Source organism: Arenimonas composti TR7-09 = DSM 18010 (genome assembly GCF_000426365.1).
GTDB classification, from domain to species: Bacteria; Pseudomonadota; Gammaproteobacteria; order Xanthomonadales; family Xanthomonadaceae; genus Arenimonas; species Arenimonas composti.
Genome location: NZ_AUFF01000001.1, coordinates 53,871 through 515,243 on the forward strand (window position 1 = coordinate 53,871; position 461,373 = coordinate 515,243).

392 protein-coding genes, 6 tRNA genes and 4 pseudogenes (2 of these 402 running past the window's edge) are annotated in these 461,373 nt (G+C 70.8%); 193 read left to right on the forward strand and 209 right to left on the reverse strand.

The annotated features are described in order from the left end of the window. Positions 1-581, forward strand: partial view of a DUF3667 domain-containing protein gene (locus K311_RS0100315; RefSeq protein WP_081683207.1) — the 3' portion only. 241 nt of this gene lie to the left of the window's left edge; 581 of the gene's 822 nt are visible here — the last part of the coding sequence; its start codon lies beyond the left edge, outside the window; its stop codon occupies positions 579-581. A gap of 7 nt (positions 582-588) precedes the next feature. Here the strand turns inward: K311_RS0100315 and trxA are convergent, their stop codons facing one another. Further along, positions 589-1,455, reverse strand: a complete 867-nt coding sequence (trxA, locus tag K311_RS0100320; RefSeq protein ID WP_026815650.1) for a thioredoxin — start codon at positions 1,453-1,455, stop codon at positions 589-591. Positions 1,456-1,694: 239 nt separating this feature from the next. Further along, positions 1,695-3,023, reverse strand: coding sequence for a metal-dependent hydrolase family protein (locus K311_RS0100325; RefSeq protein WP_026815651.1), 1,329 nt, complete (start codon positions 3,021-3,023; stop codon positions 1,695-1,697). A gap of 116 nt (positions 3,024-3,139) precedes the next feature. Here K311_RS0100325 and leuS point away from each other — a divergent pair, with 116 nt between their 5' ends. The 13 genes from leuS (at position 3,140) to tldD (ending at position 20,151) form a co-directional block, all read left to right on the forward strand. Next, on the forward strand, positions 3,140-5,755 hold the full coding sequence (leuS, locus tag K311_RS0100330) for a leucine--tRNA ligase (protein WP_026815652.1): 2,616 nt from the start codon (positions 3,140-3,142) through the stop codon (positions 5,753-5,755). A gap of 5 nt (positions 5,756-5,760) precedes the next feature. Beyond that, on the forward strand, positions 5,761-6,252 hold the full coding sequence (locus K311_RS14585; protein WP_043797674.1) for an LPS-assembly lipoprotein LptE: 492 nt from the start codon (positions 5,761-5,763) through the stop codon (positions 6,250-6,252). Positions 6,253-6,254: 2 nt separating this feature from the next. Beyond that, entirely contained in the window at positions 6,255-7,286 is a 1,032-nt protein-coding gene (gene holA / locus K311_RS0100340; RefSeq protein ID WP_026815653.1) for a DNA polymerase III subunit delta, read from the forward strand. After that, entirely contained in the window at positions 7,169-7,969 is an 801-nt protein-coding gene (gene nadD / locus K311_RS0100345) for a nicotinate-nucleotide adenylyltransferase (protein WP_425476559.1), read from the forward strand. The genes holA and nadD overlap by 118 nt, the downstream gene beginning before the upstream one ends. A 33-nt stretch (positions 7,970-8,002) precedes the next feature. Next, complete coding sequence (gene rsfS / locus K311_RS0100350) at positions 8,003-8,401, forward strand: ribosome silencing factor (RefSeq protein WP_026815655.1); 399 nt, start codon at positions 8,003-8,005, stop codon at positions 8,399-8,401. 16 nt (positions 8,402-8,417) lie between these two features. Further along, positions 8,418-8,888, forward strand: a complete 471-nt coding sequence (gene rlmH / locus K311_RS0100355) for a 23S rRNA (pseudouridine(1915)-N(3))-methyltransferase RlmH (RefSeq protein WP_026815656.1) — start codon at positions 8,418-8,420, stop codon at positions 8,886-8,888. Positions 8,889-8,937: 49 nt separating this feature from the next. Beyond that, positions 8,938-11,016 carry an RHS repeat-associated core domain-containing protein gene (locus tag K311_RS14590; RefSeq protein WP_051239336.1) on the forward strand — a complete coding sequence of 693 codons (2,079 nt, stop codon included), beginning with the start codon at positions 8,938-8,940 and terminating at the stop codon, positions 11,014-11,016. A gap of 23 nt (positions 11,017-11,039) precedes the next feature. Further along, a complete protein-coding gene (locus K311_RS18240; protein WP_154659398.1) occupies positions 11,040-11,516 on the forward strand; it encodes a hypothetical protein in 477 nt (158 codons plus the stop codon). An 84-nt stretch (positions 11,517-11,600) separates the two neighbouring features. After that, on the forward strand, positions 11,601-12,314 hold the full coding sequence (locus tag K311_RS0100365) for a hypothetical protein (RefSeq protein ID WP_154659399.1): 714 nt from the start codon (positions 11,601-11,603) through the stop codon (positions 12,312-12,314). 288 nt (positions 12,315-12,602) lie between these two features. Beyond that, positions 12,603-13,172: a Maf family protein gene (locus K311_RS0100370; RefSeq protein ID WP_026815658.1), complete on the forward strand. Its 570-nt coding sequence runs from the start codon at positions 12,603-12,605 to the stop codon at positions 13,170-13,172. A 10-nt stretch (positions 13,173-13,182) separates the two neighbouring features. Then, positions 13,183-14,670 (forward strand): ribonuclease G, encoded by a 1,488-nt coding sequence (gene rng, locus K311_RS0100375; RefSeq protein ID WP_026815659.1) that lies wholly within the window; start codon positions 13,183-13,185, stop codon positions 14,668-14,670. Between the two features lie 8 nt (positions 14,671-14,678). Then, on the forward strand, positions 14,679-18,623 hold the full coding sequence (locus K311_RS0100380; protein WP_026815660.1) for a YhdP family protein: 3,945 nt from the start codon (positions 14,679-14,681) through the stop codon (positions 18,621-18,623). 82 nt (positions 18,624-18,705) lie between these two features. Further along, a complete protein-coding gene (gene tldD, locus K311_RS0100385; protein WP_026815661.1) occupies positions 18,706-20,151 on the forward strand; it encodes a metalloprotease TldD in 1,446 nt (481 codons plus the stop codon). A gap of 182 nt (positions 20,152-20,333) precedes the next feature. Here tldD and yjgA read toward each other — a convergent pair whose 3' ends face one another. Continuing rightward, positions 20,334-20,873, reverse strand: a complete 540-nt coding sequence (yjgA, locus tag K311_RS14595; protein ID WP_245570608.1) for a ribosome biogenesis factor YjgA — start codon at positions 20,871-20,873, stop codon at positions 20,334-20,336. A gap of 38 nt (positions 20,874-20,911) precedes the next feature. Here yjgA and pmbA point away from each other — a divergent pair, with 38 nt between their 5' ends. Together pmbA and K311_RS0100400 are read left to right on the forward strand one after the other, a co-directional pair. Further along, positions 20,912-22,270, forward strand: a complete 1,359-nt coding sequence (pmbA, locus tag K311_RS0100395) for a metalloprotease PmbA (protein ID WP_026815662.1) — start codon at positions 20,912-20,914, stop codon at positions 22,268-22,270. Positions 22,271-22,369: 99 nt separating this feature from the next. Then, positions 22,370-22,711 carry a DUF4870 domain-containing protein gene (locus tag K311_RS0100400; protein ID WP_051239338.1) on the forward strand — a complete coding sequence of 114 codons (342 nt, stop codon included), beginning with the start codon at positions 22,370-22,372 and terminating at the stop codon, positions 22,709-22,711. Between the two features lie 72 nt (positions 22,712-22,783). Here K311_RS0100400 and K311_RS0100405 read toward each other — a convergent pair whose 3' ends face one another. The 20 genes from K311_RS0100405 to pyrH form a co-directional block, all read right to left on the reverse strand. Beyond that, positions 22,784-23,665 (reverse strand): polyprenyl synthetase family protein, encoded by an 882-nt coding sequence (locus K311_RS0100405; protein WP_026815664.1) that lies wholly within the window; start codon positions 23,663-23,665, stop codon positions 22,784-22,786. After that, positions 23,655-23,921, reverse strand: coding sequence for an exodeoxyribonuclease VII small subunit (locus K311_RS0100410; RefSeq protein WP_026815665.1), 267 nt, complete (start codon positions 23,919-23,921; stop codon positions 23,655-23,657). The genes K311_RS0100405 and K311_RS0100410 overlap by 11 nt, the downstream gene beginning before the upstream one ends. 44 nt (positions 23,922-23,965) lie before the next feature. Further along, on the reverse strand, positions 23,966-25,342 hold the full coding sequence (gene tilS, locus K311_RS14600) for a tRNA lysidine(34) synthetase TilS (RefSeq protein ID WP_051239339.1): 1,377 nt from the start codon (positions 25,340-25,342) through the stop codon (positions 23,966-23,968). A gap of 27 nt (positions 25,343-25,369) precedes the next feature. Then, the gene (locus K311_RS0100420; protein WP_026815666.1) at positions 25,370-25,675 is read right to left on the reverse strand and encodes a hypothetical protein; all 306 of its coding nucleotides are present in this window, start codon (positions 25,673-25,675) and stop codon (positions 25,370-25,372) included. 66 nt (positions 25,676-25,741) lie between these two features. After that, on the reverse strand, positions 25,742-26,701 hold the full coding sequence (locus K311_RS0100425) for an acetyl-CoA carboxylase carboxyltransferase subunit alpha (protein WP_026815667.1): 960 nt from the start codon (positions 26,699-26,701) through the stop codon (positions 25,742-25,744). 200 nt (positions 26,702-26,901) lie between these two features. Beyond that, on the reverse strand, positions 26,902-30,432 hold the full coding sequence (gene dnaE, locus K311_RS0100430) for a DNA polymerase III subunit alpha (RefSeq protein ID WP_026815668.1): 3,531 nt from the start codon (positions 30,430-30,432) through the stop codon (positions 26,902-26,904). Further along, positions 30,429-31,667, reverse strand: a complete 1,239-nt coding sequence (locus K311_RS14605) for a 2OG-Fe(II) oxygenase (protein WP_051239340.1) — start codon at positions 31,665-31,667, stop codon at positions 30,429-30,431. Before K311_RS14605 ends, dnaE begins: the two co-directional genes overlap by 4 nt. Positions 31,668-31,766: 99 nt before the next feature. Further along, positions 31,767-32,408 (reverse strand): hypothetical protein, encoded by a 642-nt coding sequence (locus K311_RS0100440; RefSeq protein WP_026815669.1) that lies wholly within the window; start codon positions 32,406-32,408, stop codon positions 31,767-31,769. Positions 32,409-32,720: 312 nt separating this feature from the next. Then, positions 32,721-33,314, reverse strand: coding sequence for a ribonuclease HII (locus K311_RS14610; RefSeq protein ID WP_043797671.1), 594 nt, complete (start codon positions 33,312-33,314; stop codon positions 32,721-32,723). Continuing rightward, complete coding sequence (gene lpxB / locus K311_RS14615; RefSeq protein WP_051239341.1) at positions 33,311-34,531, reverse strand: lipid-A-disaccharide synthase; 1,221 nt, start codon at positions 34,529-34,531, stop codon at positions 33,311-33,313. Before lpxB ends, K311_RS14610 begins: the two co-directional genes overlap by 4 nt. A gap of 8 nt (positions 34,532-34,539) precedes the next feature. Next, positions 34,540-35,310, reverse strand: coding sequence for an acyl-ACP--UDP-N-acetylglucosamine O-acyltransferase (gene lpxA, locus K311_RS0100455; protein WP_026815670.1), 771 nt, complete (start codon positions 35,308-35,310; stop codon positions 34,540-34,542). Further along, the gene (gene fabZ, locus K311_RS0100460) at positions 35,307-35,774 is read right to left on the reverse strand and encodes a 3-hydroxyacyl-ACP dehydratase FabZ (RefSeq protein ID WP_026815671.1); all 468 of its coding nucleotides are present in this window, start codon (positions 35,772-35,774) and stop codon (positions 35,307-35,309) included. The genes lpxA and fabZ overlap by 4 nt, the downstream gene beginning before the upstream one ends. A gap of 15 nt (positions 35,775-35,789) precedes the next feature. Continuing rightward, entirely contained in the window at positions 35,790-36,806 is a 1,017-nt protein-coding gene (gene lpxD, locus K311_RS0100465; protein WP_026815672.1) for a UDP-3-O-(3-hydroxymyristoyl)glucosamine N-acyltransferase, read from the reverse strand. 16 nt (positions 36,807-36,822) lie between these two features. After that, positions 36,823-39,321, reverse strand: coding sequence for an outer membrane protein assembly factor BamA (bamA, locus tag K311_RS0100470; RefSeq protein ID WP_026815673.1), 2,499 nt, complete (start codon positions 39,319-39,321; stop codon positions 36,823-36,825). Between the two features lie 55 nt (positions 39,322-39,376). Beyond that, positions 39,377-40,726 (reverse strand): RIP metalloprotease RseP, encoded by a 1,350-nt coding sequence (gene rseP / locus K311_RS0100475; protein ID WP_026815674.1) that lies wholly within the window; start codon positions 40,724-40,726, stop codon positions 39,377-39,379. Next, on the reverse strand, positions 40,723-41,907 hold the full coding sequence (locus K311_RS0100480) for a 1-deoxy-D-xylulose-5-phosphate reductoisomerase (RefSeq protein WP_026815675.1): 1,185 nt from the start codon (positions 41,905-41,907) through the stop codon (positions 40,723-40,725). The genes rseP and K311_RS0100480 overlap by 4 nt, the downstream gene beginning before the upstream one ends. Before the next feature lie 7 nt (positions 41,908-41,914). Further along, the gene (locus K311_RS0100485; protein WP_043797670.1) at positions 41,915-42,763 is read right to left on the reverse strand and encodes a phosphatidate cytidylyltransferase; all 849 of its coding nucleotides are present in this window, start codon (positions 42,761-42,763) and stop codon (positions 41,915-41,917) included. Continuing rightward, positions 42,760-43,506: a polyprenyl diphosphate synthase gene (gene uppS, locus K311_RS0100490; protein ID WP_026815677.1), complete on the reverse strand. Its 747-nt coding sequence runs from the start codon at positions 43,504-43,506 to the stop codon at positions 42,760-42,762. Before uppS ends, K311_RS0100485 begins: the two co-directional genes overlap by 4 nt. 11 nt (positions 43,507-43,517) lie before the next feature. Further along, on the reverse strand, positions 43,518-44,075 hold the full coding sequence (gene frr, locus K311_RS0100495) for a ribosome recycling factor (RefSeq protein WP_026815678.1): 558 nt from the start codon (positions 44,073-44,075) through the stop codon (positions 43,518-43,520). Positions 44,076-44,145: 70 nt separating this feature from the next. Beyond that, complete coding sequence (gene pyrH, locus K311_RS0100500; RefSeq protein WP_026815679.1) at positions 44,146-44,868, reverse strand: UMP kinase; 723 nt, start codon at positions 44,866-44,868, stop codon at positions 44,146-44,148. Between the two features lie 237 nt (positions 44,869-45,105). Here pyrH and K311_RS0100505 point away from each other — a divergent pair, with 237 nt between their 5' ends. Continuing rightward, positions 45,106-48,690 (forward strand): autotransporter family protein, encoded by a 3,585-nt coding sequence (locus K311_RS0100505; protein ID WP_154659400.1) that lies wholly within the window; start codon positions 45,106-45,108, stop codon positions 48,688-48,690. Between the two features lie 409 nt (positions 48,691-49,099). Here K311_RS0100505 and tsf read toward each other — a convergent pair whose 3' ends face one another. Both tsf and rpsB read right to left on the reverse strand, forming a co-directional pair. Continuing rightward, the gene (gene tsf, locus K311_RS0100510; RefSeq protein ID WP_026815681.1) at positions 49,100-49,981 is read right to left on the reverse strand and encodes a translation elongation factor Ts; all 882 of its coding nucleotides are present in this window, start codon (positions 49,979-49,981) and stop codon (positions 49,100-49,102) included. Positions 49,982-50,187: 206 nt separating this feature from the next. Beyond that, entirely contained in the window at positions 50,188-51,021 is an 834-nt protein-coding gene (rpsB, locus tag K311_RS0100515; RefSeq protein WP_026815682.1) for a 30S ribosomal protein S2, read from the reverse strand. 256 nt (positions 51,022-51,277) lie between these two features. Between rpsB and map the strand changes: the two genes are divergently transcribed. The 6 genes and pseudogenes from map to dapE all read left to right on the forward strand — a co-directional run bounded on the left by map (position 51,278) and on the right by dapE (position 59,037). Then, positions 51,278-52,051 carry a type I methionyl aminopeptidase gene (gene map / locus K311_RS0100520; RefSeq protein ID WP_026815683.1) on the forward strand — a complete coding sequence of 258 codons (774 nt, stop codon included), beginning with the start codon at positions 51,278-51,280 and terminating at the stop codon, positions 52,049-52,051. Next, positions 52,048-54,657 carry a [protein-PII] uridylyltransferase gene (gene glnD, locus K311_RS0100525; RefSeq protein ID WP_026815684.1) on the forward strand — a complete coding sequence of 870 codons (2,610 nt, stop codon included), beginning with the start codon at positions 52,048-52,050 and terminating at the stop codon, positions 54,655-54,657. The genes map and glnD overlap by 4 nt, the downstream gene beginning before the upstream one ends. After that, positions 54,605-55,486 (forward strand): annotated as a pseudogene (gene dapD, locus K311_RS0100530) (2,3,4,5-tetrahydropyridine-2,6-dicarboxylate N-succinyltransferase); the annotation flags it as partial. The gene glnD and the pseudogene dapD, both read left to right, overlap by 53 nt. Positions 55,487-55,558: 72 nt before the next feature. Then, positions 55,559-57,532 (forward strand): alpha/beta hydrolase family protein, encoded by a 1,974-nt coding sequence (locus tag K311_RS0100535; RefSeq protein ID WP_026815686.1) that lies wholly within the window; start codon positions 55,559-55,561, stop codon positions 57,530-57,532. Positions 57,533-57,541: 9 nt separating this feature from the next. Continuing rightward, positions 57,542-57,901 carry a Spx/MgsR family RNA polymerase-binding regulatory protein gene (locus K311_RS0100540; protein ID WP_026815687.1) on the forward strand — a complete coding sequence of 120 codons (360 nt, stop codon included), beginning with the start codon at positions 57,542-57,544 and terminating at the stop codon, positions 57,899-57,901. Continuing rightward, positions 57,898-59,037, forward strand: coding sequence for a succinyl-diaminopimelate desuccinylase (gene dapE, locus K311_RS0100545; RefSeq protein ID WP_026815688.1), 1,140 nt, complete (start codon positions 57,898-57,900; stop codon positions 59,035-59,037). The genes K311_RS0100540 and dapE overlap by 4 nt, the downstream gene beginning before the upstream one ends. A 22-nt stretch (positions 59,038-59,059) precedes the next feature. On the opposite strand, the gene K311_RS14620 is transcribed toward dapE, so the two are convergent. The 4 genes from K311_RS14620 to K311_RS0100565 form a co-directional block, all read right to left on the reverse strand. Continuing rightward, on the reverse strand, positions 59,060-59,491 hold the full coding sequence (locus K311_RS14620) for a hypothetical protein (protein WP_043797621.1): 432 nt from the start codon (positions 59,489-59,491) through the stop codon (positions 59,060-59,062). A gap of 160 nt (positions 59,492-59,651) precedes the next feature. After that, positions 59,652-62,033 (reverse strand): penicillin acylase family protein, encoded by a 2,382-nt coding sequence (locus K311_RS0100555; RefSeq protein ID WP_043797623.1) that lies wholly within the window; start codon positions 62,031-62,033, stop codon positions 59,652-59,654. A 359-nt stretch (positions 62,034-62,392) separates the two neighbouring features. Then, positions 62,393-62,713, reverse strand: coding sequence for a hypothetical protein (locus tag K311_RS0100560; RefSeq protein ID WP_026815690.1), 321 nt, complete (start codon positions 62,711-62,713; stop codon positions 62,393-62,395). 9 nt (positions 62,714-62,722) lie between these two features. Continuing rightward, positions 62,723-62,932, reverse strand: a complete 210-nt coding sequence (locus tag K311_RS0100565; protein WP_026815691.1) for a twin transmembrane helix small protein — start codon at positions 62,930-62,932, stop codon at positions 62,723-62,725. A 150-nt stretch (positions 62,933-63,082) separates the two neighbouring features. On the opposite strand from K311_RS0100565, the gene K311_RS0100570 reads away from it, so the two are divergent. Continuing rightward, positions 63,083-64,528 (forward strand): aminotransferase-like domain-containing protein, encoded by a 1,446-nt coding sequence (locus K311_RS0100570; RefSeq protein ID WP_245570609.1) that lies wholly within the window; start codon positions 63,083-63,085, stop codon positions 64,526-64,528. A gap of 26 nt (positions 64,529-64,554) precedes the next feature. On the opposite strand, the gene K311_RS0100575 is transcribed toward K311_RS0100570, so the two are convergent. From K311_RS0100575 to K311_RS17305, 4 genes are all read right to left on the reverse strand, one after another. Further along, positions 64,555-65,628 carry a c-type cytochrome gene (locus K311_RS0100575; protein ID WP_026815693.1) on the reverse strand — a complete coding sequence of 358 codons (1,074 nt, stop codon included), beginning with the start codon at positions 65,626-65,628 and terminating at the stop codon, positions 64,555-64,557. Between the two features lie 72 nt (positions 65,629-65,700). Then, entirely contained in the window at positions 65,701-66,198 is a 498-nt protein-coding gene (locus K311_RS0100580) for a DUF4262 domain-containing protein (protein WP_051239342.1), read from the reverse strand. After that, the gene (gene parC, locus K311_RS0100585; protein WP_026815695.1) at positions 66,198-68,447 is read right to left on the reverse strand and encodes a DNA topoisomerase IV subunit A; all 2,250 of its coding nucleotides are present in this window, start codon (positions 68,445-68,447) and stop codon (positions 66,198-66,200) included. Before parC ends, K311_RS0100580 begins: the two co-directional genes overlap by 1 nt. A gap of 68 nt (positions 68,448-68,515) precedes the next feature. Next, on the reverse strand, positions 68,516-69,916 hold the full coding sequence (locus K311_RS17305) for a GGDEF domain-containing protein (RefSeq protein ID WP_051239343.1): 1,401 nt from the start codon (positions 69,914-69,916) through the stop codon (positions 68,516-68,518). A 150-nt stretch (positions 69,917-70,066) separates the two neighbouring features. Between K311_RS17305 and K311_RS0100595 the strand changes: the two genes are divergently transcribed. From K311_RS0100595 to K311_RS14630, 3 genes are all read left to right on the forward strand, one after another. After that, positions 70,067-70,696, forward strand: coding sequence for a glutathione S-transferase family protein (locus tag K311_RS0100595; RefSeq protein WP_043797625.1), 630 nt, complete (start codon positions 70,067-70,069; stop codon positions 70,694-70,696). A 35-nt stretch (positions 70,697-70,731) separates the two neighbouring features. Then, the gene (locus K311_RS0100600) at positions 70,732-71,994 is read left to right on the forward strand and encodes a multidrug effflux MFS transporter (RefSeq protein ID WP_026815697.1); all 1,263 of its coding nucleotides are present in this window, start codon (positions 70,732-70,734) and stop codon (positions 71,992-71,994) included. A 96-nt stretch (positions 71,995-72,090) separates the two neighbouring features. Then, positions 72,091-72,336, forward strand: a complete 246-nt coding sequence (locus tag K311_RS14630; RefSeq protein WP_051239344.1) for a four helix bundle protein — start codon at positions 72,091-72,093, stop codon at positions 72,334-72,336. A gap of 39 nt (positions 72,337-72,375) precedes the next feature. Here the strand turns inward: K311_RS14630 and K311_RS0100610 are convergent, their stop codons facing one another. The 7 genes from K311_RS0100610 to K311_RS0100640 form a co-directional block, all read right to left on the reverse strand. Further along, positions 72,376-73,452 (reverse strand): aromatic ring-hydroxylating oxygenase subunit alpha, encoded by a 1,077-nt coding sequence (locus K311_RS0100610; RefSeq protein WP_051239345.1) that lies wholly within the window; start codon positions 73,450-73,452, stop codon positions 72,376-72,378. Positions 73,453-73,595: 143 nt separating this feature from the next. Beyond that, positions 73,596-75,659 carry a M2 family metallopeptidase gene (locus tag K311_RS14635; protein ID WP_245570610.1) on the reverse strand — a complete coding sequence of 688 codons (2,064 nt, stop codon included), beginning with the start codon at positions 75,657-75,659 and terminating at the stop codon, positions 73,596-73,598. Positions 75,660-75,744: 85 nt separating this feature from the next. Next, positions 75,745-76,218 carry a hypothetical protein gene (locus tag K311_RS0100620; protein ID WP_026815699.1) on the reverse strand — a complete coding sequence of 158 codons (474 nt, stop codon included), beginning with the start codon at positions 76,216-76,218 and terminating at the stop codon, positions 75,745-75,747. Between the two features lie 177 nt (positions 76,219-76,395). Continuing rightward, positions 76,396-76,665, reverse strand: a complete 270-nt coding sequence (minE, locus tag K311_RS0100625) for a cell division topological specificity factor MinE (RefSeq protein ID WP_026815700.1) — start codon at positions 76,663-76,665, stop codon at positions 76,396-76,398. A 2-nt stretch (positions 76,666-76,667) separates the two neighbouring features. After that, positions 76,668-77,477 (reverse strand): septum site-determining protein MinD, encoded by an 810-nt coding sequence (gene minD / locus K311_RS0100630; RefSeq protein WP_026815701.1) that lies wholly within the window; start codon positions 77,475-77,477, stop codon positions 76,668-76,670. Positions 77,478-77,527: 50 nt separating this feature from the next. After that, entirely contained in the window at positions 77,528-78,301 is a 774-nt protein-coding gene (gene minC, locus K311_RS0100635; RefSeq protein ID WP_026815702.1) for a septum site-determining protein MinC, read from the reverse strand. A 3-nt stretch (positions 78,302-78,304) separates the two neighbouring features. Continuing rightward, entirely contained in the window at positions 78,305-78,901 is a 597-nt protein-coding gene (locus tag K311_RS0100640) for a GNAT family N-acetyltransferase (RefSeq protein WP_026815703.1), read from the reverse strand. Positions 78,902-79,050: 149 nt separating this feature from the next. Here K311_RS0100640 and K311_RS0100645 point away from each other — a divergent pair, with 149 nt between their 5' ends. The 9 genes from K311_RS0100645 to K311_RS0100685 all read left to right on the forward strand — a co-directional run bounded on the left by K311_RS0100645 (position 79,051) and on the right by K311_RS0100685 (position 88,253). Continuing rightward, positions 79,051-80,229: a sensor histidine kinase gene (locus K311_RS0100645; protein ID WP_026815704.1), complete on the forward strand. Its 1,179-nt coding sequence runs from the start codon at positions 79,051-79,053 to the stop codon at positions 80,227-80,229. After that, a complete protein-coding gene (locus K311_RS0100650) occupies positions 80,226-80,867 on the forward strand; it encodes a response regulator (protein WP_026815705.1) in 642 nt (213 codons plus the stop codon). The genes K311_RS0100645 and K311_RS0100650 overlap by 4 nt, the downstream gene beginning before the upstream one ends. A 240-nt stretch (positions 80,868-81,107) precedes the next feature. Continuing rightward, positions 81,108-82,457: an SRPBCC family protein gene (locus tag K311_RS14640; RefSeq protein WP_051239346.1), complete on the forward strand. Its 1,350-nt coding sequence runs from the start codon at positions 81,108-81,110 to the stop codon at positions 82,455-82,457. A gap of 134 nt (positions 82,458-82,591) precedes the next feature. Next, a complete protein-coding gene (locus tag K311_RS0100660) occupies positions 82,592-83,521 on the forward strand; it encodes an ABC transporter ATP-binding protein (protein ID WP_026815706.1) in 930 nt (309 codons plus the stop codon). After that, on the forward strand, positions 83,518-84,252 hold the full coding sequence (locus tag K311_RS0100665) for an ABC transporter permease subunit (protein WP_026815707.1): 735 nt from the start codon (positions 83,518-83,520) through the stop codon (positions 84,250-84,252). Before K311_RS0100660 ends, K311_RS0100665 begins: the two co-directional genes overlap by 4 nt. 4 nt (positions 84,253-84,256) lie before the next feature. Next, positions 84,257-86,119: a GldG family protein gene (locus K311_RS0100670; protein ID WP_043797626.1), complete on the forward strand. Its 1,863-nt coding sequence runs from the start codon at positions 84,257-84,259 to the stop codon at positions 86,117-86,119. Continuing rightward, complete coding sequence (locus K311_RS0100675) at positions 86,119-87,162, forward strand: DUF4340 domain-containing protein (RefSeq protein ID WP_161627280.1); 1,044 nt, start codon at positions 86,119-86,121, stop codon at positions 87,160-87,162. Before K311_RS0100670 ends, K311_RS0100675 begins: the two co-directional genes overlap by 1 nt. A 10-nt stretch (positions 87,163-87,172) precedes the next feature. Beyond that, positions 87,173-87,577, forward strand: a complete 405-nt coding sequence (locus K311_RS0100680; protein ID WP_154659403.1) for a DUF423 domain-containing protein — start codon at positions 87,173-87,175, stop codon at positions 87,575-87,577. Between the two features lie 7 nt (positions 87,578-87,584). Further along, the gene (locus K311_RS0100685; protein WP_026815711.1) at positions 87,585-88,253 is read left to right on the forward strand and encodes a DNA-3-methyladenine glycosylase family protein; all 669 of its coding nucleotides are present in this window, start codon (positions 87,585-87,587) and stop codon (positions 88,251-88,253) included. A 121-nt stretch (positions 88,254-88,374) separates the two neighbouring features. On the opposite strand, the gene K311_RS0100690 is transcribed toward K311_RS0100685, so the two are convergent. The 6 genes and pseudogenes from K311_RS0100690 to K311_RS0100715 form a co-directional block, all read right to left on the reverse strand. After that, positions 88,375-89,169 (reverse strand): M15 family metallopeptidase, encoded by a 795-nt coding sequence (locus K311_RS0100690; RefSeq protein ID WP_026815712.1) that lies wholly within the window; start codon positions 89,167-89,169, stop codon positions 88,375-88,377. Between the two features lie 15 nt (positions 89,170-89,184). Then, positions 89,185-89,376 (reverse strand): hypothetical protein, encoded by a 192-nt coding sequence (locus tag K311_RS0100695; RefSeq protein WP_026815713.1) that lies wholly within the window; start codon positions 89,374-89,376, stop codon positions 89,185-89,187. Positions 89,377-89,403: 27 nt separating this feature from the next. Then, positions 89,404-89,937, reverse strand: a complete 534-nt coding sequence (locus tag K311_RS17310; protein WP_051239347.1) for a PH domain-containing protein — start codon at positions 89,935-89,937, stop codon at positions 89,404-89,406. A 1-nt stretch (position 89,938) separates the two neighbouring features. Further along, positions 89,939-90,133: a type II toxin-antitoxin system antitoxin gene (locus tag K311_RS0100705; RefSeq protein ID WP_026815714.1), complete on the reverse strand. Its 195-nt coding sequence runs from the start codon at positions 90,131-90,133 to the stop codon at positions 89,939-89,941. A 1-nt stretch (position 90,134) separates the two neighbouring features. Next, a pseudogene (locus K311_RS0100710) lies at positions 90,135-90,824 on the reverse strand (SPFH domain-containing protein); the annotation flags it as partial. A 233-nt stretch (positions 90,825-91,057) separates the two neighbouring features. Beyond that, positions 91,058-91,957, reverse strand: a complete 900-nt coding sequence (locus tag K311_RS0100715) for an esterase-like activity of phytase family protein (RefSeq protein ID WP_026815716.1) — start codon at positions 91,955-91,957, stop codon at positions 91,058-91,060. A gap of 131 nt (positions 91,958-92,088) precedes the next feature. Here K311_RS0100715 and purT point away from each other — a divergent pair, with 131 nt between their 5' ends. Further along, positions 92,089-93,294, forward strand: a complete 1,206-nt coding sequence (gene purT, locus K311_RS0100720; RefSeq protein ID WP_043797628.1) for a formate-dependent phosphoribosylglycinamide formyltransferase — start codon at positions 92,089-92,091, stop codon at positions 93,292-93,294. Between the two features lie 109 nt (positions 93,295-93,403). On the opposite strand, the gene K311_RS0100725 is transcribed toward purT, so the two are convergent. Genes K311_RS0100725 through K311_RS0100740 form a run of 4 tightly spaced genes read right to left on the reverse strand, consistent with a single transcriptional unit; the run spans position 93,404 to position 97,006 of the window. Further along, the gene (locus K311_RS0100725) at positions 93,404-94,672 is read right to left on the reverse strand and encodes an endonuclease/exonuclease/phosphatase family protein (protein WP_081683210.1); all 1,269 of its coding nucleotides are present in this window, start codon (positions 94,670-94,672) and stop codon (positions 93,404-93,406) included. Between the two features lie 47 nt (positions 94,673-94,719). Continuing rightward, on the reverse strand, positions 94,720-95,436 hold the full coding sequence (locus tag K311_RS0100730; RefSeq protein ID WP_026815719.1) for an arginyltransferase: 717 nt from the start codon (positions 95,434-95,436) through the stop codon (positions 94,720-94,722). An 11-nt stretch (positions 95,437-95,447) separates the two neighbouring features. Further along, positions 95,448-96,320, reverse strand: coding sequence for an archaetidylserine decarboxylase (gene asd / locus K311_RS0100735; protein ID WP_026815720.1), 873 nt, complete (start codon positions 96,318-96,320; stop codon positions 95,448-95,450). Further along, positions 96,317-97,006 (reverse strand): SCO family protein, encoded by a 690-nt coding sequence (locus K311_RS0100740; protein WP_026815721.1) that lies wholly within the window; start codon positions 97,004-97,006, stop codon positions 96,317-96,319. The genes asd and K311_RS0100740 overlap by 4 nt, the downstream gene beginning before the upstream one ends. A gap of 79 nt (positions 97,007-97,085) precedes the next feature. Here K311_RS0100740 and prmB point away from each other — a divergent pair, with 79 nt between their 5' ends. From prmB to K311_RS0100795, 11 genes are all read left to right on the forward strand, one after another. Then, a complete protein-coding gene (prmB, locus tag K311_RS0100745) occupies positions 97,086-98,006 on the forward strand; it encodes a 50S ribosomal protein L3 N(5)-glutamine methyltransferase (RefSeq protein WP_026815722.1) in 921 nt (306 codons plus the stop codon). Between the two features lie 9 nt (positions 98,007-98,015). Next, entirely contained in the window at positions 98,016-99,113 is a 1,098-nt protein-coding gene (gene aroC, locus K311_RS0100750; protein WP_026815723.1) for a chorismate synthase, read from the forward strand. A 154-nt stretch (positions 99,114-99,267) separates the two neighbouring features. Beyond that, a complete protein-coding gene (locus K311_RS0100755; RefSeq protein WP_425476560.1) occupies positions 99,268-100,287 on the forward strand; it encodes an aspartate-semialdehyde dehydrogenase in 1,020 nt (339 codons plus the stop codon). 80 nt (positions 100,288-100,367) lie between these two features. Continuing rightward, positions 100,368-102,776: a motility hub landmark protein FimV gene (locus K311_RS0100760; protein WP_026815725.1), complete on the forward strand. Its 2,409-nt coding sequence runs from the start codon at positions 100,368-100,370 to the stop codon at positions 102,774-102,776. Positions 102,777-102,832: 56 nt separating this feature from the next. After that, complete coding sequence (gene truA, locus K311_RS0100765) at positions 102,833-103,606, forward strand: tRNA pseudouridine(38-40) synthase TruA (RefSeq protein WP_026815726.1); 774 nt, start codon at positions 102,833-102,835, stop codon at positions 103,604-103,606. Positions 103,607-103,615: 9 nt separating this feature from the next. Beyond that, positions 103,616-104,245: a phosphoribosylanthranilate isomerase gene (locus K311_RS0100770; protein WP_026815727.1), complete on the forward strand. Its 630-nt coding sequence runs from the start codon at positions 103,616-103,618 to the stop codon at positions 104,243-104,245. After that, positions 104,226-105,467 carry a tryptophan synthase subunit beta gene (trpB, locus tag K311_RS0100775; RefSeq protein WP_026815728.1) on the forward strand — a complete coding sequence of 414 codons (1,242 nt, stop codon included), beginning with the start codon at positions 104,226-104,228 and terminating at the stop codon, positions 105,465-105,467. The genes K311_RS0100770 and trpB overlap by 20 nt, the downstream gene beginning before the upstream one ends. Before the next feature lie 141 nt (positions 105,468-105,608). After that, positions 105,609-106,418 (forward strand): tryptophan synthase subunit alpha, encoded by an 810-nt coding sequence (trpA, locus tag K311_RS0100780; protein ID WP_026815729.1) that lies wholly within the window; start codon positions 105,609-105,611, stop codon positions 106,416-106,418. A 32-nt stretch (positions 106,419-106,450) separates the two neighbouring features. Beyond that, positions 106,451-107,344, forward strand: coding sequence for an acetyl-CoA carboxylase, carboxyltransferase subunit beta (gene accD / locus K311_RS0100785; RefSeq protein WP_026815730.1), 894 nt, complete (start codon positions 106,451-106,453; stop codon positions 107,342-107,344). Further along, a complete protein-coding gene (glmM, locus tag K311_RS0100790) occupies positions 107,344-108,684 on the forward strand; it encodes a phosphoglucosamine mutase (RefSeq protein WP_026815731.1) in 1,341 nt (446 codons plus the stop codon). Before accD ends, glmM begins: the two co-directional genes overlap by 1 nt. Before the next feature lie 97 nt (positions 108,685-108,781). Beyond that, positions 108,782-109,735: an isopenicillin N synthase family dioxygenase gene (locus K311_RS0100795; protein WP_026815732.1), complete on the forward strand. Its 954-nt coding sequence runs from the start codon at positions 108,782-108,784 to the stop codon at positions 109,733-109,735. Between the two features lie 102 nt (positions 109,736-109,837). Here the strand turns inward: K311_RS0100795 and K311_RS0100800 are convergent, their stop codons facing one another. Next, complete coding sequence (locus tag K311_RS0100800; protein WP_051239348.1) at positions 109,838-110,659, reverse strand: SDR family NAD(P)-dependent oxidoreductase; 822 nt, start codon at positions 110,657-110,659, stop codon at positions 109,838-109,840. Positions 110,660-110,801: 142 nt separating this feature from the next. Between K311_RS0100800 and tpiA the strand changes: the two genes are divergently transcribed. The 31 genes from tpiA to pssA all read left to right on the forward strand — a co-directional run bounded on the left by tpiA (position 110,802) and on the right by pssA (position 142,317). Beyond that, on the forward strand, positions 110,802-111,554 hold the full coding sequence (gene tpiA / locus K311_RS0100805) for a triose-phosphate isomerase (protein WP_026815734.1): 753 nt from the start codon (positions 110,802-110,804) through the stop codon (positions 111,552-111,554). 9 nt (positions 111,555-111,563) lie between these two features. After that, the gene (gene secG, locus K311_RS0100810) at positions 111,564-112,052 is read left to right on the forward strand and encodes a preprotein translocase subunit SecG (RefSeq protein WP_026815735.1); all 489 of its coding nucleotides are present in this window, start codon (positions 111,564-111,566) and stop codon (positions 112,050-112,052) included. 51 nt (positions 112,053-112,103) lie between these two features. After that, positions 112,104-112,188, forward strand: a tRNA-Leu gene (locus tag K311_RS0100815). A 76-nt stretch (positions 112,189-112,264) separates the two neighbouring features. Beyond that, positions 112,265-112,621 carry an NADH-quinone oxidoreductase subunit A gene (locus tag K311_RS0100820; RefSeq protein ID WP_026815736.1) on the forward strand — a complete coding sequence of 119 codons (357 nt, stop codon included), beginning with the start codon at positions 112,265-112,267 and terminating at the stop codon, positions 112,619-112,621. Next, positions 112,612-113,166 (forward strand): NuoB/complex I 20 kDa subunit family protein, encoded by a 555-nt coding sequence (locus K311_RS0100825; protein WP_043797629.1) that lies wholly within the window; start codon positions 112,612-112,614, stop codon positions 113,164-113,166. Before K311_RS0100820 ends, K311_RS0100825 begins: the two co-directional genes overlap by 10 nt. A gap of 17 nt (positions 113,167-113,183) precedes the next feature. Then, positions 113,184-113,921: an NADH-quinone oxidoreductase subunit C gene (locus K311_RS14650; RefSeq protein ID WP_043797630.1), complete on the forward strand. Its 738-nt coding sequence runs from the start codon at positions 113,184-113,186 to the stop codon at positions 113,919-113,921. Then, a complete protein-coding gene (locus tag K311_RS0100835) occupies positions 113,870-115,174 on the forward strand; it encodes an NADH-quinone oxidoreductase subunit D (RefSeq protein ID WP_211223622.1) in 1,305 nt (434 codons plus the stop codon). Before K311_RS14650 ends, K311_RS0100835 begins: the two co-directional genes overlap by 52 nt. A 13-nt stretch (positions 115,175-115,187) precedes the next feature. Then, positions 115,188-115,715: an NADH-quinone oxidoreductase subunit NuoE gene (nuoE, locus tag K311_RS0100840; RefSeq protein WP_026815738.1), complete on the forward strand. Its 528-nt coding sequence runs from the start codon at positions 115,188-115,190 to the stop codon at positions 115,713-115,715. A 10-nt stretch (positions 115,716-115,725) separates the two neighbouring features. After that, positions 115,726-117,093, forward strand: coding sequence for an NADH-quinone oxidoreductase subunit NuoF (gene nuoF / locus K311_RS0100845; RefSeq protein WP_026815739.1), 1,368 nt, complete (start codon positions 115,726-115,728; stop codon positions 117,091-117,093). Next, a complete protein-coding gene (gene nuoG, locus K311_RS0100850; RefSeq protein WP_026815740.1) occupies positions 117,090-119,402 on the forward strand; it encodes an NADH-quinone oxidoreductase subunit NuoG in 2,313 nt (770 codons plus the stop codon). The genes nuoF and nuoG overlap by 4 nt, the downstream gene beginning before the upstream one ends. Position 119,403: 1 nt before the next feature. Next, positions 119,404-120,462: an NADH-quinone oxidoreductase subunit NuoH gene (nuoH, locus tag K311_RS14655; RefSeq protein WP_051239349.1), complete on the forward strand. Its 1,059-nt coding sequence runs from the start codon at positions 119,404-119,406 to the stop codon at positions 120,460-120,462. A 7-nt stretch (positions 120,463-120,469) separates the two neighbouring features. After that, a complete protein-coding gene (gene nuoI, locus K311_RS0100860; protein WP_026815741.1) occupies positions 120,470-120,958 on the forward strand; it encodes an NADH-quinone oxidoreductase subunit NuoI in 489 nt (162 codons plus the stop codon). 10 nt (positions 120,959-120,968) lie between these two features. Further along, complete coding sequence (locus tag K311_RS0100865; RefSeq protein WP_026815742.1) at positions 120,969-121,586, forward strand: NADH-quinone oxidoreductase subunit J; 618 nt, start codon at positions 120,969-120,971, stop codon at positions 121,584-121,586. Next, complete coding sequence (gene nuoK / locus K311_RS0100870) at positions 121,583-121,888, forward strand: NADH-quinone oxidoreductase subunit NuoK (protein WP_026815743.1); 306 nt, start codon at positions 121,583-121,585, stop codon at positions 121,886-121,888. Before K311_RS0100865 ends, nuoK begins: the two co-directional genes overlap by 4 nt. A 6-nt stretch (positions 121,889-121,894) precedes the next feature. Beyond that, complete coding sequence (gene nuoL / locus K311_RS0100875) at positions 121,895-124,006, forward strand: NADH-quinone oxidoreductase subunit L (protein ID WP_026815744.1); 2,112 nt, start codon at positions 121,895-121,897, stop codon at positions 124,004-124,006. Between the two features lie 16 nt (positions 124,007-124,022). Continuing rightward, the gene (locus tag K311_RS0100880) at positions 124,023-125,552 is read left to right on the forward strand and encodes an NADH-quinone oxidoreductase subunit M (protein ID WP_043797632.1); all 1,530 of its coding nucleotides are present in this window, start codon (positions 124,023-124,025) and stop codon (positions 125,550-125,552) included. A 15-nt stretch (positions 125,553-125,567) separates the two neighbouring features. Further along, the gene (gene nuoN / locus K311_RS0100885) at positions 125,568-127,010 is read left to right on the forward strand and encodes an NADH-quinone oxidoreductase subunit NuoN (RefSeq protein WP_026815746.1); all 1,443 of its coding nucleotides are present in this window, start codon (positions 125,568-125,570) and stop codon (positions 127,008-127,010) included. Between the two features lie 64 nt (positions 127,011-127,074). Continuing rightward, a tRNA-Met gene (locus K311_RS0100890) sits at positions 127,075-127,151 on the forward strand. A 163-nt stretch (positions 127,152-127,314) separates the two neighbouring features. Then, positions 127,315-127,851 carry a ribosome maturation factor RimP gene (rimP, locus tag K311_RS0100895; RefSeq protein WP_026815747.1) on the forward strand — a complete coding sequence of 179 codons (537 nt, stop codon included), beginning with the start codon at positions 127,315-127,317 and terminating at the stop codon, positions 127,849-127,851. Positions 127,852-127,896: 45 nt separating this feature from the next. Beyond that, complete coding sequence (nusA, locus tag K311_RS0100900) at positions 127,897-129,384, forward strand: transcription termination factor NusA (RefSeq protein WP_026815748.1); 1,488 nt, start codon at positions 127,897-127,899, stop codon at positions 129,382-129,384. A gap of 69 nt (positions 129,385-129,453) precedes the next feature. Then, a complete protein-coding gene (infB, locus tag K311_RS0100905) occupies positions 129,454-132,171 on the forward strand; it encodes a translation initiation factor IF-2 (protein WP_026815749.1) in 2,718 nt (905 codons plus the stop codon). Between the two features lie 14 nt (positions 132,172-132,185). Next, a complete protein-coding gene (gene rbfA / locus K311_RS0100910) occupies positions 132,186-132,581 on the forward strand; it encodes a 30S ribosome-binding factor RbfA (protein ID WP_026815750.1) in 396 nt (131 codons plus the stop codon). A 12-nt stretch (positions 132,582-132,593) separates the two neighbouring features. Next, on the forward strand, positions 132,594-133,508 hold the full coding sequence (gene truB / locus K311_RS0100915; RefSeq protein WP_026815751.1) for a tRNA pseudouridine(55) synthase TruB: 915 nt from the start codon (positions 132,594-132,596) through the stop codon (positions 133,506-133,508). A 156-nt stretch (positions 133,509-133,664) separates the two neighbouring features. After that, entirely contained in the window at positions 133,665-133,925 is a 261-nt protein-coding gene (gene rpsO / locus K311_RS0100920) for a 30S ribosomal protein S15 (RefSeq protein ID WP_026815752.1), read from the forward strand. A gap of 122 nt (positions 133,926-134,047) precedes the next feature. Further along, positions 134,048-136,147 (forward strand): polyribonucleotide nucleotidyltransferase, encoded by a 2,100-nt coding sequence (gene pnp / locus K311_RS0100925; protein ID WP_026815753.1) that lies wholly within the window; start codon positions 134,048-134,050, stop codon positions 136,145-136,147. An 83-nt stretch (positions 136,148-136,230) separates the two neighbouring features. Further along, a complete protein-coding gene (locus K311_RS0100930; RefSeq protein WP_026815754.1) occupies positions 136,231-138,777 on the forward strand; it encodes an Ig-like domain-containing protein in 2,547 nt (848 codons plus the stop codon). A gap of 113 nt (positions 138,778-138,890) precedes the next feature. After that, positions 138,891-139,535 (forward strand): DUF5671 domain-containing protein, encoded by a 645-nt coding sequence (locus K311_RS0100935; protein WP_026815755.1) that lies wholly within the window; start codon positions 138,891-138,893, stop codon positions 139,533-139,535. Beyond that, the gene (locus tag K311_RS17315) at positions 139,532-139,969 is read left to right on the forward strand and encodes a hypothetical protein (protein ID WP_154659404.1); all 438 of its coding nucleotides are present in this window, start codon (positions 139,532-139,534) and stop codon (positions 139,967-139,969) included. The genes K311_RS0100935 and K311_RS17315 overlap by 4 nt, the downstream gene beginning before the upstream one ends. Positions 139,970-140,068: 99 nt before the next feature. Then, a complete protein-coding gene (locus K311_RS0100945) occupies positions 140,069-140,980 on the forward strand; it encodes a L,D-transpeptidase family protein (RefSeq protein WP_425476565.1) in 912 nt (303 codons plus the stop codon). Between the two features lie 12 nt (positions 140,981-140,992). Continuing rightward, positions 140,993-141,709, forward strand: a complete 717-nt coding sequence (locus K311_RS17320; protein WP_051239351.1) for a M23 family metallopeptidase — start codon at positions 140,993-140,995, stop codon at positions 141,707-141,709. Beyond that, positions 141,706-142,317, forward strand: a complete 612-nt coding sequence (gene pssA, locus K311_RS0100955) for a CDP-diacylglycerol--serine O-phosphatidyltransferase (protein ID WP_026815757.1) — start codon at positions 141,706-141,708, stop codon at positions 142,315-142,317. The genes K311_RS17320 and pssA overlap by 4 nt, the downstream gene beginning before the upstream one ends. 30 nt (positions 142,318-142,347) lie before the next feature. On the opposite strand, the gene K311_RS0100960 is transcribed toward pssA, so the two are convergent. From K311_RS0100960 to K311_RS14685, 13 genes are all read right to left on the reverse strand, one after another. Continuing rightward, positions 142,348-142,797 carry a hypothetical protein gene (locus K311_RS0100960; protein WP_026815758.1) on the reverse strand — a complete coding sequence of 150 codons (450 nt, stop codon included), beginning with the start codon at positions 142,795-142,797 and terminating at the stop codon, positions 142,348-142,350. After that, entirely contained in the window at positions 142,794-143,876 is a 1,083-nt protein-coding gene (locus tag K311_RS0100965; protein ID WP_051239352.1) for a DUF1176 domain-containing protein, read from the reverse strand. The genes K311_RS0100960 and K311_RS0100965 overlap by 4 nt, the downstream gene beginning before the upstream one ends. Positions 143,877-143,940: 64 nt before the next feature. After that, positions 143,941-144,366, reverse strand: coding sequence for a hypothetical protein (locus K311_RS0100970; RefSeq protein ID WP_026815760.1), 426 nt, complete (start codon positions 144,364-144,366; stop codon positions 143,941-143,943). 181 nt (positions 144,367-144,547) lie between these two features. Then, on the reverse strand, positions 144,548-144,949 hold the full coding sequence (locus tag K311_RS0100975) for a VOC family protein (RefSeq protein WP_026815761.1): 402 nt from the start codon (positions 144,947-144,949) through the stop codon (positions 144,548-144,550). A 34-nt stretch (positions 144,950-144,983) separates the two neighbouring features. Then, positions 144,984-145,691, reverse strand: coding sequence for a DNA alkylation repair protein (locus tag K311_RS0100980; protein ID WP_026815762.1), 708 nt, complete (start codon positions 145,689-145,691; stop codon positions 144,984-144,986). Then, positions 145,688-146,206 (reverse strand): DUF1993 domain-containing protein, encoded by a 519-nt coding sequence (locus tag K311_RS0100985; RefSeq protein ID WP_026815763.1) that lies wholly within the window; start codon positions 146,204-146,206, stop codon positions 145,688-145,690. The genes K311_RS0100980 and K311_RS0100985 overlap by 4 nt, the downstream gene beginning before the upstream one ends. 119 nt (positions 146,207-146,325) lie before the next feature. Continuing rightward, positions 146,326-146,805, reverse strand: a complete 480-nt coding sequence (locus tag K311_RS0100990) for a hypothetical protein (protein WP_026815764.1) — start codon at positions 146,803-146,805, stop codon at positions 146,326-146,328. A 3-nt stretch (positions 146,806-146,808) separates the two neighbouring features. After that, the gene (locus tag K311_RS0100995; RefSeq protein WP_211223614.1) at positions 146,809-147,276 is read right to left on the reverse strand and encodes a PaaI family thioesterase; all 468 of its coding nucleotides are present in this window, start codon (positions 147,274-147,276) and stop codon (positions 146,809-146,811) included. Between the two features lie 107 nt (positions 147,277-147,383). Further along, on the reverse strand, positions 147,384-148,082 hold the full coding sequence (locus K311_RS14670) for an alpha/beta fold hydrolase (protein WP_043797638.1): 699 nt from the start codon (positions 148,080-148,082) through the stop codon (positions 147,384-147,386). Positions 148,083-148,128: 46 nt separating this feature from the next. Beyond that, the gene (locus K311_RS17325; RefSeq protein ID WP_051239353.1) at positions 148,129-148,653 is read right to left on the reverse strand and encodes an HIT family protein; all 525 of its coding nucleotides are present in this window, start codon (positions 148,651-148,653) and stop codon (positions 148,129-148,131) included. Beyond that, positions 148,650-149,111 carry a DUF1801 domain-containing protein gene (locus tag K311_RS17330; RefSeq protein WP_051239354.1) on the reverse strand — a complete coding sequence of 154 codons (462 nt, stop codon included), beginning with the start codon at positions 149,109-149,111 and terminating at the stop codon, positions 148,650-148,652. Before K311_RS17330 ends, K311_RS17325 begins: the two co-directional genes overlap by 4 nt. Positions 149,112-149,130: 19 nt before the next feature. After that, positions 149,131-149,439: a hypothetical protein gene (locus K311_RS0101015; RefSeq protein ID WP_026815767.1), complete on the reverse strand. Its 309-nt coding sequence runs from the start codon at positions 149,437-149,439 to the stop codon at positions 149,131-149,133. A 27-nt stretch (positions 149,440-149,466) separates the two neighbouring features. Then, complete coding sequence (locus tag K311_RS14685) at positions 149,467-149,904, reverse strand: ACT domain-containing protein (protein WP_051239355.1); 438 nt, start codon at positions 149,902-149,904, stop codon at positions 149,467-149,469. 122 nt (positions 149,905-150,026) lie between these two features. Between K311_RS14685 and K311_RS0101025 the strand changes: the two genes are divergently transcribed. After that, positions 150,027-150,740 (forward strand): glutathione binding-like protein, encoded by a 714-nt coding sequence (locus tag K311_RS0101025; protein ID WP_026815768.1) that lies wholly within the window; start codon positions 150,027-150,029, stop codon positions 150,738-150,740. Between the two features lie 46 nt (positions 150,741-150,786). On the opposite strand, the gene K311_RS0101030 is transcribed toward K311_RS0101025, so the two are convergent. The 3 genes from K311_RS0101030 to K311_RS0101040 all read right to left on the reverse strand — a co-directional run bounded on the left by K311_RS0101030 (position 150,787) and on the right by K311_RS0101040 (position 153,618). Next, a complete protein-coding gene (locus K311_RS0101030; RefSeq protein WP_043797639.1) occupies positions 150,787-151,347 on the reverse strand; it encodes a hypothetical protein in 561 nt (186 codons plus the stop codon). 180 nt (positions 151,348-151,527) lie between these two features. Beyond that, the gene (locus tag K311_RS0101035) at positions 151,528-152,175 is read right to left on the reverse strand and encodes a hypothetical protein (protein ID WP_154659405.1); all 648 of its coding nucleotides are present in this window, start codon (positions 152,173-152,175) and stop codon (positions 151,528-151,530) included. 39 nt (positions 152,176-152,214) lie between these two features. Next, the gene (locus tag K311_RS0101040) at positions 152,215-153,618 is read right to left on the reverse strand and encodes a GntP family permease (RefSeq protein WP_026815771.1); all 1,404 of its coding nucleotides are present in this window, start codon (positions 153,616-153,618) and stop codon (positions 152,215-152,217) included. Positions 153,619-153,783: 165 nt separating this feature from the next. Here K311_RS0101040 and K311_RS0101045 point away from each other — a divergent pair, with 165 nt between their 5' ends. From K311_RS0101045 to K311_RS0101055, 3 genes are all read left to right on the forward strand, one after another. Continuing rightward, complete coding sequence (locus K311_RS0101045) at positions 153,784-156,024, forward strand: TonB-dependent receptor (RefSeq protein ID WP_026815772.1); 2,241 nt, start codon at positions 153,784-153,786, stop codon at positions 156,022-156,024. A 21-nt stretch (positions 156,025-156,045) separates the two neighbouring features. Next, complete coding sequence (locus K311_RS0101050) at positions 156,046-157,077, forward strand: extracellular catalytic domain type 2 short-chain-length polyhydroxyalkanoate depolymerase (protein WP_026815773.1); 1,032 nt, start codon at positions 156,046-156,048, stop codon at positions 157,075-157,077. A gap of 214 nt (positions 157,078-157,291) precedes the next feature. Then, positions 157,292-160,609, forward strand: coding sequence for a hybrid sensor histidine kinase/response regulator (locus tag K311_RS0101055; RefSeq protein ID WP_026815774.1), 3,318 nt, complete (start codon positions 157,292-157,294; stop codon positions 160,607-160,609). 63 nt (positions 160,610-160,672) lie between these two features. Here the strand turns inward: K311_RS0101055 and K311_RS14690 are convergent, their stop codons facing one another. Together K311_RS14690 and K311_RS0101065 are read right to left on the reverse strand one after the other, a co-directional pair. Next, complete coding sequence (locus tag K311_RS14690; RefSeq protein ID WP_051239469.1) at positions 160,673-161,131, reverse strand: hypothetical protein; 459 nt, start codon at positions 161,129-161,131, stop codon at positions 160,673-160,675. Positions 161,132-161,227: 96 nt separating this feature from the next. Continuing rightward, the gene (locus tag K311_RS0101065) at positions 161,228-163,045 is read right to left on the reverse strand and encodes a 3-hydroxybutyrate oligomer hydrolase family protein (protein ID WP_081683211.1); all 1,818 of its coding nucleotides are present in this window, start codon (positions 163,043-163,045) and stop codon (positions 161,228-161,230) included. Positions 163,046-163,152: 107 nt separating this feature from the next. Here K311_RS0101065 and K311_RS0101070 point away from each other — a divergent pair, with 107 nt between their 5' ends. Beyond that, positions 163,153-163,962, forward strand: a complete 810-nt coding sequence (locus tag K311_RS0101070; protein WP_026815776.1) for a 3-hydroxybutyrate dehydrogenase — start codon at positions 163,153-163,155, stop codon at positions 163,960-163,962. A gap of 157 nt (positions 163,963-164,119) precedes the next feature. Next, complete coding sequence (locus tag K311_RS0101075) at positions 164,120-164,761, forward strand: response regulator transcription factor (protein WP_026815777.1); 642 nt, start codon at positions 164,120-164,122, stop codon at positions 164,759-164,761. Positions 164,762-164,855: 94 nt separating this feature from the next. On the opposite strand, the gene K311_RS0101080 is transcribed toward K311_RS0101075, so the two are convergent. Beyond that, positions 164,856-166,256 (reverse strand): M48 family metalloprotease, encoded by a 1,401-nt coding sequence (locus K311_RS0101080; protein WP_026815778.1) that lies wholly within the window; start codon positions 166,254-166,256, stop codon positions 164,856-164,858. Positions 166,257-166,330: 74 nt separating this feature from the next. Between K311_RS0101080 and K311_RS0101085 the strand changes: the two genes are divergently transcribed. From K311_RS0101085 to K311_RS0101095, 3 genes are all read left to right on the forward strand, one after another. After that, a complete protein-coding gene (locus K311_RS0101085; protein WP_026815779.1) occupies positions 166,331-166,780 on the forward strand; it encodes a hypothetical protein in 450 nt (149 codons plus the stop codon). A 65-nt stretch (positions 166,781-166,845) separates the two neighbouring features. Then, a complete protein-coding gene (locus K311_RS0101090) occupies positions 166,846-167,427 on the forward strand; it encodes a cysteine dioxygenase family protein (RefSeq protein WP_026815780.1) in 582 nt (193 codons plus the stop codon). A gap of 219 nt (positions 167,428-167,646) precedes the next feature. After that, a tRNA-Leu gene (locus K311_RS0101095) sits at positions 167,647-167,733 on the forward strand. A gap of 327 nt (positions 167,734-168,060) precedes the next feature. Here K311_RS0101095 and metX read toward each other — a convergent pair. Genes metX through ccmA form a run of 10 tightly spaced genes read right to left on the reverse strand, consistent with a single transcriptional unit; the run spans position 168,061 to position 175,875 of the window. Further along, positions 168,061-169,194 carry a homoserine O-acetyltransferase MetX gene (gene metX, locus K311_RS0101100; protein WP_026815781.1) on the reverse strand — a complete coding sequence of 378 codons (1,134 nt, stop codon included), beginning with the start codon at positions 169,192-169,194 and terminating at the stop codon, positions 168,061-168,063. Next, a complete protein-coding gene (locus K311_RS14695; protein WP_051239356.1) occupies positions 169,191-170,225 on the reverse strand; it encodes a tetratricopeptide repeat protein in 1,035 nt (344 codons plus the stop codon). Before K311_RS14695 ends, metX begins: the two co-directional genes overlap by 4 nt. Then, positions 170,225-170,665 carry a cytochrome c-type biogenesis protein gene (locus K311_RS0101110; protein WP_026815782.1) on the reverse strand — a complete coding sequence of 147 codons (441 nt, stop codon included), beginning with the start codon at positions 170,663-170,665 and terminating at the stop codon, positions 170,225-170,227. The genes K311_RS14695 and K311_RS0101110 overlap by 1 nt, the downstream gene beginning before the upstream one ends. Beyond that, complete coding sequence (locus tag K311_RS0101115; protein WP_026815783.1) at positions 170,662-171,192, reverse strand: DsbE family thiol:disulfide interchange protein; 531 nt, start codon at positions 171,190-171,192, stop codon at positions 170,662-170,664. Before K311_RS0101115 ends, K311_RS0101110 begins: the two co-directional genes overlap by 4 nt. After that, entirely contained in the window at positions 171,192-173,129 is a 1,938-nt protein-coding gene (locus tag K311_RS0101120) for a heme lyase CcmF/NrfE family subunit (RefSeq protein WP_026815784.1), read from the reverse strand. The genes K311_RS0101115 and K311_RS0101120 overlap by 1 nt, the downstream gene beginning before the upstream one ends. Then, positions 173,130-173,609, reverse strand: coding sequence for a cytochrome c maturation protein CcmE (gene ccmE / locus K311_RS18245; RefSeq protein ID WP_026815785.1), 480 nt, complete (start codon positions 173,607-173,609; stop codon positions 173,130-173,132). Continuing rightward, positions 173,606-173,767, reverse strand: coding sequence for a heme exporter protein CcmD (gene ccmD, locus K311_RS18250; RefSeq protein WP_154659406.1), 162 nt, complete (start codon positions 173,765-173,767; stop codon positions 173,606-173,608). Before ccmD ends, ccmE begins: the two co-directional genes overlap by 4 nt. Continuing rightward, entirely contained in the window at positions 173,764-174,513 is a 750-nt protein-coding gene (locus K311_RS0101135; RefSeq protein WP_026815786.1) for a heme ABC transporter permease, read from the reverse strand. The genes ccmD and K311_RS0101135 overlap by 4 nt, the downstream gene beginning before the upstream one ends. A 37-nt stretch (positions 174,514-174,550) precedes the next feature. Next, complete coding sequence (ccmB, locus tag K311_RS0101140) at positions 174,551-175,198, reverse strand: heme exporter protein CcmB (protein ID WP_051239470.1); 648 nt, start codon at positions 175,196-175,198, stop codon at positions 174,551-174,553. Positions 175,199-175,230: 32 nt separating this feature from the next. After that, positions 175,231-175,875: a heme ABC exporter ATP-binding protein CcmA gene (gene ccmA, locus K311_RS0101145; protein WP_026815788.1), complete on the reverse strand. Its 645-nt coding sequence runs from the start codon at positions 175,873-175,875 to the stop codon at positions 175,231-175,233. A gap of 160 nt (positions 175,876-176,035) precedes the next feature. Here ccmA and K311_RS0101150 point away from each other — a divergent pair, with 160 nt between their 5' ends. Next, positions 176,036-179,701 (forward strand): S8 family serine peptidase, encoded by a 3,666-nt coding sequence (locus tag K311_RS0101150; RefSeq protein ID WP_026815789.1) that lies wholly within the window; start codon positions 176,036-176,038, stop codon positions 179,699-179,701. A gap of 61 nt (positions 179,702-179,762) precedes the next feature. Here K311_RS0101150 and K311_RS0101155 read toward each other — a convergent pair whose 3' ends face one another. From K311_RS0101155 to K311_RS0101205, 11 genes are all read right to left on the reverse strand, one after another. Next, positions 179,763-180,605, reverse strand: a complete 843-nt coding sequence (locus tag K311_RS0101155) for an amidohydrolase (protein ID WP_245570611.1) — start codon at positions 180,603-180,605, stop codon at positions 179,763-179,765. Then, positions 180,602-181,747: a pyridoxal phosphate-dependent aminotransferase gene (locus tag K311_RS0101160; RefSeq protein WP_026815791.1), complete on the reverse strand. Its 1,146-nt coding sequence runs from the start codon at positions 181,745-181,747 to the stop codon at positions 180,602-180,604. The genes K311_RS0101155 and K311_RS0101160 overlap by 4 nt, the downstream gene beginning before the upstream one ends. A 54-nt stretch (positions 181,748-181,801) precedes the next feature. Further along, on the reverse strand, positions 181,802-182,572 hold the full coding sequence (locus K311_RS17335; protein WP_026815792.1) for a class I SAM-dependent methyltransferase: 771 nt from the start codon (positions 182,570-182,572) through the stop codon (positions 181,802-181,804). A gap of 9 nt (positions 182,573-182,581) precedes the next feature. After that, complete coding sequence (rluB, locus tag K311_RS0101170; protein ID WP_026815793.1) at positions 182,582-184,123, reverse strand: 23S rRNA pseudouridine(2605) synthase RluB; 1,542 nt, start codon at positions 184,121-184,123, stop codon at positions 182,582-182,584. Beyond that, on the reverse strand, positions 184,120-184,971 hold the full coding sequence (scpB, locus tag K311_RS18725) for an SMC-Scp complex subunit ScpB (RefSeq protein ID WP_081683213.1): 852 nt from the start codon (positions 184,969-184,971) through the stop codon (positions 184,120-184,122). The genes rluB and scpB overlap by 4 nt, the downstream gene beginning before the upstream one ends. Positions 184,972-184,989: 18 nt before the next feature. Continuing rightward, entirely contained in the window at positions 184,990-185,889 is a 900-nt protein-coding gene (locus tag K311_RS0101180) for a segregation and condensation protein A (RefSeq protein ID WP_026815794.1), read from the reverse strand. 23 nt (positions 185,890-185,912) lie between these two features. Beyond that, entirely contained in the window at positions 185,913-186,539 is a 627-nt protein-coding gene (locus K311_RS0101185) for an L-threonylcarbamoyladenylate synthase (RefSeq protein WP_026815795.1), read from the reverse strand. Between the two features lie 64 nt (positions 186,540-186,603). Continuing rightward, complete coding sequence (locus K311_RS18260; RefSeq protein WP_026815796.1) at positions 186,604-188,289, reverse strand: phosphate ABC transporter substrate-binding/OmpA family protein; 1,686 nt, start codon at positions 188,287-188,289, stop codon at positions 186,604-186,606. A 2-nt stretch (positions 188,290-188,291) separates the two neighbouring features. Next, entirely contained in the window at positions 188,292-189,143 is an 852-nt protein-coding gene (locus tag K311_RS0101195; RefSeq protein ID WP_026815797.1) for a hypothetical protein, read from the reverse strand. Beyond that, complete coding sequence (locus tag K311_RS0101200; RefSeq protein WP_026815798.1) at positions 189,140-190,798, reverse strand: AAA family ATPase; 1,659 nt, start codon at positions 190,796-190,798, stop codon at positions 189,140-189,142. The genes K311_RS0101195 and K311_RS0101200 overlap by 4 nt, the downstream gene beginning before the upstream one ends. 6 nt (positions 190,799-190,804) lie before the next feature. After that, positions 190,805-191,560, reverse strand: a complete 756-nt coding sequence (locus tag K311_RS0101205) for a PspA/IM30 family protein (RefSeq protein WP_026815799.1) — start codon at positions 191,558-191,560, stop codon at positions 190,805-190,807. A 149-nt stretch (positions 191,561-191,709) separates the two neighbouring features. On the opposite strand from K311_RS0101205, the gene K311_RS14710 reads away from it, so the two are divergent. Together K311_RS14710 and K311_RS0101220 are read left to right on the forward strand one after the other, a co-directional pair. Then, a complete protein-coding gene (locus tag K311_RS14710; RefSeq protein ID WP_051239357.1) occupies positions 191,710-192,429 on the forward strand; it encodes a 2OG-Fe(II) oxygenase in 720 nt (239 codons plus the stop codon). Beyond that, positions 192,426-193,244, forward strand: coding sequence for a polysaccharide deacetylase family protein (locus K311_RS0101220; protein ID WP_026815800.1), 819 nt, complete (start codon positions 192,426-192,428; stop codon positions 193,242-193,244). The genes K311_RS14710 and K311_RS0101220 overlap by 4 nt, the downstream gene beginning before the upstream one ends. Before the next feature lie 157 nt (positions 193,245-193,401). On the opposite strand, the gene K311_RS0101225 is transcribed toward K311_RS0101220, so the two are convergent. Then, on the reverse strand, positions 193,402-193,896 hold the full coding sequence (locus K311_RS0101225) for a hypothetical protein (RefSeq protein ID WP_026815801.1): 495 nt from the start codon (positions 193,894-193,896) through the stop codon (positions 193,402-193,404). Between the two features lie 52 nt (positions 193,897-193,948). On the opposite strand from K311_RS0101225, the gene K311_RS0101230 reads away from it, so the two are divergent. Continuing rightward, positions 193,949-194,248, forward strand: coding sequence for a YciI family protein (locus K311_RS0101230; protein ID WP_026815802.1), 300 nt, complete (start codon positions 193,949-193,951; stop codon positions 194,246-194,248). Next, positions 194,245-195,267 (forward strand): LacI family DNA-binding transcriptional regulator, encoded by a 1,023-nt coding sequence (locus K311_RS0101235; protein ID WP_026815803.1) that lies wholly within the window; start codon positions 194,245-194,247, stop codon positions 195,265-195,267. Before K311_RS0101230 ends, K311_RS0101235 begins: the two co-directional genes overlap by 4 nt. 60 nt (positions 195,268-195,327) lie before the next feature. Here the strand turns inward: K311_RS0101235 and edd are convergent. The 4 genes and pseudogenes from edd to zwf all read right to left on the reverse strand — a co-directional run. Continuing rightward, positions 195,328-197,145, reverse strand: a pseudogene (gene edd, locus K311_RS14715) (phosphogluconate dehydratase); the annotation flags it as partial. A 19-nt stretch (positions 197,146-197,164) separates the two neighbouring features. After that, entirely contained in the window at positions 197,165-197,872 is a 708-nt protein-coding gene (pgl, locus tag K311_RS0101245; protein WP_026815804.1) for a 6-phosphogluconolactonase, read from the reverse strand. Then, entirely contained in the window at positions 197,869-198,873 is a 1,005-nt protein-coding gene (gene glk, locus K311_RS0101250; RefSeq protein WP_026815805.1) for a glucokinase, read from the reverse strand. The genes pgl and glk overlap by 4 nt, the downstream gene beginning before the upstream one ends. Then, positions 198,873-200,297 carry a glucose-6-phosphate dehydrogenase gene (gene zwf / locus K311_RS0101255; RefSeq protein WP_026815806.1) on the reverse strand — a complete coding sequence of 475 codons (1,425 nt, stop codon included), beginning with the start codon at positions 200,295-200,297 and terminating at the stop codon, positions 198,873-198,875. The genes glk and zwf overlap by 1 nt, the downstream gene beginning before the upstream one ends. 275 nt (positions 200,298-200,572) lie before the next feature. Between zwf and smc the strand changes: the two genes are divergently transcribed. Further along, on the forward strand, positions 200,573-204,070 hold the full coding sequence (gene smc / locus K311_RS0101260; RefSeq protein ID WP_026815807.1) for a chromosome segregation protein SMC: 3,498 nt from the start codon (positions 200,573-200,575) through the stop codon (positions 204,068-204,070). Between the two features lie 284 nt (positions 204,071-204,354). Here the strand turns inward: smc and K311_RS18265 are convergent, their stop codons facing one another. After that, the gene (locus K311_RS18265; protein WP_154659407.1) at positions 204,355-204,873 is read right to left on the reverse strand and encodes a hypothetical protein; all 519 of its coding nucleotides are present in this window, start codon (positions 204,871-204,873) and stop codon (positions 204,355-204,357) included. A 201-nt stretch (positions 204,874-205,074) separates the two neighbouring features. Between K311_RS18265 and K311_RS18270 the strand changes: the two genes are divergently transcribed. Both K311_RS18270 and K311_RS18805 read left to right on the forward strand, forming a co-directional pair. Further along, complete coding sequence (locus K311_RS18270; RefSeq protein WP_161627281.1) at positions 205,075-205,770, forward strand: hypothetical protein; 696 nt, start codon at positions 205,075-205,077, stop codon at positions 205,768-205,770. Positions 205,771-205,834: 64 nt separating this feature from the next. Continuing rightward, a pseudogene (locus tag K311_RS18805) lies at positions 205,835-206,271 on the forward strand (transposase); the annotation flags it as partial. A gap of 122 nt (positions 206,272-206,393) precedes the next feature. On the opposite strand, the gene ligA reads toward K311_RS18805, so the two are convergent. Then, the gene (gene ligA, locus K311_RS14725) at positions 206,394-208,667 is read right to left on the reverse strand and encodes an NAD-dependent DNA ligase LigA (protein ID WP_043797186.1); all 2,274 of its coding nucleotides are present in this window, start codon (positions 208,665-208,667) and stop codon (positions 206,394-206,396) included. Between the two features lie 19 nt (positions 208,668-208,686). Then, positions 208,687-209,451 carry a cell division protein ZipA gene (gene zipA, locus K311_RS0101280; protein ID WP_026815810.1) on the reverse strand — a complete coding sequence of 255 codons (765 nt, stop codon included), beginning with the start codon at positions 209,449-209,451 and terminating at the stop codon, positions 208,687-208,689. A 195-nt stretch (positions 209,452-209,646) separates the two neighbouring features. Here zipA and epmA point away from each other — a divergent pair, with 195 nt between their 5' ends. Next, a complete protein-coding gene (gene epmA / locus K311_RS0101285) occupies positions 209,647-210,615 on the forward strand; it encodes an EF-P lysine aminoacylase EpmA (RefSeq protein ID WP_026815811.1) in 969 nt (322 codons plus the stop codon). A 109-nt stretch (positions 210,616-210,724) separates the two neighbouring features. Continuing rightward, on the forward strand, positions 210,725-211,252 hold the full coding sequence (locus K311_RS14730) for a DUF3011 domain-containing protein (protein ID WP_051239358.1): 528 nt from the start codon (positions 210,725-210,727) through the stop codon (positions 211,250-211,252). Here K311_RS14730 and K311_RS0101295 read toward each other — a convergent pair. Then, positions 211,246-212,178 (reverse strand): hypothetical protein, encoded by a 933-nt coding sequence (locus tag K311_RS0101295; protein ID WP_026815812.1) that lies wholly within the window; start codon positions 212,176-212,178, stop codon positions 211,246-211,248. The genes K311_RS14730 and K311_RS0101295 overlap by 7 nt on opposite strands. A 232-nt stretch (positions 212,179-212,410) precedes the next feature. On the opposite strand from K311_RS0101295, the gene mtnA reads away from it, so the two are divergent. Both mtnA and K311_RS14735 read left to right on the forward strand, forming a co-directional pair. Further along, positions 212,411-213,466, forward strand: a complete 1,056-nt coding sequence (mtnA, locus tag K311_RS0101300) for an S-methyl-5-thioribose-1-phosphate isomerase (protein ID WP_026815813.1) — start codon at positions 212,411-212,413, stop codon at positions 213,464-213,466. Continuing rightward, on the forward strand, positions 213,463-214,452 hold the full coding sequence (locus K311_RS14735) for a glycosyltransferase family 2 protein (protein ID WP_051239359.1): 990 nt from the start codon (positions 213,463-213,465) through the stop codon (positions 214,450-214,452). Before mtnA ends, K311_RS14735 begins: the two co-directional genes overlap by 4 nt. Here the strand turns inward: K311_RS14735 and K311_RS0101310 are convergent. Beyond that, on the reverse strand, positions 214,353-215,738 hold the full coding sequence (locus K311_RS0101310) for a hypothetical protein (RefSeq protein ID WP_026815814.1): 1,386 nt from the start codon (positions 215,736-215,738) through the stop codon (positions 214,353-214,355). The two genes, K311_RS14735 and K311_RS0101310, sit on opposite strands and share 100 nt — an antisense overlap. Positions 215,739-215,868: 130 nt before the next feature. Between K311_RS0101310 and gyrA the strand changes: the two genes are divergently transcribed. The 5 genes from gyrA to pbpC all read left to right on the forward strand — a co-directional run bounded on the left by gyrA (position 215,869) and on the right by pbpC (position 229,017). Beyond that, positions 215,869-218,472 (forward strand): DNA gyrase subunit A, encoded by a 2,604-nt coding sequence (gene gyrA, locus K311_RS0101315; RefSeq protein ID WP_026815815.1) that lies wholly within the window; start codon positions 215,869-215,871, stop codon positions 218,470-218,472. Positions 218,473-218,601: 129 nt separating this feature from the next. Further along, positions 218,602-220,719 (forward strand): PDZ domain-containing protein, encoded by a 2,118-nt coding sequence (locus K311_RS0101320; protein ID WP_026815816.1) that lies wholly within the window; start codon positions 218,602-218,604, stop codon positions 220,717-220,719. Continuing rightward, positions 220,719-221,588: a serine protease gene (locus K311_RS0101325; RefSeq protein WP_026815817.1), complete on the forward strand. Its 870-nt coding sequence runs from the start codon at positions 220,719-220,721 to the stop codon at positions 221,586-221,588. The genes K311_RS0101320 and K311_RS0101325 overlap by 1 nt, the downstream gene beginning before the upstream one ends. 146 nt (positions 221,589-221,734) lie before the next feature. Further along, entirely contained in the window at positions 221,735-226,648 is a 4,914-nt protein-coding gene (locus K311_RS0101330; protein WP_043797188.1) for an alpha-2-macroglobulin family protein, read from the forward strand. Between the two features lie 17 nt (positions 226,649-226,665). Continuing rightward, a complete protein-coding gene (gene pbpC, locus K311_RS14740) occupies positions 226,666-229,017 on the forward strand; it encodes a penicillin-binding protein 1C (protein ID WP_425476561.1) in 2,352 nt (783 codons plus the stop codon). Between the two features lie 30 nt (positions 229,018-229,047). Here the strand turns inward: pbpC and K311_RS0101340 are convergent, their stop codons facing one another. Beyond that, the gene (locus K311_RS0101340; RefSeq protein WP_026815819.1) at positions 229,048-229,530 is read right to left on the reverse strand and encodes a peroxiredoxin; all 483 of its coding nucleotides are present in this window, start codon (positions 229,528-229,530) and stop codon (positions 229,048-229,050) included. A gap of 149 nt (positions 229,531-229,679) precedes the next feature. On the opposite strand from K311_RS0101340, the gene K311_RS0101345 reads away from it, so the two are divergent. After that, on the forward strand, positions 229,680-230,114 hold the full coding sequence (locus K311_RS0101345) for an Hsp20/alpha crystallin family protein (RefSeq protein WP_026815820.1): 435 nt from the start codon (positions 229,680-229,682) through the stop codon (positions 230,112-230,114). Positions 230,115-230,190: 76 nt separating this feature from the next. Beyond that, entirely contained in the window at positions 230,191-231,093 is a 903-nt protein-coding gene (locus tag K311_RS0101350) for a DnaJ C-terminal domain-containing protein (protein ID WP_026815821.1), read from the forward strand. A 298-nt stretch (positions 231,094-231,391) separates the two neighbouring features. Here K311_RS0101350 and K311_RS0101355 read toward each other — a convergent pair whose 3' ends face one another. From K311_RS0101355 to purB, 8 genes are all read right to left on the reverse strand, one after another. Beyond that, entirely contained in the window at positions 231,392-231,760 is a 369-nt protein-coding gene (locus K311_RS0101355) for a response regulator (protein ID WP_026815822.1), read from the reverse strand. Positions 231,761-231,822: 62 nt separating this feature from the next. Then, the gene (locus K311_RS0101360; protein ID WP_026815823.1) at positions 231,823-232,815 is read right to left on the reverse strand and encodes a YhdH/YhfP family quinone oxidoreductase; all 993 of its coding nucleotides are present in this window, start codon (positions 232,813-232,815) and stop codon (positions 231,823-231,825) included. 74 nt (positions 232,816-232,889) lie between these two features. Next, complete coding sequence (gene lpdA, locus K311_RS0101365; protein WP_026815824.1) at positions 232,890-234,314, reverse strand: dihydrolipoyl dehydrogenase; 1,425 nt, start codon at positions 234,312-234,314, stop codon at positions 232,890-232,892. 143 nt (positions 234,315-234,457) lie between these two features. Next, entirely contained in the window at positions 234,458-235,672 is a 1,215-nt protein-coding gene (gene sucB / locus K311_RS0101370; protein WP_026815825.1) for a dihydrolipoyllysine-residue succinyltransferase, read from the reverse strand. 21 nt (positions 235,673-235,693) lie between these two features. Further along, entirely contained in the window at positions 235,694-238,510 is a 2,817-nt protein-coding gene (locus tag K311_RS0101375; protein ID WP_026815826.1) for a 2-oxoglutarate dehydrogenase E1 component, read from the reverse strand. A gap of 108 nt (positions 238,511-238,618) precedes the next feature. Next, positions 238,619-239,575 (reverse strand): GNAT family N-acetyltransferase, encoded by a 957-nt coding sequence (locus tag K311_RS0101380; RefSeq protein ID WP_026815827.1) that lies wholly within the window; start codon positions 239,573-239,575, stop codon positions 238,619-238,621. 4 nt (positions 239,576-239,579) lie between these two features. After that, positions 239,580-240,767 (reverse strand): cupin domain-containing protein, encoded by a 1,188-nt coding sequence (locus K311_RS0101385; protein ID WP_026815828.1) that lies wholly within the window; start codon positions 240,765-240,767, stop codon positions 239,580-239,582. Positions 240,768-240,849: 82 nt separating this feature from the next. Beyond that, the gene (gene purB, locus K311_RS0101390) at positions 240,850-242,217 is read right to left on the reverse strand and encodes an adenylosuccinate lyase (protein WP_026815829.1); all 1,368 of its coding nucleotides are present in this window, start codon (positions 242,215-242,217) and stop codon (positions 240,850-240,852) included. A gap of 68 nt (positions 242,218-242,285) precedes the next feature. Between purB and K311_RS0101395 the strand changes: the two genes are divergently transcribed. Next, a complete protein-coding gene (locus K311_RS0101395) occupies positions 242,286-243,686 on the forward strand; it encodes a class II fumarate hydratase (RefSeq protein WP_026815830.1) in 1,401 nt (466 codons plus the stop codon). A 3-nt stretch (positions 243,687-243,689) separates the two neighbouring features. Here K311_RS0101395 and K311_RS0101400 read toward each other — a convergent pair whose 3' ends face one another. The 6 genes from K311_RS0101400 to K311_RS0101425 form a co-directional block, all read right to left on the reverse strand. After that, positions 243,690-244,442 (reverse strand): DUF4097 family beta strand repeat-containing protein, encoded by a 753-nt coding sequence (locus K311_RS0101400; RefSeq protein ID WP_026815831.1) that lies wholly within the window; start codon positions 244,440-244,442, stop codon positions 243,690-243,692. Positions 244,443-244,459: 17 nt separating this feature from the next. Beyond that, positions 244,460-245,029, reverse strand: a complete 570-nt coding sequence (locus tag K311_RS14745) for a hypothetical protein (protein ID WP_154659409.1) — start codon at positions 245,027-245,029, stop codon at positions 244,460-244,462. Positions 245,030-245,092: 63 nt separating this feature from the next. Beyond that, positions 245,093-246,031 (reverse strand): ABC transporter permease, encoded by a 939-nt coding sequence (locus K311_RS0101410; protein ID WP_026815832.1) that lies wholly within the window; start codon positions 246,029-246,031, stop codon positions 245,093-245,095. Further along, positions 246,028-246,888: an ABC transporter ATP-binding protein gene (locus K311_RS0101415; protein WP_026815833.1), complete on the reverse strand. Its 861-nt coding sequence runs from the start codon at positions 246,886-246,888 to the stop codon at positions 246,028-246,030. Before K311_RS0101415 ends, K311_RS0101410 begins: the two co-directional genes overlap by 4 nt. Further along, entirely contained in the window at positions 246,885-247,253 is a 369-nt protein-coding gene (locus K311_RS0101420) for a GntR family transcriptional regulator (protein ID WP_026815834.1), read from the reverse strand. The genes K311_RS0101415 and K311_RS0101420 overlap by 4 nt, the downstream gene beginning before the upstream one ends. Position 247,254: 1 nt before the next feature. Further along, on the reverse strand, positions 247,255-247,497 hold the full coding sequence (locus K311_RS0101425) for a hypothetical protein (RefSeq protein ID WP_026815835.1): 243 nt from the start codon (positions 247,495-247,497) through the stop codon (positions 247,255-247,257). A gap of 149 nt (positions 247,498-247,646) precedes the next feature. Here K311_RS0101425 and K311_RS0101430 point away from each other — a divergent pair, with 149 nt between their 5' ends. The 5 genes from K311_RS0101430 to K311_RS0101450 all read left to right on the forward strand — a co-directional run bounded on the left by K311_RS0101430 (position 247,647) and on the right by K311_RS0101450 (position 251,487). After that, complete coding sequence (locus K311_RS0101430) at positions 247,647-248,204, forward strand: glutathione peroxidase (RefSeq protein WP_026815836.1); 558 nt, start codon at positions 247,647-247,649, stop codon at positions 248,202-248,204. Between the two features lie 144 nt (positions 248,205-248,348). Further along, positions 248,349-249,134: an FKBP-type peptidyl-prolyl cis-trans isomerase N-terminal domain-containing protein gene (locus K311_RS14750; protein WP_043797190.1), complete on the forward strand. Its 786-nt coding sequence runs from the start codon at positions 248,349-248,351 to the stop codon at positions 249,132-249,134. 80 nt (positions 249,135-249,214) lie between these two features. Next, positions 249,215-250,555: a UDP-glucose dehydrogenase family protein gene (locus K311_RS0101440; RefSeq protein ID WP_026815837.1), complete on the forward strand. Its 1,341-nt coding sequence runs from the start codon at positions 249,215-249,217 to the stop codon at positions 250,553-250,555. 2 nt (positions 250,556-250,557) lie between these two features. After that, positions 250,558-250,785, forward strand: a complete 228-nt coding sequence (locus K311_RS0101445; protein ID WP_026815838.1) for a SlyX family protein — start codon at positions 250,558-250,560, stop codon at positions 250,783-250,785. A 6-nt stretch (positions 250,786-250,791) separates the two neighbouring features. Next, a complete protein-coding gene (locus tag K311_RS0101450) occupies positions 250,792-251,487 on the forward strand; it encodes a DUF2058 domain-containing protein (RefSeq protein ID WP_026815839.1) in 696 nt (231 codons plus the stop codon). 47 nt (positions 251,488-251,534) lie between these two features. On the opposite strand, the gene metH is transcribed toward K311_RS0101450, so the two are convergent. Next, positions 251,535-255,302, reverse strand: coding sequence for a methionine synthase (gene metH, locus K311_RS0101455; protein WP_211223615.1), 3,768 nt, complete (start codon positions 255,300-255,302; stop codon positions 251,535-251,537). Then, positions 255,299-256,228: an ArsR/SmtB family transcription factor gene (locus K311_RS0101460; protein ID WP_026815841.1), complete on the reverse strand. Its 930-nt coding sequence runs from the start codon at positions 256,226-256,228 to the stop codon at positions 255,299-255,301. Before K311_RS0101460 ends, metH begins: the two co-directional genes overlap by 4 nt. Positions 256,229-256,374: 146 nt before the next feature. Between K311_RS0101460 and K311_RS0101465 the strand changes: the two genes are divergently transcribed. The 4 genes from K311_RS0101465 to K311_RS0101480 all read left to right on the forward strand — a co-directional run bounded on the left by K311_RS0101465 (position 256,375) and on the right by K311_RS0101480 (position 264,555). Next, complete coding sequence (locus K311_RS0101465; protein ID WP_026815842.1) at positions 256,375-257,523, forward strand: acyl-CoA dehydrogenase family protein; 1,149 nt, start codon at positions 256,375-256,377, stop codon at positions 257,521-257,523. Positions 257,524-257,678: 155 nt separating this feature from the next. Next, positions 257,679-262,586, forward strand: coding sequence for an NAD-glutamate dehydrogenase (locus K311_RS0101470; RefSeq protein WP_026815843.1), 4,908 nt, complete (start codon positions 257,679-257,681; stop codon positions 262,584-262,586). Between the two features lie 260 nt (positions 262,587-262,846). Next, positions 262,847-263,617, forward strand: coding sequence for an NAD kinase (locus K311_RS0101475; protein WP_026815844.1), 771 nt, complete (start codon positions 262,847-262,849; stop codon positions 263,615-263,617). An 8-nt stretch (positions 263,618-263,625) separates the two neighbouring features. Continuing rightward, positions 263,626-264,555 carry a 5'-nucleotidase gene (locus tag K311_RS0101480; protein ID WP_026815845.1) on the forward strand — a complete coding sequence of 310 codons (930 nt, stop codon included), beginning with the start codon at positions 263,626-263,628 and terminating at the stop codon, positions 264,553-264,555. Positions 264,556-264,638: 83 nt separating this feature from the next. Here K311_RS0101480 and K311_RS0101485 read toward each other — a convergent pair whose 3' ends face one another. The 7 genes from K311_RS0101485 to K311_RS0101515 form a co-directional block, all read right to left on the reverse strand. Beyond that, positions 264,639-265,775 carry an MFS transporter gene (locus K311_RS0101485; RefSeq protein ID WP_026815846.1) on the reverse strand — a complete coding sequence of 379 codons (1,137 nt, stop codon included), beginning with the start codon at positions 265,773-265,775 and terminating at the stop codon, positions 264,639-264,641. A gap of 18 nt (positions 265,776-265,793) precedes the next feature. Then, positions 265,794-266,885: an alpha/beta hydrolase family protein gene (locus K311_RS0101490; RefSeq protein WP_043797191.1), complete on the reverse strand. Its 1,092-nt coding sequence runs from the start codon at positions 266,883-266,885 to the stop codon at positions 265,794-265,796. Between the two features lie 145 nt (positions 266,886-267,030). Continuing rightward, complete coding sequence (locus K311_RS14755) at positions 267,031-268,251, reverse strand: DUF4785 domain-containing protein (RefSeq protein WP_051239362.1); 1,221 nt, start codon at positions 268,249-268,251, stop codon at positions 267,031-267,033. Positions 268,252-268,254: 3 nt separating this feature from the next. Next, a complete protein-coding gene (locus K311_RS0101500; RefSeq protein ID WP_051239471.1) occupies positions 268,255-269,094 on the reverse strand; it encodes a hypothetical protein in 840 nt (279 codons plus the stop codon). A 391-nt stretch (positions 269,095-269,485) separates the two neighbouring features. Next, entirely contained in the window at positions 269,486-270,169 is a 684-nt protein-coding gene (locus tag K311_RS0101505; RefSeq protein ID WP_026815849.1) for a DUF2461 domain-containing protein, read from the reverse strand. After that, the gene (gene sbcB, locus K311_RS0101510) at positions 270,166-271,605 is read right to left on the reverse strand and encodes an exodeoxyribonuclease I (RefSeq protein WP_026815850.1); all 1,440 of its coding nucleotides are present in this window, start codon (positions 271,603-271,605) and stop codon (positions 270,166-270,168) included. Before sbcB ends, K311_RS0101505 begins: the two co-directional genes overlap by 4 nt. A 79-nt stretch (positions 271,606-271,684) precedes the next feature. Continuing rightward, positions 271,685-273,079, reverse strand: a complete 1,395-nt coding sequence (locus tag K311_RS0101515) for an FAD-dependent oxidoreductase (protein ID WP_051239363.1) — start codon at positions 273,077-273,079, stop codon at positions 271,685-271,687. Positions 273,080-273,178: 99 nt separating this feature from the next. Here K311_RS0101515 and K311_RS0101520 point away from each other — a divergent pair, with 99 nt between their 5' ends. Then, on the forward strand, positions 273,179-275,320 hold the full coding sequence (locus tag K311_RS0101520) for an Ig-like domain-containing protein (protein ID WP_026815852.1): 2,142 nt from the start codon (positions 273,179-273,181) through the stop codon (positions 275,318-275,320). A gap of 38 nt (positions 275,321-275,358) precedes the next feature. On the opposite strand, the gene K311_RS17350 is transcribed toward K311_RS0101520, so the two are convergent. The 8 genes from K311_RS17350 to K311_RS0101560 all read right to left on the reverse strand — a co-directional run bounded on the left by K311_RS17350 (position 275,359) and on the right by K311_RS0101560 (position 282,538). Then, entirely contained in the window at positions 275,359-276,378 is a 1,020-nt protein-coding gene (locus K311_RS17350; RefSeq protein ID WP_051239364.1) for a GGDEF domain-containing protein, read from the reverse strand. Continuing rightward, the gene (gene kynU / locus K311_RS0101530) at positions 276,375-277,691 is read right to left on the reverse strand and encodes a kynureninase (RefSeq protein WP_026815853.1); all 1,317 of its coding nucleotides are present in this window, start codon (positions 277,689-277,691) and stop codon (positions 276,375-276,377) included. The genes K311_RS17350 and kynU overlap by 4 nt, the downstream gene beginning before the upstream one ends. After that, positions 277,688-278,698, reverse strand: coding sequence for an amidohydrolase family protein (locus K311_RS0101535; protein ID WP_026815854.1), 1,011 nt, complete (start codon positions 278,696-278,698; stop codon positions 277,688-277,690). The genes kynU and K311_RS0101535 overlap by 4 nt, the downstream gene beginning before the upstream one ends. Before the next feature lie 71 nt (positions 278,699-278,769). Then, on the reverse strand, positions 278,770-279,312 hold the full coding sequence (locus K311_RS0101540) for a 3-hydroxyanthranilate 3,4-dioxygenase (RefSeq protein ID WP_026815855.1): 543 nt from the start codon (positions 279,310-279,312) through the stop codon (positions 278,770-278,772). Positions 279,313-279,354: 42 nt separating this feature from the next. Next, complete coding sequence (locus K311_RS0101545; RefSeq protein ID WP_026815856.1) at positions 279,355-279,912, reverse strand: hypothetical protein; 558 nt, start codon at positions 279,910-279,912, stop codon at positions 279,355-279,357. A 5-nt stretch (positions 279,913-279,917) separates the two neighbouring features. Then, a complete protein-coding gene (locus K311_RS0101550) occupies positions 279,918-280,355 on the reverse strand; it encodes a RidA family protein (protein ID WP_026815857.1) in 438 nt (145 codons plus the stop codon). Further along, the gene (can, locus tag K311_RS0101555) at positions 280,352-281,014 is read right to left on the reverse strand and encodes a carbonate dehydratase (protein WP_026815858.1); all 663 of its coding nucleotides are present in this window, start codon (positions 281,012-281,014) and stop codon (positions 280,352-280,354) included. The genes K311_RS0101550 and can overlap by 4 nt, the downstream gene beginning before the upstream one ends. Before the next feature lie 90 nt (positions 281,015-281,104). Next, entirely contained in the window at positions 281,105-282,538 is a 1,434-nt protein-coding gene (locus K311_RS0101560) for an aldehyde dehydrogenase (RefSeq protein ID WP_051239365.1), read from the reverse strand. Between the two features lie 61 nt (positions 282,539-282,599). Here K311_RS0101560 and K311_RS0101565 point away from each other — a divergent pair, with 61 nt between their 5' ends. The 5 genes from K311_RS0101565 to K311_RS0101585 all read left to right on the forward strand — a co-directional run bounded on the left by K311_RS0101565 (position 282,600) and on the right by K311_RS0101585 (position 285,878). Further along, entirely contained in the window at positions 282,600-283,103 is a 504-nt protein-coding gene (locus K311_RS0101565; protein ID WP_026815860.1) for a CYTH domain-containing protein, read from the forward strand. Further along, complete coding sequence (gene nagZ, locus K311_RS0101570) at positions 283,103-284,110, forward strand: beta-N-acetylhexosaminidase (RefSeq protein WP_026815861.1); 1,008 nt, start codon at positions 283,103-283,105, stop codon at positions 284,108-284,110. The genes K311_RS0101565 and nagZ overlap by 1 nt, the downstream gene beginning before the upstream one ends. After that, the gene (locus tag K311_RS0101575; protein ID WP_425476566.1) at positions 284,107-284,658 is read left to right on the forward strand and encodes a hypoxanthine-guanine phosphoribosyltransferase; all 552 of its coding nucleotides are present in this window, start codon (positions 284,107-284,109) and stop codon (positions 284,656-284,658) included. The genes nagZ and K311_RS0101575 overlap by 4 nt, the downstream gene beginning before the upstream one ends. Positions 284,659-284,787: 129 nt before the next feature. Further along, positions 284,788-285,552, forward strand: coding sequence for an S-methyl-5'-thioinosine phosphorylase (locus K311_RS0101580; protein WP_026815863.1), 765 nt, complete (start codon positions 284,788-284,790; stop codon positions 285,550-285,552). A gap of 122 nt (positions 285,553-285,674) precedes the next feature. Further along, positions 285,675-285,878, forward strand: coding sequence for a cold-shock protein (locus K311_RS0101585; RefSeq protein WP_026815864.1), 204 nt, complete (start codon positions 285,675-285,677; stop codon positions 285,876-285,878). A gap of 402 nt (positions 285,879-286,280) precedes the next feature. Here K311_RS0101585 and K311_RS0101590 read toward each other — a convergent pair whose 3' ends face one another. The 5 genes from K311_RS0101590 to K311_RS0101610 all read right to left on the reverse strand — a co-directional run bounded on the left by K311_RS0101590 (position 286,281) and on the right by K311_RS0101610 (position 292,250). Then, positions 286,281-288,041: an ABC transporter transmembrane domain-containing protein gene (locus tag K311_RS0101590; protein ID WP_026815865.1), complete on the reverse strand. Its 1,761-nt coding sequence runs from the start codon at positions 288,039-288,041 to the stop codon at positions 286,281-286,283. After that, complete coding sequence (locus K311_RS0101595) at positions 288,038-288,640, reverse strand: IMPACT family protein (protein ID WP_026815866.1); 603 nt, start codon at positions 288,638-288,640, stop codon at positions 288,038-288,040. Before K311_RS0101595 ends, K311_RS0101590 begins: the two co-directional genes overlap by 4 nt. After that, the gene (locus tag K311_RS0101600) at positions 288,640-289,632 is read right to left on the reverse strand and encodes a hypothetical protein (RefSeq protein WP_026815867.1); all 993 of its coding nucleotides are present in this window, start codon (positions 289,630-289,632) and stop codon (positions 288,640-288,642) included. Before K311_RS0101600 ends, K311_RS0101595 begins: the two co-directional genes overlap by 1 nt. 10 nt (positions 289,633-289,642) lie before the next feature. Further along, positions 289,643-291,415, reverse strand: coding sequence for a vWA domain-containing protein (locus K311_RS0101605; protein WP_026815868.1), 1,773 nt, complete (start codon positions 291,413-291,415; stop codon positions 289,643-289,645). Between the two features lie 286 nt (positions 291,416-291,701). Next, a complete protein-coding gene (locus tag K311_RS0101610; protein ID WP_026815869.1) occupies positions 291,702-292,250 on the reverse strand; it encodes an RNA polymerase sigma factor in 549 nt (182 codons plus the stop codon). A 91-nt stretch (positions 292,251-292,341) separates the two neighbouring features. Between K311_RS0101610 and K311_RS0101615 the strand changes: the two genes are divergently transcribed. Then, positions 292,342-293,802 carry a diguanylate cyclase domain-containing protein gene (locus K311_RS0101615; protein ID WP_026815870.1) on the forward strand — a complete coding sequence of 487 codons (1,461 nt, stop codon included), beginning with the start codon at positions 292,342-292,344 and terminating at the stop codon, positions 293,800-293,802. A gap of 15 nt (positions 293,803-293,817) precedes the next feature. Here K311_RS0101615 and xseA read toward each other — a convergent pair whose 3' ends face one another. Beyond that, positions 293,818-295,158 carry an exodeoxyribonuclease VII large subunit gene (gene xseA / locus K311_RS0101620; RefSeq protein ID WP_026815871.1) on the reverse strand — a complete coding sequence of 447 codons (1,341 nt, stop codon included), beginning with the start codon at positions 295,156-295,158 and terminating at the stop codon, positions 293,818-293,820. A 99-nt stretch (positions 295,159-295,257) separates the two neighbouring features. Here xseA and K311_RS14765 point away from each other — a divergent pair, with 99 nt between their 5' ends. The 3 genes from K311_RS14765 to K311_RS14770 are packed head-to-tail and all read left to right on the forward strand — an operon-like array spanning position 295,258 to position 298,893. After that, positions 295,258-296,895: a hypothetical protein gene (locus K311_RS14765; protein WP_043797502.1), complete on the forward strand. Its 1,638-nt coding sequence runs from the start codon at positions 295,258-295,260 to the stop codon at positions 296,893-296,895. Positions 296,896-296,929: 34 nt separating this feature from the next. Then, complete coding sequence (gene ispG / locus K311_RS0101630; protein WP_026815872.1) at positions 296,930-298,165, forward strand: flavodoxin-dependent (E)-4-hydroxy-3-methylbut-2-enyl-diphosphate synthase; 1,236 nt, start codon at positions 296,930-296,932, stop codon at positions 298,163-298,165. A gap of 20 nt (positions 298,166-298,185) precedes the next feature. Beyond that, entirely contained in the window at positions 298,186-298,893 is a 708-nt protein-coding gene (locus K311_RS14770) for a phosphatase PAP2 family protein (RefSeq protein WP_051239473.1), read from the forward strand. Here the strand turns inward: K311_RS14770 and K311_RS0101640 are convergent. Next, the gene (locus K311_RS0101640) at positions 298,848-299,741 is read right to left on the reverse strand and encodes a GGDEF domain-containing protein (protein ID WP_026815873.1); all 894 of its coding nucleotides are present in this window, start codon (positions 299,739-299,741) and stop codon (positions 298,848-298,850) included. The genes K311_RS14770 and K311_RS0101640 overlap by 46 nt on opposite strands. Before the next feature lie 90 nt (positions 299,742-299,831). Between K311_RS0101640 and K311_RS0101645 the strand changes: the two genes are divergently transcribed. Beyond that, entirely contained in the window at positions 299,832-302,369 is a 2,538-nt protein-coding gene (locus K311_RS0101645; RefSeq protein WP_026815874.1) for a serine/threonine-protein kinase, read from the forward strand. 46 nt (positions 302,370-302,415) lie between these two features. Then, positions 302,416-305,199: a serine/threonine-protein kinase gene (locus tag K311_RS0101650; RefSeq protein ID WP_026815875.1), complete on the forward strand. Its 2,784-nt coding sequence runs from the start codon at positions 302,416-302,418 to the stop codon at positions 305,197-305,199. Between the two features lie 4 nt (positions 305,200-305,203). On the opposite strand, the gene K311_RS14775 is transcribed toward K311_RS0101650, so the two are convergent. From K311_RS14775 to rnd, 13 genes are all read right to left on the reverse strand, one after another. Then, entirely contained in the window at positions 305,204-306,127 is a 924-nt protein-coding gene (locus K311_RS14775) for a DMT family transporter (RefSeq protein ID WP_051239366.1), read from the reverse strand. 9 nt (positions 306,128-306,136) lie between these two features. Next, positions 306,137-307,189: a UDP-N-acetylmuramate dehydrogenase gene (murB, locus tag K311_RS0101660; RefSeq protein ID WP_026815876.1), complete on the reverse strand. Its 1,053-nt coding sequence runs from the start codon at positions 307,187-307,189 to the stop codon at positions 306,137-306,139. Then, complete coding sequence (locus tag K311_RS0101665; RefSeq protein WP_026815877.1) at positions 307,186-308,223, reverse strand: quinone-dependent dihydroorotate dehydrogenase; 1,038 nt, start codon at positions 308,221-308,223, stop codon at positions 307,186-307,188. Before K311_RS0101665 ends, murB begins: the two co-directional genes overlap by 4 nt. Positions 308,224-308,232: 9 nt before the next feature. Next, on the reverse strand, positions 308,233-308,613 hold the full coding sequence (locus K311_RS0101670; RefSeq protein WP_081683219.1) for a DUF4190 domain-containing protein: 381 nt from the start codon (positions 308,611-308,613) through the stop codon (positions 308,233-308,235). Between the two features lie 9 nt (positions 308,614-308,622). Then, a complete protein-coding gene (gene amaB / locus K311_RS0101675) occupies positions 308,623-310,155 on the reverse strand; it encodes an L-piperidine-6-carboxylate dehydrogenase (protein ID WP_026815879.1) in 1,533 nt (510 codons plus the stop codon). A 38-nt stretch (positions 310,156-310,193) separates the two neighbouring features. Continuing rightward, positions 310,194-310,270: transfer RNA gene (locus K311_RS0101680), tRNA-Arg, on the reverse strand. Between the two features lie 144 nt (positions 310,271-310,414). Further along, complete coding sequence (locus tag K311_RS0101685; RefSeq protein WP_043797505.1) at positions 310,415-312,043, reverse strand: M4 family metallopeptidase; 1,629 nt, start codon at positions 312,041-312,043, stop codon at positions 310,415-310,417. Positions 312,044-312,161: 118 nt separating this feature from the next. Then, positions 312,162-312,698, reverse strand: coding sequence for a hypothetical protein (locus K311_RS0101690; RefSeq protein ID WP_026815881.1), 537 nt, complete (start codon positions 312,696-312,698; stop codon positions 312,162-312,164). Positions 312,699-312,709: 11 nt separating this feature from the next. Next, positions 312,710-313,153: an EF-hand domain-containing protein gene (locus K311_RS17355; RefSeq protein ID WP_051239367.1), complete on the reverse strand. Its 444-nt coding sequence runs from the start codon at positions 313,151-313,153 to the stop codon at positions 312,710-312,712. Then, positions 313,150-314,400: a TIGR03032 family protein gene (locus K311_RS14785; RefSeq protein ID WP_245570613.1), complete on the reverse strand. Its 1,251-nt coding sequence runs from the start codon at positions 314,398-314,400 to the stop codon at positions 313,150-313,152. Before K311_RS14785 ends, K311_RS17355 begins: the two co-directional genes overlap by 4 nt. Positions 314,401-314,492: 92 nt before the next feature. After that, complete coding sequence (locus K311_RS0101705; RefSeq protein ID WP_026815882.1) at positions 314,493-321,758, reverse strand: hypothetical protein; 7,266 nt, start codon at positions 321,756-321,758, stop codon at positions 314,493-314,495. Between the two features lie 383 nt (positions 321,759-322,141). Further along, positions 322,142-322,217: transfer RNA gene (locus tag K311_RS0101710), tRNA-Ala, on the reverse strand. Between the two features lie 41 nt (positions 322,218-322,258). Further along, positions 322,259-323,347: a ribonuclease D gene (gene rnd / locus K311_RS0101715; RefSeq protein ID WP_026815883.1), complete on the reverse strand. Its 1,089-nt coding sequence runs from the start codon at positions 323,345-323,347 to the stop codon at positions 322,259-322,261. 90 nt (positions 323,348-323,437) lie between these two features. On the opposite strand from rnd, the gene K311_RS0101720 reads away from it, so the two are divergent. Then, complete coding sequence (locus K311_RS0101720; RefSeq protein ID WP_051239368.1) at positions 323,438-325,462, forward strand: formylglycine-generating enzyme family protein; 2,025 nt, start codon at positions 323,438-323,440, stop codon at positions 325,460-325,462. On the opposite strand, the gene phaR is transcribed toward K311_RS0101720, so the two are convergent. Both phaR and gluQRS read right to left on the reverse strand, forming a co-directional pair. Then, entirely contained in the window at positions 325,459-325,965 is a 507-nt protein-coding gene (gene phaR / locus K311_RS14790) for a polyhydroxyalkanoate synthesis repressor PhaR (protein ID WP_051239369.1), read from the reverse strand. The two genes, K311_RS0101720 and phaR, sit on opposite strands and share 4 nt — an antisense overlap. 81 nt (positions 325,966-326,046) lie before the next feature. Then, positions 326,047-326,952: a tRNA glutamyl-Q(34) synthetase GluQRS gene (gluQRS, locus tag K311_RS0101730; RefSeq protein WP_026815885.1), complete on the reverse strand. Its 906-nt coding sequence runs from the start codon at positions 326,950-326,952 to the stop codon at positions 326,047-326,049. Positions 326,953-327,029: 77 nt separating this feature from the next. Here gluQRS and htpX point away from each other — a divergent pair, with 77 nt between their 5' ends. Then, complete coding sequence (gene htpX / locus K311_RS0101735; protein WP_043797506.1) at positions 327,030-327,911, forward strand: protease HtpX; 882 nt, start codon at positions 327,030-327,032, stop codon at positions 327,909-327,911. Positions 327,912-327,964: 53 nt separating this feature from the next. Here htpX and K311_RS0101740 read toward each other — a convergent pair whose 3' ends face one another. After that, the gene (locus K311_RS0101740; protein ID WP_026815887.1) at positions 327,965-330,040 is read right to left on the reverse strand and encodes an EAL domain-containing response regulator; all 2,076 of its coding nucleotides are present in this window, start codon (positions 330,038-330,040) and stop codon (positions 327,965-327,967) included. Between the two features lie 91 nt (positions 330,041-330,131). Next, positions 330,132-331,148: an EF-P beta-lysylation protein EpmB gene (gene epmB, locus K311_RS0101745; protein WP_026815888.1), complete on the reverse strand. Its 1,017-nt coding sequence runs from the start codon at positions 331,146-331,148 to the stop codon at positions 330,132-330,134. 92 nt (positions 331,149-331,240) lie between these two features. Between epmB and efp the strand changes: the two genes are divergently transcribed. From efp to folE2, 6 genes are all read left to right on the forward strand, one after another. Then, complete coding sequence (efp, locus tag K311_RS0101750) at positions 331,241-331,807, forward strand: elongation factor P (protein ID WP_026815889.1); 567 nt, start codon at positions 331,241-331,243, stop codon at positions 331,805-331,807. Between the two features lie 4 nt (positions 331,808-331,811). Further along, complete coding sequence (locus K311_RS0101755; protein ID WP_026815890.1) at positions 331,812-333,173, forward strand: TRZ/ATZ family hydrolase; 1,362 nt, start codon at positions 331,812-331,814, stop codon at positions 333,171-333,173. After that, entirely contained in the window at positions 333,170-333,889 is a 720-nt protein-coding gene (gene ubiG / locus K311_RS0101760; protein WP_026815891.1) for a bifunctional 2-polyprenyl-6-hydroxyphenol methylase/3-demethylubiquinol 3-O-methyltransferase UbiG, read from the forward strand. Before K311_RS0101755 ends, ubiG begins: the two co-directional genes overlap by 4 nt. Then, on the forward strand, positions 333,889-334,545 hold the full coding sequence (gene gph / locus K311_RS0101765; RefSeq protein WP_026815892.1) for a phosphoglycolate phosphatase: 657 nt from the start codon (positions 333,889-333,891) through the stop codon (positions 334,543-334,545). The genes ubiG and gph overlap by 1 nt, the downstream gene beginning before the upstream one ends. Next, positions 334,542-335,324 carry an isoprenoid biosynthesis enzyme family protein gene (locus K311_RS0101770; RefSeq protein ID WP_026815893.1) on the forward strand — a complete coding sequence of 261 codons (783 nt, stop codon included), beginning with the start codon at positions 334,542-334,544 and terminating at the stop codon, positions 335,322-335,324. Before gph ends, K311_RS0101770 begins: the two co-directional genes overlap by 4 nt. 103 nt (positions 335,325-335,427) lie before the next feature. Continuing rightward, positions 335,428-336,399, forward strand: coding sequence for a GTP cyclohydrolase FolE2 (gene folE2, locus K311_RS0101775; RefSeq protein ID WP_043797508.1), 972 nt, complete (start codon positions 335,428-335,430; stop codon positions 336,397-336,399). Between the two features lie 21 nt (positions 336,400-336,420). Here the strand turns inward: folE2 and K311_RS0101780 are convergent, their stop codons facing one another. From K311_RS0101780 to yidD, 4 genes are all read right to left on the reverse strand, one after another. Beyond that, complete coding sequence (locus K311_RS0101780; RefSeq protein ID WP_026815895.1) at positions 336,421-337,995, reverse strand: peptidoglycan DD-metalloendopeptidase family protein; 1,575 nt, start codon at positions 337,993-337,995, stop codon at positions 336,421-336,423. Between the two features lie 64 nt (positions 337,996-338,059). Then, positions 338,060-338,878 carry a M23 family metallopeptidase gene (locus K311_RS0101785; protein WP_026815896.1) on the reverse strand — a complete coding sequence of 273 codons (819 nt, stop codon included), beginning with the start codon at positions 338,876-338,878 and terminating at the stop codon, positions 338,060-338,062. After that, positions 338,875-340,209: a dihydroorotase gene (locus tag K311_RS0101790; RefSeq protein ID WP_026815897.1), complete on the reverse strand. Its 1,335-nt coding sequence runs from the start codon at positions 340,207-340,209 to the stop codon at positions 338,875-338,877. The genes K311_RS0101785 and K311_RS0101790 overlap by 4 nt, the downstream gene beginning before the upstream one ends. Further along, a complete protein-coding gene (gene yidD, locus K311_RS0101795; protein WP_211223624.1) occupies positions 340,206-340,442 on the reverse strand; it encodes a membrane protein insertion efficiency factor YidD in 237 nt (78 codons plus the stop codon). The genes K311_RS0101790 and yidD overlap by 4 nt, the downstream gene beginning before the upstream one ends. Before the next feature lie 97 nt (positions 340,443-340,539). On the opposite strand from yidD, the gene dksA reads away from it, so the two are divergent. Further along, entirely contained in the window at positions 340,540-341,499 is a 960-nt protein-coding gene (dksA, locus tag K311_RS17935) for an RNA polymerase-binding protein DksA (protein WP_081683220.1), read from the forward strand. Between the two features lie 67 nt (positions 341,500-341,566). Here dksA and K311_RS0101810 read toward each other — a convergent pair whose 3' ends face one another. The 5 genes from K311_RS0101810 to cysS are packed head-to-tail and all read right to left on the reverse strand — an operon-like array spanning position 341,567 to position 346,291. Then, a complete protein-coding gene (locus K311_RS0101810; RefSeq protein ID WP_026815901.1) occupies positions 341,567-341,950 on the reverse strand; it encodes a DUF3037 domain-containing protein in 384 nt (127 codons plus the stop codon). Then, the gene (locus K311_RS0101815) at positions 341,937-342,698 is read right to left on the reverse strand and encodes a HipA family kinase (RefSeq protein WP_026815902.1); all 762 of its coding nucleotides are present in this window, start codon (positions 342,696-342,698) and stop codon (positions 341,937-341,939) included. Before K311_RS0101815 ends, K311_RS0101810 begins: the two co-directional genes overlap by 14 nt. Positions 342,699-342,708: 10 nt before the next feature. Beyond that, entirely contained in the window at positions 342,709-344,475 is a 1,767-nt protein-coding gene (locus K311_RS14800) for a DUF885 family protein (RefSeq protein WP_161627283.1), read from the reverse strand. Next, complete coding sequence (locus tag K311_RS0101825; RefSeq protein WP_026815903.1) at positions 344,475-344,918, reverse strand: SufE family protein; 444 nt, start codon at positions 344,916-344,918, stop codon at positions 344,475-344,477. The genes K311_RS14800 and K311_RS0101825 overlap by 1 nt, the downstream gene beginning before the upstream one ends. Next, positions 344,918-346,291 carry a cysteine--tRNA ligase gene (cysS, locus tag K311_RS0101830; protein WP_026815904.1) on the reverse strand — a complete coding sequence of 458 codons (1,374 nt, stop codon included), beginning with the start codon at positions 346,289-346,291 and terminating at the stop codon, positions 344,918-344,920. Before cysS ends, K311_RS0101825 begins: the two co-directional genes overlap by 1 nt. 171 nt (positions 346,292-346,462) lie before the next feature. Between cysS and K311_RS0101835 the strand changes: the two genes are divergently transcribed. From K311_RS0101835 to K311_RS0101870, 8 genes are all read left to right on the forward strand, one after another. Beyond that, a complete protein-coding gene (locus tag K311_RS0101835) occupies positions 346,463-347,017 on the forward strand; it encodes a glycine zipper 2TM domain-containing protein (RefSeq protein ID WP_026815905.1) in 555 nt (184 codons plus the stop codon). A 246-nt stretch (positions 347,018-347,263) separates the two neighbouring features. Further along, positions 347,264-348,268: an N-acetylornithine carbamoyltransferase gene (locus K311_RS0101840; protein WP_026815906.1), complete on the forward strand. Its 1,005-nt coding sequence runs from the start codon at positions 347,264-347,266 to the stop codon at positions 348,266-348,268. A 166-nt stretch (positions 348,269-348,434) separates the two neighbouring features. After that, complete coding sequence (locus K311_RS0101845) at positions 348,435-349,652, forward strand: argininosuccinate synthase (RefSeq protein ID WP_026815907.1); 1,218 nt, start codon at positions 348,435-348,437, stop codon at positions 349,650-349,652. Continuing rightward, complete coding sequence (locus tag K311_RS0101850; protein WP_211223617.1) at positions 349,645-350,736, forward strand: acetylornithine deacetylase; 1,092 nt, start codon at positions 349,645-349,647, stop codon at positions 350,734-350,736. The genes K311_RS0101845 and K311_RS0101850 overlap by 8 nt, the downstream gene beginning before the upstream one ends. Next, entirely contained in the window at positions 350,733-352,040 is a 1,308-nt protein-coding gene (locus K311_RS0101855; protein WP_026815909.1) for an acetylglutamate kinase, read from the forward strand. The genes K311_RS0101850 and K311_RS0101855 overlap by 4 nt, the downstream gene beginning before the upstream one ends. A 1-nt stretch (position 352,041) precedes the next feature. Further along, on the forward strand, positions 352,042-352,650 hold the full coding sequence (locus K311_RS0101860) for a GNAT family N-acetyltransferase (protein ID WP_051239371.1): 609 nt from the start codon (positions 352,042-352,044) through the stop codon (positions 352,648-352,650). Further along, positions 352,647-353,612, forward strand: coding sequence for an N-acetyl-gamma-glutamyl-phosphate reductase (gene argC, locus K311_RS0101865; RefSeq protein ID WP_026815911.1), 966 nt, complete (start codon positions 352,647-352,649; stop codon positions 353,610-353,612). Before K311_RS0101860 ends, argC begins: the two co-directional genes overlap by 4 nt. Beyond that, positions 353,609-354,901: an argininosuccinate lyase gene (locus K311_RS0101870; protein ID WP_026815912.1), complete on the forward strand. Its 1,293-nt coding sequence runs from the start codon at positions 353,609-353,611 to the stop codon at positions 354,899-354,901. Before argC ends, K311_RS0101870 begins: the two co-directional genes overlap by 4 nt. Positions 354,902-354,922: 21 nt before the next feature. On the opposite strand, the gene K311_RS0101875 is transcribed toward K311_RS0101870, so the two are convergent. The 3 genes from K311_RS0101875 to K311_RS0101885 all read right to left on the reverse strand — a co-directional run bounded on the left by K311_RS0101875 (position 354,923) and on the right by K311_RS0101885 (position 359,310). Further along, positions 354,923-356,278 carry a DUF3999 family protein gene (locus tag K311_RS0101875; RefSeq protein WP_026815913.1) on the reverse strand — a complete coding sequence of 452 codons (1,356 nt, stop codon included), beginning with the start codon at positions 356,276-356,278 and terminating at the stop codon, positions 354,923-354,925. A 5-nt stretch (positions 356,279-356,283) separates the two neighbouring features. Beyond that, positions 356,284-359,055, reverse strand: a complete 2,772-nt coding sequence (locus tag K311_RS0101880; protein ID WP_026815914.1) for a DUF2339 domain-containing protein — start codon at positions 359,053-359,055, stop codon at positions 356,284-356,286. Between the two features lie 178 nt (positions 359,056-359,233). Then, a tRNA-Pro gene (locus K311_RS0101885) sits at positions 359,234-359,310 on the reverse strand. A gap of 226 nt (positions 359,311-359,536) precedes the next feature. On the opposite strand from K311_RS0101885, the gene hisS reads away from it, so the two are divergent. Together hisS and K311_RS0101895 are read left to right on the forward strand one after the other, a co-directional pair. Continuing rightward, positions 359,537-360,913, forward strand: coding sequence for a histidine--tRNA ligase (gene hisS / locus K311_RS0101890; protein ID WP_026815915.1), 1,377 nt, complete (start codon positions 359,537-359,539; stop codon positions 360,911-360,913). After that, positions 360,910-362,808 carry an HAL/PAL/TAL family ammonia-lyase gene (locus K311_RS0101895; RefSeq protein ID WP_026815916.1) on the forward strand — a complete coding sequence of 633 codons (1,899 nt, stop codon included), beginning with the start codon at positions 360,910-360,912 and terminating at the stop codon, positions 362,806-362,808. The genes hisS and K311_RS0101895 overlap by 4 nt, the downstream gene beginning before the upstream one ends. A 138-nt stretch (positions 362,809-362,946) precedes the next feature. Here the strand turns inward: K311_RS0101895 and K311_RS0101900 are convergent, their stop codons facing one another. Continuing rightward, on the reverse strand, positions 362,947-364,686 hold the full coding sequence (locus K311_RS0101900; RefSeq protein ID WP_026815917.1) for a sensor domain-containing diguanylate cyclase: 1,740 nt from the start codon (positions 364,684-364,686) through the stop codon (positions 362,947-362,949). A 183-nt stretch (positions 364,687-364,869) separates the two neighbouring features. Between K311_RS0101900 and K311_RS14805 the strand changes: the two genes are divergently transcribed. The 10 genes from K311_RS14805 (at position 364,870) to K311_RS0101950 (ending at position 373,990) form a co-directional block, all read left to right on the forward strand. Further along, complete coding sequence (locus K311_RS14805; RefSeq protein ID WP_051239372.1) at positions 364,870-365,217, forward strand: YerC/YecD family TrpR-related protein; 348 nt, start codon at positions 364,870-364,872, stop codon at positions 365,215-365,217. Beyond that, complete coding sequence (gene hisG / locus K311_RS0101910) at positions 365,214-366,107, forward strand: ATP phosphoribosyltransferase (protein ID WP_026815918.1); 894 nt, start codon at positions 365,214-365,216, stop codon at positions 366,105-366,107. Before K311_RS14805 ends, hisG begins: the two co-directional genes overlap by 4 nt. Next, on the forward strand, positions 366,104-367,405 hold the full coding sequence (gene hisD, locus K311_RS0101915) for a histidinol dehydrogenase (RefSeq protein ID WP_026815919.1): 1,302 nt from the start codon (positions 366,104-366,106) through the stop codon (positions 367,403-367,405). The genes hisG and hisD overlap by 4 nt, the downstream gene beginning before the upstream one ends. Beyond that, on the forward strand, positions 367,402-368,505 hold the full coding sequence (hisC, locus tag K311_RS0101920) for a histidinol-phosphate transaminase (RefSeq protein ID WP_245570614.1): 1,104 nt from the start codon (positions 367,402-367,404) through the stop codon (positions 368,503-368,505). The genes hisD and hisC overlap by 4 nt, the downstream gene beginning before the upstream one ends. Beyond that, positions 368,502-369,590 carry a bifunctional histidinol-phosphatase/imidazoleglycerol-phosphate dehydratase HisB gene (hisB, locus tag K311_RS0101925; protein WP_026815921.1) on the forward strand — a complete coding sequence of 363 codons (1,089 nt, stop codon included), beginning with the start codon at positions 368,502-368,504 and terminating at the stop codon, positions 369,588-369,590. The genes hisC and hisB overlap by 4 nt, the downstream gene beginning before the upstream one ends. Continuing rightward, the gene (gene hisH, locus K311_RS0101930) at positions 369,587-370,186 is read left to right on the forward strand and encodes an imidazole glycerol phosphate synthase subunit HisH (protein WP_026815922.1); all 600 of its coding nucleotides are present in this window, start codon (positions 369,587-369,589) and stop codon (positions 370,184-370,186) included. Before hisB ends, hisH begins: the two co-directional genes overlap by 4 nt. Further along, positions 370,183-370,926: a 1-(5-phosphoribosyl)-5-[(5-phosphoribosylamino)methylideneamino]imidazole-4-carboxamide isomerase gene (locus tag K311_RS0101935; protein ID WP_026815923.1), complete on the forward strand. Its 744-nt coding sequence runs from the start codon at positions 370,183-370,185 to the stop codon at positions 370,924-370,926. Before hisH ends, K311_RS0101935 begins: the two co-directional genes overlap by 4 nt. Continuing rightward, positions 370,926-371,702 (forward strand): imidazole glycerol phosphate synthase subunit HisF, encoded by a 777-nt coding sequence (hisF, locus tag K311_RS0101940; RefSeq protein WP_026815924.1) that lies wholly within the window; start codon positions 370,926-370,928, stop codon positions 371,700-371,702. Before K311_RS0101935 ends, hisF begins: the two co-directional genes overlap by 1 nt. Further along, complete coding sequence (hisIE, locus tag K311_RS0101945; RefSeq protein WP_026815925.1) at positions 371,692-372,321, forward strand: bifunctional phosphoribosyl-AMP cyclohydrolase/phosphoribosyl-ATP diphosphatase HisIE; 630 nt, start codon at positions 371,692-371,694, stop codon at positions 372,319-372,321. The genes hisF and hisIE overlap by 11 nt, the downstream gene beginning before the upstream one ends. Before the next feature lie 91 nt (positions 372,322-372,412). Continuing rightward, positions 372,413-373,990 (forward strand): calcineurin-like phosphoesterase C-terminal domain-containing protein, encoded by a 1,578-nt coding sequence (locus K311_RS0101950; protein ID WP_154659412.1) that lies wholly within the window; start codon positions 372,413-372,415, stop codon positions 373,988-373,990. A 12-nt stretch (positions 373,991-374,002) separates the two neighbouring features. Here K311_RS0101950 and K311_RS14810 read toward each other — a convergent pair whose 3' ends face one another. The 4 genes from K311_RS14810 to K311_RS0101970 all read right to left on the reverse strand — a co-directional run bounded on the left by K311_RS14810 (position 374,003) and on the right by K311_RS0101970 (position 377,072). Further along, a complete protein-coding gene (locus tag K311_RS14810; RefSeq protein ID WP_161627284.1) occupies positions 374,003-375,001 on the reverse strand; it encodes a C13 family peptidase in 999 nt (332 codons plus the stop codon). A gap of 11 nt (positions 375,002-375,012) precedes the next feature. Next, the gene (gene mtnC / locus K311_RS0101960; RefSeq protein WP_043798029.1) at positions 375,013-375,711 is read right to left on the reverse strand and encodes an acireductone synthase; all 699 of its coding nucleotides are present in this window, start codon (positions 375,709-375,711) and stop codon (positions 375,013-375,015) included. Positions 375,712-375,873: 162 nt separating this feature from the next. After that, positions 375,874-376,419 carry a 1,2-dihydroxy-3-keto-5-methylthiopentene dioxygenase gene (locus tag K311_RS0101965; protein WP_026815928.1) on the reverse strand — a complete coding sequence of 182 codons (546 nt, stop codon included), beginning with the start codon at positions 376,417-376,419 and terminating at the stop codon, positions 375,874-375,876. Continuing rightward, positions 376,416-377,072 (reverse strand): methylthioribulose 1-phosphate dehydratase, encoded by a 657-nt coding sequence (locus tag K311_RS0101970; RefSeq protein WP_026815929.1) that lies wholly within the window; start codon positions 377,070-377,072, stop codon positions 376,416-376,418. The genes K311_RS0101965 and K311_RS0101970 overlap by 4 nt, the downstream gene beginning before the upstream one ends. Positions 377,073-377,188: 116 nt before the next feature. Between K311_RS0101970 and K311_RS0101975 the strand changes: the two genes are divergently transcribed. Beyond that, positions 377,189-377,500: a high-potential iron-sulfur protein gene (locus K311_RS0101975; protein ID WP_026815930.1), complete on the forward strand. Its 312-nt coding sequence runs from the start codon at positions 377,189-377,191 to the stop codon at positions 377,498-377,500. Between the two features lie 37 nt (positions 377,501-377,537). Here the strand turns inward: K311_RS0101975 and K311_RS14815 are convergent, their stop codons facing one another. Next, positions 377,538-379,100: a DNA recombination protein RmuC gene (locus tag K311_RS14815; protein WP_051239375.1), complete on the reverse strand. Its 1,563-nt coding sequence runs from the start codon at positions 379,098-379,100 to the stop codon at positions 377,538-377,540. A gap of 163 nt (positions 379,101-379,263) precedes the next feature. Between K311_RS14815 and K311_RS0101985 the strand changes: the two genes are divergently transcribed. Further along, entirely contained in the window at positions 379,264-380,751 is a 1,488-nt protein-coding gene (locus tag K311_RS0101985) for an alanine/glycine:cation symporter family protein (RefSeq protein ID WP_026815931.1), read from the forward strand. 75 nt (positions 380,752-380,826) lie between these two features. Here K311_RS0101985 and K311_RS14820 read toward each other — a convergent pair whose 3' ends face one another. Together K311_RS14820 and K311_RS0101995 are read right to left on the reverse strand one after the other, a co-directional pair. Then, on the reverse strand, positions 380,827-382,119 hold the full coding sequence (locus K311_RS14820) for an amino acid permease (protein WP_052049150.1): 1,293 nt from the start codon (positions 382,117-382,119) through the stop codon (positions 380,827-380,829). A gap of 64 nt (positions 382,120-382,183) precedes the next feature. Further along, positions 382,184-383,746: an amino acid permease gene (locus K311_RS0101995; RefSeq protein WP_026815932.1), complete on the reverse strand. Its 1,563-nt coding sequence runs from the start codon at positions 383,744-383,746 to the stop codon at positions 382,184-382,186. Between the two features lie 206 nt (positions 383,747-383,952). Between K311_RS0101995 and K311_RS14825 the strand changes: the two genes are divergently transcribed. Beyond that, positions 383,953-384,549, forward strand: coding sequence for an NUDIX hydrolase (locus K311_RS14825; protein ID WP_051239377.1), 597 nt, complete (start codon positions 383,953-383,955; stop codon positions 384,547-384,549). 59 nt (positions 384,550-384,608) lie between these two features. Here K311_RS14825 and efpL read toward each other — a convergent pair whose 3' ends face one another. From efpL to K311_RS0102080, 16 genes are all read right to left on the reverse strand, one after another. Continuing rightward, positions 384,609-385,172 carry an elongation factor P-like protein EfpL gene (efpL, locus tag K311_RS0102005; RefSeq protein ID WP_026815933.1) on the reverse strand — a complete coding sequence of 188 codons (564 nt, stop codon included), beginning with the start codon at positions 385,170-385,172 and terminating at the stop codon, positions 384,609-384,611. Further along, a complete protein-coding gene (locus K311_RS0102010) occupies positions 385,169-385,471 on the reverse strand; it encodes a hypothetical protein (RefSeq protein WP_026815934.1) in 303 nt (100 codons plus the stop codon). Before K311_RS0102010 ends, efpL begins: the two co-directional genes overlap by 4 nt. Next, positions 385,468-386,235 carry an SDR family NAD(P)-dependent oxidoreductase gene (locus tag K311_RS0102015; RefSeq protein WP_026815935.1) on the reverse strand — a complete coding sequence of 256 codons (768 nt, stop codon included), beginning with the start codon at positions 386,233-386,235 and terminating at the stop codon, positions 385,468-385,470. The genes K311_RS0102010 and K311_RS0102015 overlap by 4 nt, the downstream gene beginning before the upstream one ends. A gap of 52 nt (positions 386,236-386,287) precedes the next feature. Continuing rightward, positions 386,288-388,744, reverse strand: coding sequence for a sensor domain-containing protein (locus tag K311_RS17365; RefSeq protein ID WP_051239378.1), 2,457 nt, complete (start codon positions 388,742-388,744; stop codon positions 386,288-386,290). Between the two features lie 99 nt (positions 388,745-388,843). Continuing rightward, the gene (locus K311_RS0102025; RefSeq protein WP_043798052.1) at positions 388,844-389,731 is read right to left on the reverse strand and encodes a hydroxymethylglutaryl-CoA lyase; all 888 of its coding nucleotides are present in this window, start codon (positions 389,729-389,731) and stop codon (positions 388,844-388,846) included. A gap of 2 nt (positions 389,732-389,733) precedes the next feature. Further along, positions 389,734-390,324, reverse strand: a complete 591-nt coding sequence (locus K311_RS0102030) for a hypothetical protein (protein ID WP_026815937.1) — start codon at positions 390,322-390,324, stop codon at positions 389,734-389,736. After that, the gene (locus K311_RS0102035) at positions 390,321-392,333 is read right to left on the reverse strand and encodes an acetyl/propionyl/methylcrotonyl-CoA carboxylase subunit alpha (protein WP_043798032.1); all 2,013 of its coding nucleotides are present in this window, start codon (positions 392,331-392,333) and stop codon (positions 390,321-390,323) included. Before K311_RS0102035 ends, K311_RS0102030 begins: the two co-directional genes overlap by 4 nt. After that, positions 392,320-392,733: a GxxExxY protein gene (locus K311_RS14835; protein WP_051239379.1), complete on the reverse strand. Its 414-nt coding sequence runs from the start codon at positions 392,731-392,733 to the stop codon at positions 392,320-392,322. Before K311_RS14835 ends, K311_RS0102035 begins: the two co-directional genes overlap by 14 nt. Beyond that, on the reverse strand, positions 392,730-393,548 hold the full coding sequence (locus K311_RS0102045; protein WP_026815939.1) for an enoyl-CoA hydratase-related protein: 819 nt from the start codon (positions 393,546-393,548) through the stop codon (positions 392,730-392,732). Before K311_RS0102045 ends, K311_RS14835 begins: the two co-directional genes overlap by 4 nt. A gap of 24 nt (positions 393,549-393,572) precedes the next feature. Next, on the reverse strand, positions 393,573-395,180 hold the full coding sequence (locus K311_RS0102050) for a hypothetical protein (RefSeq protein WP_026815940.1): 1,608 nt from the start codon (positions 395,178-395,180) through the stop codon (positions 393,573-393,575). Continuing rightward, on the reverse strand, positions 395,180-396,874 hold the full coding sequence (locus tag K311_RS0102055) for a molecular chaperone HscC (protein ID WP_026815941.1): 1,695 nt from the start codon (positions 396,872-396,874) through the stop codon (positions 395,180-395,182). The genes K311_RS0102050 and K311_RS0102055 overlap by 1 nt, the downstream gene beginning before the upstream one ends. 57 nt (positions 396,875-396,931) lie before the next feature. Continuing rightward, positions 396,932-397,450: a hypothetical protein gene (locus K311_RS0102060; RefSeq protein WP_026815942.1), complete on the reverse strand. Its 519-nt coding sequence runs from the start codon at positions 397,448-397,450 to the stop codon at positions 396,932-396,934. 146 nt (positions 397,451-397,596) lie between these two features. Beyond that, on the reverse strand, positions 397,597-399,201 hold the full coding sequence (locus tag K311_RS0102065; RefSeq protein ID WP_026815943.1) for a carboxyl transferase domain-containing protein: 1,605 nt from the start codon (positions 399,199-399,201) through the stop codon (positions 397,597-397,599). A 711-nt stretch (positions 399,202-399,912) separates the two neighbouring features. Continuing rightward, positions 399,913-400,284: a hypothetical protein gene (locus tag K311_RS17370; protein ID WP_051239380.1), complete on the reverse strand. Its 372-nt coding sequence runs from the start codon at positions 400,282-400,284 to the stop codon at positions 399,913-399,915. Between the two features lie 142 nt (positions 400,285-400,426). Next, positions 400,427-400,759: a hypothetical protein gene (locus tag K311_RS0102075; protein WP_026815944.1), complete on the reverse strand. Its 333-nt coding sequence runs from the start codon at positions 400,757-400,759 to the stop codon at positions 400,427-400,429. A gap of 104 nt (positions 400,760-400,863) precedes the next feature. Then, positions 400,864-402,039: a thiolase family protein gene (locus tag K311_RS0102080; RefSeq protein ID WP_026815945.1), complete on the reverse strand. Its 1,176-nt coding sequence runs from the start codon at positions 402,037-402,039 to the stop codon at positions 400,864-400,866. 177 nt (positions 402,040-402,216) lie between these two features. Here K311_RS0102080 and K311_RS14845 point away from each other — a divergent pair, with 177 nt between their 5' ends. Beyond that, entirely contained in the window at positions 402,217-404,223 is a 2,007-nt protein-coding gene (locus K311_RS14845) for a serine hydrolase domain-containing protein (protein WP_051239381.1), read from the forward strand. A 111-nt stretch (positions 404,224-404,334) separates the two neighbouring features. On the opposite strand, the gene K311_RS0102090 is transcribed toward K311_RS14845, so the two are convergent. Both K311_RS0102090 and K311_RS0102095 read right to left on the reverse strand, forming a co-directional pair. After that, the gene (locus tag K311_RS0102090; protein WP_026815946.1) at positions 404,335-405,495 is read right to left on the reverse strand and encodes an isovaleryl-CoA dehydrogenase; all 1,161 of its coding nucleotides are present in this window, start codon (positions 405,493-405,495) and stop codon (positions 404,335-404,337) included. 174 nt (positions 405,496-405,669) lie between these two features. After that, a complete protein-coding gene (locus K311_RS0102095) occupies positions 405,670-406,770 on the reverse strand; it encodes a Glu/Leu/Phe/Val dehydrogenase dimerization domain-containing protein (protein WP_026815947.1) in 1,101 nt (366 codons plus the stop codon). Positions 406,771-407,097: 327 nt separating this feature from the next. On the opposite strand from K311_RS0102095, the gene K311_RS0102100 reads away from it, so the two are divergent. Next, complete coding sequence (locus tag K311_RS0102100) at positions 407,098-407,745, forward strand: hypothetical protein (RefSeq protein WP_026815948.1); 648 nt, start codon at positions 407,098-407,100, stop codon at positions 407,743-407,745. 16 nt (positions 407,746-407,761) lie between these two features. Continuing rightward, entirely contained in the window at positions 407,762-409,333 is a 1,572-nt protein-coding gene (locus K311_RS0102105; protein WP_026815949.1) for a tetratricopeptide repeat-containing sulfotransferase family protein, read from the forward strand. A 169-nt stretch (positions 409,334-409,502) separates the two neighbouring features. Here K311_RS0102105 and K311_RS0102110 read toward each other — a convergent pair whose 3' ends face one another. Beyond that, positions 409,503-412,628, reverse strand: coding sequence for a diguanylate cyclase domain-containing protein (locus K311_RS0102110; protein ID WP_154659415.1), 3,126 nt, complete (start codon positions 412,626-412,628; stop codon positions 409,503-409,505). A gap of 174 nt (positions 412,629-412,802) precedes the next feature. On the opposite strand from K311_RS0102110, the gene K311_RS0102115 reads away from it, so the two are divergent. Together K311_RS0102115 and K311_RS18275 are read left to right on the forward strand one after the other, a co-directional pair. Then, on the forward strand, positions 412,803-416,627 hold the full coding sequence (locus K311_RS0102115) for a methylmalonyl-CoA mutase family protein (protein ID WP_026815951.1): 3,825 nt from the start codon (positions 412,803-412,805) through the stop codon (positions 416,625-416,627). A 463-nt stretch (positions 416,628-417,090) separates the two neighbouring features. Next, on the forward strand, positions 417,091-420,306 hold the full coding sequence (locus tag K311_RS18275) for a hypothetical protein (protein ID WP_154659416.1): 3,216 nt from the start codon (positions 417,091-417,093) through the stop codon (positions 420,304-420,306). A 442-nt stretch (positions 420,307-420,748) separates the two neighbouring features. Here K311_RS18275 and K311_RS14850 read toward each other — a convergent pair whose 3' ends face one another. Genes K311_RS14850 through K311_RS0102135 form a run of 4 tightly spaced genes read right to left on the reverse strand, consistent with a single transcriptional unit; the run spans position 420,749 to position 422,707 of the window. Then, positions 420,749-421,438: an aquaporin gene (locus K311_RS14850; protein WP_081683224.1), complete on the reverse strand. Its 690-nt coding sequence runs from the start codon at positions 421,436-421,438 to the stop codon at positions 420,749-420,751. Further along, complete coding sequence (locus K311_RS0102125) at positions 421,435-421,962, reverse strand: arsenate reductase ArsC (protein WP_245570615.1); 528 nt, start codon at positions 421,960-421,962, stop codon at positions 421,435-421,437. Before K311_RS0102125 ends, K311_RS14850 begins: the two co-directional genes overlap by 4 nt. Further along, positions 421,878-422,369: an ArsI/CadI family heavy metal resistance metalloenzyme gene (locus tag K311_RS0102130; RefSeq protein WP_026815953.1), complete on the reverse strand. Its 492-nt coding sequence runs from the start codon at positions 422,367-422,369 to the stop codon at positions 421,878-421,880. Before K311_RS0102130 ends, K311_RS0102125 begins: the two co-directional genes overlap by 85 nt. Further along, positions 422,366-422,707, reverse strand: a complete 342-nt coding sequence (locus K311_RS0102135) for an ArsR/SmtB family transcription factor (protein WP_026815954.1) — start codon at positions 422,705-422,707, stop codon at positions 422,366-422,368. Before K311_RS0102135 ends, K311_RS0102130 begins: the two co-directional genes overlap by 4 nt. 731 nt (positions 422,708-423,438) lie before the next feature. On the opposite strand from K311_RS0102135, the gene K311_RS18280 reads away from it, so the two are divergent. From K311_RS18280 to K311_RS18955, 5 genes are read left to right on the forward strand one after another with little or no spacing between them, the layout of a single operon-like run. Next, a complete protein-coding gene (locus K311_RS18280; protein WP_154659417.1) occupies positions 423,439-425,310 on the forward strand; it encodes a hypothetical protein in 1,872 nt (623 codons plus the stop codon). Further along, complete coding sequence (locus K311_RS18285) at positions 425,303-426,283, forward strand: hypothetical protein (RefSeq protein ID WP_154659418.1); 981 nt, start codon at positions 425,303-425,305, stop codon at positions 426,281-426,283. Before K311_RS18280 ends, K311_RS18285 begins: the two co-directional genes overlap by 8 nt. Then, entirely contained in the window at positions 426,280-427,077 is a 798-nt protein-coding gene (locus K311_RS18995) for a DUF6339 family protein (RefSeq protein ID WP_026815956.1), read from the forward strand. The genes K311_RS18285 and K311_RS18995 overlap by 4 nt, the downstream gene beginning before the upstream one ends. After that, on the forward strand, positions 427,058-428,383 hold the full coding sequence (locus K311_RS17940; RefSeq protein WP_161627285.1) for a DNA cytosine methyltransferase: 1,326 nt from the start codon (positions 427,058-427,060) through the stop codon (positions 428,381-428,383). Before K311_RS18995 ends, K311_RS17940 begins: the two co-directional genes overlap by 20 nt. Before the next feature lie 7 nt (positions 428,384-428,390). Next, positions 428,391-428,792, forward strand: coding sequence for a very short patch repair endonuclease (locus K311_RS18955; RefSeq protein WP_425476567.1), 402 nt, complete (start codon positions 428,391-428,393; stop codon positions 428,790-428,792). 47 nt (positions 428,793-428,839) lie between these two features. Here the strand turns inward: K311_RS18955 and K311_RS0102150 are convergent, their stop codons facing one another. Both K311_RS0102150 and K311_RS0102155 read right to left on the reverse strand, forming a co-directional pair. Further along, a complete protein-coding gene (locus tag K311_RS0102150; protein WP_026815957.1) occupies positions 428,840-429,754 on the reverse strand; it encodes an HNH endonuclease in 915 nt (304 codons plus the stop codon). Between the two features lie 46 nt (positions 429,755-429,800). Next, entirely contained in the window at positions 429,801-430,247 is a 447-nt protein-coding gene (locus tag K311_RS0102155) for a hypothetical protein (protein WP_154659419.1), read from the reverse strand. A 255-nt stretch (positions 430,248-430,502) separates the two neighbouring features. Here K311_RS0102155 and K311_RS17375 point away from each other — a divergent pair, with 255 nt between their 5' ends. The 5 genes from K311_RS17375 (at position 430,503) to K311_RS0102180 (ending at position 436,594) form a co-directional block, all read left to right on the forward strand. Beyond that, positions 430,503-432,605: a lipase family protein gene (locus K311_RS17375; RefSeq protein WP_051239382.1), complete on the forward strand. Its 2,103-nt coding sequence runs from the start codon at positions 430,503-430,505 to the stop codon at positions 432,603-432,605. Continuing rightward, complete coding sequence (locus K311_RS0102165; protein ID WP_026815959.1) at positions 432,602-433,954, forward strand: hypothetical protein; 1,353 nt, start codon at positions 432,602-432,604, stop codon at positions 433,952-433,954. The genes K311_RS17375 and K311_RS0102165 overlap by 4 nt, the downstream gene beginning before the upstream one ends. Next, the gene (locus K311_RS0102170) at positions 433,951-434,937 is read left to right on the forward strand and encodes a hypothetical protein (protein ID WP_026815960.1); all 987 of its coding nucleotides are present in this window, start codon (positions 433,951-433,953) and stop codon (positions 434,935-434,937) included. Before K311_RS0102165 ends, K311_RS0102170 begins: the two co-directional genes overlap by 4 nt. Positions 434,938-434,947: 10 nt before the next feature. Further along, a complete protein-coding gene (locus tag K311_RS0102175) occupies positions 434,948-435,703 on the forward strand; it encodes a CHAP domain-containing protein (RefSeq protein ID WP_051239383.1) in 756 nt (251 codons plus the stop codon). Positions 435,704-435,787: 84 nt separating this feature from the next. Next, on the forward strand, positions 435,788-436,594 hold the full coding sequence (locus K311_RS0102180; RefSeq protein WP_026815962.1) for an alpha/beta fold hydrolase: 807 nt from the start codon (positions 435,788-435,790) through the stop codon (positions 436,592-436,594). Between the two features lie 136 nt (positions 436,595-436,730). Here the strand turns inward: K311_RS0102180 and K311_RS17380 are convergent, their stop codons facing one another. Next, complete coding sequence (locus tag K311_RS17380; protein WP_051239384.1) at positions 436,731-438,032, reverse strand: S41 family peptidase; 1,302 nt, start codon at positions 438,030-438,032, stop codon at positions 436,731-436,733. A 124-nt stretch (positions 438,033-438,156) separates the two neighbouring features. Between K311_RS17380 and K311_RS0102190 the strand changes: the two genes are divergently transcribed. From K311_RS0102190 to K311_RS0102220, 6 genes are all read left to right on the forward strand, one after another. Then, on the forward strand, positions 438,157-438,534 hold the full coding sequence (locus K311_RS0102190) for a hypothetical protein (RefSeq protein ID WP_026815963.1): 378 nt from the start codon (positions 438,157-438,159) through the stop codon (positions 438,532-438,534). A 95-nt stretch (positions 438,535-438,629) separates the two neighbouring features. After that, positions 438,630-439,391 (forward strand): hypothetical protein, encoded by a 762-nt coding sequence (locus tag K311_RS0102195; protein ID WP_026815964.1) that lies wholly within the window; start codon positions 438,630-438,632, stop codon positions 439,389-439,391. Between the two features lie 31 nt (positions 439,392-439,422). Further along, positions 439,423-440,040, forward strand: coding sequence for a hypothetical protein (locus tag K311_RS18670; RefSeq protein WP_026815965.1), 618 nt, complete (start codon positions 439,423-439,425; stop codon positions 440,038-440,040). Further along, the gene (locus K311_RS0102205) at positions 440,037-441,341 is read left to right on the forward strand and encodes an FAD-dependent oxidoreductase (RefSeq protein WP_026815966.1); all 1,305 of its coding nucleotides are present in this window, start codon (positions 440,037-440,039) and stop codon (positions 441,339-441,341) included. The genes K311_RS18670 and K311_RS0102205 overlap by 4 nt, the downstream gene beginning before the upstream one ends. Positions 441,342-441,406: 65 nt before the next feature. Continuing rightward, entirely contained in the window at positions 441,407-442,207 is an 801-nt protein-coding gene (locus K311_RS0102215; protein WP_154659421.1) for a CPBP family intramembrane glutamic endopeptidase, read from the forward strand. 70 nt (positions 442,208-442,277) lie between these two features. Then, positions 442,278-442,970, forward strand: coding sequence for a histidine phosphatase family protein (locus K311_RS0102220; RefSeq protein WP_026815968.1), 693 nt, complete (start codon positions 442,278-442,280; stop codon positions 442,968-442,970). A 38-nt stretch (positions 442,971-443,008) separates the two neighbouring features. Here K311_RS0102220 and K311_RS0102225 read toward each other — a convergent pair whose 3' ends face one another. After that, positions 443,009-443,443, reverse strand: coding sequence for a helix-turn-helix domain-containing protein (locus tag K311_RS0102225; RefSeq protein ID WP_026815969.1), 435 nt, complete (start codon positions 443,441-443,443; stop codon positions 443,009-443,011). Between the two features lie 154 nt (positions 443,444-443,597). Between K311_RS0102225 and K311_RS0102230 the strand changes: the two genes are divergently transcribed. The 8 genes from K311_RS0102230 to K311_RS0102265 all read left to right on the forward strand — a co-directional run bounded on the left by K311_RS0102230 (position 443,598) and on the right by K311_RS0102265 (position 453,049). Further along, positions 443,598-444,305 (forward strand): DUF4142 domain-containing protein, encoded by a 708-nt coding sequence (locus K311_RS0102230; protein WP_026815970.1) that lies wholly within the window; start codon positions 443,598-443,600, stop codon positions 444,303-444,305. A 181-nt stretch (positions 444,306-444,486) separates the two neighbouring features. Then, on the forward strand, positions 444,487-444,792 hold the full coding sequence (locus K311_RS0102235) for a hypothetical protein (RefSeq protein WP_043798287.1): 306 nt from the start codon (positions 444,487-444,489) through the stop codon (positions 444,790-444,792). A 150-nt stretch (positions 444,793-444,942) separates the two neighbouring features. Then, positions 444,943-445,863, forward strand: a complete 921-nt coding sequence (locus tag K311_RS0102240) for a M14 family metallopeptidase (RefSeq protein WP_026815972.1) — start codon at positions 444,943-444,945, stop codon at positions 445,861-445,863. Between the two features lie 69 nt (positions 445,864-445,932). Beyond that, on the forward strand, positions 445,933-446,988 hold the full coding sequence (locus tag K311_RS0102245; RefSeq protein ID WP_026815973.1) for a DUF7832 domain-containing protein: 1,056 nt from the start codon (positions 445,933-445,935) through the stop codon (positions 446,986-446,988). An 89-nt stretch (positions 446,989-447,077) separates the two neighbouring features. Beyond that, positions 447,078-448,160: a DUF1615 domain-containing protein gene (locus K311_RS0102250; RefSeq protein ID WP_026815974.1), complete on the forward strand. Its 1,083-nt coding sequence runs from the start codon at positions 447,078-447,080 to the stop codon at positions 448,158-448,160. A 158-nt stretch (positions 448,161-448,318) separates the two neighbouring features. Beyond that, entirely contained in the window at positions 448,319-449,605 is a 1,287-nt protein-coding gene (locus K311_RS0102255; protein ID WP_026815975.1) for a PA2928 family protein, read from the forward strand. Between the two features lie 308 nt (positions 449,606-449,913). Then, positions 449,914-451,056, forward strand: a complete 1,143-nt coding sequence (locus tag K311_RS0102260; RefSeq protein ID WP_026815976.1) for an NAD-dependent epimerase/dehydratase family protein — start codon at positions 449,914-449,916, stop codon at positions 451,054-451,056. Between the two features lie 154 nt (positions 451,057-451,210). Then, positions 451,211-453,049: a GGDEF domain-containing protein gene (locus tag K311_RS0102265; RefSeq protein WP_026815977.1), complete on the forward strand. Its 1,839-nt coding sequence runs from the start codon at positions 451,211-451,213 to the stop codon at positions 453,047-453,049. A 125-nt stretch (positions 453,050-453,174) separates the two neighbouring features. On the opposite strand, the gene K311_RS14865 is transcribed toward K311_RS0102265, so the two are convergent. Beyond that, positions 453,175-454,062: a YihY/virulence factor BrkB family protein gene (locus K311_RS14865; protein WP_051239385.1), complete on the reverse strand. Its 888-nt coding sequence runs from the start codon at positions 454,060-454,062 to the stop codon at positions 453,175-453,177. Between the two features lie 3 nt (positions 454,063-454,065). Then, entirely contained in the window at positions 454,066-454,377 is a 312-nt protein-coding gene (locus tag K311_RS0102275; RefSeq protein WP_026815978.1) for a VOC family protein, read from the reverse strand. 180 nt (positions 454,378-454,557) lie between these two features. Here K311_RS0102275 and K311_RS14870 point away from each other — a divergent pair, with 180 nt between their 5' ends. Further along, positions 454,558-455,301, forward strand: coding sequence for an esterase/lipase family protein (locus K311_RS14870; protein ID WP_051239386.1), 744 nt, complete (start codon positions 454,558-454,560; stop codon positions 455,299-455,301). Here the strand turns inward: K311_RS14870 and K311_RS17385 are convergent. Then, positions 455,298-457,772, reverse strand: a complete 2,475-nt coding sequence (locus K311_RS17385) for a hybrid sensor histidine kinase/response regulator (RefSeq protein WP_051239387.1) — start codon at positions 457,770-457,772, stop codon at positions 455,298-455,300. The genes K311_RS14870 and K311_RS17385 overlap by 4 nt on opposite strands. Before the next feature lie 139 nt (positions 457,773-457,911). Here K311_RS17385 and K311_RS0102290 point away from each other — a divergent pair, with 139 nt between their 5' ends. Continuing rightward, positions 457,912-458,178, forward strand: a complete 267-nt coding sequence (locus K311_RS0102290) for a DksA/TraR family C4-type zinc finger protein (protein ID WP_026815979.1) — start codon at positions 457,912-457,914, stop codon at positions 458,176-458,178. A gap of 179 nt (positions 458,179-458,357) precedes the next feature. Then, positions 458,358-458,981: a DUF6445 family protein gene (locus K311_RS0102295; protein ID WP_026815980.1), complete on the forward strand. Its 624-nt coding sequence runs from the start codon at positions 458,358-458,360 to the stop codon at positions 458,979-458,981. A 141-nt stretch (positions 458,982-459,122) separates the two neighbouring features. Here K311_RS0102295 and K311_RS0102300 read toward each other — a convergent pair whose 3' ends face one another. Together K311_RS0102300 and K311_RS14880 are read right to left on the reverse strand one after the other, a co-directional pair. Next, positions 459,123-460,802 carry a dipeptidyl-peptidase 3 family protein gene (locus tag K311_RS0102300; protein WP_081683227.1) on the reverse strand — a complete coding sequence of 560 codons (1,680 nt, stop codon included), beginning with the start codon at positions 460,800-460,802 and terminating at the stop codon, positions 459,123-459,125. Between the two features lie 74 nt (positions 460,803-460,876). Further along, on the reverse strand, positions 460,877-461,373 hold the end of the coding sequence (locus tag K311_RS14880) for a diguanylate cyclase (RefSeq protein ID WP_081683228.1). It continues 661 nt past the right edge of the window; 497 of the gene's 1,158 nt are visible here — the last part of the coding sequence; the start codon falls outside the window, past its right edge — the gene reads right to left on this strand; its stop codon occupies positions 460,877-460,879.

The window sequence follows — 461,373 nt, forward strand, 5'->3', positions numbered from 1 at the left end:
CTCTGTTCCTGCTCGCGAACGTGCTCTATTTCCTGGCGCCCGGGCTGACCGACTTCGCGCTGCCGCTGCACAACCAGGAAGGGCAGATGTACGGCGCGCTGGCGCGGGAGATGATCGAGGCGCGCATCGCCGCGCGCGCGCAGGACGGGCCCTACACCCGCGCCGACTACGCGCCGGTCTACGACGCCGAGACCAGCAACGTCGGCAAGGCGCTGATCTTCGTGCACGTGCCGGTGCTGGCGCTGGGCATGATGCTGGCGTTCCGGCGTTCGCGGCTGTATTTCGCCGAACACCTGGTGGTGGCGGTGCACCAGTTCGCCTTCGTGCTGTTCTACATCCAGCTGGTGATCCACCCGGCCGGCTGGCTGCTGTACTGGCTCGGCATCCCGCGCAGCGGCTGGCTGAAGATCGTGCTGGTGCTGCCGATGGCCGTCTGGATCACGTTGTCGCTGCGGCGTGTCCACGCCTGCTCGTGGGCGGCGGCGATCCTGTGGCCGTTCGCACTGAACGCCGCGGTGGTCGCCGCCAACCTGCTGATCTACCGGCCGCTGCTGTTCCTGATCACCTTCGCGCTGACCTGAGCGCCGTTCAGAACAGCAGCGATGCCATCTTCCGCCGGTAGGTGCCGACCAGGTCCTCGTCCTCGACGATGCGGAAGGCCTCGACCAGCGCCTTGCGCGGCAGCCCGTCGGCGTAGCCGCGGTCGCGGCGCAGCATCTCCAGCAGGTGTTCGAGGCCGGCCGCGGCCTGGCCCTCGAGGATCCGCCGCACCGCCAGCAGGTGGCGGGCGCGCAGGTCGCCGGGGTCGGTGGCGAGCGCGGCTTCCAGCGTTTCCGCCGGCGGCGCATCGCGCAGGATCGCCATGAACTCCAGGCGCGCATGCGCGCGCAGGGCGCGGTCGTCCTGGGCGAGGTTGGCCGGCAGGGCGTCGAGCAGGCGGCGCGCTTCGGCGTCGCCGCCGGTCTTCAGCAGCGCCAGCGCCAGGTCGAGCTTCAGGCCGTCGTCGTCGGGCTTGTCCTGCAGTTCATGGCGCAGCCGCACGACCTCGGCATGCGGATCGACCGGCGCCGCCTCGACGTCGACCGGGGGCGCCTGTTCGGCCGGCTTCGGCTCGATGCCGTGGTGGGCCAGGAACTGGCGCATCTGGCCTTCGCTCAGCGCGCCGGGGATGTGGTCGGCCATCTGGCCGTCCTTGAACAGCACCATCGTCGGCACCGAGCGGATCTGGAAATAGCCGCCGAGCTCGCGCTCCTGGTCGACGTCGACCTTGGCCACGAGGAAGGCGCCGCCGTACTCGCCGGCGAGCTTCTCGAGGATCGGCCCGAGCGTCTGGCAGGGACCGCACCAGGTGGCCCAGAAATCGACCAGCACCGGCACTTCCTTCGACTTCAGCAGCACGTCCTGCTCGAAGCGCGCAAGGCCGGCATCGAACACGTGGGGATGGGCGGTGGTCATCGTGGGGCTTCCGGTGAGGGGGACTGGGGACGAAAATGGTGCCAGCGAGGCCGCTAGGCAAGCCATCGTCGAGGAAGCCGACGTACCTCCGCTCACGGCGAAGGCACTTTCCCAGGCGCCGGCAGCGAACCGGGCCGCCGGCCTGTGGGGCCGAAAGTTTTTCCGAGCCACGAGGAGGAAAAAGCTTTCGGTCACGCGGGCACAGGCGGGCCAGCGTCACCGCCAGCGCCTGGGAAAATCTACGGGGCAGCGACGATGCGGCCGTCTTTCATGACGAAGTCGACCCGGCGCACGACGTGGATGTCGGTGAGCGGATCGCCGGGCATCGCGATGATGTCGGCGAGCAGGCCCGGGGCGATGCGCCCGCGGTCGTCGACGCCGAGCACTTCGGCGGCGTTGATGGTCGCCGTCTGCAGGGCCATCGCCGCCGGCATGCCGGCCTCGACCATGTATTCGAACTCGGCGGCGTTGTCGCCGTGGCGGCCGACGCCGGAATCGGTGCCGAAGCCGATCTTCACCCCGGCCTGCCAGGCGCGGCCGAAGGTTTCCTGGATCAGGGCGCCGATGCGCGCGGCCTTCGGGCGCACGATCTCGGGGAAGTAGCCGTCGATCTTCGCCTTGTCGGCGACGAAGCGGCCGGCGCTGATCGTCGGCACGTACCAGGTGCCGTGCTTGCGCATCAGCGCGAAGATCTCGGCGTCCATGTAGGTGCCGTGCTCGATCGAGTCGACGCCGCCGACGATCGCCCGGCGAATGCCCTCCTTGCCGTGCGCATGCGCGGCGACCCGGTAGCCGTAGTCGCGCGCGGTCTGCACGATCGCCACGACCTCGTCGACGGTGAACTGCGGGGCGTCGCCGCTGGCGGCCCAGCTCAGCACGCCGCCGGTGGCGGTGATCTTGATGACGTCCGAGCCTTCCTTGTAGCGCTGGCGCACCGCCGCGCGCGCCTCGTCCGGGCTGTCGATCACGCCTTCGACCGGGCCGGGTTCGCCGAGGGCGTCGGCGATGAGGTGGTTCATGCCATTGGTCGGGTCGGCGTGGCCGCCGGTGGTCGCGATCGACTTGCCGGCGGCGGTGATGCGTGGACCCTCGACGAAACCCTGGTCGATCGCATCGCGCAGGGCCAACGTGGTCTGGCCGCCGAGGTCGCGCACGCTGGTGAAGCCGGCGAGCAGGGTGCGGCGGGCGTAGACGGTCGAGCGCAGCGCGATGAACTCCGGCTCGAGGCGGAAGCCCTCGGTATAGCTCTGTGGGCCGGACTCGCCGTCCAGGTGCACGTGCAGGTCGATCCAGCCGGGGCTGCAGGTGTGGCCGCTCAGGTCGACGACGGTGGCGCCGGGCACGTCGGCATAGCCGTCGCTGACGCTGCGGATGCGGCCCTCGGCGACCACGATCGTCGTGCGCCCGCGGTTCCGGCCGTCGACGGCGTCGAACATCCGCTCGCAGTGCAGGACGGTGACGGCCGGGGCCGGTGCGTCTTCCTGGGCCCCGGCTGGGGCGGCGGCCGCGGCGGCGGCGAGGAGGGCGGCGGCGAGCAGGGTCGGCAGCGGGCTTCCGGCGTGGCGCATCGGGGCTTCCTGGTCAAGGGCGGTGCCGCCGATCCTAACCGCGAAGGCGCCCGCGTTCGGCATCGGAAGCGGCGAGTTTGCTAGGCTGTACGCCTGTATTTCTCCGCTCCGACCCCATGTCCGACACCCCCGATCACGCCGCCTGGAACCCGAAGGCGGCGGAAGCCGCCGCGCAGGCCCACTGGCAGTCCACCCGCGCCTTCGTCGTCCGCGAGGACGACCCGCGCCCGAAGTACTACTGCCTGTCGATGCTGCCCTACCCGTCGGGGGCGCTGCACATGGGCCATGTGCGCAATTACACGATCGGCGACGTGATCAGCCGGCACAAGCGCATGACCGGCCACAACGTGCTGCAGCCGATGGGCTTCGACGCCTTCGGCCTGCCGGCCGAGAACGCCGCGATCAAGCACCGCACCGCACCGGCGAAGTGGACGCGCGCCAACATCGAACACATGCGCGCCCAGCTCGAGCGGCTCGGCTTCGCCTACGACTGGACCCGCACCTTCGCGACCTGCGACCCGGACTACTACCGCTGGGAACAGCTGATGTTCACCCGGCTGATGAAGAAGGGCCTGGCCTACCGCCGCAACGCGGTCGTGAACTGGGACCCGGTCGACCAGACGGTGCTCGCGAACGAGCAGGTAATCGACGGCCGCGGCTGGCGCTCCGGCGCCCTGGTCGAGAAGCGCGAGATCCCGCAGTGGTTCCTGAAGATCACCGACTACGCGCAGGAACTGCTCGATGGTCTCGACACGCTGCCGGGCTGGCCGGACGCGGTGAAGACGATGCAGCGCAACTGGATCGGCCGCAGCGAGGGCCTGGAGATCCGCTTCGACGTCGCCGGCCATGAGCCGCTGACGGTGTTCACGACGCGCCCGGACACCCTGATGGGCGTGACCTACGTCGCCGTCGCCGCCGAACACCCGCTGGCGCTCGCCGCCGGTGCGAAGGATCCGGCGGTGATGGCCTTCATCGACGACTGCCGAAAGGGTGGCGTCTCCGAGGCCGAGCTCGAGACGCAGGAGAAGCGCGGCATCTTCACCGGCCTGTACGCGATCCATCCGCTCACCGGCGACCGCGTGCCGGTGTGGATCGCCAACTTCGTGCTGATGGGCTACGGCACCGGCGCGGTGATGGCGGTGCCCGGCCACGACGAGCGCGACTTCGAGTTCGCGAACAAGTACGGCCTGCCGCTGAAGCAGGTCATCGCGATCGACGGCGAGCGCTGGGACGCCGGGCAGTGGCAGGCCTGGTATGCCGACAAGACCGACGAGCGCCTGCGCATCGTCAATTCCGGCGAACTCGACGGGCTCGGCCACAAGGCCGCCTTCGAGGCGCTGGCGGCGAAGTTCGAGGCCAGCGGGCAGGGCCGGCGCCGCGTCAACTTCCGCCTGCGCGACTGGGGCGTCAGCCGCCAGCGCTACTGGGGCTGCCCGATCCCGGTGATCTACTGCGCCGGCTGCGGCGCGGTGCCGGTGCCCGAGGACCAGCTGCCCGTCGTGCTGCCGGAGGACGTCGAGTTCACCGGCACCGGCTCGCCGATCAAGTCCGATCCGCAGTGGCGCAAGACGACCTGCCCGCAATGCGGCGGCGCCGCCGAACGCGAGACCGACACCTTCGACACCTTCATGGAGTCGAGCTGGTACTACGCGCGCTACACCTCGCCCGGCGCCGACGGCCTCGTCGATGCACGCGCGGACCACTGGCTGCCGGTCGACCAGTACATCGGCGGCATCGAGCACGCGATCCTGCACCTGCTGTACTTCCGCTTCTTCCACAAGCTGATGCGCGACGAAGGCCTGGTGCACAGCGACGAGCCGGCGACGAACCTGCTGTGCCAGGGCATGGTGGTCGCCGACACCTTCTATCGCGAAGTCCCGGGCCAGCCGCACGAGTGGTTCAACCCGGCCGACGTCGACGTGGTGCGCGACGCCAAGGGCCATGCGACCGGCGCGGTACTGCGCGCCGACGGCCAGCCGGTGCTGATCGGCGGCGTCGAGAAGATGGCGAAGTCGAAGAACAACGGCGTCGACCCGCAGCTGATGATCGACCGCTACGGCGTCGACACCGTGCGCCTGTTCTCGATGTTCGCGGCGCCGCCGGAACTCGGCCTGGAATGGCACGAGGGTGGCGTCGAGGGCATGGCGCGCTTCCTGCGCCGGCTGTGGACCCAGGTGCATCGCCATGCCGCCGACGGGCCGGCGCCGGAGCTCGATGTCGCCGCGCTGGACGCGAACCAGAAGGCGCTGCGCCGCCAGCTGCACGAGACCATCCAGAAGGTCGGCGACGACTACGGCCGCCGGCACACCTTCAACACCGCGATCGCCGCGGTGATGGAGCTGCTGAACGCGATCGCGAAGACCGACGACGCCTCGCCGCAGGGCCGCGCGCTGCGCCAGGAATGCTGGGAAGCGGTGGTGCTGCTGCTCAATCCGATCACCCCGCACACCTCGCATGCGCTGTGGCAGGTGCTGGGCCACGCCGAGACCACGATCGAGGACGTGCCCTTCCCGCAGGCCGACCCGGCCGCGCTGGTGCGCGACTCGGTGACCCTGGCCGTGCAGGTCAACGGCAAGCTGCGCGCGACCCTCGAGGTCGCCGCCGACGCCGCCCGCGAGGCGATCGAGGCGCAGGCGCTGGCCGAGCCGAACGTCGGCAAGTTCCTCGAGGGCCTGACGGTGCGCAAGGTGATCGTGGTGCCGGGCAAGATCGTCAACATCGTCGCGGGGTGAGGCCGATGATCCGCAAGCTCCTGCCGTTCGCCCTGCTGGTGCTGCTCGCCGGCTGCGGCTTCCACCCGCGCGGCACCCTGGCGGTCGCCGACGGCCTCGGCCCGGTGCGCGTCGCCGCCGCCGATCCCTACAGCCCGCTGGCCTACGAACTGGCGACCGCGCTTCGCCGTGCCGGCGCGACCCCCGCGGCCGACGGCCAGCCCGGTGCGACCGTGCAGGTGCTCGAGGAGAAGATGCACACCCGGCCACTGACCGTCGACGCGGTGGTGCGGGTGCGCGAGTACGAGACCCGTTACACGGTGCGCTTCGAAGTGCGCGGCGCCGACGGCCAGGTGCGGGTGCCGGCGCAGGAGGTCGAGCTGAGCCGCGACTACACCTACGACGCCCTGCAGCCCGCCGGCAGCCCCGCCGAGCAGGAACTGCTGCAGGAAGAGCTGCGCCGCGACATGGTGGCGGCGATCCTGCGCCGCATCGACGCGGTGCTGCGCGCCGACTGACGATGGAGCTGCGCCCGGACCGCCTCGAACGCCAGCTCGCCGGCGAGCCGCTGCGCCCGGTCTACCTGGTCGCCGGCACCGAGCCGCTGCGGGTGCAGGAAGCCGCCGACGCGATCCGTGCGAAGGCACGCGCCGAGGGCTATGGCGAGCGCGAGATCTACGACATCGAGAAGGGCTTCGACTGGAACCAGCTGACCCAGGGCCTGGCGACGATGAGCCTGTTCGCCAGCCGCCGCCTGTTCGAGCTGCGGATGCCGAGCGGCAAGCCCGACAAGGACGGCAGCGAGGCGATCCGCGAGTACTGCGAGAAGACGCCGCCCGACACCGTGCTGCTGGTGGTCGCCAACGACTGGAGCAGCAAGCACGGCGGCAAGTGGAGCGAGGCGATCCAGCGCGCCGGTCACAGCGTGATCGTCTGGCCGCTGAAGACGCATGAACTCGGCGACTGGCTGCTGCAGCGCCTGCGCAGCCGCGGCCTGGTGGCGACCCCGGACGCGGTGCAGCTGCTCGCCGACCGCGTCGAGGGCAACCTGCTCGCGGCCGCGCAGGAAATCGACAAGCTGGTGCTCGCCGCCGGCGGCGACGCCGGCCCGATCGACGCGGCGCGGATGCAGGAACTGGTCGCCGACTCCTCGCGTTTCGACGTGTTCAAGCTGGTCGACGCGGCGCTGTCCGGCGAGAGCGCGCGCGCCGTGCGCATGCTGCATGCGCTGCGCGGCGAGGGCGAGCAGGTCGCCGGGCTGATGCCGATGATCGCGAAGGAAGTGCTGACGCTCTGCGGGCTCGCGCGCGCCGCCGCCGAACGCCGGCTGCAGGCGGCGATGCGCGAGGCGCGCATCTGGGACAGCAAGATGGCCGCCTACAAGCGCGCCGCCGAGCGCCACCCGCCGGAACGCTGGGAACGCTTCGCCGCCGAGTGCGGGCGCATCGACCGCACGGCCAAGGGCCGCGGCGACGGCGATCCGTGGCTGCAGCTCGAGCGCCTGCTGGTGGCGATCGCCGACGCCCGCGGGCGCCGCCTGCTCGCCAGCTGAGCCGGCCGCCGGTGCGCCTGCGGGTCTACTACGGCGGCACCTTCGACCCGGTCCACGTCGGTCACCTCGCGGTCGCGGAGGCGGCGCGCGCGGCGCTCGCGGACCTGCCCGGTGGCGTCGAGCTGGCCTTCGTGCCCGCCGCCGATCCGCCGCACCGCGCCGCACCCGGGGCGAGCGCGGAACAGCGCGCGACGATGCTGGAGCTGGCGGTCGCCAGCCACGCGAGCCTGACGGTCGATCGCCGCGAGCTGCGGCGCGATACCCCGTCCTACACCGTCGATACCCTGCGCGAACTGCGCGCCGAACTCGGCCTGGACGCGCCGCTGGCCTGGCTGCTCGGCGCCGACGCCTTCGCCGGCCTGCCGTCCTGGCACCACTGGCAGGAACTGTTCGCGCTGGCGCACCTGATCGTCGCGGTGCGCCCCGGGCACGACCTGGCGGTGTTGCCGCCCGCGCTCGAAGCCGCCTGCGCCGGGCGCTGGCTGCTGGCTCCCGATGGTCTGGCCATGGCCCCCGCCGGCGGTGTCTGGCGGCTGCCGATGCCGCCGCATCCGGCCTCGGCGACGGCGGTCCGGGCCGACCTCGCGGCCGGCCGCACCAGCCCCTGGCTGCCACCGGCGGTCAGTACCTATGCCGCCGGACAGGGGCTTTATCGCGGCCGTCACCCGGACCCGGGCGTATAATCCGCGGCCATTCCCACCCGCGAGCACGCCCGTTTGTCCACCCAGGCCCACGTCATCAAGACCCGCATGCCCGACCCGGCGCCGACGCCGGAAGCCCTCCTGAAGCAGGTGCACGCGGGCCTGGAGGAGATGAAAGCGAAGGACGCGGTGGAAATCGACGTGCGCGGCAAGACCAGCATCGCCGACTTCCTCGTCGTCGTCTCCGGCACCTCGACCCGCCACGTGAAGTCGATCGCCGACGAGGTGATCAAGTTCGCGAAGAAGTGCGGCGTGATGCCGCTCGGCGTCGAGGGCGAGCGGGAGGCCGAGTGGGTACTCGTCGACCTCGGCGACGTGATCGTGCACGTGATGCTGCCGCGCGTCCGCGAGTTCTACGCGCTCGAGCGCCTGTGGACCGTCGGCGACCAGCCGCCGGAAGACCTCCCGGCCTGAATTCCCGGCCGCGCCGATGAAGGCGAAGCTGATCGCCGTCGGCGAGAAGGCACCCGGCTGGGTCGCCGAAGGTTTCGCCGAATACCAGAAGCGGCTGTCGCACTGGCTGCCGCTGGAACTGGTCGAAGTGACGCCCGGCCAGCGCGGCAAGGGCCGCGACGCGGCCAGAGCGACCGCAGACGAGGGGGCGCGCGTGCTCTCCGCGCTGCCGAAGCACGCGCTGGTCGTCGCGCTCGACGGCCGCGGCGCGGCATGGAGTTCCGAGAAGCTGGCGACGCGCCTCGAACACTGGCGGCAGCAGGGCCGCGACCTCGCGTTCCTGATCGGCGGTCCCGAGGGCCATGCCGCCGACGTGCTGTCCGCGGCCGACGAATCCTGGTCACTCGGCCCGCTCACGCTGCCGCATATGCTCGTGCGGCTGGTCGTCGCCGAGCAGCTCTACCGCGCGGCCTCGCTGCTCGCCAACCATCCCTATCACCGCGCCTGAGGTTCGCGCGGAGGGAAATCACGACCCCTACGGCCGACTCTGCAAGACGGTGGAGCCGGAAACCGGCGCCACGGTGCTGCAATACGATGCCGCAGGAAACCTCCTGTGGAGCGCGGCGGGTCTGGCACTGCCCTCGACCTCGTCCTCACTCTGCGAATCCGACCGTGCCGTCGCCTACACCTCCGGCCGCCGCGTCGACCGCGCCTACGACACGCGCAACCGGCTCGTGCAGCTGACGTTCCCCGACGGCAACGGCGACCAGGTCCTGACCTACACCGCGGATGGCCTCCCCGCGACCGTCGAGACGAAGAATGACGCCGGCGGCACGACGCTGATGAATACCTACAGCTACAACCGGCTTCGCCTGTTGAAGGCCGAGACCACTGGCTATGCCGGCTGGTTCACCTGGACGCTCGACTACAGCTACACACCGTCCGGGCACCTCGCGTCGCACACGTATCCGAACGGGCTCGTCGTCGCCTACGCGCCGAACGCGCTCGGCCAGCCGACCCAGGCCGGCACGTGGGCCACGGGTGTGCAGTACCACCCCAGCGGCGCGGTGAAGTCCTTCACCTACGGCAACGGTCGTACGCATTCGCTCACCCTGAACGCGCGCGGGCTGCCGCTGCGCATCAACGACAACGGCGGCACGCTGCGGCAGGACCATGTCTATGATGCGAACGGAAATGTCACGCAGATCATCGACGGGCTCGCGGCCACGCGCACGCGCACGATGACCTACGACCCGCTGGACCGCTTGCTGACCGCGACGTCACCGTCGTTCGGCGGCGATCACTGGCATCGCTTCTCGTATGACGCATTCGACAATCTGCGGTCGTGGACGCTCGCCGGCGTCAAGGACTATGCGAGCTACGAGTACGACGCGAACAACCGCCTCCAGCGGATCCGCGCAACAGGTGGTGCGGTGCTGCGCAATTTCGCGCACGACGTGCAGGGCAATCTGCGGTGGACGGACGGCCAGGAGTACGAGTTCGACTTCGGCAACCGCCTCCGCAGCGTCACCGGCGTGGAGTACTACCGCTACGACGCCCTCGGGCGCCGCGCGCTGGTCTACCGGCCCCCGACCGTCGAATATCCGACCGGCCACACGACGCTGTGGATGTACAGCCGGGCGGGGCAGCCGATCCTGTCGCATCGCGGCGACCACGTGCCGACGACGCACGCGAACATCTATCTCGGCTCGCGGATCGTGGCGACTGTCGAGGCGGTGGCGTCGACAGGAACCGTCATCAAAAGCCTGTACCAGCACACCGACGCGCTAGGGAGTCCGGTGGCGGTGACCAATACCGCGGGCGCAGTCGTCGATCGGACGGTGTACGACCCATACGGGGGCGCGGTGGGCGATGTGGTGGACGGACTCGGATATACCGGTCATGTAGAGGATGGGCGGACCAGCTTGGTCTATATGCAGCAGCGCTATTACGACGCTGGCATCGCTGGATTCCTCTCAGTTGACCCTTATGGCGTCGCGCAAGAGTCCGGCAGGAACTTCGGCCGATTCAAGTACGCGGCAAATAATCCGTTCACTTTCACAGACCCGGATGGGCGACGCGAGGCTGCAGACAGGTTCGGAGACCAGTTCAAGGCAGATGCGGAGGCGGGAAACATTTCGGATTACGATAGTTTTCGCGTTCCAGCTCTCGTTGTCACTGCTGCAATGTTGGTTGGGCCTCCAGCACTGTTCTTGATGCCTGAGGCAGGAGGTCTCGCGACCGCTGACTCATGGGTTGCGATAAACGCGGCGCGTAGTGCGGCCAGCGCCGCGGAGGCGGCTGGCGCCACCAGTGGGGCCACCAGTGGTCTCGCGTTGCCCACAGGGCAGGTATTCACGGGAGCCAGCACAAACGCAGGAGGGGCCGGCTTTGCGACGAATCCGATAGTCCAGCGTGCGCTCGACTCAATAGCTCCCGCCCTGAGGTCTTGCTATCACGGCCAATGTGGTGAGGTAGGCGCCCTCAGTAATGCACTAAATGCTGGTGCGCGGGTTGAGGGTGGCGTCATGGCAACTGTTCGGACAGTAGGAAAAGACATTCTTGATGGTTGTCCCACCTGCCAACGGCTAGCGGATAGGCTTGGCGTGCGACTTGTAGAGACTCCTCCACCATAGGAGGTCAACGGCGGGAGTGCATCATGTCAACAGAACAGCCTCTTGAAAGAGCACTAGCGATGTCCGCGATTGCCTTAGCTGATACCGAGCTGTCAGAACACGAGCGTCGATGTCAGCTCGCGGCGTACGCTAAGGACAGGACGCAAGAGGCGCGGATAAGGGAGTGGCTTCCTGAGGCTTTCGGATGGGTGCTTCTCCGGGCCGTGGAAGGATTGCGCCTTCCCGGAACCTTTCACGTTCGGGACCGTGATGGAGTTTGGCACGAGCTTGACATGGCGGCGGAACCTATGTTCGACGATATGGTTCTCTTGGCAACAAACATGCTGAATTCGGAGATGCGCGGCGTCTTCGAAACGTTAGCGCTCAGAAGTTCGATGGTTCGTGCATTGAACGTCGCGCTCAACTCAGGTGCAAACGTCCGAACGGTGACTATTTCAGGGCCTGCATTCATCGGGCTTAGAACAGAATATTACGAGGGGAAGAATGCCGGGAAGATCTGAAGGAGATCAAGGATGCGTTGGATTTCCTCGTTGGTACTGGTACTCGCGACCAGCCCCGCGTTTGCCTCAAGGCAGATCCCGTGATTGCTGTCCGAAAGGGTGGCCGAATCGGACTTCATCGGCATCGTGGTCACCGAGTCGCGTGAAGAATTCATCGTCGACGGCTTCGCGATCGGCGGTTGGTCGATCCGGGTGGAGCGCGTGCTGAAGGGGCGCGCGGCGACGATGCTGGCCGTCGACGGCGGTGGCTGGGGCTCGTCGCCCGGCTGTTGCGAACAAGGCGCGCGCTATCTGCTGTTCTCGAAGCGGGGTTATCACGTTTTCGACCCCGGGGCCGGTTCGGATCCGCCTCCCGTTGGAACGGACGTCTTCGTTTCGCCGGTCGACGGCAAATTCGGCACATTGAGGGTCGTCGAAGATCGTGTCGAATGGCCGGCGACGCCAGGCCTGACTGCGGATCCGGATGGTCGGGTCGCGCTTGCGCTGGCCACCCGCCTCGTGCGTCGTGAGTTGGACACGCCGATGCCTTCCGAAGAAGTGCTCGATCGTCTGGAAGCGTCGATCGAACTGCCTGCCGGCGCGCATCGACTCGAGGAATATTCGCGAATCTACGCGTCGGACTCGGCGGCGGGAACGATCGTCGGGTTCCTCATGCGCGACGTCGGCGGGCGATCAAGCCGTCGGATTTGGGAGATGCCGCGGGTATTCGATGGCGGCTGCGATGTCGTTCGCCTCGAGTATGTGGTGGCGGACGATCGCTTTCATTGGGTGGCGTGCAACGAGGCGTCACCTGATTGATCCGGTTTTCCCGAAGGCTCCAGGGCCTGGGGCTCATGACTGTGTCGGAGGGTGCGGATGAAAGGAACACCTGTTCTGGCTTTCCTCGCTCTTGCGGTCGTTTCAATGCCGCGATGCGTGCCGGCAGGCCGTGCGCCTGGATCGGCCCTCGCGCGTGGTCGCCGGGGCGGCCGTTCTCGGCCCGACGAACTGCCGGGCTACCTCCGGTCCTGAACCGCGCCCGCCGGCAGCTGCCGGGATACGGCCCGATCCATGCGGCCGCGACACCGCAGCCGCTATGCTTCACGGATGCTCCATCTCGCCTCGCAGTCCCCCCGCCGCCGTGAACTGCTGACCCTGCTCGGGGTCGAGTTCGGTCTCCTCGATGTCGACGTGCCGGAGGAACGCCTGCCAGGCGAGCCGCCCGCCGGCTACGTCAGCCGCGTCGCCCGTGAGAAGGCCGGCGCCGGCCTGCTGAAAGTCGTCGGTTCCCCGGGCGCGGTCGTGCTCGGCGCCGACACCGAGGTGGTGCTCGGCGACCGCGTCTACGGCAAGCCGGCCGACGAAGCCGATGCCCTGGCGATGCTGCGCAGCCTGTCCGGCCGGCCGCACACGGTGATCTCGACGGTCTGGCTGGTGTCGGCGGATCGCGAGCAGCACCTGAGCAGCGAATCGCAGGTCACGTTCGCCGACCTCGACGACGCCCAGCTCGCCGCCTACCTGGCCTGCGGCGAATGGCGCGGCAAGGCCGGCGCCTACGGCATCCAGGGCCGCGCCGCCGCCTTCGTTTCACATCTCGCCGGCAGCCATTCCGGCGTGATGGGCCTGCCGATGCACGAGACCGCGCGACTGCTGCGCGCCTTCGCCCTGATCCCCTGACGAGGCCGCGATGTCCGAAGAGATCCTGATCAACGTCACCCCGCGCGAGACCCGCGTGGCCGTCGTCGAGAACGGCATGCTGCAGGAGCTGCACATCGAGCGCGCCTCCCGCCGCGGTGTCGTCGGCAACATCTACAAGGGCCGGGTGCAGCGGGTGATGCCGGGCATGCAGGCCGCCTTCGTCGAGATCGGCCTGGAGCGCGCCGCCTTCCTGCACGCCTCCGACATCCTGCGCCCGCAGGTGCAGGGCACCGACGCCGCCGATGCGCCGGTGCTGGAGAAGAGCCAGCCGACCCCGGCGATCAGCTCGCTGGTGCACGAGGGCCAGGAGATCGTCGTCCAGGTGGTCAAGGACCCGATCGGCAGCAAGGGCGCGCGGCTGACGACCCAGCTCAGCATCCCGTCGCGCTACCTGGTGTTCCTGCCGCAGTCGCGGGTGCTCGGCGTGTCCGCGCGCATCGAGGACGAGGCCGAGCGCACACGCCTGAAGACGCTGATTGCGGAACTGGCGAACGGCAGCGGCCAGGGCTACATCGTGCGCACCAATGCCGAGGCGCAGCCGGCCGAAGCCCTGGCGGAGGACGTCGCCTACCTGCGCCGCGCCTGGGACGTGATCAAGCAGGCGATGGCGACCACCAGGGTCGGCCAGCGCGTCTACGAGGACCTGGCGCTGCCGCTGCGCGCGGTGCGCGACCTGATGCGCAAGGAAGTCACGGCGGTGCAGGTGGATTCTCGCGAGGCCTACGAGCGCCTCTGCGGCTTCGCCCGCCAGTTCATGCCCGAACTCGCGCAGCGCATCGAGCACTACACCGGCGAGCGGCCGATCTTCGACCTCTACGGGGTCGAGGACGAGATCCAGCGCGCGCTGCAGAAGGAAGTGCCGCTGAAGTCCGGCGGCTACCTGGTGATCGACCAGACCGAGGCGATGGCGACGATCGACGTCAACACCGGCAGCTTCCTCGGCCAGCGCAACCTCGAGGAGACCGTGTACCGCACGAACCTCGAGGCGGCGCAGGCGGTGGCGCGGCAGCTGCGGCTGCGCAACCTCGGCGGCATCATCATCATCGACTTCATCGACATGACCGACGACGAGCACAAGCGGCAGGTGCTGCGCACGCTCGAGAAGGGCCTGGCGCACGACCACGCGCGCACGTCGGTACACGATTTCTCGCCGCTGGGCCTGGTCGAGATGACTCGCAAGCGGACCACCGAATCGCTCGAGCGCCAGCTCTGCGAGCCCTGCCACGAATGCAATGGCCGCGGCACGCTGAAGACGCCGGAGACGCTGACCTACGAGATCTTCCGTGAGATCACCCGCGCGGTGCGCCAGTTCGAGGCGCAGCAGCTGCTGGTGATCGCTTCGCCGAAGGTCGTCGGCAAGATCACCGACGAGGAGTCGGCGGCGGTGGCCGAGCTCGAGGAGTTCCTCGGCAAATCGATCCGCTTCCAGCCCGACGAGCAGTACGCGCAGGAACAATACGACGTGGTGCTGCTGTAACCGGCGCCATGCCGAACCCGCTGCGCCGCCGGATCCGCCACGCCCGTCGCCTGCTGGGCTACGGCGTGCTGGTCGTGCTGATCCTGCTGGCGACCGTCGTCGGCGTCCTCGGCCAGCTGCTGCCGCTGGTCGAACGCCACCCGGAGAAGATCGCCGGCTGGCTCAGCGAACGCGCCGGCCAGCCGGTGCGCTTCGACCGCGCCACCGGCGAATGGACCGGCCGCGGCCCGCGTTTCCGCTTCGACGGCCTGCGCATCGGCGACGGCGAGCGCGTGCTCGACGTCGGCAGTGCCGAGCTGCTTGTCGCCGTGTATTCCGGGCTGCTGCCGGGCGAGCCGCTGACCGAGCTGAAGATCCACGACCTGGCGCTGAGCCTGGAAGAGGGCGAGGACCGCCGCTGGCGCCTGTCCGGCCTGCCCTTCGAACCCGACCCGGCCGTCGATCCGCTCGACACCCTCGAGCGCCTCGGCGAACTGCAGGTCGAACGCGCGCGCCTGACCATCGTCTCGCCGCTGCTGACGGCGCCGCGCGAGCTGCCGCGGGTCGACCTGCGCCTGCGCGTCGACGGCGAGCTGCTGCGCGCCGGCGTGCGCGTCTGGGCCGACGCCGGCGGCCCGCCGCTGACCGTGGTCGCCGACCTGCGCCGCAGCGACTGGTCCGGCAGCCTGTGGGCCGGTGGCCAAGACCTGCAGCTGCGCCAGTGGGGACCGCTGCTGCACCGCACCGGCGTCGCGATCGCCGGCGAGGCCGACCTCGACCTGTGGGCGACGATCGACGGCCAGCGTGTCGTCGACGTGCGCTGCCGCGCCGACCTGCAGCCGCTGGCGCTCGTCGCGTTGACGCCGTGGCTGCCGCAGCCGGCGGACGACGCCGCGACGCCCGGCGCGGGCACCCCGGGCGGTGAATCCGTCGCGGCCGCAGAACCGCTGCCACTCCGCTCGCCGCCGGTGGCCTGGGAACGCGCGCGCCTGCTCGGCCGCTGGCAGGTCGCCGGCGAAGGCTGGCAGCTGCACATCCCCGAACTGGAGATCGACGAAGCCGGCGACGGCGCCACCCGCCGCTTCGACGGCCTGTGGATCGCCCGCGAGGGCGAGCGCTTCGCCGCCGCCGCGCCGCGGCTGGACCTCGGCCCGGCGCGGGCGCTGGCGACCCTCGTCGACGCGCTGCCGCCGGGGCTGCGGCAATGGCTGTTCCGCGCCGCGCCCGATGGCCGCATCGAGGATGTCGAACTCGCCGGCACCGGTGGCGAGTGGCAGGGCCGCGCCCGCCTCGTCGACGCCGGCTGGGCACCGTACGGACGCCGGCCGGGTCTCGGCGGCCTGTCCGGCGAAGCCGTGTTCGACCAGAGCGGCGGCGCCTTCGAACTCGCGGAGGCCGGTCGCAGCCATTTCGACTGGCGCGGTTTCCGCCAGCCGCTCGACATCGGCCTGCGCGGCACCCTGGGCTGGTGGCGCGACGAGGCCGGCGAATGGCACGCCGGCGCCGCCGGCCTGCGCATCGACGGCGACGGCTACGGCGCCGACGTGCGCGCCGAACTGCACTTCCTGCCCGGCGACGTCGCGCCGCGGCTCGACCTGGCGGCGCTCGTGGACGACACGGACGTGCCGGTCGCCGGCTTGTTCTGGGTGCCCGGCAGCATGTCGGCCGCGGCGATCGACTGGCTCGACCGCGGCCTGCTCGCCGGCCGGGTGACCCGGGGGCGGGCGGTGCTCGCCGGCGAGCTCGGGCACTGGCCGTTTCGCGACGGCGGTGGCCGTTTCGACGCGCGCACCCGCGTCGTCGGTGCCCGCGTCGACTTCCACCGCGAATGGCCGCAGGCCGAGGCCCTCGATGTCGACGTCGGCTTCGATGGTCCCGGCATGTCCTTCGAGGCCGGCGCCGGCAGCGTGCTCGGCAACCGCGTCGAGCACTTCACCGGCACGATCAGCGACTTCCGCGATCCGATCCTCGTGCTCGACATCACCACGCCGGTCGAGGGCGAGCCATTGCGCCAGCTGCTCCTGGCCAGCCCGCTGCGGCAGAACTGGGACGAACACCTGCAGAACGTGCGGCTGGAGGGACCGGCGGCGCTGGCGCTGAAGCTGCAGCTGCCGCTGTCCGCGCGGCTCGGCGAGAACCGCATCGACGGCGTGCTCGAACTCGACGGTGCGCACCTCGTGGATCCTCGCTGGGGCGTCGACTTCACCGCCGCGACCGGCGCGACCCGCTTCAGCGAGCGCGGCTTCGCGGTCGAGGCGCTGGCGGTCGAGGTCGACGCGGCGCCCGCCGTCTTCGACCTGCGCGTCGGTACCGACCACACCGGCGACCCGGCGCTGGCGGCGGTCGCGGTGCTGCGTGGCGAGCTGCCGGCCTCGGCCCTGCTGCGCCGGCACGAACCGCTGGCCTGGCTGCAGTCCTGGCTGCAGGGCAGGGCCGAATGGAACCTGCGCGTCGACGTGCCGGTGCAGCCCGAGACCGGCCCGGCGCCGCCGGCGCGGCTGCAGGTGTCGTCCGACCTCGCCGGCATCGCGGTGGCGCTGCCGGCACCGCTGGCCAAGCCGGCGGAGGTGTCGCGCCTGCTGCGTCTGGAGGCGCCACTGCCGCTGCACGCCGGCGAGACCCGGCTGGCCTGGGGCGAGGACCTGCTGAGCCTGCGCGCACGCAGCGACACCGAGGGCCGCCTGCGCGGCCTGCTGCGCTTCGGCGCCGAGGCCGACCGCATTCCCGACGCGACCGGGCTGCAGGTCGACGGCGTCGTCGACGTGCTCGATGCCGCCGGCTGGATCGCCTTCGCCGCGAACGACGGCCAGCATGCCGATGCCGGCGTCGAGGCCCCGCCCGGCAGCGCGCCGCCGGCGGGTGCCGGCGCCGGCAACCTGCGCAGCGTCGACCTGCAGGTCGGCCGGCTGGAGTTGCTCGGCAGCGCCTTTCCCGATGCCGCCCTGCGCATGCGGCGCCCGGCCGGCGGCGGTACCCGGGTCGAGGTCGAAGCGGCGGCGATCGCTGGCGGTGTCGACATCCCGCAGCGGCTCGAAGCCGGCGTCCATGCGCGTTTCGCCCGGCTGCACTGGCCGGAGGCGCCCGAGCCGGACCCGGCGGCACGTGCCGCGGCGGACGCCGGCGAGAGCGACGACCCCGGCAAGGTGCCGCCGCTGGACATCGTCGTCGAGGACCTGCGGCACGGCAGTCTGGTGCTCGGCCACACCGAGCTGAAGGCGAGCCAGATCCCGGGCGGCCTGCACATCGAGCGCTTCACCACGCGCTCGCCGAGCCTGCAGTTGCTGGCGACCGGCGACTGGCGCGCTGCCGGCGCCGGGCACAGCCGTTCGCAGTTCGAACTCGAGTTCGCCGCCGACCGCCTCGGCGAGTTGCTGACGGCGTTCGGTCTGGCCGGCATGGTCCAGGACGGCCCGACCCGTGGGCGTCTCGATGGCCGCTGGCCGGGTTCGCCGGGCAACTTCAGCCTCGCGCGCTTCGACGGCAAGCTGAACGTCGAGGTCGGCGAGGGCTCGCTGCTGGAACTCGAACCCGGCGGTGGCGGCCGCGTGCTCGGCCTGCTGAGCCTGGCCGAGATTCCGCGCCGGCTGAGCCTGGACTTCAGCGATTTCTTCGAGAAGGGCTTCGGCTTCAACACGATGAGCGGCGAATTCGTCTTCGCCGACGGCCGCGCCAGCACCGACCTGCTGCGCATCGATGGCCCCGCCGCCGAGATCCGCATCAGCGGCGCCACCGATCTGCGCGCCCGCGAATACGACCAGCGCATCGAGGTGCTGCCCAAGACCGGCGGCGTGCTGCCGGCGATCGGCGCGCTCGCCGGCGGCCCGGTCGGCGCGGCCGTCGGTGCGGTCGCGCAGGCCGTGCTCAACAAGCCGCTGAAGCAGGCCGGCCGCACCGTCTACCGCGTCACCGGGCCCTGGGAGGAGCCGGTGGTCGAAGTGGTCGAGCGCGGCGACGCCGGCAGGCGCGGCGAATAGCCGTCCTCGCGGCTCGCTTCCGACGCCGTCCGTTTTCCCGGATTTCCTTGCATTTCACGCCCCAGGGGCCCATTTCGTGCCGATGACTGCAACGACCCTCGCGCAAGCCACCCACCGCCTGCTCACGCCGACCGGCCTCGATCTGGCCGGGCTCGACCGCGCGTTCTCGCGCCTGCTCGGGCCCGGCATCGATTTCGGCGACCTGTATTTCCAGCACAGCCGGCGCGAGAGCTGGACGATCGAGGACGGCATCGTCAAGGACGGCGCGCATTCGATCGAGCAGGGCGTCGGCGTGCGCGCGGTCAGCGGCGAGAAATCCGGTTTCGCCTATTCCGACGACATCCGCGCCGAGGCGCTGCTGGAATCGGCGGCGGCGGCGCGCGCGATCAGCCGCGACGGCGCCACCCGCGAAGGCGGCCAGCGCATCGTCGTCGCCGGCCGCGATCTGTATCCACCGCACGACCCGGTCGACGCGATGCCGGCGGACGCCAAGATCGCCGTGCTGCGCGAGCTCGAGGCCGCGCTGCGCGCCGCCGATCCGCGCGTGAAGCAGGTCACCGTCAGCCTGTCGGGCGGGGTCGACACGGTGCTGGTCGCGCGCAGCGACGGTGCGGTGGCCGCCGACGTGCGGCCGCTGGTGCGCATCAACGTGCAGGTGATCGTCGAGCAGGGCGGCCGCCGCGAGCAGGGCTATGCCGGCGCCGGCGGCCGCTATGGCTATGCCGAGCTGTTCGCCGACGGCCGCCCGGACGCGGTCGCGCAGGAAGCGCTGCGCCAGGCGCTGGTGAACCTCGATGCGGTCGACGCGCCGGCGGGCTCGATGCCGGTCGTGCTCGGTCCCGGCTGGCCGGGCGTGCTGCTGCACGAGGCGGTCGGCCACGGCCTCGAGGGCGACTTCAACCGCAAGGGCACCTCGGTCTACGCCGGCCGCATCGGCGAACGCGTCGCCGCGCCCGGCGTCACGATCGTCGACGACGGCACGCTCGCCGGCCGCCGCGGCTCGCTGAACATCGACGACGAGGGCAATCCGACGCAGTGCACGACGCTGATCGAGGACGGCATCCTGCGCGGCTACCTGCAGGACAGCCTCAACGCGCGGCTGATGGGCGTGGCGCCGACCGGCAACGGCCGCCGCGAATCCTTCGCGCACCGGCCGATGCCGCGCATGACCAATACCTACATGCTCGCTGGGTCCTACGCGCCGGAGGAGATCATCGGCTCGGTGAAGAAGGGCCTGTACGCGCCGAACTTCGGCGGCGGCCAGGTCGACATCACCAGCGGCAAGTTCGTGTTCTCGGCGACCGAGGCCTGGCTGATCGAGGACGGCAGACTCACGCGCCCGGTCAAGGGCGCGACCCTGATCGGCAACGGTCCCGAGGCGATGACCCGCGTCTCGATGGTCGGCAACGACCTGCAACTCGACGCAGGCGTCGGCGTATGCGGCAAGGACGGCCAGTCCGTGCCGGTAGGTGTCGGCCAGCCCACGCTGAAGATCGACGCCATGACCGTCGGCGGTACCCGCGCGTGACGCTTCAAATGGCCTTTGCCACGGACGAGCGCGGACGAGCACGGATGAACACGGACAGAGCCTTGTTCATTGGTTCGCTATCGAGGCCGGTTGCTCCGATCACCCGGGACACAACAGATCAGCGCTTTATCCGTGTTCGTCCGTGCTCGTCCGCGCTCGTCCGCGGCAAGGAACCGGATCTTTCAGCCCTCGACGTCGTCAGAGGTCGAGAGGAGGGTGCGGAGGTCGCGGAAGAGGTCGCGGTAGGCGTGCGGCGGCCGGTTCTGCAGGCGTTCCTGGCGGGCGTTGCGGGCGAGCTGACGCAGGTGCTGGCGGTCGGCCTGCGGAAACGCCGCGAGCAGCTCGGCCAGGGCCTCGTCGCCCTCGTCGACCAGACGGTCGCGCCAGTACTCCACCTCGTGCAGCGCCTGCGCGGCGCGGCGGCCGTCGGCCTTGTCGTGCTCGAGCGCGGCGCGGATCGCGTCCAGCGCCTCGTCCTCGCGCCGGCGCATGTGCTTGGCCAGGTACTGGATCTGCCGCTTGCGGGCGATCTGCGCGGTGATCTTCCGCGAGGCCAGCACCAGCTCGCGCAGGTCGTCGTCCATCGGGATGCGCGCCAGCGCCGGTTCGCTGAGCGTCACCAGCTGCTGCGCCAGCGCCAGCACCGCCAGCGCCTGCCGGCGCTGCTCGCCGCGGCTCGGGCCGCGGTCGAACTCTTCGTCGTCGATGTCTTCGTCGTGCATCCGCGGCATCCGCAAACCATTCCGGCAAGGATACGCCCATGACCGTGACCACCCCAGCCCGCGACGATTCGCACGCGCGCCTGGACCGGCTTTCCGAGCTCGCCCGCGACGTGCTGCGCGACTGCGCCGCCCGCGGCGCCGGCCAGGCCGAGGTGAGCCTGTCCGAGGACCGCGGCCTGAACGTCGACGTCCGCCTCGGCGAGGTCGAGACGGTCGAGCGCACCCACGACCGCAGCGTCGCGGTCACCGTCTACATCGACGGCCGCAAGGGCAGCGCCAGCACCGCCGACCTGCAGCCGGAGAGCCTGGCCGCGACGGTGGCGATGGCCTGCGCGATCGCCCGCCACACCGAGGTCGATCCCGCCGCCGGCCTCGCCGACCCCGAGCGCATGGCGAAAGCGCCGCGCGAGTTCGACGGCTGGCACCCGTGGGCGCTCGATGCCGACGCGGCGATCGCGCTGGCCTTGCGCACCGAGAACGCGGGCCGCGAAGCCGATCCGCGCATCAGCAATTCCGAGGGTGCCTCGACCAGCACCGCCGAAAGCATCTCCGTCTACGCCAACAGCCACGGCTTCCTCGGGCGCGAGCGCGGCACCAGCCATTCGCTCAGCGCCTCGTTCATCGCCGGCAGCGGCGACGGCATGGAGCGCGACTACTGGTACACCAGCGCGCTGGCGGCGTCGGATCTCGAAGCACCGGAAGCCGTCGGCCGCCGCGCCGCCGAGCGTACCGTCGCGCGCCTGGATCCGCGGCCACTGGCGACCGGTGACTACCCGGTGCTGTTCGCGCCGGAAATGGCGCGCTCGCTGATCGGCCATCTGCTCAATGCGGCGTCCGGCGGTGCGCTGTACCGCGGCGCCAGTTTCCTCGTCGACCGCTGCGGCGAGCGCCTGTTCCCCGGCTGGTTCCAGATCGACGAACGCCCGCACCTGATGCGCGGCCTGCGCTCATCCGACTTCGATGCCGAAGGTGTGGCGACGCTCGACCAGCCGCTGGTGCGCGACGGTGTGCTGGTGCGCTATCTGCTCGGCAGCTATTCGGCGCGCAAGCTCGGCCTGCAGAGCACCGGCAACGCCGGCGGGGTGCACAACCTCGAGGTGCGCGCGAACGCCGGCGACCTGCGCGCGATCGCGAAGGCGATGGGCCGCGGCCTGCTGGTCACCGAACTGATGGGGCAGGGCGCCAATACCGTCACCGGCGACTATTCGCGCGGCGCCGGCGGCTTCTGGATCGAGAACGGGGAGATCGCGTATCCGGTCGCCGAGGTCACGATCGCCGGAAAACTGCAGGACATGTTCCTGGCGATCGAGGCGGTCGGCAGCGACGTCGACCCGCGTTCGCACATCGGCATCGGCGCGCTGCTGGTCGGCCGCATGACGGTCGCCGGCGAGTCCTGAGACTCACGTCGCCTTGACACGTCCCCGGGGTGGCCGGACAGTAGCCGGGTCGCGCGCCGCCCGGCGCCGCGTCATCCGATCGAAGCCCCGGGGGACCCCATGAACGACACCGCTGTTCCGCAGGAAGACAAGACCCTTGCCCTCATCACCCATCTGTCCGGCATCGTCGCCGGCTTCATCGTTCCGCTGATCATCTGGCTGATCAACAAGGACAAGCCGGAGAAGGGCTTCCTGACGGACCAGTCGAAGGAAGCGCTGAACTTCCAGATCACCCTGATCATCGCCTACGTGGTCTGCGTGATCCTGACCTTCGTTCTCATCGGCGCGTTCCTGATGCCGCTGGTCTGGCTGGCCTCGCTGGTGTTCATGATCCTCGCGGCGGTGAAGGCCAACGGTGGCGAGTACTACCGCTACCCGGTGGCGATCCGCCTGATCAAGTAAGGCGTATCGCGCGTACGAAGAAGGCGGCCCGCGGGCCGCCTTCTTCGTGTCCGGAATTCGCGCCGCGGGCGATCAGCTGCGGCGTTCGACCGCGAGCACCGCCAGCGCCTCGAGCGCGCCGACGTCGCCGGGCCAGCCGGTCAGCGCATCGCGCATCCGCGCGACCTGTTCGGCCAGCGCCGCCCCGGCGCCGTCGCGGCCGAGCAGGGCGGGATAGGTGGCCTTGTCCTGGGCCTGATCCTTGCCCGCGGTCTTGCCGAGCGAGGCGCTGTCGCCGTCGATGTCGAGCAGGTCGTCGCGGATCTGGAAGGCGAGGCCGAGCGCCGCGGCGTAGTCGTCGAGGCGCGCACTGACGCCGGGACCGGCGCCGCCGGCGAGTGCGCCCATGCGCACCGCGCTGCGGATCAGCGCGCCGGTCTTCAGCGCATGCAACTGCTGCAGTTCGGCGACTTCGATGCGGCGGCCACCGGCTTCCATGTCGAGGGCCTGGCCGCCGCACATGCCGGCGGCGCCGGTGGCCCGCGCCAGCGACTGCAGCCAGGCCACGCGCAGTGCGGCGTCGACCGGGGCCTCGGCGAGCACCTCGAAGGCGAGCGCCTGCAGGGCGTCACCGGCGAGGATCGCGGTGGCCTCGTCGAAGGCGACGTGGACGGTCGGGCGGCCGCGGCGCAGGTCGTCGTCGTCCATCGCCGGCAGGTCGTCGTGCACCAGCGAGAATGCGTGCACGAGTTCGACCGCGACGGCCGGCGCGGTGAGCAGGGTCTCGTCGGCGCCGGTCGCCGCGCCGGCGGCGTAGACCAGCAGCGGGCGCAGGCGCTTGCCGCCGGAGAGCACCGCGTGGCGCATGGCCGCGTGCAGGCGGGCGGAACCGGTGTCGGCCGAGGCCGCGAGGGCGGTCTCGAGGGCGGCTTCGACACGCTGGCGCCACGGCGCCAGGCGCGCGTCAGCCGCCATCGTTCGGCGCGGCCTGGAAAGGCGTGCCGGCGTCCGGATCGGCCGGATCGCTGAGCAGGCGCACGCGCAGTTCGGCCTGGTCGAGCGCCGCGCGGCACTGCCGGTAGAGGCCGACGCCGCGCTCGTAGGCGGCGAGGGAGTCGTCGAGAGACAGGTCGCCCTTCTCCATCTTCAGGACGAGCTGCTCGAGCTCGTCCAGCGACGCTTCGAACGGGGCGACCGGGGAAGGCGGCGAATCGGGGGTCTTGGCGGCCATGCGGCAAGTGTAGCCGTCCCCGCGCGACCGGTGTGATAACGGTGTCAGAGACCGTTTTCCGCGGAACTGTCTCCGACACCGTTAATGATTACGAGGGCGAGGCCGTTGCGGCCGAGCCAGGCCTGCAGGCGGGCGGAGACGAGGCGGTCGCCGGCGGCCAGCAGTTCGCCGTCGGCGGCGAACAGCAGCGGTAGCGCCGCGCGTTCCCAGGGCGGTACGCCGGCGTCCTGCAGCAGGTGCTTCAACGCGTGCGAGTGGCTCCGTCCCGGCAGGCGCAGGCGTTCGCCGCCTCGACGGGCGCGCACGCACAGCGGTTCCGGAAAGCAGGCGGGTGGCGCCGTGCCGGGTCCCACCAGCGCCAGCGTGACGCCGGTCGGCAGCGGCAGCGGCGCGCGTCCGTCCCACCTGGTTTCGAAGTCCGCGGGAAGCGTCACCGGCGGCGGTCCGGCCCAGAGTCGACCCCGCCAGCGGCGCACCTGTGCCCCCGGCCATTCGACCAGGCCGCCGTCGCCGCTGTCGCCCGCGTCGCCGCCATCGGCGCCATCCGCCGCCGCGTTTCCGTCCGCGGCCTGGGCAGCGACCAGATCGTGTCCGATCGTCGCCAGTCGCGCGGCCGGGGCCGGCGGCAGGCCGAGCGCGGCGAGCCAGGCCCGCAGCACCCGCGCACGCCATTCCGGCACCAGTGCGCGCAGCCCGGCGAGGTCGAGCCAGGCCGGATCCCCACCACGCAGCGCCGCCAGCCGCTGCGCATCCTCGCCGCCGAGCAGGTCCGCCTGCGTGGCCAGCAGGGCCGCGCTGCGCGCCAGCGCGGCCGACGCCTGCGGCCAGCGCGTCGCCAGCCGCGGCAGGATTTCGTGGCGCAGGAAGTTGCGGTCATGCCGCAGCGCGTCGTTCGCCGGATCGTCCAGCCACGCCAGATCGCGCGCGCGCGCCCAGGCTTCGATGTCGGAACGCGCAACCGCCAGCAGCGGCCGCCACAGCGCCCCGCTGCCGAAAGGGCGCAGCACGCGCATGCCGGCGAGACCGTCGCCGGCGCCGCGCAGCAGCCGCAGCAGCACCGTCTCGGCCTGGTCGTCGCGGTGGTGGGCGAGGGCGATGACCTCGCCCGGCCGCTGCATCGCGACCAAGGCCCCGTGCCGGGCCCGCCGCGCCGCCGCCTCCAGGCCCTCGCCGGTCGCGACGACGCCGACCCGGCGGCTGGCGAAGTCCACACCCAGCGCCGCGCAGATGCCGGCGCAGTGTTCGGCCCAGGCCGCCGAATCCGCATGCAGGCCATGGTCGACATGCAGCGCCCGCAGGCCGCGCGCGCGCGCCGCCGGATCGCCGGCGAGCAGGTGCAACAGGACCGTGGAATCGAGGCCGCCGCTGAAGGCGACGGCGATCCCGTGCTCGCCGGGCGCCGGCGGCAGCATCACGGTCATCGCGATTCGCGCGCGGCCGGAGGCCGCTTACGCGACCTCGATCTCGATGCCACCGGCGAATCCGGCCGCCAGGTTGTACAGCCAGGCGGTCAGCAGCCCGGCGAGGAATCCCATCAGGCCGTAAACGATCGGCGCGATCACCACCATCGCCACGCCGATGCCCATCATCACGCCGCCGCCGAAGGCTGCTTCGGAGGCCCCGCTGGCCATCATCGCGCCGCCGCCGACCAGCGCGAACAGCGCGTACAGCAGGCCGATCAGCAGGCCGATACCGGCATACAGCACGCCCATGACCTTGGCGCAGGAAATGACGCCGATCCGCTTGATCACCATCGCGTTGACTCCCCTGGTCCGTGCCGGCGCCGGGACGGAGCCGGCTGTTTCACAATCGGTCGAGGCTCAGGCCGCCTCGTAGGCGCCGTAGCTGCGCAGGCGGCGGTAGCGCTGCTCGAGGCGGGTGCCGGCGTCGATCGCATCGAGCGTCGTCAGCTCGCCGAGGATCGCCTGCTTCAGCGTCGCCGCCATCGCCGCCGGGTCGCGGTGGGCGCCGCCGAGCGGCTCCGGCACGACCACGTCGATCAGGCCGTGTTCCTTCAGCCGCTTCGCGGTCAGGCCGAGGGCTTCGGCGGCGTCGCGCGCCTTGTCGGCGGACTTCCAAAGGATCGAGGCGCAGCCTTCCGGCGAGATCACCGAATAGGTGCTGTATTCGAGCATCAGCGTGCGGTCGCCGACGCCGATCGCCAGCGCGCCGCCGGAGCCGCCCTCGCCGATCACCGTGCAGACGATCGGGATCTTCAGCTCCGCCATCTCCAGCAGGTTGCGGGCGATCGCCTCGGACTGGCCGCGCTCTTCGGCGCCGACGCCGGGGTAGGCGCCCGGGGTGTCGATGAAGGTCAGCAGCGGCAGCTGGAAGCGTTCGGCCATCTTCATCAGGCGCAGCGCCTTGCGGTAACCCTCGGGGCGCGGCATGCCGAAGTTGCGGCGGATCTTGGCGCGGGTGTCGCGGCCCTTCTGCTGGCCGATCACCATCACCGCGCGGCCGTCGAGCCGGGCCAGGCCGCCGACGATCGCGGCGTCGTCGGCGAAGGCGCGGTCGCCGGCGAGCTCGTGGAACTCGTCGAACATCAGGCCGATGTAGTCGTTGGTGTACGGCCGCTGCGGATGCCGGGCCAGCTGCGAGATCTGCCAGGGCGTCAGCGCCTTGAAGATCTCGGCGGTGCGCACCTTCAGCTTCTCCTGCAAGCCGTTGACCTCGGTCTCGACATCGACCGCCGGGCCGGTGCTGGCACGACGCAGTTCCTGGATCTTCGCTTCCAGTTCGGCGATGGGCTGTTCGAAATCGAGGAAGTTCGGGTTCATCGGGTCGGGCTGCCGGTTCCGGCAGGGGCCGGAGATTGAGCAATGGCTCTAGGAAGGCGCGAGTCTACCAGCGGAAGCGAGTAACGAGTGGAGAGGAACGAGCAACGAGTGACCGCCCGCGCGCATGGCGCGCGAAGGGCGGATCGCGGCTGAAGCCGCTCCTGCACTCGTTGCTCGTTCCTCTCCACTCGTTACTCGCCTTAACCGCCCTGCGCCCAGGGCCGGTGCAGGCTCAGCTGGACCTTGTCGACGCCGGGCAGGGCGCGCAGCTGGCCGACCAGTTCGGGTTCGGTACGCACGCCGAGCGGGCCGTCGAGGTCGACGGTGCCGCGGGCGCGGCCGGGGGTCAGCAGGTCCAGGCGCAGCGGGGTCGGGCCGGGGCGGTAGGGGGCCAGCAGCTGCTGCACGGCGTCCCAGACGCCCGGGCGGCGCAGGTCGATGGTCATCGCCAGGCGGCGCGCGTGCTGGGCGCAGAGCTGGCGGAAGTCCCAGCACTGGCGCGCGCGCAGCACCAGGCCGCCGGAGAACTGGTCCTCGCCGAGGCCGCCCTCGATCAGCAGCAGGCGGTCGCGCGACAGCATCGGCGCCGCTTCGGCGAAGGCGTCGCGGAAGAAGGCGACCTCGAGCTGGCCGCGGCCGTCCTCGATGCGCACGAAGGCCATCGTGTCGCCGCGCCGGCGCACCGCGGTGACGAGGCCGGCGAGCACCACGGCCGCCTCGCCGCGGCGGTCCTTCTTCTGGCTCCACAGGGTGTCGAGGTCGCGCAGGTCGACGCCCACCAGGCCCTGCAACTCGTCGCGCCAGGGGTCGACCGGGTGGCCGCTGAGGTAGTGGCCGAGGGTGTCGCGTTCGCCGAGCAGCTTGGTCTCGAGCGGCCAGTCCGGCACCTCCGGCAGGTCCAGCCGCAGCGGCGGCGCGGCGTCGCCGCCCCCGCCGAACAGCGAGGCCTGGCCGGCCGCCCGCTCGCGCGCCATCTGCTCGGTGGCGCGCATCACTTCCGGGACCTGCAGCAGCAGCGACGGCCGGTTGGCGCCGAGGCCGTCGAGGGCGCCGGCGTGCACCAGCGCCTCGAGCACGCGCCGGTTGAGCTTCGTCGAATCGACCCGCGTGCAGAAGTCGAGCAGGTCGCGGTATTCGCCGCCGGCGAGGCGCGCCCTGACGATCGCGTCGCAGGCGCCGAAGCCGACGCCCTTCACCGCGCCGAGGCCGTAGCGGATCGTCTTCGCGTCCAGCGCCACGAACGCATGGTCGGAGGCGTTCACGTCCGGCGGCAGCACCGTCAGGCCGATCTCGCGCGCTTCCTCGAGGAAGGTCACCACCTTGTCGGTGTTGTCCATGTCCGAGGTCAGCGTCGCGGCCATGAACTCGGCCGGGTAATGCGCCTTCAGCCACGCGGTCTGGTAGGCGACCAGCGCATAGGCCGCCGAGTGCGACTTGTTGAAGCCGTAGTCGGCGAACTTCTCCATCAGGTCGAAGATGCGCGTCGCGGTGTCCGCGTCGATGCCGCGTTCGGCGGCGCCGGCCTCGAACTTCACGCGTTCCTTGGCCATCTCCTCGGGCTTCTTCTTGCCCATCGCGCGGCGCAGCAGGTCGGCGCCGCCGAGCGAGTAGCCGGCCAGTACCTGGGCGATCTGCATCACCTGTTCCTGGTACACGATCACGCCGTAGGTCGGCTTCAGGATCGGCTCGAGCAGGTCGTGCGGGTAGGAGACCTCGGCGCGGCCGTGGCGGCGGTCGATGAAGTCGTCGACCATGCCGGCGCCGAGCGGACCGGGGCGGTACAACGCCGCGAGCGCGATCAGGTCCTCGAAGGTCGAGGGCTGCAGCTTGCGGATGTACTCCTTCATGCCGCGCGATTCGAACTGGAACACCGCCGTGGTCTGCCCCTTCGAGAGCAGCGCATAGGTGGCCGGGTCGTCGAGCGGCAGCGCCAGGACGTCGACCGGCGGCAGGCCGGCGCGGGCGTGGCGGGCGTCGATCGCCTGCACCGCCCAGTGGATGATCGTCAGCGTGCGCAGTCCGAGGAAGTCGAACTTCACCAGGCCGACGCCCTCGACGTCGTCCTTGTCGAACTGGGTGACGATCGAGCGCGCCTGGTCCTTCGCCGGCGGGTCGGCGAACAGCGGGCTGAAGTCGGTCAGCGGCGTCGGCGCGATCACGACGCCGCCGGCGTGCTTGCCGGCATTGCGGGTCAGGTCCTCGAGGCTGCGCGCGAGGTCGATCAGGTCGCGCACGTCCTCCTCGTCGCGGTAGCGCTGGATCAGCTCGGCCGAGGCCAGTTCGCTGTCCTTGCGCGCCGCGTCGCTGAGGCCGAGGGCGTCGTCGAGGCTGATGCCGAGCGTGTTCGGGATCAGCTTGGCGACGCCGTCGACGAAGCCGTAGGGATGTCCGAGCACGCGGCCGCAGTCGCGGATCGCCGCCTTCGCGGCCATCGTGCCGTAGGTGATGATCTGGCTGACCTTGTCGCGGCCGTACTTGCCGGCGACGTAGTCGATCACCTCGTCGCGGCCGTCCATGCAGAAGTCGATGTCGAAGTCGGGCATCGACACGCGTTCGGGATTCAGGAAGCGCTCGAACAGCAGGTCGTAGCGCAGCGGGTCGAGGTCGGTGATGCCGAGCGCGTAGGCGACCAGCGAGCCGGCGCCGGATCCGCGGCCCGGGCCGACCGGAATGCCATGCGACTTCGACCACACGATGAAGTCGGCGACGATCAGGAAGTAGCCGGGGAAGCCCATCGTCACGATCACGTCGAGCTCGGTGTCGAGGCGCGCGACGTAATCGGCGGGCGTGCGCCCCGGTGCCGGCTCGATCCTCTCCAGACGGCGCTGCAGGCCATCGTGCGCCTGCGCGCGGATCCAGCTCTCGAGCGTGTGGCCTTCGGGCACCGGGAAGTCGGGCAGGTAGTACTTGCCCAGGCTCAGCTCGAGATTGCAGCGCATCGCCAGCTGCACGGTGTTCTCGAGCGCCTCGGGCAGGTCGGCGAACAGCTCGGCCATCTCCTCCGGCGACTTCAGGTACTGCTCGCGGCTGAATTCGCGCGGGCGCTTCGGATCGTCGAGCACGCGGCCGGTGGCGATGCAGACGCGCGCCTCGTGCGCCTCGAAATCGTCGGGCGCGAGGAAGCGCACGTCGTTGCTCGCCAGTACCGGCAGGTCGTGCTTCGCGGCCAGCGCCAGCGCGGCGGTGTTGAAGGCTTCCTCGCCGTCGCGGCCGGTGCGGGTCAGTTCCAGGTACAGGCGGTCGGGGAAGGTCGCGATCCATTCGCGCAACACCCGCGCGGCCTGCTCGTCGCGGCCGCCGGCGAGGGCCTGGCCGAGCGCGCTCTCGCGGCCGGCGATCGCGACGAGGCCGGCGCTGTCGGCATGCAGCCACTCGGGCTGCACCTCGACATGGTCGCCGCAGTGGCCGTCGAGGAACGCGCGGCTGATCAGGCGCGACAGCGACAGGTAGCCGCTGCGGTCCAGGCAGAGCAGGGTCAGGCGCGACGGTGGACCGCCGTCGCCGGCGATCCAGAGGTCGGCGCCGGCGATCGGCTTCACCCCGGCGCCTTCCGCGGCCTTCTGGAACTTCACCAGCGCGAACAGGTTGCTGACGTCGGTCACCGCCACCGCCGGCAGGCCGAGCGCGGCGCAGCGCGACACCAGTTCCGGGATGCGGATCGTGGAGTCGGTCAGCGAATATTCGCTGTGCAGGTGCAGGTGGACGAAGCGCGGCGTCATCGGTGCACTCATGCGTGGTGCAGCCGCAATTCGCGCAGCAGCACCGCGAGGCGACGGGCGTCGCCGTCCGGCTGCCAGTCGCTGTCGGTGCGCAGGATGATGGGCAGCGGCGCGTCGGCCCCGGCGCACAGCGCCAGCGACAGCGTCGGCGTGGTGTCGGCTTGCAGCACGAGTTCCGCCGCCACCTCGCCGGCGCGCACGGAGAGGCGCGCGCCGTGCAGCGCCGGCGGCACCCACAGTACGACCTCGAGGCCGGTGACGGGTTGCGCCGGCACCAGCGTCAGGGCCGCCTCGCGCTCGCACCAGCCGTCCGGCCAGAGCCCCTGCGGCGGCTGCGGCGCGCGGGCATGGCCGAGCAGCGGCGGCCGCCATGCGGCGCGTGCCTCCATGAGTTCGCGCTGCAGGTTGGCGAGGCGCTGCGCGTCCTCCTTCTCGCGGCCGTACAGGAACTGCAGCTGGCCGCGGGCGGCGGCGAAGCGGCGGTCCAGTTCGGCGACGTCGGCCGCGGCGAGGACATGCCCGGCCACCAGGTGTTCCGGCCGCGCCTCGGGCACGTAGACGGTGGCATGCGGCGGCGCGGTCTCTTCCGCGGGCCGCTCGTCGGTGTACAGGTAGATCGCGAAAGAGCGCCGGCTCAGGCCGCGCCGCTCCACCGGCAGGGTGATGCGCGGGAAGCCGTGCCAGGACTGCTCACTGGTCTCGAACAGCACCGCGCGGTTGAAGCGCGGCACGATCCGCTTCTTCGCGGGGTTCGCCGACCACGGGTCTTCCGACAGTTCCAGCACCCCGCCCCAGGCCTCGTCCCATTCCGGGTTCAGGTAGACGATCAGGTTCAGCCGCCGGTGCTGGCCGGTGCGCGGGTGGTAATTGAAGTCGACATGCGCCTCGAGCGCCTGGCCGTCGACGTTCTCGTGGGTGCCGCCGCCGACGTAATCGGGATCGTGCCGCAGGTCCGGAATCCCGGTGATCACCGAGATCGCGTCGAGGAAGTCGGCGCTCGCCAGCCACGCATCGAGCTGCGGATAGGGCTCCGGCAGCTCGCGCACGTGTTCGCGCACCGCCTTGCCGCCGACGCGGCCGTGTTCGTCTTTCGCGTACCGCGGATCGAAGCCGGGAAAGGCCTGCAGCATCGCCCGCGCGACGTCGTCGCGCAGGAAGCCGTCGATGACGACGTGGCGGAACGGCGTCGCGGTGCGGAAAGTTTCGGCGTGTGCGGCCAGCGCGGCGCGCACGGCGGAATCGAACATGGCGGGCCCTGCAGAGGTCCCGCCGATTATCGCCCGAAAAGCACGGACGACGGCGCCGGCGAGTCCCTGACGCCGGCCGTCGTCGCCCGTGCCGGGGAACTAGCGGACGCGGATCCGTTCGGGCAGGTCGCCGCCGGTCGCGTAACGGTGCGCGCGCACGTCGCGGCGCTGCTGCAGCAGCGCCAGTTCGGCGACGCAGGCGGCCTCCCAGGCGGCGACGCGGGCACGGCCGTCGCCGCGCGGGCGTTCGAGCGCGCGGAAGCGGCAGAAGTCGCCGAAGTCGGTGGCCTCGGCGGCGAATTGGCGCCAGCTCAGCTCGACCAGCAGCGCGTCGTCGAGGTGGCCGACCTGCGGCTGGTCGTCCGGGATCAGGTCGTCGACGCGCTGCAGGTAGTCGACCAGCAGGCGCGCGCGTTCGCGCAGGTTGCCGTCGAGGATCCAGTCGGTGTCGGCGAGCATGTCGCGGACACGCGCCGCGCGGCGCAGGCGCTCGCCGACGATCGCCGCGGCGCGCTCGGCGGGCAGCGACTGCAGCCAGCGGGCCAGGGTGACGATCTGGTCGGCGCTCACCGGGGCGGTGCCGGGGGCCAGGCGCGCGAGCAGCGCATTGAAGTCGTCGACCGCGGCGTCGGACAGCTCGACGTCGCCGATGCGGCGCCGGCGCGCGAAGGCCTCGTGGCGCAGGTCGAGTGGCAAGGGGGAGGGGAAGAGCGGGGTCTCGGCGTGCAGGGGGAGGTTCATGGCCGTTCCGTGTGCGGCGTCCACGGAACCATTCCGCGGATCGGCATCCCTCTGGATGCGCGGACAGGGTCGCGCGTTGCAGCGGACGCGCGCGACTACGGAAAGGCCCACTGACCTCTGTCACAGGGAGGCGGGCGGGGGCTCGGCAGCTGCTCGCTTTTCCCACGCCCGCGCTTCCCGCGAAAGCTGTAGGAGCGGCTTCAGCCGCGACGGCGTCTGCAGTTCCGAGCGCGCCGCACCCTCACGCGCACGGCGCGCCCAACTCGTTTCTCGTTCCTCGTTTCTCGCTGCGGGCTTCGCCCCGCGGCGCTGTCAAATGCCTTCGAGTTCCGGCTGCAGCAGCGCCCGCACCGGCGCGAAGCTGCGCCGGTGCAACGGGCAGGGACCGAGGCGGCGCAGGGCGTCGACGTGTTCGGGGGTGCCGTAGCCCTTGTGCATCGCGAAGCCGTAGCCGGGGTGCTGGCGGTCGAGTTCGCGCATCAGCCGGTCGCGCGCGACCTTGGCGAGGATCGACGCCGCCATGATCGCCGGCTCGAGCGCGTCGCCGCCGACGATCGCGCGTGCCTTGCACGGCAGCCCGGGCGGCAGCCGGTTGCCGTCGACGAGCACGCGTTCGGCGCAGGGCAGCAGCGCGTGCACAGCGCGGCTCATGCCGGCCATCGTCGCGTGCAGGATGTTCAGGCGGTCGATCTCGGCGACGTCGACGAACTCGACGTGCCAGGCGATCGCGGCGGCGCGGATCTGCGGCTCGAGTTCCTCGCGGCGGGATTCCGCGAGTGCCTTCGAATCGTCGAGGCCCTCGGGCACCCGGCGTGGGTGCAGGATCACCGCGGCGACCGCCACCGGCCCGGCCAGCGGGCCGCGCCCGGCTTCGTCGACGCCGGCGGTGCGCAGCGGCCGCGTCATCGCCCGGCCTCCCCGCCGGCGCCGGCGGCGACCGGCGCCAGCAGCTCGGCGACCGCGTCGGCGGCACTGGCCGAGGCGTTACGGCGAAGACGCGTGTGGATCGCCTGGAAACGCGGCTGCAGGGTCGCGACCGCGTCCGCATCCTCGAACCAGTGCAGCAGCGCGGCGGCCAGGTTGTCCGGCGTGCACTGGTCCTGCATCAGCTCCGGCACCACCGGTTCGTTCGCGAGCACGTTCGGCAGGCTGTAGCGGTTCACCTTGAGCATGCCGAGCGCCATCACGATCCGGTAGGTGAGGGCGGAGATGCGATAGCCGACGACCATCGGCCGCTTCGCCAGCATCGCTTCCAGCGCCGCGGTGCCGGAGGCCAGCAGCACGACGTCGGCGGCGATCATCGCGGTGTGCGCGTCGCCGTCGAGCACGCGCACTGCCGGCAGCGGCGCCTGCGCGAGCGTGGCCTCGATCGCGGCGCGGCAGCCGGGTGTCGCCGCGGGCACCAGCAGCTGCAGGCCCGGGCGACGCTGCGCGACCAGGCGCGCGGCCTCGAGGAACTCGGGCCACAGCCGGCGGATCTCGCCGAGGCGGCTGCCCGGCAGCACGGCCAGCACCTCGCCCCCGGCGGCGATGCCGAGACGCGCGCGCGCGGCCGCGCGGTCGGGCTGCAGCGGCAGGGCGTCGGCCAGCGGATGGCCGACGAAGCGCGCTTCGATGCCGTGCGCGGCGTAGATCGGCGGTTCCATCGGGAACAGGCACAGCACGCGGTCGGCGCTGCGGCCGATCTTCGCGGCGCGCCCCTGGCGCCAGGCCCACACCGAGGGACTGACGTAGTGCACCGTGCGGATGCCGGTGGCCTTCAGCCGGCGCTCCAGGCCGAGGTTGAAGTCGGGGGCGTCGATGCCGATGAAGACGTCGGGCCGCCAGTCGCGAAAGCGGCGGAACAGCGCACCGCGCAGGCGCAGCAGGCGTGGCAGGTGGCGCAGCACTTCGACCAGGCCCATCACCGCGAGCTCGCTGCTGTCGTGCCAGGCGTCGACGCCGGCCGCGCGCATCGCCGGGCCGGCCACCCCGGCGAATTCGCCATCGGGGAAGCGGCTGCGAAGTTCGTCGACGAGGGCGGCGCCGAGCAGGTCGCCGGAAGCCTCACCGGCGACGAGGGCGATGCGCAGCGGCCGCGCCGGCGCGGCGTTCGCGGCGGCGGGCGGGACCGGGTCGGCCACGGCCGCCGTCAGCGCAGCAGGCCGCGCTCGCTGTGCTCGATGAAGTCGAGCATCAGCTGCACGTCCGCGGAATCGCCGGCGGCATCGGCCAGCTGTTCGCGCACTTCCGCCAGCGGCTTGCCGGACATGTACAGCGCGCGGTAGGCGCGCTTGATCGCGGCGATGCGTTCGGGTTCGAAGCCGCGGCGCTTCAGGCCTTCGCTGTTGATGCCGCGCGGCGAGGCGTAACGGTCGGCGACCATCACGAATGGCGGCACGTCGGCATTCACCAGGCTGCCCATGCCGATGAACGCGTGCGCGCCGATCTTGCAGAACTGGTGGATGCCGGCGAAACCGCCGAGGATCGCCCAGTCGCCGAGCACCGCGTGGCCGGCGAGGGTGGCGTTGTTGGCGAGGATGCAGTGGTCGCCGATCCGCACGTCGTGGGCGATGTGCACGTAGGCCATGATCCAGTTGTCGTCGCCGATGCGGGTGGTGCCGCCACCGTCGGCGGTGCCGCGGCTGACCGTCGTGAACTCGAAGAAGGTGTTGCCGTCGCCGATCACCAGCTCGGTGCGCTCGCCGCGGAACTTCTTGTCCTGCGGGTCGTTGCCGATCGTCGCGTGCGAATGGATCACGTTGCCACGGCCCATCCGCGTCGGCCCGGTGATCACCGCATGCGCACCGATGCGGCAGCCGTCGCCGATCTCGACCTCGGGGCCGATCACCGCATAGGCGCCCACCTGGACGCCTTCACCGACCCGCGCGCCCGGATCGATCTGCGCGCTCGGGTGGATCATGCTTCCTTGCCCTCGGCGCACAGGATCTCGGCGCTGGCGACGGTCTTGCCGTCGACGCGGGCGCAGCATTCGTACAGGGCCATGTTGCGGATCAGGCGCTTGAGCTTCACTTCCATGTCGAGCTGGTCGCCGGGGCCGACCATGCGGCTGAAACGACAGTTGTCGACCTTCACCAGGTAGAACAGCTGGCCTTCCTTGTGCTCGTCCTTCGGCGTCGACAGCTGGGTCAGCAGGCCGCCGGCCTGCGCCATCGCCTCGATCACCAGCACGCCCGGCATCACCGGCCGGCCGGGGAAGTGGCCCTGGAAGAAGGGCTCGTTGTAGGTGACGTTCTTGATGACGCGGATGCGCGCGTGCGGCTCGAGCTCGATCACGCGGTCGACCAGCAGGAACGGGTAGCGGTGCGGAAGCAGGTGCAGGATGCAGGAGACATCCACGGGCATCTTGATGGCGTCGTCGCTCATCCTGGGGTCCTCGGCTCAGTCGTCGGCGGGGCCCGACATTCTACGCGCCAGCTCGTCCAGGCGCCGGAAGCGGGCGGCATTGCGGCGCCAGGTCCGGGTCGGCAGCACGCCGAGGGCGCCGGAGTACTCGCCAGGCTGGTCGATCGAGCCGGTGACCAGGCTCATCGCGGTGACGGTGACGCCGTCGGCGATCCGCAGGTGGCCGGCGATGCCGACGCCGCCGCCGATCAGGCAGCGGGCGCCGATGCGCGCCGAACCGGCGATCGCGGTGGCGCCGGCGATCGCGGTGTGGTCGCCGATGCGCACGCCGTGGCCGACCTGGATCTGGTTGTCGAGGCGGACGTCGACGCCGAGTTCGGTGTCCTCGAGGGCGCCGCGGTCGATCGTGGTGTTGGCGCCGATCTCGCTGTCGTCGCCGACACGCACGCCACCGAGCTGCGGCACCTTCAGCCAGTGGCCGGCGTCCATCGCCAGTCCGAAACCATCGGCCCCGAGCACCGCGCCGGGATGGATGCGCACGCGCGCGCCGAGGTGCACCCGCGTCACCAGGGTGACGCGCGCAACCAGCACGCAGCCGGGGCCGATCTCGTTGTCGTCGCCGATGATGCAGCCCGGGCCGAGCAGGGCGCCGGCGCCGATGCGACTGCCGCTGCCGATGCTGCACAGCGGACCGACCGAGGCGGTAGGGTCCACCACTGCGTCGGCGGCGACCACGGCGCTGGGATGGATGCCGGGCACGACGGCCGGCACGGTTTCGAAGCGGGCGGCGATCTTCGCGAAGGCCGCGTAGGGCGAACGCGCGACCAGGCAGGGTACCGGGCAGGCGTCGGCGTCGCCGGCGGCGAGCACCACCGCGCCGGCCGCGGTCGCGGCCAACTCGCGCCGGTAGGCGGGATTGGCGAGGAAGCTCAGCTGGCCCGGGCCGGCACTGGCGAGGGTGCCGACGCCGTCGATCAGGACGTCGGCGTTTCCGCGCAGCTCCAGACCGAAGTCGGCGGCGAGCTCGGCCAGCCGGTAGGCATTCGCCGGCACGGGCGCCGCCCCGGCCTCAGAACGAGCCGCCGAAGGTGAACTGCAGGCGCTCGATCTGGTCGTGGCGCTCGTACTGCAGCGGCGCCGCGTAGCTGATCGCGATCGGGCCCATCGGCGACTGCCACGTCAGCGAGATGCCGGCCGACAGGCGCAGCGTCTTCGCTTCCCAGACGTCCGGGCCGCGGTAGACGTTGCCCCAGTCGAAGAAGGCCGACAGGCGCGTGCCGCGGTTGTCGAACAGGGTCGGGAAGTACAGCTCGAACGAGCCGGCGGTCTTGAACGAGCCGCCGAGCGCCTGCTGGTAGCTGTCGCCGAAGGTGTAGATCGGGCCGATCGAGTTCGCCTCGAAGCCGCGCACCGAGTTCGGACCGCCGACGTAGTAGTTGCGGAAGAACGGCAGGCCGCAGTTCTCGAACTCGGTGGTCAGCTCGCCGAGCTCGTCGTACACGCGGCACTGCTGCTTGCGGGTATCGCCGTAGCTGTCGCCGTAGCCGATCTCGGCCGCCGTGCGCAGGCCGAGCCAGGAGCGGATCAGCCAGTAGTGCTCGAAGTTGTAGTTGATGCGGTAGTACTCGAGGTCGCTGCCCGGGAGCACGATCTCGGCGCCGATGCGGTGGTACAGGCCGCGGGTAGGCATCAGGAAGTCGTTGCGCGAGTCGCGCTGCCAGCCGAGCTGCAGGCGCCACGCATTGATGTTCCACTTGCGGTACGGGCCGAGCGTCAGCGGGTCGGTGGTGCTCGGATCGTCGTCGTCGTTCGACGGATCCGTCTGCGGATTGCCGTCGTTGTCGACGTGGTACTGCGGGTAGCGTGCGCGGTCGCCGAGCGAATCGACCAGGTAGTCGATCAGCATCGGCGGCGTGTTGAAGTCGTCGGTGGTGATCTGGTTGCGGTCGATGCCCAGCGAGACGCTGATCGCGTCGGTCTCGGTCAGCGGAATCAGCGAGAAGAACTCGGCCGACGACACCGCGTTGTTGAAGTTCGCTAGGTTGGCGTCGCGATCCGAGTAGTCGAAGTCGCTGTGGGCGATGCTGAAGCCGAGGCTGATGCCGTCGTCGGTGAAGTAGGGGTCGGTGAAGCTCAGCGCGAACTGCTCCGAGTAGCTGTTGTGCTGCAGGCTCAGCGCGAAGCGGTTGCCGGTGCCGACGAAGTTGTTCTGCACCAGCTGCAGGGTCGTGATCAGGCCGTAGCTCTGCTGGTAACCCAGGCCGAACGTGAACTGGCCGGAGTTGCGCTCCTTGACGGTGATCTTCACGTCGACCATGTCCGGCTGGCCCGGCACCGGCGGCGTTTCCACGTCGACGGTGTCGAAGAAGCCCAGGCGCTGCAGGCGGATCTTCGAGCGGTCGATCGCCGCCTGCGAGAACCACGAGCCCTCGAACTGGCGCATCTCGCGGCGCAGCACCTCGTCGGCGGTCGTGGTGTTGCCGGAGAACTCGATGCGGCGCACCTGCACGCGCGGGCCCGGATCGACGAAGAAGTTCAGGCCGATCGTGCGGTTGTCGCGGTCGATCTCCGGAACCGGGTTCACCTGCGCGAACGCGTAGCCGACGTTGCCCAGGGTGGCGATGATCGCGTCGGAGGTCAGTTCGACCAGGCCGCGCGAGAAGGTGTCGCCTTCCTTGAGGATGATCAGCCGCTCGAGCTCTTCCTGCGGCAGGATCGTCTCGCCGCTGACCTTCACCGACGACACCGTGTAGACCGGGCCCTCGGCGACGTTGGCGGTGACGAAGATGTCGCGCTTGTCGGGGCTGATCGCGACCTGGGTCGACTCGACGTTGAAGTCGACGTAGCCGCGGTCGAGGTAGAAGTTGGTCAGCTTCTCGAGGTCGCCCGACAACTTCTCGCGCGAGTACTGGTCGTCGCGGCGGTACCACGACAGCCAGTTGCTGGTGCCGGATTCCCAGTTGCGGCGCAGCACGTCCTCGCCGAAGGTCTCGTTGCCGACGATGTTGATGTCGCGGATGCGCGAGGCCTTGCCCTCGGCGATCACGATGCTGATGTCGACGCGGTTGCGGTCGAGGTTGCTGACCGTCGGCACGATCGAGACGTTGTACTTGCCGCGGTTGTTGTACTGGCGCAGCAGTTCCTGGGTGACGCGGTCCAGGTTCAGCGGGTTGAAGGTCTCGCCCTCGGACAGGCCGATGCCGCGCAGGCCGTTGAGCAGGTCCTCGGTCTGGATGTCCTTGTTGCCGGTGAGGGTGATCGTGTTGATCGCCGGGCGCTCGGTGACGACGACGACGAGGATGTCGCCCTGGCGCTCGAGGCGGACGTCGCTGAAGAAGCCGGTGCGGAACAGCGCCCGGATCGCCTCGGCGGTCTTGCGACGGTCGATCTGGTCGCCGCGCTCGACCGGCAGGTAGGTGAAGACCGTGCCGGGCGCGATGCGCTGCAGGCCCTCGACACGGATGTCGGCGACCTGAAAGGCATCGAAGTTCTGGGCCTGGGCCGGGCCCGCGAGGGCGGCGGCGAGCGCGAGGCTCAGGAGGCAGCGGCGGACAATGGGTCGCGTCATCTTCGATCCGTACTGGGGCGGGCGCCGGTGGCGCCGCGTGGGGTTGTTCGGGGGGTCAGAAACTGGGTCGGAACAGGTCGTTGTAGAAGGCCAGCCCGATCAGGCCGGCGAGCAGGGCCAGACCGACGAACTGGCCGGCCACGCGGACGGATTCGCCCACCGGACTGCCTTTGACAAGCTCGATAAGGTAATACAGCAGGTGCCCCCCATCCAACACCGGGATCGGGAGCAGGTTCATGATGCAAAGGCTCAGCGACAGGATCGCGAGGAAGTACAGGAAGTCGGGAACGCCGCGTTCGGCGCTGTGGCTGGCGACCTTCGCGATCGTCACCGGTCCGGACAGGTTGCGCAGCGAGGCATGCCCGGTGAGCATCCGCCGCAGCACGCCGAGCGTATTGCGGGTCACCGACCAGGTTTCGGCGAACGCCGCCGGCACCGCGGCCAGCGGGCCGTAACGCAGCAGCGCATCCGGCGCCGGTTCCTGCCAGCCCTGGCCGATGCCGAGCTGCCAGTAACGGCTGCCGTCTTCACGTTCGGCAGGGCGCGGGTCGACCGCCAGGTCGAGCTCGCCGTCGCCGCGGCGCACGCGCAGCACGAGCGCCTCGCCGGGACGGGCGAGTTCCTGCACCGCCGTGCCGATCTGTTCCCAGCGCTCGACCGGCCGGTCGCCGACCGCCAGCACCACGTCGCCCGGCTGCAGGCCGGCGGCGGCCGCCGCGCCGAGCACGGTGCCGACCAGGGTGTCCGGCGACCACTGCGCCGGGCGCAGGCCGAGGTCCTGCAGTACACGTTCCTCGCGCAGCACGGCCTGCGGGCGGTCGAGCGGCAGCGTCAGCACGGCCTCGCTGCCGTCGGCGCGGCGCACCCGCACCGGCGCCGGTTCGCGGTCCATCGCCGCGGTGGCGAGGGCGATGCCGGCCCCGGTCCAGGTCTCGACCGCCTCGCCGCGAATCTCCAGCAGGCGGTCGCCGGCGGCCAGGCCGGCTTCCGCGGCCAGGCCTTCGCTGCGGCCGATCTCGGGCAGGAAGTCCGGGCGGCCGATCACGAAGACCAGCCACATCGCCGCCAGGCACAGCAGCAGGTTGGCCAGTGGCCCGGCGGCGACGATCGCGATGCGCTGGCCGACCGGCTTGCCGTCGAAGGCCTGGTGGCGTGCGTGCGCCGGCACCTCGCCCTCGCCACTGTCGAGCATCTTCACGTAGCCGCCGAGCGGCAGCGCCGCGACCACGTACTCGGTGCCGTCGCGGCCGGTGCGCCGCCACAGCGGCTTGCCGAAGCCGACCGAGAAGCGCAGCACGCGCACGCCGCAGCGGCGCGCGACCCAGAAGTGACCGAATTCGTGGAAGGTGACCAGCACCCCGAGGGTCACCAGCATCCAGAACACGTAGCCGACGATGTCCGTCACGGCGTCTCCATCCTCGCGACCAGGCTTGCGGCGACGCGGCGGGCGGCGGCGTCGATGGCCAGCAGCTGGTCGAGGCTGCCGGCCGGGCCGCCGGGCAGGGCGTCCAGGCTGGCCTGGATCAGCGCCGGGATGTCGAGGAAAGCGATCCGGCGCTGAAGAAAGGCTGAAACCGCCACTTCGTTGGCGGCATTGAGCACCGCCGGCGCGGCGCCGCCGGCATCGAGCACCCGCCAAGCCAGGCGCAGGCAGGGGAAGGCGGCGTGGTCGGGGGCGGTGAAGTCGAAGCGGGCCAGCGCCGGCAGGTCGAGCGGCGCGACCCCGGCGTCGATGCGTTCGGGCCAGGACAGGCCGCAGGCGATCGCGGTGCGCATGTCGGGATTGCCGAGCTGGGCCAGCACCGAGCCGTCGACGTAGTCCACCAGCGAGTGGACGATGCTCTGCGGGTGCACGACCACCTCGATGGCTCCCGGCGCGACCGCGAACAGGTGGTGCGCCTCGATCACCTCGAGGCCCTTGTTCATCAGCGTCGCCGAGTCGACCGAGATCTTCGGGCCCATCGACCAGTTCGGATGCGCGCAGGCCTGTTCCGGCGTCACCCCGGCGAGGCTGTCGCGGCTGCGGCCGCGAAACGGGCCGCCGGAGGCGGTCAGCAGCAGCCGGCGCACGCCGGCGCGGCCGCCGTCGGCGGGCAGGCACTGGAAGATCGCGTTGTGCTCGCTGTCGACCGGCAGGATCGCGGCGCCGCCTTCGCGCGCCGCCTGCATCAGCAGGTCGCCGGCGAGCACGATCGATTCCTTGTTCGCCAGCAGCAGGCGCTTGCCGGCGCGGGCCGCGGCGATCGTCGACGGCACGCCGGCGGCGCCGACCAGCGCTGCCACGACGGTGTCGAAGGCCGGATCGGCGGCGACGTCCACCAGCGCGTCCGCGCCGGCGAGCGCGCACGTGGCCAGGCCACGCTCACGCAGGCCGTCGCGCAGGGCGGGATAGCGCGCCGGATCGGCGATCACGGCGACGTCCGGGCGGAAGCGCGCGCACAGCTCGAGCATTTCGTCGACGCGGGTATGCGCGCTCAGCGCGCCGACGCGGAAGCGGTCCGGGTGGCGGGCGACGACGTCGAGGGTCGAACCGCCGATCGAACCGGTCGCGCCGAACAGGGCGATCGTCTTCAGGGCGCTGGCCATCGCCGGATCACAGGCCCGCCAGCGCCTTGCCGACCGCGAACACCGGCAGTGCCGCCAGCAGGCTGTCGAGGCGGTCCATCGCGCCGCCGTGGCCGGGGATCAGGTTGCCCGAATCCTTCATGCCGGCATGCCGCTTCATCAGGCTCTCGAACAGGTCACCGACGATCGAGGCCGCGGCGACCACCATCACCACGGCCACCAGCTTCGGCAACTGTTCCCAGGTCAGGCCGAGCACCGGCACCGCCGCGGCGGCGTAGAGCGCGCAGGCGGCCAGGCCGCCGGCGACGCCTTCCCAGGACTTTCCGGGGCTGATCGCCGGCGCCAGCTTGTGCCTGCCGAACTTCGAACCGGCGAAATAGGCGCCGCTGTCGGCGACCCAGACCAGGGCCACCGCGAACAGCGTCCAGCGCGGCCCGAACGGGTCTACCGGGTCGCCGTGGTGCAGCCAGCCGACCGCGCACCAGGCCGGGATCACCGCCAGGCTGCCGGCGAGCAGCTTCAGCACCCGGCCGGCGTGGTTGTCGGCACGCGCGAACTGCGGACGCGCCAGCCACAGCGGCACCAGCAGCCAGAACAGCACGCCGACGAGGGTGACCATCTGCAGCGGCACCAGGGGACGTACCGGGCTGGTGCCGGCCAGCCAGGCAATGGCCGCCAGCACCAGCGCGTTCGCGGTGACGATGCCGGTCCGCGGCAGCGACTCCTCCAGGCCGGCGAAGCGGGTCCATTCCCACATGCCGTACAGCAGCGCGACCGCGACGAACGCAGCCAGCCACGGTGTCGGCAGGAACAGGATCGCGAGGATCGGCAGCGGCGCCAGGAACAGCGCCGTGACCACGCGCTGGCGCCGGCTCACGTCGCGCCCCCGGCGACCTGGGCGCTGGTCAGCCCGAAGCGGCGCTCGCGCTCGGCGAAATCGGCGACCGCCGCGCGCAGCAGCGCCGCGTCGACGTCCGGCCACAGTGTCTCGGTGAACCACAGCTCGGTATAGGCCAGTTGCCAGAGCAGGAAATTGCTGATCCGCAGGTCGCCGCCGGTGCGGATGAACAGGTCCGGTGGCGGCAGCCCGGCCAGGCTCAGATGGCTGCCGAGCAGCGTCTCGTCGATCGTGGCCGGGTCGAGCCGGCCGGCGGCGGCCTCGATGGCGAGCTTGCGAGCCGCCTGGGCGATGTCCCAGCGGCCGCCATAGCCGGCGGCGATCGTCAGCGTCAGCGCGCGATTGCCGGCGGTGCGAATCTCGGCTTCCGCCATCCGGTCGCGGATCGCTTCCGGAAAGCCGCGGCGCTCGCCGATGAAGGCCAGCCGCACGCCGCGCCGGTGCAGTTCGTCGACCTCGAGCGAAAGCATGCGCAAGAACAGCTTCATCAGCGCGCCCACTTCCTCGGGCGGCCGGTTCCAGTTCTCCGACGAGAACGCGAACAGGGTCAGCGCCTCGATGCCCTCGGCCAGACAGAAATCGACGCAGACCTGCACCGCGCGGGCGCCGGCGCGGTGGCCGAGGGTGCGCGGGCGCTGGCGACGCTGCGCCCAGCGCCCGTTGCCGTCCATGATGACGGCGATGTGGCGCGGTTTGCGCGAGGGGGCGATGGCGGCAGTCATGAGCGAGGCCGTCAGACGGCCATCAGCTCCTGCTCCTTCGCCTTCACCACGTCGTCGACGTCCTTCACCGCCTTGTCGGTCAGCTTCTGGATCTCGTCCTCGGTGCGGCGGGCATCGTCCTCGGTGATCTGCTTGTCCTTCAGGAGTTCCTTCACCTGCTGGATCGCGTCGCGGCGCACGTTGCGGACCGCCACCTTGGCGTTCTCGCCTTCGTGGTGCACGTGCTTCGTCAGGTCCTTGCGGCGCTCCTCGGTGAGCGGCGGCAGGTTGATGCGGATCACCTGCCCGGCGGTGTTCGGGGTCAGGCCGAGGTCGGAGGCGAGGATGGCCTTCTCGACCGCGCCGACGATCTGCTTCTCCCACGGCGTGATCGTCAGCGAGCGCGCATCGGCGACGGCCACCGTGGCCACCTGCGACAGCGGCACGTCGGAGCCGTAGTAGTTCACCTTCAGGTGGTCGACCAGCGCGGTGCTGGCGCGACCGGTGCGCACCTTGGTCAGGTCGTGGCGCAGGGCCTCGACCGACTTGTTCATGCGGGTCAGGGCGTCTTTCTTGATTTCGTTGAGCATCGGTGGCTCCGGGATCCTGGTCGGCCGGACGGATCCGGCGAGGGCGGGATTATAGGCGCAGCGGCGCCGGTCACGGCCCGACGAGGGTGCCCAGCGAGTCGCCGCGCAGGATCCGCATCAGCGCCCCGGCCTGCATCATGTCGTAGATGCGCAGCGGCACGCCGTTGTCGCGGCACAGCGCGAACGCGGCGGTGTCCATCACCTGCAGGTTGCGGGCGATCACGTCGTCGTAGCTCAGGTATTCGAAGCGCTTCGCGTCGGGATTCTTCTTCGGGTCGGCGTCGTAGATGCCGTCGACCTTGGTCGCCTTCAGCAGCAGGTCGGCGCCGATCTCGCTCGCGCGCAGCGCCGCCGCCGAATCGGTGGTGAAGAACGGATTGCCGGTGCCGGCGGCGAACAGGGCGATGCGGCCCTTCTCCATGTGCCGGATCGCGCGGCGGCGGATGTAGTCCTCGCAGACTTCGTTGATCTTGATCGCGCTCATCACGCGGGCGACGCCGCCGGCCTTCTCGATCGCGTCGGCCATCGCCAGCGCGTTGATCACCGTCGCCAGCATGCCCATGTGGTCGCCGGTGACGCGGTCCATGCCGGTGGCGGCGAGGCCGGCGCCGCGGAAGATGTTGCCGCCACCGATCACGAGGCCGATCTGGGCGCCGGCGCGTTCGGCATCGACGATCTCGCGGGCGATCGCGGCGATCACCCGGGGGTCGATGCCGTAGTCCTCGTCCCCCATCAGCGCTTCGCCGGAAAGTTTGAGCAGCACGCGGCGGTACTTCAGCGGGGTATCGGTCATCGGGATCTCCGGGCGGGCAAACGGCGGAATTCTACCCGACCCGGCACCTTCACCGCGCGTTGGCGCGAGGGCTGCAATCGACCGCGATTGGCGCGATGCTTGCGCCACGGCCGGCGGCGGCCCGGGGAAAACTGGCCGCCGCAGGGAAGCGCACTCGTTAGCGTCCCGCAGGACGGCCCGCACTTCGCCGACTGATTTCACCGCCTGACGGCGGTTCACGGACACGGGGAGAAGACGATGACGGTTGCACGACACGGATTGCGGTGGTGGCTTCAGCGGCTCGCGTGCTCCGGCCTGCTGGCGGCGACGGCCGCGGCCGGGCAGGGACTCGGTGAGGTCGCGCTGGAGGTGCCGGCCGGCGAACTCGACGCGGTGACGGGCCAGGGCATCGAGCTGCAGGTCGTGAAGACCCGCGGCGGCAGTGCCGCCGTCGGCGAGCAGGTGCACTGGCAGCTCGAGGATCCGGCCTCGGGGCGGATCGATCCGATAGACGACGTGACCCGCGCCGGCGGCGACGGGGTGACCGCCGGCTCCGCCCGTGCACGCTTCACCGCTGCCCGCAGCGGCCGTCACGGCATCACCGTCGCGACCCCGGTCGACCCCGGCTGCACCGGTGCCGACTGCCGCATGTTCACCCGCCGCATCGTCGTGCTCGCGGCTGCGCCCGCGGCCGGTAGCGGTCCCGGCGCCCGCGACCTGCTGCTGATCGGTGGCAGCGCGGTCGCCGCGATGGCGCTGATCGGCAGTGGCGACGATGGTGACCGCCCGCAGGACGGGCTGGTGATCGTCTCCGGCAACAACCAGTCGGCGCTCGCCAACAACCCGCTGCCCGAACCGCTCGTGGTCGACGCCGGTTCCGGCGGCGGCCCGGCGGCCGGCAAGTCGGTGGTCTGGACCGCCACCGGGGGCGCGCAGCTGTCGGCGAACCGCACCACGGTCGCCGCCAATGGCCGCACCAGTGTCGACGTGCTCAGCGTCGGCCCCGGCCCGGGCAACGTCACGATCACCGCCTGCCTCGACACCGAGGCGCAGCCCTGCGTGCAGTTCACCGCGACCGCGAACGTCGCCGGCCTGCAGAAGGTGTCCGGCGACAACCAGATCATTCCGGTCGACAGCACCACACCGGTCCCACTGCGGGTGCGCACCACCCTGAACGGCAATCCCCAGGCCGGCGTCGCGGTCAACTGGCAGGTATCGGGCGCCGGCAGTCTTTCCGGCATCACCGCGGTCAGCGACGCCTCCGGCTTCGCCCAGGCCTTCGTCGATGCCGGGCCGTTCCCGGGCAACATCTCGGTGGTGGTCAGCCGCGTCGACGCCCCCAGCGCGACCCAGACCTTCTCCATCGAGTCGATCGAGACCCGCGACCTCGTGAAAGTGTCCGGCGACGGCCAGTCGGCCGCCCAGGGCCAGCCCGCGCCGGCGCCGCTGGTCGTGCGCGCGCTGGACAACGGCGGCCCGGACCCCGGCGTGACGATCCTCTGGAGCGCGACCGGCGGCGCCGTGCTCAGCGCCACCAGCAGCGTCAGCGACGGCGCGGGCAATGCCCAGGTCACGGTCACCGACGTCGGCATGGGCACCGGCCCGGTCACCGTCTTCGCCAGCCGCGCCGACGTGCCTTCGCTGTCGGTCAGCTTCACGATCGCCATCGATCCGCCAGTGCTGGACGTCGTCTCCGGCGACGCCCAGTCCGGCCTCGCCGGCACCCCCGCGGCCGCGCCGCTCGTCGTCCAGCTGCGCGACGCGCTCGGCAACGGCATCGCCGGGCAGCCGGTGCAGTGGACGGTGATGTCGGGCTCGGCGACGCTGTCGTCGACGGTGGCGATCACCGACACCGGCGGCTTCGCGCAGGTGGATTTCACCTTCGGGCCGAGCCCGGGACCGGTCAGCATCCGCGCCTCGGCGTTCTCGGGGGCGGCGACGGCGATGTTCTCGGCGACCAGTCTCGCCCCCGGCGCGCTCGCGCCGGCCGGCGGCGACAACCAGACCGGCGATCCCGGCGACACCCTGCCGCAGCCGCTGGTCGTCGACATCGGCAGCCCCACCGCCGGCGTGCCGATCACCTTCGCGGTGATCCAGGGCCAGGCGACGCTGTCGACCTACAGCACGGTCACCGACACGGGCGGCCAGGCCAGCACCATCGTCACCCTCGGCACCCGCCCGGGTACGGTGATCGTGCGCGCCACCGGCCCGGGCGGCATCAGCCACGATTTCACCCTGACGATCACCGGCACGGTGGTGGTGTCCGGCAGCACGATCGTCGGCGGCGACGGCCAGGAACTGGCGATCGGGGTGCCCTCGGCGCCGATGATCGTCGAGCTGATCGACACCGGCACCAGCGCGCCGCTGGCCGGCGTCACCGTGCACTGGTCGACGACCAACGGCACGCTCGCGAACGCTACCACGGTGACCGACACCAGTGGCCGGACGAGCAATACGGTCACGATCAGCTCGGCCGGTCCGGCGACCGTCACCGCGAGCTTCCCGACGGTCGACCAGTACGACGGCACCAGCGTCGTCTTCCATCACAACGGCCCGCTGGCCGCGGTGCCGAACCTGCCGGTCAACGAAGCTTCGGTCGCCGAGGCCCTCGACGCCGCCTGCGGCGCGATCGGCGGCGGCGGCAGCACGCCGGGCGAACAGGACCTGGTGGCGCAGTGCACCGCGCTCGCCGCGGCTTCCGGCAGCGATCCGGTCGCGGTCGGCGAGGCGCTGTCGGCGATGCTACCCGACGTCGCCCAGACCCAGGCCGACGCGGGCCAGGCGGCCGTCGGCGCGCAGTTCGAGAACCTGCAGGGCCGCATCGTCCAGCTGCGCAGCGGCATGCCGCTGGCGAAGGTGTCCTTCAACGGGCTCAACCTGGCGATGGCCGGCGGCCAGGTGCCGCTGGCCACGCTCGGCGCGCTGTTGATGGACGCCGATCCGGCGGCGTCGGCGACCGACGAGACCGGCTTCGCGAAGTGGGGCTTCTTCGTGTCCGGCAACATCGGCCGCGGCGAAGCCGACCCGACCAGCCTGACGCCGGCGTACGACTTCGACGTCAACGGCCTCACCGCCGGCTTCGACTACCGGGTCAACGACAACCTCGTGCTCGGCATCGCCCTGGGTTACACGAGCCAGGACACCGACCTGGCGAACGCCCAGGGCTCGGTCGACACCCGCGGCTTCAGCCTGTCGGGTTACGGCACCTGGTACGTGCACGACGCCTGGTACCTCGACGGCGTGCTGACCTTCGCCCGCAACGACTACGACCACGAGCGGCGGATCGCCTACGTGCTGCCGGGCGTCATCGTCGACCAGGTGGCGGTGGCCAGTTCCGACGGCCAGGACCTCAGCGCGACGCTGACCTTCGGCCGCGACTGGCAGAACGGTCCGTGGCAGCTCGGCCTGTACGGGCGGGCGCAGTACAACCGGATGTCCTTCGACGCGTTCGAGGAAAGCGTCGACCCGACCAAGCCCGGCGCCGGCCTGGCGCTGCGGGTGGAGTCGCGCGACGTCACCGGCACTTCGGCGATCCTCGGCGGCAAGATCGGCTACGTGCACAGCGCGAGCTGGGGCGTGCTGATCCCGCAGCTCGAGGTCGAGTGGCAGAACGACTTCGAGAGCGACGCCGAGGCCTTCCGCGGCTACTTCATCGACGATCCGACCGGCACGCCGATCCTGGTGCTCGGTGACGACATGGACAGCAAGTACTTCCGCGTTGGTCTCGGCATGTCGATGGTGCTCACCGGCGGCCGCTCCGGCTTCATCACCTACGAACGGATCGTCGGCCGTTCCGGCATCGAGCAGGACATGCTGACGCTGGGGTTCCGATGGGAATTCTGAGGCGAGTGGAGAGTGGAGAGTAACGAGTAACGAGTGGGGCGCTGCGCGGGAGTGCAGCGCCCCTCTTCTTCAGTTCGTAGTTCGTACGAGGTAGTTCGTAGTCCTCACTCCCACTTTCCACCTCCACCAGAAACGACGACCCGTCTGGAGTAAAGCCCCCCTTGGTAAGGGGGGCGCGCCGAAGGCGCGGGGGATTGGGAGTGATGAGCCCGGGGCCCGCGATTTCGCCGCAGGCGGAATCGTGGGGGTGTTCCGCGAATGCGGAACAACGCCCCCACCCGCCGAAGGCGCGGGGGATTGGGAGTGATGAGCCTGGGGCCCGCGATTTCGCGGAAACGAGAGGGCCCCGCATCGCGGGGCCCTCACTTTTCCGCGAAATCGCGGGGGTGTAACCAGCGCTGTGCGCTGGTTACACCTGCATGGCCTTCGCAACTTCGGCGGCGTAGTCCTCGACCACCTTCTCGATGCCTTCGCCGACCGCGAGGCGGACGAAGCGGACGACGTCGGCGCCGGCGGCCTTCACCGCCTGCTCGACCGTCTGGTCGGTGTTGAGCACGTACGGCTGGCCGTACAGGGTGACCTCGTTGACGATCTTGTTGATCTTGCCGCTGATGATCTTCTCGAGGATCTCGGCCGGCTTGGCCTTGTCCTTCTCGGACATCTTGGCCAACTCGATCTCCTTCTCCTTCGCGATGAACTCGGCCGGGACGTCCGCGGCCTTGTTGTGCGGCGGGTTCATCGCCGCGACGTGCATCGCGATGCCGCGGGCCAGGTCGGCGTCGCCGCCCTTGACCTCGACCAGCACGCCGATACGGCCGCCGTGGATGTAGGCGGCGACGTTGTCGCTGCTGTCGATGCGGGCCATGCGGCGGACCTGCACGTTCTCGCCGACCTTGGCGACGACGGCGGCGCGGGCTTCCTCGACGGTCTCGCCGGTGGCGACCTTCGCGGCCTTCAGCGCGTCGATGTCGGCGGCGCCGGAGACCAGCGCGGCCTGGGCGACGGCGTCGGCGAAGGCCAGGAAGTTCTCGTCCTTGGCGACGAAGTCGGTCTCCGAGTTGATCTCGACCAGCACGGCCTTGCCGCCGTCCTGGGCGGTGACGATGCGGCCTTCGGCGGCGACGCGGTCGGCCTTCTTGTCGGCCTTGGCCAGGCCCGACTTGCGCAGCCACTCGGCGGCGGCGTCGATGTCGCCGCCGTTCTCGGCCAGCGCCTTCTTGCACTCCATCATGCCGGCGCCAGTGCGCTCGCGGAGTTCCTTGACGAGGCCCGCGGAGATGTTCGTGGTCATCGTGTTTCCTTTATGCGTGAGGTGTCGTCGGCTGCTGGAGGACGCTGGGGGCCTCGTCACGGAACTCCGCGACTTCGTCAGGCCTCCATATCCCCTGGCCGATGACGGTGAGGCCGTCATCGGCCGCCCCCCTTAACTGAAGGGGGGCTCCAACAGCGAAAAGCAAAGCAGTAGCCAACGTCCCGGCGCGGGGCGCCGGAACGGGGTCAGCGCTTGTCGCCGCGCGGGGCGCGCGGGCCGCGCTTGTCGTCGTTGCGCGGGGCGCGGCGCGGGGCGGCCTTGCGGTCTTCCTTCGCGACCGGGTTGCCTTCGGCGTCCAGCTCGACGAAGTCGTCGGCGGCGACCGCGGCCTGCGGGGCGGCGGCCTTGCCTTCCAGCACGGCGTCGGCGGCGGCGCGGACGTACAGCTGCACGGCGCGAATGGCGTCGTCGTTGCCCGGGATCGCGTAGTCGACCAGGGCCGGGTCGTAGTTGGTGTCGACGACCGCGATCACCGGGATGCCCAGCTTGCGGGCTTCCTGCACGGCGATGTTCTCGTGGCCGATGTCGATCACGAACAGCGCGTCCGGCAGGCGGTTCATGTCCTTGATGCCGCCCAGCGAGGCTTCCAGCTTCTCGCGCTCGCGGCGCAGGCCCAGCACCTCGTGCTTGACCAGCTTCTCGAAGGTGCCGTCGGTCTCGGCGGCCTCGAGTTCCTTCAGGCGGGCGACCGACTTCTTCACGGTGGCGAAGTTGGTCAGCGTGCCGCCGAGCCAGCGCATGCTCATGTAGGGCATGTTGCAGCGGGTGGCTTCTTCCTTCACCGCCTCGCGCGCCGAGCGCTTGGTGCCGACGAACAGCACGGTGCCGCGCTTCTGCGCGATCGCCGAGATGAAGTTCATCGCGTCGACGAACAGCGGCAGGGTCTTCTCGAGGTTGATGATGTGGATCTTGCCGCGGGCGCCGAAGATGTACGGCGCCATCTTCGGGTTCCAGTAGCGCGTCTGGTGGCCGAAGTGCACGCCGGCCTCCAGCATCTGGCGCATCGTGATCTGGCTCATGGTGTTTCCTTCACGAAAGGGAGCCGGCCGCGCGTCGGCGGCTTCGGAGCTCCGGGGTTGGGCCTCCACCGGGCCGCCGTCTCGAACCCCGGCTGCCGGAGGGCAGGGCGGGGCACCCCGGGACGGGGGAATGCCTGGTGTGTGTATTCGCCGGTGACGCCCGGCGTGGGCGGTTCGGTCCGCCTGGGCGGAGTTCGAGCCGCGGGAGTATACGCGGCTGGCCGGAACAGGGGCAAGCGGGTGATAATCCCGCCCCATGATCACCATCAAGTCCCCGGCCGAGATCGAGGCCATGCGAGTCGCCGGCCGCCTGGCCGCCGAAGTCCTGCAGGTCGTGGCCCCGCACGTGAAGCCGGGGGTCAGCACCGCCGAACTCGACCGCATCTGCCACGACCACATCTTGAACGTGCAGCAGGCGATCCCGGCGAACGTGGGCTACAAGGGCTTCCCGGCGACCATCTGCACGTCGGTGAACAACGTGATCTGCCACGGCATCCCGAGCGATTCCAAGATCCTGAAGGACGGCGACATCGTCAACATCGACGTCACCGTGATCAAGGACGGCTGGCACGGCGACACCAGCCGCATGTACTGCGTCGGCACCCCGTCGGTGAAGGCGAAGCGCCTGGTCGACGTGACCCGCGAGGCGATGTTCCGCGGCATCCGCGAGGTGCGCCCGGGCGCCACCCTCGGCGACATCGGCCACGCCATCCAGAAGTACGCCGAGGGCCAGCGCTTCAGCGTCGTGCGCGAGTACTGCGGCCACGGCATCGGCCGGGTCTACCACGAGGATCCGCAGGTGCTGCACTACGGCCACCCGCAGACCGGCGTGGTGCTGCAGCCGGGGATGACCTTCACGATCGAGCCGATGATCAACGAGGGCAGCCGGCATTCGAAGCTGCTCAACGACGGCTGGACCGTGGTCACCCGTGACAAGTCGCTGTCGGCGCAGTGGGAGCACACCGTCGCGGTGACTGCCGACGGGGTCGAGATCCTCACCCGCGTGCCCGGCGACGACAACGACCTGTGACGCCGCCGGCCGCCGCCGACGCGGCCGCCTGGCGCGACGCCGCCCGCGCCGATCTCGTCGCCCTGCGCGCCCGTCTCGCGGAGCGCTTCGCCGCCGGTGATCCGGCCGAGCGCCTGGTCGCCGCCTGCTGTGCCGGTACCGATGCCCTGGTGCGCGCCGGCTGGGCGGGCAGCATCCCTGCGGACGCGCCGCTGCACCTGCTGGCCACCGGCGGCTACGGCCGCGGGGAGCTCTACCCGCATTCGGACATCGACCTGCTGGTGCTGGCCGAGCCGGAAGCCCAGCAGGCGCATGCCGCCGAGATCGGCGAATTCTTCGCGCGGCTCTGGGATGCCGGCCTGGCGCCGGGGCAGGCGGTGCGCTCGCTGGCCGAATGCCGTTACGCCGCCCGCGACGACCTCACCGTCTTCACCGCCCTGCTCGAATGCCGCGTGCTCGCCGGTGATCCGGCGATGCTGCCGGCGCTGGCCGACGCCCTCGCGCCGCCGGCGGTCTGGCCACCGGCGGACTTCTTCGCCGCCAAGCGCGAGGAACAGCGCGCCCGCCACGCCCGCTACGACGACACCGCGCACAATCTCGAGCCGAACCTGAAGGAAGGTCCCGGTGGCCTGCGCGACCTGCAGACCGCGACCTGGATGGGCATGCGCCTGTACGGCGTTCCCGGGCTGCGCGCGCTGGTGCCGCTCGGCCTGCTCGGCGAGGACGAGAGCACGGCGCTGGAACGCGACTGGCAGGTGCTGGCGCGGCTGCGCTTCGGCCTGCACCTGCTCGCCGGCCGGCGCGAAGACCGGCTCGGCTTCGACCACCAGAAGGCGCTGGCGGGCCGGCTCGGCCTGGCCGACGAGCACCGCGACAACCTCGCGGTCGAGCAGATGATGCAGGGCTTCTTCCGCGCCGCCGCGACGGTGATGCGGATCTGCGACCGCCTGCTGCAGCGCTTCGAGGAACAGCTCAGCGGCGACGAGGCACCGGTGCCGGCCGGCGAAGGCTATGCGCTGCGCCACGGTTACCTGGCGATGGCCGAGCCGCAGCGGCTGCGCAGCGGGCTCGCGGCGGTGCTCGAGCTCTTCGCGGCCTGGGCGGCGCAGCCGGAGGCGCGTGGCCTGCATTCGGAGACCGCGCGCGCGCTCGGTGAGTCGCTCGGCGCGATCGCGCCGTGGTCGCGGCAGCCGCCGGAACTGCGCCAGCGCTTCATGGCCCTGCTCGAGGGCCCGGCGGCGGTGACGACGCTGGCGCGCATGGCCCGGCTCGGCGTGCTCGGGCGCTACCTGCCGGCCTTCGGACGCGTATCCGGGCGCATGCAGTACGACCTGTTCCATGTCTACACGGTCGACCAGCACACGCTGGCGGTGCTGGCGAACATGGAAGGCTTCGCGCGCGGCGCCGATCCGCGCTTCAGCGTCGCGCACGAGGTCTGGCCGCGCCTGCGCAAGCCGCATCTGCTGCTGCTCGCCGGCCTGTTCCACGACATCGCCAAGGGCCGCGGCGGCGACCATTCCGAGCTCGGCGCGATCGACGCGCGCGAGTTCTGCGCCGGGCACGGCTTGCCGGAAACCGATACCGACCTCGTCGCCTGGCTGGTCCGCGAACACCTGCTGATGTCGGTGACCGCGCAGCGCCAGGACATCTCCGATCCGGATGTCGTGTCCCGCTTCGCGACCCGCGTCGCCGACCGCGAGCATCTGGACTACCTGTACCTGCTGACCTGCGCGGATATCGCCGGCACCAGCCCGAAGCTGTGGAATGCGTGGAAGGACCGCCTGCTCGCCGACCTGCACGCGGCGACGCGTTCGGCGTTGCGCCGCGGACTCGAGAACCGCGTGCACGCCGACGAGATCATCGCCGAGACGCGGGCCGCGGCGACGGCGCTGCTCGATGCCGAGGGGGTGGATCCCGCCGCGGTGGCCGAAGCGTGGGCGGCGTGGCCGCCGGTCGCCTTCCTGCGCTACCGGCCGGAGCAGGTCGCCTGGCAGACCCGCGGCATCCTCGCCGCCGGCGGCGCCGATACCGTGACGCTGGTGCGCCGGCATCTGGTCGACGAGGGCATGGAGGTCTTCGTGCGCACGCCGGACCGCGACGGCCTGTTCGCGGCCCTGGTCGCCACCCTCGACCGGCTCGGCCTGAACGTGCTCGAGGCGCGCGTGCTCGGCTCCGCCGACGGCTTCGCGCTCGACAGTTTCCAGGTGCTGGCACGGCAGGCGCCGGTGCCGGAACCGGAGGCGGTCGCGGCGGCGCTCGCCGCTGCCTGCCGCGATCCGCTGAAGGTGCGTCCGGTCCGCCGTGCGGCGCCGCGGCTGCTGCGCCATTTCCGTTTTCCGGCGCGGGTCGAGTTCGACCCGGTGCAGGACGGCCGCGGCACCCGCATCGCCCTGGTCTGCACCGACCGCCCGGGCCTGCTCGCCGGCGTCGCCGACGTGCTGCGCCGGCACCGTCTGCGCGTGCACGACGCCCGCATCGCGACCTTCGGCGAGAAGGTCGAGGACTTTTTCCTGGTCACCGACGCGCAGGACCGCGCGCTCGCCGACCCGGCCCTGATCGAGGAACTGACCCGGGCGATCCGCGCCTGCGTCGACGGAGAGGAAGCCAATGGCCCGCAAGAAGCCTGACACCGAACAGCTGCGCACGATCATCGAGGACGCCTTCGAGCGCCGCGCGACCTTGAGCCTGGCCGAGATCGAAGGCTCGACGCGGCCGGCGGTGGAGGAGGCGATCGAACTGCTCGAGTCCGGCAAGGCGCGCGTGGCGGTGCCGGCCGGCAAGGGCTGGGAAGTGCAGGAATGGCTGAAGAAGGCCGTGCTGCTGTATTTCCGCATCAACGACATGGCGCTCGCCGAAAGCTACCCGGCGCCGTACTGGGACAAGGTGCCGCTGCAGTTCGAGGGCTGGGACGAAGGCGATTTCCGCGATCTCGGCGCCCGCGTCGTGCCGGGCGCGATCGTCCGTGCCGGCGCCCACATCGGCAAGGACGTGGTCCTGATGCCGAGCTTCGTCAACATCGGTGCGTATGTGGGTGCCGGGACGATGGTCGACACCTGGGCCACCGTCGGTTCCTGCGCCCAGATCGGCAAGCGCTGCCACATCAGCGGCGGCGCCGGTATCGGCGGCGTGCTCGAGCCGCTGCAGGCCAGCCCGACGATCATCGAGGACGACTGCTTCATCGGCGCCCGCGCCGAGGTCGTCGAGGGTGTGATCGTCGGCAAGGGCAGCGTGATCGGCATGGGCGTCTTCCTCGGCCAGTCGACCCGCATCTACGACCGTGCCAGCGGCAAGATCGGCTACGGCCGGGTGCCGCCCGGCAGCGTCGTCGTCTCCGGTTCGCTGCCGGCCGCCGACGGCAGCCATTCGCTGTACTGCGCGGTGATCGTCAAGCAGGTCGACGCGAAGACGCGGGCGAAGACGTCGGTCAACGAACTGCTGCGCGGCGCGGTCGAGTAAGGTCCCCGATATCGGGTAGCCTTGCCCGCCGCCGGCGCCCGCGTCGCTGCGCCGAACCTCACCGGAGTCGCCATGCCGAATCTTCGCTTCCTGCTCGCAGCCCTGCTGCTCATTCCCGTCACCGTCGCGGCGCAGGCGCCACCGGCGGTCGACGTCGGTCCCTACATCCGCCGCCACAGCTTCGAGGACATGGTCGTTTCGCCGACCGGCCAGTACCTCGCCGCGACGGTGCCGCTCGAGGACCGCACCGGCCTGGTCGTGCTCCGCCGCGACACCCTGGAAGTCACCGCCCGCTTCACCCTCGGCAAGGACACCCACTTCCTCGACCTGACCTGGGTCAGCCCGGAGCGCCTGCTCGCGTCGATCGCCGAAGCGCACGGCAGCCGCGACCAGCCGTCGCTGACCGGCGAGCTGTTCGGCGTCGACGCCGACGGCCGCAACCAGCGGATGCTGGTCGGCTACCGCGCCGAGATCAATCCGCAGGCCTCGCGCCTGACCACCGCCAACGCCGACGCGGTCATCGCCTTCCTGGTCGACGACCTGCCGAAGGAGGACAACTACGTGCTGATCGGCGTGCGGCCGTTCGTGCCCGACGCCTACACCCGGCTCGAGCGCATGGACGTGCGCAACGGCCGGCGCACGCCGGTGACCCGGGTGTCGGCGAAGTACGCCAGCTTCTTCACCGACAACGCCAGCCGGGTGCGCGTCGCCGTGGGTGTCGACGGCGGCAATGCCAGCCAGCTCTTCCACCGCGCGAACGACGATGCGGAGTGGGTGCTGATCAACGACGAGAACAAGACCGGCCGCATCGAGTCGCCCATCGGCTTCTCGGCCGACGACCGCGTGCTCTACCTGCTGAGCCAGATGCCGGAAGGTCCGGATGCGCTGATCGCCTGGGACAGCGTCACCGGCGAGCGCAGCCCGGTGCTGCGGCACGCGTGGGCCGATCCCTACGACGTGCTGTACGCGATGGGCAACAACAACATTCCGGTCGGCCTCGGCTGGGCGGTCGGCAACCAGCCGGAGCTGGGCTTCGTCGCCCCCGAACATCCCGACGCGATGGTCTACCGGATGCTCGAGAAGGCCTTCCCGGGCCACCGGGTGGCGGTCACGTCGACGACCGACGACGGCAGGATCGCGCTGCTGCACCTGTCGAACGGCACCACCCCGGGCGAGTTCTTCCTGTTCGACATCGCCAACCGCAAGGCCGACCACCTCGCCAGCGCCGCCGAATGGATCGATCCGTCGGCGATGGGCGAAGTGCGGGCGATCGAACTGAAGGCGCGCGACGGCCTGACCCTGCGCGGCAAGCTCACGCTGCCGCCCGGCAGCGATGGCCGCGGGCTGCCGATGGTCGTGCTGCCGCACGGCGGCCCGTTCGGCGTGTTCGACGACTTCTCCTACGATTTCGAGAGCCAGCTGCTGGCGCGCGCCGGTTATGCGGTGCTGCAGGTGAACTTCCGCGGCTCCGGCGGCTACGGCCGCGCCTTCCAGCACGCCGGCGCCCGCCAGTGGGGCCGGACGATGCAGGACGACCTGACCGACGCGACGAAGTGGGCGGTCTCGGAGGGCATCGCCGACGGCGGCCGCATCTGCATCTACGGCGCCAGCTATGGCGCCTATGCCTCGCTGATGGGCGTCGCCCGCGAGCCGGAGCTGTACCGCTGCGCGGTGGGCTACGTCGGTGTCTACGACCTGCCGCAGATGGTGCGCGACGATTCCGGCGACAGCGCCTCGATGGCGACCTTCGCGCGCCAGTGGGTGGGCCGCCCCGAGGATCTCGACGCGGTGTCGCCGAATCGCCTCGCCGGCAACATCCGCGTGCCGGTGTTCCTGGCCTGGGGTGGCGAGGACGAGATCGCCAAGCCGGCGCATTCGCGCGCGATGGAACGCGCGCTCGCCGGTGCCGGCGTGCCGGTGGAGACGCTCTACTACCGCAACGAATCGCACGGCTTCTACACCGCCGAGCACAAGCGCGAGTACTACGCGAAGCTGCTCGACTTCCTCGCCCGCCACATCGGCGGTGCTCGCGCGGCGGGCAACTGAGGCGGCGCGATGACGATCGAGCTCTACGGCCTCGACACCTGCGACAGCTGCCGCAAGGCGCGCAACTGGCTGACGCGTTTCGGCATCGACTTCCGCTTCGTCGACCTGCGCGCGCAGCGGCAGGCGCCGGAGACGCTGAAGGCCTGGGCGGCCGCGCTCGGCGGCTGGCCGGCGCTGGTCAACCGGCAGTCGACGACATGGCGGCAGTTGCCGGAGACGCGCAAGTCGCCCGGCAGCGACGCGGAATGGCTGTTGCTGCTGAAGGAATACCCGGCGCTGATCAAGCGCCCGGTGCTGGTCGACGATCAGGGCGTCGGCGTCGGCTTCAGCGACGCCGCCTGGAAGCGTCGCTTCGGGGTCGGCAAGTGAATGCCGCCGGCGACGTCGTCGCGCTGACGCAGGCGCTGATCGCGCGGCCGTCGGTGACGCCGGACGACGCCGGCTGCCAGGACCTGATCGCGGACCGGCTGGCCGCGGCCGGCTTCCGCATCGAACGCCTGGACCAGGGCGAGGTCCGCAACGTCTGGGCCGAACACGGCGACGGCGGCGACGTGCTGGTCTTCCTCGGCCATACCGACGTCGTGCCGCCGGGGCCGCGGGCCGACTGGCGCAGCGATCCGTTCGAGCCCACGCTGCGCGACGGCGTGCTCTACGGCCGCGGTGCCGCCGACATGAAGGGCAGCGTCGCCGCGTTCGTGGTCGCGCTCGAACAGTTCGTCGCGGCCCATCCGCAGCATCCGGGCACGATCGCGCTGCTGCTGACCTCGGACGAGGAGGGCGATGCGATCGACGGCGTGCGCTACGTTGCCGAGCGTTTCCGCCGCGAGGGCCGGCGCATCGATTTCTGCATCACCGGCGAACCCTCTTCGAAGCAGCGCCTCGGCGACCTGCTGCGGGTCGGCCGCCGCGGCACCCTGACCGGCAGCCTGGTCGTGCACGGCATCCAGGGCCACGTCGCCTACCCGGAAAAGGCGCGCAACCCGATCCACGCGCTGGCGCCGGCACTGGCCGAGCTGTGCGCGCGGCAATGGGACGACGGCTACCCGGAGTTCCCGCCGACCAGCTTCCAGGTCTCGAACCTGACGGCCGGCACCGGCGCCGGCAACGTGATTCCCGGCCGCTGCGAGCTGGTCTGCAACTTCCGCTACAACCCGGGCTGGACGGCGCCGGCGCTGGAAGCCGAGGTCGTGGCGGTGCTCGCACGCCACGGCCTGCAGTACGACCTGCGCTGGCATCGCGGCGGGGAGCCGTTCCTGACCGGCGAAGGCCGCCTGCGCGTGGCGGCACGTGCGGCACTCACGGAACTGTGCGGCGGGTCGCCGGAGGAAAACACCGGCGGCGGCACCTCGGATGCCCGCTTCATCGCGCCTCTCGGCGCCGAGGTGGTGGAGCTGGGGCCCATCAACGCCAGCATCCACAAGGTCGACGAACACATCGCACTGGCCGAACTCGAGCGCCTCCCCGCGCTTTACCGAGCCGTCGCCGAGCGTCTGCTGCTCGCCTGAAACCTTCCGCGCTCCCGGTGTCTCAGGCGGCGGCGTCGAACCAGGCCGAATCGGCCCGGGCGCCGGCGCGCGTTTCCTTCAGCGTGCGCAGGATCCCGAGCACGTCGCGGTGCACGGCCTGCAGGCCCTCGTCCTGGGCGGTGCGCGTCTCGTGGTACACGACCGCCAGCCAGGTGCCGACGCTGCGCTGGCGCAGCTGGATGGCGCGGTCGTCGACGCGGCTGGCGCAGATCTCGGCGACCGGCGACCACGGCCGGTACATCGACGGGGACGTGTCGCCGTACAGATGCGGCAGCGGCAGCGCGGCCGCGGCGCGGATCTCGTTGAGCGTGTGGTCGGCGGTCTGGCGCCGCTGTTCCGGTGTCATCGCCTCGACGGCGCGGCGTACCGCGGCGGCCTGGCGGGTGAGCATCATCCGACGCCATTGCGTCAGCAGCTTGAGCAGGAAATCCATTCGTTCTTTCACCTTCAGCAGTTGATCATGCTGCGGTGAATCGCTCCCCCTGACGGCGACCCACCCGTCTCCGCCCCGGCGGAGCGAGCCGGGGCGTGAGCCGTTTATGCACCCGAATTGTGCCGTGTGTCACCGCACTTTTTCCGTTTTGTGCACAAGTTCACAGTTCCGCTGACAGCCGCAAGCGGTATTGCGCAGGCCCGGGCAGGAACGGCGACGGATCGCCGCGCACCCAGTCGGCATGGCCGGCGCCCCAGAACGGCGACAGCGGATGACCACTCTGGCCGCCGGGCATGTGCACGATGCCCTCGGCCTCGTGGCCCGGCGCGACGACCATGCGTTCGCTGGCGCCGAAGGCCGGGGACTGCACCCGCGGCATGTGGCCGTCGCCGGCGAGCCGATCGGCGGGCATGCACAGCAGGCCGCGCGTGAAGGCCGGCAACGCCGCGGCGAGCGGATGGCAGATCGCGGCGGTATTGCGCTCGCCCCAGCGCCGCTGCGCCAGCGGCCCGGTCGCCTCGAGCTGCGAGCGCACTTCGCCGGCGGCATCGGCGAGCAGCGCGTCCCAGCTCGCGTAGGCGCGTGGCAGCAGGTGCGCGGGGCGCTGTTCGAGCAGTGGCCAGGCGACGGCTTCGAACTGCGGCAGGTCGGGCATCACGAAGTCGTCGCCGAGCGCCGCCATCGCCGGCGCCAGCAGGCCCTGCTGCAGCCGCCCGAGCACCGCCAGGCGCCAGCCGCGGACGATGCGGTAGCCGGCCGACGCGGGGTCGGCGCGACCGTTCCAGTCGGCGGCAGCGGCCGCCAGCGCCTGCAGCGCCGGATCGCCGCGCTGCGCCTCGGCGGCGAGCAGCTCGTGCCAGCGCTGCAGGAACAGCGCGCGGTCGTCGAGCTGGATCGCCAGCAGGTCGGTTTCGGTGAAGGACTCACGCGCGAACAGGCCGTCGCGGATCTGCCGCGCGCGGGCGCCGTGGGCGTAGCCGGCGTCGCCGACGAGGGCCAGCGCCTCGCCGTCGACGAGACGGTTGTTCGCCGACCACAGCCGCCCCGATGGCGGATCGACGATCTGCGGGTTGTGGATCGGATCCAGCCAGCCGACCCAGCGGCAGGGCGCATCGACGCTCATCGGCAGCGTCGGCGTGCAGTCGCCGCGGCGGTCGGGCAGGCGGCCGGTCAGGCGCCAGGCGATGCGGCCACCGGCGTCGGCGACCAGCAGGTTCTGCGCCGGGATGCCGGCGCCGTCGGCGACCAGCAGGGCGTGGTCGACGTCCGGTGCGAACACCATGTCGGCCAGGCCCAGGTTCAGCGCCCCCGGCAGCTGTGCGCTCCAGCGCAGCGCCAGCGCATTGCCGTCGGGCAGGTCGGCGACGATCGGGCCCCAGCGGGTGTCGCGGACGACGAACGGTACCCGCTCGCGGCCGCGCACCTCGATCCATTCGGTGGTCTGCAGCACCAGCGCCTGGCCGTCATGCGTGTAGTACAGGCCGTCGCCCTGGCCGCTCCATTCGACCTTGTAGAAATCCAGCCAGTCGCCGTAGCTGTTGGTGAACCCCCAGGCGACCCGGGTGTTGCTGCCGGCGATCACCGACGGCAGGCCGGGCAGGGTGAAGCCGGCGACGTCGACCCGGCCGTCGGGCGCGCGCGTGTCCGGCCAGCGCAGACGGGCGCGGAACCACAGATTCGGTGCGCGCAGGCCGAGGTGCATGTCGTTGGCGAGGATCGCGCGGCCGTCGGCGGTCAGCGTGCCGGCCACCGCGAAGTTGTTGCTGCCCGGCGCGGCGGCTTCCGAATGTTCGCCGTCGCTCGTCGCCGCGGGTACCGGCAGCGTGCGCAGGTCGAGTTCGTCGGCCCCCGGCAGCGGCGCGTCGCCGCGCGGGTCGCCGAGCAGCGGCGCGTCCCAGGCGCTGCCGTCGCGGGCGACGAGGGCATACAGCGCAGGCGGCACGACTTCGCGGATGCGCCACAGTGCCAGCTCGCGCGAGTTCGCCTCGTCCTGCAGGTCGAAGAACATCGCATAGCCGACCAGGGCGCTGTCCTCGACCGTCCACGGCTGCGGTTCGGCCTGCAGCAGCTCGTAGGCCCAGGGCTTGCGCGCCAGCGCCTGCAGACCGGCGTTGACGCCGTCGCGGTAGGCCTCGAGCTGGGCCAGGCGGCCGCCGGCGAAAGCCTCGAAATCCTGGGCCAGGCGGGCGCGCAGGCGATGCACCCGCGCCGCCTTGTCGCGCTCGAGGGCGCGTTCGCCGAACAGCGCCGACAGCTCGCCGGCGGCGGAGCGGCGCAGCAGGTCCATTTCGAAGAAGCGTTCCTGCGCGTGCACGAAGCCGATCGCGCGGTAGGCGTCGAGTTCGTTCGCGGCGTCGATCGTCACCACCCCGAGGGCGTCGCGTTCGACCGTCACCGGCGCCGACAGGCCCGGCAGTGCCGCCTCACCCTCCAGCTGCGGCAGGCTGCCGCGCCACAGCCACCACAGCACGCCGATCGCCACGAGCCCGAGCACCACCAGCACCGCCAGCCCGCGGGCGGCGAATCGAAGCAACCTGCGCATGCCTTCCCCTGTCATTCCCGCTTCCCCCGAAGGATCGCGTATCGCCCCGGGCCGCGCCACCGCTTCGAATGCCGCTGTCGGGTTCGGCGGGCGCGCGGTGATCGCAGGGGTCGTTTTCCGGACACGCCGTGAATACGTCCCTGTAGGCTCCTCGGCGACATCCATGTCGCCGAAGGTCCGGAAAACGACCCCTGCGGTCACCGCCACCGGAGAATCGATGGCGGCATTCGAAGAGTGGCGGTGCGACCGGAATGAGCTTCGGACTTCGGGCGAAGGGGCGCTGGCGACGACACCGAAAGCGGTCGCCGCCGCCGACGAACCCACACCCGGCCGCACGAGCTCCCGGCCAGGAACGCGGCTCAGCGCGCGAGTGCGCCGCGGCGGAGGAGCTGGCGGCGGAGGAGGATGGCGACGAGGACGACGCCGAGGAAGGCCGCGTAGGAGAGCGTGCTGGCGAGGATCTGCGGCCAGAGCTTGCCGTAGGAAGTGTCGGCGATGTCGAGGCTGAGCCACGTGCTCCAGACCCCCGCGCCCGTCGCCAGCGCCAGCGCGCCGGCGTCGTACAGCCGGCGCGTGCGGCCGCGCGGTTGCCGCGGCCAGTACCAGTAGGCCCAGCCGAGGATCGCGAACCACGGCAGGAACAGGATCATCGCGAGGTTGAGTTCGACCAGCGGATTCATCGCCGCGACTCAGCCCCGGTGCACGTCATGCGGCTGCAGCACGCCGGTGGCGATGCCGGCGATCACCAGCAGGATCAGCGCGACCGACAACGCGATGCGCTTGGTCAGGGCGTTGACGGTGCGGTTGGTCGTGCCCTTGTCGACGACCATGTAGTACAGGCCGGCGCCCAGGTTCCAGACGATCAGCGCCAGGACCGCGACGATGAACAGGGTCTTCATGCGAACCTCCGGTTCGTTCGACCCGGCACCCACGGCGAAGCCGGGGAGGAGCGGGGATGGCGTATGGTAGGGCGACCGGATCAGTTCCGGGAGAAGCAATTCCGTGACCGGAAACCATATCAGTCGCCCTCGTTCAGGCTGGCGCCGGGAATGTCTGCCCCGCCGCACGTGCAGGGGCTCGCGGTGAAGCGGTACGAGACCCTCGCGGCCGAGGTCGCGGCGGCGATCGCCGCCGGCCTGTTCGCGCCGGGGCAGCGGCTGCCGTCGATCCGCCAGGCCAGCCGCGACCGCGGCGTCAGTCCGTCGACGGTGTTCGAAGCCTATTCGCGGCTCGAGGCCCAGGGCCTGGTCGAGGTGCGTCCGCGCTCCGGCTGGTACGTCACCGCGGTGGCGCCACCGCGGCCACCGGAGCCGGAGCGGCGCTCGGCACCGGACGGCGAGGCGCGGCCGGTGACCACCGGAGAACTGGTGTTCTCGCTGCTGGCGTCGACGATGCGCCGCGACGTCGTGCCGCTCGGCAGCGCCTTCCCGGACCCGGCGCTGTTCCCGCATGCGCGCCTGGCCGGCGAACTGGCGCGCGCCGGCCGTCGCCTCGGCGCGGACCCGCGCGCCGCCGGCGACGACCTGACGCCGGGCAGCCTCGCCCTGCGCCGGCAGATCGCCCTGCGCTACGCCGCGGCCGGCGCCCGCGTCGATCCGGAAGCGATCGTGGTCACCAACGGCGCCCTCGAGGCGCTGAACCTGTGCATCGCCGCGATTTGCCGTCCCGGCGACACCGTGATCGTCGAATCGCCGTGTTTCTACGCCTGCCTGCAGGTGCTGGCCCGGCACGGCCTGCACGCGCTCGAGGTCGCCACCGATCCGCGCACCGGCGTCGACCTCGAGGCGCTGGAGGTGGCGATCCTGCGGCATCGTCCGGCGGCGGCGTGGGTGATGACCGACTTCCAGAATCCGCTCGGCGCCTCGATGGACGCGGCGAAGAAGCAGGCGCTGGTCGCGCTCGCCAGCCGCCACCGCCTGCCGCTGATCGAGGATGCCGTTTACGCCGACCTGCACGACGGCCCCCGGCCGGTGTCGACGAAGGCCTTCGACGGCGAGGGCTGGGTGCTGCACTGCGGCTCGTTCTCGAAAACGCTGGCGCCGGGCTGGCGGGTCGGCTGGTGTGCGCCGGGGCGTTTCGCGCGCGAGGTCGCGCAGCAGAAGCTGGCGGCGTCGCTGGCGACCAACGTGCCCGCCCAGCTCGGCATCGCCGCGTGGCTCGAACACGGCAGCTTCGAGCGTCACCTGCGACGCCTGCGCGCGACGCTGGCGGAGTGGCGCGAACGTTACCGCCAGCGCGTGCAGGCGCATTTCCCCGCCGGCACCCGCATCGGCCGGCCCGGCGGCGGTTATTTCCTGTGGATCGAACTGCCCGAACAGGTCGACGTGATGGCGCTGCAGCGCGCGGCGATGGCGCGCGGCATCAGTCTGTCGCCGGGGCCGATGTTCTCGGCGTCGGCCGGCTTCACGCACCACCTGCGCATGAACTGCGGCTACCGGCCGGATGCGCGCGTCGCCGAAGCGATCGCCGTGCTGGGCGACCTCGCGGCCCTGTAGGAGCGGCTTCAGCCGCGATGTGCGGTTCAGTCGGTGGCGACGACGATCGGATGGCCCAGGCCCACCCAGCCCTGGATGCCTTCGTACAGCACGGCGGTGTTGACGAAGCCGGCGCTGCGCAGCCGGCGCACCACCGACTCGGCGGCGGCGCGCGGGCATTCGCAGTAGGCGACGATCCAGGTGCCGTCGCTCGGCAGCGCCGCGAACACCTCGTCGGCGCTGTAGAAGGGCAGCGGCGCCGCGCCGGCGATGTGGCCGAGCCGCCAGACCGAGGGCACACGGGTGTCGAGCAGCACCATCCGGCGGCGTTCCTGCAGCGCCTTCGCGAGTTCGGCCGCCGAGACGTAGAGGCCGTCGCGCAGCGCGAACTGCGGCGGCGGCGCCTCGGGGTTCAGCACGATTTCGCTCAGCGCCGGCGGCCCGGCGACCGCGACGGGCTTCGTCCAGTCGCTGCCGCGGCTGCGCAGGAAGGCGACGACGTCGTCGATCGCGGCATCGTCGAGCTCGCCGCGGAACGAGGGCATCGGCGTGTCCTGGCGGCCCTCGACGATCGCGTGGCGCAGGAAGGCGTCGGGCGTCAGCGCCAGCATCGCCGCGTTCGCGAGCTGGGTGCCGGTGCCGCCTTCGCCGCGCTCGCCGTGGCAGCTCGCGCAGTTCTCCGCATAGACCGCGGCGCCACGTCCGGCATCGCCCGCCGCCGGCCGCTGCAGCAGCACCGTGTCGACGTCGGCAACGGTCACCAGCCACTGGTTCAGGCGCTCGATCTCGGCGAACGTCATCGGCCCGCCGATCTCGTCGACGAAACCGGCCATCGCCGTGCCGGGACGACCGTAGGCGATCGCCTCGCGCAGCAGCCAGGGCTGCGCGGATTCCAGCAGCGAACGCGAGCGCAGCGACGGCGCATGGTCGTTGGCGTGGCCGGCGCGGTCGGGGCCGTGGCAGAGCGCGCAGTAGCGCTGGTAGTCGGCCGCAGCGGCGGCGTGCTGTTCCGGCGCGAGGCGCGGTGTCGCGCGCGCTTCCGAGGTGTGCTGCGCGAACACCGGCGCCGCGAGCACGGCGAGCAGCGGCAGGAGGGTCAGGGCGCGTCGGCGGGCCGGCATGAGGCTTCCTCGGGGATCGGTCGGCGAAGTCTAGCCCCAAGCCAGCCGCCCCCCGGGGCGTGAGAACCCGCCTCAGCCGGCCGCAGACGGCGGCGCGCGGTCGAGCATCGGCTGCCAGCGGCGGAGGAAGGCGCTGGCCTGTGGCTCCCACGGCCAGCTGCCGTCGGACCCGGGATACAGCAGCTGCAGCATCGGGAACCAGTCGCGGCGGTAGAGCGCGGTGTTCCAGCCGAACCAGGTGGGCAGATGCCCCGGGTGGATCGTGCGGAATTCGACCGCCGTGCCGTCGATATAGCCCTCGGCGCGGTCGCCGTTGCGGTAGCGGCGGCCGAGCACGAGCTGGTTGCGGTACCCGTTGAGCAGCGCGTGCGCGGTGTCCTTCTTCAGCCCGATCACCGCGGCGTCGGGGGCGCTGCGCGTGCGGTTGAGGCCGATCGTGTACGAGTAGGGCGGCTGCCCGTCCTCCTCGACGACGTGCAGGATGTGGCAGCCGTATTTGCGGATGTCGTCGACGACGACCTTCAGCTGCGGGTCCATCGGTGGCGGATTCGCCGGGCCGGACGCTTCCATCAGTTCGCCTCCACCCGGTCGACCTTGGTGAAGCCGCGCGGCAGCAGGTTGCCGCGGCTCGCGCGGCTGCCCTCGTAGGCCTGCAGGTCGCGCCAGGCCAGCACCAGCTTCTGCCGCCCCGAATAGACGGTGAGTTCGCCACCGTTGCGCACGCTGGCGACCGCGACCACCTTCTCCTCGCCGGACTTCAGCTTCGCCGGCGGGATCTGCACGAGCTTGTTGCCCTTGCCCTTGTCGAGCTCGGGCAGTTCGGTGATCGGGAAGGCGAGCAGGTGGCCGGCGCTGGTGACCGCGACGATCCAGTCGGTCTTCGGATCGACCACCGGCGCCGGCGGCAGCAGCGCCGCGTCGGCATCGGCGTTGATCAGCTGCCTGCCGGCCTTCTTCTGGCCGACGAAGTTGGCGAAGCGGGTGACGAAGCCGTAGCCGAAGCTCGACGCGAGCAGGAAGCGCGCCTCGTCGTCGCCGATCGCGGCGCCGACGAAGGCCGCGCCTGCCGGCGGCGCGAAGCGGCCGCTCAGCGGTTCGCCGTTGCCGCGCGCGCTCGGCAGCGTGTGCGCCAGTGCCGAATAGGCGCGCCCACTCGAGTCCAGGAAGCCGACCTGCTGGGTGCTGCGTCCGCGCACCGCCATCAGCAGGCCGTCGCCGTCGCGGTAGGACAGCGCCGCGGCGTCGACCTCGTGGCCCTTGGCCTGGCGCGCCCAGCCCTTCTTCGACAGGACCACGGTGACCGGCTCGCTCGGCACCAGCTCGGTCTCGCTGATCGCCACCGCGGCGCCGCGCTCGACCAGCGGCGAGCGGCGGGCGTCGCCGAACTTCTTCGCGTCGGCGAGCAGCTCGTCCTTCACCAGCTTCTTCAGCTTCGCGCGGCTGCCGAGGGTGGCGACGATCTGCTCGCGCTCTTTCGCCAGCGCGTCCTGCTCGCCGCGGATCTTCATTTCCTCGAGCCGCGCGAGCTGCTTGAGCTTCGTCTCGAGGATGTATTCGGCCTGGTCGTCGCTCAGCCCGAAGCGCGCCGTCAGCACCGGCTTCGGCTCGTCCTCGCTGCGGATGATGCGGATCACCTCGTCGAGGTTCAGGAACGCGACCAGCAGGCCCTCGAGCAGGTGCAGGCGGCGTTCGACGCGCTCGAGCCGGTGGCGCAGGCGGCGGGCGACGGTGTCGGTGCGGAACTCCAGCCATTCGGCGAGGAAGGACTTCAGGTCGCGCACGCGCGGGCGACCGTCGAGGCCGATCACGTTGAAGTTGACCCGGAAGCTCTTCTCCAGGTCCGTCGTCGCGAACAGATGGCCCATCAGGCCCTCCACGTCGACCCGGTTGCTGCGCGGCACCAGCACCAGCCGCACCGGGTTCTCGTGGTCGGACTCGTCGCGCAGGTCCTCGAGCCAGGGCAGCTTCTTCGCGCGCATCTGCTGCGCGACCTGTTCCATCACCTTCGACGGCGACACCTGGTAGGGCAGCGCGGTGACGACCAGGTTGCCCTGCTCGCGGGTCCAGGTGGCGCGGGCACGCACGCTGCCGCTGCCGGTCTCGTAGATCGTGCGCAGGTCGGTGGCCGGCGAGATGATCTCGGCAGCGGTCGGGTAATCCGGGCCGCGGATGTGTTCGCACAGGTCGGCGACGGTCGCGTCGGGATCGTCGAGCAGGCGCACGCAGGCGCTGACGACCTCGTTGAGGTTGTGCGGCGGGATGTCGGTGGCCATGCCGACCGCGATGCCGGTGGTGCCGTTGAGCAGCAGGTGCGGCAGCCGCGCCGGCAGCCAGGCGGGTTCCTCGAGGGTGCCGTCGAAGTTCGGCACCCAGTCGACGGTGCCGTGCGCGAGCTCGCCGAGCAGCACTTCCGCGATCGGCGTCAGCTTCGACTCGGTATAGCGCATCGCCGCGAACGATTTCGGGTCGTCGGTCGAACCGAAATTGCCCTGGCCCTCGATCAGCGGATAGCGGTACGAGAACGGCTGCGCCATCAGCACCAGCGCCTCGTAGCAGGCGCTGTCGCCGTGCGGGTGGAACTTGCCGATGACGTCGCCGACGGTGCGCGCGGACTTCTTGGGCTTCGCGGTCGCGCCCAGGCCCAGTTCGCTCATCGCGTAGACGATGCGCCGCTGCACCGGCTTCAGGCCGTCGCCGAGGAAGGGCAGGGCGCGGTCGAGCACCACGTACATCGAATAGTCGAGGTAGGCGCGCTCGGCGTACTCGCGCAGCGGGATCTGCTCGAAGCCGTGGAAGGCGGGACGTGCGGGTTCGTTCATGCGGCGGGGGACTTCCGGAAAACCGCCATTCTAGCGGCCGCGGTCGCGGCGGCTGAGACCGCGGTCGCTCAGGCGGTCAGGCTGCGCGGCAGGTGCGCCTCGCCCGGCGGTTCGGGCGTCGAGGCGTCGGCGACGACGCTGCGGTCGCGACCGGCCCGCTTGGCGGCGTAGAGCGCGGCATTGGCGTCGTGGAAGAGGCCTTCGGCGCCCCAGCCGCGGCCGGCATCGGCGAACGCGATACCGAGGCTCAGGCTGAGGCCGGCGAACGCCGGGTTTTCGCTGGCGGCGCGCGCCACGACCGCGCGGCGGATGGCTTCGGCGAGCGCCAGCGCGGCGTCGGCGTCGTGGTCGGCGCAGGCGATCAGGAACTCGTCGCCGCCGAAGCGGCCGAACAGATCGTCGCTGCCGAGATGCTCGCGCACCACGCCGGCGACGAAGCGCAGCGCGGCGTCGCCGGTGAGGTGGCCGTGGCCGTCGTTGATCGCCTTGAAGTGGTCGCAGTCGAAGACCATCAGCGCCACCGGCTTGCGGTAATGCGCGGCGTGCGCCAGTACTTCGTCGAGCCGGCGGGCGAAGGCGGTCCGGGTCATCGCGCCGGTGAGGGCATCGGTGACCGCCGCCTGGCGCAGGCGCTCGGCCTGTTCCGCGAGGCTGCTGTTGGCCTGACGCAACTGGCGGCGGTGGCGTTCGAGCCGGGCCGCCTCGCTTTCCAGCGCCTCGGCACGGCGCAGACCGCGCAGCCAGGCCCACACCGCCGCCAGCGCCAGCGGCAGCAACAGCCAGAGCCAGCGGGAGCCGGAAGCGGCCGGTGGTGGCGGGGGAACCACCGGCAGCGGGGCCACGGCAGGAGACGGCGCCGGGGCAGCCTGGTCGGCGGCCGCTGCGGCTGCGGCTGCGGCTGCGGCGGTCGCTGGTGCCGGCGGCGCCATCGCCGCCGCCATGCGGGCGAGATACTGGTCCGCCTGATCGCGCCAGGTGCGCTCCATGCCGCGGTCGCCGCGCGCGGCCCAGAGTTCGGCGGCCGCCATCGCGGCTTCGCGGCCGAGGCGGTCGTCGCCCCGCGCGTTCGCGATCCGGGTCGCTTCATCGAAGAGCGACAGCGCGTCGTCGCCACGGCCGGCGTCGGCCAGCTCGCGTCCGCGCAGCAGCAGCGCAGCGCCGGTGGCCGCCGGGTCGCCGCTGGCCCGGGCGCGATCGAGCGCGTCCTCGCCGGCGCTGCGCGGGAGCGCCGGCGGCGTGGCCTCGGGACGGGCAGCGGCCGGCGGGGTGGCCGCCATCGCTTGCGTGGGGCTGCCGGTGGCCTGCGGACGCGCAGCTTCCCTCGGCGGCGGTGCCTGGCGCGGCGGCGGCGGACGCGCTCCCGGCGGCGGCCGGCTGCCGGGCGGCGGGCCCGGCGGACGATGCTGGGCGGCGACCGGAAGGGTCGCGGCGAGCAGCAGGCAGGCGACGGCGGCGCGGATTCGGAGCATGGGCGGCAACAGCGGACTGGCGCGCACGTTACCTGAAATCGGGGGTATCGGAAGGTCCGGACTGCCGCCGGCGAGGGTTCAGGGGCACCCGGACCGGCGGCGGTATCATGCCCGCCCGTCCCGCATCGCCGCGGGCCGCAGGAGTGATCCGTGATCCAGATCGTCGGCCGGCAGAGCTCGCACTACACGCGGCTGGTGCGGCTGTTCGCGCACGAACTCGGGCTGGCGTACGAACTCGTGCCGATCCACGCGCTGCTCAGCGACGATCCGGCGGTGTTCGCCGGCAACCCGGCGCTGAAGCTGCCGGCGCTGCGCGACGGCGATGCGGTGGTCTGGGGCAGCGGCAATGCCTGTCGCTGGCTGGCGCGCCGTGCCGGCGCCGAAGCCGGGGTCGCCTGGCCGGAGGACGCGCGCTCGCCGCTGGCGATGAACGCGCACGAGCTGGTCGCGCACGCGATGGCGGTACAGGTCGAGGTGGTCTTCCACGAGTTCGTCGCGAAACGGCCGCCCGATGCCGCCTCGCACAAGCGCCGCGCCAGCCTGATGAACACGCTCGCCTGGCTCGACGCGCAGCTCGCGACCGTGCGGGCGGAACTGCCGGCCGCGCGATTGCGCTGGCTGGAAGCGGCGCTGTTCTGCCTGCTCGAGCACCTGCCGTTCCGCAATCCGGTCGACATGAGGCCGTGGCCGCGCCTGCGCGCCTTCGTCGCCGAATGGGGCGCGCGGCCATCGGCGCTGGCGACCCCGTACGTTTTCGACCCGCCGCCTGCGGCGGCCTGACCCCCGTTTCACCCCGTTCCGGAAAGGATGCCGGCATGAGCGCCGTGACCCCGCCGATTTCCCGCCGCCGGCTGGCGCTGGTCCTCGCCGCGCTGGCGATGTTCGGGCCGTTCTCGATCGACACCGTGTTCCCCGCCTTCGCGGTGATGGCGCGCGACCTCGGCGTCGGCAAGGTGGCGATGCAGCAGACGATCAGCGTCTACCTGCTGGGCTATGCGGCGATGTCGCTTTTCCACGGGCCGATCTCCGATGCGATCGGGCGGCGTCGGGTGCTGATCGCCGGTGTCGTGGTGTTCACCGCCGCCTCGGTCGGCGCGGCGCTGGCGCCGGACATGCCGACGATGCTGGTGTTCCGCGCGCTGCAGGGCCTGAGCGCCGGCGTCGGCCTGATCGTCGGCCGCGCGGTGATCCGCGACGTGCTGCAGGGCGACGATGCGCAGCGGCTGATGAGCCAGGTGTCGATGATCTTCTCGATCGCGCCGGCGATCGCGCCGGTCATCGGCGGCTGGATCCTCGGCGCCGGCAACTGGCACCTGATCTTCTGGTTCCTCGCGGCCTTCGGCGTGCTGCTGTTCTTCGCGACCTGGCTGTGGCTGCCGGAGACGCATCCGGCGAATGCGCGGATGCCGTTCGCGCCGGTCGAGCTGGCGCGTGGTTACGGGACGATGCTCGGCAACCGCACCTTCCGCCTGCTCGCGCTGGCCGGCACCCTGAACTTCGGTGCGCTGTTCCTGTACATCGCCTCGGCGCCGGCGTTCGTGCTCGACATCCTGAAGCTCGGCGAGCAGGACTTCGGCTGGTTCTTCGCGCCGACCATCGGCGGCATGATGCTCGGCGCCTGGCTCAGCGGCCGCGCCGCCGGGCGGGTCAGCGGCCGCCGCCTGGTCGAGAGCGGTTTCGCCTGCTGCGCGGTCGCCGCGGCCTACAACATCACTTACAACGCACTGACCGATGCGCAGTCGCTGCCCTGGGCGGTGTTGCCGACGGCGATGTGCGCGTTCGGCATCGCCCTCGTGTTCCCGATCGTGACGCTTGCCCTGCTCGACATGTACCCGCGCCAGCGCGGCGGCGCCTCGTCGATGCAGGCCTTCATCGGCCTGCTGTCGAACGCCGCGATCGCCGGCCTGCTGTCACCACTGGTCAGCGGCGACCCACTGCGGCTGGCGATCACCTCGGCCTGCTTCACCGCCGCCGCCTGGGGCCTGTGGCGCTGGTACGTCGTGCACAGCGCCCGGCACCCGCATGTGCCGGATCCGGACCCGAACATCGCGCGGCACGAGCCGACGCAGGAACTGTAGTTCGTGGTTCGTACGAGGTACGAGGTAGGAAAGGCGGACGCGGGCGTTGGGCGGATTCGCAGCTCGTCCCGGCCCGCCGCGTGCCAGGCTTCGGCCATGGAACGCTCGCTGGTCTACGCGAAATCGGTAGGTTGGGTTCGCGAATCCAGGCGCGAGAAGATCCAGTTCCTTTCGATCGCGCACGTTTCCCTCGCGGAACTGCACACCCAGCTTCTGCTCTGCTGCCGCATCGAATGGCTCGACGCGCGGGAAGCGGAGCCGGCCTTCGCCCTCGCTGACGAGGTCGGGCGAATGCTCACCGTGCTCCGCCGGAAGTGGAGCGCCCCGGATCCCGCCGGGTGAGTCACCCGCGAGCGCCGCCTGCCTCGTACCTCGTACGAACTACGAACTGCCTTCCCGGTAGGCACCGCGAAGCAGCTCCTGGAAGTGGAACAGCGCGTTCTCGCGCAGCGGATTCAGCCGCCCGGGCACGTACGAGCCGGATGCCAGGCCGCGCTGCACGTGTTCGCAGATCTCGATGTCCTCGTCCTGCACCTGGTGGGCGAAGTCGTGGTCGGCCTGCTTGCGGGCTTCCCATTCCTCGCCTTCGCCGGCGGCGTAGTAGTAGTCGAACTCGACGACGCAGCGCTCCGGCCCGAGCGGCAGCACGCGATTGGTCTGCAGCCTTCCCGGCAGCAGGTTGAGCATCGTGTTCGGGTAGATGAAGTAGTAGAGCGCGTCGCCGTCGCCGTAGAGGGCGTCGTCGCTCTCCAGCGGGCTGTACTGGTACGAGAACCAGTCGCCGCACTCGGTGACGTACTGGCGGTAGTCGAGCAGGCTGTTGAGCCCCGGGTGGATGTGCGGGACGTGGTAGCCCTCGAGATAGTTGTCGCAGTACACCTTCCAGTTGCAGGCGACCTCGTAGCGGTGGCGCCGGTGGAAGCCGAAGTCCTTCGGCGACAGCGTGCGCAGCGGATCGTCGAAGCCCCTGGTGAAGGCCGCGAAGTCCGGCGCGCCGTCGCCGGCGACGAAGATCAGCCCATGCCAGACGCCGACCCGCAGCTCCGGCAGGCGCACCTGGGCCATGTCGAAATCCTTCGTGTCCTTCATTTCCGGAGCGCTGCGCAACACGCCCTCGAGGGTGTAGGTCCAGCCGTGGTACTTGCAGCGCAGCGCCTTCGCGCCCTTGCCGTCGCAAAGCGCCAGCGGGCCGGCGCGGTGGCGGCAGACGTTGTGGTAGGCGCGCAGCGTGCCGGCGGTATCGCGGATCACCACCACCGGCAGCCCGGCGAGGTCGGTGACGACGTGGTCGCCGACCCCGGCGAGTGCCGATTCGTGGCCGACCAGCTGCCAGCTGCGCGCGAACACCGCGCGGCGGTCGCGCTCGAGCATCGCCTCGCCGGTGTAGAACGCCGCCGGCAGCGCGAGGGCGTGGTCGAGCGTCTGCGGTGCGAGCGGATCGGGCAGGCGGGGATTCATCGCGGCGGCTCCTGGGTGACCAGGCGAGTATCGCGCCGCGCGTCAGGGTCGGGGAAGCACGTCGCGCTGCCGCTTCGGCGGATTCCGGAATCGAGGACGGCCGGCGCATCGCTGCGCCGGCCGTCAGGGAGCACGCGCTGTGATCAGGCGTCGGCTTCGTCGTCCGCCGGAGCCGCGTCCGCCGGAGCGGCGTCGGCGTCGGCGTCGGCCGCATCGGCATCGACGGCGTCGGCCGGCGCGGCCGCGGCGGGCGCTTCGGCCGCCGCCCAGCCGCAGGTGCGGCCCTGGTTCTGCTGCACCAGCCACTCCTGCAGCGGCGCGAAGTATTCCAGCACCGCCGAGGCGTCCATCTGCTCGCCGCCGGTCAGTTCCTTCAGCGTCTGCTGCCACGGCTGCGAGGCGCCGCGCTGCATCATCGCCCAGTAACGGCGACCCGCTTCCGCGTTGTCGGCGAAGTTGCAGGTGTACAGCGGGCCCTGGTGGCCGGCGGCGTCGCACAGCGCCTTGTAGAACTGGAACTGCAGCACGTGCGAGAGGAAGTAGCGCGTGTACGGGGTGTTGCCCGGCACGTGGTACTTCGCGCCCGCGTCGAAGAAGTCCTCGCCGCGCGCCTCGACCGGCGCCACGCCCTGGTACTTCGCCTTCAGCTCCCACCACGCGGCGTTGTAGCGGTCCGGGCTGATCGAGCCGTCGAACACGCCCCAGCGCCAGCGGTCGATCATCAGGCCGAAGGGCAGGAAGGCGACCTTCGACAGCGCCATGCGCATCTGCGAGTTGATCACCGCCTCCTGGCTGACGGCCGGCTTGTCGACCAGGCCGATCGAGGCCAGGTATTCCGGGGTCATCGACAGCACGATGGTGTCGCCGATCGCCTCGTGGAAGCCGTCGTGCGCGCCGTTCTGGAACAGCGGCGTCTGGCCATGGTAGGCGAGGTAGTAATAGATGTGGCCGAGTTCGTGATAGATCGTGGTGAGCTCTTCCTCGTTCGGCTTGATGCACATCTTGATGCGCACGTCCTCGCCGACGGTGTCCATCGGCCAGGCGCTGGCGTGGCAGACGACGTCGCGGTCGCGCGGCTGCACCAGCATCGACTTCTCCCAGAACGACTCGGGCAGCTGCGGCATGCCCAGGCCGGTGTAGAAGCTCTCGGCGAGGCGGGTCATGCGCGTCGCCATCTCGATGTCGGCCTTGCGCTCGAGCTCGACCTGCTGCGCCGGCGTCAGCCGCATGAAGCCGCCCGCACGCGCGGCGAGCTCGTTGAGGATGCCGTCGCGCTGGCGCTGCAGGGCGCCGGTGATGTCGAGGCTGCCGACGCCCTCGTAGGGCTGCAGCAGCGGCCACAGGTTCGACCAGTCCTGCTGCCACAGGTTGCCGGTGAGGTGGGCCGGGATCATGCCGTCGACCGAGCCGCGCTCGCCGTATTTCTCCTCGAGCTTGCCGCGGGTGTAGCACTGCAGCTGCTCGTACAGCGGCTGCACCTGGCCCCACAGGCGGTCGGCCTCGGCCTGGAAGTCCTCGGCCGGCATGTCGTAGCCGGCGCGCCAGACCTCGCCGGTGTTGGCGAAGCCCATCTCGCGGGCACCTTCGTTGGTCAGCTCGACGAAGCGCTGGTACTTCTCGCGCATCGGGATCGAGATCGTGTGCCAGCCTTCCCAGGCCGCGCGCATCTCGTCGTAGCTGCTGCTCTCGGTCGCCGCGAGCACTTCGCTGATCTCGCCGATGTCCATGCAGTCGTCGCCCGACTTGCCCGGCGGGCACCACTTGCCGGCGCCGTACATGCCGCCGAGTTCGCTGGCGAGGTTGGAGAGTTCGTTGAGCCTGGCCGGATCGCGCGGTGCCGGCATCGAGGCGCCGGTCTTGATCAGCAGCAGCGAGCGCGCGGTCTCCGGCGACAGGCCGTTGCCGTCGTAGCGCTTGGCCTGTTCGATGAAGGCGTTGAGCTGGGTCAGCCAGCGCTCGTTGGCGGCCGCCTCGACGCGCTGGCTGTCGTCGTTGATGTAGGTCGCGCCGAGCCAGGCCGCCGAGCTGAACTCCGGCGTCATCTTCTTCAGGGTCTCGTTGGCGCGGGCGACGAAGGCGTCGGCCGACTCGTTTTCGGTGCCGCCGCCGGTGGTTCCGTCGCCGGTCCGGTTGGCCGGGCCGCAGGCGGCGAGGGACAGCAGACCGGTGGAAATCGCGAGCGCGAGCAGGGCGCGGTGGGCTTTCACGGGAGGCACTCCAGGACGGGAAACGCAGGGAGCGGGCAGGCTAGACCCGTCGCAGGCCGGCCGCAAGGGCGCGCCACCCCCGCGCTCAGGGCATCCCGATCGCGGCCAGGAAGGCGCGCGCGTCCTCGGCATCCCGCTCGAACCAGGCCTGCGTCGAACCGAGGCGGAAGGTGTAGCCCCAGGCGTCCATGTCGGCCATCAGGCGCGCGCTGCCGACGCCGGGAAGACGCGCGGCGAGGAGGATCTGCAGGCAGCAGGCGGCGTCCTCCTCGGGCACCGAGTCGGTGGCATCGGTATGCACCGCGGCACGCCGCTCGGGCGGCATCACCAGCAGGTGGCAGGCCTCGTGCAGCAGCGAATGCACCGGCGTGTCGGCACGGGCGTGGACCGTCGTGCCGATCAGCCCGGCCTCGTCCTCGCCCCAGTAGCTGCCCGGAATCACCTCGCCATCGGCCACCTGCACGAGCTGCAGTCCATAGGCCTCGAGCAGCGCCCGCGGCGCCTCGAAGCCGATGTCGCGCAGTCGCAGCACGTCGGCACCCGGGGCGGCGGCGCTCATCGGGCAACGAAAATGCAGGAAGGAGAAGCCGCGGACGAGCGCGGACGAACACGGATCAAGCCGAAGCAGGATTGAATTGCTCTTGCCGTATCCGTGTTCATCCGCGCTCGTCCGCCTTCATCCGTGTCGGACGCTCTCTGCCGGCAGCACCCACGCCACCCGGTTTCCCGGCGAGGATCAGCCGGCCGCCGGCGCCGGCTTGTCGGGCAGGGTGACCGAGATGTCGAGCAGCTCGCTGTCGCCGTCCTTGTGCAGGTCGACCTTGACCGCCTCGGCGTCGATGTTGATGTACTTGCGGATGACCTCGAGCAGCTCGCGCTGCAGCACCGGCAGGTAGTCGGGGGCGTTGCGGGCGCGCCGTTCCTGCTGGATCAGGATCTGCAGCCGGTCCTTCGCCACGCTGGCGGTGTTCTGGTTGCGCCGGGTCAGGAAGTCGAAGATGCCCATGCCTAGCCTCCGAACATCTTGGCGAAGAAGCCCTTCTTCTCCACCGTGGTGAAGCGCATCGGCCGGTCCTCGCCGAGGATGCGCGCGACCGCGTCGGTATAGGCCTGGCCGGCCGCCGACGCGTCGTCGAGGATCACCGGCACGCCGGCGTTCGAGCTCTGCAGGACTTCCGGCGATTCCGGGATCACGCCGACCACGTCGAGGCCGAGGATCTCCTGCACGTCCTTGATCGACAGCATCTCGCCCTTCTCGACGCGGGCCGGGTTGTAGCGGGTCAGCAGCAGGTGTTCCTTGACCCGTTCGCCGGCCTCGGCCTTCTTCGTCTTGCTGGCGAGCAGGCCGAGGATGCGGTCGGAGTCGCGCACCGAGCTCACCTCCGGGTTCACCACGACCACCGCGCGGTCTGCGAAGTACATCGCCAGGAACGCGCCTTTCTCGATGCCGGCCGGGCTGTCGCAGACGATGAAGTCGAAGCCCTCGTCGGCGAGGTCCTTCAGCACCTTCTCCACGCCTTCCTTCGTCAGCGCGTCCTTGTCGCGGGTCTGCGAGGCGGCGAGCACGTACAGGTTCTCGAAGCGCTTGTCCTTGATCAGCGCCTGGCGCAGGTTGGCCTCGCCGTTGACGACGTTGACGAAGTCGTAAACGACGCGCCGCTCGCAGCCCATGATCAGGTCGAGGTTGCGCAGGCCGACGTCGAAGTCGATCACCGCCGTCTTCTTTCCGGCCCGTGCCAGGCCACAGGCGAGGGAAGCACTGGTCGTGGTCTTGCCGACGCCGCCCTTGCCCGAGGTCACCACGATGATTTCAGCCAATGTCGTTCTCCGTGACGCTTTGTCGCGCCGGTCCGGCGCGGTTGTGGGTTTCAGTCGAGCTGCTCGATCAGCAGCTTGTCATTCTCGAGGCGGATCTGCACCGGTTTGCCGACCAGTTCCGGCGGGATCTCCTCGAGCACCTTGTAGTGGCCCGCGACGGCGACCAGCTCGGCATGGAACTCGCGGCAGAAGATCCGCGCACTGGTGAGCCCGGAGGCACCGGCGAGGGCGCGGCCGCGCAGGGCGCCGTAGACGTGGATGCTGCCGTCGGCGATGACCTCGGCACCGGCGCCGACCGTCGCCAGGATCGTCAGGTCGCGGTCCTGGGCGTAGACCTGCTGGCCGGAGCGCACCGGCTGCAGCTGGATCGGCCCGGGTTCGGCGCGCGCGGCAGCCGGCGGCGCTGCCGCGGGTGCCGGGGCCGGGGCCTCGACCGCGCGCGGCGGCGGCGCGGCTTCGGCGGCGGCCTCGCCCTCGCGTTCGTAAGCGGCGCGGAACTTCGCCAGCAGCGGCAGGCCGAGCTGCTCGGCGAGCGCCTCGACCTCGCGGGTGCCGTAGGCCAGCGCGACCGGGATCACGCCGGCCCCGTGCAGCGCGTCGAGCAGCCGCTTCGCCTCGGCGGCGCCGGGACAGCGGCTGAGGCCGCCGAAATCGACGATCACCGCCGCGCGCGCGAAGAGCTTCGGGGCCCGCCGCACGCGCTCGGCCATTTCTTCGGCCAGCCGGTCCGGGTCGAGCTCGCGGATCCGCAGGTTGGCGATGCCGACCTGGCCGAACTTGAGGTCGCCGGCCTGTTCGTAGTTGACGCCCGTGTTCGCCGCCATGCCTCAGGTACCGGTCGCCAGGGCCTGGGCGCGTCCCGGCAGGGCGCGGGCGCGCAGCCAGGGCACGTCGGGCAGGCGGCTGCCGTAGGTCTGCGCGACCCAGGGATAGCTGGCCAGTTCCTTCTGCAGCATCGAGGCGCGGATGTCGGTCCCCGGCATCGTCTGCTGGCCGACCTCGCGGAAGCCGAAACTGCCGTGGAAGAGCAGAGCGGGGTCGTTGCCGGACTGCAGGAAGACCTCGCAGCACAGCAGCGGCCAGCGCACCTCGGCGAAGCTCTGCACGTCGGCGTAGAAGGCCCGGCCGCGGCCACCGCCGCGGCGCTGCCGCGCGATCACGATGCGGTCGATGTACAGGAACCGCCCGTCGCGCTCCCGGAACCAGCGGAAATTCGGACTGTCGTGCGGCGCGTCCTGGCTCAGCGCGATCAGGAAGCCGGTGATCAGACCGTCCTGCTCGGCGACACGGAAGTATTCCGCGTGTTCCCAGAAGAACCGGAGCCGAGCCGCATCCATCGGCAGGATGGAGGCACCGGCGGCGTTGTTCAGCGCGAGCACGGAATCGAGCTCGTGCTCGCGAACGTCGCGGAGGGTGAATGGCATTGCGTTCGAACTCCGAAGGCGGGAAGGCCGCAGGTCCGCAACCGGCGGGCGATCGGGCCGGGATTATCGCACGCCCGGCGCGGGCGGCCATCCCGCCGCATGACTTCCGGGGCGCCAGACCCGGCGCGGCCCGGCCTATGATGCGCGGCATGATCAACCGCCTCTCGCACACGCAGTTGCTGCGCTATGCCGGCCTCTTCACGTGGGCCGTGGTCGGCGTGCCGGTCGTCGTGCTGACCTGGTTCGTGCCGCCGCTGGCGAATGCCGACGGGGTCGAGATCGTCGGCCGCCCGGGCGTGGTGCTGATCATCCTGGCCTACATCGCCTTCGGGCTGATCTACTGGCTGTTGACCCGCGGCATGGGCGTGACCCGCAGCTCCCGGCCGACCGACCTGCTGCTGCTGGCGGCACTGACGGTGTCGGCGATCCTGATCAGTGTCGAGACCGGCAGCGGCGTCGGCGCGGTGCTGATGATGGTCATCGCCGGGGTCACCCCCTGGCTGGTGCCGGTGCGGGTCGCGGTGATCTGGCTGGTGCTGCAGCACGCGGCGCTGGTGCCGGTGTTCCGCAACTTCGAGGGCTTCACGACCGGCCTGGCGGTCCTGCAGGCGATGACCTACATCGGCTATTCGAGCTTCGCGATGGTGATCGGCCTGGTGGCCCGCCAGCAGGCGCAGGCGCGCGAGGAGCAGCGCCGGCTCAACGCCGAACTGAGGGCGACCCGGGCGCTGCTCGCCGAGAGCTCGCGGATGAGCGAGCGGGTGCGCATCTCGCGCGAGCTGCACGATCTGCTGGGCCACCACCTGACCGCGCTGAGCCTGAACCTCGAGGTCGCCGGCCACCTGACCGAGGGCCGCGCCCAGGAACACGTGCGCCAGAGCCACACCCTCGCCAAGCTGCTGCTCACCGACGTGCGCGAGGCGGTCAGCGAGATGCGCGAGGACGGCCACGTCGATCTCGGCGGCGCCGTGCGCACGCTGATCGAGGGGGTGCCGGCGCTCGACATCCGCCTCGAGATCACCGAGCCGCTGAACATCGAGGACCCCGAGCGCGCGCACGTGCTGCTGCGCTGCACCCAGGAGGTCATCACCAATGCCGTGCGCCACGCCGGCGCGTCGACGCTGTGGCTGTCGATCGCCCGCGACGCCGGTGAGGCCCGCATCTTCGCCCGCGACGACGGCCAGGGCGCCGAGGAACCGACCCCCGGCAACGGCCTGCGTGGCATGCGCGAACGCCTCGCCGCCCACGGCGGCCGGGTCGATATCATCACCCGGCGCGGGCAGGGCTTCGCGCTGGACATCCGCCTTCCACTGGAGAACCCCGCATGATCCGTGTCTGCCTGGTCGACGATCAGACCCTGGTGCGCCAGGGCGTGAAGTCGCTGCTGGAACTGGCGGAGAACATCGAAGTGATCGCCGAGGCCGGCGACGGCCGCCAGGCCGTCGAGCTGATCCCGCAGGTCAAGCCCGACGTGGTGCTGATGGACATGCGCATGCCGGTGATGTCCGGCCTCGAGGCGCTGCAGGCGCTGAGCGCCCGCGGCCAGCTGCCGCCGACCATCATCCTGACGACCTTCGACGACGACCAGCTGGTGCTGGCCGGCATCAAGGCAGGCGCCAAGGGCTACCTGCTCAAGGACGTGACCCTGGACCAGCTGGTGAACGCGATCCAGACCGTCGCCGAGGGCGGCTCGCTGGTGCAGCCGGCGGTCACCCAGCGGCTGCTGTCCGGGCTCGAGGGCCTGCAGAACGAGTTCGTGAGCCTCGACCAGCCCGATCCGCTGACCGAGCGCGAGACCGAGATCCTGCGGCTGATGGCCGGCGGTTTCTCCAACAAGGAGATCGCCAACTCGCTCGGCGTCGCCGAGGGAACGGTGAAGAACCACGTCTCCAACATCCTGTCCAAGCTCGGTGTGCGCGACCGGACGCGGGCGGTGCTGAAGGCCTTCGAGCTCAAGCTCGTCTGAGAGCGTTAGTTCGTAGTTCGTACGAGTCACGAGGCAGGACGGCCCGCGCTGCGCGCGGGGCGGCAGGCCGTCCGGCCGCCGCGGACCCCGCCCTGGCCCGGGCGCCTCACACCCCGACGACTACGAACTACCTGGTACGAACTACGAACTGCTTTTGGCCCCGGTCCGCCCCTGCTATCCTCCCCCGTTCCTGCGGCCGGGCTGAAGCTCCTGCCGGGGCCGTTCCTGGAGAGCTTGCGAATGACCCGAGTTATCGAGTGGCTTATTTCCCTGGCGATCGTCGCCGTCCTGTTCGTGCTGATCGGCGTTTTCCTGCCGTCGAAGCGCTCGGTGTCGCATGAGATCGAGACGAACCGGCCGATGTCGACCGTCACCGACCTGGTCGGCAGCTTCACCCGCTTCCGCGACTGGAATGCGCTGATCAACCACGACCCGCAGATGAAGATCGACATCTCGGGCCCGGAGCACGGCGTCGGCGCCCGCCTCGATTACCAGTCGCGCCACGCCCGCGTCGGCGGCGGCAGCTGGGAGCTGGTCGAGGAGATTCCCGGCGAGCGCATGGTCTACGCGGTGACGAACAACCGCCGCGGCGACAACAAGCGCATGACCTTCACCTTCGAGCGCACCGGCCAGCGCAACCAGAACGTCAAGATCACCCAGCGCTACACCGTCGACTACGGCTGGGACCTGCTGGGCCGCTACGCCGGCATGTACGCCACCGACGTCGTCGGCGACGACATCAAGCTCGGCCTCGGCAAGCTCGCGAACCTGCTGGCGACGATCCCGCGCTTCGACTACTCGGTGCACCCGAACGAGTTCCAGGTCGTCGATTTCCCGGCGCAGAACGTGCTGCTCGCCAATGCCGACGCGCAGCGCACCAACGACGACATCGCGCTGGCGATGACGAACCAGCTCAAGTGGATCGAGCGCGTGATGGAGGAGAACAACCTCGAGCGCGCCGGCCCGATGCGGATCGTCACCAACGAGTTCAACACCGAGCGCTACAACTTCGACGTCGTCGTGCCGATCCGCCGCAAGGGCACCGGCCCGGCCGACGCGTCGGCGCCGGCCGCCGCCGCGGATGCGGATGCGGAGACCGACGCCGCGGGCGAGGGCGATGCCGCCGCGAACGCCGACGAGCCGGCCTTCGGCACCGGCAACGCGCCGCTGCCGGCCACCGACGGCGCCCCGCTCGAGCGCTTCGAACTCAAGCTCGAGGGCGACCGCAATCCGGTCATCTACGCGCAGACGCCGGCCTTCCGTGCGGCCACGACGACCTACGTCGGTCCGTCGCCGGGCCTGGCGCGCGTGCGTGACCTGGTGCGTGCCTGGGCGATCGTCCGCGGCTACGAGGTCTACGACCGCGCGATCGAGGACTACCAGATCGAGATCCGCAACATGCTCAACGACGACGCGCTGTTCCGGGTCTACTACCCGGTGCGTCGCCCGGGCGAGACGACCGGCGTGATCGAACAGATCAACCCGCCGCCGCAGGCCGACGAGGACGAAGCGCCGGCCGCCGTGGAGGAAGGCTCCGGCGAGGAGGCCGCAGCCCCGGCCGGCGACGGCGAGGCCGCCACCGCCGAGTGATTCACCAGCAGGGCGGGCCGAGTGCCCGCCCTGCCGTTTCCGGGCCCGGCGTCGCGCCGGGAACCTGCGGCCCGGACGATGGTCTTACCGGGCCGACGTCGCCGCCGCCCCGCGCCCGCAAGACGAGAACCGCAATGATCGAGGCACACGCCCTGCACAAGCGCTACGGCCGCCTGCTGGCCGTGGACGGGATCAGCTTCAAGGTCGAGCCCGGTGAGGTCCTCGGCTTCCTCGGCCCGAACGGCGCCGGCAAGTCGACGACGATGAAGATGATCGCCGGCTTCCTCGCCCCGACGTCCGGTTCGGCGAAGGTCTGCGGCCACGACGTGCAGACGCAGCCGATGGGCGCCCGCCGCTCGCTCGGCTACCTGCCGGAAGGCGCGCCGGGTTACGGCGAGATGTCCCCCGACGGCTTCCTGCGCTTCATCGCCGACGTCCGTGGCCTCGCCGGCGACCGCCGGCACGGGCGCATCGCCGCGGTGCGTTCGCGGCTGCAGCTCGACGGCGTGTGGGAACAGCCGATCGACACCCTCAGCAAGGGCTACAAGCGCCGCGTCGGCCTGGCGGCGGCGATCCTGCACGACCCGCCGGCGCTGGTGCTCGACGAGCCCACCGACGGCCTCGACCCGAACCAGAAGCACGAGGTGCGCACGCTGATCCGCGAGCTCGCGCGCGAGCGCACGGTGCTGCTGTCGACGCACATCCTCGAGGAGGTCGAGGCGGTCTGCAGCCGCGCGATCATCGTCGCCCGCGGCCGCGTGCTCGCCGACGCGACCCCGGCGGAACTGCTGGCGCGCTCGCGCTACCAGGGCGCGGTGTCGCTGCTGGCCGAGGACAGCATCGCCGCCCGCGCCGCCCTCGACGGCATGCCCGGGGTCAGCGGCTTCCACCAGGAAGGTCCGGACGGCCGCCTGTACGTGTTCCCGCAGGGGCGGCCGGTGCCGCTGGACGCGGTCGGCGAGCGCCTGCGCCAGCGCGGCGTGGCCTTCCGTGGCCTGCAGCCGGAACGCGGCCGGCTCGACGAGGTGTTCCGGGCGATCACCGCCGGGGAGGAAGCGGCATGACGGCGGTGCGTGCGGTCTTCAGGCGCGAATTCCTGAGCTATTTCGCCACCCCGCTGGCGGCGGTGTTCCTGGTGATCTTCCTGGTGCTCGCGGGGGTCTGCACCTTCCAGCTCGGCGGTTTCTACGAAGCCGGGCAGGCCGACCTGCAGGCCTTCTTCCGCTACCACCCGTGGCTCTACCTGCTGCTGGCGCCGGCGATCGCGATGCGCCTGTGGGCCGAAGAACGCAAGAGCGGCACCCTCGAGCTGCTGCTGACACTGCCGCTGGCGCCCTGGCAGGCGGTGCTCGGCAAGTTCCTCGCGGCCTGGGCCTTCCTGGGCCTGGCGCTGGCGCTCACCTTCCCGATGTGGATCACCGTGGCCTGGCTGGGCGACCCCGACCACGGCGTGATCCTCGCCGGTTACCTCGGCAGCTGGCTGATGGCCGGCGCCTTCCTCGCGGTCGGCAGCGCGCTGTCGGCGGCGACGCGCAGCCAGGTCGTCGCCTTCGTGCTGACCGTGGTGACCTGCCTGGTGCTGCTGCTCGCCGGCTTCCCCGTCGCGCTGGACTGGGTGCGCGGCTGGGCCGCGCAGCCGGTGGTCGACGCGGTCGCCGCGCTGAGCTTCCTCACGCATTTCCAGGCGATCAGCCGCGGCGTGCTCGACCTGCGCGACGTGGTGTTCTTCCTGCTGTGCATCGCCGCCTGGCTGGCCGCGACGGTGATCGTGATCGACATGAAGAAGGCGGACTGAAGCGATGAACGTCACCCGACGTCTCTATCCGCTGCTGGCGCTGCTGCTGCTGGCGCTGGCCTTCGTCGCGCTGGTGGCGCTGAACTCGGTGGCGCTGCGCGGCGTGCGGCTGGACCTGACCCGCAACGGCCTGCACACGCTGTCGCCGGGCACGGTGGCGATCCTCTCGGAACTCGAGGAGCCGGTGCGCCTGCGTCTGTACTACTCCGAGCAGCAGACCCGCGACCGCGGCGAACTGCAGACCTTCCGCGTCTACGCGACGCGGGTGCGCGAGATGCTCGAGGAGATCGCCGCGCGTTCCGGCGGCAGGCTGACGTTCGAGGTCGTCGATCCGGAGCCGTTCTCCGAGGCCGAGGACCAGGCCGCGGCCTACGGGTTGTCGTCGCTGCAACTCAACACCGCCGGCGACCGGCTCTATTTCGGCCTGGTCGGCAGCAACAGCGTCGACCGCGAGGAGATCATCCCGTTCATCCAGCCGGGCCGCGAGACCCTGCTCGAATACGACATCGCCCGGCTGATCGCCGGCCTCGGCCGCGACGAGCGGCCGGTGGTGGCGATGCTGAGCGGCCTGCCGACCGGGCCGCAGGCGGAACCGGGTGGCCCGGCGACCGCCGGCTGGGTGTTCGACCGCCATCTGCGCGAGATGTTCGAGCTGCGCCGGCTGCAGGGCCAGCCGACCTCGATCGCCGACGACGTCGACCTCCTGCTGCTCGTGCATCCGAAGGGCCTGAACGAGGACACCCAGTACGCGATCGACCAGTACGTGCTGCGGGGCGGCAAGCTGCTGGCGTTCGTCGATCCGGATGCCGAATCCGACCCGGCGGCCTTCGATCCGCTGATGCAGGTCGCGGTGACGATCCCGCGCGCCTCCGACCTGCCGCAGCTGTTCGCCGGCTGGGGCATCCGCTTCGATCCGGGGCAGATCGTGCTCGACGACCGTTACGCGCTGCAGGTCGAGGACAGCGAGCGGCGGCCGGTCCGCCACCTCGCGGTGATCGGCCTCGACGAGGCCGGCATGAATCCCGACGACGTCGTCACCGCCGACATCGGTTCGCTGAACTTCTCCAGCGCCGGTGCGCTCGAGCTGGCGCCCGACTCGCCGCTGCAGATGGAACCGCTGGTGCAGAGTTCGACCGCCGCGGCGCTGGCACCGGTGGCGAAGGTGCGCGAGAGCGCCGCCAATCCGGGCGCGCTGCGCACCGGCTTCCACGCCAGCGGCAATCCCTACGTGCTGGCGGCGCGCTTCAGCGGGCCGGCGCGCAGTGCCTTCCCGCAGCGCGCCGGCGCCGGCCACCTCGCCGAGGCGACGGCGCCGGTCAATATCGTCGTCGTCGCCGACACCGACGTGCTGACCAACCGGCTGTGGGTCACCGTCAGCCAGTTCCTCGGCCAGGAAGTGGTGAACACGCCGTTCGCCGACAACGGCGCCTTCATCTACAACGCGGTCGACAACCTGGTCGGCGACGCGCACCTGATCTCGGTGCGCGCGCGGCAGCCGGCGACCCGCCGTTTCGAAGTCGTCGAATCGCTGCGCCGCAACGCCGAGGAGCGCTACCGCAGCACCGAGGAGCAGCTGCAGCGGCAGCTCGGCGAGATCGAGCAGCAGCTGATCGCGCTGCAGCAGCCCGGCGAGCAGGCGCAGGCGATGACCCCGGCCCAGGCCGAGCAGCTGGTGCGCTTCCAGGAAGAAAGGCTGCGCATGCGCCGCGAGCTGCGCGAGGTGCAGCGCCGGCTCAACGCCGACATCGACGGCCTCGGCACCCGCCTGACCCGCATCAACGTGCTCGGCATGCCGGCGCTGGTCGTGCTGGTTTCGCTGTTCGTCGCCTGGCGGCGCTGGTGGCGGCGACGCGGAGCGGCGGCATGATGAACCCACGTGGACTCGCGATCGCCGCGCTGGCGGTGCTGCTGCTGGTGATGGTCGCCTGGTGGTCGCTGGAGCGGCGCGACGCGGTCACCGCGCCGTCGGCGGGGCTGATGCTGCCGGAACTCGCGGCGCGCACCGACGCGCTCGAGCGCATCGAACTGCGGGTGGCCGGCGGCCGCACCGCGGTCGACCTCGTGCGCGTCGACGGCGAATGGCGGATGCCGGCACGCACCGGCTGGCCGGCGAACCAGCGCCGGATCGGCGACGCCCTGCGCCTGCTCGCCGAAGCGCGCCGCATCGAGGCCAAGACCGCCGATCCCGCGCGCTGGTCGCGGCTGGGACTCGAGGACGTCGCCGCCGAAGACGCCAAGGGCGCCGAGCTGGTGCTCTCGGGCGGCGGCGACCCGCTGCGCGTCGTCATCGGCGGCAACCATCCCTCGCTCGGCGGCAGTTATGTCCGCGTCGGCGCCGACCCGCAGGCCTGGCTGCTCGACGCCGACATCGAACCCGCGCGCGAGCCGGCGCTCTGGCTCGATCGCCGCCTGGTCGACATTCCGGTCGCGCGTGTCGCGCGCGTGCGCATCGCCGCGACCGGCGCACGCCCGTTCGAACTGGTGCGCGCCGACGACGGCTTCGGGCTCGACGGATTGCCGCCGCAGGCGCTCGGCAATCCCGATGCCGCGATGGCGACCGCCGGCTTCGCCGAGCCGCTGCAACTGGAAGACGTCGCCGCCGACGACGGCGAGCCGGCGCCGACGCTGATCGCCGACATCGCCACCGTCGACGGCATCGACCTGACGGTGACCGCGTGGCGGCAGGACGACATCACCTGGGCGCGGCTGTCCGCGAACTTCGACGCGGCGCGCGCGCAGGCCTGGCTCGCGCAGGGCGGGGCTGCCGACGCCGACTCACGGCTCGCGACGCTGCGCCTGCAGGTCGAAGGCTGGCAGGAACGCTGGCAGGGGCGGCGCTTCCGCCTGCCGGCGCAAAAGGCGGAACTGTTGTGGCGGACGCGCGAGGAATACCTCGCCGACCGGCGCTGAGCCGGGCGCGATGACGTCGCCGGTCGTGCCGCCCGGAACCGCGTCGTCCGGAACCGCGCCGCGCCTGCCTGCAAGCGCCGCGCGCCGGCTCGCCGCCCTCGGCGCGGTCGCCTGTGCGTTCGCGGTCGGGCTCGCGGCCTACGCCAGCCACGGCCTCGACGGCGCGGCGGCGCAGCGGGGCGGCATCGCCGCGGCCTTCTTCTTCGCGCATGGTCTCGCGCTGCTGCTCCTGGCGCCCGGCGCGGGCCGGCTGCGACTCGCGGCGCTGGCGCTGCTCGCGTTCGGCATGCTGCTGTTCGCCGGCAGCCTGGCCGCTGCCGCGCTCGCCGGGTGGCCGACGCGGCTGGCGCCGGCGGGCGGCTTGTCGCTGATGGCGGCCTGGCTGATCATCGCCGGCGACGCCCTGCGTCGCTGAGGACTCCATGGCCCGATATCCGCGCGGCTTCGATCTCGATGCCGGCATCGCCCACCTGCGCCGCCGCGACCGCCGTTTCGGGCGCTGGATCGACCGTATCGGCCCGCTCGACGTCGCCGCCGGCTGGCGGCGGCCCTTCGATCCCACCGATGCGCTGGCGCGCGCGATCCTCTACCAGCAGCTGTCGGGCAAGGCCGCGGCGACGATCGTCGGCCGCGTCGAGGCGGCGATCGCCGCGAAGAAGCTGCATGCCGACACCCTGGGCCGGGTCGACGACGCGACCCTGCGCGCCTGCGGGGTTTCCGGCAACAAGACCGCCGCGCTGCGCGACCTCGCCGCGCGTGCCGCCGCCGGCGGGATCCCGAGCGTACGCGAGATGGCGACGCTGGCCGATGCCGCGATGATCGAGCGCCTGACCGCGGTGCGTGGCATCGGCCGCTGGACCGTCGAGATGATGCTGATGTTCCGCCTCGGCCGCCCCGACGTGCTGCCGGTCGACGACCTCGGCGTGCGCAAGGGCGCGATGATCCTCGATCGCCGCGACGACCTGCCGAAACCGCGCGAACTCGCCGAACGCGGCGAAGCCTGGGGCCCGTACCGCACGCTCGCCGGCCTCTACCTGTGGCGGATCGCCGACGGCGAGGGTGCGGCGGTGCCGCGGTCGCAGGGCGATTAGCGAGTGGAGAGTGGAGAGCAACGAGTAGGAGCGGCTTCAGCCGCGATCACTGGCGCGCAGCGCGCCCGCACCAACGGCGCGCGCCTTCACTCGTTACTCGTTACTCGTTACTCGTTACTCGTTACTCGCGGCTCCACCGCCAATGCCACGGCTCATACACGATCCCGTGCGGATTGCCGCGCGGGTAGCTCATCGTGAAGCCGAAACCAGCCGCGCGGCGCTGCAGCCAGGCGAAGGCCGGCGTGGTCTCGAAGCTTTCCTCCGCCGGCGGCTCGCCCGGCGTACCGAGGTCGAGGGCCTCGCCGCCGTGATGTTCGCTGTAGCCGGGGGCGGCATTGACCGCGAGGATCTGCGCGACCGTCTGCCCGCGCGCGAGCTTCCGTTCGAAGATGCCGAGCTGGTAGTCGTGGCTGCGCCAGCCGGAGATCGCGTGGATCGTGATCCCTTCGACCGCGGCGGCGGCGCGCATGCGTTGCCAGGCGGCCGCGGCGGAAGCGCGCAGCCAGAGCGGCCGGCGCCAGCGGTCGCGGCCGGCGTACTCCAGCCGGTCGGGCTCGGCGACGAGGGCGAGCCCGGTGTCGGCGGCGTAGGCCACTTCATCGAGGCCGAGCGCGCCCAGGCGCGCCTGCAGGCCGGCGAGCGGCACCGCGCCGGCGTCGGCCTGCTTGCGCGCGTCGAACACCGCGAGCCGCTCGAGCATCGCGCCGAGGCCGGGCTCGCGCGCGAGCCGCGACATCAGCGCATGCAGGCCCTGTGGGCCGAAAGCCGCGAGGAAGCGCCCGTCGGCCTTCCGCCGCAGGCACCAGTCGGCATGGGCGAGGGCGCGGGCATCGGCATTGCCGCGCGCGCGCAGCAGCCACGCCGGCCAGGCTTCGATCGTTTCGCTGTTCAGCAGGGAGGTCGGCGCGCGGCGCACGGCGTCGGGCTTCCGTCAGTCGGCGTCGCGGTCGCCGGTGTCGCGGCGTTCCGGCTCGCGGTCGCTGGCGCGGCGCGGGCTGCCGTCCCAGGGCATCGGGTCGACCGTGCTGACCCGGCCGGGTCCGGCGTCGTCCATCAGCCGCCGGCGCAGCAGCACCAGCGCCACCACCAGCACGATTCCGCCGCCCACGACCAGCCAGTGCATTCGCCCGCCCTTCCGGCTCCGGCCGGTTCAGCCCGCGACGCTGCGGAGGACGTCGAGCACCGCCTGCGGGTTGCGGAAGCTTAGCAGCCACACCGTTCCGTCCGCGTGCGACAGCACCAGCACCTTCGCCGGATCGGTGACCAGGCAGAAGACCTTGCGGCGATCGCGGCTGCGGTAATGGCCGGCGCGCAGGCCGGGCAGGGAGAAGCCCAGCGTCTTCAGCCACGGCCGCAATTCGGTGCGCTCGCGCAGGTCGACGATGCGTGCCTTGTCGAGGTCGAAGTCCGCCACCGCCGCGGTCCGCGAGAACCAGGCCGCCGACACGCGGATCGACCGTCCGTCGAAAGCGACCCGGCGGCGCAGCAGCGGCAGCAGGATCGCGCAGACGATCAGCATCGACATCGCCAGTCCCGCGAGCGCGCCGAGCGGCGTCAGCGCGTCTTCCTGCGCCCGCACCGCCATCAGCACCGCGACCCCGAGCGGAACGCCACCGCCGACCGCCAGTACCGTCGCCACGGTGGCCTTGCCGAGCGGCGGCAGGGCGAAATTGCGCCAGGCCATGTCAGGTCTCCTCGTCGCCCGGGGACGCGTCCCCGGACTGGTCGGGTTTCGGCAGGCGGCCGGCCCGCCGCAGCGCATCGCGCAGCACGTACTCGATCTGCGCGTTCAGCGAACGCAGCTCGTCGTCCGCCCACAGCTGCAGCGCCTCGAGCACCGGTGCGCTGATGCGCAGCGGATAGGCTTTCTTCGCGCTCACCTCAGTAGATGGAGCCGGCGTTGACGACCGGCTGCGTACCGCGCTCGCCGCAGAGCACGACCAGCAGGTTGCTGACCATCACCGCGCGCCGCTCCGGGTCGAGCTCGACGACGTTGCGCGCCGACAGCTGTTCCAGCGCCATCTCGACCATGCTGACCGCGCCTTCGACGATGCGGGTGCGGGCGGCGATGATCGCGGAGGCCTGCTGGCGCTGCAGCATCGCCTGGGCGATCTCCGGGGCGTAGGCGAGGTGGCTGATGCGCGCCTCGATCACGTGCACGCCGGCCTGGGCCAGGCGCTCCTGGATCTCGTCGGTCAGGTGCTTCGAGATCTCGGTCGCGTGCGAGCGCAGGGCGATGCGGCCGTCGTCGTGCAGGTCGTAGGGATAGCTGGTGGCCATCGCGCGCAGCGCGGCTTCCGACTGGATGTGCACGAAGCTCTCGTAGTCGTCGACGTTGTAGACCGCCTCCGCGGAATCGACGACCTGCCAGACGATCACCGCGCCGATCTCGATCGGGCTGCCGTCGGAGTCGTTCACCTTCAGCTTGCCGCTCTCGAAGTTGCGCACGCGCAGGCTGACCTTCTGCGCCGAGTAGAAGGGGTTGTTCCAGCGCAGGCCCTGTTCCTTGACGGTGCCGACGTACTTGCCGAACAGGCTCAGCACCGCCGCCTGGTTGGGTTCGACCATGTAGAAGCCGCCCAGCGAGACCATCGCGACCACGGCGAGCAGGATGCCCGCGATCACCACGACCGGCTGCGGCTGCTGCACGCCGGCGATGAAGACGACGATGGCCAGCACGATCAGCAGGATCAGGCCGAGCAGCGCCGGGATGCCGGGCAGCGAACGGACGGTGAGCTCTTTCATGACATTTCCTCCCGAGTGTGAGAGGAAGATATCACGGTGATATCAGATTGCAAGAGCGGTCAGTCGACGATCCGGAACCACCAGAGCGGCGAGGGCAGCTGCTCGCTGCCTACCAGCAGGGCGCGGCCGTCGAGGCTGAAGGCGACCGCCTCGGCCTGTGGGGTGAAGGGCAGCGGCAGCGAGGGCAGTGGCCGGGCGAGGGCATCGGCCCAGTCGCCGTCCTCGGGACGGACGACGAAATACAGCGCGCGATAGTTCAGCACCGCCAGCAGGCGGCCGTTGGGACTCAGCGCGGCGCCGGTGATCTGGGCACGGTAGCGGCCCCAGGTCGGGCTGCGGCGCAGGTCCTCGGCAGTCGGCTGCTGGATCCCCTGCAGCCGGCCCAGGCGTTCTGCGACCAGCACGTCCGGGCTGCCGGCCGGCGGGCGCAGCGGCAGGCGGTAGAGCTCGGCCGGCACGCGTTTCTTGGTGATCAGCAGCACCTCGCCACGCTCGGGATCGACCGTCACCGCCTCGCAGTCGCGCGGGCCGTCCGGCCAGCGGAAGCGCAGCGTCCACGCCACCGGCGCGGTTTCGCCGGCGTCCGGTTCCTCGAGCACGTGCAGGCGCACCTCGGCGCGCAGGCCGCCGTTGTCGCCGGTATCGGCGATCAGCAGGTAGTCACGGCCGTCGAGCCGGAACGAGGCGAGGTCTTCCCAGTCGATGTTGCGCGTGTCGGCGAGCTCGGCGCTGCCGCGATGGCTGCCGTCCGGATCCAGCAGGTGCAGCGTCGCGCTGGCGCCGCTGTCGTTGAGCGCCCAGAACCGGCCCGGATGCCGGCGCGACGCGGCCAGGCCGCTGAGCTCGCCGATCCGCGGATCGGTGAGCAGGCCCGCGGGCTCGGCGCCACGCCAGTGCATGGCTTCGGCGGGTGCGGCGACGAGCAGGGACGCGAGCAGGAAGAGGGTCGACGGACGCATGCAACGGCGGATGCGAAAGGGGCCCCGAGGATGCCAGAAGCGCAAGCGCGGCTGCACCCGGCAGTGCGGCTGTCCGCCGGCGCGGGACGGAGAAACTACAATCGCGGCTCCTTCCGCTGCCGCTGCCGCCCATGACCGCTCCTGCTTCCGCGACCCTCGGTACCCCGCTGTCCCCGCACGCGACCCGCGTGCTGCTGCTCGGCGCCGGCGAACTCGGCAAGGAGGTCGCGATCGAGCTGCAGCGCTTCGGTGTCGAGGTGATCGCCGCCGACCGCTACGGCGACGCACCGGCGATGCAGGTCGCGCACCGCTGCCACACCCTGAACATGCTCGACCCGGCGGCATTGCGCGACCTGATCGCACACGAGAAGCCCGACATCGTCGTGCCCGAGATCGAGGCGATCCACACGCCGACCCTGGTCGAACTCGAGGCCGAGCGTGGCCAGCGGGTTATCCCGACCGCTCGCGCCGCGCGCCTGACGATGGATCGTGAGGGCATCCGCCGGCTCGCTGCCGAGACGCTCGGGCTGCCGACCTCGCCCTACCGCTTCGTCGACAGCCGCGAGGAATACCTCGAGGCCGTGCGCGCGATCGGCCTGCCCTGCGTGGTCAAGCCGGTGATGTCCTCGAGCGGCAAGGGCCAGAGCACGGTGCGCAGCGAGGCCGACATCGACACCGCCTGGGACCATGCGCAGACCGGCGGCCGCGCCGGCCAGGGGCGCTGCATCGTCGAGGGCTTCGTCGACTTCGAGTACGAGATCACCCTGCTGACCGTTCGCCACCGCGACGGCGTCGCCTTCTGCGACCCGATCGGCCACCTGCAGGTCGCCGGTGACTACCGCGAAAGCTGGATGCCGCAGCCGATGTCGGCGAAGGCACTGGAACGCGCGCGCGGGATCGCCGCGACGATCACCGGCGAACTCGGCGGCTGGGGCGTGTTCGGCGTCGAGCTGTTCGTGCGCGGTGACGAGGTCTGGTTCAGCGAGGTTTCGCCGCGCCCGCACGACACCGGCATGGTCACGATGATCGGCCAGGAACTGAGCCAGTTCGCGCTGCATGCCCGCGCGATCCTCGGGCTGCCGATCCCGAACATCGCCACCCTCGGCCCGGCCGCCTCCTGCGCGGTGCTCGCCGAAGGCCACGGCGTGCCGGTCTTTTCGAACGTCGATGCCGCGCTCGCCGAACCCGACACCGCGCTGCGCCTGTTCGGCAAGCCGCGGGTCGAAGGCCAGCGCCGCGTCGCCGTGACGCTCGCCCGCGCCGCCGACGTCGACGGCGCCCGCGGGAAGGCGCGGCGGGGGGCGGCGGCGCTGGGGGTGGCGCTCAGCAGCGAGTGACGAGTGGAGAGCAACGAGTAACGAGTGAGGGCCCGCGCCTTTGGCGCGAGCTTCTACTCGTTACTCGTTACTCGTTGCTCTTCGCTCTTCGCTCGTTACTCGTCGTTGGTCAGTCGCCTTCGACATCGACCCACACCAGATGATGGTCGCTGGCCGCGGCCCAGTCGGCGCCGGGCTGGCCGGGCGCGGGCCAGAACACGCCGCTGGCCGGTGCGCGCAGGCCGGTCGACGGCAGCACGTAGTCGACGCGGTAGCGGCCGCGGCCGAAGTCGGCGGTGTCGTGGCCGGCGAAGCCCTGGTGGCCGTCGCCGCCGGATGCCGCCGACGCGGCGATCGCGCCGGGGCTGCGCGGCGACGCCATCCGCAGCACCCGCGGGTGTTCGAGCAGCTGCTGGATCGCGCCGGGCAGGCTGCCGCCGTCGGCGGGATCGGCGTTGTAGTCGCCGGCGATCACGAAACGCTCGCTTCCGGCGAGGCCGCCGCAGCGGCCGGCGTCGTCGCACAGCCAGGCGGCGTCGGACGGCGCGTCGTCGAGGTAGTCGGCCCACAGCCGGATCTCGTCGTGGTTGCGGGCGGCGTTGCGCTTCTCGGGGCCGTCGAAGGCCGGCGGGGTCGGGTGCGCGACCAGGAAGTGCACGCGCCCGAACGGCGTTTCGACCGGCAGGTCCCAGTGCGACTTCGAGCTCAGGCGCAGCGCCGTCCAGACCTCGGTCGGGTAGAACGGCAGGCCGGTGTCGGGGAACACCGGCGCCTTCGCGCCGGGCAGGCTGCTCCACTTCAGCAGACGGAAGCTGCGCACCGCGTCGGCGTCGAGCGGGAAGCGCGACAGCACCAGCATCCCGTACTGGCCCGGGTGCAGGCCGTAGCCCCAGGCATCGTTGCCGCGCACGCGGCCGTCGCCGCCGACGACGCCGTTGCCGTCGAGGTCGAGGCCGCTCGGCACGCCGGTATTCACCTCGGCGGCGTAGCGGTAGGGATAGGCGATCGCCTGCTGCCCGTGCTGGCCGACACCGAGGTAGTCGCGAACGAATGCTTCGGCCGCGGCGCCGTCCGGGTCGTAGTCGAACTCGTTGAGCAGCAGCACGTCCGGACGCACGTGCTGGATCACCGCGGCGATCTTCGCGGCGTCGGCATCGCCGGCCTGCAGGCGGCGCAACAGGCCGCCGTCCTCGTCGGAATACAGCGACGTGTTGTAGGTCGCGAAGCGCACGTGGCCGGGCGCCGGTGCCGGCAGCGGCGGGACGGCGATGTCGGCCTTCGCGGGTGCCGTCGCCTCGCCGGTCGCGGCCGGCAGTGCGTCGGTGGCGGGGTCACCGCTGGACCGGCAGCCGCTCATGGCGAGCGCCGACAGCAGCGCGGCGGTAAGCAGGAGTCGCATCGGGGTCGTGCTCCAGGCATTCGATTCGGGGGCGTGGCGGCGCGCCGTCACGTTTCGGGCAACGGCCGCCACTCGGCGCCGTCGAGGTATTCCAGCGGGCGGTACTGGCGCTTGTAGGCCATCTTCGGGTGGTCGGCGAGCCAGAAGCCGAGATAGACGTGGCGGCGGCCTTCGTCGCGCGCGCGCTGGATCTGCCGCAGCAGCGCATAGGCGCCGAGGCTGCGCCCGGCGAGTTCGGGATCGTAGAAGGTGTAGACCGCCGACAGCGCGTCCGGCACGACGTCGGTGACCGCGAGCGCGACCAGGCGCCCGTCGAGGCGGAATTCCATGAACTCGGTCGGGCTCCAGGCGCAGGACAGGAAACCGTCGAAGTTCTCCGGCAGCGGATCGTCCATGCCGCCACCGCGGTGGCGGGCATCGAGATAGCGGCGATACAGCGCGAAGTTCTCGGCCGTGCGCCGCGGCGCGGCGATGCGCACGCCCAGGTCGGCATTGCGCGCCAGGCAGCGCCGCTGCGTGCGGTTCGGCGCGAAGCGCGCGACCGGCACCCGCACCGAGATGCAGGCTCGGCAGCCGCTGCAGTAGGGCCGGTAGACGTGGCCGCCGGAACGGCGGAAGCCCATCGCCAGCGCCTGCGCGAACAGGCTCGGCAGCTGCGGGTCGGCGGGGTCGACGATCAGGTCGCGGCTGAGCCGGTCGGGCCAATAGCCGCAGGCGTGCTCGAGGGTCTGGAAAAGGCGGATCGCGTGCTGGTTGGTGCCCATCGCGCGCCTCCTCAGGCCTGCCCGTTCTCCGCCTGCGGCCGCCGCCGCAACACCGTGCCGAGGCGACCGCCGAGCCGGGTCACCGTCTCGGTCGGCAGGGCCTCCAGGGCCACCGCCTCGCGCGGGAACAGCATGATCACCGTCGAGCCGTAGTTGAAGCGGGCCATCTCGGCGAAGCGCTGCAGGCTCACGCCATGGCCGCGCCAGTCGCGGCGGACCGGCCGGCTCGCGTAGGCCGGGATCTCGACCCCGTTCCACACCGTCTCGACACCGGACACCAGCAGCGCGCCGACCATCACCACGCACATCGGCCCGAAGTCGGTGTCGAAGTGGCAGACCAGGCGCTCGTTGCGTGCGAACAGGCGCGGGATCGCCTGCACGCCCCAGGGCGCCACCGTGAACAACCGCCCGGGCACGTGCAGCGTCTCGACCAGGGTGCCGGTCCACGGCATGTGCACGCGGTGGTAGTCGCGCGGCGACAGGTAGATGTTGGCGAACCAGCCGTCGGCATAGGCGGCGGCGAAGTGGGCGTCGCCGAGCAGCTCGGTGGCGGTGAAGGCGTGGCCCTTGGCCTGGAAGATGCGGCCTTCCTCGATGCGGCCGATCTGGCTGACCTTGCCGTCGGCCGGCATCACCAGCGCGTCCGGATCGGCCTCGCAGCGGCGCGCATCGGGGCGCAGCTCGCGGGTGAAGAAGGCATTGAAGTGCAGGTAGCTGCGCGGATCGGGATCCGCGGCCTCGCTCATGTCGACGCCGAAGCGGCGGATCACCAGCCCGATCAGCCAGTCCTTGAACCACGGCGTGCGCGTACGCGCCGCCGAGTACGCCAGCTTCGACAGCAGGCGGTGCGGCAGCGCGTGCTGCAGCCAGACCTTCAGGCTCATGGCGCCTCCGTGGCGAGCAGGGCGAGGTCGGCGGCGATCGCTTCCGGATCCAGCGGCGGTTGCGGCGCGTGCTGCGGCTGGATCACGCCGGTGCGGCGGCCCTGCGGATCGAGCACGACGAGGGTCGCGCTGTGGTCCATCGTGTAGTCGCCGGCCGCCGTGGCGACCTTCATGTAGACGAGGCCGAGGCCGGCGGCGAACTGCTGCAGCGCCGGCTCCGGCGCGGTCGCGGCGAGGGTTTCCGGGTGGAAGAACGCGGCGTACTGGCCCGTCTTCTCCGGCGTGTCGCGCTCCGGATCGACGGACACGAACAGCACCTGCGGCCGGATCGCTTCCGGCAGCGCTTCCCACTGCCGCTGCGCCTTCGCCAGGTCCTGCAGCGTGGTCGGGCAGACGTCCGGGCAATGGGTGAAACCGAGGAATACGATCGTCCAGCGCCCGCGCAGGTCGGCCGGCTCGAGCGGGCTGCCGTCGGATTGCTGCAGCACGAACGGGTCCAAAGGACGCGGCGCGTGCAGGCGCACGCTGCGCAGGCGTTCCTGGGCGACGGCCGGCGTCTCCGCCGTGGCCGGCGGCCCGACCCCGGCACGCGCGGCCGATGCGTCGAAATACAGGCGTCCCGCCCACAGCCCCAGGCCGGCGCACAGCGCCACCAGGACGATCAGCAGGTTCGTGCGGTTGAACACGGCGTCTCCGGACGTTCGGCGGCCGGGAAGTATAGCCCCCGTGCCGCTATACTCGCGGCCTTGCGAAGGACGGGTACACATGACGACGGAACTCGCCACGATCGTCGATTTCATCCGCTACGGCGCCAGCCGTTTCAATGCCGCCGGCCTGAGCTTCGGGCACAGCATGGACAACGCCCTCGACGAGGCGACCCAGCTGGTGCTGCATGCGCTGCACCTGCCGCACGACCTCGGCCCGGCCTACGGCCAGGCGAAACTCACGGCCGAGGAGAAGCAGGACGTGCTGGCGCTGTTCACGCGCCGCATCAACGAGCGCATCCCGGCCTGCTACCTCACCGGTGAGGCCTGGTTCGCCGGCCTGAGCTTCAAGTCCGACCCGCGCGCGCTGGTGCCGCGTTCGCCGATCGCCGAACTGATCGAGGCCGGCTTCGAGCCCTGGCTCGGCGGCCGCGAGGTGCAGCGCGCGCTCGACCTGTGCACCGGCTCCGGCTGCATCGGCATCGCCACCGCGCACTACCACCCGCACTGGCAGGTGGACTGCGTCGACATCGACGAGGCCGCGCTGTCGCTGGCGCGCGAGAACGTCGAGCGGCTGGAGACGCGCAACGTGCGGCTGCTGAAGTCGGACCTGTTCCGCCAGCTCGAGGGCGAGGTCTACGACCTGATCGTCACCAACCCGCCCTATGTCACCCACGCCGAAACCGATGCGCTGCCGGCGGAATACGGGCACGAGCCCGAACTCGGCCTGCGCGCCGGCGACGACGGCCTCGACCTCGCGCTGGAGATCCTGCGCGACGCGCCCGCCCACCTCAGCGAACACGGCCTGCTGATCTGCGAGGTCGGCGAGAGCGAGCGCGCGCTGGTCGATCTGCTGCCGCAGCTGCCCTTCGCCTGGGTCGAATTCCGGGTCGGGCAGATGGGCATTTTCGTGATCGAGCGCGACGACCTCGTCGAACACCATGCGCGCATCCGCGAGCTGGCCGATGCGCGCCGGCGCTGAGGCGCGCCCGTGAGCGACAACAGCTTCGGCCGCCTGCTGCGGCTGACCACGTTCGGCGAAAGCCACGGACCGGCGATCGGCTGCGTGCTCGACGGCCTGCCGCCGGGCATCGCGATTTCGCCGGAAGACTTCCGCGCCGATCTCGAACGGCGCGCCACCGGCCGCTCGCGCCATACCTCGCAGCGGCGCGAGGCCGACGAGGTCGAGATCCTCTCGGGCGTGTACGAAGGCGTCACCACCGGCACCCCGGTCGCGCTGCTGATCCGCAACACCGACGCGCGCAGCAAGGACTACGCGGCGATCGCCGAACGGTTCCGCCCCGGCCACGCCGATTACACCTACCAGCAGAAATACGGCCATCGCGATCCGCGTGGCGGCGGCCGCAGCTCGGCGCGGGAGACGACGATGCGCGTCGCCGCCGGCGTGATCGCGAAGAAATGGCTGGCCGAGCGCCACGGCGTGCGCGTGCGCGCCTGCGTCGTGCAGATCGGCGACATCGTCCCGCGCGCGTTCGGCTGGAACGGGGTCGACGACAACCCGTTCTGCTGGCCGGATCCCGGCCAGATCGGCGAACTCGAGGCCTTCCTGGACAGCCTGCGCAAGTCCGGCGATTCGGTCGGCGCGAAGGTGCGCTGCAGCGCCACCGGGGTGCCGCCGGGCTGGGGTGCACCGGTCTACGGCAAGCTCGACGCCGAGATCGCCGCGGCGATGATGTCGATCAACGCGGTGAAGGGCGTCGAGATCGGCGCAGGGTTCGCCGCGGTCGGCCAGTTCGGCACGCGCCACCGGGATGCGATCACTCCGGAAGGCTTCCTGAGCAATCACGCCGGCGGCATCCTCGGCGGCATCAGCAGTGGCCAGGACATCGAGGTCGGCATCGCCTTCAAGCCGACGTCGAGCCTGCGCCTGCCGGTGGCCAGCGTCGACGTGCGCGGCGAACCGGTCGAGGTCGTGACCACCGGCCGCCACGACCCCTGCGTCGGCCTGCGCGCGCCGCCGATCTGCGAGGCGATGCTGGCGCTGGTGCTGATGGACCACGCCCTGCGCCACCGCGCCCAGTGCGCCGACGTCTTCCAGCCCACCCCGCGCGTCCCGTCGTCGCCATGATTCCGCCACATCGGCGCCACCGTGGGACGGCAACCTCCGCGGCAAGCGAAAAAACCAGCACAACGGAAAGAGCCGATAAGCCCGATGCGGCTGCGGAACCGGTTCGATCGGCCTTGATCGGCTCTGATCCGTTGTCCATTCCAGGATCCAGTCGATGAGCAGCAGGTACAACGTGGCGGTGGTGGGGGCGACCGGGGCGGTCGGCGAGGCGATGCTGGCGATCCTCGCCGAGCGCGGGTTCCCGGTCGGCGAGCTGCACCTGCTGGCCAGCGAGCGCTCGGCCGGCGAGACCGTCGAGTGGAACGGCCGCGCGATCGTCGTGCGCGACCTCGCGGACTTCGACCCGGCGGGGATCGACATCGCGCTGTTCTCCGCGGGCGCTGGCGTGTCGAAGAAGTACGCGCCGAAGTTCGCCGCCGCGGGCGCCGTCGTGATCGACAACAGTTCGGCCTTCCGCTACGACGACGACGTGCCGCTGGTGGTCGCCGAGGTCAATCCGGAGCAGTGCGCGAACCGCCCGCGCGGCATCATCGCCAATCCGAACTGCTCGACGATGCAGATGCTGGTGGCGCTCGCGCCGCTGCACCGCGCCGCCGGCATCGAGCGCATCAACGTCTGCACCTATCAGTCGGTGTCCGGCGCCGGCCGCAGCGGCATGGAGGAGCTCGGCCGGCAGACCGCGGCGATGCTCAACTTCCAGCCGCACGAACCGGCGAAGTTCCCGGTGCAGATCGCCTTCAACCTGATCCCGCACATCGACGAGTTCCTCGAGAACGGGTTCACGAAGGAGGAAATGAAGATGGTCTGGGAGACCCGCAAGATCCTCGGCGACGAGGCGATCGGCGTGAACCCGACCGCGGTGCGGGTGCCGGTGTTCTTCGGCCATTCCGAGGCCGTGCACATCGAGACGAAGCGCAGGCTCGGCGTCGACGAGGCGCGCGAACTGCTGGCGGCCGCGCCGGGCGTCGAGGTGATCGACGAGCGCGAGCCCGGCGGCTATCCGACGCCGGTGACGCACGCCGCCGGCACCGATGCCGTTTACGTCGGCCGCCTGCGCGAGGATCCGTCGCATCCGCGCGGGCTCGACCTGTGGATCGTCTCCGACAACATCCGCAAGGGCGCGGCGCTGAATGCGGTGCAGCTCGCGGAAATCGTGGTCAACGAGCGCGCGTGACCGGTATATTCCGGCCGTTGCCCCAGCACGCGCACGTCCGGGAAACGGCGGCGCAGGGGCACCACGGGGAGAGTCGCGTCGTGAAGATCAGGCACCTTCAGCTTCCGCTGGCACTGGCGCTGGCGCTGGGAGCCGGCAGCGCCCACGCGCTCGGCCTCGGCGCGATCCAGGTCCGCTCGGGCCTGAACGAGCCGCTGGTCGCCGAGATTCCGATCCTGTCGGCATCGTCCGGCGAACTGGACCAGCTGAAGGTGCGGCTGGCGTCGCCGGAGGCCTTCGCGCGCGTCGGCCTCGAACGCCCCGCCGGGCTCACCGCCAACCTGATGATGGAAGTCACCCGCAACGCCGCCGGGCAGCCGGTGGTGCGGGTGACGACGCCGGGCCGCTTCAACGAGCCCTACCTGACGTTCCTGATCGAGGCCGAGTGGGGCAATGGCCGCGTCGTGCGCGAATTCAATGCGCTGATCGACCCGCCCTACATCGCGCCGGCGGTGGTGCGGCCGCTGGCCACGCCGCCGTCGCCGGCGGTCGCTGCACCGGCGCCGGTACCGGCGCTGCCGGTCGCGACCGAGCCGGAAACCAGCGCCGTTCCGGACGCACAGGCCGCCGAGCCGGCGCCACTGGCCGAGCCCGAACCGCTGCCGCCGCCCGAGCCGGCGCCGCGGCCCGAACCGGCACCGGTCGCGGCCGCACCGCAGCCGCAACCGCAGGCACTGCCGCCGCAACCGCAAGCCCTGCCGCCGCCGTCGCAGCCCGCGCCGCAGCCGCAGTCGCAGCCACAGCCACAGCCACAGCCACAGCCGGTCGCGTCGCCACCGGCGCCGGAACCGGTGGCGGGAGACATCACCGTCGCCGACGGCCAGACGCTGTGGGCGATCGCCGAACGCGCCCGCGAAGGCCGCGGCATCAGCATCAACCGGATGATGGTGGCGCTGCAGCGCACGAATCCGGAAGCCTTCATCGACGACAACATCAACCTGCTCAAGAGCGGCGCGGTGCTGCGGATTCCCGGCAGCGAGGCGATCGCCGCGCTGAGCGATCAGGAAGCCGCGCTGCTGGTGCGCCAGCAGAACGACGCCTGGCAGAGCCGGCGCCGGCCGGTACCGCAGCCGGCGGTGGAGACCGTCGACGCTGCCGCGGCACGTGCGCCCACACCGGCCACGCGCACGCCGGCACCGGCGGGCCGCCTGGAGATCGCGCCGCCCGGTGGCGATCCGTCGGCCAGCCCGGCGGCGCAGTCCGGTGCCAGCGACTCCGGCACTGGCAGCGAGCTGCGAGCCGAACTGACCCAGGCGCGCGAGGACCTTGCCGCGCGCAGTGCCGAGGTCGCCGAGCTCACCTCGCAACTCGACGAACTCGAGAGCGAACGCAGCGACACCGAACGCCTGATCGCGATGCAGAGCAGCCGCCTGCAGGCGCTGCAGGACCAGCTCGCCGCGCGCGAAGCGGCCGCGGCAGCGGAGGCGCCGGCGCCCGACGCGGCGCCGGCCACCGCCGATGCGCCGGCACCGGCCGAGGCCGCGGCGACGCCCTGGTACCTGAACCCGTTCGTGCTCGCCGGTGGCCTGCTGATCCTGCTCGGCGGCCTGGTGATGGCATTGCGCGGCCGCCGCTCACCGGCGCCGACCGTCGTCGGCCGCCGCATTTCCGACGACGACGCGTTCCGCGCGACCGTCGCCGCGCGCTCGCCGGAGGACGCGGGCGATGCGGTGGGCGGGGAAACGGCGATCACCGAGGACGCCGGAGCCGCCGTCGAGGACGAGGAGACGATCGGCGGCGATCCGGTGCAGGCGCGGCTCGAACAGGCCGTGCGCGACCGCCCGGACGACCTCGAGGCGCACATCAGCCTGCTGCGCCATCTGTACTCCTACCACCGCGTCGGCGAGTTCGAGGCGGCGGCGCAGGCGATGCGCAGCCACGTGCGCAGCACCCTCGATCCGCGCTGGCGCGAGGCGGTGGTGATGGGCGTCGCGCTGTCGCCGGGCAATCCGCTGTTCAGCCAGGCCGGCTGGAACACGCCGAAATTCGCCGGCGACCGCGTCCAGGGTCCGATCACCGCGCCGGCGCCTGCCGTCGCGCCGGCCCCCTCGCCGGAGCCGCAACCCGAGCTGGAACCGCAACCCGAACCCGAACCCGAAGCGCCCGTCGCGGTCGCGCCGGCGATGCCCGCGGACGTCGCCGCCCCGGTCGCCGCCCCGCCGGTCACCGCCGCGACGCTGGAAGAGGAACTGCGCGCGCTCGAAGCCGACCTGACGCCGGCGTCGATGCCGCCGGCGGACACCAGCGCGCTCGACGACGACATCGAACTCGACCTGCGTCGCGGCGCCACGGCCGAGGACGACGGCAGCGAGACCAAGATCGAACTCGCGCGCGCCTACCTCGACATCGGCGATGTCGACGGCGCCCGCGGCATGCTCGAGGAAGTCATCGCCGAAGCCGGGCCGGCGGGGCGCGAGAAGGCGCGGCAACTGCTGCAGGAGATCGGCTGAGCACCGCTCACCGTCCCGGCGCCTGAAGGGCCGGGCGGCCTGGTCCGGCCACGCGCATGCGGCACGCCCTCGGCATCGAATACGACGGCAGCGGGTTCTCCGGCTGGCAGCGGCTCAAGCATGGGCCGTCGGTGCAGGCGGAGGTCGAAGCCGCCCTCGGTTTCGTGCTCGACCACCCGGTCGACGTCACCTGCGCCGGCCGCACCGATGCCGGCGTGCACGCGGCCTGCCAGGTCGTGCATTTCGACAGCGAGGCGCCGCGCACGCCCTACGCGCTGCGCCAGGGCATGAACAGCCGGCTGGCGCGCTCGGTGTCCGTGCTCTGGGCGATGCCGGTTCCCGACGACTTCCACGCCCGCTATTCGGCGCGTGCGCGCCGTTACCGCTACCGCATCCTCAACCGCGCCGTGCGGCCGGCGCTGCTGCGCGAGCACCTCACCTGGGAGCGGCTGCCGCTGGACGCCGCGGCGATGCATGCCGCCGCGCAGGCGCTGGTCGGCGAACACGACTTCAGCGCCTTCCGCACGGTGCACTGCCAGGCGCCGCATCCGGTGCGCGAACTGCAGCAGATCAGTGTCGTGCGCGAAGGCGAGCAGGTGATCGTGGAAGTGCAGGCGAATGCCTTCCTGCATCACATGGTGCGCAACATCGTCGGCAGCCTGCTGCCGGTCGGCCGCGGCGAGCGGCCGGCGGAATGGGTCGGCGAACTGCTCGCCGGCCGCGACCGCAGCGTCGCCGGTCCGACCGCGCCGGCCGCCGGACTGCTGTTCCTCGGCCCGCGCTACCCGGCCGCCTGGGGACTGCCGGCGGGCGTGAGCCTGCCGGGCTAGGATCCACGCATGCGCATCCGTATCAAGTTCTGCGGCCTGACCCGTCCCGGTGACGTCCGCCTGGCCGCCGAACTCGGCGTCGATGCGGTCGGCTTCGTGTTCGCGGCGCGCAGCCCGCGCCGGATCGAAGCGGCCGACGCCGCCGGCCTGCGCGCCGCGGTGCCGCCGCTGGTCGACGTCGTCGCGCTGTTCATGGACAACCCGGGCAGCGAGGTCGACACGGCGATCCGCGCGCTGCGGCCGACGCTGCTGCAGTTCCACGGTCGCGAGGACGATGCCTTCTGCCGCGGTTTCGGCCTGCCGTTCGTCAAGACGCTGGCGATGGGCGGCGGCGCCGACGATGCGGCGATGGCGCGGAAACGCTACCCTTCGGCCAGTGCCTTCCTGCTCGACGGCCATCGCCCCGGCGAACCCGGCGGCGCCGGCGCGCGCTTCGACTGGTCGACCATCCCGCCGCTGCCCAGGCCGGTCTTCCTCGCCGGTGGCCTGAACGCGGGCAATGTCGGCGAGGCGATCCGCATCGCGCGGCCCTACGCGGTCGACGTCAGCAGCGGCATCGAGAGCGCGCCGGGCATCAAGGACGGCGCGAAGATGCAGCAGTTCGTCGAAGAGACCCGCCGTGCAGACCGCAACGAATGAGCTCCCCGCCGCCGCCGACATCGCCGATTTCGCGGCGTGGCCCGATGCCGACGGCCACTACGGCCGCTGGGGCGGCACCTTCGTCGCCGAAACCCTGATCGAGCCGCTGCGCGAGCTCGCCGCCGCCTACGAACGCTGGCACCGGGACCCGGACTTCCTCGCCGAGCTGCAGGACGATTACCGCCACTACGTCGGCCGGCCGTCACCGGTCTACGAGGCCAGGCGGCTGTCGGCCCAGGTCGGCGGCGCCCGCATCCTGCTCAAGCGCGAGGACCTGAACCACACCGGCGCGCACAAGATCAACAACACCATCGGCCAGGCGATGCTGGCGCAGCGCATGGGCAAGCGCCGCATCATCGCCGAGACCGGCGCCGGCCAGCACGGCGTCGCCAGCGCCACCGTCGCGGCGCGCCTGGGCCTGGAATGCGTCGTCTACATGGGCGCCACCGATGTCGAGCGGCAGGCGCCGAACGTGTTCCGCATGAAGCTGCTCGGCGCCACCGTGGTGCCGGTGCACAGCGGTTCGAAGACGCTGAAGGACGCGCTGAACGAGGCGATGCGCGACTGGGTCACGAACGTGCACGAGACCTTCTACATCATCGGCACCGTCGCCGGCCCGCACCCGTATCCGAAGATGGTGCGCGACTTCAACGCCGTGGTCGGGCGCGAGGCGAGGGCGCAGTTGCTGGAGGAATACGGCCGGCTGCCGGACGCGGTCACCGCCTGCGTCGGCGGCGGCAGCAATGCGATCGGCATCTTCCACGCCTTCCTCAACGACCGCGACGTGCGCCTGGTCGGTGCCGAGGCCGCCGGCGACGGCATCGCCACCGGCCGCCACGCCGCCTCGCTCGTCGCCGGCCGGCCCGGCGTGCTGCACGGCAACCGCACCTACGTGATCTGCGACGACGACGGCCAGATCACCGAGACGCACTCGATCTCCGCCGGCCTCGACTATCCCGGCGTCGGCCCCGAACACGCCTTCCTCAAGGACACCGGCCGCGCCGACTACCAGGGCGTGACCGACGACGAGGCGATGCAGGCCTTCCACCTGCTCGCGCGCAGCGAGGGCATCCTCGCCGCGCTCGAGTCCAGCCACGCCGTCGCGATGGCCATCCGCCTCGCCCGCGAACTGCCCCGCGACGCCCTCGTGCTGTGCAACCTGAGCGGCCGGGGCGACAAGGACATCTTCACGATCGCGAGGCGTGAAGGCATCGAACTCTGAGTAACGAGTGGAGAGGAACGAGCAACGAGTAGACGCGCGCGCTGCGCGCGAACTGCATCGCTCCGGCACTCGCCCCTCGCGCCGAAGGCGCGCGCCCTCACTCGTTGCTCGTTACTCTCCACTCGTTACTCGGGTCTTCCGATGAACCGCATCGACCAGAAGCTGCAGTCCCTCAAGAAGTCGCGCCGCCCGGCCCTCGTGCCCTTCGTGACCGCCGGCGATCCCTCGCTCGCGGCGACGGTGCCGGTGCTGCATGCGCTGGTCGCGGCGGGGGCGGACGTGCTCGAGCTCGGGGTGCCGTTCTCGGATCCGATGGCGGACGGCCCGGTGATCCAGCGCAGCTCCGAGCGCGCGATCGCGCGCGGCGCCGGCCTGCGCCGCGTGCTGGCGATGGTCGCCGAATTCCGCCGCGACGACGCCGACACACCGGTGGTGCTGATGGGCTATCTGAACCCGGTCGAGATCATCGGTGTCGAGGCCTTCGCGCGCGCGGCCGCCGACGCCGGTGTCGACGGCGTGCTGCTGGTCGACCTGCCGGCCGAGGAGGCCGGTCCGACTCGTGTCGCGCTGAATGCCGCCGGCCTGCAGCTGGTGCCGCTGGTCGCGCCGACCACCTCGGATGCACGCCTGGCGCAGGTCGCCCGTGATGCCCAAGGCTATGTCTACTACGTGTCCTTCGCCGGCGTGACCGGCGCCGCCGGCCTCGACGTCGCCGCGGTCGGCGCGCGCGTCGCCAGCGTGCGCGCGCAGGTGCGGGTGCCGGTGCTGGTCGGTTTCGGCATCCGCGACGCGGCCAGCGCGGCCGCACTGGCACCGCAGGCCGACGGCGTCGTCGTCGGCAGTGCCCTGGTCGCGGCGATCGCCGAGGCGGCCGGGGCGGAGGAGGCGGCGCAGCGTGCAGCCGCCTTCCTGCGGCCGCTGCGTGAGGCGCTCGACGCGACCCGGCGCTAAACTGCCGCCTTTCATCACCCGCCGGAGCCCCGATGAGCTGGCTGACCAATCTGATGCCCTCGCGCATCCGCACCCAGGGGGGCGGCAAGCGCGGCGTACCCGAAGGCCTGTGGGAGAAATGCGACAAGTGCGGCGCCGCGCTGTACGGGCCGGAGCTCGAGAAGAACCTGCGGGTGTGCCCGAAGTGTTCGCACCACATGGCGATCGGCGCCCGCGAGCGCCTGGCCAGCTTCCTGGACGAGGAGGGCGGCGAGGAGATCGGCGCCGCGCTCGGCCCGGTCGACGCGCTGCATTTCCGTGACCAGAAGAAGTACGCCGACCGCATCAAGGCCTCGCAGAAGGCGACCGGCGAGCGCGATGCGCTGATCGCCGTGCAGGGCCTGCTGAAGGGGCGGCCGGTCTGCGCGGCGGCCTTCGAGTTCCGCTTCATGGGCGGTTCGATGGGCTCGGTGGTCGGCGAGCGCTTCGCGCTGGCGGCCGAGCGCGCCCGCGAGATCGGCTGCCCGATGGTCTGCTTCTCGGCGACCGGCGGTGCGCGCATGCAGGAAGGCCTGTTCTCGCTGATGCAGATGGCCAAGACCTCGGCGGCGCTGGGCCGGCTGCGCGCGGCCGGGCTGCCCTTCGTGTCGGTGCTGACGCATCCGACCACCGGCGGCGTGTCGGCCTCGTTCGCGATGCTCGGCGACATCAACATCGGCGAGCCGCAGGCGCTGATCGGCTTCGCCGGTCCGCGCGTGATCGAGCAGACGGTGCGCGAGACGCTGCCGGAAGGCTTCCAGCGCTCGGAATTCCTGGTCGAGCACGGTGCCCTCGACCTGATCGTCGACCGCCGCGAGATGCGCGACAAGGTCGCCTCCCTGCTCGCGCTGCTGATGCGGCAGCCGGCGCATGCCGCGGCCGTGCCCTCCGCACCGGTGGCCGCCTGATGAGCGACCGCAAGTATTTCGGCACCGACGGCATCCGTGGCCGCGTCGGTACCTACCCGATCTCCGCCGATTTCATGCTGCGCCTCGGCGCCGCCGCCGGTCGCGTGCTGGCCGGCAGCGACGGCGGCCACGCGACCGTCGTCATCGGCAAGGACACCCGCATCTCCGGCTACATGTTCGAGGCGGCGCTGGAAGCCGGCCTCGTCGCCGCGGGCGCCGACGTGCGCCTGCTCGGGCCGATGCCGACGCCGGCGGTCGCCTACCTGACGCGCACGCTGCGTGCCGACGCCGGCATCGTCATCAGCGCCTCGCACAACCCGCACCACGACAACGGCATCAAGTTCTTCTCGGCGCAGGGCGAGAAGCTCGCCGACGCGGTCGAGGCGGCGATCGAGGCGGAACTCGAACAGCCCTTCCGCACCCAGCCCTCGGAACAGCTCGGCAAGGCCAACCGCGTCGGCGACGCGATCACCCGCTACGCCGAATTCTGCAAGTCGACGGTCGCCGAGGGCTTCTCGCTGGAAGGCCGCCGCATCGTGCTCGACTGCGCCCACGGCGCGACCTACCAGGTGGCGCCGCGGGTGTTCGCCGAACTCGGCGCCAGCGTCGACGTGATCGGCGGTGACCCGGATGGCCTGAACATCAACCGCGGTGTCGGCTCGACGCATCCGGAAGCGCTGATCGCGCAGGTGAAGTCCACCGGCGCCGACCTCGGCATCGCCTTCGACGGCGACGGCGACCGCGTGCTGATGGTCGACCAGCACGGCCACCTCGTCGACGGCGACGGCCTGTTGTGGATCCTTGCCCGCGCCTGGCAGGGCAACCGCCTTCGCGGCCCGGTGGTCGGCACGCTGATGACCAACTACGCGCTCGAGTCCGGTTTCGCCGGGCTCGGCATCGGCTTCGTGCGCGCGAAGGTCGGGGACCGCTACGTGCACCAGCAGCTGGTCGAACGCGGCGGCGTGCTCGGCGGCGAAGCTTCCGGCCACATCCTCTGCCTCGACCGCGCCAGCACCGGCGATGCGATCGTCAGCGCCCTGCAGGTGCTGGAGGCGCTGGAGACGTCCGGCCAGTCGCTGGCCGAGGCGATGGCCGCCTACCGGCCGCTGCCGCAGCAGACGGTCAACGTGGCGATCGCCGCCGGCGCGAAGCCGCTCGAGCGCGCCGAGGTCCAGGCCGCGCGTGCCGAGGCCGAGGCGGCGCTGTCCGGCCGCGGTCGCCTGGTGCTGCGTCCCTCCGGCACCGAGCCGGTGGTGCGCGTGACCGTCGAGGCCGACGACGGCGCGCTGATGCAGCAGGTGCTCGACCGCCTCGCCGAAGTGGTGCGCGCGGCCACCTGAGAACGCCGTGACGGCGCCCGTTCACCTGCGGGGCGGTCGTCCCCGCGGGGCGGGGAGTAGAATCGCGCGTCGACCCTCGTGATTCCGAGACACCGCCGTGACCGCCACCATTCCGACCCTCGACGTCCAGCGTTTCACCCACCCGCGCAGCGCCGCGGATCGCGCCGCCTTCGTCGCCGAACTCGGCGCCTGCTATCGCGAGTGGGGTTTCGCCGGCATCCGCAACCACGGCATTCCGCAGGCGCAGATCGACCGCGCCTACGACGTGTTCCAGCGCTTCTTCGCGCTGCCGGAAGCGGTCAAGCGCAAGTACCACGTGCCCGGTGGCGGCGGCGCCCGCGGCTACACTCCGTTCGGCATCGAGACCGCGAAGGGCGCGCAGTACTTCGACCTGAAGGAGTTCTGGCACGTCGGCCGCGAGATCCCGCGTGATTCGCGTTATGCCGAGGTGATGCCGGCGAACATCTGGCCGGAGGAGATCCCGGAATTCCGCGAGGTCGCCTACGGCCTGTACCAGGCGCTCGACGAGCTCGGCTCGCAGGTGCTCGGCGCGCTCGCGCTGCACATCGGCCTGCCCGAGGACTGGTTCCGCGACAAGACCGACCACGGCAATTCGATCCTGCGGCCGATCCACTATCCGCCGATCACCACCCCGGACGTGCCGAACGTGCGCGCCGGCGCGCACGAGGACATCAACTTCATCACCCTGCTGGTCGGTGCCAGCGCCGAGGGTCTGGAAGTGCTGTCGCACCAGGGCGAGTGGGTGCCGTTCACCGCCGCCGAGGACACCATCGTCGTCAACATCGGCGACATGCTGCAGCGGCTGAGCAACCACGTGTATCCGTCGACGACCCACCGCGTCGTCAACCCGCCGGGCGACAAGGCGCGGCAGCCGCGCTACTCGACGCCGTTCTTCCTGCACCCGAATCCGGACTTCCTGATCAGGACGCTGCCGCAGTGCGTGAGCGCCGACAATCCGGACCGCTATCCGACCCCGATCACCGGGCACGAATACCTGCTTGAGCGCCTGCGCGAAATCAAGCTGGTCTAAGCCCACCGCCTCGCAAGATGTAGGAGCGGCTTCAGCCGCGATGCCCGCGCGCGCATCGCGCGCGCTCCCGCTTGCTACTTCCTGTTTGCTATTCACTACTTCCTAGTCGGAATCGCGAAAGTCCTTCGACTTCGCCCCGATCAGCGCCGCCGCCAGCGGCTGCGGCAGATACTTCGACAGGCCCGCGATCATCCGGTTCGCCCGGCCGGTGACGACGACGCGGCGGCCGGATTCCACCGCGTCGACGCCGAGGCGGGCGACTTCGGCGCTCGACAGCCAGATCGACTTCGGCAGCTTCGCGACCTTGGCGCGCATGCCGTTGACGTCGTGGAATTCGGTGTAGGTCATGCCGGGGCAGAGCGCGGTCACGTGGATGCCGCGGCCCTTCTCCTCCTCGGCGAGGGTTTCCGAGAAGCGGATCAGCCAGGCCTTGGTGGCGCCGTAGAGCGTGTGGCCCGCGGTCGGCGGGACGAGGCCGGCGAGCGAGGCGACGTTGAGGATGCGGCCGTGGCCCGCCGCTTCCATCGCCGGCAGGAAGCGCCAGGTCAGCTCGGCGACCGAGGTCAGCAGCACCTGCAGGAAGTCGGCGTGGGTCTTCCAGTCGGCGGACAGGAAGCGCCCGGGCACACCGTAGCCGGCGTTGTTGACCAGCGTATCGACGAAAATGCCGCGTTCCGAGGTGGCCGCGAACAGCGCCGCCGGCGCCGCCGGATCGGCGAGGTCGCTGGCGATCACGGTGCAGGGCACCTGGCCACCGAGTTCGTCGGCGAGCGCGCGCAGGCGTTCCTCGCGGCGGGCAACCAGCACCAGCGGCTTGCCGCGACGGGCGTACTCGCGGGCGATGTCGGCACCGATGCCGCTGGAAGCGCCGGTGATCAGGGCGTGGCCGCTGCGGGCGCGGTCGGGCGGGGCGGTCGTCGGCATCGAATTTCCAGGCTGTTTCGGGGCTCGCCGCATTATCACCACGGACGCGCGCGCCGACGGCATCCCCGATTTCCCGCACCGGGCGGCGTCGTCAATCCGTGACGGGCGCGCTATCCTTGCGCGCCTGATCGCGGAGGGTGCCATGCGCACACGAATCGTCGCCGGAAACTGGAAGCTCAATGGCGATCGCGCGTTCGCGCGCAGCCTGCTCGACGCCGTCGCCGCCGGCGAGCGCGCGGCCGGGGTCGATGTCGTGATCCTGCCGCCGGTGCCCTACATCGGCGAGCTGGCCGACCACTACGGCGCGCACGGCCTGCATTTCGGCGCCCAGGACCTGGACCTCAACGACCACGGCGCCTACACCGGCGAAGTCTCCGGGCGCATGCTCCGCGACGTCGGCTGCCGCTACGTGCTGGTCGGCCATTCCGAGCGCCGCGAGTACCACGAGGAGGACAGCCAGCTGGTCGCGGAGAAGTTCGTCGCCGCGCGCAAGGCCGGGCTGGTGCCGATCCTCTGCGTCGGCGAGACCCTGAACCAGCGCGAGGCCGGGCAGACCGAATGGTGCCTGAGCAAGCAGCTGGCGCCGGTCTTCGAACTGGCCGGGGCCGCCGGCCTCGACGGCGCCGTGCTGGCCTACGAGCCGGTCTGGGCGATCGGCACCGGCCGCACGGCCACGCCGGCACAGGCCCAGGAGGTCCATGCGTTCCTGCGTGGCGAAGTCCGGGCACTCGATGCTAGAATCGCCGGCTCGCTGCCGATCCTTTACGGCGGCAGCGTGAAACCCGCCAACGCCGCCGAGCTGTTCGCCCAGCCCGATGTCGACGGTGGACTCATCGGGGGCGCGTCCCTCGTGGCCCAGGACTTCCTGGCAATCGTCGCCGCGGCGGCGAGGTAAATACAGAACATGCTGCTCACCATCGTCAGTGTCATCTACGTGCTGGTCGCGGTCGCGATGATCGTGCTCATCCTCATGCAGCGTGGCTCCGGTGCCGCCGCGGGTTCCGGCTTCGGTGCCGGTGCCTCGGCGACCGTGTTCGGCGCGCGTGGTTCGGCCAACTTCCTGTCGACTTCGACGAAGTGGCTGGCGGTGGTGTTCTTCGCGATGACCCTCGGCATCGCCTACTACCACAAGGACGAGCGCGCGGGCGTTCCGGCGCCGGTCACCCAGGACGACGATCTGGGCGCGATGGGCAGCGCCGATGCGATCCCGGGCGCGCCGGCCGACGGCGTGCCGTCGGCGCCGGCCGATGCCGCGCCCGTCGATGCCGCCGCTCCGGCGGCCGGCGACAACGAATCCGTCCCTGCGATCGAGCAGGGCGATGTGCCGGAAGCCGCTCCGGCGAACTCCGCGGAAGACGAGAATGCTGCCGGAAACGGCAGCGAAAACGGCTGATACGGAGTACAATCGCGGCCGCTTCGCGCCGGCTCGGCGTGAGGCACACCTGCCCAGGTGGCGGAATTGGTAGACGCACTACCTTGAGGTGGTAGCGACGCAAGTCGTGGGGGTTCGAGTCCCCCCTTGGGCACCATATCGTTGAACGGGCCGCCGCCCGTGCTGCGGGTCGGCGGCTTCGAACGCGCCTCCGGGCGCAAGAGGATGCACGCGTGCTTGGCGAATATCTGCCGGTCCTGCTGTTCCTGTTCGTGTCCACCGGCCTGGGCATCGTCCTGCTGGTGCTGGGCTGGGCCCTCGGCCCGAAGAACCCCGACGCGGAAAAGGCATCGCCGTACGAATGCGGCTTCGAGGCGTTCGAGGACGCGCGCATGCAGTTCGACGTGCGTTATTACCTGATCGCGATCCAGTTCATCATTTTCGATCTGGAAATCGCCTTCGTGTTCCCGTGGGCGGTGAACTTCCGCAACCTCGGCATCGTCGGCCTCACCGAGATGGGCATCTTCATCGGCCTGCTGGTGCTCGGCTTCGTCTACGTCTGGAAGAAGGGAGCGCTCGAATGGGAGTGAAGTCCTCCATTGCGCGCGTGATGAACAACCCCGAGCCGATCGGCCGGGTCGACGACATCCTGCGGCCGGAAGGCGACAACCCGCTGCTCGAGCGCGGTTTCGTCACGACCTCGGTCGACGCGCTGGTGAACTGGGCCCGTACCGGCTCGATGTGGCCGGTCACCTTCGGCCTGGCCTGCTGCGCGGTCGAGATGATGCATGCCGGTGCCTCGCGCCTGGACCTCGACCGTTACGGCGTGATCTTCCGCCCGTCGCCGCGCCAGTCCGACGTGATGATCGTCGCCGGCACCCTGGTCAACAAGATGGCGCCGGCGCTGCGCAAGGTCTACGACCAGATGCCCGACCCGAAGTGGGTCATCTCGATGGGCAGCTGCGCCAACGGCGGCGGCTACTACCACTATTCCTATGCGGTCGTGCGCGGTTGTGATCGCGTCGTGCCGGTCGACATCTACGTGCCGGGCTGCCCGCCGACGGCCGAGGCGCTGATCCACGGCATCCTGCAGCTGCAGAAGAAGATCCGCCGCACGAACACGATCGCCCGCTGAAGGACCCCGCAGCCGCCATGGTCGAACCGACGACGAGCTTCATCGATCGCCTCAAGGCATGCCTGCAGGACCGGCTGGTGTCGGTGGTGCAGGCGCCGCACGGCGAAGTCACCGCCGAGATCCGCGCCGATGCGTGGGAGGCCGCCACGCGCGCGCTGCGCGACGATCCCGAGCTGCACTTCGAGCAGCTGATCGACCTGTGCGGCGTCGACTACCTCGGCTGGGGCAGCGACGAGTGGGAGACCGACGACGTCACCGACGAGGGCTTCTCGCGCGGCGTCGAGGGCGAACACGGCCCGGGCCGCTTCCGCTGGGAGAACCGCCCGCTCGGCAACGGTCCGGATCGCCGCTACGCCGTCGTCGTGCACCTGCTGAGCGTGCGCCACAACCGCCGCCTGCGCATCCGCTGCTTCGCGCCGGACAACGCGCTGCCGGTGGTGGCTTCGCTGGTGCCGGTGTACCCGGTCGCGAACTGGTTCGAGCGCGAGGCGTTCGACCTGTTCGGCATCGTCTTCGAGGGTCACCCGGACCTGCGCCGCATCCTCACCGACTACGGTTTCGTCGGGCATCCGTTCCGCAAGGACTTCCCGCTGATCGGCAACGTCGAGGTGCGCTACGACGCCGAGCGCGGCCGTGTGGTCTACGAACCGGTGTCGATCGATCCGCGCGTCGGCGTGCCGCGCGTCATCCGCGAGGATTCGCGCTGGCAGCAGGCCGCCGCCGAACAGCCGAGCAAGGGCGAGGGCACCCCGTGACGCAGGAAATCCGCAACTACACCCTCAACTTCGGCCCGCAGCATCCGGCCGCGCACGGCGTGCTGCGCCTGGTGCTGGAGATGGACGGCGAGGTCGTGCAGCGCGCCGACCCGCACGTCGGCCTGCTGCATCGCGGCACCGAGAAGCTGGCCGAGTCCAAGCCCTACAACCAGTCGATCGGTTACATGGATCGCCTGGACTACGTGTCGATGATGTGCAACGAGCACGCCTACGTGCGCGCGATCGAGACCCTGGTGGGGATCGAGGCGCCGGTGCGCGCGCAGTACATCCGCACGATGTTCGACGAGATCACCCGCATCCTGAACCACCTGATGTGGATCGGCTCGAACGGCCTCGACCTCGGCGCGATGGCGGTGTTCCTGTACGCCTTCCGCGAGCGCGAGGAACTGATGGACTGCTACGAGGCGGTCAGTGGCGCCCGCATGCATGCGGCCTACTACCGTCCGGGCGGCGTCAAGGCCGATCTCCCCGACCGCATGCCGGCCTACCGCGAGTCGCCGTGGCGCAAGGGCGGCGAGCTCAAGCGCGCCAACGCCTGGCGCGAGGGTTCGCTGCTCGACTTCCTCGATGCCTTCACCGACGACTTCCCGAAGCGCGTCGACGAATACGAGACGCTGCTCACCGACAACCGCATCTGGAAGCAGCGCACCGTCGGCATCGGCGTCGTGCCGCCGGAGATGGCGCTGGCCTGGGGCATGACCGGGCCGATGCTGCGTGGCTCCGGCCTGGCCTGGGACCTGCGCAAGAAGCAGCCGTACGCCGCCTACGCCGACGTCGACTTCGACATCCCGGTGGGCGTCAACGGCGACTGCTACGACCGCTATCTCGTGCGCGTCGAGGAGATGCGCCAGTCGAACCGGATCATCAAGCAGTGCGTGCAGTGGCTGCGGGCCAATCCCGGTCCGGTGATGGTGCGCAACTACAAGGTCGCGCCGCCGTCCCGTGCCGAGATGAAGGACGACATGGAAGCCCTGATCCACCACTTCAAGCTCTTCACCGAGGGCTACAGCGTGCCGGCCGGCGAGGCGTATGCCGCGGTCGAGGCGCCGAAGGGCGAGTTCGGCGCCTATGTGATCTCCGACGGCGCCAACAAGCCGTTCCGCCTGAAGCTGCGCGCGCCGGGCTTCGCCCACCTGTCGTCGATGGACACGATCGTGCGCGGGCACATGCTGCCCGACGTGGTCGCGATGATCGGTACCTACGACATCGTGTTCGGCGAAATCGACCGCTGAGGACCCGCGAAAGATGAAAGCCACCGGAAATTTCGCCGCGGCGCAGAACGTCGACCCGATGGTCGCGCTCAGCGACGCCACCCGCGCGCACATCGACCACTGGTGCGGCAAGTTCCCGCCGGACCGCCGCCGCTCGGCGGTGATCCAGGGCCTGATGGCAGCGCAGGAGCAGAACGGCGGCTGGCTCAGCGACGAGATCATCGCCGCGGTCGCCAAATATCTCGGCATCCCGCCGGTGTGGGCCTACGAGGTCGCGACGTTCTACTCGATGTTCGACCTGCAGCCGGTCGGCCGGCACAAGGTCGCGATCTGCACGAACATCAGCTGCTGGCTCAACGGCGCCGAGGACCTCGTGCGCCACTGCGAACGCAAGCTCGGCATCCGCCACGGCGAGTCCACGCCCGACGGCCGCATCTACCTGAAGATGGAAGAGGAATGCGTGGCCGCCTGTGCCGCCGCGCCGGTCGTGCTGATCGACGGCCACTACCACGAGAAGCTGACGCCGGCGCAGGTCGACGCGCTGCTGGACGCACTGGAGTAAGGGCAGGGACATGGCGCATCACTCTCACTACGCCGAACCCACCGGCCCGGTCGGCCCGGCGCCGCAGGAGCACAACGTCGTCTACACGACGCTGCACTTCGACAAGCCGTGGTCGTACGAGAACTACCTCAAGACCGGCGGCTATGCCGCGTGGCGCAAGATCCTCGCCGAGAAGCCCGATCCGGCCACCGTCGTCGACATGGTCAAGCAGTCCGGCCTGCGCGGCCGCGGCGGCGCCGGCTTCCCGACCGGCCTGAAGTGGAGCTTCATGCCGCGCAGCGCGCCGGGGCAGAAGTACATCCTCTGCAACTCCGACGAGTCCGAGCCGGGCACCTGCAAGGACCGCGACATCCTGCGCTACAACCCGCACGCGGTGATCGAGGGCATGGCGATCGCCTGCTACGCGACCGGCTGCACCGTCGGCTACAACTACCTGCGCGGCGAGTTCCATCACGAGCCCTTCGAGCACTTCGAGGAGGCGCTGAAGGAGGCCTACGCGAACGGCTGGCTCGGCAAGGACATCCAGGGCTCGGGCGTCGACGTCGACATCCACGCCGCGCTCGGCGCCGGCGCCTACATCTGCGGCGAAGAGACCGCGATGATGGAGTCGCTCGAGGGCAAGAAGGGCCAGCCGCGCTACAAGCCGCCGTTCCCGGCGAACTACGGCCTGTTCGGCCGCCCGACCACGATCAACAACACCGAGACCTATGCCTCGGTGCCGGCGATCATGCGCAACGGCCCGGAGTGGTTCCTGGGCCTCGGCAAGCCGAACAACGGCGGCCCGAAGATCTTCTCGGTCTCCGGCCACGTCGAGAACCCGGGCAACTTCGAGATCCGCCTCGGCACCCCGTTCGCCGACCTGCTGGCGATGGCCGGCGGCGTCAAGGGCGGCAGGAAGCTCAAGGGCGTGATCCCCGGCGGTTCGTCGATGCCGGTGCTGCCGGCCGAGACGATGCTGGCCTGCACGATGGACTACGACTCGATCCAGAAGGCCGGTTCGGGCCTGGGTTCGGGCGCGGTCGTGGTGATGGCGGAAGGCACCTGCATGGTGCGCGCCTGCCTGCGCATCTCCCGCTTCTACTACAAGGAAAGCTGCGGCCAGTGCACGCCGTGCCGCGAGGGCACCGGCTGGATGCACCGCATGCTGACCCGCATCGCCAATTTCGAGGCGTCGCTGGACGACCTGCAGATGCTGCGCCAGGCCGCCGGCCAGATCGAGGGACACACGATCTGCGCGTTCGGCGAGGCCGCCGCGTGGCCGGTGCAGGGCTTCCTGCGCCACTACTGGCACGAGTTCGAATACGCGATCGTGAACAAGCGTTTCTACGTCGACGACGAGGCCGCCGGCACGCTCGTCCGCACGGAGCAGGCCGCATGAGCGCCGTCCCCACCAATACCGCCCCCGATGTCGTCACCATCGAGATCGACGGCGTGCCGATGACGGCGCCGAAAGGCTCGATGATCATCCAGGCCGCCGACAAGGCCGGCATCCCGATTCCGCGCTTCTGCTACCACGAGAAGCTGCCGATCGCGGCCAACTGCCGCATGTGCCTGGTCGACGTCGAGAAGATGCCCAAGCCCGCGCCCGCCTGCGCCACGCCGGTGATGGAAGGCATGAAGGTCACCACCCGGACCAAGCGCGCGCTCGATGCGCAGCGCAACGTCATGGAGTTCCTGCTGATCAACCATCCGCTCGACTGCCCGATCTGCGACCAGGGCGGCGAGTGCGAACTGCAGGACCTGTCGGTGGGTTACGGCCGCAGCGTGTCCCGCTACGTCGACCGCAAGCGCGTGGTGCCGGACGAGGACCTCGGTCCGCTGGTCGCCACCGAGATGACCCGCTGCATCCAGTGCACGCGCTGCGTCCGCTTCACCGCGGAAGTCGCCGGCACCTACGAACTCGGCGGCATGAGCCGTGGCGAGAACCTGCAGATCGGCACCTACGACGGCAAGCCGCTGATGACCGAGCTGTCCGGCAACGTCATCGACGTCTGCCCGGTCGGCGCGCTGACCAACAAGGTGTTCCGTTTCCGCGCCCGCGCCTGGGAGCTGATCGCCCGCGAGTCGATCGGTTACCACGACGCGCTCGGTTCCAACCTCTACCTGCACGCCCGCCGCGGCGAGATCCTGCGCACCGTTCCGCGCGACAACGAGGCGGTGAACGAGTGCTGGCTGTCGGACCGCGACCGCTATTCGCACGAAGGCCTGTACGCCGCCGACCGCGCGACGCGTCCGCTGGTCCGCGAGGGTGAGGCCTGGCGCGAGGCGAGCTGGGACGAAGCGCTGGCCGCCGCAGCGAAGCTGCTGAAGGACGCCGGCCAGTCCGTCGGCGTGCTCGCGCACCCGGCCACCTCGAACGAGGAGGGTGCCCTGCTGGCCCGTCTCGCCACGGGCATCGGCACCGGCAACATCGACCATCGCCTGAAGGCCACCGACTTCGCCGACGCCGCGTTCGCCGAGCCGTTCGCGGCGCCGTCGGCGCAGCTCGAGCGCGCCGACGTGGTGGTGCTCGTCGGCTGCAACCTGCGCCACGAAGTGCCGCTGCTGCACCACCGCGTGCACGAGGCGGCGAAGCGCGGCGCGAAGGTGTACACGATCAACCCGGTCGATTTCGCGACGACTTTCGCCGTCGCCGGCAAGCGCATCGTCGCGCCGTCGAAGCTGCCGGCGGCCTTCGCGGCGCTGGCGCACGCGGCCGGTGCGGCGCTGCCGTCCGGCGTGTCGGCGGAATCCGGCGACGACGTCGCCGCTGCCGTGCACCGCAATGCCTCCGAGGCGCTGAAGGCGGCCGATAACGCGTATGTCGTGCTCGGCGAAGTCGCCGAGAACCATCCGCAGGCCTCCTGGCTGCGCGCCACCGCGCGCGCGCTCGCCGCCGCCACCGGGGCGAAGCTCGCGCGCCTGCCGCAGGGCGCCAACGCGATCGGCCTGGCCCGGCACGGCGTGCGGCCGGCGGCCGGCGGCCTCGACGCCGCGGCGATGCTGGCACAGGCGCAGTCGGCCTACGTGCTCTACGGCGTCGAGCCGCGCTACGACTTCGCGCACGGTGCCGCCGCGTTGAAGGCGATGGCCGGCGCGAAGGTCGTCGCCTTCGCCGCGTACGCGTCGGAGGACCTGAAGCAGGTCGCGCAGGTGATCCTGCCGATCGGCCTGTTGCCGGAGATCGAAGCGACGCTGACCAACCTCGACGGCACCGACCAGGCCACCCGCGCCGGCGGCAAGCTGCCGGGCGAGGCGCGTGCCGGCTGGAAGGTACTGCGTGCGCTGGGCGGCGCGCTGGCGCTGCCGGGCTTCGCCTTCACCGACATCGACGGCCTGCGCGCCGGCCTGGCCGCCGAAGCGCCGGCGAACGGCAGCGGCCTCGCGGCGGCGCCGGCGGCGGGCGAGGGCTTCGAGCGCGTCGTGACGACGCCGATCTACCGCGGCGACGCCGTGCTGCGCCGCGCCGCGGCACTGAACGCGCACCCGCTGTCGACCGGCGCGCGCATCGTGCTGCACCCCGAAGACGCGCAGGCGCGCGGTCTGGTCGACGGTGCGATCGCCAAGGTCGGCGACGGCATCGGCAGCGCCGCGCTACCGGTGGCGCTGGATGCCCGTGTCGCCCGTGGCGCCGCGTGGATCGAGAACGGCTGGGATGCCACGGCGCCGATGTCGCCGACGGCAGGCCTGGCGGTGGTGGGGGCCTGAGATGATCGATCCGATCCGCGAATTCTTCACGTCCTTCGGCACCTGGGGTGTCGTCGCCTGGACGCTGGTGAAGATCATCACGATCACCCTGCCGGTGGTGGTGGGCGTGGCGATGTACGTGCTGGCCGAGCGCAAGGTGATCGGTTGGATGCATGCGCGCCTGGGGCCGCAGTACATCGGCGGCTTCTTCGGCATCGGCTGGATCCAGGCCTTCGCCGACGTCTTCAAGATGCTGTTCAAGGAAATCCTGGTGCCGGCGACCGCCAGCCGGTTCCTGTTCCGGCTCGCGCCGCTGCTGGCGCTGGCGCCGGCGCTGGCGGCCTGGGCGGTGATCCCGTTCGACGACGGCGTGGTGCTGGCGAACATGGACGCCGGCCTGCTCGTGCTGCTGGCCCTGACCTCGATGGGCGTGTACGGCATCATCATCGGCGGCTGGGCCTCGAACTCGAAGTACGCGGTGCTCGGCGCGCTGCGCTCGGCGGCGCAGGTGATCAGCTACGAGATCGCGATGGGCTTCTCGCTGGTCGGCGTGCTGGTCGCCGCGGGTTCGATGAACCTGTCGAAAATCGTCTACGCGCAGGCGGGCGATGCCGGCCTGTTCGAGTGGTTCTGGCTGCCGCTGTTCCCGCTGTTCGTCATCTACTTCATCAGCGGCGTCGCCGAGACCAACCGCGCGCCGTTCGACGTCGCCGAAGGCGAATCGGAAATCGTCGCCGGCTTCCACGTCGAGTACTCGGGCTCCGCGTTCGCGATCTTCTTCCTGGCCGAGTACGCGAACATGATGCTGGTCAGCCTGCTGACCTCGCTGCTGTTCCTCGGTGGCTGGCTGTCGCCGTTCCCGGCTTCGTGGGGCTTCATCGGCGAGCCGGGCTGGTGGTGGCTGGCGGCGAAGTTCGCGTTCTTCGCGTTCTCGTTCCTGTGGTTCCGCGCCACGTTCCCGCGCTACCGCTACGACCAGATCATGCGTCTGGGCTGGAAGGTGTTCATCCCCATCACGATCTTCTGGATCTTCGTGACGGCGATCGCCGCCTACAACGAATGGTTCACGCTGGGCGCCTGAGGAAGCCATGAATCGCATCACCAACTACCTCAAGAGCCTGCTGCTGCTCGAACTGCTGGCCGGCATGAAGCTGACGATGGGCTACATGTTCAAGCCCAAGTACACGCTCAACTATCCGTTCGAGAAGACGCCGCAGTCGCCGCGCTTCCGCGGCCTGCACGCGCTGCGCCGCTACCCGAACGGCGAGGAGCGCTGCATCGCCTGCAAGCTCTGCGAGGCGGTGTGCCCGGCGCTGGCGATCACGATCGACTCGGAACCGCGCGACGACGGCTCGCGCCGCACCACGCGCTACGACATCGACCTGTTCAAGTGCATCTACTGCGGCTTCTGCGAGGAGAGCTGCCCGGTCGACTCGATCGTCGAGACGCACATCCACGAGTACCACTTCGAGAAGCGCGGCGAGAACGTCGTCACCAAGCCGCAGCTGCTGGCGATCGGCGATCGCCTCGAAGCCGAGATCGCCGAGCGGCGCGCCGCCGACGCGCCCTACCGCTGAGGCCCGGACCATGACCTACGAACTCGCCGCCTTCCTGGCCTTCGCCATCGTCACCGTGCTGGCCGCGCTGGGCGTGATCCTGGTGAAGAACCCGGTGCACGCCGTGCTCAGCCTGGTGCTGACCTTCTTCTCCGCCGCGCTGCTGTGGCTGCTGCTGCAGGCCGAATTCCTCGGCGTCGTGCTGGTGCTGGTCTACATCGGCGCGGTGATGGTGCTGTTCCTCTTCGTCGTGATGATGCTCGACATCAACACCACGCCGCTGCGCGAGGGCTTCGTGAAGCACCTGCCGCTGACCGGCGCCGTGGTCGTGGTGATGGCGGCCGAGCTGATGATGCTGATCGGCAAGCAGCGTTTCGACGTCGTGCTGGCGGACACCGATCCGGCCGCCGCGCTCGGCAAGACCAACCTGCAGTGGATCGGCGAGACCCTGTTCAGCAAGTACATCCTGCCGTTCGAAATCGCCGCGGTGATCCTGACCGTCGCGCTGATCGTCGCCGTGATGCTGACCCTGCGCCGCCGTCCGGGCACCAAGCACCAGGATCCCGCGCGCCAGGTCGCCGTGCGCCGCGACGACCGCGTGCGCCTCGTCAAGATGCCGGCCGAAGGCCGCCGGGAGGACACCCCGTGATCACCCTGGGCCACTACCTCGCGCTCGCCGCGATCCTGTTCTGCATCGCGGTCGCGGGCATCTTCATCAACCGCAAGAACGTGATCGTGCTGCTGATGTCCATCGAGCTGATGCTGCTTTCGGTGAACATCAACTTCGTCGCCTTCTCGCGCTTCCTCGGCGACGTCTCCGGCCAGATCTTCGTCTTCTTCATCCTGACCGTGGCGGCGGCCGAGGCGGCGATCGGCCTGGCCATCCTGGTCACGCTGTTCCGCAACCGGCGGACGATCAACGTCGCCGAACTCGACTCGCTGAAGGGCTGACGCGCGATGATCTCGATGAACACGCTCCTGGTGATCGCGCTCGCACCGCTGTTCGGCAGCGCCATCGCCGGCCTCTTCGGTCGCCAGGTCGGCCGCGCCGGCGCGCACTGGGTCACCATCCTCGGCGTCGCCGTCAGCTGTGCGCTGTCGGTGCAGGTGCTCTGGCAACTGGTGGGGCAGCACGCCGACCCGTTCAACCAGAACGTCTACACGTTCTTCCAGGTCGGCGGCTACGCGGCCCACGTCGGCTTCATGGTCGACACCCTGACCGCGATGATGATGGTGGTGGTGACCTTCGTGTCGCTGCTGGTCCACGTCTACACGATCGGCTACATGGCCGAAGACCCCGGTTACCAGCGCTTCTTCAGCTACATCTCGCTCTTCACCTTCTCGATGCTGATGCTGGTGATGAGCAACAACTTCCTGCAGCTGTTCTTCGGCTGGGAAGCGGTGGGCCTGGTGTCCTACCTGCTGATCGGCTTCTGGTACAAGCGGCCGACGGCGATCTTCGCGAACCTCAAGGCCTTCCTGGTCAATCGCGTCGGCGACTTCGGCTTCCTGTTGGGCATCGCCGGCGTGCTGATGTGGATCGGCACCCTCGACTACGCCACGGCCTTCGCGCACGCCTCGACGCCGGGGCTGCACGACGCGATCACCCTGTGGTCCGGCAAGGTGTTCACCGGCGACTGGACGATGGTCCTGAAGTCGACCCCGTGGATGGTCGAGCCGGTCACGCTGATCTGCATCTGCCTGTTCATCGGCGCGATGGGCAAGTCGGCGCAGGTGCCGCTGCACGTCTGGCTGCCGGACTCGATGGAGGGCCCGACCCCGATCTCGGCGCTGATCCACGCGGCGACGATGGTGACCGCCGGCATCTTCATGGTGGCGCGCATGTCGCCGCTGTTCGAGCAGAGCGAGGCGGCGCTGCAGATGGTGCTGTTCGTCGGCGCCACCACGGCCTTCTTCACCGGCCTGATCGGCATCGTGCAGAACGACATCAAGCGCGTCGTGGCGTATTCGACGCTGTCGCAGCTCGGCTACATGACCGTCGCGCTCGGCGTGTCGGCGTACTCGGCGGCGGTGTTCCACCTGATGACCCACGCCTTCTTCAAGGCGCTGCTGTTCCTCGCGGCCGGCTCGGTGATCATCGGCATGCACCACGAGCAGGACATGCGCAAGATGGGCGGCCTGCGCAGGTACATGCCGGTCACCTACTGGACCAGCCTGATCGGCACGCTGGCCCTGGTCGGCACGCCGTTCTTCTCCGGCTACTACTCGAAGGACACCATCATCGAGGCCGCGAAGATGGCGACCCTGCGCGACGGCTGGGTCTGGCAGTACGGCTACTGGGCGGTGCTGCTGGGCGTGTTCGTCACCGCCTTCTACAGCTTCCGCCTGCTGTACCTGACCTTCCACGGCCGGGAGCGCTTCCGCGACGCCGCGCATCACGACGCGCACGACGACCATGGCCACGACGACCATGGCCACCACGGCCACGGCGCGCACGAGCCGCACGAGTCGCCGTGGGTGGTGACGGTGCCGCTGGTGCTGCTGGCGATCCCGTCGATCCTGATCGGCTTCTTCACCGTCGGCCCGATGCTGTTCGGCGATTTCTTCCGCGGCGCGATCGAGGTCATGGACCGCCACGACACCGTCGGCGCGGCCGCGCACAACCTCTGGCACGCCGACCACGGCTGGGTGTCGGCGGCGGTGGGCTTCGGCCTGCACTTCTGGAAGTCGCCGGTGTTCTGGCTGGCCTTCGCCGGCTTCGCCACCGCCACCGTGCTGTACCTGTGGAAGACCGAGTGGCCGGCGCGCATCGCCGCGACCGCGCCGGGCCGCCTGCTGACCCGCGTGCTCGAGAACAAGTACGGCTTCGACGACCTGTGGATCAAGGGCTTCGCCGGCGGCGGCATCCGCCTCGGCCGCTTCTCCTGGAAGAAGGGTGACGCGGGCCTGATCGACGGCGTCGTCGTCAATGGTTCGGCGCTGCTGGTCGACCGCATCGCCGGCGTGCTGCGGCAGGTGCAGAACGGCCGTCTCTACAACTACGCGTTCGCCATGATCCTGGGCCTCATCGTGCTGCTGGCGGTGCTGGTGCGCACGGTCGCCGGTTGAGAACAAGGAAGACTCCATGCAAGTGACCTGGCCCCTGCTGAGCGTGCTGATCTGGCTGCCGATCCTCGGCGGCGTGATCACGCTGGCGTTCGGCGACTCGCGCGCGAACCTGGGCAAGAGCTTCGCGGTGCTGATCGCCGCGCTGACCTTCGCCGTCAGCCTGCTGCTCTTCCCCGGCCACGACTACGCCTCGGCGCAGATGCGCTTCGTCGAGAACGTGCCGTGGATCCCGGCGTTCGACATCCGCTACGCGCTCGGCGTCGACGGCATCTCGATCGCGCTGATCGCGCTGACCACGCTCTGCAGCCTGCTGGTGCTGATCGGCGCCTGGACCTCGGTCGAGCGGCGCGCGCACCAGTACTTCGCCGCGTTCCTGATCCTCGAAGGCCTGATGGTCGGCGTGTTCTGCGCGCTCGACGCGGCGCTGTTCTACGTGTTCTTCGAGGGCATGCTGATCCCGATGTTCATCATCATCGGCGTCTGGGGCGGCCCGCGGCGCGTGTACGCGTCGATCAAGTTCTTCCTGTACACCTTCCTCGGCTCGGTGTTCATGCTTATCGGGCTGGTCTACCTGTACCTGCGCACGGTGGAGCAGGGCGGCGGCAGCTTCATGATCTCCGACCTCGCGGCGCTGCCGCTGTCGGCGACCGAGCAGATGTGGCTGTTCTTCGCCTTTCTCGCCGCGTTCGCGGTGAAGGTGCCGATGTTCCCGGTGCACACCTGGTTGCCGGATGCGCACGTAGAGGCGCCGACCGGCGGCTCGGTGATCCTGGCGGCGATCATGCTGAAGATCGGCGGCTACGGCTTCCTGCGCTTCACCCTGCCGATCGTGCCGGACGCCGGGCAGGAGTGGGCCTGGCTGGTGATCGCGCTGTCGCTGGCCGCCGTGATCTACGTCGGCCTGGTGGCGCTGGTCCAGGAGGACATGAAGAAGCTGATCGCGTACTCCTCGGTCGCGCACATGGGCTTCGTCACCCTCGGCACCTTCATCGCCTTCGCGCTGGTGCGCGAGCTGCAGGCCGGCGACGCCGCCCAGCTCGGCCTGCAGGGCGCGATGGTGCAGATGATCTCGCACGGCTTCATCTCCGGCGCGATGTTCTCCTGCGTCGGCGTGCTCTACGACCGCCTGCACAGCCGCATGATCAGGGACTACGGCGGCATCGTGAACACGATGCCCTGGTTTGCGACCTTCTTCGTTTTCTTCGCGATGGCCAACTCCGGCCTGCCGGGCACGTCCGGTTTCGTCGGCGAGTTCATGGTCGTGCTGGCCTCGTTCCAGCACAACGTGTGGGTCGCCTTCGCGGCGGCGACGACGCTGATCCTGAGCGCCGCGTACACGCTGTGGATGGTCAAGCGCGTGGTGTTCGGCGACATCGCCAACCCCAACGTCGCCGCGCTGCAGGACATGAACCGCCGCGAGGCGCTGGTGCTCGGCACCTTCGCGCTGTTCACGATCGCGCTCGGCGTCTATCCGAAGCCGCTGACCGACCTGATGGAAGCCCCGATCGCGCAGCTGCTCGCGCAGATCGCCACCACCAAGCTGTAAGGGAAAACGATGGCCCTGCCGATGCCCACCCTCGCCGACCTGACGCCGCTGGTGCCGGAGATCTTCGTCTGCGGCGCCGCGTTCGCGCTGCTGATGGTCGACCTGTTCCTGTCGGACCAGCGCCGCGGGCTGACCCACTTCCTCGCGCTGTTCATCCTCGCCGGCGCGGCGGTGCTGACCGCGCGCGACTTCGCGATGCAGCCGGTGTACGGCTTCGCCGACCTGTTCGTGCGCGACGCCGCCGGCGACGTGCTGAAGATGGCGGTGTACGCGGTGTCGGCGATGGCGCTGGTCTACGCCAAGCCCTCGCTGGTCGACCGCGGCCTGTTCAAGGGCGAGTTCCACGTTCTGGTGCTGTTCTCGGCGCTCGGCATGATGCTGATGATCTCGTCGGGCAGCATGCTGACCGCCTACCTGGGCCTCGAGCTGCAGGCGCTGGCGGCCTACGGCCTGGTGGCGATCGACCGCGACAACGCCCGCTCCTCGGAAGCGGCGATGAAGTACTTCGTGCTCGGCTCGCTGGCCTCGGGCCTGCTGCTGTACGGCATGTCGATGGTCTACGGCGCCACCGGCAGCCTGCAGCTGCACGAGATCAGCGCCGCGGTCTCGGCCAGCGGCGACAAGACCCTGCTTCTGGTCGGCGTGGTGTTCATGCTGGTCGGCATCGCGTTCAAGTTCGGCGCCGCGCCGTTCCACATGTGGGTGCCGGACGTCTACCACGGCGCCCCGACCGCGGTGACGCTGTTCATCGGCTCGGCGCCGAAACTGGCCGCGTTCGGCTTCGCCTACCGCCTGCTGGAAACCGGCGTCGGCCCGATCGACGCCGACTGGCAGCTGATGGTCGCCTGGCTCGCGGCGCTGTCGATGATCATCGGCAACCTGGTCGCGCTGGTGCAGACCAACCTCAAGCGCATGCTCGCGTATTCGACCGTCTCGCACGTCGGCTTCCTGTTCATGGGCCTGGCGCACGGCGGTGCCGCGGGGTATTCGGCGGCGATGTTCTACGCGATCGTCTACGCGGTCACCGCCGCCGCCGCGTTCGGCGCGATCGTGCTGCTGTCGCGCCGCGGCTTCGAGGCCGATGAGATCGCCGACTTCCGCGGCCTGTGGGCGCGGCATCCGCTGCACGCGATGCTGGTGATGTTCGTGATGGCCTCGCTGGCCGGCGTGCCGCCCTTCATCGGCTTCTGGGCGAAGCTCGAGGTGCTGCGCGCCGCGCTCGACGCGGGCCTGGTCTGGCTGGCCATCGTCGGCGTCGTGTTCGCGGTGATCGGCGCCTTCTACTACCTGCGTGTCATCAAGGTGATGTTCTTCGACGAGCCGGAAGGCGAGGGCGCGTCGCCGCATCCGGACGGGCAGGTGCGGGCGCTGTTCGTGGTCAACGCCTCGGCGCTGCTGCTGCTGGGCGTGTTCGCGAACTGGATCCTCGCCTGGTGCCGCTACGCGTTCCCGGTCTGAACGTTTTCGCGCGCGGCAGGCTTGCGCCTGCGATGACCCGGCCCCTATAATGCGCGTCTGCTGATGCGGGGTGGAGCAGTCTGGCAGCTCGTCGGGCTCATAACCCGAAGGTCGCAGGTTCAAATCCTGCCCCCGCTACCACAGCAGAAGGCGTCGACCGCGAGGAAGCGGCGCCCGGCTTCTTCCCAGGGTCGCCTGCTCCGCGACCCGGGGATACCGGAACCAGGAAGTACCGGAAAAGGGCCTCACGGCCCTTTTTTGTTTTCCGCGGTTGCGGATTCGCATTCCTTTCACAGGTGCCCCGATGTCCGCGAAGGCGTCCGAAATCAGCGAAATGCTCGCCCCGACCGTCGCCGCCCTCGGCCTGGAGCTGCTGGGCGTGGAGCTGGCGTCGTCGGGCAACGACGCGGTGCTGCGTCTGTACATCGACGCGCCCGGTCGCCCGGTCGACATCGACGACTGCGAGCGCGTGAGCCGCGAGGTCTCGGCGCAGCTCGACGTCGAAGACCCGATTTCCACGCAGTACACGCTCGAGGTCTCGTCGCCCGGCATCGACCGGCCGCTGTTCACGCCGGAGCAGTTCGGGCGCTGGATCGGCGAGGAAGTGAAGCTGACCCTGCGCCTGGCGCAGGACGGCCGCCGCCGCTTCACCGCGCGGATCACCGCCGTCGAGGGCGACGACATCCTGCTGGCGCACACCGCCGGCGACATGCGTGTCGCCCACGCGAACATCGAGAAGGCGCGCCTGGTCCCCGACCTCGTCGCGCTCGGCCTGGCGCCGCAGCCCAAGCCCGGCAAGGCGCCGGCGGCGGGCAAGGGCGCCGCGAAGAAGAAATCCTGATCAACCCCCGGGGCGGCCTGCCGCCTTCAACGGAGCTGCAAGACGATGAGCAAGGAACTGTTGCTGGTGATGGAAGCGGTGGCCAATGAAAAGGGCGTGCCGCGGGGCGTGATCATCGAGGCGATGGAGGCCGCGCTGGCTTCCGCCGCGAAGAAGCGCTATCACGACCAGGACGTCGCCGTGCGGGTGTCGATCAACCCGAAGGACGGCAGCTACGAGACCTTCCGTCGCTGGGAAGTTGTCGCCGACGACGTCGTCATGGAGTCGCCGGACCGGCAGATCCGCATGATGGACGCCGTCGACGAGGTCGCCGACATCCAGATCGGCGAGTTCATCGAGGAGCAGGTCGAGAACGCCGAGTTCGGCCGCATCGCCGCCCAGGCCGCCAAGCAGGTGATCGTGCAGCGCGTCCGCGAGGCCGAGCGCGCGCAGGTCGTCGACGCCTGGAAGGATCGCGTCGGTGAGCTGGTCAACGGCATCGTCAAGCGCGTCGAGCGCGGCAACGTCTACGTCGACCTCGGCGGCAATGCCGAAGCCTTCATCCCGAAGGACAAGGCGATCCCGCGCGACGTGCTGCGCCCCGGCGACCGCGTCCGCGGCTACCTGCTGGACGTGCGCGCCGAGCAGCGCGGCCCGCAGCTGTTCATCAGCCGCACCGCCCCGGAATTCATGATCGAGCTGTTCAAGCTCGAGGTGCCGGAAGTCGGCCAGGGCCTGGTCGAGATCAAGGCCGCCGCGCGTGACCCGGGCGACCGCGCCAAGATCGCCGTGCTCGCGCACGACCACCGCACCGATCCGATCGGCGCCTGCATCGGCATGCGCGGCTCGCGCGTGCAGGCCGTGAGCAACGAGCTCAACGGCGAGCGCATCGACATCGTGCTGTGGTCCGACAACCCGGCCCAGTTCGTCATCAACGCGATGGCGCCGGCCGAGGTGCAGTCGATCATCGTCGACGAGGAGAAGCACTCGATGGACCTCGCGGTCGCCGAGGACAAGCTCGCGCAGGCGATCGGCAAGGGCGGCCAGAACGTGCGCCTGGCCTCGCGCCTGACCGGCTGGCAGCTCAACGTGATGACCCAGGACCAGGTCACCGCCAAGTCCGAGGCCGAGCAGGCCGCGGCGCGCGCGCTGTTCATGGAGAAGCTGGAAGTCGACGAAGAGATCGCCGGCATCCTGGTCGCCGAGGGTTTCAGCACGGTCGAGGAAATCGCCTACGTGCCGGCCGCCGAGCTGCTGGCGATCGAGGGCTTCGACGAGGACATCGTCGAGGAACTGCGTGCCCGCGCCCGCGACGCCCTGCTGACCGAGGCGCTGATGGTCGAAGAGGACATCGAGGAGCACAAGCCGGCCGAGGACCTGCTGTCGCTCGACGGCATGGACGAGGCGACCGCCTATGCCCTGGCCGCCCGCGGCATCGTCACCCGCGACGACCTGGCCGAGCTGGCGACCGACGAACTCACCGACATCGAGGGCGTCGACGAGGAACGCGCGGCGAAGCTGATCATGGCCGCCCGCCAGCACTGGTTCGAGTAACGAGCAACGCCGCAACCCGCCGTACGTACACCACGCGCGCCCGCCGCGCAGTCAAGGAAGCACCGACACATGTCTGAAGTCACCGTAGGTTCGCTGGCCAAAGTGCTGGGAATGCCCGTCGAGAAGCTGCTCGAGCAGCTGGCCGGCGCCGGCATGTCCTTCAGCGGGCCGGAGCAGGTGGTCAGCAGCACGGAAAAGATGAAGCTGCTCGGCTTCCTGCGCCGTACGCACGGCAAGGACGACAAGCCGGCGGATGCCGCGGCGCCGAAGAAGATCACGCTGCAGCGGCGCAAGCAGGAAGAGCTGACCGTCAGCGCCGGCAAGACCAAGGCCACGGTCACCGTCGAGGTCCGGCAGAAGCGCACCTACGTCAAGCGTGACGAGGTCGAGGCGCCCGCCAGCGACGAGCGCAGCGATGCGCTGCGCAAGCTCGAGGAATCGAAGGCCCGGCAGCAGGCCGAACTGGCCGCGCTGAGCGAGGCCGACCGCCGCCGCCGCGAGGAAGCCGACGCGAAGAAGCACGCCGAGGAAGCCGCCGTCGCGGCCGCCGAGGCCGCCGAGGCCGAGGCGGAAGCCGAAAACGCGCGCGAGGACGTCGCCGCGCCGGCCGAACCGGTCGCCGCGCCGGCGAAGCCCGCCCGTCCGGCCGACAACACGCCGGTGGCGCAGATCATCGTGCACGAGCCGCGTCGCCGCGCCGCGCCGAAGGTCGCGCCGGCCGCGCCGCCGCCGCCGTCGGCCAAGCCGGCCAGCCGCGCCGGTGCGCCGGGCAACGCGCCCGCCCGCCCCGGTGCCACCAAGCAGACGCCGCCGAAGCACAAGGCCGTGCGCGGTTCGCACGCGATGGTCGACAACGAGGGCGACGAGGGCCAGGCCAGCCGGTTCGCCGCCGGCCAGCTGCACCTCACCGATTCCGAGCGCGCCCGCCGCGGCGCCGCCGGCAACCGCAAGAAGACCAGGATGCGCGGCCCGGAGCCGTCGCGTTCGGGCACCGGCGCGCACGGCTTCTCGCGCCCGACCGCACCGATCGTCCGCGACGTCTTCATCGGCGACAGCATCACCGTCTCCGACCTCGCCCAGAAGCTGGCGATGAAGGGCGGCGAGGTGGTGCGCGCGCTGTTCAAGATGGGCGTGATGGCGACCATCAACCAGGTGATCGACCACGACACCGCGGTGCTGGTCGTCGAGGAACTCGGCCACCGCGCCAGCAAGACGGTCGAGGACGACGCCGAGGTCGCGCTGGTCGCGCACGTCGAGACGGAGCAGGGCGAGCGTCGCCCGCGCCCGCCGGTCGTCACGATCATGGGCCACGTCGACCACGGCAAGACCTCGCTGCTGGACTACATCCGCCGCACCAAGGTCGCCTCGGGCGAAGCCGGCGGCATCACCCAGCACATCGGTGCCTACCACGTCGAAACCGACCGTGGCGTCATCAGCTTCCTCGACACCCCGGGCCACAGCGCGTTCACCGCGATGCGTGCCCGCGGTGCGAAGCTCACCGACATCGTCGTGCTGGTGGTCGCCGCCGACGACGGCGTGATGCCGCAGACGATCGAGGCGGTCGAACATGCGCGCGCCGCCAAGGTGCCGCTGATCGTCGCGGTCAACAAGATCGACAAGCCGGAAGCCAATCCGGACAACGTCAAGCAGGGCCTGGTCAAGCTCGAGGTGGTGCCGGAAGAGTGGGGCGGTGACGTCCAGTTCGTGCCGGTGTCGGCCAAGACCGGTGACGGCGTCGACGCGCTGCTCGAGGCGATCTCGCTGCAGGCCGAGCTGATGGAACTGCAGGCCGTGTACGACGGCCGCGCCACCGGCACCGTGATCGAATCCGCGCTCGATAAGGGCCGCGGTCCGGTCGCCACCGTGCTGGTCCAGCAGGGCACCCTGAAGAAGGGCGACTTCCTGGTCTGCGGCACCCATTACGGCCGCGTGCGTGCGCTGTTCGACGAGAACGGCAAGCAGGTCGATTCGGCGGAGCCGTCGATCCCGGTGCAGGTGCTCGGCCTGTCGGGCGTGCCGGACGCCGGCGACGATTTCGTCGTCGTCGCCGACGAGCGTCTCGCCAAGGACGTCGCGCAGCAGCGTGACGCCAAGAAGCGCGAGTCGCGCCTGGTCGCCACGGCCGGTTCGCGCATGGAAGACATCATGGCCCAGATGGGGCAGGGTGCCGGCCAGGCGACGCTGAACCTGCTGGTCAAGGCCGACGTGCAGGGCTCGGTCGAAGCGCTGCGGCATTCGCTGGTGGCGCTGTCGAACGAGCTGATCAAGATCAACGTGATCAGCTCGGGCGTCGGCGCGATCACCGAGTCCGACGCCACGCTGGCGGCGACCTCGAAGGCCGTGATCATCGGCTTCAACGTGCGCGCCGACGCCACCGCCCGCCGCATCATCGAGAGCAACGGCCTGGACCTGCGCTACTTCTCGATCATCTACGACGTCATCGACCAGGTGAAGCAGGTCGCGTCCGGTCTGCTGGGCAAGGAAGTGCGCGAGGAGATCATCGGCATCGCCGAGGTCCGCGACGTCTTCCGCAGCTCGAAGTTCGGCGCGGTCGCCGGCTCGCTGGTGGTCGAGGGCACGGTCAGGAAGAACAAGCCCATCCGCGTGCTGCGCAACGGCGTGGTGGTCTTCGAAGGCGAGCTGGAGTCGCTGCGCCGCTTCAAGGACAACGTCGAGGAAGTGAAGTCCGGCACCGAGTGCGGCATCGCGGTGAAGGCCTACAACGACGTGAAGCCGGGCGACCAGATCGAGTGCTTCGAGCGCATCGAGGTGCAGCGCACGCTGTAAGGCGGAGCCCGACCATGGCCACGAAGAGCTTCCACCGCACCGACCGGGTCGCCGCGCAGCTGCGCCGCGACATCGGCACGATCGTCCACCAGGCGGTGCGCGAGCACGGGCTGCCCTCGGTCAGCGTGTCCGACGTCGAGGTCACCCGCGACCTGGCGCACGCGAAGGTGTTCGTCACCGCCCTGCTCGGCGAGCAGGGCCCGGCGGCGGTCAAGGCGCTGAAGGAACTGGCGCCGGAACTGCGTTTCCAGCTCGGACGGGCGGTGCGCATGCGGCACGTCCCGGAGCTGCATTTCCACTACGACGATTCGGTGGACAAGGGCGAGCGCATCGAGCGCCTGTTGCGCGACAACCCGGCGCCGCCGGCCGACGCCGACGACGCCGAAGGCAGCGGTCGCGGCGACGACTGAGCCGCGCCGCGTATGGCGCGCACGCGCACCGTCTTCCGCCGCGTCGACGGCATCCTGCTGCTGGACAAGCCCGGCGGCCTGAGCTCGAACCAGGCCCTGCAGCGGGCCCGGCACCTTTTCCGCGCCGAGAAGGGCGGCCATACGGGGGCCCTCGACCCGCTGGCGACCGGCCTGCTGCCGCTGTGCTTCGGCGAGGCCACCAAGATCGCCGGCCTGCTCCTCGGTGCCCGCAAGGCCTACGCGGCCGAGGTCGTGCTCGGCGCCACCACCGACACCGACGACGCCGATGGCGTGGTGCTGCGCGAGCGGCCGGTGCCGGCGCTGGACGTGGCTGCGGTCGCGGCCGCCTGCCGGCCCTTCCTGGGCCGCATCCGCCAGCGCCCGCCGATCTATTCGGCGCTCAAGCAGGGCGGCGAGCCGCTCTACGCCAAGGCCCGCCGCGGCGAGACCATCGAGGTCCCCGAGCGCGAGGTCGAAATCGCGGACATCGAGGTGCTGGCCGTCGACGGGCCACGGCTCCGGCTGTCCGTGACCTGCGGTTCCGGCACCTATATCCGCAGCCTCGCCCGCGACCTCGGCGAGGCCCTCGGCTGCGGCGGCCACATCGCCGCGCTGCGCCGGACCTGGGTCGAGCCCTTCACGGCGCCGCGGATGTCGACCCTGGACGGGCTCCAGGCCCTGGCCGCCGCCGGCGACGAGGCGGCGCTCGACGCGCTGCTGCTGCCGATCGAGGCCGGCCTGGCCGGCTTTCCGGCGCGGGTGCTGGACCCGGCCGACGCCCGCCGCTTCGCCCAGGGTCAGGTGATCGCCACCGGCGACGGCGAGACCGAGGTCGTGAACGTAACCGGCGAGGACGGGCTTTCGCTGGGCCTGGGACGGATCGACGCCGGCGGCCGGCTGCAGCCGAAGCGCCTGTTCGTGCGCTGATTCACGTCCCGGACGGGGGCTTTCCTTGTCCCGGGGGCGGCCCTCGGCTACAATTCGCGCGCTTTTTTCCGCTTCAATCCCCAACCGGCGGGCCCCGTGGTGCGACGTGCGATCCGGCGTCGTTCCTGCAGGCTGCGCATCACAAGAGAAAACAACATGTCCATCGATTCCGCGAAGATCATCGAAGAATTCAAGCGCGTCCCGAACGACACCGGTTCGCCGGAAGTCCAGGTCGCCCTGCTCTCGGCCCGCATCGAACAGCTGACCGAGCACTTCAAGGCGCACAAGCAGGACCACCACTCCCGCCGCGGCCTGCTGAAGATGGTGAACCAGCGCCGCAGCCTGCTGGCTTACCTCAAGAAGAAGGACGCCGCGCGTTACCAGTCGCTGATCGAGCGCCTGGGCCTGCGCCGCTGACGACAGACCCCGACGCGGCGCCGAGTGCGCCGCGTCGCATTTCGGGGGTTCCCGAATGCACAACCGCCGCGGGAAGGCCCGCGGCGGAACCAGATCCGACAGATACCCAGGAAGAATACGACGTGGCGAAAGTAACCAAGACGTTCCAGTACGGCCAGCACCAGGTGACGCTCGAGACGGGCGAAATCGCCCGCCAGGCCAGCGGTGCGGTCATCGTGAAGATGGCGGATACCGTCGTGCTGGTGACGGCGGTAGGCAACAAGAACGCGAAGGAGGGCATGGACTTCTTCCCGCTCACCGTCGACTACCTCGAGAAGTTCTACGCCGGCGGTCGCATCCCGGGTGGTTTCTTCAAGCGTGAAGGCCGCCAGACCGAGCGCGAGACGCTGGTCTCCCGCCTGATCGACCGGCCGATCAGGCCGCTGTTCCCGGAAGGCTTCCGCAACGAGGTCCAGGTCATCGCCCAGGTGATGTCGCTGAACCCGGAAGTTCCCGGCGACATCCCGGCGATGATCGGCGCGTCCGCCGCGCTCGCGCTGTCGGGCATTCCGTTCGCCGGTCCGATCGGCGCCGCCAAGGTCGGTTACGCCAACGGCCAGTACCAGCTGAACCCGTCGGTCACCGACCTCAAGACCTCCGACCTGGAGCTGGTCGTCGCCGGTACCGCCAACGCCGTGCTGATGGTCGAGTCCGAAGCCCGCGAGCTGTCGGAAGAGGTGATGCTCGGCGCCGTGATGTTCGGCCACCGCGAGATGCAGGCCGTCATCAACGCCATCAACGAGCTGGTAGCAGAAGTCGGCGTCACCCGCTGGGACTGGAAGCCGGCCGACAAGGCCCAGGCCGCGATCGACGCGCTGAAGGCCGCGATCGGCGACCGCCTGGCCGCCGCGTTCCAGATCCGCAACAAGCTCGAGCGCCGCGACGCGATCCAGCAGGTCAAGAAGGCCGTGCTGGCCGAACTCGCGCCGCAGTGCGAGGCCAACGGCTGGAACCCGGCCGAGCTGGCGAAGGAATTCGGCGAGTTCGAATACAGCACGATGCGCGACAGCGTGCTGAAGACCAAGACCCGCATCGACGGCCGTGACCTCGTCACCGTGCGTCCGATCTCGGTCAAGACCAGCGTGCTGCCGCGTACCCACGGCTCGGCGCTGTTCACCCGCGGCGAGACCCAGGCCATCGTCACCACGACCCTCGGCACCGCCCGCGACAGCCAGATCATCGACGCCGTCGAAGGCGAGTCGAAGGACTACTTCCTGTTCCACTACAACTTCCCGCCGTTCTCGGTCGGTGAAGCCGGCCGCATGATGGGTCCGAAGCGCCGCGAGATCGGCCACGGCCGTCTCGCCCGCCGCGGCGTGCAGGCGGTGATGCCGACGATCGAGGAATTCCCGTACACGATCCGCGTCGTCTCGGAAATCACCGAGTCGAACGGTTCGTCGTCGATGGCCTCGGTCTGCGGTTCCTCGCTGGCGCTGATGGACGCCGGCGTGCCGATCAAGGCGCCGGTCGCCGGCATCGCGATGGGCCTGATCAAGGAAGGCGAGGACTTCGCCGTGCTGTCCGACATCCTCGGTGACGAGGATCACCTCGGCGACATGGACTTCAAGGTCGCCGGCACCGCCAACGGCATCTCGGCGCTGCAGATGGACATCAAGATCGACGGCATCACCGAGGAGATCATGAAGGTCGCGCTCGCCCAGGCGAAGCAGGGCCGTCTGCACATCCTCGGCGAGATGGCGAAGGCGCTCAGCACGCCGCGTTCGGAAATGTCCGAGTACGCGCCGCGCCTGCTGACGATGAAGATCCACCCGGACAAGATCCGCGAGGTCATCGGCAAGGGCGGTTCGGTGATCCAGGCGATCACCAAGGAAACCGGCACCCAGATCGACATCCAGGACGACGGCACGATCGTCATCGCCTCGGTCAACGCCGCCGCCGCCCAGGCCGCGAAGGCGCGCATCGAGTCGATCACGTCCGACGTCGAGCCGGGCCGGATCTACGAGGGCAAGGTCGCCAAGCTGATGGACTTCGGTGCGTTCGTGACGATCGCCCCGGGCAAGGACGGCCTGGTGCACGTGTCGCAGATCTCCAACGAGCGCGTCGAGAAGGTCAGCGACAAGCTCAAGGAAGGCGACGTGGTGAAGGTGAAGGTGCTCGAGGTCGACAAGCAGGGCCGCATCCGCCTGTCGATGAAGGCCGTCGCGGAGGGCGAGGGCGTCTGAGCCTCGACGTATCGCGGCAAACTCTCGGGGGCGGGCGATGGTCCGCCCCTTTTTCTTGTGCAGTCGATTTCCGGAGGCGGGTCATGGGCGAGCTGATGCGGGCGGCGATCGCGCTGCTGGCGGCGGCACTGGTGGTCACACCGGCGAAGGCGCAGGATCAGGCCCCGCCGACGTTCTCGTTCAAGGAGTTCGTGCGCGTCGACGAGGGCGACAGTGGCCTGACTGAAGTCGTCGTCGAGTGGCGCCTGCTGTGGGCGCCGCCGGGCTACTCGACGGGATTCACGATCCACACCGAGGATCTCGACCCGCCGCAGGCGCGCGCTGGCGTCGATTACGTCCCCTTGCCGCCGACCCGGATCGACGTCGCCGCAGGGCAGACCAGCGGGACCCTGACGCTGCAGCTCATCGGCGACACCGAGGTCGAGAGCAACGAGATCTTCTGGTTGCACTATCGCGACTTCGCCAACGGCGCGCGCGGCCCGGGCGGCGGCAGCCAGTACACCACCGGCATCCACATCGCCAACGACGACCAGGTGCCGCTGCCACCCCTGACCGGCAACGACGACCACGTCTGGTTCGACGTCAATTCGCCCGGCGTGTTGATCGAGGCGCACCTCAACGACATCGAGATCCCCGCCGGCGCCACCCTGCGCGACACCGTGATGACGCTGCTGTCGCAGCCCCGCCACGGCACCGTCGAGAAGACGGCGGCGCAGTACCCGCGCGGTACCGAGCGCTTCATCTACCGGCCGGGCGCCGACTTCGCCGGCAACGACGGCTTCGACTATCGCTTGTGCAAGGCCGACGGGCAGTGCGTCGAAGCCCGTGTCCACGTGCAGGGACGGGTGACCGCGCCGCGTACCGGCGTCGGCCGGATCTCCGGTATCGACGTCGAGGTCGACAACCTGCGTGCGCTCGACGACGCCCGCTACCTCGTGAGCACGCTGGCGCCCGGCCGGATCGTCGAGTTGCCGACAACGGTGGACGCCACGCCGCACACCACCTGGGACGGCTTCGCCGGCATGGCGTGGAAGGTCTACACGATCCCGGCGCGCACCGACGGCAACGTCGCCGAGTACCGGGTCCACGTCGTCTCGGAGAACCCGCACGAGGCGCGGATCGACATGCTGGTCGGCATCGACAGCGACGGCGACGGGCGTCCGTCGGCCGCCGAACAGCGTTGCTTCGCCGGCTACGCTTACGCAACCGGGGTGTCTCCACTGACCTGCGAAATGACGATCGAGGTGGGCGGCGCGCCGGTGACCTACTGGATCGCCGGGCACTCGCGCGAGGCGACGGCGACGACGGCGCGGATGCGGGTGCACGAGGCGCGCATGGATGCCCAGGACGGCGGCATGGTGGTGACCGGCCCGACCCTCAGCGACGACCTGGACACGCTGCCCCTGCAGATCGCCTGGCGCGACACCACGAACATCGAGGGCAGCCGCCGGGTCGCCTTCGTCCGCGTGGTTGACGCGGCCGGTGTCGCAGGCGATTTCCGCGTCGACCTGTGGGGCGGCACGTTCTTGCATTTCCTGCTGCTGCCGCTGGACGGGAGCCCGCTCGTCGTCGATATGGCACCGACCTTCTTCCTCGAGCGCGCGATCTTCTTCGACGTGCCGTCCGGGGCGGAACGGCTGACGATCACCGCACGCAGCGACCGCCCCGTCGACATCGCCCCGACCTGGTACGGCGGCATCAGCCAGACCGAGCCGCGCATTCCCGAAGGGTCCGTGCCGTCCGGAGAATCGGCGTGGATCCGCATCGGCGAGCAGCCGCGCACGATCACCGTGGAAAAACCGCGATGGCAGCGCTGGCACCTGCTGATCCGCAACGGCGGCGACACCGCCGCGCGGATCGAGCTGACGGCGACACTGGCCGCGGTTCCGCCGACGGTGCGACCGGGGAGCTACTACAACCCGCGGCAGTCCGGCAGCGGGCTCATCCTGTATCCGTCCGGCGAGCAATGGGCCGGACTCTGGTACACCTACCTGCGCGACGGCCGGCCGACCTGGTACTACCTGCAGGCGCCGCAGCCGGGCGCGAACGGGCTGTGGCGCAGCCAGGTCTACCGTGCGGCCTGGAACGGAAGCGTGGCGCGACACGCCCCGGTCGGCGAAGCGGTGCTTACGCCGCTGGACCCGGACAGGTTCGCGCTGAGCTTCGTGATCGACGGCTTCGCTGGATCGCAGGTGATGGAGGCGCTCGGCCGCGGTTGTCCTGCGGTGGGCGGGCAGGTGGTCGACATCAGCGCACACTGGTTCGATCCGGCGCGCGCGGGTACCGGATACAGCGTGCAGATGTGGGAGGACTACGAGTTCTTCGCCGCATTCAACTACGATCGCCAGGGTTTTCCGGTGTTCCTGGCCGCCGAGTCGCCGGACTTCGCCGGTGCCGGCGTCGCCGATCTCGACCTCCAGATCCTCCGGGGTGCTGCGCCGTACTACGACTACTTCGCCCCGTCGCGGGCGCCGGCCGGCATCCTGCAGCGCCGGATCGACGGCGGCCGCCTCACGGAAGTGCAGATGCTGGTCGATTACGAGGAACTGCCGCCGTTCACCGGGCGCCGCACCTGGAGCATCGCCGACCGCGTACAGCCGCTCGGTGCGAGCCAGGGCTGCGAACCGTGATCAGCATCATCGCCTGACCGGCAGCGGTGCGCGCGGCGATGCCCGCGCGCACTGCCCTCGACCGTGAACGCGGGACTGCGACAATCGGCGCGCGACCCGATGGGAGACCGGTGATGGCCTCGAGTACCGACGAACTGAACCGCTTCGTGCGCGACGCGCTCGCGCGGGGGCACTCGCGCGAGGACACCGCCGCCGCGCTGGCCGCGGCCGGCTGGTTGCCGGACCAGGTCCGCACCGCGTTGGCGGCGTACGCGAAGGTCGACTTCCCGCTGCCGGTGCCGCGACCGCGGCCCTACCTGTCGGCGCGCGAGGCCTTCCTGCACCTGCTGCTGTTCTCGACGCTGTACGTCAGCGCCTGGCACCTCGGCGACCTGCTGTTCGCGCTGGTGACGCTCGCGCTGCCGGACGCCGCCGATCCGGAGTGGCTCCTCGCCGGGCTGGCGCGATCGATGCGCGGCAATGTCGCGGCGCTGCTGGTGGCCTTTCCGGTGTTCCTGTTCGTCGCCCGCCTGATCGCCCGCGAGCTGGCGGCGAATGCGGCGAAGCGGCTGTCGCCGATCCGGCGCTGGCTGACCTGGATGACGCTGTTCCTCGCCGCCGGCGTGCTGATCGGCGACAGCATCGTCCTCGTCGACCGCCTGCTCGGCGGCGAACTGACGCTGCGCTTCCTGTTGAAGGCGGGCATCGTCGCGGCGATCGCCGGCAGCGTGTTCGGCTGGTACCTGCACGAGCTGCGCGGCGAGGAGAGCGAAGAATGAGCACGATGAAGCCGGGACAGGTGTTCGCCGCGATCGCGACGCTGGTCGTCGGCGCCGCGGTCGTCGCCGGCCTGTGGTCGATCGGCTCGCCGTCGGCGCAGCGCCAGCAGCGTCTGGATGCGCGCCGGGTCGCCGATCTGATCGAGATCGACGTGCAGGTGCGGGCCTGGCAGAAACGCCACGATGCGCTGCCGCCCGACCTGGCGACGCTGGCCGCGCAGCCGGGCCTGCGCCTGACGCTGACCGATCCGGTCGACGGCAGCGCCTACGACTACGTCGCCGATGCCGGCGGGCGCTACCGCCTGTGCGCGATGTTCGCGACCGACACCGCCGAAACCGGCGGCGCCGCCAGCGGCTGGACGCATGGCCGCGGCCGCACCTGCTTCGAGCGGCGGATCGAAGCCGCCGACGCGCAGGGGAACGCCATCGACTGAGCCGCAAGCCACGTCGACTTCACGCCCCCGGCCGGACACTCGCCGCATCCCGAATGGAGCGCGACGATGCCCGGTTTCCGCACGATCTCCCTGATGTTGCTGCTGCTGCTCGCCGGCGCGCTGCTGACGCCGCTGGCGGTGGCGGAAGACAGCGAAGCCGCCGGTGCGGCCGAGACGCGCAGCGACCTGCGCGCACAGGTGTTGCTCGACCGCGCGCGCTTCTCGCCGGGCGAGATCGACGGCGTCGCCGGCTCCAACCAGGCCGGCGCGCTCGCCGCGTTCCAGCGCGCGCGCGGCCTCACGGCCAGCGGCGAACTCGACGAGGCGACCTGGGCGGAACTGGAGAAGGAACCGGCGCCGACCCTGGTCGAACACGTGCTGACCGCGGCCGACGTCGCCGGGCCCTTCGTCGAAATCCCCGAATCGATGCAGGACAAGGCGAAGCTCGACGCGCTCGCCTACGGCGACGTGCTCGAAGCGCTCGGCGAGCGCTTCCATGCCGCGCCGGCGCTGCTGCGCGAGCTCAATTCCGGTGTCGACTTCGCGGCCGGCGCGACGATCCGGGTGCCGAACGTGCGCGGCGACGAGCAACTGCCGAAGGCCGCGAAGGTGGTCGTCGACGAATCCGACGGCGCGCTGATGCTCTACGCCGAAGACGACAGCCTGATCGCCTGGTTCCCGGCGACCACCGGCAGCGAACACGACCCGCTGCCGATCGGCGACTGGAAGATCCGTGGCGTCGCCCACGATCCGGTCTTCCACTACGACCCGTCGCTGTTCCACGGTGCCGGCCCCGACGAGGAGAAGGCGCGGATCGCGCCCGGGCCGAACAACCCGGTCGGCAGCGTCTGGATCGACCTGTCGAAGGAGCACTACGGCATCCACGGCACGCCGGAACCGTCGGCGATCAGCAAGAGCGAGTCCAACGGCTGCATCCGCCTGACGAACTGGGACGTGCGCCGCGTCGCCACGGCGGTCGCCGCCGGCACCGCGGTCGTGCTCCAGGACTGACGGCGGCCGCTGATGCGCTGGCTGCTGGCCTTCATGTTCGGCTGCCTGATCGGCGCGGCGGTGGTGATCGCGGTGCTGTGGAAGCCGGCCGACCACGGCGAAGGCGTCGCCGTGCCGCCGCCGTCGCTCCCCGAACCCGTGCCAGGCGACGGTGCCGTCACCGGCGCCCCGCCGGCGTCCGTGCCGGCGCCGGTGGAGACGCCGGACCCGTCGCCTCCCCGCGCGGATCCGCATACGCGCGCGCCGCGTCCGGCAGGCCCGCCCCGGGGCGAACTCGACGCCACGCCGCTGATCCCGCCGCTGCGCATTCCCGTCGATGGCGTCGGTGCCGAAGACCTCGCCGACACCTGGGGCGATGCGCGCGGCGAAGGCCGCGAACACGATGCGATCGACATCATGGCGGCGCGCGGCACGCCGGTGCGCGCGGTCGCCGACGGCCACGTCGAGAAACTGTTCGACAGCGTCCCCGGCGGCCTGACGATCTACCAGTTCGACGCTGCGGGCGCGGTCGCGTTCTACTACGCGCATCTGGACCGCTATGCCGAAGGCCTCGTCGAAGGCGCGACGCTGCGCCAGGGCGACGTGATCGGCTACGTCGGCAGCACCGGCAACGCCGCCGACGACGCGCCGCACCTGCATTTCTCGGTGTTCGTGCTGGGTCCGGAGCGCCACTGGTGGGAAGGCGAGGCGATCAATCCGTATCCGTTGTTGCGCGGGGGCAGCGAATGAAGCGGCACTTCTCGATGTTGCGCGAGTTCCACCTCGCCGACTGGTTCACCCTCGGCAACGCCTTCTGCGGCACCGGCGCGATCTTCGCGGCGATGCGCTTCCTGCAGGACGGCATCACCGGCTGGCTGCTGGCGGGCATGGCGCTGATCCCGCTCGCGTTCGTCTTCGACGCCCTCGACGGGCGCATCGCGCGGATGCGGCACAGCGCCTCGACGCTCGGCCGCGAACTCGACTCGCTGTCGGACGTGATCTCGTTCGGCGTCGCCCCCGCGGCGCTGGCCTATGCCTGCGGCATGCAGGGCGGTTGGGACTGGGTGGTGCTGTCGTACTTCGTCTGCTGCGGCGTCAGCCGGCTGGCGCGCTACAACGTCACCGCCGAGGCGATGAGCGCCGACGCCGGCAAGGTCACGTACTTCGAAGGCACGCCGATCCCGACCAGCCTGCTGCTGGTGATCGTGCTCGCGGTCGCCGCCTGGCAGGGGCGGATCGGCGACGCGCTGTGGTTCGGCGTCGTCGACCTCGGCTGGCAGCTGCATCCGCTGGTGCTGCTGTTCGCGCTGTCGGGCTCGCTGATGATCAGCAAGACGCTGCGGATACCGAAGCCCTGAGGCCTGGCCCCAGGGCTTCGTCAGCCGGGCTCAGGGGAGCTGCAGGGCGCCCTGCAGGCGATCGGTGTCGACGAACTTCTCGAAGCCGGAAAAGCGCGCGCCGACCGAGGGATTCGCCATCAGCTCGGCCATCGCCAGCTGGCCGAGGTACTCGAACGCGGTCTTGAACGATTCCGGCCCCTGGCTGGCGAGCATGCGCTTCATCTGCGCATTGCAGTCCTCGGCCACCAGGCGCATGAACAGCGCCGCCATCTCGCGGTCGGCGGCTTCATTCTCCGCGCTGCCGGCGTTCGCGAGGGCCTGGATCTCGGGATGCGCCGCCATCGCCAGGAAGACCCAGCGCGCCAGCGCCTTGCGGTCGCGGCCGGAGGTGTTGTCGGCGAAGCAGGCCTGGGTGGCCTCGATGTCGGCATTGGCGACGGCCGGTGCCGGCGCGAGCACCGGCAGGGCGAGCAGGGCGGCGAGGGCGAGCTTCTTCATCGTTGGTGTTCCTGGTTGGCGTTGATCACGTCGACGACATGGACCGGCAGGTCCCAGGCACCGCCCGGGGAGACCAGCCGGCACATGCCGGTGTAGGTATTCGAAGTCTGCACGAAAGCGCGACCGTCCCAGCTCCAGGCCTGGCTGCTCCAGCAATCGCCGAGGCCGCGGCCCTTGTGCGCGGCGACGATGCTGCCGTCGGCGTAGTCGTTGCCGGCGGTCGTCACCAGCACCGGATTCCACGGTGGCGCGTCGTCGACCACCCAGTAGCCGTAACCCATGTTGTAGGCGGCCATCCAGCAGCGGTTCGAGACCAGCAGCTTGTCGGCGGACAGGCGAACGACCTCGAAGGGCTCGTGTTCGGCATCCGGATCGAACAGGTCGGCGCAGTCGTCCGCCGCGTCGAGACTGGCCAGCAGCGCGTCACCGATGCCTTCCGACCAGTTCACCGTCTGCACGTCGTCGGGCGAGGTCGCGGGCAGCTTCGGCACCCGCACCACCGGTTTCGGCCGCGGTCCAGGCACCGCCGACTCGTCACGCGTACCCGGGCGCACCAGCGCGCCGCGGGTGCCGACGCGGCCCTGCAGGTCGTCCATCTTCAGCAGGGTGGCGGTGGAGCCTCGGGTCGAGAGCTGCCAGCGGCGGCCGTCGTCGGCGATGAAGGCGACGAAGCCGTCGCCGGTCAGCACCGTCAGCAGCGCCGCGGTCTGTTCCGCCGACAGCGCGCCGCCGGCGTCGTCGATCGCGATCTCGCCGCGCGGATTGCCGTCGATCCACAGCGTGACGCGCCGGTTTTCGGCGTCCGCGAGCGGGTCGCCGTCGTAGTCACCGAGCTTCAGACGCGCGGTCACCGGCGCGCCGGCGCCGGCGGCGCGCTCGAGCAGCACCGACACCGGCATCTCACTGCCGTCCTCGCTGTAGCCGGCGACGCGGCAGGTGCCGGTGTTGTCGCAGGCCAGCTCCCAGTCGTGGTGACTGAAGGTGTCGCCGGCGCCGGGCGTGTCGGCGAATGCCGGCGCGGCCGCGAGCAGGGTCGCGACGGCGGCGGCCAGATGGCGGTGGCGGGGGACTGCGCGCATGGAAACTCCTCCGGAAGGGCACGGCATCGTTTTCGCAACCGCCGCCGCGGTCAAGGGCCTGGAATCAGGCGCTGCGACGGCGACGGTCGACAGCGCGCAACTGCGACTCGATCGCCGCGGCATTTCCAGAGTTCGCGAAGCTCGTGAAGGCTGGATATCGGATCGCCCAGGGATCCGTGCGATCCGGATCCCACATCCCGATCTCGGTGCCTTGGCCGGTCAGAAGGCGAATGCGGCCGCTGCCGGGCACGGTCGCGTAGCGGTACTCCTTGTCGCCGGCACGCAGCACACGACGGGGCGCTTCCGGGTCCTGCGATTGAAGTGCCAGAAAATCCTGAGTCAGGAGGCTTACAGCGCTGAGCCCACGCGAAATCTCGCGCAGTGCGTCCTGGAGTTGCTGCTGGATCTCGGCAGCCCGGCCCAGGTAGTAGTCCCGCTGCGCGGGTTTCAGACTGGCGACGAACTCGGCGTCGGAATGGAATAGCGTCATGGCGTCTCTCCTCGGTGGTTGCCCGCACCAGCACAGCCATCCGAAGGGATGCCGCTTTAGCTGCACTTGTATCCCGCCCGCAAGCTGGTGGCTCAAATCGGCGGCTGGGCGCGTGGCCCGGGGGGACTTATAGCGCGGCGGCAGCGGCGACGCCACGGGGGCGCATCCACTTCCTGCCGGATCAACCTTCCTTGTTCTTTTCGTCCCAGGCCATCGGCTGCCAGAGCTCGACCTTGTTGCCGTCGGGATCCATGATCCAGGCGAACCTGCCGTTCTCGTGCGATTCCGGACCCTTCAGCGTCGCGATGCCTTCGGCCGCGAGCTGGGCGAGCAGGGCGTCGAGGTCGTCGACGCGGTAGTTGATCATGAAGGCCGAGTCGCTCGGCGCGAACCAGGTGCTGTCGGCGGCGGTGAGGCTCCACACGGTCATGCCGCCGTCGGGGCGGGCGTCGTCCTCCCAGCGCAGCACCGCGCCCCAGGGCTCCAGCGGAATGCCGAGGTGCTTCTGGTACCACGCCGCGAGCGCGTCGCGGTCGCCGCGACACCGCAGGAACACACCGCCGATACCGGTGACCTTCGCCATGGGATTCTCCTTGTGGCCGCGGCCTGGCCGCGGATCAGATGCCGAGTTTCTCGCGCAGCCGCGGCGAGTCCAGGTGCTTGACGACGTCGAAGGGCTCGCAGTCGCCGCTGACCGAGGTGAACTCGATCGGGCCGGCCGCCTTCGCGATCTCCAGCGCCGCTGCGTTCAGCGCCTTGCTGCGCTTGCCGATGCCCATCAGCGCGGTGGCCATCGCCAGGCGCACGCCTTCGGGTTCGCCGCCGATCGCGGCGCCGATGCGGGCGACGTGGTCGAGGAACCAGGCCTCGTCCGGCGCCTTCTTCGCCGGCAGCTTGGAGATCTCGTAGAGCAGGCCGTGGCCGCACTCGCGGCGCACCGGATCGTCGCTGCGCACCCAGCGGTCGGCGAGTTCGACCACGAACGGGGTCTTCGCCAGGGTCGCGTCGCAGCTGGCGAACACGTGCGCGAGCTGGCCGCCGGCGAGTTCGTCCACCTGGCGTTCGGCCTGTTCGATCGTCACCTGCTTCGGGTCGTCGACCAGCAGCGCGATCACCCGCGCCTCGTGCAGGTCGCTCTGCCACAGCGCCTGCGCCAGTGCGCGGTCACGGCCGATCTCCTTCGCGATCGCGCGCAGCCGGGTCAGGCCGATGCCGTGGCTGCGCAGGCCGCCGGTCCGTTCGCCGAGGCGCTGCCAGTAGGCGACGCCGCGCTCGTCGCGCTCGGCTTCGAGCCGGGCGAGCAGGGCGGCGGCGTCGCTGCTCACGCGCCCGGCTCGCTGCGCACGTGCGGGGCGAGGAAGCGCATGTAGTCGGACTTGCCGACCGGCGCGCCGAGCATGCGCAGGATCGCGTAGGTCGTGGTGATGTGGAAATACAGGTTCGGCAGCAGGTAATCGCTGACGTACTGCCGTGCCGGCAGTTCGCAGTAGCGGCCCGGGCCGAGGCCGATGCGCTTGACCTCGTCCAGCTTGTCGTCGCCGGCGCTGATCGCCTGCACCCGCGCCTTCGTGTCGGCGATGTGCGCGCGTGCCTGCGCCACCGACGTCACCTCCGGCAACAGGTTCTCGATCGGCTGGCCGGCGCACCACTGCGAGAAGCCGCGCGGCTGGTTGCAGGCGAAGGCGATCTGGGCGCCGAGCGGCAGCATGTCCGGCGCCAGCCGCGCCTGCATCGCCTGCCCGAGGTCGAGGCTGTTCGCGCCGACATCGAGGATGTGCGACAGGGTGTCGAGGCGGCTGAGGAAGATGCGCTGGATTTCTTCGATTTCGGGGCGGGACATCGGCGGCTCCGGTACCTGGACTGGGCGCAGCCTAAACCCGCGGCCTCCGGCCGGGAAGCGTCAGGGATCGTCCTGCAGCAGGGGTAAGGCCGCGCGCTGCCGGGCCTACCGTAGCCCGATCAGCCGGGGAACGGCCGCCCGAAGCGGACGCCGTCGAGGGTATGCGTGCAGCAGGCACAGTCCGGTTCGAGATCGGCGGCGTTCAGCTCCGGGGCGACGAGCTGCAGCAGGCCGGCGTCGTCGACGAAGAGCCCGCGCCACCAGCTCGATTCGCCGATCAGCACACGCGGCTTGCCGGCGTCCCGCCCGGGCGCGATCAGCCAGGCGATCGGCGCCGGGTCGTCGAGCCGCGCCACCGCTTCCGAATGCACCTCTGCCCAGGGGCGCCCGACCCGCGACTGCAGGAAGCGGAACAGCGGCGTGTAGTCACGGCCGCGGCGCACGCGGCCGTGCATCGAAGCCCGCACCGGCGCGTCCTCGCCGCGTTCCTTCTTCGCCGCCGCGCGGCCGTCGCGGGCGTCGCTGCCGAAGCGATGGCGGACGCCGTGGGCGGTGGTGTTCACCTTGCGGTACAGCGGTTGCCTGCGGTCGCCGCGCATCGCTCAGGCCTCCGTGGCCGGGCCGAACGCGACGATCGTTCCGAGGGCGACCGCGCAGGCGTGCTCGCCCGCGTCGTCCTGTACGAACAGCTCGCAGCGGCACACCGCCTGGCGACGGCCGGCGTGCACGACCGCCGCGCGGGCGACCAGCACCTCGCCTTTCACCGGGCGCAGGAAGTTGATCTTGAACTCGGCGGTCAATACCGAGGGCCCGAGCGCCGCGCCGCCGGCGAAGGTCAGTGCATTGTCGGCGGCATAGGCGATCAGGCCGCCATGGGCGAATCCGAACTGCTGCAGCAGCTCGGGCCGCAGCGGAATCCGGAGTTCCACCGCGTCGGCGGCGAAGGCCGTGAGTTCGGCGCCGAGCAGACGGCTGAAGGGCTGGGAATCGAGGATGCGGCGGGCGTCGTCGAGGGCGATCGGCATGTCAGGTCCCGGGTTGTGGCCATTGGGTGCCGCGGGTCTGCTCATGCTTTGCGCCGGCGTCCACCGGGTCAAGGGCCAGACTTCCGTCGTCGTTCTGATCGACGACGGATCAGGGCCGATCAAGGCGGATTCGCTTGGCAAGCCTGGCCGCATCAGCTGGCATCGTGTAGCGGCCGAATGAATTCCGAGACAGCGGCCGCGGCCTCGATCGGCGCCGCTTGAAGCAGGAAGTGAGGGGCGTTGACGGACACCACCTGGGTCGCAGGGAGAACGCGCTCGATCTGCTTCAGCGCGCTGACCGGAACAACGCGATCGTGCGTGGCCATCAGGTAAAGCAGAGGCACGCTGACGGCCTCGAGCTTTTCCGAAGCGTCGATGGCCAGCACAGCGCGCAATCTGGCTCGCAGCGCCTCGCCTGAAACCTGAGACAGGGCGGCGGCGAGCGCTGAGCGCAACTGCGGCGTGGCGAAACGGCCAAGAAGTGCTGCGCTGAGGACCGCGAGCGGCGCGCGCTTCGCCGGCAGCACGCCAGCAAGAAAGCGCAACGGACCAAAGAAAGGCCGTGGATTGCGGATGAATGTGGCGCAGAGGATGAGGCCGACAAGCCCCGCTGGACGAGATGCTGCGATGGATACAGCTATGGGGCCGGAGAATGACTCACCAAGGACGACGAAGCGACCACTGGTGGGAAGCGCCTTGCGAGCGTGCTCCTCCAGTGCTTCGTAGCCAAGCGCACCAGTGGCCGGATAGCGAACGACCTGAATCTCGCACTCGTGGCCAAGCGCCGAGGTGAAAGGCTCGAACAGCGTTCCGGTTCCATCCATCCCAGGAAGTAGAACGATGGTCAGCATCGCGCTCCGACGCCCGGGTCAAGCCCAACTGCGACGAAGCGCGGCATCAGCGCGGGGCCGCCGGAAGATGCGCGCGCAGGCGCGCGACGGTTTCGGCCATGCGCGCCGCGCCCACGCGCACGCGCTGACGGCGTTCCGCGTCGCCGCTCGGGTCGTGCACGATCCCGGGCGCGCGGCCGGCGCCGTCGAACGTCGCCAGCTGCGGCGGGCCGATGCCCCAGTCGCTGCCCGGCTGCCGCGGCACCACGTGGAAATGGAAATGCGGCGTTTCCTGGCCGCTGTACACGCCGTTGTTCTGGAATGTCAGGATGCCGAGCGGCTGGTAGGCGGCGTCGAGCGCCAACGCGATGCGACGAGCGGCGAGCATCACCGCGGTGCATTCGTCGTCGGTGAGGTCGAGCAGCGTCGCCACGTGCCGGCGCGTGATCACGCAGCACTGGCCGGTCTCGAACTGCCACGGGTTGACGACGGTCAGCGTGAGCGGCGTTTCCTCGACCGGGCCCCAAACCGGCTCGCGGCCCGCCATGCCCTCGCAGAAGTCGCACGGGTCGCGGACGGGGAGCTGGATCATGGTTTCGCCGTCGCGTCGTGGCGCTGGAACGCGGCCCAGCGCGCGACGAGCGTCGTGAACCACGCCTCCATCGCGCGGAACTCGGACTCGCCGCGCACGGTCAGGACCGCGCGGTCCGGCGACGGCCACGCAAGCCGGCGGTTCGGGTCGGCGATCGTGCCGGCGAGGTCGTTCTCGCCGCGCGACTTCGCGCCGCAGTGCATCACCAGGTCGATCTGCGTCGGGCGGCGGCAGTTGAGCGTCGCGAACCAGCCATTGCAGTGGAAGCTCGGCGAGTTCCACTTCACGCCTTCGGTGATTCCGGGGACGGCGGCGAGGATCGCGCGGCGCAGCGCCTGGATCGTCGATTCGAGCGGGTGCGCGAGCGTGGCGATCAGCGCATCGACGGATGCGGGGTCGTCGTGCTCCGGAGCTTTCGCGGGGCGCGGGGTCTTCGCGGGGCGCGGGATCTTCGTCATCCTCGTCTCCAGATCGGGTTCAGGGGTCGTCCTGCAGCAGGCGCAGCCCGCAGGTCGGGCATTGCCCGCCCCACTTGTGCCGCCGGTAGCCGGTGCCGCATTCGGGACAGCGCACGGCGTACGCGTCTCGGCCCATCCGGACCAGCACGACCGCCAGGCCGAGAAACGCCGCGCCCAGCAGCCACGGAAAGGCCGCGCCCAGGATTTCGTGCAGCAACGACAGCACGATGACCAGCACGATCGCCGCGCCGATCGCCGCGAAGATGCGCAGGCTGCCGCGCACCTGCGCCTTCGTGTACGCCTGCCAGTACGCCGTGTGCTTGCCCAAGCGCGCCCCCGCGATGGCTGCCGGCGCCTACGATAGCGCGCCCGGCCGCGGCCCGTCCGCGACGACGGACGACGAACGCTGCAGTTCGCGCAGCGCCACGAGCGCCTCGTCGCCACGCCCGGCGGGCACGAACAGATGGTCGTGGTGGACGCCGGCGATGACGTTGCAGGCGATGCCGGCGTCTGCGAGGGCGGTCGCGAACGCGGCGGTCAGGCCGACGGCGGCGAGGTCGGAATCCACCGCGAGGGTAATCCATTCGGCGCTGAAGCTGAGCGGCCAGCCGCGGGCGCGCGCGACGTCTGCCGCGACGACGACGGTCAGGCCCTCGGCTTCGCGCATCGTCGCGACCGCGTCGGCGAGGTCGAGCGTGGCGCCGGCGGGCAGGGCGACGAAGGCGTAGCGGCCGGGGCGCAGTTCCGGCCGCAGGCTGGCCAGCAGGGTCGCGAGATCGCTGATCGGGGGCATCCACGGCTCCGGTGAAGGCGACCGAGCATACGGGGCGAGCGTGCGCACGGACGACACGATGCTTTCCAGCTTCCGTCACCGGGTCAAGGGCTAGACTTCGCTCCCCACGCCGGAGACGCCGCATGATCGACCTCCACTACTGGCCGACCCCGAACGGCCACAAGATCACCCTGCTGCTCGAGGAACTCGCCGACGCCGGCGCGAAGCTCGACTACCGCATCGTGCCGGTGAACATCGGCAAGGGCGACCAGTTCCGGCCGGAGTTCCTGGCGATCGCGCCGAACAACCGCATGCCGGCGATCGTCGACCACGCCCCCGCCGACGGCGGCGCGCCGCTGAGCGTGTTCGAATCCGGCGCGATCCTGCTCTACCTGGCCGAGAAAACCGGCCAATTCCTGCCGACCGACCTGCGCGCCCGCAACACCGTGCTCGAGTGGCTGTTCTGGCAGATGGGCGGGCTCGGGCCGATGACCGGGCAGTACGGCCACTTCCACGTCTACGCGCCGGAGGCGATCCCGTACGCGCGCGAGCGCTACGCGAAGGAAGTGCATCGCCTGCTCGGCGTGCTCGACCGCCGCCTCGCCGGCCGCGCCTTCATTGCGGGGGATCACTACACGATCGCCGACATGGCCTGCTACCCGTGGATCGATGTCTACACGAAGGCGCCGGTCGACCTGAGCGCGTTCCCCGAAGTGCGCCGCTGGCGCGCGGCGATCGCCGGACGGCCGGCGACCGCGCGCGCCTATGCGTGGGCGAAGCAGGTCAACCCGGACGCGGGCCGGCCGATGAGCGACGAGGAGAAGAAGCTGCTGTTCGGGATCGAGCGGAAAGCCTGATCGACAGCGGATCGGAGCCGATTTGATCGGATCGGCTCCAGTCCGTTCAGACCTGCGGAACTCCGTCCAGCGCCATCAGCGCGCGCTCCACGGCCTCGCCGTTCTCCGTGATCCACGACTGCAGCCGCGGCGCCGCCTCGTCGCCGTACTCGCGATGCCCGCGCACGATCACCGTGCCGACGCCATCGATGATCACGAACCGCGCGAAAGCCGCCTCGGCGAAATCCGGGCGGTAGAACGCGGCCGCGACGAAGTGCTGCGCGGGCGCCTCCGGCGTCGCCGGTACCGAACTCGTGCGCAGGATCGCCGCGCCGGCGGCCTGGTAATTGCCGAGCACCGTGTTCGCGACCGCGGCCAGGCCTTCGCCGTCGCGTGCCTGCGGGTGGCGGATGACGGTGACCATGTCGCGCCACGCCTCCAGGTCGTCCTGGCCGGCCGGCGTGAACTCGTGCTGGTTCTGCGCGCCCGACCAGCGGTGCGCGTAGTCGACGCCGTCGAGGTGGAGGGTCGGCGGGGCGGTGGTCGCCGTGGAGGCCGGGGCAGCGAGGGCGGCGCCGGTGGCGGCGACGAGGATCGCGAACAGCAGCGGGATCAGGTGACGGCGCATGCGGAACCTCCAGTCGTGCGTGTAGGGAATCGCTGCCGTATCCGCACCAGGCCAAAGTGATGCACGCCTGATCGGCCGCCGCCCCCGAAAACCGATCGTCCCCCCAAGTAACTCAAGTTACTCACTGGGACCACCCTATAACGATTCGTCGGCCGGCGCCTGCCAGCGCACGAAGGGCACCTACTTGATCGTCGCCGAAACGTTCGCGTGGATATTCGCGGGCGGCAGACCCGAGGATGCCTCGGGGCCATCGGCGATGAAGACCTCATAGCCCCCGGTCAGCCCACTCGCCCATTCGATCGAGACGTGGTTCTCGTGGACATTCAGGTCCACCGGGAAATCGCCGATATCAAGAATCCGATGCCTGGGGCGCAGGGATCGGAGGACGCGTTCGCGGGTGCCGCCGTCGAGGTGTCCGAGGCGACCGGTGTGACTCGTCGTTGCCAGTTCTGCGCGGAGGTCGCGGGCCAGCGTCTGGAACTGTTCCTCGGAGAAGGTGCTCATCCGCCAGGTGAATGCGTCGAACGCGCTGGGCATCAGCGGCGAGGGTGCGGCGATGGCTGCGCCCACCAGGGCCAGCACGATCGCGGACGCCTTCGCGCGTGGGGTCACCCGGAAGGGTTTGATCAGGCATATCGAAACGACCATGACCGGCCCCAGCACGAGTCCATGGAAGAGCATCGGAAGGACCACGAGGGGCTGGAGCAACCCGAACGGCCAGGTCGGATCGGCCTTCCAGCCCGACGCCAGCGTCAACAGCCGGCTGGCGAACGCGGCGACGACCTGCGACGCCGCGACCGCTTTCAATATCGTGGGGGCTTCCAACACGCGCACCTCCGGCCTGGACGCCCGGCGGCGCCGGGCCAGTCAGACGAGGCCGGTAGCGTAGAACACCCCGATGATCACGAACACCGCCAACGTCTTGATCACGGTGATCGCGAAGATGTCCTTGTAGGCCTGGCGGTGGGTGAGGCCGGTGACCGCGAGCAGGGTGATCACGGCGCCGTTGTGGGGCAGGGTGTCCATGCCGCCGCTGGCCATCGAGGCGACGCGGTGCAGCACTTCCATCGGGATGCCGGCGGCGTTGGCGTTGGCGATGAACACGTCGGCCATCGCCGCGAGCGCGATGCTCATGCCGCCGCTGGCGCTGCCGGTGATGCCGGCGAGGGCGGTGACGGTGACGGCTTCGTTCACCAGCGGATCGGGGATCGCGCCGAGCACGTTGGCGACCACCAGGAAGCCGGGTAGCGCCGCGATCACCGCGCCGAAGCCGTATTCGCTGGCGGTGTTCATCGCCGCGAGCAGGGCGCCGGCGATCGCCGGCTTGGTCTGTTCGGCGAAGTGCGTGGTCACCGGCTTCCAGGCCAGCAGCAGCACCGCGACGATGCCGGTCAGCAGCGCCGCCTCGACCGCCCAGATCGCGGCGATCTTCGGGATCTCCTGCACCACCGGCGCCGGCGAACCGATCACCGCCGGCACGAAGGAATGGCTGTCGCCGTACCAGCGCGGGATCAGCAGGGTGTAGACCTTGTTCGAGACGCCGACCAGCAGCAGCGGCAGCAGGGCGATGAAGGGATTGGCCAGCTTCTCGCCGGCGATCGCCGCCGGTTCGTTCAGCAGCTCGACGCCGGAGGCATAACCCTCGCCGGCGCGGGCCGCGGCCCGCCGCCGCCATTCCAGATAGGTCATGCCGAGCGCGAGGATGAAGACGCCGCCGAGCGTACCCAGCACCGGCGCCGCCCAGGCATCGGTGCCGAAGAAGCCGGCCGGGATGATGTTCTGGATCTGCGGCGTGCCCGGCAGCGCGTCCATCGTGAAGGTGAAGGCGCCGAGGGCGATGGTGCCGGGGATCAGCCGCTTCGGGATATCGGCCTGGCGGAACAGCTCGGCGGCGAACGGGTAGACCGCGAACACCACCACGAACAGCGACACGCCGCCGTAGGTCAGCAGGGCGCAGACGACGACGATGGCCAGCATCGCGCGGCCGGCGCCGAACAGGCGGATGGTGGCGGCGACGATCGCCTTCGAGAAACCGGAAACCTCGATCAGCTTGCCGAAGATCGCGCCCAGCAGGAACACCGGGAAATACAGCTTCAGGAAGCCGACCATCTTGTCCATGAACAGGCCGGTGAACATCGGCGCGACCAGGGACGGATCGGTCAGCAGCACCGCGCCCAACGCAGCCACGGGGGCAAAAAGGATCACGCTGTAGCCGCGGTAGGCGACCACCATCAGGAACACCAGCGCGGCGAGCACGATCAGGAAGGACATTCGATGAACCCCGGTTCCGCCGGCACTTCCGACGGGTGGGGCGAGTGTCGGCGCGGCGGCGGCCGCGGCCACTTGTACCAAGGTACAGGTGCCCGCCCGCGCGGCCCCAGCATAGATTGCGCCGCAACACGGCCGTCCGGCCGCGCGTCCGCATGAGGGGAAAACATGAAGCGCAACCACCTGAGCCGGGCGATCGCCCTGTCCCTTTCGCTGGCCTCGCTGGGCGTGGCCGCGCAGGAGGCGCCGCGCCCGGCCGACGAGGCGACGATGCTCGACGAGGTCGAGGTCACCGCCCGCCGCCGCACCGAGTCGCTGCAGGACGTGCCGGTGGCGGTGAGCGCCTTCGGCGAGAACGCGCTGCGCGACCTGCAGGCGACCAGCGTCGAGGGCCTGCAGGGCGCGGTGCCCAACATGAACATCGTGCAGGGCCGCGGCAGTTCGAACTCGGTCAACGTCTTCATCCGCGGCATCGGCCAGCCGGACGCGCTGCAGACCTTCGATCCCGGCGTCGGCATGTACGTCGACGACGTCTACTACTCGCGCATCAACGGCGCCCTGTTCACCCTGTTCGACGTCGCCCAGGTCGAAGTGCTGCGCGGCCCGCAGGGCACGCTCTACGGCCGCAACTCGACCGGCGGCGCGATCAAGCTGACCACGAAGAACCCGTTCGACGACGCCGGCGGCGCCGTCGAGGCCACCGTCGGCGAATTCGGCCGCCGCGACGGCCGCGCCTACTTCGGCCAGGCCTTCAGCGACACCGTCGCCTTCAGCCTCGCCGCGGCCTCGACCCACATGGACGGCTACGTCGAGGACCCGGTCACCGGCATCGACTACAACGGCGAGGACACCAACGCGATCCGCGCCAAGCTGATGTTCCGCCCGTCCGACGACCTCAGCGTGACCTTCAGCGTCGACTGGACCGACCAGGACAACGCGCTGACCCTCGGCCGCCCGACCGCGCCGCTGTACGCCACCGACTTCCTGTTCGGCCAGGTGCTGCTGATGCCGGCGCCGACCGGCGTCTACGACTTCCGGAGCCGCACCTCGTTCGCGCCCGACCAGGGCCAGGAGATGACCCACAAGGGCTTCTCGGCGCACGTCGACTGGACGCTGTCGGACACCTGGCGCTTCAAGTCGATCAGCGCCTGGCGCTCGCTCGAGACCGCGTCGTTCATCGACATCGACGGCTCGCAGTTCCAGCTCGGCGACGTGCTGGTGGCGATCGACCAGGACCAGTTCAGCCAGGAATTCCAGTTCCAGTACGACAACGGCGACGACCTGCAGGCGGTGTTCGGCCTGTACTACCTGCGCGAGAACGTGCCCTCGCACCAGGAAGCCTATGCCGACGACTTCCTGCGCTGGGGCGGGGTGCCGCTGACCTTCCTGCGCACGATCGACGACGATCTCGAGAACACCTCGCTGGCGGCCTTCGCGCACATGAGCTGGGAGTTCGCCCCGAGCTGGAACCTGTCGGCCGGCCTGCGCTGGAGCCGCGACCAGAAGGACTACTGGCGCACCACCTCGACGTTCTCGAACCTGGCCCTGCTCGCGGCCGACCCGCAGCTCGAGTTCGAGATCGACGATTCCTGGAGCGCGTGGACGCCGTCGCTGAGCCTCGAGAAGCACTTCAGCGACGAGGTGATGGCCTACTTCTCGGCCAACCGCGGCTACAAGGCCGGCGGCTTCAACGGCCGCGCCAATTCCGCGACCGAGATCAGCACCTTCGACCCCGAATACGTCTGGACCTACGAGCTCGGCCTGAAGATGCAGTCGGCCGACGGCCGCCTGCGCGGCAACATCGCCGCCTTCCACAGCGCCTACCGCGACTTCCAGGCGCGCGTGTCCGAGGTGCAGAACCCGGGTGCGCCGATCCCGACCTTCGCGTTCCCGGTGCTCAACGCCGCCGAGCTGACGATCAACGGCATCGAGTTCGAGGGCAGCGCGCTGCTCGGCGAGTCCACCCTGCTGAGCACCCAGCTCGGCTGGATGAGCGCCGGCTACGACCGCTTCGACGACCCGCGCGTCGCGGTCGATCCGACCCTGGCCAGCCTGCACGACCACGTGCCGTTCTCGCCGGACTTCACCGCCCGCATCGCCCTGCAGCACGGCTTCGACTTCGCCAACGGCAGCCGCCTGACCGTCGGCGGCGACGTCTCGCATCGCAGCGCGGTGTCGCTGACCGTCGACAACCGCCCGAACCTGCGCCAGTCGGCCTACACGCTGTTCGGCCTGTGGGGTGCGTGGTCGTCGCCGGAGCAGCGCTGGGAAGTGCGCGGCGGCGTGCGCAACCTCAGCGACGAGGTCTACATGACCGAGGGCCAGGAGTTCTCGAGCATCGGCAACATCCAGACCGCGTACTACGGCATGCCGCGCAACTGGTACCTGTCGGTCCGCTACAACTTCTGATCCATGCGATTTCCCCGGGGAATGTCCCAACGGGCCGCAGCAGCGGCCCGTCTTTTCTTCCCGCTCCTGCTGCTGGCCGGCTGCGGCCGCGAACCGGCGCCGGCGCTGCCGGCGCTGGTGATCGATCCGGACCGCGTCGCCGTCGCCGGACTGTCGTCGGGCGCGTACATGGCCACCCAGGTGCACCTGGCGTTCTCCGACCGCCTGCGCGGTGCCGCGCTGGTCGCCGGCGGGCCCTACGGCTGCGCGGTCGGCACGCTGCAGATCGCCCTCGGGTCCTGCATGCAGGGCGCGCCGGCGCCGGATCTCGCGGCGCTGGCACAGCGCGTGCGCGAACGCGCCGACCGCGGTGCGCTCGCGCCGCTCGACGGATTGCGCGGCGACCACGTCTTCGTGCTGCACGGCCGCGACGACACCACGGTCGCGCCGGCGCTCGGCGCCGCGGCGGCCGATCTCTATGCCGAACTCGGCGGCGACGGGCTGGCCCTGCAGCGCGATTTCGAACGCGGCTTCGCCCACGTCTGGCCGACCGTCGACCGCGGCGGCGACTGCGGCGAGCCGGCGGCGCCCTGGCTCGGTGCCTGTGGCTTCGACGCGGCCGGCGCCGCGCTCGCCTGGCTGTACGGTCCGCCTTCGCGCGACGCCGCGGCGGGCACCGGCGGCGAACTGCGCGAGTTCGACCAGACCGTGTTCGCCGCCGACGGGTCCGGCTCGCCGCAGCTCGCCGACCGCGGCTTCGCCTACGTACCGAAGGCCTGCGCGGCCGGCGAAGCCTGCGGCCTGCTGGTGGTCTTCCACGGCTGCGAGCAGAGCGCGGTGCAGGTCGGCAACGTGTTCGCCCGCGACGCCGGCTTCAACCGCTGGGCCGACGTCTACGGACTGGTGGTCCTGTATCCTCAGGTGCAGCCGTCGTGGCTGCCGCTGAATCCGAAAGCATGCTGGGACTGGTGGGGCTATACGGGCGCCGACTACGACACCCGTGCCGGAGCGCAGGTGGGGTGGGTGGGGCGGGTGATCGACACGCTCGCCGCGGCGGGTGGGGGCGCGCGCTGAACCTTCGGTGCGAGAAACGAGAAACGAGGAACGAGGAACGGGAGAGGGCTCGCGCTGCGCGCGGATGGCGGCGGTCGCAGGGCCTCACTCTTCACTCGTGCGCAGTACGTCCGCGCCGAAGGCGCGGGCTGTCACTCGTTTCTCGTTCCTCGTTTCTCGTTTCTCGAAGCATCGCGCCTGAAGGCGCTCCTGCAGAGGTGAGGGGGGCGGCGGCGTGTTGACGGGCTCCGTCGTCGTGCTCGCCGGGCTGGCGTGGCTCGGGCTGCTGTTCGGGACCGCGTTGTGGGCGGAGCGGCGGCCGGCGCTGATGCAGCGGCACTGGCCGGTCGTGTACAGCCTGTCGCTGGCGGTCTACTGCACGTCATGGACCTTCTTCGGCACCGTGACGCAGGCGCAGCGCTCGGGCTGGCCGATTCCACCGACCTTCGTCGGCACGATCCTGCTGTACGTGCTCGGTTTCGGTTTCCTGCGCGAGCTGCTGCGGCTGGCGCGCGAGCACCATTCGACCTCGCTCGCCGACCTCATCGCCACCCGGCTCGGGCGCAGTTCCTGGCTCGCGGCGGCGGTGACCTTCGTCGCGGTGATCGGCATCGTTCCCTACATCGCGCTGCAGCTGAAGGCGGTGGCGATGAGCTTCGGCCTGCTGACCCGCGCCAGCGACCTGACGCCGCCGCCGTGGCAGGACAGCGCGCTCTACATCGCGCTGGCGATGGCGCTGTTCGCGATGCTGTTCGGCACGCGTCGGGCCTCGGCCGCCGAGCACAACCGCGGCCTGGTGCTGGCGATGGCCGCCGAGTCGCTGCTCAAGCTCGGGGCGATGCTGGCGCTGGGGGTGTTCGTCTGGTTCGGGCTGGAACTGCCGGCTTCGCCACCGCCGTTGCCGGCGCCGGAAGGGGCGGGTGGTTTCCCGGCGCTGGTACTGCTCGGTGCGCTGGCGATGTTCACGCTGCCGCACCAGTTCCACGTCGGCGTCGTCGAATGCCGCAGCGAACGGCAACTGCGCACGGCGCGCTGGCTGTTCCCGCTGTACATGCTGGCGATCGCGCTGCCGGTACTGCCGCTGGCGCGCGCCGGCGACGCGCTGCTGGCGCCGCTGGGCGTGCCGTCCGACCTCTACGTGCTGGCGTTGCCGCTGTCGCAGGGCCACGACGCGCTGGCCCTGCTGGCCTTCCTCGGCGGCCTCAGCGCCGCCACCGGCATGGTGATCATCTCGACGCTGGCGCTGAGCGTGATGATCGGCAACCACTGGCTGGCGCCGCTGCTGGTGCGCGGGCGCTGGGCCGCCGCCGGGGCCGACCTGCGCCCGGCGCTGCTGATCCAGCGCCGCATCGGCATCATCGCGGTGGTGCTGCTGGCCTGGGTCTACAGCCGCGCGATCGCCGGCAACGACGCGCTCGCCGACATCGGCGCGCTGTCGTTCTCCGGACTGGCGACGCTGGCGCCGGCGGTGGCGTTCGCGGTGTGGCGGCCGGCGACGCCGGCGCGGGCGGTGCTCGCCGGCCTCGTGGTCGCGGTGGCGCTGTGGTTCTGGGTGCTGATGCTGCCGCCGTTCGCGGAAGCCGCCGGCGTTTCGTCGCCGTGGCTGCGCGAAGGCCCGTTCGGGATCGCGTGGCTGGCGCCCGACGGCATGTTCGGCCTCGAGGGCTGGAGCCGGATCGCGCGCGCGAGCGTGCTCAGCCTGGTCGCCGCGACCCTGGTGACCTCGCTGCTCGCCGCCCGCCTCGGCGATGCCCCGGGCCGGGTCGGCGATGCGCTGTCGCCGGAGGTGCTGCGCGAGGTCGCCGGGCGCTTCCTGCCGGCGGTGAAGGTGGAGTCGCTGCTCGCCGGCGCGGACGATCCGGAGCGCGCGAAAGCCGCCGGCGAACGCGTCGAACGCGAACTCGGCGCGGTGCTCGGCGCCGCCTCGGCGCGGCTGCTGCTCGACGCCGCCCGCCGCGAGCCGGGCCGCGACCTCGACACCGTCGCGACGATCGTCGGCGAAGCCTCGCAGGCGCTGCGCTTCAACCAGCGCGTGCTCGAGGCGGCGCTGGAGAACATGGACCAGGGCATCAGCGTCGTCGACGCCGAGCTGCGCCTGGTCGCCTGGAACCGACCCTACGCGGAACTGTTCGACTACCCGCCGGAACTGCTGCGGGTCGGGGTGCCGGTCGCCGATCTGGTGGCCTGCAACGTCCGCCGCGGCCTGGCCGGCGCCGGTGACGCCGAACGCGAGGTCGGCAAGCGCATCGACCACATGCGCGCCGGCACGCCCTACGTCGCCGAGCGGCGCTTCCCGCCGGACCGCGTCATCGAAATCCGCGGCAACCCGATGCCCGGCGGCGGCTTCGTCGCGACCTTCACCGACGTCACCGCATTCCGTGCCAACGAGGCGGCGCTCAAGTCCGTCGCCGAGACGCTGGAGCAGCGCGTCGCCGAACGCACCGCCGAACTCGCCGGCGCCAAGGCCGAGGCCGAGCGCGCCAACCGCGCGAAGACCCGCTTCCTCGCCGCGGTCAGCCACGACCTCGCGCAACCGCTGAACGCCGCGCACCTGTTCGTGCATGCGCTGGCGCCGAAGCTGGTCGAGGAGGAGCACCGCGCCGCGCTCGCCAACATCGACGGCGCACTGGGTTCGGCGGAGACCCTGCTCGCCGGCCTGCTCGACATCTCGCGGCTCGATGCCGGCGGCCTGGAGCCGGCGCTGCAGACCTTCCGCATCGACGAACTGCTGGCCGGCCTGCTCGGCGAGTTCGGCGTGCTCGCCGACGACCGCGGCCTGCGCCTCGACGGCGTGCGCTGCACCGCCTGGGTGCGCAGCGATCCGCAGCTGCTGCGGCGGGTGCTGCAGAACTTCCTCGGCAATGCGCTGCGGCACACGCGCCGGGGCCGCGTGCTGGTCGGCTGCCGGCGCCGCGGCGAGCGGCTGGCGATCGAGGTCTGGGATACCGGCCCCGGCATCGCCGAGGCGGACCGCGCCGCGATCTTCGAGGAGTTCCGTCGCCTCGACCGCGGCGGCCAGGGCCTCGGCCTCGGGCTGGCGATCGCCGACCGCATCGCCCGCCTGCTGCAGCACCCGCTGCGGCTGCGCTCGTGGCCCGGCGCCGGCAGCGTGTTCGCGATCGAGGTGCCGCTGGCGGCGCCGGTCGCGGCCGCGCCGGCACCGGCGCCGATCCCGGTACCGGCGACGCCGCGCTGCCGCGTGCTCGTCGTCGACAACGACGCCGACGTGCTGCGCGGCATGCAGGCACTGCTGCAGGGCTGGGGCAACGACGTGATCGCCGCCGGCGATGCCGACGAGGCGCTGCGCCGCGCCGCCGAGGGCGCATCACCGGATCTGCTGCTGCTCGACTACCACCTCGGCGGCGGCGCCACCGGCCTGCAGCTGCGCGAACGGCTCGTCGCCGCCGGCGTCACCGCGCCCTGCGTGATCATCACCGCCGACCACGCCGCCGATGTCCGGGGCGCGGTCGCGGAAGCCGGCTGCGTCCTGCTGCACAAGCCGCTGCGCCCACTGGCCCTGCGCTCCGCCATGGCGCGCCTGGTCCAAATGTAGGAGCGGCTTCAGCCGCGATGCCTTTCTTGCAGGCCAGCGACCGCGCGGACCCCCTCCCGCCACCTATTGCAGGTCGCGCGCCTCTCCGACCCAGATCGCGACCCCATGCACCCGCTCCTGCGTCGTCGGAATGCCGACCCCGACACCGACGCCGCCGTGGCGGCCGTAGTTGCCGCCGCCGACCGACAGGCCGACGGGGGAGGCGTCGCGGCCGCGACCGAGCAGCAGTACGCCGTTGGCGCCGAGTTTCGCGGCCTCGCTGCGCAGGCGGGCGAGGGCGGCCTCGCGCTGGCCGGCGGTGCCGAAGCCGGCGCCGCTGCGGGCCTCGATCTCGGCGATGTCGATCGCGCCGGGCGGGCGTTCGGTATAGATCCGCACCGTCGCCGGTTCGACCGGCGGACGCGCGGCGCCGAGCATGTGCGTCGACACCCCGGCGCAGGCGGTGAGCGCGAGCAGCACCAACGGCAGCAGCCGCCGCGCGGCGAAGGCGCGGGTGGGCGGGAACAGGGAAGCGGTAGACATGGTCATCGCGCACCTCCAGCAGGTGCCGGCAGTCTCACCCCGGCCGCGTGAACGACGAAGAACGGGAAAAACGGTGCCCGGCACCGTTAAGCCGACTTAACCGTGCCCGGCACCGTCTTTACCGTGCCCGGCACCGTTTTGGGCGGCGGGTGGCAGCGCTTCGCCGTCGGCGATGCGCGCCCACATCGCATCGAGCGCGCGGTAGGCCACCGGCAGCAGCGGCTGGTAGCGGCCGGTCCAGAAGGGCAGCGCGACGAAGGCGTCGAAGTGCTGCGCGCCGGCGACCGGCCAGTACACGACCTCGCGGCCGGCGCCACCGGCCCAGTTCGCATAGGCGCCGCCGCTGAAGGCCGCCGGGATCAGGCCGTCGTCGAGGCCGTGCACGACCAGCACCGGGCGACCGGCGGCGGGCAGCGCCGCGCGGGTCCCGTCGATGCCGGCGATCAGCGCGGCATCGCCGGCGTCCCAGAGCTGGCGCAGGCAGCGCAGGCCGGGCAGCAGCGGATCCTCGCCGCCGGCGAGGCCGTCGACGATGCCGACGCCGGCGCCGGGCGGGATGCCCGAGGCGTCGCTCCACCAGGCCGCGCGCATCGCCGCGGTCGCCGCGGTCGGCTTGCCGGCGGCATCGACGGTGGTGAAGCCGTAGCCGCAGGGCATCGGCTCGTCGCCGCTGCGCGAATACGCGGCGGCGTAGGTGACGTTCACCGAGCGCCACAGGTCGAAGGCGGTGCTGAGGTCGGCGGCGGCGATCGCGGCGTCGGTCCAGCCGCGCTCGCGCAGGTGCCGGCGCGCCGCTTCGGCCTGCGCCGCCGGCTCGCTTTCGCTGATCTCGCCGGAAGCCGCCAGCGCGGCGCAGCGCAGCGCGCCCGCCGGTGCCGGCGCGCCGCCGGGGCGCACCAGGGCCAGCCCGTCGTAGGCGCTGGCATTGAGCGCGCAGGGCAGCCAGATCGCCGCCTCGGTCGAGTAGTCGTAGAGCGCGCGGCCACCGTTGCCGGCGAGCACGTTCGGCGAGATCGCGACGACGCCGTCGAGCCAGTCGCCGTCGAGCTCCGCCGCGCGCAGCACCGCACCGCCGCCGTTGGAGACACCCACCGCGATCACCGTGGCGTCGGCGGCCAGTGCATCGCCATAGCGCTCGCGGAGCACCCGCTGCGCGAAGGCCGCGGCCTGGCGCACATGCCGGCCCCAGTCGGCTTCCGGGTTGTCGCCGGAATGCGCGTGCTTGACGCGGATGCCGTCGCCGCCGGTCGGTGCGAACTCGACCGGCTCGCCGGTCGCGGCGCGGCGGCCGTCGAGACCGGTGCCGATCCCGTCCGCGGCATCGACGTAGCCGGTGCCGGTGCCCTTGTCGGTGTGCGCGACCGCACAGCCGCGCGGCAGGCCCCAGGCGCCGGCGAGGGCGATCGCGCCGTAGATGCCGCGCGAGCCGGAGGAGGCGGTGACGACGACGCAGGGCTTCGCCGGATCGAAGGCGTCCGGCAGCTGCACGAGCACGCGGTGCGGCTGCGCGCGGCCGGGCAGTTCGACGAAGGCCTGGAACTCCTCGCCGGGCACCGCGGCGAAGCTGCCGTAGTCGCGGCCGTAGGCGCTGCCGGGCGACAGGTCGGCGATGCCGCGCCAGTTGCTCCAGATCGCGCGCCGGCGCAGTTCCTGCGCGGTCGGCGCTTGCGCATCCGCGAAGGCCGGCGGGGTCGCCGCGCGCAGGCCGGCTTCGCCGAGGCCGGCGCTCAACAGGTCGTCGCCGTCGCGGTGGACCGTGTGCCGGATCGTCGCCGCGGCGACGGCGGGATCGCCGGCAGGCGCCGGCGTTGCGGCGGCGACGAGGTCGGCCGGCGCGGCGGAATTCAGCGAGGCGCAGCCGGCGAGCAGGGCGGCGGCGATGGCGGCGGGCAGGAGGCGGCTGATCGGGTTCATCGCCCGAAGATACCGCCCGCGCGCGGGGCCGGCATCGTACCTTCGTACGTCGCGGGCGCCGCGCTGCCGCTGCTAGCGTGCCGGCATCGAATCTTCAGGAGGCGGCGATGGCCGACACCTTCCTCGCGGGCCGCAGTGCCCTGGTCACCGGCGGCACTTCGGGCATCGGCCTGGCGATCGCGCGTGCGCTCGGCGGTGCCGGCGCCGCGCTGGCGATCAACGGCCTCGGCTCGCGCGAGCAGATCGAGGCCGCGCTCGCCGCGGTGCGCGAGGCCGGGGCGCCGTCGGCCCGCCACTTCGGCGCCGACCTCACGTCGGCGACCGCGATCGAGGCGATGTGCGGCGAACTGGCGGCGACCGCCGCGCCCGACATCGTCGTCAACTGCGCCGGCGTGCAGCACACCGCGGCGCTCGCCGACATGCCGGCGGCGACCTGGGACACGATCATCGCGGTCAACCTCAGCGCCGCGTTCCACACGATGCGGCTGGCGATGCCGGCGATGGCCGCGAACGGCTACGGCCGGGTGATCAACATCGCCTCGGTGCACGGCCTGGTCGCGTCGGTGCAGAAGGCGCCGTACGTGGCGAGCAAACACGGCCTGATCGGGATGACCAAGGTCGCGGCGCTGGAATACGCCCAGGCCGGTTCGCGCGACTCCGGCGGCGTCACCGCCAACTGCATCTGCCCGGGCTGGGTCGAGACGCCGCTGATCGAGCCGCAGATCGCCGCCCGCGCCGCCGCCGTCGGTGGCGACCGCGACGCCGGCGTGCGCGAACTGCTGCGCGAGAAGCAGCCCAGCGGCCGCATGTGCCTGCCCGACGAGATCGCGGCCGTGGTGCTCTGGCTCTGCCGGCGCGAGGCGCACAACCTGACCGGCGCGGCGATTCCGGTCGACGGGGCCTGGACCGCGCAATAGCGGAGTTCGTAGTTCGTACGAGGTACGAGGTAGTTAAGTCCGGCGGCTGGAAGGGGGCGTTCCTGCCTGCGATTTCGCGAGCAGGGAGTCGACGATTCCTGCAAGATCGCGCTGGAAACGACCACTACCTCGTACCTCGTACGAACTACGAACTGGAATGAAGCTAGTCATCGCCGACGACCACCCGCTTTACCGGCTCGCGCTGACGCAGGCCGTACGCGGCGTGCTGCCGGAGGCGGAGCTCACCGAGGTGGAGGACATGCCGGCGGTGTTCACCGCGCTCGCCGCGGCGCCGGACACCGACCTCGTGCTGCTCGACCTGCACATGCCCGGCAGCCACGGCCTGATGGGCCTGGCGTCGCTGCGCGCCGAACATCCCGGCGTCGCGGTGGCGATGATCTCCGCGCACGAGGAACCGGCGACGATCCGCCGCGCGCTCGCCTACGGCGCCGCCGGTTATCTCACCAAGCGCGCCGATCTCGCCGAACTGCAGGCCGGCCTGCGCGCGGTACTCGCCTGCGAGGTGTGGCTGCCGCCGTCGCTGCGCGACGCGGTGGCGGCGGCGCCGGCCGATCCCGGCGACAGCGACACCGCCGCCCGCCTCGCCAGCCTCAGCCCGCAGCAGTTCAAGGTGCTCACCCGCGTCGCCGAAGGCCGCCTCAACAAGCAGATCGCCGACGAGCTCGGCATCCAGGAACGCACCGTCAAGGCGCACATGAGCGCCATCTTCGAGAAGCTCGGCGTCCGCAATCGCACCCAGGCCGGGGTGCTGCTCGGCCAGCTCAGCCTGGACCGCTGAGCACCGCACTGTAGGAGCGGCTTCAGCCGCGATGCTTTTCACGAAGAGCATCGCGGCTGAAGCCGCTCCTACAGGGAAATGGGGAAGTGAGGGGTTACTCGCTCTTCCAGAACAGGATCCGCCACGGATCCGGCGGGTCCTCGCCATGATTGCGCGGCAGGCGGCCGACGGTCAGTTCGTGGCGGCCGCGCGGCAGATCGGCGATCGGCAGCATCGCGACCAGGCCGCGCTGTCCGGTGCGCGGATCCTCGCCGGCATCGAAGGGCACCGCGACCGGTTCGCCGTCGATCGCCAGCAGGTGCAGGCGCGCCAGGCAGTCCAGGCGCTCGCGCCAGTACTTCGCGCGTTCCTGCCGGCGCGCTTCGCGTTCCTGCCGACGCCGCTCGCGCCCGGCTTCGGCAGGTTCGCCGGCATCGGCCGTCGCGTCGGGTTCCGATGAGGTCGGCTCGGCAATCGCGCAGTCCCTGGCGACGAACTCGTCGTGGCGGGTCGGGATGTAGGGAATGAACAGCGGCAGCCAATCCCCCGCGATGATTCGCGACGGGATGTGTGGCGGCGGCACCAGCTGGATGACGTCGCCACGCTGGTCGTCGTAATGGTCGGCCTTCACCAGCGACGCGACGCCGAAACCATCCGGCGGAAGCCCCGCGCCGATGCGCAGTCCCAGTCCCATCCGGCTGCCGACCGTCTGCCCCAGCACGATCGTGAAGACGACGACCGCGACCACGGTGATCAACACGGCGGTGCGCCGGCTGCCCGCGTGGCTGGAGAACAGGGTGAGCAGCGGATTGCCGGAGCCGGAGAAGCCGATCTTCGCGTAAAGGTCGAACAGCCGCTGCATGCGCCGTTCCTGCGGGCTGCCGGGAACCAGACCCGCACCCGCACGCCGGTCCCACTGCACGAGCACCGCGAACAGGATCGCCACGATGCCGAACGCTCCGAGCACCACGAACAGCAGCGTCTGGCCGCCGCCTTCGCCACCCGACAGCGCCCAGCGTGCCCAGATCGCCACCATCATCAGGCTGACGATCAGCATCGGCACGAACATCACCGTGGCCAGGCCGACACCGACGCCGAACACCAGGCTCGCGCGGTTGTCGGCGCGTTCGATCAGCGTGGACATGTCGGACAGGTCCGCGTGGACCCGCCGGAAGTACTGCGGCCCGAGCCGTTCGCGCATCCGGTCCCAGCGCACACCCTCGGGATAGACCGAATGCAGGCCGACGAGGGCCACCCAGTAGCCGCGCGTCACCAGATGCAGCAGGAAGGTCGCGATCAGCGTCAGCAGCGCGAACTTGACGTAGATCCACAGCGGCAGCGACAGCGCCGCGAGGTCGGGCAGCGTGTTGTTGTAGAAACCGAACAGCAGCCGGTCGACCTGGTCCGGCAGCTGCAGCAGGCTGAACACCGTCGCGCCGGAGATCAGCAGTTCCATCTCCCAGGTGGGCGTGGTCCGCTTCGGCAGCTGCCGCGGGTCGTCGCTCGCTTCGGTCATGACGGCTCCTGGTGAGGCGGGCAGGGTCGCAGAGGGCAGGCGCCGCCGGCAAGGCGGCTGCTAGATTCGACGGCATGAACAAGGCATTCGTGACCGCCGCGAAACTGCTCGGCGGCCTGTGGACCTCGCCGCTGACGCTGGCCGGCGTGCTCGCCGGGCTGGTGGGCATGGCTTTCGGCGCGCGCGTGCGGGTCTCCGACCTGGCGCTCGTGTTCCACCGCTATCCGTGGGGGCCGGGCGGGGCGCTGACGCTCGGCAACGTGATCCTGCACAGCGGCGACAGCCTCGACGAGGTGGTGACCAGCTACCGTTGCCGTGCCGACGGGACTTACAGCGACCGCCTGCGCCTCGGCGACCACGAGCGCGCGCACGTGCTGCAGTACCTGGTGCTCGGACCGCTGTTCCTGCCGCTGTATTTCCTCTGCGGCGGCATCAGCCACCGCAACCGTTTCGAGCAGGCCGCCGACCGCTACGCGCTGACCGGACGGGGCTGGTGGCCGTGGCCGGCCGCGGGCCGGGATTGACCTGCGGCAAACCGTGGCCCGGCGCTGTGGCTAGAATGGGCCGGGACAAATCCGACGGTATCGCCATGCTCGCGCTCGAATTCCCCGGTTGTGACCGCCTGTTCGCGATGATCGACGACGCCCTCGCCGCCGGCGACGAGCACGCGGTCACCGCCGCCATCCGCGAAGGCATGTGCCGGGCCATGCGCGAGCAGAGCGTCGCCTTGCCCGAGTGCTGCCACGAGCCGGTCGCCGATCATTACGCCCGCCGCGAGCTCTACCGCTGCGAGAAGAACGGCTACAGCGTGGTCGCGATGACCTGGGGCCCGGGGCAGGGCACGCCGATCCACGACCACGCCGGCTGCTGGTGCGTCGAAGGCGTCTGGCGCGGCGAACTCGAGATCACCCAGTACGAACTGCGCGAGCGCGACGGCGACCGTTTCCGCTTCGAAACCGTCGCCACCGAGCGCGCCGGTGTCGGCTCCGCCGGCTGCCTGATCCCGCCGCACGAGTACCACGCGATCCGCAATCCGTCGGACACCGAGATCGCGATCTCGCTGCACATCTATCGGGCGCCGCTGCTCACCTGCGCACATTTCCAGGCCGACGGGCAGCCCGGCTGGTACCGCAAGCTCGACCGCACGCTCTCACTCGACGCCGCCGCCTGATCCTGTGGAATCCGCCGGGGTCGGATCCGCCTGCGGCCGCCACGCGAGCCGCGAGCGCGGACACGCCGTGAACCCGTCCATGGGGGCTCTTCGGCGACGTCCATGTCGCCGAAGGTCCGCGCTCGCGGCTCGCGCGGCGGCCTCGTCGATTCATCGGCCGGCGGTTTCCACAGGAACAGCCGGCGGCGCTGCGGACGCAGGGCTATAATCCGCGGGCGGGCCGGTGTGGCGGAATGGTAGACGCAGCTGACTCAAAATCAGCCGGGGCAACCCCTCGTGGAGGTTCGAGTCCTCTCACCGGTACCAAGACTAGTTCGTAGTTCGTACGAGGTAGTTCGTAGTCGGCGTGTTCGGGGTGGGCGTCGACTCTCGTGTCGGGTTCGCCGTAGCCGGCGGTTCAGCGCCTACTTCGCATATCGGGTGTTTGCGCTCCGTGGGTTCGAGCCCGCTGGGCTGCGCCGCGCGCTGTTCTTTCGTGCTGACGCCGGCCAATCGACTTTCTGGCTGCGAGCCGGTGGGCGTTTTCCGGACCTTCGGCGACAGGGACGTCGCCGAAGAGCCCCCATGGACGGGTTCACGGCTTGTCCGGAAAACGCCCACCGGCTCGCGGCGCCCGCGAAGCCGCGACCGGCGTCAGTGCGAAAGCGCGTCGAGGAAGCCGCGGATCGCCGGCCCAAAGCGGGCGATGTCGACGAGGAAGGCGTCGTGGCCCTGCGGTGAGGGCAGGGCGAGGAATTCCGCGTCGCAGCCGCCGGCGCGCAGGCCGTCGGCGACCTGCTGTTGCTGCTGCAGCGGGAACAGGATGTCGGTCTCGACGCCGATCGCCAGCGCGCGTTCGACGCGGATCGAGGCGAGGCCGCGCATGACGTCGCCGCCGCCGTATTCGGCGAGGTCGAACCAGTCCATCGCGCGGCCGAGATAGAGGTAGCAGTTGGGGTCGAAGCTGCGCACGAAGCGCTTCGCGTGCCCTTCCAGATAGCTTTCGACCTGGAATTCCATGCCGAAGCGCTCGTCCTCGCCGGTGTCGTCGTCGAGGCGGACGCGGCCGAAGCGGCCGTCCCATTCCATCGCCGAGCGGTAGGTGACGACGCCGAGCTTGCGGGCTATGCGCATGCCGTTTTCGGGATAGCGCGCATCGTCGTAGTCGCCGCCGTTCCAGTGCGGGTCGAGACGGATGGCCTCGCGCTGCAGCGAGCGGATCGCGATCGAGAACGGCAGGGCCTGGGCGCTGCCGCTGACGTTGATGTGCGCGCGCGCCGCGCCCGGATGCAGGTGCAGGTAGGCGAGCGCGGTCATGCCGCCCATCGAATTGCCGATCACGCAGGCCAGCTGTTCGATGCCGAGCGCGCGCACCACCGCATGCGCGGCGCGGGCGCAGTCCTCGATCGAGAGATCGGGAAAGGCGAGCCGGTAGGGGGCGCCGGTGGCGGGATCGATCGAGGCGGCGCCGGTGGAACCCTTGCAGCTGCCGAGCGTGTTCACGCAGATCACGAACCAGCGGTCGCTGTCGATCGGCTTGCCGGGGCCGAGCATCGCCTCCCACCAGCCGGGCTCGGGGTCGCCGTCGTGCGAAGCGGCATGTGCGTTCGGCGACAGGCCGGTGAGGATCAGCACCGCGTTGCCGCCGGCGGCATCGAGCTCGCCCCAGGTCTCGTAGGCGACGCGGGCACCGTGCAGGGCGCCGCCGCGCTTGAACTCGAACGGCGAGGGCAGGTCGACGAAGCGGCTGCCCGGCGGGATGCGCTCGAACGGGCCGGCGGCGTTCATTCCTGCACCCCGTCGATGCGCAGCGTCGCCGCCACCGCCTCGCCGGCGACGAGCTCGACGGTCTGCGCGGCCGCGACGAGATCGCCGGCGGCGGCCGCGGCGTCGCCGGACTTCGAGATGCGTGCGGCGAGCTGCACCGCGGTCTGCTGCGACAGCGTGCCGGTCGGCATCAATGCGTCGGCGTCGGAGAGTTCGAGCTGGACCGGAAAACCGCGCGCCGGCATGCGCCGGGCGGCGACCGGCGGGCCGGCGCCATCGGCGGCACGCGCGAAGACATAGAGCACGTCGTCGTCGCCGAGGCGGGCGGCGAGTTCCGGCGCGAGTTCGATCGTCACCGCGAGGCGGGTGCCGGTGGCGGCAGCGTCGCCGCCGCGACCGGCAGCCAGCTCGGCGGCATAGTCCCGCGCCGGCATCCCGGCCTCGGTGCGCGCGATCGCCAGCTGCGGCAGCAGGGCCTGGGCGGTCGCCTCGTCGAGCAGCGGCAGCAGGCGTTCCCACAGCGCCACCGCTTCCGCCGGCTGCCCGGCCTGGTAGCGCTGGGCACCGAGGTAGAACAGCGCGCGCTGGTGCGTCGGCACCGCGGCGACGACCTGCTCGAGCATCGCGGTCGCCTCGGCCGGGAAACGGCCGTCGGGAGCCGCGCGCATCATCAGGTCGGCATGTTCGACCATCAGGTCGCGGTCGTCGGGCAGCACGGCGCGGGCATTGGCCATCGCGTCGCGGGCCGCGACCCAGTCGCCGGTCTGGGCACGGAAACGCGCCAGCAGCACCCAGCCCTCGACGTTCGCGGGTTCGGCCTTCAGCCGCGCTTCCAGCTGGGCCACCGCCTCCGCGGCGGTGGTCGGGGCGCGCACCAGCGCCGGATCGAGCGCCATCGGCGTGCCGAGCAGGGCATACAGGCCGGCGCCGCCGCCGGCCAGCAGCAGCACCAGGGCGAGACCGGCGGTGCGGCCACCGCGCCACAGCGAAGGCAGCACGATCACCAGTACGAGGGCGAGCAGCGCGGCGGCGGCGAGCACGAAGGCGGTCATCACCACTCCTGGTCGTCTTCGGGGGCGCTGGTCGCCGGCAGCGCGGCGGTACGCCGGCGCACGATCGCCACCACCACGCCGGCGCCGGCGAGCAGGATCAGCGCCGGGCCGAACCACAGCAGCCAGGTCGCCGGCTTCACCGGCGGTTCGTACAGCACGAAATCGCCATAGCGTTCGACCAGCCAGGCCTTGATCTCGGCATCGCTCATGCCGCGGCGCATCAGCTCCAGCACCTGGGCGCGCAGGTCGCGGGCGATCTGCGCGTCGGAATCGGCCAGCGACTGGTTCTGGCACATCACGCAGCGCAGCTGCACCGTCAGCGCGCGGAAGCGCGCCTCCTCGGCGGCGTCGCGGAACTCGATCGGCGCCTGCGCGGCGACGCCGGTGGCCAGCCCCAGCAGCAGTGCGAGCAGCAGTGTGCGCAGAGCCGCGGCGCTCATTGCAGCGACTCCAGCAGCGGCATCAGTTCCTCGTGCACGATCGCCTCGTCCATCGGTCCGACGTGCTTCCAGCGGATGATGCCTTCGGCGTCGACCAGGAAGGTCTCGGGCGCGCCGTAGATGCCCCAGTCGAGCGCGGCGCGGCCGTCCTCGTCGGTGATCACCACGTCGTAGGGATCGCCGAACTGCGCCAGCCAGCGCTGCGCGTCTTCAGGTGCGTCCTTGTAGTCGTAGCCGATCACCCGCACGGCGCCGGAACGGGCGATCGCGGTGACCACCGGATGTTCGTCGCGGCAGGCGGGACACCAGCTGCCCCAGACATTCAGCAGGTAGGGCGCGCCACGCAGCTCGTCGCCGCTGACGATGCGCTCCGGCGTGCCGAGCACCGGCAGCGCGAAGGCCGGCGCCGGCTTGCCGATCAGCGGCGAGACGATGGCGCTGTTGTCGCGCCCGGAATTGCGCAGCACGCCGAGGCCGAGCAGCACCGCCAGCGCGGCGAAGGCGAGCAGCGGCAGCAGCCGGCGCATCATGCCGGCGCTCCGGCGGCGTCGCGGCGGCGGAAGCGGCCGTCGAAGGCGACCACGAAGCCGCCGAGGCCCATCAGGATCGCGCCCAGCCAGATCAGGCGGATGAAGGGCTTCACGTACAGGCGCAGCGCCCAGCTGCCTTCGCGGTCGAGCGCCTCGCCGAGCGCGACATAGAGGTCGCGGCCGAGGCTGCCGTCGAAGTCGGCCTCGGTCATCACCTGGCCGCCGCTGGCATAGGCGCGCTTCTCCGGATGCAGGACCACGACTTCGGCGCCGTCGCGCAGCACGGTGACGGTGCCGCGGTCGGCGCGGTAATTCGGGCCGGTCACCTGTTCGGCGCCGTCGAAACGGAATTCGTAGCCGCGCAGCTCGAAGCTCTGGCCCGGGCGCGCGGCGACGTCGCGTTCGACGCTGGTGCTTTCGGTCAGGAACACGCCGGCGACGAATACGCCGATGCCGGCGTGCGCCAGGATCATGCCGACCATCTCCGGGGTGAAGCGGCGGCTGCCCGCCGGCGCCTGCAGCCGCGACCACACGAAGCGGCCGGTGCCCAGCAGCAGCCAGCTCGCCGCGAGCACGCCGACCGCGGTCTTGCCGGTGCCGTTCGGCCACGCGAAGAATGCGAGCACCGCGAGCACGCCCGCCAGCGCCGCCCACGGCGCCAGCCAGCGCAGCGGCCGCGCGGCTTCCTCGCGCTGCCAGCGGGTCAGCGGCCCGAAGGGCAGCAGCAGCACCAGCGGCGCCATCAGCAGGGTGAACAGCAGCGCGAAATAGGGCGGGCCGACCGAGATCTGGCCGAGGTCCAGCGCCTCCGCCAGCAGCGGGTAGAGCGTGCCGAGCAGGACCATCGCCGCCGCCGCGGTCAGCAGCAGGTTGTTGGCCAGCAGCAGGGTCTCGCGCGAGACCGGCGCGAAGGGCTTGCCGCCCTCGTCCTTCGGCGCCCGCAGCGCGTACAGCAGCAGCGAGCCGCCGATCACCAGCCCCAGCAGCACGAGGATGAACATGCCGCGCGCCGGATCGGAGGCGAAGGCGTGCACGCTGGTGATCACCCCGGAGCGGGTCAGGAAGGTGCCGAGCAGGGACAGCGAGAACGCCGCGATCGCCAGCAGCAGGGTCCAGCCGCGGAAGCCGCCGCGTTTTTCGGTGACGGCCTGCGAATGCAGCAGCGCGGCGCCGACCAGCCACGGCATGAAGCTGGCGTTCTCGACCGGATCCCAGAACCACCAGCCGCCCCAGCCGAGCTCGTAATAGGCCCAGAAGCTGCCGAGGCAGATGCCGAGGGTCAGGAAGCCCCAGGCGACGTTCGTCCACGGCCGCGACCAGCGCATCCATTGCGCGTCGACCCGGCCGCCGATCAGCGCCGCGATCGCGAACGCGAACGCGACCGCGAAACCGACGTAGCCGGTGTACAGCAGCGGCGGGTGGAAGATCATGCCCGCGTCCTGCAGCAGCGGGTTCATGTCGCGGCCCTCACCGGCGGCCGGCAGCAGGCGCTCGAACGGGTTCGAGGTGAACAGGGTGAAGGCGATGAAGCCGAAGGCCACCATGCCCAGCACCGCCAGCACCCGCGCGATCACTTCCGCCGGCAATGCCCGCGAGAAGCGCGCCACCAGCGCCGTCCACAGACACAGGAACAGCACCCACAGCAGCAGCGAGCCCTCGTGCGCGCTCCACACCGCGGTGAAGCGATAGGCCAGCGGTAGCAGCGAATTCGAGTTGCGGGCGACGTAGGACAGCGAGAAGTCGTGCTGCACGAAGGCCCAGGTCAGCACCGCGTAACTGGCGGCGACCAGCAGCAACAGCGCCCAGGCCAGCGGCCGCGCACTGGCGGTCAGCGCCGGGTGGCCGCGCTGGGCGCCGATCAGCGGCAGCACCGCCAGCGCCAGCGCCACCAGCAGCGCCAGCACGAGCGCGAACAGGCCGAGTTCGGGCAGCACTCAGTCCGCTCCGTCGCCGGCGGGTGCGGTGTCGGCATCCGCCGGCACGCCGTGCTTCTGGTGCTGGCGCGCCATCGCCTCGGCGACCTCGCGCGGCATGTAGGTCTCGTCGTGCTTGGCCAGCACCTGGGTGGCGACGAATACATCGCCCTCTCGGCGGCCGGTGGCGATCACCGCCTGGTTCTCGCGGAACAGGTCGGGAAGGATGCCCTCGTATTCGACCGGCATCACCGCGTCGCCGTCGTTGACCGCGAAGCGCACCTTCAGCGTGCCTTCCTCGCGCTGCAGGCTGCCTTCGGCGACCATGCCGCCGAGGCGGAACACCGCCTGGTCGGCGGCCTCGCCGGCATACACCTGGCTCGGCGTGTACAGGTAGGTGATGTTCTCGCGCAGCGCGAGCGTCACCAGGGTGACGGCGACCGCGGCGGCGGCGGCGAAGCCGAGCACCAGCAGCAGGCGCCGGCGGCGGGTGGGGTTCATCGCTTGTCTCCGTTGCCGGCGCGCGCGGCCTCGCGGCGGGCGCGCTGGCCGATCTCGCGGCGGGTGCGGGCCAGCCGCCAGCGCGGGCCGGCGTAGTCCCAGGCCAGCACCGCGGCGAACACCGCGTAGGCGCCGATCAGGTATTCGATATAGCTCACGGCTTCACCCCGGCGGCGGCGCGCGCCCAATCCTTGCCGGCCTCGCGGGCCAGGTTGTCGGCGCGCGCACGCTGCAGCAGCGAACCGGCGAACCAGAACTTGGTCGCGATCACCATGACCCATAGCGGCCAGGTCATCGAGGCGTCGAGGGTCGATTCGCCGAACATTCGGATCGTCGCGCCCTGGTGCAGCGAGTTCCACCAGGTCACCGAGTAGCGGATCACCGGCAGCAGGGCGATGCCGATGATCGCCAGGTAGCCGGCGGCGCGGGCGGCATTGCGGCGGTCGTCGATCGCCGCGTACAGGCCGAGCACGCCGAGGTACATGAACAGCAGCACCAGTTCGCTGGTCAGGCGCGGATCCCAGTCCCACCAGGTGCCCCACATCGGCTTGCCCCAGATCGAGCCGGTGGCGAGGGTGATCACCGTGAACCAGGCGCCGATCGGGGCGCAGGACATCGCAAGGATCTCGCACAGCTTGATGCGCCAGATCAGCGCGATCGCCGCGTAGACCGCCATCAGCCCGTAGACGAACAGGCTCATCCAGGCGCTGGGCACGTGGATGTAGAGGATGCGCGCGCTGTCGCCCTGCTGGTAATCGGCTGGCACCACGAAAAGGGCGCCGTAGAGGCCGATCGCCAGCGTCACCAGCGCCAGCAGGAAGCACACTGGCGCCCAGCGCGCGGCGAAGCGGTCGAAGGTGGGGGGCGAACCGAGTTGGTGGAACCAGAGCAGGACGGGGTTCACGGCGTTGTTCGGCTCGGGCGGCGCGGCGGCCGCGACGTCAGGTCAGCGCGATCCGGATCGCCGCGGCGGCGGCGAGCGGGGCGAGGATCAGGGCGAGGGCCAGTCCGGCCCCCAGCATCAGCAGCGCGCCGGACCAGGGCAGGCCCTGGGCGGCGGCCATCACGGCACCGGCCCCGAACACCAGGACCGGCAGCAGCAAGGGCAGCGCCAGCAGGGCGAGAATCATACCAGAGCGGCGGATGCCGACCGTCAGTGCGGCGACCACCGCACCCAGCAGCGACAGCAGCGGCGTGCCCAGCGCCAGCGAGCCGAGCAGCAGCGGCAACAGGTGCGTGGGCAGGTGCAGCATCTCGGCCAGCAGTGGCGTCGCCAGGATCAGCGGCAGGGCGCTGGTCGCCCAGTGCACGCCGACCCGTACCAGCAACAGCCAGGCCAGCGGCACCGGCGCCAGCAGCAGCTGTTCGAGACTGCCGTCCTCGACGTCGCTGCGATACAGGGTGTCGAGGGTCAGCAGGCTGGCCAGCAGCACCGCGACCCAGAGCACGCCGGGCGCGATCTTCGCCAGCTGTGCCGGTTCGCTGCCCAGCGACAGCGGGAACAGCGCGACCACCATCAGCGCGAACAGCAGCGGCTGCGCGGCGTCGCCGCGGCGGCGCCAGACCAGGCGCAGGTCGCGCGCGGCCATCGCCCGCGCGGCGGCGAGCAGCGAAGGCGCGCTCACGCCGCCGCTCCGGCGCCGCGCCCCAGGGGCAGGGTGCGTACCGGTACCGGCGGCGCCGCGTAGGCGCCGTGGGTCGTCAGCAGCACGGCGCCGCCGCCGGCGAGGTGGTCGCGCACCAGCGCATCCACGAGGGCGATGCCGTCGAGGTCGAGGTTCGCGTAGGGCTCGTCGAGCAGCCACAGCTTCGCCGGCGACAGCCGCAGGCGCGCCAGGCCGAGGCGCTTGTTCTGCCCGGCCGAGAGGCGCCGCGCCTGGCTGTCCTCGTAACCGGCGAGGCCGACCGCCGCCAGGGCCGCCTCGAGATCGCCGGTGACGCCGTGCATCGCCATCGCGAAGGCCAGGTTCTCCAGCGCGCTGAGGTCGGCCTTGTGGCCGGGCAGGTGGCCGAGATAGGCGCTGCCGCGCGCGAGGTGGTCGCGGTCGACGCGGCGGCCGTCCATCTCGACGATGCCTTCCTCGGCCTCCAGCAGCCCGGCGAGCACGCGCAGCAGGGTGGTCTTGCCGGCACCGTTGCCGCCGCGCACGAGCAGGGCTTCGCCGGCATCGAGCCGGAAATCCAGCGGCCCGAACACCGGCTCGCCATTGCGGGCGAAAGCCAGGCCGCGGGCCTGCAGCAGCGGAATGGGGGCGGGCGACGGCATCGGGCCGCGATGCTACCGCACGCGGCCCACGTGGCCCACGCCGTCCCTGCGGCGGATCCGGAAGCGATGCACACGTGATCGCGATCCGGCGTCGCGGCCATTTGTGCGGCCGGCCCGGGTGTTCCACAATCGGTGTTCATTCAGCCGCGGGACAGCAAAGATGCACGTCAAACCCCTCCTGATCGCGATCGCCCTCGGCCTCGGCACCGTCGCCGGCGGCGTCGACGCCGTCGTCCCGGACCGCAGTGCGCCGATCGTGCGCGAAGGCGAACTCCCGCTCTGGCTGATCCAGTTCGAGGAACCGGCCGCCGCCTCGTTCCGCGGCTTTCCGGCCGGCAGCGGCCGCCCGGCGCTGGCGCCGACCAGCCGCGAGGTGACCGGCGAGCGCAAGTACGACGCCAGCAGCCAGGCGGCGCGCGCCTATGTCGGCTACCTCGAGGATCTGCGCCGGGTGCGCCTGGCCGAGTTCTCCGAACGCCTCGGCCGCCAGCTGCGCCCGGTTTACACCTACGAGCACGCGATCAACGGCGTCGCCCTCCACCTGAGCGCCGAAGAGGCCGAGCGTGTGCGCCACCTGCCGGGCGTGCGCAACATCAGCCCGAACTTCGTCCGCTATCCGCAGACCGACCGCGGCCCGCAGTGGATCAACGCCGACGACATCTGGAACGGCACCATCACCGGCGTCGGCTCGCATCGCGGCGCGGGCCAGATCATCGGCGTCATCGACACCGGCATCAATCGCACGCACGTCGCCTTCGGCGCCGGCGGCATCACCAATCCGCGCGGCGCCGGCAATTACCTCGGCTACTGCATCAATACGCCGTCGGCCTGCAACAACAAGGTGATCGGCCTGTACGACTTCGTCGCCAACACCACGAACGGCCGCGCCGATCCGGTCGACAGCGACGGTCACGGCACCCATACCGCGGCGACCTCGGGCGGACGCTCGTTCCAGCCGTCGACGGTCACCTACAGCGGCGTCGCGCCGTTCGCCAACCTGGTCATCTACAAGGCCTGCCCGGGCCGCTCCTGCGACGGTGCCGCGCTGGTCGCGTCGATCGACCAGGCGGTCGCCGACGGCGTCGACGTCATCAACTACTCGATCGGCGGCGGCCCGATCGATCCGTGGTTCGCCGTGGGCAACCCGGCGGTCGACGACACCGAAGCCTTCCTCGCCGCGCGCGAGGCCGGCATCGTCGTCGCCGCCGCGGCCGGCAACGACGGCCCGGATCCGGGCACGCACGGCAACCCGGCGAACTCGCCGTGGGTGCTCGGCGTCGCTGCCGCCACCCACGACCGCAACGGCGTCGCCCAGGCCGACCGCCTCGCCAGCTTCAGCGGCCGCGGTCCGGTGATTCCGCTCGGCGTCATCAAGCCCGACGTCACCGCGCCGGGCGTGAGCATCATCTCCGCCGGTCTCGGCAGCACCAATGCGATCGCGACGATGAGCGGCACCTCGATGGCGACCCCGCACGTCGCCGGCGCCGCCGCGCTGCTGAAGTCGGCCAAGCCCACCTGGACCGACGACCAGATCATGTCGGCGCTGGTGCTGACCGCGCGCAGTTCGATCAAGGTGATCGGGCCGATCCTCGGCACCCCGCACGAACAGGGCGCCGGCATGATCGACGTCGCCCTCGCGGCGCAGGCCGGCCTGTACCTCGAGGTCGAGGACGGTGCCTTCCGTGCCGCCGCCGCCAACCCGTTCACCGGCGGCGCCGAGCAGCTGAACCTGCCGAGCCTGGGCCACGGCGCCTGCTTCCGCACCTGCGTGCTGACGCGCAAGTTCTACCGGATGCCCGGCGCGGCCGCGTCGAGCTACTCGATCTCGGTATCGGGCCTGCCGGCCGGCGCCAGCGTCACCCCGAACATCACCAGCTTCAACGCCTCCAACGCCGGCACGACGGTGAACTTCACCGTCAACGTGAACGATCCGCGGGTGTTCAACACCTGGGTCTACGGCACGGTCACGCTGACCAACACCTCCGGCGACGGCCGTCCGGACCTGCACCTGCCGATCGCGGTGTTCGCGACCCCGTTCATGAATGCCGCCGCCGAGGCGGCGATGACCTCGCAGGAGCGGACGATCACCGCCGAGCGCGGTTTCTTCGACATCGACGTTCCGGGCATGACCGCGCTCGGCGACGCCCGTTTCGACGTCACCCCGCTGTTCGAGCCGGTGATCACCACCCAGAACATCGCCGTCGACCCGACCAACGACACCCCCTACGACAGCGCGACCGGGACCTACGTGCGGCTGGTGACGGTGCCGGCGGCGCCGGGCAAGCGGATCATCCTGAGCGCCACGACCTCGGCGCCCAATCCGGACATCGACCTGTACGTCGGCCGCGACACCGACAATGACGGCAAGCCGGACGAGAACGAGGAGCTGTGCGTTTCCGGCAACGCGTCCTCGAACGAGTCCTGCGAGATCAACCTGCTCGGCGAAGCGTCCCCGATCACCTTCTGGGTGATGGCGCAGAACTGGTCCGGTCCCGGCACCAGCGTCCGCGTCGAGACGCTGGCGGTGGTGCTCGACGACAGCGCCGACACCACCCAGCTGACCGCCACCGGTCCGGGCAACATCCCGCATTCGACGCCGTTCAAGCTGCGCGTCGCCTGGGACGACCCGACCATCGTGCCGGGCAGCGTGCGCGTCGGTTACGTGACGACCCGGCCGAGCGCGAGCGCGGCACCGGTGTACACCCGCGTGCGCCTGGTCGCGTCCGGTGCCACCGAACCGGGCGCCTTCGGCCTGAGCCCGGGGGTGGCACGCCCGGTCACCCTGCCGGCGGGCGCCGCGCACGAGCGCCTGTACTTCGACGTGCCGCCGGGCGTGACGAAGATGACGCTGCGCACCAGCAACGGCAGCGGCTCGGTGTCGCTGTACGCGGCGCGGATCGACCAGCCGGCGGGTCCGGCCGTCGCCGCGGCGCCGCCGCGGGGTTCGGCCTCGCATTCGGCGACCGGCGCCGGTGCGAACCAGACGATCGTCATCAACAACCCGGCCGCCGGCCGCTGGTACGTGACGCCGGTGAACACCGGCGGCGGCGTCGCCAAGGTCGACGTCAGCGCCACGATCGACACGGTGTCCGCGGTGCCGGCGCTCAAGCGCGGCTCGTACTTCAACCCGAGCCGCGGCGGCCACGGCTTCTTCGTCTACCCGTCCGGCACCGACCTGGCCCTGCTCTGGTACACCTACCTGCAGGACGGCACGCCGACCTGGTACTACGCGCAGGCGGCGGCGCCGGGCAGCCACCAGGTGTGGAGCGCGCCGGTCTACCGCGCGGCCTGGAACGGCACCTCGCGCACGCTGACGCCGATCGGCAACATCGTGCTGACCCCGCGGGCGACCGGCCAGCTGGCGGTGTCCTACAACATCGACGGCTTCACCGGCGCGGAAACGCTCGACACCTTCCTGACCGGCTGCCCGGTGGTGAACGGAACGCCGCTGAACGTCAGCGCGCACTGGTTCGACGAGGCCTCGCCGGGTTACGGCTACAGCGTGCAGGTGGCCGGCAACTACGAGTTCCTCGCGACCTTCGTCTACGACGCGCGCGGCGTGCCGCGCTTCCTGTCGGCGGAGCGGGGCGGCACCTTCAACGCGGCGGACACGAACGTGCAGCTGTTCCAGCTGCAGGGCTTCGCGCCGCTGGGGACGCACGTGACGCCGACCTACAACCTGGTCGGCACGCTGACGCGCACCTATGGCCCGTCGACGATCCAGACCATCGGCACGAATGCGACCTTCACGGGTGGCGTGCCGGGCAGCTGGTCGCGCAGCGCCAACGTCACGATGCTCAGCTCGCAGCCGCAGGGCTGCGACTGAGGAAGGGCGACAACACGATGACCCGACGGCCCCGTTCGCGGGGCCGTCGTTTTCCCGTTCCTCAGAGTTCGAGCGCGAAGTGGTCGGCGTCGAGATGCGCAGGGAAGCGCGTGCGGTGTTCCGCCAGCGCCGATGCCGACGCGGTCGCCACGACGACGCCGGGCCGGTCGTCGAGTTCGACGAGCGGCATGCCGAGGAAGTCGGCGAGCAGGCTGTCGCCGGCATAGGCGTGGCCGTTGCCGTCGGTGCCGACGCGGTTGACGCCGGCGACGTAGCACAGGTTCTCGATCGCGCGGGCGCGCAGCAGGGTGCGCCACGCGTGCCGACGCGGGGCCGGCCAGTTGGCGACGAACAGCAGCAGGTCGTAGTCGAAGCGCGCGGCCGCGGCGTCGTGGCGGTTGCGGATGAACACCGGGAAGCGCAGGTCGTAGCAGACCAGCGGACGGATCCGCCAGCCGTGCAGCGCGACGGTGATCGGTTCGCGGCCGGCGGCGTAGCGTTCGTGCTCGCGCGCCATCCGGAACAGATGACGCTTGTCGTAGTGGCGCAGGCCGCCGTCCGGGCTCGCCCAGAGCAGGCGGTTGAACACGCCTTCCGGCGTGCGGATCTGCACGCTGCCGCTGACCACGGCGCCGAGCTTCGCGGCCTGTTCGCGGATCCAGGCCACGGTCGGGCCGTCCATCGTCTCCGCGTCGGCCAGGGCCTCGTTGCTGAAGCCGGAGGTGAAGGTTTCCGGCAGCAGCACGAGATCGGCGTCTCCTGCCAGCGGCGCGATCATGTCCCCGTACATGCGGCGATTGCCTGCCGGGTCGTGCCAGATCGTGTCGCCCTGCACGAGGGCGATGCGCAGGTCGCGCTGCGGGCCGGTCTCGACCGGCAATGGATCGTGGGTCGGCGCGCTCACAGCCGCTGCAGCCTGTCGATCGCGGCATCGAGCGTCGCCTCGACCTTCGCGAAGCACAGCCGCGCCAGCCGCTGCCCCGCCGGCGCCTCGGCGTAGAACGGCGACAGCGGGATCGCCGCGACGCCTTTCTCGATCGTCAGCCAGCGGCAGAAGTCGACGTCGCCGAGGTCGCTGACGCCGGAGTAGTCGACCAGCTGGAAATAGCCGCCCGGCACCGGCAGCGGCCGCAGCTTCGTCGTCAGCAGCTGCTCGCGGAAGCGGTCGCGCTTGGCCTGGTAGAAGGCGCCGAGCTGTTCGTGGTGTTCCGGCTCGGTCGTGATCATCTCGGCGAACGCGTGCTGCGCCGGAGCGAAGGTGCAGAAGGTGTTGTACTGGTGCACCTTGCGGAACTCGGCGCTCAACGCCGGCGGCGCCACGCAGTAGCCGACCTTCCAGCCGGTGCAGTGGTAGGTCTTGCCGAAGCTCGACACCACGAAGGCGCGCGCGGCCAGTTCCGGCCAGCGCAGCACGCTCTCGTGCACCCGGCCGTCGAAGACGATGTGCTCGTAGACCTCGTCCGACAGCAGCACGATGCCGGTGTCGCGCAGGATGTCGGCGAGCGCGTGCATGTCGTCGGCGGTGAGCATCGCCCCGGACGGGTTGTGCGGGCTGTTGACCATCAGCATGCGCGTGCGCGGGGTGACCGCATCGCGCACGCGCTGCCAATCTACCGAGAAGTCGGCCGGATCGAGCGGCACGTGCACGGCGACGCCGCCGGCCAGCTCGATCGCCGGCTCGTAGCAGTCGTAGCAGGGGTCGAGCACGATCACTTCCTCGCCCGGGCGCACCACCGCCAGCACCGCGTCGAAGATCGCCTCGCTGGCGCCACTGGTGACGGTGATTTCGCCGTCGACGTCGAGGTCGATGCCGTAGCAGGCCTTCGACTTCGCGGCGATCGATGCGCGCAGCGCCGGCAGGCCGCTCATCGGCGCGTACTGGTTGTGGCCCTCGCGCATCGCCCGCGCCAGCGCGTCGACGAGGCGCGCCGGCACCGCGAAGTCGGGAAAGCCCTGGCCCAGGTTGACCGCCCCGTGCTGGGCGGCGAGCTGGGACATCACGGTGAAGATCGTCGTGCCGACCTTCGGCAGCTTGGTCTGGATCATCGGGGCACTCGCAGGAGGTCGGTCGATTATGCCGCCGCGGCGGCGGCCGGGGACTCAGGCGGTCGCCGCGACCATCACCCGCTTGCCGTAGCGCAGCTGCTCGTAGGCATCGGCCGGCGGCGGCAGCACATGGGCCTCGGCGAAGCCGACCTTGCGCAGGATCCACAGCAGGGCCGCGAGGCTCGGCACCAGGCAGATGCCGGTGGTCGAGGTTTCCGGGCCGTGCGTCTCGTCGGTCTCGTCGACGATCGCGAAGCTGCCCATCATCGGCTTCACGAACGTGTGGTGGCCGTAGTCGAGCGGGCCGGCGAGGTTCGGCGCGACCTGGGTCTCGATCACGCACAGGCCGCCGGGCGCCGTCAGCGCGTGCGCGGTGCGCAGCGCGCCGACCGGATTCTCGAGGTGGTAGAGCAGGCCGAGGCAGAGCACGAGCTCGAAGCGGCCCGCGGCGTCCGCCGACAGGGCGTGCACGTCGGCCTGGCGGAACGTCAGGCCGCGCGCGCCGCAGGCTTCGGCGACCAGGCGGGCATCGTCCACATGCTCGGCGCGCGCATCGACGCCGAGCGTCGCGAAGCCCAGCGCCGCGACCTGCTGCGCGAACCAGCCTTCGTGGCAGGCGAGGTCGATCGCCCGGCGCTCGCGCCCCGGGGCGTCGCCGGCACCGAAATGGGCCAGCACCGCCTCGTGCAGCATCTGCCGCCGCGTCGCGTGGATGCCGGCGACCTCGTCGGCCAGGTAGCAGCGCGTCACCGCGCCCGACGCCAGTCGGAACGGATAGAACCAGGAACGGGCGAGGCAGCGCGCCTCGAGCGCGTCGTCGCTCACCGTGCGGACTCAGTCGTCGGCCGGCAGGCCTTCCGGCCGGCGCCGGCGGTGCGGGGTGCCGCCACCGCGCGGCCCCGGCGCATTGCCGCCCGGGCCACGCGGCTTGCCGCCGCCCCCCGGACCGCGCGCACCGGCGTTGCCACCGGCCCCGCGGGCGCCGCCGCCCGGGCCACGGCCGGCCGCCGCCGCGCCACCGCCACCGGGGCCGCGGCCACCGGCACGCGGGCCGCGCTGGCCCCAGGGGCTGTCGCCACCGGGACGCGGACCACGATCATTGAAGGGCTTGGGCTTGCCGGCGCGCGCGCCACGCGGCGGCGCGACCTTGGAGCCGGTCTCGACGCCTTCCGGCACGTACCAGCTGCGGAAGGCCGCGGGGTTGTTCGGATCGACACCGCCGTGGTGCTGCGGCTGCGCGTCGCCACGCGGGCGTTTCGGCCGCGGGCCACCGGGCTTGCCCTGGAAGCCGCCACGCGCCGGACGCGGCGCGTCGGCGCCCATCGGACCGGCGAAAGGCTTGCCGCCGCCGCGCTTGCCCTTGCCGGCGCCGGGCTTGCCACCGGGGCGGCCACGGCCGCGGCCCGGACCCTTGTCTTCGCGGAAGTTGTCGAAGCGGCGCAGCTCGCGCGCCTCGTCGTCGATCGAACCGTTGACGTACGAGGCCTGCTTGCGGTCCTTGCCGACGCGGATCTCGGTCGGCCGGGAGCGCCGTTGGCCGATCACCGGCTGCAGGGTCAGCACCGGCGGGTTGTCCTCGAGGCGGAACTGCGCGCGCAGCTTCTCGACCTCGGCCGCCGCCAGTTCCTCGCAATGGCCGCGCTTGAGCAGGCGGGGCAGGGCGACCGAACCGTAGCGCACGCGCTTCAGGCGGCTGACCTGGTAGCCCTGCGATTCCCACAGGCGGCGCACCTCGCGGTTGCGGCCTTCGCCGATCACCACGCGGAACCAGGCATGCGAGTCCGAGCTGCCGATGCGCTCGATCTCGTCGAACTTCGCCGGGCCGTCGTCCAGCGCGACGCCGCGCGCGAGGCGGTCGACGACGGCATCCGGCACCTCGCCGTGGATGCGGCAGACGTATTCGCGCTGGATGTTGCTCGACGGGTGCATCAGCGCATTCGCGAGCTCGCCGTCGGTGGTCAGCAGCAGCAGGCCGGTGGTGTTGATGTCGAGGCGGCCGACGGCGATCCAGCGCGCGCCCTTCAGTCGCGGTAGCGCCTCGAACACGGTCGGGCGGCCCTCGGGATCCTCGCGCGTGGTCACTTCGCCTTCCGGCTTGTTGTACAGCAGCACGCTCGCCGGCTCGGTCAGCGCGGTGGCGACGAAGGTCTTGCCGTCGATGTCGATGCGGTCACCGCCCTTCACCGACTGCCCGACCTGGGCGACCTCGCCATTGACCTTCACCAGGCCCTGGGCGATGCGCTCCTCGAGCGCACGGCGCGAGCCGAGGCCGGCCTGGGCGAGCACCTTGTGCAGGCGCTCCTCGACCTTGGTATTGCCGGCGTCGCCGGCCTTGCGGCTGCCCAGGGACAGCGTTTTCCTGCGGGTGTCGCTCATTCGTCTCGCTCCGGACCGGCGGCATCGCCGGTCGCATCGTCGGGGGTGGCCGTGTTGGCGGCGTGGTGATGGGGTTCGTGATCGCACTCTTCGGCGCCGTGGCCGAAGTCGTCGGCATCCGGGTCCGCGCCCGGGGGATCGAGGCGGTCGTCGTCGCCGTCGCCGCCTTCGTAGTCGTAGCCGGCGTCGGGGTCCTCGTCGTCGAGGCCGTCGGCGGTATCGTCGTACAGCGGCTCGCGGGTGGCGTCGTCGGCACCGGCATCCGCCATCGCGGCGCTGGCGACCGCCGGTGCCTCCAGCGGCAGCTGCGGCTCGAGCTCGGCGATGTCGCGCAGTTCGGCCAGCGGCGGCAGCTCGTCGAGCGACTTCAGGCCGAAGTAGTCGAGAAAGGCCTTGGTGGTGCCGAACAGTTCCGGGCGGCCCGGCACGTCGCGGTGGCCGACCGAGCGGATCCACTCGCGCTCTTCCAGCATCTTGATCGTGTTCGCGTTGACGCTGACGCCGCGGATCTGCTCGATCTCGCCGCGGGTGATCGGTTGCCGGTAGGCGATCAGCGCCAGCGTTTCCAGGGTCGCGCGGGTGTATTTGGTCTGCCGCTCCGACCACAGGCGGGCGACCCAGGGATGCACGTTCGCCTTCACCTGGAAGCGGTAGCCGGAGGCGACCTCGACCAGCTCGACGCCGCGGTCGGCTTCCATTTCGCGCAGCTCGGCGATCGCCTTCTCGAGGCTGCCGGGCGGCGGCGGTGCGTCTTCGGGGAACAGGGCGGCCAGCTGCGCCAGCGTCTGCGGCTGCGGCGCTGCCAGCAGCGCGGCTTCGACGATCTGTCGGATCAATACCGGGTCCATGTGACTCGCTTCGGTGGATCAGGCCGCCGGCGGCGCGCCGTCGGCGGTGGGTTCGGGAAGTTCGGCGGTGTCGGCGCTGCCCTTGGCCTTCAGCCAGATCGGCGCCAGCGGTGCTTCCTGCACGATCTCGACCAGCTGTTCCTTGGCCAGTTCGAGGATCGAGAGGAAGGTGACGATCACGCCCAGCCGGCCTTCCTCGGCATTGAACAGGCTCTCGAAAGCGTGGAAGGCGCCTCCCTCCAGCTTCGTCAGCACGTCGCCCATGCGCTGGCGCACGCTCAGCGCCTCGCGGCGGATCGCGTGGTGGGCGAACATCTCGGCCCGGCGCAGCACGTCGCGCAGGGCCAGCAGCATCTCCCGCAGCTCCACCGGCGGCGGCGTGCGCACGACCTGCCGGTCCGGCACGTGTGCATGCGCGACGGCGGTGTCGCGGTCCAGGCGGTCGAGGGTGTCGATGTCCTCGGCCGCCTTCTTGAAGCGCTCGTACTCCTGCAGCCGGCGCACCAGCTCGGCACGCGGATCGGCTTCGAGGCCTTCGTCCGCCGGCGGCCGCGGCAGCAGCATCCGCGACTTGATCTCGGCCAGGATCGCGGCCATGACCAGGTACTCGGCGGCGAGCTCGAAGCGCAGCTCGCGCATCACCTCGATGTAGTCGACGTACTGCCGGGTGATCTCGGCGACCGGGATGTCGAGGATGTCGAGGTTCTGCCGGCGGATCAGGTAGAGCAGGAGGTCGAGCGGGCCCTCGAAGGCCTCCAGGATCACTTCCAGCGCATCCGGCGGGATGTACAGGTCCTGCGGCATCTGCAGCACCGGCTGGCCCATCACGACCGCCAGCGGCATCTCCTGCTGCTGCGGCGCCGGCGGATGGCCCGGCAGGCCGGGGTGACCGGCTTCGGCGGCGGTGGCTTCGCTCATCGATGATCCATGCGGGTTCCGCGTTACAGCGCCACGGGATGGAAACCCTGGCGAACGACCACGGGTTCGTCACCCGTGCAATCCACGACGCTGGTCGGGCCGGGCTCGCAGTCCTCGGCATCCAGCATCACGTCGACGAAACGCAACCAGCGTTCGGCGACCATGTCGGCCTCGTGGCTGACCGGATGTTCCTCGTCCGGCAGCAACAGGCTCGTCGACAGCAGCGGCTCACCGACCGCCTCCAGAAGACCGCGCACGACGACGTGGTCGGGCAGGCGAATGCCGATCGCGCGGCGCTTGCTGCGGCCGACGTTGCGGATGCGTCTGGGCAGGTCGGGCGAAGCCGGGAGGATGAAGGTGCAGGGCCCCGGAGTCAGCGATCGCACCAGTCTGAAGGCCCGATCGTCCAGCCGGGCCAGCCGGCCGGCCTCGCTTACTGTGCGACAGAGTAAGGTGAAAGGGTGCCGGCTGTCCAGTTCGCGCAGGCGCAGCACGCGGTCCTCCGCGTCCTTGCTGTCGATGCTCCAGGCCAGCGTATAGCCCGCGTCGGTCGGCACCAGGGCCAGGCCGCCGGCGGCGATGGCCCGTACCGCGCGGTCGATCTGGCGCGCCTGCGGGTTGACGGGATGGACGGGAAGGCGGTCGGCCATCAGCGGATTGTGCCTGCGCCGGGGTGCACGCCGCATGCCGGTGCGGCGTGCCGGTACTGGCGGCTCATTCGAGGGTGAACCACTGCACTTCGACGCGGCGGTTGAGCTCGCTGTCGGGGCCGGCCGGTTCCTCCCAGCCGCGGCCGACCAGTTCGATCCGCTGCGGGTCGATGTTCGGGTGGCGCTTGAGCAGGGCATCGCGCACCGCCTGCGCACGCTTGCGCGACAGCTCCATCGCGTGCAGGGCCATGCTGCGCACCAGCGCCTGGCCGCCCTCGCGCTCGAACTCGGCGACGCGGGCGTTGTCGACGTGGCCGCGCAGCATCACCACCGAGCCCGGGCTGACCTGCAGGAAGTTGCGGATCGTGTCCAGGTACTCGTCGTTCTGCGTCGCGTTGCGGTCGAGCACCGACGAGTTCGGCTCGAAGAAGAAGCGGATGTCCTTGCTCAGCAGCGCGTCGCCCTCGAGTGCGGCGCGGTTCTCGCTGCGGATCGGCGCGATCGCGATCGTCTGCGCGGCATAGCGGCCGCCGGCCTGCAGCTTCTGCAGCGCCGCCATGTCGACGAAGCGGGCCGGGTCGGACGGGTTGCGGATCAGGTCGCCGTAGGCCAGCACCGACGACTGGAAGATGCCGGCGAAGGAGCCGGCGGCGTCGATCTGGCCGCCGAAGAACGCGAGGTTCTCCGGCAGGTTGCTGAAGTGCACCTGCGCCAGTTCGTCGCGGGTGTCCTGCTCGCTCCAGCCGAAGGCCTTGCCGACCACGGCCAGGTGCGCCGCCGGGTTGTCGCGCAGCTGGGCATTGCCCTCGATCAGGCCGTGCACCAGACCCTCGACGATCCGCGGATTGGCCTGCGCGAAGGCCTTGTTGACCAGCAGCAGGTCGGCGATCACCAGCAGGTTGCGGTTCGACACCAGCACCTTGGCGGCGCCGTCGGAGGCCTCGACCACCTCCTCAGTGCGCGGCGTCCAGCCGACGCAGCCATTGAGCCGGCCGCCGCCGACTTCGTGCTCGTAGGCGTCGCAGGCGGCGAAGGCGTCCTCGTAGAACACCAGGCCCAGCGCGTCCGGGCGCGGCCGCGCATCGAGGTCGCGCAGCACCTGCACCGGCACGCCCGCCTCGCCGGCCAGGTAGCGGATGAAGAACTCGCTCTCGTTGAACTGCGACGCCGCCAGCACCTTGCCCTTCAGTCCGTTGATGCTGGTGATGCCGGAATCGACGACCACCTGGTCGGCGCCGCGCGAGAAGGCGATCTGCGCCGGCACCACGACCTCGAACTGGCGGCCGAGCACGGCCAGCACGTCGGCGGTGGTCACCGAGGCGGCGACGCGGCCGTTGTTGAGCTTGCTCCAGCCTTCCTCCTCGCTGAGGGTCAGGCGGACCTGGAAGCCGTATTCCTTCGCGAAGATCGATTCCGGGTTCGGCGCCAGGCCGCCGTTGGCGACGATCAGGCCGGCGTAACCGGCGTATTCGCTGATGTCGACGTCGACCACGCCGTCTTTGATGGTGTACGCCGCGGCCTGGTCGAGGGTGGGCTGGCGGGTCAGCGGCTCGATCGGCGCCGGGGCGTCGCCGGACGGCACCGTCGGACCGTCGACGCCGCGGGCTTCGCGGGTGTCCGGTGCGCTGTCGCCGCCGCCGTCGCCGCGCAGGATCATCCAGGCGCCCAGGCCCAGCAGGCCGAGCACCAGCAGGATCGTGAAGACCTTGCCCAAGGCGTTGCCACGGTTCGATCGCCGACCGGTCTGCATCGTCATTCTCCTTCGCGCGCGGCTTTTCGGGGGGGCGCCTCGCCGCGCAGCACGCGCGCCGGCAGGCGTTGTTCGAGCGGACTGTCGAGGGTGCCGATCAGGTCGCGCTGGCTGTCGAGCCAGCGGCTGGCCTCGTTGAACGAGGCGGCGAGGGCGTCGAGCGAGCCGCCGAGGTCGTTGCGGTCGCGGCTGAGCAGGGCCTGCTCGCGGATCAGCGCGACCTGCAGGTCGATGCGCTGCAGCTCGGAGTCGACGTGTTCGCCGCGCTCGGCGGCGTCGGCGTGCGCGGCCTGGCGCTGGTCGATCACCGCGACCTGCTGCTCGAGGCTGCGGCGCAGGTCCGGCGACAGGTTGGGTTCCTCGAGGCGGCGACGCAGCTGGCGTTCCTGTTCGTCGAGCGCATCGGCCTCGCGGCGGGCGGTCGCCAGCACCCGTTCGATCGCCTGGCGGGCGTTGAGCAGGCGCAGGTGCAGCCAGACGAGCTGCTGCAGGTGGTCGGAGTAGGCGGCCAGCATCGGCGAGCCGTCGAGGGTGCGCAGGATCTCGCGGGCGCGCGCCTCGAGGCTGGACTGGCGTTCGCGCTGGCGGCCGTCGAGGCGTTCGGTCATCGCCAGGTAGCGGGCGTCGGCCGGGTCCTCGCGGCGCTCGCCGACGTCGATCGCGTTGCGGAAGCGTTTGCTGCCGGCCAGCGACGACAGATAGGTGATCTCCAGCGCCGCGCCGACGATCCAGAAGCCCGGGTTCACGAAGCCGCCGAGCATCGCGAATGCGGCGATGCCGAACCAGTTCGGCGGGATCGGCATGCCGAACGGGCGGGCGTTGAACGCCGCCCACCAGTACTTCAGCGACTTCACGCCGGCGGGCTCCCGGCGGCGAGGTGGCGCAGCATCGGCGGCACGAAGTCGAGGTCGGTGGCCTCGCGCACGGCGATGCGCATCTGAAACTCGAGCACGTCCGGCGGCACCGGCGGCTGGTAACCGTCGAGGCAGTCGCGCAGCGCGTCGATCGGCGACAAGCCACCGGTGCGGGTCAGGCGGTAGGCCTTCACCGCGATCGCCTCGGCGGCGCCCGGCGTCAGCAGCAGCGGCAGCGGCAGTTCCAGCATCCGTTCCGTGTCCGGGGCGATGCCGAAGCGCTTCAGCAGCGCCCGCAGCAGATCTGCGCTCTCGGCGGCGGTGGTGGTCGGCAGCAGCGGGATCTTGACGTCGACGCGGCCCGGCCGCTTCAGGTCGACCTCGATCAGGTCCGGCCGCGAGGAGGCGAGGATCCACATCAGCCGGCCGCGGTTGCCGGCGTTGCTCATCTCCTGCGCGATCATCGAATACAGGCGGCCGGACAGGCCGGAATCGCCGCTGCCGGCGTCGCGCTTGCCGAGCGCCTGGTCGGCTTCGTCGATGAAGACGATGCAGCGGCCGAGCGCGCGGATCAGGCGGAAGATCTTCTCCAGGTTGCCCTCGCTGGAACCGACCCACTTGTCGCGGAAGTTCTTCAGCTTCACCACCGGCACCGCCGCCTCGCCGGCCAGGCACTCGACCAGATAGGTTTTGCCGGTACCGACCGGGCCGCAGAAGATGTAGCCCATCGGCAACGCGCGCAGGTCCGAGGCCTGCCACAGCGCGATGTCCTGGCGCAGCCAGGCCTTCAGCGCGTCCTGGGCGTGGTAGTCGTCGAGCGAGCGCTTCGATTCGATGAACTCGACCAGGCCGGCCGCGTCTTCTTCCACCAGCTGCTTCTTCACCCGCACCCAGTCGGCCGGGCCGAGCCGCTGCTGCTGGTGGGCGCGGGTGCGCACCAGGCTGTGCAGGGCGCTGAGGCCGACGCCGGCGAGCTGCTGCGCCGCGGCCTCGTCGCTGGCGTCCGGATCGAAAGCCGCCGGGTGGTCGACCCGCAGCTGCGCCAGTGCCTGCTCCAGCACCGCCACGTCCGGCAGCGGCACCCGCAGGCGGGCGACCCGCGGATTGGCACCGACCAGCGGATGCAGATCGTTGAGGTTGTCGGCGAGCAGGAAGCTGGCGAAGGCCAGATCGGTGAACGGCGGTTCCGAAGCCCAGTCGCGCACCAGGCTGGCGAGGCTGGCGGTCTCGAAATCGCCCTGGCGGCTGGCCGGCAGCACCTGGTCGGCGCCACGGATCACGCAGGCGACGTGCTCCGGCGCGGTCTCGCGCCCGAGCGCGCGCAGGTTGGCGCGGTAGCGCAGGTAGCGGCTGACGAATTCGACGGCCTGGCGCGGATCGCGCGGCAGCGCCGGCATCTTCTCCATCGCCGGCCACTGCGCGACGCGCTCGCTGCCGCGCAGCAGCTGCAGGCCATTGCCGGGGTCGTAGACGAACACGACGTCGAAGCCGGCGAGCAGCTGCGCGTCGAGATAGCGCACGAGGTTGACCAGCCGCCCCTGCAGCGGGAAGCGGTCGGCGATGTTGCCGTAGAGCACGAACTGCCCGTGCGCGCCGCTCTCGTAGGCGAGCGCCAGCTCACGCGCCCAGGCGGGGGCGTCGGCGTCGAGGGGCATCGGCGGTCACTGACCCTGCGGGCTTTCCGGGGTCGCGGTGCCGCCCATGCTGCGCGGCGCCGCCGGCGCGGCTTCCTGGCCGGGCAGGGCGAGGCCTTCGGCGGCGGCGAAGTCGGCCAGCGCCTGGTCGGCCAGCGCCTGCTGCTCGGCTTCCTTGACCTGGATGCCGGTCATGTCCAGCGAATCCTTCGCGACGCGGGCGCGGCCGGCGGCCTTGTCGCGCTCTTCCTCGACCATCTCGTGCAGGCGGTTGAGGGTGTCGCCGGAACCGCCGATCTGGCCGATCATGCCGGCGGCCATCTCGTTCATCTCGGCCATCGCGGTCTTCATCTTCATGTCGTTGATCGCGCCCTTCAGCGACTGGATCTTCGCGCGGGCGGCATTGACGGCGACGTCGCGGGCCTTGATCAGGTTCTTGTAGGTTTCCTCGGCGTCGGCGAGCTGGCGGCGGTTCTCCGCCAGTTCGCGGCTCACCGTCTGCAGGCGCAGCGCGTGCTGGCCTGCGGCGTCCTTGTTGCCGGCGCGCAGGTGGGCAGTGGTGCGGGCGCGCAGCTCGGATTCCTCGTTCTCGAGGCGGCGCACCTGGCCCATCAGCCGCTCGGCGAGGCCGGCGTGCGCGGCCAGGCCCTGGTTGTACTGGCTGATCTGCTTGCGCAGGTTCTCCTGCTCGAGTTCGAGCAGCGCCTCCGGGTTCTTCTTCTCGAGGTCCTTGACGAACAGCGCCAGGAAACCGCGGAACACATTCGCCAGCCGTCGGAACATCGTCTTCTCCCCGAAACGTCGCGATGCGCCGCCGGCACCGCCTTCGCCGCGACTTTACGCAGCGGGCGGGGTTTCTCCAAGCGCCGCGCCGGTGCATACCCGGGCGCATGGGCGCTGGCCGGCGCCGGTCGCGCAGGGGACAATGCGGCATGGACTTCATCTTCGATCCGCAGCGGCTGATGGCGCTCGCGCACACGGCGGCGCCGGCCTATGCCGGTGCGGAACCGTTTCCGCACGCCGTGTTCGACGACTTCCTGCGCCCGGAGGCGGCCGCAATACTGGCGCACGCCTTCCCGACGCCGCCGCAGTACACCGGCTGGGACCGCTACGCCGCCGCCGGTTTCGAGATGAAGCTGGCCAGCGCCGACGAGACGCGACTGCCGGCGGCGATCGTGCGTGCGCTGCATGAGTTCAACAGCGGCCCGTTCGTGCGCTTCCTGGAAGCCCTGACGGGCATTCCGGGCCTGCTGCCGGATCCGCATCTGCTCGGCGGCGGCGCGCATCTGGTCGGGCGCGGCGGCCATCTCGGCGTGCATGCCGACTTCAACTGGCATCCGGGCCTGCAGGCGCACCGGCGCATCAACGTGCTGCTCTACCTCAACCGCGACTGGCCGGCGGACTGGGGTGGGGAACTCGAGCTGTGGTCCACCGATGCCGGCCGCCGCGTGCGCAGCATCGCGCCGATCTTCAACCGCGCGGTGATCTTCAACACCCGCAGCGACACCTTCCACGGCCACCCGGCGCCGCTGGCCTGCCCGGAAGGCGAATACCGGCGCTCGCTGGCGCTGTACTACTACAGCGCCGACCGCCCGGAAGAAGAGAAGCGCGCGCCGCACAGCACCCGCTACAAGGGCCTGCACCTGCCGTGAGCGGCTGGCGGCTGCCGGTGCTGACCTACCACGCGGCGAACGTCGCCGGTGGCGATTACCTCGGCAACGATCACGTGGCGCTCGCCGCAGACCTGGCGATGTTCGCGCGCGCCGGCTGGCGCATCGTGCCGGCGCGCTGGGCGGCGGAGCAGGTAGCCTGCCTCGCCGACCGCGACCTCCGGCGCTGCGTCGCACTGACCTGCGACGACGGCACCGACCTCGACCTGCGTGATCTCGACTGGCCCGGCGTCGGCCGGCAGCGCAGCTTCGCCGGCATCCTCGCCGAGGCCGCCGGGCGCTTTCCGGCACTGACGCCGCACCTGACCAGCTTCGTGATCGCCGACCCGCAGGCACGCGCGGTGATGGATCGCGACTGCCTGCACGGCCGCGACTGGATGCGCGAGTGGTGGGCGGAGGCCGGACCGCACATCGAGATCGGCTGCCACAGCTGGGACCACAACCATCCGGCCCTCGGCACGACCGGCTTAGACGGCATGCCGCGCGGTGATTTCTTCGTGGTCGACAACGAGGCGCGGGCCGACTTCCAGATCGCGCAGGCGCTCGACTACATCGGAGCGCGCATCGCGCCGGCGCGCTGCGCCCTCTTCGCCTATCCCTATGGCCACGCGAACGCCTTCCTGCGCGAGGACTGGCTGCCGCGCCGCGGCCCGGAACTCGGCCTGCTCGGCGCCTTCGGCTGCCAGGGCGAGCCGGCGCATGCGGGCAGCGATCGCTGGGAACTGCCGCGATTCGTGTGCGGCTGGCACTGGAAGTCGGCGGAGGAGCTTTGGGCCCTCCTGGCAAGTTGTGCCTGACGAACAAGAAGTATTGGATAAGAGAAGAAGTGATGGGTGAGAAATAAGAAGTAGGGGAGGCGCGCGCTTCGCGCGAACGGCCAGCCGCCGCGTCGCCGATTCACTACTTCTTGTTTCTTACCCACTACTTCTTATTTCTCATTCGTTACTTGTCTTCTCAGAAGGGTCCCCACCCGTTAACCCGCGCGACCAGCTCCCCGCGCCGCGCCTCGCCCAGCCGCCGATGCCAATGCGCGATCAGATACGGATGCTGCGTCGGTTCGAAGCCCGCCGCCATGTCGACTTCCCAGGCCCGCGCATCGCCGCAGTAGCCGAAGAAGGCCTCGCAGCGGTCGGCGAACTTGGCGAAGGTCCAGCGCAGGGTCTGCAGGTAGAGGCCGCCGGCGGCGCGGATGCGTTCGGCCTGGTCCGCGGCCAGGCGCGCGAAGGCGCGGCCGTCGGTGGCGGCACCGCCGATCAGGCCGACGTCGTCGCGCAGCCACAGGTGCACGTAGTTGGCGGCAACGAACACGCCTTCGGCCGGGCGCAGGAAGGCGATGACGTGGTGTTCGAAGTCGGGCGGCTCGGCGGCGAACTTGCGGCGGAAGATCGGCGCCGCGAATGCCGGGTCGTCCACTTCGGTGATAATCACGAGGTCGTCCAGGCGGTCCATGGGTTCCGGGTCGGTCGGCGGAGCGGCAATTGCAGCAGAAGAGGGCACGGCCGTGTGGTACCTGATCCTCGGCATCGACTACGACAACTCGCTGGCCGCCCGGCTGGCGGCGCGCCCGGCCCACCTGGCGCGGCTGCAGGCCCTGGCCGAAGCCGGCCGGCTGAAGCTGGCCGGCCCGCTGCCGGCGATCGACGGCGAGGACCCCGGGCCGGCCGGGTTCACCGGCAGCGTGATCGTCGCGCAGTTCCCGTCGCTGGCCGAGGCGAAGGCCTGGGCCGAGGCCGATCCCTACGTCGCCGCCGGCGTTTACCGCCAGGTCGACGTGCGGCCGTTCCGACCCGTCCTGCCGTGAACCGCCAGGGGGGCGTCACGATCAAGGACGTCGCCCGCGCGGCGCAGGTATCGGTCGCGACCGTGTCGCGGGCGCTCAACGGCCACCACAACGTCACCCCCGACGTCCGCCGCCGCGTCGAGGCGGCCGCCGCCCAGCTCCGCTACGTGCCCCATGCGGCCGCGCGCAGCCTGTCCAGCCGGCGCACGCAGACGCTCGGCGTCGTGCTGCCGGACCTGCACGGTGAATACTTCTCCGAACTCCTGCGCGGCATCGACCAGGTCGCGCGTGCGGCCGGCCTGCACCTGCTGGTGTCGAGCTACCAGGGGCATCCGGAAGCGCAGGGCGCGGCGCTGCGCACCCTGCGCGGCCGGGTCGACGGCCTGCTGGTGATGTCGCCATTCGCCGGCCTGCTGCCCGCCCCGGAGACCGGCGACCACGCGACGCTGCCGATGGTGCTGATCAACTCGCCGGCCGCCCCCGGCAGCGATGCCCTGTGCATCGACAACGAGGCCGGCGCCCGGGCGATGGTCGGCCACCTGCTGGCCTGCGACCATCGCCGCATCGCCTTCATCGCCGGCCCGGAAGGCAATTTCGACGCCGGCGGGCGCCTCCGTGGCTACCGCGAGGCCCTCGCCGCCGCGGGGCCGGGTCTCGACGAATGGGTGCTGCCCGGCGACTTCACCCTGGCGGCCGGGCACCGCGCCGCCGGCGAGTTGCTGGCGGCGACGCCGCGCCCGGACGCGGTGTTCGCGGCCCATGACCTGATGGCCCTGGGCTGCCTGTTCGGCCTGGCCCAGGCCGGTGTCCGGGTGCCGGAGGACATCGCCCTGGCCGGGTTCGACGACATCCCGCTCGCGAGCTACATGCATCCGGCGCTGACGACGATCCGCGTGAACATCGCCGAGCTCGGCGAACGCGCCGCCCGCCTGCTGATCGCCCGCATCGCCGGCACCGATGCCGCGGCCGTGCCCGCGCCCTTCATCCCCGAACTGATCGTCCGCGACTCCAGCGGCAAGCGCGCTCTCGCCGGAGATTGACCCCGATCCCCGTGACTCCGTGTCCGATTGCCTTGCCCGTGTCGGGCAGCGACATCACGCGCCGACCGAGATCGACAGGGCGCCCTGGTCGGCCGGCGTCACGTTCAGGCGGTTCAGCGCGAACAGCGAGCGGCCGAGGTCGGCATGCGCCGCCGGATGCGGCCGCGCCGGTTCGCGGCCGGCGAAGGTGGCTTCGTCGACTTCGGCGACGAGCACGTCGGCGTCCAGGTCGAGCAGCAGCAGATCCCCATCGCGGACCTTCGCCAGCGGGCCGCCGTCGACGGCTTCCGGGGTCACGTGGATCGCCGCCGCGACCTTGCCCGAAGCGCCGGACAGCCGGCCATCGGTGACCAGGGCGACGCGGCGGCCCTGGTTCTGCAGCAGGCCGAGCAGGGGCAGCAGCGAATGCTGCTCGGGCATGCCGTTCGCGCGCGGACCCTGGAAGCGCACGACCGCGACGAAGTCCGGCGGCAGCGCGCCCTGCTGGTGCAGCAGGTTCAGCGTGCGCGGGTCGTCGACGACCACCGCCGGCGCGTGGATGCGGCGGTGTTCCGGCTTCACCGCCGAGCGCTTGCCGAGCGCGCGCCCGAGGTTGCCGCGCAGCAGCGACAGGCCGCCGTGCGGATCGAAAGGATCGGCGACGCCGCGAACCACCTCGCGGTCGAGCGATTCGTGGGCGCCGTCGACCCAGACCAGGCGCCCGTCCACCAGGCGCGGCTCGCGCGTCCACGCGCGCAGCCCTTCGCCCGGAAGGATCGTCTCGATGTCCTCGTGCATCAGACCGGCATCGAGCAGTTCGCGGAACACGAACGGCGTGCCACCGGCGGCGTCGAACCGGTTCACGTCGGCGTCGCCGTTCGGGTACACCCGCGCCAGCAGCGGCACGATGCGCGCCAGCGCGTCGAAATCCTCCCAGTCGACGATCAGGCCGGCAGCCCGGGCGACCGCGACGAAGTGGATCGTGTGGTTGGTCGAGCCGCCGGTGGCGAGCAGGGCGACGATCGCGTTGACGATCGCGCGCTCGTCGACCAGTCGGCCGAGCGGCTTCCAGTCCTCGCCGAGCGCGGTGATGCGGGTGGCGGCGGCGACCGCGGCCTCGTCCAGCGCGGCGCGCAGCGGCGTGCCCGGATTCACGAACGACGAGCCGGGCAGCTGCAGGCCCATCGCCTCCAGCAGCACCTGGTTGGAATTGGCGGTGCCGTAGAAGGTGCAGGTGCCGGCCGAGTGGTAGCTCGCGGCCTCGGCGGCCAGCAGCTCCTCGCGGCTGGCCTGGCCGTTGGCATAGCGCTCGCGCACGGCCTGCTTCTCCTTGTTCGGCAGGCCGGGCGGCATCGGCCCGCCGGGCACGAACACGCTCGGCAGATAACCGAAGCCGAGCGCGCCGATCAGCAGCCCCGGCACGATCTTGTCGCAGATGCCCAGGTGCAGGGCGGCGTCGAACATGTCGTGGCTGAGCGCGATCGCCGTGGCCTGGGCGATCACATCGCGCGAGAACAGGCTCAGCTCCATGCCGTCGCGGCCCTGGGTGACGCCGTCGCACATCGCCGGCACGCCGCCGGCGACCTGGGCGGTGGCGCCGAGCGCGCGCGCGGCGGCGCGCAGCCGCGGCGGGTAGTGTTCGTAGGGCGCGTGCGCCGACAGCATCTCGTTGAAGGCGGTGACGATGCCGAGGTTGGGGGTCGCGTTGCCGGCGATGCGCGCCTTGTCCTCGCCCTCGGCGACCGCGAAACCGTGCGCGAGGTTGCCGCAGCTCAGCCGGCCGCGGTGCGGCGTGCGCCCGCGCGCGGCGGCGACCGCGGCCAGGTAGCGCGCACGCGGCTCGCGGCTGCGCTCGCGGATGGTCGCGGTGATTTCGGCGAGGCGGGGATGCAGGGTCATCGCGTCACTCCACGCAGCTTCACGGGCACCAGTGCACCTGCAGCTTGCCGCCGGGCAGCTGCACCGCCGCGAGCACCGGCCAGCGGCGCACGCCGCCTTCGCGCAGCGCGCGCTCGAGCAGGGCGCGCTTGCCGACGCCACGCAGCAGCAGCAGGCGCGTCGCGGCGCGCGACAGTCCGGCCGGGGTCAGCGAGATCCGCTGCGGCCAGTCCTTCGCGCCGGGAATGCCGTCGGCGTCGATCGCGACATAGGGCTCGCTGGCCGCCAGCGCGTCGCCGAGCCCCGGCATGCCCGGGAACAGCGAGGCCACGTGCCCGTCGTCGCCCATGCCGAGCACGGCGACGTCGACTTCCTCGGGCAGCCAGGCATTGGCTTCCTCGAGCGCCTTGCCGCGGTCGCCGTCGTGGCGGGCGAGGGCGCGGAAATCGGCCATCGCCGCCCGCTCGCGCAGCAGCGCGTTGCGGATCAGCCGGCCGTTGCTGGCGTCGTCGGTCGGCGGCAGCCAGCGTTCGTCGACCAGGCCGACACGGACGTGGTCCCAGTCGAGGTCGACCTCCGCCAGTGCGCGATACACCGGCTCCGGGGTGCCGCCGCCGGACAGCAGCAGGCTGGCCTCGTTGAATTCGGTCAGCGCATCGCGCAGCGGCACGGCGATCGCCGCAGCCGCGCCGGTGGTCCAGGCGGCTTCGTCGGGATAGTCGTGCCAGTCGACCAGGGTGTGGCTCATCGTCTACCTTCGGTGGTGGCGTCGGCGGCGATCGCGGCGGCGCCGAGCAGGCCCGGCTGCGGGTGCCGCACCGCCAGCGTCGGCAGTCGCGCCATCGCCGCGGCGAAGCGGCCCTTGTCCTCGAAACGGCGGCGGAACCCGCCTTGCTGCAGGGCTTCCAGCAGCCTTGGTACCAGTCCGCCCGTGAGGAAGACGCCATCCCAGGCGCCGAAGGCCAGCGCGATGTCGCCGGCGACCGCGCCGTAGAGCGCGCAGAACAGTTCGATGGCGCGGCGCGCGCGCGGCTCGCCGGCGCCGGCCCGGGCCACGACGTCGGCGGGCGCCAGCGCCTCGCCGTCGCCGCCGTCGCGCTGCGCGAGCGCCCGGTAGAGGTTGGCGAGGCCGCCGCCGCTGACGACGCGTTCGACCGACACCCGCCCGAAGTCCGCATGCAGCAGGCGCAGCACGTCGATCTCCTCGGCGGTCGCGGGGGCGAAGCCGATGTGGCCGCCTTCGCCCGGCAGCGCGAACACCCGGCCCTCGCGGCGGATCAGGCCGGCGACGCCGAGGCCGGTGCCGGCGCCGAGCACGGCCCAGCAGCGGTCGGCGTCGTCGTCGAGGCCGGCCACGGAGAAGCCGGGGCCGCCGAGCGCGACCACGTCGTCGCCGCGCAGCAGCGGCAGCGCCCGCGCCATCGCCTCGAAATCGTTGACGAAGCGCAGGTCGTCCAGCGCCAGTGCCGCCATCAGCGCCGGTCGCGACAGCCGCCACGGATGGTTGGTGAGTTCGAGTTCGTCGCCGTCGACCAGTGCCGCGACCGCGAACACCGCCCGTCGCGGCGCCGCGCCGAAGGCGTCGAGATAGGCCCGCGCCGCCGCCTCCGGGCCGGCGAATCCGGCCACCGCGAAGGTGCGCTGGCTGTCGGCGAGCAACGGCGACTCCGCGTCGGGATCGGCGAGCGCGAACCGCGCATGGGTGCCGCCGATGTCGGCCAGCAGCACGGTGCCGGCGGCGCCCGCCATCAGTCGCCGCCCCCGATCTCGTCGACGATCGACGCCGGCAGGAAGCGCTGCGCCTCCGGCGGCCCCCAGGAGCCGGCCGGGTAGGGCAGCACCGGCGTCGCCGCCGCCGCCCAGGCCGAGCTGATGCTGTCGATCCACGACCATGCCGCCTCGACCTCGTCGTCGCGCACGAACAGGGTCTGGTTGCCCTTCAGCGCGTCGACCAGCAGCCGCTCGTAGGCGATGCGCCGCTGCGGCGACGGCATCTGCAGGTCCAGCGCCATCGGCTGCAGTTCCAGCGCCGCCCATTCCGGCGCCGACAGGCTGCCCATCAGGCCGAGTTCGATGTGTTCCTCCGGCTGCAGGCGGATGCGCATGCGGTTCGGCGCCGCCCGCGCCGCGTCCGGACGCTCGAACAGCCAGTGCGAGACCGGCCGGAAGCACACCAGCACCTCGGTCGCGCGTTCGGCCAGGCGCTTGCCGGTGACCAGGCGGAAGGGCACGCCCGACCAGCGCCAGTTGTCGATGAAGGCCTCGACCGCGACGAAGGTCTCCACCGGCGCGTGGTGGCGGAAGCCCGGCACCGCCCGCCCGGCGACGACGCCGTCGCCGTAGCGGCCGCGCACGGTGTACCGGCCGACATCGGCGGCCTGCAGCGGGCGCAGCGCGCGCAGCACCTTGCGCTTCTCGTCGCGGATCGCGTCGGCATCGAGCTGGGCCGGCGGTTCCATCGCGATCAGCGCCAGCAGCTGCAGCACGTGGTTCTGCACCATGTCGCGCAGGGCGCCGTAATTGGCGTAATAGCCTTCGCGGCCATCGACGCCGGCGGTCTCGGCGACGACGATGTCCACCGATTCGATCCAGCGGCGGTGCCATACCGCTTCCAGCAGGGTATTGCCGAGGCGCAGCGCCATCAGGTTCTGCACCGGCGCCTTGCCCAGATAGTGGTCGATGCGGAACACCCGGGTCTCGTCGAGGGCGCGGCGCAGCACGGCATTGATCGCGCGGGCGCTGCCGAGGTCGTGGCCGATCGGCTTCTCCAGCACCAGTCGCGACGGTGCGTCCAGCAGGCCGGCCCTCGCCAGCCCGCGCGCCGCCGGGGCGAACAGGTCCGGCGGCGTCGACAGGTAACTCACCGCCGGCGCGTGCGCGAACGGCGCCAGCGCGTCGGCGATGCCGGCCTCGTCCTGCAGGTCGACGGCGACGTAGCGGGTGCGCGCCATCAGTTCGGCGAAGGCGGCGGCATTGCCGCTGGCCTCGCGGCCGAGTCGCTCCTGCAGCCAGTTGCGGAAGGCCTCGTCGGAATCGAAGCCCTGGCGGCCGGCGGCGACCAGCTGGAAGCCGGGCGGCAGCAGGCGGTCGCGCCAGAGATGGATCAGGGAAGGAAACAGATAGCGCCGCGCGAGATCGCCGGTGGCACCGAACAGCAACAACCGGTCGAGCATCGGCACGGGCAGGTCTCCAGGCAGGATGGCGGCAGTACGCACTGTCGCCCGTGGCGGGAACGTGCGCGAGGCCGGGTTCCCGGACTATCCCACAGGGCCGCCGGGACCACCGTCAGGGTGCGCTCCGGGGCGCGGCCGCGCGGCCCGCTATAATTGCCCGGCAGGAGCGTCCACGCTCCGGGCAGCCCTTGTCGATCAACGACTTGGCTGCGGGAAACCCCCTTCCACCCCCTGAGGGGCGGCGCTCCGGCGCCGCCGCGAGGCAGCCCCACCGCATGCGTCTTTCCACGATCAAGCTGTCCGGGTTCAAGTCCTTCGTCGACCCGACCGTGCTGCACCTGCCGACCAACATGACCGGCATCGTCGGTCCGAACGGCTGTGGCAAGTCGAACATCATCGACGCGGTGCGCTGGGTGATGGGCGAGAGCTCGGCCAGCCGCCTGCGCGGCGATTCGCTGACCGACGTGATCTTCTCCGGCTCGTCCTCGCGCAAGCCGGTGAGCCAGGCCCAGGTCGAGCTGATCTTCGACAACAGCGACGGCGCGATCGGCGGCGAATACGCGCGTTATGCCGAGATCTCGGTCAAGCGCATGGTCAGCCGCGACGGCCAGAGCAACTACTACCTCAACGGCGCCCGCTGCCGCCGCCGCGACATCACCGACCTGTTCCTGGGTACGGGACTGGGCCCGCGCAGCTACTCGATCATCGAGCAGGGGATGATCAGCCAGATCATCGAGGCCCGGCCCGAGGACCTGCGCGTGTACCTCGAGGAAGCCGCCGGCATCTCCAAGTACAAGGAGCGCCGCAAGGAGACCGAGCAGCGCATCAAGGCCACGCGCGAGAACCTCGAGCGCCTGACCGACCTGCGCGAGGAAGTCGACAAGCAGCTCGAGCACCTCAAGCGCCAGGCCCGCGCCGCCGAGCAGTACCAGGCGCTGCAGGGCGAGCGCCTGCAGAAGGACGCCCAGCTCAAGGCGCTGGAATTCCGCCGCTTCGACGCCGACCTGAAGGCGCTGCGGGACGCGCTGGTCGCCGACGAGACGAAGCTGCAGGCCCTGCTCGCCGAGCAGCGCCACGCCGAGGCACAGATCGAGCAGTGCCGCAGCCAGCACGGCGAGGCCAGCGAACGCCTCGGCAAGGCGCAGGCCGAGGTCTACCGGGTGGGCGGCGAACTCGCCCGCATCGAGCAGCAGATCCAGCACCAGAAGGAACTGCGCGAGCGCCTGGAAAAGGCACGCGCGGAGGCCGACGCCGCGTTCGCGCAAGTCGGCGAGCACATCAGTGGCGACGAGCGCCAGCTCGCGGAGCTGCACAACGCGATCGCCGAGGCCGATCCGCGGCTGGAGGCGCTGCGCCGCGAGGACGCCGGCCGCCAGGAGGCACTCACCGCCGCCGAAGCCGCGCTGCGCGACTGGCAGCAGCGCTGGGACACCTACGCGAAGGCGCAGGCCGAAGCGGCGCGCTGGGCCGAGGTCGAACGCACGAAGATCGAATACCTCGAAAAGCAGGCGCTGGACGCAAGCCGCCGCCGCGATCAGCTCGGCAACGAGCGCAGCGGCCTCGACACCACCGCGCTGGCGGCGACGCTGGCGCAGCAGACCGCCGACCACGACGCCCAGAAAGCCGGTCTCGACCAGCTCGGCGAAGTGCTGGAGCAGCGCAAGGCCGCGCTCGCCGGGCTGCAGGACCAGCAGCGGCAGGCGCAGTCGGAACTGGCCGAGGTGCGCAAGACGACGCAGGCCGCGCGCGGCCGCCTCGCCTCGCTGGAAGCGCTGCAGCACGCGGCGCTCGGGCAGGAGAAGAACGTCGCGCTGGAGTGGCTGAAGGGGCAGGGCCTGGCGGCGAACCCGCGCCTCGGCGAGGCGCTGACGGTCGAGCCGGGCTGGGAAACCGCGGTCGAGACCGTGCTCGGCAGCCTGATCGAGGCGGTGACGGTCGATGCGCCGGCGCAGTGGCTGGAGGCGATCGCGGCGCTGTCGCAGGGGCGTGTCGCGCTCGTCGATGCCACGGTGGAGGACATCGCCGTGCCGGCGGATTCGCTGGCGGCGAAAGTGCAGGGGCCGGCGGCCGTGCGCCGCCTGCTCGCTTCGGTGAAGGCGCTGGAGTCGCGCGACGCGGCGGCGGCGCACGGATTCGCGGAGGGCGCCTCGGCGATCACCCGTGGCGGCGAATGGCTCGGCGCCGGCTGGCTGCGCGTGCTGCGCAGCGGCGACGCGCACCAGGGCGCGCTGGCGCGCGAACGCGAGATCCAGAGCCTGCGCGCCGAGATCGACGCGCTCGCGAAGAAAGAGCAGCAGGTCAACGAGACGCTGACGTCGATGCGCGACCGCCTGCTCGAGGCCGAGCAGCACCGCGAGGACGCGCAGCGCGCGCTCTACCTCGCGCATCGCAGCGTGTCGGAACTCGCCGGCCAGCTGCAGGGGCAGAAGGGCCGGCTGGAATCGGCGCAGGCGCGCGTCGCCCGCATCGACGCCGAACTCGCGACGCTGGCGACGACGCACGCCGAGGCGCAGGCCAATGCCCGCGACGCCCGCGGCCGCCTCGAGCAGGCCGTCGCGAAGATGGGCGAACTCGAAACCGAACGGCAGCAGCTCGACGCCGACCGCCGCCGCCTTGGCGAGCAGCGCGACGCCGCCCGCACCGCCGCCCGCGAGGCGCGCGAGGCGACGCATGCGCTGGCGCTGCAGCTGGAGTCGCAGCGCGCGCGCGTGGTCGCGCTCTCGCAGTCGCTGGCGCGCATGGGCAACCAGAAGGCGCAGCTCGAAGTGCGCCTCAATGAACTGATCGCCCAGCTCGCCGACGGCGACGCGCCGGTGGTGGCGCTGCAGGCGCAGCGGCAGGCGACGCTCGACCAGCGCGTGATCGTCGAAAAGGACCTCGCCGCCGCGCGTTCGGCGGTCGACGGCATCGAGCAGGAGATGCGCGGCTACGAGCAGACCCGCCAGCAGCGCGACCAGCAGGCGCTGGCGCAGCGCGAGGCCATCGCGCAGCGGCGCATGCAGGAACAGGCGCTGAGCCTGCGCGCCGGACAGCTGTCCGAAGCGGTCGCCGCCGCCGGCATGGAACTTGCCGACGTGGTCGCCGCGCTGCCGGAAGACGCCGACGTCGACACCTGGACCCAGCAGCTCAACGCGATCGACGCGAAGATGCGCCGGCTGGAACCGGTGAACCTCGCGGCGATCCAGGAATACGGCGAGCAGAGCGAGCGCAAGACCTATCTCGACGCGCAGGATGCCGACCTCGTCTCCGCGCTGGAGACGCTGGAAGCGGCGATCCGCAAGATCGACAAGGAGACCCGCGGCCGCTTCAAGGAGACGTTCGACCGCGTCAACGCCGGCGTGCAGGAGCTCTATCCGCGCCTGTTCGGCGGCGGCCATGCGTATCTGGAGCTGACGGGCGAAGACCTGCTCGACACCGGCGTCGCGATCATGGCGCGGCCGCCCGGCAAGCGCGTGTCGAACATCTCGCTGCTCTCCGGAGGCGAGAAGGCGCTGACGGCGGTCGCGCTGGTGTTCGCGATCTTCCGCCTGAATCCGGCGCCGTTCTGCCTGCTCGACGAGGTGGACGCGCCGCTCGACGAGGCCAACGTCGGCCGCTTCAGCGCGATGGTCACCGAGATGAGCGAGAAGGTGCAGTTCCTCTTCGTGACGCACAACAAGGCGACGATGGAAGCCGCAAGGCAGATGTCGGGCGTCACCATGCGTGAGCCGGGCGTCTCGCGCCTCGTCTCCGTCGACCTCGCCGAAGCCGCCCGCCTCGCCGGCGCGGCCTGACGCCGCTTCGCGGCGGCGCTGCGCGTGCCAGGTTGATTCGCGGACGGGCGGTGTCTGGCGTCCAGCGTCCTCAGTGCGAGCGGATTTCTCGAATCTCCGGAAGCTCAGCGCGCCGCAAATTGTCGTCACATTCAGGTGGTGGGTTACTCAGTAAGAGCCGGTAACGCGTCCCACTATGGAAGGGGTGGCCTGTTCCATCGTGGCGTGACTCAGGCCCCGCAGTCTCCGAAGAAGCCGGGGCTGTTCAGTCCCCGAAAACGAGCACTTCAAATCCTCCGGAAGGATCAGCGAACGCCGGCGCGCGAGAAACTCAGCGAACCAAGGCTGCTGCTCGGCTCATCCCGTTCGGATATTCCTGAAAGACCGGACAGCTTCACGATACGAATAAACGCATCTGCCGACGATTCCGCCGTAAACCTGCAAGACAGTTCCTGCTCGAACTGCACTGTGTCGATGTTGAATGTCGCAAGGCTTATGCCCTCTCCCAAGTTGTCGAAAACCTTGGTATCAGTTGAAAGAAGCGTCAATTCTCCTTCATCGGTTTTGCAAACCGGGCCCCTTATCTGCAGCAGGGAGTTCGCCGCTGCATTCAAATATAGACCGTGTTTTCCCGAGTATAGGGGCGATGCTCGAATAACAACCTCTTTGCCGGCCTGGAGCCTGAACTCCTCCTGGAGTAGAGGAGCGTAGTAGTTCTGTGGCTTACAGCACAGAATAAACACTGCTTTACAAGCTGGACAAAAGCTTGTCCTAAGAGCTGCGTGGTAGACTGCAAAGAATATTCCAACGGTTGCGGTCAGCACAAAGGCCGCGCCAATTAGGGCGCTCGGATGTCGAGATCTTTCCATCGGTCATCTCGGCATATTCATGATCAGGTTTTGCCAAGTCACAAGTGGTGGTGGGTGGGGCGATTTGACAACAAGTAGAGCTTGGCAGGCGCACGTGTCGCGTAAAGCGACTCTTGGGTATAAGGGGCACGGCCATTGATTAAGACTTGGTAGCAGGTGACGACTTTGAACAGAATTGCAGTTCGATCTCGAAATGATCCTGGAGAGATTGCGCTTAACGACGCGATCGTCCGAAACATATTGTTTACGGACTGCGCGCTGTCGATGACTGGTTGTAGGACTAGGTCAGCATTTACGGAATGCCGCTTCGAAAACATTGAGCTTCGAGAGTGCGCGGTCGGGCATCCCGTGTTTGATCGCTGCGAGTTCTCCACTGTTGTTTCTGATGATACGACAACGCTTTACGATTCTCTCTTTCTGCATTGCTCATTCAGCGGCGCCTTGCGAAACTTCAATTTTGGGAATGGTTACGCGGGCTCACCTTTTTTCTCGGAAGATCGATTTCGAGAAGACTTGTCTGCCATGGAGCGTGCGGCGTATTGCGTTGACATTTGCGAGGCGCAAGTTGAAGACTGTGCTTTCGTTGGGTCGACGATCGCCAAGAAAATCAGGTTCAGACAGGGCCAGGCCATCATTCTGGCGGGCGAGAGTCTCGATGTCCGTCTGCGCCCTCTCTTGCTGTCAACAAACGATGAACAGTTAGGAGCGTTAATTGCAGGGGCAGTGGCGTTTGGAGCAGAAGACGAACTCCATTTCTCTGTAGTTCCGCTTGGTGCAGAGCAAAAGTATGCCGGTTTCGTAGAAATCATTCGAAATCAGGGCGTCGAGGTAATCGAACGTCCGATTTGTTAGGGAAGGTCTGAGCAAGTCGCCCGAAGTGTGCTGTTATCGCGCGAAGCGGACAAGGGCGCGATCGATGGACCAGATGCGCTTCGGCGATGCGGAGTACGCCGCCAAGAAGAAGACAACCCGGCGCGAGGTGTTCCTCGCCGAGATGGACAAAGTCGTTCCCTGGGACTCGCTGCTGAAGATGATTGTGCCGTTCTACCCCGTTGCCGGCCGCGGCCGACGGCCCTATCCGGTGCAGACGATGCTGCGCGTGCGCCTGAGCAGAACTGGTTCGGCCTGAGCGATCCGGCGATGGAGAAGGCGCTCTACGAGCTCAGTTCGATGCGCAAGTTCGCCCGGTTGACCCTGCGGGCGATTCCGGACGAGACCACCATCCTCAACTTCCGCCGCCTGATCGAGACCAACGAGCTCGCGCCGGTGATCTTCGACCGGGTCAACGCGCTGCGGACCCGCAAGGGCCTGATGCTCAAGCGTGGCAGCATCGTCGACGCGACGATCATCGCGGAGACGGAACTCCCCATCTCTAGTTCCTTCTTGAATTCAGGCGTCGTACGACCAGGTCTGATTTCCGACCGAGGTGGCCAAGGCTGAAGCTCGCGATACCGGACACGGCCGGCCGATCCCGATCAGGGTCGATGTCCGGCGAGGAACGCGAGGAGGCGGGCTTCGTCCCACACATCGACGCCGAGCGACTCGGCTTTCGCGAGCTTCGAGCCCGCGGCCTCGCCGGCCACCACGAAGCTGGTCTTCTTCGACACGCTGCCGGAGAGCTTCGCGCCGAGGGCTTCGAGCTTCGCGCCGGCCTCGTCGCGGCTCATCGACGCCAGCGCGCCGGTGAGGACGACGGTCTGGCCGGCGAGCGGGCCTTCGGTCGCGCGCTGCGGGCCGGGTTCGGGCCAGTGCACGCCGGCGGCGCGCAGCGCGGCGATGACCTCGCGGTTGTGCGGCTCGGCGAAGAAGCCGATCAGGCTGTCGGCGACGATCGGGCCGATGTCGGGCACGGCGGTCAGCGTGGCCGCGTCGGCGTCCATGATCGGGTCCAGGGCGCCGAAGTGTTTCGCCAGCGTCTTCGCGGTGCCTTCGCCGGTGTTGCGGATGCCGAGCGCGAACAGCAGGCGTTCGAGCGTCGTCGCCTTGCTGGCTTCGATCGCGGCGACGAGGTTCTCCGCCCATTTCGTCGCGACCTTGCCGGACTTGACGGTTTCGGGGACGGTGCCGTCGCGTTCGTCGGCGCGGCGCTTCATCTCGAGGAAGTCGTCGAGCGTCAGCCGGTAGAGGTCGGCGACGGTCTCGACATGGCCGAAGTCGACCAGCGCCTCGATGAAGCGCTCGCCGAGGCCTTCGATGTCCATCGCCCGGCGCGACGCGAAGTGGATCAGCGCCTGCTTGCGCTGCGCCGGGCAGAACAGGCCGCCGGTGCAGACGATCGCCGCGCCTTCCGCGTACTCCACGCCGCGCGACTTGGTCAGGCTGGCGACCTTCTTCACCGCCTCCACGTGCGAGCCGCAGGCGGGGCAGTTCATCGGGAATTCGTAGGGTCCGTGCAGGGCCTTGCCGTGCGCGTCGAGCGGACGGCGCTCGGGCAGCACGCGCACGACTTCCGGAATCACGTCGCCGGCGCGGCGTACGATCACGGTGTCGCCGACGCGGACGTCAAGGCGCGCGATCTGGTCGGCGTTGTGCAGCGTCGCGTTGGTCACGGTGACGCCGGCGACCTGCACCGGCGCCAGCCGCGCCACCGGGGTCAGCGCGCCGGTGCGGCCGACCTGGACTTCGATCGCCTCGACCGTGGTCAGCTGTTCCTGCGCCGGGAACTTGTGCGCGATCGCCCAGCGCGGCGCCCGCGACTGGAAACCCATCGCCTGCTGCTGTTCGGCGCGGTCGAGCTTGTAGACGACGCCGTCGATGTCGTAGGGCAGGGCGTTGCGGCGCTCGCCGATGCGGCGGAAGTAGTCGAGCAGGCCGTCGGTGCCGCGGGCGCTGTCCACTTCCGGCGACACCGGGAAGCCGGCCGTCTTCAGCGCTTGCAGCATCGCCGAATGCCGCGGCGGCGGCGTCCAGCCCTCGACGACGCCGAGGCCGTAGGCGAAGAAGGCCAGCGGTCGCTGGGCGGTCAGGTTCGGGTCGAGCTGGCGCAGCGAGCCGGCGGCGCCGTTGCGCGGATTCGCCAGCGGCTTGCCGCCGGTCGCGAGCATGCGTTCGTTGTAGGCCAGGAAGCCGGCGCGCGGCATGTAGACCTCGCCGCGCACCTCCAGAACCGCCGGGAAAACCCCATCGCCCCCCACTGTAGGAGCGGCTTCAGCCGCGATCCCCTGATCTCTCCCCGTAGGAGCGGCTTCAGCCGCGATCCCCTTCCCCGTGGGTTCCGCGGAAGGCATCGCGCCTGAAGGCGCTCCTACAGGGGGGGCGGCGAAGGGGTCGGGGCGAAGGCGCAGGGGAATCGCGCGGATCGTGCGCAGGTTGGCGGTGACGTCCTCGCCGGTCGCGCCGTCGCCGCGCGTCGCCCCGCGCACGAACACGCCGTGCTCGTAGCGCAGGCTGATCGCCAGGCCATCGAGCTTGGGTTCGACCGAGAACTCCGGTGCGGCATCGCCGGTCTCGCGGACGATGCGCTCGACGAAGTCCGCCACTTCTTCGTCGCTGAAGGCATTGTTGAGCGACAGCATCGGCAGCGCATGCACCACCGGCGCGAATGCCGCCAGTGGCTTGCCGCCGACCCGCCGGGTCGGCGAATCCTCGACCGCCAGCTCGGGCCGCGCTTCCTCGATCGCGCGCAGCTCGCGCACCAGCGCGTCGTACTCGGCGTCCGGGATCGCCGGGTCGTCGAGCACGTGGTAGCGGTGGTCGGCATCGGCGATCTGGCGCCGCAGTTCGGCGGCGCGGCGGGCGGTGTCGCTCATCGGATCCTCGGCGCCGGGCTCAGCGCGTCGTTCGCAGGTCCCACTTCTGCTGCTTGCGGTCGTAGTGCCGCAGTTCCTCGCGGATGTGGGCGATGCGCTGGCGACCGAGCGCATTGCGCTCGTCGTCGAGCAGCACGGCATCGAGCAGCTCGGCCATGCGCTGCGCGGTCGGCAGCATCGCTTCCCAGGCGTCGAGGGCCGGCAGCGGGCCGGGCAGGGCCATGAAGAAGCTGATCCCCGGCGTGCGCAGTTCCTGGATGTTGGCCATGTCGAACGACCCCGGCTTGACCAGGTTGGCGACCGAGAACACCGGCCCCTGCTCGGGATGGTTGTCGACCAGGCGGTGGAAGATGTTCATGTGGCCGTAGATCAGGCCGGCCTTCTCGGCGGCGACCACGAGGTCGGGGCCGTGCAGCATCTGCCCGGCGCGGGCGGCGAGCAGCAGGGTCACGACCTTGTCGAAGTTGTCGTGCGGGCGGGCGCCGGGCAGCGGCGCCGGCGCCGGCTTGCGGTCGGGCACCGGCTCGCCGGCGAGCGTGGCCTCGAGCATCTCCAGTTCCGTCTGCTCGATGCCGGCCGCCGCCGGATCGCCGCTGCCGGCGTCGGCCTCGAGGATCTCGCGCAGGGTCGGTTCCTGGCGGCGGTTCGGTAGTTCGGCGGTCTTGCTGCTGCTGCCGTGGCGGCGGCCCTGGGCGGGTTTGCGGCGGCTCGCGAACCAGATCGCGGCGATCAGCACCAGGCCGGCGGCACCGATCATGATCCGCAGCATCGCCGTCTCGCTCATTCCCTCGAACATCCCGCTCTCCATCCGCGCATTCCGGGCGCGCGCAACGGCCGAATCATGCCCGATTTCCCCACCCCCCGGCATCACGGCCGCGTCGACGTGGCGCGCGGATTCCGGGGTCGTGGCCGGGTGACGACGCCGCAGCGTCGCCGCACGCTCCTTCCGCGCCAGAAGTCGCGGGCGCACAATGGCTGAATGAAAGACTGGAAACCGACGGCGAACCTGAAGGCGCTGAAGCTGCGCGCCGACCTGTATGCACTGATCCGCAAATTCTTCGCCGAACGCGGCGTCCTCGAGGTCGAGACGCCGGTGCTGTCGGCGGCCGGCAACACCGACCGCAACATCGAGAGCTTCGCGCTCGACTTCGACGGCCCGAAGACCGCCGGCGCGAGCCGGCGCTGGCTGCGCACCTCGCCGGAGTTCCCGCTCAAGCGCCTGCTGGCCGCCGGCGTCGGCGACTGCTACGAACTCGGGCGGGTGTTCCGCAACGGCGAGGCCGGTCGCCGGCACAATCCCGAGTTCACGATGCTCGAGTGGTACCGGGTCGGCTGGGACCACCAGAAGCTGATGGACGAGACCGCCGAGCTGCTGAAGGCGGCGATGGGTCTGGCCGGTCGCCGCGCCAGCGTGCGCGATTACAGCTTCCGCCAGCTCTACCAGGACAAGTTCGGTTTCGACCCGATGACGGCACCGGAAGAGGAGCTGCGGGCGCCGCTCGGCGTCTACGACATCGACCCGGCCGGGCTGAGCCGCGACGACTGGCTGGACCTGCTGATGACCCACTTGATCCAGCCGACGATTCCGCCGTCGCGGATCCTTTTGGTCTACGACTACCCGCGGAGCCAGTGCGCGCTGGCGCGCATCCGCCCGGGCAAGGTGCCGGTCGCCGAGCGCTTCGAGGCCTATCTGGGGCCGCTGGAAGTGGCGAACGGTTACCACGAACTGAACGGGGCCGACGAGCAGCGCGAGCGCTTCGAAGCCGATCTGCAGCGCCGCCGCGAGCGCAATGCCGCGCTGCCACCGGTCGACGAGCGCCTGCTCGCCGCACTGCCGAAACTGCCGGATTGCGCGGGTGTCGCGCTCGGCATCGACCGGCTGATGATGGCGCTGTGCGGCACCGACCGGATCGCCGACGTCGTCGCGTTTCCCTTCGACCGGGCCTGAACGCGGGTATGTCACCCCGACCGGCGTTGACCCATGATTCATCCACCCGGCGCGAGCCTTCACGTCGGGTGACAGCCCCGTCACCGATCCGACAGAAGGGAGTGCCACGATGAAAACCTTCCTCGCCCTCATCACCCTCGTGCTCACCGCGGCGATGCCGCTGCAGGCCTCCGCCCAGTACTACGGCGACCGCGACGGCTACCGCGGCGACCGCCGCACGCAGTCCCTGCGCTGCAAGTCCGAGGATTACCGCTACAAGCACTGCAGCGTGTCCGTCGACGGCGAAGTGCGTCTGGTGCAGCAGATTTCGCGCGCGCCCTGCGTGCGTGGCCGCAGCTGGGGCACCGACCGCGGCGGCATCTGGGTCGACGGGGGCTGCGATGCGCAGTTCGAGGTGATCGGCCGCGGCCGCGGTCCGGACCGCGGCTACGACCGCGGCGGCCGCTCGACCGTCGTGCACTGCAAGTCCGACGACTTCCGTCACCGCGAGTGCAGCATGCCGGTGCGTGCCCGCCACGTGGAGATCCGCCGGCAGATCAGCCGCACCGACTGCCATGAAGGACGCAACTGGGGCTGGCGCTACGACCGTCTGTGGGTCGACCGCGGCTGCGAGGCGGACTTCGTCGTCTATTACTGAGCCGGTCGACGGCTACGCTTCGGGACGGCCCGGCGATTCGCCGGGCCGTCCGCATTTCCGGGCCCCGACGCATTTCCGGGCCAGGACGATGCTGGCGCCGCGTCGCGTCGCGCAGCAGTCTTCGACGCCTTCACCTTCGCCGTCGTCTTCGTCGTCTTCGTCTTCGTCTTCGTCGTCTTCTTCGTCGCCTCGCGGCGCGGCGGCCTCTTTCCGCCGGTCGGCGTGGCCAGACCTTCGCTGAAGGCGCCCGCCAGCCCCGCGGCGGTGCGGCTGGCGTTGCGGGCCGCATCGATCGCCCGCGCCGCCGCGCTCTGGCCGGCGGTGCCGGCGAGGTCGAGGATCTGCCGACGCAACGCCCCGGCGAAGCGCAGCGGCGGCATCGCCAGTGCCAGCGCCTCGCCGCTCCAGGCTTCCAGGGTCGAGGGCGCCATCCGCAGCGCCTCCGCCAGCGGCGCCGGCAGCCAGTCGCTGCCGAGGCGGCGCACCCGGCAGACGCTGTCGGCGTAGCGGCCGGCCGCCCAGGTCTGGGCGACCGCGGAAATCGTTTCGGTGAGCAGCGGCGCCAGTGGCGTCCAGCGCAGCAGCGGCTTGTCCAGGCCGGCGGGCAGCCACTGCCGCAGCACCATCGCCAGGCCTTCCCGGGTCGCCAGCGGGGTCAGGCTGGTCTGGGCGCTGGCGACGCCGAGGATCGCCTCGACCTCCCAGCTCGCCGGCTTCAGCCCGTGCCGCCGGTAGATCGCCTGCACCAGGCGCCGCCGCGTCGCCACCACGCTGCGCCGCTCGCCGGCATCGCGCAGCGTGGCCGGCACCAGTGGCGTCAGCATCGGCAACCGCGCCAGTACCACCTGCAGTGCCGCGGCGGCGCCGGCCTTGACGCAGGCGGCGTGGAGCAGGGGCTCGATGGAGGCGGGGGCGGGCGTCGACATCGGCCGAGGATAATCGCGGCCGGATTTCCCCGCTAATCCTCGCCCCGACTCAAGAGTCAGGGGTAGGAGATAAGAGGTAGTGAAGCTGTCGGGCAATCCAATCGTTGCCGGATCGCGGCGACGCGCCCAAACTCCCGCGTCCCCGCTCTACTGCCTCCACCTCCACCTCCTACCTCGCACTTCCTACTTCCTAATTCTTACTTCTTACTTCTCACTTCTTAGTTCCCACCCCATGGACTTCGACCGCTACGACCGCATCCGCCCCATCCGCTGGGAAGGCGACCACCTCGCGCTGCTCGACCAGCGGCGGCTGCCGGCGGTGGTCGAGTACGTGCAGTGCGCCGACAGCGACGCCGTCGCCACCGCGATCCGCGACCTGGTGGTGCGCGGGGCGCCGGCGATCGGCATCGCCGCGGCCTGGGGCGCGGTGCTGGCGGGGCAGGCGGTGCAGGCCGCCGACGGCGCCCAGGCGCTCGAGCTGATGACACCGGCCCTGGGCCGGCTGCAGGCGGCGCGGCCGACCGCGGTGAACCTGATGTGGGCGCTGGCGCGCGTGCGGCGCACGCTGCTGGCCAGCGGCAGCGACTGGCTGAACGTGCTCGCCGGACAGGCGCGTTCGATCGAGGCCGAGGACCTGGCCGCCAACCGGCACATGGGCGCGCTCGGCGCCGCCCTGATCGCGCCGGGCAGCGGCGTGCTGACCCATTGCAATACCGGCTCGCTGGCCACGGCCGGCTTCGGCACCGCGCTCGGGGTGATCCGCGCCGGCGTCGCCGGCGACCGCATCGCGCGCGTGTTCGCCAGCGAGACCCGGCCGTGGCTGCAGGGGGCGCGGCTGACCGTGTGGGAGCTGCTGCAGGACGGCATCCCGGCGACCCTGGTCGCCGATGCCGCCGCCGCCCACCTGATGAAGACCGGTGCGGTGCAGTGGGTGATCGTCGGCGCCGACCGCATCTGCGCCAACGGCGACACCGCCAACAAGATCGGCACCTATTCGCACGCGATCGCCGCCCGCCACCACGGGCTGAAGTTCATGGTCGTGGCGCCGTCGTCGACGGTCGACATGGACACCGCCCGCGGCGAGGACATCGAGATCGAGATGCGCGACCCCGCCGAGCTGCTGGCGGTTTCGGGCCAGCGCACCGTCGCCGAGGGCGTCGAGGCCTGGAACCCGGTCTTCGACGTGACGCCGGCGGAACTGATCGATGCGATCGTGACCGAACGCGGCGTCGTCGAACGGCCGACCGTGCAGGGCATGCGGGCGCTGTTCGCCGAGGGTGGCGCATGAGCCCGCGGGTGGCGGTGCTGGTGCCCTGCTACAACGAGGGCCTGACGATCGCCAAGGTCGTGCGCGATTTCCGCGAGGCATTGCCGGACGCGGCGATCCACGTGTTCGACAACAACTCCGGCGACGACACCGCGGCGCGGGCGCGCGAGGCCGGCGCCGAGGTGCACGCGGTCGTCCGCCAGGGCAAGTCGGAGGTGATGCGGCGTGCGTTCGCCGACGTCGAGGCCGACATCTACGTGATGGTCGACGGCGACGACACCTATGACGCCGCTTCCGCCGGCGATCTGGTCGCCTGCGTCGCCGCCGGCGCCGACATGGCCGTCGGCGTGCGCCGGGCCACCGGCGAATCCGCCTACCGGCCCGGTCATGTGTTCGGCAACCGGATGTTCTCGGCGGTGCTGGCGCGCCTGTTCGGGCGCGGCTGCAGCGACATCCTCAGCGGCTACCGGGCACTGTCGCGGCGCTGCGTGAAGTCCTTCCCGGTGCTGTCGGCGGGTTTCGGCATCGAGGCCGAGCTCACCGTCCACACGCTCGGCATGCACATGCCGATCGCCGAGGTCGCGACGCCCTACGGCGAACGCCCGCCGGGCTCGCACAGCAAGCTCAACACGTACCGCGACGGGCTGCGCGTACTGGCGACGATCGGCCGGCTCTACGTCGCCGAACATCCGCTGCGCTTCTACGGCGGCAGCGCGCTGGTGCTGGCGCTCGTGTCGGTGCTGCTGGCGCTGCCGCTGCTGTTCACGTATCTCGACACCGGCCTGGTGCCGCGGCTGCCGACCGCGGTGCTGTCGACGGGGCTGGCGATCGTCGCCGCGGTGTCGCTGACGGCCGGCCTGATCCTCGATACCGTCACCCGCGGCCGTCGCGAGCAGAAGCTGCTGGCCTACCTGGCGCTGCCGGCGCCGGCGGCGCGGGATCGCACGAGCGCGTCGACCAGCAACGCGCCGGCCGCGAGCGCGAACCACGGCAGCGGGTGCAGGTAGCGCAGCACCGGCGCGTGCGCGAACAGCAGCATCGAGGCGATCAGGCCGAGGCTGGCGAGGGCGAGCAGGGCGACGATCCGGGTGCGCGGGCCGTCGCCGTCGCGGCGGGCGACCACGACGAACGCCGCGAGCACCAGCAGCGGCAGCGCCCACAGCAGCGCCGCCAGCACCGGCACCCCGGCGCGGAACCAGCGCGTCGCGGCGCTCGCGCGCTGCTCGACGCCTTCGAGGTCGACGCCGAGGCGGGCGCGGGCGACGTCGATCGTGCGCAGGTCCGGGCCGCGGATGCCGAGGTCGTCGTCGACGCGGTGGGCGCGGGTCGCCGGGTCGTAGTAGCCGGCGGCGTTGTGGCGTGCCAGCGCCAGCAGGGCGAGCGGATCCTCGCGCAGCGCGCGTCCGGCCACGATGCCGGCGGTCGCCTGCGCGTCGCGGCTGTGGCGGCCGATCGCCGCGAACAGGCCCTGCGGGCTCCAGACGTGGCCTTCGCGGGCCCCCGGATCGTCCAGCGGCAGCGACACGTCGGCGAGCACCGCGGCGCCGTCGGCATCGGTGCCGGCGAAATGTTCGGCGCGCACCAGCGGCGCGACCACGCCCAGCCGCATCATGCCGCCCGCCGGCATCAGGCTCGGCGGGCCGTCGACGCGGCGACCGTATTCGGCGGCGTAGGCGGCCAGCAGCATGGCCGGGATCGCCAGCGCCAGCGCGAAGCCGCCCAGTCGTGAGAGCCGGGCGCCTCCGGCGCGCGCGAACACCCACGCCGGCAACAGCACCGCCAGCCCCAGCACCACCGGCAGCAGGCTGAAGCGGAAGCTCACCGCGGCCACGCCGGCCACCGCCGCGGCGAACAGCCAGCGCCAGTGGCGCGCGCGCAGCCACTGCGCCCAGCACACGACGTGCAGCGCCAGCATCAGGCCGCCGGCGGCTTCCGCCATCAGCATCCGCTCGTAGAGCAGCTGCGCCGGCTCCAGTGCCAGCAGCAGCGCCGCGGCGGCCGCGAGCCGCCGCCCGACCTGCAGTTTCCGGTGCAGCAGCACGAACAGCAGCAGCGCGCTCGCCACGCCCATCGCCGACTGCAGCGCCAGCACGGCCCACGCGCTTGCGAACGGAAGGGCGAGGCGCCCGAGCAGGCGCCCGTAGGTCCAGGAGCGGTCCTCCGGGATCCAGCCGGTCGTGGCGGCGTGCAGGTAGCTGGCCGAGTCGCCCATGAACAGGCGCAGCTGCGGGTCCACCGCGAGGGTCGCCGCCTTCAGCGCCAGCAGCGCCAGCGCCAGCCACAGCAGCCACATGCCGGGGCGTGTCCCGGAAGCCGGCGTTTTGCTCACTTGGGCAGGAAAAACAAGGTCTTGGGCAGGGTCGGCATGGTAACATCGGCGGCTTGTGCCAATGGCCGTACGCGGCCCCCGGAAGCGACCACGAATGACCGAGAACGCGAAGGAAATCATCCCGGTAAACCTCGAAGACGAGATGCGGCGCAGCTACCTCGATTACGCGATGAGCGTGATCGTCGGTCGCGCCCTCCCGGATGTCCGCGACGGCCTGAAACCGGTGCACCGCCGCGTGCTGTTCGCGATGGGCGAACTCGGTGCCCACGCCAACAAGCCGTACTACAAGTCGGCGCGTATCGTCGGTGACGTCATCGGTAAGTACCACCCGCACGGCGACCAGTCGGTGTACGACACGCTGGTGCGCATGGCGCAGCCGTTCTCGCTGCGCTACCTGCTGGTCGACGGCCAGGGCAACTTCGGTTCGGTCGACGGCGACAGCCCGGCGGCGATGCGTTACACCGAGGCGCGCATGTCGCGGCTCGCGCACGAGCTGATGGCCGACATCGACAAGGAAACGGTCGATTTCCAGCCCAACTACGACGAGAAGGAACAGGAGCCGACGGTGCTGCCGGCGCGCTTCCCGAACCTGCTCGTCAACGGCTCGGCCGGCATCGCGGTCGGCATGGCCACCAACATCCCGCCGCACAACCTCGGCGAGGTCATCGATGCGGTCATCGCCCTGATCGACGATCCGAACGCCACCGTCGGCGACCTGATGCAGCACATTCCGGGCCCGGATTTCCCGACCGCCGGCATCATCAACGGCGCCGCCGGCATCCACGCCGCCTACCACACCGGCCGCGGCCGCCTGCGCGTGCGCGCCAGGGCCGAGATCGAGGTCAACGACGACAACGGCCGCGAGGCGATCGTCGTCACCGAGATCCCCTACCAGGTCAACAAGGCCCGACTGATCGAGAAGATCGCCGAGCTGGTGAAGGAGAAGAAGCTCGAGGGCATCTCCGAGCTGCGCGACGAGTCCGACAAGGACGGCATGCGCATCTACATCGAGGTCAAGCGCGGCGAGTCGGCCGAAGTCGTGCTCAACAACCTCTACCTGCAGACGCCGATGGAATCGGTGTTCGGCATCAACATGGTGGCGCTGGTCGACGGCCGCCCGCAGACGCTGAACCTCAAGCAGATGCTCGAGGCCTTCGTGCGCCACCGCCGCGAGGTGGTGACCCGCCGCACGATCTTCGAGCTGCGCAAGGCCCGTGCCCGCGCCCATGTGCTCGAAGGCCTGACCGTCGCGCTGGCGAACATCGACGAGATGATCGAGCTCATCAAGACCTCGGAGAACCCGGCGGTCGCGAAGGAGCGCATGCTCGCCCGCGTCTGGCAGCCGGGCCTGGTCGGCGCGCTGCTGGAGGCCGCCGGCGCGGAAGCCTCGCGGCCGGAGGACCTGCCGCCGGGCGTCGGCCTGCTCGCCGACGGTTACCAGCTCACCGAGATCCAGGCGCAGCAGATCCTCGACATGCGCCTGCACCGCCTGACCGGCCTGGAGCAGGAGAAGCTGACCGACGAATACCGGCAGCTGCTGGAGACCATCCGCGGCCTGATCGAAATCCTCGAGAACCCCGAGCGCCTGCTCGAGGTGATCCGCGACGAGCTGCGCAACCTGCGCGCCGAATACGCCGACCCGCGCCGCACCGAGATCCGACCGAGCGAGGAGGACCTCGACGTGCTCGACCTCATCGCGTCGGAGGACGTGGTGGTGACGCTGTCGCACGCCGGCTACGCCAAGCGCCAGCCGCTGACGACCTACCGCGCGCAGAAGCGCGGCGGCAAGGGCCGCTCGGCGACGGCGGTGAAGGAAGAGGACTTCATCGACCGCTTGTGGGTGGTCAACACGCACGACACCCTGCTGACCTTCACCAGCACCGGCCGGGTGTTCTGGCTGAAGGTCTACCAGCTGCCGGAGGCCGGCCCGAACTCGCGCGGCCGCCCGATCGTCAACTGGATCCCGCTGCAGGAAGGCGAGAAGGTGCAGGCGGTGCTGCCGGTGCGCGAGTTCGACGACCAGCACTTCGTGTTCTTCGCGACCCGCGACGGCACCGTCAAGAAGACCCCGCTCAGCGACTACTCGCGGCCGCGTTCGACCGGCATCTGGGCGATCAACCTCGACGAGGGCGACGGCCTCGTCGACGTGCAGCTGACCGACGGGAATTCCGACGTGATGCTGTTCGCCAGCAACGGCAAGGCCGTGCGCTTCGACGAGGGCGAGGTACGGCCGATGGGCCGCACCGCCACCGGCGTGCGCGGCATGCGCCTGCGCGAGGACGGCGAGGGCAATGCGGCGAAGGTCGTCAGCATGATCGTCGTCGATGGCGACGGCGACATCCTGACCGCCAGCGCCAACGGCTACGGCAAGCGCACGCCGGTGTCCGAATACCCGAAGAAGGGCCGCGGCACCCAGGGCGTGATCGCGCTGCAGACCAGCGAGCGCAATGGCGAGCTGGTCGGCGCGATCCAGCTGACCGAGCGCCACGAGATCCTGCTGATCTCCGACCAGGGCACGCTGGTGCGCACGCGCGCCGCCGAGGTCTCGCAGGTCGGCCGCAATACCCAGGGCGTGACCCTGATGCGCGTCGCCACCGACGAGAAGCTGATCGCGGTCGAGCGCGTCGACGAGCTGCCTTCGCTGGACGAGGACGCGGCGGTGGAGACGCAGCCCGGCGAGGGCGGAGCCCAGTCATAGTTCGTACGAGGTAGTCAGGGAGAAGGGCGAGTGGCGCCGCCTTTCCCTACCTCGTACCTCGTAGGAACTACGAACTCCGCGCGCCGGACCACGGGAACCTTCCCCCCGGGCCTGTACCCTAAGGCCACGATGAAGACCCCGACGCTCCCGAACCCGATCCCGAAAGCCGCGGCCTGGCTGACCGCGATCCTCGCGCCGCTGCTGGCCGCCACCGCGTTGGCGGCGGCGCCCGACCCGAACCCGGCGGCCGGCGCGCTGCCACCGGCGACGACGCCGCAGGCGGTCGCCGAGCGCATCGCCGCCGCCCGCGACCGCGTGCTGCCTGTCGTCGTCAGCATCCTCACGGTGCGCGAGGACTACCAGCAGGGCGATTCGGTGCTCAGCGTCTCCAGCGGCAGCGGCACGGTGATCAGCCCGCAGGGCCACATCGCCACCAATGCGCACGTGACCCGCAACGGCCGCAGCTTCCGCGTCGTGTTCGCCGACGGCCGCGAACTGCCGGCGAAGCTGGTCGGCACCGACACCCTGTCCGACCTCGCGGTGCTGCAGGCGCTGCCGCCGACGTCCGAGACCTTCGCCCACGCCGAGTTCGCGACGACGCTGGACCTGCAGCCCGGCGAGACCGTACTGGCGATGGGCGCCCCGTGGGGGCTGTCGAACTCGATGAGTGCCGGCGTCGTCAACAACCCGCGCCGCCTGCTGGTGTCGCTGTTCGACGACGAAGCCGATTACGAGGACCGCCTCGGCACCGACGAGCCGACCGGCCGCTACTACGCCTGGATCCAGCACGACGCCGCGATCGCCCCCGGCAATTCCGGCGGGCCGCTGGTCGACCTCGACGGCCGCATCGTCGGCGTCAACACCCGCGGCATGATCTTCGGCGGCGACCTGGCGTTCGCGATTCCCGGTCCGGATGCCGCCGAAGTCGTGCGCACGCTGATCGCCAGCGGCGAAGTGCGGCGCACGACCCTCGGTTTCCGTCTGCGTTCGCTGAAGGGCACCGGCCAGCGCGAGGGCGTGCTGGTGAACGCGATCGAGCGCGGCTCGGTCGCCGAGGCCGCTGGCCTGCGCGCCGGCGACCGCATCCTGAGCCTCGACGGCGCCGCCGTCAGCGCGCCGCAGCCGGTCGACGTGCCGGCGCTGCAGCGGCGCATCGCCGAATTGCCGCCGGCGCGCGACGTCGTGCTCGGCATCGATCGCGACGGCCGCCGCCTCGAGCTGCGCCTGCGTGCGCGGCCGCAACCGCGCGACCGTGGCCGCGACAGCGCCTTCGCGCCCTTCGGCGTGTCGCTGTCGGAACTCACCGAGGCGATGGGTCGCCGCCGCGGCCTCGATGCCGATAAAGGCCTGCTGGTGACCGGCGTGCGCCCGGGCGGGCCGGCGGCGATCGCCCGCCCGGCGCTGGCCGCCGGCGACCTGATCCGCCGCGTCGACGGCCGCGAGGTCGCGTCGGTGGCCGAGCTGCAGGCCGCCGCCGAGGCCGCGCGCGGCGACAACCGCGCGTTGGTGCTCGAGTTCCAGCGGGATTCCGAACGCCGGCTGGCGCTGCTGCGCCCGGTCTGGGGCGACCGCGTGCGCACGCCGTCGCCGGAGATCGCCAAGGCCTGGGCCGGTGTCGAGGTGCAGCCGGTCACCGCCTCGCTGGCGCGCGAACTGAAGCTGCCCGGCGCCGGCTTCCGCATCACCCGGCTGTACCCCGGCAGCCCGCTGGCGGCCGCCGGTGCCCGCGTCGGCGACCTGCTGACCGCGCTCGACGGCGAGCCGCTGACGGTGCCCAACGAGACCTCCGCCGACGCCTTCCACCAGCGCGTGCGCGACCAGGCGATCGGCGCGCAGGTCGAGTTCGCGGCGCTGCGCGACGGCCAGCCGCAGCGCTTTGCGGCGACCCTCGGGGAATCGCCGGTGAACACCTCCGGCCTGCGCACCCTGGCGCTGGGCAGGCTGCGCGCGCAGCTGCGCGAGCTCGGCTTCTACGATCGCGCGGCGCGCCGCCTGCCGGCCGACCAGGCCGGCGTCGTCGTCGACGGTGTCGAGCCCGGCGGCCCGGCCGGGCTGGCGCACCTGGCCGGCGGCGACGTGATCGTCGCCGTCGGCGGCCGTGTGGTGCGCGATCTCGACAGCCTGGTGGCGGCGGTCGACGCCGCGCTCGCGGAAGGCAACGGCAGCGTCATCCCGCTGCAGGTGATCCGCGGCCAGGAAACCCGCGTCCTCTACCTCGAACGTTACTGGCTCACGGAGGCCCCCTGATGCGCATGCGCCCGCTCTTCCTCGCCCTGCTGCTGGCGCTGCCGGCCGCGCCCGTGCCGGCGGCGGTGCCGGACGAGGTCTTCGACGATTACCAGGGCATCTACCGCGACCTCAGCGTGCGCCATGCCGGTGCGGTGGTGACGGTGAAGTTCGTGATGTCGGTGACCAATGCCGGCAACGAACAGCGGGTCGAGGACCGCACCCAGGCCGTGATCGTCTCGCCCGATGGCCTGCTGCTGCTGCCGGCGCGCGCGGTCAGCGTCGACTTCTCCGCCTTCGGCCTGGTGCCAGCGGGGCAGACGGCGCCGGTCGCCAACTCCAGCGAGTTCCGCGTGCGCCTGGCCGATAGCGAGGACTGGCTGCCGGCCGACCTGGTGACCCGCGACGCCGAACTCGGCCTGGCCTGGCTGCGCCTGCGCGAGCCGCCGCGCGGCTTGCCGCACGTCGACCTGGGCCAGGGCGCCCCGGTGGCGCCGGGTTCGGTGTTCTTCACCCTGATGCGCGCGTCCGACGAATGGGGCGGCGGCATCATGATCCAGCCCGGCCTGGTGCGCGGCGAGACGCGGACGCCGACGCGGCGGCTGATGGTCGACGCGATGCCGGGGCTCGGCTTCGCCCACGACGGCCGCCCGGTCGGTTATGCCGACATCGACTTCGCGGCGCTGATGCGCACCGGCGCGGGCACCGGCATGGGCCTGGATCTCGCGGAGCAGGGACTGCGGATGATCCCGATCGACAAGGTCGCGGCGGCCACCGCGCAGGCGGCGAAGCTGCCGGTCGCCGGCGGCACCGTGCTGCCGGTGCCGGTGCCGGTACCGCCGGCAGGCGAGGGCAGCGACGGGCCGGAAGGCGCGGCGAGCGCCGACTGAACCGCGGCGGCGCATCCGCGCGCTGCCCGCGAACCGCCACCGAATTTCCCCGCGAACGCCGCTGACCGCCCGACCGTCGCCATTGCGTGGCGGCGCGGCAGCGGCGGCGTGCTCCTATACTTCGCGCATCTCCGGGGAGTGTCGTCATGTCGATCCTGCTGCGTCATTCGCGCCGCGTCGTCGCGGTCTTCTTCGTGGTCCTGCTGCTGGCGCTGGCCGCCGGCTGCAAGCAGGAGGCGAACCGGATTCCGGAACTGCAGGGCGGCACCGCGCCGGTCGACGCGCGGCCGCAGGTCGAGGGTTTCGCGCTGGTTTCCGCGGGGCGCAGCCGCGGCGGCACGGCGGCGATCGAACTGGAGTTCTCGATGCCGCTGGCGTCGAGCCAGGCCTTCGACGAACTGCTGGTCGTGACCGGCACCGACGGCGCCCCGATCGAAGGCAGCTGGGTGCTCGACGAGGACGACGGCACCCGCCTGCGCTTCCCGTACATCGAGGCGAGCCGCGAATACGACGTGCTGCTGCGCGCCGGTCTCGCCGCCGCCGACGGCTCCACCCTCGGCCGCGACGAGACGCGGCGCGTGCAGGTCGGTGCGATCGAACCGTCGGTCGCCTTCGCCTCGCAGGGCAGCGTGCTGCCGGCGCGGGAAACGCGCGGCCTGCCGGTGGTGTCGGTGAACGTGCCCGAGGTCGACGTCGAATTCCTGCGCGTGCGCGACGCCGAGGTCGCCAACTTCTTCGTCGGTTACCAGCGCGGCGGCCGTCGCGGCAGCTGGGAACTCGACGAGTCGCGCTGGGAGGACCGCAAGGCCATCACCAGCGTCGCCGATTCGGTCTACCTCAACCGCTTCGTGCTCGGCGGCGGCCAGAACGAGCGCCAGCTGACCCACCTGCCGGTGCAGAACATCGCCGAGCTGCAGACGCCGGGCCTGTACTTCGCGCTGATGCGCCGCGTCGGCGGTTTCCAGGACGACTACCAGACCGCGATCTTCTTCGTCAGCGACATCGGCGTGCACGTGCGGGTGTACGGCGACAGCGTGCTCGTGCACGCGGCCTCGCTGAAGACCGGCAAGGCGCTCGGCGACGTCGAGCTGCAGGTGCTCGACCGCAAGGGCGAAGTGGTCGCGCGCGCGCGCACCGATGCCACCGGCAATGCGCTGGTGGCCTACAAGCTCGACGGCAGCCACGTGCTGGTCGCGCGCAGCGGCAACGACGTGTCGATGCTGCCGTTCAACCAGCCGGCGCTGGACCTGTCCGAGTTCGCGGTCGCCGGCCGCGGGCAAGCCTGGTTCGACGTGTTCGCCTGGTCCGGCCGCGATCTCTACCGGCCGGGCGAGACGCTGCGGGTGTCGGCGCTGATGCGCGATCACGACGGCCGCGCGGTCGAGCCGCAGCCGCTGTTCCTGAGCCTGAAGCAGCCCGACGGCAAGGTGTACCTGGAAACCCAGCTCACCGTGGGCGAAGGCGGCTACTTCCAGTGGACGCACACGCTGCCGGCCGATGTGCCGACCGGCCGCTGGGCGGTCGAGTTCCGCACCCGCCCGGGCGCCGGCGAGGTGGTGCAGGGCATGACCCTGCGCATCGAGGAATTCCTGCCCGAGCGCATGAAGCTGACGCTCGACAGCGGCGCCGCGACGCTGACGCCCGGCCAGGCGCTGCCGCTGCAGGTCGAGGCCGCCTACCTCTACGGCGCGCCGGCGGCCGGCAACCGCTTCACCGCCCGCGTCGCGGTGGTGCCGGACTCGCATCCGGTCGCGGCCTTCCCGGACCATCATTTCGGCGACCCGCTGGTGACGCTGCCGAAGGAGCCGGTCGACGCGATCGACGAGGCACTCGACGACGAGGGCAGGCTGCAGTCCGATGTCGCCCTGCCGGAGGAAGTCGCCGCGGCGAAGGCGCCGGTGGCGGTCGTGGTCAGCGGCAGCGTCTACGAGAGCGGCGGCCGCCCGGTCACCCGCACGGTGCGCCGGACCGTGTGGCCGGCGCCGGTACTGGCCGGCGTGCGCCCGCTGTTCGATCCGGTCGAAGGTTCGCCGGCACAGGGCAATGCCGGCTTCGAGCTGCTGCGCAGCGACGCCGCCGGCCAGCGCCGCGCCGGCGCGCTGAAGGTCGCGCTGGTGCGCGAACACCGCCTCTACCACTGGGTCCAGGACAGCCACGGCGGCTGGGGCTACGACTACACCGCCCGCTACGAGACCGTCGAAACCCGCGACGTGCAGGTGCGCGCGGACGGCGACGTGCGCGTCGACTTCCCGGTGGAGTGGGGTGAGTACCGGCTCGAGGTCACCGACGTCGAAACCGGCGTGCTGACGCGGCTGCCGTTCGTCGCCGGCTGGAGCTGGAACAACCAGAACCGCGGCCTCGATGCCCGCCCCGACAAGGTCAAGCTGGCGCTCGACGCCACCGGCTACCGCACCGGCGACACCCTGCGCGTCACGGTGACGCCGCCGCAGCCGGGCGAAGGCCTGCTGATCGTCGAATCGGACCGCCTGCTGCACGTGCAGCCGCTGGCCGCCAAGCCGGGCGAAACCTACGAGATCCCGGTCACCGCCGACTGGGAGCGCCACGACGTCTACATCACCGCGCTGGTGCTGCGTGGCGGCTCGGCGCTGGAGAAGACCACGCCGGCGCGCGCGGTCGGCGTCGTGCACGTGCCGATGGACCGCCGTGACCGCACGGTGCCGGTCACCGTCGAGGCGCCGGCGCAGACGCGGCCGGAACAGGCGCTGCCGGTGACGATCCGCGCCCCGGCCCTGGCCGGCAGGAAGGCCTGGGCGACGGTGTCGGCGGTGGACGTCGGCATCCTCAACATCACCCGCTTCGGCGTGCCCGACGCCGCCGCGCATTTCTTCGCGCAGCGGCGCCTGGGCATCGATGCCTACGACCTGTACGGCCGCGTCATCGAAAGCTTCGAGGGCGAGACCGCGCGCCTGCGCTTCGGCGGTGACATGGCGCTGGGACCGCTGCCGCAGGCGCGGCGGCCGACCGCGCGGGTGCTGACCGTCGACCTGTTCTCCGGTCCGGTCGTGCTCGACGCCCAGGGCAATGCGACGGTCGAGGTGATGGTGCCGGACTTCAACGGCACGCTGCGCGTCTCGGCCCTGGTATGGACCGACGAGCAGTACGGCCAGGGCAGCACCGAGAGCGTGCTGCGCGCGCCGATCCTCGCCGAGGTCAGCGCGCCGCGCGCGCTCGCCCCGGGCGACCGCAGCACGGTCACGCTCGACCTGCAGAACTACACCGGCAACGCTGCCGAGTTCGCGGTGACGCTGGAGACGATCGGCCCGATCGCGATCGCCGGCGAGCGCCGTTCCGTGCGCCTCGATCCGGAGGCGAAGACGACGCTGACCTATCCGCTGTCCGGCACCGAAGGCTGGGGCACCGGCACGATCCGACTGCGCGTCGAAGGTGGCGGCCACACCGTCAACCGCCAGTTCGACGTGCCGGTGCGCGCCGCCTGGTCCGGCGTCGTCCGGTCCGAGGCGCGCACGATCAGCGCCGGCGGCAACCTGGCGCTGGGCACCGACGTCGCCGCCGGGCTGATGCCGGGCACCGTGTCGGCGCGGCTGACGGTGACCGCGAACCCGCCGATCCCGTTCGCGCGCGCGCTGCAGGACCTGCTGGCCTATCCCTACGGCTGCGTCGAGCAGACCACCACGCGCGGTTACGCGGCCCTGCTGCTCGATACCGACACTGCCGCGCGCATGGGCTTCGGCGGCCTCGACGCCGAGGAGCGGCGCAAACGCCTGGAGAGCGCCTTCAGCCGGCTGGCGGCGCTGCAGGGCGGCAACGGCCACTTCACGATGTGGGGCAACGGCAGCAACGTGCCGATCCTGTCGCCGTACATCGCCGAGTTCCTGCTGAAGGCGCGCGACGCCGGCTTCGCGGTGCCGGAGGCGATGCTCGACAAGACCCTCGCGCGCCTCGGCGAGGACATGCTCACCGGCGGCTCCCGCTTCTACGAATACGACCAGGCCGACCACCTGCGTTTCGCCTACCAGGCCCATGCCGGCTACGTGCTGGCGCAGGTCGGGCGGGCGCCGCTGGGCACGCTGCGCGCGCTGTACGACAACGAGCGCGGCAAGTCGCTCAGTCCGCTGCCGCTGATGCACCTGGGGCTGGCGCTGGCGAAGCAGGGAGACACCGGCCGCGGCGACCGGGCGATCGCGGAAGCGCTGGCGATGGCCGGCAAGCGCCCGCGCTGGCTCGGCGACTATGGTTCGGACATCCGCGACGAAGCGCTGCTGCTGGCGTTGCTGGCCGAGGACGGGCGCCGTCCGCAGGGCTACGAGGACCGCCTGCTGGCGCTGTCGCGTTCGCTGCAGGCGCGCAATGCCGGGCGCTGGGTCTGGTACAGCACGCAGGAGCAGATCGCGATCGCGCGGCTGGGCCGGGCGCTGCTGGAAGGCGGTGACGCGGTCGTGCGCGGCGAACTGCGCGACGGCGGCGCCACCGACGCGATCGACGGCCGCCGCGTGTTCAGCCGCGACCTCGGTTACGGCGATCTCGCCGCCGGCATCCGCTTCAGCTCGGGCGCCGACCGCCAGCTGTTCGCCAGCATCGACGTGGCCGGCGTGCCGCGCGAGGCGCCGAAGCCCGACGACTCGCAGATCGCCGTCAGCCGTACCTGGTACAACCCGGACGGCACGCCGTGGAAGCCGGGACCGCTGCGGGAAGGCCAGGTGCTGGTCGCCGCCGTTTCGATCCAGTCGCGCGAGGCGATGCCGGACGCGCTGGTCGTCGACCTGCTGCCGGCCGGCCTGGAGGCGGAGAACCTCAATCTCGCCGATCCCGAGCAGTGGGCCAGCGTCACGATCGACGGCGTCACCCTCAGCGACCGCAGCGGCGAGGCCTGGATCAAGCACGAGGAGTACCGCGACGACCGTTACGTCGCCGCGCTGCACCTGTACGCGGGCCAGAAGGCGCGCCTGTACTACATCGTCCGCGCGGTGACCCCGGGCACCTACGTGGTGCCGCCGCCGCAGGTCGAGGACATGTACCGGCCGCAGATCCGCGGTGTCGGCCGCGCGGTGCCGGAAGCGGTCACGGTGGTGCAGCCCTGACCGCAGCCCCGGCTCCGGTGCCTGCGCCAGCGCGCCGCCGGCCGGGATGGCGGCGCGCGGCCTGGGCGGTGGCGCTGGTGCTCGGCGGGCTGTGGCTCGCCGACCGCCTGTTCCCGCCGCCACTGCCGGAGGGTGGCGGCGCCACCGTCGTGCTCGCGGCCGATGGCCAGCCGCTGCGTGCCTTCGCCGATGCCGACGGCGTCTGGCGCTATCCGGTCACGATCGACCAGGTGTCGCCGGCCTATCTCGAGGCCCTGGTCAACTACGAGGACCGCTGGTTCCGCTGGCACCGCGGCGTCAATCCGGTGGCGATGCTGCGCGCCGGCTGGCAGTGGGCGCGCCACGGCGACGTCATTTCCGGTGGCTCGACGCTGACGATGCAGGTCGCGCGGATCATCGAGCCGCATCCGCGCACCGTATTCGGCAAGGCGCGGCAGATGTTGCGGGCGCTGCAGCTCGAATGGCGGCTGTCGAAGGACCAGATCCTGACGATCTATCTCAACCATGCGCCCTTCGGCGGCACCGTCGAGGGCGTGGAGGCGGCGAGCTGGGCCTACCTCGGCAAGCCGGCGCGGCAGCTGTCGCAGGCGGAGGCGGCGCTGCTGGCGGTGCTGCCGCAGGCACCGAGCCGGTTGCGCCCCGACCGCGCGCCGGACGCGGCGCGGGTGGCGCGTGACAAGGTGCTGGCGAGGATGCAGGCGCTCGGCGTCTGGAGCGCGGAAGACGTCGCCGACGCGCGCATCGAAGCGGTGGTCGCACGTCGCCTGCAGCCGCCGCTGTCGGCGGCGCTGCTCGCCCAGCGGCTGCGCGCGGCCGCGCCGGGCGAGGCGCGCATCACCAGCACGATCGACGCCGACCTGCAGCGGGCCCTCGAGGAGCGCGTCACGGCCTATTTCGCGCGCCTGCCGGAGCGCACCTCGGCGGCGCTGCTGGTGGTCGACAACGAGACGATGACGGCGCGCGCCTACGTCGGCTCGCTGGCTTTCGCCGATCCGACCAGCCTCGGCCACGTCGACATGGTGCGCGCGACGCGCTCGCCGGGCTCGACGCTGAAACCCTTCCTCTACGCGCTGGCGATCGACGACGGCCTGGTGCATTCGGAGAGCCTGCTGGTCGATGCGCCGCAGAGCTTCGGCGACTACCGCCCGGTGAACTTCGACCCGAGCTTCAACGGACCGGTGTCGGTCGCCGATGCGCTGCGGCTGTCGCTGAACGTGCCGGCGGTGGACCTGCTCGACCGCCTCGGCCCGGCGCGCTTCACCGCCCGTCTCGCGCACGCCGGGCTCAGCCTGCGGCTGCCGCGCGGTGCGAAGCCGAACCTCGCGATCATCCTCGGTGGCACCGGCACCCGCCTCGAAGAGCTGGTCGGCGCCTTCGCCGCATTCAACCGCGACGGTCTCGCGGCGAACGTGCGCTACCGCGCCGACGCGCCGCTGCAGGAGCGCCGGCTGATGTCACCGGGCGCGGCCTGGATCGTCCGCGAGATCCTCGAGCAGCACGGCCGGCCGGGCCAGCGCGAGGACGTGTTCGACCGCACCGGCCGGCCGCCGGTCGCGTGGAAGACCGGCACCAGCTTCGGTTTTCGCGATGCGTGGGCGCTGGGCGGCACCCGGCGCTGGACCGTCGGGGTCTGGGTCGGGCGCCCGGATGGCACGCCACTGCCCGGCCAGTACGGCGCGATCACCGCCTTGCCGCTGTTGTTCGAGGTGATCGACAGCCTGCCGGTGCGTCCCGGCGATGCTGGCGCGCGGACGCTCCCCGACAGTGTGCAGCGGGTCGAGATCTGCTGGCCGCTGGGCCTGCCACCGGATCCGCATGCGCCGCAGCTGTGCCGGCAGAAGCGGCAGGCCCTGGCGCTCGCCGGCATGCTGCCGCCGACCCTGCCGGAGCGCGAAACCCGCGCCTGGGGCGCCGGCCGGCTCGCCGTCGACGTCGATGCCGCCAGCGGCGAACGGCTGTCGGCGACCTGCACCGGCGAACACCGGCGCCGGCGCCACGAGTTCGCGCGCTGGCCGAGCCTGGCCTATCCCTGGCTGCCGCTGGCGGAACGCCGGGCCGCGGCGATCCCGCCGCTCGCGGCCGACTGCGCCGCGGATTCGTTCGCGGCGATGGAGACGCTGCGCATCGACGGTCTCGGCCCGCGCAGCCGCATCGCCCGCCCGCCGAACAGCGACCGCGCCGCGACGCTGCGCCTGCGCGCGCTCGGCACGCCGGGCCGGGTGCGCTGGCTGGTCAACGGCCGCCTCGCCGGCGAAACGGTCGGCTCCCGCCACTGGACCCGCGCCTTCGCCGAGCCGGGCGGCTTCCGCATCACCGCGCTGGCCGAGTCCGGCGCCTGGGACGAAGTCGAGGTCGAAGTTCTCCGCTAGATCGCACGCGCCACGCCCGGGCCGGAGACCTCAGCCGCCGATCGCAGCCAGCACGTGCTCCGCGGTGCTGACCCGGAACTCCCCCGGCGCCTCGACGAACACCTGCTTCACCACGCCGTCTTCGGCGTACAGCGCGAAGCGCTTCGCGCGCAGGCCCATGCCGAAGGCGCTGGCGTCGAGTTCGAGGCCGAGCGCCTGCACGAAGGCACCGTTGCCGTCGGCGAGCATCAGCAGGTCCGCGGGCACGTTCTGGCTCTTGCCCCAGGCATCCATCACGAAGGCGTCGTTGACCGCCAGGCAGGCGACGCTGACGCCGCGCGCGCGGAAGTCGTCGATGCGCTCGACGAAGCCCGGCAGGTGCTTCTCCGAACAGGTCGGGGTGAAGGCGCCGGGCACCGCGAACAGCACGACCTTGCGGCCGTCGAACAGTTCGCGGGTGGAGACCGCCTGCACGCCGTCGCGCAGTTGATTCAGGGTGGCGTCGGGGATGCGATCGCCGGGCTGGATGGACATGGGCGTCTCCTGCGGTTGGGAAGCGAATTCTAAACGCCCGCGGACGCGCCGGTGGCCGCGGCGACGCCCGACCTTGAAGGCGCGCACCGCGACCCTAGATCCGGGCCAGGACGCGGCGCCGACGCCGCCCGAACCATGGAGACACCGCGATGAACATGAGCCGTTACCCGAGCCCGCGCCACCTGCAGGAAGAGATCCGCCAGGTGTTCGACAAGTTCTTCCAGCCCGACGACACCGACGCGTCGAACGTCGTCACCGCACAGTGGGTGCCGCGCGTCGACATCCGCGAGGAAGCGCAGCGCTTCGTGATCTACGCCGACCTGCCGGGCGTCGACCCGGAGAAGATCGAGGTGCAGATGGACAAGGGCATCCTGTCGATCAAGGGCGAGCGCAATACCGAAGCCGCCGAGCAGCACGAGGGCTATACCCGCATCGAGCGCGCGCACGGCGTGTTCTTCCGCCGCTTCGCGCTGCCCGACAGTGCCGATGCCGACGGCATCACCGCGACCGGCCGGCACGGCGTGATCGAGATCGCGATCCCGAAGCGGCCGGAGACCACGCCACGCCGCATCCAGGTGACGTGAGCGGCGCGCTCACCGTCGCAGCGTAGAATCGGGACCCGCGGCGAACCCGCGGGTCTCGTGTTCGCAGAGGACGACGATGCAGTTCAAGGACTATTACGAGACGCTCGGCGTCGAACCGTCGGCCGGCGAGGGCGAGATCAAGAGCGCCTACCGCCGGCTGGCGCGCAAGTACCACCCGGACGTCAGCAAGGAAGCCGGCGCCGAGGAGCGCTTCAAGGCGATCAACGAGGCCTACGAGGTGTTGCGCGACAAGGAGAAGCGCGCCGCCTACGACCAGCTGAAGGCGCGCGGCTATCGTCCCGGCGACGACTTCCGGCCGCCGCCGGATTTCGGCGGCGCCGGCTTCGGCAACGGCAATGGCGGCTTCCGCTTCGAGACCGACTTCGGTGGCGGCGGCGGCTTCAGCGACTTCTTCGAATCGCTGTTCGGCGGCGGTCGCGGCGCCGGCTTCGGCCGCGGCGGACGCGCGCAGCCGGCCGGCGACACCCGCGCCAAGCTGGCGATCCCGCTCGAGCTGGCCTACACCGGCGGCAAGCAGCGCATCGAGGTCGAGGGCCGCAAGCTCGACGTCAACATTCCCGCCGGCATCGGCCCCGGCAAGGTGATCCGCCTCGCCGGCCAGGGCCAGCGCGGCGCGGCGCTGCTGCTGGAAGTCGACTACCGGCCGCATGCCGAGTTCGAGGTCGACGGCCGCAACATCCTCTACACGCTGCCGGTCGCGCCCTGGCAGGCGGCGCTCGGCGCCACCGTCAGCGTGCCGACCCTCGGCGGCGCGGTCGAGGTGCGCGTGCCGCCGGATTCCGATACCGGCCGCAAGCTGCGCCTGCGCGGCCGTGGCCTGCCGGCCTGGGGCGGTGCGCCCGCCGGCGACCAGATCGTCGAGCTCGAGGTGCGCGCGCCGAAGGCCAGCACCGAGGCCCAGAAAGCCCTCTACCGCCAGATGGCCACCACCTTCGATTTCGACCCGCGCCGGGCCTGAGCCGTAATTCGGCCGCGCCTGAGCCGGACTTCGGCCGCGCCGGTGCAGGGTCTGCGGGTGGCCGGGCTGCGCATCGCCGGGCGCGGACACGCATGAACCCATCCATGGGGCTCTTCGATTCGCGCACAGGGACGTGCGCGAAGAGCTACATGGACGTATTCATGCGTGTCCGCACAGGCCACTGCACATGACGGCCGCCCGCGAACCCTCCAGCCGGCGGCGGCTCTTCGCAAGGCTGTGCGCCGGAAAAGAAAAACCCCGGCGAGGCCGGGGTTTTCGGGAAGGGGGCGAGGGTGGATCAGGCGCCGGCGAGAAGGGAGTTGATGACCTCGATGAGCGCGTTCTCGTTGAAGGGCTTGGTGATGTAGGCCTTGGCCCCCTGGCGCATGCCCCAGACCTTGTCGGTCTCCTGGTCCTTGGTGGTGACCAGCACGATCGGGATGTGCGCGGTGGTGGCTTCCTTCGAGATCGCGCGGGTGGCCTGGAAGCCGTTGAGGTTCGGCATCACCACGTCCATCAGGATCAGGTCGGGCTTCTCTTTCTTCGCCATCTCGACGCCGGCGGCGCCGTCCTCGGCCGTCAGGGCCTCGTGGCCGAGTTTCTCGACAATGCGCTTCATGCCCATCAGCTGGGACGGGGAATCATCGACGATCAGGATGCGGGACATGTAGAGGCCTCCAACGGGTGGCTGATTGTATGCCGGGCGTGCCGTCCGGGCGCAACCCGGGTTCAGAGGCGAACGACCGTTCGTCCGACGGAACCGCCGGCCAGCATGTTCGGGAACACGCCGGGCAGCGCGTCGAGGTCGGTTTCGGCCGTGGCGATCATCGCGAGGTCGGCGGGTTTCCAGGCCCCGGCGAGGCGCTCCCACACCTGTTCGCGCATCGGCCGCGCCGTGCCGGCGGAGGCGATGCCGAGCAGCGACACGCCGCGGATGATGAAGGGCATCACCGTCGTCGCCAGGCCATGGCCGGCGGCGAGTCCGCAACTGGCGATGTTGCCGTAGGGCTGGATCACGCGGGTCAGCGCGGCGAGGGTCGCGTCGCCGACGTTGTCGATCGCGCCGGCCCAGCGCGCGGTTTCCAGCGGACGCGTCGCATCGGCGAGGGTGTCGCGTGGCAGCACCTCGCGGGCGCCGAGCCGGCGCAGCCAGTCGGCATGTTCGGGCTTGCCGCTGATCGCATGCGCCTCGTAGCCGGCGCGGCTCAGGATCGCCAGCGCGAGGCTGCCGACGCCGCCGCTGGCGCCGGTGACGACGATCGGACCGGCCTCCGGCGTCTGCCCGTTCTGCTCCATCCGCAGCAGCGACAGGCCGGCGGTGAAGCCGGCGGTGCCGAGCACCATCGCCTCGCGCAGGTCGAGCCCGGCGGGCAGCGGAATCGTCCATTCCGCCGGCAGGCGCACGATCTCCGAATAGCCGCCGTCGCGGGTTTCCGACAGGCCGCTGCCGGTGCAGAGCACTGCATCGCCTTCGCGGAAGCGCGGGTCGGTCGACGCGAGCACATGGCCGGCGACGTCGATGCCACCGACCAGCGGGGAGCGGCGCAGGATCCTGCCGCTGCCGGTGCCCGCCAGCGCGTCCTTGTAGTTGACGCTGGACCAGGCGGCGCGGATCACCACCTCGCCGGGAGACAGGTCGTCGAGCGAGAGCGTCTCGAGACCGGCGCGGTGGCCGCCGTCGGCGTGGATGCGGAAGGCGCGGAAGGCGGCGGGCGTGCTCATGGTGCGGTCCTTTCTGCGGGTCCTGAAACGACGAGAGGCGCCCGGGGGGCGCCTCCTGACGGAACGACGTTGGCTCAGTTGGCCTTGTGGATGGCGCGCTTGTCGACCGCCATCGCGGCGTCGTGGATCGCCTCCGAAAGCGTCGGGTGCGCGTGGCAGATGCGCGCCAGGTCCTCGGCGGAACCGTGGAACTCCATCGCCAGCACGCCTTCGTGCACGAGCTCGGAGACGTTCACGCCGACCAGGTGCATGCCGAGGATGCGATCGGTCTCCTCGTGCGCCAGTACCTTCACGAAACCCGCCGGTTCGGCCATCGCCACCGCGCGGCCGATCGCCGCGAAGGGGAAGCTGCCGGCCTTGTACGGGATGCCCTCGGCCTTGAGCTGCTGCTCGGTCTTGCCGACCCAGGCGATCTCCGGCTCGGTGTAGATCACCCACGGGATCGTGTCGAAATTGACGTGGCCGGGCAGGCCGGCGATCAGTTCGGCGACCGCGATGCCTTCCTCGAAGCCCTTGTGCGCCAGCATCGGGCCGCGCACGCAGTCGCCGATCGCCCAGACACCCTCGACGCCGGTCGCGCAGTGCGCGTCGACCTCGATCATGCCGCGCTGGTCGAGCTTCACGCCGGTGCCGTCGGCGAGCAGGCCCTTCGTCGCGGCGCGACGGCCGACGGCGACGAGCAGCTTGTCGACGACCAGGGACTGTTCGCCCTTGGCGTCGGTATAGCTCAGGTGCACGCCGTCCTTCTTCACCTCGGCCTTCGAGACCTTGGCGCCGAGGCGGATGTCGAGACCCTGCTTCTTGAATTCGCGGGCGGCGACCTTGCTCACTTCCGCGTCGGCGGCGGCGAGGAAGTCCGGCATCGCCTCGAGGATGGTCACCTCGGCGCCGAGGCGCTTCCAGACGCTGCCGAGTTCCAGGCCGATGACGCCGGCACCGATCACGCCGAGACGCTTCGGCACTTCGCTGAAGTCGAGCGCGCCGACGTTGTCGACGATGCGGTCGCCGTCGAACTTCGCGAACGGCAGCTCGATCGAGTCGGAGCCGGCGGCGAGGATCACGTGCTTGCCCTGCAGCTCGACCTCGCTGCCGTCGTGCTGCTTCACCTTGACGATGCGGTCGGGGTGCAGCACGCCGAAGCCGTAGTACGCGGTGATCCTGTTCGCCTTGAACAGCTGGGCGATGCCGCCGGTGAACTGTTTGACGATCCTGTCCTTGCGGCCGACCATCGCCGCGACGTCGATCTTCGCGTCGCTCGTGGTGATGCCGTGCTCGGCGAACAGGTGGTGCAGGTTGTGCCACTGGCGCGAGCTGTCGAGCAGCGCCTTGGACGGGATGCAGCCGACGCGCAGGCAGGTGCCGCCGAGCGCCGGCTTGCCGTCCTTCCACACGGCGGCGTCGATGCAGGCCGTCTTCAGGCCCAGCTGCGCGGCGCGGATGGCCGCGTGGTAGCCGGCGGGGCCGGCGCCGATGACGACTACGTCGTACTGCTCTGCCATTTGCTGCTACCTCGGCGCATCGCGCCAGAAAATGGTGGATGGAGATGAGAAATGAAAAGTGAGAAATGAGAAATGAAGAGAGCGGCAGCGCTACGACTTCATTTCTCACTTCTTGGCTTCATATCGTTTCTGCCGCCAGGCCCTCAAAGCCCCAGCAGCATCCGATGCGGGTTCTCGAGCTGGTTCTTGATGTCGACCAGGAACAGCACCGCGTCCTTGCCGTCGATGATGCGGTGGTCGTAGCTCAGCGCGATGTACATCATCGGCGCGATCACGACCTGGCCGTTCTCGGCGATCGGGCGCTCCTTGATGGCGTGCATGCCCAGGATCGCCGACTGCGGCGGGTTGACGATCGGCGTCGACATCAGCGAGCCGAAGGTGCCGCCATTGGTGATGGTGAACGTGCCGCCCTGCAGGTCCTCGAGCTTCAGGCCGCCTTCGCGCGCCTGCTTCGCGTAACCGGCGATCGCGCCTTCGACGTCGGCGAAGCTCATGTTCTCGACGTTGCGCAGCACCGGCGTCACCAGGCCCTTGTCGGTCGCGACCGCGATCGAGATGTCGGCATAGCCGTGGTAGATCACGTCGTTGCCGTCGACCGAGGCGTTGACGATCGGGAACTTCTGCAGCGCGTTCGCGGCGGCCTTGGCGAAGAAGCTCATGAAGCCGAGCTTGATGCCGTGCGACTTCTCGAAGCCCTCGCCGAGCTCCTTGCGCATCGCCATGACCTTCCCGAGGTTGACCTCGTTGAACGAGGTCAGCATCGCGATCGAGTTCTTCGACTGCATCATCCGCTCGGCGATGCGCTGGCGGATGCGCGTCATCGGCACGCGCTGCTCGGGACGGGCGCCGCCGCCGACCTTGATGTGGTTGACGATGTCTTCCTTGGTCACGCGGCCGCCGCGGCCGGTGCCGGCGACATCGGCCGGGTTCACGTCGTTGCGGGCGGCGTGCGCGGCGGCGCCGGGCGGCAGGCCGGCAGGCGCCGCCGAAGAACCCGCTGTAGGAGCGGCCGTAGGAGCGGCCGTAGGAGCGGCTTTAGCCGCGATGCTTCCCCCCGCCGCCGGAGCATTCGCGCCTGAAGGCGCTCCTACAGAAGCAGGGGCGGGGGCGGCGGCGACCGCGCCTTCCTCGATGACCGCCACGACCTGCTGGCTGGTGACGGTGTCACCGGCCTGGAACTTCAGTTCCTTCAGCACGCCGTCGACCGGCGAGGGCACTTCCAGCACCACCTTGTCGGTCTCGAGGTCGAGCAGGTTCTCGTCGCGGCGCACGGCGTCGCCGACCTTCTTGTGCCAGCTGGCGATGACGGCGTCGGACACGGATTCCGGCAGGACCGGGACTTTGACTTCGATGCTCATGGACGAGGTCCTATGGAAGGATCATTCGGAGGTGTGGTTGTTCGGCGGCGCGACCAGCGCGTCGTCGAGCAGTTTCGCCAGCTCGGCGTTGTGCGTGTTCAGGTGGCCCGCCGCCGGCGCCGCCGAGCGCGCGCGCCCCGCGTAGCTCAGCGACTGGCCCTTGCCCAGGCAGAAGTCGAGGTGGTGGCGGATCTGGTACCAGGCGCCCTGGTTCATCGGCTCTTCCTGGCACCAGACCACTTCCTTCGCCGGGGCGAAGCGCTTGAGCTCGGCCGCCAGCAGGTCGCGCGGGAACGGGTAGAGCTGCTCGACGCGCACGATCGCGACGTCGTCGATGCCGCGCGCCTCGATCGCCTCGACCAGGTCGTAATAGACCTTGCCGCCGCAGACGACGACGCGGCGCGCCTTCTTCGCCTTGCAGACGGAGTCGGGGATCAGCGTGCGGAACTCGCCCCCGGCCAGTTCGTCGAGCGCCGACACCGACAGCTTGTGGCGCAGCATCGACTTCGGCGTCATCACCACCAGCGGCTTGCGGGTGGCGCGCAGCATCTGCCGGCGCAGCATGTGGAACATCTGCGCGGGTGTGGTCGGCGTGCAGACCTGGATGTTGTCGAGCGCGCACAGCTGCAGGAAGCGCTCGAGCCGCGCGGAGCTGTGCTCGGGACCCTGGCCTTCGTAGCCGTGCGGCAGGAACAGCACCAGGCCGCAGAGGCGGTTCCACTTCGATTCGCCGGAGGTGATGAACTGGTCGATCACCACCTGGGCGCCGTTGGCGAAGTCGCCGAACTGGCCTTCCCAGATGTTCAGCGTGGTCGGCTCGGCGGTCGAATAGCCGTATTCGAAGGCCATCACCGCTTCCTCGCTGAGCAGCGAGTCGATCACCATCACGTGTTCGGGATTGCCGACCAGCTCACGCAGCGGCATGTGCGACTCGCCGCTGTCCTGGTCGTGCAGCACCGCGTGGCGGTGGAAGAAGGTGCCGCGGCCGGCGTCCTGGCCGACCAGGCGCAGCTTCATGCCTTCCTCGATCAGGGTGGCGTAGGCCAGGTTCTCGGCGAAGCCCCAGTCCATCGCCAGCTCGCCGGCGGCCATCCTGCGGCGGTCGTCGTAGATCTTGGCGACGCGCGGATGCAGCTTCAGGCCGTCGGGCAGGGTGTTGATGCGGCGGGCGAGGGCGTCGAGGCGCTCGCGCTCCACGCCGGTGGCGACCGCATCGGCGAGGGTGCCGTGCAGCCAGCTGCTCCAGTCGACCGCGTAGGGGTCGGGGCCGACCTTCGCCAGTTCCGTGGTCAGGTCGCCCTTGTCGAGCTTGTCGCGGTAGCCGTCGACCATCGCCTTCGTGGCGGCGGCGTCGAGCACGCCGTCGGCGACCAGGCGGTCGGCGTACAGCTCGCGGGTGGTCTTGCGGGCGCGGATGTTGCGGTACATCAGCGGCTGCGTCGCCGCCGGCTCGTCGGCCTCGTTGTGGCCGTGGCGGCGGTAGCAGACCAGGTCGATCACGATGTCGCGGTTGAACTCGCGGCGGAAGTCGAAGGCCAGCTGGGCGCAGAACGCCACCGCCTCCGGGTCGTCGCCGTTCACGTGCAGCACCGGCGCGCCGATGATCTTCGCCGGGTCGGTCGCGTAAAGGGTCGAACGCGCGTCGTCCGGGCGGCTGGTGGTGAAGCCGACCTGGTTGTTGACGACGATGTGCACCGTGCCGCCGACCGCGAAGCCGCGCGCCTGCGACATCTGGAACAGTTCCATCACCACGCCCTGGCCGGCGAACGCGGCGTCGCCGTGGATCAGCACCGGCATCACCTGCTGCCGCGCCGAATCCTCGCGGCGCATCTGCCGCGCGCGCACCGAACCGGCGACCACCGGGTCGACGATCTCCAGGTGCGAGGGATTGAAGGCCAGCGCCAGGTGCACCGGACCGCCCGGCGTGGACACGTCGGCGGAGAAACCCATGTGGTACTTGACGTCGCCGCTGTGCGCGGGATCGTCGACGTGGTCGAACTTGCCCTCGAACTCGGCGAACAGCTTCTGCGGCGGCTTGCCGAGGGTGTTCACGAGCACGTTCAGGCGGCCGCGGTGGGCCATGCCGATCACGACGTCCTTGACGCCGGCGCTGCCGCCGCGGCGCACCAGCACGTCCATCAGCGGGATCAGCGCGTCGCCGCCTTCCAGCGAGAAGCGCTTCTGGCCGACGTACTTCGTATGCAGGTAGCGCTCCAGGCCCTCGGCGGCGGTGAGCCGCTCGAGCAGGCGCAGGCGCTCGTCGGCGCTGAAGGCGAAACGGCCGGCGGCCGATTCCAGCCGCGCCTGCATCCAGTGCCGCTGGGTGGCGTCGGCGATGTGCATGAACTCGGCGCCGATGCTGCCCGAGTAGGTCGCCTGCAGCGTCGCGAGCAGTTCGCGCAGCTTGAACTTCGGCTTGCCGAAACGGGTGTCGACGGCGAACTCGCGGTCGAGGTCGGCGTCGCTCAGGCCATGGCCGGCCGGGGTCAGGTCCGGCGGCGCGAGGTTGGGCGCCATGCCCAGCGGGTCGAGCTTCGCGGCCAGGTGGCCGCGCGAGCGGTAGGCGGTGACCAGCTTGCCGACCGCGGTCTGGCGGCGTGCGGATTCATCGTCGAGGCTGCCGCCGCCGGCTTTCGCCGCGGCCTGCACGTTCGCCATGACGGCCGAATGCGGGACGTCGCCGGCCTCGCGGCCACGGAAGCCGTCGAAATAGGTTTTCCACTGGGCGGGGACGCTGTCGGGATCGACCAGGTACTGCTCGTACAGGTCTTCGATGAAGGCGGCATTGCCGCCGGCGAGCTGAGAGGTCTGCTTGAATTGCTTGATCAGACTGTCCACGACCCTGGCCTGAGCCCCCGTCCGGGTGGCTAAGTGGTTGAAAGGAATGGAAAGGCCCTGCGGCGACCGGGGTCGCGACAAGGCCGGCGATTATAGCCGGGGCGGGCTTCAGATGCCCAGCGCACGCAGTTCGCTGACCTCGCGCGAGCGCTCCCAGACGTTGCCGAAATGCTCCTGCAACTGGCGGGTGTGCGCCGCCTGCGCCGGGCTCCAGTCGCCGTCCCAGCGGCTGCCCAGCACGCGGAACAGGAAGCCGTCGTGGTCGTTGGCGAGGAAGGCGGAGGGGTACTGGTGGTCGATCGGGTCGACCGGCGTGCGGAACTGGAAGACCGTGCTCAGCCGCTGCGCCATGGCCATCAGCGGGTGCCCGCTGGAGGCCAGCGAGACCGGTTCCTGCAGCAGAATCCGCACGACGCCGCCGCGGCCGGCGATGGCGAACTCGCGCAGCGCTTCCAGCACCTGCGCATCGCCGTAGAGGGCCGGTTCGAGGTCGCGGGTATAGATGAGGATCTCGCGGCGCGCGGCCTTCACCAGCGCCAGCACCGCGGCGATCGCCTCGCGCAGGTCGGTCACCGGCTGCGCGGGCACCGACGGGCCACGCACCGGCACGCGCCGCTCCGGTGCCGGCATCGGGGTCAGTTCAAGGCGCATCGCCTGGTGCTGGATGCCGGCTTCGTCGAAGCGCTCGCCGCAGGGCTGGAAGCCGTGGCGCGCGTAGAAGGCCTCGGCAGTGACCTGGGCGTGCAGGCCGACTTCGCTCCAGCCTAGATGGCGGGCGTGGTCGAGCAGGGCGATCAGCAGGGCGTCGCCGACACCGCGGCCGCGCCATTCCGGCAGCACGGCCATGCGGCCGATCTTCTTCTCGCGGGTCAGCCGGCCGGTGCCGATCGCGCGGCCGGCCTCGTCGCGGGCGATCACATGCCAGGCGCTGGCGTCGAACGCGTCCTCCTCCATGTCGGCGGGCACGCCCTGCTCGAGCACGAACACCGTTTCGCGCACGCTGCGCAGGTCGGCCTGGTCGGTCTGGAAGTCGGCGGGCTGGACGTGGAAACCGGTCGGGATCATGGCGTCACCTGCGGGGCTTCTTCTGGAGGAGATAGTGGCCGCGTTCGACCAGGGCGAACAGCGCCGCGCGGCCGTCGGTGCCGAGGGCATCGAAATCGGCGGCGGTCAGCGTGTCGGCGCCGGCGAGGCGGCGGGCGTCGGCGACCCCGAGGGCCCAGCTGCCGCCGTTGGCGTGCAGGCGGGCGCGGCGGCCTTCGCGGGCCCAGGCATGGCGGGCATGCGGATGGCGCAGCAGGCGGCCGCCGGCGGCGAGGGCCGCCGCCACGGCATCGGGCTTCGGCGGTCTTGCCGGCGGCGCGATCTCGCCGGCGGCGCGGTAGCGGGTGACGAAGCGGCCGAACCAGTCGCGCAGGCCGGCCTCGTCGAGCGCGCGCAGCGGCGCCAGCGCGGCGTGCACGCGGGCGAAGGCGGCGTCGTCGATCTCGTGGGCGTCGGCCGGCAGGGCCAGGTCGGGGTCGGCATAGCGGCGTTCCTCGGGCAGGCCGGCGACCAGTTCCTCGACCGCGTCGAGGATCAGTTCCGCCGCCGACGGTGCCCGCATGCCGACCGAGAACGTCAGGCAGGCGTCGGTGGCGACGCCGTGGTGGGGCACGCCGGGCGGCAGGTAGAGCATGTCGCCGGGCGCCAGTACCCAGTCGTGGTCGGGGTGGAATTCGCGCAGCAGCTTGAGTTCGGCGTCGTCGCGGAACGCGGTCGGTGCGTCGGGACGGCTGTCGATCAGCCAGCGGCGGTGGCCGTGTGCCTGCAGCAGGAACACGTCGTACTGGTCGACATGGGCGCCGACCGAGCCGCCCGGTGCCGCGAAGCTGACCATGATGTCGTCGAGCCGCCAGGCCGGCAGGAAGCGGAAATGCGCGAGCAGGGCGCGCACGTCCATGTCCCACTTGTCGACGTCCTGCACCAGCAGGGTCCAGTCGTGGTCGGGCATCGCCGGGAAGTCTTCCTCGGCGAACGGGCCGGTACGCAGCTGCCAGCGGTCGCGGCGGCGGTCGTGGCTCACGATCCGCGCCAGCGCGGCCTCCTCGCAGGCGAGTCCGGCGAGGTCTTCCGGCGTCATCGGCGAAACGAAGCCGGGGAAGGCCTGGCGGATCAGCAGTGGCCGCTTCTGCCAGTAATCCCGCAGGAAAGCCGCCGGCGGCATGCCGAGCGGCTGGCGGGCGCTTCCCTGGACCTCGATCGCTGGGGTCTTCATGGCAGTCTCGGCACCGGGGGGCGGGAAGAAAGTCCGGGGATAATGGCGCCCCGTGGCCGGATCGTCGTTGATCCCCGTCAATTCAGATCGCGCGGGCCAGCTTCGCGGCGAGGCCGGTGTAGCTGCCCGGGCTCAGGGCCGCCAGCCGTGCCTTCGCGTCCGCGGGCAGGTCCAGGCCGGCGATGAAGGCGCGCATCGCCTCGGCATCGATGCCCTGGCCGCGGGTCAGCTCCTTCAGTTGTTCGTAGGGGTTCGGCAGGCCGTGGCGGCGCATCACCGTCTGCACCGGCTCGGCCAGCACTTCCCAGGCGGCGTCGAGGTCGGCTGCGAGGCGATCGGCATTCGCGCTCAGCTTGCCGAGGCCGCGCTGCAGCGCATCCAGCGCGATCAGCGTGTGGCCGAAGGCGGTGCCGAGGGCGCGCAGCACCGTCGAGTCGGTCAGGTCGCGCTGCCAGCGGCTGATCGGCAGCTTCTCGGCGAAGTGGCCCAGCAGGGCGTTGGCGAGGCCGAAGTTGCCCTCGGCGTTCTCGAAGTCGATCGGGTTGACCTTGTGCGGCATCGTCGAGCTGCCGACTTCGCCGGCCTTCACCGCCTGGCGGAAATAACCCAGCGAGATGTAGCCCCAGACGTCGCGGCACAGGTCGACCAGGATCGTGTTGATGCGCCGCTGCGCGTCGCAGAGCTCGGCGATGCCGTCGTGCGGTTCGATCTGGGTCGTGTACGGATTGAAGTCGAGGCCCAGCGAGCCGACGAAGCGCTGCGCGAAGGCCGCCCAGTCGACGTCCGGGTAGGCGACGACGTGGGCGTTGTAGTTGCCGACGGCGCCGTTGATCTTGCCCGGGAATTCGATGCGGTCGCGGATCGCGACCTGGCGCTGCAGGCGGGCGACGACGTTCGCGAGCTCCTTGCCCAGCGTCGTCGGCGACGCGGTCTGGCCGTGCGTGCGCGACAGCATCGGCAGCTCGGCCAGGTCGTGCGCCATCGCCCGCAGCGTCTCGACCACGCCGGCGGTCGCCGGGGCCAGCACACTGGCCATGCCCTCGCGCAGCATCAGCGCATAGGCGAGGTTGTTGATGTCCTCGCTGGTGCAGGCGAAATGCACGAACTCCAGCGCCGGGGCGAGCTCGGCGTCGTCGCGCAGCCGCTCCTTGATGAAGTACTCGACCGCCTTGACGTCGTGGTTGGTCGTGCGCTCGATCTCCTTGACCCGGGCGGCGTCGGCGTTCGAGAAGTCGTCGACCAGGCCACGCAGGCGGGACGTCGCGCCTTCCGACAGCGCGGACAGTTCGACGATGCCCGGCTCGGCGGCCAGCGCCAGCAGCCATTCCACCTCGACCCGGATGCGGGCGCGGATCAGCCCGGCCTCCGAGAACACCGGCCGCAGTGCGGCCGCCTTGCCGGCGTAGCGGCCGTCCAGCGGCGAAAGGGCGGTCAGGGCGGCATCGGACATGGCATCGGGCTCGGGCTCAGCGGGGGCGGGAATTGTACTCTGACCCCGGTTTTCCAACGGAGCCGACCATGGCCACCCGCACCGAACACGACAGCCTCGGCACCCTCGAGGTGCCGGCCGAAGCGCTCTATGGCGCCCAGACCCAGCGCGCCGTCGACAACTTCCCGATCTCCGGCCTGCCCATGCCGCGCGGCTTCATCCGCGCGCTCGGGCTGATCAAGGCGGCGGCGGCCGACGCGAACGCCGGCCTCGGTCACCTGCCGGAGGATGTCGCCGCGGCGGTGCGCGAAGCGGCGCTGCAGGTCGCCGCCGGCGACGTCGACGGCCATTTCCCGGTCGACGTGTTCCAGACCGGTTCCGGCACGTCCAGCAACATGAACGCGAACGAGGTGATCGCCAGCCTGGCGACGCGCGCGCTGGGCGCCCCGGTGCACCCGAACGACCACGTCAACATGGGCCAGAGCTCGAACGACGTGGTGCCGACCGCGATCCAGGTGGCGGCGGCGCTGGGCTGCCGCGAGCAGCTGCTGCCGGCGCTCCTGCACCTGCGCCGGAGCATCGACCGTCGCGCCCGCGGGCTGAAGGGCGCGGTCAAGACCGGCCGCACCCACCTGATGGACGCGATGCCGGTGACGCTGGCGCAGGAGCTCGGCGCCTGGTCGGCGCAACTGGACAGCGCGGCCGCGCGCATCGGCGACAGCCTGACGCGGCTGCAGGCGCTGCCGATCGGCGGCACCGCGGTCGGCACCGGCATCAATGCCGACCCGCGCTTCGGCCGCCGCGTCGCCGCCGGGCTGGCCCGGCAGACGAAGCTGCGCTTCCGCCGCGCCGACAACCTGTTCGAGGGGATCGCGGCGCAGGACGGCGCGGTCGAACTGTCCGGCCAGCTCAATGCGCTCGCGGCGACGTTGATGAAAATCGGCAACGACCTGCGCTGGATGAATTCCGGCCCGCTGGCCGGCCTCGGCGAGATCGAACTACCGGCGCTGCAGCCGGGCAGCTCGATCATGCCGGGCAAGGTCAATCCGGTGATCCCGGAAGCCCTGTGCATGGTCTGCGCGCAGGTGATCGGCAACCACGCGACGGTCACCGTCGCCGGCGCCAGCGGCAACTTCCAGCTCAACGTGATGCTGCCGGTGATCGCGCACAACCTGCTGCAGTCGATCGAACTGCTGGCGAACGCGATGCGCGTGCTGGCAGACAAGGCGATCGCCGGTTTCCGCGTGCGCCACGACCGCCTGCAGGAGGCGCTGGCGCGCAATCCGATCCTGGTGACGGCGCTGAACCCGGTGATCGGTTACGAGGCCGCCGCGGCGATCGCCAAGCAGGCCTACCGCGAGGGGCGGCCGGTGCTGGACGTGGCCCGGGAACGTTCGGGCCTCGAGGAGAGGGAGCTGCGCCGGCTGCTGGATCCGGCCGCGCTGACGCGCGGCGGGATCCACGGCAAGCCGGGCGGAGGCGGCGGCTGAGTCTCAGCCGTCCGACATCGTGATCCGGCCGCGGATATCCTGATGCAGGACCTCGCCGCTGCCGACGCGACCGATGTGCAGGTCGCCGTCGACACCGGTCACCGAGACCGACCCGGAGTTCACGCGCCGGATCTGGGCATTGCCGCCGATGCGGTCGATCTCGACGTCGCCGGAGCCGACGGCGTCGACACGCACGTCGCCGCGCACGCGCACCGCCTCGAGGTCACCGGAACCGACCGACAGCACATGCAGGCTGCCGACGCCGTCGATGTCGGCGTCGCCCGAACCCACGGCGATCTCGACTGCGCCGGCGATGTCGCGGGCGCTGAGCTCACCCGAGCCCACGTCGGCGACCAGGCGGTCGACGCCACGCACTGCGGCGTCGCCGGAGCCGACGTCCACCGTGTAGGCCAGGCCGGCCGGCAGCGAGGCCTGCACGGTCAGCCCGGACGAGCCGAAGTTCCAGCCAGGGGCGCCGTCGCGCTCGAGGACGATCACCAGGGTGTCGCCGTCCCGACGGGTCTTCACGTCCAGTTGCCGCAGCAGCTCGGCAGTGGAGGCGCAGGCGTGCACGTCGAGCCGGGCCTGGTCCGCGGCGGCATCGCCGGTCAGCCGCAGGTCGTGCGAATCGACTTCGAAACGGACGTGGGTGACGCCGGTGAGCGACGGCGTGATCTCGCGGCTTTCCTCGTGCCGGCAGTTGCCGGCGTTCGCGAGGGCGGGGGCGAGCAGGAACAGCAGGGCAAGGCGCTTCATGCGGAAACTCCGTGGGCTCAGCCGTCGACGTCGCATTCGTCGAAATCGCTGCGGTCGAAGCGGGCGTAAGGCGCGAACTCCGGCACCGCCGCGATGAACGCGTCCTGGGCCGCCTTCAGCCGCGGCAGGCTGTCGCACAGCGCCCGGGCCTCGGCCCTGATGCGGGCGGTGGTCGGCTCGAAACGGGCTTCGATCGCCGCGTCGTCCTCGCCCTTCAGGGCGCCGGTGATCGCGGCGGCGACCGCGTCCTTCGCCAGCTCGGCGCTACGGATGCCGATCGCGGCGCCGGCTTCGGCGATCCGGAGGTATTCGGCGCGGTAGGCGAGGGCCGCGGCGCGCTGTTCGGCGTCCATCGCCACCGCGACGCCGTCGATCAGCAGGTCGCCTTCCGGGGTCAGCCTGGCGCGGGCCAGGCCGCCAGTGCCGCCGAAACTCAGCAGGTCGTCGGCGAGGTCATCGCGCATCGCCTGGATCGCCTCGTCCGCCAGGCTGCCGGCTTCGACGCCCGGGTCACGGTCGCCGCGACCGCAGGCCGCGAGGCTCAGGACGGCGGCGAACACGGCGGAAGTCAGGAACATTCGGTTCATCGTTCTCTCCGGAGTCGGAACGAAGCGGGCCGGCACGGGCCGGCCCGCGTCGTCGAGGTGCGGTCAGCCCTCGTCGCGCCAGCGGCGAAGCCGGACGGACAGGGCGATCATCGCGATGCCGACCACGGCGCCGATCCAGATGTCGGCGTGGGCGAAGGTTTCCCAGCTGCTGGTGATGCCGATCAGGTCGGGCAGGTCCTGCGGGCCGTCGAAGTTCCCTTCCGGCTGCCGGGCGATCGTCGGGATCCAGGCGCCCGGCGCGACGCTCAGCAGGCCGCGGTAGATCACGTACCAGACCTTGTCGTGGGCGATCGTGACGCCGGGGAAGATGTCGATGAAGCTCAGCATCGCCCCGGTCAGCACCGGCAGCGCCGTCGCCCACAGGAAGGGCAGGCGGCCGGCCCAGGCCGAGCACAGCATCAGCCAACCGACGGTCGGCAACGCCCACATCAGCTGCACCGGCATCGCCGCGAGGACCGTCGCCACGACCTTGAACGGATGCGAGGCGGTGACCATGCCCATCGCCCCCGGAACCCCGGAGACGACGCCGGCCAGCAGCGTCACCAGCCAGATCACGACGCCGATGGCGATGCCGATCGCCAGCGCCATCAGCGGCGTCAGCGCCAGCGCCCAGGCGGCCTTCGAGGCGACCATCTGCCGGTCGGTGATCGGCATCGACTTCCAGAACAGGATGCTGCGGTCGCGGCGGTCGTCGTACAGCGAGCCGAGGGCGTAGAAGAAGACCACGAAGGCCGCGACGGTCAGGGCCAGCGTCACACCCGACATCAGGGCCATGTCGCCCATGACGCCGAGCTCGCGGGCATGTTCGGAGACGTTCGTGATCTGCATCTCGCCGACGTGCCGGCGGATCGTGAGCGCGCCGGCGATCGAGCCGACCAGGGAGAAGAGCACGCCGATGCCGCCGACGATCAGCGGCGCCCAGAAGAAGCCGCCGCGGTTTTCCCAGTACTCCCGTTTCAGGAGCCACTTGAACGTGTTCATGCGTAGGTTCCCTTCATGGTGGCGACGAACAGGTCGGCGATGCCGGGGTTGCGGACCTCACCGAAGCTCGCGAGCTCGCTGCGCGGGCGGCCGTCGAACAGCATCACGGACTTGCCGAAGACGGTGCGCTCGTCGATCGGGCGCAGGGCGCGGGCGGCCTCGGCGCGGTCGGCGGGGACCATCACTTCGTGGAAGCGCTCGCCGACCTCGTCCATCGAGGCCGAGAGCACGATCTTGCCGTCGCGAATGAACATAAGGTCGGTGAGGATGTGCTCGATCTCCTCGACCTGGTGGGTCGTGACGACGATCGTCTTCTCCTCGTCGAAATAGTCCTCGAGCAGGTTCTGGTAGAACTGCTTGCGGTAGATGATGTCCAGGCCCAGCGTCGGCTCGTCGAGCACCAGCAGCCTGGCGTCGATCGCCATCACCAGCGCCAGGTGCAGCTGCACGATCATGCCCTTGGACATTTCCTTGACCCGGGCCTCCGGCGTCAGCTTGGTGCGGGCGAGGTAGCGTTCGGCCTTCGCGCGGTCGAAGCGGGGGTGTACACCTTCGACGAAGGCCAGTGCGTCCTTCACCTTCAGCCAGCGCGGCAGCACCGCGACGTCGGCGATGAAGCAAACGTCCTGCATCAGTTCGTCGCGCTGGGTGCGCGGATCCTTGCCGAGGACCTTCAGCTCGCCCTCGAAGGGCACCAGGCCCAGGGCGGCCTTCAGGGTCGTGGTCTTGCCGGAGCCGTTGGGGCCGATCAGGCCGACGATGCGGCCGGCCGGGATGTCGAAGTCGATGCTGTCGACGGCGGGTTTCGCCTTGCCGTACTGCTTGCGCAGGCCACGGGCGGAAATGACGGCGCTCATCGGCTGCCCTCCTTGTCGGCGTCGCGCATCAGCTTCTCGATGTTCAGGCCGAGCCGGTTGATGCGCTCGACCACCAGCGGCCACTCTTCCTTGAGGAAGCGCTCGCGTTCGGTCGCGAGCAGCTTCTCGCGGGCGCCTTCGGTCACGTACATGCCAAGTCCCCTTCGTTTTTCCACGAGTTCCTCGTCCGCGAGTTCCTGGTAGGCGCGCGAGACGGTGATCGGATTGAGCTGGTATTCGGCGGCGATCTGCCGCACCGAGGGCAGCGCCTCACCCGGCTGGAGGACGCCGTCGAGCATCATCGCGACGACCTTGTCCTTGAGCTGGCGGTAGATCGGCGCGCTGTCGTTCCAGGCGATATTCATCTCAGGACTCCTGGCGCGGGGTCGGCAGGGCCAGCGAGACGTAGGGCATGGCCAGGTGGCGAACCAGCGCGTTGCGGGTCGCGTTGGCCGCCGGGGCCGCCGCCATCGGCAGGATCAGCTCACCGGCTTCGACGGTCGTGGCGGCGCCGGTGTCGCGCGGCGGCTCGCCCAGGCCGTAGCCGGTCAGGACGGACATCAGCGCGACGGCCAGACCGATCACGTTGTTCCGGAATTTCGGGTTCATGGGACCTCCCGGTGGGGGTGGGGGTGGGTTAGATGTCAGGTGTTGTAGGTAACTATAACACTAGATTTCCGGTGGTCAACACCCGATTCCACCTTTTTCGACCAAACTGATGGCCTAGCCCGGTCCGTCCCCCCGGGCGGAGTCGCGCGATGAATGCCTGGATCCCGGCCGCCCTGGCCCTGCTGCTGGCCGCCCCTGCCACGCGGGCGGAAGCGCCCCTGCTCGAGCACGACTACCGCCGCCTCGCGTCCGAAGAGGTGGTGAACCTCGCGGAAACCTACGGCGGCGACGTGCTGCTGATCGTCAACACCGCCAGCAAGTGCGGCTTCACTCCGCAGTACGAGGGTCTCGAGGCCCTGCACGCCGCCTACGCCGCGCAGGGTTTCGCGGTGCTGGGCTTCCCGTCGAACGACTTCCGTGGCCAGGAGCCCGGCAGCGAGGAGGAGATCCGCGACTTCTGCACGCTGACCTATGGCGTGCAGTTCCCGATGTTCGAGAAGGTCGTGGTGACCGGCGAGGCGGCGACGCCGCTGTACCGCGAACTCAGCGCCGCCGCCGGCGAGGCGCCCGGCTGGAACTTCCACAAGTATCTGGTCGGCCGCGACGGCCGCCTGATCGCCAGCTTCGGCAGCCGCACGAAGCCCGACGACGCCGAACTGGTCGCCGCGATCGAAGCCGCGCTGGCGGCGCCGCGTCCGCCACGCTGACGCACGATCGCCGCCGTTCGGATGCAGATCGCCACCAGCGGGGGCGCCGGATGCCGGCGCTGCCGTTGCCGTGGCGGCGCGGCGCCGCGACAATAGCCCCCGCCGTGCCGGTCCCGGCCCGTCTTCCCCAGGAGTGTTTCCCCGATGAATTCCGCCCTGCGTTCCCTCGCGCCGCTGGCCGTCGCCAGCCTGGTGCTCGTCCTCGGCGCGTGTGCTCCCGAGAAGCCGTCCGCCGACGCCGCTCCGGCGGCGGGAAGTGACGGCGCCGCCGCTGTCGCCGCGGACGACACCGGCTTCGTCGCGATCGACGGCCTTCCGAGCAAGCGCGCGCAGGCGAGCTACATGATCGGCACCGAGATGGCCAAGACCCTGGAGCCGCTGGCCGAGGACATCGACGTCGACCTGCTGGTCCAGGGCCTCGCCGACGAGATGGCCGGCAAGTCGAAGCTGACGGCGGAGCAGGCGCAGCTGATCCAGGCCGGCTTCATGGTCGAGATGCAGACCCGCGCCCAGGCCCGCCGCGCCGAGCAGGCGCAGCGCAACGCCACCGAAGGTCCAGCCTTCCTCGCCGAGAACAAGGCCAAGCCGGGCGTGCACACCACCGAGTCGGGCCTGCAGTACCGCATCGAGCGTGCCGGCAACGGCCCGAAGCCGGGTCCGGCCGACGTCGTGCGCATCGCCTACGAAGGTCGCCTGCTCGACGACACCGTGTTCGATTCGTCGGAAATCCAGGGCGGTCCGCAGGAAATGTCGCCGCAGGGCGTGATCGCGGGCTTCGCCGAGGCGCTGCAGCTGATGCCGGTCGGCAGCAAGTACGTGTTCTGGATCCCGTCCGAGCTGGCCTACGGCGAGAACGGCGGCGGTCCGGTGCCGCCGAACGCCGTGCTGCGCTTCGAGGTCGAGCTGCTCGAGATCGCCGAGCGCCACTGAGTTTCCTTGCATCTGCGCCGCCGCACGGTGGCGCCCGAATCGGACAGGGGCGGCCCCCACCGCCCCGCTAGGGGGTAGTCATGCGCGTCACCGTCTTCGGGACCGGCTATGTCGGCCTGGTCACCGGCACCTGTCTGGCCGAGGTCGGCCACAACGTCGTCTGCGTCGACGTCGACGCGGAGAAGATCGCGGGTCTCGAAGCCGGGCGGATTCCGATCTACGAACCGGGCCTCGAGCCGATGGTGCTCGCCAACCACGCCGCCGGCCGCCTGCAGTTCAGCACCGACGCGGCGGCGTCGATCGGGCACGGGGAAATCCTGTTCATCGCCGTCGGCACCCCGCCGGACGAGGACGGCAGCGCCGACCTGCAGTACGTGCTGCAGGTCGCGCGCACGATCGGCCGGCATCTGGAACGGCCCGCGATCGTCGTCAACAAGTCGACGGTGCCGGTGGGCACCGCCGACAAGGTGCGTGCCGCGATCGACGAGGAGCTGGCGGCGCGCGGCGCCGGGATCGCCGTCGACGTCGTTTCCAATCCGGAATTCCTGAAGGAAGGCGCCGCGGTCAACGACTGCATGCGCCCCGACCGCATCGTCATCGGCTCGCGCAGCCCGCACGCGGTCGAGCGGATGAAGCGGCTGTACGCGCCGTTCAACCGCAACCACGAGCGCGTCGTGGTGATGGACGAACGTTCCGCCGAGCTGACGAAATACGCCGCCAACGCGATGCTGGCGACCAAGATCAGTTTCATGAACGAGATGGCGAACATCGCCGAGCGCGTCGGCGCCGACATCGAGATGGTGCGCCACGGCATCGGTTCGGATCCGCGCATCGGCTACCACTTCATCTACCCGGGCGCAGGCTACGGCGGCTCCTGCTTCCCGAAGGACGTGCAGGCGCTCGAGCGCATCGCCCGCCAGAACGACTACCAGGCGCGGATCCTCGCCGCGGTCGAGTCGGTGAACGACGCGCAGAAGGGCAAGCTGTTCGAGATGGCCTCGCGTCATTTCGGCGGCCAGCTCGCCGGCCGCACGTTCGCGGTGTGGGGGCTGTCGTTCAAGCCGAACACCGACGACATGCGCGAGGCGCCGAGCCGCGTGCTGCTGCAGCAGCTGTGGGCCGCCGGCGCGAAGGTGCGCGCGCACGATCCCGAGGCGATGGCGGAAGCCCGCCGCATCTTCGGCGAGCGCGACGACCTGGTGCTGTGCGATTCGCCCGACGCCGCCCTCGAAGGCGCCGACGCGCTGGTGCTGGTGACCGAGTGGAAGGCCTTCGCGAGCCCCGATTTCCCGCGGCTCGCGGCGACCCTGCGCGAACGCGTGGTGATCGACGGCCGCAACTTCTACGACCCGGCGAGCGTCGAGGAATCAGGCCTGGCCTATTACGGCATCGGCCGCGGTCGCTCGCTGGCCGCGCGCTGACGATGGCCGGGGATCCGCAGGCGCTGGAGGCGCGCATCGCCGAGCTGGAAACGCGGGTGGCGTTCCAGGAACATGCGCTCGCCGAGCTCAGCGATGCCCTCGCCGAGGCGCGCATCGAGATCTCCCGCTATTCGGAAGCGCTCGTGCGCGCGTCCAGCGAACTGCACCAGCTGCGCTCGCTGATGCAGGCCAACGACCCCGGCGACGAACCGCCGCCGCCGCATTACTGAACGACCATGAGCAATTCGCTGCGCGACCAGCTTCTCGGACTCGGATTCAAGGCGCCGCCGCCGGAGCCGCGCAAGCCGCGCCCCGAAGGCAAGGGCGGCGAGGGCAAGCGTCCGGACGGCAAGCGTCCCGACGGCAAGCGTCCCGACGCGGCGGCCGGGCGCGCACGGCCAGCGCAGGACAAGCGCGCCGACGGCCGCAGGCCGGCCCGTGACGACGGCGGCCGCCGCCGCGACGGCGTTCGCAAGACCGGCACGGGCGCTGCGCCGCGGTCGCAGGAAGAGATCGACCTCGCGAAGGCCTACGCGATCCGCGCCCAGAAGGAGAAGGAGGAGCGGCTCGCCGCCGAACGCCAGCGCCAGGAGGAAGCGCGCCAGCGCCGCGAGGCGAAGGCGAAACTCGCGACGCTGGTGCAGGGCAGGGCGCTGAACGACGCCGCCGCCGACATCGCCCGGCACTTCCCCTACGGCGGCAAGATCAAGCGCATCCACGTCACCGCGGCGCAGCTGAAGGCTTTGAACGCCGGCGAGCTCGGCGTGCTGCAGCTCGACGGCCGCTACCTGCTGGTCGACGCCGCGCTGCTCGCCGAGGCCGAGGCGATCTTCCCGCCCGCGATCGCGCTGAAGGTCGACCCGTCGGCGCCGGCGGAAGACGATCCCTACGCCGACCCGAAGTACCAGGTCCCCGACGACCTCGTCTGGTAGCGCCCCTGTGGGAGCGCCTTCAGGCGCGAGCTCTCCCCACCAGCCCCCTACTCGGGGTCGTAATCCAGATTCGCCGCCAGCCAGCGCTCGGCCTGCGCGAGGGGCAGGCCCTTGCGTCGCGCGTAGTCGGCGACCTGCTCGCGGGTCAGCCGGCCGACGACGAAGTACCGGCTGCCGGGGTGGGCGAAGTACAGGCCGCTGACCGCGGCCGCCGGGCGCATCGCGAAACTCTCGGTGAGTTCCATGCCGGCATTGGCCTCCGCCTGCAACATGCGGAAGATGGTCGCCTTCTCGCTGTGGTCGGGACAGGCCGGATAGCCGGGCGCCGGACGGATGCCGCGGTACTGCTCGCGGATCAGCGCCTCATTGTCGAGTGACTCGTCGGCGGCGTATCCCCACAGCTCGCGGCGCACGATCTGGTGCAGGCGTTCGGCGAAGGCCTCGGCGAGACGGTCGGCGAGCGACTTCAGCAGGATCGCGTTGTAGTCGTCGTGCTGCGCCTCGAAACGGGCGACGTGGCCGTCGATGCCGAGCCCGGCGGTGCAGGCGAACGCGCCGACCCAGTCCTGCCGGCCGCTGTCTCGGGGCGCGACGAAGTCCGCCAGGCACAAGTTCGCCCGGTCGTCGGGCTTGTCGGCCTGCTGGCGCAGGCAGTGCAGCACCGCCGTGCCGCCACCGGCGTCGACGTGGATGTCGTCGCCCACCGACTGCGCCGGCCAGAGCCCGACCACCGCCTTCGCGGTCAGCCATTTTTCCGCGACGATCCTCGCGAGCATCGCCTGCGCATCGGCGTACAGCGAACGCGCCTGCTCGCCGACCACCGGGTCGTCGAGGATGGCCGGAAAGCGCCCGGCCAGCTCCCAGGTCTGGAAGAAGGGCGTCCAGTCGATCACCGCGACGAGGTCTTCCAGCGGATGGTCCGCGAACACGGTCAGCCCGGGACGCAGCGGCGCCGGCGGCACATAGCCGTCCCAGCCGCCGTCGAAGCGCTTCTGCCGCGCCCGCGCCAGCGGCAGCAGCGGCTTGGCGTCGCCGCGATTGGCGTGGCGGGCGCGCACCTCGGCGTAGTCGGCGGCGTTCGCGGCGACGAAGGACGCACGCAGGTCCGGGCTCAGCAGGGACTGGGCGACGCCGACCGCACGCGAGGCGTCCTTCACCCAGACCACCGGTTCCGGATAGTGCGGATCGATCTTCAGCGCCGTGTGCGCGCGCGAGGTGGTCGCGCCGCCGATCAGCAGCGGGATCGCGAAGCCCTGCCGCTTCATCTCGCGGGCGACATGGCTCATCTCCTCGAGGGAGGGCGTGATCAGCCCGGACAGGCCGATCAGGTCGGCCTGCTCGGCGCGCGCGCGATCGAGGATGGTCTGCGCCGGCACCATCACCCCGAGGTCGACGATCTCGTAGTTGTTGCAGGCCAGCACCACGCCGACGATGTTCTTGCCGATGTCGTGCACGTCGCCTTTGACCGTGGCCATCACCACCTTGCCGCGGGGCTTGCCGGCATCGCCGCTGCGCGCTTTCTCGGCCTCGATGTAGGGGATCAGGTGGGCGACCGCCTTCTTCATCACGCGCGCCGACTTCACCACCTGCGGCAGGAACATCTTGCCGGCGCCGAACAGGTCGCCGACGACGTTCATGCCGGCCATCAGCGGGCCTTCGATCACGTCGAGCGGGCGCGCGGCGGCCGCGCGCGCCTCCTCGGTGTCGGCCTCGATCCAGCGGTCGATGCCGTGCACCAGCGCGTGCGCGATGCGTCCGTCGACCGGCAGCGCGCGCCAGGCGAGGTCCTCGCCCCGCACTTCGCCCTTCTTCGCGCGGTGGCGCTCGGCTTCGGCGAGCAGGCGTTCGGTGGCGTCGGGCCGGCGGGCCAGCACGACGTCCTCGACCGCCTCGCGCAGCGCCGGGTCCAGGTCGTCGTAGAGCGCCAGGGCGCCGGCATTGACGATGCCCATGTCCATGCCGGCGGCGATCGCGTGGTAGAGGAACACCGCGTGGATCGCCTCGCGCACGATGTTGTTGCCGCGGAACGAGAACGACACGTTCGACACGCCGCCGGAGACGTGCGCCAGCGGGAAGCGCCGCCGCAGCTCGCGCGCGGCTTCGATGAAAGCCACCGCGTAGGCGTCGTGCTCCTCGATGCCGGTCGCGATCGCGAAGATGTTCGGGTCGAAGATGATGTCTTCCGGCGGGAAGCCGTTGCCGGTCAGCAGCGCGTAGGCGCGCGCGCAGATCGCCACCTTGCGCTCGAGGGTGTCGGCCTGGCCCTGTTCGTCGAAGGCCATCACGACCGCCGCGGCGCCGTAGCGGCGCAGGCGCGTCGCCTGCCCGAGGAAGGCCGCCTCACCCTCCTTCAGCGAGATCGAGTTGACGATCGCCTTGCCCTGCACGCACTTCAGGCCGGCCTCGATCACGCTCCACTTCGAGGAGTCGATCATCACCGGCACGCGGGCGATGTCGGGCTCGGCGGCGATCAGGTTGAGGAAGCGCGGCATCGCCGCCTCGGCATCGAGCAGGCCCTCGTCCATGTTGACGTCGATGACCTGGGCGCCGTTCTCGACCTGCTGGCGCGCCACCGCGAGGGCGTCGTCGTAGCGGCCCTCGAGGATCATCTTCTTGAACTGGATCGAGCCGGTGACGTTGGTGCGCTCGCCGACGTTGACGAAGTTGCTTTCCGGGGTGATCACGAACGGCTCGAGGCCGGCCAGGCGGGTGCAGGCCGGCAACTGCGGGATCCGCCGCGGCGGCAGCCCGGCGACGGCGGCGGCGATCGCCGCGATGTGCTCCGGGGTGGTGCCGCAGCAACCGCCGACGAGGTTCAGCAGCCCGGCTTCGGCGAATTCGCGCAGTACCGCGGCGGTTTCCTCCGGCTGTTCGTCGTAGCCGCCGAAGGCGTTCGGCAGGCCGGCGTTCGGATGGCAGCTGACGTGGGTGTCGGCGACCTGGGCGAGCATGTCGACGTGGGCGCGCAGGTCGCGGGCGCCGAGCGCGCAGTTCAGCCCGATCGCCAGCGGCCGCGCGTGCCGCAGCGAATACCAGAAGGCCTCGGCGGTCTGCCCCGAAAGGGTGCGCCCGCTGCGGTCCGTGATCGTGCCGGAGACCATCACCGGCAGCCGCGCCCCGAGTTCGGCGAACAGGTCGTCGAGCGCGAACAGCGCCGCCTTGGCATTCAGGGTGTCGAACACCGTCTCGACCATCAGCACGTCGGCGCCGCCTTCGACCAGCGCGCGCGCCGCTTCGAGGTAGTTCGCGGCGAGGGTGTCGAAGTCGACGTTGCGGTAACCGGCGTCCTCGACCTTCGGGCTGATCGAGGCGGTGCGGCTGGTCGGTCCGAGCACGCCGACGACGAAACGGGGACGCGCCGGGTCCATCGCCTCGAACTCGTCGCAGCAGGCACGCGCCAACCGCGCGGCCTCGCGGTTGAGCTCGGGCACCAGGTGTTCCAGCCCGTAGTCGGCCTGCGACAGCGCCGTCGAATTGAAGGTGTTGGTCTCGACCAGGTCGGCGCCCGCCGCGAGGTAGGCGCGGTGCACGCCGGCGATCAGGTCCGGGTGCGTCAGCGTCAGCAGGTCGTTGTTGCCCTTCAGGTCGCGGCTGCAGCCGCAGCCGTCACCATGCGCATGCCCGGCGGCGATGCCTGCGCCGTCGCGCTCGCCGTCGTAGCCGCCGGCGAAGCGGGCGCCGCGATAGGTGGCCTCGTCGGGCGAGTGGCGCTGGATCATCGTGCCCATCGCGCCGTCGAGCACGAGGATGCGTTCGGCGAGCGCGGCGAGCAGCCGCCCGGCGCGGGCGGGGTCGTGCCAGGGAAGCGTGTTCAAGGTTTCTGCGCCAGCAGGGTGATGACTTCGAAATGGGGCGGCCGCTTCTCGCGCGTCACCGGCTCGCAGACCTGGACCGTGAGGCCCGCCTTCTCGGCATGCCGGCGCAGTTCCTTCGGGGCGAAACCGAGGTTGACGTGGCCGTAGGGGGTCACCGCCGCGCGGTGTTCGTGCCGGCCGAGGCAGGTGACCACCAGGCGGCCGCCGGGGCGCAGCACCCGGGCCGCCTCGGCGATCGCCTGCGCCGGCCGCGCCGCGTAGGTCAGTGCATGCATCAGCAGGCTCAGGTCGAAGCTGGCATCGGCGAAGGGCAGGGCGTGCATGTCGCCTTCGCGCACCTCGACCTGCGGGTAGCGGCGCAGCCGCTCCTGCGCGGCGGCGACCACGCGCGGGCTGGAGTCGATGCAGGCGTAGCGGCGCGCGTGCGGGGCCAGCAGTTCGGCGAGCACACCGTCGCCGGACGCGACGTCGAGCACGTCGCCGGGTTCGAGCAGCGGCAGCGTCGAGCGCGCCAGTGCCTCCCAGGTGCGGCCCGGGGAATAGTGGCGCTCCATGTCGCCGGCGACCGAGTCGGCCCAGTTCTGGTCGGCGGCGCGGGTGGCCAGCACGGCGGGCAGGCGTTCTGCGTCCTGGCGCAGCAGCGGATCGTCGGTGCTGTCGCGGAGCGCCTCCCACAGGCGCGTCTCGGCCGGGTCGAGCGACTCCGCATTGAGCCGGTAGTAGGCCGACACGCCGGCGCGGCGGTCGCGCACCAGGTCGGCTTCCTTCAGGCGGGCCAGGTGGGTGGAAACCCGCGGCTGCGCCAGCCGGGTGATCGCCGACAGCTCGGCGACCGTCAGCTCCTCGCGCTCGAGCAGGGCGAGCAGGCGTACCCGGGTCGGGTCGGCGAGCACCTTGAGACAGCTCGACCAGGCTTCGAGGTCCATCTTTCCATCCGGATTCAAAGATAAAGGCGAAGCCTAGGCGCCGGCCCGGCGACGGTCAACCGCTACGGGGACGCGCGCGGGGCCGGGGGATACGGTGCGGTACGCAGGGCCGGTAGAATCGGGTTTTTCCCCTCGAGGATCCCGCCGTGGACTTTGGATTCACCGAAGAACAGCTGATGCTGCAGGACGTCGCCCGCCGGATCGCGCGCGAACGCATCGCGCCGAGCGCCGAGCACCACGACCGCACCGGCGAATTCCCGCTCGACAACATCCGCGCGCTCGGCGAGAACGGCCTGATGGGCATCGAGGTGCCGGCCGAGTACGGCGGCGCCGGCATGGACCCGGTGAGCTACGTGCTGGCGATGGTCGAGATCGCGGCGGCGGACGCCGCCCACTCGACGATCATGTCGGTCAACAACTCGCTGTTCTGCAACGGCATCCTCACCAACGGCAACGAGGCGCAGAAGCAGAAGTACGTGCGCGCGATCGCCGAGGGCCGCGAGATCGGTGCCTTCGCGCTGACCGAGCCGCAGTCCGGTTCCGACGCCACCGCGATGCGCTGCCGCGCCGTGAAGCAGGCCGACGGCAGCTACGTCGTCAACGGCAAGAAGAGCTGGATCACCTCCGGTCCGGTGGCGAAGTACATCGTGCTGTTCGCGATGACCGACCCGGAGAAGGGCAGCCGCGGCATCACCGCCTTCCTGATCGATACCGACAAGCCCGGCTTCCACCGCGGCAAGACCGAGCCGAAGCTCGGCATCCGCGCCTCGGCGACCTGCGAGATCGAGTTCCAGGACTACGTGGTCGCCGCGGAAGACGTGCTCGGCGAGGAAGGCCAGGGCTTCAGGATCGCGATGAGCGTGCTCGACGCCGGCCGCATCGGCATCGCCAGCCAGGCGATCGGCATCGCCCGTGCGGCCTACGAGGCGACCCTCGAGTACGTGAAGGAGCGCAAGGCCTTCGGCCAGCCGATCGGCGCGTTCCAGATGACCCAGGCCAAGATCGCCGACATGAAGTGCAAGCTCGACGCGGCGCTGCTGCTGACGCTGCGCGCGGCGTGGGTGAAGGGCCAGGGCAAGCGCTTCTCGACCGAGGCGGCGGTGGCCAAGCTCACGGCCTCCGAGGCGGCGATGTGGATCAGCCACCAGGCGGTGCAGATCCACGGCGGCATGGGCTACTCGAAGGAGATGCCGCTCGAGCGCTACTTCCGCGACGCCAAGATCACCGAGATCTACGAAGGCACCAGCGAGATCCAGCGCCTGGTGATCGCACGCAACGAGACCGGCCTGCGCTGAACCGCGCCGGCGCGGTGAACGCGCGCTGAAGTCGAAGTCGCCGTCCCCCGCGAACCCCGCCCCGTGCGGGGTTTCGCGTTTTTGCCGCGGCTGGCCGCAACCTGCCGTCGGGACTACAATTTCGCCTTTATCCACGCCATGCGAGAGCGCGCTCCATGAACGTCACTGCCCCGGCTTCGGCCGATCCCCTGAGTGCCATCGTCGCCGCCATGCCGGGTACCGGCGGGAGCGGCGACGGCAGCCTCCCGGAACGCTTCGCGCGCGGCTTCTTCGCGCGGCTGCCGGAGGATGAACTGGAGGGTCGCCCGGCGACCGACTGGGCGAAGGTCGCGGCGGCCTTCCTCGCCTTCGCCGGCGAGCGCCAGGCGGGCATCGCCCGCGTCTCGGTGAGCAACCCGGGCCTGGCTGCCGACGGCTACGAGAGCACCCATACGATCGTGCGCATCGTCAACGACGACATGCCGTTCCTCGTCGACTCGGTGCGCATGGCGCTGGCGCAGCGCGACGTCGGCCTGCACCAGATCGTGCACCCGGTGCTGAAGGTCACCCGTGACGCCGACGGCCGCCTGCTCGACGTCGGCAGCGGCGAGGCCGAGTCGCTGATGTACCTGGAGATCGACCGCCAGGCCGATGCCGACGCGATGGCGGCGATCGAGGTGGCGATCGTCGCCGCGCTGATCGACGTGCGCGAGGCGGTCACCGACTGGCGGCCGATGCGCGAGAAGATGCTGGCGATCGCCGAGGAACTCGCCGGTCGCGCGCTGCCGGTGCGCGAGGGCGAGCGCGCCGAGGCGCAGGAATTCCTGCGCTGGGCCGCCGACGACCATTTCACCTTCCTCGGTTACCGCGAGTACGAGGTCGCCGACGGCCAGCTGACGGCGGTGCAGGGCAGCGGCCTCGGCCTGCTGCGCGGCAAGGACCATCTGGTGAAGCCACGCCCGGTCGCCGGCCTCGCCGCCGCCGACCTGAAGCCCGGCGAGACGATGGACGCGCTGATCCTGACCAAGACCAATGCGCGCGCCACCGTGCACCGGCCGGGCTACATGGACTACATCGGCGTGCTGGAGTTCGACGCCGACGGCCGCGCGATCCGCGAGCAGCGTTTCCTCGGCCTCTACACCTCCAGCGCCTACAACCGCCGCCCCTGGGACATCCCGCTGGTGCGTCGCCGGCACGCGTTCGTGATGGAGCAGTCCGGGCTGTCGCCGAACAGCCACAGCGGCAAGTCGCTGCGGCACATCCTCGAGACGCTGCCGCGCGACGAGCTGTTCCAGTCCAGCGCCGAGGAACTGCAGACCACCGCGATGGGCATCCTCGGCCTGCAGGAGCGCGCGCGTCCGCGCCTGTTCCTGCGCCGGGACCGCTACGGCCGCTTCTTCTCCGCGCTGGCCTACATCCCGCGCGACCGCTTCAACACCACGATCCGGCACCGCATCGAGGCGATGCTGATGCGCGAGCTCAACGGCGAGCGCCTCGACCACAGCGTGCAGATCGGCGAATCGCCGCTGGCGCAGCTGCACCTGGTGATCCGCCCGAAGGCCGGCGCCGTCGTCGACTTCGATCACGATGCGCTCGAGCGCGAGCTGATCCACATCGTCCGCGACTGGCACGACGAGCTGCGCGAGGCCCTGGTCGCCGCCCACGGCGAGGAATGCGGCCTGCGCCTGTTCCAGCGCTTCGGCCGCGCGCTGCCGGCCGGCTACGTCGAGGCGACGGCGCCGGCCGCCGCGGCCGCCGACGTGTACGAAGTGTCGAAGCTGGCCGGCCCCGACGACCTGCGCCTGGTCTTCGCGCGGGGCGAAGGGGAGCGCCTGACCTTCAAGCTGATCCGCCAGGGCCACGACCTGGTGCTGTCGGACGTGCTGCCGGTGATGGAGAACCTCGGCCTGCGCATCGTCGCCGAGCACCCCTACGAGCTGAACGCGGACGGCGAGCTGTTCTCGATCCAGGACTTCGAGGTCACGCCGCTGCGTGGCGAGATCGACGTCGAGGCCGCGACGGTGCCGTTCCAGGAAGCCTTCGCGGCGATCTGGCGCGGCGAGGCGGAGAACGACGGCTTCAACCGCCTGCTGCCGACCGCGCGCCTGGAATGGCGCGACATCGCGATGCTGCGTGCCTACGCGAAGTACGCGCTGCAGACCGGCGTGCCGTTCTCGCAGCCGTACATGGAGGAGGCGCTGCAGCGCTACCCGGTGATCGCGCGCCTGCTGTTCGAACTGTTCGCCGCCCGCTTCGAGCCGGCGCGCGACCGCGACCTCGACGCCGCCGGGCAGCAGAAGCTGCACGACCAGATCGCCTGGCTGCTGCCGCCCGACCGCCGCGAGGCGCTCGACACGATCCCGCAGGAGATCGCCGCGGCGCATTCACTGGACCGCGCCGCGCAGATCGACGCGATCACCGACGCGCTCGAGATCCTGCTCGACAACATCGTGCAGTCGATCGACGACGACCGCATCCTCCGCCGCTTCATGGCGCTGATCAACGCCACCCTGCGCACCAGCTTCTTCCAGACGAAGAACGGCGTGCACACCGACTACGTCGCGTACAAGTTCGACCCCTCGAAGGTGCCGGACCTGCCGCGGCCGGTGCCGTACCGCGAGATCTTCGTGTACTCGCCGTACGTCGAGGGCGTGCACCTGCGCTTCGGCCCGGTGGCGCGCGGCGGCCTGCGCTGGTCCGACCGCCGCGAGGACTTCCGCACCGAGGTCCTGGGCCTGGTCAAGGCGCAGATGGTGAAGAACACCGTCATCGTGCCGGTCGGCTCGAAGGGCGGCTTCGTGGTCAAGCGGCCGCCGCTGGGCGGTGACCGCGACGCCCAGCTGGCCGAGGGCATCGCCTGCTACAAGCGCTTCATCAACGGCCTGCTCGACATCACCGACAACCTGGTGGACGGCGCGATCGTGCCGCCGCAGGACGTCGTGCGTCACGACGGCGACGACCCGTACCTGGTGGTCGCGGCCGACAAGGGCACCGCGACGTTCTCGGACATCGCCAACGGCATCAGCGCCGAGCACGGCTTCTGGCTGGGCGATGCGTTCGCTTCCGGTGGCTCGGTCGGCTACGACCACAAGGGCATGGGCATCACCGCCAAGGGCGCGTGGGAATCGGTGAAGCGCCACTTCCGCGCGCTCGGCATCGACAGCCAGAGCCAGGACTTCACCTGCGTCGGCATCGGCGACATGTCCGGCGACGTGTTCGGCAACGGCATGCTGCTGTCGAAGCACATCCGCCTGGTCGCGGCCTTCGATCACCGCCACATCTTCCTCGACCCGGATCCCGACTCGGCGCGCTCCTACGTCGAGCGCGCGCGCCTGTTCAGGCTGCCGCGCTCGAGCTGGGAGGATTACGACAAGTCGCTGATCTCGGCCGGCGGCGGCGTTCACCCGCGCAGCGCCAAGACCATCCCGCTGACGCCGGAAGTGAAGGCGGTGCTGGCGATCGACACCGACAAGGACGCGCTGACGCCGAACGAGCTGATGAACGCGATCCTGAAGGCGCCGGTCGACCTGCTGTGGAACGGCGGCATCGGCACCTACGTCAAGGGCTCGACCGAGAGCCATGCCGACGTCGGCGACCGCGCCAACAACGGCCTGCGCGTCGACGGCCGCGAGCTGCGCTGCAAGGCGGTGGGCGAGGGCGGCAACCTCGGCATGACCCAGCGCGGCCGCATCGAGGCGGCCTTCGCCGGCGTGCTGGTCAATACCGACTTCATCGACAACTCCGCCGGCGTCGACACCTCCGACCACGAGGTCAACATCAAGATCCTGCTGGCGGCCCCGGTCGCCCGCGGCGAGCTGAGCTACGAGCAGCGCAACGAGCTGCTCGCGAGCATGACCGACGAGGTCGGCGAACTCGTGCTGTTCGACAACTACCGGCAGAACCAGGCCATCAGCGTGATGGAGCGGATGAGCGTTTCGCGCCTCGGCTCGTTCGGCCACTTCATCCGCACGCTGGAATCGCAGGGCCTGCTCGACCGCCAGATCGAGTACCTGCCCAGCGACGCCGAGCTGCTCGACCGCCGCTCGCGCGGCATCGGCCTGACCCGGCCGGAGCTGTCGGTGATCCTGAGCTACGACAAGATCGTGGTCTTCAACCAGCTGCTGCAGACCGACGTGACCGAGGATCCCTTCCTCGCCCGCGAACTGCAGCGCTACTTCCCGAAGGCGCTGCAGCACTACGCCGACGACATGGAGAACCACCGCCTGCGGCGGGAGATCATCGCCACCGGCCTGACCAACCAGATGGTCAACCGCATGGGCGCGACCTTCCTGATGCGCATGCAGGAGGACACCGGCGCCGACCTGGCGCGCATCGCCAAGGCCTATACGATCAGCCGCGAGGCGCTGTCCGCGCGCCAGCTGTGGCTGGACATCGACGCACTCGACCTGAAGGTGCCGGAGTCGGCGCAGATCGACGGCCTGATCGGCATCTGGCACCTGATGCGCAACATGACCCGCTGGCTGCTCAACCGCCCGGGCGACACGCTCGACATCGCCGAGAAGGTCGCCCGCTACGGCGACGGCGTCGCGCTGTTGATGCGCTCGATGGCCGACGTGCTGCCGGCGGAGGCGCGTGCCGCGCTGCTCGCCGAGCAGGCGCGCTGGCAGCAGATCGGCGTGCAGGAGGAGCTCGCGCGTACGTTCGCGACGCTGCCGTTCATGGCCTCGGCCCTGGACATCGTCGAGGTGGCGAAGGAGAAGGACCTCGGCGTGCTCGACGTCGCCGCCGCCTACTTCGCGCTGTCCGACGCGCTTCACATCAAGTGGCTGATGGACGCGGTCGAGGGGCTGCCGGTCGAGGGTCGCTGGCATGCGCAGGCACGCGGCGTGCTGCGTGACGAGCTGCAGGCGCAGCAGCGCGCCCTGGTCGGCACCGTGCTGGCGGCGGCCGCCCCGGGCACCGCGCCGCAGGCGCTCGTGGAGTCGTGGCTGGGCCGCGACGACGCGACGCTGAAGGTGACCCTGGCGATGCTCGCCGACATGCGCAACCTGCGCGGCATGGACTACCCGACGCTGTCGGTCGCCGTCCGCCGCCTCGCCCAGGTCGTCGACGCCTCCCGCTGAGCCGCAATACCCGCTGTAGGAGCGCCTTCAGGCGCGATGCTCCTCCCGCCTTCAGGCGCGATGCTCCTGCCGCCTTCAGGCGCGACAGCTTTTCTCCCGTTCGAAGGAGAAAGGCATCGCGCCTGAAGGCGCTCCTACATAGGCGGGTTGAGGAGAAAGGCATCGCGCCTGAAGGCGCTCCTGCAGATGCGGGAGAAGGGCATCGCGCCTGAAGGCGCTCCTACGGGAAGCGGGTTCAGGCTAGGCTTGCGGGCATGAGCCTGCCCGCCAGTCCCCGCATCGCCTTCGTCGCCAGCCCCGCGCCGGAGGCGCAGGCGGCCCTGTCCGCGCTCACCGCGGTCCACGGCCAGCATCGCCCGGACGCCGCCGACGTGCTCTGCGCGCTCGGCGGCGACGGCTTCATGCTGCAGACCCTGCACCGCCACGGCGGCCTCGGCCTGCCGGTGTTCGGCATGAAGCTCGGCACCGTCGGCTTCCTGATGAACCAGTACCGCGACGACGACCTCGTCGCGCGCCTGCACGCGGCCGAGGCGGCGGTGCTGCGGCCGCTGGAGATGACCGCCACCACCGAGGCCGGCGGCAGCGTCACCTCGCTGGCCTACAACGAGGTGTCGGTGCTGCGCCAGACCCGCCAGGCCGCCCACCTGCGCGTGCATCTGAACGGTCAGGTCCGGCTCGACGAGCTGATCTGCGACGGCGCCCTCGTCGCCACGCCGGCGGGCAGCACCGCCTACAACTTCTCCGCGCACGGGCCGATCCTGCCGCTCGGCTCGTCGGTGATCGCGCTGACCCCGATCGCGGCGTTCCGGCCGCGACGCTGGCGCGGTGCGCTGCTGCGTGCCGATACCGAGGTGAAGCTGGAGGTGCTCGACGGCTTCAAGCGTCCGGTCAGCGCCACCGCCGATTCACTGGAGGTGCGCGACATCGTCGAGGTCACGATCCGCGAATCGCGCGAACGCACGGTCACCCTGCTGTTCGACCGCGAGCACAATCTCGAGGAGCGCATCCTCAACGAACAGTTCCTGAGCTGAGCCTTCGAATGCCCCTGTCCACGCCTCCCGCCGATCCCGCCCAGCGCCTGGTGCTGGCGATCACCGCCCGCGCCCTGTTCGATCTCGAGGAGAGCCATGCGCTGTTCGAACGCGAGGGCCTGGAGGCCTACGCGAACTTCCAGCGCGAGCACGAAAAGGACCCGCTGCCGCCGGGCATCGCCTTCCCGCTGGTGCAGAAGCTGCTGCGCCTGAACGCCGATGCGCCGCCGGACGCGCCGCGGGTCGAGGTCGTGCTGCTGAGCCGCAACTCCTCGGACACCGGCCTGCGCATCTTCAACTCGATCCGTGAGCACGGTCTCGGCATCGTCCGCGCGGTGTTCACCAGCGGCGGCGAGGTCTGGCCCTACATCCGGCCGTTCGGCGCCCAGCTCTTCCTGTCGGCGAATCCGGCCTCGGTGCGCAGCGCGCTCGAGCACGAGATCGCCGCCGCGACGATCCTGCCCTCGAAGGCGCCGTCGCAGCGCAGCGACCAGCTGCGCATCGCCTTCGACGGCGACTCGGTGATCTTCGGCGACGAATCCGAACGCGTCTCCCAGGCCTCGGGCCTGCAGGCCTTCCACCACAACGAGACGCTGCGCGCCGGCGAGCCGCTGTCCGGCGGCCCGTTCCGCGGCTTCCTGGCGGCACTGCACAACCTGCAGAGCGCCTATCCGGCGGGCGAGGCCTCGCCGATCCGCACCGCGCTGGTCACCGCGCGCTCGGCACCGGCGCACGAGCGGGTGATCCTGACCCTGCGCGAATGGGGCGTGCGCCTGGATGAGGCGATGTTCCTCGGCGGCCGCGACAAGGGTCCCTTCCTGGCGACCTTCGGCGCCGACATCTTCTTCGACGACAGCCGCCACAACGTCGAGAACGCGCGCCAGCACGTCGCCACCGGCCACGTCCCCTTCGGCATCACCAATGAGCCTGGTTCGTAGTTCGTACTAGATAGTTCGTAGTCGCGGCGGCGCTACTCCCTCGCGCGAAGCGCGCGCCGTCCCTACCTCGTACCTCGTACGAACTACGAACTGTTCTTCGCGTGGATGGCGAACGCGAGCCCACACGCAGCCGCGCCCGCCGCGAACGCCGCCGTGCCGCCGCCGGGGCTCTCCCAGGCCACCGCGGCCATCACCGCGCCGAGCACGCCGCCGACGCCGCCGCTGATGCCGTAGAGCAGGCTCTGCCCCGCCGCGGCGCGGTGGCCGGGGAAGAAATCGGCCATCAGGCGCATGCAGCAGGCATGGAACATCGCGAAGCTCAGCGCATGTCCGGCCTGGGCGATCGCCATGACCGCCAGCGAGTCGGCGAAGAAGGCGACCACCGCCCAGCGCACCGCGGTCACCGCGATGCACAGCTGCAGCAGCGGCGCGGCGCCGAAGCGCGCGATCAGTTTCGGCGCCTGCCAGAACAGCGCGATCTCGATGATCACGCCGATCGCCCACAGCGCGCCGATCTCGGCACCGGCATGCCCGTGCGCCTGCAGGTGCAGGGTGAAGAACACATAGAACGGCCCGAAGCCGAGCTGCATCAGCATCGCCACCAGCAGGAAGCGGCGTACGCCGGGCCGCTTCCACAGGTGGCCGGCATCGGCCATCGCGTTCGGATCCGGCGGCGGCGGGCTGTCGTGTCGATGCGGCCATGCGGCCGCCACCAGCAACACGAACAGCGGCAGCACCAGCCAGGGGAAACGCGTCGCCCCGGTCACGTCCAACAGCGCGCCGTAGCTGCCGGCGACCAGCAGGAAGCCGACCGAGCCCCAGACGCGCAGACGGCCGTAGCGCTCCGGACGCGAACCGAGTGCCGTCAGCGTCATCGCCTCGAACTGCGGCATCACCGCGTTGTAGAACAGGCCGAACAGCGCCATCACCGTCAGCAGTGCCCACGCGCTGGTGGTGAACACGAAGCCGGCGAACAGCGCCAGCGACAGCACGCAGCCGGCGAAGAACCACTCGCCCGGCCGCGTACTGCGGCTGCTCAGCGCCGCCCAGGCCGGCGGCCCGAGGATGCGGGTCCCGTACCAGAGCCCGAGCATGCCGCCGACCACGTAGCCGCCGTGGCCGAGTGCGTCCACCCAGCGGCCGACGTAGGGCGTATAGGCGCCGAGCGCCGCGTAATAGGCGAAATAGAACAGCGAGAAGCGGCGCAGCGTGGCGTCCATGCGAAAGCGCGGCGATCCTTACAGATGACGCGCGAAGAAGGCCACGGCGTCTTCGGCGACGCGGCGATGCACCACCCCGCGCTCGACCCCCTGTGGGTCCACGCAAAGCGCCGCCAGCACCTCGCGGCCGCGCGCCGTGCAGGTGGCGAGGAACACGTAGTGGCCGGCGGCGTCGATGCGCTCGACGGCGATGCCGGGCCGGTCGGCGAGGACGGCGGCGGTTTCCGCGAACAGGATCTGGTCGTCGGTCTCCGCGAGCACGACGCGTGCCGGGACGAGCAGCCGGGCGACTTCCGCGTCCTGCATCAGCGAGACGTGGGCGGGTGCCATCGCGTAGACGGCGCGGATGCGCGGATCGGCCGGATGGGCGAGCTCGCGCTCGACGCTGGCGCGGAAGGCCGGATCGCTTTCGGCGAGCCGGGCGATGTCGGCGGCGTCGAAGCCCGCTTCCGGCGGCAGGACGCAGACGGGATTCGCCGGCTGGCCGGCGCAGCGGCGGGCGCGGGTCGCGAAGTCGATGCGGGCGCCGGCGGCAGCCAGCACGCTGTAGCCACCGATCGAGAAGCCGGCGGCGCCGATGCGCTCCGGGTCGATGCGCGGGCCGATCGCCGGGTCGGCGAGCAGCCGGTCGATCAGTGCCGACAGGTCGAGCACGCGTTCGCCCGGCAGCACGAAACCGGCCAGCGTCGTCCGCGGCTCGGCGGCGGTGTTGCCGTGGTGGTTCACCGCGGCCACCACGAAGCCGGCGCGCACCAGTTCCTGCGCCAGCCACGACAGCTGCGCGGCGCTGCCGCCGGTGCCGTGCGAGAGCAGCACCAGCGGTCGCCGCGTCGTGTCGGCGAACGGTGCGTCGGTGGCGAAGCTGCCGAACTCGAACACGCCGCCGGTCCAAGGCGACACCGGGCTGCCGGGCGCGGCCGGATACCAGACCGTCGCGGCGAGCGGCCGCGGTCCGGCGCCGGACCAGTCGCGGCGGTCCTCGTCGACCCAGGCGCGGTGCATCCGTCCGACCGGAACCTCGGGCGGCGGCGAGGCGAACGCGGGACAGCAGGCGAGCAGGGCGGTCAGGACAGTCAGGACGGTCAGGACGGTCGTGGCCAGCAGACGCATGGGCAGCCTCGTAGGCAGGTTCGCGGGCCCGGAATTCTAAGCCGGGCTGCCTGCGAGGCCGGAAACACGACGGCCGGGCACGTGGCCCGGCCGTTTCCTTTCCATGCGCGGTCGACGAACACGCGCGAGGGCGCGCGTGCAGCCCTCAACGCGGGCGTCGCCCCGGCGCCGGGGCTGGCGAGTCGCCGCCCTCGCGCAGGGCCAGCGCACGCGTCTCCAGCCGGCCCATCCGGGTCTGGTCGTTGAGCTCGAGGTCGCGCACCTCGAACGGGGCGCCGTAACCGGCCGGCAGGTTGGCGCGCTCGAAAGCCAGGCTCAGGGCGCCGTCGCCCGCGGCCAGCCATTCCGCCGAATGCGCGATCACCACCGGGCGGGCGACGCCATCGGCGCCGGTTGCGTACAGGGTGCCGCGCAGTTCGTAACGGCCAGGCGCCGCCACCTGCACCGGCAGCCGCAGCTGCAGCGCACCGGCGTCGAAGGCGTAGTCGCCGGCCAGGCGCGCGGTTGGCAGCGATACCTGCACCGCGGTGCGCACCTCGCGCTGCAGCGGGACACCGTTCACCACCCGGCCGGCGTACAGCTCGACCTCCCAGAGGCCCGCCGGCGCATCGGCCTCCAGCGGTACCTCGATCTCGCCACGGCCGCCGCGCAGCTGCAGCGGATAACGGCGACCCGAGGGCGACACCAGTTCGCCGCGCACTTCGGCGGCGGCGAGGGCGCGGCCTTCGCCGGTCAGTTGCGAGGCGATCGCCAGCCGGTCGCCGGCGAGCACGCTGCCACGTTCGGCCTGGGCGCGAAGCGCATACGGGCTGTCGGGCTCGAACACGTGCACGAGGCTGCGGCCGCGGGAGCCGTCGACCTGCAGGCGGAAGGCGCCCTTGCCGAGACCCGGGGCCAGCCGCACGACCGCACTGCCGTCGGGGACCTCGAGGCCGGCGGCCCGCAGCGCCGCGGTGTCATGGCGGGCGGCGAAGGCCTGGGCGTCGGGAATCGCGCGGCCGTCGCGCTGCAGGCGGATCGCCTGCGGCGAGAGCGGCCGGCCATCCGCGGGGCTCACGCGCACCACCGCGCCGGGGGCGGTCGTGTGCAGGTCGATGCCGCGCGCGAGGTCACCGGCCTCGGCGACGAACCAGTACTCGCGGCTCTCCGCGAGGAAGGGCGCCGGTGCCACGAGCGGGGCCGCCGGGTCGAGCGCCCAGGCGAAGCGCACCGGCGCCCGTTCGAAGTCGCCGGTGGGCGCCGGAAGTGGCAGCAGCCGGGTCGGCACCTGGTCATCGGCGCCGGGGGCGCGCAACTGGCCGGCGATGGCCTGTCCGGGCAGCGACAGGGCGAGGGTGAGGGCGAAACCGAGGAGGGTCCGGGTCATGGCTCAGCTCCCCAGGTCGCTGCGGAGGATGGTGTCGAGGCCGAAGCAGGCGCGGCGGCTCTGGTTGTGCGACAGCGGCTCGCTGCCGCGCATGCGCGCGGTGTCGCGGAACCACACCGTGCCGGCGGCCGACTGGCTCGAGCAGTCGAGGAAGCCGTCGGAGCACGAGTTCAGCCAGAGCTGGGTCGTCTCCAGGCCGACGTTTTCGGCGTAGCCACCGCACCAGCTGTCGGAATCGAAAGGCGAGGAGTCGACGTCGGTGCCGACCACCGCGCGGAAGGGCTTCGGCAGCGCCGGACGGCCGGCCGTGCCGTAGAGGTTCTGCGCGTTGTACTGCGCCATCCAGCTCGTCTGCTGCATGCGCACCGCGTCGTTCTTGTAGCCGAGCAGCCAGCCGAGCACCGATTCGAACACGTTGCCGGCGATCACCGCGTTGGCCAGCGGCGTGCCCGCCGAAGACGGCGCCAGCGCGTTCACCCGCACCGTGCGCGAGATGATCAGCGGATAGCGGCTGTCGTAGGTCGGGTTCGACAGGATCCATCGCATCACATTGCCGCCGTTGCTGTGGGTGATCACGATCAGGCGGGTGATGCCGCGGCTGTTGATGAAGTTCGTAAGCTGGCCGGCGAGGCAACCGGCGGCGCCGCTGTCCCACATGTACTTCGTGAAGTCGCAGTTGATGACGACGTAGTTGGCCGAGTTCGCCAGGCCGCCGCGGACGTTGTTGACGAACTCCGGCTTCCAGTAATCGTTGGTCGCATTGCTCTGGCTGCCGGTGCCGTGCACGAAGGCGACGCCGGTATTGGCGGTGCAGACGCTGGATATAGCCAGCAAGGCCAGCATGATCAGGATGCGCACGTGTCCCTCCCCAGGAATGGTGCGTGGTGTCCGGTTCCCCGTCCCTGCGTCGCCGCCTACCGGTGGGGCCGGCGCTCCCTGCGCCGGCGTACGGGAGCCGACCATCCGTGCGCAAGTCCGTGAACGTCAACACATTTCGATGCTGCAATGCGGCAGCGTACGGAGCCAGGCCACCGTATCGACGCGCTGCAGCAATGGCGGCAGCCGGGATTTCCCGTGGCTTTCGCCCGACGCCGCGCCGGCGTCTGCTGCCCTGCAGCATCACGCCGGCTCACGGGGTCAATCCCACTGTCGGGGCTGCAGCAACGGCGCAATGCCGCAGCGCTTCGATCGGCCCTGCCGGCTTCGATCCGTTGTCCGCTGCTCCAGCTGCAACTCAGAACTCGAGGTCGAGTGCCGCGCAGAGGTAGTCGACCAGCGGCGCGAGGCCGGTGAAGTGCGAAATCACCGCCTGCCGCAGCCGCGGCCCGAGCACGAGTTCGTCGGCGAGGGGCGCGGTGGCGACGAAGTCCTTGCGCTTGAGGTCGTCGATCAGCGGATGGTCGGCGGGGTAGCCGCGTGGCGGCCGCACCAGGCTGTCGCCGGTGAGCGCGAAGCGGCGCCGGAATGCCGCACTGCGGGTCGCCGCCGTCCAGCCGGCGGGGTTGTCGAACAGGAACGCGCGGATGCGCCGCTGCGTCTCCGGTTCCGGATGCCACAGGCCGGCGCCGATGAAGCAGCCGCCCGGTTCGAGATGCAGGTAGAACGAGGGCGCATGCACCTGCTTCGCCCGCTCGTGGAAGAAGCGGGCGCCGCCCCAGGTCTTGTAGGGCGTCTTGTCGTTGGCGAAGCGGGTATCGCGATGGATGCGGAACAGCGAGCCGCCGTTGCCGCGCGGGTCGGCGCGGTAATGCGGGCTGATGCCCGCGAGGCCCGGCTGCAGTTCGCCGATCAGCCGCAGGAAGGGATCGCGCAGGTGCTGCAGGTAGTCGGCGCGGTGCGCCTCGAACCAGTCGCGGCGGTTGTTGCTCTTCAGCGCGCGCAGGAACCGGAACGTGTCTTCGCTGAAGTAGCTGCTCATGCCAGGTCCGCCTCGAGTCGATCGCCCCAGGCCTGCAGCGCGTCGAGCAATGCCTGCGCCGGGCCGGGGCCGTGCTGTGCGCGCAGTGTCGCGATCTCGGCGCGGTAGCTCGTGAAGTCGTATTCGGACAGCCCGGCTTCGGCGCTGCCGAGCCGCCGCCGGCGGTAGTCGTCCCAGCGTAGGCGCTCGTCGGCGGAAAGCGATTCGGGCCAGTTGCGGGCGCGATAGCGGAACAGCAGGTCGCGATAGCGGCCTTCGCCGAAGCTCGTCTCCAGCGCCGCGAGGTCGGCGACGCTGCTGCTGCGCACACGCTGGCAGGCGCGCCGGTCGGCGTCGCTCGCGAAGCCGTCGTAGAGCGCCGCATCGGCATCGGCCGCCGCTTGCTGGCGTTCGGCGGCGAAGACCCGGCGCACGCGTTCGGCGAGGTCGGGCGTCGCGCGCAGCCGGGCCGCACGCGCCAGCGCCGCGTCGACGTCGATGCCGAGGCGTTCGAAGTCGGCCGGGCGCACGTGCGCCAGCGGCAGCAGCACCGGGCACTTGTTCGTATGCACTTCCTTCAGCGGCACCCGCTCGACGCCTTCCGGCAAGTCGGCCGCCGGCGTGTAGAGGCGGTCGGCGATGTCCCCGGGATCCAGGTCGAGCCAGTCGTCCGGATCGCGGGCGAGGCCGGCGACGATCACCCGCGATTCGATCCGCGGATGCCGCGCCACCGGCACGACGAGCTGCGCGCACTGGCTGGTCGCCGGATAGCGCGAGGAGATATGCAGCAGCGGCGTCATCCCGCCGATGTCGATCAGCCCGGCGACGCGCCGCTTGTCGCGCAGCTCGAAGGCGTACTGCCACAGCCGCGGCTGCGCCGCGCGCAGCCTGCGGGCCAGGCCGAGCAGGGCGCGAACGTCCGACAGCGCCTCGTGCGCGTCGCCCTCGCGGACGCCGTTGGCGGTGGCGAGATCCTCGAGTCTGAAGCTGGTGCCGCCGTCCTCGCGTCGCGGCCATTCCAGGCCTTCCGGGCGCAGCGCCGCCGCCAGCCGCAGCACGTCGAGCAGGTCCCAGCGCGAGTTGCCGTTCTTCCACTCGCGCTCGTAGGGCTCGTGGAAATTGCGGTACAGCGCGAAGCGCACGAACTCGTCGTCGAAACGGATCGAGTTGTAGCCGACCGCGCAGGTGCCCGGCGTCGCCAGTTCGTCGTGGATGCGGGCGACGAACTCGGCTTCGGACAGGCCTTCGGCGAGCGCCCTTTGCGGGGTGATGCCGGTGATCAGGGTGGCGCCGGGCGAAGGCAGCAGGTCGTCGGCCGGGCGGCAGAACAGGCTGACCGGCTCGCCGGTCTCGCGCAGTTCGGCATCGGTGCGGATCGCCGCGAACTGGGCGATGCGGCTGCGGCGCGGGTCGCGGCCGAAGGTTTCCAGGTCGTACCAGAGGAAACTCGCGCTCATCGTCGGCTCCGGGGACGCGCGGCCGCGGCGGCGCGGTTCGTGGATCCAGCCTGCCGCGACGCGGCGCCGGGCGGCATCGTCATTCCGCCGGCACCGGGGTCAGCCGATCGCGCACCAGCGCGTCGGCGAAGTCGAGGTCGACCTCCTGCAGCCGGGTGCGCCCGCGCGTCGCCTCGACCAGGATGCCGCGCTGCACCGCGCCGCGTTCGAAGGCCAGCGCGTAGGGCAGGCGGCGGAAGCTGACCATCGCGTAGCGCGGCACGAAGTGGTCGGGGTGGCGATCGGCGAGCACGCGTTCGAGTTCCCGCTGCAGCAGGAAATCGGCGTCGTCGACGCGGTCGCGCATCTCGACGTAGTTCTCCAGCGCCATCGCCTGGATCGCCTCGGCATTCGGCCGGCGTTCGGCGGTGAAGGCGGCGAACGCGGCCTCGAAGCCGTCGGCTTCGGCGAGCAGGCGGTCGAGCGCGACGCAGTCTTCGAACGCGCAGTTCATGCCCTGGCCGTGGAACGGCACCATCGCGTGCGCGGCGTCGCCGAGCAGCACCGCGCGGCCGTCGAGGTGCCAGCGGTCCAGGCGCAGCGTCGCCAGGCTGCCGACCGGGTGCGCGGTCCAGTCGGTGTCGAAGTCGGGGATCAGCGGCAGCGCATCGGCGAAATCGGCGGCGAAGAACGCGCGCGCGGCGGCGAGATCGGGCAGGGCGGCGAAGGATGGTTCGCCGTCGAGCGGCAGGAACAGGGTAACGGTGAACGTGCGTTCGGTGTTCGGCAGGGCGATGCACATGTAGCCGCCACGCGGCCAGATGTGCAGGGCGTTCGCCTCGATCCGCCAGCCGCCGTCCGCGGCCGGCGGGATCTCGAGCTCGCGGTAGCCGTGGCCGAGTGGTTCGAAGCGCTCGCCGAGTTCGACTTCCGCGGCCATCGCCGCGCGCAGCCCGGAACCGGCGCCGTCGCAGCCGAGCAGGGTGGTGAAGTCCAGTTCGCGCGGATCGCCGGCGTCGTCGACGAAGCGGGCGCGGCGGGCGCCGAAGTCGACGCCGTCGAGACGCTGCCCGAAATGCAGCACGGCGCCGGCGGCCTCGGCGGCGTCGAGCATCGCGATGTTCAGGCGGCCACGGTGCACCGACCAGATCACCTCGGAATCGTCGCGGCCGTAGCGCTGCAGCATCGGCGCGCCGCCCTGCGGGTGGACCATGCGCCCGCGCATCATCACCGCCTGCGCCATCACCGTGTCTTCCAGCCCGGCCTGGCGCAGCGCGTGCAGGCCGCGTTCGGCGAGCGCGAGGTTGATCGAGCGGCCGCCCTCGTAGCCGAGCCGGCGCGGGTCGCCGCGTTTTTCGAAGACGTCGACCTGCCAGCCGCGGCGGGCGAGCAGGGTCGCGAGCAGGGCGCCGGCAAGGCCGGCGCCGACGATCGTCAGGCGTTGGGAGGTCTTCACGGAGGAGGCGGGGCAGGCATGTCCGAGGGTTCCCGGCATGTTCGTTGAATTGCCAGGTCGCGTCACCCGCCGACCACTGCCGGACCCGGGGAACCCGGCACCTCACTGCCCGCGCGCCTCCCTGCGCAGGAGTCCACCATGGCTTCGCCCGTCCGGCGTCTGCACCGCCTCTTCGCCTGTCTGCTCGCCGCGTCCGCGGCCGCCACCGCCACCGCCCAGGAAACCCCGGTCGCCCGCCGCGACCGGGTTGTCGTCGTCGAGAACAGCGCGCCCGTCGATGTCGATGTGATCGCCAACGACGCGGTCGCGCCCGCGCAGCTGGTCGGCGGCCAGCTGCTGGTCTCGTCACCGCCGATGGGTTCGGTGTCGGTGGTCGACGGCGGCACCGCCAGCGCCGGCGACGACCGCCTGCGCTACCAGCCGCCCACGGATTTCAGCGGCATCGACGTCTTCTCGTACCAGGTCTGCACGGCCGCGGACGGCTGTGACGAAAGCCAGCTCGAGGTGGTCGTGCGCCCGGCGATCGACGTCAACCACACCGCCTTCGCCGATTCCGGCTACGTCGACGTGCCGCTGTCGGGTTTGCGCGCGCTGCCGGCGCTGACCCTGCGCACGACCCCGCTGCGGGCGCCGGACAGCGTCGCCCTGGACCTCGCCACCGACCCTAGCCCCCGCGATCTCTGGGACCTCGCCGGCACCCAGCGGGTGGTGCGCACGCTGCCGCAGCCGGCGGACGGCAACCCGCAGGAGTGGCAGGTGCTGATCGACGCGATCGGCTGGGGCGGCGACGTCGACCTCTACGCCGGCCAGGACCTCAACGGCAACGGCCTGCCCGACCCCGGCGAGGTGGACTGCACGTCGGCGATGGCCGCGAGCGAGCGCTGCGAACTGAACCTCATCCATCCGGGCAACGGCGACGTCCGCTACTGGGTACTGGTGCACAACCGCCACGACGCCGCCCAGACCGGCGAGCTGGACCTGTACGCCTTCAACCTCGGCGCCAATGGCGATGCCAGCCTGGTCGCCACCGCGCCGGGCACCCTGCCGGCCGACGCCGCGTTCCCGTTGCGGGTGAGCTGGAACGGCGCGACCCTGGTCGACGACGGTCTGCGTGCCGCCGGATACGTCGGCCTGTGGTCGGAAGGCAACCTGGTCGGGCGCTTCCCGTTCCGGGTCGAGCGCAGCGGCGAGGCCTTCGCGCCGCGGCCGCTGGTCGGCAACCTCGATCTCGTGCTGCCGCCGGACCGCATCCACGAGGCCCTGTTCGTCGACGTGCCGGCGGGTGCCACGAGCCTGACCGTGCGCAGCTTCAGCAGCCGGAACATCGACCTCTACCTCGCGCACGCCGCCGACCCGTCCGGTCCGGTGGTCGCGCCGGCGCCGCCGCGCGCCGAGGCGGATGCCAGCGCCACCACCGCCGCCGGCAACGAGGTCATCAGGCTGACCGGCGCCGCGCTGAAGCCCGGTCGCTGGTACGTGATCCCGCACAATGCCGACACGCTCACCGCCAGCGTGGTGTTGCAGGCGACGATCGAGGCGAACCCGCCGGCGATCCGCCCGGGCAGCTACTTCGATCCCGGACGCGGTGGCCACGGCGTCTTCCTGTACCCGGCCGGCAGCCAGTGGACCGGGCTGTGGTTCACCTACCTGCAGGACGGCAGCCCGACCTGGTACTACCTGCAGGGCGCGGCGCCCGGCGCCAACGGCCTGTGGTTCGGCGAACTCTTCCGCTCGGCCTGGGATGGCGGCGGCAATCGCCTGACCCGCATCGGCCTCGCCCGCCTGAGCCCGAGCGGCACCGATGCCTTCACCTGGACCTGGACGATCGACGGTGAGACCGGATCCGAGCCGATGGTCGCGCTCGGCCGTGGCTGCCCGGTGCTCGAGGGCGAGCCGCTCGACGTCAGTTCGACCTGGTTCGCCGCCGAATCCGCCGGTACCGGTCACTCGGTCCAGATGTGGCCGCACTACGAGTACTACGCGGCCTTCATCTACGACGACCGCGGCGTCGCACGTTTCGTCACGTCGGAGGCCGCCGGCTTCCAGGGAGGCGAGGCGACCCTCGCGGTCGAGCAGCTGACCGGCTTCTGCCCGCTGTGCGAACGCCCCGGGGCGCCGCAGCGCAGCGCGATCGGCACGCTGACGCGACGCTTCCTCGGCGGCGAGACGCGGATGGCGCTGACGCTCGACTTCACCGGCGGGCTCTCCGGCCACTGGCAGGCGGACGAGATCGTGCAGCCGCTCGGTGGCCCGGCCTCGACCCAGGGCTGCGCCCCGTAAGCAGCTCGACCGGCCGGCCTCGCGCCGGCCGGATCGCCTCAGGCGACGGCGGCGCTCGCCGCGTCCTCGCCGCGCACGCGGTTGCGGCCGGCGCGCTTGGCCGCGTACAGGGCGCGGTCGGCGCGGTCCAGCGCCGCCGACGGATTGCCGTCGCCGCGCCGCCAGTGGCCGACACCGACGCTGATGGTCACGCCGACGCCATGGAAATCGGCCGCCTGCACCGCCGCGCGCAGGCGTTCGCCGAGGGCGAGGCCGGCGTCGGCGTCGGCATCGGCGAGCAGCACCGCGAATTCCTCGCCGCCGTAGCGGAACAGCGGCGTGTCGGCGTCGAGCTCGCGCCCGAGCACGGCGGCGACGCCGGTGATCACGCGGTCGCCGACCAGGTGGCCGTGCTGGTCGTTGATCGCCTTGAAGTGGTCGATGTCGAGCAGCAGGAAGGTGCAGCGCTTCACCAGGTTGCGGGCGCCGGCGAGCTGTTCGAGGGTCTCGTTGAAGGTGCGCCGGTTCAGGCAGTTGCTCAGCGCGTCGTGGTCGCTGTGGTAGCTGAGCATCTCGGCGGCGCGTTCCTGCAGCAGCGCGTAGGTGAACATGAAGCACACCAGCAGGCCGTATCCGCTGGCGAAGCGCACGACCTCGATCGCCGGCAGCAGCAGCGCCGTCAGGGTCGACGCGTAGACGCCGTAGAGCAGCATGCCGAACAGCGCCGGCCGCGCGCGCAGCAGGAACACCAGCACCGGCGGGAAGATGTAGGCCCAGTGCTGCATGCCGCGCCCGTGCCACCAGCCGAAGGCGACCACGCCGACCAGCAGCGCCGCGATCGTCACGAAGAACACGGTGCCGCCGGTGTGCCTGGGCAGCGCCACCAGGGCGGCGATGCAGGCGCCGGCGACGGCGGCGCAGATCCAGGCCAGCTGGGCGGTGTCCGCCAGCTGCAGGCGGGTGTTCAGGACGCCGAGCACCAGGCACAGCACGAAGATCAGCGCCGACAGCACCAGCGCCACGCGCCAGCGCATCGTCTCGCGCAGCAGGCTGAACGAGTCGCGGCGCAGACCGCTCATCCGCGCCAGGCCTCGACGGCGAGCACGAAGCGGGCGATGTCCTCGAAGGTGTTGTACAGCGGCACCGGCGAGATGCGGATCACGTCCGGCTCGCGCCAGTCGCCGACGATGCCGATGTGCTCGAGGTGTTCGAACAGTGCCCGCCCGCGCGCGCGGCCGCCGGCGACGCGCAGCGAGAGCTGGCAGCCGCGCCGTGCCGGTTCGGCGGGCGTCAGGATCTCCAGCGTCTCCGCCAGGCGCGTGCGCACTTGCTGCTCGAGGAAGCCGGTGAGGCGTTCGGATTTCGCGCGCAGGCGGTCCATGCCGGCTTCGGCGAACAGTTCCAGCGACACCCGCAGCGGCGCCAGCGCCAGGATCGGCGGATTGCTCAGCTGCCAGCCGTCGGCGCCGGGCGTCGGCTGGAAGTGCGGGCCCATGCGGAAACGCGTCGACGGGTCGTGGCCCCACCAGCCGGCGAAGCGCGGCAGCTCCGCCTGCGCGTGCTGCTCGTGCACGAAGGCGCCGGCGACCGCGCCCGGGCCGGCATTGCAGTACTTGTAGTGGCACCACGCGGCGAAGTCGCAGCCGCTGTCGTGCAGCTGCAGCGCCAGGTTGCCGGCGCCGTGCGCGAGGTCGAAACCGACATTGCAGCCCTGCGCCCGCGCCAGCCGCACGATCTCCTCCAGCTCGAAGGCCTGGCCGGTGCGGTACTGCACGCCGGGCCAGAGCACCAGGGCGATACGGTGGCCGTGTTCGCCGAGCACGCGTTCGATCGCCGCCAGCGAGATCGTGCCGCCGGCTTCGTCGGGTTCCAGCTCGATCAGGTCGGTGGCCGGGTCGTAGCCGTGGAAGCGGATCTGCGACTCGACCAGGTAGCGGTCGGAAGGAAACGCGCCGGCCTCGATCAGGATCGCCGGCCGCGCCGGTGTCGGCCGGTAGAAGCTGACCATCAGCAGGTGCAGGTTGGCGGTCAGCGAATTCATCGCCACCACTTCCGAGGGCAGCGCGCCGACCAGCGACGCGAGGCCCTCGCGCACCTCGTTGTGGTACGGCATCCACGGATGCCGGCCGCGGAAATGCGCCTCGACGCCGAGCTTCGCCCAGTCCTCGAGCTCGATCAGCAGCGCCTCGCGCACTCCCTTCGGCTGCAGCCCCAGCGAATTCCCGCAGAAATACGCCTGCTCCGCATACCCCCCCAATGCCGTGGGAGCGCCTTCAGGCGCGATGCCTTTCCTCGCCCCCTCAGGCGCCAAGGGGATATGGAACCGCTCCCGAAACCCCGAGAACCCATCCCCCGCATCCCGCGCCCGCGCCTCCTGCAACAAGCCGCTCATTCGAACCTCGCCATCGAAAGCCCCAGCCAGTCCAGCGCGGTGCCGTGGTAGAGCCGCGCCTGCTGCGCCTCGTCGAGCCCGAGCGCGGCGATGCCCGCGCCCGGCACCTGCTCGCCGAGCGGGAACGGGTAGTCGGTGCCGAGCATCACCCGCTCGACGCCGACGGTGTCCAGCAGGTAGCGCAGCGCGCGGTCGTCGGCGACCCAGCTGTCGAAGAACAGCCGGTCGAAGTACTTGCGCGGGTTGTGCGGATTGTCGGTCGCGACCAGGTCCGGGCGCATGTTGAAGCCGTGCTCGATGCGGCCGATCGTGTAGGGGAAGCTGCCGCCGCCGTGCGCCAGGCAGATCTTCAGTTTCGGGAAGCGCTCGAGCACGCCGCCGAAGATCAGCGCGCAGGCGGCGCGGCTCTGCTCGGCCGGCATGCCGACCAGCCAGGGCATCCAGTACTTGGGCATCGACTCGCTGCCCATCATGTCCCAGGGGTGCACGAGGATCGCCGCGCCGAGGTCCTGCGCCGCTTCCCAGAACGGCTCGAGTTCCGGCGCGTCGAGATTCCAGTCGTTGATGTGCGAACCGATCTGCACGCCCTGCAGGCCGAGGCCGTCGAGGCAGCGCTCGAGTTCCTGCACCGCCAGCCGCGGCGACTGCAGCGGCACCGTGCCGATGCCGGCGTAGTGGCGGCGGTGCTCGCGGCAGGCCTCGGCCATGTGGTCGTTCAGTGCCTGGTGCAGGGCCAAGGCCTCGTGCGCCTTCGCCCAGTAACTGAACATCACCGGCACCGTGCTCAGCACCTGCACCTGCACGCCGAAGCGGGCGTAGTCGGCGATGCGCTCCTCCGGATCCCAGGTCTTGGACCAGATCTCGCGGAAGAACTTGCCGTCCTTGTAGATGCGCGCGCGGCCCTCGGCGTCGTGGTGGATCACCGGGAAGCGCGGGTCGCCGTATTTCTCGGCCAGGTTCGGCCAGGTTTTCGGCAGGTAGTGGGCGTGGGTGTCGATTTTCAGCATGGCCGCGATCTTACCCGCAGCCGGGGAGGGCCAGCGGCATGGCCCGGAGAGCATCGCGGCTGAAGCCGCTCCTACGGCGGGGTGGGGGCGTCGGCGTAGCGCGCCGGCGCCGGATTGAGGAAACCGCAGGCCTGGCATGTGCGCTTCTCCATGCTGCGGTAGAAGCGCTCGAACACCGGCGGGAAATCCTTCTCGATGTCCTGCAGCACGAAGTGCTCCGCATACAGCGGCTCGTTGCACTGCTCGCAGAACCACAACAGGCCGTCCTTCTCGCCTTCCAGGCGGCGGCGCTCGATCACCAGGCCGACGCCGCCGGCGCTGCGCTGCGGCGAATGCGGTACCCGCGGCGGCAGGTAGAAGAGCTCGCCGGCGCGGATCGGGATGTCGCGGGCGCGGCCTTCGTCCTGCACGCGCAGCACCATCTCGCCCTCGAGCTGGTAGAAGAACTCGGCGCCTTCGTTGTGGTGATAGTCGGTGCGGGCGTTCGGGCCGCCGACGATCATGATGATGAAGTCGTCGGCGACGATGCACTTGTTGCCGACCGGCGGCTTCAGCAGGTGGCGGTGTTCCTCGACCCAGGCCTGCAGGTTGATCGGCGGTATCAGCTGGCTCATCTCGAACTCCTCGGGGCCGGCGCGGACGCGCGGCGGGCGGCGTCAGGCGGTGCCATTGTCGCGCTTCTGGTCCTTCCACAGCACCCGCCAGCACCAGTCCTCGAGCGACTCCGGGGCGTCGAGGTAGCGCGGGATCCACAGCGGGATCAGGCCGGCGTACCACTGCGCCCAGGCGCGCACGTCGTCGCGGGTGACGTAGTGGCACCACTGGGCGACGTTCGGCGCCGGCCGCCGCAGGTCGGGCGGGAACAGCGTCGCCGCCGCAGGATTGCCGGCGACGAAGTTGGCGAGCGCGCGGTCCTCGACCGCCACGTAGGCGTCGACCTCGGCCGCGGTGGTGTACTGGAACAGCGACACCACCGTCGCCAGTGGCGACGGGCTGTTGCCGGGCAGGCTGATTGTCAGCGCGAACTCGCCGGGGTAGTGCGGCAGCAGGCCGGTGGCCTTCGGGTTCAGCGCGAAATCGAAGGCCAGCGCCAGCGCGCCGCGCCCGTAGGTCCAGCACAGGCGCCGGGTCGAGCGCCGGCGCAGCAGGCCGATCGCATCGGCGACCGGGGCGAACACGCCTTCGAATTCCGCCTGGAACGCGTCGGCGCCCATTCCGCTCATCGTCTCGCGCCCGCTCCCGTGGCGGCGATGCACTTGAGTTCGATCGCGATCGGCGTCGGCAGCGCGGTGATGCCCAGGGTCGTGCGGCAGGGGGCGGTCGCGGGGTCCGGGAAATATTCCTGCCAGACCGCATTGTAGGCGGCGAAGTCGGCGGCCATGTCGGTCAGGTAGACGGTGACGTCGACCAGGTCCTGCCAGCGCGCGCCGCTGGCCTCGAGCACCGCCCGCACGTTGGCGAACACGCTGTGGCACTGGGCGACGATGTCGTAGTGCAGCAGGCGGCCGTCGGCGTCGTACCGATTGCCGGGGATCGCGTCGCTGCCGGGGATGCGCGGGCCGATGCCGGAGAGCAGCAGCAGGTCGCCGACCCGACGCGCGTGCGGATAGCTGCCGACCGGCTTCGGCGCGGTATCGGCGTGGATGCCGCCGCTCATCGCGTTTCCCCCACGTGCCCGCGCACGTGCTGCAGCGCCAGCGCGTAGGCCACCGGAAGCTCCTCGTTCGAATCCACGCCCATGCCGAGTTCGCGCACGCGTCCGTCGACCAGCGAATAGCACCAGGCGTGCACGCTCACCGACTGCCCGCGCGCCCAGGCGTCCTGGATGATGGTGGTGCCGCACAGGTTCACCACCTGCTCGACGGCGTTCAGCTCGCACAGCCGCGCCAGCTTCTCGGCTTCGTCGGCGACTTCGTCGAGCAGTTCGCGGTGCCGGCCGGCCACATCGGCGACGTGGCGCAGCCAGTTGTCGGCCAGGCCCAGGCGGCGGCCGGTCAGCGCCGCATGCACGCCGCCGCAGCCGTAGTGGCCGACGACGAGCACGTGTTCGACCTTCAGCACGTCGACCGCGAACTGCAGCGCGCTCAGGCAGTTGAGGTCGGTGTGCACGACGACGTTGGCGACGTTGCGGTGCACGAACACCTCGCCGGGCTGCAGGCCGGTGATCTGGTTGGCCGGCACGCGCGAATCCGAGCAGCCGATCCAGAAGTACTTCGGCGCCTGCTGCAGGCTCAGGCGGCGGAAGAATTCCGGGTCGTCGGCGACGATGCGCGCGGCCCAGTCACGATTGCGGTCCAGCAGTTCCTTCAGCGGCATCTGTCTCGTCTCATGTAGGAGCGCCTTCAGGCGCGATGTCCCTGGCGCTCCGCTATCGCGCCTGAAGGCGCTCCTACAGGGGGTGGCGGCTCAGTAGACCACCGTTACGTTGCGGGCCTCGGTGAAGAAGCGCATCGCCTCCATCCCGCCCTCGCGGCCGATCCCGGATTGCTTGACGCCGCCGAAGGGGGTGCGGAGGTCGCGGTTCATCCAGGTATTGACCCAGACCACGCCGGCCTCGAGCCGTTCGGCGAGCCGGTGCGCGCGCCCGAGGTCGGACGTCCAGACGCTCGCGGCGAGGCCGTAAGGCGTGGCATTGGCCAGCGCCAGTGCCTCGGCCTCGTCGGCGAAGGGCTGCAGGGTGACCACCGGGCCGAAGATCTCCTCGGTATTGCTGCGGCAGGCCGGGCCGAGGCCTTCGATCACCGTCGGCGCGACGAACCAGCCGCCGGCGCAGCGGCCCTCAGGCTGCAATGCCATGCCGCCGGCGAGCACGCGGCCACCCTCGGCCTTCGCGGTCTCGATGCAGCCGAGCACCTTCTCGTGATGCGGTCGCGACACCAGCGAGCCGAGGTCGGTGTCGGCCTCGAGCGGATCGCCGACCTGCAGCGCCTTCGCGCGGGCGACGAATTCGTCGCGGAAAGCTTCGTAATGCGAGGCCTCGACCAGGAGGCGCGAGCCGCACAGGCAGATCTGCCCGGAGTTGAGGAAGGCCGAACGCACGATCGTGTCCATCGCGCCTGCGGGCGCGTCGGCGAACACCAGCGTCGGGTTCTTGCCGCCCAGCTCCAGCGACACCTTCTTCAGCGAATCGGCGCACCGCCCGGCGATGCGCCGGCCGACCGCGGTGCTGCCGGTGAAGCTGACCGCCTTCACCTCGGGATGGCTCACCATCGCCTCGCCGACGCTTGGGCCGCGCCCGTGCACGATGTTCAGAACGCCGGCCGGGAAGCCGATGTCGCGGGCCGCCTCGCCGAGCATCCAGGCGGTCACCGGTGTCACTTCCGAGGGCTTGCCGACCACCGTGTTGCCGGCCGCCAGCGCCGGGGCGATCTTCCAGGTGAACAGGTACAGCGGCAGGTTCCAGGGACTGATGCAGGCGACCACGCCCAGCGGCTGCCGCAGCGTGTAGTTCACGACCCCGGGCGCGCCGTGGGATTCGCTGGCGAACTGGCTGGCGGCGGCGGCGAAGAAGCGCAGGTTGGCCACCGCGCGCGGGATGTCGAGCGCGCGGGCGAGGGCGAGCGGCTTGCCGACGTCGCGCGATTCGGCGGCGGCGAAGTCATCGAGCCGCGCTTCCACCGCATCCGCCAGCCGCGACAGCCAGCGGCCGCGCTCGGCGGCCGGCAGCGACGACCAGGCCGGGAAGGCGGCACGGGCGGCGGCGACCGCGGCCTGGACGGTGGCGGCGTCGCCGTCGGGGCAGGTCGCCCAGACCGCGCCGGTCGCCGGTTCGTGCACGTCCAGGCGGGCGTCGGTGTCGTCGGCCCGGCCGTCGATCAGGTGCGTGAGGCGCAGCGTCATGGCCGGCAGCTTACCGGGGCCGCGGCGGCGCCGTCACCGGCGCAACGACTACAATCGCCGCATGGGAATCGAGATCGAACGCAAGTTCCGCGTGCGCGGCGAGGGCTGGCGCGACGCCGCCAGCCGGCGCGAGCGCATGGCCCAGGCCTATCTGAACGACCTAGCCGCGGTGGAGCAGGGTGGCCAGAAGGCCTCGGTGCGTGTGCGCATCGCCGGGGACGCCGCCTTCCTCAACATCAAGTCGCGCGAGGCCGGGCACACGCGCCAGGAATTCGACTACGAAATCCCGGTCGCCGATGCGGAGGCGCTGCTGGCCCTGTGCGTCGGCGGGCGCATCGACAAGATGCGCCACTACGTCGAGCACGGCGGCCGCACCTTCGAAGTCGACGAGTTCCTCGGCGACAACGCCGGTCTGGTCGTCGCCGAGCTCGAGCTGGAAGCCGCCGATGCCGCGTTCGAACGTCCCGACTGGCTCGGCGACGAGATCACCGACCAGCCCCGCTACTACAACCTCGCGCTCGCGGCGCGCCCGTATTCGCGCTGGAACGCGCAGGAGAAGACCTGATGCTGGTGATCGGAATCGGCGGCCACGCACTGACCGCCGAAGAGCGCGACTGGCTGCAGCACCCGGCGGTGAGCGGAGTGATCCTGTTCAGCCGCAACTTCGCCTCGAAGGCGCAGGCGGCCGAGCTGAGCGCGGCCATCCGTGCCGCCGCGTCGCGACCGCTGCTGCTGTGCGTCGACCAGGAAGGCGGCCGCGTGCAGCGTTTCCGCGATGGCTACCACCCGCTGCCGGCGCTCGAGGGCTTCGGCCGCCTGCACGGGCGCGATCCGCAGGCGGCGCTGGCACTGGCGCGCGAGCACGCCTGGCTGATGGCCAGCGAGATCCGCGCCACCGGCGTCGACCTCAGCTTCGCGCCGGTGGTCGACCTCGGCCGCGGCAACCGCGCGATCGGCGACCGCGCGTTCTCGGAATCGCCGGAAGTCGTCGCCGACTTCACCCGCGCCTACGTCGCCGGCATGCACGAGGCCGGCATGGCGGCGACGCTGAAGCACTTCCCGGGCCACGGCTCGGTGCTCGAGGACACCCATTTCGACGACGCCGTCGATCCGCGGCCGCTGGAGACCCTGCGCGCCGAGGACCTGCTGCCCTTCGCCGCCGGCATCGCCGCCGGCGCCGAGGCGGTGATGATGGCGCACGTGAAATACCCGGCGGTGGCGCCGGAGCCGGCCGGTTATTCGCCGCGCTGGATCGGCGAGATCCTGCGTCGGGAAATGGGCTTCGATGGCATCGTCTTCTCGGACGACATCGGCATGGCCGCCGCGGAATCGGCCGGCGGCGTGAAGGCGCGCATCGACGCCCACCTCGACGCCGGTTGCGACGCGGTGCTGGTCTGTGCACCGGCCCTGGTCGCCGATTCGCTGCAGGCCGTCGCCGATCGTCCGTCGCCGCGCGACGGGCTGCTGGCGCCACTGCTCGGCCGCGGCGACGTGAACTGGGCCGGCCTCGCGGCCGCGCCACGCCATGCCGGGGCGCGCGACCGCCTCGGCCCCGATCTGGGAGCGGGCTGATGCACAGGGACCTCGCCTCGGCGCTGGCCGATTCCGAGCTGCTGTTCGACCGCGCCGCCATCGCTGCCGCGATCACCGCGATCGCCGAGGCCATCGACGCCGAATACGAAGGCGGCGAGCGCCCGGTCTTCCTGAGCGTGATGCACGGCGGCCTGCTGTTCGCCGGACAGCTGGCGTTGCAGATGAAGACCGACCTCGAGTTCGACTACCTGCACGCGACCCGCTACCGCGGCGCGCTCACCGGTTCCGGCCTGGCCTGGCTGCACCGGCCGGCGACGCCGTTGCGCGGGCGCCGGGTGCTGATCGCCGACGACATCCTCGACGAAGGCCACACCCTGAAGGCCGTCAAGCACTGGTGCGAGGACGAGGGTGCGCTCGACGTGCGCATCGCGGTGCTGGCGGTGAAGGACCACGACCGCCGGGTCGAGGGCATCGAGGCCGACTGGGTCGCGCTGGAGGTACCGGACCGCTACGTCTACGGCTTCGGCATGGACTTCCACGAGCAGGGCCGCAACCTGCCGGGCCTCTACGCCCTCAACACCCCCTGACACCGCTCGACGCCTGCCGACGCCTCCTGTAGGAGCGCCTTCAGGCGCGATCCCCCCGTAGGAGCGCCTTCAGGCGCGATAATTTCCGGCATCGCGCCTGAAGGCGCTCCTACAGAGATGGGTGGAAGCATGGAAGCGATCGGACTGGCGGTGATCGGCGGCACCGGCGTGTACAGGCTCGCCGAGCTGGACGATGTGCAGGCGGTCGAGGCCGACACCCCCTACGGCCGGCCCTCCGGGCCGCTGCGGATCGGCCGCCTCGGCAGTCACCGCGTCGCCTTCCTCGCCCGCCACGGCGAGGGCCATTCGCTGCCGCCGCACCGGGTGAACTACCGCGCCAACCTCTGGGCCCTGCACGCCGCGGGCGCGCGCCGGGTGCTCGCGGTCAATACCGTCGGTGGCATCACCGACGCCTTCGGGCCGCGCGTGCTCGCCTGCCCGGACCAGCTGATCGACTACACCTGGGGCCGGGCGTCGAGCTTCTGGGACCAGGAGGGCGGCGAAGTGCTGCACGTCGATTTCGGCGATCCGTACACGCCCCCGCTGCGTACGGCGGTGCTGGAGGCGGCGGCCCGCGCCGGTGTCGCCGTCGTCGACGGCGGCTGCTACGGCGCCACCCAGGGACCGCGGCTGGAGACGAAGGCCGAGATCGCGCGCATGCGCCGCGACGGCTGCGATCTGGTCGGCATGACCGGCATGCCGGAGGCCGGCCTGGCCCGCGAACTGGGCCTGGATTACGCCTGCCTGGCGGTGGTCGCGAACTGGGCGGCCGGCTGTGGCGATGCCGCCGAGATCACCCTCGCGGAAGTGCTGGCGAACGTCGACGCCGCGGGCGCCGGCTTGCCGGCGCTGCTGCGCGCCCTGCTCGAGGGCGGACAGGGCCGGCGAGAGTGATTCGCGGGACGGAAAGTTCCCGACCAGTTGTCAGCCGTTGGGCCCTTGTTCATACTCGGCGCGTGCACGCGACCGGGGACGGCTGGGCACGCTCGTATCAACCGCAATCGAGGGACAGTTGGATGAGTATCGGCACCGTTAAGTGGTTCAACGACGCCAAGGGCTTCGGTTTCATCGCGCCCGAGGACGGCAGCGCGGACGTGTTCGTGCACTACTCGGCGATCGCTGCGAAGGGTTTCCGATCGCTGCAGGAAGGCCAGCGTGTCAGTTTCGACGTCGTGCAGGGCCCGAAGGGCTCGCAGGCCTCGAACGTCACTCCTGCCTGAAGAATGCTTCCCGGGGAGGGAGGAGAAGGCCCCGCTTCGGCGGGGCCTTTTTTTGTTCCCCCCTACCTTCTGCAGGAGCGGCTTCAGCCGCGATGAACAGCCCTGTAGGAGCGGCTTCAGCCGCGATGAACAGGCCCCGTAGGAGCGGCTTCAGCCGCGATGAACAGGCCCCGTAGGAGCGGCTTCAGCCGCGATGAACAGGCCCCGTAGGAGCGGCTTCAGCCGCGATGAACAGGCCCCGTAGGAGCGGCTTCAGCCGCGATGAACAGGCCCCGTAGGAGCGGCTTCAGCCGCGATGAACAGGCAAGTAGTGGATAACAAATAGCAAGTAGTCGCGGCGACCCGCGGCATACGCACTCAGCGCGCGCCTCCCATTACTTCTTATTTCTTATCCACTATTTCCTACCGGACATCTTGGAACTGCAGCCTGGCCAGTTCCGCATACAACCCACCCGCCGCCATCAGCTGCGCATGCGTGCCCTGGGCGACGATGCGGCCGGCGTCCATCACGACGATGCGGTCGGCTTCCAGCACCGTGGCCAGCCGGTGCGCGATCACCAGGGTCGTGCGGCCGCGCATCAGCCGGGCGAGGGCCTGCTGCACCGCGCGCTCGCTCTGCGCGTCGAGGGCGCTGGTGGCCTCGTCGAGCAGCAGTACGGGGGCGTCCTTGAGCACCGCGCGGGCGATCGCCAGCCGCTGCTGCTGGCCGCCCGATAGCCGCGCGCCGCGCTCGCCGAGTTCGCTGGCGTAACCCTGCGGCAGCGCGGCGAGGAAGTCGTGCGCCTCGGCATCGCGCGCCGCCTGTTCGACCTCGGCATCGTCGGCATCGAGGCGGCCGTAGCGGATGTTCTCGGCGGCGCTCGTCGCGAAGATCACCGGGTCCTGCGGCACCAGTGCCAGCTGTGCGCGCAGCGTCTCCGGGTCGAGCGTGCTCAGGTCGACGCCGTCGATGCGGATCACGCCGGTGTCCGGGTCGTGGAATCGCAGCAGCATCTGCAACACCGTGCTCTTGCCGGCGCCCGAGGGCCCGACCAGGGCGACCGTCTCGCCGGGCGCGACGACCAGGCTGAAGTCGCGCAACGCCGGCGCGTCCGGCCGGGTCGGGTAGCGGAAGGTGACGTCGCGGAATTCGATCCGCCCGCGCAGCGGCACCGGCAGCGTCGCCGGCGTCGCCGGCACCGGCAGGCCCGAACGTTCCCCGAGCAGTTCGGCGATCCGCGCCATGCCGCCGGCCGCGCGCTGCACCTCGTTCCAGACCTCGCTCAGCGCGGTCACCGAACCGGCGCCGATCATCGCGTACAGCAGGAACTGGCCGAGCGTGCCTGCGCTCATCGTCCCGGCGGCGACGTCGCGGGCGCCGACCCACAGCACCGCGGTGATCGAGCCGAACACCAGCACGATCACCACCGCGGTCAGCAGCGACTGCAGGCGGATGCGCTTGCGGGCGGTGCGCAGCGCGGCGTCGACGGCGCCGCCGAAGCGCTGCCGCTCGTGCGCCTCGCGGGCGTAGCTCTGCACGGTGTGCATCGCGCCGAGGGTTTCGGCCGCGCGCGCATTCGCCTCTGCGACGCGGTCCTGGGCGTCCTTCGCGACGCCGCGCACCCGCCGCCCGGCCAGCACCATCGGCGCCACCACCAGCGGGATGCCGAGCAGGGCGAACAGCGCCAGCCGCGGGCTGGTCACCGCCAGCATCACCGCGCTGCCGAGCACGGTGATGCCGCTGCGCAGCGCCACCGACATCGCCGAGCCGATCACCCCGCGCAGCATCTCGGTGTCGGCCGACAGCCGCGACACCAGCTCGCCGCTGCGGCTGCGCTCGAAGAAGGCCTGGTCGAGCCCGAGCAGGTGCCCGTAAAGGGAGCGCCGCAGGTCGGCGATCACCTTCTCGCCGAGCAGGGTCACGAAATAGAAGCGCGCCGCGGTCGCCAGCCCGAGCAGCACCGCGACGCCGAACAGCAGCGCGAACCACGGGTCGATCGAGCCGCCGGCGGAAAAGCCCTCGTCGATCACGTAGCGCACCGCCACCGGCAGCAGCAGGGTCGCCGTCGACGACAGCGCCAGCGCCGCCAGCCACAGCCCGACGAGGGCGCGGTGCGGGCGCACATAGGGCAGCAGGCCGCGCAGGGTGTTCAGTGGCGCGCGCGGTGTTTCGGCGGGGCTCATCCGGGGTCGAGGTCCAGACGTTCGAGACGGGCGGCACCGCGGCTGAGGTCGCGCAGCCGGGCGGCGAGTGCCTCATAGCTGGAGGCGGGCAGGCGCAGGTGCAAGTGCAGGCCGTGCTCGTCGAAAGCTTCGTCCAGCTTCTGCGCGCCGTGCGGCTCGAGCAGCGCATGCACGGTGCCCGAGAGGGCGAAATCGCAGTGCAGGCGCGCCTCGCACCAGGCGATCAGCGGCCGTCGCGGCGCGGTGCGCAGGCATTCGGCGGCGACCCCGCCGTAGGCGCGCACCAGACCGCCGACGCCGAGGTTGGTGCCGCCGTACCAGCGCACCACCAGCACCGCGACCCGGTCGAGGCCCTGCCCGTCGATCGCCGCGAGGATCGGCCGGCCGGCGCTGCCGCCGGGCTCACCGTCGTCGTTGAAGCGGTAGTCGCCGCCGATCCGCCAGGCCCAGCAGTTGTGGGTTGCCTGCGGGTCGCCGGCCTCGGCGAACCAGGCCAGGGCCTCGGCCGGGCTGTCGACCGGTCGGGCGTAGGCGAGAAAGCGGCTCTTCTTCGCCTCCAGCGCGTGCTGCGCCGGGGCGGCCAGGGTTTCCGAAGCCATCAGCGCAGCCGCGCCAGGTCTTCGGGCAGCTCGTGCCCGGGATGGACGCGGCGGAATTCGGCGAGGCTGGCCACGGCGCCGTAGCGGTCGCCGCGGCGCAGGCGTTCGCGGATGCGCTCGATCCATGCCTCCGGCGGCAGCCTGGCGTCGGCGGCGACCGGCGGCAGCGGTTCGGTGGCGGCGGACGTCCGTTCCGGTGCACCGGCGCCGGCCTCGGCGCGGCGCGCCGCATCCCGTCGGGCGGCGTCGCGGGCATTGCGTTCGGCGGTGCTCAGGCGGACCTGCGCGCGGGCGTATTCCTGCTCCGCGGCGGCCGCTTCCCGGCGAAGCCGTCCGTCGTCGGCGGCATCGACATCGGCGGGCGGTGGCGCGAAGGCGCCGACTTCCTCCTCAGCCAGCTCCGGGAATGCCTGGGGAACCGCATCGGCGACCGGCGCCGGCGCCGGCGACATCGCGGCAGGCGGCGGGGGCGGCGGGGGAGGTGGCGGCGTCGCAGTCCGGGCGGCAGCGGGTGGTCGCGTCGTCGTCGCCTGTGGACGTGGCGGTGGCGGCGAGGTCGGGCGGATCGGCCGCGGCGTCGGTTCGACCAGCTCGAACTGGACGGTCTCGGCCGGCGCGGCCTCCGTCTCCAGCGGCACCGGACGCCCCGCCGGCACGCCGCCGACCGGCGGCGGCCGCAGTTGCACGCCGACGCCGATCGCCAGCACCGCGGCCGCGGCGGTGCCGATCGCCCAGGTCGGCAGCCAGCCGAGCGCGGCCGCGGCCCGACGCATCCGCCGGGGTGCCGCGTGCTGCTCGCCCTCCGGGCCCGGGTCGGCCCTACCCGCATCCGCGCCGGTGCCCGCTCCGCCGACGGCGTCGCTGGCGGCGGCGAGGATCGCCGCGTCCAGCTTCGCCGACGGCTCGCCGGCGGGCAGGGCGCGCAGAACCCGCTGCAGGGCGAGTTCGTCGTCCTGCAGGGGTTCCTGGCGCGGGTCGGGCGGTTGCTTCACGGGGTGGGATTCATTCCTGGCTGATCAGGGCGGGCTGGTCGCCGGGGCCGCTCAGGCTGCGCGTCCGGGCGACAAGCTGCAAGAACTCGGCGCGGCGACCGCCGGGATCGCGGCCGGTCGCGCCGGCGGCGAGCGCCTGCACGTCGTCCCAGCGGAAGGTGCCGACATTGCCGCCCCCGCGCAGCAGATCGGCCCAGGCGGCGACCGCGGCGGCGAAGCGCAGGTCCTCGCTGGCTTCGCGGCGCAGGTCGGCGGCGCGGATCGGCGTCTGCACCAGGGTGCTGGTGTCCTCGCCGGGCAGCTTGTAGCGCAGCTTCAGGTGCGCCAGCTCGTCGCCACGGGCGACGGCGGCGGCCGGCGCGGCGCCGTAGCGCAGCGGGTCGCTCGATTCGCAGCCGGCGCCGACCAGGCACAGCTCGTAGATCGCGGTGACGTCGTGGCCGGCGCCGATCTCGCCGGCATCGACGCGGTCGTTGTTGAAGTCCTCGCGCGCCAGCGCCCGGTTCTCGTAACCGATCAGCCGGTATTCGGCGACGGTGGCCGGATTGAACTCGACCTGGATCTTAACGTCGCTGGCGATCGTCAGCAGGGTCGAGCCCAGCTCCTCGACCAGCACCTTGCGCGCTTCCAGGGCGCTGTCGATGTAGGCGTGGTTGCCGTTGCCGACGTCGGCCAGGCGCTCGGCCATCGCGTCGTTGTAGTTGCCGGTGCCGAAGCCGAGGGTGCTCAACGCCACCCCGCTGTCGCGGCCACGGGCGACCCGGGTCTCGAGCGCCTGCTGGTCGGCGATGCCGACGTTGAAGTCGCCGTCGGTCGCGAGAATGATCCGGTTCACGCCGCCCTGCACGAAGGACTGCTGCGCCATCGCATACGCGAGCTCGATGCCGGCGCCGCCGTTGGTCGAGCCACCGGCCTCGAGGCGGTCGAGCGCCTCCAGGATCGTCGCGTGGCGGTCGCCGGCCGTCGGCTCCAGCACCAGGCCGGCGCTGCCGGCGTAGGCGACGATCGTCACCCGGTCCTGCGGGCGCAGCTGCGGCACCAGCTGGGCCAGGCTCTCCTTCAGCAGCGGCAGCTTGTCGGGCGAGAACATCGAACCCGAGGTGTCGATCAGGAACACCAGGTTCGCCGGCGGGATCTCGCTGCGGTCGACGTCGTAGCCCTGGATGCCGATCTGCATCAGCACGCGGCGCGAATCCCACGGCGCCGGCGCCAGCTCGGTGCTGACCGCGAACGGCGTGCGGCGGTCGCGCGGCGCCGCGTAGGCGTAGTCGAAGTAATTCAGCATTTCCTCGACGCGCACCGCATCCTTCGGCGGCATCTGCCCGGCGGCGAGCATGCGGCGCACGTTGCTGTAGCTGCCGGTGTCGACGTCGATCGAGAACGTCGACACCGGGTTGTCGGCGGCGAGCACGATGCCGTTGTCGCTGAATTCCTCGTAGTTCTCGGTGTTCACCGGCAGCGGCATCGTCGCCGGCATCGGCGCGCCGCCGATCATGCGGGCGGGCGGCGGAGGCGGCGGGGCCATGGCGTAGGCCGGCGCCGCGGCGCGGGCCGATTCGGCCTCGGCCCGCAGGCGGCGGGCATCCGCGCGGGCGTGCAGCTCCTGCGCGACCACCGGCGAGGTGGCGACGTCGACCGGCGACGGTTCGTCGAACACGACAGGTTCTTCCGGCATCGGCCGCGAGCGCTCGTCGGCGGTCGGGTCCTGGGATCGTGGCGTCGCGCACGCGCCGAGGAAGGCGGTGACGATCGCGGTGCACAGCAGGGTACGGGTCAGGCGCATGGCGGTTCTCCAGTGGGTTGGGGCCCACTTTCCAACGCACCAGTCCGCGAAACGGGGTTCGCCGTCGAGCTGAAGCCTCGCAGGGCGGCCGGACACATCGGCCGCCGCGCCGCCGCGCTGCGTGGGGCTTGCTTCGCCCCGCGGTCGCAAGCGCCATCCCTGGCCAGCTCACGCGGGTGCGCTCCGGCATCCTGCCTCCGCTCGAAGCCATCCCCACGCATCACGGCGTCGCCCCGACCGTTCGTGGCGGCCGCTCCGGAAGCCATCGCGCTCGACGGCAAACCGATCACGGCCGCAACCTCGCGCGCAGCTTGTCCATCGCGTAGCGGAGTCGCGATTTCACCGTTTCGCGGCCGACGCCGGTGATTTCGCCGATCTCCTCGAGGCTCAGTTCGCGCTCGAGGCGCAGCAGCACGACCTCGCGCTGATCGTCGGGGAGTTCCTCGAGCGCCAGCTGCAGGCGGCGGCGCTGTTCGAAGTCCGAGAGCGTGCGTTCGGGGCTGTCGGGATCGGGCACCCGCGCGGCGAGTTCGTCGCCGTCTTCGGGCGCGTCGGGGCGGTGCTGCTTCGCCCGCCAGTGATCGGCGAGGCGGTTGTGCGCGATCTGGTAGAGCCACGTCGAGAACTTCGCGTCCGGACGCCAGCGTTCGCGCGCGGTGATCACCCGCTGCCAGACGTCCTGGAACAGCTCCTCGGCCAGCGCCTGGTCGCGCAGTTGCCGCTGCAGGTGCCGGAACAGCGGCCCGCGGTGGCGCCCATACAGCACCTGGAACGCGGCGACGTCGCCGGCCCCGTAGGCCAGCATCAGGGCTTCGTCGTCGGCCTCGGCGCGCATGCCGGCAGCCTAAGGAATTTCCCCGGCGGCGAGTAGCGGCGGGTGACCGTCGACCCTGCTGACCGCGTCAGCCGCGGTGTACATTCGCGGCATGGCCGACTCGCGCGCTGCCGGAATCGACAATGCCGATGCCGCCGGCGTCCCGCGCCGACGGCTGCTGGCCGGCCGGCCCCTGCTGGTGGCGCTGCTGGTCCTGCTGCTGGGGGTCTATTTCAGCATCAGCACGGCGCAGCTCGAACGCCAGCGCCAGCTCAGCGCGAGGCAGGCGCAGGTGCAGCGGGAACTCGCGGAATTCCAGGCCCGGCTGGGTTCGGAGATCTGGTCGAGCGTCGCCCTCGCGCGCGGCCTGGCGACCCTGGTCCTGCACATGGAAGGCCTCGGCGAGGAGGAGTTCCAGACCATCGCCGGCGAACTGCGCCGCGACAATCCGCAGATCCTGAACTTCAGCCTCGCGCCGGGTTTCGTGGTCCGCAACGTGCATCCGCGGCCGGGCAACGAGGCGGCGATCGGCCTCGACCTGATCGCCGATCCGATACAGAAGGAACCGGTGCTGCGCGCGATCCGCCTCGACCGGCCGGTGCTGGCCGGTCCCTTCGACCTCGTCCAGGGCGGGCAGGCGCTGGCGATCCGGATTCCGCTGTGGGTCGACCAGGAACAGGTGCCGCGGCTGTGGGGCGCGGTCAGCGTCGTGCTCGACTATGAGCAGGTGATGCGCCGCGCCGGCATCCGCAAGCTCGAAGGCGACTATTCGCTGGCGATCATCGGCCGCGACGCCGGCGGCCCGGGCGGCGACCTGTTCCGCGGCGAGCGTTTCCCGGCCGATGCCGAGCCGGTGCGTTCGCCGGTGTTCCAGCCCGGCGGCAGCTGGCTGCTGATGGCGATTCCGAAAGAGGGCTGGTACGTGCGGCCCTGGTGGCTCGGCTGGGGCTTCGTGGTCCGCCTGCTGCTGAGTCTGGTCGCCGCCTGGGGCACGCTGCGCATCCTGCAGGACCGCCAGCGCATCCAGCAGCTGGCCGCACGCGACCTGCTGACCGACCTGCCGAACCGGCGCTGGGCGATGCTGCAGCTGGAGAAGCTTCTGCAGCGTCACCGCCGCGGCGGCGGGGGCGGTTTCGCGGTGCTGAGCATCGACCTCGACGGCTTCAAGCCCGTCAACGACACCTACGGCCACGCCGCCGGCGACATGCTGCTGGCCGAGATCGGCCGGCGGATGACCGCGGCGGTGCGGCCCGGCGATCTGGTCGCGCGCATGGGCGGCGACGAATTCCTCGTGCTGGTGCCGACCGAACGCGGCGCCGGCGAGGAGTGGCTGCGCGAGGTCGCCGCGCGCGTGCAGGAGGCGATCAGCCGGCCGATCCAGATCGAGGGCCATTGGGTCGTCGTCGGCTCCAGCCTCGGGGTCGCGGTGTTCCCGGCCGATGGTGACGATGCCGAGTCGCTGCTGCGCAAGTCCGACACCGCGATGTACCGGGCGAAGGCCGGCGGCGTGCACGGGGTGGAGTTCGCCAGCCCGCTGCCCGGCTTCGCGGGCGCGGTGATCGACGCCGACTGAGCCGGCGTCGCGGCCTCAGTCGCTGCCTTCGACGCGCAGACGCAGGCGACCCTCGGCGAGGCGGGCGTGCACGGCGTCGCCGACCGCGACATCGTCGGCTTCGCGGACGATGCGGCCGTCGTCGGCGCGCTGCACCAGCGCGTAGCCGCGCGCCAGCGTCGCCAGCGGGCTCAGCGATTCCAGCGTGCGCAGGAGTTCGGCCAGGCGCGCGCAACGCTGCTGCTGCGGCCGCTGCGGCGCCACCTGCAGGCGCTGGCCGAGCAGGGCGAGCCGGTGCCGGTGCGCCGCGAGCCGCGCCCGCGGATGCGCGAGGTCGAGCCGGCGCTGCAGGCGCTGCAGGCGGTCTCCCGGCGCCGCGAGCAGTTGCCGCTGCCGGCGTTCGAGGCGCTCGCGCAACTGCTGCAGCCGGCGCTGGCCACGTTCCAGGCGAAGCTGCGGGCGTGCGGCCTGCAGCCGCAGCCAGGCCTGGTCGGTGCGCTGCGCCCGCGTCGCCGCCATGCGCGAAAGCGCCCCGGCGAGCCGGCGCTGCTGCTGTTGCAGTCGCTGCTGCAGTTCGCGGCAGTCGGGTACCAGCAGTTCCGCGGCCGCCGAGGGGGTCGGCGCGCGCAGGTCGGCGACGAAGTCGGCGAGGCTGAAGTCGGTCTCGTGCCCGACCGCCGACACCACCGGCACCGGCGAGGCGGCGATCGCCCGCGCCAGGTCGACGTCGTTGAAAGACCACAGGTCCTCCAGCGAGCCGCCGCCGCGGGCGAGCAGCAGCACATCGTGGCGGCCGGCACGGCCGGCGGCGTCGAGCATCGCGCGGATCCGCGCGGCGGCGCCGTCGCCCTGCACCGGCACCGGCAGCACCTCGACCGGCAGCAGCGGAAAGCGCCGGCCGAGCACGCTGAGGATGTCGCGCACCGCCGCGCCGGTCGGCGAGGTGATCACCCCGAGCCGGCGCGGGAAGGCGGGCAGCGGCCGCTTGCGCGCGGGGTCGAACAGGCCTTCGGCCTCCAGCTTGGCCTTCAGTTGCTCGAAGGCGCGGCGCAGGGCGCCTTCGCCGGCTTCCTCCAGATGTTCCAGCACCAGCTGGTAGTCGCCGCGCGCCTCGTACAGGGTCAGCCGGCCGCGTGCCTGCACCAGCATGCCGTCGCGCGGCAGGAAGCGCAGGCGCTGGGCGTTCTGCCGGAACAGCGCGCAGCGCACCTGCGCGCGTTCGTCCTTCAGGGTGAAGTAGCAGTGCCCGGAAGCGGGGCGGGCGAAGCCGCTGATCTCGCCCTCGACCCAGACCTGGGCGAAGCTGCCTTCCAGCAGGTCGCGCGCCAGCGCATTGAGCTGGGACGGGCGCAGGACCTGGCGTTCGCGGGGCAGCAGGGACATTAGGGGCACCGGGGACGGCCGGACAGGATACCCGTCCGGGCTGGGGGAATGCGCCGGCCCGGTCTAGACTGTATCGGCCCCCGGAGAATGCCCATGAGCGAGAGCTACCGCCGACTGCGCGAGGACCTGCCGACCCCGCCCGCCACCGGCGCCTTCGCCGCCGAACCGAAGAAGGTGAAGGCCTGGGTCGCGGCCCTGCCGCGCGCCAATGCCCAGGCCACCGAGCAGGCGCTGACCCAGGCGCTCGAGCAGCTGCTCGCGCAGCGCCTCGAGGGTGGCCAGCGCGCGGCGGCGCTGGAGGAGCTGCGGCCCGCGGTCGTCGATTCGATCGCCCTGCTGGAAGGCCAGTACGCCAACAACCCGCTGCCGCTGCCGACCGACAAGGCGCAGGCGGCGGTCGCGGCCGAACGGTTCCACCTGCTGCTGGCACACGGCTACCGCAAGGCCGCGGTCGAACTCTGCGCGCCCGCCGGCTCGGTGCCTTTCCTGAAGGGCAGCGCGGTGCTGCAGTCGCTGCATCACGCCGCCTGGCACTACGCGCGGGCGCTGGCCCTGGCCTGGCGGATCTACCGGCCGGCGGCGCCGGGGGCCTGGCAGGGCCTGCACCGGGTGCACCGCTTCGCCGCCGAACTGCGGCTGGACCGCAAGGCGGTCGAGGACCGCCTCGGCGGCACCGGCATGGACATCAACACGCTGTACGTGCAGACGCTGCTGGTCGCGGCGGTGAATCCCTATGCGTTCGCGCAGGCAGAACAGGACCTGCTGTGGCCGCTGGCGCGCGGCTACGCCGCCCGCTGCGGGCTGGCGTCGCAACCGCCGGAATCGGGCGCGCCGGTGGTGCCCGACGATGCCGATCGCGGCCCCGGCCCGGGCGCCGGCGAGCAGTCGCATGCGCACTGGCTGGACCTGCGCGCATTCGCCGACGACGTCGAGCGGGCGCTCACCCGGGTTCGCGACGGACATTCCGAACTGGTGCCGGGGCCCGGACAGGGCGTGCGCGTCGGCAACGACCTGCTGCGCCGGCTGCAGCGCGCGTTCGGACAGACCGCGGCGCGGGCGATGGTGCGCCTGCCCGCCGGGCACCGGCTCGACAGCGTGCTCGGCCTGAGCGCCGTGCATTATTTCCTCGCCGGCCAGCGCGATTTCGACACCTTCATGCGGCAGTCCGCGCAGGGCAACGTGCACGTGATCGCCGGCGCCGCGTGGACGCAGGTTGCGTCGGCGATGACGCGGGTGCCGCGGGTCGCCGCGCGCGTGCTCGACCAGAGCCTCGGCGGCTACCGCATGACCTGGGCCAGCGCCGAACAGGCGCGCGCCCGCGTCGGCGAACTGGTCGGGCTGGGCTTCGGCGACGGCGACGAGAGCGACTGGATGGTCGGGGTGATGCGCTGGCTGCGCTACGAGGTCGACGGCAGCCTGTCGGCGGGTGTCGAACTGCTGGCGCGCCGCGCGACCCCGGTCGCCCTGCGCGTCGTCGGTCCCGACGGCGAGGCCCGACACGTCGGGCGCGCGGTCGAGGTCTTCGCGATCGACGGCAGCTCCGGCCGCCGCTTCGTCGCCAATGCGGCGATCGAATCCGGCTGCCGGGTCGAAGTCATCCACGACGCCATGACCGCGAGCCCGGAACTGGCGGGGCGGGGCCCGGACGTGCTCGGCGACGTCGAGGTGCTGCTCAACGCCGGCGACTACTACCTGATCGGCGAACGCAGCACCGCCGACCTCGCCGCGTGAGCGGCGCTTCCAGCAGCAACCGAACGGAATCCCGATGAGCGAAGCAGTACCGCAGCCGCGGCGCTCGACCCGCGCCGTCGACATCGCCGGCGTGCGCGTCGGTGGCGGCGCGCCGGTCGTCGTGCAGTCGATGACCAATACCGATACCGCCGACGTCGTGGCGACCACGAAGCAGGTCGCCGAGCTCTGGCGCGCCGGCTCGGAGCTGGTGCGGATCACGGTGAACAACCCGGAATCGGCGGCCGCGGTGCCGCGCATCCGCGAACGCCTGGACATGATGGGCGTGCCGGTGCCGCTGGTCGGCGACTTCCACTACAACGGCGACCGCCTGCTGGCGGCCGAGCCGGCCTGCGCCGAGGCCCTGGCCAAGTACCGCATCAACCCGGGCAACGTCGGCTTCGGCAAGAAGCGCGACACCCAGTTCGCGGCGATCGTCGAGAAAGCGATCGAGTTCGGCAAGCCGGTGCGCATCGGCGTCAACTGGGGTTCGCTGGACCAGGCACTCGCCGCGCGGCTGATGGATCAGAACGCGGCGCGCGCCGAGCCCTGGGACGCCGGCCGCGTGCTGCGCGAGGCGCTGGTGGTGTCGGCGATCGAGTCGGCGGAACGCGCGGTGGAGATCGGCCTCGGCCGCGAGCGCATCGTGCTGTCGGCCAAGGTCAGCGGCGTGCAGGAGCTGATCGCGGTCTATCGCGACCTGTCGGCACGCACCGACTTCCCGCTGCACCTGGGCCTGACCGAGGCCGGCATGGGCAGCAAGGGCATCGTCGCCTCGAGCGCGGCGCTGGCGGTGCTGCTGCAGGAAGGTATCGGCGACACCATCCGCATCTCGCTGACGCCCGAGCCCGGCGCGCCGCGCACGCAGGAGGTGATCGTCGCGCAGGAACTGCTGCAGACGATGGGCCTGCGCGCGTTCACGCCGCTGGTCACCGCCTGCCCGGGCTGCGGGCGCACCACCAGCGAGTTCTTCCAGGTGCTCGCGCAGAAGGTGCAGGAACACGTGCGCGCGCAGATGCCGGTGTGGAAGCTCAAGCATCCCGGCGCCGAGAACCTGTCGCTGGCGGTGATGGGCTGCGTCGTCAACGGCCCCGGCGAATCGCGCCACGCCGACATCGGCATCTCGCTGCCGGGCACCGGCGAGGCGCCGGCGGCACCGGTGTTCATCGACGGCCAGAAGGCGATGACCCTGCGCGGCGAGAACATCGCCGAGGAATTCGTCGCGGTGATCGACGACTACGTCGCCCGGCGCTGGGCGGGGCAGGGCGGGTGAGGTATCGCACGCGCCGGCGGCTGGTGCATGTGCGCCTGGTCCGCCGCGCGATCGCCGCCTACCTGCGCGCGCGCTGGCGGCGACTGGCGCTGGCCTTCGCCGGCGTGGCGCTGCCGCTGATGCTGTTCGCCTTCTTCGCCGAGGACGTGCACGACGGCGATCCCTTCCCGTTCGACGAACCGCTGCTGCTGGCGGCGAAGGCGCACGAGAGCCTGGCGATGGACCGCGTCATGCTGGTCGGCAGCGAACTCGGCTACCGGATGGGCGTGGTGCCCGTCGACTTCCTGCTGGTGACCGGCCTGCTGGCGACGCGGCGGCTGCGCCCGGGCCTGTTCGCGGCGGTCGCGATCGGCGGTTCAGCGCTGCTCAACCTCGCCGCCAAGGCGGTGTTCCAGCGCGCGCGACCGGACCTGTGGCTGTCGATCGCGCCCGAACACAACTTCAGTTTTCCGAGCGGGCACGCGATGGGCTCGGCGACCCTGGCGGCGACGGTGCTGCTGCTGGTGTGGCACACGCGCTGGCGCGGGCCGGCGGCGCTGCTCGGCCTGGCCTTCATGGTCTGGGTCGCGTCCTCGCGCATCTACCTCGGGGTGCACTGGCCGTCGGACATCATCGCCGGCTGGGCCGCGGCGATCGCGTGGGTGGTGGCGACCTACCTGATCGTGCGCCCGCGGCGCGCGCCTCAGTACGCGCAGACGCGGTTGCGGCCGGATTCCTTGGCGCGGTAGAGGGCGGCGTCGGCGGCCTTCATCAGGGTGCTGCGGTCGCTGCGGTCCATCGCCAGGTCGGCGAGGCCGGCGCTGATGGTGATCCGGCGCTCCTCGCCGCCCAGCGTGAAGCGCAGCTCGCCGATCGCGGCGCGCACGCGTTCGGCGAACGCGCGCGCGGCCGCGAGGTCGGATTCGGGCAGCAGCACCGCGAACTCCTCGCCGCCGATGCGGGCGGCGATGTCCTCGTCGCGCACCCAGGCGCGCAGCTCCTGCGCCAGCCGGCGCAGCACGCCGTCGCCGGCGACATGGCCGTACTGGTCGTTGATCGGCTTGAACAGGTCGACGTCGATGATGCACATCACCAGCGGCCGCCCGTGCCGAAGCGAGCGGGCGATCTCCTTGTCGACCTGCTCGACGAAATGGCGGCGGTTGTACAGCTCGGTCAGCGCGTCGTGGGTCGCGAGCTGGTAGACCTCCTCGTGGTAGCGGGCCTCCACGCTCGAATGGCTGATGAACTTCAGGATCGTCTCGCCGATCGTGATGTGGTCGCCGTCGTCGAGCGCGATCTCCTCCACCGGGCGGTCGTTGACGCGGGTGCGGTTGGTCGCGCCGAGGTCGCGGATCCGGTAGATGTCGCCGACCCGCCAGATCTCGCAGTGCTGGCGCGAGACCGACATGTGCGGGATGTGCAGGTCGGCCTCCTGCGAGCGGCCGACGATGACCGGCTTCTCCTCGATGTCGGCGCGCCGGCCGAGGCCCTCGCCGTGGATGACGACCACGCAGGCCGAGCGCGGCGCGGGGCGCCGCGGGCCGGGGGTGAACAGAGTCAACTGGGTCGTGACCGGTTCGACGTCGGTCGGGCTCATTGCGCACCACGGGAGGGGGCCGGCCCGAGTGTAACGGATGCCGGAAAGTTTCGGAGTAGGCTTGGCGGGGTCCGATAGGGGGACGCCGAGATGGTCGGGAGCAATTCCGGAGAAGGCGCCGTCACCTCGCTGCCACCCGGTTCCGGGGGTGGCGGCGAGCCGCGTGAAAGCCTGTTCGCGCCGGGCAGCCGGATCGGCAACTACGAGATCGAGGCGCTGATCGGCCGTGGCGGCATGGGCGAGGTTTACCGGGCCCGCCAGCTGCTGCCGGTGCAGCGCGTCGTGGCGCTCAAGGTGCTGGTGCGGCGGCTGGACGCGCGCCTGCGCGACCTGTTCGCGTACGAAAGCCAGGTGCTGGCGACGATGCGCCACCCCGCCATTGCCCAGATCCACGATGCCGGCACCACCGACGACGGCATCCCCTGGTTCGCGATGGAGCTGATCGAGGGCGAACCGCTGACGGCCTACAGCGAACGCCACGGCCTGCCGTTGCGCACGCGCCTCGAGTTGTTCATCCGTGTCTGCGAAGGCGTCCGGCACGCGCACCGCAACGGCGTCATCCACCGCGACCTCAAGCCCGGCAACCTGCTGGTGGTCGAGGTCGACGGGCTGCCGATGCCGAAGATCATCGATTTCGGCGTCGCCACCGGCGTGCAGCGGGTGGCTCGCGCCGACGAGGCGATCGGCACCCCCGGCTACATGAGCCCGGAGCAGGCGGGGCAGGATGCCGTCGCCGTCGACACCCGCAGCGACGTGTGGTCCCTCGGCATCGTGCTGCACCACCTGCTGACCGGGCTGCGCCCCGAGGCCGCGGCTGGCGCCGTCACCGACGTGTCGCACGCGCGGCCGTCGGCCCAGCTCTCGGCAAGCGGCCGCACCCGCCAGCGCGCGGAGCAGCTCGGCCTGCCGCGGCGGCAACTGTTCGCCAGCCTGCGCGACGACCTCGACTGGGTCGTCGCCAAGGCGACGCGGCGCGATCGCAACGATCGCTACGACAGCGCCGGCGAACTCGCCGAGGACCTGCGACGGTTCCTCGCCGGGCTGCCGCTGCGGGCCGTGCCGTCGTCACGGGTGTACATCGCACGCAAGCTGGTCCGCCGCCACCGCGGCGCGATCGCCGTCGCGGCGACGGTCGCGCTGGCGCTGGTCGCCGGCCTCGCGGCGGCGCTGTACGGGCTGGAGCAGGCGCGGCGCCAGGAAGCGGTCGCCCGCCGCCACGGTGACGAGCTGGCGCAGATCGTCGCCTTCCAGCGATCGATGCTCGAGGCGCTCGATGCGGAAGAGATGGGCGCCGGGCTGCTCGCCGGCATTCGCGGCCAGGTCGAAAGCGGACCGCCGCTGGACCCCGAAGTCGTCGACGCGGCGCTGGCCCGGATCAACGGCGTCGACCTGGCACGCGAACTGATCGACCGCGACCTGCTGGCCGGCGCAGAGGCGGCCGTCGAAAGGGATTTCGCCGCACAACCGCTGCTGGCGTCGCAGATCTTCGACGCCATCGGCCAGGTCCACGCGCCGCTCGGCATGCACGAAGCTGCCGCCCGCAACTTCGCCGCCGCGGCCGACCGCCGCGAGGCGGTACATGGCGCAGAGGATCCCGTTGCCGTCACGCTGCGACTCCGGCAGGCCCGGGCGGAACTGTTGAGGGAAGACTTCGAGGCCGCGCAGCGGCTGGTACGGCAGCTGCGGACACTGGCGCCGGCGGTACTCGCCGAAGCCGGCCAGGCCGCCGAGCTGGACCGTGTAGAGGCCGAGGTCCTGGTCGCGGCCGCCGACTTCCCGGCGGCGGTCAGGCTTCTGCAGTCCGCGGTAGATCGGGAGCGCGCGCGCGGTGGCGACGACGATCCGACCCTGCTGTCGCTGGAACTGGCCCTGGCGATCGCGCTGCTTCGGTCGGGCGAGGTCGAGGACGCCCGCGCGCGCCTGGAAAGGCTCGTCGCGCACCACCGCCGCCTGCAGTCGTCGCCCGCGACAACGATGGACGTGATGGCGCAGCTGGCCATCGCCTACGCGATGGGCGGTGCGCTGGAGAAGGCGGTTCCGATCCAGCGCGAGGTCGTCGCGCTGGCGCGGGAAAGCAGCGGCGCCGGTCATCCCTCCACCCTGCGTGCCATCGGCAACCTCGCCAGCATGCTGACGAACCTTGGCGAGTTCGCGGAGGCGGAGGCGCTCCAGCGCACGGTGCTCGAACAGAACGAACGCCTCCACGGCCGTGCCGGCCGTCCGACCTTGCGCAACAAGCTCAACCTGGCGGCCGTGCTGCACCGGCAGGAACGCTACGACGAGGCGCTGTCGCTGAGCAACGAAGTGCTGACCGCCCGCACGATCGCCCTCGGCGAGCGCCACCCGGACTCGATCAATGCCCTCGGCGCCGTCGGCCTCAACCTCTACTGGGGCGGGCGCCGTGCGGAAGGCACCGGCACCTCGAGGCAGGCGCTGGAACTGGCGCGCGAGGTGCTCGGTGACCGCCACCCGACCACGCGCTACGTCGCGACCGGGCTGGCCGCCGTGCTTCTTCACCAGGGTCGCGAAGCCGAGGCGGTTGCGCTGCTCGAGGCGCTCGGCCTCCGTGACGCCTTGCCGGCGGTGCGCGACCGCGTCGCTGTCGCGCCGAATCCGCCGGCGCCGTGACTTTCCGTCCACAGCCGCTAACATCGCCGGCAGGAGTGGAGCGCGCATGACGAGAGCAGGCGACAGCGACGACCTGGCGCCGACCGAGGGCCTGCCGGCCCGGGCCGGTGCCGCGCCCGCGGGTGACGACGGCGGAGGCGGTTCGCTCGCCAACGGCACCCGCATGGGCCGCTATCGCATCGATGCCCTGCTGGGCCGCGGCGGCATGGGCGAGGTCTACCGCGCCGAACAGCTCGAACCGGTGCGGCGCACGGTGGCGCTGAAGCTGATGAACGCGCGCCGGCTCGACGCCCGCCACCTGGCCTACTTCGAGGTCGAGCGGCAGATGCTGGCGCACATGAAGCACCCGGCGATCGCCCAGGTCTACGACGCCGGCGCGACCCCCGAAGGCTTCCCGTTCTTCGCGATGGAGTTCATCGAGGGCAGCCCGCTCACGACGTACTGCGAGCAGCACCGGCTCGGCCTGCAAGCGCGGCTGGAGCTTTTCGCGCGGGTCTGCGAGGGCGTCCAGCATGCGCACCAGAAGGGCGTGATCCATCGCGACCTGAAGCCGGGCAACATCCTCGTCACCGAGGTCGACGGCCGGCCGGTGCCGAAGATCATCGATTTCGGCATCGCCACCGCCGCCAGCCGCTCGCTCGCCGCCGGCGAGCATGCCGGCGAGTTCGAACGCGCCGGTACCCCGGACTACATGAGTCCCGAGCAGGCGGGACTCGAGCCCGGCCTCGAGGTCGACACCCGCAGCGACGTCTATTCGCTCGGCGTGCTGCTGTACGAACTGCTCGCCGGCCGCCGTCCGGGCGTCGGCGCCGACACCTCGCGGGTGGTGCACACGGGCACCGGCACCACCGTGCCGCCGCCGTCGGCGCAGATCGAAACGCTGGCCCCGGGCAATGCCGAGGCGCGCGCCGACCAGCTCGGCCTCAGCCGGCCGCGCCTGCGCCGCCTGCTGCGCGACGAGCTCGACTGGGTCGTGTTGAAGGCGATGCGCCGCGACCGGACCGAGCGTTACGCGTCGGCGGCGGCGCTGGCCGACGAACTGCGGCGCTTCCTGGACGACCGGCCGCTGCTGGCGGTGCCGGCGAGCCGCGGCTACACCGCGCGCAAGTGGCTGCGCCGGCACCGGCTCGGGTTCGCGGCGGCGAGCGCGGTGGCGCTGGCGGTACTGGTGGGCTTCGGCCTGTCGCTCTACGGCCTGCGGCAGGCCAATGCCGCCCGCGCCGTCGCCGAGGAGCAGCGTGCGCTCGCGGAACAGCGCAGCGCCGAACTCGAGCGGGTCGCCGCGTTCCAGCAGTCGATGCTGGCGGGGATCGACCTGCCGGGCATGGGCGCGACCCTGGCCGCCGGCCTGCGCGAGCAGATCGAGCGCGACGCCCCCGACCTCGCACCGACCCTGGAGCCGCTGCTGTCGGCGAGCAGTCCGACGGACCTCGCTCGCCGGCTCATCGACCGTGACCTGCTGGCGAACGCGCTGGTGGCGATCGAGCGCGACTTCGCCGACCGCCCGGACCTCGCCGCCGACCTGCGCGAGTCCGTCGCCCGGGTGCAGCTTGAACTGGCCGTTTTCGACAAGGCGGTCGAAGTCGCCCGCGAAGTCGCCGACTACCGCGAACGGGCGCTCGGCCCCGGTGATCCGGCCACCCTGCATGCCCGCCACATCCAGGCGTCGGCGCTGTCGTCGACCGGCGACTACCAGGGGGCGCTTGACCTGATCGTCAAGCTGCGCGCCGATGCCGCCGGACTGGATGAACTCGATCCGGTGCGGCTCGAAATCGAGATGGCCTGGCACCTGGCCCTGGCCCTGGTCGGCGAGCGCGAGCAGGCACTCGAGCTGCAGCGGGCGCTCGCGACGCGACTCACCGAAGCCCTCGGCAGCGGCGACCCGTTGGCGATGAAGGCGACCAACAACCTCGGCATCAGCCTCGCCCGGCGCGGCGAGATGACCGAAGCGCGGGCCGTCTTCGAAGACCTGTACAGCCGCCGCGTGGCGGCGCTCGGCGCCGAGCACGAGGATACCCTCGGCACGATGTCGAACCTGGCGGTGTTGCGGGCGATGGGCCGCGACCACGAGTCCGCGCTCGAACTGCACCGCAGTCTGGTCGAGGTGCAGACGCGGCGGCTCGGCCGCGAGCACCCGACCACGCTGTCGGAACGCGGCAATTACGCGAACACCCTCAACGCCGTCGGCGAGTCGGCGGCTGCCGAGGCCGAATGGCGGGCGGTGCTCGCCGGTCGCCAGCGCATCCTCGGCGGCGACGCCCGCGACACCCTGCGCGCGAAGCTCAACCTGGCGGCGGTGATCGCCCGCGACGGCGAGCGCTTCCCGGAGGCGCTGGCGCTCGAGGAGGAAGTGATCGAGGGGCGCACGCGCCTGCTCGGCCCCCGCCATCCGGACACCGTCTTCATCCTCACCAACCACGGCATGACGCTCTATCGCGCCGGGCGCCCGGCCGAGGCGGCGGCCGTGCTGGCCGACGCGGCGCCGCTGGCGCTGGAGGTGCTCGGCGAGCGCAATCCGCAGGCGATCTCGGCGGTGCAGATACACGGGATGGCGCTGCTGGCGATGGGCCGGGCGGAAGCCGCGCTGGTGCCGCTGCGGCAGGCGATGGCGCTGCGCGGTGGTGCCGACGGCGGCGATGATCTCGAAGTGACGCCGTCCGCCGCGGCGACGGCGCGGGCACTGCGCCGGCTGGGGCGCGCGGCCGAGGCGCAGGCGCTGGAGGAGCGTTACCTGGCGCCGCTGCTGGCGAAGCCCGCGGACGCCCGCGACGACCGCGAGGCGCACGTGCTCGAACTGATCGCCGAGCAGACCGCGCTGGAGCGACGCTGAACCCTCAGGGCGGCGTCGGGATGTCGGCGCCGATCTCGCGGTCGGTCACCGCGTGGCGTGCCAGCCGGGTTTCGCGCCGGGCGATGTAGATGTTCGCGGCGAAGATGATCGCCGCACCGGCGCAGGTCCAGCGGTCCACCGCCTCGTCGAACAGCCACCAGCCGAACACGCCGACCACGAGGATCTGCAGGAAGCTGATCGGCGTCAGCAGCGAGGCGTCGGCCAGCTTCAGCGCCCGCGTCCACAGCATGTGGCCGCCGCTGCCCAGGGCACCGGCGAGCACGATCCACAGCCACGTGATGCCGGTCGGCGTCACCCAGACGAGCACCGCCGGCAGCGCCGCCATCGGCACCCACAGCAGGGTCGTCCAGATGACGATCGCGTCCGGATGCTCGCTGCGCGACAGGAACTTGATGCTGATCGCCGCGTTCGCGCTGGCCAGCGCCGCCAGCAGCGCGACCAGGCTGCCGGCGCTGAAGGACGCCGCACCGGGGCGCATGATCACCAGCACGCCGGCGAAGCCGATCAGTACGGCGGTCCAGCGCCGCGCGCGCACGACCTCGCCGAGGAAGACCACGGCGCCGAGGGTCACGAACAGCGGCGTCGAGTAGGAGATCGCGACCGCCTGCGCCAGCGGCAGGTGCACGATCGCCCAGAATCCCGCCAGCATCGACACCATGCCGATCGCGCAGCGCATCACGTAGAAGCCCAGTCGGCGCGTGCGCATCAGGCCCGGACCGTGCCGCAGCAGCAGCGGCAGCACGAAGGCCAGGCCGAAGAAAGCGCGGAAGAAGGCGATCTCGAAGGCGTGCAGCTGCGCCGATGCCAGCCGGATCGCGACCGCCATCAGGCCGAAGCTGACGGTGCCGGCGACCATCAGCGCGATCGCCCGCCCGACGGGCGACGGCGTGCCTGTGGAGGTGGCCATGCCGGCAGGTCAGCCGGCGTCGGGATCGAAGCGGGCGCCGATGATCCGCGGCTCCGGCTCCAGCGCGATGCCGAAGCGCTCGCGCACCGAGGCGGCGACGCGGCGCGCCAGGTCCAGCAGTTGCGGGCCGGTGGCGTTGCCGTGGTTCACCAGGACCAGGGCGTGCTGGGCAGCGATGCCGGCGTCGCCGTCGCGGTGACCCTTCCAGCCGCAGGCCTCGATCAGCCACGCGGCCGACAGCTTGGCTTCGTCCCCGCCGGCCGGGTACACCGGCAGCGCCGGATGTTCGGCCTTCAGCGCCGCGGCGGTCGCCGCCGGCACCAACGGATTCTTGAAGAAGCTGCCGGCGTTGCCGAGCAGGGCGGGGTTCGGGAGCTTGCGGGTGCGCAGGCGCGAGATCGCCTCGGCGACCTGGCTCGGCCGCGGCGACTCCCCCGCGCCGATCGCCGCGAGTTCCTCGCGCACGCCGGCGTAGTCCAGGCGCAGCGCGCGCCGGCGCGGCAGGCGCAGCTCCAGCGCGGTGACGACCCAGCGGTCGGTTTCGCGCTTGAAGCGGCTGTCGCGGTAGCCGAGTTCGCAGTCGGCGCGGGCCAGGCGCTTGACCTGGCCGGTGTCCCGCTGGAAGGCCTCGACCGCCTCGACGAATTCGCCGACCTCGACCCCGTAGGCGCCGATGTTCTGGATCGGCGCGGCGCCGACGGTACCGGGGATCATCGCCAGGTTCTCGAGCCCGCAGAGGCCACGCGCCAGGGTCCAGGCGACGAGGTCGTTCCAGTTCATGCCGGCCTCGGCGCGCACGACCGCGCTGTCGCCGTCGTCGGCGACGATGCGGATGCCGGCCATCGTCAGGCAGATCGCCACACCCGGGAAATCGCCGGCGAACAGCAGGTTGCTGCCTTCGCCGAGCACCAGCACCGGGCCGTCGCGCAGCATCGCGAAGTCGAACAGCTCGACCAGCGCCTCGGCGCGCGCCACGTCGGCCATCATCGCCGCCTTCGCTGGCACCCGGAACGTGTTGCGGCCCTGCAGCGAGACGTCCTCGGCGAGCCGGTAGCCGCTCACGCGACGCCCTCGCGGCGGCGCTTCATCGCGGTCACCGCCTCGGCGATCAGCGCCGGGCCGCGGAACACCAGGCCGGTGTAGATCTGCACCATCAGCGCACCCGCGGCGACCTTGCCGGCGGCGTCGGCGCCGCTGAGGACGCCACCGACACCGATCATCGGAATCGCCGGGTCCAGGCGTGCGCGCAGGCGGCGCAGCACCGCGGTCGACTTGCCGTACAACGGGGCCCCGGAAAGACCGCCGGTCTCGTGGGCCAGCTTGTGGCCGGCGATCACGGTGCGGTCGATGGTGGTGTTGGTGGCGATCACGCCGTCGACGCCGAGCTGGCCGAGCACGCGCGCACAGGCCTCGATGTCGTCGTCGCTCAGGTCGGGGGCGATCTTCACCAGCATCGGCACGCGCTTGCCATGTTGCGCGCCCAGCCTTTCCTGCGCCTCGCGCAGCGTGCCGACGAGCTGGCGCAGCGCCTGCTCCTCCTGCAGTTCGCGCAGGCCGGCGGTATTCGGCGACGAGATGTTGACGGTGACGTAGTCGGCCAGCGGATACACCCGCTCGAGGCAGTACAGGTAGTCCTCGTGCGCGCGCTCGTTCGGGGTGTCCTTGTTCCTGCCGATGTTGATGCCGACGAGACCGCCGCCACGCCGGCGGGCGCGGCCGACGTTGCGCACCAGCGCGTCGACGCCTTCATTGTTGAAGCCGAGCCGGTTGATCACCGCGTTCTGGTCGGCGAGCCGGAACATGCGCGGCTTCGGGTTGCCGGCCTGCGGTTTCGGCGTGACCGTGCCGACTTCGACGAAACCGAAGCCGAGTCCGAGCAGCGCATCGACGTGGGCGCCGTTCTTGTCCAGCCCGGCGGCGCAGCCGACCGGGTTCGGGAACTCGAGGCCGAAGGCGCGCGTCACCAGCGGCGGCGGTTTCGGCGCCAGCAGCGGGTTCAGGCCGGTGCGCCAGGCGGCCTCGAGCGCGGCCAGACCGAGGCCGTGCGCGCGCTCGGCGTCGACGCCGAACAGAAAGGGGCGGGCGAGTCCGTACATGCGCTGCCGTCAGAGCTGCGAGCCGATGCCGACCAGCGCCAGCAGCGCCGCCAGGCCCCCGAGGAACAGCACGAACACCAGCACGGTCAGCAGGCACAGGCCGATCATCAGCCAGCCGGTGACCAGGCCACCGACGGCCAGGCCGTCGCCGTCCATCGCGCCGTCGGCGCGGCGGATCTCCGCGCGCGCCATGTGGCCGGTCACCACGGCGATGACGCTGGCGATGATCGGTGCGACGAACATCGAGCCGACCAGGCCGATCAGGCCGCAGACCAGGCTGACCACGGCGAGCGTGCTCGTCGGCCGATAGCCCGGTGCCACCGGGGTCGGGGCGACGGGCGCCACCGGAGGGGCGGGCGGCGTGGACGGCGGCAGCGGCTCGGTGGTCATCGTCGGCTCTCAGAGGTCGAACTTGATGCCCTGGGCCAGCGGCAGCGCGTCGGAGTAGTTGATCGTGTTGGTCTGCCGGCGCATGTAGACCTTCCAGGCGTCGGAGCCGGATTCGCGGCCACCGCCGGTCTCCTTCTCGCCACCGAAGGCGCCACCGATCTCGGCGCCGCTGGTGCCGATGTTGACGTTGGCGATGCCGCAGTCGCTGCCGGCGGCCGACAGGAAGGCTTCCGCGGCCTTGAGGTTGGTGGTGAAGATCGCCGACGACAGGCCCTGCGGCACGTCGTTCTGCATCGCGATGGCGTCTTCCAGCTCGGCGTAGGGCATCACGTACAGGATCGGCGCAAAGGTCTCGTGCTGCACGATGTCGTCGCTGTTCTTCAGGCCGGAGACGATCGCCGGCAGCACGTAGTTGCCCGGGCGGTCGAGCTTCTCGCCGCCGGTCACGACGGTGCCGCCGGCGGCCTTCGCCTTCGCGATCGCGTCGAGGTAGGCGTCGACGCCGTCGCTGCTGTTCAGCGGGCCCATCAGGTTGGCCGGGTCGGTCGGGTCGCCGATCTTCTTCTCGACCTGCTTGTAGGCGGTGACCAGCTTGCCGAGCACGTCCTCGTAGATGGACTCGTGCACGAACAGCCGGCGGGTGGTGGTGCAGCGCTGGCCGGCGGTGCCGACTGCGCCGAAAACGATGGCCGGAATCGCCAGCTTCAGGTCGGCGGTGGGGTCGACGATGATCGCGTTGTTGCCGCCGAGCTCGAGCAGGCTGCGGCCCATGCGACGGGCGACGCGCTCACCGACGGTGCGGCCGACGCGGGTGGAGCCGGTGAAGCTGATCAGCGGAATCCGGCGATCGTCGACGAACTGCTGCGCGAGGTCGGTGCCGGCGTCGTTGAACAGGAAGAAGATGTCCGGGAAACCGGCGCTGGCCAGCGCCTCGTTGCAGATCTTCATCGACGCGATCGCCGACAGCGGGGTCTTCGGCGACGGCTTCCAGATGCTGATGTCGCCGCAGACCGCCGCGACGAAGGAGTTCCAGGCCCAGACCGCGACCGGGAAGTTGAAGGCCGAGATGATGCCGACGATGCCGAGCGGGTGATACTGCTCGTACATGCGGTGGCCCGGGCGCTCGGAGTGCATCGTCAGGCCGTAGAGCTGGCGCGACAGGCCGACGGCGAATTCGCCGATGTCGATCATCTCCTGCACTTCGCCGTCGCCTTCCGGCTTCGACTTGCCCATCTCCAGCGCGACCAGCGAGCCGAGCGCGTCCTTGTGCGTGCGCAGGGCCTCGGCGCAGAGGCGGATCGCCTCGCCGCGGCGCGGCGCCGGCGTCGTGCGCCACACCTTGAACGCGGCCTGGGCGCGCTCGAGGATCAGATCGTAGTCGGCCTGCGAGGAGGCATAGACCTTGCCGAGCACTTCGCCGTCGCCGGGGTTGACCGGCTCGATGACGCCGGCGTCGCGGGTCTTGGACCACTCGCCGTTGCCGAGATAAGTGCCGGATTCCTGGCCGGTCAGGCCAAGGGCGGAGAGGACTGCGTGGGTCATTCTGGGGCTCCGGAAGCGCTGGCCAGTGCGGCCTGAGGTGGCGGCCCCGATACGATTCGAACGTACGACCTTCCCCTTAGGAGGGGGACGCTCTATCCAGCTGAGCTACGGGGCCAAGCCCGGGGATTATCGCAGAAAGCGGCTCGGGTCCGGGAGCGCGGCACAGCCGCTGGCCTGCGTGCAGAGAAAGAGCCGGGCCTTTCGGCCCGGCTCTCCGGTGTCGCCGGGGACCCCGGCGACGTGTGGCGCGACGACGCGATTACAGGTCGGCGGTGACGCCGACCGCATCCCACGCGCGGGCGACCTTCTTGTACGCCGAGGAGCCGGCGCCATGCAGGTCGGCCGCTGCCTGCAGCGTGGCCGCCCGGGCACCGGCGTAGTCGGTGGTCGGCAGCATGTAGTTCACCAGCGCGTAGTACCAGATGCGCGCGGCGGTCTGCACGCCGAGGCCGCCGAGGTTGGTGTTGCCGTTGCAGACCATGTCCTCGGGGGTCAGGCCAGCCCAGGTGCCCGGGCCGAAGCCTTCCGGCACCACCGCACCTTCCGACAGCAGGTAGAAGAAGTGGTTGGCGACGCCGGAGGTGAAGTGCACGTCATCGAGGCCCATGCCCGGCTCGTAGCAGTCGTAGGACGCCCCGTCCAGGCTCGGTTTGAACATGTAGCGCAACGCCACCGTGCCGTCGTTGTTGGCGTAGACCTTCTCGCCGATCATCCAGTCGCCCGCGTCTGCATCGTTCTTGGCGGCGAACTCGACCGCGACCGCGAAGATGTCCGAGGTGGCCTCGTTCAGCCCGCCGGATTCGTCGCTGTAGATCAGGCCGGCGGTGGTGCTGGTGACACCGTGCGACATCTCGTGCGCGGCGACGTCCAGCGCCGTCAGCGGATTGACGCTGACGCCGTTGTCGCCGTCACCGAAGGTCATGCAGAAGCAGCTGTCGCGCCAGAACGCGTTGGCGTAGTTGCGACCGTAGTGGACGCGGGCGAGGGCGCCCTGGCCGTCGTCGGCGATGCCCATGCGGCCGAAGCGCGAGGCGAACCAGTCCCAGGTGGCGGCGACGCCGTAGTGCGCCTCGGCGCCGATGGTGGCCATGTCGGACAGCGTGCCGCTGCCCCACTGGTTGTCGGCGTCGGTGAAGATCGTGCCGTTGCCGGTGGTGCGGTTCAGCATGTTCGTGGTCGAACCGCCGCCACGGGTCAGGTCACGCAGCTGGTAGGCGTTCGCGCACGAGGTGGTGCGCAGGCTGACGCGGCCGGCGCCCAGGGTGTTGCCCTTGCCGTTGGCGCTGACGCCGCCGGGGCAGGTGCTGGTGTCCGGACCGGGCGTGGCGGTGTGGACCGCGTCCCACGCGGCGAGCACCTCGCCGGAGCTGGCGTCGATGAAGTAGTGCATCTCGGTCGGCGTCTGGTCGGCGCGGATGCCTTCGTAGACGACTTCCCAGGCGAGCGTCGGCTGGCGGCGGACGGCGAACACCACGAGACGGGCATCGGCCGGGGCGGTCGCGCGGGTGCCGAAGCGGGCGCCGGCGACGCCCAGGGCCTCGTCACGGCGCAGCTTCGGCGTGGCCGACGGACGGAAGCTGGTGTCGAGGTTCGTGGTGACCTCGGTGCGGCCGTTGCGGTTGTGGACGATGAAGTCACCGCCGATGACCGGCATGCCGTTCCAGGTGCGCTGGAAGCGCACGTGCTCGGTGCCGTTCATGTCGACGTTCGAATCCTTGGCGATGAACGCGTCATTGGCATGGCGCGCGACGGCCGGCAGGGACCCCGCGTCGATCGCGGCGCGGGCGCGCGCGACGGCCGCCTGGTCGGTGGCCGCCGTGGCCGCGGCGGAGGAAAGGGCGAGCACGCCCAGAATGGCGGCACTCAACAGGCTGGACTGGAGTTTCATGGATTTCCCCGTAGTGATGTGACGACAGGCCCACAGGGGCCGGTCGGACCGACGAACAGCATGATGCGGACGGCGGACCTACCGCCCCCTATTGGCAGACGTGGACGGCCGACGCCGTTCACGCACCGCTACCCCCGGCGGGAGCCGCCGCGCGCTTGATCGGCGCGGGTGGCCCCAGCCTGGCATCCTTGAAATACGACACGAGCAGTTGCGACCCGCGCGGCGAGTACCCGATGAAGGTGAAGTCGACGTCCGGGTGGTAGGCACGCGCATAGGCGGAGTCGAGCTGCTTGCTCTGCAGTTCGGCCAGGATGCCCAGCGCCTCCGGCTTCTCGAGGCCGGCGTTGTAGTCCTGCAGCACTTCCTTGACCTTGTTCGCGAACGGCTTGGTGAGATGCTGGCCGCGGATCTCCGGCGCGAAGAAATGGCGGTAGTAGTACATCGGCTGGCGCAGGCGCGGCAGCACGCGGATGCCGCAGGTGGCGACACCGGTGATCCTGCCCTCGGCGTTGCGGCTGATGCAGACGGCCTGCGGCGCACGGCGGCGGGCGATGTCCGGATCGGAGATGGCCTTGTTCTCGGTCCAGAACGCCAGCAGCTCCTCGCGGAGTGCGTCGTCGACCTTCTTCCAGACCGGGATGATTTCGATGCTCACGTCCTTGTTCCTCAATCGTCGTTGCCGGCCGCGGCATCGGCCGCGGCGTCGTTGCGGGGGGCCAGTTTCCTGACCACCTCGATGTATTCGCCGAACGACAGCTTGCCGTCGCGGTCGGCGTCGAACTCGGCCAGCGCCGGCGCAGCGGCGCCGGCCTCGCGGATCAGCAGCAGGTTGCGGTATTCCGTCGCGTCGATGCCGCCGTCGCGGTTCGCGTCCACGGTGTCGAACTGCTGACGCAGGCGCTGGCGCGCGGCCAGCGTGCGCGTCATCGCGACCCAGCCGGCGCGGAACTCGTCCCGGCTCAGGGTGCCGTCGCGGTTCGCGTCCATCCTCGCGAAGGCGGCATCCGCCTGCGGGGTGGGCGAGGGCGCCGCCGGAGCCGCCGGTGCCTGGGCACCGACGCTGCCGGCGACCAGCGCGAGGCTGGCGGCGAGGAAGGTCAGCGCCTTCATGCGACGACCTCTTCCTGCTGCGGCAGCGCCGACTCGAAGGTGATCAGGTCACGGATCTCCGGCGTGCGCAGCCCGACCAGCATCGGATTGCGGACCTGCGGCAGGAAGCAGATGTCGAAGATCTCGGTGATGTCGCCGTCGAAACGGATCCAGTTCAGCACGTCACCGTTGACCAGCGAGACGATCTGCACGCCGCACCACGGCTCGGCGTCGCGCTTGCTCAGCTCCTCGTCGAGCTGCAGGCCCTCGAAACGCTTGTTGCGCGGCTTCGACAGGCCGACCGCGGCGACGCCGCCGATGATCGACAGGCCGCGGGCGAAGCCAGGGAAGAAACACAGCGGCACGAACTTCTTCTTCTCGAAGTCGACCCAGCCGAGGTGGCCGGTGCCGGCGTTGAGCACCCACAGCTTGCCGTTCGCCCAGCGCGGCGAATGCGGCATCGAAAGGCCTTCGCAGACGATCTCGTCGGTCTCGACGTCGATCACCACGCCGCCGTCGCGTCGGCGCTCGCGCCAGCCGTCGACGGTGTCGGACTTGCAGACCGCGGTGACGTACTTCGGACGCCCGTCGACCATCGCCAGGCCGTTGAGGTGGCACCGGTCCTCCGGGGCCAGCTTGCTGATGAACTTCGGCTTCCAGATCGCCTTGAAGCTGTGCGTCTGGCTCAGTTCGGCGAGGCACGAATACTTGGTGTTGACGAAGACGACCTTGCCGTTGCTGCAGATGCCGAGTTCGTGGATGTCGACGTCGCCGATCGTCTGCGCGTTGCGCGGCACGTAGCACTTGTCGAACTGGCCATGGATGACCTCGTTCGGGCGCAGGACGTTCTCGAAACGCCACAGCTGGTACAGGCCACCGAGGTAAATGCGCTGGGCGTTGCCGACGATGCCCATCGCGCGCTCGAAGATGCGCTCGAAGAAGGCCACGCGGCCCTGCTGGTCGCTGCCGACCAGATAGAGACGGCCCGACTGGTAGGAGGTGATCGCCATCGACAGGCGGTTCGTCGCCAGCCAGCTCGCGAGACCGCGCGAGCACGACTTCTCGACCTTGAGCTTGGTGATGTCCAGCGGCTTCTGCTGCGCGCCGGCCGCCGCGTCGGCGGGGGCGGCCTGCGCGGCCGCCGGGTCCGTTGTCTGCTTCTGCTCCGAGGCTTCGTCGGCGGAGACCGCGTCGAGGCCGATGTCCATGTCCGCCTTCGCGTCCGTCGTTGCTTCCTTCTTGCCGCCGTTCTGCTTGTCGCGAGCCACCAGCTTCTCCAACTTCGTTCAAACTTCGCCGCCACGCCTGAGGGCGGGGCGGTCCCGGCGGCGACGGCACCTGCCGTCGCCGCCTTACCTCGTCACCAGGTGTAGCGCAGGATCAGCTGGCCGCCGACGAAGCTGTCCTGGGCGCCGCCATCGGTCCAGCTCGCACCGGCCGTGATCGACCAGCCGTGGATCTGGGCCCCGACGCCGAGCTCGACCATCGCGCTGGTGCCTTCGGTGGAGGTCATCCCCGTGTGGAAGTCGGCGACGGTGTAGTGGTTGTCGCCGTTGAACTCACGGATCGCGTTGAGCGAGCCGTACGGGGTCCAGATCACCGAGCCGGACTGGATCGTGCGGCTGAACTCCAGGCCCACGCGCAGGCGCTCGGAGGTGCCCGGGTCGTACTCGAACGCGCTCGAGCCGCCGATCACGTCGTCGATGTTGGTGATCTCGACGCGGGTGTACTGCAACTGCGGGACGACGCTCATGCCGCCGAAGTCGAGGCCGCGCCAACCGGTCTCGAAGCTCAGCGCGGTGGCGTCGCCGTGGGTGCGCAGGTACTCGCCGGTCGTCGTCAGCATGTCGGCGTCGAAATCGATGCCGCGCCACGACAGGTCGGCGTACAGGTGATCGCCGATCCAGGTCACGTACACGCCGCCGCTGTCGGCGTCGATGCGGGTGCGGCCGGCGCCTTCCAGATCCTGCACGGCGTCGGCGTTGCCGACCATCACGCCCCAGCTGATGCCGTAGCCGGAATCGAAGTTGAAGCCGAACTCGCGACCATCGTTGTCCTGGTCGAAGCTGAAGACGCCGCCGCCGCCGAAGGATTCGGCGTGGGCCAGATCCAGCGAGCCGTTGTCGCGCCAGATGCGGACCCAGGGGCCGAGGCCGTTGAGGTTCTCGGTATCCGGACGGACACCCATGCGCTGGCGCCAGGTGCCGACGTGGCTGTTGATCAGGCTGTGGGCGCCCGGAGCCACCGCGCCGGCGAGCGAGCCCGCCTTGTTCAGGCCATCGACCGAGACGCCGAGGCGGTACTCGGTGTCGCCGCCGACCGCGGCACTGCTGACGGTCAGGTGGTAGTCGAGGAAGTCGCTCTCGGCGCCGATCGCGGTGCCGCCGACGAAGGCGTTCGCGTTGCTGTTGCCGGTGACCACCGCGAAGGTGATCGGATCCAGCAGGTCGGTGACGCGGCCGTCGATCTGGGCGTTGACCACCTGGGTCGTGCCGTTCACCACGCTGCCGTCGATGTACAGCAGGTCGGACAGGCCGGTCAGGACGCGGACGTCGATCGCCAGCGCACCGTCGCCGGCGAAGTCGCCGATCACCGTCAGCATGTCGTCGGGGTTGCCGTCGAGGAACGTGATCAGGCCGTCGTTGACGAAGGGCAGGGTGTTCAGCGACGGCACCGCTTCCGGCGCGCCCGGGCCGACCGGGAGCGGCAGGCCGTTGCCCATGTCGATCAGGCCGTAGCCCGAGACGCGGATGATGCCGCTGTTCTCGAACAGGTTGGCGTTGCCGGCGCCCAGCGAAATCGCGCCGTTCTGCAGGTGGATCACGCTGCCCGCGAAGTTGTAGACGCGGTCGTTGCCGCCGCCGAAGTCGGTGGTGGCGTTGTTGACCAGCCATTCGCCGCCGTTGTAGCCGGCGAAGATGTCGACGCCGCCGCCCAGGACCAGCGCGCCGGTGATGTCGCCGCGGTTGATGACGATCTGGGTGCCGTCGCCGCCGCGCACCGCGACCTGGCCGTCGATGGCCGCATCGACGTACACGTTGCCGGTGTTCTCGAAGTAGGCGATGGCCGAGTCGAGGTCGACCGCGACCGCGTAATCGGCGTGCGAGGCCGTGATCGTGCCCGAGTTCAGGAAGTCGACCGCGCCGTTGGAGAGGATCCGGATGCCGATCGCCTCGGCCGCATCGGTCGACGTGGCGGAGATCACGCCGCTGTTGCTCGCGTCGACGTTGCCGAGTGCCAGCAGCTCGACGGCGACCGCGGCGTCGGTGGTGTAGGCGGAGGTCGACGTCGCCGAGATGTCGCCGCTGTTGCCGAAGGCCATGTCGAGGCCGGAATAGGCGAACACGCCGATCGCCGAGCCGACGGAATCGGCCTCGATCGCGCCGCTGTTGCTGATGGATACGTCGCCGCCGCTCATCACGTACGCGCCGACCGCCAGGTCGTACGGCGAGGAGACCTCGATGTCGCCGGAATTCGCGAGGCTGGCCTCGGAGGCGCCCATCGCCAGGACGCCGATCGCGGTGTCGTAGCTGACGACGGAGATTTCGCCGCTGTTGTTCACCGCCGCCACATCACCGCGGGCGTCGATACCGGTCGCCGAGGTGTAGTAGTAGAAGTTGATGTACGGCGTGCCGACCGTGATGTTGCCGGAGTTGTCGACGGTGGCGGTGCCGTAGGCAGAGGCGATGATGCCGGTCGCACGGACCGCGCCCGCGGCCCAGATCTCGCCGCTGTTCGTGACCGTGGCGTCGCCGTAGGTCGAGAACGCCGCGGCGCCGACCGCATTGCCGTAGCCGTAGGCGTCGACCGCGCCCGAGTTGGCGATGGCGACGTCACCGTTGACGCTGCTGCCGTAGAGGCCGATCGCCAGGTTGTAGGACTCGGCGTCGACCTCGCCGGCGTTGCCGATCGACACGTCGCCGTTCTGCGACAGCGCGACGATGCCGAGCGACTGGCTGCTGTAGTCGAAGAGGCCCGCGACGATCGTGCCGTCGGCGGTATTGACGACGCTGACGTCGCCGTCGGCCGAGGTGGCGACCGCGCCGTAGGAGATCCAGCCGTTGATGCCGATCTCGCCGGAGTTGGTGATCGACGCGCCGGCACCGCCGCTGGCCATCAGGCCGGTGGCGATGTAGGCGGTGTCGGCGTACTTGGCCGAGGCGACGTAGATGTTGCCGCTGTTGTCGATCGTGGCGTTGCCGCTGTTCGACGAGGCGATGACGCCCGTGACGCCGTACTTCAGGTAGGCGTCGTTGCGGACGTCGATGTCGCCGGAATTGACGACCGTGGCGTCACCCTCGATGGCGGCCGCGATGATGCCGACGCCGTAGCCGCCGCTCCACACCTCGATTTCGCCGGAGTTGAGCACCGTCGAGGAACCTTCGGCGATCGCGACGATGCCGAGCGAGCCGTAGCCGTATTTGCTGTACTGGCCGGCGTAGATCGTGCCGCTGTTGTCGACGAATGCGGAGCTGCCGGCACCGGCTGCGCGCACTTCGATGCCGCTGGTGCCGTAGTAGCTCGAGGCGATGATGTCGCCGGTGTTGACGACGCTGGCGGTGCCGCCCGGATAGACGGTGCCGGCCAGGATGCCGGTCGCGAACAGCGAACCGTAGTAGGTGCCGGCGGCGATGACGCCCGAGTTCGTGATCGAGACGCTGGAGTTGCCGACGGCGTAGATGCCGTTGGCCATGTCGCCCGCGGCGATGATCTGGCCGCTGTTGTCGACGACGACCTGGTCGCCGGTCGCGAAGATGCCGAACGACGAGTTCTCGCCGTAGTAGATGCCGGCGAGCTCGACGTCGACGTAGATCTCGCCACTGTTGGTGACGGTCGTCAGGTCGGTGCCCTGGGCCTCGATGCCCGCGGCCCAGCCGGTGCCGACCACCGACATGACGCCGCTGTTGTCGACGGTGACGTTGGCGCCGGAGGCGAAGATGCCGTCGGCGAGACCGGCGCCGGAATCGGCGACGACCAGACCCGAGTTCGTGATCGACACGTCGCCGTCGAACGAGTAGCCGAAGATGCCGATCGCCATCCCGTAGTCGGCGTAGGCGTAGACGCGGCCGCCGAAGTCGACATTGACGTCACCCACGCTGACCGCGTGGATGCCGTAGGCATTGCCGTAAGGCGAGCCGACACTGATCGCCAGGATGTCGCCCGTACCGGTGACGGTGACCTCGCTGGCGCCCTGGGCACGGATGCCGAAGGTGTCGCCGTAGCTGAAGGCGATGACGGTGCCGGAATTGTCGACCGTGGCGGTGTCGCCGATCGCGACGATACCGGATGCGGCGGGGAAGCCGTTGGCATAGGCCACGCCGGAGTTGTTCACCACCGCGTCGACGCCGACCGCGCCGATCGCGATCGCCTCGCCGCTGAAGCCGTAGGCGTAGATGCCGCCGCTGTTGTCGACCGTGGCGGTGCCGTAGTCGGCGCTGGCGAAGGCGCCGAGGGCGAAGTCGCCGGAAGTGACGTCGACGAGGCCGGCGTTGGTGACCGTGGCGTCACCCTGGCCGGACGAGGCCACGATGCCGTAGGCGACGACGCTGTCCAGGTTGCCGACGGTGAGGCTCGCGCCGCCGGTCTGGTCGACCGTCACATCACCGTTCGCCGAGGTCGCGACGATGCCGTAGGCATACTTCGCCATCGCGGTGACGTCGCCGGAATTGACCACCGACGCACCGGTGTCGCCGGCGGACATGATGCCGAAGGCGGCGTAGCCGTAGCCGTACTTGGTCGAGGTCGCGTAGACCGTGCCGCTGTTGTCGACGCTCGCGGACCCGAACTGCGAGAACGCGTTGATGCCGTTCGCGGAGTAGTACTTCGACGAGTAGTCCGAAATCGCGACGATGTCGCCGGAGTTGACGACGCTGACGTCGCCGTTGAACGACGCCGCCAGTACGCCGTTCGTCTGGCCGCCGGACAGCGCCTGGATCAGGCCGCTGTTGTCGACGCTGACGTCGCCGTCGCCGACGGCGACGATGCCGGCGGCGCCATTACCGTACTTCGCGTACTGGAAGGCGGTGATGTCGCCGCTGTTGCTGACGCTGACACTGCTGCCCGCGCCACCGGCGCGCGCCTCGATGCCGACGGCGCCGTAGTAGCCGTAGGCGCCGATGTGGCCTGCATTGCCGACATTGATGGTGCTGCCGTCGTAGAGGCTGGTCGCGAAGATGCCGGTGCCGTAATAGGACCCGAACAGCGTGCCCGCGTAGATGTCGCCGGAATTGACGATCGAGACGGCGCTGCCGCCGATGGCGTAGATGCCGTTCGAGACGTCGCCGGTGACGTCGATCAGGCCGCTGTTGTCGACCGTCACCGCGCCGCCGTAGGCCAGGACGCCGAACGCGTAGTGGTAGCCGCCGAACTCGTTCGCGGTGTCGAAGCGGACATTGGCGACGATGTCGCCGGAATTGGTGACGTCGACCGTGCCGGAACCCACGGCGGAGATGCCCACCGCCAGGTTGTAACCGTCGACGTCGATCGTGCCGGAAGCGTTGACGTCGACGTCCACGCCGATGGCGCGGATGCCGTGCGCCGAGGCGTACTCGGAGTACGCGACGAGCGGCCCCCCCACGTTCACGGAAGTCGTGCCGTAACCGGAGGCGGCGAAGATGCCGACGGCCTGGTCGCCGACGGCATAGGCGACGACGCCGCCGTCCCAGTCGACGTTCACGTCGCCCGGGCTGACGGCGTAGATACCGATCGCGACGCCGGAAGTGTAGGAAGCAGCGATCACGTCGCCGGTGCCGATCACGTCGACACTCGACGCGCCCTCCGCGGCGATGCCGATGGCCGTACCGTTGCTCAGGGAGAGCACGGTGCCGCTGTTGTCCACCGTGACGTTGTCGGCGGTCGCGTTGATGCCGACGGCGGAGTAGGTGCCGACGGTGTAGACGAAGCCGGAGTTCGTGACGTCGACGTCGCCCGCGGCGAGCGCGGTGATGCCGGCGGCGTACAGGCCGCCGGTGCCGACGTAGTAGGAGTTGTCGACCGAGACGTTGCGGCCGGCGGCGGCGTAGATGCCGAACGACTGGTAGTACGAGAGCGAGAGGACCACGCCGTCGTTGTCGATGTCGACGTCGCCGTTGGCGCTGGTGCCGACCACCGCGGCCGACAGGCTGCTGGTGGCGAAGGAGCCGGCCGCCGCGTAGGCGCCGACACCCTGTTCGATGGACACGTCGCCGTCGACCGACTGGCCGACGATGGCGTAGGAGCGCCAGCCGTCGGCGACGATGTCGCCGGTGTTGAGCACGCTCGCGTCGCCGCTGCCGGACTGGGCGATCACGCCGGTGGCGAGGTAGCCGCCGGCGCCGTACTTGGTCGAGGTGGCCTCGACGAAGCCGGCGTTGTCGACGTGCGCGTTGCCGTACTGCGACGCGGCGGTGATGCCGACGACGCCGTACTTCACGTAGGCGTCGTTGGCGACGATCACGTCGCCGTTGTTGTAGACGGTCGCGTCGCCATTGAAGCCGATCGCGATGATGCCGTCGGCGAGGCCGCCCGATTCGACCTGCACGAGGCCGTTGTTGACGATCAGCGAGGAGCCTTCGCTGGCGGCGACCAGGCCCGCCGCGCCGTTGCCGTACTTGTTGCTCTGCACGGCGTAGACGTTGCCGGCGTTGTAGATGGTGGCGGCACTGCCCTGGCCCGCGGCGAGTACCTCGATGCCGGTGGCGCCGTAGATGCCGAGGACGTCGACGGTGCCGTCGTTCACGGCGGTGGCGGTGCTGCCGGCGTAGATGCTGGAGAGGTGGATGCCCGAGGCGTAGTAGCTGCCGGCGTCGCCGATGATCATCGTGCCGGAGTTGACGACCACGGCATCGTTGCCGGCGGTGACGTCGATGCCGTTGGCGACGTCGCCGGAGGCGATCACGAAGCCGTTGTTGATCACCGACGCCTGGTCGGCCGCCGTCACGTGGATGCCGTACGACGTCGCGAGGTAACCGAATGCGTAGGCGTTGATGTAGAAGTCGTTGACGACTGTCGCCGCGCCGAGCGCCTCCACCTCGATGCCGGCGGCCCAGTAACTGCCGTCCGCGAAGATCACGCCGTTGTTGTCGATGTCGACGTCGGTGCCGGCGCCGAAGATGCCGTCGGCGATGTTGAGCGCCGAGTACGCGTCGACGGTGCCGTTGTTGACGATGATGACGTTGTCGACGCCGGCGTCGCCGTTGATGCCGATCGCCGGATTGAAGACTTCGGACGGGCTGATGACGCCGTTGTTGACGTAGATGAAGTCCGCCATCGGATGCGACGGATCGTCGACGAGCTCCAGGCCGCTGCCGATGCCCACCGCCGACTGGCTGCCACCGATCGCGAACGCGGCACGGGTGGGCTGCAGCAGCGCGGCGTCGGTTGCTTCAGCGGTGACGCTGGACGGCGCGGCGCCGCCGGCGAGGGTCAGGTCGAGGACGGGCGGCCCGATCAGGTCGCGCTGGGCGGCCTCGTGGCGGGCCGGGGCGTGTCCGGTCGTGTACGCGTCGGCGGCGAGCGCCTGGCCCCCGAGGGCCAGCGTGGCGGCGGAGACCGTCAGTGCGGCGCGGATCGCGCGGGTGACGGGAGCGACCGCGTACTTGCGGGCCCGACGGGAGTTGACCTGAGCAGCCTCAGTGTTCTTGCGCATTCCGTGCTTCCCCCAGCAATTTTTGTCAGTGCGTCCGCCGAAGCGGACGGATAGATGAATCCCCATCATCGTGGCGACGTCCGCGAAGAGTCACCGGCTGAGCCGATGCCTGGGTCGCGGCGCTAGCGATCGACGTCGTCCACGAATTCCGGCGCGAACCGGACTCGAACCTGCCGACAGCACCCACGTGTTGCGCTGTCCCGATCTGTGACGCGTGCCGCACCCCCGACCGGTCAATACCGAATCTAGCAAATTCGTACGGGGTGTTGGCAAGGGTTCAGAAAAGTCATCTCGACTCGAGGCGTGATGCGCCGCGAAATTTTTTCCGGACGCGAAAACGCCGAACCCCGCACGGGGCGGGGTTCGGCGGGACTTCTGATTTGTGGTGGAGAGGATGGGGATCGAACCCACGACCTCGTCATTGCGAACGACGCGCTCTCCCAGCTGAGCTACCCCCCCACGGAAGGTCCGCGAATTATAGGCAGGCCGATCGGCTTTGCCTAGCCTTTCGAAAGCAGTGGCGCGAAATGCGGTTCCAGCAGGGTGCGCCGCCAGCCCTCGAGGGCGTCCGGCCAGGGCCGGCCATCGACGAGACTCTCGATGTGGCGGCGGGCACAGAGCAGGCCCTCCGGCAGGCCATGCGCTTCGGCGACCGCTGCGACCGCCTGCTGCAAGGCCTTCACGGTCTGCTTGTCGCGGTTCTCAGGTTGCGCGAGCGGCAGTCCGCCCTCGTCGGCCGTCGCCGGCGCGGTGAGCAGCGTCCACAACAGCTCGCGCGACTTGCGCGGTGAGCGCGGATGGCGTTCCAGTACCTGGCGCAGCGCGGTTTCATCGGCCGGCGGCCGGCGGGCCAGCAGCACCGCCAGTTCATTGTCGAGGATCCAGCTGCGCGGCCGGTCGGCGCGCCGGGCTTCGGCGTCGCGCCAGCGCAGCAGCCGGAACAGTCGCAGCTGCGCCGCGGCGTCCAGACCCTGGGCGCTGCGCAGCGCCAGGTGCGGGAACGGCTCGTCGGCATCGTTGCCGGCCTGGCGAAGGGCACGGGCGGCATCGGCCGCCAGCCAGTCCGCGCGGCCCAGCTCCGCCAGCTTCGGCGCCAGGAAGGCATGCACCTCGTGCAGGTAGCGCACGTCGTCGGCGGCGTAGTCGCGCTGCGCGTCGCTGAGCGGCCGGCGCAGCCAGTCCGATCGGGTCTCGCCCTTGGCGAGGGTGACGCCGGTGACCATTTCCACCAGCTTCTGGTAGCCGAGGCCGGTGCCGAGGCCGCACAGGGCGGCCGCGACCTGGGTGTCGAACAGCGGTTCGGGCAGGGCCTCGCAGCCGCGCTGCAGCGCCTGCAGGTCTTCGCTGGCGCTGTGCATCAGCTTGGTCACCGCAGGATCGCGCAGCAGCGGGCGCAGGGCCTCGGCCATGCCGGGCACGGTCGGGTCGACCAGCAGGATGTCGCCGGGCACCGCCAGCTGTACCAGCGCGAGCTGGGGATAGAAGGTGCGTTCGCGGATGAATTCGGTGTCCAGCGCGACGAGGGGCTGGCCGGACCAGCGGGCGAGGTGGGCCGTCAGCGCGGCCGGGGTATCGATCCAGAGGCTCAAGAGGGGACTGCGTGGTTGCCAGGTGGCGGCACCTTAGCCTAAGTTCGGGCCGCCCAGGTCGATCCGACGCCACCGTACGACGTCGCCCGCATGCGCCAGTTGCTGCGTTCCCCGATCCCTGCGGCCGTCCTCGTCGCCTCCCTGCTGGCCGCCTGTGGCGGCGAGGGGCCGGAGGCGGACGCACCGCCACCGTCGCCGGTCGATCCGGCGGCCCTCGAAGCCTATGTCGAGCCCGCCGACCCGGCGCCGGCCCATGTCGCCGACTGGACACCGTCCCTGCCGGCGCTGCGCGAGGCCGATGTGCGCGAGGTGCTGGCCGCGGCGGGCAGGGACCTCGCCGCCGGGCGCCTGCTCGCAGCCGGCTGGCCGGCGGTGCCGACCGGCGCTGACGGGGAGCCGGTACCGGAAACGTCCGCCGACGCCGACACCGACGGCACGAGCGACGCCGTCGACGCGGCAGCGCCCGGCCCGGCCACCGATCAGCAAGCGGCCGCCGCCGCTCCGGGGCTTATCTGGCCGCCCGGTCCCGAGCCCGGCGCCCTCGAGCGCTATCTGGCGGTCGCTGCCTTCGATCCGGAGAACACCGAGGCAGCCACTGCGATCCGCACGATCGCCGACGAACTGATCCAGCGCGGTCGGGCCGCGATCCGCGAGGGTCGGCTGGTCGACGCCCAGCGCTTCGAACGCGTCGTCACCCGCGCCAGCCCGCAGCACCCGCAGTTGGCGGTCTACCGGCTGGAGGTCGAGGCCGGACAGCGCGCACGTGCACTGGTCGCGCGTGGCGAGAGCCGGGTGCACGCCGGCCGGCTGCTGCAGCCCGAAGGCGGCAGCGCGGTCGCAGCCTTCCGCGAGGCGCTCGCGGCCGTGCCCGATTACCTGCCGGCACACGACGCCCTGGCCCGCGTGCAGCGCGAGCGCCTCGACGCCGCACTGGTCGCGGCGCAGCAGGGCGACTACGACGGCGCCGAACGCCTGCACGCCGAAGCCGGGCGGGTGATTCCAGGCTCGTCGGCCTGGCAGGACATGGCGGCACGCCTGGTCGAACTGCGCCGCGAACGCAGCGGCGAACTCGTGACGCAGGGCAATGCCGCGGTCGACGCGCTCGACCTCGAGGTCGCCGCGCGCCGGCTCGCGGACGCCGAGCGGGTGTCGCCACAGGCGGCCGGGCTCGACGAACTCGCACGGCGGATCGAACTGGCCCGTCACTACGGGCATCACCGGCCGGGACAGGTGTTCCGGGAGCCGCTCGCCGGCGGTGGTCAGGCCCCGGAGGTGGTGGTGCTGGCGCACGGCCGGTTCCGAATGGGCGCCGCCGAGGGTGAGTCGATGGCCACCGCGCACGAACGGCCGGCGCACGAGGTCGCCTTCGCGCGCGGGTTCGCGATCGCCCGCAACGAGGTGACCGTCGGCGATTTCGCCCGTTTCGTGAGCGCCACCGGCTACCGCAGCCTCGCGACCCGCGAGGGCAGGGCGGCCATCTACGACGAGCGCAGCGGCGCGATGGCCGAACGCGACGGCATCGACTGGCGGCACGACTACACCGGCCGCGAGGCGGCGCCCGACCTGCCGGTGGTGCACGTCGCCTTCGAGGACGCCGTCGCCTATGCGGGCTGGCTGTCCGCGCAGACGGGGCAGCGCTACCGGCTGCCGACCGAGGCGGAATTCGAATACGCGCTGCGCGGCGGTCGCGACTCCGCCTATCCCTGGGGCGAAGGTCTGCCGCAGCGCGTCGTCGGCAACCTCACCGGAGACGGCGACCGTTCGCGCAGCGGACGGCAATGGTCGAACGCGATCCGCGGCTATTCCGACGGGCACTGGGGTCCGGCGCCGGTGCGCAGCTTCCCGGCCGAAGCCTTCGCCACCTTCGACCTGATCGGCAACGTCTCCGAATGGGTGCTCGACTGCTGGCACGACGGCTACCGCCGGGCGCCGGTGGACGGCAGCGCCTGGGTCAATCCCGGCTGCACCGAGCGGGTCGTCCGCGGGGCGTCCTGGGCGAGCACGGTCGACCGCGCGCGTTCGGCGTGGCGGCAGGCGGCGCCGGCGCATAGCCGGCATGCGCGGCTGGGCTTCCGGGTGGTGCGGGAACTGCAGGCGCCGGGCGCCGGCCGCTAGCGCGGGCGCAGCTTGCCGCGGCCGCGGCCGGTGCGGGCGCGGGTCGTCGGCGTCGACGCACCGCCGCCGCCGAGTCCCTGCTGGAAGGACCGCCAGAGTTCGAAGTTGCGTTCGGCCAGCTGGTTCAGCAGGGCCCAGGGCGTCTGTGCCTGGCCGACGATCGCGCCGAGCTGGCTGCGCAGGCCCTGCTGCTGTTCGAGGAAGAACTGCAGGCTGCGCTCGAGGAAGCTCGCCATCGCTCCTTGCAGCGAATCGCCACGGAAGCGGATCACCTGGGTCAGCAGTTCGGTGGTGAAGATCGGCTGCCCGTGTTCCTCGTGGTCGGCGATGATCTGCATCAGCACCTGGCGGGTGAGGTCCGCCCCGCTGCGCGCGTCACGCACGACGAACTCCTCGCGCTCGAGGATCAGCTGGCGCACGTCCTCGAGGGTGATGTAGCTCGAGATCTCGGTGTCGTACAGGCGACGGTTCGGGTACTTCTTGATGATGCGTTCGTGCGTCATGCAGGTCCCGTTCGCGCGCGGCGAGTGGGGCAGCATCCTCCATCGCGGCGGCGGCGTGCAAGCCGCGTCCGCGGCGCGCCTTCAAGTGCCGGTGGTCGTGTCCTGGTCCGCCCCGAAGGCGATGCCCGGAACCGCGGGAATGCGTCGCGCATCGAAGGCCGGTAGCGCCCGCGCCAGCGCTTTCGCCGGGCTGCCGGCACGGGTGAAGGCCGACGGTTCCTGGCCCAGGAAGCGCCACGCGGCGGCGAGGGCGGGCCAGGGATCGGTGTCGTCCAGCGGCAGCGAATGCAGCGACTTCGACAGCTTGCGGCCGTCGCCGGCGAGCACCAGCGGAAGGTGCAGGTAGGCCGGCGTCGGCAGGCCGAGCCGGCGCTGCAGCAGGATCTGCCGCGGCGTCGAGTCGAGCAGGTCGGCGCCGCGTACCACCGTCGTGATTCCGGCATCGGCGTCGTCGACGACGACCGCGAGCTGGTAGGCCCAGAGTCCGTCGGCGCGCCGCAGCACGAAGTCGCCGACGTCGCGGGCGAGCTGCTGTTCGAAACGTCCCTGCACGGCGTCGTCGAAACCGAGCGTGACGTCGGGGACACGCAGCCGCACCGCCGCCGCGTGGCCGCCCGGGCGGGCGACACAGCCGCGGTGCAGGCCGCCGGACGGGACGAGGTCGGTGCGGCTGCAACGGCATTCGAAGGCGTCCCCGGCGGCGAGCAGTTTCGCCAGCGCCGCCGCATAGGCGGGGCCGCGGTCGCGCTGGCGGACGATTTCGCCGTCGTGCTCGAGACCGAACGCGACCAGCGTCGCCAGCTGGCGCACGGCCGCGCCGCGGGCTTCCCGCGGCGGGTCGATGTCCTCGACGCGAAGCAGCCATTGGCCGCCTGCCGCACGCGCGTGCAGCCAGCTACCCAGCGCCGCGACCAGCGAACCGAAATGCAGCGGCCCGGTCGGCGAAGGCGCGAAACGCCCGCGATAGCGCGGCGGCGGCGGGTTCACGTCTTGAATCCCGGGCGGAAGGCGACCATTTCCCCGGAAGGCCGGCCGCGTCCCGCCGGCGACGGAAAGGAGTTCATGTGATCAAGCGTATCGCACTGTTCCTGGCGACCAATCTCGCGGTGCTGGTGCTGCTCGGGCTGGTGCTCTCGGTGCTGCAGGGTGTCTTCGGCATCCAGCTCGGCAACCAGGGCACGTTGCTGGTGTTCGCGGCGGTATTCGGCTTCGGCGGCGCCTTCGTCTCGCTGGCGATCTCGAAGTGGGTCGCGCGCACCACGACGCGCATGCACGTCATCACCCAGCCGCGCAATGCCGACGAGGCCTGGCTGCTGGCGACCGTCGGCCGGCACGCGCAGGCGGCGGGCATCCGGATGCCCGAGGTCGGCATCTACGACGGCCCGGAGCTGAACGCGTTCGCCACCGGGCCCAGCCGCAACAATTCGCTCGTCGCGGTGTCGACCGGCCTGCTGCGCGGCATGGGCCGCGACGAGGTCGAAGCCGTGCTCGCGCACGAGGTGAGCCACGTCGCCAACGGCGACATGGTGACGATGGCCCTGATCCAGGGCGTGATGAACACGTTCGTGATCTGGCTCGCGCGCGTCGTCGGCGGCATCGTCGACGGCATGCTGTCCGGCGGCCGCGAGAACCGCGGTCCCGGTTTCGCCTACTACGCGGTGGTGATGGTGCTGGAGATCGTGTTCGGCCTGCTGGCCTCGATCGTCACGATGTGGTTCAGCCGCCGCCGCGAGTTCCGCGCCGACGCGGGGGGTGCGGCGCTGGCGGGACGCGAGCGGATGATCGCGGCGCTGACCCGACTCGCGCAGACCTACGGCCACAGCACGCTGCCCAACCAGGTGCGCGCTTTCGGCATCTCCGGCAACGTCGGGCAGGGCCTGAAGCGCCTGTTCATGACGCATCCGCCGCTGGCGGAGCGCATCCAGGCGCTGCGCGACGCCGCCTGATTCCGGAAGGAAGGCGCCCGCGCCGGAAGGACGCGGGCGCCGGTGACGCGGCCTCAGCCGAAGTCGTAGTTCATCGCCGGGCCGGGCGGCGCGAGGAAGTTGCCCTCGACGAAGTCCATGCCCATGCCGAACAGCACGCTCATCGTGGTGGCGTCGGAGACGAACTCGGCGAGCGTCTGCTTGCCGGCCTCGTGCGCCTTGGCGACGATTTCGCGGACCTGCTTCTGCACGTCCGGGTTCTTGCCGAGCTCCTGGATGAAGCTGCGGTCGATCTTCAGGATCGCCGGGTCGATGTGGCTCAGCATCTGGAACGAATTCAGGCCGGTGCCGAACTGCTCCAGCGCGACCCGGCAACCGAGCGCCGACACCGCCTTCTCGAAGCCCTGCACCGCCTTGAGATTGGTGAAGACCTTCGATTCCGGGATCTGCAGCACCAGCCGGTCGCCCGGTACGCCGTGCGCGCGCAGCTGTTCGGCGATGAAGGTCTCCAGGCCGCCTTCGACCAGCGAGGCCGGGGTGATCTTCACGAACAACACCGTGTTCCTGCCGGCCTTCATGCGCTCGGCGATGACGCCGGCCGCGCGCTGGATCACCCAGCGGTCGATGTCGTCGAGCAGGCCGTGCTCCTCGGCGATGGCCAGGTAGGTCATCGGCGGGATCATCTCGCCGCCCTGGCCCTTCATGCGCAGGTAGACGTCGTAGTGCTCTTCCTCGGCACCGGTGAGGCTGATGATCGGCTGGTAGTGCAGCACGAACTGGTCACCGACCAGGGCCTCGCGGATGCGCTCGACCCAGGCCTGGATGCGCTCTTCCTCGGCGCGGTCGCGGGCGGCCGGGTCGAAGATCTCGATGCGGTTGCCGCCCATGCCGATGCTCGAGGCCAGGCACTGGCTGGACTTGGCCATGACCTGCGAGACGCTGGCGATCCGCTCGCCGATCTGCACGCCGCCGATGCTCAGGCCGAGGTTCAGCGAACGCGAACCCGCCTCGACGATATGGCCGTGGAAAGCGTCGCGGATGCGCTCGGCCTGGGCCTGGCTGCTCTTGTGGTCGTGCGCCAGGCACAGGACCGCGAAGCTGTGGTCGCTCAGGCGTGCCGCGAGGGTTTCCGCGTCGAGCGCGCCCTGCAGCCGGTCGGCGATGCCCTTGATCAGCTCGTCGGCGTGCGCCAGGCCGATTTCCGACACCAGGTTCTCGTACTGGTCCGGCTCGATCAGCAGCAGCGCCTGCTGGCCCTTGCCCTCGGCGGCACGGGCGACCGCGGCCTCGAGCTCGGTCATGAAGTGCGGGCGGTTGTAGAGCCCGGTCAGCGGGTCGCGCTGGCGCAGGGTGTCCAGCTCCTTGACCATGTCGGGGTCGACGGTCTGCTGGCGGAACACGATCTGCAGGCAGGCTTCGCCCTCGAACGTCGCCTGCGCGAACTCCATCACCGCGTCGAAATTGCTGCCGTCGGCACGCTGCGCCTGCAGCTCGAGCTGCTTCGGCGGCGGCTCGCCGCGGCCGAGGCGCTTGAGCAGGGCACGGAAGGATTCACCGTGCTGCGGCGCGATCAGGTCGAGCACCGACACGCCCTCGATCTCGTCGAAGCCCTCGAAACCGAACATCTCGAGATAGGCGTCGTTGGCGCGGATGTGCATGCCCTCGTGCACGTAGGCGATCGGGTCGCGCGACGACGCGATCAGCGCGTCGCAGCGGCGCTCGGAGTCGCGCAGCGAGGCCTCCAGGTGGCGTAGGCCGCGACGCGCCTGCAGCGCGGCGAACTCGGCACGCACCACCGCCTGCACATGTTCGGCGCGGTGGCGCAGACACAGGTCGCGCACGCCGGCGGCCAGCGCGTCGAGCACGATCTTCTCGTCGATGGACTGGCAGGAGACCAGCACCGGAATGTCCTTGCCGGTCGCGGTCACGCGCTCGACGACGGTGGCGAGCGGCAGGTACCTGGCGTCGAACGCCGCCAGCACCAGGTCGATGGACTGACCGGCGAGCAGCTGGACGAGTTCGTCCTCGTTCTCGGGCCGATGCGGGCGCACGGCCATGCCGCCGTTGCGCAGGTGGCTGATCAGCTGCTCGGCATCCTCGAGCTTGTCTTCCACCAGGAGCAGGCGGATAACGGCGTCCTGCTGTGCCATCCAGGTGCTCTCCTTTGCGTATCAATGGCTTGCGCGGCGGAGCGAAACGATACCAGAAGCCGGACTGATAACACCATCACGGAAACGGGTCTCAGAGGGGCAGCTTCGACGCTGCCCCGGCGACTTCGCGCACCAGGCGCGGCAGCAGATAACCGGGCAGCCGCGCCGCGAGTTCGGCATGCAGGGTCCGGGCCCGTTCCGGCGCGACCTCGAAGTGCGCCGTGCCGGCGACACGGTCGAGCTGGTGCAGGTAATAGGGCAGGGTGCCGGCGGCGAACAGCCGCTCCGACAGCTCGGCGAGCACGCCGGCGTCGTCGTTGACCCCGCGCAGCAGCACCGCCTGGTTGAACAGCGTCGCGCCGGTATCGCGCAGGGCCGCCAGCGCCTTCGCGGTGGCGGCGTCGATCTCGTTGCCGTGGTTGGCGTGGACGACGACCACGCGCTGCTGCGGCAGCGACGACAGCCAGGCCAGCAGTTCCGCGTCGACCCGCTCCGGCAGCACGATCGGCAGCCGGGTGTGGATGCGCAGCCGGCGCACATGCGGCAGGGCGCGCAGTCCCTCGCTGAACTCGGCGAGCTTGCCGGTGGCCAGCGACAGCGGGTCGCCGCCGGACAGCAGGACCTCGTCGATCGAGGTGTCCGCGGCGAGCCACTCCAGCGCCGCCCGCCAGCGGTCGGCCGCGGCGGTCTCCTCGGCATAGGGGAAGTGCCGGCGGAAGCAGTAGCGGCAATGCACCGCACAGCTGCCGGTCGCGACCAGCAGGGCGCGGCCCGCGTACTTGTGGATGATGCCGGGGCCGCCGCGGGCGGCGCCGTCGCCGACTGCGTCCAGGTCGAAGCCGGGCACGATCCGGTCCTCGTCGTCCAGCGGCAGCACCTGGCGCAGCAGCGGATCGTCGGGGTCGCCCGGTCGCATCCGGGCGACGAAGCCGCGCGGCACGCGCAGCGGGAACTGCTGCGTCGCGGCCGCCGGCAGCCGCGCGGCGAGGGCCGGCAGGCCGAGCAGGGCCAGCAGCTCGTGCGGGTCGCGGACGGCATCGCGCCAGAGTGCCTGCCAGCGTGGGGCGGCCGGGACGGGCTGCGTGGGAAGGGACTGGGCGGTTATCATGTCCGGCTTGGACGAGGGCCGACCGGCCCGCGAAAACGACATTGTAGCCGCAGGCCGGGCCCGGCCGTGGCGATCCACGAGGAGCAGCACCGATGGCCAGCTACGGCATGAACGACGTCAAGAACGGCATGAAGATCATCGTCAACGGCGACCCGTGCGTGATCACCGACACCGAGTACGTCAAGCCGGGCAAGGGCCAGGCCTTCACCCGCGTGAAGTACCGCAACATCAAGAACGGCCGCGTGCAGGAAACGACGATGAAGTCGACCGACTCGCTGGAAGCGGCGGACGTGCTCGACACCGACATGCGCTACCTGTACAGCGACGGCGAGTACTGGCACTTCATGGACGCCGAGACCTTCGAGCAGGTGCAGGCCGACGCCGCCGGCATCGGCGACACGAAGAACTGGCTGAAGGGCGAGGAGGACTGCGTCGTCACTCTGTGGAACGGCACCCCGATCGCGGTGCAGGCGCCGAACTTCGTCGAACTGAAGATCGTCGAGACCGACCCGGGCGTGCGCGGCGACACCTCGGGCGGCGGCGGCAAGCCGGCCCGCCTGGAGACCGGCGCGGTCGTGCGCGTGCCGCTGTTCGTGAACCAGGACGAGATCATCAAGGTCGACACCCGCTCCGGCGAGTACGTGTCGCGGGTCAAGTAAGCGGATGACGAGCCCGGCGCCCGCGGCCGTCGGCCAGCCCGAAGCCGTCGACCTGCTGATCGAGGCGGGCTGGGTCGTCCCGGTCGAACCGCAGGGGGTCGTGCTCACCGACCATGCGGTGGCGGTGCGCGGCGGCGACATCGTCGCCGTGCTGCCGCAGACCGAGGCGCGCGGCCGTTACGCCGCCGCCGAAGTCGTCAGCCTGCCGCAGGCGGCGCTACTGCCGGGGCTGGTCAACGCCCACTGCCACAACCCGATGACCCTGCTGCGCGGGGTCGCCGACGACCTGCCGCTGATGACCTGGCTGCAGGAGCACATCTGGCCGATCGAGGGCAAGGTGATCGGGCCGGAGTTCGTCGCCGACGGCGCCGAGCTCGCCGTCGCCGAGATGCTGCGTGGCGGCACCACCACCTGCGCCGAGAACTATTTCTTCCCGGACGTGCAGGCCGCGACCTATGCGCGCCTGGGCTTCCGCGCCGTCGTCGGCCTGCCGGTGATCGATTTCCCGACCGCCTGGGCGCGCACCACCGACGAGTACTTCGACAAGGCCCTGGAAGTGCACGACAACTGGCGGCGGCATCCGCTGGTGTCGACCTGCTTCGTGCCGCATGCGCCCTACAGCGTGTCCGACGCGGCCTTCGAACGCATCCGTATGCTCAGCGACCAGCTCGACCTGGTCGTGCACTGCCACGTGCACGAGACGGCGCAGGAGAACGTCGACGCGATCGCCGCCCACGGCATGCGCCAGCTGGCGCGCCTGGACCGCCTCGGCCTGGTCAACGCGCGCCTGATGGCGGTGCACATGACCGACCTGACCGAAGCCGAGATCATGCTGTGCGCCGAGCGCGGGGTCAGCGTCGTGCACTGCCCGGAATCCAACCTCAAGCTCGCCAGCGGCTTCTGCCCGGTGCACCGGCTGCAGCAGGCCGGCGTCGAGGTCGCGCTCGGCACCGACGGCTGCGCCAGCAACAACGATCTCGACATGTTCGGCGAGCTGCGTACCGCCGCGCTGCTCGGCAAGGGCGTCGCCGGCGACGCCGCCGCGGTGGACGCCGCGACCGCCCTGCGCATGGCGACGCTGGCCGGCGCCAACGCGCTGGGTCTCGGCGAGCGCATCGGCTCGATCACGCCGGGCAAGGCGGCCGACCTCGTGGCGGTGAACCTGGCCCAGGTCGAGACGCAGCCGCTGCACCACGTGATCTCACAGCTCGTCTATGCGGTCGGCCGCCACCAGGTCAGCGATGTCTGGCTGGCCGGTCGCCGCCGCCTCGCCGGTGGGCGCCTCGTCGACATCGACACCGAGGCGCTGCTGGCCAAGGCCGAACGCTGGCGCGGCCGCATCGCCGCGCTGAGGGCGGCGCCGTGAACCACGACGCAGGCGCCGCCGCGACGAATGCCAGCGCCGCCGAGCTGGCCAAGTTCGGTGCACTGGCCAACCGCTGGTGGGATCCGCAGGGTCCGCAGAAGCCGCTGCACCAGCTGAACCCGGCCCGGCTCGGCTACGTCCGCGACCGCATGCCGCTTGCGGGCGCGCGCGTGCTCGACGTCGGCTGCGGCGCCGGCCTGCTCAGCGAGGCCCTGGCCCGCGAGGGCGCCCGCGTCACCGCGCTCGACCTCGCCCCGGAGCTGGTCGACGTCGCCAAGCTGCACCTGCTCGAATCCGGCCTGCAGGTCGATTACCGCCTGCAGTCGATCGAGGAACTCGCCGCCGCGGAGCCGGAAGCCTTCGACGCCGTCGCCTGCATGGAAATGCTCGAACACGTGCCGGACCCGGCGGCGATCGTCGCCGCCTGCGCGCGTGCGCTGCGCCCCGGCGGCCGGCTGTTCCTGTCGACGCTGAACCGCACGCCGGAAGCCTTCGCGCTGGCGGTCGTCGGCGCCGAGTACATCACCCGCCTTCTGCCGCGTGGCACCCACGACTACGCGAAGTTCATCCGCCCGTCCGAACTGGCGGCCTGGCTGCGTGCCGCCGGCCTGCAGCTCGAGGACGTCAGCGGCCTGGCCTACGACCCGATCCGCGGCACCGCCCGGGTCGGCGGCGCGGCGCGGGTCAACTACCTCGTCTGCGCGGTGAAGCCCTGATGCCGCCGTTGCAGGCGGTCCTGTTCGACCTCGACGGTACCCTGGTCGACACCGCGCCGGACCTCTGCCACGCCGTCAACCGCGTGTGCGCCGATCACGGCAGCCCGCCGGTGCCGCTGGAACGCCTGCGTCCGGTGGTCAGCAAGGGCGGACGGGCGATGCTCGCGGCCGCGCTGCCCGACGTCGCCGAGGCGGCGCGCGAGGCGATGATCCCGCCCTTCCTCGACTATTACGCGCAGGCGGTGAAGGTCGACAGCGTGTTGTTCCCCGGCGTCGACGCGCTGCTCGGCGCGATCGAGGCGCGCGGGCTGCGCTGGGGCATCGTCACCAACAAGCCTGAAGGGCTCGCGCGCGCCGTGGTCGACGGCTTCGGCTGGACGCAGCGCTGCGCGGTGCTCGTCGGTGGCGACACACTGCCGCAGCGCAAGCCCGACCCCGCGCCACTGCGGCATGCCTGCGCGCAGCTCGGCATCGCCGCCGACGCCGCGCTCTACGTCGGCGACGACGAGCGCGATGTGCTCGCCGCCCGCGCCGCCGGCATGCCGGTGGTCGCCGCCGCCTGGGGCTACCGGCTGCCGCACGAGGACCCGGTGAGCTGGCAGGCCGACCGGCTCTGCGCCGATGCCGGCGCCGTGATCGCCCTGCTGCCGCCGTGAGGCCGGACCGCCCCGGCGGCGATGCCGCCGCGATCGAACACTTCGTGCACAAGTGGTTCGCGCGCGAGCCCGAGATGGCGCTGGCCGAGGTCTATTGCCCGCCGCCGCTGCGCCCGCGTTTCCGCGCCTGGGGGGCGCTGCTGCACGAGCTGCGCGAGGCCGCGTTCGAGCTCAGCGATCCGCGCATCGTCGCCAGCAAGCTGCCGTGGTGGGCCGAGGAACTGCAGCGCATCGGCGGCGGCGAGGGCCGGCACCCGCTGGCCGCGCCGCTGGCCGGGCCGGGCCTGCCGTGGCGCGGCCTGGCTTCGGCACTGCTGGCGACCGTCGCCGACGACAGCCGCCCGGCCGATCCGACCGCGGCGATCGCCCAGCTGCAGCCGCTGGCGGCCGCCATCGCTGCGGTCGAGGCCGGCCTGTTCGGCGCGGCGGCGCCGGTGCCCGGCGCTGATACCGCGATCGCCGTGCACCTGCTGCAGGAACGCCTGCCGCACGGCCTCGCCGCCGATGACCAGGCGCGCCTGCCGATGAACCTGCTGGCCCGGCATGGTCTCGACGTCGCGGCGGTCGCCGCCGGCCAGGGCGAGGCGCTGTTGCGCGACTGGGCGGGCGAGCTGCTGGCGGCCGCACCGGAACGCCTGCCGGGGGCGCCGCTGCTGCGGCGGCTGCGGCTCGGTTTCGACCGCGCGCGGCTGCAGCGGCTGCGTGCCGGCCGCGGTTTCGCGCCGCCGGCGCCGCTGGCCAGCGTGCTGCGCGGCTGGTGGATCGCGCGGCAGCAGTGAAGGCCGCCGCCGGCAATGCTTCGTTGCGTCCGCCGCGCTTCAGCCGCGTTGACGTAGGCTGCGCCCGCCCCAAACCCTGCTGAAACCTTTCCAGGAGCCGTCGATGGCCCCCTTCGACCAGACCAGTACCGCCCGGGCACTGCCCGACATCGCCGCCGACGGCCGCCCCGCGCTCGCGGGCGCGCTGGACTGGGTCGGCATGGGCCGGATCGAGATGCCGGTGTCGCTGCAGGCCGACGACGGCCGCGTCGTCACCAGCCCGGCGAAGGTCGACGCCTTCGTGAACCTGCGCCGCGAAGACGCGCGCGGGATCCATATGTCGCGCCTGTACCTGCACGTCGACCGGATGCTGTCGGCCGAGCCGGTGACCCCGGCCGGCCTGCGCCGGTTGCTGAAGGATTTCCTGGAATCGCATGCCGGGCTGTCGGACCGCGCGCTGCTGCGCCTGCAGTTCGATCACCTGGTGCGACGAAAGGCGCTGGCCAGCGACAACAGCGGCTGGAAGGCCTATCCGGTGACCCTGACCGCGGTGATGGAACGCGGCCACTTCGCGCTCGAGCTCGGCCTGCAGGTGCAGTACTCGAGCACCTGCCCGTGTTCGGCGGCGCTGGCGCGGCAGCTGATCCAGCAGCAGTTCTCCGCTGATTTCGCCGCCGGCCTGCTCGATCGCGAAGCCGTGCTCGCCTGGCTCGGCAGCGAGCAGGGCATCGTCGCGACCCCGCATGCGCAGCGCAGCATCGCCGAGGTGAAGCTGCGCCTGGTGCCGGCCTTCGCCGACATCCCGATCGTCGGATTCATCGACCGCATCGAAGCGGCGCTGAAGACGCCGGTGCAGACCGCGGTGAAGCGTGTCGACGAGCAGGCCTTCGCCCTGCTCAACGGCCAGAACCTGATGTTCTGCGAGGACGCCGCCCGCCGCGTGCAGCAGGCGCTGGACGTCGACGAGCGCATCGCCGACTTCCTGGTGCGGGTCGCGCACCAGGAAAGCCTGCATCCGCACGACGCCGTCGCGGTCGCCAGCAAGGGCGTCGCCGGCGGCTATTCGACGCTGCCCGACGGCCTGGTACCCCGCTGAGCCGCGGCAGCGTCCGCGACCTCAGTCGCAGCTCAGGCCCACCGTCCGCCCGAGCCGCTCCAGGTTCAGCACCTGGCTGCCGTCGATGCCGTCCAGTTCGGCGACCGCGGTTTCGCAGTCCACGAAGGTGATGCGCGCGGTGCCCCAGCCGGGTCGCTGGATCTGCGCCGGGTCGAGGTCGGTCCAGCGGCCACCGGTGGTCTGGTACAGCTCGAATTCGACTTCCTGGTTGAAGTCGAACCGGCCCCAGCGCTGCGCGAGCAGGAAGAAGTTGCTGCCGTCGTCGTGGTGGCCATAGAAGAACAGCAGCACCTGTTCGTCGTTGAGCCAGTGCAGCTCGAAACCCTGGCCCGAGGTCGCCGGCTCGAACCAGGCGCCGATCAGACCCTTCATGTCCGGGATCGCCTGGGTGCTGTTGCCGACGCGGAAGTAGTGGCGGGTCGTCACGCCCTGGTAGCGCGCCTCCCATTGCCACAGCCCGTGCGGGGCGTTGCCGGGCAGGGTGTATTCCCAGTACCAGTAGCTGGCGTTGTACACCGGCTGCGCGCCGGGCACCGCCGCCGTGTCGAGGTTCCAGCTCGTGAACACGCTGTTGTCGGGGCGCAGCACCCGGAACTCGCTCAGCTCGCCATAGGCCTGGTCGCGGTAGGCCGCGAGGAAGATCACCTTTTCGCCCGGATTGAACTGGTCGCGGAAGTTCGGCACGTCGGTGCCAGGCATCGTCGTGCCGCTGCAGCTCGGCTGCACCGGCGGTGCATTGTGGGTCGACAGCCGGTTGATCGCCGGCTGGCGGTAGGGGCGCTGTTCCGCCCAGGCCGACGGCGTCGTATTGCAGGCGCCGTTATGCGGCTCGATCACCGCCGCGTTCGCATTTTCGTTGGCGCGCAGTTCCAGATGCAGGTGCGGTCCGGTGGAGACGCCGGAGCTGCCGACCCGGCCGAGCACCTCCCCGACCGCGATCGCGCTGCCGATCGGCCGCGTGGTCACCGAACCGTTCTTCATGTGCAGGTAGCGGGCGATCGTGCCGTCGGCGTGGCGCACCGTCACGTAGTTCGGCGTGTCCGGCGCGTTCATCGAACACGAGCGGTCGTTGTTGCCGTCGGCGCGGCCGACCAGGGTGCCCGGCGCGACCGCGCGGACCTCGACCGCGCCCTGGTCGAGCAGCATCCACGAGAATGGCCAGATGAAATAGTCGACGCCACGGTGGTTGTAACCACCGGCGGTGTCGTAGGTGCGGGTGCCGCAGGTGTAGTCGCGCAACTGCCCGATCGTCGGGTTCAGGTCGACGAAGTTGGAGATGCCGTGCCAGTCGGTGCCAGGCGTCTGGCCGCGCGACAGCGGCCACTGCAGCCCGGACACCTTCGGGATCACGCCGGCCTGCGCGGCCGGCAGGCGGCCTTCGGCGCGCAGGCGGGCGATGTTGGCGGCCGCTTCCCCGGCGAGGCGGCGGTCCAGTGCTTCCGAGACGTGGTCGGCGGCGTCCTGCGGTGCGAGCGCGCCGCCACCGTCGGGTTGGCGCGCGGTGGCGGGCAGGCTGGCGAGGCCGAGGCAGGCGAGGGCGGTGACCGCGAGGCGGGCCGGGATCGAATCGCGCATGACGCATTCCCCTGGACGTGAGCCGCGGCCAGCATAGCGCCGTGGCCCGGCGCCGGCACGGGTCTCAGTCGGCGGGGGGCAGCAGCACCTGCGGGTCCACGCGCACGTCGAACCAGTTCATGCCCCAGTGCATGTGCGGCCCGGTCGCGCGGCCGGTGGCGCCGACGCGGCCGATCACCTGGCCGGCCTCGACCCGGTCGCCGACGGCGACGTCGATGCGGCTCAGGTGCAGGAAGTTCGAACTGACGCCGTGGCCATGGTCGAGCAGCAGGGTACCGCCGGTCAGGTAGAGGCCGGGATCGGCGAAGGTCACCACGCCGGCCGCCGGCGCCCGCAGCGGCGTGCCGGTCGGCACCGCGACGTCGAGCCCGGAATGCGGCGACTTCGGGGTGCCGTTGTAGATGCGCTGGCTGCCGTAGACGCCGCTGATGCGGCCGCTCACCGGCCAGCGGAAACCATGGGCGAAATCGCTGCGGTCGTCGTCGCGTTCGCGCGCGGCGCTGACACGGGCCTGCTCGCGGGCGATGCGCGCGGCGATCTCGGGATTCGGCGTCACCGTCGCCTGGTCGACGCCGTCGACGCGCTCGATCCGCCAGTTGCGCGGTGTCACCGCGCGTTCGATCGTCTCCATCGTCCCGTCCGGCGCGAGCACGGTCAGCCGCACCGGCCCGGACTCGTCGCGGCCGACGCCGAACACGAAACGGCCTTCGCCGTCGACTCGAAGCCTGCGCTGGCCGTAGACGACCTGGCTGCCCGGCGTCGTGCGGCCGATCACCAGATCGCCCTGGGCGACCCTTTCCGGAAGCCCGGTCGCGGCCGCGGCGACGCCGGCGACGCCGGCGAGAAGAAGCACGAGCGTACGCAGCACCGGTCCGGACCTCATCGCGCGAACGCCAGGCGGCGGCCGTTGGCCGCGCCGACGAGACGCTCGCCGTCCCAGGCGAGCTGGCCGTTGACGAACGTCGCGGCGACCGAAGTCGAGAAGCTCTCGCCCTCGAACGGCGACCAGCCGCAGCGCGACAGCACGTCCTCGCGGCGCACGGCGCGCGGCCGCCGCGGATCGACCAGCACGAGGTCGGCATACCAGCCTTCGCGCAGGAAGCCGCGCTCACGGATGCCGAAGCGGATCGCCGGCGCGTGGCAGAGCTTGCGCACCAGGTGCGGCAGGCTGAAGTGGCCGTCGCGCACCTTGTCGATCGCGCAGCCGAGGAAGTCCTGGACCAGCGGCAGCCCACTCGGTGCCTGCAGATAGGGCTGCTGCTTTTCGGCGAGGGTGTGCGGCGCGTGATCGGTGGCGAGCACGTCGATGCGGTCGTCGGCGACCGCGCGCAGGATCGCCGCGCGGTCCGAGGCTTCCTTGATCGCCGGGTTGCACTTGATGAAGTTGCCGCGGGTCGCGTAGTCGGCGCGGGCGAAGTGCAGGAAGTGCACGCAGGTCTCGGCGGTGATGCGCTTGCCCTCGACCGGGCCCGGTTCGAACAGTTCCAGCTCCTCGGCGGTGCTGATGTGCAGCACGTGCAGCCGGGTGCCGTGCCGGCGCGCCAGCTCGAGCGCGAGCTTCGTCGACTTGATGCAGGCCTCGCGCGAGCGGATCTCGCCGTGCAGGTCGACGGGCACGTCGTCGCCGTACTTCGCGCGCACAGCGGCGAGGTTGGCGTCGATGATCGGGGTGTCCTCGCAGTGGGTGATGATCGGCACCGGGCTGTGCGCGAACATCGCATCGAGGATCGCCGGATCGTCGACCAGCATGTTGCCGGTCGAGGCGCCCATGAAGATCTTCAGGCCCGGCGTCGTCGCCGGATCGATGCGCTTGACCGCTTCCAGGTTGTCGTTGCTGGCGCCGAAATAGAAGCCGAAGTTCGCGCGCGAGCGACCGGCGGCGCGGCGGTATTTGTCCTCGAGCGCGGCGTCGTCGAGCGTCGGCGGCTTCGTGTTCGGCATCTCGAGGAAGCTGGTGACACCGCCGGCGACCGCAGCCGCGGGTTCGCTCTCGAGATCGCCCTTGTGTTCCAGGCCCGGTTCGCGGAAATGCACCTGTGCGTCGATCACCCCGGGCAGCAGCCACATGCCGGAAGCGTCGCGAACGTCTTCGCCGGGCTCGGCGGCCAGTTCGGGGCCGATGCGTTCGATGCGGTCACCGCGCACGCGCAGGTCGGCCTCGAATTCGCGGCCATCGTCGACCAGGCGGGCGTTGCGGATCAGCAGGCGGTTCATGGCGGGTCCTTCTTCCAGGTTTCCGGCACCGGGTCGTAGCCGCCCGGGTGCAGCGGGTGACAGCGGCAGATGCGGCAGGTGCCGAGCCAGCCGCCGCGCAGCACGCCGAAACGTTCGACCGCCTGCATCGTGTACGTCGAGCAGGTCGGATGGAAGCGGCAACGGGGCCCTAGCAGTGGGCTGATGAAGAGCTTGTAGGCGCGCAACAGCAGGAGGACGAATTTCTTCACGATTGCGCCGGCAGAGCGGCGAGACTAAGGTTGCCGCTCGATGGGGACTAGGCTATAACACGCCGCCTTCGAGCCTCAAGGAAAGAGAGGGAACGACGCAGTGGCTACCAGGAAGACCGCGAAAAAGGCCGCCAAGCCGGCCGCCAGGAAGCCCGCGAAAGCGGCCAAGTCCAAGCCGGCCGCAAAGCCCGTGAAGAAGGCCGCGAAAGCGGTGAAGAAGGTCGCCAAGGCGCCGGCGAAGAAGCCGGCGGCGAAGCCCGCCGCGAAGAAGGCGGTGGCCAAGGCCACGAAGCCGGCGCCGGCGAAGAAGGCCGTCACGAAGCCGGCAGCGAAGCCCGCGAAGCCGGCGCCTGCCGCGAAGGCGGTGGCCAAGCCGGCCGCGAAGGCGGTATCGACGAAGGCGGCGCCGGCGAAGACCGCTCCGGCCAAGGCCGCTCCGGCCAGGCCCGCGCCGGCCAAAGCCACGCCGGTGGCGAAGGCCGCCGCGAAGCAGGAGACCGCGGCGTCCAGGGCGAAGTCGGCGGCGACCCCGGCGGTCGCGCGCGCGGTCGAGCCGGCGGGCAAGTCCGGTGGCGTCCGCGCCGGTTACGTGAAACCGGCGGTGCCCCGTCCCGAGCGCCTGAAGCCGGTCGTCAGCCCGCGTCCGGGTCCCGTCGAGCTGCCGAACGGCTACAAGCCGAGCGCGGACGAGGAATACATGAACCCGATGCAGCTCGAGTACTTCCGCCGGCGCCTGCTGGCCTGGAAGGAGGATCTGGTCGAGGAGTCCAAGCAGACGATCGAGAACCTCAAGGAAGAGGTGCGTGACGTCGGCGACGAAGCCGAGCGCGCCAGCCGCGAGTCCGAGAATTCGCTCGAGCTGCGTACGCGCGACCGCTACCGCAAGCTGATCAGCAAGATCGACAGCACCCTCAAGCGCATCGAGGACGGCAGCTACGGCTACTGCGTCGACACCGGCGAGGAGATCGGCCTGGAACGCCTCGAGGCGCGCCTGACCGCCGAACGCACGATCGACGCGCAGGAGCGCTGGGAACACCGCCAGAAGCAGATGGGCGACTGATCCCGCGGCCCGTTCGCGTCAGCAGGAAAGCCCCGCCCCGGCGGGGCTTTCCATTGGCGGCGTCGGTTCAGCGCACCAGCCGGTCGAGCAGGCGTTCGAGCGTGCGTTCGGGGGCGTCGCAGCGTCCGGTGTGCACCGGCGAAGTCTGGATGATCGAGCTGCGCTTCGCGGTCAGCCAGTGGAAGCGCGCACGCAGCGGCAGCGCACCGATCGGGCCGGCATCCGGGCCGCCGGCGCAGATCGCCGGGATCGCCTCGAGGTGCCGGCGCACGAGCTCCAGGTCGACCTCCGGCGCGAGCATGCGCAGCCTGGCCTCGTCCAGTGCGATGCGCGCGCCGAGGAAGCCGGAGGCCTGGCAGGACAGGATCACGCCGGCATTGATGAACTCCTCGCGCTCGATGCGCGGCACGACGCGGATCACCGCGTAGTCGTAGGTGTCAGCGGCGCGCATCGATCGCCTCCCGGACGAAGTCGCGCCGGGCCAGGCGCGCCAGGAAGTAGGCGAGGTAGGCGGCGCGGCGCCGCGCCGGGTCGTGGCCGTCGGCGTCGTCGAACAGCACGTCGGGCACCGCGGCGATGATCGTCGCCAGCGTCGCCTCGTCGAGTTTCGCCGCGGACGCCGCGTCGACCCCGGCGAGCTCGGTCGCGCGCGGGAGGAGCACGTGCTCGGCGATCATCGGGAACGGCCGCGCCGCGACCCGCGTGTCGCCATCCCAGCCGTGGTGGAAGTACAGCGCGGCCCCGTGGTCGATCAACCAGGGCCGGCCGTGCCAGACCAGCAGGTTGGTGTTGCGGGCGCTGCGGTCGACGTTGCTGACGAACGCATCGAACCAGACGATCCGCGACGCCGTCCCGGCGTCGACCTCGTCGACCGCCGGATCGAAATTGATCGAGCCGGGCAGGAAGTCGAGCGCCACGTTGGTGCCGGCGCTGGCGCGGATCAGTTCCTGGATTTCCGGGTCCGGTTCGGTGCGGGCGAGGTCCGGGTCGAGTTCGGCGAGCACGATCTCCGGCACCGCCAGGCCGAGCGCGCGGGCGATGCCGCCGGCGATCACCTCGGCGATCAGCGCCTTCGGGCCCTGGCCGGCACCGCGGAACTTGAGCACGTACAGGCCGTCGTCGTCGCCTTCGACCAGGGCCGGCAGCGAGCCGCCCTCGCGCAGCGGCGTGACGTAGCGGCCGACGACGATCGTCCGCAGCGGGCCGGGTTCAGCGGCCATCGCCGAAGTCGTAGAACTTCCAGCGGCCGACGTCCGGCGAGGCGGGGTCGAGGCCGAGCAGGCGCGCGCGCACCCAGGCGACCGGCATCGGGCCGCCTTTCAGGATGGTGTCGTGGAATTCGCGTTCGGACATCCGGCCGGCACCGACGACCTCGTCGTGCAGCGCGCGGAACTGCAGGCCGCCGACCATGTAGGCGATCTGGTAGAGCGGCCCGTAATCGCCGGCGAAGCTGCGGCGCACTTCCGCGCGCGCATTCTCAGGCTCGTGGCCGACCTCGCGGACCAGCAGGTCGACGGCTTCATCCGGCGTCATCCTGCCGAGGTGGAAACCGAGCGAGAACAGGATCCGCGCGGCGCGGTGGCTGCGCCAGAACAGCATGCCGATGCGGTCTTCCGGCGTCTGCGCGAAGCCGAGGTCGTACAGCCGGAACTCCCAGTACAGCGCCCAGCCCTCGGTCCAGAACGGCGTGTCGAACAGCTCGCGGTGCGGGTTGTAGCGGGTGTTGTAGAAGAACTGCAGGTGGTGGCCCGGGATCAGTTCGTGGTGCACGACCGCGCGCGAGAAGTGGCGGTTGTTGCCGCGCAGCGCCATCAGCTTCTTGTCGTGCGGCATCGAATCGGCCGGGTAGGCGACCCAGACGTCCTCGCCGCCGAGGAAGAACGGCGCCTGCAGCTGGTATTCCGGGGTCAGCATCGTCATCCGCCAGTCGCGGCGGGCGAGTGCCGGCACGGTGACCATCTCGTGCGCGTCGAGCCAGGCGATCGCTTCGTCGGCGAGCTCGACCACCAGCTTCGGCTGCTCGCCGGGTGCCGGGTGACGGTTCTTCACCCGCTCCAGCGCGGCGCGCCAGTCGGGTGCGCCCATCTCGGCGGCGGCGCGCTCGAGTTCGCGCCGGCACCAGGCGAGCTCGCGCTCGGCGAGGCGCATCAGCTCCTCGGGCGTGTACGGGATGCCTTCGTGGCGCAGGCCTTCGAGCAGCGCCTCGCGGCCGATCGGGTCGCCGATGATGGTTTCGGGGTCGGCAGCGCCGGCGAGGCGGTCGCGCAGCAGCTTCGCGTAGGTCTCGAGTTCCTTGTCGAGCACCTCGTAGGGCTGCCGTGTCCACCAGCCGAACGCCGGGTCGTAGCCGGCATGGAAGGTCGACCAGGCCTTGAGGTCGCGGCGCACGCCTTCGAGCAGGGCAGCGGCGCGGAAGGCGACGATCGGCGTCGTCGCGACGGCCTTCGGATCCTTCTCCAGGCGCGTACGCAGGTCCGCGAGCGCGCGCCGGCTGCGATCGAGGGTGTCGGCGCTGGTGCGGGCGTCGGGGTATTCGTGCTGGCGCCGCGCCTCGACCAGGGCGATCAGCTCGGCGACGCCCGGCAGCAGCGGTTCGGCCTCGCGCCAGCGCCGGCGCTCGAAGTCGAGCTGGAACAACTGGCGATCGACTTCGCGGCTCAGCAGCGCGTGGTCGAGGCGGTCCTCGGCGCCCATCGCCGCGGTGTCGAGGCCGGCCAGCAGCTGCCGCCATTCGCTGTTGAAGGCGCGCAGCGCGGCCTCGGCGCGCGGACCGGCGGTGCTGTCGTGCACGTGGCGCAGGCTGCCCAGGTCGGCGCGGTAGCGGGCGACCACTGCGGCCATCGCATGCGCCGGCGCCGGCAGTTCGGCCGCGGCCGGTGCCAGCGGCAGCGGCGCGGCGGGGGTGCCGGCCCCCGCCGGCGCCGCGGTGGCAGCGACGAGCGCGAGTCCGAGGGCGCAGGCGAGGGCGGTTTTCATCATCGTGGCGGGATTCCGTCGGCCGCCCGGCGGGCGGTGTCCTGGATGAACTGCAGCAGGGCCGCGAGGCCGTTGCTGCGGGTCGGCGACAGGTGCTTCGAGAGCCCGATCGCGGCGATGTAGTCGGCCGGCGTCGCCAGGATCTCCGCGGCGCTGCGACCGGAGTAGACGCGCAGCGCCAGGTAGACGAGCCCGGAAACGATCGCCGAATCGCTGACGGCGTCGAAATCGAGTTCGCCGGCGTCGCCGCGGGCGACGATCCAGACCTTCGACTGGCAGCCGAGCAGGCGGTTGGCCTCGGTCTTCCAGTCTTCAGGGAAGGGCGGCAGCTTGCGGCCGAGGTCGATCAGGTACTGGTAACGCTCCGACCAGTCGCCGAAGAAGGCGAATTCGTCGGCGATCGCCGCCTGCGCTTCCGCGGCAGACGCTTCGGTCGGTCGCATCAGCCGCGCCTCCAGCGGACGCCGGCCGGGGTGTCCTCGAGCAGGATGCCCTCGCCGGCGAGCTGCTGGCGGATGGCATCGGCGCGGGCGTAGTCACGGGCCTGCTTCGCGGCATTGCGCTCGTCCACGAGGGCCTGGATGCGGGCGTCGTCACCGGCATCGGTGCCGCGCGCGAACCAGGCCTCGGGCGCCTGCTGCAGCAGGCCGAGCAGCGCGCCGCCGGCGAGCAGCTCGGCCTTCGCCGCGGCGCGGGCGATCGGGCCTTCGGCCTTGCGCGCGTCGGCGGCGATGCGCGAGAGCTCGGCCAGCGCCGCCGGAGTGTTGAGGTCGTCGCACAGTGCCGCCTCGATCGCCAGCGGCGTCGTCGCCGCGCTGCCGACCGGCACGTCGGCGAGGTCGCGCAGGGTGCCGTAGAGGCGGTCGAGGGTGCGCACGCTCTGCTCGATCAGCTTGTCCGACCAGTCGAGCGGCTGCCGGTAATGCGCCGACAGCAGCGCGTAGCGCAGCGCCTCCGGCGGGTGCCGGTCGAGCAGGTCGTGCACCAGCACGACGTTGCCGACCGACTTGGCCATCTTGGCGCCGTCGAAGGTCAGCATGCCGTTGTGCACCCAGTAGCGGGCGAAGACCCGTCCGCCATGGGCGCAGGTGGACTGCGCGACCTCGTTCTCGTGGTGCGGGAACATCAGGTCGGCGCCGCCGCCGTGGATGTCGATCGTGGTGCCGAGATGGGTCGCCGCCATCGCCGAGCATTCGATGTGCCAGCCGGGCCGGCCGCGGCCCCAGGGCGAGTCCCAGCCGGGCAGGTCAGGCGTCGACGGCTTCCACAGCACGAAGTCGCCGGCGTCGCGCTTGTAGGGCGCCACGTCGATGCGGTTGCCGGCGATCATGTCCTCCGGATCGCGGCCCGACAGCTGCCCGTAACCCGGGAAACTCGCGACCGAGAAAAGCACGTGGCCCTCGGCGGCGTAGGCATGGCCGGCGTCGATCAGGCGCTCGATCATCGCGATCATCTGCGGGATGTGCGCGGTCGCGTGCGGGATCACGTCCGGCACGGCGGCGCCGAGCCGGCCCATGTCCTCGGCGTAGGCGGCGGCGTAGCGGTCGGTGATTTCATTGATCGCCACGCCGCGTTCGCGGGCGGCGTTGTTGATCTTGTCGTCGACGTCGGTGATGTTGCGGGCGTAGACGAGCTTCGGATAGCGCCGCCGCAAAAGACTGGCCAGTACCCCGAACACCACCGGCGGGCGGGCATTGCCGATGTGCACGAAGTTGTAGACCGTCGGCCCGCAGACATACATGGTCACGCGGTTCGGGTCCTGCGGCACGAAGGTCTCGAGCTGCCGCGTCAGGCTGTTGTACAGGCGCAGTTCCATGGATCGCGATCGGATGGACGGAGCCGAAGTCTAGCGTGGTATTCCCGCGCTTTAACGGAATACTTATGCTCGGGTTCAGGCGCGCGGTGCTTGAATCCGGCGCAAACCAGACCGCCGCGAACGCCCGTGAGCATGCATCGCGCCGGTCGAACGCCCGACCGGAGTAGATCGATGCGTGCCAGTCCCGGCCTGTTTCTCCCGCTGCTGCTCGTGATGACCGGCAGCGTCGCGGCGCAGTACCCGGACCCGCGCGACGAAGGCGCCTCGGCCTATGCCGCGGTCGAGGAGAACGTCAGCTACGGCTATGCGCAGGTGCTGCGCGCCGACGAAGTCGTCGAAACCGTCCGCACCCGGACCCCCGAAGAGCGCTGCGACGGCGATCGCCGCGACGACGCGGCCGCCGCGCGCGGCACGGTGATCGGTGCGATCGTCGGCGCCGCGGTCGGCAACCAGATCGGCGACGGCGACGGCAGGCGGGCGGCGACGGTCGCCGGCGCGGTGGTCGGCGGCGCGGTCGGTCGCCGGGTCGCGGAGGAGAATGCCGAGCCGCGCCCGGGCTGCTACATCGTCGAGGTCGAGCGCGAGGAACGGCAGGTCGTCGGCTACGACGTCGAGTACATGTACAAGGGCGAGAAATACATGTCCCGGCTTCCCTGGGATCCGGGTAACCGACTGCGCATCCGCGTCTCGGTGACCCCGGACATCGATCACGCTTCCTGGCGCTGAGCCTTGCGGCCCTTCCCGCCAGAGCCTATCCTGCGCCCCTCATGCCGAACTCCCGCGCCGCCGTCGGTTTCCTGTCCTCCGCCTGGATGGCGGCGGGCATGACCTCGCGCGCGCGCCGACCGGAAGCCCACATCCACGCTGGGTAACCGGACGCGTCCTGCCGTCTTCCGAAAGCCCAGCCCCGTGCTGGGCTTTTTCGTTTCCGCACTCCGTCACCGCCATCCGAACCGTCACCAGGGGTCACCGATGAAGCATTTCCTCAACACCCAGGACTGGACCCGCGCCGAACTCGACGCCGTGCTCGCCCAGGCGGCTGCGTTCAAGCGCGAAAAGCTGGGCGACCAGCTGAAGGGCCGGTCGATCGCCCTGGTGTTCTTCAACCCCTCGCTGCGCACGCGCACCAGCTTCGAGCTCGGCGCCTTCCAGCTCGGCGGCCACGCGGTGGTGCTGCAGCCGGGCAAGGACGCCTGGCCGATCGAGTTCAAGCCGGGCACGGTGATGGACGGCGAGGCCGAGGAGCACATCGCCGAGGTCGCGCGGGTGCTGTCGCGCTACGTCGACCTGATCGCGGTGCGCGCGTTCCCGAAGTTCCAGGACTGGTCGGTCGACCGCGAGGACAGCGTGCTGAAGTCGTTCGCGAAGTATTCGACGGTGCCGGTGATCAATCTCGAGACGATCACCCATCCCTGCCAGGAGCTGGCGCATGCGCTGGCGCTGCAGGAGCACTTCGGCACCCGGGACCTGCGCGGGAAGAAGTACGTGCTGACCTGGACGTATCACCCGAAGCCGCTGAACACCGCGGTCGCCAATTCGGCGCTGACGATCGCCACCCGCCTCGGCGCCGACGTGACCCTGCTGTGCCCGACGCCGGAATACGCGCTCGATCAGCGCTACCTCGGCTGGGCGAAGGACAACGTCGCGGAGTCCGGCGGCAGCTTCCGCATCAGCCACGACGTCGAGGAGGCCTACCGCGGCGCCCACGTGGTCTACGCCAAGAGCTGGGGCGCGATCCCGTATTTCGGCCGCTGGGAACAGGAGAAGCCGATCCGCGACGCCCATAAGCACTTCATCGTCGACGAGGCCAAGATGGCGCTGACCGACAACGGCGTGTTCAGCCACTGCCTGCCGCTGCGCCGCAACGTCAAGGCCACCGATGCGGTGATGGATTCGCCGGCCTGCATCGCGATCGAGGAAGCCGAGAACCGGCTGCATGTGCAGAAGGCGGTGATGGCGGCGTTGGTCGGGCGGTGAGTGCGCGCGTCCGGGCATTCGAAGAAAAGCATTGCGGCTGAGGCCGCGGAAGAGAAAAGCATCGCGGCTGCGCCGCGGAGAGAAAAGCATCGCGGCTGCGCCGCGGAGAGAAAAGCATCGCGGCTGAAGCCGCTCCTACAGGCATTTGGGAACCAGGGATTCGTCCATGTCCTCCACGACTTCGAAAGACATCGTCCTCGCCTTTTCCGGCGGCCTCGACACCAGCTTCTGCATTCCGTGGCTGAAGGAGCGCGGCTGGGCGGTGCATACCGTGTTCGCCGATACCGGGGGTGTCGACGCCGATGAGCGCGCCTATATCGAGTCGCGCGCGGCCGAGCTGGGGGCTGCCAGCCATGTCACCGTCGATGGCGGCCCCGCGATCTGGGCCGGCTTCGTGAAACCCTTCGTGATGGCCGGTGAGGGCTATCAGGGCCAGTACCCGCTGCTGGTCTCCGATCGCTACCTGATCGTCGACGCCGCGCTGAAGCGTGCCGCCGAGCTCGGCACCAATGCGATCGCGCACGGCTGCACCGGCATGGGCAACGACCAGGTGCGTTTCGATCTGGCGGTGAAGGCCGCCGGCGACTACCGCATCGTCGCGCCCATCCGCGAGATCCAGAAGGAGCACACCCAGACCCGTGCCTACGAGCAGGCGTATCTGGAGGAGCGCGGATTCGAGGTGCGCGCGAAGCAGAAGAGCTACACGATCAACGAGAACCTGCTCGGCGTGACCCTGTCCGGCGGCGAGATCGATCGCTGGGAAGCGCCGGGCGAAGGCGCCCGCGGCTGGTGCCGGCCGCGCGCCGAATGGCCGGCGCAGGCGCTGGAGGTGACGCTCCGTTTCGCGCAGGGTGAAGCGGTCGCGCTCGACGGCGAGGCGATGGACGGCGCCGCGCTGCTGGCGAAGCTCAACGGCCTGTTCGGTGCCTACGGCGTCGGCCGCGGCCTGTACACCGGCGACACCACGATCGGCCTGAAGGGCCGCATCATCTTCGAGGCCCCCGGCCTCACCGCACTGCTCGCCGCCCACCGCGCGCTCGAGGAGGCGGTGCTCAGCAAGCAGCAGAACCGCTTCAAGCCCGAGGTCGCCCGCAAGTGGGTCGAACTGGTCTACGAAGGCTTCTACAACGACCCGCTGAAGACCGACCTCGAGGCCTTCCTGCGCTCCAGCCAGGCCTGCGTCAACGGCGAGGTCGTGCTGCGAACGGAAGGCGGCAAGGTCGACGCGGTCGCGGTCCGCTCGCCGCACCTGCTGCACGCCAAGGGTGCGACCTATGCGCAGTCGGCCGACTGGGGCGTCGAGGAGGCCGAGGGCTTCATCCGCCTGTTCGGCATGAGCAGCACGCTGTGGGCGGAAGTGAACCGGGGCGGCGGCCGTGGCTGAGTTGCTCGCCGACACCCTGCGCCATCTCGAGGCGCTGGTCGGCTTCGACACCCGCAATCCGCCGCGCGACATCGGCACCGGCGGCATCTTCGACTACCTGCGCGGGCAACTGGCGGACTTCCGCATCGTGGTGATCGACCACGGCGCCGGCGCGGTGTCGATGCTCGCCGTGCGCGGCGCGCCGACACGGCTGTTCAACGTGCATCTGGACACGGTGCCGTCGTCGCCGGCCTGGAGCGCCGATCCGCTGCGCCTGCGCGTCACCGGAGACCGGGCGATCGGCCTCGGCGCCTGCGACATCAAGGGCGCGGCCGCCGGCCTGGTCGCCGCCGCGCAGGCGGGGAAGGGCGACGCCGCGTTCCTGTTCAGCACCGACGAGGAGGCCAACGATGCCCGCTGCATCGCCGCCTTCCTCGCCCGTGACCACGGTTTCCGCGAGGTGATCGTCGCCGAACCGACGAACTGCGAGGCCGTGCTCGCCCACCGCGGCATCAGTTCGGTGCGCCTGGCCTTCAAGGGCAGCGCCGGCCATGCCAGCAATGCCGACGCGCGCAAGGCCAGCGCCGTGCATGCGGCGATGCGCTGGGGCAGTGCCGCGCTCGACGCGGTCGCGGCGATGGATCATCTGCGCTTCGGTGGCCTGACCGGGCTGCGCTTCAACATCGGCCGCATCGAAGGCGGCATCAAGGCGAACATGATCGCGCCCGCCGCCGAATTGCGCTTCGGTTTCCGGCCGCTGCCGTCGATGGCGCCGGAGGAGCTGCATGCGCGCTTCGCCGCGCTGGTGCCGGAAGGCGCGCTCGAGGCCTACGAGGAAACCTTCCGTGGCCCCTCGCTGCCGGCCGGCGATGTCGCCGCCGCCGAAGCGCGCCGCCTGCAGGCGCGCGACCTCGCCGACGAACTCCGCCTGCCGGTCGGCAACGCCGTCGACTTCTGGACCGAAGCCTCGCTGTTCTCCGCCGCCGGCCTGACCGCCCTCGTGTTCGGTCCCGGCGACATCGCCCAGGCCCACAGCGCCGACGAATGGGTCGCCCTCGACCAGCTCGCCGCCGCCACCGCCCACTACCAGCGCCTCCTCGCATGAACGCCACCCGCAGCACCATCGTCCGCCTGCTGTCGAACATCGGCAGCGCCAAGGAACTGCAGCAGTACCTGAAGCGCTTCTCGCGCCTGGACGCGGCGCGCTTCGCCGTGGTCAAGGTCGGCGGTGCGATCCTGCGCGACGACCTCGAGGCGCTGGTGTCCTCGCTGTCCTTCCTGCAGCAGGTCGGCCTGACGCCGATCGTGATCCATGGCGCCGGCCCGCAGCTCGACGCGCGCATGGCCGAGGCCGGCATCGTCAAGCGCGTCGTCGACGGCCTGCGCGTCACCGACGCGGCGGCGCTGAAGATCGTGCGCGAGGTCTCGCAGCAGCAGAACCTGCGCCTGGTCGAGGCCCTGCAGGCCCAGGGTGTGCGCGCGACCTCGGTGATCACCGGCGTATTCGAGTGCGATCTGCTCGACGCCGAACGCTTCGGCCTCGTCGGCAAGGTCGGGCGGGTGCAGACGGGCAGCATCCGCGCGGCGCTTTCGGTCGGCTCGATCCCGGTGATCGCCTCGCTCGGCGAGACCGGAGGCGGGCAGATCGTCAACGTCAATGCCGACTTCGCCGCCAACGAGCTGGTCAAGGAACTGCAGCCCTACAAGATCGTCTTCCTGACCGGCACCGGCGGCCTGCTCGACGGCGGGGGCGAGATCATCGACTCGATCAACCTCAGCACCGAATACGAGGCGCTGATGGCGCAGCCCTGGCTGCATTCGGGCATGAAGCTCAAGCTCGAACAGATCCACGATCTGCTGATGCAGCTGCCGCCCTCGAGCTCGGTGTCGATCACCCGCCCGGACAACCTCGCGAAGGAGCTGTTCACCCACCGCGGTTCCGGCACCCTGGTCCGCCGCGGCGAGCAGGTGCGGGTCGCCAGTGCTTGGGAGGAGATGGACCTGGCGCGGCTGCGCCGGCTGATCGAATCCGGCTTTGGGCGCAGCCTGGCCGCCGACTATTTCGAAAAGACGCCGCTCCACCGCGCCTATGTCAGCGAGCACTATCGCGCCGCGCTGATCATCACGCTCGAGAACGGCATCCCGCATCTCGACAAGTTCGCGGTCAGCGACGATGCCCAGGGCGAGGGCCTCGGCCGCGCCGCCTGGCAGGTGATGCGGGCGCGCACACCGCAGCTGTTCTGGCGCGCGCGCCGCGGCAACCCGGTCAACGACTTCTACGTCGAGGAAGCCGACGGCTGCCTCAAGGGCGAGCGCTGGAATGTGTTCTGGTACGGCCTCGTCGACTGGGATTCGATACGCTTCGCCGTCGATCACTGTCGCGCCCGGCCGGCGACCCTGAAGGGCTGACATGCGCAACAACCTGCACTGGAGCATTCCGCCGATCCTGCAAGGCACGCACGTGCAGCTCGAGCCGTTGCAGCGCGAGCATGCCGACGCATTGCTGGAGGCGGCGTCCGACGGCGAGCTGTGGAACCTCTGGTACACCGCGGTGCCCGGCCCGGAGACCGTGCGCAGCTATGTCGGCAAGGCGCTGACCGACCGCGAGGCCGGCACGGCGATGCCCTTCCTCGTGCGCGACCGCAACGGCGCCCCGGTCGGCAGTACCCGCTTCTTCCGCATGGATCCGGACATTCCGTCGCTGGAGCTCGGCTATACCTGGTATTCGCAGCGGGTGCAGCGCACCGCGCTGAACACCGAGGCCAAGCGGCTGCTGCTCGGCCACGCGTTCGACCAGATGGCCTGCACCGTCGTCGAACTGCGCACCCACCGCTTCAACCAGCGCTCGCGACGGGCGATCGAACGCCTCGGCGCCCACTGCGACGGCATCCTGCGCCGGAACATGCGCATGCCCGACGGCCACCTGCGCGACACCGTCGTCTATTCGATCCTCGACGTGGAGTGGCCCGATGTGCGCCGCAACCTCGATTTCCGCCTCGAACACGGGAGCAGCCCATGAACACGCGCCCGAGGATCGGCCTGGTCGGCGCCCGTGGCCATGTCGGCGGCGAGCTGATCCGCCTGATCGCCGCCCATCCGCAGTTCGAACTCGCCTTCGTGTCCTCGCGCGAACGTGCGGGCAGGGCGCTGCGGGAGTTCGAACCGGCCTTCGCCGGAGACCTGCGCTACGTGAACCTGGACGCGGCCGCCGCGGCCGGGCAGGGCGCCGACGCGATCGTGCTGGCGCTGCCGAACGGCCTCGCCGCGCCCTTCGTCGCCGCGCTGGATGCGATGGCGCCGCAGACCGTCGTCGTCGACCTGTCCGCCGACTACCGCTTCGACGCCGCGTGGTACTACGGCCTGCCTGAACTCACGCGTGCCCGCGCCGCCGGTGCCCGCCGGATCAGCAATCCGGGCTGCTATGCGACCGCGATGCAGCTGGCGATCGCGCCGCTGTGCGATGCGCTGGCGGCGCCGCCGCAGTGCTTCGGCGTTTCCGGCTATTCCGGCGCCGGCACCACGCCCTCGGACCGTAACGACCCGGAGAAGCTGCGCGACAACCTGATGCCGTATTCGCTGTCCGGGCATGTGCACGAGCGCGAGGTCGGCCACCAGCTCGGGCAGCCGATCCAGTTCATGCCGCACGTCGCCGGCTGGTTCCGCGGCATCATGGTCACCGTGAACCTGCACCTCGCCCGCGCCTTCGGTGCCGACGAGCTGCGCGCGCGCTACGAAGGCCACTATCGCGACGAACCGCTGGTACGGGTGCTCGCCAGCGCGCCCTGGGTCAGCCGCATCGCCGCCCGCCACCACGTCGAGATCGGCGGCTTCACGCTCGCCGACGGCGGCCGCCGTGCGGTGGCGGTGGCGACCATCGACAACCTGCTGAAGGGCGCCGCGTCCCAGGCGCTGCAGAACCTCAACCTCGCCTTCGGTTTCGCCGAGACCCTGGGCATCCCGCTGGAACGGAGCGACGCATGAGCGAGTTGCTGTGGCAGAAAGAAGGGGTCGCGGTCGATGCGCGCATCCAGGCGTTCCTCGCCGGCGACGACGTGCTGCTCGACCGCGAGTTCATCGCCCACGACATCGTCGCCAGCGCCGCGCACGCGCGCGGCCTCGTGCGCATCGGCCTGCTGACGGCGGACGAGGGCGAGGCGATCTGCCGCGAACTCGACGTGCTCGCCGCCGACCTGGCCAGCGGCGCCTTCGTGCTCGACGCGCGCTACGAGGACTGCCATTCGGCGATCGAGGCACGCCTGGTCGAGCGCCTCGGCGACACCGGCCGCAAGGTGCATACCGGCCGCAGCCGCAACGACCAGATCCTGGTCGCGACCCGGCTGTGGCTGAAGGCGAAGCTGGCGACGCTGCGGGCGCTGTGCATCGAGTGCGCGCAGATCGTGCTCGCGCGCGCCGCCGACGAACGCCAGCCGCTGCCGGGCTATACCCACCTGCAGCGCGCGGTCGTGTCCTCGACGACGATGTGGTGGGCCGGCTTCGCCGAAGCCTTCATCGACGACGCCGTGCGCGCCGGGCAGGCGCTGGACTGGATCGACGCCAATCCGCTCGGCACCGCCGCCGGCTACGGCGTGAACCTCGCGCTCGACCGCGAATTCACCACCGCCGAACTCGGTTTCGCCCGCATGCAGGTGTCGCCGATCTATGCGCAGCTGTCGCGCGGCAAGTTCGAACTGGCGGCGATCGAAGCGCTGGCGGCGGCCACCGGCGACCTGCGCCGGCTGGCCTGGGACCTGAGCCTGTTCACGACCGGCGAGTTCGCCTTCGTCGCGCTGCCGGCGCAGTACACCACCGGTTCCTCGATCATGCCGAACAAGCGCAATCCCGACCTCGTCGAGCTGATGCGCGCCACCCATGCCAGCGTCGCCGCGGCGCGCACCGAGATCGAGCAGCTGCTGTCGTTGCCCTCCGGCTACCACCGCGACCTGCAGTACACCAAGGGCGCGCTGGTGCATGCCTTCGGTCGCGGTCTCGGCGCGCTGGAACTGCTGCCGGGCCTGCTGCGCGGCCTGCAGTGGCGGCCACAAGCCATTGCCGCGGCCTTCGACGACGGCATGTACGCCACCGACCGCGCGATCGAGCTCGCCGTCGCCGGCGTGCCGTTCCGCGACGCCTACAGGCAGGCGGCGGCGGATCCGCTGCCGGCGGCCGGTGCCGACCCGACGGCCAGCCTCGCCGCGCGGGTGTCACCGGGCGGGGATGCGGCGCCGGGTCTGGAAATCCTGGCGGCGCGCCTGCAGGCGCTGAAGGCCTAGCGCCGGCGATCCACCACGGCCTCAGCCGCCCGGCTGCCGCAGCACCCGCAGCGCCATTCCGAGCACCAGCAGGCCGGCCGCCGCCAGCACCGCCCACAGCGCCCAGCGCCGGTATTCCGGGCCGCGGTCGGGCTGCAGCGCGAGATCGCCGGCCGCTTCGTGGCCTTCGCCGATCGCCGCCAGCGGTGGCTCCCAGCCGGCCGGGCGGTTGGCGGTCGCCGCGCCCAGCGCCGCCTGCACCGGATAGTCCGGGCGCACGGCGCGGACGCTGCCGGCGTGCAGCGCGTAGGGCGCCGGCGGCTGCGCGAGCAGCACGAAACGGTCCGGGCGCCAGCTCAGGCGCAGGGTCGGCGGCTGCGCCAGTGCCGGTGTCGTGCGTACCTGCCAGTGGCGGTCGCGGCGCACCGCGATTTCGCCCGGCAACTGCCGCACCTCGTCGTCGCCGCTGCCGATCCGGAAGACGGTGCCGTCGGCAAGGTGGCGCCAGCGGGTGTCGCTGCCGTCGTCGGCGCGGGTCTCGAGGTGCACGGCGGCGACGGTGTTCGTCGCCGCCGGCAGCAGGTCCCAGGCCTCGACCGGCAGCGGTCCCGGCAGGCGATAGCGGAAGGTGCCGGCCTCGCCGGCCACGGCTTCGCCTTCGATCAGCAGTTCGCGCCGGCCGCTGCGCACGTGTTCGACGTGTTCGCGCTCGCTCTCGATCCGCGCCAGTGCCGGCCAGTCGCCGCCGTTCGCGAGTGCGAGGCGGAGATAGCGCTGCCGCGACGGCGCGAAATCCAGGCGCAGACGCTCGATCGCCAGGCCGCCATCCTGCAGCGACACCAGCGCGAGCCCGCTCGCGAGCGTGCGCCAGCCCGCGAGGTCGTCACTCTCGAGCACCGTCACCCGCAGGTTCACCGGGCCGTCGACGTCGTCGCCCAGCGACAGCTGCAGCGCCGACACCGACGGCGGCTCGTCGCCGAGGTCGACCAGCAGGTCCGGCGCCGGCGCGTCGGCCACCGCGGCGCGGCTGTCGAGCTGCAGGTCGCGCAGGGTGCCGTCGGCATCGCGCTGCAGGCGCAGCGAGAACTGCTCCTCGCCGCCGCGCGCCGGGGCCACCGGCACGCGCATCCAGCGCAGTGCCGCGCGTTGACTCCCGCGCCGGGTCGCCGCGGCCAGCGGCGCGAACGGCACCGCCTGGCCGTCGGCATTGAACACCACGAGATCGCGCAGGTCGTCGCGGGCGAGGCGGGCATAGACCGCGTCGTCGAGTTCGACCACGTGCACACCGTCGTCGCCCGGTGTCTGCAGCGGCCAGGCCCAGGCGAAGTCGTCGGGCGTCTGCGCGCCGGCGCTGCCGGCGAGCGCGGCGAGCAGCGGCAGGAATACGAGGGATCGCATGCGGTTCACTCCTGACGGGGCGGGGTCGGGGCGATACGGCCGACGACGACCAGCAACATGCCGACGGCGAGGAACGAGACGATGCCGGTGAGGTTGCCGAGGTGGCTGCGGTCGATCAGCAGCAACTTCGCCAGCACCACGCCGAGCAGCAGCGCGCCGGCCCACCACAGCGCCCGGTTGCGCCGCAACGAACCGAGGATCCAGGCGGTGACGCCGGCGATGCACCAGGCCACCGTCAGCGCCGTCTGGGTGGTGCCCGAGCTCAGGATCGACGGCGACCACGGCAGCGCCGCGAAGTGATGGCAGCTGCGCAGCACCATCATCGTCAGCGTCAGGAAGGCGGCCAGCGACCAGAACGGCCACAACGCGGTGCTGCCACGGCCGTCCCGCAGTCGCGCCGCAGCGAGCACGAGGCCGCCGATCAGCATCAGCTCCAGCGGATTGGCGACCGGCAGGAAGCGCAGCGGTGTCGCCAGGCCGGGGCGGAACTGCGCCGACAGCCACACCAGGCCGAGCAGGACCCCGGCGATGCCCAGCCAGGTCCGCCGCCAGCGCGCGAAGTCATCGACGTCCAGCGGCCACGCCGCCAGCGCCGGGCGCCGCCAGGCCAGCAGGAACAGCGCCAGCAGCGGCGCCACCCCCGCCGGCGGCCACCAGCCGTCGCCGAGGCCGAGGCGCTCGGCGGCCAGCCGCCACAGGCTGGCGCCCGCACCGAAGGCGAAGCTCAGCAGCACGCCGATGTGTGCGGCAGGCAGCCAGGCGCTGCCCGGATCGCGCAGCGCGCGCAGCGACAGCAGCAAGGCGGCGACCACGGCCCACCAGGCCGCCAGCGGCGCGTCGAACCAGGTCGCCGCGAGCGGCCAGGCGTCGGGAGCGACCGCTGGCAGGTGCTGGTCGAGGGCGGCGATCGCCAGTGGCAGCGCCAGCACCGACGCCATCCCGGTGGTCCAGCCGAGGCGCGGCCACTGCAGCGGTCGTCGCAGCAGGGCGGCGAGCACGGCGCTGACCGCCGCGAACACGCCGAGGGCGGTTTCCATCTGCACGTCCGGCAGGTTCAGCTCGATCTCGCGGATGCCGAAAGCCGCCCACCAGGCCAGGCCGACCAGGTAGGCGATCACCGCCACCGGCGCGTCGCGCCCGGCGCGGTCGTGGACCAGCGCGGTGCCGAGCCAGGCCAGTGCCAGCACGAGCAGGTTCATCGCCCAGCCGTTGAGCACGAAGGGGCCGGCCGCATCGAAGCTGCCCGCCGAGTCGATGATCGCGACACCGAGTGCGCCGCAGGCCAGCACCAGCAGCGCGAGGCCGGACCAGCGCGTCAGCCAGCGCTGCTGGCGCAGGCCCAGCCAGACCATGCCCAGGCCCTGCAGCGCCCACGCCGACGACGTCCAGCGCGCCGTCAGCGCCAGCGGCACCGCCAGGGTCACGAACACGACGCCGAGCGCGGCGCTGCTCTGCGCCAGCGTGCGCAGCCGCGGTTCGCGCCGCGCCCACAGCGCCAGGCCGGTGTAGATCGCCGCGACCACGACCGCGCTCGCGGCCAGGCCCATGCGGTCGCCCTCGAGCAGGCCGACCTGGGCCGGGAAAGCCAGCAGCGGCGTACCGAACAGCAGGCTGCCGTCGACCGGCGCGTTGCGGCCCTTGCCGCGCAGCGCGTACAGCACCGGAATGCCGACGTAGAACAGGAAGAACAGCACCAGGAAGGGTTCGACCGTCGCGAACAGCTCCGGCCGGTAGTACTTCGCGCCCCATAGCCCGCCGATCGCGAAGGTGAAGAGGAAGCCGATCAGGTTCAGCGCCCGCCACGGCCGCGCCCAGGCGATGCCGAACACCGCGGCATTGAGCAGCGCGTAATACGAGAACAGCGCGACGTGGTTGCCGCTGCCGGTCGAGATCAGCACCGGCGCCAGATAGCCGCCGATGAAGCCGAGCACCGCCAGCGCCACCGCGTTCTGCCGCACCGCGAGCACGCTGGCGCCGGCGACGAGCGCGACCACCAGCGCGAAGGCCGGCAGCGCCGGCAGCACGTGGTAGAGCCGGAACGCCGCGAACACCGTCAACAGCAGCACGCCGATCGCGCCGCCCTGCAGACTCAGTCCGAACACCGGCCGTTCGCGCACGTTCTTCAGGCCCCAGACCAGGCCGGCGATGGCGCCCGCGGCGATGCCGGCGAGGCGGAACTCGATCGGCAGGCGCAGCCAGCCCGCATCCGCCGCGTACTTCAGCGCCGCGGCGACGCCGAACATGATCACCAGCAGGCCGATCTTCACCGGCACGTTGCCCTCGAACAGCCAGCCGCGAACGGTGGCGACGAGCTTTTCGAGGATGTCCGGCTCCGGCGCGGCGCGACGCATCGGCGGCGGTGCCACGCGCGCCGGGGTCGGCAGCGGTTGCGGCGAGGCCGGACCGGCGGGCTGCGGTGGGGTTTGTATTGGTGCCGGCGTCGACGGCGCGATCCCGGGCGAGCTTGCCGGTGCCGGCGAGGGCGGCCGCTGGGCCGGGGCTGCGTCGGCCGGTGGAGATGCCGGCACCGGTTCCGGCACGGCCGCGGGGGCGGACGCGGCCTCCGCCGGCGTGCCCGGTGCGGCCGGCGGCGCCTGCATCCGCTGCAGCACGGTCTCCACCGCGGTGAGGCGGCCGAGCGCGGCGCGCAGCGCGGTCTCGGCGTGGGCGAGCTGGCGCGACAGCGCGCGCATGCGCATGCCCAGCACGAGGGTGTAGATCACGAAGCCGACGGCGGCGAGCAGCACCACCACCAGGATGAACACCAGCGCTTCCATGCCGCCTCCCCGCAATCACGGATGCGCCGCAGTGTATCCGCCGGCATGGAGAACCGTTGCGCCGGCCGCGGCGGCGGCAGCAGCCGAGCCGAAGCGGTGCACGCGGCGATACCGGCGCACGTGGAGTTCGGAAACCGGACAGAAGAACGCCGCCCGGAGGCGGCGTTTTCAGGAACTCTGGTCGGGGAGACAGGATTTGAACCTGCGACTTCTACGTCCCGAACGTAGCGCTCTACCAGGCTGAGCTACACCCCGTGGATCAGAGCCGGCGATTTTAGGGGCTCCCCGCGGACTCGGCAAGTCCTTTCTGCATGAGATTGAAGGCCTCGCGCGAAGCGTGGGGTTCGCGGCGCGCGGAGTTCGCGAAGCGGCGATGGCGTCGATGCCCGGCCCCGCGCCGATCCACCCACCGCGACGCCTATCTCCTACCTCGTACGAACTACCTCCTACAATGCCCCGTCCACCCGCCGGAGTCGTCCCCTTGATCAAGCCCCGCACCCCGCCCGGGGTCATGGAGCTGCTGCCCCGTGACCAGATCGCCTTCCAGCGCATGCTGGACACGATCCGCCGCGTCTACGAATCCTTCGGCTTCCTGCCGGTGGAGACGCCGGTGTTCGAGCTCAGCGAGGTGCTGCTTACCAAGACCGGCGGCGAGACCGAGCGCCAGGTCTATTTCGTGCAGTCGACCGGCGCGCTGGCGCAGGGCGCCGAGGGCTTGCCGGAAATGGCGCTGCGTTTCGATCTCACGGTGCCGCTGGCACGTTACGTCGCCGAGCACGAGCATGCGCTGGCGTTCCCGTTCCGGCGCTACCAGATCCAGCGCGTCTACCGCGGCGAGCGCGCCCAGCGCGGCCGCTTCCGCGAGTTCTACCAGTGCGACATCGACGTGATCGGCAAGGACACGCTCGGCGTGCGCCACGACGCCGAGATGCCGGCGGTGATCCACCGCGTCTTCAGCGAGCTCGGCGTCGGGGCGTTCACCATCCAGCTCAACAACCGCAAGCTGCTGCGCGGCTTCTTCGCCGGCCTCGGCATCGCCGACGGCGAACGGCAGGCGCTGGTGCTGCGCGAGATCGACAAGCTCGACAAGCGCGGCGCCGAGGCGGTGGCGGCGACGCTGCAGGCCGAGCCGTTCGCGCTGGCCGCCGACGTGGTCGCGAAGATCATGGACTTCGTGCAGTTCCGGTCGCGCACGCAGGCCGAGGCGCTGGCGAAGCTCGACCAGCTGGCGGGCGAGGGCAGCGATGCCGACCTCGCCGCCGGCATCGCCGAGCTGCGCGAGGTGCTGCGCATGCTGCAGGCCCAGGGCGTGCCGGAAAGCGACTACGCGCTGAACTTCGCGATCGCGCGTGGCCTGGACTACTACACCGGCACCGTCTACGAAACGATCCTCGACGACCACCCGCAGGTCGGCTCGGTCTGCAGCGGCGGTCGCTACGACAACCTCGCCGGCAGCTACACGAAGTCGAAGCTGCCCGGCGTCGGCATCTCGATCGGCGCGACGCGGCTGTTCTGGCAGCTGCGCGAGGCCGGCATCATCGCCGCCGCCGAATCCTCGGTGCAGGTGCTGGTCGCGCTGATGGCCGACGAAGGCGTCGCCGACGCGCTCGACATCGCCCGTCGCCTGCGCGCGGCCGGTCTCGCCACCGAAGTGCAGCTCGAGCCGCGCAAGCTGCAGAAACAGTTCCAGTACGCCGACAAGGCCGGCATCCCCTTCGTCGCGCTGCAGGGCGAGGACGAGGCCGCCCGCGGCGTCGTGCGGATCAAGGACCTGCGCACCCAGGAACAGTTCGACGTGCCGCGCGAGGACCCCGCGCCGGCGATCGTCGCCCGCCTGCAGGCGGAGGTGACGCGATGAAGCCGATCACCCTCGACGGCCGCAGCCTGCACCGCGCCCAGGTCGCCGAGATCGCGCACGGCGCACAGGTGCGGCTGGAACCGGCGCAGCTGGAGGCGGTGGCGCGCGCCGCCGACTTCCTCGCCGAACAGGTGCGCCGCGAACAGCCGATCTACGGCGTGTCCACCGGCTTCGGCAGCAATGCCGACAAGCTGCTCGGCAACCGCCGCCTGCGCGACGGTATCGCCGGCGCGCCGCCGCAGCACGAGACCGTGCTCGAGGAGCTGCAGCACAACCTGATCGTCACCCACGCCGTCTGCGTCGGCGAGCCGTTCGCGCCGGACGTGGTGCGGGCGATGCTGGCGATCCGCATCAACACGCTGATGAAGGGCCATTCCGGCATCCGCGTGCAGACACTCGAGGCGCTGACCGCCATGCTCAATGCCGGCGTCGTGCCGGTGGTGCCGCGCAAGGGTTCGGTCGGTGCCAGTGGTGATCTCGCGCCGCTGTCGCATCTGGCGATCGTGCTGCTCGGCGGCGGCGAGGCCTTCTTCCAGGGCGAGCGCCTGCCGGGCGCGATCGCGCTGGAGCGTGCCGGGCTGGCGCCGGTGACGCTGTCGCACAAGGAAGGCCTGGCACTGAACAACGGCACCGCGCAGATGCTGGCGACCGCGGTGCTGGCGATCGAGCGACTCGAGGAGCTCTGCGACACCGCCGACCTCGCTGCGGCGATGACGATCGACGCGTTCGCCGGCCGCAGCAACGCCTTCGCCGAGAAGGTGCATGCGCTGCGTCCGCATCCGGGCCAGGTGCATGCCGCGGCGCATCTGCGCGCGCTGCTCGCGGGCTCGACGCTGGCCGACATCGCCTATCACGTGGTGCCGCGCTTCCGGACCTGGCAGGCCGACAGCTGGGTGAAGCCCGAACAGCAGGCGCTCGGCTTCGACATCGGCTGGGAATGGGTGCCGCCGGCGATGCGCGCCGGTCGCGAGAAGTTCTACCAGCGCTACCGCCCGTTCCGCGGCGGCAAGAAGCACCAGCCGCAGGACAGCTACTCGCTGCGCTGCGTGCCGCAGGTGCACGGCGCCGTGCGCGATGCGCTCGAGCAGGCGAAGCGGGTGGTCGACGTCGAGCTCAACGCGGTCACCGACAACCCGCTGCTGTTCCCGGACGATCCCGGCGCCGAGGTCGAGGACAAGGTCGTCAGCGCCGGCCACTTCCACGGCATGCCGCTGGCGCTGGTGCTGAGCTACCTGAAGGCGGCGATCCCGACCCTCGCCGCGATCAGCGAGCGGCGCCTGAACAAGCTGGTCGACCCGGCGACGAACGACGGCCTGCCGCCGTTCCTGATCGGCAACGAGGACGGTACCGAGTCGGGCTTCATGATCGTGCAGTACACCGCCGCCGCGCTGGTGAACGATCTCGCCAGCCGCGCGCATCCGGCCAGCGTGTATTCGATCCCGACCAGCGCGAACGCCGAGGACCACGTGTCGATGGGCGCCAATGAGGGCCGGCACGTGCTGGAGATGTGCACCGACCTCGCGCACGTGCTGGCGCTGGAGCTGTACACCGCGGCGCAGGCGCTCGACTACCGCCGCGACATGATCGCCGCCGGACGCACGCTGGCGCACGCCGGCGTCGACGCGCTGGCGGCGAAGGTCGCGAACGCACCGGCGCCGGGCCACCCCGACCGCGACGCGTTCCTGGCCGATGTCGCCGGCCTGCGCGAGGACCTGCTCGTGGCCGACGACTTCGTGCCCGGCACGGCGGTCGCGGCCGCCTGGGCGGCGCTGCGCGAAGCGATCCCGTTCATGCCGCGCGACCGGGCGATGGACGGCGACGTCGCCCGTGCCCTGCGGCTGGTCGAGGAAGGCACGGTGCTCGCCGCCGCCAGGGCGGCGCTCAGCGACCTGTAGGAGCGGCTTCAGCCGCGATGCTCTCGGCCATGCAAAACCATCGCGGCTGAAGCCGCTCCTACGCGTTTCGTGCGAAGGCATCGCGGCTGAAGCCGCTCCTACGCGTTTCGTGCGCAGGCATCGCGGCTGAAGCCGCTCCTACAGGCTGGTTTCGAAGGCGACCTGTACGCAGTTGCGCCCGCGGTTCTTCGCCGCATAGAGCGCGTCGTCGGCGCGGTGCAGGGCATCGTCGACGCGGGCCCCGTCGCCGGCGCGAACCACGTGGATGCCGATGCTGGTGCTCAGCGGGATCTGGCTGCCGGCGTAGCGCACCGGATCGGCGCAGACGCGCAGGCGCAGGCGCTCGGCGAGCTGGATCGCCGCCTCGCCGTCGACATCGGGCACGACCGCGACGAATTCCTCGCCGCCGAAACGCGCGAGCAGGCCGCCGTGCGGGCCGAGCGTCTCCTCGAGGCAGCGGCCCATCCAGCGCAGGCATTCGTCGCCGGCCAGGTGACCCCAGGTGTCGTTGACGTCCTTGAAGTGGTCGAGGTCGAGCAGCATCACCGTCAGCGGCCGCCGGGTCTCGGCGGCATCGTGCAGCTGGTGTTCGAACATCTCGCGGAAATGCCGGCGGTTGAACAGGCCGGTCAGGGCGTCGCGGCGGCTGGATTCGCGCAGGCGCTGGTTGGCTTCGGCGAGCTGCTCCAGCGCGGTGCTCAGTTCGGAGGTGCGGCGGGCGACGTGTCGCTCGAGCTGCTCGTTGTGTTCGCGCACCAGCCGCTCGTTCTCGAAGCGCAGGCGGGCATAACGGAACGCGAGCGCGAACGACAACAGGATCATCTCCAGCGCCGAACCGAGCTGGATGCCGTACTCGGTGATGAAGGTCTTCGGCAGCACGCCGAACGACACCGAGGCGTAGAACGCGGTGCCGAGCAGCAGGAAGGCCCAGGCGGTCAGGAAGATCTTCGCCGGCGCATAGCCGTGGCGGATCGCGTTCACCGCCACCGTCAGGATGAACAGCACGCCGGGGAACACCGCCAGCGTCATCGGCAGCACCGCCATCCGGTACTCGAGCACGAAGGCGGCGAGCCCCATCAGCGCGAAGAAGGCGATGAAGCCGAGCGAGATCCGGTCCGCCAGCGGCTGCCGCTCGCGCAGTTCGAGGAAGGCGCGGCAGAACTGGTGCATCACCACTTGGCTCAGTGCCATCGACAGCGGAATCGCCAGATTGGCCAGCCGCGGCGAGTCCGGCCACAGGTATTCGAAGGCCAGGCCGTTCAGGCAGAACATCACCAGCCCGAAGCCGCTGACGTGCAGCGTGTACCAGAGATAGCCCGGGTCGCGCAGGGTCAGCCAGAGCACGAGGTTGTAGGCCAGCAGCGCCAGCAGGATGCCGTAGAACAGGCCGATGCCGAGCTGCATGTCGCGCTCCATCTCGGCGAAGGCCTTCGGCGTGTACAGCGTCATCGGCGCCTGCAGCGAACTGCGGCTGGCGACCCGCACGAGCAGATCGACCTCGCTGCGCTGCGGCAGCGCGATCCAGAAGTTCGGGTGCCGGTAGCGGATGCTGCGGGCGCTGAAGGGCAGGGTGTCGCCGGACGCCATGTGCTCGATGCGGCCGTCGGGATAGCGCAGGTACACGTCGACCTGGTCGACCAGCGGATAGTCGAGCACCAGCAGCCAGCGTTCCTCCCGGCGGTCATGGTTGAACAGCTCGGCATGGAACCAGATGGCGCCGTCGCGGAAACCGAAGGTCGGCCTGCCGCCGGGCAGGGGCGCGAACAGTCCGCGGGCCTGGCGCGCGAACATCGCCGCCGCGTCGGCGTCGCCATCGGGGTCGGCGGCGTGGGTGAGATGCGGGGCGAGGTCGAGCTGCTCCCGGCCCGGATCGAGCACGGCCGCACCCGCCGCCCAGCCCGCGGGGGCGACGAGCAGCAGCAGCCAGACCAGCAGCGAGGGCAGGCGGAAAGGGATGGCGCACCTCCGGGGAGACGCAACTTTAGTCTGCGGCGCGATTCCTGGCTTGCCAATGTACTAATGCGCTAGTACATTGCGCCACCCCTGACGCGGTCTTCCGCCATGAAACGACGTGATCCCCGCCCGGACGACGACCGGGCCCTCGACGACCTGATCCAGGCCATCCTGACCCTGCGCAGCCCCGGCGAGGTGCGCGCCTTCCTCGAGGACCTGTGCACCCCGGCCGAGCTCGAGGCGATGTCCGACCGCTGGCATGTCGTGCCGCTGCTGATTGAGGACGTGCCGTACCGGGAGATCCACGACCGCACCGGCGTCAGCGTGACCACGATCGGCCGGGTCGCCCGCTGTCTCGAACTCGGGGCCGGCGGTTACCGCCTGGTCGCGGAACGCCTCGGTTTCCGGCCGGGCCGCCGCGAGCCGGCGCCCCGCGGGCGGGAGGACGGCCGATGAGCGCGCCCGAAGGCGATCGCCTGCGCATCGCCGTGCAGAAGTCCGGCCGCCTCTCGGCGCCGTCGCTGGAACTGCTCACCGCCGTCGGCCTGGGCTTCGCGCCGGCGGGCGACCGCCTGTTCTGCGCCGGCGAGAACGCCCCGGTCGACCTGCTGCGGGTGCGCGACGACGACATCCCCGGGCTCGTCGCCGACGGCGGCTGCGACCTCGGCATCGTCGGTGCCGACGTGCTCGGCGAATTCGCGGCCGGCGCCGGCGTCCGGCCGCCGTCGCTGCTGCGCGAACTCGGATTCGGCCGCTGCCGGCTGGCGATCGCGCTGCCGCAGGGGCTGAACTGGTCGGGCCCGGCGTCGCTGGCCGGCCTGCGCATCGCCACCAGCCACCCGCGTCACCTCGCGGCCTGGTTGCGCGCGAATGCCGTCGCCGCCGAGATCGTGACGTTGTCCGGCGCGGTCGAGATCGCGCCGCGGCTGGGCCGCGCCGACGCGGTCTGCGACCTGGTGTCCAGCGGCGCGACCCTGGCCGCGAATGCCCTGCGCGAGGTGGCCACCGTCGCCACCAGCCAGGCCGTGCTGGTCGGGCGCGCCGGTGGGCTCGACGCCGCACGGGCGGCGATCGCCGGTCCGCTGCTGCAGCGGCTCGATGCGGTGCTCGGCGTGCGCGGCAGCCGGCTGGTGCTCTGCCAGGCGGCGCGCGAGGCGCTGCCGGCGCTGCTGCCCTTGCTGCCCGAGGTCAGCACCCACACGGTCACCGCGATCGAAGGCGATCCGGAACGGATCAGCCTGCAGGCGCTGTGCCGGCGCGCCCCCGACTGGCCGGCGCTGGAAGCCCTGCGCGGCGCCGGTGCCCGCGACCTGCTGGTGTTGCCCGTCGAGAGGATGCTGGCATGAGGCGGATCCACTGGAGCGCGCTCGCCGCGGACGCACGCGCGGAGGCGCTCGCGCGGCCGGTGCGCCGCGACGACGCCCGCCTGCGCCGCGGCGTTCGCCGGATCTTCGCCGAGGTCGAGGCGGGCGGGGCGCCGGCGCTGCGGGCCCTGACCCGGCGCTTCGACGGCGTCGACGTCGCCGAGGCGCGCGTGCCCGAGGCCGCGTTCGCCGCGGCCGAAGCCAGCCTGCCGGCCGCCGTGCGCGCCGCCCTCGACGCCGCGATCGAACGCCTGACGCACTGGCACCGCGGCGGCCAGGGGCAGGAGTTCTCGCTGGAAACCGCCGCCGGCGTGCGTTGCGGTCGGCTGCTGCGGCCGATCCCGCGGGTCGGCCTGTACGTGCCGGCCGGCAGCGCGCCGCTGCCGTCGACGGCGCTGATGCTCGGCGTGCCGGCGCGGCTCGCCGGCTGCCGCGATGTCGTGCTGTGTACGCCACCGCGCGCCGACGGCGGCGCCGATCCGGCGGTGCTGGCCGCGGCCGCGCGCTGCGGCATCCGCGACGTGTATCGCATCGGCGGAGCGCAGGCGATCGCGGCGATGGCGCTCGGGGCCGGCGGCGTACCGCGCTGCGACAAGCTGTTCGGGCCGGGCAATGCCTGGGTCGACGCCGCCAAGCGGCACGCCGCGGCGCTGCCGGGCGGCCCGGCGATCGACCTGCCCGCTGGACCCTCGGAAGTGCTGGTGATCGCCGATGCCGGCGCCCGCCCGGCGTGGATCGCCGCCGACCTGCTGGCGCAGGCCGAACACGGACCCGACGCGCAGGCGATCGTCCTCAGCGACTCGCCGGCCCTGCTCGACGCGGTCGCTGCCGAACTGCCACGCCAGCTCGCCCGGCTGCCGCGCGCGGCGATCGCCGCGCAGGCGCTGCAGGCGGCGCGCCTGGTGCAGGTGGCGAGCCTGGACGAGGCCTTCGCGCTCGCCGCCGAATACGCGCCCGAACACCTGCTGCTGGCGCTGCGCGAGCCGCGGCAGTGGCTGCCGCGGGTGCAGTGCGCCGGCTCCGTCTTCCTCGGCGACCACACCCCGGAAACCCTCGGTGACTACAACTCCGGCACCAACCACGTGCTGCCGACCGGCGGTGCCGCGCGGGCCTGGAGCGGGGTCGGGGTCGGCGCCTTCCAGCTGGCGATCAGCGTGCAGGAAGTGACGCCGGCCGGACTGGCGGCGATCGGTCCGGAAGCCGTCACCCTGGCCCGCGCCGAAGGACTGGAAGCGCATGCCCAGGCGGTGCTGCAGCGGCTGCCGGCGGTGGCCGCATGAGTGCGCAGGCCTTCGCCACGTCGACGATGACCTTGCCGCCGGCGCTGCAGCCGCTGGTGCGTCCGGATCTCGCCGGTTTCGCCGGCTACGCCTCGGCGGCGCGCGAGCGCGGCGCCGGCAGCGTGCGCCTCGATGCCAACGAATCGCCGCACGCCAACGCCGCCGACCGCGGTGGCCGCCTGCGCCGCTATCCGCCGCCGCAGCCGCAGGCCCTGCGCGAGGCACTGGCCGACCTCTACGGCAGCCGTCCGGAGAACCTGCTGCTCTGCCGCGGCAGCGACGAGGCGATCGACCTGCTGGTGCGCGGCTGCTGCCGCGCCGGCCTCGATCCGGTGCTGGTGACGCCGCCGACCTTCGGCATGTACGCGGTCGCCGCGCGGCTGCAGGGCGCGCCGCTGCAGACGTTCGCGCAGCAGGCCGGCGGGGCCGGCTTCGCGCTCGACTTCGCCGCGCTGGAGGCGCGTGCCCGCGACACCGGTGCGCGCGTGCTGTTCCTGTGCTCGCCGGGCAATCCGACGGGGCAGGCGCTGGATCCCGATGCGGTACTCGCGCTGGCGCAGGCATTGCAGGGTCGCTGCCTGGTGGTGCTCGACGAGGCCTATGTCGAGTTCGCCGACGTGCGCTCGCTGGCGCCGTCGGCCGGCACCCCGACGAACCTGTGCGTGCTGCGCACCTTGTCGAAGGCGCATGCGCTGGCCGGCGCGCGCATCGGCGCGCTGGTGGCGGCGCCGGAACTGGTCGCCTGGCTGGCGCGGCTGCAGGCGCCGTATCCGCTGCCGGTGCCGAGCGTCGCGGCGGCGCTGGCCGCACTGGCGCCGGCCGCACGCGCGGCGACGCGAACGCGCATCGCCGCGGTCGTGGCACAGCGCGAGCGCATGGCGAAGGCGCTGGTGCGTTCGCCGCGCGTGCGGGCGGTGCTGCCCTCGCAGGCGAACTTCCTCGCGGTGCGTTTCGTCGATGCCGACGACGCGCTGGCGCGGCTGGCCGCCGCCGGCATCATCGTCCGCGACCAGCGCGCCCAGCCGGGTCTGGCCGATGTGCTGCGGATCAGCATCGGCAGCGCGCGCGAGAACGCGGCGCTGCTGGAGGCGCTGGCATGAGTGGCCGCCGCATCCTGTTCGTCGACCGCGACGGCACCCTGATCGAGGAACCGGCGGACCAGCAGATCGACAGCTACGCGAAGCTGCGCTTCATGCCGGGCATGCTGCCGGCGCTGCTGAAACTGCGGGACGCCGGTTTTTCCTTCGTGATGGTCAGCAACCAGGACGGCCTGGGCACGGCGTCGTTCCCGCGCGAGCACTTCGAAGGCCCGCAACAGCTGCTGCTGCAGCTGCTGGAATCGCAGGGGATCGCATTCGAGGCGGTGCTGATCGACGCGAGCTTCGAACACGAGGGCCGGCCGACCCGCAAGCCGGGCGTCGGCCTGCTGCTGCCGTGGCTGCGCGACCGCGGCGTCGATCTCGCCGGCAGCGCGGTGGTCGGCGACCGCGAGACGGACCTGCAGCTGGCGGAGAACCTCGGCTGTCGTGGCTTCCGCATCGGTCCCGGCTTCGGCGACTGGGCGGCGGTCGCGCATGAACTCGCCGACGCGCCGCGGCGCGCACGGATCCGCCGCACGACCAGCGAGACCGACGTCGCCGTCGAAGTCGATCTCGACCGCGAGGCGCCGGCACGGGTCGACACCGGCATCGGTTTCCTCGACCACATGCTCGAGCAGCTCGGCCGCCACGCCGGTTTCGATCTCGCGCTGCGCTGCCGCGGCGACCTCCGGGTCGATGCCCACCACAGCGTCGAGGATGTCGCCCTTGCCCTGGGGCAGGCACTGCGCGACGCGCTCGCCGACAAGCGCGGCATCGGCCGCTACGGCGACAGCAGCGGCCGCGGCGCGCTGACGTTGCCGATGGACGAGGCGCTGGCAGGGGCCGCACTGGATCTCGGCGGCCGGCCCCTGTTCGTCTTCGACGGCGCGATCCCCGGCGATGCCGTCGGTGGCCTGCCGACGTCGCTGGTGCCGCATTTCTTCCGCTCGCTCTGCGATGCCGCCGGCATGGCCCTGCACCTGCAGGTGCGCGGCGAGGACGCACACCACGTGGTCGAGGCGGCGTTCAAGGCGGTCGCGCGCGCGCTGCGCCAGGCGATCCGCCGCGACGGCCGGCTGCTGCCGAGCACGAAGGGCCGCCTGTGAACGTCGCGATCGTCGACACCGGTGCCGGCAACATCGGCGCCCTGCAGGCGGCGCTGCAGCGGCTGGGTGCCGAGGGGCGGCTGGTCACGGAAGCCGCGGCACTGGCGGACGCCGAGCGCGTGCTGCTGCCGGGGGTCGGCGCCGCCGGGGCGGCGATGGCGACGCTGCGCGCCAACGGCTTGACCGAGGCGCTGCGCAGGCTCGAGGTGCCGCTGCTCGGCATCTGCCTCGGCATGCAGCTGCTGTTCGAACGCTCCCGCGAAGGCGAGGTCGAAACCCTCGGCCTGCTGCCGGGCACGGTCGCGCCGCTGCCGCCGGCGCCGGCGCTGCGGCTGCCGCATACCGGCTGGAGCCGGCTGCACCGGCGCGGCGACGATCCGCTGCTCGAAGGGGTCGCCGACGGCGCCTGGGCCTATTTCGTGCACGGTTACGCGGCGCCGGTCGGGGCGGACTGCGTCGCGGAGGCCGAACACGGCGAGCGCTTCGCCGCCGCGGTGCGCCGCGGCCGGATCGCCGGCACCCAGTTCCATCCCGAGCGCTCCGGCCTGGCCGGGGCGAGAATCCTGCAATCCTTCCTGAAGGGCTGGGACCGATGACGATCCAGTTGTTGCCGGCGATCGACGTGCGCGAGGGCCGCGTCGTGCGCCTTCGCCAGGGCGATTACGAACAGGAGATCCGCTACGCCGACGATCCGCTGGCAGTCGCCGAGCGTTATGCGGAAGCCGGTGCGACCTGGCTGCACCTGGTCGACCTCGACGCCGCGCGCGAGGGCGGCTACACGCTGCTGCCGCTGCTCGCGGCGATCCGCGAACGTACCGGCCTGCGCGTGCAGACCGGCGGCGGCGTGCGTGCCCGCGGCGATCTCGACGCGATCCTCGCCGCCGGCGCCGAGCGGGTGATCGTCGGCTCGCTGGCGGTGCGCGAGCCGGCGCGGGTGACCAGCTGGCTGCACGGGGTCGGTCCGGAGCGCCTGGTGCTCGCGCTCGACACCCGCCGCGACGCGACCGGGCGCTGGCGCCTGCCGGTGCACGGCTGGACCAGCACCGACGGCGACCGCGAACTGTCGGAACTCGCGGAAAGCTTCGCCGGCGCCGGCGTGCGCCACCTGCTGTGCACCGACATCGACCGCGACGGCAGCCTCTCCGGCCCGAACGTCGGCCTGTACCGCGAACTCGTGGCGCGCCTGCCGGGCGTGTCGCTGCAGGCCTCCGGGGGCGTGCGTGACCCCGGCGACGTCGCCGCTGCCGAGGACGCCGGCTGCGCGGCGATCGTGCTCGGCCGCGCCCTGCTCGAAGGCCGGCTGCCGCTCGCGCTCCTGCGTGGCGGGGCAGGCTGATGCCCGCGCGCCGGATCATGCCCTGCCTGGACGTGCGCGGCGGCCGCGTGGTCAAGGGCGTGCGCTTCCGTGCCCACGTCGACTGCGGCGCGATCGAGGACCTCGCGCGCCGTTACCGCGACGAGGGTGCCGACGAGCTGGTGTTCTACGACATCGGCGCCAGCCCGGCCGGGCGCAGCGTCGACCTCGACTGGGTCGGGCGGGTCGCGCGGGTGCTCGACATCCCGTTCTGCGTCGCCGGCGGCATCGATTCGGTGGCGAAGGCGAGGGCGGTGCTGCGCGCCGGCGCCGACAAGGTCTCGGTGAACACGCCGGCGCTGATGCGGCCGGACCTGATCGACGAACTCGCCGACGCCTTCGGCGTGCAGTGCGTGGTGGTCGGCATCGACAGCACCCGCGAGGCGGACGGCGAATGGCGGCTGCGCTCGCACACCGGCGACGCGGAGCGGATGCGCGCGCCGGGCCGGCGCATGCTCGACTGGCTGCTCGAAGTGCAGGCACGCGGTGCCGGCGAGGTGGTGCTGAACTGCATCGACAGCGACGGCGTCCGTCGCGGCTACGACCTCGCCCAGCTGGCCGCCGCGCGCGCGCTGTGCCGGGTACCGCTGATCGCCTCCGGGGGCGCCGGCACCATCGCGCATTTCGTCGACGCGTTCGCGCGTGCGGACGTCGACGGCGCGCTCGCTGCCGGCGCCTTCCACGACGGCAGCGTGCGCATCCCGGTGCTGAAGCGTTCGCTGGGCCTGCATGGCGTCGAGGTGCGTGATGCCGCCTGAGGAAACTGGCCTGGCGATCGGCCCCGATCCCGGCGCGCTGGACTGGAGTCGCAGCGGTGGCCTGGTCGCGGCGGTCGTGCAGCATGCGGCGACCCGGCAGGTGCTGATGCTCGGCTGGATGGACCGCGCCGCGCTCGCGGCCACGCTGGCGAGCCGCGAGGTGACCTTCTTCAGCCGCTCCCGCCAGCGCCTGTGGCGCAAGGGCGAAACCAGCGGCAACGTGCTCGACCTGGTGGCGATCGCGCCCGACTGCGACGGCGATGCGCTGCTGGTGCAGGCGCTGCCGCGCGGGCCGACCTGCCACCTCGACCGCGCCAGCTGTTTCGGCGAGGCGCCGGGCGATGTCTTCGCCCTCGTCGATGCGGTCGTCGCCGAGCGTGCGCGCACGCGGCCGGCCGGCAGTTACGTCGCGCGCCTGCTCGACGCGGGCGTGCGGCGGGCCGCGCAGAAGGTCGGCGAGGAAGGCGTCGAGACCGCGCTCGCCGCCGTCGCCGAAGACGACGCGGCGCTGCTCGGCGAGGCCGCAGACCTGGTGTTCCACCTGACCGTGCTGCTGCGCGCGCGCGGAATGGGCCTGGGCGACGTCGCGGCGGTGCTGCGGGGGCGCCACGCCGGCTGAGGCTGCGGGCTATCCTTCGCGCATGGACCGTTCATGCTCGCGTGCGCCGCGGCGCCGTGCCGTTTCCGGGATCGTCGCGCTCGGCCTTGCGATGACCGCGCTGACAGCGCTGCCTGCCGCCGCCTGCAGCGGCCGGGTCTTCCTCGACCACGACGGCGACGGTCGCCACGACCGGGGTGAGCCCGGGCTGGCCGGGGTCGCGGTCTCCGACGGCCACACCCTCGTGCGCACCGGTGCCGACGGCCGCTACCGGCTGCCGCGCGGCACCGCGCTGCACTTCGTCGTGAAGCCCGCCGGCTACGTCCTCGGCCGCCGCGCCGATGGCCTGCCGGCGCACTGGGCGCGGGCGCGCGGTGCCTGCGCCGACTTCGCGCTGCGCGAGGATCCGCGCCCCGCCGGCGAACTGCGGGTGCTGCTGTTCGCCGATTCGCAGACCCGCGACGCGCAGGAGGTCGAGTGGTTCCGCCGCGGCATCGTCGAGCGCGCCCGAATAACGGTGTCAGAGACAGTTATTCGCGCCGGCGACGGCGCTGGGTCCACGTTGCCTTCGCGGATAACTGTCTCTGACACCGTTATTCCTCCGGCGCTGGGGGTGACGCTGGGGGACATCACCAACGACGACCCGGCGCTGTATCCGCAGCTGATCGAAGCCGTCACCAGCCTCGGCCTGCCCTGGCTGCACGCGCCCGGCAATCACGATGTCGACCTGGCCGCGCCGGCCGACGCCGGTTCGCTGGCCTCGTTCCACGCCGCGTTCGGCCCCGACACCTATGCCTGGGAAGAGGCCGAGGCCAGCTTCATCGTGTTCGACGACGTCATCTGGCAGCCCTATCCCGGCCGCAAGTACATCGGCGGCCTACGCGAGGACCAGTTCGCCTTCCTCGCGGCCTACCTGCGCGATCTTCCCGACGACCGCCCACTGGTGCTCGCCGCGCACATGCCGTTTTTCGACGACGAGCCGGGCATCCAGACCTTCCGTCCGGCCGACCGCGAGCGCCTGTTCGCGCTGCTGCAGCGTTTCGAACACGTGCTGCTGCTGACCGCGCACGGGCACGTCCAGCGCCATTTCTTCCACGAGGCCGGCACCGGCTGGCACGGCGCGCGGCCGCTGCACGAATACAACGCCGGTGCCGCCTGCGGCAGTTACTGGAGCGGTCCGCTCGACGCCGACGGCATCCCGCTGTCGACGATGGCCGACGGCACCCCGAAGGGCTGGGGCGAGCTGCGCCTGCGCGGCGACGGTGCCTACGGCCTGCGCTGGTTCATCGCCGAAGCCGCAAGCGATCCGGACACCGCCCTGGCCCTGCACGCGCCGCAGGTGCTGCGCCGCGGCAGCTGGCCGGGCCAGGCGGTGGTCGCGAACGTCTTCATGGGCCGCGCCGACACCCGCGTCGAATACCGCATCGACGACGGCGAATGGATGCCGATGGTGCGCGTCGACCAGCCCGACCCGCGCCTGCTCGCCGAGAACCTGCGCGACGACGCCGCGGAGGAACTGCGCGCTTACGACCGCCTGCCGGAAGCCGCGCCGTCGACCCATCTGTGGCGCGGTCGGCTGCCGACGGATCTCGCGGCCGGCGAGCACCGCATCGAGGTGCGCGTGCGCGACCCGTGGCGGGGCGAGGACATCGCGACCACGCGCTACCGCCTCGTCGACCGCGACCGCTGAGCGGGGCTGCCCTCAGCGACGCTGCTTGAGCGCCTTGCCCTTGCCCGGACCGGCGGTGGCGATGTCGGCGGCGTCGCCGATCGGCCACGGGTAGGCGAGGGCAGGGCCGGGACTGACCCCGCGCCTCCACTCCGCCAGGGTCGCGGCGATGCGCGCGCCGCGCTGGATCTGCGGCAGCGACGGCGGCAGGTCCTGTTCGTGCTCGCGGCGGGCGATCTCCCGCTTCGCCGCCTCGAAGGCCGCCTCGAAGTCGATGGTCTGGTTCAGCGCCTGCACGAGGAAGGCTTCGCCGAAATAGGTCGCGGTGGCATCGACGCCGCAGCCGAAGCTCGGCCGCGCCTTGTGTGCCGCCATCAGCACCAGCGTGTCCGGGCCGCCCAGGGCGGCCGCGAAGCCGCCGGCGTAGCAGGCCGAGACCACGATCACCCGGTGGCGGATGCCGGCGTCGTCCAGCGCCGCGCGGATCGCCGGCGGGCGCAGCCAGGCGTCGCGCTGGCCGGGACGCGCCAGGTAGAGCGCATGCTCCGGCGCCCCATGGGTGGTCAGGTAGAGCAGCAGCAGGTCCTCGTCGCGATCCATCGCCGCGCCGATCGCCGCCAGCGCCGCGCGCAGGTTCGAGGCGTCGGCCGGCGGCAGGGCCGGGGCGACGTCGTCGGCCGGATGGTTGGCGAGCACGACCACGCGCCCGGCGGCATCGAGCCGCTGCGCCGCGAGGTCGCGCAGGTACAGCGCCTCGTTGCGGAACACCTGCTCGGTGCCGTCGCCGGCGAAGGCCAGCACATAAAGGTCGCGATGCCCGGGGCGCTGCGGCGCCAGCGCCGCGAGCTGGGCCGCGAGCAGCGGATCCCGCGCCGGCGCCGGCGCCAGCGCCGCGGCCGCGTCGGGCGCGGCATCGCCGCGGCTCTTGCGGAAATCCTTCGCGGAGGCCGAGGCCGCCAGCGCCAGCAGCAGGAGCAACGCGGCCAGCCAGCGCAGCGCCGGCACCGGGCCGGCGACCGCGACGGTGCCCACGCCGCGGCGCCTCACACGCGCTCCGGATCGATGTCGGCGAAGGATTCGACGCGCGGATGCCCGTGCGTCGCCGCGCCAGTGCGCGGCCGCGGATAGTCCTCGCGGCGGTCGAGCAGTACGGTGCGCAGGCCAGCCTCGCGGGCGGCATCGAGTTCCTCGACGACGTCCGACAGGAACACGATGTCGCCGGCCGGCAGGCCGAGGCGGCGGACGATCTCGGCGTAACTCGCGGATTCGCGCTTGCCGCCGACTTCGGTGTCGAACCAGCCGCTGAAGCAGCGACTCAGGTCGCCGGCGTCGGTATGCCCGAACAGCAGCTTCTGCGCCGGCACCGAGCCGGACGAATACACGGCCATCGGCCGGCCCTCGCGATGCCAGCGCTGCAGCGCCGCGGCGGCATCCGGATAGATTTGCGCGGTGAAGTCGGCGCGCCCGTAGCCATCGGCCCAGACCATGCCCTGCAGCGCCTTCAGTGCGGTGTGCTTGCGGTCCTGGTCGATCCAGCCCTGCAGCGTCTCGACGACCAGGTCGTCCTGGCAGGCGCCTCCGAGCTCGGTCGCGACCGCATCCAGCCAGCGCCGCACCTCCGGCTCCTGCCCACGCACCGCCACGAAGCCCGGCAGTGCCCGCCGCGCATACGGAAACAGCACGTCCTTCACGAACGAGATGCTGCTGGTGGTGCCCTCGATATCGGTCAGAACGGTCTTCATGCGGGTTCTCAATTCCTTGCCACGGACGAGCACGGATCACACGGACGAGCACGGATAAAGCGCTTTCCCCGCGCGTCGCACGTGGACGACGCCGAACAAACCGCTCTTGCCCTATCCGTGTTCATCCTTCTTGATCCGCGTTCATCCGTGTCCAAAACGCCCTCACTGTCCGAAGCGCGGAAAGCGCGTGGCGATGTCGGTGCCGGTGAAGTGGCCGACCCAGCCATCCGGCTCGGTGAAGAAGCGGATCGCGACGAAGCTCGGCTCCGGGCCCATGTCGAACCAGTGGGTGGTGCCGTCGGGCACGCCGATCAGGTCGCCGGCCTCGCAGAGGATCTCGTAGACGCGCTCGCCGACGTGCAGGGTGAACAGGCCCGAGCCGGCGACGAAGAAACGCACCTCGTCTTCCTTGTGGAAGTGCTCGTCGAGGAACTTCGCGCGCATCGCCTCGCGGTTCGGGTTGTCGGGCGCGATGCTGACGACGTCGACGCTGCGGAAACCGCGCTCGGCGACCAGCCGGTCGATGTCGCTGCGGTAGGCGGCCATCACCGCCTCCGGCGGATCGCCCGGGCTGACCGGATGCGCCGGCGTCCACTGCTCGAAGGTGACGCCGATGGGTTTCAGTTCGGCGGCGATTTCGGCGCGGTCGCCGGTGGCGACGATCGCCGTCGCGGGGTCGTGGTCGGCGAAGATGCGCAGGCGGCTCATCGGCGCAGGGTCCTCAGGTCGAGTTCGCAGGCGAGCAGGAAGTCGAAGGCGTCGAGATGGCGGCGCGCTTCGGCGATGTCGCGGCCCCAGGCATAGAGGCCGTGGCCGTCGATCAGGTAGCCCCACAGCGGCCCGGCGTCGAGCAGGCGCTCGACCTGGGCGGCGAGGAAGGGCATGTCCTGGGTATTCGGCAGCACCGGCAGGTCGATCGCCGCCTCGTGGGTCGTGTTGCCGTGGAAGGCCTTCAGCAGCTCGTAGCCTTCAAGGCGCACCCGGCCTTCCGGCGCGTACAGCCGCGAAGCCACCGTCTGCACCCGCGAATGCGTGTGCAGCACGCAGCCGACCTCGGCGAAGCGCGCGTAGAGCTGGGTGTGCAGCAGGGTTTCCGCCGACGGGCGCTGGTCGGTGGCCACCGGCTTGCCGGCGAAGTCGACGACCATGATGTCGGCGCGGCCCAGCCGCCCCTTGTCGCGGCCGGACACGGTGATCGCGGCGTGGCGCTCGTCGAGGCGGGCGGAGAAGTTGCTGCTGGTTGCCGGCGTCCAGCCGAGCGCGGCCAGTTCGCGGGTCAGCGCGGCGATCGCGTCGGCGGTGCGTGCCAGCGCGTCGGCGTCGTAGGGCAGGGCGGTGTTCGCCGGGGAAGTCGTGGGCATCGCCGGATTCTAGCGGAGGGTGTCCGGTTTGACCCGGGTCAAGGCCGCGGCGTGATGACGCAGGCATACTCGCGGCCAGCCATCGGGGCCCGCCCGTCGCCAGAAGAGAAGTCGCCATGAATCCGAATCCGAGCCGCCGCCGCTTCCTGATCAATGCCGCCATCGTTGCCGGTGCCGCGCCGCTGGCGCCGCTGCTGGTGCGCAGCGCGGCGGCGCAGGCGCTGACGCCGCTGCCGGCCGACCATCCGACCGCGGTGGCACTGAACTACACCGCCGACGCCTCGAAGGTGACGCACGCCAGCTTCAAGCCGGGCAGCCGCTGCGACAACTGCCAGTTCTTCACCGCCGGCACCAATGCCTGCACGCTGTTCCCGGGCCATTCGGTGGCGCCGGCCGGCTGGTGCACGGCCTGGGCGAAGAAGGCCTGATCCGCTCCCGCGCGCCGGCCCGGCCGGCGCCTGCGGACTAGCCGGCGCCCTCGTCGCCGGCTTCGCTCGCCGCCAGGCCTTCGTCGCCGACGAGACCGCTGCCGTCCAGCGGCAACGTCTCCACACCATCCTCGGGCTTCAGCGACTCCGGCAACGCGCGCTTGCCGCGAGCGCCGGCCTCGACCAGGCGCTGCGCGCGCTTGAACACCGACTGCGGCGATTCGGTCAGCCGCTGCCTGGCGGTATTGAAGGCGCGATTGGCCTCGGCCAGCTTGCTCTCGATCGCGCGGAACTCGACTTCGAAGGCGATCAGCGAATCGAGCACCTTGCCGGCCTCGGCGCCGATCGATTCCACCTGGCGCTGCAGGCGATCGCGCACCCACAGCCGCTCGACGACGCGCAGCATCGCCATCAGCGTGTTCGGCGAGGCGAACACGATCTTGCGGTCGAGCGCCTCGGACTGCAGGTCCGGATTGGTGGCCAGCGCGGCCGCCAGCGCGCCCTCGATCGGCACGAACATCACCGTCAGGTCGAGGGTGTCGGCGCCGGTGGACTTCGGATAGTTGCGCTCGGCGAGGTCGCGCACGTGCTGGCGCAGCGCCGCGGCGTGGCGGTAGAGCGCCTCGTCGTGCGCCTCCGGGGTCTCGGCATTGGTCGCCTCGGCCCAGGCGATGAGGTTGAGCTTGGCGTCGACGACGACGCGGCGGCCGTCGGGCAGGTTCACGATCACGTCGGGGACCAGGCGCTTGCCGCTCTCGTCGTCGACGGTGCCGGACTGGCGGGTGTAGTTCGTGCCCTCGACCAAGCCGGAGGCCTTCAGCACGGACTCGAGGATCATCTCGCCCCAGTCGCCGCGCGCCTTGGCGTTGCCCTTGAGCGCGCGCTCCAGCGCGCGGGTGGCATCGGCCATGTCCTGGTTGAGCTTCTGCAGCGACTCGATCGAGCCGGTGAAGCTCGCGCGGTCACGCACCTGGGTTTCGGCGAAGGCGTCGATGCGCTGCTGGAAGGCGGCGACGCGTTCGGCGAAAGGCTTCAGCGTCTGCTCCAGCCCCTCGCGCGAGAGCAGGCCGCTGGCGCGGATGCGTTCGTCGAGGGCGATGGCCTTCTCGTCGAACACCTTGCTGGCGGCCTCGGTGAAGGCCGTGCGCAGCTGCACCCGGGCCTCGTCGAGGAAGGCGCGGGTCTGGGCGTGCGCGGCCTCGCCGGCCTCGAGGCGGGCGCGGGCTTCGGCGAGCTGGGCGCGGGCCTGGGCGAGTTCGCCGGCGATGGCCTCGAGGCGGCGGCGCTCGGCCTCGAGGGCGGCAGCACCGGCTTCGCGCTGGCGCTCGGCGCCGTCGCGGGCGGCTTCCGCGGCGGCACCGGCGGCGAGCGCCGCTTCCAGACGGTTGCGCAGTGTTGCGGCTTCGGCCTCCGCGCGCTGCGCCCGGGCCTGCAGTTCCGGCAGCCGCGCGGCTTCGGCGCCGGCCGCATCCAGGGCCTCGCGCATCCGCGCCAGCTCCGCGCGGGCGCGTGACGAGGCGCGCGCGGCCCCGAGCCAGAAGCCGGCGACGGCGGCGAGAACGGCGATCAGCAGGGCGGACAGCAGTGACAGCGTGGGCAAGGCGGAACTCCGGCAGCGGTGTTTCGAGGCGACACGGTAGCGCAACGGGGTCTCGCCCGATGAGACCGGCGCGGCCGCGCCCACACCGTTGCGTGACGGCGGGGTTCCGCGGCGCGCGCCGATGCGGTTACGTTGGCCAGCCGACCGCTGCGGATCCACCCCGATGACCGACGTCCTGCTGGCCACCGCGGCCGCGCCGAGCCTCGCCGAAGCCATCGACGCCGCCGTGCGGCCGCTGGCGGACGCGCTTTCCGGCTTCATCTTCCACGCGGTGCCGGTCGGCGGTGGCGACGGCGGACCGGCGATGTTCCCGCTGATCGTCGGCTGGCTGATCGTCGCCGCGGTGGTCTCGACGCTGTACTTCCACTTCATCAACGTGCGCGGCTTCCGCCACGGCTTCGACCTGATCCGTGGCCGCTATGCCGAGCCCGGCGCGACCGGCGAGGTCAGCCACTTCCGCGCGCTGACCTCGGCGGTGTCGGGGACGGTCGGCCTGGGCAACATCGCCGGCGTCGCCGTGGCGATCGGCATCGGCGGCCCCGGCGCGACCTTCTGGATGATCGTCGCCGGCCTGCTGGCGATGAGTTCGAAGTTCGTCGAATGCACGCTCGGCGTGATGTACCGGGTCGAACACCCCGACGGCAGCGTCGGCGGCGGGCCGATGTACTACCTGCGCCGCGGCATCGCCGCGAACTTCCCGCGGCTGGCGCCGCTCGGGCTCGGGCTGGCGGTCGCCTACGCGCTGTGCACGATGATGGGCGCGGTCGGTTCCGGCGCCGCCTTCCAGGCCAACCAGGCCTATGCCCAGTTCGCCGGGCTCGGCCTGGCGAAGCTGCCGAACGCGCCGCTGTGGTTCGGCCTGGCCTATGCCGTGCTCGCCGGCGCGGTGATCCTCGGCGGCATCGGCCGCATCGGCAGCGTCACCGCGAAGCTGGTTCCGGGCATGGCCGTGCTCTATTTCGTCGGCGCGCTGTTCGTGATCCTGGTGAACCTGCCGGCGCTGCCCGGCGCGTTGCAGGCGATCATCGATGGCGCGTTCACCGCCGAGGGCGTCACCGGCGGCGTGGTCGGCGCGCTGATCCAGGGCTTCCGCCGCGCGGTGTTCTCGAACGAGGCCGGCCTGGGTTCGGCGGCGATCGCGCATTCGGCGGTGCGCACGCGCGAGCCGCTCAGCGAGGGCTTCGTCGCGCTGTGGGAACCCTTCATCGACACCGTCGTGATCTGCACGATGACCGCGCTGGTGATCGTGATCACCGGCCAGCACCTGGCCGGCGGCGCCGACGGCGTGCAGCTGACGTCGGCGGCCTTCGCGACCGTGTCGCCGTGGTTCCCGTACGTGCTGGCGGTCGTGGTGTTCCTGTTCGCGTTCTCGACGTCGATCACCTGGGGTTACTACGGCGCCACCGCCTGCGGCTTCCTGTTCCGCGAATCGAGGCTGGCGGTGCTGGTGTTCAAGCTGGTCTTCCTCGCCGGCACGATCGCCGGCTGCACGCTGCCGCTGGGCAGCATCGTCGACCTCGCCGACGCCCTCCTGTTCATCATGGCGGTGCCGAACCTGATCGGCGTCTACCTGCTGATGCCGGTGGTCAAGCGCGCCCTCGACGACTACCTGGCGCGGCTGCGCAGCGGTGCCATCAGCCCCACGCGCTGAGCCCCCGTCCCCCGTAGGAGCGGCTTCAGCCGCGATGCTTTTCACGCGCCAGAAGCATCGCGGCTGAAGCCGCTCCTACAGGGTGCGTGGGCTGGGGCCGAATACGCGGAAGGCGATCCAGCTGACGGCGGTGACCGCCAGCGCGCCGGCGATCATCGACCAGGGCGAGGTGAAGATCAGCAGGCCACAGCCGAGCAGGGCGCAGGCGCCGAGGATTTTCTCGCGCAGGCCCGAGGGCCGCTCCGGCGTGCCGACGATCAGCGCCAGGCCGGCGGCGAAGTAGGCGAGCACGATCAGCAGGGTGACCCAGCCGATCAGGGTGCCGAACTGTCCGGCGACCGTCGGCTCCAGGGTGATGAATGCGATCGCCGTCATCGCGAGCGCCACGAACAACAGGCCCCAGTGCGCGGCGCCGTTGGCGAGCGTGACCCCGAACCAGCGCGGCAGGTAGCCGCGCTGCGCGGCGCGGGCGCCGGCCTCGCCGGTGACCTGCATCCAGCCGCCGAGGGTGCCGGTCGCCTTCAGCGCGGCGGCGGCGGCGACCAGCGCCCCGGCCCAGGGGCCGAGGATCGTGATCGCGACCAGCGCGAACGGCGCCCCCGAGGCCGCCAGTTCCTGGTGCGGCACGATGCCCATCACCAGCACCGACGACAGCAGGTAGACGACGCCGGCGATCAGCACGCCGCAGATCGTCGCGCGGGCGACGTTGCGGTCGGGATCCTCGACCAGGCCGGCGACCATCGCCCCGGTCTCCAGGCCGATGAAGGCCCAGAACACCGGCGCGAGGTTGGCCAGCACGACCGCGAAGTCGCCGGTGTCGGTGACGTTCCAGGCGGCCGCATGGATGTCGCCGTCGAAACTGCCCCAGCCGGCGGTCAGCACCATCGCCACCGGCAGCAGGCCGAACACCACGCAGAACGACTGGAAGCGCGCGACCGGGCGCGGCCCGAGCAGGTTGATCGCGAACATCGCCCAGACCAGCACCAGCTGGCCGACCAGGTGCACGCCGGCGTCGTCGGCCGGGATCGGCAGCAGCATCACCAGGTAGCCGAAGGCGGCGACCGCGATCGCGTTGTTGCCCGCCCAGGCGGCGACCCAGTACAGCGTCGTCGCGAGGAAACCCATGTCGCGGCCGAGCGCCGGCCGCACGTAGTCGTCGGGACTGGTGAGGTCGGGGTAGTCGCGGGCGAGGCGGGCGAACGCCGCGCCGATGACGATCGCGATCACCATGCCGATCAGCCAGGAGAACGCGGTGACGCCGCCCTGGGTCGCCAGCGAGGCCGGCAGCAGGAAGAAGCCCGAGCCGATCATGTTGTTGGCCACGATGAACGTGGCCAGCACGGGGCCGATCTTCTTCACGGGACTCATGGCGTGTTCCGGTTGCCGGACTATGAAAGGAAACGCCGGCGCGGGGCCGGCGTTTCGGGGTGGGTCAGCGGCCCGGGGCGTCTTCGGGGAATTCGGGCATTTCGGGAACGTCGAGCTGCTCCTGCCCCTTCGCCAGCCGCGAGTTGTGCATGCCGTACACGAAGTACAGCACGATCGCGCCGAGCACGTACCAGCCGAAGAACACCAGCACCTTCATCTCGACGCTCGAGATCAGGTAGACGCAGCTGGCGACGCCGAGGATCGGCAACACCGGGAACAGCGGCACCTTGAAGCCGCGCGGCAGGTTCGGATGCGTGCGGCGCAGCCAGATCACCGCGATGCAGACGATCGCGAACGCCGCCAGGGTGCCGACCGAGGTCGCGTCGCCGAGGAAGTTGATGTCGAAGAAGGCCGCCGCGACCGCGGTGATCAGGCCGACCAGCATCGTGTTGACCCAGGGCGTGCGGAACTTCGGGTGCACCTTCGCGAACACGCTCGGCAGCAGGCCGTCGCGCGCCATCGTGTAGAAGATGCGGGTCTGGCCGTACATCAGCACCAGCACGACCGAGGTCAGGCCGATGATGGCGCCGATCTTGATGATCTTCGCGAACCAGGCCCACGACGGGCCGAGCGCGTCGACCGCGACCGCGACCGGATCCGGCACGTTCAGCATCTTGTAGTTCACGACCATCGTCATGACGATCGAGACCAGGATGTAGAGGATCGTGCAGACCAGCAGCGAGCCGATGATGCCGAAGGGCATGTCCTTCTTCGGGTTCTTGGCTTCCTGGCCGGCGGTCGAGACCGCCTCGAAACCGATGTAGGCGAAGAACACGATCGAGGCGGCGCGCATGATGCCGTCGAAGCCGTAACGGCCCTCGCCCTCGTTCGGCGGCACGAAGGGCTCCCAGTTCGCCTTCAGCACGTCGTAGTTGTCGATCGCGTACCAGCCGCAGACCAGGATGAAGGCGATGATCACCGTCATCTTCACCGCGACGATGGCGTTGTTGACCTTGGCGCTCTCCGACACGCCGATGACCAGCAGGATCGCCAGCGCGGCGCAGACCAGGAAGGCCGGCAGGTTGAAGATCGTGGTCACCGGGTTGCCGGCGGCGTCGAGCACCGGGGCGCCGTCGCGGATCAGCGCGTGGCCCATCGGACCGGTCAGTTCGGGAGGGATCCGCAGGCCGTAGTCGCCGAGCAGGCTGACCACGTAGCCCGACCAGCCGACGGCGACCACCGAGGCCGCCAGCCCGTACTCGAGCAGCAGCAGGGCGCCCATCACCCAGGCGGCGAACTCGCCGATGGTCGTGTAGCTGTAGGTATAGGCCGAGCCGGAGACCGGCAGGGTCGAGGACAGTTCGGCGTAGCACAGGCCGGCCAGGGCGCAGACGACGCCGGCGACCAGGAAGGCCAGCAGCACGGCCGGACCGGCATGCAGCGCGGCGGCATTGCCGGTGCGCACGAAGATGCCGGCGCCGATGATGCAGCCGATGCCGAGGAAGACGAGGTTCCAGGGGCCCAGCGTGCGCTTGAGCTGGCTGGTTTCGGTTTCACGCTGGACCTGTTCGACCGACTTGCGCAGAAGCAGGCGGCCGAGGATTCCCCGTTGGGTCGTGCTTGCCATCAATTGATCCCCATGGTGTTGACGCTTGCCGGCGGCGCGGCCGCCGGATCGTACATGAGGCATGAGGACCGGCGGAACGGCATACCGGCGAATCCCAGGCCACGTGGAAACGGCCAGACCTTACCCCGCGCCGCTCGGCGGGCACAAGCGCCCGCCGCGGCGTATCCGGGCGACAATGGCGGCCACGCTTGGGGAGAGACGGGACGATGACGGCAGCGGGTTTCGACGAGGATCGCTGGAAACGGGAACTGGACGACTACGCCGCGCGCTGGCCCGGCGAGGCGGCGACCGTGCAGGCCTTCGGCGAGCTGCTGAAGGCCGGTGATGCGGACGGCGATCGCTGGCGACGTGAGCGCCGGAACGGCCACTTCACCGGTTCCGCGTTCGTGGTCAGCGCCGACGGCCAGCGCACCCTGCTGCTGCATCACCGCAAGCTCGGCCGCTGGCTGCAGCCGGGTGGCCATGCGGACGGCGAGCGCGAGCTGGCGGCGGTGGCGCTGCGCGAGGCGGAGGAGGAGACCGGCCTGTCCGGTCTGGTGGTGGACCCGCGGATCTTCGATCTCGATCGCCACCCGATCCCGGCCCGCGGCGACGAGCCGGAACACTGGCACTACGACGTGCGCTTCGTGGTCCGCGCGGCCGGCGGCGAGGCCTTCCGCGCCAACGCGGAATCGCTGGCGCTGGCCTGGCAGCCGATCCGCGAGGTCGCGACGCGGCCGGCCTTCGAAGCCTCGCTGCGCCGCATGGCCCGCAAATGGCTAATGGCTGGGACGTACACCGTCAAGCGGGACGTACACCGTTAAGCACGCCGCAGGCGCTTAACGGTGTACGTCCCGCTTGACGGTGTACGTCCCGGGTTTGCTCAGGCGCGGCCGGCGAAGTCGCCGGTGACGGTCGAAACTTCGATCTTCTCGCCGTTGGCGATGTATTCCGGAACCATGATCTCGATGCCGGTGCTGAGCTTCGCCGGCTTCGGTCGCTTGGTCGCGGTGCCGCCCTTGAGTTCCGGCGGCGTCTCGATCACTTCCAGCACCACCGTCGGCGGTAGCTGCACCGACACCGGCGCGTCCTCGATCAGCAGCACGTAGCAGCCCTCGAGGCCGTCGGTGATGTAGCCGGCCAGGACGCCCACGGCGTCGGCATCGAGCTGGTAGGGCGTGTAGTGCTCGGCGTCGAGGAAGACGAAGGCCTCGCCGTCCTTGTACGAGAACGACGCCATCCGCCGCGTCAGCTCGATCTCGCGCAGCTCGTCGTCGGCGCCGCAGCTCAGGTCGTACTTCACGCCGCCCGGCACGCTGTACAGCGTGAAGCGGAACTTGACGTTGCCGCCGCGGCCCTGCGGCGAACTGCGCTCGATGTCGCGCACCTGGTAGACGGTGCCCGCGTGCTCGATCACGTTGCCCTTCTTGACGTCTGCAGCCTTCATGCGATTTCCCCGGCCGTCGCGGCCTTGTGTCGGTGGTACAGCTTCTCGTTCTGGTACCAGGTCAGCGCGCCGAACATCAGCCCGCCGCTGGTCCACAAAGCGGCGTTCAGCGCCAGCCACTTCGGCGTATAGGCGACCGCGCCGAGCATCAGCCCGCTGAAGCCCAGGCCCATCAGCACGAACATCGTGCCGCCCCAGGCCAGCAGGCCGCGCAGCAGGATGAAGCGGCTGCGGCCGCCGGCGCGGATCCGCGCCCACTTCGCCATCGCGGCGGCGAGGTCGAGCCGGCGCGGAATCACTTCGGCGCCAGCCGCGTCGCGCCGTCGAGGCGGATCGTCTCGCCGTTGAGGTAGGTGTTGCCGAGCACGTAGGCGACCAGGTCGGCGAACTCCTCCGGCCGGCCCAGCCGCGACGGGAACGGGATCGACGCCGCCAGCGACTGCTGCACGCTGTCCGGCATGCCGTCGACCATCGGCGTCCAGAACACGCCCGGCGCGATCGTGTTGACGCGGATGCCGAAGCGGGCGAGTTCGCGCGCCATCGGCAGCGTCATCGCCACCACGCCGCCCTTCGAGGCGGAATACGCGGCCTGGCCGATCTGGCCCTCGTAGGCGGCGACGCTGGCGGTGTTGACGATCACGCCGCGCTCGCCGTCGACGCCGGCGTCGTTGTGCTGCATCGCGTCGGCTGCCGCCTTGGCGACGTTGAAGCTGCCGACCAGGTTCACCTTCACCGTGGTCGCGAAGTGCTGCAGCGGCATCGGGCCTTCCTTGCCGAGCACGCGGCCGGCGCCGAGGATGCCGGCGCAGTTCACCGCGGCGTTCAGGCCGCCGAGGAATTCGCGCGCGGCGGCGACCGCGGCGGCGACCGCGGCCTCGTCGGCCACGTCGACGCGGAAATATTTCGCGGCCTCGCCGAGCTCGGCGACCGCGGCGGCGCCCTTGTCGTCGTTGAGGTCGAACAGGGCGACGCGGCCGCCTTCGGCGACCAGGCGGCGGGCGACGGCCAGGCCGAGGCCGGAGGCACCACCGGTGACGATGGCGCGGGAAGTCTGCAGTTGCATCGGAGTCTCCGCGGGAAAGCCGCGGATTCTAGCAGTCCGCCCCGGTCGGCTTTCAGCAGCCGACGCGGCGCAGGTAGGCCGCGAAGTCGTCGACCTCCAGCCCCGGCGCGTACAGGAAACCCTGGCCGCAACGGATGCCGATGCCGAGCAGGAATTCGCGCTGGGCGGCGGTCTCGATGCCCTCGGCGACCACCTCGAGCCCGAGCCCATGGCCGAGGCCGGCGACGGCCTGGCAGATCGCCACGTCCGACGGCGCCTCCGGCACGCCCTGCAGGAAGCCCTGCGCCAGCTTCAGGCCGTGGATCGGCAGCCGGCGCAGGTAGTTCAGCGCGCTGTAGCCCTCGCCGAAGTCGTCGATCGTCAGGCGCACACCGAGCGCGCGCAGGCGCTCGAAACTGTCGTGGGTGTCGGGGGCGTCCTCGATCAGCACCCGTTCGGTGAACTCCAGTTCCAGCCCTTCCCCGGGCAGATCGTGTTCGGCCAGCGCCGCGGCGATCACCTGCGGCAGGTCCTCGGTCAGGAACTGCCGCCAGGACACGTTCACCGCGACCCGCGGCAGCGCCAGGCCCTCGCGCCGCCAGGCGGCGAGCTGGCGGCAGGCGCTGTGCACGACCCACGCGCCGATGCGGACGATGTCGCCGGTGGTCTCGGCATGGCCGATGAAGGCATCCGGCGACATCTCGCCGAGCACCGGGCTGTGCCAGCGCAGCAGCGCCTCGGCGCGGTGCACGCGACCGTCGACGAGGTCGACCAGCGGCTGGTACACGAGCCGGAACTCGCCGTTGTCGAGCGCCCGCCGCAGCTGGCCCTCGACCTGCACGCGGTCGCTCTGCCGACGCGCGAGTTCGGGATTGAAGCGCTGCCAGGTGTTGCGGCCGCGGCGCTTGGCGTCGTACATCGCGGCGTCGGCGTTGTTCACCAGCTGCTGCACGCTGCGGCCGTCCTGCGGATGCCGGGCGATGCCGACGCTGGTGGTGATCGTGAATTCCTCGCCGGCGCAGCGGAACGGTGCGTTGAACGCGCCGGTGATGCGGCTGGCCAGTGCTTCCGCGGCGCCTTCGGCGACGTCGACGACCGCGAGGAACTCGTCGCCGCCGAAGCGCGCCAGCTGGCCGCCGGGCACGCAGGCCTCCAGGCGCTGCGCGACCGACACCAGCAGGTGGTCGCCGGCGGCGTGCCCGAGCAGGTCGTTGACCAGCTTGAAGCGGTCGAGGTCGATGTAGAGCACGGTCGGACCGTCGCCACCGGTCTCGAGCCGGCGTTCGAGTTCGGCGAGGATGCCGTCGCGGTTGAACAGGCCGGTCAGCGGATCGGTGCGCGCGCGGCTGCGCAGCGCTTCCTCGATCTGCCGGTGCTGGGTGATGTCCTGCAGCGTGCCGGTGATGCGGGTGGACATCGGCGCCCGGCCTTCGCTCTGGCCGATGAAGCGCACCCAGCGGCGCTCGCCGTCGCGGCGGCGCAGCGGCACCTCGAGGTCGAAGCCGCCGCCGTGCCGCAGCAGGGTCAGCACCGCGTCCTCGACCTGCGGCCGCTGGCCGGCCTCGACGTGGGCGAGCACGTCGTCCAGGTGCGCCGGCGGGTCCTCGTGGCGGCCGAGGATGCGCAGCGATTCCCCGGTGAGGTAGAGCCGGCCGCGGCCGCCGTCCCATTCCCAGCCGCCGATGCGCGCCAGCGTCTGCGCGCGCACGAACATCGCGCTGTCGCGCTTGAGTTCGGTGACGTCGGAGAACAGCGAGACGACCTGGTGCGGCCGTTCCTCGCCGGGCCGGATCTGCGGCACCGAGGTCGCCGAGATCCAGGTCAGCTGCTGGCGCAGGTGGTGGTAGAGGCCGAGCAGGGTGCTCTCGACGATCTCGCCGGTGCGCAGCGCCCGCAGCGGCGGCATGTCGCGGAAGGCGATCGGGTAACCACGCTGGTCGACCACCAGCCAGTCCTGCCAGCGCAACGCCCCGGGCAGGTCGGCGCCGGCCTCGATGCCGAGGATGCGCAGCGCCGCCGCATTGCCCGACAGCACCTCGCCGCCGGCGCCCTGGAAGATCACGCCCTTGTCGATCGCATTCAGCAGCGCCTGGTAGTTCAACTCCGCTTCGACGCGATGGCTGAGGTCGCGCGCGACCGCGACCACGCGTAGTTCGTCGCCGTCGTACAGCGCCGCCGAATGCACCTCGACCGGGAAGCGGCTGCCGTCGGCGCGCATGTTCTCGACCTCGATCACATAGGTCTCGCCGCGTTCGAGCGCCGCCACCGCCGGCACCATGTGGTCGGCCGGCAGGTCGGGGTTGATGACGTGCACGAGCTCGCCGACGAGTTCCTCGCGGCGGCGGCCCCAGGCGCGCAGGCCGGCGCGGTTCAGGTCGAGGATGCGGCCCTCGCGGTCGAGGATCGTGATCGGGTCGGGAACCGCATCGAGCAGGGCCCGCAGGCGTGCGCCGGCTGCCGGCGTGCCGTCGGCGGGCGGGGCGGTGGCGCGTGGCGCGTCACCGTCGTTCGAGGGGCAATCCGGATGCATTCCGTATCCACGTCGCGTGGGCCCGGAATCGAGGATACACCCGGCCCGCACGGGCTCCAGCCGTGTGGGACCGCCGGGGTAAGGGGCTGCGGCGCGCGCTCAGCCGGCGGCGACGGTGACCTTGCTGCCGCTGGAGCGGCCGAGCAGGGCGGCCAGCCAGCGGCCGGTCTCGACCAGCGCCGCGAGGTCGACGCCGGTAGCGATGCCCATGCCCTCGAGCATGTAGACGACGTCCTCGGTGGCGACATTGCCGCTGGCGCCGGCCGCGTACGGGCAGCCGCCGGTGCCCGACACCGCGGCGTCGACCACGGCCACGCCTTCCTCGAGGCAGGCGAGGATGTTCGCCAGCGCCTGGCCGCGGGTGTCGTGGAAATGCACCGCCAGTGCCGGCATCGGCACGTCCGCGGCGACCGCGCGCAACATCGCCCGCGCCTTGCCCGGCGTGCCGATGCCGATGGTGTCGCCGAGTGAGACCTCGTAGCAGCCGAGCGCGTGCAGGCGGCCGGCGACGCGGACGACGTCGGCCAGCGGCACCTCCCCCTGGTAGGGGCAGCCGAGCACCGTGGAGACGTAGCCGCGCACGCGCACGCCGTCGCTGGCGGCGCGCTCCAGCACCGGCTCGAAGCGCGCGATGCTCTCGTCGATCGAGGCGTTGATGTTGCGGCGGTTGAAGGCCTCGGACGCGGCGGTGAACACCGCGACCTCGCGGGCACCGGCGGCGAGCGCGCGCTCGTAGCCCTGCAGGTTCGGCACCAGCACCGGATAGGCCACGCCCGCGCGCCTGTCGATGCCGGCGAAGACCTCGGCGGCGTCGGCGAGCTGCGGCACCCACTTCGGGCTGACGAAACTGGTGGCTTCGATGCTGCGCAGACCGGTCGCCGACAGCCGGTCGATCAGTTCGATCTTGGCGGCGGCCGGGATGATCGTCTTCTCGTTCTGCAGGCCGTCGCGCGGGCCGACCTCGACGATGCGTACCGCGGCGGGCAGGGTCACCGTGACGCCTCGGGGTCGCGGCGGAAGCGGCCGGGTTCGGCAGCGAACAGGCCGGATCGGCCGAGCAGGTCCGGGTTCGCCTCGCCGGTCAGCCGGTTGAACAGGGTGCTGTCGGCGAAACGGGTCTCGCCGGCGACCTCGCCATCGATGATCGCGTGCGCCAGCGGCTTGTCGGCGACCTGCCAGACCAGCAGTTCTTCGCCGTCGATGCGCCAGCGCACCAGCATCACGTCACCGGCCGGGAAACGGTAGTCCTCGCGGCCCAGGCGCAGCGGCCAGTTGGCGTCGAACCAGGCATAGGCCAGGCCCTCGTGCCGCGCGATCGAGATCCGCGTCTCGTCGATCCGGCGCGAACCCTCGCTGCGCATGTCGACGACCAGCAGGCAACTGGCGTCGATGCGCAGCCGGATCTCGCTCGCGGCGCCGGCCTGGCCATCGTCCTCGAGCGAATTCCAGCGGCCGACGAGGGCCGGGTCGCAGCCCGGCTCGGCGGCGAGCGGCGCCTTCTCGAACGAGGTCGCCTGGCAGGCGGCGAGCAGCAGGCTCGCGGCGGCGACTGCGGTGGCGGGGAAGAACGGGCGGTTCATGCTTGCGGCTCCAGGCTCAGCAGCAGGGTGTCGGCTTCGACGAACTCGCCGGCGGTCGCCGACACCGCGGCGACGGTACCGGCGCGCGGCGCCTTCAGGCTCAGCTCCATCTTCATCGCCTCCATCACCAGCAGCTCCTCGCCTTCGGCGACGGCCTGGCCCGGGGACGCGCGCACCAGCACGATGCGGCCCGGCATCGGCGCGGTGACGCGGTCGCCGGCGCCGGCCGCGGCGCTGTCGTCGAAGCGGAAGCCGGGCACGCGCTGCAGCTCCAGCCGCTGCTCGCCGTCGTGGGCGGCGGCGCTGTCGGCATCGGCGTAGGCGCGCAGGCGCCGCGCGCGCCCGTCGATGCGTAGCGACAGGCGGCCATCGACGATCCGCGCCGCCGCGACCGCGATCGCTTCGCCGCAGCCGCGAATCACATGGTTGCCGTCGGCGCCACGCGCATGCAGCTCGACCCGTTCGCCGGCGTGCAGGAAGACGAGCAGGCGGTCGCCGGCATGGCCGAGCCGCCAGCCGTCGGCGATCGCCCAGGGCGAATGCGGATCGCCACTGCCGGCGGCGTCGGCGAGGGTGGCGGCCTCGTCGTGCAGCAGCGCCGCGGTCGCCGCGGCGGCGAGCAGGTCGCGATCCGGCGCCGCATCGACGGCCGGCAGCACCTCGTCGAGATGGCGGTCGAGCCAGGCCGTGTGGATCGTCGCGTCGACGACCACCGGATGCCGCACCAGCCGCTCGAGGAAGGCGATGTTCGACTTCGGGCCGACGATCACGCAGTCGGCCAGCGCCTCGCGCAGCTTCGCCAGCGCGCGCGGCCGGTCTTCGCCATGCACGATCAGCTTGGCGATCATCGGGTCGTAGAAGATCGTCACGGTGTCGCCTTCGACCACGCCGGCATCGATGCGAACGCCGTCGCCGGGCGCCGGCAGCCGCAGCGTCTGCAGCCGGCCGGAGCCGGGCAGGAAGCCGGCGGCCGGATCCTCGGCGTACAGGCGCACCTCGATCGCGTGCCCGCGCTGGGTGATCGCGTCCTGCGCGAGCGGCAGCGGCGCGCCGGCGGCGACCCGCAGCTGCCATTCGACCAGGTCGAGCCCGGTGACCAGCTCGGTGACCGGATGTTCGACCTGCAGCCGCGTGTTGATCTCCATGAAGAAGAAGTCGCCGGAGGCATCGACGATGAACTCGACGGTGCCGGCGTTGACGTAGTCGATGGCCTGCGCCGCGGCGATCGCCGCCGCCCCCATCGCCGCGCGCCGTTCCGGCGTCAGGAAGGGCGAGGGCGATTCCTCGATCACTTTCTGGTAGCGCCGCTGCGCCGAGCACTCGCGCTCGCCGAGATGGATGGTGTTGCCCTGCGAATCGGCGAAGACCTGGATCTCGATATGGCGCGGGTTCTCGATGTAGCGCTCGAGCAGCACGCGATCGCGACCGAAGGCACCGGCGGCTTCGCGCCGGCAGGATTCCAGCGCCGCCGCGAACTCGCCGCGTTCGCGGACGATGCGCATGCCCTTGCCGCCGCCGCCGTGCGCGGCCTTGATCATCAGCGGATAACCGACGCGGTCGGCCTCGGCCTGCAGCCGCGCCGGGTCCTGGTCCTCGCCGGTATAGCCGGGCACCACCGGCACGCCACGCGCCGCCATCAGCTCCTTGGCGCCGGCCTTCGAGCCCATCTTTCGCATCGACGCGCCGGACGGGCCGATGAACACCAGCCCGGCGGCGGCGACCGCGTCGGCGAAGTCGGCGTTTTCCGACAGGAAGCCGTAGCCCGGATGGATCGCCTGCGCACCCGCGCGCCGCGCGACCTCGATGATCGCCTCGCCACGCAGGTAGCTGTCCTGCGGCCGCGGCCCGCCGATCGGCCAGGCCTCGTCGGCCAGGCGCACGTGCTGGGCATCGGCGTCCGCCTCCGAATACACCGCGACGGTGCGGATACCGAGGCGGCGGCAGGTGCGGATGACCCGGCAGGCGATTTCCCCGCGATTGGCGATCAGCACTTTGTCAAAGGTCTTCATCGACAACGGATTTTCCCGGATAAGAGCCGATAAGGCGATTAGCGAGGATACGCCGGCGGATCGCCGGTCGTGGCCCGAAGTTCAGCAGCATGCCCACGGGAATCGAGGTCGCCTTGAGATAGTTGATGAGCTGGGCGTCGTGGATCGGCGCCAGTTCCTGCCGTGCCTTGATCTCCAGGACGACCTTGCCCGGGATAAGCAGGTCCGCACGATATTCCCCGACCACCACCCCGCGAAAGAACACGTCCACGCGCCCCTGCTGCACAACGTCGACGCCCATCCCGCGGAGCGACACCACGAGAGCATTCTCGTAGACATGCTCCAGAAAACCGGTCCCGAGGCCGTTGTAGACATCGTAGAACGCGCGGATGACGAGGCGGGTCGTCTCGCGATGGATCAATCGGCTTTCATCGGTTTTGATCCGTTGTCGAGCGTCCATGCCGGCGGTCGTTTGGCGAGGAAGGCGCTCAGGCCTTCCTGGCCTTCGGGGGAGACCCGCAGTCTGGCGATCAGCGCGGCGTTGGCGGCATCGGTGATCGCCGCGGTCTCGGGTGCGAAGCCCGCCATGCGCAGGGCGAGTTGCTTGGCTTCGCGCTGGGCGACCGGGCCGCCCTTGCGCCAGAAGTGCAGCGCGCGGTCGACGGTGGCGTCGAGGTCGGCGGCGGCGGTGACTTCGTGCAGCAGGCCGATGCGGTGGGCTTCGGCGGCGTCGATGACCTCGGCGCCTGTGAACAGCCGGCGGGCGTGGCGCGGGCCGATCGCGGCGATCACATAGGGCGAGATCACCGCCGGCACCAGGCCCAGCTTCACTTCCGACAGCGAGAACTTCGCCGTGTCGACGCCGATCGCCAGGTCGCAGCAGGCGACCAGGCCGACGCCGCCGCCGTAGGCGGAACCGTTGACGCGCGCGATCGTCGGCTTCGACAGGAAGTTCAGCGTGCGCATCAGCTTCGCCAGGCGCAGCGAGTCGTCGCGGTTTTCCTGCTCGCTGGCCGCCGCCATGCGCCGCATCCAGTGGAGGTCGGCGCCGGCGGAGAAGGTGGCGCCGTCGCCGCCGAGCACCACCGCGCGCACCGTAGGGTCGGCGTCGAGCGCTTCCAGCGCCGCGGTGAGTTCGGCGATCAGGGCGTCGTCGAAGGCGTTGTGCAGGGCCGGGCGGGCGAGGCTGAGACGGGCGACGCCGGCGGCGGTTTCGAGGCGGATGGCCTGGGTCATCGGGGACTCCGGGAAGGCGGGGCTTCAGCCCTGGTCGGGTACGGGCGGCGGCGGCGTCGTGCCCGGCGGCTGGTAGTGCCAGGGCGCCGGGCCGGTCGGTACCGGCGGTGGGTTCGCGGTGCTTTCGGCGCCGCCGATGCCGACGGCCACCACTGCGATGAAGAGCAGGCAGAGCAGCACGAACGTCAGCTGCAGCGGACGCGGGTGCGCGGCCTGTTCGCGCGGGCTGCCGCCGTGCCGCAAGGCCAGGCCGCGGTCGACGAGCATCGCCAGCACCGGCGTCGCCCACATCGCCGACAGCATCGTCGGCAGCGGCCATTGCCGGAAGCTGATCAGGGTCGCCTCGGTCGCGTAGAGGACCAGGAAGCAGAGCAGACCGAGGAGGTAGCGGGGCCGGCCGAGCACGCGCACCGCGGCGTACGCAGCCAGGGCGACGGCGATGATCCGGGTGCGCTCGCCGCCCGCCGCGAGCAGCGCCGAGCCGGCGAGCACGCCGAGGGTGACGAGTTCGAAACTCCAGCTGCCGAGCCGCCTCGCGAGCGCCTCCTCGAGGGCGAACCCGCCGGCGCGCAGCAGGTGCGCGGCGAACAGCGCGGCCGCCAGCCCGCCCAGCCACGGCGCGACCTTCGCGGCGGCGTCGGCATCGACGAACAGCGCGACCAGCAGCAGCGCCAGGCCGCCGTGGACGAGGCTGCGCGCCAGACTCAGCAGCAGCCGGCGCCAGTCGAGGCGGCGGGGATCACCCAGGGCGAGGTAGCGTTCCCGCCGCTGCGGGTCCATCGCCTCGCGCGCGATCTCGCCGCCGAGATGCTCGAGGTCGCCGATCCGGTTGCGCAGGCGTCCGAGCATGCCCGGCGTCAGCAACAGCAGCGCAGTGCGCCAGCGCGCCGGCGGGTCGACCAGCTCGGCGTCGATCTGGGCGTCGAACCAGGTCACGCGCTGGCCGGATGGGACCCGCGGCAGCGGACGGCGGCGGAAGCGTTCGCGCAGCATCACCTGTTCGCGTGTCTGTTCGACCCGCTCGCGCAGCCACCAGCCGCCCGGTCCGACGTCGTCGAGACCGAAGAAATCGGCCAACGCCTCCAGCGTCTGCAGCGGCACCGGCGGCGCCTGCCCGGCGGCGATGCGCATCACCTCGACCGTCAGCATCTGCTTGAGCTGGAACGAGTACAGCTCCGGCCGCGCGTACAGCCACTGCGTCACCGCGCCCGGGCTGCCGGCGTGCAGCAGCGGCAACAGCTCCCGCATGAACGCGTCGAAGTCGAACAGCTGCGGCGGTTCGGGTTCGGCTGCGGTTTCGGGTTCGGGTACGGGCTCGGGTACGGATTCGGACTCGGATTCCGGTTCCGGCTCGGCGTCGGGCTCGAAGGCTGGTTGATGTACCGGCGCCGCGTCCCTGGTGTGGTCCCCGGCGTGGTCCTCGGCGACGTCGACGGCGGCAGCGGGCGATTGTCCGGCGCTCTCCCACGCCCGCCGCTCGATCAGCGCGAGGCACTGCCGGTAGGCCTCGTTCAGGCGCTGGAAGCCGGCCGGGTCGTCGTCCGGACGCGTGCGCTTGAGCAGGCGCGCGTAGGCGCGTTTCACCGCGGCGGCGTCGGCGCCCGCGTCGAGGCCGAGGGCCGCGAAGGGCATCAGCGCACCTGCTGCTCGAAGTCGTCGAGGGCGGCGGAAAGCTCGCGCCGCTCGCGTTCGATCTGCACCGTGTCCTGGCTCTCCAGCGTCGCGATGAAGCGGGTGAGCCAGCGCGACAGCAGCTCCCGGGCCTCGCCGAGGTGTTCCTCGTAGAGGCGTTCGCAGCGGGCGACGACGGCGATGTTCGCCTGCTGTTCGCGCGGATGCACCTTCAGCGCCGCGAGCGCGGCGAAACGCGCGGCGATCTCCTCGCGTCCCATCGCGCCCGGGTTCTTCTCCAGGATCAGTTCGTGCCGCTGCTTCGTCGCGATCACCTCGACCTCGACCTGCAGCACGCCGTTGACGTCGTAGGTGAAGCGCACGTCGATCGGGTTCTCCTGGGCCTTCTTCTTCGGGATGCGGATGTTGAGCTCGCCGAGGCGGACGTTGTTGGCGACGCGCGGACTTTCGCCCTGGTAGACCTCGAGCTTCAGCTCGGTCTGGAAGTCCTGCGAGGGCCAGAAGGTCTCGACCCGGCTCACCGGCACGGTGGCGTTGCGCTCGATCAGCGGCGCGAAATGGCCGTCGCTGCGGCGGCCGCGTTCGTCGGTGCGGCTGGTGGCGATGCCGAGGGTGTACGGGGAAACGTCGGTGAGGACGATCTCCTCGAGCGTCTCGTCGCGCGCCTTCATGCCGGCGGCGACCGCGGCGCCGAGGCCGATCGCCTGGTCCGGGCTGACGTGGCGCAGCGGCAGCTTGCCGAGCATGCGCGCGATCAGCCGGGCGACCAGCGGCATGCGCGAGGCGCCGCCGACCAGCACGACCTCGTCGAGCTGCTGCGGGTCGAGGCGGGCGTCGCGCAGGGCGCGTTCGATCGGTGCGCGCAGGCGCTGCACCAGCGGCTCGACCAGCTTCGCGAAGCGGTCCTCGTCGATCCGCCATTGCAGGTCGCGGCCGTCGAGCGTGAAGTTCACCTCCGCCTCGTGCGCGCTGCTGAGCTGGTGCTTGGCGCGCTCGACGCGGGCGGCGAGCTGGGCGCGCAGGTTCGCCGGCAGGTCGCTGCCGCGGATGTTCCAGCTCGCGCAGCAGTCGGCGAGCAGCGCCTGCAGGAAGTCCTCGCCGCCCAGGTAGTTGTCGCCGGCGGTCGCGTGCACCTGCATCACCCCGTCGAAGGCTTCCAGGATCGAGACGTCGAAGGTGCCGCCGCCGAGGTCGAAGATCAGGAAGGTCGATTCGTCCTTGCGCTCCTGCAGGCCGTAGGCCAGCGCCGCCGCGGTCGGCTCGTTGATCAGCCGCTCGACCTTCAGCCCGGCCAGCTCGCCGGCGATGCGGGTGGCCTTGCGCTGCGAATCGCTGAAGTAGGCCGGCACGCTGATGACGGCCTCGGTCACCTTTTCGCCGAGCTGGCTCTCGGCGTCGGCGACCAGCGCGCGCAGCACCATCGCCGACAGTTCCTCGGCGCGGAAGCTGCGGTCGCCGAGGTGGACCACGCGGTCGGTGCCCATGTAGCGCTTGAACACCGCCGCGCCGCGCTCGGGCGCGATGGCCATGCGGTCGCGGGCGGCGGCGCCGACCAGCAAGCGGCCGTCGCCGTCGAGCGCGACCACCGACGGCGTCAGCAGTTCGCCGAGGGGATTGGCGATCAGGTGCGGGCGGCCGCCGTCGTAGATTCCGATCAGGGAATGGGTGGTGCCGAGGTCGATGCCGACGATCATTGTGCGCGCTGTCCGGCGCCGGCGATGCCCGGCGAAGTTGGGTTGGTGAGGGGAGGATTATCGCCGCAAGCGCGTCGACAGCGCCTGCCAGGCGGCCACCGCCAGCATCGCCAGCGCGACCGCGCCCAGCCAGGCCGGCCGGAAGGTGCCGGCGACCGCGCCGGTGATGCCCAAGGCGACGGCGGCGACGAGCAGCAGCCGCAGCTGCGCCACCAGCAGTCGCTCGGGCGTCAGCTGGCCGCGGCTGGTTACCCGTTCCAGCAGGCGTCGCCGGCGCGGCTCGACCACATCGATGCCGGTGGCGTCGAGCAGGTCCATGACGCGGCGCATGCGCCGGGCCAGGCCCGGCACCAGCAGCGTCACGACGAAATCGAGCCAGGCGTCGTCGCCGGCAAGGCAGCGTGCGAAGGTGACGTCGCTCCAGGCCGATTCTTCGGCGAGTTCACGCTGCCGTGCCGCGTCGCGCACCTGCTGGAAGTCCTCGTGCAGCCAGGGCGCGTCGCGGCGGATCTCGTCGAGTCCGAAGAAGTCCGCGATCGCGTCGAGCGCCGGCGTCGGCAGCGGTGCCGACTGCACGACGAGAGCCTCCACCACGGCGGCGCCGACCTCGCGCTTGCGCCGCCTGGTCGCTGCCGGGATCGAGTCCCAGCACCGAGAACGGCCAGCCCGGCTCGTGCGGCGGAGTCATGATGTGGCGGCAGTGCGCAGGCGCGTCGCCGCGCCTACATGCGGAACACGCCGAAGCGGCCCTTCTCGATCGGTGCGTTCAGCGACGCCGAGAGCGCCAGGCCGAGCACGCGGCGGGTGTCGGCCGGGTCGATGATGCCGTCGTCCCACAGCCGCGCCGTCGCGTAATACGGATGGCCCTGGCGCTCGTATTGCTCGCGGATCGGCGCCTTGAACGCCGCTTCCTCGTCGGCGCTCCAGGTCTTGCCGGCGGCCTCGAGGCCGTCGCGCTTCACCGTCGCCAGCACGCTCGCCGCCTGTTCGCCGCCCATCACGCTGATGCGCGCGTTCGGCCACATCCACAGGAAGCGGGCGCCGTAGGCGCGGCCGCACATGGCGTAGTTGCCGGCACCGAAGCTGCCGCCGATGACGACGGTGAACTTCGGCACGTGGCTGCAGGCGACCGCGGTGACCATCTTGGCGCCGTCCTTGGCGATGCCGGCGTTCTCGTATTTGCGCCCGACCATGAAGCCGGTGATGTTCTGCAGGAACACCAGCGGGATGTCGCGCTGGTTGCACAGCTCGATGAAGTGGGCGCCCTTCAGCGCGCTCTCCGAGAACAGGATGCCGTTGTTGGCGACGATGCCGACCGGGTAACCGTGGATGTGCGCGAAGCCACACACGAGCGTCTTGCCGTAGCGCGCCTTGAACTCGTGCAGCGCGCTGCCGTCGACGATGCGGGCGATCACCTCGCGGATGTCGAAGGGCCGGCGGGTGTCCTTCGGGATGATGCCGTACAGCTCTTCGGCCGCGTATTTCGGTTCGCGCGGCGCCTGCACCGCGACCGGCAGATGCTTGCGGCGGTTGAGGTTGGCGATGCAGTCGCGGGCGATCTGCAGCGCGTGGCGGTCGTTCTCGGCGAAGTGGTCGGCGACGCCGCTGACGGCCGTGTGCACGTCGGCGCCGCCGAGCGCCTCGGCATCGACGACCTCGCCGGTCGCCGCCTTCACCAGCGGCGGCCCGCCGAGGAAGATCGTTCCCTGTTCCCTGACGATGATCGATTCGTCGCACATCGCCGGCACGTAGGCGCCGCCGGCGGTGCAGGAGCCCATCACCACGGCGATCTGCGGGATGTTCCGCGCGCTCAGCCGCGCCTGGTTGAAGAAGATGCGGCCGAAATGCTCCTTGTCCGGGAACACCTCGTCCTGCAGCGGCAGGAAGGCGCCACCGGAATCGACGAGGTAGACGCAGGGCAGGTGGTTCTCGAGCGCGACTTCCTGCGCCCGCAGGTGCTTCTTCACCGTCATCGGGAAGTAGGTGCCGCCCTTGACCGTCGCGTCGTTGGCGACGACCACGACCTCGGTGCCGTGCACGCGGCCGATGCCGGTGATGATGCCGGCGGCCGGCGCGGCGTCCTCGTACATGCCGCCGGCGGCGAGCGCGCTCAGCTCGAGGAAGGGCGAGCCCGGGTCGAGCAGGGCGGTGACGCGGTCGCGCGGCAGCAGCTTGCCGCGTTCCAGGTGCTTCGCGCGGGCCTTCTCGCCGCCGCCGAGGGCGGTCGTGGCCAGGCGCTGTTCGAGGTCGGCGACGGCGGCGCGGAGCTGTTCCGCATTCTCCCGGAACTCCGCACTGCGCGTATCCACCCCACTCCTGATCTCCATCCCCACCCCTCGCTACTCGTTCCCGCGAGTTTACTTCCTGCCGGCATTTCCGAGCGCTTACCCGGGCGGGTGGGGTGCGCAGGCCCGGCCTCCGCGAAGGTCACGAGCTCTTTCCCTCCTCGTGGCTCGGGAAAGACTCGTGGCCTTCGCGGAGGCCGGGCGCGTAGGGCATCTCCGCCCGGGCAAGTGCTTTCGGCGCAGCCGAAAGCCAACGCGCGGCGCCGGGCATCCCGGTTTCGCAGGCCGGCAAGCACGCGCAGCAGCGGGAACGACTACCGGCTCCCGCACCCCGCGAAGCGCGTCGTGTCGCTGCGCTCACGACGAAAACCCCGTTCGTCGCTGCGATGCCGGGAACCTGATCCTGAACCGCGACTCGTCGTGTACCGAGCCGAACGCGGCCACCGCCGCACGAACCCCGCAAGCCCGCGCGACGCGTCGCCTGACGAAGAGAGAAAGACCAGCGGAACCACGGAAGCGAGCCATCGCGTTGCGATCCGCGTTCGGCCCGGGACACGCCGAGCCGAGTTCCGGGCGGGATTCCCGGCCCCGAAGCCGAGGTCCCCACCCGAGCACCCGCCCGCCCGGAAAGCGCCCGCTGGCGCGGGGGAGTCATTCGCGCCGCCGCTTCCCCGGCGCGGCTTCGTACCCACGCGGCGGCGCGAATGCTTTTCCCGGGCGCCCGGCCGACGTCCCCCAATGCGCCCGGGAAAATCAGTCGTCTACTTCGCCTTCGGCGTCGGTGGTGACGGCGGCGTCGAGGTTCTCGGCGGCCTGGTCGACCGCGTTCTCGGTGGCGTCACCGACCCGCTCGGCCGCGTTGTCGATGCGCTCGCCGGCGCGACGCGCGGCCTCTTCGGTACGGGCCGCGGCCTCGCGGGCCTCGGCCGCCGCGCGCTCGGCGGCCGCATCGACGTTCTCGGCAGCGGCGCGGGCGGTTTCGCGGGCGGCGTCGCCGGTTTCGTGGGCGGCGTCTTCCATCGCCTGGCCGGCTTCGGCGCGTTCCTGCCTGGCCTCGGGGGTGCAGGCGGCCAGGCCGATCAGGCCGGCCGCGGCCAGAGCGATCGAAAGCTTCGTGGTGTTCATGCGTGCTCCAGTGGACGGTCGCGACGGGATCGGTCGCGGCGGGGATTCTGGAGAGGCGCCTGTGGAGGCGATGTTCATGAATCACGCAAAAGAAACGGGCGCGATTCGCATCGCGCCCGTCGCTCTTGCAGAGCCAGCCGTATTACTGGTCGGCGGCGTCTTCGGCGGCGTCGGCGGCCTCTTCGGCCACGTCTTCCATGTCGTCGGCGATGTCGGCCGCGGCATCGGCGGCAGCGTCGGCACCGGCGGCCTCGGCGGCAGCGGCGTCGTCGGCAGCGGCCGAAGCGTCGGCGGCGGCGTCGGCGGCGAGCTGGGCGGCGGCGTCGGCGGCCGGATCGGCAGCGGCGGCAGCGGCGGCGTCGGCGGCAGCGGCGTTGGCGTCGGCGGCCGAGTCGGCAGCCTGCTGGCTCTCGCTGGTGCAGGCGGCCAGGGCCAGGCCCAGCGCCATGGCGAGCAGGGTCTTGTTCAGGGACATGGGGAGGTTCCTCGTCTGGTTGTTATGAAACGTGCAGATTGCACGTGCCGAAAATCATGGCAGGTCCGGGTCCGGAGTCAAGCGGATTCACGTTTCAGCAAGCTTCAGGCCAGTTCCACGGCCACCGCGGTCGCCTCGCCACCGCCGATGCACAGGGCGGCGACGCCGCGGCGGCCGCCGGTGCGGCGCAGGGCATGGATCAGGGTCACCAGCAGGCGGGCGCCGGAGGCACCGATCGGATGGCCCAGCGCACAGGCGCCGCCATTGACGTTGAGCTTGCCGTGGTCGATGCCGAGTTCGCGCATGGGCGCCATCGCCACCACGGCGAAGGCCTCGTTGACCTCGAACAGGTCGACGTCGCCGACGCTCCAGCCGGCCTTGTCGAGCACGCTGCGGATCGCCGCCACCGGCGCGGTGGTGAACCATTCCGGCGCCTGCGAGTGGGTGGCCTGGGCCACGACCGTCGCCAGCACATTCAGGCCCTGCGCCTTCGCGGTGTCGGCATCGGCCAGCACCAGCGCGGCGGCGCCGTCGTTGATGCTCGAGGACGCGGCCGCGGTGATCGTGCCGTCCTTCCTGAACGCCGGGCGCAGGCTCGGGATCTTCGCGGCGTCGCAGCGCCCCGGCTGCTCGTCGGTGTCGATCACGGTGTCGCCCTTGCGGCCGGCGACGGTGACCGCGGCGATCTCGTCGCGGAAGTGCCCGTCGGCCACCGCGCCCTGCGCGCGGCGCACGGATTCGCCGGCGTAGGCGTCCTGCTCCTCGCGGCTGAAGCCGTACTTCTCGGCGCACAGCTCGCCGAACACGCCCATCGCCTGGCCATCGTAGGGATTGGTCAGGCCGTCGAAGGCCATGTGGTCGACCATCGTGATCGGGCCGAACTTGCTGCCGACGCGCGAGTTCGGCAGCAGGTGGGGCGCGTTCGTCATCGATTCCATGCCGCCGGCGACGACGAGTTTCGCGGAACCGGCGCGGATCGCGTCGGCGGCCATCATCACCGCCTTCATGCCGGAACCGCAGACCTTGTTGATCGTGGTGCAGCCGGCCGAGGTCGGCACGCCGGCACCGAGCGCGGCCTGACGGGCCGGCGCCTGGCCGAGGCCGGCCGGCAGCACGCAGCCCATGATCACTTCGTCGACTTTCGCGGCATCGGCACCGGCGTGTTCGAGCGCCGCCTGGATCGCGACGGTGCCGAGCTTCGTGGCAGGTACGCCGGTGAACTGGCCGAGGAGGGCGCCGATCGGAGTGCGCTTGGCGCCGGCGATGACGACGGTGGTCATGGGTGTGCTCCGCAATGAGTGTCAGCCGGCGATTATAGGTGGTTCGCTGCGGGCTCCCAGCGCCGGATCCGACGGTGCGGATCCGCCAGCGCCGGGCCGACGCGGCCGATCGCACGCCGGGCACCGCGCCGCGCTACGCTGGCGCGCCGCCGGCCGGCGGTCTCCGGGAGCTTCTCGATGTCGATCCGTCGCCGCCCCGCGCGCCATGCCGCGCTCGCCGTGCTCGCCCTCTCGGCCGCGCTCGCCGCGGCGCCCGCGAGCGCCAGCGAATCGCCTTCGGATCCAGCGGATGCGCCCCCGGCCGCCGCCGCTTCCGGAAGCGCGCCGGTCACCGCGCACGGCACGCGGTTCTTCGTCCCCGACGGCTGGACGCTGCGCCAGGACGGCGCGCGGGTCTGGCTCGATCCGCCCGAAGGCGATTCGACGCTTGCGCTGGTCGATGTCGAGGCCGCCGATGCCACCGCCGCCGTCGAAGCCGCCTGGGCCGCGATCGACGCGCCGCCGCGCTGGCCGCTCAAGCTCGCCAGCGCGATGGCCGCGCGCGACGGCTGGGAATCGCTGCATTACGTGGACTACGAAGTGCCGGCCACGGCCGGGCGCGTCTTCTACGCGTACGCGCTGGGCAAGGGCGGGCGCTGGACCGTGGTGCTCGTGGACCTGCCGCAGGCGGTGCAGGACAAGCGCGGCGCGCAGCTGGGCCAGCTGTTCGGGCGGCTGCTGCCGGCCGGCTATGAGCGCGAGTCGTTCGTCGGCCGCGCGGCGCATCCGCTCGACGCCGCGCGGCTCGAGACGCTGCGCGGCTTCGTGCGCGACGCGATGCGCGAACTCGGCGTGCCCGGCGTCGCGGTCGGCATCGTGCAGGACGGCCGCACCGTGCTCAGCGAGGGCTTCGGCGTGCGCCGGCTCGGCGACGCCGCGCCGGTGACGCCGCACACGCTGTTCCCGATCGCATCCAACACCAAGCCGATGTCGACGCTGCTGCTCGGGCGCCTGGTCGACGCGGGCCGGCTGCGCTGGGACATGCCGGTGACCGAGGTCTATCCGGCGTTCCGCCTCGGCGACCCGGCGACCACCGCGAAGGTGCGCATCGAACACCTCGTGTGCGCCTGCACCGGGCTGCCGCGGCAGGACTTCGAATGGATCATGGAGTTCGAAGGGCTCGACGCCGACGGCGCGATGCGCACGCTGGCGACGATGCAGCCGACGAGCGAGTTCGGCGCGCTGTTCCAGTACTCGAACGCGCTCGCCGCCGCGGCCGGCTACGTCGGCGCGTACCGGCTCCATCCGGAGATGGAGCTCGGCGCCGCGTACGACCGCGCGATGCGCGAGGAGGTGTTCGCGCCGCTGGGCATGGACGCGACGACGTTCGATTTCGACGCCGCGCTGGCCGCCGATCACGCGGCGCCGCACGGCTGGGACGTCGACGGGCGCACCGTGCTGGCCGACTTCGCGCCCAACGGCGCCGCGGTGCCGATGCGCCCGGCCGGCGGCGCGTGGAGCCACGTCGAGGACCTGCTGCGCTACGTGCGCATGGAACTCGCGCGCGGCGTCGGGCCGGACGGGGAGCGCGTGGTGTCCGAGGCGGTGATCGACGCGCGGCGCGCGGCGAAGGTCGCGGCCGGCAACGACGTCAGCTACGGGATGGGGCTGCAGACCGACCTCGTGGGCGGCGTCGAGATCGTGCACCACGGCGGCTCGCTGTTCGGCTACCAGAGCGACATGCTGTGGCTGCCCGCGCATGGCGTCGGCGCGGTGGTGCTGACGAACTCGGGCGAGGGCCGCGCGCTGGTGTCGGGCTTCCGCCGCCGGCTGCTCGAGGTGCTGTTCGACGGCGAGGCGCGCGCCTGGCCGCAGCTGCAGGCGTACGGCGAGACCGGCCGCGCGTGGTACGCCTCCGAGCGCGCGACGCTGACGCTGCCGGCCGATCCGCAGGCGGCCGCGGCGCTCGCGCCGGCGTACCGCAACGACGCGCTCGGCCGCATCGACGTGATCCGCGACGGCGACGGGTTGCGCTTCGACTTCGGCGCGTGGTCGGCGCGGATGGCGAGCCGCAGCGGCGCCGACGGCAGCCAGACCTTCTACATGGTGGCGCCGAACCTGACCGGGCTCGAGTTCATCGTCGACGGAGACGGGCTGCTGTTCCGCACCCCGCAGCGCGACTACCGGTTCGGGGTGGTGGACTGACCGCCTCGCCCGCCCCTGTAGGAGCGCCTTCAGGCGCGAAGATTTTTCCGGCCCTGTTCGCGGCGGCGCGTCGGGCGGAAGTGATTCGCGCCTGAAGGCGCTCCTACAGGGTCAGTCGTTGCCTTCGAAGAGCTCGCGGCCGATCAGCATGCGGCGGATCTCGTTGGTGCCGGCGCCGATCGCATAAAGCTTGGCGTCGCGCAGGATCCGCCCGGTCGGGTATTCGTTGATGTAGCCGTTGCCGCCGAGCGACTGGATCGCTTCCAGCGCGACCTGCACCGCGGCTTCGCTGGCATGCAGCAGGCAGGCGGCGGCGTCGATGCGGCTGGCGTGGCCGGCGTCGAAGTCGCGCGCGACCTGGTAGGCGAAGGCGCGGCTGGACTGCAGCGCCGTGTACATGTCGGCGACCTTGGCCTGCATGATCCCGAAGCTGCCGATCGGGGCGCCGAACTGCCGGCGCTCGCGCACGTAGGGCAGGGCGATGTCGAGCGCCGCCTGCATCAGGCCCAGCGGGCCGCCGGTCAGCACCAGGCGTTCGGTGTTCAGGCCGCGCATCAGCACGCGCACACCCTGGTTGACCTCGCCGAGCACGTTCTCCGCCGGGATCACGCAGTCCTCGAACACCAGTTCGCAGGTGTTCGAACCGCGCATGCCGAGCTTGTCGAGCTTCTGCGCGGTGCGGAAGCCGGGCATGCCGCGCTCGACCAGGAAGGCGGTCATCGAACGGCTGCCCATCTCGCGATCGGCGGTGCGCATGTAGACGATCAGCACGTCGGCGTCGGGGCCGTTGGTGATCCACATCTTGCTGCCGTTGGCGAGCCAGCTGCCGTCCTCGCGGCGCACCGCGCGGCAGGCCATCGAACCGACCACGTCGGAACCGGCGCCCGGCTCGCTCATCGCCAACGCGCCGACGTATTCGCCGCTGCACAGTTTCGGCAGGTACTTCTGCCGCTGCGTCTCGGTGCCGTTGGCGTAGAGGTTGGCGACGCACAGGTTCGAATGCGCGCCGTAGCTCAGGCCGACCGATCCCGAAGCCCGCGAGATCTCCTCCATCGCCACCAGGTGCGCCAGGTAACTCATGCCGGAGCCGCCGTAAGCCTCCGGCACGGTCATTCCCAGCAGGCCCATCGCGCCGAGCTTCTGCCACAGGTCCGCCGGGAAGGCGTTGTCGTGGTCGATCTGTTCGGCTCGCGGGGCGATTTCCGCCTCGGCGAAGCGGCGGACCGCGTCGCGGAGGGCGTCGAGTTCTTCGCCGAGGGGAAAGGTGCGCATAACAGGCCTTAACAACTGGGGTCGGATTCCGACGTTAAGACCCCGGCGGGGCGGGGTCGAACTATTCCGATGGGGAGGGGCCTGGCCGGAACAACCGGGGTCAGAGCCCTTTTCCCTTCGGGTCATCGCCGCGATCCCCCGGCAATGCCGGGGGAAAAGGGATCTGACCCCAACTCAGTTGCCGCGGCGGCCCTGGAAGCGCGGGGCCGGGGCGCCGAGGTGCGGCAGGCGCAGCTTGCCGATCGCGGTGATGCGCTCTTCGGCCATGCGGTCGGCGGCCTGGTTGGTCGGGATGCCGTCGCGCTTGGCGATCTCGAAGATGCGGCCCAGGTTGTAGTAGATCGTCCGCATCATGCGCATCGCACGCTCGCGGTTGTAACCGTCGATCTCGAGCGAGACGTTCATCAGGCCACCGGCGTTCACCGCGTAGTCCGGGGCGTAGAGCATGCCCCTGGCCGCGACCTCGACGCCCATCTGGTCATTGGCCAGCTGGTTGTTGGCGGCGCCGCAGATGACCTTGCACTTCAGGCGCGGCAGGGTCTTCTCGTTGACGGTGCCGCCGAGCGCGGTCGGCGAGTAGACGTCGGCGTCGACGTCGTAGATGTCGTCCAGGGCCACCGCCTCGCAGCCGAACTCGTCGACGGCGCGCTGCACGGCGTCCTGGTTGATGTCGGTCACGAAGACCTTGGCGCCGCGCTCGCGCAGCAGCTTCACGAACTCCATGCCGACGTGGCCGACGCCCTGCACGGCATAGCTGTACTTGCCGACGTCCTCGTCGCCGAACTTCACCTGCAGCGCCGCCATCAGGCCCTGCAGGGTGCCGAAGGCGGTGAAGGGCGAGGGGTCACCGGAACCGCCGTGCACCTGGTGCACGCCGGTCACGAAGTCGGTTTCCTTGAGCACGTACTCCATGTCGTTGACGTCGATGCCGACGTCCTCGGCGGTGATGTAGCGGCCACCGAGCGAGTTCACGAAGCGGCCGAAGGCGCGGAACAGCGCCTCGGACTTGTCCTTGTTCGGGTCGCCCCAGATCACGGCCTTGCCGCCGCCCAGGTTCAGGCCGGACACCGCCGCCTTGTAGGTCATGCCGCGGCTCAGGCGCAGCACGTCGTTCAGCGCTTCCGCCTCGCTCGCGTACGGCCACATGCGGGTGCCGCCCAGGGCCGGGCCGAGCACCGTGTTGTGGATCGCGATGATTGCCTTCAGGCCCGCGTCCTTGTTGTGGCAGAACACCACTTCCTCGTGGGCCGAGGTCGAGATGGATTCGAAGATCATGGAAAGGCTCCGGTCGGCGGGGGTGGCGCGCGAAAGCGAGGCCACCAAGTCGCATGAAAAACGACCCGCAAGTGATTGATTGGTTTAGCGCAGCCCCCTTCACGATGGGAGGTCCGGGTGGCTGGCGCGGCGCATTGTAAAGCAAACGCTCTAGGCGGACCCGTGCCCCTGTCCGCTGCCGCCGGGGCGGGCCGTTAGCCACTTTGCCTGGCGACTCCCTCTCCCCGGAGAGTCGCCGGCCTCCAACCCTTCAGAGCATGGGGTTCATTGGGCGGCCAGACGGTCGCCCTCTTTTTTTGTTCATTGCCGGCTGCCTAGACTCCGGCCATGGCGGAAACCAGACGCATCGACGATCTCCCGGGCAGCTTCGGCTATGGCGCCGGCGTCCTCTACGGGCTGCCGCAGCCGCCGCGCTGGATGGGCGAGGTGCGCCCGGACCTGCAGAAGGTCCTGCTGCTGCTCGACTCCAACGACATGCTGTTCGGCCAGCTCACCGGCCTGGACTGGGAAGGCGGCAACGTGCTGCTGCGCGCCGGCGACGTCACCCATTCGAACCCGATCAGCGACCTGCGCGCGATCATGCTCAGCGCCGACACCGACGCCCGCGCGGTGGCGCCGCCGCTGTCGGTGGCCAGCACCCTGAAATACCGCGACGGCGGCGAATGGCGGCTGTCCTCGCACACCTTCAGCGCCGACCTGTTCGGTGCCGGCTTCTTCGCGATCGCCGAAGGCGAGCTGCACGCGATCTTCGTGCCATGGCGGGTGCTCGCCGAGCACCGCGTGGTGGTCGAGTCCGGCCACGGCGACCACCGGCGCGCCCGCCTGCAGCGCGAGGTCGCCTTCCGCCAGGGCGCCGAGATCGACCGCCTGCGCGCGGCGCATCTGAAGCTCGTGCCGCAGGGCGGCCGCGACGACGCCGACCAGCGCCGCCGCTCGTTCGCCCGCGCCTTCTCCGACTCGGAACCGGGCGCGTGAGCCCGGCCCGCCGCGCTTGAACCCGCTGCAACGCTGGCAGCGCGCCGAAGCCCTCGCGGCCGCGGCGCAGCTCGACATGGCCCGCGGCGAATACGCCGTGCTCGCCCGCGACCCCGACTGGGCGCTGCCGGCCGAACTGCGCCTCGGCGAACTGGCCCTGCGCCAGGGCCGCCTGCGCGAGGCGGTCAGGCACGCGCAGGCCGCGTACGCCGCGCGCGAACCCGACGCGGTGTTGCTGGAAGCCGTCTGCGGCCTGCTGTTCGCGGTCGGCGAAGTGCAGGCCGCGCTGGCGATCGCCGACGAACCGGCGCTGCGCGGCGCCGGCGACCCGCAGATCCTGGCCGGCATGGGCCGGCTGCTGTCGGGGCAGGGCGAGGTGACGCGCTCGCTGCCCTACCTGCGCGCGGCGATCGCCCGCGGCCTCGACACCGCCGAGCTGCGCTACCTGGCCGGCAACGACGCCGCCTATGCCGGCGAGACCGACGTCGCCGAACGCGAGTACGAGGCGGCGCTGGCGCGCGACCCGGCATATGCGCCGGCGCATCGCGGCCTGGCGAAACTGCGGCGGGCGACGGCGGCGCGCAACCACGTCGAGCGGCTGCGGCGGGTGATCACCGCGGTGGATCCGCGGCATGCGGATGCGCCGCTGCTGCACTACGCGCTGTTCAAGGAACTCGACGATCTCGGCGATGCGGCCGCGGCGTGGGCGGCGCTGGAGAGCGGGATGGCGCTGCGCCGGGCGCAGGTGAGGTTCGAGGAGGCGGCCGACACGGCGCTGTTCGACGTGGCCCGCACGTGGCGACCACTTAACGGTGTCAGAGACAGTTATCCGGCGGGGGATGACTGTCCCCGACACCTGGCGACGCCGATCTTCATCGTCGGGTTGCCGCGTTCCGGCACGACGCTGCTCGAGCGCATCCTCGGCAGCCACCCGGACGTGGCCGATGCCGGCGAACTGCGCGACTTCATCGTGCAGCTGCGCATCGCCACCGGCCGCGCCGGCGGCCCGCACGTCGACGCCGACCTGCTCGCAGCGGCGCGCAACGCCGACCTCGCCGCGCTCGGCCGCGCCTACCTCGACCACACCGCCTGGCGCGCCCACGGCCGCCGCTTCTACACCGACAAGCTGCCGGCGAACTTCCAGCTGCTCGGCCCGATCGCCGACGCGCTGCCGCAGGCGCGCTTCCTGCACATGCGCCGCGAGGCGATGGAAGTGTGCTTCTCGAACCTCAAGGAACTGTTCGCCGACGCCTACCCGCACAGCTACGACCAGGCCGAGATGGGCCGCCACTGGCGCCGCTACGACGCGCTGATGGCGCACTGGCGGCGCGAATACCCGCAGCGCATCCTCGATATCGACTACGCCCGCCTCGTCGCCGAACCCGAGCCGGTGGCGCGCGAGGTGCTGGCCTTCCTCGGCCTGCCCTGGGACCCGCGCGTGCTGGAAAGCGAAGCCCGCCCCGGCGCCGTCGCCACCGCCAGCGCGGCCCAGGTGCGCGAACCCATCCACACCCGCTTCCTCGGCCAGTGGCGCCGCTACGAAACCTGGCTCACCCCGCTGCGCAACGCACTCGACACGGGCGGATAGTCAACAACGGCATTTCAACAACGGATAAGGGCCGATCAAGGCCGATTGAGGCAGAAGCGGGAATCGAAAGAGGCTCGCGCCCGACGGCCCTGCCCGGGTTCCGACGCCCCATTTCATAGAGCTTCTAATCGGCTTTTCCGGCTTTTATCCGTTGTTGAAAAAGCCGCTGTCAGGCGAGTTCGACGCGGTTCTTGCCGGCGTGCTTGGCGCGGTAGAGGGCGGCGTCGGCGGCGGCGATCAGCACCTCGGCGCCCACGCCCTCCTGCGGCACCATCGCCGCCACGCCGATGCTGATCGTGACCCGCCCCTGCGGCGAACCGGGGTGCGGCAGGTCGGCGTGCAGCACCGCCTGGCGCACGCGTTCGGCGACCGCGGCGGCGGCCTGCAGGTCCAAACCCGGCAGCAGCAACGCGAATTCCTCGCCGCCGTAGCGGCCGGCGGTGTCCTGCGGCTTGCGCAGCTCGGCCTCGACGCGGCGGGCGACGACCCGCAGCGCCTCGTCGCCGGCCAGGTGGCCCTTGAGGTCGTTGTAGGCCTTGAACTCGTCCAGGTCGAACAGCGCGAACGCCAGCGGCGTGCCGCGCCCCAGCCCGGCGGCCCAGTCGCGGTGCAGGCGCTCGAGCAGGCTGCGCCGGTTCGCCAGTTCGGTCAGCGCATCGAAGTACGACAGCCGCGACAGCTCGGCATTGGCCTGCTTCAGCTCGCGCCCGCGCGCCTCCAGTTCCTGCGTGCGTTCGCGCACCTGCACCAGCAGCGCGGCCTCGCGACGGCGCAGGTGGCGCTCGCGCAGGCGCACGGACACCCACGCGAGCAGCAGCAGGCCGATCGCGTACGCCGCCAGCGCCGGCGGCGCGCGCCAGGCCGGCACAGGGATCTCGAAGGCGATCGACAGCGGCGCCGCGCGGGCGCCGGTGTGGTCGCGGGCATCGACATGCAGGCGGTAGCTACCCGGCGGCAGGCCGGTGAAGTGGCGCACCGGCACCGGCGTCCACTCGCCCCAGCCCGGCTCCAGGCCCTCGAGCCAGGTGCGGTAGCGGTTGAGCGCTTCGCGGTGGCCGCTGAGCAGGGCGAACTCGACTTCCAGCGTGCGCGCGCCCAGCGGCAGCCGCAGCGGCGTGGCCTCGGCCGGCGCGACGTCGGCGCCGTCCACCCGCAGCGCTTCCAGCAGCAGCGGCGGCGCGGCGGTGCGGCGGCCCGACAGCGGCGGCACGTACACCGCGGCGCCGCCGATCGTGCCGGCCCACACGCGGCCGTGGGCATCGGTGACGAGGGCGCCGGCGTTGCATTCGTCGTGCGGCAGGCCGTCGCTGCGCTGGAACCGCAGCACGTCGAAACCGCCGTCGCTGCGCGGCCGCCAGCGTGCGGCGCCGTAGTCGCTGCAGACGATCAGGTCGCCGGCGCCGTCGCGCACCACCGCATAGGCGTAGGGCACCGGCGTCGCCGGCAGCGCCGGCTCGGTGACCAGGCGCGGCTGCTGCGGATTGGTGATGTCGACGCGGACGATGCCCGACGCGCGCGAGCCCAGCCACAGGATCTGCCGGCCGCCGGCGTCGGGCAGCAGGGTGATGCCGTAGTAGGCGTCGTCGGGCAGGCCCTCGGCGGTGCCGTAGTAGAACCAGCGGCCGCCGCGGTACGCCGCCAGGCCGCGGCCGACGGTGCTCGCCCACATCACCGCCTCGCTGCCGCTGCCGGTCTGCAGCAGGGCGACGACGCGCTGCGGATTGGCCGGATCGGCGGGGTCGAACCACTGCCAGCGGCCGCGGTTCCAGCGGGCGACGCCGCCCTGCCGCAATCCGACCCAGGCTTCGCCGGCGGCGGTGGGCAGGATGAAGGCGACCGCCTCGCGGTCGGCCTTCGGCCACGGCGTCGGCAGGGTTTCGATGCGCTCGCCGGCGATGCGGGCCAGGTGGCCGTTCCACATGCCGATCCACAGATGGGTTTCGGCGGCGTCGCCGGCGGCGTCGGCACCGTCGGCGACCCGGGCGAGGCTGCGCACGGTCGGGTTCGGCAGGCCGTCGGCCGCGGTCCAGTGCCGCCATTGGCCGTCGCGGAAGCGGGCGAGGCCGTCGCCGTCGCTGCCCAGCCAGAGCGCCTCGTGGCCGTCGATGCCCTGTTCGACCAGCACCGCCCAGACGCCGTTGGCGCTGTCGCCGAGGCGGCTGACGGTGCGCCAGCTGCCTTCCAGGCGCAGGCGGATCGCGCCGACGTCGGTGCCGACCCACACCTGCGGGCGGCCCTGGGCGTCGGCGCCGAGGGCGAGCGCGCGGGTGCGCTGGTTGCCGATGCGGGCGAGGTAGTCGAGTGATTCCCAGCGGCCGTCGCGCAGGCGCGCGGCGCCGTCGCGCAGGCCGACCCAGACCTGCGGCTGCATACGGCCGACATCCTGCAGCAGCAGGCGCTGCACGAAATCGGTGTCGAGGGCGCCGGCGTCGCGGGTGTAGCGCGTCCAGCGGCCGGCGTGCAGGCGGGCGACGCCGCCGCCGTAGCTGCCGACCCACAGGCTGTCGCCGCCCTCGGCCTCGGTCCAGGTGGCGAGGCTGCTGATCTCGAAGAAGCGCGGGCCGGGGATGTCGGGGACCACTTCCACGCAGTCGGCGGGCGCGTCGCAGCGCCACAGGCCCAGGCCGAAGGTGGCCAGGTGGATGGGGTCGTACTCCGTCGAGCCGCCGGGGACGGATCCCGCACCGGGGGCCAGCACCACGTCGAAGATGTCGACATCGCGCAGCACGTCGGGCAACGCCAGCGCCTCCCAGCGCCCGTCGCGCCACTCCGCGACGCCGCCCCAGGCGGTCACGAACAGCCGGTAGCCATGCGCGCCATCGGCGAACCAGCGCAACCGCCGCGCCGACGGATGCGGCAGCCCGGCATCGACCTGCTGCCAGCGCCCGGCGCGCATCCCGGCACCGTGTGGCGATGGCGGCAGCCGCCACACGCCGGCGTCGGGGAAGGCGACCCACACCACGCCATCCGGCGTCACCGCGACATCGCGCACCGCGCCGTCGAAGGCCGGGTCCGGCCCGCGCACCGGCACCATCCGCAGGCCGTTGAAGCGGGCCAGGCCGCGCATCGTGCCGACCCACACGTGGCCGTCCGGCGCGGTGGCGACGGCGGTGACGGTGGGGTCGGGCAGGCCGTCGCTGTCGTCGAAGCCGACCGCCGGCAGGTGGCCGATCTGGTCGATGTCGATGCGGGAAGCGAAGGCGGAGGGCGTGAGGGCGACCAGCAGCGCCAGCAGCCAGGAACAACCGTGCCAATAACCGTGCCGGGCACCGTCAAGCGCGGAACCGTTGATCACGGAACTGTCTCTGACACCGTTGTTCGCGGCACCGTCGCTCGCCGTCACGTCCCCACGCTCCGCGATTCCCCGCAGCGACTATAGCGGCGAAGCGGGGAGGGTGCGGGGCGGCCGGGCAGGCGCCCCGGACGGGGGCGTTACAATCCGGGCATTCGTCTCACGCGGAACCGCACGATGGCCACCCCCGCCGACCAGATCCCCCAGACCGAGACCGAGCGCGCGCCGCTGCGCTTCGTCACCGCCGCCAGCCTGTTCGATGGCCACGACGCCGCGATCAACATCATGCGCCGGCTGATCCAGGCGCAGGGCGTCGAGGTGATCCACCTCGGCCACAACCGCAGCGTCGAGGACGTGGTGCGCGCGGCGTTGCAGGAAGACGCCGACGGCATCGCCCTGTCCAGCTACCAGGGCGGCCACACCGAATACTTCAAGTACATGGTCGACATGCTGCGCGAGCGCGGCGCCGGCCACATCCGCGTATTCGGCGGCGGCGGCGGCACGATCACGCCCGAGGAGATCGCCGAGCTGCAGGCCTACGGCGTCGAGCGCATCTACCACCCGAACGACGGCATGCAGATGGGCCTCGTGGCGATGATCGAGGACCTGGTGCGGCGGACCCTTAACAACCGGGGTCAGATTCCTTCGTTAAACCTGCGTGAGGTTGGCGGGGGCAAGCCGGGGAAGAACCGGGGTCAGAGCCCATTTCCCTCCGGTGACGCCGCGAACGGCAGCCGCTTCGGGGAAATGGGGTCTGACCCCATCGCTGGGGAGATCGTCCTCGGCCGCATGCTGAGCGCGATCGAGGACGGCATCATCGACGAATCCCAGCTCGCCACGCTGCGCAAGGAGTGGCAGCTGGCCGGCGGCAAAACGCCGGTGATCGGCCTGACCGGCACCGGCGGCGCCGGCAAGTCCAGCGTCACCGACGAGCTGATGAACCGCTTCCTGCAGCATTTCCCGCAGATGCGCATCGCGGTGATCAGCGTCGACCCGACCCGCCGCCGCACCGGTGGCGCCCTGCTCGGCGACCGCATCCGCATGAACAGCCTGCGCAGCCCGCGCGTGTTCATGCGCAGCATGGCCACCCGCCGCCAGCACGCCGCCACCAACACGGTGCTGAAGGACTGCATCGCCTTCCTGCGCGCGCAGGGCTTCGACCTGGTGATGGTCGAGACCGCCGGCATCGGCCAGAGCGACAGCGAGATCGTCGACCTCGTCGATTTCCCGATCTACGTGATGACCAGCGACTACGGCGCCCCGAGCCAGCTCGAGAAGATCGACATGATCGATTACGCCGAGCTGGTGGTGCTGAACAAGTTCGACCGCCGCGGCGCCGAGGACGCCCTGCGCGACGTGCGCAAGCAGTGGAAGCGCAACCGCGTCGCCTTCCAGCTGAAGGACGAGGAGGTGCCGGTCTACCCGACCATCGCCAGCCAGTTCAACGACCCGGGCGTGACCTGGATGTTCGCGAATCTGTGCAGGTTGCTGAGGCAAAAGATGTCCGCCCCCGGACCCGTAGGAGCGCCTTCAGGCGCGATGCCTTCGAACGGGAGCGGCGGTGAAGCGGACAAGGGCATCGCGCCTGAAGGCGCTCCTACAGGGAAGGGCATCGCGCCTGAAGGCGCTCCTACAGGGGGGGCGTGTGATTTTCGGCCTGACGTCGACACCGCGCTGAAGGAGCCGCGCGCCACGGTGCTGATCCCCGGCAACCGCACCCGCTACCTCGCCGAGATCGCCGAGCACGGCCGCCGCATCAACAGCGACATCGGCCGCCAGGCCGAAGCCGCCGACCGCGCCCAGCACTACTGGGAAGCCCTGCGCGAGCTCGGCGACCCGAACCTGCCGAAGGCGCTCGAGGCCTACGACCCGGCCCACCTGCACAGCCCGACGTCCAGCGCCGGCGGCAACCTCGCCGCCGCCGACTACCCGGCCTGCGGCGAGCGCCGCAGCGGCCTGCCGGACCGCCGCAAGCCGACCTTCCAGTGGGAACGCCGCCAGGCCACGACCCCGATCGACAACGCCGCGACCACCACCCCGGTCGCGATCGACCGCAGCCTGCTCACCCTGCGCCAGCGCTACAACGACGCCCTGACCAGCCTGAGCGCCGAATCGCTCGACCTGCTGCGCCGCTGGCCGCAGCGCCTGGCCTCGATCACCGACGAAGTCGGCGAATACCAGGTCCGCGACAAGACCCTCCGCGTCGACAACTACCGCGAATCCCTCAGCCACCAGAAGATCCCGAAGATCGCCGCGCCGAAGTACCGCAGCTGGGGCGAACTGCTGACGTTCCTGGGCAAGGAGAACCTGCCCGGCGCCTACCCGTACACCGCCGGCGTGTACCCCTACCGCCGCACCGGCGAGGACCCGATCCGCATGTTCGCCGGCGAAGGCACGCCGGAACGCACCAACCGCCGCTTCCATTACCTCAGCGCCGGCCAGCCCGCGGCGCGCCTGTCCACCGCCTTCGACAGCGTCACCCTCTACGGCGAGGACCCGGCGCCGCGCCCGGACATCTACGGCAAGATCGGCAACAGCGGCGTCAGCATCGCCACGCTCGACGACATGAAGAAGCTGTACTCGGGCTTCGACCTGTGCGCGCCGACCACCAGCGTCAGCATGACGATCAACGGCCCGGCGCCGATGATCCTGGCGATGTTCATGAACACCGCTATCGACCAGCAGGTGGAGAAGTACCTGCGCGCCGACCAGCCGCGCTGGGACGCCGCGCACGCGAAGATCGAGGCCTTCTTCGAAGGCAGGCAGCGCCCGCGCTACGAAGGCGAACTGCCGGCCGGCAACGACGGCCTCGGCCTCGGCCTGCTCGGCATCACCGGCGACCAGCTCGTCGACGCCGAGACCTACGCCCGCATCAAGGCCGAAACCTTGCGCACCGTGCGCGGCACCGTGCAGGCCGACATCCTCAAGGAGGACCAGGCGCAGAACACCTGCATCTTCAGCACCGAGTTCGCGCTGCGGATGATGGGCGACATCCAGCAGTACTTCGTCGACCACAAGGTGCGCAATTTCTACAGCGTGTCGATCAGCGGCTACCACATCGCCGAAGCCGGCGCGAACCCGATCAGCCAGCTCGCCTTCACGCTGAGCAACGGCTTCACGATCGTCGAGTACTACCTCGCGCGCGGCATGCACATCGACGATTTCGCGCCGAACCTCAGCTTCTTCTTCAGCAACGGCATGGATCCCGAGTACACGGTGATCGGCCGCGTCGCCCGCCGCATCTGGGCGCGGGCGATGCGCGAGCGCTACGGCGCCAACGAGCGCAGCCAGATGCTGAAGTACCACATCCAGACCAGCGGCCGCTCCCTGCACGCGCAGGAGATCCAGTTCAACGACATCCGCACCACGCTGCAGGCCCTGTACGCGCTGTTCGACAACTGCAACAGCCTGCACACCAACGCCTACGACGAGGCGATCACCACCCCGACCGAGGAGAGCGTGCGCCGCGCGGTGGCGATCCAGATGATCATCAACAAGGAGCTGGGGCTGAACTTCATCGAAAACCCCTGGCAGGGCAGCTTCGCGGTCGACTACCTCACCGACCTCGTCGAAGAGGCCGTCTACAAGGAGTTCGAGGCGATCAGCGAGCGCGGCGGCGTGCTCGGCGCGATGGACACGATGTACCAGCGCGGCAAGATCCAGGAAGAGAGCCTGTACTACGAGCACAAGAAGCACGACGGCTCGCTGCCGCTGGTGGGCGTCAACACCTTCCTGCCGAAGGACCATGCCGGCGAGGTGGCCACGACGATCGAACTGATCCGTTCGACCGAAGGGGAAAAGGGGCAGCAGATCGACAACGTGCGCGCGTTCCAGGCAGCGCGGAACGGGCTGGCTTCAGAGGGGCTGGCGCCGCTGCAGAAGACGGCGCGGGAGAGGCGGAATCTGTTCGAGGCGTTGGTGGAGGCGGTGAAGACGCATAGCCTGGGGCAGATCAGTCATGCCCTATACGAGGTCGGCGGCGAGTATCGGCGCAACATGTGAGTTGGGCTGCCCTCGCTGATTCGCTGATCTCTAGTCGAGGTACTGCACAGGGGGCAGGAAAATGGCTAGACCGGAAGAGAGGTTTTCGGGACTTAAGATCTCTCCAGAGAAGATCGCGGCACTGACTGACGACGATCTGTCTCACTTATTCCGAGCACTGCTTACTGCGCATGGCTGCCGGGTGGGTGTTCCTAGCAATGGAACTGTGGTCAACACCGAAGGCAGGGCAAGAGATGATGGCTGCGACGCTTGGAGTGCGTCTGCGGCCCGGCCAGATGAGTGGCTAGGCGTTGAGGAAACGTGTTGGCAGCTTAAGGCGGGTTCCGCGGGGGAACCGGCGAGAATCAAGGGCGAAGTAACCAAGCGTATCCCTACCGAGACAATAAAAGGTGGAGGCCGATTCGTCGTCGTTGCGTGCGGGTCGACGAATGGAAAGAAAGGCGAGGAAGATCGTTTAGTTAGCTTGATCGAAGATGCCAAGAACGCTGGACTTGCGATCGACAAGATCGCCGTGCTCGGATCAGAGCGTCTGGCAAGCTGGTGCGACTTACACCCTGCAATCTCGTGGCGGTTCGCCGGAAACACCACCAGCTTGGTGACTATCGACCGCTGGGCTACGAGTCAGCAGCATCGGGTCGAATGGCAAGCGTCGGATCGAATCGAGGCCATACTGGCGAGTGCCAGGGGCAGTATAGATCCTCGGGACGGAGACGTTCTGCACCTCCATATTGAGGGATTGCCAGGTGTCGGCAAGACTCGCTTCGCACTGGAGCTTTGTAAGAAGGCTGAATGGGCGGCTGATGTCCTCTATGTCCGGCAAGCCGCAGAAGTGGAAGTTGGACAAATAATTCAGTCCATCGTGAGTTCCCCGAACGCCGAGCTAGTTGTCGTCGTCGATGAGGTTCAAGCAAACCAGCTTCTCCCGCTGAGAGAGATGGTGGGATACGCGGAAGGCAGAGTTCGGCTGGTGACGATTGGTCATTCCAGAACCCCCGATCCTGATCAAATTCCATCGATTCGAATTGAGCCTCTGGACGAGGATCAGATGAAGACGCTTGTTGGCGCATGGCATGAGGGCATGCCAGCTGAGCACATTGACTTCGTCGTCACATTTGCGGATGGGTTTGTTCGGTTGGCTCAATTGGCGGCGAGCGCCGTGGCGAGAAATCCTGCTGGGTCCGTCAGGGATCTGCTCGATCAGCAGCACATTCGGCAGTTTCTCGATCAGATGCTAGGACAAGGTCCGCGCCACGCTCTTTATGTCGTTGCTGCTCTGACGACGGTTGGCTGGGACGATGAAGTGTCTGGAGAAGGTGAGGCCATTTCCAAGCATTTGGGATTGGACTGGAGGGCGGTTAAGGCTGAAGTCGAGAGGTTCGATCGGGAGTTCGGGATCGCTCCTAGAGGTGGAAGGCGGCGATACATTTCTCCAACGCCCCTTGCGGCACATCTTGCGGTGGAAGCTTGGGCTGCGATGCCGGATGTGATGCGGACGTTACCCGAGGCTCTCCCAAGTGAAACAGCAAGACTTGCCTACTTTGAGCGGGTACGGACCATCGCCACGACGCCATTCGCGCGCGAGTTTGCGATTGAGGAGCTGAAGGCTTTTTTTGACTTGGCGGCGTTCCGGACGGAGTCGGACATCAAGCGCTGGGCTGCGCTGTCAGCAGCGGCGCCGCTATTGGCGGCACGGGGTGCGTGGGCTGCGCTTAAAGACTCTTCTTTGGTTGAACGGCAGCGAATTTCTGGTGCCTCGCGGCGATTCCTTGTCTCGACACTGGTGCGCCTTGCATCGCGATCTAACTCTTTTCGCGAGGCGGCAATGTCGCTTGCTCTCCTCGCGGAGGCTGAGAACGAAGGCTTTTCAAACAATTCCACCAAGGAGTTAGGCGATCTCTTTCAAGTCCACCTAGGCGGGACTGCGGCACCTTACTCTGAAAGAATCAAGATTGCAGAAGAGCTGGTTGCATTTCGCCGAGACACATTGACGAGAGTGGTGATTGGGGCGCTCGCGCGCGTTGCGGAGCTAAATGAAGTTCGGATTGTGGATACTCCTGGGTTCGGAGTCGCAAAGGAAGTCGAATGGCGTCCGCAAACGCCGATTGAACGTGCCAGCTGCATTGAGAGTGCAATCGGCCTGCTGACGCGTATCCTCAATGAAAATCCCGGTGTCGAAGAAGAGATCGTGAGAGCTTTACCGGCCTTCTCGTATCTCCTCCCTATGCATCTGGTGCGAGATAGGGTTCTTGAGTTTATGCGTGTTGTCGGAAGTCGTTCGGAGGTAGCTAGAAAGTCTGTTGTCGCAATACTCGCCAAGTATATGGACAAGGAGAGTAGGTACTGGCATCGGCTCTCTGAGAGCGCCAAGGATGAGGTCTATCAAGTACTTGCGGCGTTTGAACCAAGAAACTTGGTCGAGAGAATCGAGATTGCCGTCGGATCAAGTCCTTGGGATAAGGCGCCTGAGTTTAGCTTTGAGGAGCTGGCGAAGGAGCTGGATGCTCAGACAATTAAGTCTCTTCTTCCGTGGCTAACTTCGGGTGAGGCGAGCGACGCGTGGAGATTTGGAGAGGCTGTATGTTTGGGGCGTGACCTTCGCGAGCTTGGTGATTTGTTGCGCCAGAACGAGAGCTCTTTCGGGAGCGACCTGCGGTTCGTGTTTGCCGTGGTTGGAGTTGGGCGAAGGGAACTCGGCGATGACTGGTTCAATTCTTGGCTCGCCGCAATCGGCGCTGAGTCGCCCCGTGGGGCGACTATCGCGATTGAGGCGATTTGGCGCGTTGGCGCGACGAGACAGTCTCTTGAGGCCGGGCAAGAGCTCCTTCGAAGCGCGTCTAGAGAAGCGATCCGCGGACTCGCGTTTGGTGATTGGTATTTGAATTCAACGGATGACGTTCTTGTGGGTTTCCTTTGGCGCGTCTTGGACGAAGGCGAGTGCTCGGTCGTGCTGACGATTGTCGATCAACTCACGAAGAATCGGAAAGTGGTGCAAGGGGTCGAGGCCTTGGTGGAAGAATTGCTTGGACGACCTGAGTTGGTTCGTAGCAATGACGTGATGACTGAATACCACTGGAAAGAGCTGGCGCTTCGGTTCCTTGAAGGAAATGTCGGTCTCGTCCTTACGACAGTTCTTGCCGCGCACGCGACTAGGGATTCCCGAAGCTGGTTCATTGAGTTTAGCCAGGTCAAGGAGGTTGTCGAGCGTGTTTCGATCGACCACCCGGAAAGATTTTGGGAAGGTGTCCGGTTCTATCTTGAGGATCCAGCTGCGCGCGGTCTCTTCACTATCGGTTTTCCAGGCGGACTTCTGGAGGATGTTCCGTACGACGTGCTCAAGAAGTGGGCAAGCGTGGATCCAGAAGATCGCGTTGGACTACTGGTTCGGCTTGTCGAGTCGGACTTTTCCACGCCGACTTCACTTGCGTCGATGCTGCTGGAAGATTTTGGCGGATCGCCCCGAGTTGACGACGCATTTTTTGCTTCCTACGTCAGCGGTGGATGGTCCGGTCCCGCTTCACTTCATTGGTTCAAGCTGGCGGAGGGGCTCGAACAGTTGTGTCAAAGCCGTGATGGTTACTTCAGGTCGTGGGCGAGGGGTGCTATCGCTTCTCTAGAGGCAATGGGCGCTAGGGACCTCAAACGGGAAGAAGAAGAGGCAGCCCTACAAAGAGGCCAGTAGCTAAGCGTTGGCGGCCCTCGACCTCCTTCAGACCAGGACTGAGTTGGACGCTGGTGTTCCCGATGGCCAGCCCGGTACCCGGCAGCGACTGGAGCCATGATCTGCGCTATCCACCGGTAGAGGCGATCGTCCGATGCCGATGCCGTTGCCGATTCGCTTCATTGCCGCTGATTTCGCCAGCCCGTCCGGTGCACCCAAGAATTCAGCTAAACCCATCCCATGAAACAACGGCCCGTAGAGGCTCCCCACTCCCGCCATCCCACACGAACAGCTCCAGTCGCAGGGATCGAACGCTGAATGGGCGCCGGCGATTGATTCGCTTGGCGAATCGTCACGCGGATGGGGGGTGCAACGATGGGGTGCTCACGCACTGCCGCGGCATAAGCGACACAAGGATCGCCGGCCAACTCTGTGTCCAGCCGCCGACGACTCCAACGGCCGCTTACCAATCAACGTATTGCCGACGCATCCTTCCCACGGCACCCACCAGCACCCGCTCAACGCCAATCGCCACCCCCATCCCCACCATCTGCGCAAACACAAACCCCCCGACATCCCCAGCCCGTATCCCCGCGAACGTCTGCGTGAGTGACCGCGCCAACGTGACCGCCGGGTTGGCGAACGAGGTGCTGGCGGTGAACCAGTACGCCGCGAAGATGTAGGTCGCCACCAGTGTGGCGACGCTCGCCGGCCGGTGGCGGACGCCCAGCAAGATGGTCAGCAGCAGGCCGAACGTGGCGACGGCCTCGCTGACCCAGATGCCGGCGCCGGTCCGCATCTGGATGCCCGGCTGGATCAGCGCGAGCCCGAACATCGCGTGGGCCAGGACGACGCCGGCGACCGCCACGCCGATCTGCACGATCACGTAGGCGACCGCGTCGCGCCACGGCAACTCCCGGCGCAATGCCATCGCGGCGGTCACCGCCGGGTTGAAGTGCGCCCCGGAGATCGGTCCGAAGATCGAGATCAGCACGTACAGCACGCCCGCGGTGGCGCCCGCGTTCGCCAGCAGCGCGATCGCGTCATTGCCCTGCGCCAGGCGCACGCCCATCACGCCGGAGCCGACCACGCAGGCGAGCAGCAGCATCGTGCCGAGACCCTCGGCCAGCAGGCGCCGCGCCAGCGGGTTCACAGCGAGGCCAGCAGCGCGCGCACCCGCGCCGAGATCTCGTCGCGCACCGCGCGGTAGGCGTCGTCGTCCATATGCCTGGGATCGGGCAGCGCCCAGTCCTCGCGACGTTTCGCGGGGACCCACGGGCACGAATCGCCGCAGCCCATCGTCACCACGGCGTCGAATTCGCCTTCGATGTCGTCCAGCGACTTCGAGCCGTGCGCGGCGAGGTCGTAGCCGAGCTCGGCCATGAAGCGGATCGCCTTCGGGTTGACGACCCCCGACGGCCGGGAGCCCGCGCTGAAGGCCTCGACGCCAACGCCCCCGTGGATCCGGGCGAAGGCCTCGGCCATCTGGCTGCGGTTGGCGTTCTCCACGCAGACGAACAGCACGCGCTTGCGGTGGGTCATCGGGCGGATCGCGGAGGGATCCGCCTCCGTGGCGGTTCGGAGCGACGGCATCAGCAGCAGCCGGACTTCGGCGCGCAGCACGACGCGGTCGGCGTCGCCGGCTTCGGCGTCATCGCCGCGACGTGCGGCGTGCATGCGGCGCCGTCGGTCGCGCAGGCCGCTTCGCCGGCGTAGTAGGTCGTCGCGTCGCCGGTGGTGTGGAAGGTCTCCCAGCGCGTGCCCTGCGGGTCCTCGATCCACAGCTTGTCGGAGTGGGCGTAGCAGCAGATCGCGGCCTCCTCGGGGACCACGGTGGTGCCGGCGGCGTCGAGGCGGCGGCCGAATTCCGCCAGGGCGGCGGCCGCGTCGACCTGGATGCCCAGGTGGTCGATGCCGGGCGCCCGGCCGGTGTTGGAAATCGCGAAGTTGACGCGCGGGTCCTCGAGCATCCACTTGGCGTAGTCGGGCTTGCGCACCGCCGGCTCGGCGGCGAACAGCGCGCTGTAGAAGCGGATGCCGGCCTCGAGGTCGGCGACGTTGAGGTGGACGTGGAAGCGGTTCATCGGCGCGGTCCTTTCGGGGCAGGAGGGCATGCGAGGGCGGGAGCGCAGGCCGCCTGGCCAGCGCAGCAGTTCTCGGTGAGGTAGGCGATCAGGGCGTTCATCTGCGCGTAGTTGGCGCGGACCCGGATGACGCGGCCCTCGCGCGCGTCCACCACCAGGCCCGCGGCACGCAGGGTGTTCAGGTGCGCGGTCAGCGTCGCGGGCGGCAGGTCGAGCTGCTCGCGCAACGCGCCGACGGCGAGGCCGTCAGCACCGGCCTGCACCAGCCGGCGGAACGCGGCCAGGCGGGTGACATGGCTGAGGGCGTTGAGGGCGGATACGGCGGTGAGGTCGTCCATGGATTCCATGTTTCCGGAAACATGGAAGTCTGTCAACGCGGAGTGGTGGGGGAGGAGGTGACCACCATCGTCGGTCCGGACGGCCAGGGCGCGGCGGTGCGAACGAGCGGCGCGCAAGGCCTTCGCCACGCTGCGGGTCTTGGCAGGTCTCCGGGTGTAGTGCTTGACCGCGGAGAGGTATGGCTTACGCGGAGCAGAAGCCTACCGCCCTGATCGTTCCGGTCGAACGATTCGCCTTGAACGGACCCATGACGATGCGAGTGCGAGAGTTTCGTCGACCATGTCGAGTTTCGACAGATCACTGAGGCCGTAACCTCGGTCTCGGACCCAGCGCACCATTGCAGCAGTCGACGCCATCGCAGATCCCGGGTTAAGCAAGCCCGCAGCAGCAGCGCGAGGCGCGTAATCGGACTTGGCAGGCGAAGTGCGTGAACTGCCATCGCCTCGAAACCAGCGACATGCACCGCGGGAGATTGCCGACCTCTAGGGCCACCCGCGCGGACCAGGCGATCGGCATGGAGACCCACGCTGAAGCGTATTCTCTTGGCGGGCTGACCTGTACAAGACGCGCTGGGTCATTTCAGCCTTGCCAGCCAAGGCGCGAGCGGTAAGCTCTCAGCCCATGACTTTGCGAAGTAGGGAATGCTCGAGAACAGGGTACGGGTCACCGGTGAATCTGATTCATGGCGATAATTGCCGAAATTGCGGCGGCTTGCGGAAGGGGGGGGCGCATGACCAATCGGTGGGTGTTCGAAAAGCAAACGAGAGATGGCGGCGCTGCGGGTGAGGCTGTTCGGAATGCTGTCGAAGGCGGTGGCTGGACTTCGGCCGAAGAGCTTCTCGTGCGGGAAGCCATTCAGAACAGCGTCGACGCAGGCGTCGATGAGAATCGACCGGTACGAGTTCGTTTTCGAGTCGATCACTTCACCGGTCGGGAAAAAACGGACTTCCTCAGTCGCCTGTCGCTCGGCGAGTTCGTGGATAGGCATCGCTCAGGGTCATTAAAGTTTTCACCAGGAAGTGTCATCGACGGCTACGATGATTCGACACGCCGACTCGATCTTCTCTATATCGAGGATTGGAACACGTGTGGTCTGGGTGGCGGGTTGACGGATCGCCTGAACGGTCACTTCTTCAGGCTCCTTTTCCTCATCGGGGAGGGATCGAAGGGGGCTAAGAACGACGGGTCCGGAGGGTCTTACGGCTTCGGAAAGGGTGTTTACTCGTACAGTTCGAACATCGGGATGATTTTCGTCTTCTCGGTTTTTGAGGAAACCGAAGAGACGAATGGTCAATGGGCCAGGTTGCTGGGCTGCGCCTATTTGCAGAGTCATACGCATGATCGTGTAGAGCACACCGGGCGTGCGTGGTTTGGGCGGCCCTCGCAGGGCAGCGACGGTCAGTCGCCATTTCCCATCACTAACGAGGAAGCCTGTCGACTGGCTGCGCAACTTGGATTCAGCAACCGAGAAAGGGAGGACCGCGGCACATCCGTTCTCGTGGTCGGATGCGACTCCTCGGAGGGAGAGCTGTCGCTCGAGAAGATTCGAAAGGCCGCGGAGACCTGGTGGTGGCCCCGGCTTTCGGACGACAAGTTGGTTGTGGAGCTGGTCGACCGATCTGGAACGCAGACGCGGCCAGACCCGATGAATCGTCTTGATCTGCGCCCGTATATTCAGGTGCGCCGTTGCATACAAGGGCACGATCGTCGGGAAGAAGTGGCCCTGAAGGAGTTCAATAGGTTAAAGACCCTTGAGGTCGGTCTGATTGGTGCCAGCCCGATTACCCCGGATCACGAGTCATTCGAGGATCTTTCTACTGCATCGGAAAGCGGCGAAGGATCGCACGGGAAGACCCCAGGGCATCGGACGGTTGCACTGATCAGGCGTCCCGGGATGGTGGTAGCGTATCAATCGTGGGGCGGCTCCCCAACGACAAGCGCGGTGGGAGTCTTCCAGGCTCACTCGGACATTGATCGGCACCTAAAGCTTTCCGAACCAGTAGAACACGATCGCTGGGATCCACGATCGCACCGTCTGGCCTCTATCACCGATGGAAACGTGGTGGTCGAGAAAACATTGAAGCGATGCAAGGACTTCTTTCGGAACTATCTGCGCGGGCTTCAACCCCCTCCTCCACCGCCGAAGTCTGGGCTGGACTGGCTGGGGCGGTTGCTGGGTCAAATCTTGAGTCCAAGAGAGCGCGGCCAGCCCGAAGGCCCGGGTGGGGAGCGCGGTCGTATAAGTATTCAGACCATTTTGGATCCCAGGCTCGTCGCCGGCTCGAAGCCTGGTTTGGTGCGGCTGGAGGCAAAGTATTCCCTAGGATTGAAGCCCGGAGAGGAAGGGCGTCCCGTCGTGCGGATCGCGCCACGGCTCCATGTGCTCGAGGGCGACTCTAGTCAGCGTGGAGAGCTGCTGGATGTAACGATTGCACACGCACACCAGGTCCGCGAGGGCGACAAGCCGGAGCTAGAGGTCGAGATGGCGCCCGACGTGAGATATGAGATCGAGATCGAATCGGGAGATTACTCTTCTGATTGGGCGGTTAGCCTTCATCTCGAGGCGGATATCGTAGTTAAAGAGGATGCTGCCGATGCGTAATCAGGTAGGCCTGAAGACTGTCAAGAACGCGACGATCCGGCCGTTTGGCTTCGCGGACGCCAATGCTTGGGCGGACGTGCAGTATCGATTCGATCCGGCGGAGGGTTGGCGAAGTGTTCTGGATCGCCCGATGGTCGTACTTCCTAACGTATGCCAAGACGTTCGGAAAGACGCGAAGCACGCATTTCGCGGAAGGATCGAGGATAGGGTGCTCGTCGAGGCCGGTTTAAAGCTTTCATCTGTGGAACTTCTCTTGCTCGTTCGAGATAACTTCGCCAAGCGCGTTCATATTATCGAACGAATGAGCGTCGATTCCGCCGCGGAATTCGAATGGAGCGTACCAAGGGACATCTGCGAGCAGCTTTCGAACGGAAGGCGAATCGAGTTTGAGTTCATTCTGGCAACCCGTACGCGGGCTAGCTTTCGTGGGGTGGAGGTCAAGCCGTACGGGCGACTTGCGAAGCACGAGGTAGTCGTCTCGAGCGAAAGTCAGGGCGTATCCTTCAATTTCATCAAGGCCTCTGCGGAGGACTTCGAGGTGAAAGGCCTCCCCTCAAAGACTGCTTGGCATTTGGACGTTTCCGACCCTCGGGTTCTGATCGAGGAATGTGATGATGTCTCTCAGGTCCTGCGAGTTTTCGTTCACGAGGATGCATGGTTGGAATTGCAGGAAATTCGCTCCGGAGATCCGACGGGCGAGGCGATTGGAACTTTCTTCATCGCTGCATTGGTCGAAGCAATTCTTGGTTTGGCAGCGGGAATTCCGGGCTTGACGCGAGAACAAATCGTCGAAGGGAGTGTTCTGAATCGCATCCTTACATGGGTTTCAAACCAGCAGGCTCCCCTCGATGGGATGGTGGATATTTTCATGGATCAGGGTGGATTCCACGCTCTGGGTGCACACGTCCAAGATGCCGTCAAGTTGACGAAGTCTCTGCGCAGATTGCACCTAGAGGGAGGCATCGACGAATGAGATATCCCATTGTTACGGTTGATCGCGCTCACGCTCTCCTGGAAGAGATCAGGACGAGCGGACACTGTCAGATTGAGTCTAGCGGGGTGGTTGCGACTGCCGGTGCTGGGGATCCGTTCGACCTGGAAGCGATCGAGGTGTTGGCTTCGGAGTTGGAAATTGTCCGTGGCAGCTTCGCTGAAGACCGAAAGGCATTCGACGCTGCGGCGTGTGAGAGAATCCATAGGGCTCTGCCGGATGGTGAGTGTCTTTCGGACGACGGCTTCTGGCGCTGGTTGGCGCTTGGTCCGCTCTTGGGGCTCGTCATGTGGCGATTCCCGTTGACGACGAAGGATCTCGAGGACGGGTCCACGGAGACCCTTCCCCCGAAACCTCAGAACTTCGGAATTGGAGCAAGCGCTCGTCAGCGATCGGAGTGCTATCCCTACAAGCTCTGGTTGCGTGCGGAATTAGGTAGGGTCGACGAAGGGGATGAGTACAGATTCGCCAGGCGAGGGGACGTCGATTTTTGGACGTCCCATATTCATCGCCAGTCGTATACGACCAATCGCCGCCTCTGTTCCGCTTTGGTCAGGTTCCAGTATCCCGACGAATTGGATGGACGACCCTACCTCCATTCCGGAGAGGAAGATCGTGATAGGAAGCGGTTCGGCATCCGCACGCTCGCGAAGCGAATCCGGCGCCTTCAAGCGACCTACGAGCTTACGCTGATGGATGATTCCGGGATCGAGCAGATGATCGTGGACCTTGCGACCGATTTGACCAGGAGTGGAAGTGCAGACGCTAGAGTTTGAGAGGTTCGAGATTACCGAGGGAAGGCTGATTCGACACCTGCGAATCGGTGACGTGGTTGGGAGTGAGTACCTGCCGTTGAGCGAATCGGTGGTTGAGGTGGATGGGAAAGACCAAGGGTTTGCTGATCTATGGGACCGACTGGTGCTGCGTGGAGCCGTTCCACGGCCGGTTCCTGGTGGTCGCCGCAGGAAGGTCCGGATCGTCGACCTGTTCTGTGGAGCAGGAGGACTTTCATTTGGCGTTTGCAGAGGACTGCGTGCGGTAGGGTTTGACCCAGTAGTTGAGTTCGCGGCAGACCTGGATCCTGACGCGTTACGGATCTACAAGCGGAATATTGGTCCTGTCGAGTGCGCTGTCCGTGATGCGGCCGAACTGGTGGACTTCGAATTGGGCGTCAAGCGCGGACGCGATTTCTTCAAGAAGTCGCCGTGGGTGAAGGACAGGAGGCTTGCGTCGCGCCTCTCGTGTGTGGACGTGCTGATTGGCGGCCCTCCTTGCCAAGGACATTCGAATTTCAATAATCACACACGACGATTCGATGAACGTAATGAGCTCTACTTGATCATGCCTGCTCTGGCGATTGCCTTGGATATACCCGTCGTGATCATTGAGAACGTTCGTGAAGTGAAGGTAGATCACCACAGGGTCGTAGATCGGACGAGGGAGCTGTTCGAGGATGCAGGCTACGGGGTATCCGAAGGAGTGATCTCGGCTCTGGATCTTGGTATCCCCCAAACGAGAAAGAGGTATTTTCTGGTCGCCACCAAGCCCGGCTCGGCTTCGGGCGGGGCCTTGGAAGATTATTGCGTTCTTAATCGGGCGAGAAGAACCTTGGATTGGGGAATTGGCGATCTCGAAGAGCGAGAGTTCGGAGGGCTTCACTCTCCTGCGGTGCTTTCGGCGGAGAACCGAAAGCGGATCGACTGGCTCTTTGACAACGATGCATTCGATCTTGCCGATTCAGTGCGTCCCGAGTGTCACCGGAACGGGCACAGTTACAAGTCGGTCTATGGTCGGCTCGCATGGGACAAGCCGGCTGGAACGATTACAACCGGATTCCACACGCCCGGCCGAGGTCGCTATGTCCATCCATCTCAGCGGCGCGCATTGACCGCGCACGAGGCCGCCAGGATCCAGGGGTTCCCGGATAGTTTCGAGTTCCTGTCGGCGGAAGGTGAGAAGCCAACGAACAAGACGCTGGCGAAAGTGATTGGAGATGCCGTTCCACCCGTGATGGGTGAAGCGGCGATTCTTGCGGCACTTCGCCAGAAGCAGGCCCTATGCAAGGAGCTGTCGGTTGCCTGACGCAGTTGTGGTCGATGCGCGTGTCTCGGCCAGGATGGCGCGAACAACAGGTCGGGACAACGAGTGGGAACGGAGCGTTCGATCGTGCCTTCACCGAAGAGGTCTTCGTTTCAGACTCCACTACAAAGTGTCAGGGCTGCCGCGGCGGACTGTGGATATTGCGATGCCCGGAAAACGCATCGCGATATTTCTCGACGGCTGTTTCTGGCATTCCTGCCCGATTCACGGAACTCACCCAAAGAGCAACGGAACATGGTGGCGGGAGAAGTTGCGAGCCAATCAAGTGCGAGATGACGACACGAACCGTAGGCTCGACAAGCTGGGTTGGCGAGTGCTTCGCTTTTGGGGACACCAGCCGATTTCGGAGATCGTCGATCTTATCGAAGAGGCTGCCCGCAGACTCCGGTGAGGTTTCTGATCGAGGATTCTCCTTGGGGGGCGATTCCTCCGTGAGCGTTATCCCTTGAACCGATTCTCCCGATGCCACCGCAGGAACTGCGGATGCGGCCGATGCGCCTCCGTCTCGGGCAGTCGCAGCATTCGGTCCGGGCGCATCAGGCGGACGAGGTCGTCCGGGACCCCCGACGAGGCGACGATGATCCGGTAGGAGTCGTCGACGGAAATCAGTCCGCGATCGAACATCCAGTGCGCTGTGCCGGTCAGCGCCAAGCCGTTGCGGACGGTGTCCGGCCCGTCATGTTCCACCGGCCAGATATGCGCCGCCTGCACCTCGGGGCGGCCGCCACCATTGATCAGACGTAGGCCGGTGATGGCGCAAGTGTTGTCGTAGGCCTTGCGGACATGGCGTCGGAAGGCGAAATCGCGGAACTTGCGCGTCTCCAGGCGCTGGATCAGCGGACGCGGGCCGTAGTCGGGCGGTTGGTCATCGTGATCGTTGATCCCAGCTATGGGCAGCATCGGATCGGTGTGCTGCTCCCAAGGATCCGGGAGGGTCGACAGGCTCGCCTGCACGATGGCGTCGAACTCCTCGCGCGGGATCAGTCGCACAGCGCGCCCGAATGCGCCCTTGTTGGTTTCCCCGTCGGCGCGACGCAGCAGCGACTCCCAATAGTGGGCGCCCTCGCGAAACGCGACGGGACGATCGAGTTCCAGGTACCCGGCCATGCGGGCGTAGAAGTGGTCGTCGCGGTTCGGGTCGCGCTCGATCCCGATGACCTTCGCGACGGCGAAATAGGCCTGCCGCCCGGAACGGTCGTTGGCACCACGAAGGCGCCGCGGCTCGTAATAGAGGATCCAGTCGCCGACCGCCTCCCGCGCCTGATTCAGGTAAGTCTTGGGGAAGTGGTACTGGAACTCGGGATGGTCGTCGTAGGCCGAACTCTCGGACGTCGTGAATACCGCATTCGCCATGGCAGCCCTCCTTGCGGACCAGGCTACCAGGTGGGCACCGCGCCGCTCACCACCTGCCGAACGGTGACGCCCGGACGTCCCATCCCACGTGCGCGATCGCCTCGAATCTTCGAATCAGTTCGTCGAGCGCCGCACTCGGCACCGAGCTCTGCTTCGACGCCACCCGCGCCGCCTTCAGCCCCACGAACTCATGAAACGCATGGTCGAGATCGTCCCCCTCCCGGTCCTCGACCCCACACTCCTCGAGGTGCTGCGCCTGCAATGCCGGCAAGCCGACCTGCTCGGGTACGAACAGGTCGCCGGATTCCAGCGTGCGGCGGATGGCGGCTTCCCTCTCGGCGGACGCCCGCCCGGCAAGCAGCACGCGGCCCGGCGTCTTCCAGTTGCCGGCGTCGCGGTATTGGTAGTGGAACCAGCACAGGTCCGTCATGGCGATCGGTCCGTCGGAAGTCAGCGCCAGCTTGGCGAGGCGCCGTCTCACACCCCAGGACACCCGCTCGCTCCCGCTGTCGCCGTCCACCCGCACTGACGACTTCACCCACGCGGCCGCCAGAACGGTCGCCGCCGACGCGCACTGACGCTTACCCGAACCCCGCAACCGGCTGAAAACACGCGCCTGGTCCCGGCGATGCAAGCCGCCACGTACTTAAGCGCCCGCAGCGCTGGCGCCGTGGCCGCCGATGCCGTTACCCAGCAAGGGACGCCAACCACCCGGGGAGGGGTGGCGCGGCCGGCACAGGGGAAAGCCATGATCCAGTCGACGATCATCGACGTCGTCATCGGGCTGACGTTCGTGTTCCTGCTCTTCAGCTTCTGCGCGACGGCACTGGTCGAGGCGCTCGGCGAGCTGCGGCAGTGGAAGGGCCGGCTGCTGCTCGGCAAGCTCGAGGCGCTGCTCGGGGCGGACCTGGTGGTGCACTTCTATTGCGAGCGGCGGGTCGCCGACCTGGCGAGTGGCGCGGCGCCGAAGCTGCGGCAGCCGACGGACTCCACCCGGCCGGGCGCGTCGCTGGTCGACCGCCTGCAGGCGCGTTGGTGGAGCCTGGTCGAGGGCAGCACCGTGATCGGCCGGTTCACCTCGAAGTCGATCGGCGACGCCCGCTTCCTCGCCGAACGCATGGGCGCGGGCCGGCTGCCGGCCTACATCCCCGAAAGCGTCTTCGCCGACGTGATGCTGGACTGGCTGCAGGGCGTGAGCCTGCCGACCGCGCTGCAGCCCGGCACGCAGAACGCGCGGCCGCTTCCCTACGATCTGGCCGAACTGTGGTCGCGCATGAACCGCCGCGCCGGCGGCGACCAGCGCCTGCTGCGCGAGGAGCTGGTGCGCTGGTTCCGCCAGGCCGCCGAGCGCACCAGCGGCGAGTTCAAGCGGCGCACGCGCACCGCGCTGTACGTGGTCGGCGCGCTCCTGGTGGTGGCGCTGAACCTCGACGCGATCCGCATGGCGCGCACGCTCTACGCCGATCCGCTGGTGCGCATGCAACTGGCCGATTCCGGCGCCGCCTTCGTCGCCAGCTGCCCGGACGGCGGCACGAGCTGCCCGGAGTTCCAGCGGAAGGCGCGCGAGGCGCTGCAGCGGGTCGCGCAGGAGTCGTCGTCCGGGCTGATCGGCTGGAACCTGGCGACGCCCGACGAAGCGACCGAACCGGGCGCCGATGGTGGGACCCCGCTCGCCGACCAGGCCGCGCGGCCGCCACGGTCCTGGCCGCAGCGCGTGCTGCCGGCGCTCGCGATGGGCTTCGGCTGGCTGCTGACGGTCCTCGCGATCGGCATGGGCGCCGATTTCTGGTTCGGCCTCCTCAAGCGCGTGGTGGCGATCCGCAATGCCCAGCGTGTGTCGGCCACCGACGAGCCACTGTCGCCGGCCGCAGCCGCGCCGGCCGAGACGCCGGCGCCGAGCCACGGCCCCGCGCGGGCGCCGCTCGACATCGCCCGCCCCGAATTCGCGCGGCTGAAGGGTTTCCAGCCGCTGCGCTTCGCCGAAAGCAATGTGCACGCGTTCTGGCTCGGGCATTTCGCCAGCCTCGCCTACAGCCAGCTGCGCGAGCTGGAGGGCTCGCCGCTGCTGGCGAACCACGAGCTCGAGGTGCGGGCCTTCGACCGCGGCGGCACCCAGGCCTTCCTGTTCACCGGCGAGGCGGTGGCGATCCTGGCCTTCCGCGGCACCGAGAAGACCCTCGAGGACTGGCTGACCGATGCGCGCGTCGCGCAGGTCGACAACCCGTGGCAGGCCGGCGCCGGCATCGGCGTGCACCAGGGTTTCCACGCCGCGCTCGACCAGATCTGGGAGCCGCTGCGCGCGGCGCTCGCCGCATTGAAGACGCCGGTATGGCTCACCGGCCACAGCCTCGGCGGCGCGCTGGCGGTGCTGACTGCTTACCGGGTGTTCGTGGAGCCGCGCGAGGGCATGCCGACGATCGGCGGTGTCTACACCTTCGGCCAGCCGCGCGCCGGCAACGGCGACTTCGTCCGCCGCTGTCCAGTCGAGCTGGCGCAGCGGATCTACCGCTACGTCAACGCCAGCGACCTCGTGCCGCTGGTGCCGCCGCCGCACCTGGGCGGCTACGACCATCTCGGCCATTTCCGCTACTTCGACGGCAGCGGCCGCCTGCACCACGAACGCACGCTGTGGGAACGCATCGCCGAACGGCTGACGCCGGCGCTGGTGAAGCTGACCGACAAGGACGCCGACTGGCGCGAAGAGCTGGCCAGACATGCGCGCGAACGCATCGAGAACCACGCGATGTCGCGCTACATCGAATGCCTCGAACGCATCGACGCCGTGCGTGCGCTCGCGACGCGCGACGCGGGGCAGGGCATCGCCGACGACCACGGAAGGAGAGCCGCATGAACATCCGATTCGCCCTCGTACTGCTGATCGCCGCGCTGACGCTCGCGTGCTCGAATGTCCGGCCGGTGCCGGTCACCGCAGCGAACGCCGGCGCACCGGGACTGCGCTTCTACATGACGCGGCCCTTCATCGTCGTGAACCGGCCGTTTCCGATCCAGTCCGAGGTCCATCTGGCGCGGGCGCTGGTCTCGGCGGATGGCGCCCGGGTGCGGATCCTCAGCGGTCCGCCCGAGCTCACGGCGCTGATCGGGACGCTGCCGACGGAGGTGAATGCCGACCGCGTCTGGGTCATGCCGCGTCAGCCGGGAGCAGGGCCTGCCCCGGAAGTGGCGGACGGTGATCGCCACGCGCCGAGGCCACGGGCCCAGGGCAGTGAAGGGGACGCCGGCAGCGAACCGCCCGCCGGAGGCGCGGCAACGACGCCCGAAAAACCGGCATCGGCCAGCGACACCGGGGCCGAAAGCCGACGCATCGCGATGGCCAACATCACCGCGACCACCGACATCACCGCGCTTCCGCGCTTCCAGCTCAACGAGTCGGTGTCGCTGATCTTTCTTCCCGACTTCGAGCGCGAGTTCGTCGTGGAAACCAGGAACAAGCTCGGCCTCACCCGGGCGACGCTGAACATGGGGCCGGGGAACACGTTCCTGGGTTTCTCGGCCGAGGTCGACAACAGCGCGATCGGTGAGTTGCTCGTCGACAGCTTCAGGACGCTGCTCGATGCCGGGACACAGAACCTGCTCGGTCTGCTGCCGTCCACCACGCCGACGGCCCAGAGCTCGCCTGGGAATTTGCGCGATCAGCAGGTCGCCGACCGCGAAGTCACCCTGCGCGTGCACCGGATCCGGATGGCCGCGATCGGTGTCTATCCGCTGACCAAGCCCAATGAGGTGGCGTCGGACCCGAAGCCCGACACCGATCGCAACTATCTGCGGCCCGTCGCCGGTTATCAGGTTCCTTACGACTACTACGAAGTCCTGCTGTTCGAGGCGTTGCTGGACGACAGCAGCTGGGCATGGCCTGGTGCCGCAAGCAGCGGCGGGGGTGGCGCGCAGGCGCAGGCACCACGCGCAGAGATCTGCAGCGGTCGCCCGAACGAGGCGATGCTCGAGTCGTGGTGGGGCCGGCGCAAGCGCGAGCTCGACCAGGCCGCCGGGGGCAAGCTCGCCGCCTACGCGCTCGAGGTCGCGATGGAAGACCCGGCGGCCGAGTGCCACGCCAATGTGACCCTCACCCTCGTCGGACCCGCGCCAGCGGATGCGGCCCTGATGCAGGGCGTGAAAGCCGCGTTCGAGAAGGAGTACGGGAACGCGCGCGCCACGATGGCGACCCGGACGCCTGCACCATGAGCCGATACCGCCCCGGCTGGGGCGCCCTGCCGATGAGGGAGCGTTGCCGCCTCATCGTCGGGCTGGCGCGCGAGCTCGCCGATGACCCGCCCCTGTGCTTTCTGGACTGGGGCGTGATCGGGGTCGCGGCCGGTTGGCGGGAACACGAGCGCGAGGGCCGCGTGAGCCGGGGCCGCGCGCCGGTCCTAGCCCTGATGGTCCGGCGCAAGCGGCCGATGGCGTCCATCGCCGCAGCGCGCCGCATTCCCCCGTGCTGGCCGGTCACGCTGGGGCAGGGCAGGTCGCGGCGGCGCTATCAGGTCCCGATCGATGTCTGCCGGCTTCCGAGGGCCTCAGCACACGGGCCGCGGGTGGCGCTTTCCAACGGCAGCGGCCGGGAAGGGGCGGCCTGCGTGGTGCTCGAGGACGACGTCGACTGGCGGTGGCTGCTGAGCTGCCATCACGTGATCGGCGATTCCAGCGTCGATCCCGGGCTCGTCCCCAGGGCCTCGCTGGGCATCACGCTTCGTGGACGCAACGGCCTTCACCGGCTCGACCCGCTGCGCCGCTTCGGCCTGCTGCGTGCCGGCAGGCGCAAGTGCGTCGACGCCGCGCTCGCCCGAATCGACCCCGCCGACCCGGTTGGGCCAGCCGACTGGAGCCGTTACCCCCATGCGGTGGCGGACACCGATGCGCACTGGAAAGACGAGGCGCGGATGCTCAGCCCGCGCGGGCCGATCAGGCTGCGCTTCGTTCGCCACCATCACGACCTGACCGTCCATTACCTGTCGGGCGCAAGCGCCGGGATACGCGAGCTGTTCGAGTTCCATGCGGTCGATGCCGTGCCGCAGGGCGGTGACAGCGGCTCGGCGGTGCTCGATGGCGAAGGGCGCTGGCTCGGCATGCACATCGCCGGCGACAGCCGCGCCAGCTTCGTATTGCCGGCGTATGTCCTGCTGGACCCCAACGCGCTGCAAGCGCGCTATTACCTGTCGACCTCCTGAGGAGAGAGCCATGAACTACCCCGGCCGCGTCATCCGCAAGGGCGAAACCGACACCACGATCATGCGCGCGATCCGCGCCCGCCTGCGCGAGCTGCAGTTCACGCTCGCCGCCACCGGCGCCTTCGACGACGCGGTGCTGTCGGCGGTGAAGAACTTCCAGTCCCGCAACGTCGACAGCGCCGGCCGCGTGCTCGTCTCCGACGGCAAGATCGGACCGCTGACCTGGGCGGCGCTGTTCGCCGATCCGGTGCCGGTGGTGCGCGCAGTGCAGGGCGCGCTGCCCAGCGAGGCGCTGGCCATCGCCCGCACGCAGCTCGGCGTGCGCGAGATCCCGGTCAATTCCAACCGCGGCGCCGACGTCGAGAAATACCTGGCCTCGGTCGGCCTCGGCGGCGGTTACGCCTGGTGCGCGGCCTTCGTCTACTGGTGCCTGTCCGAAGCCGCGAAGGCCACCGGCCAGCCCAATCCCTGCCTGAAGACCGGCGGCGTGCTCAAGCAATGGCAGCACGCGAAGAACCAGCGCCTCGAGACCGTCTCCGCCACCGCCGCCCGCAACGACCCCGGCCTGCTGCGCCCCGGCATGGTGTTCGTGATCGACCACGGCCGCGGCCTGGGCCACACCGGGTTCATCAGCCGGGTGCAGGGCGGGTTGTTCGAAACCATCGAGGGGAACACCGATGGCTCGAAGACGCGGGAAGGGGGTGGGGTTTATGTGTTGCAGAGGAAGGTCGGGGAGATCAATGCGGGCTACATCGCCTACGGATAGCGCCGTGGCGGGCGGCGGGACTTTCACGGCCCGCAACGCAGGCGCCCGGCATGGTTGCAGCACATTCCCACGAGCTCGCAACCGATGAAGAACGTCGACCTTCACATCGAAGACAGCCGCGGCGAGGGCCGCCCCATCGTCCTGATCCACGGCTGGCCACTCTCCGCCGCCGCCTGGGCGCCGCAGATCGAGGCGCTGCAGGAGGCCGGCTTCCGCACCATCGCCTACGACCGCCGCGGCTTCGGCCACTCGGCGAAGCCGGCCTCGGGCTACGACTACGACACCTTCGCTGCCGATCTCGCCGGGATCCTCGACGAGCGCGACCTGCGCGACGTCACCCTGGTCGGTTTCTCGATGGGCGGCGGCGAGGTCGCGCGCTACGTGCGCGACCACGGCCAGGCGCGGCTGCATTCGCTGGTGTTCGCCGCGGCGGTCACGCCCTTCCTGCTGAAGGGCCCGGACAACCCCGACGGCCCGTTGACGCCGGAGGCGGCGCAGGAGAAAGCCGACAAGTACGCCGCCGGCCGCCACGCGTATTACGACGAGTTCACCCGCAAGTTCTTCTCGGCCAATGACCGGCTGATGGTCAGCGAGGCAGAGCGCGAGGACGCGCTGCGGATCTGCGAGCAGGCCGACCCGGCGGCCGCCGCGGCCTGCATGGACGCCTTCGCCACCACCGATTTCCGCCCGGACCTGGCCATGATCACGGTGCCGACACTGGTGATCCACGGCGACGCCGACGCGATCCTGCCGCTCGAGAAGACCGGTGCGCGCACGCACGCGGCGGTGAAGGGCAGCGAACTGGTGGTGATCCCCGATGGTCCGCATGGCCTCAACACCAGCCACACCGAGCAGTTCAACCAGGCGCTGATCGACTTCCTGCAGCGCTGAACCACCACCCTCTATCACCACTGTGGGAGCGCCTTCAGGCGCGATGCCTTCTTCAGTTCGAAGCATCGCGCCTGAAGGCGCTCCTACAGAGGCTCGTCCGCGACGGCGGCGCCGACCAGGTAAGCGCAACCCGCCCTCAGCCCTTGTCCTGCACTCCCCGCGGGTAACGGCTGCGGCCGCCTTCGGAGAAGCGCACTTCCAGCGCCACGACCTGGCCGCCTTCGCGTTCGAAGGCCACGCGCCGCAGCGGGTTCTCGACATCGAAGAACACGCCGTTGCCGAGCGCACGCAGGGTGCGCGCCGGGCGGCGGCGGTCGTACATCATCAGGTTGCCGTTCTCGAGCGCGACGCGGATCTGGCCGTATTCGCCGACATAGGCGGCGAGCTCGCCGGCGCCGGTGCTTTCGCGCGGCGCCTTCAGCGCTTCCAGCACCCAGCGGTAGCCCATCGGGGTGTCGGCGCCGCGGCGGCTCACATAGGCCTCGAGCGCATGCACCTGCGCCACCTGCAGCGCATCGCGGGCCGGCACCTCGATCGCCGGGATCACGCCGTCGCCTTCCCAGTTGCTGCCGGTGACCGGATTGATTGGGCTGCCGGTGGAGACGAACACGCTGAAGCCTTCGCCGGCGTCGAAGGGGCGGCCGGGGTTGGCGGCGCCGACGCTGCGCTCGCCGACGACGGTGGCGCGGCCGGCATTGGCGACGGTGTAGGCGAAGGCCTCGGCGGCCGAACCGGTGCGCCCGCTGGTGAGCACGTACAGCGGCACGTCCAGGCGCGGCGCCGGGTGCCAGACCTCCGGCGCTTCCGACAGCCGCCGCTCGCGCATCACGAAGGTGTTGAAGATGTCGCTGCCGGGTCTGGTGAAGGCGCTGGACAGGTAGCCGACCATCGCCGGCGAGCCGCCGCCGTTGTCGCGCAGGTCGATCACCACCGCGTCGGTCCACTGCACGAAGGTCAGCGCCGCGTCGATCGCGGCGCGGGCCGGATCGTTCGGGTCCTCGAAATCGATGTGGGCGAACTCGCCCATGTCCAGGTAGCCGATGTTGCCGGGCAGCACCTGGGCCGAGCGCAGCCCATGCCAGAACGCCTCCTCGTCCTCGTCCTCGCCCGGCGGCGGGCCCGGCGGCGGACCGGCACCGGGCGGCGGCGGCAGGGCGGGGCCGGAACCCGGCGGCGCCCAACGCACGTGGAAGTGGCGGTCGAGCGGCTGCAGGCGGGCGGTCAGCGCGGTCGCCAGGTCGACCGCGGCGGTGTGGGCGTCGTAGCGGCCGGCGGCGGCTTCGTTGCGCAGCGTGGCGGCGATTTCGGCGCCGCGTTCGGCATTCCAGTAGTAATCCTCGATCTGGATGGCGACGGCGTCGACGGTTTCGCGCGGCGGGCGGGCGCCGGCGACGGCGGTGAACATCAGCAGCAACAGCAGCAGGGCGATGCGGGTCATCGAGGGACTCCGGGTGGCATTCGCCGGGGAGATGCGCCGGGCGGGAAAAGCGTCGCAGCGGCGGCGAGCGGCGTCCCGGGGCCGCAGCGGACACCGGCAATCGGGGGTCCGCTATGCTGGGCGCATGCTCGCCCCGACCCCGCCGGACCCCGGCCTCCGCGAATTCCACCTGCACGGCGAACGCAGCCTCGGCGCCGCGATCGACGCGGTCGACACCTTCCTGCGCACGGCCGTCGCCGACGGTGTGCGCGGCGTGCTGGTCGACGTGCGCGGCCTCGGCGGCTTCGCGCCACCGGACCTGGCCGCGCGCGCTGCGATGGTGCGCCGTTTCGCGGCCATCTGCGGCGGCCGCCTGCACCTGGCGATGCTGTGCCCGCCGCACTACCTCGACGAAGAGCGCTTCGGCGTCGTGATGGCGCGCGGGCTCGGGCTCGAGGGCGCGGCGTTCGAGGACGAGGCCGAGGCGCGGGCGTGGCTGGCGCAATCGGCGGGCACGCGCTGAACTCGCACGACGACCACCCCGCCTTCGCATTCCGCTGAGTTCAATGGGGTCCGTCCCCGTAGGACGGGGTACGTCCCCGTAGGAAAAGGCTGACGATGCGATTACTCGCCGAGGGCTTCTGGAACCTGCGCGGCCACCACCGCCTCGCCGGACTGCTCGACATCGGCACCCAGATGTCGGTCGCGCGGCGCCCGAACGGCAAGCTCGTGCTGATCGACGGCATCGACCTCGACGACGCCCAGCGCGCGGCGCTGCTGGCCGCGACCGACGACGGCGAGCTCGTCGAGGCGATCATCCACGTGCATCCCTTCCACACCCTGCACGTGGCGGCGCTGCACGCGCTGTTCCCGCGGGCGACGCTGTACGGCACCGGCCGCCACCAGACGCGCTTCCCGACGCTGCCCTGGGTCGGCCGCCCGCTGGAGGCCTGGGGCGCGCGGCATGCGCTCGCCGACACCTTCGAGCTGTCGGTGCCGGCCGGCGTCGATTTCGTCTGCCTCGACGAGCGCGTGCACGTCGGCTCGGTGCTGCTGCGCCACCGCGCCACCGGCATCGTCCACGTCGACGACACCCTGAACGTGCTCGCCGCGCCCGGCCCGTTCGGCAGCCTGCTGCCGCAGTCCGGCCTGCGCATGCACCCGATGCTCGGCAAGGCGCTGCTGCCGGAAGCCGGCGCCGCCGACGCCTACACCGGCTGGGCCCGCGACCTCGCCCGGCGCTGGGACGGCGCGCCCTTCGTCTGCGCGGCGCATTCGGCGGTGCGCGAACTGGCGCCCGGTGCGTTCCGTGCGGAAGTCGAGGCGGCGCTGGCGAAGGTGGAGCGGACGCTGGACGCGCATCGCAGGCGCTACGGCTGACGCGATTCCTGCGCGCTGCTAAGTTGCGCGCATGGGGGAACAACAGGAAGACAATCTGCTGCGGTTCCGGCGGCCGCCGCCGCGGCGTGTGCCCGAGAAGCGCAACGGCTTCGGTCGCAACCTGCTGATCGCCACGTTCTTCTGCGGAACCTTCGTCGTGCTCGCCTTCGGTGTGCGCGAGATCAACCGACGCGCGCTGCAGGCGGTCGGGGAGGGCGGCGCCGCGACGGCGGCTCCGACGCCGGCAGCCGCGCCCTCGGCAGCGTCGGCGCCTCCTGCGCCACCCCCATCGACGCGTGCTGCGCCAGCGCCGGCGCCGCGCACCCTGTACAAGTGCCGCGCGCCTTCCGGCGACCTGACCTTCATCGACCGGCCCTGTCCTGCCGGCCACGAAGTGGTCTGGATGCGGCCCTATGCACCGGAAGCAGGGTCCGCCCCCCGGGGTTCGCCGCGTCCGCGCTCCGGTGACCGCGGAAGCCCGGTGTATTCCGCGCCTGCACCGGCACGGGCGCCGGATCGTGGGCCGACGAGCGCGCGCTGCCGCGCCGCGAAGCAGTACGAGGCGGACTATCGCGAGCGCCGCGGCCTGCGCATCACCCACGCCGAGCTCCGGCGGCTGACGGATCACGTCTACGAGGCCTGCAAGTGAGCCCGCCGCTACGCATCGCCATCATCGGCTACGGCAGCGGCGGCCAGGCCGCGGCGCTGATGCTGTCGCGCGACGGCCACGCGGTCAGCGTCTTCGAGCGGGCGCCGGCGCCGGGTCCGGTCGGCGCGGGTTTCCTGCTGCAGCCGGTCGGCCTGGCGGTGCTGTGGGAGCTCGGGCTGCTCGACGAGGTGCGCCGCTACGGTGCGCCGGTGGCACGGCTCTACGGCGAGACCCGGCGTGGCCGCGCGGTGATGGACATGCGTTACGCCGAGCTCGACGCCGGCCTGTGCGGCATGGGCCTGCAGCGCGGCGCCCTGTTCGAACTGCTCGATGCCGCCTGGCGCGACCGGCGGCGGCTGCATGCGGGGCGCGAGATCGTCTCGCTCGATGCCGAGGCCGGCACCTTCGTCGATGCGCAGGGCGAGGCCCACGGCGGCTACGACCTCGTCGTGGTCGCCGACGGCGCCGCCTCGAAGCTGCGCGCGCAGGTGGTGCCGGCGCGATTGAACCAGCCCTATCCCTGGGGTGCGTGGTGGTGCCTGGTCGATGCCGGTGGCTGGGAATTCGCCGACCAGTTGCAGCAGCGCTACGTCGACGCCCGCAAGATGGCCGGCCTGCTGCCGGTCGGCGGCCGCCCCGGTGATCCGGCGCGCAAGCTGAGCTTCTTCTGGAGCGCGCCCTGCGCGGCGCTCGACGCCGGCATCGCCGATGCGGAGGCCTGGCGCGCCGAGGTGGCGGCGCTGTGGCCGGAAGCCGCCGAACGCCTGCGCGACGTCGCGGTGCCGGGCGAGCTCAAGGTCGCGCGCTACCGCGACGTCGTGCACCGGCAATGGTGCCGCGGCCGCACGCTGCTGCTCGGCGACGCCGCGCATGCGATGAGCCCGCAGCTGGGGCAGGGCGTGAACATGGCGCTGCTCGATGCGCGGGCGCTGGCCTCGGCCTTGCGGACCGCGCGCGCCGCCGGCGCCGACCTGCGCCGCGACCGCGACCGCGCTGCGACGCTCGCCACTTACGCGCGCGAACGCCGCCGCCACGTCGGCATCTACCATCTGTGGAGCCGCTGGCTGACGCCGCTGTTCCAGTCCGAACACGACCGCGTCGCGTGGTGCCGTGACCGCCTGTTCCACCCGCTGTCGCGCCTGCCCGGCAGCCGCGGCCAGGCGTTGCGCGTGCTCACCGGCACCCGCCGCGGCTGGTTCGGCACGATGTCGGTGCCGCGCGGGCTCATCGAGGCGCTCGCGCAGCCGCTGGACCTCGCCGCGCACGCGCCACAACGGATCGGGGCCGATCAGCACGGCTAGGCGCGCATGACCTTCGGGCTTGGCCGGCGCGCGTGGGGGCGGGGTATTGCTGGCGCATGAAGGGTGTGCCGCGTTCTCCCGTGTGGGTGCTCGTCGCCGTCGGCCTGTGGGTCGCGGCGGCGGTGGCGTTCGTCCTGTCGCCTTGGTTCCCGCAGGCCAAGCTGGGCGGCGTGGCGGAGGCGAGCGGCGGCTGGTTGAGCGCGACCGTGCTGGCGGCGCTGGCGACGGCGGTGGTCGCCTACGCGCTGGTGTTCGGGCCGGGGCGGCAGCGCCCGGGCGATGTCGGCTGGCGCGGCGGGGCGCTGGTGCCGGCGCTGGCGGTGACGCTGGGGCTGTGGCTGGCGATGCAGTTCGCGCTATGGATCACGGCGGAAACCGGTGCCTCAGCGGCGCTGCATCCCGCATGGGCGGCGGGGGCGGCCGCCGCGCTGGCGCCGCTGCTGGCGCAGGTGGTCGCCACCGCGCTGTTCGAGGAAACCGTGTTCCGCGGCTGGCTGTGGCCGCAGCTGGCGCTGCGTCTGCGGGCGTGGCTGTCGCCCTGGCTGGCGGCGGGGTTGGCGATGGTGCTGTCGCAGGCGGTGTTCGCGCTGCTGCATCTGCCCGGACTGCTGCAGGCCGGCCTCGACGGCCAGGCGCTCGACGTCGCGCTGCTGATGCTCTTCCTGTCCGGGCTCGTGCTGGCGCTGGTCTATGCGGCGACCGGCAACCTCTTCATCGCCGTCGGCGCGCATGCCCTCGGCAATGCGCCGACGCCGTTGCTGGCCGGCGGCGAGCCGGGCATCGCGAACAACGTGCTGCTGCTCGGGCTCGTGGGGGTGATGCTCCTCGGCGGTCTGCTGCGGTGGCGGCAGCGGCGCAGGGGCTGAACGAGGCAGCGTGTGCGCCGGGGGACGTACCCCTAGTATTCGCTGGCCCACCCTTCGGACACCGGCCGCCATGCGCAAGTACCTGACCGCCTTCCTGTTCGCCGTGCTGCTTCCGGGCGCGGCCCTCGCCGCCGATCCGGCACCGCGCACGATCGTGCTGGTCCGCCACGGCCAGTACATCGCCGATCCGGCGATCGACGAGGCGATCGGGCCGCCGCTGTCGCCGCTCGGGCTGGCGCAGGCGCGGCTCGCGGGGGATGCGCTCGCCGGGCTCGGCGGGTTCGACGCGCTCTACGTCAGCCCGATGACGCGGGCGCGCGACACCGCCGCATCGATCGGCACGGAGATCGGGCGCCAGGACTTCGCGGTCATCGATGACATCGCCGAGTGCACGCCACCGACGCGGCGCAGCGAGATCACGAAGGACGATGCGCCGGAGGATCTGGCGGCCTGCGCGGCGCGGCTGGACGCGGTGTTCGCGCGCCTGTTCGTGCCGGCGGAAGGACGGGCCGCGCGCGACATGGTGGTCTGCCACGGCAACGTGATCCGCTACCTGGTGACGCGGGCGCTCGGCGTCGACACGCAGGCGTGGCTGGAGATGTCGGTGCGGCACGCCAGCATCACCGTGATCCGGGTCGAGGCCGACGGCCGCTTCAAGGTGATCGCCGTCGGCGACGCCGGGCACATCCCGCCGGGCCTGCACACCGGCGCCACCGGCGACCCCGAACGCACCCTCTCGAATAACGGTGTCAGAGACAGTTAATCCAGGAACTGTCTCTGACACCGTTCGGAGAGGCGCTGTTATGCGGAGGCTTCGAGGCGGCGCGCGGCTTCGCGCTTGCCGATGCCGCGCAGTTCGGCGAGTTTCGCCTGCTGCGCCGCGCGCGGCACGGTCTTGCCGGTTTCCCACTGGTAGATCGACTGGCCGCTGACGCCGGCGAGGCGGCCGAAGTCGGCGGCGGACAGGCCCAGGCGCGCGCGCAGCGAGCGCAGACCCTTGGCGACGAAACGCGTGCGCGGCGCCTCGCCCTCGTCCCCGGCGGGCGGCGCGGCGCGTCGGCTGGCCTTGGCGACCCCGCGCAGTTCGCGGCGCAGGGCTTCGACATCGCGCTTGAGCGCGGCGATCTCGCGGCGGTACTGCGCGTTCGCCTTGCGCAGCGGTTCGACGGCGGTCTTGATCTCGCGACGGGCGAGGCGGGCGATCTCGGACTTCAGGACGACAGCGATATTGGCCAAGCGGGGACTCCTGTTGTTGCAGCCGCGGCATTGTAGCGGCCCCGGCCATGTAACTTCTTCACGTCATTGGTTTTCTTTCACGGGTTCGTGCCCGCGCGGGCGACAGGGTGCCGGCACCGGTGCGTCTTGCGCCGCCCCACGAAGGAGTACACCGATGAGCACGAAACCCCTGTTGCTGAGCTTCGCGATCGCCACCTCGCTCGCCCTCGCCGCCTGCGCCGATCGCAGCGAAGTGGCCGACGTCGACACCCCGCGCGACGACAGCATCGCGATGCAGCCCACCGACACCACGCAGCCCGACGGCAGCACGACCGGCGACGGCTACGGCGACGCCACCGCCAGCTACGACGATGCCGGCGATGCCTGGAACGCCGACGCCGACAGTGCCGCGGCCGGCAGCGCCAGCGCCGCGGTCACCGACGAACGCGCCGCGCTCGGCGTGCTGAACGCGATCAACGAACACGAGATCGCCGCCAGCCGCCAGGCGATCGAGAAGGGCGTCGACGGCGAGGTCGCCGAGTACGCGCGCATGATGATCGACGCGCACACGCAGAACCGCGAACAGACCCTGGCGCTGAGCCCGGATCCGTCGGCCGCCCCGGTGCAGCTGCAGGTCGCCGAAGGCGAGGCGCGCCGCAATCGCCTCGCCGAGAACGATGGCGACGCCTACGCGCGTGCCTACGTCGACGCGATGATCGCCGACCACAGCGCGGCGCTGACGAAGCTCGACGAGCAGCTGATCCCCGCCGCGCAGTCCGCCGACGTGCGCGAGCACCTGACGGTGACGCGCGAGCACGTCGCGCATCACCTGGAGCAGGCGCGCGCCCTCGCCGACCGGCCGACGACCGGCAGCGGCGAGTGACGTCGCATCCACGCCAGCGTGAAAGCGCGCGACGGCGAGGAAAAACTTTCTTCCACCGTCGCGCTTCGTCACCGCATCTCAACGCGACGAACGACTAACTGATCCCGACGTGAGACGGGACCGCCGGGACGGCGGAATCGACGGCAATCCAGCCCTCGCGCATGCCACGGAGCAAATCACCATGAACCAGCAGAATCAGAACCAGAACCAGCAGAACCAGCAGAACCAGAACCAGCAGAACCAGCAGGACCGCCAGAACCAGCAGGGCGGCCAGCAGAACCAGCAGGGTGGCCAGGGCCAGGGCGGCATGGGCGGCCAGGGCAACCAGCAGCGCCAGGAAGGCGGCAACCAGCAGAACCAGCAGGATCGCCAGAACCAGCAGAACCGCGAACAGCAGAACCAGCAGCAGGAGCGCGAGCAGCGCCAGGACCGCGAGCAGCAGAACCAGCAGCAGGACCGCGAGCAGCGCCAGCGCGACCAGCGCTGAGTCCGACTGCGGCGACGTAACGAACCCCGGCGCAAGCCGGGGTTTTTTTGTTCGCCCGACCGCCTGACCGCCGCGCCGCCGGCGCGGCCGGTGGCCGCCCGCGCGCGCGGCGGGGGATAATCGGCCGCATCTTCGTCCCGAGGTGCCGCGATGTCGCCGATTCCGAATCCCCCCGGCCGCCCGGGCCAGCCCTGGACCGCCGACGACCGCGCCGCCTGGCGCGCGCAGCAGACGAAGAAGCGCAGCTACGCCGACGACGTGCTGGCGCCGATCGACGCGCTGCGCGAGGTCGCCGCGGTGATCCCCTACGGTGAACTCGACTACGCGCCCGACGGCGTCTACCCGCTGCTGTCGATCCGCAGCCACGACTGGAACGACGCACTGCCGGTGGCGCTGGTCACCGGCGGCGTGCACGGCTACGAGACCAGCGGCGTGCACGGGGCGCTGGCCTTCGCCCGCGATCACCTCGGCGACTACGCCGGCCGGCTGAACGTGCTGGTCGCGCCCTGCGTCAGCCCCTGGGCCTACGAGCGCATCCACCGCTGGAACCCGCTGGCGATCGATCCGAACCGCTCGTTCCGCGCCGGCAGCGACGCGCCCGAATCGGCGGCGCTGATGCAGCTGGTGGCGCCGCTGAAAGGCCGCTTCCTGGTGCACATCGACCTGCACGAGACTACCGACAGCGACGAGAGCGAGTTCCGCCCGGCGCTGGCGGCGCGCGACGGCAAGGTGTTCGAGCCCGGCACGATTCCCGACGGCTTCTACCTGGTCGACGACAGCGACAATCCGCAGCCGGATTTCCAGCGCGCGATCATCGCCGCGGTGGCGAAAGTCACCCACATCGCGCCGGCCGATCCCGACGGCACGATCATCGGTTCGCCGGTGGTGGCGCCCGGCGTCATCGAATACGCCTTCGTGCCACTCGGCCTGTGCGCCGGCATCACCGGTGCGAAGTACACGACCACCACCGAGGTCTACCCCGACAGCCCGCGCGCGACGCCGGAGCAGTGCATCGCCGCCCAGGTCGCGGCGGTGCGCGCGGCGCTGGATTTCGCCCTGCAGGCCGGCTGAGGAAACCGGGGTCGGAGTACATTTCCGGTTGTGGCGGTTAGACTCCGCCGGGCATTCAGGGGGACATCGATGAAGTACGAGACCGACGCGAATTCCGGCTTCTATCTGGCCTGGCTGATCCTCAAGAACCACGCCGGCGAGCGCACCGCCGCGTTCGAGGACGCGCTGCGTGCACGCAGCCGCAGCGGCCGGCAGGTGCTGAACGAAGACCTCGGCGGCGTTCTCGACGACGACTGCTTCGACGGTGACGGCAACCTGTTCACCGCGACCTATTACGCCGACCTGTTCCTGGCCGACGTGCGCCGCGCCTTCGCCGGCGACGACAAGGACGCCGACGGCGCCGTCGCCGACCGCTGGGAGAACCACGATCGCCTCGCCGCGATGCTCGACCAGCGCTGGAAACAGTGGGAGGCCGGGCATCCGTTCGCGCCGCTGATGGCGCCGCCGTCGCGTTCGGCGCCGACCCTGGAACTGTCGCTGGAACCGCTCGACGACGCCGCGCCGAGCGAAGGCCGCGCGAGTTTCGCCGTCGGCGCCGCGCCGCCGGCCGGCGAGCCGCGCGAGATCCTGACCGCCTCCACCCAGGCGTTGCTCCACGGCGTGCCGCCGCTGCCGGACATCCTGGTCGACAAGGTCCGCCAGGCGCTGTCGCGTTTCCTCGGCTTCGACGGTTTCGCGGCCGATGCCGCCGCGCGTCCCCTCGAGTCGACCGTGCTGTACGCGCTGCCGCTGACCGCCGAATTCCCCGGTGGCCGGCACTGGCTGGAGCTGCTGTCGGTCGACGATCGTCCGTCCGGCGCCCGGCCGGGCTGGGGCGTCAGCCTGCGGCTGCGTTCGCGCCCCGACAAGGCGATCGCCGCCGACGCCGCAGTCAATGCTCCCGGCTGGCAGCGCGAAGCCGATCCGGAGCAGCCCGACCAGGAGCTCTTCCGCCTGCCGCTCGAGCAGTGGTGGAGCGAACCCGAGGCACTGGCACGCACCGGCGACGGCACCGCCTACGTGCCGGTGAACCACCCGAACGACCTCGACGCCGCGCTGGAGAACCTGCGCACCCAGGTGCAGTCGAAGCTGCGCCCGTCGATGCGCGCGTTCGAGATCGCGGTGGTGCGGGCCGGCAAGGGCTGAGAAAGGGGTACGGGGTCGCGCCCAGCACTCGCGTTCACACGCGCTGCGCGACGATCGGCCGTACCGCGTCCCCCCGTACCTTCAGCCCGATGCGTCGTGCGCTCACCCTCCTGCTGATCCTGTTCACCGCCGCCTGCACGACGGCGCCGCCGGTCCATGGCCCGTCGGCGGAGCAGGTGCGTGCGGAAATCACGCGGCGCATTCCGGCGCGGGTGCCGGACCGCGAGGGCTGGGCGGCCGACATCCAGCGTGCGTTCGCGGCCCAGGGCATCCCGCCGACGCTCGAGAACCAGTGCGCGGTGCTGGCGGTGATCGAGCAGGAAGGCGGCTATGTCGCCGATCCGGTGGTGCCGGGCCTGGCCACGATCGCCCGCCGCGAGCTCGATCGACGCGCCGGCGAGAAACACATCCCGCGCTTCGCGGTCGACGCCGCGCTGCGCCTGCGGGACCGCGACGGCCGCGCCTGGAGCGAGCGCCTCGCGGCGGTGCGCACCGAGCGCGAGCTCAGCGAAATGTTCGAGGACATGGCGGCGCGGCTGTGGATCGGCGAGGGCTTCTTCGCCGGCTTCAATCCGGTGCACACCGGCGGGCCGATGCAGGTGTCGATCGACTTCGCCGAGCGCAATGCGCGCGGCTACCCGTATCCGCTGGAGGACACGACGATCCGCCGCGAGGTGTTCACCCGGCGTGGCGGCCTCTATTTCGGCATCGCCCATCTGCTCGGCTACCAGACGCCGTACACGCGCAAGGTGCACCGCTTCGCCGACTACAACGCCGGCTGGTACGCGAGCCGCAATGCCGCCTTCCAGCGCGCGGTGGCGATCGCCAGCGGCCGCGAACTGGCACTCGACGGCGACCTGCTGCGCCCCGGCGCGCCACTGCGCCGCCCCGGCGAAACCGAGGCGGCGCTGCGCACGCTGTCGGCGCAGCTCGGCATGGACGACGCCGCGATCCGCCGCGAACTGCAGCGCGGCAACCGCCTCGACTTCGGCGACAGCGCGCTGGTCGCGAAGGTCTATGCGCTCGCCGAAGCACGCCACGGCGCGCCGCTGCCCCGCGCGCAACTGCCCGGCATCCGCCTCGAAAGCCCGAAGATCACCCGCGAGCTGACGACCGCGTGGTTCGCCGAGCGGGTGAATGCGCGGTACCAGGAATGTCTGAGCAGAAAATAGGGGATAGGAAGTAGCAAGTAGTGGCCGCGGCACGCACCTGTCGACCGCATGCTAGTCCCCGTTCTCTATTTGCTACTTCCTGGTCACTACTTGCTACCAGTTGTCCCCAGACGCGCGCGGCCGCCGTTGAAACCGGCAACCGCCGCCGGGGAACGCCGATGTCACGCCGAATCGCACTGACGTGCCTGCTCGTTCTTTCCTTCGTGCTCGCCGCCTGCAGCGGCAGCCGCTTCGAGCCGCCGCAGGTGCTCGGCCGGCCGGCACTGGTCGAAGGCGAACAACCGCGCCTCTGGGTGCTGACGAAGCAGGAGGAAGTGCGTGAGGTGCGCTTCGGCACCGGCGGCGGGCGCAACCGCAACACGAGCACGCGCCTGGACACCTTCTTCCACTTCGAACTGACCGCCTTCGATCCGCTGCTGATGCAGCCGGCATGGAAGCAGCGCCTGGTGAGCATCGGCGATCCGGATGCGCGCGGCCCGCTGCCGTCGCGCGTCATCGGCTCGGCGGTCGATGGCCGCCTGCTCGGCCAGGACGGCGACCTCGTGTGGCTGCTGATCGATGCGACCCCGTTCGCGCTCTCGGCCAGCGACGGCCGCATCGTCATCGACGGCCCGGCCCTCGAGGCGCGCCGGCACGAACTGGCCGGCCTGCTGCCGGCCGACGCGACCCATTACGGCTTCGACCGCGGCCTCGTGATCACCACCGCGGATGCGCGCGTGGTCTCGGTGCGCGGGCCGGAGTTCACCGTGGCCGACTACGTGCCGCCGCCGCCGCCGGTCCCGGATGCGCCGCTGAAGGCCAACGGCAGCCCGCGCATCGTGCCGATGCGGCCGCTTTACAACCACGTGCGCCACCTGCAGCGCGGCGACGAATGGATTGGCCTGTACTCGCCGAAGGAGGCCGAGGCCGCGGCCGAGGATCCGTTCGGCGACCGCTACCTGTTCCCGTATTCGATCCTCGACGAGGGCACGATGGCGCGCCGGCAGTTCTGGCGCGGGCGGATCGCCGAGAAGCAGCACTTCGACGAGCGCTTCCCCCACATCGCCGGCATGGACCCGGTGGCCGGCAGCCCGACCTTCCTGCGCGGCCGCTTCCTGCGCGATCCGCGCACCGACGCCGCCTTCGTTCCCGCCGACGGCGGCCTGCTGGTCTGGCACCTGACCCGCGTCGACAGCGATGGCCGCCTCGCGCTCAGCCGCCTGGATGACGACTTCCAGCCGCGCTGGACGACCGAGCTGCCGCTGAGCGAATCGGGCACCGGCAATCCGGTCAGCACCTGGATCCTCGACGATCGGGTGGTCGCGGCGGGAGACCTGCAGTTCGAGGACGCCGAGCGCATTCGCCAGCGCGATTTCCATCTCGTCTCCATCTCCCTCGCCGACGGCGCCCGCCGCGCCTGGAACCTCACCCGCGAATCCCCCCTCACCGAACTCGAACCCCGCTGATTTCGTCTGGCCGGCGGGGTGCTCGGGGCCGTTCCGCCGGAAAGGATTCGCGGGCTGGCGTGCGTGCGTCGGCGTTTTCCGGACACGCCGTGAACCCGTCCATGGGGGCTTCTCGGCGACGTCCCTGTCGCCGATCGTCCGGAGAACGCCGCCACGCAGCGGTCCACTCGCGAACCTTGTTCGGCCCTTCGCGCAGGACATCGGCGCGGCTCGTCCCGGCCCGGGACTTTCGTCAGGCGCGGGGGTGGGGGAGAGGGGGCAGAGTGGCGCGACCGCGCGCGCAGACGCGCATTCCGGGGATCGAAGAGATGACTTCACGCCGCGACCTGTTCAAGTACGCCGCCATCGCCACCGCCGCCGCCACCTTGCCGTCGATCGGCAGCGCGTCGGCGCCCGCCCGCATCGAGAAGGCGGCGCGGCCGCTGCGCATCCTGATCCTCGGCGGCACCGGTTTCACCGGGCCGTTCCAGGTCGCGTATGCGCTGGCGCGCGGGCACAAGGTGACGCTGTTCAACCGCGGCCGGCGGCCGTCGCCGGAGTGGCCGGGCGAGGTCGAGCAGCTGCACGGCGACCGCAACACCGGTGACCTGAAGGCGCTCGAGGGCCGCGAGTGGGACGTCTGCATCGACAACCCGACCTCGCTGCCGTTCTGGGTGCGCGATGCCGGCAAGGTGCTGGCCGGCAAGGTCGGGCATTACCTGTTCATCTCGACGATCTCGGTCTATGCCGACGGCTCGCAACACGGTATCGACGAGAATTCGCCGGTCGCGCCGTACAAGGGCAGCGATGCGATGGCGGAGACGCAGGACACGCTGCGCGCCGACATCGGCAACCTCTACGGCCCGCTGAAGGCGCTGAGCGAGGCGGAGGCGCGCAAGCAGTTCGGCGAGCGCACGACGATCGTGCGCCCGGGTTACATCGTCGGCCCACGCGACGACACCGACCGCTTCACCTACTGGCCGAAGCGCATCGCCGAAGGTGGCGAGATCCTCGTGCCGGGCGACGGCCAGGATCCGGTGCAGATCATCGATGGCCGCGACCTCGGCGAATGGATGATCCGCCTGGCCGAGAACGGTACCACCGGCACCTTCAACGCCGTCGGCCCGGACTACACGTTGACCACCGACGCGATGGTGCACGGCTGCCACGCGGTGACCGGCGGGCCGGCGACCTTCACCCACGTGCCCTTCGAGTTCCTCGCGAACCAGGAAGGGGCCGACTTCCCGATCTGGGTGCCGCGCGCCGGCACGCCGTTCTCCGGCTACGGCACCGTCAGCAATGCGAAGGCGATCGCCGCCGGGCTGACGTTCCGGCCGTTGGCGACCACGGTCGCGGAGCTGCTCGAGTGGTACCGCGGCCTGCCGGCCGAGCGCCAGGCGGAAGTCCGCGCCGGCATCTCCCGCGAGAAGGAAGCGGAGATCCTCGCGGCCTGGGCGGCGAACCGGGGCTAGTCGACCGCGGGGCGGAAGGCACGCGACGCCGCCTTGGCGCCGGCGCCGGAGGCCGGGCGTGCAGGGTTTCCGGGGAGGGTGACGCCGCCGCGTCCGCCGGCTAGGGTGTAGCCATCGCCGCGCGGGGAGCGCGGCGGGAAGGCGAAGGGGAGGCATGCGGAAAGGCGCATTCGCGCGGGCCTGGCTCGCGATCCTGGGCACGTCGGCGCTGCTGGCGGCGATTGCCCCGTGGGCAGCGCCGGCGCCGCCGGTGACGGCACCCGCCTTCGACCTCGCCGCCTACCGCCTACTGGCGGCCAGCGACCGCGAGGCCGGCATCGCCGAGGGCCGGCGCGTCCTCGACGCCGGCCTCTTCGACGCCGATCCGAGCGGCGAACGCCAGCTGCTCTGGTACATGGGCGGCGCCGCGATCGGCATGCCGGACGACGTCGCCCTCGGTGAGGTCGTGCTGCGCCTGGAAGGCCTGAGCGCCACCGGCCGCGACCCGCTCGGCGGCCATTACGCGGGCCTGCTGCGCGGCGCCCGCCTCATCGACCAGGGCAACACCGGCGACGGCCTGGCGCGGATACTGGAAGCCGCCAACGCGCTGATGCGCGAACCCGAGCGCAGCGAACGCATCGTCGCCGCCGCCGAGCTGTGCCGCGCCTACGTCGCCGCCGAGCGCCCGTCGCAGGCGCAGCCGCACTGCCGCGAGCACACCCGGCTGGTGCGCGAGTCCGGCGACGCGGTGGCGCTCGGCCGCGCCGAATACCTCGAAGCCAGCGTGCTCAGCCGGCTCGACCTCTACGAACAGGCGGTGCCGCTGTGGCAGCGCGCGCGCCGGCGTTTCCTCGAGGCCGGTCTGCCGGCGCTGGCGGGGCGCGCCGCCGGCAGCCTCGCCGGCGACCTGGTGGCGCTGCGCCGCTTCGACGAGGCGCTGACGATGGCGCGCGAGTCGTCGGAAGCCGCCGAAGCGGCCGGCAATCCGATCAGCCGGCTGTATGCCGAGTCCGCCATCGCCTCCGCCCAGCTCGGCCTCGGCCGCACCGGCGCGGCGCTGGCGACGATCGACGCGGCGATCGCCGGCATGGCCGCGATCGACCATCCCGGCCTGCTCGCCAGCCTGCTGGAAACGCGCCTGCAGGTCCTCGAGGCCAGTGGCGCCGATGCGGCCGTCCTGGCCGGGGAACAGGCGCGGCTGGTGGCGCTGGCGGCGCCGGAGATGGATGCGGAGGAACACGACCTGGTCACCGACCTCGAGCAGCGCTACCGCGAACGCGAGCAGGCGCTGCGCATCCGCGAGCTGGAGAACGCCAACCAGGCCGCGGCGCTGGAACTGGAACGCCAGCGCGACCACGTCGCCCGCCGTGAGGCGGCGCTGGAGGCGCAGCAGCGCACGACCCTGTACGCGATCGTCGCCGCGAGCGCGCTGGCGCTGGCGCTGGTGGTCGGCGCGCTGCTGCTGCGCTCGCAGCGCCGGCTGGCGACCAGCCTGCACCAGCAGGCCTATCGCGACGCCCTGACCACGCTGCCGAACCGGCGGGCGATGCTCGAACAGGCGCAGGCGCTGCTGGCGGAAGCCGGCGCCGCGGGCCGCGGCCATGCGCTGCTGATGGTCGACGTCGATCACTTCAAGGCGATCAACGACCGCGGTGGCCACCCGTTCGGCGACCGCGTGCTGGCCGCCGTCGCCGGCTGCCTGCAGGTGGCCTGCGCGGATCGCGCCAGCGTCGGCCGCTTCGGCGGCGAGGAGTTCCTGGTACTGGCGCCGGCGCGCGGCCGCGACGGTGCCGTTGCGCTCGGCGAGGACCTGCGCGCCTGCGTCGCGGCACTGCGCCTCCAGGACGGCGACCGTCCCGAGCCGGTGGCGGTCAGCGTCGGCATCGCGGTGCTCGACGCCTCGACGCCGAGTCTGGCGGCATGGATCGCGGCGGCGGATGCGGCCCTGTACCGGGCGAAGCGCGAGGGGCGGGATCGCGTCGTCCTCCACGCCATCGCCCCCACCCCATTGTAGGAGCGGCTTCAGCCGCGATCGCTCCCTCGCACTAAGCCGCGATCGCCCGATCGCCCGATCGCGAGAAGCTCCGGCGGCACGGGGAAAGGGAATGGGATACAGCAGAATCGCGGCTGAAGCCGCTCCTACGAGGGGCGTCGGATCTGGGTGGGGCGTTTGCCGGCGGTCTCGTCGAGCACCGCCGTGACCAGCGCGCTGCCGAAGAACACCAGCGCCGCGTAATACATCCACACCAGCATCAGCACCGGCGCCGCGAACGCGCCGTAGGGGCTCGCCGGCGCCGAGTAGGCCAGCCACTGGCCGATGCCCCAGCGGCCGAGCACGAACAGCGAGGCGGTCAAGGTGCCGCCGACGAAGGCCATCGCCCAGCGCACGCGGCGGTCGGGCAGGAAGCGGTAGAGCAGGGCGAACGCGAACGCGTACACCAGCAGCGACACGATGTCGGCCATCGCCGGCACCAGCGTCGGCACCCGCGCGAACGCGAACTGCACCGCCGTCGTCAGCGTCATCGACACCAGCAGCAGGAAACCGAGCGCGAACACGATGCCGAACGAGAACACCCGCTTGCGCAGCCAGGCGAGGGCGCCGCCGCGCAGCTCGTCCGGGCTCGTCGCGAAGATCAGGTTCAGCGTCGACTGCAGGTGCGCGAACACGATCGTCGCGGCGACGAAGAGCAGGGCGGTGTTCCACCAGCCGGCCACCGAACCCAGGTCCGGCCGCGATTCCGCGTTGGCGATGATCGTCGCCGCGACCTCACCGGCGGCGTCGCCCGCGAGCCCGGCGATCTGCGCCACCAGTGCGTCCTGCGCGCTCGGCATCAGCGAGGCGGTCAGCCACAGCACGATCAGCAGCAGCGGCGCCAGCGAGATCAGCGCGTACAGGCTCAGCGCCGCCGCCTGCGCCAGCAGGTCGATCGCGATGAAGCGGCTCGCGACCTTCCACGCGAAGCTCGATTCCAGGCGGGCGGCGGCCCGCTGCAGCCAGGGGTGTTTGCGTTCTCCGGGCGTCGCCATCGCTCAGAACGTGATGCGCACCGAGGGCGCGCTGCGCTCGGCCTCGCCGTGGAAGACCGCCTCGATGTTGTTGCCGGCGGGATCGAGCACGAAGGCGGCGTAGTAGCCGGGGTGGTAGGAGCGCTCGCCGGGAGCGCCGTGATCGCTGCCGCCGGCGGCGAGCGCGGCGTGGTGGAAGGCGTCGACCATCGCCCGGTCGCGGGCCTGGAAGGCCAGGTGCAGGCGTCCGGTGAGACGGCCGTCGGCGGCGAGGTCGGGCACGACCAGCTGGACGTGGTCGATCAGGCGGCCGCGGTGCAGTTCGTTGGTTTCCATGCGGGTTCTCCTCGGGCGGAGTGTGGATTCAGCCTTGCGGGCGTCGCGTGAATCGAGACGGGGGGTCCCATTCCCTGCACGAGTCCGGCCTGCAGCTGAACGCGGAGGGCGGGTTTCACGCGGACCGTGCCGCCGCGACTGCGAGGCTTTCCGCCAGATCCCTTCGCGAGAGCCCCCGCCATGAACGCTGCCGTCGCTTCCCCCGAACTGGCGCCTTGCCGGCCGCCGCTGTCCCTGCTCGGCAGCGAGCCGCTGCGCGCGGCGATGGAACTCGTCCGCCACACGCTCGCCGATACCGTGCCCGAGGAGGAGGCCAGCGACGGTCACCCGGTGCTGGTGATCCCCGGCCTCGGCAGCGACGGCCTCGCGCTGGCGCCGCTGCGTCGTTTCTGCGCGTCGCGCGGCTACCCGACCCTGGACTGGGAATACGGCCGCAACATCGGCCCGCGCGGCGACATCGACGCATGGCTCGACGGCCTCGCCGGACATGTCGGCCGGCTGCTGTCGCCGTACCGCCACCGCGCGACCCTGATCGGCTGGAGCCTCGGCGGCCTGTATGCGCGCGAGCTGGCCAAGCGCATGCGGCCGCGGGTCCGCCAGGTCATCACCCTCGGCACGCCCTTCGACCTCAATGCCGACCACACCAATGTCGGCTGGGTGCTGAAGCTGCTCGGTGGCCCGAGCGCAGACACCCTGGACGAAGCGATGGCGCAGCGCCTGCGCACGCCGCCACCGGTGCCGACGACCTCGATCTACAGCCGCGCCGACGGTGTCGTCGCCTGGCAGTGCTGCCGCCACGTCGGCAACCGCCGCCGCACCGTGCGCGACATCGAGGTCGAGGGCAGCCACCTGGGCATGGGCTGGAATCCCGAGGTGATGCGCATCGTCGGCGAACTCCTGAAGCCCGCCAGAAAGAACGCCTAGGAACCCCGTAGGAGCGGCTTCAGCCGCGATGCCGTACCAATTCCAGGCCGGTTTCCCGCAACAGCATCGCGGCTGAAGCCGCTCCTACAGGGGGGGAGGAGGGCGCGGACGAGCTCGGGGTAGTCGACCGGCTTGACCAGGTGCACGTCGACGCCGGCCTCGCGCGAGCGCCGGCGGTCGCCTTCCTGGCCCCAGCCGCTGAGCGCGACGATCCGCAGCGACGCCGCCCAGGCGCGCCGGCGCAGTTCCCCGGCGACCTCGAAGCCGTTGCGGCCCGGCAGGCCGATGTCGAGCAGCAGCGCGTCCGGTCGCATCGCTTCGGCGCGGGTGATCGCAGTGTCCCCGTCGTGGGCGGTTTCGACGACCGCGCCCTCCACCTGCAGCAGCTCGGCGAGCGAGTCCGCGGCATCGACGTTGTCGTCGACGACCAGGATCTTCCAGCCGGCGAAGGTGGCGCCGCAGCGCGCGCTGCCGGCCGCGGCCGCCGCCACGGCGCCGGGATCGGCGGCGCGCGGCAGGGTGACCACGAATTCGCTGCCGTGGCCGCGGCCGGCGCTGTGCACCGCGATGCTGCCGCCGTGCATCTCGACCAGCCCGCGCGCCAGCGCCAGGCCGATGCCGAGTCCGCCCTGGGCGCGATGCAGCGAGGGTTCGGCCTGCGAGAACATCTCGAACACCCGGGCCTGCATTTCGGCGGGAATGCCGACGCCCTGGTCGCGCACCCGCACGCGGACGACGCCGTCGCCGGCCTCGGACACCAGCTCGATGCGGCTGCCACGGTCGCTGTACTTGCAGGCGTTGATCAGCAGGTTGGCGAACACCTGCGCCAGGCGCACGCCGTCGGCGTCGACGAACAGCGGTGTGGCCGGGGCGCTGAGCTGCAGGGGGTGGTCGCCGCGTTCGACGTAGGGCGCCGCGGTCTCGAGCGCCGACTGCAGCACCGCGTCCAGGCGCAGCCTCTCGCGGCGCAGCTCGATGCGGCCGTTGGTGACGCGCACGACATCGAGCAGGTCCTCGAGCAGGCGCACCATCTGCCGCAGCTGGCGGTCGATCACCTCGTGGGCCTGGCGTACCACCGCGTCTTCGGGGCTGCCGTGGCGGATCAGGTAGAGCGACGTCGCGATCGGTGCCAGCGGATTGCGCAGCTCGTGCCCGAGGGTCGCCAGGAATTCGTGCCGGCGCACGTCGGCGAGCCGGGCCTCGGTGATGTCGCGGGCGGTGCCGACCACGCGTTCGGCGACGCCGTCGCGGAAGCTGGCCTTGCCGGTGAACTGCACCCAGCGCAGGCGGCCGTCGGCCTGGCTGCGGACGCGGAACTCGGCGGCGAAGTGACCGTCGCCGGCCGGGTCGAGGGCGCGCGCCAGCGCCGCTTCCATGACCGGGCGATCGGCGGCTTCGATCGCATCGACGAAGCCGGCGTAGTCCACCGGCGCGTCCGGCGCCAGGCCCCAGAGCGCATGCATGCGCGCGTCCCAGTCGATCGCTCCGGTCGCCGGGTCGTAGACGTGGATGCCGAGGTCGGCGGCGTCGCAGGCCAGATGCAGCTGTTCGGTGCGCCGCTGCAGCGCTTCCTGGGCGAGGTGGCGGCTGGTGACGTCGGAGCCGATCACGAAAATGCCGTAGATGCGGCCGCGCTCGTCGCGGATCGGCTGGTAGACGAAGTCGAGGCGGCGTATGCCGCCGCCGAGATGGTCCGGGAGTTCGACCTCCGCATCGAGGGCGATGTGCGGTTCGCCGGTGGCCAGCACGCCGTCGAGAAGGTCGACGAAGCCCTGGCGGACGGCCCAGGGCAGGACTTCCGCGACCGGTTTGCCGAGGATCTCGTCACCGGCACCGATCAGTGCGTGGTAGCCCGGATTCGCGAACCGGAACACGTGCCGTGGCCCCTCGAGCAGGCAGACGAAGCCCGGCGCCTGCTGGAAGAGCTGGCGCCAGCGCAGCTCGGCGGCGCGCACGCGCCGTTCGGCCAGCACCTGTTCGGTGGTCTCGGTGCACAGCACCAGCACGCCACCGATGCCGTTGGCGGCGGTGGCGTCGTCGATCGGGCTGTAGCTGTAGGTCCAGTAGACCTCGTCGCGGCGGCCGTGGCGGTCGATCGGCACCAGCGCGTTCTCGTGCCAGGTCGACCCCTTGCCGTCCATGACGTACTGGATCTGCGGGCCGATGATGTCCCAGATCTCCGGCCACCAGTCGCGGCCGCGGCCGCCGAGCATGCCGGGATGCTTTTCCGGGCCGAGCGAACGCGCGTAGGCGTCGTTGTACAGGCAGACCAGTTCCGGACCGAGGAACAGGAAGACCGGGTGGTTCGTCGTCAGCATCAGGCGAACGACGGTGCGCCACGAGGGCGACCAGTCCGGGACGTCGCCCAGCGCTGTCCCTGACCACGGAAACGCGCGGATGCGCGCGCCCATCTCGCCGCCGCCGTGCAGGAAACCATGGTCGCGGTCGGGATCGGGACGCTCGTCGGCCATGCGGAAACTCGCCTGGGAATGGACGATTATTCATACGCGACGGACGGGGGTGTGAAGGGCACGCGAAGAATCGCGCGGCGGCCATTGCGACGGAGCGCCGCGACCCCAGATCATTCGGCGGACACGAGAGGAGACCGCCATGGCCACCGGCTGGGCCGGCGACGGCGCCGTACAGGATCAGATCGACGCGACGGTGAAGGACGCCATCGAACGCGCGCGCGGGCAGCTGCCGAAGGGCGAGAGCCTGCGCCGCTGCGAGGAGTGCGATGCGCCGATCCCGGAAGCGCGGCGACGGGCGCTGCCCGGCGTGCGCCTGTGCGTGCCTTGCCAGGAAGCGCACGACCTCGACCAGAAGGCGATGAGCGGCTACAACCGCCGCGGATCGAAAGACAGCCAGTTGCGCTGACGTGCCCGTTCCGTTGCAGCGCCGACGTCGACAGCCCGCGCGCATTCGGCATCGGCGGAGAAACGTGCGCTGTTTCGCGGAATATCCGCTCGCACTGAACCGTCGCTGATTCTCACCCCGTAAGCAGCCATGACCGATGGCCCATACGGGCCGTGCGGGCCGGGGCGCAGGCTCCGCGCATGAACACCTCGCTGCTGATCGTCGACGACTTCCTCGCCAACGCCGAGGCGCTGCGCGCGGCGGCGCTGCGCATGGACTTCCCGCCGGTCGACGGCATGTTCCCGGGACGGAATTCGCGCGAGCGCCTGCTGATCGAAGGGCTCGACGCCCAGGTCTCGCGCCTGCTCGGTGAATGCGTCGAAGGCATGCCCGGCCCGCAGGCCCACGGCCGCTTCCGCCTGGCGCTGGCCGGCGACCGTGGCCGCGCCGGCGTGCACGTCGATGCGGCGCACTGGTCCGGCATCCTCTATCTGACACCGAACGAACACGCCCGCGGCGGCACCGAGTTCTACCGGCACCGGCCGACCGGTTTCGAGGTCGCGCCTTCCGACGATGCCGATGCCCTGCGGTTCGGTCACCGCGACGCGAAGTCGATGGTCAGCAGCCTGCTCGCGAGCGACACCCTGGACCCGTCGAAATGGGAACTGACGATGCGCGTGCCGATGCGCTTCAACCGCCTCGTGCTGTTCCGCCCGTGGCTCTGGCATACCGCCGGCGAAAACTTCGGCACCACCCCGGAAGACGGCCGCCTGGTCTACCTGATGTTCTTCCGCTCGGCCGCGGCGCTCTGCCGCGTCGCCTGAGCGCGACGCCGGCGGCTTCTTCACGCCGGATCGCCGGCGCCGGCGCCACGCTCCCGCGACCCCACGGAGAGCCGGCTCGGGTTCGTGCGCCGCGACAGCCCGAAGATCGCCCTCCTACCTCGGACGAACTACGAACTGCCCTCAGTCCTGGCGCAGCACGATGTCGACCGGAATCTCGCGCGCCGCCAGCGCATCGAGGTCCGCCTGCAGCGCCGCCGGCACCTTGCCGTACTGGTCGCGGAAAGCGCGCGCGGCCTCGTAATCGCCGTCGCCCTGCAGGGTCAGGATCTTCGCCGACAGCGCGTCGACGGCTTCGCGCATCTTCGCGAAGTCGACCCGCCAGGTGCCGGACGCCGCGTTGCGCGCGAAGGCGCCGCGTTCGTGCAGGAAGTTGAACGCGACCATGTTCGCCTGGCCGTGGGCGCTGCCGGCGCCGAAGCGCACCGAGCGGAAGATGCCGGCGAGGAAGGTCACGTAGTTGTCGTCGAGCTTGTCGGCGTCGAGTTCGCCCATCCCGCCGAGCGCACCGATCATGTACAGGCCCAGGATGTCGGCCTTGCCTTCCTCGTAGCTGGCGGTGAGGTCGGTCAGCGCCTCGCGCACGGTGCCGCGGCCGTCGAGCGTGTTCTTGATGCCGAGGCCGTGCGCGACCTCGTGGAACATCACGTTCTCGAAGAAGGCGTCGAAGGTGATGCGCCCGCGCTGCGACGGGTCGATCAGCGCATCGGCGATCGGCACCAGGATGGTGTCGAACTTCGCGCGCATCGTGTTCTCGAGCTGCAGGCGGCGCGAGCCCTTGGCGAGCTGCACTTCCTCGTCGTTCGGCAGGTTGATCGCGATCGTCTTGGCGCCGGCATTGGCATCGCCGCCGTAATACAGCGCGAAGTAGGCGTTGAGGTCGGCATCGGTGCCGGGCATCTCGGCCTTGTAGCGGTCTTCGACCGGCAGCCCGCGCTGCAGCGCCGGCAGGTGCTGCGCGAAGCGCTGCAGGCGCGCGCTCCATTCGATGTCCTTGACCAGCACGAAGGCCTCGAACGCGGTCTTCAGGCCGTAGAGCTGGTCCTGGTAGCTCTCGATCGGCCCGATCACGACGTCGATCGGGCTGTCCTTCATGTCCATCCAGGCCATGTCGCTGGGCTGGTAGTCGCCGCTCAGCAGCGCGTCGGCGCGCAGGCGCAGGTAGTCGGCGAACTTCGGATCGCTGGCGACGTCCGCGGCCTTCAGCAGCAGCGCGGCGACCTGGTGCAGCTCGTCGGCGAACTCGACGTGGTAAGGAACGACGACGAGGGCGCCGGCTTCATCCCGGGCGATGATCGTGTAGGGCGAGTCCTTGCCGGGCAGGTCGGCCGCGGCGAACTCCTCCTTCGTCATGTCCGCCGGATAGAAACGGGCGCCGGGCGGCCGCGGACCGACGCCGGCGACGAACGGCCGGTGGTCGTCGAGGATGTCCCAGGGGCCGTAGTTGATCTCGACGAAGCGGCGGGTCGCCGGGTCGTCGATCGTCGACAGCAGGCCGTCGAGATCGCCGTAGACCTGGCGGCGGAACAGCGCGTCGACGATCCGCCCGGCCTGCAGCAGGTAGTCGATCGCCTGGCGGTCGCCTTCGGACAAATGCGAGAGGTCGGCGGTCAGCGGCACCTCGGCATAGGCGGCGACCTTCGCGGCGATCTCCGCCGGCGCCGGCACCGCGTCGGCGGTGGTGTCGCCGGCCGGGGCGGCCGCGGTGGGCGCGGAATCGGCCGGCGGAGCCTCCCGCGTGCAGCCCGGCAGGCCGGCGGCGAAGGTGAGGGCGATTGCTAGGGTCAGCGGACGGATGGACATGGTTCGGCTCCGTGGCAGGGACCGCGATGATGCCAGCCCCGGTCGGGCCGCGGGCCGTGCCGGAGGCAACGGGGTCAGTCTTCCAGCGACGCCTGCGGGGCGGCCACTTCCGCACGATCGCGGCCCGCGGACTTGGCGGCGTAAAGCGCGCGGTCGGCGGCTTCCAGCCACTCGCGCAGCGCCGGTTCGCCGGCCGGTGCCGCGGCGAGGCCGATGCTTGTCGATACCCGCAGTTCCGGCGCGCGATCGAAGCGGCGGCCGGCGATCTCGACGCGCAGCGCGTCGGCGACCTCGCGCGCTTGATCGACCGGCAACGGCAGCGCGACGACGAATTCGTCGCCGCCCAGGCGCCCGGCGACGCAGCCCTCGGGCAGCACGCGGTCGATGGCGACGGCGATCGCCCGCAGCACCTCGTCGCCGAGGCCGTGCCCCCAGCGGTCGTTGATCTGCTTGAAGCGGTCGGCATCCAGCAGCATCAGCGTGGCCTCGGCGTGGTCGGCGCGCTGGGTCGTCGCCAGCGCCAGCGCCCCTTCCTCCCAATGCCGGCGGTTGGCCAACCCGGTCAGGCCGT

Coding starts and splice junctions, on each gene's coding strand:
- trxA (WP_026815650.1), bottom strand. CDS start 1,455: ATGACCACCGCCCATCCCCACGTGTTCGATGCCGGCCTTGCGCGCTTC.
- K311_RS0100325 (WP_026815651.1), bottom strand. CDS start 3,023: ATGCGCCACGCCGGAAGCCCGCTGCCGACCCTGCTCGCCGCCGCCCTC.
- leuS (WP_026815652.1), top strand. CDS start 3,140: ATGTCCGACACCCCCGATCACGCCGCCTGGAACCCGAAGGCGGCGGAA.
- K311_RS14585 (WP_043797674.1), top strand. CDS start 5,761: ATGATCCGCAAGCTCCTGCCGTTCGCCCTGCTGGTGCTGCTCGCCGGC.
- holA (WP_026815653.1), top strand. CDS start 6,255: ATGGAGCTGCGCCCGGACCGCCTCGAACGCCAGCTCGCCGGCGAGCCG.
- rlmH (WP_026815656.1), top strand. CDS start 8,418: ATGAAGGCGAAGCTGATCGCCGTCGGCGAGAAGGCACCCGGCTGGGTC.
- K311_RS18240 (WP_154659398.1), top strand. CDS start 11,040: ATGTCAACAGAACAGCCTCTTGAAAGAGCACTAGCGATGTCCGCGATT.
- K311_RS0100370 (WP_026815658.1), top strand. CDS start 12,603: ATGCTCCATCTCGCCTCGCAGTCCCCCCGCCGCCGTGAACTGCTGACC.
- rng (WP_026815659.1), top strand. CDS start 13,183: ATGTCCGAAGAGATCCTGATCAACGTCACCCCGCGCGAGACCCGCGTG.
- K311_RS0100380 (WP_026815660.1), top strand. CDS start 14,679: ATGCCGAACCCGCTGCGCCGCCGGATCCGCCACGCCCGTCGCCTGCTG.
- tldD (WP_026815661.1), top strand. CDS start 18,706: ATGACTGCAACGACCCTCGCGCAAGCCACCCACCGCCTGCTCACGCCG.
- yjgA (WP_245570608.1), bottom strand. CDS start 20,873: ATGCACGACGAAGACATCGACGACGAAGAGTTCGACCGCGGCCCGAGC.
- pmbA (WP_026815662.1), top strand. CDS start 20,912: ATGACCGTGACCACCCCAGCCCGCGACGATTCGCACGCGCGCCTGGAC.
- K311_RS0100400 (WP_051239338.1), top strand. CDS start 22,370: ATGAACGACACCGCTGTTCCGCAGGAAGACAAGACCCTTGCCCTCATC.
- K311_RS0100405 (WP_026815664.1), bottom strand. CDS start 23,665: ATGGCGGCTGACGCGCGCCTGGCGCCGTGGCGCCAGCGTGTCGAAGCC.
- K311_RS0100410 (WP_026815665.1), bottom strand. CDS start 23,921: ATGGCCGCCAAGACCCCCGATTCGCCGCCTTCCCCGGTCGCCCCGTTC.
- tilS (WP_051239339.1), bottom strand. CDS start 25,342: ATGACCGTGATGCTGCCGCCGGCGCCCGGCGAGCACGGGATCGCCGTC.
- K311_RS0100420 (WP_026815666.1), bottom strand. CDS start 25,675: ATGGTGATCAAGCGGATCGGCGTCATTTCCTGCGCCAAGGTCATGGGC.
- K311_RS0100425 (WP_026815667.1), bottom strand. CDS start 26,701: ATGAACCCGAACTTCCTCGATTTCGAACAGCCCATCGCCGAACTGGAA.
- dnaE (WP_026815668.1), bottom strand. CDS start 30,432: ATGAGTGCACCGATGACGCCGCGCTTCGTCCACCTGCACCTGCACAGC.
- K311_RS14605 (WP_051239340.1), bottom strand. CDS start 31,667: ATGTTCGATTCCGCCGTGCGCGCCGCGCTGGCCGCACACGCCGAAACT.
- K311_RS0100440 (WP_026815669.1), bottom strand. CDS start 32,408: ATGAACCTCCCCCTGCACGCCGAGACCCCGCTCTTCCCCTCCCCCTTG.
- K311_RS14610 (WP_043797671.1), bottom strand. CDS start 33,314: ATGACGCGGCCGCTGCGCACCGCCGGCGTCGACGAAGCCGGGCGCGGC.
- lpxA (WP_026815670.1), bottom strand. CDS start 35,310: ATGATCCACCCGAGCGCGCAGATCGATCCGGGCGCGCGGGTCGGTGAA.
- fabZ (WP_026815671.1), bottom strand. CDS start 35,774: ATGAGCGACGACGCCATCAAGATGCCCGTGGATGTCTCCTGCATCCTG.
- bamA (WP_026815673.1), bottom strand. CDS start 39,321: ATGACGCGACCCATTGTCCGCCGCTGCCTCCTGAGCCTCGCGCTCGCC.
- K311_RS0100480 (WP_026815675.1), bottom strand. CDS start 41,907: ATGGCCAGCGCCCTGAAGACGATCGCCCTGTTCGGCGCGACCGGTTCG.
- uppS (WP_026815677.1), bottom strand. CDS start 43,506: ATGACTGCCGCCATCGCCCCCTCGCGCAAACCGCGCCACATCGCCGTC.
- frr (WP_026815678.1), bottom strand. CDS start 44,075: ATGCTCAACGAAATCAAGAAAGACGCCCTGACCCGCATGAACAAGTCG.
- pyrH (WP_026815679.1), bottom strand. CDS start 44,868: ATGACCGATACCCCGCTGAAGTACCGCCGCGTGCTGCTCAAACTTTCC.
- K311_RS0100505 (WP_154659400.1), top strand. CDS start 45,106: ATGACGGTTGCACGACACGGATTGCGGTGGTGGCTTCAGCGGCTCGCG.
- tsf (WP_026815681.1), bottom strand. CDS start 49,981: ATGACCACGAACATCTCCGCGGGCCTCGTCAAGGAACTCCGCGAGCGC.
- rpsB (WP_026815682.1), bottom strand. CDS start 51,021: ATGAGCCAGATCACGATGCGCCAGATGCTGGAGGCCGGCGTGCACTTC.
- map (WP_026815683.1), top strand. CDS start 51,278: ATGATCACCATCAAGTCCCCGGCCGAGATCGAGGCCATGCGAGTCGCC.
- K311_RS0100535 (WP_026815686.1), top strand. CDS start 55,559: ATGCCGAATCTTCGCTTCCTGCTCGCAGCCCTGCTGCTCATTCCCGTC.
- K311_RS0100540 (WP_026815687.1), top strand. CDS start 57,542: ATGACGATCGAGCTCTACGGCCTCGACACCTGCGACAGCTGCCGCAAG.
- K311_RS14620 (WP_043797621.1), bottom strand. CDS start 59,491: ATGGATTTCCTGCTCAAGCTGCTGACGCAATGGCGTCGGATGATGCTC.
- K311_RS0100555 (WP_043797623.1), bottom strand. CDS start 62,033: ATGCGCAGGTTGCTTCGATTCGCCGCCCGCGGGCTGGCGGTGCTGGTG.
- K311_RS0100560 (WP_026815690.1), bottom strand. CDS start 62,713: ATGAATCCGCTGGTCGAACTCAACCTCGCGATGATCCTGTTCCTGCCG.
- K311_RS0100565 (WP_026815691.1), bottom strand. CDS start 62,932: ATGAAGACCCTGTTCATCGTCGCGGTCCTGGCGCTGATCGTCTGGAAC.
- K311_RS0100570 (WP_245570609.1), top strand. CDS start 63,083: ATGTCTGCCCCGCCGCACGTGCAGGGGCTCGCGGTGAAGCGGTACGAG.
- K311_RS0100575 (WP_026815693.1), bottom strand. CDS start 65,628: ATGCCGGCCCGCCGACGCGCCCTGACCCTCCTGCCGCTGCTCGCCGTG.
- K311_RS0100580 (WP_051239342.1), bottom strand. CDS start 66,198: ATGGAAGCGTCCGGCCCGGCGAATCCGCCACCGATGGACCCGCAGCTG.
- parC (WP_026815695.1), bottom strand. CDS start 68,447: ATGAACGAACCCGCACGTCCCGCCTTCCACGGCTTCGAGCAGATCCCG.
- K311_RS17305 (WP_051239343.1), bottom strand. CDS start 69,916: ATGCTCCGAATCCGCGCCGCCGTCGCCTGCCTGCTGCTCGCCGCGACC.
- K311_RS0100600 (WP_026815697.1), top strand. CDS start 70,732: ATGAGCGCCGTGACCCCGCCGATTTCCCGCCGCCGGCTGGCGCTGGTC.
- K311_RS14630 (WP_051239344.1), top strand. CDS start 72,091: ATGGAACGCTCGCTGGTCTACGCGAAATCGGTAGGTTGGGTTCGCGAA.
- K311_RS0100610 (WP_051239345.1), bottom strand. CDS start 73,452: ATGAATCCCCGCCTGCCCGATCCGCTCGCACCGCAGACGCTCGACCAC.
- K311_RS0100620 (WP_026815699.1), bottom strand. CDS start 76,218: ATGAGCGCCGCCGCCCCGGGTGCCGACGTGCTGCGACTGCGCGACATC.
- minE (WP_026815700.1), bottom strand. CDS start 76,665: ATGGGCATCTTCGACTTCCTGACCCGGCGCAACCAGAACACCGCCAGC.
- minC (WP_026815702.1), bottom strand. CDS start 78,301: ATGGCGGCGAACACGGGCGTCAACTACGAACAGGCCGGCGACCTCAAG.
- K311_RS0100640 (WP_026815703.1), bottom strand. CDS start 78,901: ATGCCATTCACCCTCCGCGACGTTCGCGAGCACGAGCTCGATTCCGTG.
- K311_RS0100645 (WP_026815704.1), top strand. CDS start 79,051: ATGATCAACCGCCTCTCGCACACGCAGTTGCTGCGCTATGCCGGCCTC.
- K311_RS0100650 (WP_026815705.1), top strand. CDS start 80,226: ATGATCCGTGTCTGCCTGGTCGACGATCAGACCCTGGTGCGCCAGGGC.
- K311_RS14640 (WP_051239346.1), top strand. CDS start 81,108: ATGACCCGAGTTATCGAGTGGCTTATTTCCCTGGCGATCGTCGCCGTC.
- K311_RS0100660 (WP_026815706.1), top strand. CDS start 82,592: ATGATCGAGGCACACGCCCTGCACAAGCGCTACGGCCGCCTGCTGGCC.
- K311_RS0100665 (WP_026815707.1), top strand. CDS start 83,518: ATGACGGCGGTGCGTGCGGTCTTCAGGCGCGAATTCCTGAGCTATTTC.
- K311_RS0100670 (WP_043797626.1), top strand. CDS start 84,257: ATGAACGTCACCCGACGTCTCTATCCGCTGCTGGCGCTGCTGCTGCTG.
- K311_RS0100675 (WP_161627280.1), top strand. CDS start 86,119: ATGAACCCACGTGGACTCGCGATCGCCGCGCTGGCGGTGCTGCTGCTG.
- K311_RS0100680 (WP_154659403.1), top strand. CDS start 87,173: ATGACGTCGCCGGTCGTGCCGCCCGGAACCGCGTCGTCCGGAACCGCG.
- K311_RS0100685 (WP_026815711.1), top strand. CDS start 87,585: ATGGCCCGATATCCGCGCGGCTTCGATCTCGATGCCGGCATCGCCCAC.
- K311_RS0100695 (WP_026815713.1), bottom strand. CDS start 89,376: ATGCACTGGCTGGTCGTGGGCGGCGGAATCGTGCTGGTGGTGGCGCTG.
- K311_RS17310 (WP_051239347.1), bottom strand. CDS start 89,937: ATGGCCTGGCGCAATTTCGCCCTGCCGCCGCTCGGCAAGGCCACCGTG.
- K311_RS0100715 (WP_026815716.1), bottom strand. CDS start 91,957: ATGCGTCCGTCGACCCTCTTCCTGCTCGCGTCCCTGCTCGTCGCCGCA.
- purT (WP_043797628.1), top strand. CDS start 92,089: ATGACCGCTCCTGCTTCCGCGACCCTCGGTACCCCGCTGTCCCCGCAC.
- K311_RS0100725 (WP_081683210.1), bottom strand. CDS start 94,672: ATGCGACTCCTGCTTACCGCCGCGCTGCTGTCGGCGCTCGCCATGAGC.
- K311_RS0100730 (WP_026815719.1), bottom strand. CDS start 95,436: ATGGGCACCAACCAGCACGCGATCCGCCTTTTCCAGACCCTCGAGCAC.
- asd (WP_026815720.1), bottom strand. CDS start 96,320: ATGAGCCTGAAGGTCTGGCTGCAGCACGCGCTGCCGCACCGCCTGCTG.
- prmB (WP_026815722.1), top strand. CDS start 97,086: ATGACGACGGAACTCGCCACGATCGTCGATTTCATCCGCTACGGCGCC.
- K311_RS0100755 (WP_425476560.1), top strand. CDS start 99,268: ATGAGCAGCAGGTACAACGTGGCGGTGGTGGGGGCGACCGGGGCGGTC.
- truA (WP_026815726.1), top strand. CDS start 102,833: ATGCGGCACGCCCTCGGCATCGAATACGACGGCAGCGGGTTCTCCGGC.
- K311_RS0100770 (WP_026815727.1), top strand. CDS start 103,616: ATGCGCATCCGTATCAAGTTCTGCGGCCTGACCCGTCCCGGTGACGTC.
- trpA (WP_026815729.1), top strand. CDS start 105,609: ATGAACCGCATCGACCAGAAGCTGCAGTCCCTCAAGAAGTCGCGCCGC.
- accD (WP_026815730.1), top strand. CDS start 106,451: ATGAGCTGGCTGACCAATCTGATGCCCTCGCGCATCCGCACCCAGGGG.
- glmM (WP_026815731.1), top strand. CDS start 107,344: ATGAGCGACCGCAAGTATTTCGGCACCGACGGCATCCGTGGCCGCGTC.
- K311_RS0100800 (WP_051239348.1), bottom strand. CDS start 110,659: ATGCCGACGACCGCCCCGCCCGACCGCGCCCGCAGCGGCCACGCCCTG.
- tpiA (WP_026815734.1), top strand. CDS start 110,802: ATGCGCACACGAATCGTCGCCGGAAACTGGAAGCTCAATGGCGATCGC.
- secG (WP_026815735.1), top strand. CDS start 111,564: ATGCTGCTCACCATCGTCAGTGTCATCTACGTGCTGGTCGCGGTCGCG.
- K311_RS0100825 (WP_043797629.1), top strand. CDS start 112,612: ATGGGAGTGAAGTCCTCCATTGCGCGCGTGATGAACAACCCCGAGCCG.
- K311_RS14650 (WP_043797630.1), top strand. CDS start 113,184: ATGGTCGAACCGACGACGAGCTTCATCGATCGCCTCAAGGCATGCCTG.
- nuoE (WP_026815738.1), top strand. CDS start 115,188: ATGAAAGCCACCGGAAATTTCGCCGCGGCGCAGAACGTCGACCCGATG.
- nuoF (WP_026815739.1), top strand. CDS start 115,726: ATGGCGCATCACTCTCACTACGCCGAACCCACCGGCCCGGTCGGCCCG.
- nuoG (WP_026815740.1), top strand. CDS start 117,090: ATGAGCGCCGTCCCCACCAATACCGCCCCCGATGTCGTCACCATCGAG.
- nuoH (WP_051239349.1), top strand. CDS start 119,404: ATGATCGATCCGATCCGCGAATTCTTCACGTCCTTCGGCACCTGGGGT.
- nuoI (WP_026815741.1), top strand. CDS start 120,470: ATGAATCGCATCACCAACTACCTCAAGAGCCTGCTGCTGCTCGAACTG.
- K311_RS0100865 (WP_026815742.1), top strand. CDS start 120,969: ATGACCTACGAACTCGCCGCCTTCCTGGCCTTCGCCATCGTCACCGTG.
- nuoL (WP_026815744.1), top strand. CDS start 121,895: ATGATCTCGATGAACACGCTCCTGGTGATCGCGCTCGCACCGCTGTTC.
- K311_RS0100880 (WP_043797632.1), top strand. CDS start 124,023: ATGCAAGTGACCTGGCCCCTGCTGAGCGTGCTGATCTGGCTGCCGATC.
- rimP (WP_026815747.1), top strand. CDS start 127,315: ATGTCCGCGAAGGCGTCCGAAATCAGCGAAATGCTCGCCCCGACCGTC.
- nusA (WP_026815748.1), top strand. CDS start 127,897: ATGAGCAAGGAACTGTTGCTGGTGATGGAAGCGGTGGCCAATGAAAAG.
- infB (WP_026815749.1), top strand. CDS start 129,454: ATGTCTGAAGTCACCGTAGGTTCGCTGGCCAAAGTGCTGGGAATGCCC.
- rbfA (WP_026815750.1), top strand. CDS start 132,186: ATGGCCACGAAGAGCTTCCACCGCACCGACCGGGTCGCCGCGCAGCTG.
- truB (WP_026815751.1), top strand. CDS start 132,594: ATGGCGCGCACGCGCACCGTCTTCCGCCGCGTCGACGGCATCCTGCTG.
- rpsO (WP_026815752.1), top strand. CDS start 133,665: ATGTCCATCGATTCCGCGAAGATCATCGAAGAATTCAAGCGCGTCCCG.
- K311_RS0100930 (WP_026815754.1), top strand. CDS start 136,231: ATGGGCGAGCTGATGCGGGCGGCGATCGCGCTGCTGGCGGCGGCACTG.
- K311_RS0100935 (WP_026815755.1), top strand. CDS start 138,891: ATGGCCTCGAGTACCGACGAACTGAACCGCTTCGTGCGCGACGCGCTC.
- K311_RS17315 (WP_154659404.1), top strand. CDS start 139,532: ATGAGCACGATGAAGCCGGGACAGGTGTTCGCCGCGATCGCGACGCTG.
- K311_RS17320 (WP_051239351.1), top strand. CDS start 140,993: ATGCGCTGGCTGCTGGCCTTCATGTTCGGCTGCCTGATCGGCGCGGCG.
- pssA (WP_026815757.1), top strand. CDS start 141,706: ATGAAGCGGCACTTCTCGATGTTGCGCGAGTTCCACCTCGCCGACTGG.
- K311_RS0100960 (WP_026815758.1), bottom strand. CDS start 142,797: ATGAAGAAGCTCGCCCTCGCCGCCCTGCTCGCCCTGCCGGTGCTCGCG.
- K311_RS0100965 (WP_051239352.1), bottom strand. CDS start 143,876: ATGCGCGCAGTCCCCCGCCACCGCCATCTGGCCGCCGCCGTCGCGACC.
- K311_RS0100970 (WP_026815760.1), bottom strand. CDS start 144,366: ATGACGCTATTCCATTCCGACGCCGAGTTCGTCGCCAGTCTGAAACCC.
- K311_RS0100975 (WP_026815761.1), bottom strand. CDS start 144,949: ATGGCGAAGGTCACCGGTATCGGCGGTGTGTTCCTGCGGTGTCGCGGC.
- K311_RS0100985 (WP_026815763.1), bottom strand. CDS start 146,206: ATGTCCCGCCCCGAAATCGAAGAAATCCAGCGCATCTTCCTCAGCCGC.
- K311_RS0100990 (WP_026815764.1), bottom strand. CDS start 146,805: ATGCGCGGCGACCGCAGGCAACCGCTGTACCGCAAGGTGAACACCACC.
- K311_RS0100995 (WP_211223614.1), bottom strand. CDS start 147,276: ATGAGCAGACCCGCGGCACCCAATGGCCACAACCCGGGACCTGACATG.
- K311_RS14670 (WP_043797638.1), bottom strand. CDS start 148,082: ATGCTGACCATCGTTCTACTTCCTGGGATGGATGGAACCGGAACGCTG.
- K311_RS17325 (WP_051239353.1), bottom strand. CDS start 148,653: ATGATCCAGCTCCCCGTCCGCGACCCGTGCGACTTCTGCGAGGGCATG.
- K311_RS17330 (WP_051239354.1), bottom strand. CDS start 149,111: ATGACGAAGATCCCGCGCCCCGCGAAGACCCCGCGCCCCGCGAAAGCT.
- K311_RS14685 (WP_051239355.1), bottom strand. CDS start 149,904: ATGCCCCCGATCAGCGATCTCGCGACCCTGCTGGCCAGCCTGCGGCCG.
- K311_RS0101025 (WP_026815768.1), top strand. CDS start 150,027: ATGATCGACCTCCACTACTGGCCGACCCCGAACGGCCACAAGATCACC.
- K311_RS0101030 (WP_043797639.1), bottom strand. CDS start 151,347: ATGCGCCGTCACCTGATCCCGCTGCTGTTCGCGATCCTCGTCGCCGCC.
- K311_RS0101040 (WP_026815771.1), bottom strand. CDS start 153,618: ATGTCCTTCCTGATCGTGCTCGCCGCGCTGGTGTTCCTGATGGTGGTC.
- K311_RS0101045 (WP_026815772.1), top strand. CDS start 153,784: ATGAAGCGCAACCACCTGAGCCGGGCGATCGCCCTGTCCCTTTCGCTG.
- K311_RS0101050 (WP_026815773.1), top strand. CDS start 156,046: ATGTCCCAACGGGCCGCAGCAGCGGCCCGTCTTTTCTTCCCGCTCCTG.
- K311_RS14690 (WP_051239469.1), bottom strand. CDS start 161,131: ATGTCTACCGCTTCCCTGTTCCCGCCCACCCGCGCCTTCGCCGCGCGG.
- K311_RS0101065 (WP_081683211.1), bottom strand. CDS start 163,045: ATGAACCCGATCAGCCGCCTCCTGCCCGCCGCCATCGCCGCCGCCCTG.
- K311_RS0101070 (WP_026815776.1), top strand. CDS start 163,153: ATGGCCGACACCTTCCTCGCGGGCCGCAGTGCCCTGGTCACCGGCGGC.
- K311_RS0101075 (WP_026815777.1), top strand. CDS start 164,120: ATGAAGCTAGTCATCGCCGACGACCACCCGCTTTACCGGCTCGCGCTG.
- K311_RS0101080 (WP_026815778.1), bottom strand. CDS start 166,256: ATGACCGAAGCGAGCGACGACCCGCGGCAGCTGCCGAAGCGGACCACG.
- K311_RS0101085 (WP_026815779.1), top strand. CDS start 166,331: ATGAACAAGGCATTCGTGACCGCCGCGAAACTGCTCGGCGGCCTGTGG.
- K311_RS0101090 (WP_026815780.1), top strand. CDS start 166,846: ATGCTCGCGCTCGAATTCCCCGGTTGTGACCGCCTGTTCGCGATGATC.
- metX (WP_026815781.1), bottom strand. CDS start 169,194: ATGAACGCCGCCGGCCCGTTCGAGCGCATCCCGCCGGGCAGCCGCTTC.
- K311_RS14695 (WP_051239356.1), bottom strand. CDS start 170,225: ATGACCGCCTTCGTGCTCGCCGCCGCCGCGCTGCTCGCCCTCGTACTG.
- K311_RS0101110 (WP_026815782.1), bottom strand. CDS start 170,665: ATGAGCGCCGCGGCTCTGCGCACACTGCTGCTCGCACTGCTGCTGGGG.
- K311_RS0101115 (WP_026815783.1), bottom strand. CDS start 171,192: ATGCGCCGGCTGCTGCCGCTGCTCGCCTTCGCCGCGCTGGCGGTGCTG.
- ccmE (WP_026815785.1), bottom strand. CDS start 173,609: ATGAACCCCACCCGCCGCCGGCGCCTGCTGCTGGTGCTCGGCTTCGCC.
- ccmB (WP_051239470.1), bottom strand. CDS start 175,198: ATGGCCGCGCGCGACCTGCGCCTGGTCTGGCGCCGCCGCGGCGACGCC.
- ccmA (WP_026815788.1), bottom strand. CDS start 175,875: ATGCCGTCGCCCGCCCCCATTCCGCTGCTGCAGGCCCGCGGCCTGGCT.
- K311_RS0101150 (WP_026815789.1), top strand. CDS start 176,036: ATGCACGTCAAACCCCTCCTGATCGCGATCGCCCTCGGCCTCGGCACC.
- K311_RS0101160 (WP_026815791.1), bottom strand. CDS start 181,747: ATGATCCAGACCAAGCTGCCGAAGGTCGGCACGACGATCTTCACCGTG.
- rluB (WP_026815793.1), bottom strand. CDS start 184,123: ATGAGCGACACCCGCAGGAAAACGCTGTCCCTGGGCAGCCGCAAGGCC.
- scpB (WP_081683213.1), bottom strand. CDS start 184,971: ATGGACCCGGTATTGATCCGACAGATCGTCGAAGCCGCGCTGCTGGCA.
- K311_RS0101180 (WP_026815794.1), bottom strand. CDS start 185,889: ATGAGCGAAGCCACCGCCGCCGAAGCCGGTCACCCCGGCCTGCCGGGC.
- K311_RS0101185 (WP_026815795.1), bottom strand. CDS start 186,539: ATGGCCGACCGCCTTCCCGTCCATCCCGTCAACCCGCAGGCGCGCCAG.
- K311_RS18260 (WP_026815796.1), bottom strand. CDS start 188,289: ATGCAGACCGGTCGGCGATCGAACCGTGGCAACGCCTTGGGCAAGGTC.
- K311_RS0101200 (WP_026815798.1), bottom strand. CDS start 190,798: ATGCCCCTCGACGCCGACGCCCCCGCCTGGGCGCGTGAGCTGGCGCTC.
- K311_RS0101205 (WP_026815799.1), bottom strand. CDS start 191,560: ATGTTCCGACGGCTGGCGAATGTGTTCCGCGGTTTCCTGGCGCTGTTC.
- K311_RS14710 (WP_051239357.1), top strand. CDS start 191,710: ATGGACTTCATCTTCGATCCGCAGCGGCTGATGGCGCTCGCGCACACG.
- K311_RS0101225 (WP_026815801.1), bottom strand. CDS start 193,896: ATGGACCGCCTGGACGACCTCGTGATTATCACCGAAGTGGACGACCCG.
- pgl (WP_026815804.1), bottom strand. CDS start 197,872: ATGAGCCACACCCTGGTCGACTGGCACGACTATCCCGACGAAGCCGCC.
- glk (WP_026815805.1), bottom strand. CDS start 198,873: ATGGCGGGCGCCGCCGGCACCGTGCTGCTGGCCGACATCGGCGGCACC.
- zwf (WP_026815806.1), bottom strand. CDS start 200,297: ATGCTCGACCGGTTGTTGCTGTTCGGTGCCACCGGCGATCTCGCGCGG.
- smc (WP_026815807.1), top strand. CDS start 200,573: ATGCGTCTTTCCACGATCAAGCTGTCCGGGTTCAAGTCCTTCGTCGAC.
- ligA (WP_043797186.1), bottom strand. CDS start 208,667: ATGAGCGACACCGCCCGCCGCGCCGCCGAACTGCGGCGCCAGATCGCC.
- zipA (WP_026815810.1), bottom strand. CDS start 209,451: ATGAGCGAGACGGCGATGCTGCGGATCATGATCGGTGCCGCCGGCCTG.
- epmA (WP_026815811.1), top strand. CDS start 209,647: ATGAAAGACTGGAAACCGACGGCGAACCTGAAGGCGCTGAAGCTGCGC.
- K311_RS14730 (WP_051239358.1), top strand. CDS start 210,725: ATGAAAACCTTCCTCGCCCTCATCACCCTCGTGCTCACCGCGGCGATG.
- K311_RS0101295 (WP_026815812.1), bottom strand. CDS start 212,178: ATGTCGACGCCCGCCCCCGCCTCCATCGAGCCCCTGCTCCACGCCGCC.
- mtnA (WP_026815813.1), top strand. CDS start 212,411: ATGGACTTCGACCGCTACGACCGCATCCGCCCCATCCGCTGGGAAGGC.
- K311_RS14735 (WP_051239359.1), top strand. CDS start 213,463: ATGAGCCCGCGGGTGGCGGTGCTGGTGCCCTGCTACAACGAGGGCCTG.
- K311_RS0101310 (WP_026815814.1), bottom strand. CDS start 215,738: ATGTGGCTGCTGTGGCTGGCGCTGGCGCTGCTGGCGCTGAAGGCGGCG.
- gyrA (WP_026815815.1), top strand. CDS start 215,869: ATGACCGAGAACGCGAAGGAAATCATCCCGGTAAACCTCGAAGACGAG.
- K311_RS0101320 (WP_026815816.1), top strand. CDS start 218,602: ATGAAGACCCCGACGCTCCCGAACCCGATCCCGAAAGCCGCGGCCTGG.
- K311_RS0101325 (WP_026815817.1), top strand. CDS start 220,719: ATGCGCATGCGCCCGCTCTTCCTCGCCCTGCTGCTGGCGCTGCCGGCC.
- K311_RS0101330 (WP_043797188.1), top strand. CDS start 221,735: ATGTCGATCCTGCTGCGTCATTCGCGCCGCGTCGTCGCGGTCTTCTTC.
- K311_RS0101340 (WP_026815819.1), bottom strand. CDS start 229,530: ATGTCCATCCAGCCCGGCGATCGCATCCCCGACGCCACCCTGAATCAA.
- K311_RS0101345 (WP_026815820.1), top strand. CDS start 229,680: ATGAACATGAGCCGTTACCCGAGCCCGCGCCACCTGCAGGAAGAGATC.
- K311_RS0101350 (WP_026815821.1), top strand. CDS start 230,191: ATGCAGTTCAAGGACTATTACGAGACGCTCGGCGTCGAACCGTCGGCC.
- K311_RS0101355 (WP_026815822.1), bottom strand. CDS start 231,760: ATGTCCCGCATCCTGATCGTCGATGATTCCCCGTCCCAGCTGATGGGC.
- K311_RS0101360 (WP_026815823.1), bottom strand. CDS start 232,815: ATGAGCACGCCCGCCGCCTTCCGCGCCTTCCGCATCCACGCCGACGGC.
- lpdA (WP_026815824.1), bottom strand. CDS start 234,314: ATGGCAGAGCAGTACGACGTAGTCGTCATCGGCGCCGGCCCCGCCGGC.
- sucB (WP_026815825.1), bottom strand. CDS start 235,672: ATGAGCATCGAAGTCAAAGTCCCGGTCCTGCCGGAATCCGTGTCCGAC.
- K311_RS0101380 (WP_026815827.1), bottom strand. CDS start 239,575: ATGATCCCGACCGGTTTCCACGTCCAGCCCGCCGACTTCCAGACCGAC.
- K311_RS0101385 (WP_026815828.1), bottom strand. CDS start 240,767: ATGAAGACCCCAGCGATCGAGGTCCAGGGAAGCGCCCGCCAGCCGCTC.
- purB (WP_026815829.1), bottom strand. CDS start 242,217: ATGTCCGATGCCGCCCTGACCGCCCTTTCGCCGCTGGACGGCCGCTAC.
- K311_RS0101395 (WP_026815830.1), top strand. CDS start 242,286: ATGGCCACCCGCACCGAACACGACAGCCTCGGCACCCTCGAGGTGCCG.
- K311_RS0101400 (WP_026815831.1), bottom strand. CDS start 244,442: ATGAAGCGCCTTGCCCTGCTGTTCCTGCTCGCCCCCGCCCTCGCGAAC.
- K311_RS14745 (WP_154659409.1), bottom strand. CDS start 245,029: ATGAACCGAATGTTCCTGACTTCCGCCGTGTTCGCCGCCGTCCTGAGC.
- K311_RS0101410 (WP_026815832.1), bottom strand. CDS start 246,031: ATGAACACGTTCAAGTGGCTCCTGAAACGGGAGTACTGGGAAAACCGC.
- K311_RS0101415 (WP_026815833.1), bottom strand. CDS start 246,888: ATGAGCGCCGTCATTTCCGCCCGTGGCCTGCGCAAGCAGTACGGCAAG.
- K311_RS0101420 (WP_026815834.1), bottom strand. CDS start 247,253: ATGAATATCGCCTGGAACGACAGCGCGCCGATCTACCGCCAGCTCAAG.
- K311_RS0101425 (WP_026815835.1), bottom strand. CDS start 247,497: ATGAACCCGAAATTCCGGAACAACGTGATCGGTCTGGCCGTCGCGCTG.
- K311_RS0101430 (WP_026815836.1), top strand. CDS start 247,647: ATGAATGCCTGGATCCCGGCCGCCCTGGCCCTGCTGCTGGCCGCCCCT.
- K311_RS14750 (WP_043797190.1), top strand. CDS start 248,349: ATGAATTCCGCCCTGCGTTCCCTCGCGCCGCTGGCCGTCGCCAGCCTG.
- K311_RS0101440 (WP_026815837.1), top strand. CDS start 249,215: ATGCGCGTCACCGTCTTCGGGACCGGCTATGTCGGCCTGGTCACCGGC.
- K311_RS0101445 (WP_026815838.1), top strand. CDS start 250,558: ATGGCCGGGGATCCGCAGGCGCTGGAGGCGCGCATCGCCGAGCTGGAA.
- K311_RS0101450 (WP_026815839.1), top strand. CDS start 250,792: ATGAGCAATTCGCTGCGCGACCAGCTTCTCGGACTCGGATTCAAGGCG.
- K311_RS0101460 (WP_026815841.1), bottom strand. CDS start 256,228: ATGGACCTCGAAGCCTGGTCGAGCTGTCTCAAGGTGCTCGCCGACCCG.
- K311_RS0101470 (WP_026815843.1), top strand. CDS start 257,679: ATGAACGTCACTGCCCCGGCTTCGGCCGATCCCCTGAGTGCCATCGTC.
- K311_RS0101480 (WP_026815845.1), top strand. CDS start 263,626: ATGCCCCTGTCCACGCCTCCCGCCGATCCCGCCCAGCGCCTGGTGCTG.
- K311_RS0101485 (WP_026815846.1), bottom strand. CDS start 265,775: ATGGACGCCACGCTGCGCCGCTTCTCGCTGTTCTATTTCGCCTATTAC.
- K311_RS0101490 (WP_043797191.1), bottom strand. CDS start 266,885: ATGCGTCTGCTGGCCACGACCGTCCTGACCGTCCTGACTGTCCTGACC.
- K311_RS14755 (WP_051239362.1), bottom strand. CDS start 268,251: ATGACCCGGACCCTCCTCGGTTTCGCCCTCACCCTCGCCCTGTCGCTG.
- K311_RS0101500 (WP_051239471.1), bottom strand. CDS start 269,094: ATGCTGGCCTTGCTGGCTATATCCAGCGTCTGCACCGCCAATACCGGC.
- K311_RS0101505 (WP_026815849.1), bottom strand. CDS start 270,169: ATGAGCAGCTACTTCAGCGAAGACACGTTCCGGTTCCTGCGCGCGCTG.
- sbcB (WP_026815850.1), bottom strand. CDS start 271,605: ATGAGCGCGAGTTTCCTCTGGTACGACCTGGAAACCTTCGGCCGCGAC.
- K311_RS0101515 (WP_051239363.1), bottom strand. CDS start 273,079: ATGCCGGGAACCCTCGGACATGCCTGCCCCGCCTCCTCCGTGAAGACC.
- K311_RS0101520 (WP_026815852.1), top strand. CDS start 273,179: ATGGCTTCGCCCGTCCGGCGTCTGCACCGCCTCTTCGCCTGTCTGCTC.
- K311_RS17350 (WP_051239364.1), bottom strand. CDS start 276,378: ATGAGCGGTCTGCGCCGCGACTCGTTCAGCCTGCTGCGCGAGACGATG.
- kynU (WP_026815853.1), bottom strand. CDS start 277,691: ATGAGCGGCTTGTTGCAGGAGGCGCGGGCGCGGGATGCGGGGGATGGG.
- K311_RS0101535 (WP_026815854.1), bottom strand. CDS start 278,698: ATGCTGAAAATCGACACCCACGCCCACTACCTGCCGAAAACCTGGCCG.
- K311_RS0101540 (WP_026815855.1), bottom strand. CDS start 279,312: ATGAGCCAGCTGATACCGCCGATCAACCTGCAGGCCTGGGTCGAGGAA.
- K311_RS0101545 (WP_026815856.1), bottom strand. CDS start 279,912: ATGGGCGCCGACGCGTTCCAGGCGGAATTCGAAGGCGTGTTCGCCCCG.
- K311_RS0101550 (WP_026815857.1), bottom strand. CDS start 280,355: ATGAGCGGCGGCATCCACGCCGATACCGCGCCGAAGCCGGTCGGCAGC.
- can (WP_026815858.1), bottom strand. CDS start 281,014: ATGCCGCTGAAGGAACTGCTGGACCGCAATCGTGACTGGGCCGCGCGC.
- K311_RS0101560 (WP_051239365.1), bottom strand. CDS start 282,538: ATGACGCTGCGCCTCACGCACCTGATCGACGGCCGGGCCGACGACACC.
- K311_RS0101565 (WP_026815860.1), top strand. CDS start 282,600: ATGGGAATCGAGATCGAACGCAAGTTCCGCGTGCGCGGCGAGGGCTGG.
- nagZ (WP_026815861.1), top strand. CDS start 283,103: ATGCTGGTGATCGGAATCGGCGGCCACGCACTGACCGCCGAAGAGCGC.
- K311_RS0101580 (WP_026815863.1), top strand. CDS start 284,788: ATGGAAGCGATCGGACTGGCGGTGATCGGCGGCACCGGCGTGTACAGG.
- K311_RS0101585 (WP_026815864.1), top strand. CDS start 285,675: ATGAGTATCGGCACCGTTAAGTGGTTCAACGACGCCAAGGGCTTCGGT.
- K311_RS0101590 (WP_026815865.1), bottom strand. CDS start 288,041: ATGAGCCCCGCCGAAACACCGCGCGCGCCACTGAACACCCTGCGCGGC.
- K311_RS0101595 (WP_026815866.1), bottom strand. CDS start 288,640: ATGGCTTCGGAAACCCTGGCCGCCCCGGCGCAGCACGCGCTGGAGGCG.
- K311_RS0101605 (WP_026815868.1), bottom strand. CDS start 291,415: ATGCGCCTGACCCGTACCCTGCTGTGCACCGCGATCGTCACCGCCTTC.
- K311_RS0101610 (WP_026815869.1), bottom strand. CDS start 292,250: ATGCGCGCCGAGGCCGACGACGAAGCCCTGATGCTGGCCTACGGGGCC.
- K311_RS0101615 (WP_026815870.1), top strand. CDS start 292,342: ATGGCCGACTCGCGCGCTGCCGGAATCGACAATGCCGATGCCGCCGGC.
- K311_RS14765 (WP_043797502.1), top strand. CDS start 295,258: ATGAGCGAGAGCTACCGCCGACTGCGCGAGGACCTGCCGACCCCGCCC.
- ispG (WP_026815872.1), top strand. CDS start 296,930: ATGAGCGAAGCAGTACCGCAGCCGCGGCGCTCGACCCGCGCCGTCGAC.
- K311_RS0101640 (WP_026815873.1), bottom strand. CDS start 299,741: ATGAGCCCGACCGACGTCGAACCGGTCACGACCCAGTTGACTCTGTTC.
- K311_RS0101645 (WP_026815874.1), top strand. CDS start 299,832: ATGGTCGGGAGCAATTCCGGAGAAGGCGCCGTCACCTCGCTGCCACCC.
- K311_RS0101650 (WP_026815875.1), top strand. CDS start 302,416: ATGACGAGAGCAGGCGACAGCGACGACCTGGCGCCGACCGAGGGCCTG.
- K311_RS14775 (WP_051239366.1), bottom strand. CDS start 306,127: ATGGCCACCTCCACAGGCACGCCGTCGCCCGTCGGGCGGGCGATCGCG.
- K311_RS0101665 (WP_026815877.1), bottom strand. CDS start 308,223: ATGTACGGACTCGCCCGCCCCTTTCTGTTCGGCGTCGACGCCGAGCGC.
- K311_RS0101670 (WP_081683219.1), bottom strand. CDS start 308,613: ATGACCACCGAGCCGCTGCCGCCGTCCACGCCGCCCGCCCCTCCGGTG.
- amaB (WP_026815879.1), bottom strand. CDS start 310,155: ATGACCCACGCAGTCCTCTCCGCCCTTGGCCTGACCGGCCAGGAATCC.
- K311_RS0101685 (WP_043797505.1), bottom strand. CDS start 312,043: ATGAAACTCCAGTCCAGCCTGTTGAGTGCCGCCATTCTGGGCGTGCTC.
- K311_RS17355 (WP_051239367.1), bottom strand. CDS start 313,153: ATGAAGGCGCTGACCTTCCTCGCCGCCAGCCTCGCGCTGGTCGCCGGC.
- K311_RS0101705 (WP_026815882.1), bottom strand. CDS start 321,758: ATGCGCAAGAACACTGAGGCTGCTCAGGTCAACTCCCGTCGGGCCCGC.
- K311_RS0101720 (WP_051239368.1), top strand. CDS start 323,438: ATGCGCCAGTTGCTGCGTTCCCCGATCCCTGCGGCCGTCCTCGTCGCC.
- phaR (WP_051239369.1), bottom strand. CDS start 325,965: ATGACGCACGAACGCATCATCAAGAAGTACCCGAACCGTCGCCTGTAC.
- K311_RS0101740 (WP_026815887.1), bottom strand. CDS start 330,040: ATGGCACAGCAGGACGCCGTTATCCGCCTGCTCCTGGTGGAAGACAAG.
- epmB (WP_026815888.1), bottom strand. CDS start 331,148: ATGATAACCGCCCAGTCCCTTCCCACGCAGCCCGTCCCGGCCGCCCCA.
- efp (WP_026815889.1), top strand. CDS start 331,241: ATGGCCAGCTACGGCATGAACGACGTCAAGAACGGCATGAAGATCATC.
- K311_RS0101755 (WP_026815890.1), top strand. CDS start 331,812: ATGACGAGCCCGGCGCCCGCGGCCGTCGGCCAGCCCGAAGCCGTCGAC.
- gph (WP_026815892.1), top strand. CDS start 333,889: ATGCCGCCGTTGCAGGCGGTCCTGTTCGACCTCGACGGTACCCTGGTC.
- folE2 (WP_043797508.1), top strand. CDS start 335,428: ATGGCCCCCTTCGACCAGACCAGTACCGCCCGGGCACTGCCCGACATC.
- K311_RS0101780 (WP_026815895.1), bottom strand. CDS start 337,995: ATGCGCGATTCGATCCCGGCCCGCCTCGCGGTCACCGCCCTCGCCTGC.
- K311_RS0101785 (WP_026815896.1), bottom strand. CDS start 338,878: ATGAGGTCCGGACCGGTGCTGCGTACGCTCGTGCTTCTTCTCGCCGGC.
- K311_RS0101790 (WP_026815897.1), bottom strand. CDS start 340,209: ATGAACCGCCTGCTGATCCGCAACGCCCGCCTGGTCGACGATGGCCGC.
- K311_RS0101810 (WP_026815901.1), bottom strand. CDS start 341,950: ATGCGCGCCGCTGACACCTACGACTACGCGGTGATCCGCGTCGTGCCG.
- K311_RS14800 (WP_161627283.1), bottom strand. CDS start 344,475: ATGAAAACCGCCCTCGCCTGCGCCCTCGGACTCGCGCTCGTCGCTGCC.
- K311_RS0101825 (WP_026815903.1), bottom strand. CDS start 344,918: ATGCGACCGACCGAAGCGTCTGCCGCGGAAGCGCAGGCGGCGATCGCC.
- cysS (WP_026815904.1), bottom strand. CDS start 346,291: ATGGAACTGCGCCTGTACAACAGCCTGACGCGGCAGCTCGAGACCTTC.
- K311_RS0101835 (WP_026815905.1), top strand. CDS start 346,463: ATGCGTGCCAGTCCCGGCCTGTTTCTCCCGCTGCTGCTCGTGATGACC.
- K311_RS0101840 (WP_026815906.1), top strand. CDS start 347,264: ATGAAGCATTTCCTCAACACCCAGGACTGGACCCGCGCCGAACTCGAC.
- K311_RS0101845 (WP_026815907.1), top strand. CDS start 348,435: ATGTCCTCCACGACTTCGAAAGACATCGTCCTCGCCTTTTCCGGCGGC.
- K311_RS0101855 (WP_026815909.1), top strand. CDS start 350,733: ATGAACGCCACCCGCAGCACCATCGTCCGCCTGCTGTCGAACATCGGC.
- K311_RS0101860 (WP_051239371.1), top strand. CDS start 352,042: ATGCGCAACAACCTGCACTGGAGCATTCCGCCGATCCTGCAAGGCACG.
- argC (WP_026815911.1), top strand. CDS start 352,647: ATGAACACGCGCCCGAGGATCGGCCTGGTCGGCGCCCGTGGCCATGTC.
- K311_RS0101870 (WP_026815912.1), top strand. CDS start 353,609: ATGAGCGAGTTGCTGTGGCAGAAAGAAGGGGTCGCGGTCGATGCGCGC.
- K311_RS0101875 (WP_026815913.1), bottom strand. CDS start 356,278: ATGCGATCCCTCGTATTCCTGCCGCTGCTCGCCGCGCTCGCCGGCAGC.
- K311_RS0101880 (WP_026815914.1), bottom strand. CDS start 359,055: ATGGAAGCGCTGGTGTTCATCCTGGTGGTGGTGCTGCTCGCCGCCGTC.
- K311_RS0101895 (WP_026815916.1), top strand. CDS start 360,910: ATGAAGCCGATCACCCTCGACGGCCGCAGCCTGCACCGCGCCCAGGTC.
- K311_RS14805 (WP_051239372.1), top strand. CDS start 364,870: ATGAAACGACGTGATCCCCGCCCGGACGACGACCGGGCCCTCGACGAC.
- hisG (WP_026815918.1), top strand. CDS start 365,214: ATGAGCGCGCCCGAAGGCGATCGCCTGCGCATCGCCGTGCAGAAGTCC.
- hisD (WP_026815919.1), top strand. CDS start 366,104: ATGAGGCGGATCCACTGGAGCGCGCTCGCCGCGGACGCACGCGCGGAG.
- hisC (WP_245570614.1), top strand. CDS start 367,402: ATGAGTGCGCAGGCCTTCGCCACGTCGACGATGACCTTGCCGCCGGCG.
- hisB (WP_026815921.1), top strand. CDS start 368,502: ATGAGTGGCCGCCGCATCCTGTTCGTCGACCGCGACGGCACCCTGATC.
- K311_RS0101935 (WP_026815923.1), top strand. CDS start 370,183: ATGACGATCCAGTTGTTGCCGGCGATCGACGTGCGCGAGGGCCGCGTC.
- hisF (WP_026815924.1), top strand. CDS start 370,926: ATGCCCGCGCGCCGGATCATGCCCTGCCTGGACGTGCGCGGCGGCCGC.
- hisIE (WP_026815925.1), top strand. CDS start 371,692: ATGCCGCCTGAGGAAACTGGCCTGGCGATCGGCCCCGATCCCGGCGCG.
- K311_RS0101950 (WP_154659412.1), top strand. CDS start 372,413: ATGACCGCGCTGACAGCGCTGCCTGCCGCCGCCTGCAGCGGCCGGGTC.
- mtnC (WP_043798029.1), bottom strand. CDS start 375,711: ATGAAGACCGTTCTGACCGATATCGAGGGCACCACCAGCAGCATCTCG.
- K311_RS0101965 (WP_026815928.1), bottom strand. CDS start 376,419: ATGAGCCGCCTGCGCATCTTCGCCGACCACGACCCCGCGACGGCGATC.
- K311_RS0101970 (WP_026815929.1), bottom strand. CDS start 377,072: ATGCCCACGACTTCCCCGGCGAACACCGCCCTGCCCTACGACGCCGAC.
- K311_RS0101975 (WP_026815930.1), top strand. CDS start 377,189: ATGAATCCGAATCCGAGCCGCCGCCGCTTCCTGATCAATGCCGCCATC.
- K311_RS0101985 (WP_026815931.1), top strand. CDS start 379,264: ATGACCGACGTCCTGCTGGCCACCGCGGCCGCGCCGAGCCTCGCCGAA.
- K311_RS14820 (WP_052049150.1), bottom strand. CDS start 382,119: ATGAGTCCCGTGAAGAAGATCGGCCCCGTGCTGGCCACGTTCATCGTG.
- K311_RS0101995 (WP_026815932.1), bottom strand. CDS start 383,746: ATGGCAAGCACGACCCAACGGGGAATCCTCGGCCGCCTGCTTCTGCGC.
- K311_RS14825 (WP_051239377.1), top strand. CDS start 383,953: ATGACGGCAGCGGGTTTCGACGAGGATCGCTGGAAACGGGAACTGGAC.
- efpL (WP_026815933.1), bottom strand. CDS start 385,172: ATGAAGGCTGCAGACGTCAAGAAGGGCAACGTGATCGAGCACGCGGGC.
- K311_RS0102015 (WP_026815935.1), bottom strand. CDS start 386,235: ATGCAACTGCAGACTTCCCGCGCCATCGTCACCGGTGGTGCCTCCGGC.
- K311_RS17365 (WP_051239378.1), bottom strand. CDS start 388,744: ATGCATCCGGATTGCCCCTCGAACGACGGTGACGCGCCACGCGCCACC.
- K311_RS0102030 (WP_026815937.1), bottom strand. CDS start 390,324: ATGAACCGCCCGTTCTTCCCCGCCACCGCAGTCGCCGCCGCGAGCCTG.
- K311_RS0102035 (WP_043798032.1), bottom strand. CDS start 392,333: ATGAAGACCTTTGACAAAGTGCTGATCGCCAATCGCGGGGAAATCGCC.
- K311_RS0102045 (WP_026815939.1), bottom strand. CDS start 393,548: ATGACCCAGGCCATCCGCCTCGAAACCGCCGCCGGCGTCGCCCGTCTC.
- K311_RS0102050 (WP_026815940.1), bottom strand. CDS start 395,180: ATGCCCTTCGCGGCCCTCGGCCTCGACGCGGGCGCCGACGCCGCCGCG.
- K311_RS0102055 (WP_026815941.1), bottom strand. CDS start 396,874: ATGATCGTCGGCATCGACCTCGGCACCACCCATTCCCTGATCGGAATC.
- K311_RS0102065 (WP_026815943.1), bottom strand. CDS start 399,201: ATGGAGATCAGGAGTGGGGTGGATACGCGCAGTGCGGAGTTCCGGGAG.
- K311_RS17370 (WP_051239380.1), bottom strand. CDS start 400,284: ATGAACACCACGAAGCTTTCGATCGCTCTGGCCGCGGCCGGCCTGATC.
- K311_RS0102075 (WP_026815944.1), bottom strand. CDS start 400,759: ATGTCCCTGAACAAGACCCTGCTCGCCATGGCGCTGGGCCTGGCCCTG.
- K311_RS0102080 (WP_026815945.1), bottom strand. CDS start 402,039: ATGACCACCGTCGTCATCGCCGGCGCCAAGCGCACTCCGATCGGCGCC.
- K311_RS14845 (WP_051239381.1), top strand. CDS start 402,217: ATGTCGATCCGTCGCCGCCCCGCGCGCCATGCCGCGCTCGCCGTGCTC.
- K311_RS0102090 (WP_026815946.1), bottom strand. CDS start 405,495: ATGCGCACCTTTCCCCTCGGCGAAGAACTCGACGCCCTCCGCGACGCG.
- K311_RS0102095 (WP_026815947.1), bottom strand. CDS start 406,770: ATGATCTTCGAATCCATCTCGACCTCGGCCCACGAGGAAGTGGTGTTC.
- K311_RS0102100 (WP_026815948.1), top strand. CDS start 407,098: ATGGCGGAAACCAGACGCATCGACGATCTCCCGGGCAGCTTCGGCTAT.
- K311_RS0102115 (WP_026815951.1), top strand. CDS start 412,803: ATGGCCACCCCCGCCGACCAGATCCCCCAGACCGAGACCGAGCGCGCG.
- K311_RS0102125 (WP_245570615.1), bottom strand. CDS start 421,962: ATGCACGCCGCACGTCGCGGCGATGACGCCGAAGCCGGCGACGCCGAC.
- K311_RS0102130 (WP_026815953.1), bottom strand. CDS start 422,369: ATGAACCGCTTCCACGTCCACCTCAACGTCGCCGACCTCGAGGCCGGC.
- K311_RS0102135 (WP_026815954.1), bottom strand. CDS start 422,707: ATGGACGACCTCACCGCCGTATCCGCCCTCAACGCCCTCAGCCATGTC.
- K311_RS18280 (WP_154659417.1), top strand. CDS start 423,439: ATGACCAATCGGTGGGTGTTCGAAAAGCAAACGAGAGATGGCGGCGCT.
- K311_RS18285 (WP_154659418.1), top strand. CDS start 425,303: ATGCGTAATCAGGTAGGCCTGAAGACTGTCAAGAACGCGACGATCCGG.
- K311_RS18995 (WP_026815956.1), top strand. CDS start 426,280: ATGAGATATCCCATTGTTACGGTTGATCGCGCTCACGCTCTCCTGGAA.
- K311_RS0102150 (WP_026815957.1), bottom strand. CDS start 429,754: ATGGCGAATGCGGTATTCACGACGTCCGAGAGTTCGGCCTACGACGAC.
- K311_RS17375 (WP_051239382.1), top strand. CDS start 430,503: ATGATCCAGTCGACGATCATCGACGTCGTCATCGGGCTGACGTTCGTG.
- K311_RS0102165 (WP_026815959.1), top strand. CDS start 432,602: ATGAACATCCGATTCGCCCTCGTACTGCTGATCGCCGCGCTGACGCTC.
- K311_RS0102170 (WP_026815960.1), top strand. CDS start 433,951: ATGAGCCGATACCGCCCCGGCTGGGGCGCCCTGCCGATGAGGGAGCGT.
- K311_RS0102175 (WP_051239383.1), top strand. CDS start 434,948: ATGAACTACCCCGGCCGCGTCATCCGCAAGGGCGAAACCGACACCACG.
- K311_RS0102180 (WP_026815962.1), top strand. CDS start 435,788: ATGAAGAACGTCGACCTTCACATCGAAGACAGCCGCGGCGAGGGCCGC.
- K311_RS17380 (WP_051239384.1), bottom strand. CDS start 438,032: ATGACCCGCATCGCCCTGCTGCTGTTGCTGCTGATGTTCACCGCCGTC.
- K311_RS0102190 (WP_026815963.1), top strand. CDS start 438,157: ATGCTCGCCCCGACCCCGCCGGACCCCGGCCTCCGCGAATTCCACCTG.
- K311_RS0102195 (WP_026815964.1), top strand. CDS start 438,630: ATGCGATTACTCGCCGAGGGCTTCTGGAACCTGCGCGGCCACCACCGC.
- K311_RS18670 (WP_026815965.1), top strand. CDS start 439,423: ATGGGGGAACAACAGGAAGACAATCTGCTGCGGTTCCGGCGGCCGCCG.
- K311_RS0102220 (WP_026815968.1), top strand. CDS start 442,278: ATGCGCAAGTACCTGACCGCCTTCCTGTTCGCCGTGCTGCTTCCGGGC.
- K311_RS0102230 (WP_026815970.1), top strand. CDS start 443,598: ATGAGCACGAAACCCCTGTTGCTGAGCTTCGCGATCGCCACCTCGCTC.
- K311_RS0102235 (WP_043798287.1), top strand. CDS start 444,487: ATGAACCAGCAGAATCAGAACCAGAACCAGCAGAACCAGCAGAACCAG.
- K311_RS0102240 (WP_026815972.1), top strand. CDS start 444,943: ATGTCGCCGATTCCGAATCCCCCCGGCCGCCCGGGCCAGCCCTGGACC.
- K311_RS0102245 (WP_026815973.1), top strand. CDS start 445,933: ATGAAGTACGAGACCGACGCGAATTCCGGCTTCTATCTGGCCTGGCTG.
- K311_RS0102250 (WP_026815974.1), top strand. CDS start 447,078: ATGCGTCGTGCGCTCACCCTCCTGCTGATCCTGTTCACCGCCGCCTGC.
- K311_RS0102255 (WP_026815975.1), top strand. CDS start 448,319: ATGTCACGCCGAATCGCACTGACGTGCCTGCTCGTTCTTTCCTTCGTG.
- K311_RS0102260 (WP_026815976.1), top strand. CDS start 449,914: ATGACTTCACGCCGCGACCTGTTCAAGTACGCCGCCATCGCCACCGCC.
- K311_RS0102265 (WP_026815977.1), top strand. CDS start 451,211: ATGCGGAAAGGCGCATTCGCGCGGGCCTGGCTCGCGATCCTGGGCACG.
- K311_RS14865 (WP_051239385.1), bottom strand. CDS start 454,062: ATGGCGACGCCCGGAGAACGCAAACACCCCTGGCTGCAGCGGGCCGCC.
- K311_RS0102275 (WP_026815978.1), bottom strand. CDS start 454,377: ATGGAAACCAACGAACTGCACCGCGGCCGCCTGATCGACCACGTCCAG.
- K311_RS14870 (WP_051239386.1), top strand. CDS start 454,558: ATGAACGCTGCCGTCGCTTCCCCCGAACTGGCGCCTTGCCGGCCGCCG.
- K311_RS17385 (WP_051239387.1), bottom strand. CDS start 457,772: ATGGCCGACGAGCGTCCCGATCCCGACCGCGACCATGGTTTCCTGCAC.
- K311_RS0102290 (WP_026815979.1), top strand. CDS start 457,912: ATGGCCACCGGCTGGGCCGGCGACGGCGCCGTACAGGATCAGATCGAC.
- K311_RS0102295 (WP_026815980.1), top strand. CDS start 458,358: ATGAACACCTCGCTGCTGATCGTCGACGACTTCCTCGCCAACGCCGAG.
- K311_RS0102300 (WP_081683227.1), bottom strand. CDS start 460,802: ATGTCCATCCGTCCGCTGACCCTAGCAATCGCCCTCACCTTCGCCGCC.